This is a genomic window from Corallococcus terminator (assembly GCF_049194865.1).
GTDB lineage: Bacteria > Myxococcota > Myxococcia > Myxococcales > Myxococcaceae > Myxococcus > Myxococcus terminator_A.
On record NZ_JBLZWL010000002.1, the window covers coordinates 1 to 454354 of the forward strand.

The 454354-nt window shown below is 69.4% G+C and carries 367 protein-coding genes, 18 tRNA genes and 5 pseudogenes (1 of these 390 cut by a window edge); 185 read left to right on the plus strand and 205 right to left on the minus strand.

Annotated elements, in window-relative coordinates:
* From ACN469_RS02075 to ACN469_RS02085, 3 genes are all read left to right on the plus strand, one after another.
* A partial coding sequence (locus ACN469_RS02075) for an NUDIX hydrolase (protein ID WP_498763612.1) occupies nucleotides 1-453 on the plus strand: 453 nt, incomplete at its 5' end.
* A gap of 245 nt (nucleotides 454-698) precedes the next feature.
* On the plus strand, nucleotides 699-1847 hold the full coding sequence (locus ACN469_RS02080; protein ID WP_498763614.1) for a hypothetical protein: 1149 nt from the start codon (nucleotides 699-701) through the stop codon (nucleotides 1845-1847).
* Nucleotides 1847-2215: a DUF2019 domain-containing protein gene (locus ACN469_RS02085; protein ID WP_498763616.1), complete on the plus strand. Its 369-nt coding sequence runs from the start codon at nucleotides 1847-1849 to the stop codon at nucleotides 2213-2215. The genes ACN469_RS02080 and ACN469_RS02085 overlap by 1 nt, the downstream gene beginning before the upstream one ends.
* A gap of 34 nt (nucleotides 2216-2249) precedes the next feature.
* On the opposite strand, the gene gpmI is transcribed toward ACN469_RS02085, so the two are convergent.
* The 4 genes from gpmI to rsfS form a co-directional block, all read right to left on the minus strand.
* On the minus strand, nucleotides 2250-3791 hold the full coding sequence (gene gpmI / locus ACN469_RS02090) for a 2,3-bisphosphoglycerate-independent phosphoglycerate mutase (protein ID WP_498763618.1): 1542 nt from the start codon (nucleotides 3789-3791) through the stop codon (nucleotides 2250-2252).
* A gap of 93 nt (nucleotides 3792-3884) precedes the next feature.
* Nucleotides 3885-5036: an RNA ligase RtcB family protein gene (locus ACN469_RS02095; protein ID WP_498763620.1), complete on the minus strand. Its 1152-nt coding sequence runs from the start codon at nucleotides 5034-5036 to the stop codon at nucleotides 3885-3887.
* 90 nt (nucleotides 5037-5126) lie between these two features.
* Nucleotides 5127-5591 (minus strand): 23S rRNA (pseudouridine(1915)-N(3))-methyltransferase RlmH, encoded by a 465-nt coding sequence (locus ACN469_RS02100; protein WP_163866572.1) that lies wholly within the window; start codon nucleotides 5589-5591, stop codon nucleotides 5127-5129.
* A complete protein-coding gene (gene rsfS / locus ACN469_RS02105; RefSeq protein ID WP_498763622.1) occupies nucleotides 5588-6175 on the minus strand; it encodes a ribosome silencing factor in 588 nt (195 codons plus the stop codon). The genes ACN469_RS02100 and rsfS overlap by 4 nt, the downstream gene beginning before the upstream one ends.
* A 61-nt stretch (nucleotides 6176-6236) precedes the next feature.
* Here rsfS and ACN469_RS02110 point away from each other — a divergent pair, with 61 nt between their 5' ends.
* Nucleotides 6237-6548 carry a tetratricopeptide repeat protein gene (locus ACN469_RS02110; RefSeq protein WP_498763624.1) on the plus strand — a complete coding sequence of 104 codons (312 nt, stop codon included), beginning with the start codon at nucleotides 6237-6239 and terminating at the stop codon, nucleotides 6546-6548.
* A 24-nt stretch (nucleotides 6549-6572) separates the two neighbouring features.
* On the opposite strand, the gene ACN469_RS02115 is transcribed toward ACN469_RS02110, so the two are convergent.
* The gene (locus ACN469_RS02115; protein WP_498763626.1) at nucleotides 6573-7640 is read right to left on the minus strand and encodes a hypothetical protein; all 1068 of its coding nucleotides are present in this window, start codon (nucleotides 7638-7640) and stop codon (nucleotides 6573-6575) included.
* Between the two features lie 99 nt (nucleotides 7641-7739).
* Between ACN469_RS02115 and ACN469_RS02120 the strand changes: the two genes are divergently transcribed.
* A complete protein-coding gene (locus ACN469_RS02120; RefSeq protein WP_498763628.1) occupies nucleotides 7740-8279 on the plus strand; it encodes a hypothetical protein in 540 nt (179 codons plus the stop codon).
* On the opposite strand, the gene ACN469_RS02125 is transcribed toward ACN469_RS02120, so the two are convergent.
* Together ACN469_RS02125 and ACN469_RS02130 are read right to left on the minus strand one after the other, a co-directional pair.
* Nucleotides 8276-9340: a TetR family transcriptional regulator gene (locus ACN469_RS02125; RefSeq protein ID WP_498763630.1), complete on the minus strand. Its 1065-nt coding sequence runs from the start codon at nucleotides 9338-9340 to the stop codon at nucleotides 8276-8278. The two genes, ACN469_RS02120 and ACN469_RS02125, sit on opposite strands and share 4 nt — an antisense overlap.
* Before the next feature lie 173 nt (nucleotides 9341-9513).
* On the minus strand, nucleotides 9514-10920 hold the full coding sequence (locus tag ACN469_RS02130) for a sigma-54-dependent transcriptional regulator (RefSeq protein WP_498763632.1): 1407 nt from the start codon (nucleotides 10918-10920) through the stop codon (nucleotides 9514-9516).
* A 150-nt stretch (nucleotides 10921-11070) separates the two neighbouring features.
* On the opposite strand from ACN469_RS02130, the gene ACN469_RS02135 reads away from it, so the two are divergent.
* The 3 genes from ACN469_RS02135 (at nucleotide 11071) to ACN469_RS02145 (ending at nucleotide 14669) form a co-directional block, all read left to right on the plus strand.
* The gene (locus ACN469_RS02135) at nucleotides 11071-11646 is read left to right on the plus strand and encodes an NUDIX hydrolase (RefSeq protein ID WP_498763634.1); all 576 of its coding nucleotides are present in this window, start codon (nucleotides 11071-11073) and stop codon (nucleotides 11644-11646) included.
* 244 nt (nucleotides 11647-11890) lie between these two features.
* Nucleotides 11891-12667: an iron-containing redox enzyme family protein gene (locus ACN469_RS02140; RefSeq protein ID WP_498763636.1), complete on the plus strand. Its 777-nt coding sequence runs from the start codon at nucleotides 11891-11893 to the stop codon at nucleotides 12665-12667.
* A gap of 211 nt (nucleotides 12668-12878) precedes the next feature.
* Nucleotides 12879-14669 (plus strand): methyl-accepting chemotaxis protein, encoded by a 1791-nt coding sequence (locus tag ACN469_RS02145; protein WP_498763638.1) that lies wholly within the window; start codon nucleotides 12879-12881, stop codon nucleotides 14667-14669.
* On the opposite strand, the gene ACN469_RS02150 is transcribed toward ACN469_RS02145, so the two are convergent.
* Nucleotides 14653-16131: a sensor histidine kinase gene (locus ACN469_RS02150; protein WP_498763640.1), complete on the minus strand. Its 1479-nt coding sequence runs from the start codon at nucleotides 16129-16131 to the stop codon at nucleotides 14653-14655. The genes ACN469_RS02145 and ACN469_RS02150 overlap by 17 nt on opposite strands.
* A gap of 80 nt (nucleotides 16132-16211) precedes the next feature.
* The gene (locus ACN469_RS02155) at nucleotides 16212-17522 is read right to left on the minus strand and encodes a chitosanase (protein ID WP_498763642.1); all 1311 of its coding nucleotides are present in this window, start codon (nucleotides 17520-17522) and stop codon (nucleotides 16212-16214) included.
* Nucleotides 17523-17715: 193 nt separating this feature from the next.
* On the opposite strand from ACN469_RS02155, the gene ACN469_RS02160 reads away from it, so the two are divergent.
* Nucleotides 17716-17985: a GlsB/YeaQ/YmgE family stress response membrane protein gene (locus ACN469_RS02160; protein WP_498763644.1), complete on the plus strand. Its 270-nt coding sequence runs from the start codon at nucleotides 17716-17718 to the stop codon at nucleotides 17983-17985.
* 10 nt (nucleotides 17986-17995) lie between these two features.
* Here the strand turns inward: ACN469_RS02160 and ACN469_RS02165 are convergent, their stop codons facing one another.
* Nucleotides 17996-18628 (minus strand): LysE family translocator, encoded by a 633-nt coding sequence (locus tag ACN469_RS02165; protein WP_498763645.1) that lies wholly within the window; start codon nucleotides 18626-18628, stop codon nucleotides 17996-17998.
* A gap of 210 nt (nucleotides 18629-18838) precedes the next feature.
* Between ACN469_RS02165 and ACN469_RS02170 the strand changes: the two genes are divergently transcribed.
* Nucleotides 18839-19804 carry a helix-turn-helix transcriptional regulator gene (locus ACN469_RS02170; protein ID WP_498763647.1) on the plus strand — a complete coding sequence of 322 codons (966 nt, stop codon included), beginning with the start codon at nucleotides 18839-18841 and terminating at the stop codon, nucleotides 19802-19804.
* Between the two features lie 7 nt (nucleotides 19805-19811).
* On the opposite strand, the gene ACN469_RS02175 is transcribed toward ACN469_RS02170, so the two are convergent.
* Nucleotides 19812-20423 carry a CGNR zinc finger domain-containing protein gene (locus tag ACN469_RS02175; protein ID WP_498763649.1) on the minus strand — a complete coding sequence of 204 codons (612 nt, stop codon included), beginning with the start codon at nucleotides 20421-20423 and terminating at the stop codon, nucleotides 19812-19814.
* 134 nt (nucleotides 20424-20557) lie between these two features.
* Nucleotides 20558-21235 (minus strand): PAQR family membrane homeostasis protein TrhA, encoded by a 678-nt coding sequence (gene trhA, locus ACN469_RS02180; RefSeq protein ID WP_498763651.1) that lies wholly within the window; start codon nucleotides 21233-21235, stop codon nucleotides 20558-20560.
* Nucleotides 21236-21673: 438 nt separating this feature from the next.
* On the opposite strand from trhA, the gene ACN469_RS02185 reads away from it, so the two are divergent.
* Nucleotides 21674-22366: an STAS domain-containing protein gene (locus ACN469_RS02185; protein ID WP_498763652.1), complete on the plus strand. Its 693-nt coding sequence runs from the start codon at nucleotides 21674-21676 to the stop codon at nucleotides 22364-22366.
* Between the two features lie 30 nt (nucleotides 22367-22396).
* Entirely contained in the window at nucleotides 22397-22993 is a 597-nt protein-coding gene (locus ACN469_RS02190) for a hypothetical protein (RefSeq protein WP_498763654.1), read from the plus strand.
* Between the two features lie 51 nt (nucleotides 22994-23044).
* On the opposite strand, the gene ACN469_RS02195 is transcribed toward ACN469_RS02190, so the two are convergent.
* Nucleotides 23045-23458: a DoxX family protein gene (locus ACN469_RS02195; RefSeq protein WP_498763656.1), complete on the minus strand. Its 414-nt coding sequence runs from the start codon at nucleotides 23456-23458 to the stop codon at nucleotides 23045-23047.
* A 107-nt stretch (nucleotides 23459-23565) separates the two neighbouring features.
* Here ACN469_RS02195 and ACN469_RS02200 point away from each other — a divergent pair, with 107 nt between their 5' ends.
* Nucleotides 23566-23994, plus strand: coding sequence for a winged helix-turn-helix transcriptional regulator (locus ACN469_RS02200; RefSeq protein WP_498763658.1), 429 nt, complete (start codon nucleotides 23566-23568; stop codon nucleotides 23992-23994).
* Nucleotides 23995-23998: 4 nt separating this feature from the next.
* Here ACN469_RS02200 and radA read toward each other — a convergent pair whose 3' ends face one another.
* Nucleotides 23999-25360, minus strand: coding sequence for a DNA repair protein RadA (radA, locus tag ACN469_RS02205; protein ID WP_498763660.1), 1362 nt, complete (start codon nucleotides 25358-25360; stop codon nucleotides 23999-24001).
* Between the two features lie 222 nt (nucleotides 25361-25582).
* On the opposite strand from radA, the gene ACN469_RS02210 reads away from it, so the two are divergent.
* The 6 genes from ACN469_RS02210 to ACN469_RS02235 all read left to right on the plus strand — a co-directional run bounded on the left by ACN469_RS02210 (nucleotide 25583) and on the right by ACN469_RS02235 (nucleotide 30540).
* Nucleotides 25583-25849: a GlsB/YeaQ/YmgE family stress response membrane protein gene (locus tag ACN469_RS02210; protein ID WP_498763662.1), complete on the plus strand. Its 267-nt coding sequence runs from the start codon at nucleotides 25583-25585 to the stop codon at nucleotides 25847-25849.
* Nucleotides 25850-26018: 169 nt separating this feature from the next.
* On the plus strand, nucleotides 26019-27053 hold the full coding sequence (bioB, locus tag ACN469_RS02215; RefSeq protein ID WP_498763664.1) for a biotin synthase BioB: 1035 nt from the start codon (nucleotides 26019-26021) through the stop codon (nucleotides 27051-27053).
* Between the two features lie 50 nt (nucleotides 27054-27103).
* The gene (gene bioF, locus ACN469_RS02220; RefSeq protein WP_498764269.1) at nucleotides 27104-28285 is read left to right on the plus strand and encodes an 8-amino-7-oxononanoate synthase; all 1182 of its coding nucleotides are present in this window, start codon (nucleotides 27104-27106) and stop codon (nucleotides 28283-28285) included.
* A 7-nt stretch (nucleotides 28286-28292) separates the two neighbouring features.
* A complete protein-coding gene (gene bioD / locus ACN469_RS02225; protein ID WP_498763665.1) occupies nucleotides 28293-28967 on the plus strand; it encodes a dethiobiotin synthase in 675 nt (224 codons plus the stop codon).
* A gap of 131 nt (nucleotides 28968-29098) precedes the next feature.
* Nucleotides 29099-29377, plus strand: a complete 279-nt coding sequence (locus ACN469_RS02230) for a hypothetical protein (protein ID WP_498763667.1) — start codon at nucleotides 29099-29101, stop codon at nucleotides 29375-29377.
* Nucleotides 29374-30540: a pyridoxal phosphate-dependent aminotransferase gene (locus ACN469_RS02235; protein ID WP_498763669.1), complete on the plus strand. Its 1167-nt coding sequence runs from the start codon at nucleotides 29374-29376 to the stop codon at nucleotides 30538-30540. The genes ACN469_RS02230 and ACN469_RS02235 overlap by 4 nt, the downstream gene beginning before the upstream one ends.
* A 12-nt stretch (nucleotides 30541-30552) precedes the next feature.
* Here ACN469_RS02235 and ACN469_RS02240 read toward each other — a convergent pair whose 3' ends face one another.
* The 3 genes from ACN469_RS02240 to ACN469_RS02250 all read right to left on the minus strand — a co-directional run bounded on the left by ACN469_RS02240 (nucleotide 30553) and on the right by ACN469_RS02250 (nucleotide 34742).
* Nucleotides 30553-31986, minus strand: a complete 1434-nt coding sequence (locus ACN469_RS02240) for an ABC transporter substrate-binding protein (RefSeq protein WP_498763671.1) — start codon at nucleotides 31984-31986, stop codon at nucleotides 30553-30555.
* A complete protein-coding gene (locus ACN469_RS02245) occupies nucleotides 31986-32804 on the minus strand; it encodes a tetratricopeptide repeat protein (RefSeq protein ID WP_498763673.1) in 819 nt (272 codons plus the stop codon). Before ACN469_RS02245 ends, ACN469_RS02240 begins: the two co-directional genes overlap by 1 nt.
* 144 nt (nucleotides 32805-32948) lie before the next feature.
* Nucleotides 32949-34742 (minus strand): phosphoenolpyruvate carboxykinase (GTP), encoded by a 1794-nt coding sequence (locus ACN469_RS02250; protein ID WP_498763675.1) that lies wholly within the window; start codon nucleotides 34740-34742, stop codon nucleotides 32949-32951.
* Nucleotides 34743-35003: 261 nt separating this feature from the next.
* On the opposite strand from ACN469_RS02250, the pseudogene ACN469_RS02255 reads away from it, so the two are divergent.
* Nucleotides 35004-36803: pseudogene (locus ACN469_RS02255) on the plus strand (SLC13 family permease); the annotation flags it as partial.
* 12 nt (nucleotides 36804-36815) lie between these two features.
* On the opposite strand, the gene ACN469_RS02260 reads toward ACN469_RS02255, so the two are convergent.
* From ACN469_RS02260 to ACN469_RS02305, 10 genes are all read right to left on the minus strand, one after another.
* Nucleotides 36816-37439, minus strand: coding sequence for a MiaE family protein (locus ACN469_RS02260; RefSeq protein WP_498763677.1), 624 nt, complete (start codon nucleotides 37437-37439; stop codon nucleotides 36816-36818).
* Nucleotides 37440-37481: 42 nt separating this feature from the next.
* Nucleotides 37482-38318 carry a GNAT family N-acetyltransferase gene (locus tag ACN469_RS02265; protein WP_498763679.1) on the minus strand — a complete coding sequence of 279 codons (837 nt, stop codon included), beginning with the start codon at nucleotides 38316-38318 and terminating at the stop codon, nucleotides 37482-37484.
* Nucleotides 38319-38362: 44 nt separating this feature from the next.
* A complete protein-coding gene (locus ACN469_RS02270; RefSeq protein WP_498763681.1) occupies nucleotides 38363-38989 on the minus strand; it encodes an AgmX/PglI C-terminal domain-containing protein in 627 nt (208 codons plus the stop codon).
* A 52-nt stretch (nucleotides 38990-39041) separates the two neighbouring features.
* Nucleotides 39042-39755 (minus strand): SitI6 family double-CXXCG motif immunity protein, encoded by a 714-nt coding sequence (sitI6, locus tag ACN469_RS02275; protein ID WP_498763683.1) that lies wholly within the window; start codon nucleotides 39753-39755, stop codon nucleotides 39042-39044.
* A 2-nt stretch (nucleotides 39756-39757) separates the two neighbouring features.
* Nucleotides 39758-40495 (minus strand): SitA6 family polymorphic toxin lipoprotein, encoded by a 738-nt coding sequence (gene sitA6 / locus ACN469_RS02280; RefSeq protein WP_498763685.1) that lies wholly within the window; start codon nucleotides 40493-40495, stop codon nucleotides 39758-39760.
* Between the two features lie 25 nt (nucleotides 40496-40520).
* The gene (locus ACN469_RS02285; protein WP_498763687.1) at nucleotides 40521-42359 is read right to left on the minus strand and encodes a patatin-like phospholipase family protein; all 1839 of its coding nucleotides are present in this window, start codon (nucleotides 42357-42359) and stop codon (nucleotides 40521-40523) included.
* Nucleotides 42360-42546: 187 nt separating this feature from the next.
* Complete coding sequence (locus tag ACN469_RS02290) at nucleotides 42547-43491, minus strand: hypothetical protein (protein WP_498763689.1); 945 nt, start codon at nucleotides 43489-43491, stop codon at nucleotides 42547-42549.
* A gap of 134 nt (nucleotides 43492-43625) precedes the next feature.
* Entirely contained in the window at nucleotides 43626-44573 is a 948-nt protein-coding gene (gene gluQRS, locus ACN469_RS02295; protein WP_498763691.1) for a tRNA glutamyl-Q(34) synthetase GluQRS, read from the minus strand.
* The gene (locus ACN469_RS02300) at nucleotides 44570-45787 is read right to left on the minus strand and encodes a PEGA domain-containing protein (RefSeq protein ID WP_498763693.1); all 1218 of its coding nucleotides are present in this window, start codon (nucleotides 45785-45787) and stop codon (nucleotides 44570-44572) included. The genes gluQRS and ACN469_RS02300 overlap by 4 nt, the downstream gene beginning before the upstream one ends.
* Nucleotides 45788-45893: 106 nt before the next feature.
* Nucleotides 45894-46190 (minus strand): DUF378 domain-containing protein, encoded by a 297-nt coding sequence (locus ACN469_RS02305; protein WP_498763695.1) that lies wholly within the window; start codon nucleotides 46188-46190, stop codon nucleotides 45894-45896.
* 259 nt (nucleotides 46191-46449) lie between these two features.
* Between ACN469_RS02305 and ACN469_RS02310 the strand changes: the two genes are divergently transcribed.
* A complete protein-coding gene (locus ACN469_RS02310; protein ID WP_498763697.1) occupies nucleotides 46450-48507 on the plus strand; it encodes an AsmA family protein in 2058 nt (685 codons plus the stop codon).
* A gap of 8 nt (nucleotides 48508-48515) precedes the next feature.
* On the opposite strand, the gene ACN469_RS02315 is transcribed toward ACN469_RS02310, so the two are convergent.
* Together ACN469_RS02315 and ACN469_RS02320 are read right to left on the minus strand one after the other, a co-directional pair.
* The gene (locus ACN469_RS02315; RefSeq protein ID WP_498763699.1) at nucleotides 48516-49547 is read right to left on the minus strand and encodes a hypothetical protein; all 1032 of its coding nucleotides are present in this window, start codon (nucleotides 49545-49547) and stop codon (nucleotides 48516-48518) included.
* Between the two features lie 152 nt (nucleotides 49548-49699).
* A complete protein-coding gene (locus tag ACN469_RS02320; RefSeq protein WP_498763701.1) occupies nucleotides 49700-50761 on the minus strand; it encodes a hypothetical protein in 1062 nt (353 codons plus the stop codon).
* Nucleotides 50762-50940: 179 nt separating this feature from the next.
* Between ACN469_RS02320 and ACN469_RS02325 the strand changes: the two genes are divergently transcribed.
* Both ACN469_RS02325 and ACN469_RS02330 read left to right on the plus strand, forming a co-directional pair.
* Entirely contained in the window at nucleotides 50941-51795 is an 855-nt protein-coding gene (locus ACN469_RS02325; protein WP_498763703.1) for a metallophosphoesterase family protein, read from the plus strand.
* A 31-nt stretch (nucleotides 51796-51826) separates the two neighbouring features.
* Nucleotides 51827-53449: an adenylate/guanylate cyclase domain-containing protein gene (locus ACN469_RS02330; protein WP_498763705.1), complete on the plus strand. Its 1623-nt coding sequence runs from the start codon at nucleotides 51827-51829 to the stop codon at nucleotides 53447-53449.
* On the opposite strand, the gene ACN469_RS02335 is transcribed toward ACN469_RS02330, so the two are convergent.
* Nucleotides 53439-53822, minus strand: a complete 384-nt coding sequence (locus ACN469_RS02335) for a hypothetical protein (RefSeq protein ID WP_498763707.1) — start codon at nucleotides 53820-53822, stop codon at nucleotides 53439-53441. The two genes, ACN469_RS02330 and ACN469_RS02335, sit on opposite strands and share 11 nt — an antisense overlap.
* A 197-nt stretch (nucleotides 53823-54019) precedes the next feature.
* Complete coding sequence (gene rlmN, locus ACN469_RS02340; RefSeq protein WP_498763709.1) at nucleotides 54020-55099, minus strand: dual-specificity RNA methyltransferase RlmN; 1080 nt, start codon at nucleotides 55097-55099, stop codon at nucleotides 54020-54022.
* A 162-nt stretch (nucleotides 55100-55261) separates the two neighbouring features.
* Between rlmN and ACN469_RS02345 the strand changes: the two genes are divergently transcribed.
* The 3 genes from ACN469_RS02345 to ACN469_RS02355 all read left to right on the plus strand — a co-directional run bounded on the left by ACN469_RS02345 (nucleotide 55262) and on the right by ACN469_RS02355 (nucleotide 59279).
* Nucleotides 55262-56752 (plus strand): glutamate-cysteine ligase family protein, encoded by a 1491-nt coding sequence (locus tag ACN469_RS02345; RefSeq protein ID WP_498763711.1) that lies wholly within the window; start codon nucleotides 55262-55264, stop codon nucleotides 56750-56752.
* Between the two features lie 69 nt (nucleotides 56753-56821).
* The gene (locus tag ACN469_RS02350) at nucleotides 56822-58303 is read left to right on the plus strand and encodes a hypothetical protein (protein ID WP_498763713.1); all 1482 of its coding nucleotides are present in this window, start codon (nucleotides 56822-56824) and stop codon (nucleotides 58301-58303) included.
* A 217-nt stretch (nucleotides 58304-58520) separates the two neighbouring features.
* Nucleotides 58521-59279 carry a TolB family protein gene (locus ACN469_RS02355; protein ID WP_498763715.1) on the plus strand — a complete coding sequence of 253 codons (759 nt, stop codon included), beginning with the start codon at nucleotides 58521-58523 and terminating at the stop codon, nucleotides 59277-59279.
* Between the two features lie 159 nt (nucleotides 59280-59438).
* On the opposite strand, the gene ACN469_RS02360 is transcribed toward ACN469_RS02355, so the two are convergent.
* The 4 genes from ACN469_RS02360 to hemG all read right to left on the minus strand — a co-directional run bounded on the left by ACN469_RS02360 (nucleotide 59439) and on the right by hemG (nucleotide 62903).
* Nucleotides 59439-60215, minus strand: coding sequence for a LytR/AlgR family response regulator transcription factor (locus ACN469_RS02360; RefSeq protein WP_498763717.1), 777 nt, complete (start codon nucleotides 60213-60215; stop codon nucleotides 59439-59441).
* Nucleotides 60212-61267: a sensor histidine kinase gene (locus tag ACN469_RS02365; protein ID WP_498763719.1), complete on the minus strand. Its 1056-nt coding sequence runs from the start codon at nucleotides 61265-61267 to the stop codon at nucleotides 60212-60214. The genes ACN469_RS02360 and ACN469_RS02365 overlap by 4 nt, the downstream gene beginning before the upstream one ends.
* A gap of 31 nt (nucleotides 61268-61298) precedes the next feature.
* Nucleotides 61299-61421, minus strand: coding sequence for a hypothetical protein (locus ACN469_RS02370; RefSeq protein ID WP_498763721.1), 123 nt, complete (start codon nucleotides 61419-61421; stop codon nucleotides 61299-61301).
* 108 nt (nucleotides 61422-61529) lie between these two features.
* Entirely contained in the window at nucleotides 61530-62903 is a 1374-nt protein-coding gene (gene hemG, locus ACN469_RS02375) for a protoporphyrinogen oxidase (RefSeq protein WP_498763723.1), read from the minus strand.
* Nucleotides 62904-63009: 106 nt separating this feature from the next.
* Here hemG and ACN469_RS02380 point away from each other — a divergent pair, with 106 nt between their 5' ends.
* A complete protein-coding gene (locus tag ACN469_RS02380) occupies nucleotides 63010-63699 on the plus strand; it encodes an SDR family oxidoreductase (protein WP_498763725.1) in 690 nt (229 codons plus the stop codon).
* A 14-nt stretch (nucleotides 63700-63713) separates the two neighbouring features.
* Here the strand turns inward: ACN469_RS02380 and pdxH are convergent, their stop codons facing one another.
* The gene (gene pdxH / locus ACN469_RS02385; RefSeq protein WP_498763727.1) at nucleotides 63714-64298 is read right to left on the minus strand and encodes a pyridoxamine 5'-phosphate oxidase; all 585 of its coding nucleotides are present in this window, start codon (nucleotides 64296-64298) and stop codon (nucleotides 63714-63716) included.
* Between the two features lie 77 nt (nucleotides 64299-64375).
* On the opposite strand from pdxH, the gene glgA reads away from it, so the two are divergent.
* Genes glgA through ACN469_RS02400 form a run of 3 tightly spaced genes read left to right on the plus strand, consistent with a single transcriptional unit; the run spans nucleotide 64376 to nucleotide 67253 of the window.
* On the plus strand, nucleotides 64376-65809 hold the full coding sequence (glgA, locus tag ACN469_RS02390; protein ID WP_498763729.1) for a glycogen synthase GlgA: 1434 nt from the start codon (nucleotides 64376-64378) through the stop codon (nucleotides 65807-65809).
* Between the two features lie 35 nt (nucleotides 65810-65844).
* A complete protein-coding gene (locus ACN469_RS02395) occupies nucleotides 65845-66762 on the plus strand; it encodes a serine/threonine protein kinase (protein ID WP_498763731.1) in 918 nt (305 codons plus the stop codon).
* Nucleotides 66762-67253 (plus strand): LEA type 2 family protein, encoded by a 492-nt coding sequence (locus tag ACN469_RS02400; protein ID WP_498763733.1) that lies wholly within the window; start codon nucleotides 66762-66764, stop codon nucleotides 67251-67253. Before ACN469_RS02395 ends, ACN469_RS02400 begins: the two co-directional genes overlap by 1 nt.
* A gap of 72 nt (nucleotides 67254-67325) precedes the next feature.
* On the opposite strand, the gene ACN469_RS02405 is transcribed toward ACN469_RS02400, so the two are convergent.
* Nucleotides 67326-68669 carry a hemolysin family protein gene (locus ACN469_RS02405; protein WP_498763734.1) on the minus strand — a complete coding sequence of 448 codons (1344 nt, stop codon included), beginning with the start codon at nucleotides 68667-68669 and terminating at the stop codon, nucleotides 67326-67328.
* A 54-nt stretch (nucleotides 68670-68723) separates the two neighbouring features.
* Between ACN469_RS02405 and ACN469_RS02410 the strand changes: the two genes are divergently transcribed.
* Nucleotides 68724-69509, plus strand: coding sequence for a hypothetical protein (locus ACN469_RS02410; protein ID WP_498763736.1), 786 nt, complete (start codon nucleotides 68724-68726; stop codon nucleotides 69507-69509).
* Here ACN469_RS02410 and ACN469_RS02415 read toward each other — a convergent pair.
* The gene (locus ACN469_RS02415; RefSeq protein WP_498763738.1) at nucleotides 69506-71065 is read right to left on the minus strand and encodes an LVIVD repeat-containing protein; all 1560 of its coding nucleotides are present in this window, start codon (nucleotides 71063-71065) and stop codon (nucleotides 69506-69508) included. The genes ACN469_RS02410 and ACN469_RS02415 overlap by 4 nt on opposite strands.
* 255 nt (nucleotides 71066-71320) lie before the next feature.
* On the opposite strand from ACN469_RS02415, the gene ACN469_RS02420 reads away from it, so the two are divergent.
* Nucleotides 71321-72316 carry a hypothetical protein gene (locus ACN469_RS02420; RefSeq protein ID WP_498763740.1) on the plus strand — a complete coding sequence of 332 codons (996 nt, stop codon included), beginning with the start codon at nucleotides 71321-71323 and terminating at the stop codon, nucleotides 72314-72316.
* Between the two features lie 58 nt (nucleotides 72317-72374).
* Nucleotides 72375-73370, plus strand: coding sequence for a WD40 repeat domain-containing protein (locus ACN469_RS02425; protein ID WP_498763742.1), 996 nt, complete (start codon nucleotides 72375-72377; stop codon nucleotides 73368-73370).
* 12 nt (nucleotides 73371-73382) lie between these two features.
* Here the strand turns inward: ACN469_RS02425 and aat are convergent, their stop codons facing one another.
* Both aat and ACN469_RS02435 read right to left on the minus strand, forming a co-directional pair.
* Nucleotides 73383-74081 carry a leucyl/phenylalanyl-tRNA--protein transferase gene (aat, locus tag ACN469_RS02430; protein WP_498763744.1) on the minus strand — a complete coding sequence of 233 codons (699 nt, stop codon included), beginning with the start codon at nucleotides 74079-74081 and terminating at the stop codon, nucleotides 73383-73385.
* Nucleotides 74082-74093: 12 nt separating this feature from the next.
* Nucleotides 74094-74936 carry an LEA/WHy family protein gene (locus ACN469_RS02435; RefSeq protein ID WP_498763746.1) on the minus strand — a complete coding sequence of 281 codons (843 nt, stop codon included), beginning with the start codon at nucleotides 74934-74936 and terminating at the stop codon, nucleotides 74094-74096.
* A gap of 56 nt (nucleotides 74937-74992) precedes the next feature.
* Between ACN469_RS02435 and ACN469_RS02440 the strand changes: the two genes are divergently transcribed.
* From ACN469_RS02440 to ACN469_RS02490, 11 genes are all read left to right on the plus strand, one after another.
* The gene (locus ACN469_RS02440) at nucleotides 74993-75631 is read left to right on the plus strand and encodes a hypothetical protein (protein ID WP_498763748.1); all 639 of its coding nucleotides are present in this window, start codon (nucleotides 74993-74995) and stop codon (nucleotides 75629-75631) included.
* A 67-nt stretch (nucleotides 75632-75698) separates the two neighbouring features.
* Nucleotides 75699-75923 carry a hypothetical protein gene (locus ACN469_RS02445; RefSeq protein ID WP_498763750.1) on the plus strand — a complete coding sequence of 75 codons (225 nt, stop codon included), beginning with the start codon at nucleotides 75699-75701 and terminating at the stop codon, nucleotides 75921-75923.
* 136 nt (nucleotides 75924-76059) lie between these two features.
* Nucleotides 76060-78213, plus strand: a complete 2154-nt coding sequence (locus ACN469_RS02450; protein WP_498763752.1) for a TonB-dependent receptor plug domain-containing protein — start codon at nucleotides 76060-76062, stop codon at nucleotides 78211-78213.
* Nucleotides 78214-78241: 28 nt separating this feature from the next.
* The gene (locus tag ACN469_RS02455) at nucleotides 78242-78967 is read left to right on the plus strand and encodes an HmuY family protein (RefSeq protein WP_498763754.1); all 726 of its coding nucleotides are present in this window, start codon (nucleotides 78242-78244) and stop codon (nucleotides 78965-78967) included.
* A gap of 32 nt (nucleotides 78968-78999) precedes the next feature.
* Nucleotides 79000-80091 carry a hemin-degrading factor gene (locus ACN469_RS02460; protein WP_498763756.1) on the plus strand — a complete coding sequence of 364 codons (1092 nt, stop codon included), beginning with the start codon at nucleotides 79000-79002 and terminating at the stop codon, nucleotides 80089-80091.
* Complete coding sequence (locus ACN469_RS02465; RefSeq protein WP_498763758.1) at nucleotides 80088-81029, plus strand: heme/hemin ABC transporter substrate-binding protein; 942 nt, start codon at nucleotides 80088-80090, stop codon at nucleotides 81027-81029. The genes ACN469_RS02460 and ACN469_RS02465 overlap by 4 nt, the downstream gene beginning before the upstream one ends.
* Nucleotides 81026-82129 (plus strand): FecCD family ABC transporter permease, encoded by a 1104-nt coding sequence (locus ACN469_RS02470; RefSeq protein ID WP_498763760.1) that lies wholly within the window; start codon nucleotides 81026-81028, stop codon nucleotides 82127-82129. The genes ACN469_RS02465 and ACN469_RS02470 overlap by 4 nt, the downstream gene beginning before the upstream one ends.
* Nucleotides 82126-82929, plus strand: coding sequence for a heme ABC transporter ATP-binding protein (locus ACN469_RS02475; protein WP_498763762.1), 804 nt, complete (start codon nucleotides 82126-82128; stop codon nucleotides 82927-82929). The genes ACN469_RS02470 and ACN469_RS02475 overlap by 4 nt, the downstream gene beginning before the upstream one ends.
* A 321-nt stretch (nucleotides 82930-83250) precedes the next feature.
* Complete coding sequence (locus ACN469_RS02480) at nucleotides 83251-84918, plus strand: hypothetical protein (protein ID WP_498763764.1); 1668 nt, start codon at nucleotides 83251-83253, stop codon at nucleotides 84916-84918.
* 180 nt (nucleotides 84919-85098) lie between these two features.
* Nucleotides 85099-85959, plus strand: a complete 861-nt coding sequence (locus tag ACN469_RS02485) for a hypothetical protein (protein WP_498763766.1) — start codon at nucleotides 85099-85101, stop codon at nucleotides 85957-85959.
* Nucleotides 85960-86100: 141 nt separating this feature from the next.
* The gene (locus tag ACN469_RS02490) at nucleotides 86101-86949 is read left to right on the plus strand and encodes an EamA family transporter (RefSeq protein ID WP_498763768.1); all 849 of its coding nucleotides are present in this window, start codon (nucleotides 86101-86103) and stop codon (nucleotides 86947-86949) included.
* 43 nt (nucleotides 86950-86992) lie between these two features.
* Here ACN469_RS02490 and ACN469_RS02495 read toward each other — a convergent pair whose 3' ends face one another.
* From ACN469_RS02495 to ACN469_RS02530, 8 genes are read right to left on the minus strand one after another with little or no spacing between them, the layout of a single operon-like run.
* Nucleotides 86993-88912, minus strand: a complete 1920-nt coding sequence (locus ACN469_RS02495; protein ID WP_498763770.1) for a tetratricopeptide repeat protein — start codon at nucleotides 88910-88912, stop codon at nucleotides 86993-86995.
* Nucleotides 88912-89550 (minus strand): hypothetical protein, encoded by a 639-nt coding sequence (locus ACN469_RS02500; protein WP_498763772.1) that lies wholly within the window; start codon nucleotides 89548-89550, stop codon nucleotides 88912-88914. The genes ACN469_RS02495 and ACN469_RS02500 overlap by 1 nt, the downstream gene beginning before the upstream one ends.
* Entirely contained in the window at nucleotides 89547-90065 is a 519-nt protein-coding gene (locus ACN469_RS02505; RefSeq protein WP_498763774.1) for a hypothetical protein, read from the minus strand. Before ACN469_RS02505 ends, ACN469_RS02500 begins: the two co-directional genes overlap by 4 nt.
* A complete protein-coding gene (locus ACN469_RS02510; RefSeq protein ID WP_498763776.1) occupies nucleotides 90062-93337 on the minus strand; it encodes a tetratricopeptide repeat protein in 3276 nt (1091 codons plus the stop codon). Before ACN469_RS02510 ends, ACN469_RS02505 begins: the two co-directional genes overlap by 4 nt.
* Nucleotides 93334-95001: a hypothetical protein gene (locus ACN469_RS02515; protein WP_498763778.1), complete on the minus strand. Its 1668-nt coding sequence runs from the start codon at nucleotides 94999-95001 to the stop codon at nucleotides 93334-93336. Before ACN469_RS02515 ends, ACN469_RS02510 begins: the two co-directional genes overlap by 4 nt.
* Nucleotides 94998-95633, minus strand: a complete 636-nt coding sequence (locus ACN469_RS02520; RefSeq protein ID WP_498763780.1) for an outer membrane beta-barrel domain-containing protein — start codon at nucleotides 95631-95633, stop codon at nucleotides 94998-95000. Before ACN469_RS02520 ends, ACN469_RS02515 begins: the two co-directional genes overlap by 4 nt.
* Nucleotides 95634-95689: 56 nt before the next feature.
* Nucleotides 95690-97909 (minus strand): AgmX/PglI C-terminal domain-containing protein, encoded by a 2220-nt coding sequence (locus ACN469_RS02525; RefSeq protein WP_498763782.1) that lies wholly within the window; start codon nucleotides 97907-97909, stop codon nucleotides 95690-95692.
* A gap of 39 nt (nucleotides 97910-97948) precedes the next feature.
* Nucleotides 97949-98350: a hypothetical protein gene (locus ACN469_RS02530; protein ID WP_498763784.1), complete on the minus strand. Its 402-nt coding sequence runs from the start codon at nucleotides 98348-98350 to the stop codon at nucleotides 97949-97951.
* A gap of 265 nt (nucleotides 98351-98615) precedes the next feature.
* Here ACN469_RS02530 and ACN469_RS02535 point away from each other — a divergent pair, with 265 nt between their 5' ends.
* From ACN469_RS02535 to ACN469_RS02560, 6 genes are all read left to right on the plus strand, one after another.
* Nucleotides 98616-100967 carry an MtsA protein gene (locus ACN469_RS02535; protein WP_498763786.1) on the plus strand — a complete coding sequence of 784 codons (2352 nt, stop codon included), beginning with the start codon at nucleotides 98616-98618 and terminating at the stop codon, nucleotides 100965-100967.
* A 143-nt stretch (nucleotides 100968-101110) separates the two neighbouring features.
* Nucleotides 101111-102703 carry a calcium-binding protein gene (locus ACN469_RS02540; RefSeq protein WP_498763787.1) on the plus strand — a complete coding sequence of 531 codons (1593 nt, stop codon included), beginning with the start codon at nucleotides 101111-101113 and terminating at the stop codon, nucleotides 102701-102703.
* Between the two features lie 169 nt (nucleotides 102704-102872).
* Nucleotides 102873-104210 carry a cell-cell cohesion MYXO-CTERM protein MtsC gene (gene mtsC / locus ACN469_RS02545; RefSeq protein WP_498763789.1) on the plus strand — a complete coding sequence of 446 codons (1338 nt, stop codon included), beginning with the start codon at nucleotides 102873-102875 and terminating at the stop codon, nucleotides 104208-104210.
* Nucleotides 104211-104244: 34 nt separating this feature from the next.
* Nucleotides 104245-106233 carry a cell-cell cohesion protein MtsD gene (gene mtsD, locus ACN469_RS02550; protein ID WP_498763791.1) on the plus strand — a complete coding sequence of 663 codons (1989 nt, stop codon included), beginning with the start codon at nucleotides 104245-104247 and terminating at the stop codon, nucleotides 106231-106233.
* Nucleotides 106230-107978: a vWA domain-containing protein gene (locus ACN469_RS02555; protein WP_498763793.1), complete on the plus strand. Its 1749-nt coding sequence runs from the start codon at nucleotides 106230-106232 to the stop codon at nucleotides 107976-107978. Before mtsD ends, ACN469_RS02555 begins: the two co-directional genes overlap by 4 nt.
* 14 nt (nucleotides 107979-107992) lie before the next feature.
* Nucleotides 107993-110386 (plus strand): hypothetical protein, encoded by a 2394-nt coding sequence (locus tag ACN469_RS02560; RefSeq protein ID WP_498763794.1) that lies wholly within the window; start codon nucleotides 107993-107995, stop codon nucleotides 110384-110386.
* Between the two features lie 202 nt (nucleotides 110387-110588).
* On the opposite strand, the gene ACN469_RS02565 is transcribed toward ACN469_RS02560, so the two are convergent.
* Nucleotides 110589-111032 carry a hypothetical protein gene (locus ACN469_RS02565; protein WP_498763796.1) on the minus strand — a complete coding sequence of 148 codons (444 nt, stop codon included), beginning with the start codon at nucleotides 111030-111032 and terminating at the stop codon, nucleotides 110589-110591.
* Nucleotides 111033-111080: 48 nt separating this feature from the next.
* On the opposite strand from ACN469_RS02565, the gene ACN469_RS02570 reads away from it, so the two are divergent.
* Nucleotides 111081-111569 (plus strand): hypothetical protein, encoded by a 489-nt coding sequence (locus ACN469_RS02570; protein ID WP_498763798.1) that lies wholly within the window; start codon nucleotides 111081-111083, stop codon nucleotides 111567-111569.
* Here ACN469_RS02570 and ACN469_RS02575 read toward each other — a convergent pair.
* Entirely contained in the window at nucleotides 111566-113236 is a 1671-nt protein-coding gene (locus ACN469_RS02575; RefSeq protein ID WP_498763800.1) for a GMC family oxidoreductase, read from the minus strand. The genes ACN469_RS02570 and ACN469_RS02575 overlap by 4 nt on opposite strands.
* Entirely contained in the window at nucleotides 113233-113940 is a 708-nt protein-coding gene (locus tag ACN469_RS02580) for a gluconate 2-dehydrogenase subunit 3 family protein (RefSeq protein WP_498763802.1), read from the minus strand. The genes ACN469_RS02575 and ACN469_RS02580 overlap by 4 nt, the downstream gene beginning before the upstream one ends.
* Nucleotides 113941-114020: 80 nt before the next feature.
* Here ACN469_RS02580 and ACN469_RS02585 point away from each other — a divergent pair, with 80 nt between their 5' ends.
* Entirely contained in the window at nucleotides 114021-115385 is a 1365-nt protein-coding gene (locus ACN469_RS02585; RefSeq protein WP_498763804.1) for a hypothetical protein, read from the plus strand.
* Nucleotides 115382-115936, plus strand: a complete 555-nt coding sequence (locus ACN469_RS02590) for a hypothetical protein (protein ID WP_163866497.1) — start codon at nucleotides 115382-115384, stop codon at nucleotides 115934-115936. Before ACN469_RS02585 ends, ACN469_RS02590 begins: the two co-directional genes overlap by 4 nt.
* A gap of 118 nt (nucleotides 115937-116054) precedes the next feature.
* Here ACN469_RS02590 and ACN469_RS02595 read toward each other — a convergent pair whose 3' ends face one another.
* Complete coding sequence (locus ACN469_RS02595) at nucleotides 116055-116699, minus strand: DUF3332 domain-containing protein (protein ID WP_498764271.1); 645 nt, start codon at nucleotides 116697-116699, stop codon at nucleotides 116055-116057.
* 48 nt (nucleotides 116700-116747) lie between these two features.
* On the opposite strand from ACN469_RS02595, the gene ACN469_RS02600 reads away from it, so the two are divergent.
* The gene (locus tag ACN469_RS02600; protein WP_498763806.1) at nucleotides 116748-117641 is read left to right on the plus strand and encodes a M15 family metallopeptidase; all 894 of its coding nucleotides are present in this window, start codon (nucleotides 116748-116750) and stop codon (nucleotides 117639-117641) included.
* 3 nt (nucleotides 117642-117644) lie between these two features.
* On the opposite strand, the gene ACN469_RS02605 is transcribed toward ACN469_RS02600, so the two are convergent.
* The gene (locus ACN469_RS02605) at nucleotides 117645-119009 is read right to left on the minus strand and encodes a sigma 54-interacting transcriptional regulator (protein WP_498763808.1); all 1365 of its coding nucleotides are present in this window, start codon (nucleotides 119007-119009) and stop codon (nucleotides 117645-117647) included.
* Nucleotides 119010-119136: 127 nt separating this feature from the next.
* Between ACN469_RS02605 and ACN469_RS02610 the strand changes: the two genes are divergently transcribed.
* Nucleotides 119137-121827, plus strand: a complete 2691-nt coding sequence (locus ACN469_RS02610; protein WP_498763810.1) for an amidohydrolase family protein — start codon at nucleotides 119137-119139, stop codon at nucleotides 121825-121827.
* A gap of 91 nt (nucleotides 121828-121918) precedes the next feature.
* Here ACN469_RS02610 and ACN469_RS02615 read toward each other — a convergent pair whose 3' ends face one another.
* Nucleotides 121919-123511 (minus strand): hypothetical protein, encoded by a 1593-nt coding sequence (locus ACN469_RS02615; protein WP_498763812.1) that lies wholly within the window; start codon nucleotides 123509-123511, stop codon nucleotides 121919-121921.
* A gap of 279 nt (nucleotides 123512-123790) precedes the next feature.
* Between ACN469_RS02615 and ACN469_RS02620 the strand changes: the two genes are divergently transcribed.
* Nucleotides 123791-124447 (plus strand): class I SAM-dependent methyltransferase, encoded by a 657-nt coding sequence (locus tag ACN469_RS02620; protein WP_498764273.1) that lies wholly within the window; start codon nucleotides 123791-123793, stop codon nucleotides 124445-124447.
* A 16-nt stretch (nucleotides 124448-124463) separates the two neighbouring features.
* Here ACN469_RS02620 and ACN469_RS02625 read toward each other — a convergent pair whose 3' ends face one another.
* Complete coding sequence (locus ACN469_RS02625) at nucleotides 124464-125156, minus strand: response regulator transcription factor (protein WP_498763814.1); 693 nt, start codon at nucleotides 125154-125156, stop codon at nucleotides 124464-124466.
* Nucleotides 125153-126685, minus strand: a complete 1533-nt coding sequence (locus tag ACN469_RS02630; RefSeq protein ID WP_498763816.1) for a sensor histidine kinase — start codon at nucleotides 126683-126685, stop codon at nucleotides 125153-125155. The genes ACN469_RS02625 and ACN469_RS02630 overlap by 4 nt, the downstream gene beginning before the upstream one ends.
* Before the next feature lie 257 nt (nucleotides 126686-126942).
* On the opposite strand from ACN469_RS02630, the gene ACN469_RS02635 reads away from it, so the two are divergent.
* Nucleotides 126943-128943, plus strand: coding sequence for a c-type cytochrome (locus ACN469_RS02635; RefSeq protein ID WP_498763818.1), 2001 nt, complete (start codon nucleotides 126943-126945; stop codon nucleotides 128941-128943).
* Nucleotides 128944-128946: 3 nt separating this feature from the next.
* On the opposite strand, the gene ACN469_RS02640 is transcribed toward ACN469_RS02635, so the two are convergent.
* Genes ACN469_RS02640 through ACN469_RS02650 form a run of 3 tightly spaced genes read right to left on the minus strand, consistent with a single transcriptional unit; the run spans nucleotide 128947 to nucleotide 130463 of the window.
* On the minus strand, nucleotides 128947-129327 hold the full coding sequence (locus ACN469_RS02640; RefSeq protein ID WP_498763820.1) for a hypothetical protein: 381 nt from the start codon (nucleotides 129325-129327) through the stop codon (nucleotides 128947-128949).
* Between the two features lie 24 nt (nucleotides 129328-129351).
* Nucleotides 129352-129831: a hypothetical protein gene (locus ACN469_RS02645; protein WP_498763822.1), complete on the minus strand. Its 480-nt coding sequence runs from the start codon at nucleotides 129829-129831 to the stop codon at nucleotides 129352-129354.
* Nucleotides 129832-129887: 56 nt separating this feature from the next.
* Complete coding sequence (locus ACN469_RS02650; protein ID WP_498763824.1) at nucleotides 129888-130463, minus strand: hypothetical protein; 576 nt, start codon at nucleotides 130461-130463, stop codon at nucleotides 129888-129890.
* A 186-nt stretch (nucleotides 130464-130649) separates the two neighbouring features.
* Here ACN469_RS02650 and ACN469_RS02655 point away from each other — a divergent pair, with 186 nt between their 5' ends.
* The 3 genes from ACN469_RS02655 (at nucleotide 130650) to ACN469_RS02665 (ending at nucleotide 133972) form a co-directional block, all read left to right on the plus strand.
* Nucleotides 130650-131600, plus strand: coding sequence for a hypothetical protein (locus ACN469_RS02655; RefSeq protein WP_498763826.1), 951 nt, complete (start codon nucleotides 130650-130652; stop codon nucleotides 131598-131600).
* Between the two features lie 54 nt (nucleotides 131601-131654).
* On the plus strand, nucleotides 131655-132656 hold the full coding sequence (locus tag ACN469_RS02660) for an NAD(P)H-dependent glycerol-3-phosphate dehydrogenase (RefSeq protein WP_498763828.1): 1002 nt from the start codon (nucleotides 131655-131657) through the stop codon (nucleotides 132654-132656).
* A 77-nt stretch (nucleotides 132657-132733) separates the two neighbouring features.
* Complete coding sequence (locus tag ACN469_RS02665; protein ID WP_498763830.1) at nucleotides 132734-133972, plus strand: MFS transporter; 1239 nt, start codon at nucleotides 132734-132736, stop codon at nucleotides 133970-133972.
* A 443-nt stretch (nucleotides 133973-134415) separates the two neighbouring features.
* On the opposite strand, the gene ACN469_RS02670 is transcribed toward ACN469_RS02665, so the two are convergent.
* From ACN469_RS02670 to ACN469_RS02715, 10 genes are all read right to left on the minus strand, one after another.
* A complete protein-coding gene (locus ACN469_RS02670; RefSeq protein WP_498764275.1) occupies nucleotides 134416-134766 on the minus strand; it encodes a DUF2019 domain-containing protein in 351 nt (116 codons plus the stop codon).
* Complete coding sequence (locus ACN469_RS02675; protein ID WP_498763832.1) at nucleotides 134763-135953, minus strand: hypothetical protein; 1191 nt, start codon at nucleotides 135951-135953, stop codon at nucleotides 134763-134765. Before ACN469_RS02675 ends, ACN469_RS02670 begins: the two co-directional genes overlap by 4 nt.
* 319 nt (nucleotides 135954-136272) lie before the next feature.
* Nucleotides 136273-137337 carry a M20/M25/M40 family metallo-hydrolase gene (locus ACN469_RS02680; RefSeq protein ID WP_498763834.1) on the minus strand — a complete coding sequence of 355 codons (1065 nt, stop codon included), beginning with the start codon at nucleotides 137335-137337 and terminating at the stop codon, nucleotides 136273-136275.
* Nucleotides 137324-138190: a [LysW]-aminoadipate kinase gene (locus ACN469_RS02685; protein ID WP_498763836.1), complete on the minus strand. Its 867-nt coding sequence runs from the start codon at nucleotides 138188-138190 to the stop codon at nucleotides 137324-137326. The genes ACN469_RS02680 and ACN469_RS02685 overlap by 14 nt, the downstream gene beginning before the upstream one ends.
* On the minus strand, nucleotides 138187-138966 hold the full coding sequence (locus ACN469_RS02690) for an SDR family oxidoreductase (protein WP_498763838.1): 780 nt from the start codon (nucleotides 138964-138966) through the stop codon (nucleotides 138187-138189). The genes ACN469_RS02685 and ACN469_RS02690 overlap by 4 nt, the downstream gene beginning before the upstream one ends.
* On the minus strand, nucleotides 138944-139942 hold the full coding sequence (locus ACN469_RS02695) for a sulfotransferase (protein ID WP_498763840.1): 999 nt from the start codon (nucleotides 139940-139942) through the stop codon (nucleotides 138944-138946). The genes ACN469_RS02690 and ACN469_RS02695 overlap by 23 nt, the downstream gene beginning before the upstream one ends.
* Nucleotides 139943-139958: 16 nt before the next feature.
* Nucleotides 139959-140999, minus strand: coding sequence for an N-acetyl-gamma-glutamyl-phosphate reductase (argC, locus tag ACN469_RS02700; RefSeq protein ID WP_498763842.1), 1041 nt, complete (start codon nucleotides 140997-140999; stop codon nucleotides 139959-139961).
* Nucleotides 140996-141847, minus strand: coding sequence for a RimK family alpha-L-glutamate ligase (locus ACN469_RS02705; RefSeq protein WP_498763844.1), 852 nt, complete (start codon nucleotides 141845-141847; stop codon nucleotides 140996-140998). The genes argC and ACN469_RS02705 overlap by 4 nt, the downstream gene beginning before the upstream one ends.
* Nucleotides 141844-142884, minus strand: a complete 1041-nt coding sequence (locus ACN469_RS02710) for a transketolase family protein (RefSeq protein ID WP_498763846.1) — start codon at nucleotides 142882-142884, stop codon at nucleotides 141844-141846. The genes ACN469_RS02705 and ACN469_RS02710 overlap by 4 nt, the downstream gene beginning before the upstream one ends.
* Nucleotides 142881-143690, minus strand: a complete 810-nt coding sequence (locus ACN469_RS02715; RefSeq protein ID WP_498763848.1) for a thiamine pyrophosphate-binding protein — start codon at nucleotides 143688-143690, stop codon at nucleotides 142881-142883. Before ACN469_RS02715 ends, ACN469_RS02710 begins: the two co-directional genes overlap by 4 nt.
* A 174-nt stretch (nucleotides 143691-143864) precedes the next feature.
* Here ACN469_RS02715 and ACN469_RS02720 point away from each other — a divergent pair, with 174 nt between their 5' ends.
* The 3 genes from ACN469_RS02720 to ACN469_RS02730 all read left to right on the plus strand — a co-directional run bounded on the left by ACN469_RS02720 (nucleotide 143865) and on the right by ACN469_RS02730 (nucleotide 160766).
* Nucleotides 143865-145550, plus strand: a complete 1686-nt coding sequence (locus ACN469_RS02720) for an AMP-binding protein (RefSeq protein ID WP_498763850.1) — start codon at nucleotides 143865-143867, stop codon at nucleotides 145548-145550.
* 28 nt (nucleotides 145551-145578) lie between these two features.
* Complete coding sequence (locus ACN469_RS02725; RefSeq protein ID WP_498763852.1) at nucleotides 145579-145845, plus strand: phosphopantetheine-binding protein; 267 nt, start codon at nucleotides 145579-145581, stop codon at nucleotides 145843-145845.
* A gap of 155 nt (nucleotides 145846-146000) precedes the next feature.
* Nucleotides 146001-160766, plus strand: a complete 14766-nt coding sequence (locus tag ACN469_RS02730; RefSeq protein ID WP_498763854.1) for a non-ribosomal peptide synthetase — start codon at nucleotides 146001-146003, stop codon at nucleotides 160764-160766.
* Here ACN469_RS02730 and ACN469_RS02735 read toward each other — a convergent pair.
* The gene (locus ACN469_RS02735; protein WP_498763856.1) at nucleotides 160763-164521 is read right to left on the minus strand and encodes a type I polyketide synthase; all 3759 of its coding nucleotides are present in this window, start codon (nucleotides 164519-164521) and stop codon (nucleotides 160763-160765) included. The two genes, ACN469_RS02730 and ACN469_RS02735, sit on opposite strands and share 4 nt — an antisense overlap.
* A gap of 104 nt (nucleotides 164522-164625) precedes the next feature.
* On the opposite strand from ACN469_RS02735, the gene ACN469_RS02740 reads away from it, so the two are divergent.
* A complete protein-coding gene (locus ACN469_RS02740; RefSeq protein ID WP_498763858.1) occupies nucleotides 164626-168636 on the plus strand; it encodes a non-ribosomal peptide synthetase in 4011 nt (1336 codons plus the stop codon).
* Here the strand turns inward: ACN469_RS02740 and ACN469_RS02745 are convergent.
* The 3 genes from ACN469_RS02745 to hflX all read right to left on the minus strand — a co-directional run bounded on the left by ACN469_RS02745 (nucleotide 168623) and on the right by hflX (nucleotide 171251).
* Nucleotides 168623-168856: a hypothetical protein gene (locus tag ACN469_RS02745; RefSeq protein ID WP_498763860.1), complete on the minus strand. Its 234-nt coding sequence runs from the start codon at nucleotides 168854-168856 to the stop codon at nucleotides 168623-168625. The two genes, ACN469_RS02740 and ACN469_RS02745, sit on opposite strands and share 14 nt — an antisense overlap.
* Before the next feature lie 246 nt (nucleotides 168857-169102).
* Entirely contained in the window at nucleotides 169103-169528 is a 426-nt protein-coding gene (locus tag ACN469_RS02750) for a hypothetical protein (RefSeq protein ID WP_498764277.1), read from the minus strand.
* A 70-nt stretch (nucleotides 169529-169598) separates the two neighbouring features.
* Nucleotides 169599-171251: a GTPase HflX gene (gene hflX, locus ACN469_RS02755; protein ID WP_498763862.1), complete on the minus strand. Its 1653-nt coding sequence runs from the start codon at nucleotides 171249-171251 to the stop codon at nucleotides 169599-169601.
* A gap of 164 nt (nucleotides 171252-171415) precedes the next feature.
* Between hflX and proB the strand changes: the two genes are divergently transcribed.
* Nucleotides 171416-172543: a glutamate 5-kinase gene (gene proB, locus ACN469_RS02760; protein WP_498763864.1), complete on the plus strand. Its 1128-nt coding sequence runs from the start codon at nucleotides 171416-171418 to the stop codon at nucleotides 172541-172543.
* A gap of 22 nt (nucleotides 172544-172565) precedes the next feature.
* Here proB and ACN469_RS02765 read toward each other — a convergent pair whose 3' ends face one another.
* Nucleotides 172566-173030, minus strand: coding sequence for a hypothetical protein (locus tag ACN469_RS02765; protein WP_498763866.1), 465 nt, complete (start codon nucleotides 173028-173030; stop codon nucleotides 172566-172568).
* A 249-nt stretch (nucleotides 173031-173279) separates the two neighbouring features.
* Between ACN469_RS02765 and ACN469_RS02770 the strand changes: the two genes are divergently transcribed.
* The 5 genes from ACN469_RS02770 to acnA all read left to right on the plus strand — a co-directional run bounded on the left by ACN469_RS02770 (nucleotide 173280) and on the right by acnA (nucleotide 181106).
* On the plus strand, nucleotides 173280-174308 hold the full coding sequence (locus ACN469_RS02770) for a helix-turn-helix transcriptional regulator (protein ID WP_498763868.1): 1029 nt from the start codon (nucleotides 173280-173282) through the stop codon (nucleotides 174306-174308).
* Nucleotides 174305-175234, plus strand: coding sequence for a helix-turn-helix transcriptional regulator (locus tag ACN469_RS02775; RefSeq protein ID WP_498763870.1), 930 nt, complete (start codon nucleotides 174305-174307; stop codon nucleotides 175232-175234). Before ACN469_RS02770 ends, ACN469_RS02775 begins: the two co-directional genes overlap by 4 nt.
* Nucleotides 175235-175241: 7 nt before the next feature.
* Nucleotides 175242-176837, plus strand: coding sequence for an FHA domain-containing protein (locus ACN469_RS02780; RefSeq protein ID WP_498763872.1), 1596 nt, complete (start codon nucleotides 175242-175244; stop codon nucleotides 176835-176837).
* A 120-nt stretch (nucleotides 176838-176957) separates the two neighbouring features.
* Nucleotides 176958-178232 (plus strand): phospholipase D-like domain-containing protein, encoded by a 1275-nt coding sequence (locus ACN469_RS02785; protein ID WP_498763874.1) that lies wholly within the window; start codon nucleotides 176958-176960, stop codon nucleotides 178230-178232.
* A gap of 141 nt (nucleotides 178233-178373) precedes the next feature.
* Nucleotides 178374-181106 carry an aconitate hydratase AcnA gene (gene acnA, locus ACN469_RS02790; protein ID WP_498763876.1) on the plus strand — a complete coding sequence of 911 codons (2733 nt, stop codon included), beginning with the start codon at nucleotides 178374-178376 and terminating at the stop codon, nucleotides 181104-181106.
* 99 nt (nucleotides 181107-181205) lie between these two features.
* On the opposite strand, the gene ACN469_RS02795 is transcribed toward acnA, so the two are convergent.
* Entirely contained in the window at nucleotides 181206-181628 is a 423-nt protein-coding gene (locus ACN469_RS02795; RefSeq protein ID WP_498763878.1) for a GTP pyrophosphokinase, read from the minus strand.
* A gap of 154 nt (nucleotides 181629-181782) precedes the next feature.
* On the opposite strand from ACN469_RS02795, the gene ACN469_RS02800 reads away from it, so the two are divergent.
* Nucleotides 181783-182598 carry a class I SAM-dependent methyltransferase gene (locus ACN469_RS02800; protein ID WP_498763880.1) on the plus strand — a complete coding sequence of 272 codons (816 nt, stop codon included), beginning with the start codon at nucleotides 181783-181785 and terminating at the stop codon, nucleotides 182596-182598.
* Nucleotides 182599-182607: 9 nt separating this feature from the next.
* Here ACN469_RS02800 and ACN469_RS02805 read toward each other — a convergent pair whose 3' ends face one another.
* The 5 genes from ACN469_RS02805 to ACN469_RS02825 form a co-directional block, all read right to left on the minus strand.
* Complete coding sequence (locus ACN469_RS02805) at nucleotides 182608-183225, minus strand: hypothetical protein (protein ID WP_498763882.1); 618 nt, start codon at nucleotides 183223-183225, stop codon at nucleotides 182608-182610.
* Between the two features lie 5 nt (nucleotides 183226-183230).
* Nucleotides 183231-184289, minus strand: a complete 1059-nt coding sequence (locus tag ACN469_RS02810; protein ID WP_498763884.1) for a PilW family protein — start codon at nucleotides 184287-184289, stop codon at nucleotides 183231-183233.
* A gap of 14 nt (nucleotides 184290-184303) precedes the next feature.
* The gene (locus ACN469_RS02815; RefSeq protein WP_498763886.1) at nucleotides 184304-184930 is read right to left on the minus strand and encodes a type IV pilus modification PilV family protein; all 627 of its coding nucleotides are present in this window, start codon (nucleotides 184928-184930) and stop codon (nucleotides 184304-184306) included.
* The gene (locus ACN469_RS02820) at nucleotides 184927-189144 is read right to left on the minus strand and encodes a hypothetical protein (protein WP_498763888.1); all 4218 of its coding nucleotides are present in this window, start codon (nucleotides 189142-189144) and stop codon (nucleotides 184927-184929) included. The genes ACN469_RS02815 and ACN469_RS02820 overlap by 4 nt, the downstream gene beginning before the upstream one ends.
* Before the next feature lie 214 nt (nucleotides 189145-189358).
* Nucleotides 189359-189733 carry a peptide chain release factor-like protein gene (locus ACN469_RS02825; RefSeq protein WP_498763890.1) on the minus strand — a complete coding sequence of 125 codons (375 nt, stop codon included), beginning with the start codon at nucleotides 189731-189733 and terminating at the stop codon, nucleotides 189359-189361.
* 256 nt (nucleotides 189734-189989) lie between these two features.
* On the opposite strand from ACN469_RS02825, the gene ACN469_RS02830 reads away from it, so the two are divergent.
* Both ACN469_RS02830 and ACN469_RS02835 read left to right on the plus strand, forming a co-directional pair.
* Entirely contained in the window at nucleotides 189990-190538 is a 549-nt protein-coding gene (locus tag ACN469_RS02830; protein ID WP_498763892.1) for a YceI family protein, read from the plus strand.
* Nucleotides 190539-190699: 161 nt separating this feature from the next.
* The gene (locus ACN469_RS02835) at nucleotides 190700-191395 is read left to right on the plus strand and encodes a pirin family protein (protein WP_498763894.1); all 696 of its coding nucleotides are present in this window, start codon (nucleotides 190700-190702) and stop codon (nucleotides 191393-191395) included.
* 95 nt (nucleotides 191396-191490) lie between these two features.
* Here ACN469_RS02835 and ACN469_RS02840 read toward each other — a convergent pair whose 3' ends face one another.
* The gene (locus ACN469_RS02840; protein WP_498763896.1) at nucleotides 191491-192195 is read right to left on the minus strand and encodes a COG1470 family protein; all 705 of its coding nucleotides are present in this window, start codon (nucleotides 192193-192195) and stop codon (nucleotides 191491-191493) included.
* 232 nt (nucleotides 192196-192427) lie between these two features.
* On the opposite strand from ACN469_RS02840, the gene ACN469_RS02845 reads away from it, so the two are divergent.
* Nucleotides 192428-193690: a vWA domain-containing protein gene (locus ACN469_RS02845; protein WP_498763898.1), complete on the plus strand. Its 1263-nt coding sequence runs from the start codon at nucleotides 192428-192430 to the stop codon at nucleotides 193688-193690.
* A gap of 77 nt (nucleotides 193691-193767) precedes the next feature.
* Here the strand turns inward: ACN469_RS02845 and ACN469_RS02850 are convergent, their stop codons facing one another.
* The 4 genes from ACN469_RS02850 to ACN469_RS02865 form a co-directional block, all read right to left on the minus strand.
* The gene (locus ACN469_RS02850) at nucleotides 193768-195423 is read right to left on the minus strand and encodes a hypothetical protein (protein WP_498763900.1); all 1656 of its coding nucleotides are present in this window, start codon (nucleotides 195421-195423) and stop codon (nucleotides 193768-193770) included.
* Entirely contained in the window at nucleotides 195420-196238 is an 819-nt protein-coding gene (locus tag ACN469_RS02855; protein WP_498763902.1) for an ABC transporter ATP-binding protein, read from the minus strand. Before ACN469_RS02855 ends, ACN469_RS02850 begins: the two co-directional genes overlap by 4 nt.
* A 71-nt stretch (nucleotides 196239-196309) precedes the next feature.
* Complete coding sequence (locus tag ACN469_RS02860) at nucleotides 196310-196687, minus strand: response regulator (RefSeq protein WP_498763904.1); 378 nt, start codon at nucleotides 196685-196687, stop codon at nucleotides 196310-196312.
* 166 nt (nucleotides 196688-196853) lie between these two features.
* Nucleotides 196854-197096 (minus strand): hypothetical protein, encoded by a 243-nt coding sequence (locus ACN469_RS02865; protein ID WP_498763906.1) that lies wholly within the window; start codon nucleotides 197094-197096, stop codon nucleotides 196854-196856.
* 297 nt (nucleotides 197097-197393) lie between these two features.
* On the opposite strand from ACN469_RS02865, the gene ACN469_RS02870 reads away from it, so the two are divergent.
* A complete protein-coding gene (locus tag ACN469_RS02870; protein WP_253993222.1) occupies nucleotides 197394-197672 on the plus strand; it encodes a hypothetical protein in 279 nt (92 codons plus the stop codon).
* 111 nt (nucleotides 197673-197783) lie between these two features.
* On the opposite strand, the gene ACN469_RS02875 is transcribed toward ACN469_RS02870, so the two are convergent.
* The 3 genes from ACN469_RS02875 to ggt form a co-directional block, all read right to left on the minus strand.
* The gene (locus ACN469_RS02875; RefSeq protein ID WP_498764279.1) at nucleotides 197784-199679 is read right to left on the minus strand and encodes a M3 family metallopeptidase; all 1896 of its coding nucleotides are present in this window, start codon (nucleotides 199677-199679) and stop codon (nucleotides 197784-197786) included.
* 339 nt (nucleotides 199680-200018) lie between these two features.
* Complete coding sequence (locus ACN469_RS02880) at nucleotides 200019-200801, minus strand: TatD family hydrolase (protein WP_498763908.1); 783 nt, start codon at nucleotides 200799-200801, stop codon at nucleotides 200019-200021.
* Between the two features lie 8 nt (nucleotides 200802-200809).
* Nucleotides 200810-202519: a gamma-glutamyltransferase gene (gene ggt, locus ACN469_RS02885; RefSeq protein ID WP_498764281.1), complete on the minus strand. Its 1710-nt coding sequence runs from the start codon at nucleotides 202517-202519 to the stop codon at nucleotides 200810-200812.
* A 550-nt stretch (nucleotides 202520-203069) separates the two neighbouring features.
* On the opposite strand from ggt, the gene glmU reads away from it, so the two are divergent.
* The 7 genes from glmU to ACN469_RS02920 all read left to right on the plus strand — a co-directional run bounded on the left by glmU (nucleotide 203070) and on the right by ACN469_RS02920 (nucleotide 215550).
* Complete coding sequence (gene glmU, locus ACN469_RS02890; protein ID WP_498764283.1) at nucleotides 203070-204479, plus strand: bifunctional UDP-N-acetylglucosamine diphosphorylase/glucosamine-1-phosphate N-acetyltransferase GlmU; 1410 nt, start codon at nucleotides 203070-203072, stop codon at nucleotides 204477-204479.
* A 109-nt stretch (nucleotides 204480-204588) separates the two neighbouring features.
* Nucleotides 204589-206424 (plus strand): glutamine--fructose-6-phosphate transaminase (isomerizing), encoded by a 1836-nt coding sequence (gene glmS, locus ACN469_RS02895; protein WP_498763910.1) that lies wholly within the window; start codon nucleotides 204589-204591, stop codon nucleotides 206422-206424.
* 191 nt (nucleotides 206425-206615) lie between these two features.
* A complete protein-coding gene (locus ACN469_RS02900) occupies nucleotides 206616-209069 on the plus strand; it encodes a type VI secretion system Vgr family protein (RefSeq protein WP_498763912.1) in 2454 nt (817 codons plus the stop codon).
* Nucleotides 209070-209079: 10 nt separating this feature from the next.
* The gene (locus ACN469_RS02905; protein WP_498763914.1) at nucleotides 209080-210390 is read left to right on the plus strand and encodes a hypothetical protein; all 1311 of its coding nucleotides are present in this window, start codon (nucleotides 209080-209082) and stop codon (nucleotides 210388-210390) included.
* Entirely contained in the window at nucleotides 210387-214358 is a 3972-nt protein-coding gene (locus tag ACN469_RS02910; RefSeq protein WP_498763916.1) for an RHS repeat-associated core domain-containing protein, read from the plus strand. Before ACN469_RS02905 ends, ACN469_RS02910 begins: the two co-directional genes overlap by 4 nt.
* Nucleotides 214359-214393: 35 nt before the next feature.
* Entirely contained in the window at nucleotides 214394-214798 is a 405-nt protein-coding gene (locus tag ACN469_RS02915) for a hypothetical protein (RefSeq protein WP_498763918.1), read from the plus strand.
* A 5-nt stretch (nucleotides 214799-214803) separates the two neighbouring features.
* Nucleotides 214804-215550, plus strand: a complete 747-nt coding sequence (locus tag ACN469_RS02920; RefSeq protein WP_498763920.1) for a hypothetical protein — start codon at nucleotides 214804-214806, stop codon at nucleotides 215548-215550.
* Nucleotides 215551-215574: 24 nt separating this feature from the next.
* Here the strand turns inward: ACN469_RS02920 and ACN469_RS02925 are convergent, their stop codons facing one another.
* The 4 genes from ACN469_RS02925 to ACN469_RS02940 are packed head-to-tail and all read right to left on the minus strand — an operon-like array spanning nucleotide 215575 to nucleotide 217398.
* A complete protein-coding gene (locus ACN469_RS02925; protein WP_498763922.1) occupies nucleotides 215575-215838 on the minus strand; it encodes a hypothetical protein in 264 nt (87 codons plus the stop codon).
* Nucleotides 215835-216329, minus strand: a complete 495-nt coding sequence (locus ACN469_RS02930; RefSeq protein WP_498763924.1) for a DUF3106 domain-containing protein — start codon at nucleotides 216327-216329, stop codon at nucleotides 215835-215837. The genes ACN469_RS02925 and ACN469_RS02930 overlap by 4 nt, the downstream gene beginning before the upstream one ends.
* Nucleotides 216326-216799 carry an anti-sigma factor family protein gene (locus tag ACN469_RS02935; protein ID WP_498763926.1) on the minus strand — a complete coding sequence of 158 codons (474 nt, stop codon included), beginning with the start codon at nucleotides 216797-216799 and terminating at the stop codon, nucleotides 216326-216328. Before ACN469_RS02935 ends, ACN469_RS02930 begins: the two co-directional genes overlap by 4 nt.
* Nucleotides 216796-217398, minus strand: a complete 603-nt coding sequence (locus ACN469_RS02940) for an RNA polymerase sigma factor (RefSeq protein WP_498763928.1) — start codon at nucleotides 217396-217398, stop codon at nucleotides 216796-216798. The genes ACN469_RS02935 and ACN469_RS02940 overlap by 4 nt, the downstream gene beginning before the upstream one ends.
* An 84-nt stretch (nucleotides 217399-217482) precedes the next feature.
* Here ACN469_RS02940 and ACN469_RS02945 point away from each other — a divergent pair, with 84 nt between their 5' ends.
* From ACN469_RS02945 to ACN469_RS02965, 5 genes are all read left to right on the plus strand, one after another.
* Nucleotides 217483-218259 (plus strand): hypothetical protein, encoded by a 777-nt coding sequence (locus tag ACN469_RS02945; RefSeq protein WP_498763930.1) that lies wholly within the window; start codon nucleotides 217483-217485, stop codon nucleotides 218257-218259.
* Nucleotides 218260-218375: 116 nt separating this feature from the next.
* The gene (gene recA, locus ACN469_RS02950; RefSeq protein WP_498763932.1) at nucleotides 218376-219467 is read left to right on the plus strand and encodes a recombinase RecA; all 1092 of its coding nucleotides are present in this window, start codon (nucleotides 218376-218378) and stop codon (nucleotides 219465-219467) included.
* Between the two features lie 238 nt (nucleotides 219468-219705).
* A complete protein-coding gene (locus ACN469_RS02955; protein WP_498763934.1) occupies nucleotides 219706-221865 on the plus strand; it encodes an alkaline phosphatase D family protein in 2160 nt (719 codons plus the stop codon).
* Nucleotides 221866-221976: 111 nt separating this feature from the next.
* Nucleotides 221977-222510: a GNAT family N-acetyltransferase gene (locus ACN469_RS02960; RefSeq protein ID WP_498763936.1), complete on the plus strand. Its 534-nt coding sequence runs from the start codon at nucleotides 221977-221979 to the stop codon at nucleotides 222508-222510.
* Between the two features lie 45 nt (nucleotides 222511-222555).
* Nucleotides 222556-224949 carry a Tex family protein gene (locus ACN469_RS02965; RefSeq protein WP_498763938.1) on the plus strand — a complete coding sequence of 798 codons (2394 nt, stop codon included), beginning with the start codon at nucleotides 222556-222558 and terminating at the stop codon, nucleotides 224947-224949.
* 116 nt (nucleotides 224950-225065) lie between these two features.
* On the opposite strand, the gene ACN469_RS02970 is transcribed toward ACN469_RS02965, so the two are convergent.
* From ACN469_RS02970 to ACN469_RS02980, 3 genes are all read right to left on the minus strand, one after another.
* Nucleotides 225066-225371 carry a hypothetical protein gene (locus tag ACN469_RS02970; protein WP_498763940.1) on the minus strand — a complete coding sequence of 102 codons (306 nt, stop codon included), beginning with the start codon at nucleotides 225369-225371 and terminating at the stop codon, nucleotides 225066-225068.
* Nucleotides 225372-225475: 104 nt separating this feature from the next.
* A complete protein-coding gene (locus ACN469_RS02975; RefSeq protein ID WP_498763942.1) occupies nucleotides 225476-226594 on the minus strand; it encodes a hypothetical protein in 1119 nt (372 codons plus the stop codon).
* A complete protein-coding gene (locus tag ACN469_RS02980; RefSeq protein ID WP_498763944.1) occupies nucleotides 226594-228450 on the minus strand; it encodes an HSP90 family protein in 1857 nt (618 codons plus the stop codon). Before ACN469_RS02980 ends, ACN469_RS02975 begins: the two co-directional genes overlap by 1 nt.
* A 235-nt stretch (nucleotides 228451-228685) precedes the next feature.
* Here ACN469_RS02980 and ACN469_RS02985 point away from each other — a divergent pair, with 235 nt between their 5' ends.
* Nucleotides 228686-229516, plus strand: coding sequence for a metal-dependent hydrolase (locus ACN469_RS02985; protein WP_498763946.1), 831 nt, complete (start codon nucleotides 228686-228688; stop codon nucleotides 229514-229516).
* Nucleotides 229517-229771: 255 nt separating this feature from the next.
* A complete protein-coding gene (locus ACN469_RS02990; RefSeq protein WP_498763948.1) occupies nucleotides 229772-231067 on the plus strand; it encodes a TerB family tellurite resistance protein in 1296 nt (431 codons plus the stop codon).
* A 32-nt stretch (nucleotides 231068-231099) separates the two neighbouring features.
* On the opposite strand, the gene ACN469_RS02995 is transcribed toward ACN469_RS02990, so the two are convergent.
* Nucleotides 231100-231585: a hypothetical protein gene (locus tag ACN469_RS02995; RefSeq protein WP_498763950.1), complete on the minus strand. Its 486-nt coding sequence runs from the start codon at nucleotides 231583-231585 to the stop codon at nucleotides 231100-231102.
* Nucleotides 231586-231733: 148 nt separating this feature from the next.
* On the opposite strand from ACN469_RS02995, the gene ACN469_RS03000 reads away from it, so the two are divergent.
* A complete protein-coding gene (locus ACN469_RS03000) occupies nucleotides 231734-232255 on the plus strand; it encodes a hypothetical protein (RefSeq protein ID WP_498764295.1) in 522 nt (173 codons plus the stop codon).
* On the opposite strand, the gene ACN469_RS03005 is transcribed toward ACN469_RS03000, so the two are convergent.
* On the minus strand, nucleotides 232174-232713 hold the full coding sequence (locus ACN469_RS03005; protein ID WP_498764285.1) for a transposase family protein: 540 nt from the start codon (nucleotides 232711-232713) through the stop codon (nucleotides 232174-232176). The two genes, ACN469_RS03000 and ACN469_RS03005, sit on opposite strands and share 82 nt — an antisense overlap.
* Nucleotides 232714-232966: 253 nt before the next feature.
* Here ACN469_RS03005 and ACN469_RS03010 point away from each other — a divergent pair, with 253 nt between their 5' ends.
* On the plus strand, nucleotides 232967-233542 hold the full coding sequence (locus ACN469_RS03010; protein WP_498763952.1) for an imm11 family protein: 576 nt from the start codon (nucleotides 232967-232969) through the stop codon (nucleotides 233540-233542).
* Nucleotides 233543-233548: 6 nt separating this feature from the next.
* Here the strand turns inward: ACN469_RS03010 and ACN469_RS03015 are convergent, their stop codons facing one another.
* Nucleotides 233549-234484 (minus strand): AraC family transcriptional regulator, encoded by a 936-nt coding sequence (locus tag ACN469_RS03015; protein WP_498763954.1) that lies wholly within the window; start codon nucleotides 234482-234484, stop codon nucleotides 233549-233551.
* A 147-nt stretch (nucleotides 234485-234631) separates the two neighbouring features.
* Here ACN469_RS03015 and ACN469_RS03020 point away from each other — a divergent pair, with 147 nt between their 5' ends.
* Nucleotides 234632-235048: a DUF4267 domain-containing protein gene (locus ACN469_RS03020; RefSeq protein ID WP_498763956.1), complete on the plus strand. Its 417-nt coding sequence runs from the start codon at nucleotides 234632-234634 to the stop codon at nucleotides 235046-235048.
* A gap of 60 nt (nucleotides 235049-235108) precedes the next feature.
* Here the strand turns inward: ACN469_RS03020 and ACN469_RS03025 are convergent, their stop codons facing one another.
* Nucleotides 235109-235312 carry a hypothetical protein gene (locus ACN469_RS03025; protein ID WP_498763958.1) on the minus strand — a complete coding sequence of 68 codons (204 nt, stop codon included), beginning with the start codon at nucleotides 235310-235312 and terminating at the stop codon, nucleotides 235109-235111.
* Between the two features lie 310 nt (nucleotides 235313-235622).
* Between ACN469_RS03025 and ACN469_RS03030 the strand changes: the two genes are divergently transcribed.
* Nucleotides 235623-236327: a dienelactone hydrolase family protein gene (locus ACN469_RS03030; protein ID WP_498763959.1), complete on the plus strand. Its 705-nt coding sequence runs from the start codon at nucleotides 235623-235625 to the stop codon at nucleotides 236325-236327.
* Nucleotides 236328-236349: 22 nt separating this feature from the next.
* A complete protein-coding gene (locus ACN469_RS03035) occupies nucleotides 236350-238473 on the plus strand; it encodes an FUSC family protein (protein WP_498763961.1) in 2124 nt (707 codons plus the stop codon).
* Nucleotides 238474-238703: 230 nt separating this feature from the next.
* Here ACN469_RS03035 and ACN469_RS03040 read toward each other — a convergent pair whose 3' ends face one another.
* Nucleotides 238704-240299, minus strand: a complete 1596-nt coding sequence (locus ACN469_RS03040) for a HEAT repeat domain-containing protein (protein ID WP_498763963.1) — start codon at nucleotides 240297-240299, stop codon at nucleotides 238704-238706.
* Between the two features lie 106 nt (nucleotides 240300-240405).
* On the opposite strand from ACN469_RS03040, the gene ACN469_RS03045 reads away from it, so the two are divergent.
* From ACN469_RS03045 to rsmB, 4 genes are read left to right on the plus strand one after another with little or no spacing between them, the layout of a single operon-like run.
* Nucleotides 240406-240987, plus strand: coding sequence for a signal protein (locus ACN469_RS03045; protein ID WP_498763965.1), 582 nt, complete (start codon nucleotides 240406-240408; stop codon nucleotides 240985-240987).
* A 28-nt stretch (nucleotides 240988-241015) separates the two neighbouring features.
* Nucleotides 241016-241951: a methionyl-tRNA formyltransferase gene (fmt, locus tag ACN469_RS03050; protein WP_498763967.1), complete on the plus strand. Its 936-nt coding sequence runs from the start codon at nucleotides 241016-241018 to the stop codon at nucleotides 241949-241951.
* Between the two features lie 40 nt (nucleotides 241952-241991).
* The gene (locus ACN469_RS03055; protein ID WP_498763969.1) at nucleotides 241992-242939 is read left to right on the plus strand and encodes a type II 3-dehydroquinate dehydratase; all 948 of its coding nucleotides are present in this window, start codon (nucleotides 241992-241994) and stop codon (nucleotides 242937-242939) included.
* On the plus strand, nucleotides 242936-244252 hold the full coding sequence (gene rsmB / locus ACN469_RS03060; protein ID WP_498763971.1) for a 16S rRNA (cytosine(967)-C(5))-methyltransferase RsmB: 1317 nt from the start codon (nucleotides 242936-242938) through the stop codon (nucleotides 244250-244252). Before ACN469_RS03055 ends, rsmB begins: the two co-directional genes overlap by 4 nt.
* A 13-nt stretch (nucleotides 244253-244265) precedes the next feature.
* Here the strand turns inward: rsmB and ACN469_RS03065 are convergent, their stop codons facing one another.
* Together ACN469_RS03065 and ACN469_RS03070 are read right to left on the minus strand one after the other, a co-directional pair.
* The gene (locus tag ACN469_RS03065; protein WP_498763973.1) at nucleotides 244266-245171 is read right to left on the minus strand and encodes a LysR family transcriptional regulator; all 906 of its coding nucleotides are present in this window, start codon (nucleotides 245169-245171) and stop codon (nucleotides 244266-244268) included.
* Between the two features lie 149 nt (nucleotides 245172-245320).
* Complete coding sequence (locus ACN469_RS03070) at nucleotides 245321-245614, minus strand: hypothetical protein (RefSeq protein ID WP_498763975.1); 294 nt, start codon at nucleotides 245612-245614, stop codon at nucleotides 245321-245323.
* Between the two features lie 74 nt (nucleotides 245615-245688).
* Between ACN469_RS03070 and ACN469_RS03075 the strand changes: the two genes are divergently transcribed.
* The gene (locus ACN469_RS03075; RefSeq protein WP_498763977.1) at nucleotides 245689-246786 is read left to right on the plus strand and encodes an MJ1255/VC2487 family glycosyltransferase; all 1098 of its coding nucleotides are present in this window, start codon (nucleotides 245689-245691) and stop codon (nucleotides 246784-246786) included.
* Nucleotides 246787-246797: 11 nt separating this feature from the next.
* Here ACN469_RS03075 and ACN469_RS03080 read toward each other — a convergent pair whose 3' ends face one another.
* On the minus strand, nucleotides 246798-247847 hold the full coding sequence (locus ACN469_RS03080; RefSeq protein ID WP_498763979.1) for an SDR family NAD(P)-dependent oxidoreductase: 1050 nt from the start codon (nucleotides 247845-247847) through the stop codon (nucleotides 246798-246800).
* A 26-nt stretch (nucleotides 247848-247873) separates the two neighbouring features.
* Nucleotides 247874-248350 (minus strand): peroxiredoxin family protein, encoded by a 477-nt coding sequence (locus tag ACN469_RS03085; protein ID WP_498763981.1) that lies wholly within the window; start codon nucleotides 248348-248350, stop codon nucleotides 247874-247876.
* 166 nt (nucleotides 248351-248516) lie between these two features.
* Between ACN469_RS03085 and ACN469_RS03090 the strand changes: the two genes are divergently transcribed.
* From ACN469_RS03090 to ACN469_RS03100, 3 genes are all read left to right on the plus strand, one after another.
* Nucleotides 248517-249635, plus strand: a complete 1119-nt coding sequence (locus ACN469_RS03090; protein WP_498763983.1) for an aminotransferase class I/II-fold pyridoxal phosphate-dependent enzyme — start codon at nucleotides 248517-248519, stop codon at nucleotides 249633-249635.
* 195 nt (nucleotides 249636-249830) lie between these two features.
* Nucleotides 249831-250718, plus strand: a complete 888-nt coding sequence (locus ACN469_RS03095) for a hypothetical protein (RefSeq protein ID WP_498763985.1) — start codon at nucleotides 249831-249833, stop codon at nucleotides 250716-250718.
* Between the two features lie 23 nt (nucleotides 250719-250741).
* A complete protein-coding gene (locus ACN469_RS03100; RefSeq protein WP_498763987.1) occupies nucleotides 250742-252040 on the plus strand; it encodes a choice-of-anchor X domain-containing protein in 1299 nt (432 codons plus the stop codon).
* Nucleotides 252041-252128: 88 nt separating this feature from the next.
* On the opposite strand, the gene ACN469_RS03105 is transcribed toward ACN469_RS03100, so the two are convergent.
* Nucleotides 252129-253259 (minus strand): hypothetical protein, encoded by a 1131-nt coding sequence (locus ACN469_RS03105; protein ID WP_498763988.1) that lies wholly within the window; start codon nucleotides 253257-253259, stop codon nucleotides 252129-252131.
* A gap of 337 nt (nucleotides 253260-253596) precedes the next feature.
* On the opposite strand from ACN469_RS03105, the gene ACN469_RS03110 reads away from it, so the two are divergent.
* The gene (locus ACN469_RS03110; protein ID WP_498763990.1) at nucleotides 253597-254343 is read left to right on the plus strand and encodes a PP2C family protein-serine/threonine phosphatase; all 747 of its coding nucleotides are present in this window, start codon (nucleotides 253597-253599) and stop codon (nucleotides 254341-254343) included.
* A gap of 148 nt (nucleotides 254344-254491) precedes the next feature.
* The gene (locus tag ACN469_RS03115) at nucleotides 254492-256318 is read left to right on the plus strand and encodes a methyl-accepting chemotaxis protein (protein WP_498763992.1); all 1827 of its coding nucleotides are present in this window, start codon (nucleotides 254492-254494) and stop codon (nucleotides 256316-256318) included.
* A 137-nt stretch (nucleotides 256319-256455) separates the two neighbouring features.
* On the opposite strand, the gene ACN469_RS03120 is transcribed toward ACN469_RS03115, so the two are convergent.
* On the minus strand, nucleotides 256456-257217 hold the full coding sequence (locus tag ACN469_RS03120) for an SDR family NAD(P)-dependent oxidoreductase (protein WP_498763994.1): 762 nt from the start codon (nucleotides 257215-257217) through the stop codon (nucleotides 256456-256458).
* Nucleotides 257218-257268: 51 nt separating this feature from the next.
* Nucleotides 257269-258075: a sterol desaturase family protein gene (locus tag ACN469_RS03125; RefSeq protein ID WP_498763996.1), complete on the minus strand. Its 807-nt coding sequence runs from the start codon at nucleotides 258073-258075 to the stop codon at nucleotides 257269-257271.
* A gap of 110 nt (nucleotides 258076-258185) precedes the next feature.
* Between ACN469_RS03125 and ACN469_RS03130 the strand changes: the two genes are divergently transcribed.
* Nucleotides 258186-259367: an acyl-CoA dehydrogenase family protein gene (locus tag ACN469_RS03130; RefSeq protein ID WP_498763998.1), complete on the plus strand. Its 1182-nt coding sequence runs from the start codon at nucleotides 258186-258188 to the stop codon at nucleotides 259365-259367.
* Between the two features lie 76 nt (nucleotides 259368-259443).
* Here the strand turns inward: ACN469_RS03130 and ACN469_RS03135 are convergent, their stop codons facing one another.
* Together ACN469_RS03135 and ACN469_RS03140 are read right to left on the minus strand one after the other, a co-directional pair.
* Complete coding sequence (locus ACN469_RS03135) at nucleotides 259444-260070, minus strand: DUF2058 family protein (RefSeq protein ID WP_498764000.1); 627 nt, start codon at nucleotides 260068-260070, stop codon at nucleotides 259444-259446.
* Nucleotides 260067-260219: a hypothetical protein gene (locus ACN469_RS03140; protein ID WP_498764002.1), complete on the minus strand. Its 153-nt coding sequence runs from the start codon at nucleotides 260217-260219 to the stop codon at nucleotides 260067-260069. The genes ACN469_RS03135 and ACN469_RS03140 overlap by 4 nt, the downstream gene beginning before the upstream one ends.
* 278 nt (nucleotides 260220-260497) lie before the next feature.
* Here ACN469_RS03140 and ACN469_RS03145 point away from each other — a divergent pair, with 278 nt between their 5' ends.
* The 3 genes from ACN469_RS03145 (at nucleotide 260498) to ACN469_RS03155 (ending at nucleotide 262777) form a co-directional block, all read left to right on the plus strand.
* Nucleotides 260498-261535, plus strand: coding sequence for a hypothetical protein (locus ACN469_RS03145; RefSeq protein ID WP_498764004.1), 1038 nt, complete (start codon nucleotides 260498-260500; stop codon nucleotides 261533-261535).
* 223 nt (nucleotides 261536-261758) lie between these two features.
* Entirely contained in the window at nucleotides 261759-262286 is a 528-nt protein-coding gene (locus tag ACN469_RS03150) for a hypothetical protein (RefSeq protein ID WP_498764006.1), read from the plus strand.
* Between the two features lie 146 nt (nucleotides 262287-262432).
* Nucleotides 262433-262777, plus strand: a complete 345-nt coding sequence (locus ACN469_RS03155; protein ID WP_498764008.1) for a hypothetical protein — start codon at nucleotides 262433-262435, stop codon at nucleotides 262775-262777.
* 18 nt (nucleotides 262778-262795) lie between these two features.
* Here the strand turns inward: ACN469_RS03155 and ACN469_RS03160 are convergent, their stop codons facing one another.
* The gene (locus ACN469_RS03160) at nucleotides 262796-264316 is read right to left on the minus strand and encodes a peptidase M3 (RefSeq protein WP_498764010.1); all 1521 of its coding nucleotides are present in this window, start codon (nucleotides 264314-264316) and stop codon (nucleotides 262796-262798) included.
* 163 nt (nucleotides 264317-264479) lie between these two features.
* Here ACN469_RS03160 and ACN469_RS03165 point away from each other — a divergent pair, with 163 nt between their 5' ends.
* Together ACN469_RS03165 and ACN469_RS03170 are read left to right on the plus strand one after the other, a co-directional pair.
* Complete coding sequence (locus tag ACN469_RS03165) at nucleotides 264480-265400, plus strand: RluA family pseudouridine synthase (protein WP_498764012.1); 921 nt, start codon at nucleotides 264480-264482, stop codon at nucleotides 265398-265400.
* A gap of 283 nt (nucleotides 265401-265683) precedes the next feature.
* Nucleotides 265684-271170: a hypothetical protein gene (locus ACN469_RS03170; protein ID WP_498764014.1), complete on the plus strand. Its 5487-nt coding sequence runs from the start codon at nucleotides 265684-265686 to the stop codon at nucleotides 271168-271170.
* Nucleotides 271171-271179: 9 nt separating this feature from the next.
* On the opposite strand, the gene ACN469_RS03175 is transcribed toward ACN469_RS03170, so the two are convergent.
* A complete protein-coding gene (locus ACN469_RS03175) occupies nucleotides 271180-272031 on the minus strand; it encodes a hypothetical protein (protein WP_498764016.1) in 852 nt (283 codons plus the stop codon).
* Between the two features lie 60 nt (nucleotides 272032-272091).
* On the opposite strand from ACN469_RS03175, the gene galU reads away from it, so the two are divergent.
* Nucleotides 272092-272994: a UTP--glucose-1-phosphate uridylyltransferase GalU gene (gene galU, locus ACN469_RS03180; RefSeq protein WP_498764018.1), complete on the plus strand. Its 903-nt coding sequence runs from the start codon at nucleotides 272092-272094 to the stop codon at nucleotides 272992-272994.
* On the plus strand, nucleotides 272991-273746 hold the full coding sequence (locus ACN469_RS03185) for a hypothetical protein (protein ID WP_498764020.1): 756 nt from the start codon (nucleotides 272991-272993) through the stop codon (nucleotides 273744-273746). Before galU ends, ACN469_RS03185 begins: the two co-directional genes overlap by 4 nt.
* On the opposite strand, the gene ACN469_RS03190 is transcribed toward ACN469_RS03185, so the two are convergent.
* Nucleotides 273747-274427, minus strand: a complete 681-nt coding sequence (locus ACN469_RS03190) for a GNAT family N-acetyltransferase (protein ID WP_498764022.1) — start codon at nucleotides 274425-274427, stop codon at nucleotides 273747-273749. It lies immediately after the preceding gene.
* 139 nt (nucleotides 274428-274566) lie between these two features.
* On the opposite strand from ACN469_RS03190, the gene ACN469_RS03195 reads away from it, so the two are divergent.
* The 4 genes from ACN469_RS03195 (at nucleotide 274567) to def (ending at nucleotide 287662) form a co-directional block, all read left to right on the plus strand.
* A complete protein-coding gene (locus tag ACN469_RS03195; protein WP_498764024.1) occupies nucleotides 274567-277620 on the plus strand; it encodes a sensor histidine kinase in 3054 nt (1017 codons plus the stop codon).
* A 216-nt stretch (nucleotides 277621-277836) separates the two neighbouring features.
* A complete protein-coding gene (gene priA / locus ACN469_RS03200; RefSeq protein ID WP_498764026.1) occupies nucleotides 277837-280230 on the plus strand; it encodes a replication restart helicase PriA in 2394 nt (797 codons plus the stop codon).
* Between the two features lie 15 nt (nucleotides 280231-280245).
* The gene (locus tag ACN469_RS03205; protein WP_498764028.1) at nucleotides 280246-287040 is read left to right on the plus strand and encodes a DnaJ domain-containing protein; all 6795 of its coding nucleotides are present in this window, start codon (nucleotides 280246-280248) and stop codon (nucleotides 287038-287040) included.
* Nucleotides 287041-287128: 88 nt separating this feature from the next.
* Nucleotides 287129-287662, plus strand: coding sequence for a peptide deformylase (gene def, locus ACN469_RS03210; protein ID WP_141648714.1), 534 nt, complete (start codon nucleotides 287129-287131; stop codon nucleotides 287660-287662).
* On the opposite strand, the gene nth is transcribed toward def, so the two are convergent.
* Complete coding sequence (nth, locus tag ACN469_RS03215) at nucleotides 287616-288338, minus strand: endonuclease III (RefSeq protein WP_498764030.1); 723 nt, start codon at nucleotides 288336-288338, stop codon at nucleotides 287616-287618. The two genes, def and nth, sit on opposite strands and share 47 nt — an antisense overlap.
* A 48-nt stretch (nucleotides 288339-288386) precedes the next feature.
* On the opposite strand from nth, the gene ltaE reads away from it, so the two are divergent.
* Together ltaE and ACN469_RS03225 are read left to right on the plus strand one after the other, a co-directional pair.
* Complete coding sequence (gene ltaE, locus ACN469_RS03220) at nucleotides 288387-289412, plus strand: low-specificity L-threonine aldolase (RefSeq protein WP_498764031.1); 1026 nt, start codon at nucleotides 288387-288389, stop codon at nucleotides 289410-289412.
* 161 nt (nucleotides 289413-289573) lie between these two features.
* Nucleotides 289574-290554 (plus strand): M23 family metallopeptidase, encoded by a 981-nt coding sequence (locus tag ACN469_RS03225; protein WP_498764033.1) that lies wholly within the window; start codon nucleotides 289574-289576, stop codon nucleotides 290552-290554.
* Nucleotides 290555-290665: 111 nt separating this feature from the next.
* Here ACN469_RS03225 and ACN469_RS03230 read toward each other — a convergent pair whose 3' ends face one another.
* Nucleotides 290666-290935, minus strand: coding sequence for an HU family DNA-binding protein (locus tag ACN469_RS03230; protein WP_002635502.1), 270 nt, complete (start codon nucleotides 290933-290935; stop codon nucleotides 290666-290668).
* 327 nt (nucleotides 290936-291262) lie between these two features.
* Between ACN469_RS03230 and ACN469_RS03235 the strand changes: the two genes are divergently transcribed.
* Nucleotides 291263-292906, plus strand: coding sequence for a hypothetical protein (locus ACN469_RS03235; RefSeq protein ID WP_498764035.1), 1644 nt, complete (start codon nucleotides 291263-291265; stop codon nucleotides 292904-292906).
* Here ACN469_RS03235 and ACN469_RS03240 read toward each other — a convergent pair whose 3' ends face one another.
* Nucleotides 292907-294028: an alpha/beta fold hydrolase gene (locus ACN469_RS03240; protein WP_498764037.1), complete on the minus strand. Its 1122-nt coding sequence runs from the start codon at nucleotides 294026-294028 to the stop codon at nucleotides 292907-292909.
* A gap of 119 nt (nucleotides 294029-294147) precedes the next feature.
* Between ACN469_RS03240 and pssA the strand changes: the two genes are divergently transcribed.
* The 4 genes from pssA (at nucleotide 294148) to ACN469_RS03260 (ending at nucleotide 298512) form a co-directional block, all read left to right on the plus strand.
* Nucleotides 294148-295008 carry a CDP-diacylglycerol--serine O-phosphatidyltransferase gene (gene pssA, locus ACN469_RS03245; protein ID WP_498764039.1) on the plus strand — a complete coding sequence of 287 codons (861 nt, stop codon included), beginning with the start codon at nucleotides 294148-294150 and terminating at the stop codon, nucleotides 295006-295008.
* A gap of 210 nt (nucleotides 295009-295218) precedes the next feature.
* Entirely contained in the window at nucleotides 295219-296484 is a 1266-nt protein-coding gene (locus tag ACN469_RS03250) for a CinA family nicotinamide mononucleotide deamidase-related protein (RefSeq protein WP_498764040.1), read from the plus strand.
* On the plus strand, nucleotides 296481-297950 hold the full coding sequence (locus ACN469_RS03255) for a hypothetical protein (protein WP_498764041.1): 1470 nt from the start codon (nucleotides 296481-296483) through the stop codon (nucleotides 297948-297950). Before ACN469_RS03250 ends, ACN469_RS03255 begins: the two co-directional genes overlap by 4 nt.
* A gap of 58 nt (nucleotides 297951-298008) precedes the next feature.
* The gene (locus tag ACN469_RS03260; protein WP_498764042.1) at nucleotides 298009-298512 is read left to right on the plus strand and encodes a DUF1285 domain-containing protein; all 504 of its coding nucleotides are present in this window, start codon (nucleotides 298009-298011) and stop codon (nucleotides 298510-298512) included.
* Here ACN469_RS03260 and recA (ACN469_RS03265) read toward each other — a convergent pair.
* Nucleotides 298509-299537 (minus strand): recombinase RecA, encoded by a 1029-nt coding sequence (recA, locus tag ACN469_RS03265; RefSeq protein WP_498764044.1) that lies wholly within the window; start codon nucleotides 299535-299537, stop codon nucleotides 298509-298511. The genes ACN469_RS03260 and recA (ACN469_RS03265) overlap by 4 nt on opposite strands.
* A gap of 331 nt (nucleotides 299538-299868) precedes the next feature.
* Between recA (ACN469_RS03265) and ACN469_RS03270 the strand changes: the two genes are divergently transcribed.
* Complete coding sequence (locus ACN469_RS03270) at nucleotides 299869-301251, plus strand: NAD(P)/FAD-dependent oxidoreductase (protein ID WP_498764045.1); 1383 nt, start codon at nucleotides 299869-299871, stop codon at nucleotides 301249-301251.
* 12 nt (nucleotides 301252-301263) lie between these two features.
* On the opposite strand, the gene ACN469_RS03275 is transcribed toward ACN469_RS03270, so the two are convergent.
* Entirely contained in the window at nucleotides 301264-302895 is a 1632-nt protein-coding gene (locus ACN469_RS03275; RefSeq protein ID WP_498764046.1) for a YifB family Mg chelatase-like AAA ATPase, read from the minus strand.
* Nucleotides 302896-303124: 229 nt separating this feature from the next.
* Between ACN469_RS03275 and ACN469_RS03280 the strand changes: the two genes are divergently transcribed.
* On the plus strand, nucleotides 303125-303769 hold the full coding sequence (locus ACN469_RS03280; RefSeq protein WP_498764048.1) for a hypothetical protein: 645 nt from the start codon (nucleotides 303125-303127) through the stop codon (nucleotides 303767-303769).
* Here the strand turns inward: ACN469_RS03280 and ACN469_RS03285 are convergent.
* The 5 genes from ACN469_RS03285 to ACN469_RS03305 form a co-directional block, all read right to left on the minus strand.
* Entirely contained in the window at nucleotides 303670-304293 is a 624-nt protein-coding gene (locus ACN469_RS03285; RefSeq protein ID WP_498764050.1) for a DUF2378 family protein, read from the minus strand. The genes ACN469_RS03280 and ACN469_RS03285 overlap by 100 nt on opposite strands.
* An 80-nt stretch (nucleotides 304294-304373) precedes the next feature.
* On the minus strand, nucleotides 304374-304880 hold the full coding sequence (locus ACN469_RS03290; protein ID WP_498764052.1) for an ExbD/TolR family protein: 507 nt from the start codon (nucleotides 304878-304880) through the stop codon (nucleotides 304374-304376).
* Nucleotides 304880-305293 carry an ExbD/TolR family protein gene (locus tag ACN469_RS03295; RefSeq protein ID WP_498764053.1) on the minus strand — a complete coding sequence of 138 codons (414 nt, stop codon included), beginning with the start codon at nucleotides 305291-305293 and terminating at the stop codon, nucleotides 304880-304882. Before ACN469_RS03295 ends, ACN469_RS03290 begins: the two co-directional genes overlap by 1 nt.
* 133 nt (nucleotides 305294-305426) lie before the next feature.
* A complete protein-coding gene (locus ACN469_RS03300; protein ID WP_141647756.1) occupies nucleotides 305427-306110 on the minus strand; it encodes a MotA/TolQ/ExbB proton channel family protein in 684 nt (227 codons plus the stop codon).
* 75 nt (nucleotides 306111-306185) lie between these two features.
* Entirely contained in the window at nucleotides 306186-306938 is a 753-nt protein-coding gene (locus tag ACN469_RS03305) for an energy transducer TonB (protein ID WP_498764055.1), read from the minus strand.
* Nucleotides 306939-307169: 231 nt separating this feature from the next.
* On the opposite strand from ACN469_RS03305, the gene ACN469_RS03310 reads away from it, so the two are divergent.
* The 4 genes from ACN469_RS03310 (at nucleotide 307170) to ACN469_RS03325 (ending at nucleotide 313835) form a co-directional block, all read left to right on the plus strand.
* The gene (locus ACN469_RS03310; protein ID WP_498764057.1) at nucleotides 307170-310382 is read left to right on the plus strand and encodes a TonB-dependent receptor; all 3213 of its coding nucleotides are present in this window, start codon (nucleotides 307170-307172) and stop codon (nucleotides 310380-310382) included.
* Nucleotides 310383-310418: 36 nt separating this feature from the next.
* Nucleotides 310419-311141 carry a hypothetical protein gene (locus ACN469_RS03315; protein ID WP_498764059.1) on the plus strand — a complete coding sequence of 241 codons (723 nt, stop codon included), beginning with the start codon at nucleotides 310419-310421 and terminating at the stop codon, nucleotides 311139-311141.
* A 137-nt stretch (nucleotides 311142-311278) separates the two neighbouring features.
* Nucleotides 311279-312823: a radical SAM protein gene (locus ACN469_RS03320; RefSeq protein WP_498764061.1), complete on the plus strand. Its 1545-nt coding sequence runs from the start codon at nucleotides 311279-311281 to the stop codon at nucleotides 312821-312823.
* A 94-nt stretch (nucleotides 312824-312917) separates the two neighbouring features.
* Complete coding sequence (locus tag ACN469_RS03325) at nucleotides 312918-313835, plus strand: hypothetical protein (RefSeq protein ID WP_498764063.1); 918 nt, start codon at nucleotides 312918-312920, stop codon at nucleotides 313833-313835.
* Between the two features lie 214 nt (nucleotides 313836-314049).
* Here the strand turns inward: ACN469_RS03325 and ACN469_RS03330 are convergent, their stop codons facing one another.
* Both ACN469_RS03330 and ACN469_RS03335 read right to left on the minus strand, forming a co-directional pair.
* Nucleotides 314050-314775: a hypothetical protein gene (locus ACN469_RS03330; protein WP_498764065.1), complete on the minus strand. Its 726-nt coding sequence runs from the start codon at nucleotides 314773-314775 to the stop codon at nucleotides 314050-314052.
* A gap of 3 nt (nucleotides 314776-314778) precedes the next feature.
* Nucleotides 314779-315369: a DUF4920 domain-containing protein gene (locus tag ACN469_RS03335; RefSeq protein ID WP_498764067.1), complete on the minus strand. Its 591-nt coding sequence runs from the start codon at nucleotides 315367-315369 to the stop codon at nucleotides 314779-314781.
* 90 nt (nucleotides 315370-315459) lie between these two features.
* On the opposite strand from ACN469_RS03335, the gene ACN469_RS03340 reads away from it, so the two are divergent.
* The gene (locus tag ACN469_RS03340) at nucleotides 315460-315891 is read left to right on the plus strand and encodes a DUF2752 domain-containing protein (protein WP_498764069.1); all 432 of its coding nucleotides are present in this window, start codon (nucleotides 315460-315462) and stop codon (nucleotides 315889-315891) included.
* A gap of 9 nt (nucleotides 315892-315900) precedes the next feature.
* Nucleotides 315901-316479: a glycerol-3-phosphate 1-O-acyltransferase PlsY gene (gene plsY, locus ACN469_RS03345; RefSeq protein WP_498764070.1), complete on the plus strand. Its 579-nt coding sequence runs from the start codon at nucleotides 315901-315903 to the stop codon at nucleotides 316477-316479.
* Here the strand turns inward: plsY and ACN469_RS03350 are convergent.
* From ACN469_RS03350 to ACN469_RS03360, 3 genes are all read right to left on the minus strand, one after another.
* A complete protein-coding gene (locus ACN469_RS03350; protein WP_498764071.1) occupies nucleotides 316396-317643 on the minus strand; it encodes a THUMP domain-containing class I SAM-dependent RNA methyltransferase in 1248 nt (415 codons plus the stop codon). The two genes, plsY and ACN469_RS03350, sit on opposite strands and share 84 nt — an antisense overlap.
* A 51-nt stretch (nucleotides 317644-317694) precedes the next feature.
* Complete coding sequence (locus tag ACN469_RS03355; protein ID WP_253993302.1) at nucleotides 317695-317979, minus strand: antibiotic biosynthesis monooxygenase family protein; 285 nt, start codon at nucleotides 317977-317979, stop codon at nucleotides 317695-317697.
* Between the two features lie 125 nt (nucleotides 317980-318104).
* The gene (locus ACN469_RS03360; RefSeq protein WP_498764073.1) at nucleotides 318105-321176 is read right to left on the minus strand and encodes an FtsK/SpoIIIE family DNA translocase; all 3072 of its coding nucleotides are present in this window, start codon (nucleotides 321174-321176) and stop codon (nucleotides 318105-318107) included.
* A gap of 203 nt (nucleotides 321177-321379) precedes the next feature.
* Between ACN469_RS03360 and ACN469_RS03365 the strand changes: the two genes are divergently transcribed.
* Genes ACN469_RS03365 through gatB form a run of 4 tightly spaced genes read left to right on the plus strand, consistent with a single transcriptional unit; the run spans nucleotide 321380 to nucleotide 324974 of the window.
* A complete protein-coding gene (locus ACN469_RS03365; RefSeq protein ID WP_141646513.1) occupies nucleotides 321380-321709 on the plus strand; it encodes a TFIIB-type zinc ribbon-containing protein in 330 nt (109 codons plus the stop codon).
* A 26-nt stretch (nucleotides 321710-321735) separates the two neighbouring features.
* Nucleotides 321736-322023 carry an Asp-tRNA(Asn)/Glu-tRNA(Gln) amidotransferase subunit GatC gene (gene gatC, locus ACN469_RS03370; RefSeq protein WP_498764076.1) on the plus strand — a complete coding sequence of 96 codons (288 nt, stop codon included), beginning with the start codon at nucleotides 321736-321738 and terminating at the stop codon, nucleotides 322021-322023.
* Nucleotides 322024-322044: 21 nt separating this feature from the next.
* Nucleotides 322045-323505, plus strand: coding sequence for an Asp-tRNA(Asn)/Glu-tRNA(Gln) amidotransferase subunit GatA (gatA, locus tag ACN469_RS03375; protein WP_498764078.1), 1461 nt, complete (start codon nucleotides 322045-322047; stop codon nucleotides 323503-323505).
* Nucleotides 323506-323534: 29 nt separating this feature from the next.
* Complete coding sequence (gene gatB / locus ACN469_RS03380) at nucleotides 323535-324974, plus strand: Asp-tRNA(Asn)/Glu-tRNA(Gln) amidotransferase subunit GatB (protein ID WP_498764079.1); 1440 nt, start codon at nucleotides 323535-323537, stop codon at nucleotides 324972-324974.
* Here the strand turns inward: gatB and ACN469_RS03385 are convergent, their stop codons facing one another.
* Nucleotides 324975-326039, minus strand: a complete 1065-nt coding sequence (locus tag ACN469_RS03385) for a carbon-nitrogen hydrolase family protein (RefSeq protein ID WP_498764080.1) — start codon at nucleotides 326037-326039, stop codon at nucleotides 324975-324977.
* Nucleotides 326040-326101: 62 nt separating this feature from the next.
* A complete protein-coding gene (locus ACN469_RS03390; RefSeq protein WP_498764081.1) occupies nucleotides 326102-327064 on the minus strand; it encodes an isopenicillin N synthase family dioxygenase in 963 nt (320 codons plus the stop codon).
* A gap of 178 nt (nucleotides 327065-327242) precedes the next feature.
* On the opposite strand from ACN469_RS03390, the gene ACN469_RS03395 reads away from it, so the two are divergent.
* Nucleotides 327243-329747, plus strand: coding sequence for a serine/threonine-protein kinase (locus ACN469_RS03395; RefSeq protein WP_498764082.1), 2505 nt, complete (start codon nucleotides 327243-327245; stop codon nucleotides 329745-329747).
* A gap of 41 nt (nucleotides 329748-329788) precedes the next feature.
* On the opposite strand, the gene ACN469_RS03400 is transcribed toward ACN469_RS03395, so the two are convergent.
* Nucleotides 329789-330148 (minus strand): hypothetical protein, encoded by a 360-nt coding sequence (locus ACN469_RS03400; protein ID WP_498764083.1) that lies wholly within the window; start codon nucleotides 330146-330148, stop codon nucleotides 329789-329791.
* 263 nt (nucleotides 330149-330411) lie between these two features.
* Here ACN469_RS03400 and rplU point away from each other — a divergent pair, with 263 nt between their 5' ends.
* From rplU to ACN469_RS03430, 6 genes are all read left to right on the plus strand, one after another.
* On the plus strand, nucleotides 330412-330720 hold the full coding sequence (gene rplU / locus ACN469_RS03405; protein WP_141646506.1) for a 50S ribosomal protein L21: 309 nt from the start codon (nucleotides 330412-330414) through the stop codon (nucleotides 330718-330720).
* A 38-nt stretch (nucleotides 330721-330758) separates the two neighbouring features.
* Entirely contained in the window at nucleotides 330759-331031 is a 273-nt protein-coding gene (gene rpmA / locus ACN469_RS03410; protein WP_498764084.1) for a 50S ribosomal protein L27, read from the plus strand.
* A gap of 129 nt (nucleotides 331032-331160) precedes the next feature.
* The gene (obgE, locus tag ACN469_RS03415) at nucleotides 331161-332666 is read left to right on the plus strand and encodes a GTPase ObgE (protein ID WP_498764085.1); all 1506 of its coding nucleotides are present in this window, start codon (nucleotides 331161-331163) and stop codon (nucleotides 332664-332666) included.
* 4 nt (nucleotides 332667-332670) lie between these two features.
* Nucleotides 332671-333351 (plus strand): TrmH family RNA methyltransferase, encoded by a 681-nt coding sequence (locus ACN469_RS03420; RefSeq protein ID WP_498764086.1) that lies wholly within the window; start codon nucleotides 332671-332673, stop codon nucleotides 333349-333351.
* A 77-nt stretch (nucleotides 333352-333428) separates the two neighbouring features.
* Nucleotides 333429-334313, plus strand: a complete 885-nt coding sequence (locus tag ACN469_RS03425) for a LolA family protein (RefSeq protein ID WP_498764087.1) — start codon at nucleotides 333429-333431, stop codon at nucleotides 334311-334313.
* Nucleotides 334261-335937: a hypothetical protein gene (locus tag ACN469_RS03430; protein WP_498764089.1), complete on the plus strand. Its 1677-nt coding sequence runs from the start codon at nucleotides 334261-334263 to the stop codon at nucleotides 335935-335937. The genes ACN469_RS03425 and ACN469_RS03430 overlap by 53 nt, the downstream gene beginning before the upstream one ends.
* A gap of 102 nt (nucleotides 335938-336039) precedes the next feature.
* Here ACN469_RS03430 and rimO read toward each other — a convergent pair whose 3' ends face one another.
* The 7 genes from rimO to ACN469_RS03465 form a co-directional block, all read right to left on the minus strand.
* Nucleotides 336040-337437, minus strand: coding sequence for a 30S ribosomal protein S12 methylthiotransferase RimO (gene rimO / locus ACN469_RS03435; protein ID WP_498764287.1), 1398 nt, complete (start codon nucleotides 337435-337437; stop codon nucleotides 336040-336042).
* Nucleotides 337438-337469: 32 nt separating this feature from the next.
* Complete coding sequence (locus ACN469_RS03440; protein WP_498764090.1) at nucleotides 337470-338579, minus strand: DOMON domain-containing protein; 1110 nt, start codon at nucleotides 338577-338579, stop codon at nucleotides 337470-337472.
* An 8-nt stretch (nucleotides 338580-338587) separates the two neighbouring features.
* The gene (locus ACN469_RS03445; protein WP_498764091.1) at nucleotides 338588-339085 is read right to left on the minus strand and encodes a YajQ family cyclic di-GMP-binding protein; all 498 of its coding nucleotides are present in this window, start codon (nucleotides 339083-339085) and stop codon (nucleotides 338588-338590) included.
* A gap of 24 nt (nucleotides 339086-339109) precedes the next feature.
* Nucleotides 339110-340750: a ribonuclease J gene (locus ACN469_RS03450; RefSeq protein WP_498764092.1), complete on the minus strand. Its 1641-nt coding sequence runs from the start codon at nucleotides 340748-340750 to the stop codon at nucleotides 339110-339112.
* 90 nt (nucleotides 340751-340840) lie between these two features.
* Nucleotides 340841-341200 (minus strand): hypothetical protein, encoded by a 360-nt coding sequence (locus tag ACN469_RS03455; RefSeq protein WP_498764093.1) that lies wholly within the window; start codon nucleotides 341198-341200, stop codon nucleotides 340841-340843.
* A 144-nt stretch (nucleotides 341201-341344) separates the two neighbouring features.
* A complete protein-coding gene (locus ACN469_RS03460; RefSeq protein ID WP_498764094.1) occupies nucleotides 341345-344110 on the minus strand; it encodes a serine/threonine-protein kinase in 2766 nt (921 codons plus the stop codon).
* 1355 nt (nucleotides 344111-345465) lie between these two features.
* Nucleotides 345466-346686, minus strand: a complete 1221-nt coding sequence (locus tag ACN469_RS03465; RefSeq protein WP_498764096.1) for a polysaccharide deacetylase family protein — start codon at nucleotides 346684-346686, stop codon at nucleotides 345466-345468.
* Nucleotides 346687-346893: 207 nt separating this feature from the next.
* Between ACN469_RS03465 and ACN469_RS03470 the strand changes: the two genes are divergently transcribed.
* Together ACN469_RS03470 and ACN469_RS03475 are read left to right on the plus strand one after the other, a co-directional pair.
* Nucleotides 346894-347466, plus strand: a complete 573-nt coding sequence (locus ACN469_RS03470) for a hypothetical protein (protein WP_498764098.1) — start codon at nucleotides 346894-346896, stop codon at nucleotides 347464-347466.
* Nucleotides 347467-347778: 312 nt separating this feature from the next.
* Entirely contained in the window at nucleotides 347779-351834 is a 4056-nt protein-coding gene (locus ACN469_RS03475) for a CARDB domain-containing protein (protein WP_498764100.1), read from the plus strand.
* 64 nt (nucleotides 351835-351898) lie between these two features.
* Here ACN469_RS03475 and ACN469_RS03480 read toward each other — a convergent pair whose 3' ends face one another.
* From ACN469_RS03480 to ACN469_RS03565, 18 genes are all read right to left on the minus strand, one after another.
* Nucleotides 351899-354718 (minus strand): AAA family ATPase, encoded by a 2820-nt coding sequence (locus tag ACN469_RS03480; RefSeq protein ID WP_498764102.1) that lies wholly within the window; start codon nucleotides 354716-354718, stop codon nucleotides 351899-351901.
* Nucleotides 354719-354941: 223 nt separating this feature from the next.
* A tRNA-Ser gene (locus ACN469_RS03485) sits at nucleotides 354942-355026 on the minus strand.
* A 208-nt stretch (nucleotides 355027-355234) separates the two neighbouring features.
* Nucleotides 355235-355777, minus strand: coding sequence for an HNH endonuclease (locus tag ACN469_RS03490; RefSeq protein WP_141646017.1), 543 nt, complete (start codon nucleotides 355775-355777; stop codon nucleotides 355235-355237).
* Nucleotides 355778-355797: 20 nt separating this feature from the next.
* A tRNA-Leu gene (locus ACN469_RS03495) sits at nucleotides 355798-355871 on the minus strand.
* Nucleotides 355872-355926: 55 nt separating this feature from the next.
* Nucleotides 355927-356000 (minus strand) — tRNA-Leu (locus ACN469_RS03500).
* A gap of 101 nt (nucleotides 356001-356101) precedes the next feature.
* A tRNA-Met gene (locus ACN469_RS03505) sits at nucleotides 356102-356172 on the minus strand.
* 18 nt (nucleotides 356173-356190) lie between these two features.
* Nucleotides 356191-356265, minus strand: a tRNA-Arg gene (locus ACN469_RS03510).
* Between the two features lie 22 nt (nucleotides 356266-356287).
* Nucleotides 356288-356361, minus strand: a tRNA-Arg gene (locus ACN469_RS03515).
* A gap of 6 nt (nucleotides 356362-356367) precedes the next feature.
* A tRNA-Ala gene (locus ACN469_RS03520) sits at nucleotides 356368-356439 on the minus strand.
* A gap of 33 nt (nucleotides 356440-356472) precedes the next feature.
* A tRNA-Thr gene (locus ACN469_RS03525) sits at nucleotides 356473-356546 on the minus strand.
* A gap of 99 nt (nucleotides 356547-356645) precedes the next feature.
* A tRNA-Phe gene (locus ACN469_RS03530) sits at nucleotides 356646-356718 on the minus strand.
* A gap of 10 nt (nucleotides 356719-356728) precedes the next feature.
* A tRNA-Cys gene (locus tag ACN469_RS03535) sits at nucleotides 356729-356798 on the minus strand.
* A 251-nt stretch (nucleotides 356799-357049) separates the two neighbouring features.
* Nucleotides 357050-357135 (minus strand) — tRNA-Tyr (locus tag ACN469_RS03540).
* Between the two features lie 97 nt (nucleotides 357136-357232).
* Nucleotides 357233-357391, minus strand: a complete 159-nt coding sequence (locus tag ACN469_RS03545) for a hypothetical protein (protein ID WP_498764104.1) — start codon at nucleotides 357389-357391, stop codon at nucleotides 357233-357235.
* Between the two features lie 405 nt (nucleotides 357392-357796).
* Nucleotides 357797-358144: an STAS domain-containing protein gene (locus ACN469_RS03550; protein ID WP_498764106.1), complete on the minus strand. Its 348-nt coding sequence runs from the start codon at nucleotides 358142-358144 to the stop codon at nucleotides 357797-357799.
* Nucleotides 358132-358581, minus strand: a complete 450-nt coding sequence (locus tag ACN469_RS03555) for an ATP-binding protein (protein WP_498764108.1) — start codon at nucleotides 358579-358581, stop codon at nucleotides 358132-358134. Before ACN469_RS03555 ends, ACN469_RS03550 begins: the two co-directional genes overlap by 13 nt.
* A 426-nt stretch (nucleotides 358582-359007) precedes the next feature.
* On the minus strand, nucleotides 359008-359289 hold the full coding sequence (locus ACN469_RS03560) for an RCC1 domain-containing protein (RefSeq protein WP_498764110.1): 282 nt from the start codon (nucleotides 359287-359289) through the stop codon (nucleotides 359008-359010).
* The gene (locus ACN469_RS03565; protein ID WP_498764111.1) at nucleotides 359256-359489 is read right to left on the minus strand and encodes a transposase; all 234 of its coding nucleotides are present in this window, start codon (nucleotides 359487-359489) and stop codon (nucleotides 359256-359258) included. Before ACN469_RS03565 ends, ACN469_RS03560 begins: the two co-directional genes overlap by 34 nt.
* A 244-nt stretch (nucleotides 359490-359733) precedes the next feature.
* Here ACN469_RS03565 and ACN469_RS03570 point away from each other — a divergent pair, with 244 nt between their 5' ends.
* Nucleotides 359734-360972, plus strand: coding sequence for a hypothetical protein (locus ACN469_RS03570; protein WP_498764113.1), 1239 nt, complete (start codon nucleotides 359734-359736; stop codon nucleotides 360970-360972).
* A gap of 101 nt (nucleotides 360973-361073) precedes the next feature.
* Here ACN469_RS03570 and ACN469_RS03575 read toward each other — a convergent pair whose 3' ends face one another.
* Nucleotides 361074-361346, minus strand: coding sequence for a transposase (locus tag ACN469_RS03575; protein WP_498764115.1), 273 nt, complete (start codon nucleotides 361344-361346; stop codon nucleotides 361074-361076).
* A pseudogene (locus ACN469_RS03580) lies at nucleotides 361243-361563 on the minus strand (transposase); the annotation flags it as partial. The gene ACN469_RS03575 and the pseudogene ACN469_RS03580, both read right to left, overlap by 104 nt.
* 402 nt (nucleotides 361564-361965) lie before the next feature.
* Here ACN469_RS03580 and ACN469_RS03585 point away from each other — a divergent pair.
* The 3 genes and pseudogenes from ACN469_RS03585 to istA all read left to right on the plus strand — a co-directional run.
* The gene (locus tag ACN469_RS03585; protein ID WP_498764117.1) at nucleotides 361966-362667 is read left to right on the plus strand and encodes a hypothetical protein; all 702 of its coding nucleotides are present in this window, start codon (nucleotides 361966-361968) and stop codon (nucleotides 362665-362667) included.
* Between the two features lie 201 nt (nucleotides 362668-362868).
* Nucleotides 362869-363189, plus strand: a pseudogene (locus ACN469_RS03590) (transposase); the annotation flags it as partial.
* Between the two features lie 285 nt (nucleotides 363190-363474).
* Nucleotides 363475-364158, plus strand: a pseudogene (istA, locus tag ACN469_RS03595) (IS21 family transposase); the annotation flags it as partial.
* A 210-nt stretch (nucleotides 364159-364368) separates the two neighbouring features.
* Here the strand turns inward: istA and istB are convergent.
* Nucleotides 364369-365136: an IS21-like element helper ATPase IstB gene (istB, locus tag ACN469_RS03600; protein WP_498764119.1), complete on the minus strand. Its 768-nt coding sequence runs from the start codon at nucleotides 365134-365136 to the stop codon at nucleotides 364369-364371.
* Nucleotides 365133-365942: a Mu transposase domain-containing protein gene (locus ACN469_RS03605; RefSeq protein WP_498764121.1), complete on the minus strand. Its 810-nt coding sequence runs from the start codon at nucleotides 365940-365942 to the stop codon at nucleotides 365133-365135. The genes istB and ACN469_RS03605 overlap by 4 nt, the downstream gene beginning before the upstream one ends.
* 74 nt (nucleotides 365943-366016) lie before the next feature.
* Here ACN469_RS03605 and ACN469_RS03610 point away from each other — a divergent pair, with 74 nt between their 5' ends.
* Entirely contained in the window at nucleotides 366017-366217 is a 201-nt protein-coding gene (locus tag ACN469_RS03610) for a hypothetical protein (RefSeq protein ID WP_498764123.1), read from the plus strand.
* A 1002-nt stretch (nucleotides 366218-367219) separates the two neighbouring features.
* On the opposite strand, the gene tnpA is transcribed toward ACN469_RS03610, so the two are convergent.
* From tnpA to ACN469_RS03685, 15 genes are all read right to left on the minus strand, one after another.
* The gene (gene tnpA, locus ACN469_RS03615; RefSeq protein ID WP_498764125.1) at nucleotides 367220-367540 is read right to left on the minus strand and encodes an IS66 family insertion sequence element accessory protein TnpA; all 321 of its coding nucleotides are present in this window, start codon (nucleotides 367538-367540) and stop codon (nucleotides 367220-367222) included.
* Nucleotides 367541-367802: 262 nt separating this feature from the next.
* Nucleotides 367803-367874 (minus strand) — tRNA-Asn (locus tag ACN469_RS03620).
* Between the two features lie 19 nt (nucleotides 367875-367893).
* Nucleotides 367894-367966: transfer RNA gene (locus ACN469_RS03625), tRNA-Gln, on the minus strand.
* Nucleotides 367967-367985: 19 nt separating this feature from the next.
* A tRNA-Gly gene (locus ACN469_RS03630) sits at nucleotides 367986-368056 on the minus strand.
* A gap of 17 nt (nucleotides 368057-368073) precedes the next feature.
* A tRNA-Lys gene (locus tag ACN469_RS03635) sits at nucleotides 368074-368144 on the minus strand.
* Nucleotides 368145-368223: 79 nt separating this feature from the next.
* Nucleotides 368224-368294 (minus strand) — tRNA-His (locus ACN469_RS03640).
* A gap of 7 nt (nucleotides 368295-368301) precedes the next feature.
* Nucleotides 368302-368372: transfer RNA gene (locus tag ACN469_RS03645), tRNA-Ile, on the minus strand.
* A 50-nt stretch (nucleotides 368373-368422) separates the two neighbouring features.
* Nucleotides 368423-368508: transfer RNA gene (locus ACN469_RS03650), tRNA-Tyr, on the minus strand.
* Nucleotides 368509-368603: 95 nt separating this feature from the next.
* Nucleotides 368604-368762: a hypothetical protein gene (locus tag ACN469_RS03655; protein WP_498764127.1), complete on the minus strand. Its 159-nt coding sequence runs from the start codon at nucleotides 368760-368762 to the stop codon at nucleotides 368604-368606.
* 98 nt (nucleotides 368763-368860) lie between these two features.
* The gene (locus ACN469_RS03660) at nucleotides 368861-369442 is read right to left on the minus strand and encodes a HesA/MoeB/ThiF family protein (RefSeq protein ID WP_498764129.1); all 582 of its coding nucleotides are present in this window, start codon (nucleotides 369440-369442) and stop codon (nucleotides 368861-368863) included.
* Between the two features lie 9 nt (nucleotides 369443-369451).
* Nucleotides 369452-369700 (minus strand): hypothetical protein, encoded by a 249-nt coding sequence (locus ACN469_RS03665; protein ID WP_498764131.1) that lies wholly within the window; start codon nucleotides 369698-369700, stop codon nucleotides 369452-369454.
* Between the two features lie 198 nt (nucleotides 369701-369898).
* On the minus strand, nucleotides 369899-371200 hold the full coding sequence (locus tag ACN469_RS03670; protein WP_498764133.1) for a S8 family peptidase: 1302 nt from the start codon (nucleotides 371198-371200) through the stop codon (nucleotides 369899-369901).
* A gap of 140 nt (nucleotides 371201-371340) precedes the next feature.
* Nucleotides 371341-372450 carry a hypothetical protein gene (locus ACN469_RS03675; RefSeq protein ID WP_498764135.1) on the minus strand — a complete coding sequence of 370 codons (1110 nt, stop codon included), beginning with the start codon at nucleotides 372448-372450 and terminating at the stop codon, nucleotides 371341-371343.
* Nucleotides 372451-372558: 108 nt separating this feature from the next.
* Nucleotides 372559-373911, minus strand: coding sequence for a hypothetical protein (locus ACN469_RS03680; RefSeq protein WP_498764137.1), 1353 nt, complete (start codon nucleotides 373909-373911; stop codon nucleotides 372559-372561).
* Between the two features lie 34 nt (nucleotides 373912-373945).
* Complete coding sequence (locus tag ACN469_RS03685) at nucleotides 373946-374974, minus strand: hypothetical protein (RefSeq protein ID WP_498764139.1); 1029 nt, start codon at nucleotides 374972-374974, stop codon at nucleotides 373946-373948.
* 205 nt (nucleotides 374975-375179) lie between these two features.
* Here ACN469_RS03685 and ACN469_RS03690 point away from each other — a divergent pair.
* The 3 genes and pseudogenes from ACN469_RS03690 to ACN469_RS03700 all read left to right on the plus strand — a co-directional run.
* Nucleotides 375180-375467: pseudogene (locus tag ACN469_RS03690) on the plus strand (endonuclease V); the annotation flags it as partial.
* Nucleotides 375468-375660: 193 nt separating this feature from the next.
* A complete protein-coding gene (locus ACN469_RS03695; RefSeq protein WP_498764141.1) occupies nucleotides 375661-378003 on the plus strand; it encodes a GMC family oxidoreductase N-terminal domain-containing protein in 2343 nt (780 codons plus the stop codon).
* A 104-nt stretch (nucleotides 378004-378107) separates the two neighbouring features.
* A complete protein-coding gene (locus tag ACN469_RS03700) occupies nucleotides 378108-378605 on the plus strand; it encodes a DUF2267 domain-containing protein (protein WP_498764143.1) in 498 nt (165 codons plus the stop codon).
* Nucleotides 378606-378615: 10 nt separating this feature from the next.
* On the opposite strand, the gene ACN469_RS03705 is transcribed toward ACN469_RS03700, so the two are convergent.
* The 4 genes from ACN469_RS03705 to ACN469_RS03720 form a co-directional block, all read right to left on the minus strand.
* The gene (locus ACN469_RS03705; RefSeq protein WP_498764145.1) at nucleotides 378616-378987 is read right to left on the minus strand and encodes a hypothetical protein; all 372 of its coding nucleotides are present in this window, start codon (nucleotides 378985-378987) and stop codon (nucleotides 378616-378618) included.
* 20 nt (nucleotides 378988-379007) lie between these two features.
* A complete protein-coding gene (locus tag ACN469_RS03710) occupies nucleotides 379008-380027 on the minus strand; it encodes a hypothetical protein (protein ID WP_498764147.1) in 1020 nt (339 codons plus the stop codon).
* A 29-nt stretch (nucleotides 380028-380056) separates the two neighbouring features.
* Nucleotides 380057-381823 (minus strand): vWA domain-containing protein, encoded by a 1767-nt coding sequence (locus tag ACN469_RS03715; protein WP_498764149.1) that lies wholly within the window; start codon nucleotides 381821-381823, stop codon nucleotides 380057-380059.
* 310 nt (nucleotides 381824-382133) lie between these two features.
* On the minus strand, nucleotides 382134-382841 hold the full coding sequence (locus ACN469_RS03720; protein ID WP_498764151.1) for a metallophosphoesterase: 708 nt from the start codon (nucleotides 382839-382841) through the stop codon (nucleotides 382134-382136).
* A gap of 432 nt (nucleotides 382842-383273) precedes the next feature.
* Here ACN469_RS03720 and ACN469_RS03725 point away from each other — a divergent pair, with 432 nt between their 5' ends.
* Both ACN469_RS03725 and ACN469_RS03730 read left to right on the plus strand, forming a co-directional pair.
* Entirely contained in the window at nucleotides 383274-383945 is a 672-nt protein-coding gene (locus ACN469_RS03725; protein WP_498764153.1) for an RNA polymerase sigma factor, read from the plus strand.
* Nucleotides 383946-383991: 46 nt separating this feature from the next.
* Nucleotides 383992-385179: a hypothetical protein gene (locus tag ACN469_RS03730; RefSeq protein ID WP_498764155.1), complete on the plus strand. Its 1188-nt coding sequence runs from the start codon at nucleotides 383992-383994 to the stop codon at nucleotides 385177-385179.
* A 54-nt stretch (nucleotides 385180-385233) separates the two neighbouring features.
* Here ACN469_RS03730 and ACN469_RS03735 read toward each other — a convergent pair whose 3' ends face one another.
* The 4 genes from ACN469_RS03735 to ACN469_RS03750 all read right to left on the minus strand — a co-directional run bounded on the left by ACN469_RS03735 (nucleotide 385234) and on the right by ACN469_RS03750 (nucleotide 388215).
* On the minus strand, nucleotides 385234-386400 hold the full coding sequence (locus ACN469_RS03735; protein WP_498764157.1) for an AraC family transcriptional regulator: 1167 nt from the start codon (nucleotides 386398-386400) through the stop codon (nucleotides 385234-385236).
* Nucleotides 386401-386411: 11 nt separating this feature from the next.
* Nucleotides 386412-386969 carry a zf-HC2 domain-containing protein gene (locus ACN469_RS03740; RefSeq protein WP_498764159.1) on the minus strand — a complete coding sequence of 186 codons (558 nt, stop codon included), beginning with the start codon at nucleotides 386967-386969 and terminating at the stop codon, nucleotides 386412-386414.
* Complete coding sequence (locus ACN469_RS03745; protein ID WP_498764161.1) at nucleotides 386962-387606, minus strand: RNA polymerase sigma factor; 645 nt, start codon at nucleotides 387604-387606, stop codon at nucleotides 386962-386964. Before ACN469_RS03745 ends, ACN469_RS03740 begins: the two co-directional genes overlap by 8 nt.
* A 123-nt stretch (nucleotides 387607-387729) precedes the next feature.
* Complete coding sequence (locus ACN469_RS03750) at nucleotides 387730-388215, minus strand: PaaI family thioesterase (RefSeq protein ID WP_498764163.1); 486 nt, start codon at nucleotides 388213-388215, stop codon at nucleotides 387730-387732.
* Nucleotides 388216-388329: 114 nt separating this feature from the next.
* Between ACN469_RS03750 and ACN469_RS03755 the strand changes: the two genes are divergently transcribed.
* Nucleotides 388330-390654, plus strand: a complete 2325-nt coding sequence (locus ACN469_RS03755; protein ID WP_498764165.1) for an ATP-dependent helicase — start codon at nucleotides 388330-388332, stop codon at nucleotides 390652-390654.
* Nucleotides 390655-390688: 34 nt separating this feature from the next.
* Here ACN469_RS03755 and ACN469_RS03760 read toward each other — a convergent pair whose 3' ends face one another.
* Nucleotides 390689-391726: an outer membrane protein assembly factor BamB family protein gene (locus ACN469_RS03760; protein ID WP_498764167.1), complete on the minus strand. Its 1038-nt coding sequence runs from the start codon at nucleotides 391724-391726 to the stop codon at nucleotides 390689-390691.
* Between the two features lie 95 nt (nucleotides 391727-391821).
* Here ACN469_RS03760 and add point away from each other — a divergent pair, with 95 nt between their 5' ends.
* The 4 genes from add to ACN469_RS03780 all read left to right on the plus strand — a co-directional run bounded on the left by add (nucleotide 391822) and on the right by ACN469_RS03780 (nucleotide 396108).
* The gene (gene add, locus ACN469_RS03765; protein WP_498764169.1) at nucleotides 391822-392985 is read left to right on the plus strand and encodes an adenosine deaminase; all 1164 of its coding nucleotides are present in this window, start codon (nucleotides 391822-391824) and stop codon (nucleotides 392983-392985) included.
* A 104-nt stretch (nucleotides 392986-393089) separates the two neighbouring features.
* A complete protein-coding gene (locus ACN469_RS03770) occupies nucleotides 393090-393869 on the plus strand; it encodes an SDR family NAD(P)-dependent oxidoreductase (protein ID WP_498764171.1) in 780 nt (259 codons plus the stop codon).
* A gap of 219 nt (nucleotides 393870-394088) precedes the next feature.
* Nucleotides 394089-395513 (plus strand): RtcB family protein, encoded by a 1425-nt coding sequence (locus ACN469_RS03775; protein ID WP_498764172.1) that lies wholly within the window; start codon nucleotides 394089-394091, stop codon nucleotides 395511-395513.
* A gap of 127 nt (nucleotides 395514-395640) precedes the next feature.
* A complete protein-coding gene (locus ACN469_RS03780) occupies nucleotides 395641-396108 on the plus strand; it encodes a hypothetical protein (RefSeq protein WP_498764174.1) in 468 nt (155 codons plus the stop codon).
* On the opposite strand, the gene ACN469_RS03785 is transcribed toward ACN469_RS03780, so the two are convergent.
* Nucleotides 396101-396634 (minus strand): GNAT family N-acetyltransferase, encoded by a 534-nt coding sequence (locus tag ACN469_RS03785; RefSeq protein WP_498764176.1) that lies wholly within the window; start codon nucleotides 396632-396634, stop codon nucleotides 396101-396103. The two genes, ACN469_RS03780 and ACN469_RS03785, sit on opposite strands and share 8 nt — an antisense overlap.
* 7 nt (nucleotides 396635-396641) lie before the next feature.
* Complete coding sequence (glgC, locus tag ACN469_RS03790; protein WP_498764178.1) at nucleotides 396642-397871, minus strand: glucose-1-phosphate adenylyltransferase; 1230 nt, start codon at nucleotides 397869-397871, stop codon at nucleotides 396642-396644.
* Between the two features lie 227 nt (nucleotides 397872-398098).
* Between glgC and ACN469_RS03795 the strand changes: the two genes are divergently transcribed.
* The 3 genes from ACN469_RS03795 to ACN469_RS03805 all read left to right on the plus strand — a co-directional run bounded on the left by ACN469_RS03795 (nucleotide 398099) and on the right by ACN469_RS03805 (nucleotide 400847).
* Nucleotides 398099-398977, plus strand: a complete 879-nt coding sequence (locus ACN469_RS03795) for a diguanylate cyclase (RefSeq protein ID WP_498764180.1) — start codon at nucleotides 398099-398101, stop codon at nucleotides 398975-398977.
* Nucleotides 398978-398979: 2 nt separating this feature from the next.
* Nucleotides 398980-399135: a hypothetical protein gene (locus ACN469_RS03800; protein WP_253997458.1), complete on the plus strand. Its 156-nt coding sequence runs from the start codon at nucleotides 398980-398982 to the stop codon at nucleotides 399133-399135.
* A gap of 158 nt (nucleotides 399136-399293) precedes the next feature.
* Complete coding sequence (locus ACN469_RS03805) at nucleotides 399294-400847, plus strand: MFS transporter (RefSeq protein WP_498764183.1); 1554 nt, start codon at nucleotides 399294-399296, stop codon at nucleotides 400845-400847.
* 45 nt (nucleotides 400848-400892) lie between these two features.
* Here the strand turns inward: ACN469_RS03805 and ACN469_RS03810 are convergent, their stop codons facing one another.
* From ACN469_RS03810 to ACN469_RS03830, 5 genes are all read right to left on the minus strand, one after another.
* Nucleotides 400893-401921: an NAD-dependent epimerase/dehydratase family protein gene (locus tag ACN469_RS03810; protein WP_498764185.1), complete on the minus strand. Its 1029-nt coding sequence runs from the start codon at nucleotides 401919-401921 to the stop codon at nucleotides 400893-400895.
* Entirely contained in the window at nucleotides 401918-406330 is a 4413-nt protein-coding gene (locus ACN469_RS03815) for an AMP-binding protein (RefSeq protein ID WP_498764187.1), read from the minus strand. Before ACN469_RS03815 ends, ACN469_RS03810 begins: the two co-directional genes overlap by 4 nt.
* Nucleotides 406331-406338: 8 nt before the next feature.
* Nucleotides 406339-407949, minus strand: a complete 1611-nt coding sequence (gene larAH, locus ACN469_RS03820) for an NPN-dependent hydroxyacid isomerase, LarAH14/15/16 family (protein WP_163868145.1) — start codon at nucleotides 407947-407949, stop codon at nucleotides 406339-406341.
* Nucleotides 407950-407963: 14 nt separating this feature from the next.
* Nucleotides 407964-408629: an HAD family hydrolase gene (locus ACN469_RS03825; RefSeq protein ID WP_163868144.1), complete on the minus strand. Its 666-nt coding sequence runs from the start codon at nucleotides 408627-408629 to the stop codon at nucleotides 407964-407966.
* A gap of 86 nt (nucleotides 408630-408715) precedes the next feature.
* On the minus strand, nucleotides 408716-409696 hold the full coding sequence (locus ACN469_RS03830; protein ID WP_498764289.1) for an NAD-dependent epimerase/dehydratase family protein: 981 nt from the start codon (nucleotides 409694-409696) through the stop codon (nucleotides 408716-408718).
* A gap of 324 nt (nucleotides 409697-410020) precedes the next feature.
* Between ACN469_RS03830 and ACN469_RS03835 the strand changes: the two genes are divergently transcribed.
* The 6 genes from ACN469_RS03835 to hemH all read left to right on the plus strand — a co-directional run bounded on the left by ACN469_RS03835 (nucleotide 410021) and on the right by hemH (nucleotide 418386).
* Entirely contained in the window at nucleotides 410021-410341 is a 321-nt protein-coding gene (locus ACN469_RS03835) for an SWIB/MDM2 domain-containing protein (protein WP_498764189.1), read from the plus strand.
* A 190-nt stretch (nucleotides 410342-410531) separates the two neighbouring features.
* Nucleotides 410532-413633, plus strand: a complete 3102-nt coding sequence (gene treY / locus ACN469_RS03840) for a malto-oligosyltrehalose synthase (RefSeq protein ID WP_498764191.1) — start codon at nucleotides 410532-410534, stop codon at nucleotides 413631-413633.
* Complete coding sequence (glgX, locus tag ACN469_RS03845) at nucleotides 413630-415768, plus strand: glycogen debranching protein GlgX (protein WP_498764193.1); 2139 nt, start codon at nucleotides 413630-413632, stop codon at nucleotides 415766-415768. The genes treY and glgX overlap by 4 nt, the downstream gene beginning before the upstream one ends.
* A gap of 111 nt (nucleotides 415769-415879) precedes the next feature.
* The gene (locus ACN469_RS03850; protein WP_498764195.1) at nucleotides 415880-416830 is read left to right on the plus strand and encodes a TerC family protein; all 951 of its coding nucleotides are present in this window, start codon (nucleotides 415880-415882) and stop codon (nucleotides 416828-416830) included.
* Between the two features lie 66 nt (nucleotides 416831-416896).
* Entirely contained in the window at nucleotides 416897-417283 is a 387-nt protein-coding gene (gene apaG, locus ACN469_RS03855) for a Co2+/Mg2+ efflux facilitator ApaG/CorD (RefSeq protein WP_498764197.1), read from the plus strand.
* The gene (gene hemH / locus ACN469_RS03860; RefSeq protein WP_498764199.1) at nucleotides 417283-418386 is read left to right on the plus strand and encodes a ferrochelatase; all 1104 of its coding nucleotides are present in this window, start codon (nucleotides 417283-417285) and stop codon (nucleotides 418384-418386) included. Before apaG ends, hemH begins: the two co-directional genes overlap by 1 nt.
* Here hemH and ACN469_RS03865 read toward each other — a convergent pair.
* From ACN469_RS03865 to ACN469_RS03875, 3 genes are all read right to left on the minus strand, one after another.
* The gene (locus ACN469_RS03865; RefSeq protein WP_498764291.1) at nucleotides 418322-419347 is read right to left on the minus strand and encodes a hypothetical protein; all 1026 of its coding nucleotides are present in this window, start codon (nucleotides 419345-419347) and stop codon (nucleotides 418322-418324) included. The two genes, hemH and ACN469_RS03865, sit on opposite strands and share 65 nt — an antisense overlap.
* A gap of 271 nt (nucleotides 419348-419618) precedes the next feature.
* The gene (locus tag ACN469_RS03870; RefSeq protein ID WP_498764201.1) at nucleotides 419619-420200 is read right to left on the minus strand and encodes a hypothetical protein; all 582 of its coding nucleotides are present in this window, start codon (nucleotides 420198-420200) and stop codon (nucleotides 419619-419621) included.
* A 187-nt stretch (nucleotides 420201-420387) separates the two neighbouring features.
* Complete coding sequence (locus tag ACN469_RS03875; RefSeq protein WP_498764203.1) at nucleotides 420388-421359, minus strand: L-threonylcarbamoyladenylate synthase; 972 nt, start codon at nucleotides 421357-421359, stop codon at nucleotides 420388-420390.
* Nucleotides 421360-421389: 30 nt separating this feature from the next.
* Between ACN469_RS03875 and ACN469_RS03880 the strand changes: the two genes are divergently transcribed.
* From ACN469_RS03880 to ACN469_RS03900, 5 genes are read left to right on the plus strand one after another with little or no spacing between them, the layout of a single operon-like run.
* Nucleotides 421390-422808, plus strand: a complete 1419-nt coding sequence (locus ACN469_RS03880) for a TIGR01777 family oxidoreductase (protein WP_498764205.1) — start codon at nucleotides 421390-421392, stop codon at nucleotides 422806-422808.
* A gap of 52 nt (nucleotides 422809-422860) precedes the next feature.
* Nucleotides 422861-423790, plus strand: a complete 930-nt coding sequence (locus ACN469_RS03885; protein WP_498764207.1) for an ABC transporter ATP-binding protein — start codon at nucleotides 422861-422863, stop codon at nucleotides 423788-423790.
* On the plus strand, nucleotides 423787-424509 hold the full coding sequence (locus ACN469_RS03890; protein WP_498764209.1) for an ABC transporter permease: 723 nt from the start codon (nucleotides 423787-423789) through the stop codon (nucleotides 424507-424509). Before ACN469_RS03885 ends, ACN469_RS03890 begins: the two co-directional genes overlap by 4 nt.
* Nucleotides 424506-426377, plus strand: coding sequence for a Gldg family protein (locus tag ACN469_RS03895; RefSeq protein WP_498764211.1), 1872 nt, complete (start codon nucleotides 424506-424508; stop codon nucleotides 426375-426377). The genes ACN469_RS03890 and ACN469_RS03895 overlap by 4 nt, the downstream gene beginning before the upstream one ends.
* Entirely contained in the window at nucleotides 426374-427447 is a 1074-nt protein-coding gene (locus ACN469_RS03900) for a hypothetical protein (RefSeq protein WP_498764213.1), read from the plus strand. Before ACN469_RS03895 ends, ACN469_RS03900 begins: the two co-directional genes overlap by 4 nt.
* On the opposite strand, the gene ACN469_RS03905 is transcribed toward ACN469_RS03900, so the two are convergent.
* From ACN469_RS03905 to ACN469_RS03920, 4 genes are read right to left on the minus strand one after another with little or no spacing between them, the layout of a single operon-like run.
* Complete coding sequence (locus ACN469_RS03905) at nucleotides 427430-428425, minus strand: GvpL/GvpF family gas vesicle protein (protein WP_498764215.1); 996 nt, start codon at nucleotides 428423-428425, stop codon at nucleotides 427430-427432. The genes ACN469_RS03900 and ACN469_RS03905 overlap by 18 nt on opposite strands.
* A gap of 9 nt (nucleotides 428426-428434) precedes the next feature.
* Entirely contained in the window at nucleotides 428435-428845 is a 411-nt protein-coding gene (locus tag ACN469_RS03910) for a response regulator (protein WP_498764217.1), read from the minus strand.
* The gene (locus tag ACN469_RS03915; RefSeq protein WP_498764219.1) at nucleotides 428842-430956 is read right to left on the minus strand and encodes a PAS domain-containing sensor histidine kinase; all 2115 of its coding nucleotides are present in this window, start codon (nucleotides 430954-430956) and stop codon (nucleotides 428842-428844) included. Before ACN469_RS03915 ends, ACN469_RS03910 begins: the two co-directional genes overlap by 4 nt.
* Before the next feature lie 4 nt (nucleotides 430957-430960).
* Nucleotides 430961-431176: a hypothetical protein gene (locus ACN469_RS03920; protein WP_498764221.1), complete on the minus strand. Its 216-nt coding sequence runs from the start codon at nucleotides 431174-431176 to the stop codon at nucleotides 430961-430963.
* A 273-nt stretch (nucleotides 431177-431449) separates the two neighbouring features.
* Between ACN469_RS03920 and ACN469_RS03925 the strand changes: the two genes are divergently transcribed.
* The 6 genes from ACN469_RS03925 to ACN469_RS03950 all read left to right on the plus strand — a co-directional run bounded on the left by ACN469_RS03925 (nucleotide 431450) and on the right by ACN469_RS03950 (nucleotide 438413).
* Complete coding sequence (locus tag ACN469_RS03925; protein ID WP_498764223.1) at nucleotides 431450-432925, plus strand: FAD-dependent oxidoreductase; 1476 nt, start codon at nucleotides 431450-431452, stop codon at nucleotides 432923-432925.
* A gap of 59 nt (nucleotides 432926-432984) precedes the next feature.
* Entirely contained in the window at nucleotides 432985-433473 is a 489-nt protein-coding gene (locus ACN469_RS03930; RefSeq protein WP_498764225.1) for a hemerythrin domain-containing protein, read from the plus strand.
* A gap of 68 nt (nucleotides 433474-433541) precedes the next feature.
* Nucleotides 433542-434213 (plus strand): DNA-3-methyladenine glycosylase family protein, encoded by a 672-nt coding sequence (locus ACN469_RS03935; RefSeq protein WP_498764227.1) that lies wholly within the window; start codon nucleotides 433542-433544, stop codon nucleotides 434211-434213.
* Between the two features lie 112 nt (nucleotides 434214-434325).
* Nucleotides 434326-435474, plus strand: a complete 1149-nt coding sequence (locus tag ACN469_RS03940) for a zinc-dependent alcohol dehydrogenase (RefSeq protein ID WP_498764229.1) — start codon at nucleotides 434326-434328, stop codon at nucleotides 435472-435474.
* A 17-nt stretch (nucleotides 435475-435491) separates the two neighbouring features.
* A complete protein-coding gene (locus ACN469_RS03945; protein WP_498764231.1) occupies nucleotides 435492-435884 on the plus strand; it encodes a hypothetical protein in 393 nt (130 codons plus the stop codon).
* Between the two features lie 162 nt (nucleotides 435885-436046).
* Nucleotides 436047-438413, plus strand: a complete 2367-nt coding sequence (locus tag ACN469_RS03950; protein WP_498764233.1) for a hypothetical protein — start codon at nucleotides 436047-436049, stop codon at nucleotides 438411-438413.
* 91 nt (nucleotides 438414-438504) lie between these two features.
* Here the strand turns inward: ACN469_RS03950 and ACN469_RS03955 are convergent, their stop codons facing one another.
* On the minus strand, nucleotides 438505-439782 hold the full coding sequence (locus tag ACN469_RS03955) for an MFS transporter (protein ID WP_498764235.1): 1278 nt from the start codon (nucleotides 439780-439782) through the stop codon (nucleotides 438505-438507).
* A 184-nt stretch (nucleotides 439783-439966) separates the two neighbouring features.
* Here ACN469_RS03955 and ACN469_RS03960 point away from each other — a divergent pair, with 184 nt between their 5' ends.
* Together ACN469_RS03960 and ACN469_RS03965 are read left to right on the plus strand one after the other, a co-directional pair.
* Entirely contained in the window at nucleotides 439967-440371 is a 405-nt protein-coding gene (locus ACN469_RS03960) for a hypothetical protein (protein WP_498764237.1), read from the plus strand.
* A 23-nt stretch (nucleotides 440372-440394) separates the two neighbouring features.
* Nucleotides 440395-440799: a hypothetical protein gene (locus ACN469_RS03965; RefSeq protein ID WP_498764238.1), complete on the plus strand. Its 405-nt coding sequence runs from the start codon at nucleotides 440395-440397 to the stop codon at nucleotides 440797-440799.
* Nucleotides 440800-440861: 62 nt separating this feature from the next.
* Here the strand turns inward: ACN469_RS03965 and ACN469_RS03970 are convergent, their stop codons facing one another.
* The 5 genes from ACN469_RS03970 to ACN469_RS03990 all read right to left on the minus strand — a co-directional run bounded on the left by ACN469_RS03970 (nucleotide 440862) and on the right by ACN469_RS03990 (nucleotide 444849).
* Nucleotides 440862-442127 carry a pyridoxal phosphate-dependent aminotransferase gene (locus ACN469_RS03970; protein WP_498764240.1) on the minus strand — a complete coding sequence of 422 codons (1266 nt, stop codon included), beginning with the start codon at nucleotides 442125-442127 and terminating at the stop codon, nucleotides 440862-440864.
* Nucleotides 442128-442173: 46 nt separating this feature from the next.
* Entirely contained in the window at nucleotides 442174-442980 is an 807-nt protein-coding gene (locus ACN469_RS03975) for a hypothetical protein (RefSeq protein ID WP_498764242.1), read from the minus strand.
* A gap of 176 nt (nucleotides 442981-443156) precedes the next feature.
* Nucleotides 443157-443672 carry a DNA starvation/stationary phase protection protein Dps gene (gene dps, locus ACN469_RS03980; protein WP_498764244.1) on the minus strand — a complete coding sequence of 172 codons (516 nt, stop codon included), beginning with the start codon at nucleotides 443670-443672 and terminating at the stop codon, nucleotides 443157-443159.
* Nucleotides 443673-443763: 91 nt separating this feature from the next.
* Nucleotides 443764-444288 (minus strand): carboxymuconolactone decarboxylase family protein, encoded by a 525-nt coding sequence (locus ACN469_RS03985; RefSeq protein ID WP_498764246.1) that lies wholly within the window; start codon nucleotides 444286-444288, stop codon nucleotides 443764-443766.
* 6 nt (nucleotides 444289-444294) lie between these two features.
* Nucleotides 444295-444849 (minus strand): peroxiredoxin, encoded by a 555-nt coding sequence (locus ACN469_RS03990; RefSeq protein WP_141641619.1) that lies wholly within the window; start codon nucleotides 444847-444849, stop codon nucleotides 444295-444297.
* Nucleotides 444850-445063: 214 nt separating this feature from the next.
* Between ACN469_RS03990 and ACN469_RS03995 the strand changes: the two genes are divergently transcribed.
* Nucleotides 445064-446668: a sigma 54-interacting transcriptional regulator gene (locus ACN469_RS03995; protein WP_498764248.1), complete on the plus strand. Its 1605-nt coding sequence runs from the start codon at nucleotides 445064-445066 to the stop codon at nucleotides 446666-446668.
* A 39-nt stretch (nucleotides 446669-446707) separates the two neighbouring features.
* On the opposite strand, the gene ACN469_RS04000 is transcribed toward ACN469_RS03995, so the two are convergent.
* A complete protein-coding gene (locus ACN469_RS04000; RefSeq protein WP_498764250.1) occupies nucleotides 446708-448066 on the minus strand; it encodes a hypothetical protein in 1359 nt (452 codons plus the stop codon).
* A gap of 118 nt (nucleotides 448067-448184) precedes the next feature.
* Here ACN469_RS04000 and ACN469_RS04005 point away from each other — a divergent pair, with 118 nt between their 5' ends.
* The 3 genes from ACN469_RS04005 to ACN469_RS04015 all read left to right on the plus strand — a co-directional run bounded on the left by ACN469_RS04005 (nucleotide 448185) and on the right by ACN469_RS04015 (nucleotide 451569).
* On the plus strand, nucleotides 448185-449654 hold the full coding sequence (locus ACN469_RS04005; RefSeq protein WP_498764252.1) for an ABC transporter permease subunit: 1470 nt from the start codon (nucleotides 448185-448187) through the stop codon (nucleotides 449652-449654).
* 8 nt (nucleotides 449655-449662) lie between these two features.
* Nucleotides 449663-450397: an amino acid ABC transporter ATP-binding protein gene (locus tag ACN469_RS04010; protein WP_498764254.1), complete on the plus strand. Its 735-nt coding sequence runs from the start codon at nucleotides 449663-449665 to the stop codon at nucleotides 450395-450397.
* A gap of 92 nt (nucleotides 450398-450489) precedes the next feature.
* Entirely contained in the window at nucleotides 450490-451569 is a 1080-nt protein-coding gene (locus ACN469_RS04015) for a hypothetical protein (protein WP_498764256.1), read from the plus strand.
* A gap of 5 nt (nucleotides 451570-451574) precedes the next feature.
* On the opposite strand, the gene ACN469_RS04020 is transcribed toward ACN469_RS04015, so the two are convergent.
* A protein-coding gene (locus ACN469_RS04020) for a CHAT domain-containing protein (protein WP_498764258.1) crosses the window boundary here: on the minus strand, nucleotides 451575-454354 show its 3' portion. The gene runs 130 nt beyond the window's last position; the window shows 2780 of its 2910 coding nt (coding positions 131-2910); its start codon lies off the right edge, out of view; the stop codon is at nucleotides 451575-451577.

Sequence of the window (454354 nt, forward strand, 5' to 3'; positions counted from 1 at the left end):
TGGCAGGGGAACTGGCGGGTTCGCCTGTATGCGAGGGTCCGCGAGCGGGGCTACGACTCGATGACCGCCTTCGCCGATGCGCGGCCCGCCGTCTCGTTGATGGGACTGGCCAACGAGTTGGAGAAGGGCGAGGTCGCGGGCCTTCAGGTCTTGAGCGTGCTGCGCTCCGAGGCGGAGTCGCGCGAACAGGTCACCCGCTTCGTGCGAGATGCGCTGGTTCGCAACATGGCCGAGTACTTCCCGAACGGTTGGCCCGCGGTCATGGACGACGAGTCACGCTTCGTGGTCGCCAAGATGCTGACCTTCTGGTCCACCGACATTCCGGAGACGCACCGCAAGCGCGTCGAAAACGCCCGGGCCTCGCTCCGGACGTCTCCACCGCCTTCTGGTTGGCGCCCGCTCGGGCCCGACGACGCGCTGCTGTGCACGCTGCTGCCTGACGACGAAGCATGAGCGGGCCCTCACCCGCCAGCGTGCGTGCTGGCCTCTGGATGCTCTGCGCCGTTCTCTTCGTGACGGGATGCGCTGGCGTTGAACCCTCGACTCGTAGGACCTCGTTCCAGCAGCGTTCCCCACGATTCGGAGGAACTGGGTCGGATGACGCCTCCACGGAGGCTCGGCTTTCCCGAGGACAGCGGAGCGATGCCTTCGACTTGTTGCTTCGTGACGCGGGTCTGGGGGACCAAGACGAGCGTCCTGTGTCAGGCAGTTCGCTCACGCCGACACACGCCGCGCGATTGCTAGAGGCGCTGACGGGCAAGGACGTGACGTTGGGGCAGTTCCCGGCCCGCGTCGCGGTGGGCTTCATGCTGCGCGAGGTGCTGGACGCGGGCGAAGTGTCGCGCGCCGAGCTGGTGCGGCGGGTGGGACGATTCACGCAACTGGCGGTCCTCCGTCCTGACGGTTGCCTTGCGTGGGTACGCAGCGGGCAGACGCAGCAGCGAGTAGGCGCCGTGGAGTGGAAGGCCGGTGCCTTCCGGGCGGGCCAGTTCGAGTTGGGTGTCTTCTACTCAGGCAAGGGCGGTGTCTTCCGGCAACTGAACGCACTGCTGGAGGAGACAGGAGGAGGCGCCTTCGCGGACGTTCACGACGATGCTGACTATCTGAGCCGCACGCTGGATGGGACCGAAGAGGCGTTCGTCGGGCTGGCGATGGCGGTAGGTCAGTTCTTCTCCATGTCCCCGGCCGATAACCTCGCGGCGCTCCAGCAGCTGCCGGGTGCCGTGGCGGCGCTGCTGGCTTCGTCACCCGAGTACCTGGAGCGCTTTCAGTACATGACGCGGGGCGAGCAGGTGCAGGCCATCTCCAGGCTGGTGACGAACCTCATCGCCACCTGGGGAACAGCCGCGGCTGTGTCGCGCACCTTGAGGGGGACGGCGCTCGCGACCGCCGAGGTACCGGTTCTGTCCCTCTCGGCCCAGGGGGCACTCGCGATGGAGCGCGTGGTGGTGCCGATGGGGCATGCCGCGGCGGTGCTGAGTGGTGGGCCCGGAGCGGCCCTCATCCTTCGGAGGGTGGGGGGCGAGGCATCGAGCGGCGTCAAAGCCTATTCGTCGTTCAAGTCCTTCAAGCGGGCGATGGGACCAGCGGGGCCGGGCAAGGAGTGGCATCACATCGTGGAGCAGACCGACGGCAACGTGGGAAGGTTTGGCCCGAAGGCGATCCACAACACCGAGAATGTCGTCGCGCTCGACAAGGACCTTCACTCCAAAGTCAGCGCGTTCTACTCGTCAATCCAGCGCGTATCCGGGAGTAAGACCGTGCGTGAATGGCTGCGGGCGCAATCGTATGAGGCCCAGCGTGAGTTCGGATTAAAGATCCTCCGCGACTTTGGAGCCACCCCTTGATGAAGACGTCGCTGGAGAAGCTATCCCTTCAGGAGTTGGCCTCGATGTACGAAGAGGCCGCAGCGGCACACGGTCAGTCGAGTGAGTCTGGTGACCACCGAAAGGCCAACGCGCAGTTCCGCCGGATCGACGCTGTTTGGAAGGAGCTACGAACTCGCGGCAGCGAGGGCCCTGGCGCGCTCTCGAACCTGATGGACCACGCGAATCTCCATGTGCGTGGGTGGGCGGCGTCACATGCACTCGAGTCCGCTCCTCGGGCCGCGGAGTCCGTGCTGGAGATGATTGCGAACGGGCCTCCGGGTATCGCGCGGTTCAACGCGGAAATGACGTTGAGGGAGTGGAGAGCCGGGAACCTGAAGTTTGACTGAAGGCCCGCTCGCAGCCTGAGCAGGCCCGTTCAGCTCAGGGCAGCACGCCCTGCCGATTCATCTCCTTCGACTGGGGCAGGCCCATCACCTTGCACAGCGTGGGGGCGATGTCCGCGAGGATGCCGGGGCGCAGCTTCTGCCCTCGGAACGCCGGGTGGATGAGGTGGAACGGCACCGGGTTGAGCGTATGCGCGGTGTGCGGCTCGCCCGTGACGGGGTCCACCATCTGCTCGCAGTTGCCGTGGTCCGCGGAGATGGCCATCACCCAGCCGTTGCGCTCGCACGCCTTGCCGAGCACGCCCAGGCACTCGTCCACCACGCGCACCGCCTGCATCGCCGCGTCCAGCCGTCCGCTGTGCCCCACCATGTCCGGGTTGGCGAAGTTCGCCAGCGCGAAGTCATACGTGCCCGAGTCCAGCCGGCGCACCAGCTCCGCCGTCACCTCGCGCGCCGACATCTCCGGCTTCAAGTCGTACGTCTTCACGTCGCGCGGACTGGGCACCAGGTGCCGGTCTTCTCCCGGGTACACCACTTCGCGTCCGCCGTTGAAGAAGAACGTCACGTGCGCGTACTTCTCCGTCTCCGCCGTGCGGAACTGTCGCAACCCCTGGCGTGACAGCAGCTCCGGGAAGATGTCCTGCGGCTGGTCTGGCGCGAAGACCACCGGCAAATCGAACGTCTCATCGTACTGGGTCATGCAGACGTAGCGCCCCAGCCGCAGCCCGCCCCGGTCGAAGTCCTTGAAGCTCGGGTACGCCAGCGCCTGCGTCAGCTCGCGCGCACGGTCCGCGCGGAAGTTGAAGAACAGCACCGTGTCCCCATCCTGGATGCGTCCCACCGGAGTCCCATCCCCGCTGGCCAGCACCGTGGGCTTCACGAACTCGTCCGTCACCTTCTCCGCGTACGACGCGCGAATCGCGCTCAGCGCGTCTGGAGCCTTGGGACCCCGTCCGTACACCAGCGCCTCGTACGCGAGCTGCACGCGGTCCCAGCGCTTGTCGCGGTCCATCGCGTAATAACGCCCGCTCACCGTGGCGATGCGCCCCGTGTGCGTCTCGTGAAGGAAGCGCTCCAGCTCCTCCACGTAGCCCAGCGCGCTCTGCGGCGGCGTGTCGCGTCCATCCAGGAACGCGTGCACGTAGACGTTCGCGACGCCCCGCTCACGCGCCGCCTTCAGCAGCGCGTACAGGTGCTCCATCGACGAGTGCACGCCGCCCGGAGACACCAGCCCCAACAGGTGCAGCGCCTTGCCGTCCGCCTTCACGCCGTCCAGCGCGGCGCGCAATACGGGGTTTCGCGCCAGCTCCCCGGTCTCCGCCGCGCGATTGATGCGCACCAGATCCTGGTAGATGATTCGGCCCGCGCCGATGTTGGTGTGGCCGACCTCCGAGTTGCCCATCTGCCCCTCGGGCAGGCCCACGGCCAGTCCCGAGGTCTGTAGCTCGGTGAACGGGTAGGGGCTCGTCAGCTTGTCGAGGTGCGGAGTTCCGGCCAGGAGGATGGCATTCGCCTCTCGCTCGTGACGGATGCCCCAGCCATCCAAAATGCAGAGCAGGACCTTGTGCGCGGCAGTCATGCCCGAACCCTAACCACGCACGCGCCGGACGGAGAGGGCAAAAAGCACCGGGCGCCCTGTTTCCAGGTCCGTGCCCCGGGCTTTGGGGCCGCGCTACTCCTCGTGGGTGCGCGTCTTGTACGTCAGCACCGGGGCCAGGGTGGCCACCACCCGCACCAGCCCCGCCTCCACCAGGTCCGTCACCACGCGGTCAATCGACTTGTACGCGGGCGGCGCCTCCTCGAAGAGCAGGTCCTTGTTCTCGCAGACGACGTGGCTCTTGAAAGTGGTGCGCGTGAGCGACTCCGCGGTGAAGCGCTCCTTCATGCGCTCCCGAGCGGCGGTGCGCGTCCACTTGCGGCCCGCGCCGTGCGCGAGGCTGTACGCGCTGCCCATCCCATCCCCCAGCGGCGTCACCAGATAACTCAGCGCGCCACGGCTGCCCGGAATCACCACGGGGCCCTCGTCCGAGGGCGCCGCGCCCTTGCGGTGCAGCCACTGCGTGCCGCCTGTGTCCCGTCGGGGCGTCACGCTGTTGTGGCAGACATCCAACACCCGACGGGCCGGGGCGCCAATGCCATCCAGCACCCGTCGCGCCACCAGCGCCCGGTTCGCCCGGGCCCACGCCACCGCGTGGTCATGCCGCGCCAGATACGCCCGCGCCTCGTCCGAGTCCTCCACGAGCCCGCCCGCCGCGTGGCGGTCCACATGGGCCCGGAGAATCGCCTCGCCCAGCCCGCGAGAGCCGGAGTGCACCAGCAGGAGCAACCGGTCCGCCGCCAGCCCCAGCGCCGCGAAGCCCTCCGCGTCGTGCACCGCGTCCACCCGCTGCACCTCCGCGAAGTGGTTGCCGCCGCCCACCGTCCCCAGCGCCGCCTCGAACCCGGAGGCCTTCACGCCTTCTTCCGCCAGGAAGCCTTCCGCGTCTCCGCTCCAGGTCCCCTCGACGTCCAGCTTCGCCGCCCAACGCTCCGCCTTGGCCTTGCGCGACAACATCCCCACGTCCCACAACCCCATGCCACAGCCGATGTCGCTGCCCACCAGGTACGGATAGAGGATGCCCTCCGAGGTGAACGCGGCGCCCACCGGCGCGCCCTTGCCGGGGTGCAAATCCGGCAGTCCCACCGCGTGGCGCATGCCGGGCAGCCGCGCCACCGCCTCGAGCTGCCGCACCGCCTCTCCCTCCACCCACGATTGGGGCGAGGCGATGATGCGGACGGAGGCGGGCGGTGGATTCAGGGGGGCTTCGGTGCCGGCGGTGCTCATGAGGCCCGTTGACGCCCCCTGTCCGGTGGGCCTGACGCAGGCGAGCGCGGCAGGGCCCCCGGAGCGTGGGGCGCCTGCTCGCCCGGTGGGCTACTTGTGGTACGGCTCGCCCTTGAGAATCGTGAACGCGCGGTAGAGCTGCTCCACGAGCACCACGCGCGCCAGCCGGTGGGGCAGCGTCATCTTCGACAGCGACAGCGTGAGGTTCGCCGCGCCCCGCACGCTTTCGTCCAGCCCCTCGTCACCACCGATGACGAAGAGCAGGTCCTTGGCGCCCGTCTGCGCCTTGCCCACGTAGCGACTCAACTCCACGGAGTCGAGCAGCGAGCCCCGCTCGTCCAGCGCCACCACCCAGTCCTGCGGCTTGCGCTTGGAGAGAATCGCCTCCGCCTCGGCGGCCTTCGCGTCGCCCGGCTTGAGCTTCTTGCCGCTCGCCTCGGTCAGCTCCACCAGCTCGAAGCGGGTGTAGTGGCCCAGGCGGCGGGCGTACTCCTGGACCGCCGGCTCGTAGAGGCCCGAGCGGTCCTTGCCGATGGACAGGAGGCGGACCTTCAGGACACCTTCTCCCGGTTCGCGTCCGCCCAGAGACCTTCCAGGTCATAGTGCGAGCGCAGGTCCGCGAGGAACAGGTGCGCCACCACCTCGCCGTAGTCGAGCAACACCCACTGGCCCGTCTCGACGCCCTCGGTGCCGAGCGCGCGCACCGGCTGGTCGCCCTGCTTGAGCTGCACGTGGACGTTCTCCGCCATCGCGCTGACCTGACGGTCGCTCTCGCCGGAGGCGATGACGATGTAGTCCGCGTAGGACGTCATGCCCCGCACGTCGAGGATGACGACGTCCAGCGCCTTCTTGTCGAGCAGCAGCTGGGCCATGCGCCGCGCCAGCGCCTGCGCCTCCGGGTTCTCCGCCGGGCCCGCCTTCTGCTGGGAGGCGCCTGGCAGCTTCACCTTCTTCTTCTTCGCCCTCAGGGGGACCTTGCCCGCGATCTTCTTGCGAGCCGGCGCCTTCTTCTTGGGGGCGGGAGCCTTGCCCTTGGGGGCCGTCCTGCCGGTCGCCGTCTTCTTCTGCTTCCGCGCCGCCGGGGCCTTGGCCTTGGTCGCGCTCTTCTTTCGTGGGGTCGTCTTCTTCTTCGTTGCCATGTGCGGCGCACCCTACCGCACCCTTGGCAACACGGCATGGGTCCTCTATGGGGTGTTGTCCATGAGTGACGCCCGCCTTGAACAGTTCAAGAAGATGGCCGCTGACTTCCCGGACTCCCCCATGAGCCACTTCTCCCTGGGGAAGTTGTACCTGGAGCGAAAGCAGTACGCCGAGGCCGCGGCGGCCCTGGAGGCCGCCGTGAAGCTGGACCCGACCTATGCCGCCGCCCTGGTCTCCCTGGGGGACGCGCTCTCCGGGGCCGGGCAGGTGGAGCGGGCCCGCGAGGTGCTGACCACGGCCCGTGAGCACGCCCTGGTCCAGGGGCACCCCGGACTCGCCGAGGAGATCGACGAGCGCATCTCCGACCTGTGAGGCCCAGGCCGAGGCCGGGCGCGCTCAGTCGCGCCAGGTGAATCCAACGCCGAACACCTGCCGCGAGTAGGAGAGGTTGTTGCGGGGCAGCCGGGTGCTCCACAAGCCCCAGGACACCTCCAGGTCCACCCGCTCCGACACCGGGCGCGCCAGCTTCAGGGACAGCGAGTTCTGTCCCTCGTCCTCCTCCACGAGGATGATTTCGGGCGACAGGTAGATGCCGTCCGGATAGCGGGTGATGCCCAGCGAGCCCTGCGCCAGCAGCGTCACCCTCCAGGGCAGGCGCACCCCCGCGTTGCCCGTCACGCGGTGGCGCAGCACCGTCTCCCCGAAGCTGTTGGACGTGACTTCCTGGTACGCGTACGTGAGCCCCAGCGTCACCGGGCCCCGGTAGTTGTAGCTGGCGCCCGCCGTGAGCGCGCCGTCCTCGCGCCGGCCCAGGGTGGACTCCGTGACGCCGGGCCTCGGCCGGGCCAGGGGGCCATAGCGGCGCGCGCCCCAGTCCCCGAAGAGCGACAGGCTGTGCCGCCGGTCGAAGCGGTAGCGCCCCAGCACGCCCAGCTCCGCCCCGCCGAAGTTGGCCGTCTTGTCCGGGCGGTAGACGAAGCGCCGCGCGCCTGCCCGCACTCGCAGCGCCAGTCGCACGTCCGGCGCGTACTCGGCGAACACGCTTGCTCCCAGGTCCGAGTACGCCCGCGTGCCGCCCCGCCGGTCCTTCGCGTGGCCCTCCGCCCCCAGGCCGAACTCGGTGCCCAGCGCCAGCGAGGCCTCCAGCGCCCCTGCCTGGATGAGGGTGTCCTCCGCCGCGAAGCCCACGTACTTGCGAGCGCCCAGCTCGTAGCGGCCCACCAGTTGGGTGCGCTCGAACGTCGCGCGCCCCTCGGCCGAGCCCAGCACGCTCAGCGCCGGGTCTGCTCCGGGGGAGGGCGTGCTGCCGTCGGTGAAGTCGCGCGGCGCGTTGGTGTCCACCAGCAGCCGCGCGGTGCCCTTCAATGCGCCCTCCCACTCGGCCGCGAGGGCGACCCGAGCGGCGAGCAACACGAAGAGGACCAGGAAGGTGGGGCGGGAGCGGGACACGACGCGGGGCAACATAGCCGGCCTCGTGCCTGCACGCCCCACTCGCGGGAGGGCGGGCCCGACCGCCCGGTTGGCGGCAGTGACGTCATGCCGCCCGCCCGGTACATTGGTGAAATGCGCCCTGTCTCACTTCTCGCGGCGGCGGTGGGCCTTGGACTCGCCGCCTGCGCCCAGTCCTCATTCGTCACCGAGGTGAGGGGCGAGACCACCGTGCCCGCGACCCTGCCGGGTGGAAGCACCGAGCTGAATGCCTTCCCTCCCATCAGCAGCCTGGCGGGGATGGACTTCGACCAGAACCAGGACTTCAAGAATCAGGGGCTCTCCAAGGACGAGGTGACGTCCGTCCACGTCGACTCCCTGTCGCTCCAGATTCTCAGCCCCAACGACGCGGACTTCACCTTCCTGGACTCCGTGGAGTTCTTCGTCCGGGCCGGCGACCGGGAGTCGCGCATCGCCTGGAAGAATGACTTGTCGCGCTCGAGCCCGCGCGCGCCCAACCCCACGCTGAAGCTGGACCTGGGGGACGTGGAGCTTCAGCCCTTCGTGGCCGCGCCGACCATGAGCATCATCATCCGCGGAAAGGGCCGCACCCCGGAGCGCGAGGTGCGCCTGCGCGCGGTGGTGCGGTTGGAAGTCGAATCCGGACTGCTCTAGGGCGACGTCAGTTCCTGGGCGCGGTGCTCCAGCGCTCCAGCCCGGCCGTCCAGCTCGCGGGCGAGGGACTCCAGCCGCTTCGCCTCCGCCTCCATCTCGGACAGGTCCGCCGGGCCACCGGCCGCCAGCGTCTGGGCGCGCACGCTGTCCACCTGCGGGCGCCGGTCCGTGGCTCGCGTGGGGGAGATGGGCGTCGGCGTGGGCACGGAGGGATCCCTGCCGGGCTCGGGCGTCGTGGGCATGCCCGGGCCATCGGTGCCCATGTTCGGCGGGTCCCCAGCGGTATCGGCCTCTCCGGCGAACATGCCTCCGCCCCGGTCGCTGGGGTCCACGCCGAGGCTCCGGTCCGAGCGCATGCGCAGCCGCAGCCGCCGGTCCTGCTCGTCGAACATGGACTCCTCGCCGAGGAAGTCGCTCATGCGCCGGTCCAGGTCCTTCTCCTCGCGCACCTCGGTGATGCGCGAGCGCAGGGCCTTGAGGCGCTCGCGCACCTTGTCCTCGGCGTCGCGCAGCGCGTCCGCCTGCTCCAGCAAGTCCTCCGGGTCATCCCCGCCGGGTGAGGCCTTGTCCAAGAGGGGCACTCGCGACGCCGGCAGCGCCGAGCGCACCGCGTCCCGCTCCGCGCGGGTGGTGCGCAGCGACTCCAGCAGCTTCGCGCGCTGGCCCCGGTCCGCCGTCCCGTCCCACGCGCCGCGCAGCCGCGCCAGCTCGTCCGACAGCGCCTGATGCAGCGCCAGGTGCGCGCGCTCCGACTCGCCATCCGCCGTGGACACCGCCTGCGCCAACCCGGTGAGCGAGCCGCTCAGCTCCTGCGAGCGTCGCAGCGCCGCCTCCAGCTCAGTGCCCGTCGTCAGCCGACCCTTGCGCTCCGCCTTCAGCGCCTCGATTCGCGCGGCCACGCCCTGCAGCTCGTCCCGCAGGGCCTGCTGCTGGGTGCGCAGCGTGCGCGTCTCCGACCTCGCCGCCTGCGCCCGCGCGCGCGCCGTCTCCAGCCCGGACGCGGCCTGGCCGGGCACGGCCCAGAGCAGGCACAGCACGAGCGTGAGGAGGCGGGGACCCATCAGCGGCCTCCATTGAGCAAGGCGGATGCCAGCCTGCTCTGTCCTCCGCTCCGCCCCCGCCCGGGAAAAGCGCTGGGATTCCAGGCGCCTGGACACACCGGGTGGGCGCAGGTGGGGGCGGGGTGGCGGTGGAAAGTCACGGGGAGGGGACCCTGGGTCACGGTTTTTCGAGGCTACCCTTCCTCGGGTGGGGTGCCCTTGGGGAGGAAGCCGTACTTCTCCAGCTTGTAGTACAGCGCGGACGTCTTGATGCCCAGCAACCGGGCGGTCTCCGTCTTCACCCCGCCCGCCTTCTCGTAGGCGCGGGCGATGAGCTGCCGCTCCAGGTCCTCGAGGATGTCCGGCAGTGGTCGGTCTCCATGCGGCACGGGCAGCCCCGCGTCCATGCGCGGCGCGGCGCCGGTGAGGTGCGAGGGCAGGTCGGCGACGGTGAGCACGTCGCCCTCGGCGAAGACGAGCGCCTGCTCCACCACGTTCTCCAGCTCGCGCACGTTGCCGGGCCACACATGCCGGGCCAGGGCGCGCAGCGCGCCGTCGTCCAGCCCAGTCACCCTTCGGTTCACCCGGGGCGCGTGCTTGGCCACGAAGTGGTTGGCCAGCGAGGTGATGTCCTCGGGGCGCTCGCGCAGGGGCGGCAGCATCAGCGGGACGATGTGCAGCCGGTAGTAGAGGTCCTCGCGGAAGCGGCCCGCCTTCACCTCGGCCAGCAAGTCCCGGTGCGTGGCGCTCACCACGCGCACGTCCACCTTGAGCGTCTCCTCGCCGCCCACGCGCTGGATTTCCTTCTCCTGCAGCACGCGCAAGAGCTTGGTCTGCACCGAGTGGGGAATCTCTCCGATTTCGTCGAGGAAGAGGGTGCCGCCGTCGGCCAGCTCGAAGCGGCCCAGCTTGCGCTTCACCGCGCCGGTGAAGGCGCCGCGCTCGTGGCCGAACAGCTCGCTCTCCAGCAGCGTCTCCGCCAGCGCCGCGCAGTGCACGACGACGAAGGGCCCGTCCTTGCGCGGTGACTCCTGGTGCAGCATGCGCGCGATGAGCTCCTTGCCGGTGCCGCTCTCGCCGCGCACCAGCACCGTCGCGTTGCTGTGCGCCGCCTTGCGCGCCTGGGAGAGCAGCCGCTGCATGGGCTCGCTGTCGCCCACCATGCTGCCGTGGGAGAGCGCCGCGTCCGCGTCATGCGCGGCCGTGCGCGCCTCCAGCTTCTCCACCTTGCGCCGGGTGCTCGCCAGCTCCAGGCCCTTGTCCACCTTGGCGCGCAGCACGTCGGGCGTGAAGGGCTTGGTGATGAAGTCGTAGGCGCCCTCCTGCATCGCTCGCACGGCGGTTTCGATGGTGCCGAAGGCCGTCACCACCATGACGACGGCGGAGGCGTCCAGCGCCTTGAGCGCCTGGGTGACGGCGATGCCGTCCAGGCCGTCCATCTTCAAATCCGTGACGACCAGGTCGAAGGGGGACTTGCGGTACGCGGCCAGGCCGTCCGCGCCCCCTCGGACGGCGGACACGGCGTGGCCGGAGCGCGTGAGGGTGACGGTCATTCCCTCGCGCAGCGTGTCGTGGTCGTCGATGACGAGAATGCGCGCCATGGTGTTGGGGGTCCTCATGCTCCGAGGGCGCCGGCCGCCCGGGTGCGTCCGCATGAGAGCACACCCGGGGCGTCACCCTACACCAGTGGCGGTCGGCCGCTTCCAGAAGGCGCTGGCGCGCGAGGGCTTCCCGGGGGTACGTGGGCCCGCATGGATTCCCAAGACGCCGCCGCCCTGCGCGAGTTGCTCTCACGCCACGTGCCCCAGGACGACAAGGAGCGCGAGGACCTGGAGGCCATGCGCCACCACGCATCCACGCTGCCTCTGCCTTTCTCCCGCGCGCAGCCCCAGGCCCACTTCACCGGCAGCGCCGTGGTGGTGGACCCCGAGGGCGCCCGCGTGGTGATGGTGATGCACGGCAAGCTGAAGCGCTGGCTGCAGCCGGGCGGGCATGCGGACGCCGTGGACGCAGGCTCCATGGAGTCCACCGCGCTGCGCGAGGCGCTGGAAGAGACGGGCTGCCGCGTCGCGCTCCACCCCACCGCGCCCCGGCCGCTCGATGTGGACATCCACACGATTCCCGCCCGGCGCGACGAGCCGGAGCATCACCACCTGGACGTGCGCTACCTCGTGGTGGCGGAGGACCCGGCGTCGCTCGCGCATGACCCGGCCGAGTCCACCGGCGCGCAGTGGCTCACGTGGGACGAGGCGCTGGCCCGGGCCGACGAGGCGCCGCTGCGCCGCATGTTGGAGAAGGCGCGCCGCGCGGTGGCCCGCACGCCGTGAGCGCGCTTGCCTGCCGCTGACGCAAGGGCAGCCTCGCTGTGGTGGGGGCGACACGGGCGCCGAGGGGTGAGGGTCCCCTCGGGGTGCCCCAGAGCGAATTCTGAAACATGGCGGTGATAAAAGTGTCGCATGCGGACAGTGGCATGGCCGTGTGCAGGTGCTGTCACCACTATGGGCCGCTCCGGCGGGTGAAGGGGGGCCATGTCGGTCTGGCACCCGCCGCGAAGAGGAGCGTCCTGGAGCCATGTCATCGACCGGCCTGGAAGTGAGTATCCCCGCGTTCGAGTCACCCGTGCGTCGCTACGGGCCTCCGCCGCTGAAGCCTTCTCCGCATCCTCGCTGGTTGGAGACGATGTTGGAGTCGACGCAGCATGACTGGAACGCGGCCTGTTGGCCTCCGCTGTTCCGAGACACGGCGGACGGACGGCGCCCACCCTTGGGGTACTGGCGGCGCGTGTTGTCGCAGTTCTTCCTCATCGTCGAGTCGTTCCCCAAATACATGGGCCTGTCGTTGGCGAAGACGACGTATGGCCGCACCGAGGGAGACGCGAGCATCCGGCGCTGGCTGTTGCAGAACCTGGGCGTCGAGGCGAAGCACGCGGAGTGGTTCATCGACTGGGTGCGCGCCATTGGCGTGGAGCCGGACTCGCTCTTTTCCGTGCGGCCCCTGCCCGAGATTCAGGCGTTGCATGCGCACCTGCGCGACACCTGTGCGCGCGGCACGCTGGCGGAGGGCATCGCCGCGTCCAACTGGGCCATCGAGGGCATCACCGGGGTGTGGACAAAGGAGGTGGTGGACCCCTTCCGAGGCTACGCCGTGGACGGCGCGCGCATCGACGCGAGCGCGATGATGTGGCTCAAGGCCCACGCCCGCTATGACGACCTGCACCCGGTGGAGGCGCTCGAAATCCTCAAGCTCTCCGTGGACGCCGAAGGCACCGAGCCCGCCCGCGTCGTCGCCGCCGCGCGCAAGTCCCTGCGCCTGTACTCCGCGGCCATCCGCGCGTGTTGTTCGGACTGAGAGTGTTCACCGTCCCGCCTATGTTTGCAGAGGGAGATGGTTTTCCTGGGTGTGTATGTCTTTCAACAAGCTCTGAGATGACGGTTGTACAGTGTCTGGAAGCGGGCGCGGCCCGCTCGCTTTCCTCGCGATGACGTGCGGAGAATGGTGCTCCGAGTCATCCCGTCTGCGTGGATTTTTCGTGGCCGCATGACGCGGGAAAGCGACCCGTATGAGCATCGAAGACAATGTGATTCGCGAGTATCGGTGGCGTGCGCTCAAGGTGTTCATGTCGTGGGTGGTGCCCGCCGCACCCATCGCCGCGTACCTCAACGGCATGTCCATGGGCGTCGCCGGCTGGGAAGGCGTGAAGGCGGTGGCGTGGGTGTTGCCGCCCATCCTCGTGGGTCTGGGGATGATCTACCCCGCGCTGTTCATGCGGTGGCTGGTGGGCAGCGCGCTGCGGACGTACGCGGGTGACAGACCGGGTGCGCGGCTGGAGCGCATCCTCCGACTCCCGTGGCGCGTGGCCGTGGGCACGTCGTGGGTCGGATGGACGCTCGGCGGCTTCTGGTTCAGCCTCCACGTGTGTCTGACATGGCACAAGGATTTGTACCTCGTCGTCCTGGGCACCATCATCGGCGTGTGCTGCGGCGTGCTGCTGGGCTTCCCCATCTGCGTGTCGCTGGAGCGGATGCTGCTACCGCTGGCGCTGGACGAGCAGCGCAAGGACCCGACGGTGACGCTCCAGGGCGGCGGCTTCTCGTGGCCCCGACAGGCGTGGTTCCTGCCCTTCACCTTCGGTGGCTCCATCGTCGCCGCGCTGGTGCTCAGCGGCTGTGTGGTGATGGTGAAGCTGGAGGGCATCCGCGACACGCTGCACCTGGAGCTGGTGTCGGAGGGCGCGCAGCGCTCGGCGCGGATGCTGATGGAGCTGGGCGGCGTGCTGGCGGGGGAGCTGGCCTTCAGCCTGGCGTGGGTGGGAGGCCTGCTGCTGCTCCCGGGCATCACCACGTGGATGCTGGCGCGCCGTCAGGCTCGGGCGGCGCACGCGGTGGGTCAGGCGATTGAGTCCGTGGCCGCGGGGCGCGTCGTCGCGCCCGAGTGGGTGTCCACCGACGAGGTCGGGGATTTGGCCGCGGGGATGAACGCGGTGCTGGCCCGGCTGCGGCTGCTTCCTCTGTCGCTCCAGGCGTCGGCCGCGCGACTGGGCGAGGCGGGCAGCCACCTGCGCACGGCCAACGACGAGCAGCAGCAGAGCTTCACGAAGCAGGCCGCCGCGCTGCACGAGGCGCAGGTGACGTCGGAGGAGATTCGCCGCACGTCGCGGATGGCGGCGGACCGGGCGGAGGCGGTGCTCCAGGTGGCGAAGCGCGCGGAGGAGCTGGGCCTCAGGGGCGAGGCGGCGGTGGAGCTCAGCGTGGCGGGGCTGGCGGACATTCGCGGCGCGGTGGACGGCATCCAGGCGCGGCTGGAGAAGCTGGCGGAGAGCACCACCCAGATTGGCGACATCACCGAGACGGTGAAGGACCTGGCGGCCCAGTCCCACCTGCTCGCGGTGAACGCGGCGATTGAAGCGGCGCGCTCGGGGGAACAGGGCAAGGGCTTCGCGGTGGTGGCGCGCGAGGTCCGCGCCCTGGCGGACCAGTCCATCCAGTCCACGCGGCGCATCCGCACCATCCTCCAGGAAATCACCGTGGGCATCCGGGACGCGGCGAACATGGGCGAGCAAGGCGTGCGCACCATCGGCACGGGGTTGGACCAGATGCGCTCGTCGGGGGACTCGCTGCGCGAGCTGTCGCTCATGTCCCAGGAGAACTCGGCCGCCGCGCGCCAGATTGCCGCCGCCGTGACGCAGCAGAACGCCGGCATCTCCCAGATTTCCATCGCCATCGCGGACCTGTCGCAAATCATGGACGCGACGATGAAGCGGCTGGAGTCCACGCAGGAGGCCACCCGAACGCTCGCGAATGTCTCCGGCGAGGTGGGACAGATGGCGCGTCAGTTCAACGTGGCGAGCTGACGCCCGAGGCCTTGAGCGGCAGCGTCAGGGTGAACGTGGTGTCGCCCGGCGTGGACACCATGTGCAGCTCACCCCCGTGCGCGCGGGCAATCTTGCGCGCCAGGGGCAGGCCCAGGCCGGTGCCCTTCTCGCGGGTGGTGAAGAAGGGCTCGAAGATGCGCTCGCGCTCGGCCTCCGGCACACCCGCGCCGCCGTCGTGGACGCGGATGGCGTAGCGGCCCTCGTGCTCGGCGCCGGAGATGCGCACGCGGCCTCCAGAGGGCGAGGCCTGCACCGCGTTCTTCACCAGGTTGAGCAGCGCGGCGGTGAGCAGGCTCCCATCGGCCTCCAGCATCGCGGGTGTGGCGTCCACGTCCAGGGAGACCAGGCGGGCGCTGGCCTCCGCGGACGACAGCTCCTGGACGATGGAGAGCAGGGCGGGGGCCTCGATGGGCGCGCGGGCCAGGGGCTGCTCGCGCGCGAAGGCGAGGAAGTCCTCGACGATGCGCTGGAGGAAGGCGACCTCGCGTTGGATGCGCTCGACGTGCTCCTGGGCCTCCGCGTGGGAGCCCGCGCGCAAGTCCTCCTGGAGGATGCCGGAGAACAGGGCGATGCCGCCCAGGGGATTGCGCACCTCGTGGGCCACGCCCGCGAGCATCATCTTGAGCTGCCTGTCCCGGCTCTCCAGCGCGCCACGCATGACCTCCAGCTCGCGGGCGAGCACGCCGATTTCACGCGTGGGCTCCGGCGGCACGGGCGTGGTGAGGTCTCCCCGGCCGATGCGCAGCGCGGAGTCCATCAGCCGTCCGAGCGGACGCGCCAGCCCCCGCGCGGTGAGCAGCGCGACGATGGCGAGCGCGGTGAGGGCGAGCGCGCCGATGATGATGAAGGTGCGCGACAGGCGCTGGAGCGGCCCGAAGAACGCGGCGCTGCCCTCCACTCCCACCGCGCCCACCACCTGTCCTGACTGGACGATGGGCGCATAGCCCGTCTTGTACAGCCGCCCGTCCGAGCCGGTGAAGAGCACCTGGCTGGCCGCGTGCTCGCCCGCGAAGACGCGCGCCAGCTCCAGCCTGTCGCGCGCCAGCTCCGGCACCTCCGCGCCGACCGGCAGTCCGCCACCCACGTCCGCGCGCACGCGGCCCTGCACGTCCACGGCGAAGACCCGGCGCACGCCGCTGGCCTCGCGCACGCCTTCCAGCAGGCGCACCAGGTTGCGCCACGTCCGGGTGCCGCCCGTGTCGTCGCCGGCCTCAATCGTGAGCATGCGCTCGCCGTTGAGCTGGCTGGCGGTGGCGGCGGCGATGTTGGAGAGGCTGGTGCCCAGCTCCTCTTCCAGGATGGAGCGCGCGAGCTGGTAGACGGCCGCGCCCGCCACCGCGACGAAGAGCAGGGTGGGGACGAGGAACGCCGCCAGCAGCCGCGTCGACAGCAGGCTGGGGACCTCCCTCCAGGGGAAGGTGTTTCGTCGCTCCTCGCTCATGCGCGGCGCGGACTCTAGCCGAGAGCCCGTGCGCGGCGAAGACGCCCTGACGCGCTCACGTCAGGGCGCCAGCACGGCCTTCAGTTACACGAGAAGGTGTACGAGGTCGGCGTGCTCCAGGTGCCGTCCGCGTTGATGTTGCGCACCGTGTAGCCGCTGAACGGGTACGTCGTCGTCCAACAGTCGCGAGCGCGCACGTCGTTGCGGACCGCGGCGGACAGGTCCCAGTTGCCCCGGCGGCGCAGCTTCTCGTACGCCGCGATGCGGTCGATGGCGTCCACCCACGTGGAGTCGCCGGCCAGCACGTCGCGGCGCTTCTCGATGAACCGCTGGAGCCACGCCGACTCGGTGATGCCGTTGTAGCCCACCGCGGGCGCCACCTGGCCGGTGTTGCCCAGCGCGATGTTCGCCGCGCGCGTCAGGCTCTTCACACCGGACTCGCCGTGGTTGATGAACGCGTCATACAGCGCCATCTTCGACAGGGCGGAGGTGGCGCCCCACTTGTTCGCCTCGTTCATCGCCGGCGTGTAATAGAACTGGTCGCTGACCTGGTCCTGGCACGCCTTGAAGTCCGCGCGCGTCGTCGTGTTGTTGTAGCTCGCGGCCCAGTCCGCGACCCAGTTTCCAATGACATCCAGCTCCGACGTGGACGGCTGGGATTGGCCCGTGGACAGGAAGCGGTTGTTGATGGTGGTGAGCCCCGGCATGTACTTCGCCATGACGTTGCCGTTGGCCGCGCTGCGCCGGGCGTTGTAGCACTGGATGACCTGGATGGCGTCGCCGGTGCCGGTGCAGAAGCCCGCGCGGCCATTGGTGTAGCCACGCCCGTCCTGGATGTTCTCCGCGTACGCGTAGTCGATGGTGGGCGTGTCGTTCTCCCAGATGCTGGTGAGCGCCTCCGCCACCTTCTTCTGGTTCGCCGTCAGTCCCGTCACCGGTGGCACGGTACCCCCGCAGCTCGGGTCGCTGATGGTGACGTTCGTCGCGGTGAACGACGTGTTGGAGTTCGTTGAATAGTAGAAGGTGTACGACGCGTTCACCCCCACCGTCAGGCCCGACGTCCGCGAGTAGGTGCAGGTGGAGCCGCTCTGCGTGTGCGTCCAGCCCGGCTCGTCGTGGTCACACGTCACGCCACTGGGAACGCCGAACGCCACGGTCGGGCTCGTCATCGCGCTGGTGCCCGTGTTCTTGAACACGAGGGTGCCCCACCAGTCCGCGCCCACGTAGGTGTTCGTCGTAATCGCAAACGAACACACCGCCAGCTCCCGCTCCGCGCGCCCCAGCTCCGCCGCGTCCTCCCCCGACTCCGGTGCGCACCCGGCGACCGCCACCCCCGCCCACACCAGCATTCCCCACTTCATCCACAGTGAATCATTCCGACGGTGTCCCATGCGCGCTCTCCTTGGCTTCAGCCCGCTCCAATGCGTGGAGCAGGTGAGACCTTGGCTACCTCTGAAAGAGCGGAAAGTCAGTTAAATCCGGTTGGCTGCCTCCCTGCTCGTCTTGCGAACAACCTGGCTTCCAGGCGAGCGTGAACCGGCGTGCCTATCCTGCCCGCAGGTCATCAGCGGGAGGAGGGACGGTATGTCTTTGGAGACGATTGTAGTGTGGGCGGTCATCGGCCTCATCGCCGGTTGGCTGGCGTCGGCCGTCGTCGGTGGGGGTTACGGAATCATCGGCGACATCGTGGTGGGTGTGGTGGGCGCGTTCCTGGGCGGGTTCATCTTCCGCGCCCTGGGGGCGGGAACGCCCTTTGGCGGCATCGCGGGGACCATCTTCGTGGCCTTCATCGGGGCCGTCGTCCTGCTACTCATCCTGAGAGCCATTCGTTCGAGCACCGTCCGCAAAACATGAGTGGGGGGTGTCAGGTGCCGCGCCAGCCTTCGATGGCGGTGACGACGGCGGCGAGCATCATGAGGCCACCCACGGCTTGACCGACTCGCGCGCTGGCGGAGGGACGTGACTCCAGCCAGCCGCGAGCGCGGTCCGCGACGAGAGCGATGGCGCCATACACCGCGGCTTGCGTGAGCGCGATGATGGCGCCAAGCACCACGGCCTGGAGCCAGAGCGGCCCATACTCCGGCCGCAGGAACTGCGGAAAGACGGCGAGCATGAAGACGTACGCCTTCGGGTTGAGCAGGTTGGTGAGGGCTCCCTGACGGAACGTCGCCAGCGCCGAGCGCTGTCCCTGTGACGACGCGGAGAACGCGCCCGGGCTGCGCACGAGCGACAGGCCCATCCAGGCCACGTACAGCGCGCCCACCCACAAGAGCACATTGAACGCGGCGGGCATGACGGTGAGCAGCACGGCCACCCCCGTCGCGCCGACGAGGACGTGGCACGCGGCCCCCGCGATGATGCCGCCCACGGCGGACAGCCCCGCGCGGCGGCCCCCCACGAGCGAGCTGGCCAGGACGAACGCCATGTCCAGCCCCGGGAGGATGACGATGCCGAACACCAACACGAAGAACAGCCACAGGTGCGAGGTCTGCGTCATGGGATTCCGTGAGCCTTTCCGTCAGTGCCAGCGCCCCCAAGCCTGGGCGAGGTCATGAACGGCACCGTACGGGCCATGTAGGGCGGAATCGGTCCTGATTCGGACGAGGGGCCGTCGACCCCGAGGGTGGGCCGGGGCTGCCTTCACGGCGGGCGGTTTCGAGCGGAGTGCACCGGACTTCGGCACGCGCGGGCGTTAGGGTCGCGGGCCATGTCCCGCCCCACCACGCGCGTGCTCACCGTGCTCGAGCTGTTGCAGACGCATGGGCGGATGAGCGGCTCGGAGCTGGCGCGGCGGCTGGAGGTGGACCGGCGCACGGTGCGTCGCTACATCCTGAAGCTGGAGGAGCTGGGCATCCCCATCACCGCCGAGCGCGGGCGGGACGGGGCGTACATGCTGGTGGCGGGCTTCAAGCTGCCGCCCATGATGTTCACCGATGACGAGGTCCTGGCGCTGTCCGTGGGCCTGCTGGCCGCGCGAGGCATGGGACTGGCGGAGGCGGCGCCCGCGGTGGCCAGCGCCCAGGCGAAGCTGGAGCGGGTGATGCCCGCGACGCTCAAGCGCCGGGTGCGGGCGGTGGACGAGTCGGTGACGCTCGACATCTCCGGCTCGCGGACGACGCTGGACAACACCTCGCTCGTCGCGCTCAGCGCCGCGGCACAGCTCCGGCAACGGGTGCGCCTGGCTTATCGCGCGGCGCGAGACGTGGACACCGAGCGCGAGTTCGACACCTACGGCCTCGTCTGGCGCGGCGGGCACTGGTACGCGGTGGGCGTCTGTCATCTGCGCCAGGGATTGCGCACGTTCCGGTTGGACCGCGTGCGCGCGGTGCAGTCGCTCGACACGTACTTCGAGCGGCCCGAGGGCTTCGATGCGCTGGCGCACGTGACGCTCGCGGTGGCCAGCCTGCCGCGCGCGCACGCCGTGGAGGTGCTGCTGGACACGGACCTGGCGACCGCGCGGCGCGCCATCTTCGCCACGCTGGGCGTGCTGGAGCCGGTGGCGGGCGGAGGCGTGCTGCTGCTGGGACAGACGGATGACCTGGACTGGTTCGCCCGCGAGCTGTCTCGGCTGCCCTTCGCCTTTCACGTCCAGCGGCCCGAGGAGATGCGTGCGGCGCTGGAGGCTCGCGCTCGCAAGCTCCTGGCGCTGGCCCAGGGGCGGGCAGGGGGCTGACGCCGGACTAGCGGGCGTCCGTGCGCTGACGGCGACGGAACTCGGCCACCTTCGCCTTGTTTCCGCAGCCCGCCATGGAACACCAGCGTCGCTGACCGGAGCGCGAGGTGTCGACGAAGAGCAGGGCACAGCCTTCCTGCGAGCAGGTGCGGATGCGCTCCGCGAAGGGCCCACCCAGCAGCTCCGCGGCGTCGCGCGCCACCGCCGCGAGCTGTCCCCTCACGCCCGCGCCCGTCCACAACAGACCGCGAGGCCCCAGCTGCGGCGCGGGAGGTGGCTCGGCGGCCCAGCGGTTGAGGATGGCGCGGTCCCTCGCGGAGAAGCTCTCACTTCGCGTCCGGGCCATGGCGAGCCGGTAGATGGCCTCGCGCACCTCTCGCGCCTGGGTCAATTCCTCCGGCGTGGACTCCTGCGTCTGCGTGGACAGTCCCGCGGCCATCAGCCACCGGCCCAGGTCCGCTGGCGACTGGAGCAGGTCCTGCGGCGCGTCCTTGAGTCGCCCGGCCACGGTGGCCGACAGGTCCAACGACAGTCGCCCCGAGCGGAACTTGAAGCCGTTCCTCAGCTCTCCCTTCGGAACAGCGGGAGCAGCAGGAGCGGGGCGATGCCTGGCGGCCATGGGGACCTCGGTGAAGTTCGAAACCACATGGACAAGCTACCTGGAACGGGCGCGGAAGCACGCTCGAAGTAGGTCGCGCGACAATGAGGTTACGGCGGCTCGCCGAGGAGGTTCACGATGCGTCTGACAAGGTTTCAGCGGTTCCACAGGAAGTCGACGAGCACGGCGTAGTGCGTGCTGGCCCCGGCGATGACCAGGAGGTGAAACACCTCGTGGTAGCCGAAGACGGCGGGGTGGGGGTTCGGCCACCTGCGCGCGTAGACGACCGCGCCCACGGCATAGAGGGCGCCGCCGAAGAGGAGCCACGAGGCGCGCTCGGAGCCAATCACACCAGGCAGGCGCAGCATCACCGGGGCCGACATGGCGCCGAGGATTGTGTAGAGCACCGAGCGGAGCCCGCGTGGCCCTGAGATTCCGAACAGGGAGAGCCCCGCGCCGGTGAGCGCGCAGGCCCACATCACCCCGAGCAGATATTCCGTCCAGGCCCCGGGCGCGTCGAGCGTGGCCAGCGGCGTGAAGGTCCCCGCGATGAGCAGGTAGATGGCCGCGTGGTCCAGCCGCCGCAGGCGCTGGTACGTGACGGGGCCCCAGGTCGGCACGTGATAGGTCGCGCTGGTGCCGAACATCAGGACCAGGGAGAGGCCGAAGACCCAGTCGGCGAGCTGCTGGGTGCCCTGGGCCGGGGCGATGGCGAGCACGAAGCAGCCGCACAGCGCCGCGAGGAACGCCATGGCGTGGGACACGCCTCGCAGCCGCGGTTTCACGTCGTCCGCCAGGAGGGGGCGGGGCTCGGGTGGGTCGATGGACGCCATCCCTCCGTCCTAGCCAAGGAAGGTCATCGCCGCGTCAGCGCGTGAAGCGCCACGTCCGCCCGTGGACGGGACCCCCGCCTCAAGCGTCGACTGGGCCGCACTCCCGTGACGCCCGGCGCCCGTGAGCGGACAGGACCACGCGCGCTACCTCCCAGGTCGCCCGTGGCGCATTTGATATGGAATTGGAGGGTGCGAGCGCTCGTTCGAACGCATGGGCATGTGTCTGATTTGATGAGGCATTATCCCGCGCTACCGGGCTCGCGGTGTTTGCGGGCCTGTATGAGCCTATGCGGCGTAGACGGTGAATTCGGTGTTTCATCCGGGTCTGGTCTCACCCATTTGAAGCCCTGTGAGGAGTTGGGCATATCCTCTGAGAAGTTTCGGTATCGGGCCGTTCACGCTGCTCTCCCTGACACACGGTCCGGGCCTGCTCGCCCCATGAATCAGTCGCAACCTCAGTCCCAGGTCATCGAAGTCAACCTCGAGCGTCTCGAGCGCATCCGAGACGTGCTGGCGATGATTTCGCTCGGGGAGTTCAACCCGGACCAGCACCTCATCCCGCTGGAGAACGACGATGGGTTCTCCTCGTTCGAGGAGACCATCAACCTCTTCGCGCGCCAGCTCCACGCGTCCGTGAAGGAGAACGAGCAGTCCATCCAGAAGCTCGACATCGCGCGGCGCGAGCTGGAGGAGAAGCTCTCCACCATCGAGAAGCAGCGGCTGGCCATCCGGGACTTGTCCACGCCCATCATCGAGCTGTGGGAGGACGTGCTGACGCTCCCCATCGTCGGCGTGGTGGACACGCAGCGCTCGCTGGAGATGACGGAGCGGCTGCTCCACCGCATCTCCCAGGGAAAGGCCCGCTGCGCCATCATCGACATCACCGGCGTGGAGGTGGTGGACACCTCCACCGCGAACCACTTCGTGAAGATGGTCAACGCCGCCCGCCTGCTCGGCACCTACTGCGTCGTCACGGGCATCAGCCCCGTCATCGCGCAGACGCTGACGCAGATTGGCGTGGACCTGCGCGACGTGAAGACGCTCGGCAGCCTGAGAGACGGGCTGAAGGAGTGCTTCATGTACCTGCGCAACCACACCGCCCACCGTGCCTTCGAGACCAGCGGTCGGTAGGGCTGAACCCTCTCAGGAACCCCACTCCCCATGTCACAAGTTTCATACGAGCCCGGCATCACCGTCACGGGCATGAGCGTCGCGTCCATCGTGGAGGCCATCCAGTCCTTCTCCGTGTTGGTGAACACCCTCCTGGATGTGATGAAGGTCCCGGTGCGAGGCGCCGGGGGCGAGCGCAACATCGACCCGCGGGCCTGGTACCCGCTGGAGGACTACCTGCTGGCGTACAAGAAGATCGACACCCTGCTCGGCGGGCGCGGCCTGGAGAAGGTCGGGTCGATGATTCCGAAGAACGCCGTCTTCCCTCCGAACATCACCGACATCCACAAGGCCCTGGCCTCCATCGACGTGGCCTTCCACATGAACCACCGGAAGAACGGCCAGGACATGTTCAATCCGGCCACGGGGGAGATGCTGGAGGGCATTGGCCACTACTCGTACACGCCCGTTCCCGGCAAGAACGAGGGCCATGTGGTGTGTGGCAATCCCTATCCGTGTCGGTTCGACCAGGGACTCGTCAGGGGCATGGCCCAGCGCTTCATGCCCGACGCGGTGGTGACGCACGACACGGCTCACGGCTGCCGGCAGAAGGGCGCGGCTTCCTGCACCTTCGTCGTCACCTGGTAGTCCCCGTACGTCTCGCGCCCCTTCGAATGGGAAGGGGCGCTGGGACTGGCTTCAGGACAGGCGGCGCAGGGGCAGCAGCGCCCGCAGGCGCGCGTCCCGCAGGAACAGGGCGCCCCAGGCGACGACGCCCATGATGACGGGCGCGATGAACGGGTCCGAGACGCGCACGTGCGTCGCCGTCGCGCCGCCCAGGTAGCCGGTGACGAGGATGGCGCCGAGCACGGCCGTCTGGGGCACCGCGTAGAGCAGCGCGCAGAGGATTTCGACCACGCCGATGGTGAAGATGACCGACGCCGGGTAGCCGAAGCGCTCGAAGCCCTGGATGACCTCGGGCGACTGGCCCAGCTTGGACACGGCGCTGAAGGCCAGCGCCGCGACGACGAGCCCGGAGAGGACGCGGCCCAGCCAGACGGACCAGTGCGTGGAGGTGGAGGTGGACACGGCGGCAGGGGAGGAGGTCGTCATGGAGGAAGTCCCTGAAAGGGGAGTGGGTTCCGAAAGGTGCGTCGGTTACAACTCGTAACCGGCGTACCAGTAACGGTCCCCGGATTTCCCCACAAGGAGGCACATCCATGTCACCAGGGTCCCCCAAGCCCGTGGAGCCCGCCCCAAGGCCCGACCCGAGGTCGGAGCCCTGCCTGGCCGTCCGGGATGTCCTCACCCGGGTGGGCGACAAGTGGAGCGTCCAGGTGGTGGGCAGCCTGGGAGACGGGCCGCTGCGCTTCAGCGACTTGAAGCGCGCCATCGAGGGCATCTCCCAGCGCATGCTGACGCTCACCGTGCGGGGCCTGGAGCGCGACGGGCTCATCACCCGCACCGTCCACCCGACGGTGCCGCCCCGGGTGGAGTACGCCCTGACGGAGCTTGGCCGGACGCTGCTGGAGCCCGTCCAGGTGTTGGGTCAGTGGGCTGTCCAGCACCGCGAACAAATCCAGGCGTCGCGCGGCAGCTACGACGCGCGCCCGGAGCCCACGCCCTTCACCGTGGCGCGCAGGAAGTAGCGGCTCAGTCGAACATGGCCCGGAGCGCGTCGCCCAGCGTCTCCACGCCCACCACCTTCAGCTTCGTCTTCTCCATGCGCCGGGCGCTGCCCGCGGGCATCACCACGCGCTGGAAGCCCATCTTCGCGGCCTCCACCAGCCGGGGCTCCACCTGGCCCACCGCGCGCACCTCGCCCGCCAGGCCCACTTCTCCGAGCACCAGCGTGTGCGGGTCCAACGGCCGGTTCTGGAGGCTGCTCACCAGCGCGGCGCAGACGGCCAAATCACACGCGGGCTCGTTGAGCTGCATGCCGCCCGCCACGTTGACGAAGAGGTCGCAGCCCACCAGCGGAATCTCCTCCTTCTTCTCCAGCACCGCGGCGAGCAGCGCCACCCGGTTGCTGTCCACGCCGATGGCGGTGCGCCGCGCGGTGCCGTAGCCCGTGGGCGCCACCAGCGCCTGCACCTCCACCAGCAGGGGACGGGTGCCGTTGAGCGTGCTGGTGACGACGCTGCCGGACTTGCCCACGGGGCGCTCCGACAGGAAGAGGGCGGACGGGTCCGAGACCTCCACCAGCCCCGCGCCCTTCATCTCGAAGACGCCAATCTCGTTGGTGGAGCCGAAGCGGTTCTTGTGCGCGCGGAGGATGCGGAAGGGGTGGCCGCGCTCGCCCTCGAAGTAGAGGACGGTGTCCACCATGTGCTCCAGCACGCGGGGGCCGGCGATGGAGCCTTCCTTCGTCACGTGGCCCACGATGAACGTCGGCACGCCCGTGCGCTTGGCGTAGGCCATCAGCCGGCCCGCGACTTCACGCACCTGGGTGATGCTGCCCGGCGCGTTGCCCAGCTCCGGCAGGTACATGGTCTGGATGGAGTCCACCACGAGCGCCTGCGGCTTGAGCGACTCGGTGGCCGCCAGCACCCGGTCCGCGTCCGTCTCCGCGAACAGGTGGATGCCGTCTCCCTCCACGCGCAGCCGCTCCGCGCGCATCTTCGTCTGGCGCAGGCTCTCTTCACCGGACACGTAGAGCACGGGGCCATGGCGGGCCAGCTTGTCCAGCGCGGCCAAGAGCAGCGTGGACTTGCCGATGCCCGGGTCTCCGCCCAGCAGCACGACGGAGCCGCTCACCACGCCCCCGCCCAGCACGCGGTCGAACTCGGCGATGCCAGTGCGGCGGCGCACCTCCGTCTCGCCGCTGACCTCCTTGAGCAACATGGGCTTCGCCGCGCCGCCGGAGGCGCCCCACGCCGGGCGCTTCTCGTCCTGCGTCGCCCCGGCCTCCTCGAGCAACGAGCTCCAGGCGCCGCAGTCCGGGCACTTCCCCAGCCACTTCGCCGTCTGGTACCCGCAAGCCTGGCAGGTGTAGTGCGTCTTCGCCTTCGCCATGGGTCGGGTGTGTAGCGCACTACCCTGACGTTCCGGCGTGCTGTCGAGCAGGCACGACAGGAGGGCAGGCAGGCACGGTGTCAAGCCTCATGCCAACGAGTTGCCCTCAAGGGAGGGGCGACCCAGTTTCATTCCCACGGGCGGCGCGGAAACGCGCTGGCTCACAACAGCCAGGTGGGCGCCACTCCGTGCGCCCCCTTCAACACTCACAGTGAGGTCGTCATGGGGATCATCGCTTTCCTGGTCATTGGTCTTCTCGCTGGTTTGATTGCTCGCGCCCTGATGCCGGGGAACCAGTCCATGGGGCTCATCGCCACCACGTTGCTGGGCATCGTCGGCTCCTTCGTGGGCGGCTTCATCGGCTCGCTCTTCCGCAGTGACGGCCGTGTCTTCGACCTGCACCCCACCGGTCTGTTGTTCTCCGTGCTGGGTGCCCTCGCCGTGTTGTTCCTGGTGGGGCTGGCCGGTCGACGCCGCGTCCACGTCTGAAGCACCCCTTCCCGATAGGGGAGGGTTCCTGGCCGGCGCCCCGGGTCTCCCGTGGGCGCCGGTCGTTTTTCAGAGGGAGAAAGGGAAGTCGTCAACCTGTTCGCGCTGAAGCGTTGACAAGTTTCGGCGGTCCGCGCAGCTTCGCGCTCCTCACGATTTCGAGGAGCCCATGTCCGACACCGCCGCCGCCAGCGAGTCCTTTCACGGCCATGCCCACACCGCCGCGCCGGCGCCCGAAGGCGTCGCCGTGCGTCATGACTGGGAGCTGGCCGAGGTTCGCGCCATCTACTCCATGCCCCTGCTGGACCTGGTGCACCGGGCGCAGTCGGTCCACCGCGCCGTGTTCACGGACAACAAGGTGCAGCTCTGTTCCTTGCTGTCCATCAAGACGGGCGGCTGCTCGGAGGACTGCGCGTACTGCCCGCAGGCGGCCCGCTACAAGACGGGCGTGAAGGCGGAGAAGCTGATGGCGGTGCCGGAGGTCCTGGCCGCCGCGACGAAGGCCCGCTCGGCGGGGGCCACGCGCTTCTGCATGGGCGCCGCGTGGCGCGAGGTGAAGGACGGCGCGCAGTTCGACAGCGTGCTGGAGATGGTGAAGGGCGTGCGTGCCATGGGCATGGAGGCGTGCGCCACGCTGGGCATGCTCACCGACAGCCAGGCGAAGCGGCTGAAGGAAGCGGGCCTGTCCGCCTACAACCACAACCTGGACACCTCGCCCGAGCACTACGGCGACATCATCTCCACCCGGCTCTACGATGATCGCCTGCGGACGCTGGGGCGCGTGCGCGACGCGGGCATCTCCGTGTGCTGCGGCGGCATCATCGGCCTGGGCGAGTCCGTGGATGATCGCTGCAACCTGCTGCGCACGCTGGCCAACCAGGACCACCACCCGGAGTCGGTGCCCGTCAACGCGCTGGTGGCCGTGGAGGGAACGCCCCTGGCCGAGCAGCCCCGCGTGGACACGGTGGACATGGTGCGCACCATCGCCACCGCCCGCATCCTGATGCCCCAGTCCATGGTGCGCCTGTCCGCGGGCCGCCAGCAGATGAACGAGGAGGCGCAGCTGATGTGCATGATGGCGGGCGCCAACTCGCTGTTCTTCGGCGAGAAGCTGCTCACCACCGGCAACCCCGAGTACACCCAGGACATGGCCCTGCTGGAGAAGGCGGGCATCCGCCCCCTGGAGCCGAGGCAAGAGGGGTAGGGCGGCGCTCCGTGAGTGACGTGAAGCAGGCGGACCCGACTCCGGCTCCGGTGTTGGACGAGGTGGCCTCCACCTGGGCCCGCGAGGACCTGGCGGCGCTCCAGGCGCGCGGCCTGCGCCGCTACCTGGAGCCGTTGGACTCGCCGCAGGGGCCGGTGGTGAGGATTGGCGGCGAGCTGCTCGTCAACTTCTCGTCGAACGACTACCTGGGCCTGGCGGCCTCCGCGTCCGTGAGGGCCGCCGCCGTCGCCGCCGTGGAGCGCTATGGGGTGGGCAGCGGGGCCAGCCGGCTGGTGGTGGGCGACACCACCGTGCATCACCGGCTGGAGGCGCGGCTGGCGGCCTTCGAGCGGGCCGAGGCCGTGCTGCTCTTCAACAGCGGCTATGCGGCGAACACCGGCATCCTTCCCGCGCTGGTGGGGCCGGGAGACGCGGTGTTCTCCGACGCGCTCAACCACGCCTCGCTGGTGGATGGTTGCCGGCTGTCGCGCGCGCGTGTCGTCGTCTATCCGCACGCGGACGTGGAGGCGCTGACGAAGGCGCTGGCGGAGACGCCCGCGCGGCGCAAGCTCGTCGTCACGGACACGGTGTTCTCCATGGACGGGGACGTGGCGCCGCTGCGCGAGATTGTCGAGGCGTGCCGGGCGCACGGGGCCGCGCTGATGGTGGACGAGGCGCATGCCACCGGAGTGCTGGGGGCGCGGGGCGCGGGGCTGTGCGAGGAGCTGGGCCTGGAGGACCAGGTCGACCTGCGCATGGGCACGCTCAGCAAGGCGCTGGGAGGGCAGGGCGCGTACGTGGCCACGTCGCGCGTGGTGGCGGACCTGCTCATCAGCCGGGCGCGGCCGTTCATCTACTCCACCGCGCTGCCAGCGGCGATGTGCGCGGCGGCGGAGGCGGCGGTCGATGTCGTGGAGAAGGACCCGGCGTTGCGCGAGCGGCTGTGGCGCAACATCCGGCGCTTCGCGGACGGACTGCGCTCCATGGGGCTGCGCGCGGAGCCTCGCAGCGCGGTGTTTCCGGTGGTGCTCGGCGAGCCTGAGCGCGCGCTGGAGGCGGCGCGGAAGCTGCGCGAGGCGGGGGTGCTGGTGAAGGCCATCCGCCCGCCCACGGTGCCCGAGGGCACGAGCCGGCTGCGCTTCTGCCTGTCGGCGGAGCACACGCTGGGCCACGTCGACCTGGCGCTGGAGTCGCTGCGCCACGTGGGAGTGCACCAGCGTGGCGAGGAGTAGGCCCGTCATGTCCAAGCCGTTCCAGATTTTCGTCACCGGTACCGACACGGGCGTCGGCAAGACACAGACGTCGCGGGCCCTGCTGTCCCTGCTCGTCGACGCGGGCCTCTCCCCGGAGGGCTTCAAGCCCTACGAGAGCGGCTGTCCCTCCCTGAATGCCCCGGCCGACGCGCTCACCCTGCGCGAGGCGGCGGGGAGCACGTTGCCCCTGGACGTCCTCTGTCCCCACCGCTTCCGCGCCCCCGTGGCGCCGGGCGTGGCCGCCGCGCGCCTGGGGCGGGAGCCGGACTGGGGTGTCACCCTGGCCGCCTGGAAGCACCTGAAGCGCGGACCCGCGGTGGTGGAGGGGGCGGGCGGCCTCTTCGTCCCGCTCGACTCCCGTCACGACGTCATCGACCTCATCCAGGTCCTGCGACTGCCGGTGCTGCTGGTGGCACGTGCTGGGTTGGGCACGCTCAACCACACCGCGCTGTCGCTCCAGGCGCTCGCGGCCCGCCGCATCCCCGTGCGCGCCGTGCTCCTGTCTCGCACTTCCCAGGAACGGGACGTCTCCGAGCGCGACAACCGCGCGCTGCTGGAGGCGCGGCACGCGCTCCCGGTGCTCGGGCCGGTGCCCTTCGAGGCCGACGCGCGACGTCGGCACGCCGCGTTCCGCCGCGCCCTGCGCCCTCTGATGCCGTGAGCGCGGAGGCCGAGAATTCGGCCTCCCGCGCGTTCCGTCTTCCCCGCGAGTGCTACAGGTCGCGCAAGTTTTCGGGTGACGCGGCAGTGAATTGGACGCGCCGTTTTTTCCGCGCGAGAACGCCTTCACGAATGGCGGACATCATCGACCTCACGTTCCTCGCGGACGTCCGACGCTTCTTCCACAAGCTCCTCGACCAGAGAGGGTTGTCCTACTTCCTCCAGAAGGAAGGGGCCCGGCTGTTCCACATCGAGCCTACGAAGGTAGAGCTCGTCCTCCGCACCGCCCTGCGAGCCAGGGACCCGGAGCTTCCCCGGCCTCATGACAAGGCCATCGAGCATTGCAGGAAGGAAGTGCGCCGCGAGCTCATCCGCCGCGTCGCCAACGCCATGCTCCAGACGGGGCTGTGAGCCGCTTCTCCTTCCGTACCGACTTCTCCCGTACCCCCAATCCCCTGGCGGAGGCGCTCGCTCGACACCGCGGCCTCCCTCCGCTGGACCTCACCGTCTCCAACCCCACCCGCGTGGGGCTCCCGGCGCCCGACGCCGGACTGCTCCACCCTCCCGGCGCGCTGGACTACGCGCCGGAAGCGCTCGGCCTCCCCTCGGCTCGCGAGGCGGTGGCCGCCTGGCTCTCCTCCCGGGGGCCTGTGATTGCCCCTGGGCACCTGGTGCTGTCCGCCAGCACCAGTGAGTCGTACGGCTGGCTCTTCAAGCTGCTGTGCGAGCCCGGTGACGATGTCCTCGTCCCGGCTCCCTGCTACCCCCTCTTCGAGCACCTGGCCCGTCTGGAGGGCGTCGGCACGCGTTCGTACCGCCTGCCTCTGGCGCATGGCTTCGGCCTGGACGCGGGCGCCGTGGAGGCCGCCGTGGGTCCGCGCACCCGCGCCGTGCTCGTCGTCAATCCCGGCAACCCCACCGGCCACTTCCTGCACGAAGGGGAGCTGGCCGCGCTGGCGGACGTCTGCGCGCGCCACGGCCTGGCCCTCCTCTGCGACGAGGTGTTCTCCGACTACGGCTGGGACGCGGAGCCCCACCGCGTGGCCAGCGTGGCGGGGCGCGAGCTGCCCATGCTCACCTTCAGCCTCTCCGGCCTCTCGAAGGTCGCGGGCCTGCCCGGCCTGAAGCTGGGCTGGACTCACGTGGGAGGCCCCGCCGCCGCGCGTGACGAGGCCCTGGCCCGCCTGGAGTGGGTGGCGGACACGTACCTGTCCGTGGGCACCCCCGTGCAGCTCGCCCTGCCCGCACTGCTGGCGCACGCCCCTTGTTTCCAGGAGGCGCTGCTGGAGCGGGTGAGGGGCAACCGCCGCCGCCTCGTCGCCGCGCGCCCTCCGGGCGCACCGTGGGACGTCGTCCCGGCGTGGGGCGGGTGGAGCGCGGTGCTGCGGATTCCGAGGGCGCCGGGCGAGGAGGCGACGTGCCTTGCGCTCCTGGACGCGGGCGTGCTCGCGCAGCCCGGCTACTTCTACGACTTCGACTCGGGGGCGTTCCTGGTGCTGTCCCTCTTGCCGCCGCCCGAGGTGTTCTCCGCCGCCCTGGCCCCGCTCACACGGGTGCTGGGGGCGGCGGAGTAGCGCGCGTGCGGCTCAGGTCTCCGTCGGGACGATGAGCTCCACCGTCTTGAAGGTGCCGCCCTCGATGCGGAACAGCTCGTACTCGGACGGGGCCTCGCCGGTGGCGTCGAAGTCCAGCGCGCCGCTGGCACCCTGCACGTTGATGACCTTGCCGGTGCTGACCTCGTTGCGCGCGTCGGTGAAGCGGCTGAAGCCCAGGGGGTAGGTGGTGACCACGGTGCCCGAGGGCGGCGTCAGCTTCGACAGGCCCACGGCGATGCGGTCTCCGGTGATGGGCTGCGGGCTGTTGACGTCCGGGCCCGCCGCGAAGGCCGCGCCCAGCGCGACGAGGTACATGGCGTCGTAGGCGTGCGCGGTGAAGGAGAACTGGCCCGGGTCGGTGTTGTTGTTGGCCGACCGGAAGCGCTCCTTGAAGGTGTTGTACACGGTGTCGCCCGTACGGGCCTGCGCGGGAGAGGTGCCGTAGGCGCCTTCAATCTGGGTGCGCGCCGCTCCCAACGCCGTGAAGAGGCCCGAGTCCTTGCTGGCATCCGTGAAGAAGTACATCTGCCCCGTGCGGCCCCGAGAGACGGCCTGGCTGATGATTTTCGCGTTGTCCTCGGAGAAGCCCGCCATCACCGCCACGTCGGGCTTCGTGTCGACGATGCGGGTCACCCCGGCGTTCACGTCCCCGTTGCGCTGGTACGGCGCGGAGGACGTCACCCGGTCGGTGCCCAGCCGGTTGAGAATCGTGTCGAACAGGCCCTGGCCGTAGGCGTCGTCCACGTAGACCAGGCTCACGGTGCTCACGGCGGCGAAGGGCCGGCTCTGGTCGGCCAGCGGCTTCGCGTTGCGCACCAGGTCCGCGATGATGCGGCCCTGCAGCCGGTCCGAGGGCGCCGTGCGCCACACCAGACCCACGTCGCCAGACGCCGCCGTCTTGTCGCTCAGGTTGGCGATGTCCGCGCTGGTGGAGGTGTGCGTCATCAACAGCACGTTGTTGGGGATGGTGACGCTGCTGACGGCGATGGTCTGCGCGCTGCCGGAGGTGAAGATGGCCGGCACCTTCTTCTCCGTCACCAGCCACTCCGCCTGCGTCTTGGCCCGCGCCGGGTCGGAGCGGGTGTCGCAGATGAGGAGGTTGAAGCTCCGGCCGCCAATGCCCTCGCGCTGGTTGATCTCCGTGATGGCCAGCTTGATGGCGTTGAGCGCCTGGACCTCCGACTCGTCCGGGCCGCCGGAGTTCGTCAGGGGCAGCGCCGCGCCCAGGAGGATGGGGTTGCCGGTGGTGGGGCCCACCACCTCGCCGCAGCCCTCCGGCTGGGGCAGGCAGAAGCCGGACGCCGAGCAGACCTGATTGGTGTCGCAGTCCGTGCTCGACTCACACTCGGTGAGGCCGCTCGCGGTGGTGAAGCTGCAGCCGGCCAGGAGCGCCGCGCAGCACGTCATGAGTCTCAGGGTCTTCATCAGAAGCTGACCTCCAGGCCCGCGCCGGTTCCGCGAGGCGCCAGCGTCAGCCGGACCTCGCCCTCCACGGGGGGGCCGTCTTTCGGATACAGGATGATGGCGGTGATGGCGCCGGCCAGGCCCACGCCGAAGCCGATGTCAGCGAGCAGCGCCTTGCTCTTGGTGCTGTCCGCGAAGCTCTGCTTCGTGTCTTCCGTGCGCGCCGCGTCGAACTTCTCGCGCTCGCTGGAGGCCTGCATGCCGAAGAGCACGCCCGCGCCCACGCCCACCACCGCAACGCCGCCGATGGCGAACGCGGCGATCTTCTGCCGCTGGTAGGACTTCATCGCGCGCGCGAACTCGGCCTGCCGCTGCCGCTCGTTCTCATCCTCCGCGCGCTTCGTCGCCAGCTGCTCGTCGTCCGCGCGGCGCCGGGCCGCCTCGGCCTCCTCCTGGAGCTTCTGGCGCTCGGCATCCGCGGACGCCTGAGCCTGGTTCTCCTTGTCGAGCAAGAGCCGCAGCTTGTCGATGCTGCGCGCGCTGCGCTTGAGCAGCGCCGGGTCCGTGCCCTCGGTGTTGCCGACGTACTGCTGGTACCAGGAGAGGGCCTCCTTCAAGTCGCCGGCGTTCTCCAGCGCCACGGCGATGTTGAAGATGAGGCGCGGGTTGGGCTGGGCCTCGTGGGCCTTCTTCAGCACGTCCGCCGCTTCGGCGTACTTGCCTGCCTGGTAGAGCCGCTCGCCGTCCTTGATGAGGGCCGCTGGATTCTTGGCGCGCTGGGCGAGCGCCACCGGGGGCGACAGCACAAGGGCCGCCGACAAAACGAAGACCAGTCTCATGATGGACACAAGCCTATCGCGGAGCCGGCCGTCGGTCGAAGAGGGGGACCCCACTCTTCGTGAAACGAGCCGGGGCCGCTCCTACCCAGTGAATGGGTCAGCGAGCGGCCCCGACAGGTGCTTCAGGACGCTACAGGCGGGCGACTAGTTCTCCAGCCGCGAAATCAGCAGCTTGCGCTGGAGCGTCAGGGCCTCGGGGGCCTTGGTGCCCAGCTGCTCGAAGAAGACCTCCTGGCTCTTCAGCTCGGTCTTCCACTCGTCCTCCTTGATGGAGGTGGCCTCCGCGATGACGTCCGCGGGGACGTCCAGGCCCTTGAGGTTGAGGCCCTCGTCGGCGCGCGGCACCCAGCCCAGCAGCGTCTCCTTGGTGGGGACGCGGCCGTGCACGCGGTTCACCACCCACTCCAGCACGCGCATGTTGTCGCCGAAGCCCGGCCACAGGAACTTGCCGTTCTTGTCCTGCCGGAACCAGTTCACCTGGAAGATTTTCGGGAGCTGGGGGATGGACTTCTGCATGTCCAGCCAGTGCTGGAGGTAGTCGCCCATGTGGTAGCCGCAGAAGGGCAGCATGGCCATGGGGTCGCGGCGCACCACGCCCACCTTGCCGGTGGCCGCGGCCGTCGTCTCGCTGCCCATCGTCGCGCCCAGGAACACGCCGTGGGTCCAGTTGAAGGCCTGGATGACCAGCGGAACCGTGGTGGAGCGACGGCCGCCGAAGATGAGGGCGGAGATGGGCACGCCCGTCGGGTCATTGGCCTTGGGGCTCAGCGCCGGGTTGTTGGACATGGGCGCGGTGAAGCGGCTGTTGGGGTGCGCCGCCTTCTCCGCGCTGCCCTTCTTCCAGGGGCGGCCCTGCCAGTCGGTGAGCTCCTCGGGGACTTCGCCGTCCTTGCCCTCCCACCACACGTCGCCGTCGGCCGTCATGGCCACGTTCGTGAAGAGGGTGTCCTTGGAGATGGTCTCCATGGCGTTGGGGTTGGTCTTGTAGTTGGTGCCGGGGACGACGCCGAAGTAGCCGGCCTCCGGGTTGATGGCGTACAGGCGGCCATCCGGGCCCGGGCGCATCCAGGCGATGTCGTCGCCGACCGTCTCGACCTTCCAGCCCTTGTACTCGGCGGGCGGAATCATCATCGCGAAGTTCGTCTTGCCGCAGGCGGACGGGAAGGCGGCGGCGACGTAGGTCGTCTCACCCTTGGGGCTCGTCACGCCGAGGATGAGCATGTGCTCGGCCAGCCACCCCTCCTCGCGGCCCAGGTAGCTGCCGATGCGCAGCGCGAGGCATTTCTTGCCCAGCAGCACGTTGCCGCCATAGCCCGAGCCGAAGCTCCAGATGGTGTTGTCCTGGGGGAAGTGGCAGATGTAGCGGCGGTCCGGGTTCACGTCGCCGGTGCTGTGCAGGCCGCGGTTGAAGTCGTCGCTGTCGCCCAGCATGTCCAGCGCCTGCTTACCCATGCGCGCCATGATGCGCATGTTGAGCACCACGTAGACGCTGTCGGTCAGCTCCACGCCGATCTTCGTGAAGGGGCTGCCGATGGGGCCCATGGCGTAGGGCACCACGTACATGGTGCGGCCCTTCATGCTGCCGGTGAAGTGCTGCTCCAGCTTCGTGTACGCCTCTTCCGGCTCCATCCAGTTGTTGGTGGGGCCCGCGTCCGTCTTGTTGGGCGTACAGATGAACGTGAGGTGCTCCACGCGCGCCACGTCGTTCGGATTGGAGCGGTGCAGATAGCAGCCCGGCCGCTTCTCCTGGTTCAGCGGGATGAGGATGCCCTCCTGCACCGCCTGCTCCGTGAACCGCTTCTTCTCGTCCTCGGAGCCGTCGCACCAGACGATGTTGTCCGGCTGGGTCATCTTGGCCATCTCGGCCACCCAGGCCAGCAGCGTGGGGTTCTTCGTGGGGGCCACTGAGGCCGCCGCCGCCACTTGCGTTGAAGCCATGGAAGTTTCCTTGTGTTGTCTCAAGAGAGGGGACTCCCGGTCCTGGTGAAAAAGGGCGAGGACCCTACCAGCGGGAGAAAGGACAAAACTTCTGGAAGGGGCGCCCAAAAGCAACTGGCGTCCGGCAGTCAACCGCCCCCCCAGGCAGGCCTCTCCTAATTCCACTTATCAGCGCCCGGGCATCTAGTAGTTGACGGCGCGGTGCGGCAGGGACTCACTTCTCGCACCCGGAGGGTACAGGTTGGGGCCCCTCCGGGTTTTATGACCATCGCCATCGTCCTCGGCATCGTCGTTCTCGCGCTGGTGCTGTTCACCTTGGACACCATCCCCATCGAGGTCAGCTCGCTGGTGGTGGTGTGCCTGTTGGCGCTGACGGGGGTGCTGACGCCGGCGCAGGCGTTCGAGGGCTTCAGCAACGACACCGTCATCTTCATCTTCACCCTGCTGGCGATGACGCAGGGGCTGGCCTCCACGGGCGTGGTGCAGCTCGTCGGGCAGCGGCTGGCCTTCTTCGCGCGCTTCGGCCACCAGACCTTCGTGATGGCGATGATGGTGGTGGTGGCGGCGTTCTCCTCGGTCATCTCCAACACGGTGACGACGGCGGCGTTCCTGCCGGTGGCGATTGGCGCGGCGAACCGGGCCAAGGTGCCCAAGAGCAAGGTGCTGCTGCCCTTGGCGTACGCGTCGATGCTGGGCGGCATGGTGTTCCTGTACGGCACGTCCACCAACCTCGTGATGTCCGCGGCGCTGGAGCGGCTGGGGATGCGGGGCATCGGCGTGGCGGAGCTGGCGCCGGTGGGGCTGCCGGTCGCCATCCTCGGCATCATCGTCGTGGTGCTGCTGGGGCCGCTCTTGTTGCCCTCGCGCGAGGGCAAGGGAGGCGAGGAGGAGTGGACGCTGCGCGACTACCTCACGGAGGCGGTGCTGCCGGCGGGCTCCACGTACATCGACAAGCCGCTGGCGGAAATCACCGAGGGGCTGGGCCTGCGCGTCATCGGCATCGTCCGCGACGGGCGCGCGGTGTCGGCCACGCCCGCGCAGCTGTTGCGCGGGGATGAGCGGCTCCTGGTGGAGGGCACGCGCGAGGACATCCTCCGGGTGAAGGACTTGCGGGGCATCGAGATTCGGCCGGACCTGCGGCTGGCGGACGAGGCGCAGCTCGACAAGGACACCGCGCTGGTGGAGGCCACGGTGCCGCCGGGAAGTCCCCTGGTGGGCCGGAGCTTGAAGGAGGCGCTCTTCGTGGAGCGCTTCGGGCTGGTGTCGCTGGCGCTGCACCGCCACCCCAGCATCCAGCGCGTCACCAAGCTCCAACTGCTGGGCCGCATCTTCGGTGAGCGGCGCATGTCGCTGTTGCCGCTGGCCGTGGGGGACGTGCTCCTGCTGCGAGGCCCGAGGGAGAAGGTGACGGAGCTGGCGGACGGCGGGACGCTGGTGGTGCTGGGGGGCCATGACTACCAGCCGCCGCGCTACGGCAAGGCGCTGCTGGCGGTGACGCTGTTCCTGAGCGCGCTGGCGGCGGGCTCGCTGGATATCGTGCCGCTGTCGGTGGCGGGGCTCACCGGCATGCTGGCGATGATTGCGACGGGCTGCGTGGACGCGCGCAAGGCCTTCCGGGTGGACTGGCGCGTGGTGCTGCTCATCGGGTCGATGATGGCGCTGGGGCTCGCCATGGAGGTGAGCGGCGCGGGGAAGTTCCTGGGCCAGCGGGTGGCGGAGCTGGGCGACTACGGCGGGCCGCGCACGGTGCTGGTGGCGCTGATGCTGCTCACCATCATCCTGTCCGCGCCCATGTCCAACCAGGCCGCCGCGCTGGTGGTGCTGCCGGTGGCCCTCAACGCGGCCACGCAGCTGGGGGTGGACATGCGCCCGTTCGCCATCGGCGTGACGCTGGCGGCGAGCTGCTCGTTCATCACCCCGCTGGAGCCCAGCTGCGTGCTCGTCTACGGGCCAGGGCACTACCGCTTCACGGACTTCTTCCGGCTGGGCACGCCGCTCACCGCGCTGCTCCTCTGTGTGCTGACGGTGGCGGTGCCCTGGGTGTGGCCGTTCGACGTGGCGAAGGCGAAGGTGTCAGTGGATGGCGGCGCGAAGGCCGACCTCGTCCAGCACGCGCGCCTCATGGCCGAGCATCCACTCCAGCCGCTCGCGCACGGCGGGCTCGTCGCCCCCGGAGGCGGTGACGGCCAGGCGGAAGAAGAGCGACTGGTGCCCGTCCTCGGACTGGGCCAGCTCGCCGTAGAAGCGGGCGAGCGCCGGGTCCGTGAGGCCTTCGGCGAGCAGTGACAGCCGCTCACAGGAGCGCGCCTCGATGACGGCGGCGACGAGCAGCCGGTCCAGCCTGCGCTCCAGCGCGGGCGTGCGCACCAGCTTCTGGAGGCCCTGGGCGTAGGGGTCTCCTGAGTCCTTCGTGAGCGTCAGTCCGCGCGCTTCCATCAGGTCGAGCACGCGGGCCAGGTGCGCGCTCTCCTCCCGCGCCAGCCGCGCCATCTGCGCCGGCAGGCCCGGCAGGTCCGGGTACGCCTGGAGCATCGAGAGGGCGTTGGCCGCGGCCTTCTTCTCGCAGTGGGCGTGGTCCACCAGCACCGCGTCGAAGTGCTCGAGCGCCAACGGGAGCCAGCGCGGGTCCGTGGCGCGGTGGAGGATGACGGGGCCCTCTCCAGAGAGGGGACGGCGGGAAGGCGTGGGACGGCTCATGGAGGGCGCGGACCGTACCGCATCCGCACCGGGGGCCGCGAGCTACTCCACCAGCACCAGGCGCCACGTGCGGCCGGCCAGGTAGCCGACCTTTCGGGCGATGCGCGCGGTGCTCTCGTCGCGCTCGTCCACGCGCATCGTCAGCCGGGGCAGCGAGGACAACAGGTGCCGGGAAATCTGTCCCAGGCACAGCGTCGCGTGGCCCTGCTTTCGCTCGGCGGGCACGGTGTACAGGCCCTCCAGCTCCGCGCCGTACTGGGAGCGGCTGCCGATGTCGACCTTGAGCACCAGCGCGTCCTTCTCCTCCAGCACATAGGTGCGGCGTTGGCGCACGCGCTGGACGACGCGCGCCTCGTAGCCGCGCGGGTCCTCCGACAGCGGGTCTCTCTCCAGCGCCTCGCGCACGTAGCCCTGGGCGAGAGGCAACAGTCGGGGCAGGTCCTCTTCGCGGGCCAGCCGGAGGAGGGGATTGGTGAAGGGGCCCAGGTCGTCCGCGGAGACGGAGAACAGCCGCTGGGTGCGCGACAGGCGGGGCTTGCCGGGGGACAGGCTGCGCAGGAGCGCGTCCACGGAGGACTTGTCGCCCACGGCGGCGCGCAGGCGCAGGGAGGAGGCGAGCGCGTCCGCGATGACGCTGGTGGCGCTGGCGTCACTGGCGCTGGGGACGACGAGGCCTCCCTCACCGCCCACGAAGACGGCGGCGGTGAGCGCCTGATTGTCGAAGCGGCCGTAGAAGGCGAAGGGGATGCGGCCCCGCGCGGCGATGCCGAACTCCTCCAGCAACCCCAGCAGGTAGAGGTTGTGGACCGGGTCCTTCGAAAGCAGCGCCCGCAGGGCGTCCGCGTCCTGGGGGCCTAGCTGTTCGACGGAGACGGGCATTGAGGGGCGTGGGGGGGCTTCGGGACCTTACGCAGAACCGGGGCTCACGGGCCAGTCTCCAGGGGTACGCGGAATTCAAAGGGATACACCACCGTGGCGATTCCGCCCCGGGAGGACGTCTGGAACCGGGCGTCCAGGAGCGAATCCACGACGCACGCCTGCACCATGGGGTCCGGAATGGTGCTCACCAGCAGCTCGCCCCTCCTCATTTCGCCGGTGCCCCCGCCTCGGGCCTCGATGAGGAAGCGCAGCTTCACGCCCTGTGGGCCCCGGTTTCGCTGTGCGGCATCCTGGAAACATTGCTGCACGAGCGGAGTGACGGCCTTGATGGCGGCCTCGAAGTCCGCGGGGCCGAGGTCACCTTCGACGGACTCGATGATGGGGTCGGTGACGATGACGCGGCGCAGGTCGGGCTGGTCGGGGCCAGGGAGGACGGGCACGGCGGTCTGCGGGGAAGGGAAGGCGGGGGGCGGCACGACGGGAGGGGGCCGGCGCGGGGGAGGGGTGGGCTCCGGGCGGACGGGGGCCTCGACGACAGGGGGGGGCTCGTCCGGAGGCGGGATGTAGACGGGCTGGGTGAGCCAGTAGGCCAGGGCGGAGAGGAGGATGAGGATGCCCAGGCAGACCAGCGGGACGACGACCCAACGGGTGGTGGAACTCTGTCGAGACATAGGCTCGGTGGGGTGCGGGGGCAGGGTATGCCGGGGTTTGTTGTCGGTGCGCTCAGCGCGTCGGGAGCTCGCGGACTTCCACTTCATCGAGGCCGAGCCGCTGGATTTCTTCCACGAGCCGCTCGGTTCCGACGAGGACCGTCTGATAGCTGGCGAGTCGGAACAGGTCTCGGTCCGTGGGGAGGGAGCGTGCTTCAAGGATGGGCTCTGTTGGAAGGCTGAACGTCAGTTCGCCGCACGTCGCGCAGGGTGGGGGCAGGTTCCGGGGGGGGCAATCCGGATGCAGCAGCCCGCGCGGCTCTAGCTGGAGCTCCAGCAGCTCGGGTGGATTCGAGTCCCGAAGACGCAGCTCCGTCTTGCAACCCCGCAGGCCTCGCAGGCCCGTGGCCTGAAGCGCCTCCAGCGCCTCCTTGCGAATGAGCAACGTCCAAGGAGTTGGAAACACCAGCGGGGGGAAGTGCCCGTGGCCCCGTCCGCGGAGCGCGCCGAACGTCGTTCCCGGTTCGAGCGGGACTCCTTCGGGCACCAGCGGGCGCACCAGGTTCCTCAGCCGGGTGAACTCACCGAAGTCCTCTTCGACACGTGCCTTGAACTTTCCGTGCTCCGGCAGTTCCGACAGGTCGACGGCCGGATAGGCCTCTCCGATGCCGCTCCAGGTTTCATCGCAGGTGGGGCAGTGGAGGCCAGGCAAGAGCCACTGATGCTCTGTCCGCAGGTCCCAGGAGTAACGCGACGGCGTCACGTTTCGCAGTCGGTAGAACCGCATGGTCAGTAGATGTCTTCTTCCACGACGGGAAACAGCGGGAGGGACTTCTTGCCGTGGTACGGGACGACTGGTCCCGACAGGTCGAAGCGAAAAATCATCTGCGTGGCGAAGAGGTGGATGGCCTGCCGTCCCGCTCGTCGGTTGTTCTCGATGTAGCTCGCCCACTCCCAATTCCAGGGGCCGCCCGCCGTGCCTCGGTGGATCTCCTGGTGAACCTGCTTGTCGACGATGAGCGTCCACTCGTGGATGTTCACGCCCCTGGAGAGGAACCACTCCTTGAAGGCCTGGGGGAACACGTGGTGCTTGACCCAGGTTCGCTTGGGGGAGTCCTCCAGTTCCCTGGCGAGCCGTGCCGCGTATTCCGCGCTCGTCTCATTCCACGGGATGATGAAGATGGGGTCCGCGTTCTCCGGGAGCCCTTGGGTGCTTCCCCAGTAGCGCTGGGGATGGACGGGCGCGGGGAACGGACGCGCTGTTCCCGGGCGCGGTGGTGGCGGAGCGGGTGGCCGGATGGGCACCACCGCCTGGGCGCGCACGATGCGGCTCGGGTCGACGTCCTCGCAGGCGTAGAGGCCGCAAGCTTCCACCCCGCAGATGAACAGGGTGCAGCGGTCCTCGTCGGGGGCGTCACACTCCCCCGTTTCCGACTCCGCGGTCTCCCAGCGTTGCTGTGGAAGGCTCGTCGCGGCGCACGACGCCAGCAACAAGCCGCACAGCAGCCATCTCAACTGGGAGACCATGGGCGCTCTCCATCCCATCGCTGACTCAGTCGCAGGAGCGCTGGTCGGGCTTGCCGTCCGTGCACTGGCCCACGGGGGCGAAGCGCGACTCGGCCTCCGCGACGACTTCGTCCACGGGCCGGGCGCACTCGGCTTCCGCGAGCGTGCCGCGAATCTCGAACAGGCGCAGCACCTCCATGCACCGCTGCTGGAAGGTCTTCACCCCGTCCTTGAACAGCGGACGCATCACCGCGGGCGAGAAGGCGTACCCGCTCGCCGTCGCCAGCTGGGACTCCGGTCGGAACATCCACGAGGAGCGCCAGCTCGACGCCACCTGCTCGAAGCGCGCGGGGCCCATCCACATGCTCGTGGCGGCCTGGAGCGAGCGAGCCTCCGTCGGCACGAAGCCCGTCCCCGTGCGACGGCAATAGGACGGCACCGCCGTGGGGTCCTCCACGTTCGCCAGCCGCAGCGCGCAGACGTTGTACTCCGCGAAGCGCCGGCCCACGGCCGCCAGCTCCGCCTGCTGCACCTCGCCCACGCGCGGCTGCGCGACGAACAGGTCGATGGTCCGCATCAACATGCCGACCGCATGCTCCGGCGGCGGCGTCGGCGTGGGCTCCAGCCCTCCCGTGGAGATGACGAGCACCCGCTCCGCGCCACGCTGCACGGCCTGGAGCAGCGGCAGCCCCGAGCGCACCCCGCCATCCAGGAACGTTCCCTGGTAGCGCCCCGAGCGCGAGGGAATCCAGGGCACCGGCTCCGCGAGCACCGGCTCGACGATGGACGCCACCACCGCGTTGATGATGCCGTCCACGCGCTGCGCGTCCGTCGCCGTGGGCGGGAAGTCCGCCGGGTCCTGGTCGCTGACGCCGAAGACATCCCCCGTGTTGAAGTCCACCGACACGGTGACGAGTTCCGTGCCGTTGGTGAGCTGCCCGGGGACGACGGCGGCGCGCAGCTTGTCCTGCACCCCGTCGAAGCGGACCAGCCCCTTCAGGTCCGAGGCAATCTTCCAAATCCACGTCGAGTTGACGCAGTAGAGGTCCGACTCCACCGAGCACGTGTAGTTGCTGATGAGCATGTCCCGCGCCTTCTGCTCCTGGCCGGGCGTGTGGAACAGGTCCACCATCGTGCTGATGAGCGCGCCGGTGCTGGTGCCCGCCGCCAGGTCGATGCGCGCATCGCCGCACCCCTCCGGCTCGGGCTTGCCCCGGCACTGCTCCATCAGCCCGAGCAGCCGCCACATGATGCCGGCGCTGAAGGCCCCATTCGCGCCGCCGCCGCTGAGCACCACCGCGTTGGACGGACGCCCCAGCTTGCGACTCCAGCGGCGGGCGCTCACGTACTGCGCGGCGGACTCCGCGCCTTCACGCAGGCCCTGCTTCACCAGGAAGGGATTCATCGGGTCCTGCAGCGAGTCGCCCAGCGCGGCCAGCGACGCGGCGATGCCCATCACGTTTCCGAGGAAGCGCTGCGCGTCGACTTCGGCGGCCGTGGGCCGGGTCGGGTCCACCGCGCTCGGCATCGCCGGCAGGCCCCACACTCCGCCCGCCACCGTCTTCTTCAAGAAGGTGTCGTAACAGGAGGAGTTGCTGCCCCCCGCGTACGCGCGCAGACACTCCACCTGCTCCGCGATGACCTCGGAGGAGTTGCCGAGGGCCGACATCCACTTCGCGACTTCCGCCGGGTCGGCGTAGGCATCCACCAGATGCGAGCGCGTCAGGCGCCCCACGCGCTCCCGCAGCGGCGTGGGCAGCGGCGGGGTCTCCGGCTTGGAGGGCGCGTTGAGTTCTTCGAGGATGTAGCCGGTTCGCAGGAAACAGCCGCTCGACAGGGCGGCCATCGCCGTCAGGCACAGCAGGTACGTGCTACTTCGGTTCACGAGGTCCCCCGTCAAGGAGCGCATGGCGGGGTCCCAGGAAGCGGACAGCGAGGCACCCCTTCGTCACATCGCAACGGTGACGTTAGCGCATGCGGCCCACGCGGGAGGGACGACAAACGAAAGGCCCACCCCTCGGGAGAGGTGGGCCTCGTGCTCCTGGACTTCGAGCCGTGGGGTCCGTGAGGCCCTACGGGTACACCTCGCGGCGCGTCGTGGTGCCGCCGCGCGGCGGGGTGATGACCCCTTCCGCGTGGACGCGCTGGCGCTTGCTCACGCCCAGCCCCGCGCCGAGCACCGAGGCGACGAGCCCCAGCAGCAGCGCGCCGAAGACGCCCCAGAAGGCGCGCCCCGTCTTGTCCGCGGCCTGGAGCGCGCCCTGCTGCACCTGCTCACCCACCTGGCCCACCTTCGCCTTGGCGCCGTCAATCTGCGTCTGGACGCGGTTGGCGACGTCCTCCGAGTCCGCCCGCGACAGCCGCGTGTTCTCCGCGATGGAGGTGACGAGCAGCTCACGGTCCACGTTCCCCGTGCGCACCGCGGTGGTGACGATGTCCTTGGTGGCCGCCTCGAGCTGATTGGCGGTGATGGTCGGCTTGCCATCGGCCTTGAGCCGGTCATTCACGGGCCCCAGCGCATCATTGGCATCCAGACCGAACGCCTGGGCCGCGTTCCCACCCTGGGAGGCCGCGCCCGCCACGGCCGCGCCGGTGGCGCCCACGATGCCCGTGGTGGCCTTCAACGCCGTGCCGAGGATGGTGGACACGAGCATGCCCATGAGGACGACGCCGGCAATCGTCGTCAGGCCCCACATCACCGCGCCGTGCATCGCGCCGCCGCCCTTGTCCACCACGCCCGCCGTGCGCGCGGCCAGGAAGCCGCCGATGAAGAGGGCGATGAGCGGGGCGATGAGGCCCCAGATGCCAGTGCCGATGCCCGCCGAGCGCGCGCTGCCGGGATTGCTCGGGTCCACGGAGGACAGGCCGAGCGCGAGGCCCAGCGAGTACAACAGGATGAGCACGCCGAGCGCGACGACGGTGCCGCCGAGGATGGCGCCCCAGCTCAGCTTGAAAGGTGATCCCGCGCTGGCGCCGATGACGCCAGGTTTCTGATTCTCCACAATCGTGGTTGCCATGGGCCGGGCCTCCTGCCGCGGTGAGCACCCAGGGACGAGCGTGCTCGGGTCCGCGGCAAACATGGGCATCGTCGAGCAACGGACGATTCCACTCCCCAAGGACGCTCCCTCGTCGAGAGGGAGACGGCAGGGGCTCACCGCAGGCCGAGTGCCGCCATGAGCACGTCCTCGCGCGCCACCACGGGCGAGCGGGGAAGGGCTTCCAATGAGAAGGCTCGCACCAGCGTGTCGAGTGTCCTCGGGCTCCCATCGCCCAGCCCGCTCCACGCGGCGAGCAGGCCGAGCACCCGCTCGGGAGCAAGTCCGCGCTCCCTCAGCTCCGCGAGCGCGAAGGCACCCTCGCGCTTGGCGAGGCGCTTGCCGTCCTCTCCATTCACGAGTGGGACGTGGAGGAAGTCAGGCGCCCGCTCACCCAGCGCCGAGTAGAGCTGGAGCTGGCGGGGCGTGGAGGACAGCAGGTCATCACCGCGCAGCACGTGGGTGATGCCGGTGGCCGCATCGTCCACGACGACGGCGAGCTGGTAGCTGGCGACCCCGTCGTTGCGGCGCACCACGAAGTCGCCCACCACCGCGTCCACGTCCTGCGCGTAGGGACCCATCAACGCGTCGATGAAGCGCACCTCTCCGGGGCGGGTGCGGAAGCGGTACGCGGGGGCTCGCGTCTTCGCGCGCTCGACGCGTTGTTCCACGGTGAGGTGGGCGCAGGTGCCGGGATAGCGGGGGCCTTCCTCGGAGAGTCCGTGGGGCGCGCTGGCGGCGCGGGCAATCTCGCCCCGCGTGCAGAAACACGGGTAGACGAGACCTTCCTTCTCCAGCGTGGCGAGCGCGTCGCTGTAGAGGTCGTCGCGCTGACTCTGGACCAGGGGTGTCTCGTCCCAGTCGAGGCCGAGCCAGCGCAGGTCCGCCATCAAGTCCTCCACGTACTGGGGCTTGCAGCGCGCGCGGTCCAGGTCCTCGATGCGAAGGAGGAAGCGGCCTCCGGCGGCGCGGGCCTGGAGCCAGCCGAGCAACGCGCTGCGGATGTTGCCCAGGTGCATGCGCCCGGTGGGGCTGGGAGCGAAGCGCCCGCGAAAGCCGCTCATGGCCGGACCAGCGGCTTGCGGATGGGTTCCACGGGCCTGCGGGTGGGCACGGGCGCGGCGGGCTTCACCGGCTCCGACGTGGGGACGGCGTACACCGTCTGCGCGGCGCGAGTGACGCGCGAGGAACCCGGCGTGGGCGACAAGGGCACGGCTTCCGCCAGCCCCGCTTCCACGCCGCGAGAGGCGAGCTGCGCCGCGAGCGCGCGCAGGGGCTCCCCGGCATCGAGCAGCTCCAGGTCCATCGCGATGCGCGGGAGTCGGCGAGGCGTCGAATCTCCCGGGGCGAACACGAAGGCATCGAGCGCGAGCCCGAGGCCCGAGCGGGATAGGGTGCCGAGCACGATGAGGTCCGCGCTCGACTCGCGTCCCAGCGTCGTCGCGGCCTGGAGCGCGGAGGCGTCCAGGTGGTTGCCGGAGAGGGCGAGGGCCAGCGAGGCCGAGGCGCCGGTGCCGGATGGCTGAATCGTGGTGGTCACCTCGCGCTCGGGGAGCGCCTCCACGACGCCACCCACGGGTTCGCCGGAGGGAAGGGTGGCGCGCCACAGATGCGCGCCGGGCGGCACCTGCGTGACACGGACGGGCGTGGTCCCCACGGAGGCTCCATCGAGGATGACTTCGAGGCCCTGTGGAAAGGACTCGAAGCGGAGGATGCCGCGCGGTTGAGTGGCGTGGGCCGCGCGGACGCGCTCGACGGTGTGAGCGAAGAGGGGCGAGGTGGCGGCCAGGGGCAGCGAGCGACCTGGGGCCACGGCCAGCGCGTGGGTGAGCGCGCTCGCGGCGTCTTCATCGCGGCCGATGGCGTAGCGCACGGCGGCGCGCAGGGCGTACGTGTCCGCGAGCGCGGCGCCGTCCTGGAGGTGGGTGGCGTTCGCGGCATAGGCAGCCAGGGCGCGGCCGAGGGCGGACTCCGCGCGGGTGAAGTCCCGGGCCGCGCGCGCGGTGACGGCTTCCTGCACGGCGGCCCGCGCGGCGGTGAGTGCGTCCGCTTGCGCGTCGGAGACGGGAGTCACGGGGGGCTCCGCGAGGGCCAGCCCCTCCATGCCATGAAGCTCCGAGGCGAGCCGCGCGGCGAGTCGTGGACCCGCGCGCGCGGGCACGTCTCCTGAGATGGCCTGGAAGGGCAGCACGGCCACCTTCTTCCGAGGCGCGCGCTGGGGCGCGGCGATGGAAGAGGCACCCAGGAGGAGGCAGAGCAGGAGCGCGAGTCGCGTCATGGTCGGAGCGGGGAGGAACCGACCGATTTCCTAGCACGGAGCCGAGAGTCGCGCTCCGCCCCACCGATGTGGGGCAGGGCGTGTGCTCCCGGCTTCGATGTGGAGGTCAGGTCCTCCCGCTGATGGTCCTCCTGCCTGTCATCGGGCTCCCCGTGGTGGTCGTCGCCTCCATGCGGCGCCATGGGAAGGTGAGTGCGAGTGCCAATCCCGCGAGCCCCACGATGCAGTAGATGAGGCGGGAGAGAGCGCTCGCCTGGCCCTGCGTGTCGCCACCGAAGATGGCGTTCACGAGGTTCCAGTTGAAGAAGCCAATCAGGCCCCAGTTGATGGCGCCGATGATGGCGAGCACGGCCGTCACCTTCGCGAGTGTGGACCTCAATCGGTCTCCGTCCTGTCGTTCCATGGCCTGTCTCCTCGTGTCGTCATGAGTTTGAGCCGAAGGTGCTCGGTGCCTCTCGGCGTGACCGGGGCCGTCGGTGTCCATCGGTCTTCAATCTACGGAGCCCCTGGAGCGCCCGACGCGATGGCCTGGCCGTCCTCGTGTTTCGCGGCGCTGCGGTCGAGGTGTCGCGCCCACGCTCATCGAGGCCAGAGGCGTTCCAGCGGAGGGCCCACTTCCCGAGGGGCGTCTCGGAGCCAGGGACTGCTCATCATCTGGGGCGATGAAACAGGATGCGAGGAACAGGAGAGACCCTTCCCGTCATCGCGCCTTGAAGGTCGCGCTCGGCGTCGTGGCCATGGCGTTGGTGCTGATTGTCGGCGTGTTGGTGGCCAATCCATCCTGGCTCGCGCAGCGACTGCGCGGACAGGTGGAGACGGCCGCCACCCGTGCCCTCGGTCACAAGGTGACTCTCGAGAAGCTCGACGCCCAGTGGTTTCCGAAGCCCGGCGCCACGATGACGAACTTCCGCGCCGAGGGCGAAGGGAACGAGCCGCCCTTCCTGGAGGCCTCACGCGCGACGGCCACCGTGCAGCTCTGGCCGCTCATTCGAAGCCTCGGCAAGGACGTGCGCGTGGGCTCGGTGAAGCTCGAGGAGCCCCGGGTGAACCTGGTCCGGCGTGGCGATGGGACCTGGAACTACGAGTCCGTCGGAAGTGCTCCAGCAGCCCCCAGCGATGGCAAGGAGTCCGGAACAGAGGGGACAGAGGCCTCCGTGGAGCGCCTTCGGATTGAGAACGGCGTCGTACAGGTGACGGACCGGCAAGCGGCGGGAGGCACGGCCGCGGTGGCGCTCCAGGACCTCGATGCGGACCTGAAGCACGTGGGGCCTGGCCTGCCGCTCGAGGGCACGCTGAAAGCGGCGGTGGCCGCCTCGAAGCAGAACGTGGAGATGGACTTCAAGGTCGACCCGCTGCCCACCGGCAAGCCCGGGCCCGGTGTGCCCTGGCCCAAGGTGACGATGAAGCTGCGCGGCAGGGACCTCTCGGTGAGCGCGGTGCGTGACTTCCTTCCGTCGTCGGCGACGGAGTCCTTCACCGGAGGCCTGGTGGATGTCGACGCGGAGGTGACGACGAAGCCGCAGGGGCAGTACGCCCTCACGGGCCATGGAGCGGCGAAGGGGCTGAAGCTCCGAGGTGACCCGGCGAGCGGCGCGTTCGATTTCAACTCGCTCATCGACCCCGACCACCTGAAGGCCACGAAGGTGAACTTCACGCGCCTCTCGCTCGCCGGGCCGGGTGTCGACCTGGGGGGGACGGCCTCGGTGCAGATGGCACCTCCGCGCGTGCGGTTTGCGTTGGAGGGGAAGGAGCTCGACCTGCAGCACCTGCTCGGGGCGCTTCCCAATGAGCCGAAGAAGGAGTCCACCTCGACTGCCACCGCGCTTCCCTCCACGGTGCGAGCGCGGCTCGGAAAGGTGGAGGTGGACGGGACGCTCAAGCTCGGGACGCTTCGTCACGGGAATCTCCAGGCGACGAACGTGGACGCGCAGGCGAAGTTGGACGAAGGGGTGCTGCTCATCGAGAAGGGCGGGGCGACGGTCTACGGAGGACGAGCGGACCTCACGGGGACGAAGGTGGACCTCACGAAGTCCCAGCCCGCGTGGACGCTGAAGGCGAACCTGGAGGGCATGGACACCGCGCAGGCCTTTCAGGCGTTGTCCGGACAGTCGTCGCTGCAAGGCCTCGCCAGTGGGGAACTCCAACTCGATGGCAGTGGCTTGGACTGGGCGCGGGTGCGCAACGGTGTCACGGGGCGCGGGAACGTGCGGCTGAGCAACGGTGTGCTCACGACCGCGGACCTTGGGGGCGCGGTGGCTCCGGTCCTGTCGCAAGGTCTCTCGGCGCTGGGGCAGAAGGGGGCGGCGGGGACGGTGCGGAAGGCGGGGCAGGGCACGCAGTTGAAGGACTTGACCGCGCGCTTCAGCGTCAAGAATGGCTGGATCTCGTTCACCCAGCCCATGGCGTTCCAGTCGGATCTGGGCAACGGGACGCTGGATGGCCGGGTGGGATTGGATCAACGCCTGGAGCTCAAGGGGACGATTGATGCGTCCAAGGAGTTCGTCTCGGGCCTCACGGGAGGCGCGGTTCCCCTCAAGGCGCCGGTGTCCGTTCCGCTCACCATCACCGGGACATTGAAGGCGCCCATGGTGAACGCGGGGAGTCCGGGGGATATCGCGAAGGGCCTGCTCCCCGGAATGGTGCCGAAGAGCATCGAGGACCCTGTGAATCAGGCACGCAAGAGCCTGGGCGGGCTCTTGAAGAGGCCCGGCAAGAAGTAGGGACCGGGTTACTTCGCTGGAGGGTGGATGGGCTGGGGCTTCAGGCCATGACGTTGCTTGAAGTCCGGCCACTCGCGCACGAAGACCTGGGTGACTCCTGGTGCGGGGCTCTCACCGAGGCGCTCGCGCAGAAGCTCGAAGGCGAGGATGGCCCAGTGGGGTGGAGGGTTCTCGGTGGCGACCGTCTCGAGGACATTCGCGACCACGCGGTTGACGTCCTTGCTGGGAAAGCCGCGAAGGAGCTTGAGTAACAGCGCGAATGTGGGGTCGAAGGAGGGAAACGCGACGATGTCGTGAGCGAGTTCCTCGCGATAGCCGCGGACCCGTGCGGTGTCGTCAGGAGAAGCCCTCGGGTTGTAGAAGGAACGGACCGCGTCGAACTCTTCGGCGGCCAGACCGAATACGCCATCCCACCGTGTCACTGGATGGACCGCAGCGAGCACCCTCCAGTCCCAGTGCGCCTTCTCGAAGTCGGGGGCCTCCCCCGCAAGACGTGCTTGAGTCCATCGGTCCAGAGCCTGCCGGGCCGCTGTCACCACCCGTCGATATGCGTCCACATCCGAGTCGCTGGCTGGGAAGCGCGTCCCACAGAACAGGCTCCCGGCCGACCACTGGCCTCGGACCTTTTCGAGGAATGCGACGACCTTGAGTCCGACTCTGAATTGCACCTGCGTGTTGCACGGGAACTCGGGCGTGAAGAGCACCTTGATGTGCTCTCCGATGCTCCCCGAACCCTTCCATGCTTCCCGAACCTTCAACGTCGCAAGGGCGTTGTCCCCCCACGGACTGGGGTCATCCGAGGACTTCGGAAGCGCACTTACGTTCTCGACGTCTGCCCAGACAATGAGCCGGGCCTCGTGTGTCAGTTCCCAGAGCGTTTGCGGCGAAGGAGGAAATGAGGCGCTGGCTTGGGGCGCATGGCTGAGCACGGTGACCAGTGCCAGGGCGAGAAATCGATAGGTCGTTCTGGCGACTGTCCACCGCGACGCGGCGGGTGTGGATGGCGCGGTTTGACGTGCGCGGGGTGATTGCTCACGCATGGGGGCATCTCCTAGGGGCGCAGGAGCATCCCGTTTCACGCCCGCAGGTCGCTCACGCGGACTCCATCTCTGCATCATGCTTTCATCACGAGGCCGCCCAGATTGCAGCCTACTCGCTCGCGCGACGGCCTCCATGAACCCGAGGGATGGCTCTAGAGGGAAGGAGCGTCACCTGGCCCAGGGACTCGGCGGGGTGGGGGAAGCGGAAGAGGTCGGGGCTTCAGGCCGTGGCGTTTCTTGAAGGCCAGCCAGTCTCGCGCCACTTCGGTAGCGTTCGCGGCCTTGGATTCATCGAGGTTGGTTGAGGGGATTTCGTACCAGGGTCTTCTCCATCCGGGCTTCTCGCCGTAGCGCTCACGTAGCCGGTCGATGGCGAACCCCGCCCAATCGGGTGCTCCCTTCTCGGTGATGAGTGTTTCGAGGATGTTCGCGGCCGTCCTGTCGACGACCTTGCTGGGGTAGCCGTGCAGCGCGGCGAGCATCTGCGGCAGCTTTGAGTCGAAGGGCGGATGCTCCACCAACGCGCGAGCCAGTTGCTTTCGCTGGGCTGGGGTCAGTCCGGGGCCCAGCGTCGCCCCATACAATCCATCCCAGCGCGTCGCTGGATGAAGCGAGGCGAGCACATGCCAGTCCCGCCGTGCCGCCTCGAACTCGGGTGTCTCCTGGCCATTCCCGGTCGGCACCCTGAGGGCTTGTGCCTCTCGTGCCGCCGTCACCACTCGGCGAAAGGCCTTCACTTCCGAGGGAGTCTCCGGATAGCGGGCTCCGTAGGACAAGGCCACGGTGTGCCATTGGCCACGCTGCTTCATCAGGAACGCGACGACCGCGAGACCGGGTTCGTAATGAGCGGGCGTTGGACAATCGAGGTTCGACGCGAAGTGGACGTCGATGTGCTCGCCCGGCTGCGCCGAACCCTTCCACGTCTCCCGGACCTTGAGTGTCGCGACGTCGCTGTCGTCCGGGAACCGCGGCGCGGAATGGGCCACCCGTGGCAATGGACTCACTCTCTCCACGTCCGCCCAGACGACGAGTTCTGCCTCTTGAGTCAGGGGCCAGAGGGTCAGCGGTGCGATGGAATCGGCCTCGGCGCGCGGGGCGTGGACGAACAAGGCGAGCAACGTCAGGACTCGCAGTCCGGAGAGCTTCCCTACCTCCATCCGCGATGGAGGAAAGCCGGGCCTGCCGCCAAGCTCACGATGGGAGGACTGAAGCATGGATGCAGCATCCCGGGTTCGACCATGCCGATGGTCGCGTGGGCTCCATTGCTCCGTCATCCTTCTGTCATGGCGCACGCTTGGTGGGCAGCACCTCCTACGCAGAAGCCGCTTCCCCTCCCTCCGCATCCAGGGAGAATGCCCGCACCCGGCCGGCCGTTGCCCGGGCGGGAGATTCGATGCGCTTCATCCACTGCTCCGACGTCCACATCACCGACGACTACTTCGCGCTGCCCCTGCGCCGGCTCGGCTGGCGTCGCTGGGTCGCCCTGGCCGAGCTCACCGTGGGTGGCCGCGCGAAGCGCTACGCCCGCGCCCCCCACGCCCTCTCCGCCATCGCCCGCGAGGTGCAACGCCACGCGGCCGACCACTTCATCCTCTCCGGCGACCTCACGGCCTACGCGCTCGACAGCGAGTTCCGGGGCGCCCGCGAAGCCCTGGGCCCCCTCGCGGAGGACCCGCGCCGCTGCACCATCATCCCCGGCAACCACGACGTCTACACGCCGGGCAGCCACAAGAAGGGCCGCTTCGCGAGCCACTTCGGCCACCTGCTGGAGAGCGACCTGCCCGAGTATCGCCGCGAAGGCGCCTTCCCCTTCGTGCGCCTCGTGGGCACCGAGGCCGCAGTGGTGGGCCTGCTGTCCGCCCGCGTCCCGCCCACTCCGGGCCTGTCCTACGGTGTCATCGGCGACGCGCAGCTCGCGGGGCTGGAGGCCTTGCTGAAAGATTCTCGGCTGGAGGGGCGCGCCGTGTTCGTGGTCGTCCACCATGCCCCGCTGACCCGCCAGGGCCAGGCGGACCACTGGCACCACGGCCTGCGCGACGCCCAGGCCCTGCTTCGCCTGCTCCCAGGGCCTCGCTACGCCGTGCTCCACGGCCACATCCACCAGCGCTACCACCACCCCGCCACCGCCGAGCGCCCCCACATCTTCGGCGCCGGGTCCTCCACCGAGGCCGGTCACGAGGGCTACTGGCTCATTGAAGTGGCCGGGGGCCAGGTGGTGGGAGGACAGCCCCAGACGCCGGCCCTGTGACAGCCAGCGCTCATGGCGGTAGAAAGTGCTCATGACGCATCCGCCGCACGCACCGCCGTCCACGGATTTGAGCCTGGAAGAGTACAAGGCGCTGCGCGCCCTTCAGCGCGCCGTGGATGACCTGCTGGAAGAGAGCCTCCGCGAGCGAGAGAACCTCGCCCAGTCCTTCCGCCGCTGCTTCCCGCCCATCCTCGCCCTCACCGGCGCCCGCGCCGTGGCGCTGACGACGCGCGACGAGGAGCTGCGCGTGCAGACCTGGACCGAGGGCGACTGGGGCGAGGACTTCCCTGGCCCCCTGCTGGAAGGCGCCTCCGGGGCCCGACGCCTGGGCGCCGACACGCTCGTCACCCAGCCGCTCGACGTCGCCGGAGACCGCGTGGGCTCCTTCGGGATGGTCTTCAAGGGAGACCACACGTCACCCGAGGCCTCCGCGCGAGCCCTGCGCGTGCTGGACACCATCGCCGAGCAGCTCGACACGGTGCTGTGCATGGTCCACACCGCGTCGGAGAAGCACCAGCTCATCATCCAGTGCAACGCCCACCTGGCCAACCCCGTGTTCGAGGTGGGCATGGACCAGGCGGTGCTGACGCTGGCCCAGCGCGTGCGCCTGCCCACCTTCCTCCTGCTCTACCGCGACGCGGTGCGGGCCCAGGTGCTGCACTACCGCATGTACCGCCACGGCCACCTGGAGTTCGAGAGCGGCGAGCAGCCCAGCCCGGATTTGGAGAAGGCCCTGCGCCAGTACGGCCACCGGCTCCTGGCCTCCGAGGTCTCCGCGCTGCACCAGCTGCTCCCCGGCCGCACCACGGAGGCCGTGCTCATCTCCGGCGCCGCCACCAGCGAGCCGTTGGGCAAAATCGCGGTCTCCTGCGACGAGGGCTTCTCCGCCTACGCCATGGACCTCATCCGCGTCCTGGCCTCCACGCTCAGCCAGCGCCTGCTCGACTACAACCGCGAGCGCATCCACCTGTCGCAGTTCTTCCCCAACGCCATCATCGACGCGCTGTTGCAGGACCCCAACTACGCGCAGCACCTGCGCGCGCAGGACCAGGAGGTCGGCATCCTCTTCGCGGACATCAACGGCTTCACCCGCATCTGCGAGCACGGCTTCGACAGCCCGCGCAGCATCGCCCGCTTCGTGGACGAGTGGAGCGCGCGCGCCGTGGACAGCATCTGGGAGCACGGCGGCGTGTTCGACAAGATGGTCGGCGACTGCGTCATCGGCCTCTTCGGCCCGCCCTTCTTCAAGTCCAGCCGCGTGGAGCGCGCGCAAGCCACCGTGCGCGCCGCGTGTGACATCCAGGCGCTCACCGCCGCGCTGGGCGCTCGCGAGGAGGTGGTGGCGCTGTGCGAGCGCGTGAAGCTGCCCGGCCTGGGCGTCGCCGTCGGCGTCAACCTGGCGAACGCCAACTGTGGCCTCTTCGGCCCCAACCGGCAGTACACCGCGTTCTCCAGTGGGATGAATCAGGCCGCGCGACTCCAGTCGCTGGCGGGCTTCCGGGAGACGCTGGTGATGGCGAGCGCGCGGGAGGCGCTGGTGGGCTCACGAGAGCCGTTCGTCCAGCGCCTGCGCTTCGGCGCGCTCACGGAGACGCCGGTGAAGAACGTGGCGCAGCCGCTGCGCCACTACCGCATGGAGCCGCTCACGCCGTGAGGTGCGAGGCCGCGTAGCGCCGGGAGAAGTGGATCCACCGGCGCTCGTCCACCTCCACCTGCCACTCGGAGTTGGGCGTCAGCGGCAGCCGCTGCTTGAGGAAGCTCTCCAGGTGGTCCGCGGCCTTCACCGGCGTGAGGCCCGGCGCGCGGAACGCGATGTGGAGCGAGACTTCCAGCCCGTCGGACACGTCGACGGATGCGCAGATGCGCAACGCGCCCACGCGCCGCTGATAGAGCGTGTTCTGCCCAGGCCACGCGGCGGGGTCTGTCTCCCGACGAATGACCGCGAGCCAGTTGGACGGCTGGAGGATGAAGTCGAGAAGATCGCTGCTCGCTTCTTCCGTCGTTGCGTGCTCGTGGATGGAAAGCATCGCCCACCTCCCCTGAGAAGCCGATGGAAAGAATGTGCCCACGGCCATGGAGCGTGCAAGAGGCCCCCCGCGGAAACCTCGCGGGTGTCCTCCAGCGACACAAGCTTGCGAAATCAGGTGTGGGGCCGGGACCGCATTCGCCGACGGCGCACGTTAACGGGCGTGGCTGACATGCGCGCGCCCAACCCGCCCCCCGCTCATGGGCTGGTGGGAAGTGAACGGCGGGAGCGTCGCTCCACGGTGGACTTGAGCTGACCACAACCCGCGTCGATGTCGATGCCCCGGCGTTGACGCACGGTGCTGGGGACACCGTGCGACATCAGCACGTCCTGGAAGGCGCGCACCGATGCGGGCTGGCTCGGGTCTCCGTCGTAGCCCACCGTGGGGTTGAGGGGGATGACGTTGACGTGCGCGTCCATTCCGCCCAACAGCGCGCCCAGCGTGTGCGCGTGCTCCGACGTGTCGTTGCGTCCGGCGATGAGCGTCCACTCGAAGAAGATGCGGCGCTTGCGTCGGGCGATGTAGTAGCGGCACGCGTCCATCAGCTCGTCCAGCGGCCAGCGACGTCCCGCGGGCACCAGCGCGGCGCGCTCCGCGTCGGTGGCGCCGTGGAGGCTGACGGCGAGCTGCACGGGCCGGTCCTCGTCCGCGAGCCGGCGGATGCCGGGCACCACGCCCACCGTGCTCAGCGTGATGAAGCGCGGCCCCATCGCCAGGCCCAGCGGGTCCACCAGGACATCCACCGCGGCCAGGGTGTTGTCGTAGTTGTGCAAGGGCTCGCCCATGCCCATGAGGACGACGTTGCGCAGCGACTCGCCCGTCTCGCGGAGGATGCGCTGCACGTGGAGGATCTGCCCCACGATTTCGCCCGGGGTGAGGTGGCGTGAAAGACCCATCTGCCCCGTGGCACAGAAGACGCAACCCATGGCGCAGCCCGCCTGGGTGCTGATGCACACCGTCGCACGTCCCTTGAAACGCATGAGGACGGTTTCAATCGTCTGACCGTCTTCCAGACGCAGCAGGAGCTTGTGGGTGAAGCCGTCGGAGCTGAAGGCCTCGTGGTGCGTGGCCAGGTGGCTCAAGCGGGTGCGCTCACGCAGCGTGTCTCGCAGGTCCGCGCGCAGGCCCTGCACTTCGTCGAGCGCTCGCGCCTGCTGACGGTACAGCCCGCTCCACAAGACGTCGCGGTGGTGGGGCCGGAAGCCCCAGTCGGACAGCAGCGCGCCCAGCGCGGGCCGCGTCAAGTCGTAGAGGTTGGTGGGCGTGTCGGACGGCATGGCCAGGGCTCCAGATAACACACCCGGGCCGGCGTCACCCGGGGCCGCGCGGGCAAGGGGCAGGGGCTGCCGAAGCCTCCCACCTGGGATATCCGGCGGGCGGCCCGGCGAGCCCCTGGCAAGCGCTGCCGGTGCGGGCGACCGTGCACAGCTTGTCCCGCCATGGGTCTCGCGATTGAGCAGGAGGAATTTCTTCCGGAAGACCACGCGCGGTTCTCGCAGCGGCTCGCGGAGAACCTGGAGGCGCTGCGCGCGCTCCTGGCGCGGCCGGGCTTCGGTGAGGGGCCGACGACGATTGGCGCGGAGCTGGAGCTGTTCCTCGTCGACTCGATGGGCTTTCCGCTGCCGGTGAACCAGCGGGTGCTGGCGGAGACGAAGGACCCGCGCGTGACGCTGGAGGTGGACCGCTTCAACCTGGAGGTGAACTTGAGCCCGGGTCCCCTGGCGGGCCGGCCCTTCACCGCGCTCCAGGCGGAGTTCGAGGACTCGCTGCGAGAGGTGCGGCGCGCGGCGGCGACGCAGGGCGCGCGGGTGGTGGCCATTGGCATCCTCCCCACGCTGCGAGTGGCGGACCTGGGCCCCCACGCGCTCACCGCCCAGACGCGCTACCACGCGCTGAACGCGGCCATCCGCCAGCGGCGCACCGCGCCCTTCCAGGTGGCCATCAACGGTGAAGAGGAGGCGCTGAAGCTCGCGTGGGACGACGTGACGCTGGAGGGGGCGAACACGTCGCTCCAGTTCCACCTCCGCGTGAAGCCGAAGGACTTCGCGCGCCTGTACAACGCCGCGCAGCTCGCCACCGCGCCAGCGCTGGCCGTCTCCGGCAACTCGCCGCTGTTCCTGGGGCGCAAGCTCTGGGACGAGACGCGGGTGGCGCTGTTCCGTCAGGCGATGGATGACCGGGGCGAGCCGGGCGAGGGTGGCTTCCAGCCCCATGCGCGCGTGACGTTCGGCCACGGGTGGGCTCGCGAGGGTGCGTACGAGCTGTTCGCGGAGGCGGTGGCGCTGCACCCGCCGCTGTTGCCGGTGGTGGGCAAGGAGTCCGCGCTGGACCGCGTGGCGGAGGGCGGAGTGCCCGGCCTGGAGGAGCTGCGCCTGCACCAGGGCACCGTGTGGTCCTGGAATCGCGCGGTCTATGACCCGAAGGACGCGGGCCACCTGCGCATCGAGCTGCGCGCGCTGCCCGCGGGTCCCACCGTCGTGGACATGGTGGCCAACGGCGCCTTCGTGTTGGGGCTGACGCTCGGGCTGGCCGAGCGCATGGACGCGCTCCTGCCGGCGCTGCCCTTCGCGCATGCGGCGGGCAACTTCATCCGCGCGTCGCGGCGGGGGCTGGACGCGGAGCTGCTGTGGCCGGGCGAGTCCGCGCCGAGCCCGCGCGTCACGCCCGTGGTGGACCTGCTGCGTCAGCTCATCCCGGTGGCGCGGCGAGGGCTCCTGTCGGCGGGCGTGGAGGCCGATGAGGCGGACCGGATGCTGGACATCATCTCCAAGCGCGTCGAGCTGCGGCGCACGGGCGCGCGCTGGCAGCGGCAGATGCTGACCCGCCTGGAGGCTCAGATGCCGCGCCAGGATGCGCTGGCGGCGATGCTGGAGCGATACATGGAGCATGCTGCTTCAGGGCTGCCCGTGCACGAGTGGCCCGTGGAGTGAAGGCTGGAGCGTGAGACCCGCCGGGCGGGCGTCCGGCGGGTTGTGCATTGCGAGGAGGCCGGTCTCGGGTTGAATATCAGCCCGCCCGGTGCGTCAGCGACCGAGCACCCCGCCTCCGCGCTCATGCTCCGACTCCTCCCGTCGCTGTTGCTGCTCGTTGTCCTTGGTAGTGCCTGCTCCACCCTGCGCGGTCGCGCCGACGAGCTGGCTCGCAACGGCCAGTTCGACGAGGCCGCCGCCATCTACGACGAGCTCGTCACCAAGAGCCCCTTCGAGAAGGACCTCGTCAACGAGCGCGACGGCCTGCGCGGCAAGGCGCTGGGACAGCTGTTGGGCAACGCCCGGCGCTATCGGCTGGAGGGCATCGACGAGAAGGCGGAGGACGACCTCCTGCGCTTCCTGGACCGCCGCGCGCAGTGGAACTCCAAGCTGAACGGTGGCCTGGAGAGCTCGCTGCTGGAGGAGATGGAGGGCACGCACAAGCACCTGCGCCTCACCATCAGCACGCCCGCGAGGCAGGGGCTCGCGCTGACCGCGGAGGAGTCGCTCGCGCGCAAGCGCCCGCTGCTGGCGCACAAGGAGATGGTCGTCATCCATCGGGAGATGGAGTCCGTGGTGCTCCAGAGCGGCAAGGACGGATGCCAGCGGCTGCGCGACGTGCCCTCCGAGGATGCACCCCACTGGCGGGAGCTGGTGTCGCGCTACTGCCGTCACTGGCGCGAGTTCGCCCCCGAGCCGCCTCCGGCCCCCGAGCTCACCGCGTCACCGACGTGGACGGGCCAGGTGATGGGGCTGGACTCCGCGCGCATGGACCTGCTGCGCGGCAAGCTCACGCACGCCTTCGAGGCCTCGCCCTGGTTCTCTCCCGCCGCGCGCTACCGCCCGGAGCTGTCGCTGGGCGGCCGCTTCGCCACGCTCCGCGACAGCCGCTCCGTCGAGCTGACCGCCCCCTATACCGAGAAGGTCCCCTACACCGACCACGAGGAGCGCACGGAGACGGTGGAGGTGCCCTACGACACGGAGGAGGAGTACACGGACAAGGACGGCAAGAAGCAGACGCGCAAGGTGACCAAGGTGCACACGTACACGCGCAGCTTCACCGTCGCCGTGACGCGCTACAGGGACGTAGCTCGCACCTTCGAGTTTCACGCGCTGCGTCTGTCGGTGGAGCACCAGCTCACCTTGTCGTCCTCGGGCGTACTGGATGTCCAGCGTGGGGCCATGTCGGCGGTGCTCCAGGACCACCTCTCCGAGTCCGCCTACGAGCACGACGTCAGCTTCGGCCCCGGCGACGTCTCCCCCAGCCGGGCGAACTTCACCTCGCCGGAGTCCTGGCTCGAGCAGCGCGTGGACCAGATGAGCGCGCGCTTCGCCCAGACGCTTCGGGAGCACTGGCGCGAGTCCTACTGCACCACGCCCGCACGCACATTGGATGAGGCTGCCCGCTGTGCGCGTGCCGGCCTCACGCTCCCTACTCCTGCATACCAGGTTCTTTCGGAAGTCCTCGGGGACGACGCAGCGCGTGTACCGTCCTTGTTCGTGACGCGGTGACGCGCTGCAAGACAGCCTCGTCAGCTACTCAGCGGGTCAATCCCGACTGAGTTGAGACCGGGTGGATTGTTCCCGTCTTCTGACGTGAAATACCCGTGAGTGCGGGTCAGACTGGTTTGTCACTATTCGTACTCAGCAGCGGAAATTTCACACAGAGGACCGTATGCATCCGAATGAAGGTCGAAGTGTCGCTCGTCGTAGGACCCTCGCGATGTGGATGGCTTCTTCCCTGGCGCTCGCCGCGTGCGGCCCCGCGGAACTGGAGGAGACCGCTTCTGCGCGGGACGCTGTCGTGGTGGAGCAGGCCGGTGCCCTGGAGACGGAAGGACTCGTCGCGGACCGCCGCATCATCGTCTACCTCACGGGCAGCCAGTCGCTGTACGCGGTGCAGGATGGCCGGTCGACGCTGGTGGCGAAGCGCAGCGGCGCGCCGTCGGTGTCTCCGGATGGCCGCGAGGTCGTCTACGCGAAGCTGCCGGACTCGTGGAACGTGGGCGACGCGGTGACGCGCACCGAGCTGCACGTCTACAACGTGAAGAACGGCAAGGACGACAAGCTGACGTCGGGTCAGGATGACTTGGACCCGTCGTGGACGCCGGACGGCAAGCGCATCCTGTTCCAGTCGAAGAATCGCTCGGGGCTGGCCTCGTTCTGGAGCGTGAAGGCCAACGGCAAGGACCTGGACCAGGTGACGAACAGGGGCGGTCCCCGCTCCACGGACCCGGCCTTCGTACCCACGCCCGCGAGCAGCACCGGCGTGCAGTGGGCGCCGAATGACCGCCGCATCATCGTCTACTTCACGTCCCAGACGAGCGACAGCGAGGTCCGCGTGGTGAGCTTCAACCAGGACCTTGGCGTCGCGTCCGCCTACAGCCTGGGCAAGGGCACCTCTCCGCAGTGGACCGAGCGTGGCACCGTCACCTTCGTGCGCAAGGTGAACGGCCGCGACGTCCGGGTCGAAGTGAGCGTGCAGTAGCAGGTCAAGGCGCGGCGCGAGCTGGGCGCGCCGTGAGCAGGGCTGACTCCGAGGTGGGAGTCAGGTGGCGGGCCGTGAGAAGAGGTTGAATGGCCGCGCGCGGGGATGAGGGGCAATGGAGGCCCTCTCTCGCCGCGGCAAACCTCACGGGGGACTTCTTCAGCCCTCGTCCTCGGCGCCTCGACGCAAACCCAGCATCTTGCGCAGCTCCCGAGCGGACTGGCGGCTGATCTCCACCGCGTGTCCCCGTGCCGTGCGCGCCAGGTAGCCCCCCGTCTCCAGTGGCTCCAGCCGCGCGACGTGGCGCAGGTTGAGCAGCGCCCTGCGGTGCACGCGGTGGAACAGCTCCTCGGGCAGCTTCTCCGCCAGCTCGTTGAGGGTGAAGTCGGTGAGGAACTCGCCCTGCGTGGTGAACACCGTCACCAGCTCGTCATCGAGCGACGCGTGGGAAATGGTCTCCGGGTCCACCAGGACGATGCCCTGCCGCGTGGGGATGGGCAGCCGTGGCAACGCGCGGAGCGGCGCTGCCTTCTCGGGAGGCGGCGTGGTGTCGCGTGGGCGGGCGTCGGCTTCGATGCGCGCGCGGGTGCGCTCCAGGGCCTTCTGCAGGCGCGCGGGCTCCACGGGCTTGAGCACGTAGTCCACGGCGCCGTGCTCGAAGGCCTCCACGGCGTGCTCGGCGTGAGCGGTGCAGAGCACCACGCGCGGGCGTCCCTCGGGCAGGAGGGCCAGCGCATCCAGTCCACTGAGGCCGGGCATGTGGATGTCCAGCAGCACCACGTCCACGCCGCCCGCGCGCACCGCGGCGAGCACGGCCTCTCCATCCGCGGCCTCGCCGCACACCTCCACGTCGGGCAGGGCGCCCAACAGGCGCGACAGCCGCTTGCGGGCGAGCAGCTCGTCATCGGCGATGAGGACTCGCAGCGGTGGGCTCACGTGACGACTCCAGGCAGGGGGCCCGAGCGGGGCAGGGTGACGGTGACGCGGGTGCGGCCCGCTTCGCTGCTCAGGGCCAGGTGCGCCCGGTCGCCATAGGCCAGGGCCAGGCGGCGCTCCACGGTGGGCAGGCCCGCGCTGCCTTCGCGTGGACCCTTGGAGGCGCCGGGGTTTTCAATGGCCACCTCCACGTCCTGCTCGCGCACGCGGACGCCCAGCGACAGGAGGCCCCGGTGGCCCGCGGCCGGGCCGTGCTTCACCGCGTTCTCCGCCAACGGCAGCAGCACGAGCGGCGGCACCGGCACGTTCTCCGCGCCCGCCGACACCTCCAGCGCGAGCTGGAACAGCTCCGGGTCTCGCAGGAGGTGCAAGTCGAAGAGGGTGCGCATCAGCGCCAGCTCCTCCGACAGCGGCCACGTCGCCTTGCGCACGCCGGCGAGCACCGAGCGCAGCATGGTGGACAGGCGCAGCACGGCGGCCTCGGCCACGGCGCCGTCCTCGCGGCACCACTCCGCGATGGCGTTGAGCGTGTTGAAGAGGAAGTGCGGGTCCAGGTGGCTGCGCAGCGCGAGCAACTGCGCCTGCTCCGCCTCCAGCGCGAAGCGGGCCGCGCGGGCGCGCTCCTTCGCCAGCGACTCCTCGAAGCCGATGTCCCGCCCCAGGCCCCAGCCGCCCACGAGGAACAGCGCGTTGCACACGATGAGGTTGGTGGGCTGCGTCAGGAAGGTGGGCCCCATGCCCAGAAGCTTCGGCACCACGAAGCCGGAGGTGAGCACCACGCCGCTGCCCACGGTGCCGTACATCAACACGCGCACGCCGCCATGGCTCAAGTCGAGCCCGCCCGGGAAGAGGACGCGGTAGGAGACGGGGGCCACGGCCACGAAGAGCAGGCACATCAGCACGCCCAGGTGGGGCGCGAGCGGCTCGTGACTGAAGCGCGTCTGCGCGGCGACCAGGGGCGCGGACACCAGGAGGATGGGCACGAGCCTGCGGGGCTCCGCGAGGGCCCGCAGCGTGGCGCGGACGATGGACCCTTCTGGCTTCTCCGACATGCTCCAGCGGGAGCCTACACCCTCGGAGTCCTCACCGCGCGGGCTGCTCCTCCAGCTCCACCTCGAAGGCGTCGACGAGGATGCTGCCCGCCAGGACGACGGGGAAGAGGACGATGGCCGCGAGGACGAGGAGGGGCGTGGGCAGGGTGAGCATTGCGGGCTCCTGAGTCTGGGCAGCATGCCTGCCCAGTCTGACGTGCCCCTGGCGCCGCGCTGGCCGCTCCTCGCTGGACAGTCGTTTCCCGGGGCCGAGCAGTCGCGCTCAGGGCCCCGCCGCCACGAGCGCGTCCGCGAGCAGCAGCCCGTTGCGGATGCAGTCGTTGAGCCCCACGCCCTTGTAGGCGTTGCCCGTCAGGTGGAGCCCGGGCCAGCGGACGAGCCCCTGGTCCACGGCGGCCATCCGCTCCAGGTGCCCCACCGTGTACTGGGGGATGCCCCGGGGCCAGCGGTAGACTTGCGTGAGCGACGGCGTCGCGGTGACACCGGCGAGCGCCTTCAGCTCCTCGCGCGCCAGGGCCACCAGCGCGGGCTCGTCCAGGCCCACCAGGTCCGGCCGCTTCGCGCCTCCCACCATGCAGGTGTACAGCACGCGGCCCGCCTCCACGCGGAAGGGGAACACGGTGGAGGCGTGGATGGAGCCGAGCAGGCGCCGCCCCTCGGCCGGAGGGACGAGGAAGCCGAAGCCGTCCGGTGCGGGTGTCGTCCCCGCGTCGAAGCCCAGGTGCACCACCGCAATCGGCGCGTACTCGATGCCGCCCACGCGCGCCGCCAGCTCCGCGTCCAGGGGATGCAACAGGCCCTTCGTCACGTATGCGGGCGCCGCCAGCACCACCTGACTCGCGTCCAGCTCCGCGCGCCGTCCCTGCTCGCTCACCGCCAGTCGCCACCCACCGTCCACGCGCGACAGCCCCTCCACCGTGGCGCCCACGCGCACGGCGTCCCCCAGCGAGGCGCCCAGTGTGTCGATGAGTGTCCCCAGCCCCCCCGCGAAGGTGCTCAGCGCGCCGCTCAGCTTCGGCGTCGAGCCCGCGGGCAGGGCCTTGCGCTGGGCGCGCTGCGCTTGAATGGCGCCGAGGATGAGGCTGCGATGCTCCCGCTCCAGCTTCACGAGCTGCGGAAACGTGGCGCCCACGCTCAGCCGCTCCACGTCTCCGGCGAAGATGCCCGTCTGCACCGCGTCCAGCAGCACCCGCGTCGCGGTGCGGCCCAGGTGTCGCCGGCCGAAGTCCGCCAGGGACTCGTCCACGCCCGTCGCCGCGCGGCCACTGAACAGCTCGCCGAGGACACGCAGCTTCGCGCCCAGGGGAAGGATGTCCGAGCCGAGGAACGCGGGCGGGGAGGCGGGCACCGAGCGCAGCCGGCCTCGCGTGTAGACATACCGTCGCTTCGCCGCGGGGTCCGCCGCGCGAATCTTGTCTTCCAGATTCAGCGCGGATGCCAGCTCTCGCGTGGCTGGCTCGCGGTCCAGGAAGCTGTTGGGGCCTGTCTCGAGGAGGAAGCCCTGTTGCTCACGGGTGCCCACAGCCCCGCCGAGCCGGGGAGCTGTCTCCAGGACAACGGCATCCCTACCGCGTGAGCGCAATCGCCAGGCGACGACCAGACCTGAAATCCCACCTCCTACGACGGCGACAGTCATCGGTTGTCCCTCCTGAATCAAATTTTCCGGTGACCAGCGTGCACTCAGTCCTCGTCAACATTCCGTGTTTTGCCAAGGACAACCATTCGGCGCGTTAATGAAGGGTATGCGCTACGTCATCACCGGAGCGAGCAGGGGCATTGGTTTCGAGTTCGTCCACCAACTCCTCGAGCGCGGCGACATCGTCGACGCCGGGGTGCGCACCGAGGAGGGACTTCAGCGGCTGGAGCCTTTGACACGCGGCAGTGCGGGGCGGCTGCGCATCCACGCGCTCGACGTGGCGGAGGAGAAGAGTGTCAGGGCCTTCGCCTCGGCGGTGAGCAAGGAGCCGGTGGACGTGCTCATCAACAACGCGGGAGTCCCGGGGTTGTGGTGCGCCCTGACGGACGTGGACTACGCGGACGTGGTGCGCACGTTCGCCGTCAACGCGCTGGGGCCGCTGCGTGTCACCAGCGCGCTGTTGCCCGCACTGCTGCGCGGCGTCGCGCGCAAGGTGGCGCACGTCACCTCTCGCATGGGCTCGCTGGCGGCGAACAACGAGGGCGGCGCGTATGCCTATCGGATGTCCAAGGTCGCGCTGAACATGGGCGTGCGCAACCTGTCCAATGACTTGCGCGGCCAGGGCATCGTCTCCGTGTTGCTCCACCCCGGCTGGGTGCAGACGGACATGGGCGGGCCGGATGCGCCGCTGCCACCGGGCGACTCGGTGCGCGGCATGCTGAACATCATCGACGGGCTGCGCGCCGAGCACAGCGGTCGCTTCTTCGACTACCAGGGTGAAGAGGTGCCCTGGTAGCCGACGCGGACGCGTCACGGGTACAGCATCTGCGCGTGCCAGCCATCCGGCTCGCGCAGGTACACGTGTCGGTCATGCAGGCGGCTGACGCGGGCGTGCCAGAACTCGATGCGGTCCGGCACCACGCGGAAGCCGGACCAGTGCGGAGGCCGGGGCACGTCCTTCCCGGCGTAGCGCTGCTCCACCTCCTCCACGCGCGTCTCCAGGTCGTCGCGCGCGCCGAGCCGCTGGCTCTGGAGGCTGGCCCACGCGCCCACCTGGCTGCCGCGCGCGCGGCTCTTGAAGTACGCGTCCGCCTCCTCGTCGGAGACGACCTCCACGCGGCCCTCCACCCGGACCTGCTCGTCCAGCGGCTGCCAGTAGAAGCACAGCGCGGCGAAGGGGTGGGCGAGCAGCTCGCGGCCCTTGCGGCTCTCGTGGTTGGTGAAGAACACGAAGCCGCGCGTGTCGAAGTCCTTGAGCAGCACGACGCGCGCGCTGGGGCGGCCGTCGGGGCCCACGGTGGCCACCACCACCGCGTTGGGGTCCACCGGGACGACCTTCTTGGCTCGCTCGAAGAGGTCCGAGAATCGCTGGATGGGGTCGGGAGGTATCAGCACGGGCGCAACATAAGGGACGGGGGAAGGGCGCGCACGTTCGCGGTTGACTCATCCCGTGCAACCGTCATGGTTGTCACATGAAGATTCTCTTCATCTCCTCGGAGGTGGCGCCGTTCTCCAAGACGGGAGGCCTGGGAGACGTGGCGGGGGCGCTGCCCGTCGCGCTCGCCGCGTTGGGCCATGACGTCAAGGTCGTCACCCCGCGCTACCGCGACTTGAGGGACGCCGGGCGGCTGTCGCCCACGGGGCAGTCGCTCCAGCTTCGCTTCCCCTTCGGAGAGCAGGGTGGCCCCATCCTCTCCGCGCGGGTGTCGGAGCGGCTGGAGGTCCTCTTCCTGGAGAACGAGCTCTTCTTCGGCAACCGCCACGGCCTGTACGGCGACGCGTGGGGCGAGTTCGGCGACAACCCGCGGCGCTTCGCCTATCTGTCCGTGGGCGCGCTCCAGGCCGCCCAGCGGTTGGGGTTCGCGCCGGACATCATCCACGCCAACGACTGGCAGACGGGGCTCGTCCCGGTGGCGCTGCGGCGCGGCTTCCAGTCCACCGCGCTGGCGCGCGCGAAGAGCGTGTTCACCATCCACAACCTCGCGTACCAGGGCCAGTTCCCCAAGGACGTGATGGCGGACCTCGGCTTGCCGTGGGACTTGTTCTCCTCCGAGGGGGGCCTCGAGTTCTACGACACCGTCAACCTGCTCAAGGGCGGCCTCGTCTTCGCCGACGCGCTCACCACGGTGTCGCCCACGTACGCGCGTGAAATCCAGACGCCCGAGCAGGGCTACGGCCTGGACGGCCTCTTGCGCCGCCGCGCGCACCGGCTGCACGGCATCCTCAACGGCGTGGACACCGACGAGTGGAACCCGGCCACGGACCCGTTCCTCCCCGCGCGCTTCAGCCCCCGGGAGCTGGGGGGCAAGGCGGTGTGCAAGCGCGAGCTGCTCCAGCGCTTCGGGCTGCCGGAGGGTGACGCGCCGGTGTTCGCCATCGTCAGCCGGCTGGCGTGGCAGAAGGGCATGGACCTGCTGCTGGAGGCCCTGCCCTCCGCGCTCCAGGCGGACATCCGCTTCGTGGGCGTGGGCAGCGGCGAGGGCCCGCTGGAAGAGGGGATGCGCGCGTTGCAGGCCCGTTACCCGAAGCAGGTGTCCGTGCAGCTGGGCTTCGACCCGGCGCTGTCACATCTGGTGGAGGCGGGGGCGGACTTCTTCCTGATGCCCAGCCGGTATGAGCCGTGCGGCCTGAATCAGATGTACTCCCTGCGTTACGGGACGGTGCCCATCGTCCGGGCCACGGGCGGGCTGGTGGACACCGTGGAGGGCGGGCTGGACGGCAACGGCATCCTCTTCGAGGCCTTCCACCGGACCGCGCTCCTGGCCGCCTTCCGCAGGGCCCTCTCCCTCTACGCGGACCCGCCCCGGCTCGCGGATTTCCGGCGTCGTGGCATGGAGAAGGACTTTTCCTGGGATGCGTCCGCCACCCGGTACGACGCCCTGTATTCAGGGCTCGTTGCTGATTAATGGGTGCGGATGGAAAATCGCAGTAGGCTTGTGCCGTGGCGGAAGCTCCGGACCTGGGTGGTTATGAGGTAGTCGGCCGGTTGGCTGTCGGCGGCATGGCGGAGGTGTACCAGGCGAAAGCCCGGTCCACGACGCAACGCTCGCCGGGCGAGCCGGACGAAGTCGTCATCAAACGACTGCATCCGTCGTTTCGCAGCGACACGGCCTATGTGAAGGCCTTCGTCGACGAGGCGAAGCTGACGGTGCGCTTGAGACATGCGCACATCGTCCGGACGTTCCGCTTGTTCAAGGCGGGGCCGGACTACCTGATGGTGCAGGAGCTCGTGAGTGGCCGGACGCTCGGCTACATGCAGGAGCTGTTGATAAAGGCCGGCGCGGCGATGCCGCCCGAGTCCGCCTGCTACATCGCCTGGTGCATGCTCAAGGCGCTCGACTACATCCACCGGGCGAAGGTGGGGGAGAACGGCGCCACCATCGTCCACCGCGACGTGAATCCGGCCAACGTGCTGCTGGGCATCAACGGCGACGTGAAGGTGACGGACTTCGGCGTGGCGGAGGTCGAGGGGATGATGCGCGGCGACGCGGGTGCGCTGCGCGGCACGCTGCCGTACATGAGCCCCGAGCAGGTGCTGGGGCAGGCGGTGGATGCGCGCACGGACCTGTACGCGGTGGGCATCATCCTGTGGGAGCTGTTCGCCAGCCGGCGGCTGCACACCGGGGACAACGAGTCGGACTTGATGCACCGGGTGCGCGACGGGCGGGTGCCGCTCTTGTCGTCGGTGACGTCGGACCTGCCGGACTACGCGGTGCAGGTGGTGCGCAAGGCGCTGTTCGCGGACCGGGTGCGGCGCTTCCAGACGGCGGCGGAGTTCATCAAGGCGCTGGAGGCGCTGTCCCGTCGCGCGGGCTGGCCCCTCACGGTGGAGGCGCTCCAGCCCCTGCTGGGTGGCTGATGCGCGCCTGTCGCGAGCTGCTGGCGGTGCTGATGGGGGCCGCCCTCGTGGGCTCGGGGTGCCTGGGCGCGGTGCCCTTCCAGCCGCGCGCGTATGACGACGCGGTGCGAGTCGAGTCGCTGAACGTGGACTTCCACGCGGACGGCTCGGGCGTGCTCGACGTGGGGCTCCAGGTGAAGAACCCGTCGTCGTCGGACACGGCCACGCTCACCTCGGTGGACTTCGAGCTGTGGGTGGACGGGCGGCGCGTCGCCACGGGGCAGCAGCACGTGGACGCGGCGCTGCCTCCCGAGGGCCAGGCTCCGCTGCGCGTGCTCTTCCCGCTGGCCGCCGAGCGTGTCATCGCCGTCACCGGAGAGGCGGCGGTGCCGGTGCGCGTGCGCGGTGGGGTGGTGCTGCGCTTCGGTCGCACCGAGCGACGCGCGGCCTTCCGGGTGCAGGGCTCGCAGAAGCTGACGCACGTGCCGCCGCTCGAGGGCGCGGTCGACTGACGTGAATGGGGCTCGTCGCGGCGCTGGTGCCCGCGCCGCTGTCAGGCGCGAGGCGACCGAGAGCCGTGCCGCTCAGGACTTGGCGGCGGTGGACTCCGAGCGAGGCTCCTTGGGGCGGGGGTCCTTGCCGGGTGTGGCGGTCTTGATTCGGGACATGCGCACGCGGTCGATGCGGGCGCCTTCCTTGTTGGAGACGACGAACTGCCAGCCGTTGTAGGTGAAGCGCTCGCCCACGTCGGGCAGGTGTCCCGCCAGCGATGACAGGTAGCCGCCCAGCGTGTCGAAGTCGCCCTCGGGCAGCGGGAAGCCGAAGGCCTGGGTGAAGCGGTCCACCTCCATGGCGGCGTCCACCATGAAGCTGCCGTCGGCCATCTTCTCCACCTGCTTCTCCTCCACCTCGAACTCGTCGCCGATGTCGCCGACGATTTCGCGAAGGATGTCCTCCAGCGTGACGATTCCCATGAAGCCGCCGTACTCGTCGACGACGATGGCCATGTGAATCTTGCGCTTCTGCATGTCGCGCAGCAGGTCGCCGATGGGCTTCATCCACGGCACGAAGTGCGCGGGGCGGATGATGTCCTGGAGGACGATGAGCTCCGGGTGCTGGAGCAGCGGGATGATGTCGCGCGCGTGCAGCACGCCGATGATGTGGTCCACGTCGTCCCGGTACACGGGGATGCGCGAGTGGTTCTCCTCGGCGAGCAGCCGCAGCAAATCCTCGGAGGTGATGGTGCTGTCCACCGTGACGACCTCCGTGCGCGGCACCATGACGTCGCGGCAGCGCTTGTCGGACAGCTCGAAGATGGAGCGGATGAGCTGAGGCGCGCTCTTGTCGACCTCGTTCTTCGCGGCCTGCGCGGCCAGGAGCTTCTCCAGCTCCTCCAGCGGCGGAGGCGGGGGCTCGAAGCGCAGCGTGCGGCCGAACGTGCGGGCCACCAGGTTGAGCACGCCCAGCACGAAGCGCATGGGCGGATACAGCACCGCCACCAGCAGCGACACGACGCCGGACAGCCGCATCGCCCAACGCTCCGGGTTGGCGTTGGCGAGCCCGCGCATGGTGACTTCCATGAGGCTGGCCAGCACGCCGACGAAGAGCGCGCCCGCGGCGACGGTGGCCACCGGCAGCCAGGCGGCCTCGCCGTAGCGCGTCAGGTCCAGCATGCGCGGAGGAACGAAGGCGCCGATGGCGGCGGCGAGGAACCCGCTCAGCAGCGTGCCCAGGCGCAGCGCGGTGGCCGTGGCCTCACGCTCCGTCTTGTGGCGGAGGACGCGGCGGCTCGACGCGCCCGGATGCTGTTCGGCCAGCTCCTGGGCGCGCAGGTCGGAGGTTCCGTAAAGCGCGGACTCCGCCGCGGCGACCAGAGACCTGACGAAGCACAGCGCCAGGCAGGCGACCCAGAGGGCCCAGGTAGGCATAGAGGCCCGTTCTTAACCCGTGCTAAGGGTCCGTTCCACCCCGCTGGAGCCCCGATGCCCGCTCGCGTGTATTCCCTTGGAGCACTTCTGGCCCTCCTCGTCCCCGCCGTCGCTGGCGCGTGGCCGGTGGATCTGGTCCTACCCCTGGAGGCGGGCAAGGAGCGCATCCAGAAGCTGGCGGCCGTGGACTGGGTGGAGGTGGAGGACGCCTCCATCGCCAGCGTCGAGGTGCTCCCGGGCACGAATGAACTGTTGCTCAGCGGTCAGAAGGAAGGGCGCACGCTCCTCCTCCTGTTCGCGGAGGGGCGCTTCGCGGTGTGGCGCCTCACGGTGGGAAATCCGCCTCCCGAAGACGTCACGCCCAAGCTGGCCTCCGCGCGCAAGGCGTGTCCGGACCTGAAGGCCACGCAGGGCGCGGAGCGCGCGCTCACCGCCACGGTGAAGGACGCCGCGTGTCGCGCCGCGCTGTTGGAGGTGGTGCGCACGGACGCATATGTGGCGAGGGAGCTGGAGCTGACCTTCGAAGTGCCGGCGCTCCAGGAGCAGCTCGCCTCGATAGTCGCCGCGCTCCAGCCGCTGGGCCTGGCGGCGAGCTACAGCGGCGCGGGTCTGGTGGTGACGGGCACGACGAGCCGCGAGGACTGGCACCGGGCGCTGTGGGAGCTGTTCCGCCGCTCCGTGGGGCGCGTGCCGCTGGAGGACCGGGTGGAGCTGAAGGCCTCGGAGCCTCCCGCCGCCGTGAACGACGCCGGCCCCGCCGTCCAGGTGGAGCCGCCGGTGGAGGTGGAGATCCTCTCTCCACCCCCGAAGAAGGCGCCGCGCAAGAAGCGCGCGGACTAGGGCGTCGTCTCGCGCAGGATGATGAGTCCGCGCGACGAGTCCACCGTGTAGATGTAGCCGTCGCCCGGCACGCGGATGCCGAGGGCGCCGTCGTAGAAGCTCTCGCCCCGGCCCACGTCGTCCGGCCGGAAGGTGTTGTAGTGGGCGACTTCGCGCGGAGCCTCCGGAGTGGACACATCCAGCACGCGCACGCCCTCGTGGTACCAGGCGACGTAGAGCTTCGTCCCGGACAGCACCATGTTGTGGATGGAGATGTGTTCGCGCATCCGGTGCTCGCCGATGAGCTTCACGGAGGCCGGGTTCGTCACGTCGAGCACGCGCAGGTGCGCGCCCCAGTCCTCGCCGCCCTCGAAGGCGATGATGCGCTCGCCGTAGCGGGCGACGGCGCTCGCGTGGCTGGTGGAGTGCGCGTAGCGGTAGGAGCCGAGCTGCTTGGGCGCTCCGCCAGGCGTCAGGGCGCCGATGACGTAGCCGGCGCGCCAGAAGTTGACGTAGAGCCGCCCCTCGAAGGCGAACATGTCGTGCGGCCCGTAGGAACTCGCGGCGTCGAAGCCCGCGGCCTGGAAGGTGCCCGTCAGCTGCGGGGACAGGGGCTGGGTGACGTCGTAGAGGAGCACCTCGCCGGTGGGCGCGGGCGAGGCGGCGAACAGCGTGTTCTCGTTCACGAACACGGTGTGCACGTTGGTGCGGGAGCCGCCCGTCGCGAACGCCTCCACGGGATGGGCGGGGTCGGTCAGGTCGAAGACGATGACTCCGCGCACGCCGCTGGCCACGTAGAGCGCGTCGCCGTGGGACCAGACGCCGTTCCAGTACGTGTCATTGGTGCGCTGGATGTGCTCCGTCAGCACGGGCTGCCGTGGGTTGCTGACGTCGTAGACGAAGAGGCCGCCGCCGAGTGAGACGACATAGGCGTGCCCGTGGGTGACGTACACGTCGACGGGCAGGCCCGTGGTCACAGGCGTCTCCGACACCCGCTCCAGGCCGGAGGACTCCGGCTCGTCCGTGGGGACGGTGACCTTCTTCGCGTCGAAGGTTCCCTCGCCCTCCAATCGTCCGTTGAGGCACTCCACGAAGCAACCCTGCAGCCGTCCGGGCTCTGGAGACTGGCAGCCCAGGAACGAGCGGCGACGGACGCCGTTCGTGCCTTCCGTGCGCGAGGCGGAGAGGAAGATGTTGCCGCCAGCGACACCCACCAGGCGCGTGTCCAGGTTGAGTCCACCGGCGTACTGGGTGCCGGTGGGGGCCAGCCGCATGGACAGGGGCGCGAAGCTGTAGTTGTTTCCGTAGCGAGGGTTCCTCGCGCGGACGTGAAGGGTGTAGACGCCGTCCAGCTCCAGCGTCGCGAGCCCTCCGGGAGTGCAGCCGCTCGCGTCGAAGCTGCCCTGGCTTCCGCAGGCATTGGAGGCCGTGTCCACCTTGCATGCGGCGAAGGCGCCCGTGTCCTTCCAGTCGCCCTCGTCCGCGCTGTCCGAGGGGCCGGGCATCGGTGTCTGCTTGTCGTTGCTGCAGGCCGCCAGGGCCAGTGTCACCGCGGCCAGCGTCAACAGGGCACGCATGGAGCTCATCCTGAAGGGAGTGGGGTGTGTCCGCGTCGGAGGGACGCCGAGGTGTTCATATCGCGACGGCGGACTCTTCGCCTGTCGTGCGAATGGAGCGCGTGCCGGTGTGGGGCGGGTCGACGCCGGGGACGTTTCAGGGTGTGCCGTGAGGTGGCCGGCATGAGGTATGACGGCGCGAAGTTTCCGGACCGGCCGTGATGTGCGGGTGCGTCATGTCGCCGGAGTTTCCTGGAGGAGCCGATGCGGTTCTCGATGCGGTCGACTTCACTGGTGCTGGGCCTGACGCTGCTCACGCCGTTGGGGGCCAGCGCCCAGTTCGACGATGGTGAGGTGTCGCTCACCGCGCCCACCGAGCCGGAGCGGGGCTGTCCGAAGCGCCCGGACGTGGTGCCTTTCACGCCGCGCGCGCAGGTGGGCATGGAGGGCTCGGGCTGGCTGGTGCACCAGGCCATCATCCCCGAGTCGAAGGACACCTTCTTCACGGGGCGCGAGCGGGAGCGCTCCGGGCTGAAGCGGGTGCCGGAGGAGGAGGCACGGCGTTACGGTGCGCCGGACCCGACCATCCCGCTGTGGGTGTTCGGCAAGGCGGACGCGCCGGCCTGTCGCGCGGTGCCCGTCCACTGGTGGGCGGCGCGGATGGGGGCGACGGACGCGGACCGCAAGACGTTCCTCATGGCGGAGATTGAAGTGGACTGCGACGTGCTGCCGCCCGGGCGGCTGTCCGGCACGCCGGTGGCCCTGCGGCAGAAGGACGAGCCCACGGGGTGCAAGCTGCGCAGGCCCTCCGAGCGCGAGACGGGCAAGGACGGGGAGGGCCTGCCGTCCGACGTGATGGAGTTCATCCCCGTGCGCGACTGCGAGTCGCCGGAGTGCCTGCGGCTGTGGGAGCGCATCGGCACGAGCTGGGATGACAGCACCACGGTGGGCGACTTCACGGTGTCGTGGATGGAGCGCAAGGGGAAGAAGGACCCGTGCGACTGGCCCACCGAGGACCTCTCGCTGTTGCTCTACCGGCCGCCTGGCGCGCTCACTCCGGCGCTGTTGCGCAACGGTGGCAACCTCTTCTTCGGCGGGCTGCATGACAGCGCGGGGTTGAGGTTCGTGCTGAGTCGAGACCTGGGCTCGCTCTATGTGCACGACGCCTCGAAGCCGAAGGCCGCTCCGAAGGCGGTGCGTTATGGGAGTCCGACGGAGGAGGACCTCATCCTCACCAGGCGCACGCTGTCTCCGTGCAAGGTGAAGCGCTGAGGTCGATTTTCACGGGGCCTGTCAGGCCGTGGTGGCGCCGCCTTCGGTGAGCGCCATCATGGACTCTCGGTTCCAGGTCATCACTCCGGCCAATGCCTCGCGGTTGAAGCGGGTAGGTCAGCTGGGGCCCTCGCTCCAGTCGCACACGTGGGGTCAGCAGCTCGCCTTCGAGCCGGGGGGCGCCGCGCTCCTCTCGCGGAGCCACAACAGGGGACCGCTGCTGCGGTGGTGGGCCGTGGAGACGTCGTCAGCGGGGCCGCTGCATACCCACGAGCAGCAGCTCGAAGGGGGAGCGGCGATGCTGCTCGACGCCGAGCGCATCCTGGCCATAGGGCCCGCGAACCTCTCGCCCTCGGGGCTGTGGCGGCCGAGGCTGGTGACCCTCTCCACGAAGGATGGGGCGCTGGTGCGTGAGCACCACCTGACGCATGCGGTGACCCGGTTCGCCATGTCTCCGGGCGGAGAGCGGGCGCTGCTGATTCCGTTGGAAGGCGATGCGCCCCTGGTGTGGGACGTGAAGTCCTGGCGTCCCCACTGCGAACTCGCGCCGCTGGACACGGGCGTGTCCCTGACGGGGTGTGCGCTGTCTCAGGATGGACGCTTCGCGGCGGCGACCGTCACCCCGGACGACGCGCGGAAGGAGAACCTCTGGCTCTGGGACATCGCCGAAGGCGCGCGTCCCATGGCGCTGTCCATCGAGGCGCCGACGACGTGGAGCCTCGCCTTCCATCCGAAGGAGCCGCTTCTCGTCGTGGGTGGCATCACGGAGGCTGTCGCCGTGGTGCACGTGGGCGAGCATCGCCTGGTGAGGACGCTTCATGGCTTCAGCGGCTACGCGTGCAACCTGAGCTTTAATCCCCAGGGTGACCTGCTCGCGGCCTCACGTGACGGACGAGGCTTCGGTATCCATCGCTTCGATACGGGGGCTGAGCTGTTCCACAGCAGCGACGGCGATGACATGCAGACGAGCGATGCGCTCTTCTCTCCCGATGGCCGACTCGTGGCCTGGGGGCGGGGCGATGGCACCGTGGAGCTGTGGGCCGTGGCTGACTGAGGTTCCCGCGCGTCACCGCGCGGGGGCCTCGGTCCACTTCCCCTGCCGTGTCGGCTCTCGCAGGGCCTTGTGGAGCGCGGCGAGGAAGCGTTTTCGCGGCCACGACTCCGCGCCGAACCTCGCCAGGTGCTCGGTCTCCACCTGGCAGTCCACGAGCTGGAAGCCCCACTCCTTGAAGCGCTCCACCGAGGACACGAAGGCCACCTTCGACGCATCCGGCGCCAGCGCGAACATGCTCTCACCGAAGAACGCAGCGCCCAGCGACACGCCGTACAGCCCGCCCTTCAGCTCGCCGCCCTGCCACGCCTCCACCGAGTGCGCGAAGCCCCGCTCGTGCAGCTCGACGTAGGCCGCCAGCATCTCGTCGGTGATCCACGTCCCGTTCTGCCCGGGGCGCGTCACGCGGCCACACTCGGTGATGACGCGCGCGAAGGCCGTGTCGTAGCGCACCTCGTACTCGCCCCGGGCCATCGTCTTGCGCAGGCTGCGGCCCACATGCAGCGTGTCCGGCGTCAGCACGAAGCGCGGGTCCGGCGAGTGCCAGAGGATGGGGTCCCCCTCGCTGAACCACGGGAAGATGCCGCGCGAGTACGCGGCCAGGAGCCGCTCCGGGCTCAGGTCCCCGCCCACGGCGAGCACTCCGCTCTTGTCAGCGCGCTCCGGAGGCGGGAACAGCTCCGGGTGCTCGTCACTCAACAGGTAGATGGGCACGCACCGCGCACTCTACCGGGACACGTTCAGCTTCACCTCGCCCGAGAGTGAATACGGCACCCGCATCAGTGGACCGGTCAGCTCTCCTGTCACCCCGTAGGGCAGGACACCCCGGGAGATGAGCGCCTTCACCTCCGGCCCCCACGAGTCCTTCGTCACCGCCACCTCCACCGGGTACACCCCCGTGGCGGACGCATCCACGCTGTCCGACTGCGCCAGCGTTCCACTGTCCAGCGCCTTGCCCGCCACCGCCATCTGCCACGTCAGCCCGCTGAGCTTCAGCGGGAACGGGTTGGGGTTGCGGATACCCAGCCGGAGGTTCAACTGCACCTCCTCGGCGGAGTAGCGCGCCCCGTCCAGCTCCTCCACGACGATGGTGGGGAGCCGGGGCACGCGCACCGCGCGACTCGCGGCGAACGGAATCTGTTGCTCGGAGTCACCCGTGCGCACCACCAGCACCCCCCGCAACGCCAGGAGCACCGTGCCGCCCTGCGCGCTCAGCCGCGCCAGGTCCTCCGCGCTCTGGACGTAGGACGCGCGCTCCTCGAAGGACACGTCCCCCGGAGCGCCGGGCCCAAGCCGCGTCTCCAGCTTCAGGGTGCCCTTCTTCAGCACCTTCCCCTCGGAGACCAGCTCGTAGTCGGCGCGCTCCACCACTCCGGGCGCGGCGCTGGCCAGCTGGGCGCTGTAGCGCAGGGTGGCCTCTGTCAGCCCCTGCGACACCACGGACGTGTCCTGCGCGGTAAGGGTGGCGGAACCAGCGGGCCGGGTGGGGGACGAGGCACACCCCAGCCCCACCATGAGCAGTGCGGCAAGCTGGACGACGGGCGAAGTCGAGCGCATCACGCTAGACATTGTGTGCACCCCCGAAGCCGCCCCCAAGGGCTTTTCCGCTAGACTGTCCACCACTCGTGGTCCGACGCCGCCCCAACTTCAACAAGACGGTCCGCTCCCTCATCCGGGACATCGCGACGAAGCTGCCGGAGTTCGCCCACGTGAAGGCGGGCCGCATCCTGGTGGTCGCGGGTGAGGCGCGCCGAGCCTCCCGTGGCACCGTGAAGCCCCTGTGCTTCCGGGGCGGCAAGGCCATGGACCGCACGGGACGTCGCAAGCCCGTCATCCGCATCCGCGGCAGGCGCATGCTGTACTGCATCACCCTGCGGCCCCTCTTCTTCAGGGGCTCCACCGCCCAGGCCCGCCTGGAGACGGTGATTCACGAGCTCTTCCACCTGTCGCGCCGCTTCGACGGCACCCTGCACTCGGGCCGGCGCCACGCCGTGCTCGGCAAGGACTTCGCCCGGAAGCTGCGCCCGCTCGTGCGCCGCTATCTCAAGCTGTGCCCTCCGGAGCTGCTCTCCGCCCTGGCCCTCACCGGCGAGGTGCGCGTCCTCCAGTGGCTGGAGCGCCCAGGCCCCGCCTACGTCCCGGGGACGCACCGACGTGTGCGCAAGGTCTACACCGAGGACCAGCTCTACTACGGCATCGCACGCATGGTGACGCCCAAGCCCCGCGTCCCGCGTGAAGCCGCCGTCCGCCTCAAAGTCCACTGACAGTCCGCTTCCAGGCCGTCCCTGTACACCCCAGGACACTGCCCGTCTGAACAGGTTGACTTTGATAATGAGTATCAATATCGTCCGTCGCGTTTCAGACAGCGGAGTGGTGATGCGCGACGGATGCCAGCAGGGCGGTGAAGCGGGCGAGTTGCGGTGTCTGTGCGGAAGTCTGCTGGCGAGGTTGGTGCCGGAGGGTGTGGAGCTGAAGTGCCGTCGTTGCCACCGCACGCGGGTGGTGCCGCTGGAGCGGCCACCGGGTGGTGCGAGCGCGACGGGCGCACGCGGCTGAGCAGGTGGGAGTTGCCGGGCGTGACAGGGCTCGGGGTGTGTCGAGAGTTGACTGAGGCCAGAGGCCGTCGAGCCCAGTGCCCCGCGGGGACTCCGAAGAAAGGGAGTCCTGTCGGCCATGAGTTGGAGGACGTGGAATGCGTGGGAGTTGGTGTCTCCTCGTGCTGGCCTGTGCCGCCCCTCAGGTGGCGTGGGGCCGCGCGTCGCCCCAGGCGGAGCCGCCAGCTCCTTCGTCGAATGCGTCCACGTCCACGAATGAAGCAGCGCCCGTCGCGGCGGAGTCCGACTCCTCCGTGACGAGCGGTTCCGAGGCTTCGCGAGGAGCCGTCCCGGAGGAGCCTGTCTCCGCCGAGGCGAGCGACTCCGAGGCCGCGGGAAAAGTGTCGAAGCAGGCCGAGGTCGTCGAGGGTCCAGGGGCCCCGGCGACCTCGGCATCTTCGACACCCGCCGAGCAGGACGACGTGCCGGTGGCGCGCACGGTGGTGACGGCGTCGCGCACGCAGGAGCGCCTGGGCGAAACGCCCGTGGCCACCGAGGTCATCTCCCGCGCGGACATCGTCGCGAGCGGCGCCCGGGACGCGTCGGAGTTGCTCGCCGCGCATCCCGGATTGGAAGTGGTGCAGACCTTCGCCGGCGCGTCGCTCCAGGTGCAGGGGCTGGGTCCCGAGTACGTGCTGGTGCTGGTGGACGGAGAGCGCGTCGCGGGCCGTGTCGCGGGCAGCGTGGACCTGTCCCGGCTGTCGCTCGAGGACGTGGAGCAGGTGGAGATCGTCAAGGGCCCGTCGTCGGTGCTCTATGGCAGTGACGCGGTGGGCGGCGTGGTGAACTTCATCACGCGTCGGGCTCGCAAGCCGCTCGGTGGCGAGCTGCGCGCGGCCTACGGCGCGCTGGAGCGGCTGGACCTGGACGCGACGGGCGAGGCGCGTGGCGAGGGCTGGGGCCTGCGGCTCAGTGGTGGCCTGCAGCGCCGTGCGTCCTATGACCTGGAGCCCACCGACGTGGGCACCACGGGCAGCAGCCTGCAGGGATTCGACGTCTCCGCCAGCGGGGACCTGAAGGGTGAAGGGCCGCTGTCGCTGGAGGGCTCCGCCGGCTTCTCGCGACGCACCCAGCGCGGCGTGGACATGGGCGTCGCGGGCGCGGTGTTCGACCGGGCGAGCCGTGACACCTCCATCACCTCGCGGCTGGCGCCTTCGTGGAAGCTGAACAGCGACGCGACGCTGCGGGTGGAGGGCTCCTATACCCACTTCCAGCGCCGCTACCTGAGAGACCAGCGCCGCGCCTCCGCGCTGGACACCGTGGAGGACACGCGCGAGCAGCAGGGCCGCGTGGGCACGCAGCTCGACGCGCGCGTGGGCGAGCGTCACGCGTTCGTCGTCGGCGCGGAGGTCCTGGGCGAGTGGCTGGTGGCGGACCGGCTGGAGACGGGCGGAGGAGACCGGGCCCGGGCGTCGCTGTACGCGCAGGACAGCTGGACGCTGGCGACGGGCCCCAAGCTGGTCGTGGTTCCGGGCGCGCGCTTGGACGTGGACACGCAGTTCGGCACGGCCGTCACGCCCCGGCTCGCGGCGAAGATAGACCCGTTGTCGTGGCTCACCGTGCGCGGCAGCTACGGCTGGGGCTTCCGGGCGCCGGGCTTCCAGGAGCTGCTGCTCGATTTCGAGAACCCCACCGTCGGCTACTCGGTGCGCGGCAACCCGGACCTGAAGCCGGAGCGCTCGCGCAGCTTCAGCCTGTCCACGGAGGTGCGGCCGTCGGACGCCTCGCTCCTCTGGGTGAGCGCGTATCAGCACGCGTTGCGCGACATGATTGCCTCCACGCTCGAGCAGGGCGGGGCGCAGCAGCTCTTCACGTACACCAACGTGGCGCGTGCGCGCGTGCGCGGCGGCGAGCTGGGCTTGCGTCAGCGCTTCCCGTGGCGCCTGTCCGGCGAGGTGGCCTACACGCTCACTGACGGACTCGACGAGGAGCTGGACCGGACGCTGGAAGGCCAGGCGCTTCATCGACTCACCGCGCAGGCCACGTGGCGTCACCGTGAGTGGGGCCTGGAGACGTGGGTCCGCGCGGCGCTCGTCGGCAAGCGGCCCTTCTATCCGGATACGGACGGTGACGGCGTCGCCAATCCCTACCAGTCCGATGCCTATGTCACGGTGGATGCCCGAATCGCTTGGAGGGCGCGTGAGTCGCTCCAGTTCTTCGTACTGGGCTCCAACCTCGCGGATGCGGGCAACCCCACGGACCTGCCCATTCCGCCCCGCACCTTCCAGGCCGGCGTCTCGTTCCGGCTGTGAGTCATCCCTGAAAACTCAAGGAGCCTGAATGTCCCGCCCCACCTTCTTCTCCGTGTCTCGTTTCGGCCGCGCCGCCGCGGTCCTGTGCCTGTCCGGCCTGCTGTCCGCCTGCGGTGACGACCTGGTCCCCACGCCCGGGGACGACGATGACAACACGCCGGAGGCGCCGGACGTCGAGCTGCCCGCGAACGGCACGCACGTGCGCCACGTGGGCGGCAACGCGGATGGCTCCATCTCCACCGTCGTCGACGCCACGGGCCGCGAGAATTGGGTGGGCTTCGATTTGGACACGGGCACGCAGGTGAGCGCGAGCGAGGACGCCGTCTGGGATTTGTCCTTCCAGCGCTTCGGCATCCGCTCGCGCGGTGGCGTGAATGGCACGGGCGGCGTGGAGGTGGCGGTGCTCCCCGCGCAGGACTTCGTGCAGCTCAAGCAGGCGCCCGCGAGCGGCTGGGCGGTCGACGCGAATGACGGCGACGACGAGGGCTCGGACCCGGACACCGTCTTCCAGGCCAACGGCGCCTGGTACGCCTACGACGTGACGACGCACAAGCTGTCGCCGCGCGCGCAGGTGTACGTCGTGCGCTCCGACTCGAAGGCGTACTTCAAGGTGGAGATGCTGTCCTACTACGACGACGCCGGCACGCCCGCGATGCTCAAGCTGCGCTGGACGAAGGTGACGGCGCCCGTCTCGGCTGGCGCGCTCGAGGACGGCGTCTCTCCCAGCGGTTCCCCTGTCGAAGCGTCTCACTGAAGTCGAAGTCCTCCTCTCCCCTGGTGTCTGCCATGATTTCCCAACCTGCCCCCACGGCGTCTTCTCCCGAGCCCACCGCCCTCCGTCAGCGCTGGCAGTCGCTGCTCGAGGCCCAGCCGCGCACGCGTATTCGTGATGCGGCGGAACAACTTGGCGTGAGCGAGGCGCAGTTGCTCGCCACCGGTGTTGGTGAAGAGGTCGTCCGGTTGGACCTGCGGCTCGACACGTTGCTGCCTCGCCTGGAGTCGCTGGGCAAGGTGATGACGCTCACGCGCAACGAGAGCGCGGTGCACGAGAAGCGCGGCCTGTACCGCAACGTCGAGGTGAACGGCGCCGTCGCGCTGGTGCTGGACGAGAACATCGACCTGCGGCTGTTCCTCATGCGCTGGCGCTTCGGCTTCGCGTTCCGCGAGGTCCGTCCGGAGGGCACGCGGCGCAGCCTGCACTTCTTCGACGGCACGGGCATGGCCGTCCACAAAATCTATCTGGAGGACGAGTCCGGCGTCAGCGCGTACGAGCGCCTGGTGGAGGACTACACCCACGCGGAGCAGTCGCGCGCGGTGCCGGTGGAAGCGGCCACGGCGCCGGAGGCTCCCCGTCCGGATGGCGACATCGACGTGGCGGGCCTGGTGTCCGGCTGGCAAGGGCTCCAGGACACGCATGACTTCTTCCCGCTGCTGCGTCGCTTCAAGGTGGCGCGGACGCAGGCGCTCCGGCTGGTGGGGAGCGAGCTGACCACGCCCGTGGGGCTGGCTTCGCTGACGTGGGTGCTGGAGAAGGTGGCGGCCTCGGGCCTGCCCATCATGGTGTTCGTGGGCAACCCCGGCGCCATCCAGATTCACACCGGCCCGGTGCACACCGTGCGAGCCATGGGCCCGTGGATGAACGTGTTGGACCCGAGCTTCAACCTGCACCTGCGCACGGACCACATCCACACGGCCTGGGTCGTCCGCAAGCCCACGCGTGACGGCGTCGTCACCTCGCTGGAGCTGTTCGACGCGGCGGGTGAGAACATCGCGCTGCTCTTCGGCAAGCGGAAGCCCGGCATCCCCGAGCAGCCCGAATGGCGTGCGCTGATGGAGGAGCTGATCGCCGCGCTGCCCGCGACCGGGGTGGCGTCATGAAGCGCGTCACCGTGCTCCTGGCCGCGCTGCTGATGTCGCAGGCCGCGCTGGCCTCGACGCCCGCCGCGCCGGCTGCTCCCGCCGCGCCGAAGATGGCACCCGCTCCCGCCGTGGCGCCGGCTACCTCCGCGAAGCCGGCACCTGCTCCCGCCGCGCCGAAGCTGGTGACGGTGGGGCCCGCTGTCACCGAGACGGTGTTCGCGCTCGGCGCGGGAGCGCAGGTGGTGGGCGTCGACGACACCAGCCTGGCGCTGCCCGTGGCCCGGAGCCGGCCGAAGGTAGGCTACCAGCGCGCGCTGGCCGCCGAGCCCCTGCTCGCGCTCGGCGCTACGTGGCTGCTGGCGACGGAGGAGGCGGGTCCTCCTGGTGTCCTCGAGCAGCTTCGCACCGCGGGAATGGAAGTCGTCGTGTTGTCCAACCAGCCCACGCTGGAGACGGCACGGGAGCGCATCCGGACGCTCGCGACGAAGCTGGGCCGGGTGTCCGAGGGTGAGGCGCTCGTCGCGGAGCTGGAGGCGGACCTGAAGCGCGCCGCTGCTCGGGCCGCCTCGGCGAAGCAGGCGAAGCCCAAGCGCATCCTCGCGCTGTATGCCCGGGGCGCCAACGCCCTCATGGTCGCGGGCAAGGACACGGCCACCGACGAGCTCATCCGGCTGGCGGGTGGCGTGAATGCCGTGACGAGCTACACCGGCCACCGGCCGCTGACGGCCGAGGCGGTGGTTGGCGCGGCGCCCGACATCATCCTGCTCCCCGGGGGCACACTGCAGGCCGTCGGAGGTGAAGAGGGGCTTCGGCAGGTCCCCGGCCTGTCCCAGGCCAAGGGCTGGAAGCTGACCACCATCGAGGACGTCCACTTCATGAGCCTGGGGCCCAAGCTGGGCAAGGCCGTGCAGCGCTTGCAGGACGGCATGGGGCTTCCGGCGCAGGACGGGACATGAGCGCTTCGGACGTGGCTCCCGCTCCCGCTCCCGCGACATACCCGGCGCGGGAGCAGGTGAGGGTGCTCGGCGGGCGTCCTCGCCCGTGGTTCGTGCTGAGCGCCGCGCTCGTGGTCGTCACGCTCACGTCGCTCTCGGTGGGCTCGTTCCGGGTGCCGCTGCTGGGGCTGTTTGGAAGTGTGCTGGAGGCGTTGGGACTGGAGACGGGATATCGGCTGGAGCCGACGCAGCAGGCGGTGCTCCTGACCATCCGTCTGCCGCGCGTGGTGCTCGGGGTGATGGTGGGCGCGGTGCTGGCCACCAGCGGCGCCGCGCTCCAGGCGTTGTTCCGCAACCCGCTCGTGGAGCCGGGCCTCCTGGGGACCTCCAGCGGCGCGGCCCTCGGGGCGGTGACGGCCATCGTCATGGACCTGGCGCTCAGCTCGCGGCTGGGGCCGTTCCGGTTGCTCGTGGTGCCGGGCGCGGCCTTCCTGGGGGCGCTGGGTGCCACGTTGCTCGCGCAGCGGCTGGGCGGGGGCGGTGGGCGCACCGAGACGGCGCGCATCCTCCTGGCGGGCGTGGCGGTGAGCGCGGGCGCGGGCGCGGGGATTGGCCTGCTCACGCAACTGGCCACCGACGCGCAGCTTCGCACCATCACCTTCTGGACCTGGGGCAGCCTGGCCGGCGCCTCGTGGAGCGTGGTGGTTGCGTCCACGGTGCCGCTGCTCATCGCGTTGCTGTTGCTGTTGCGTGATGCGCGCTCGCTCAACCTGCTGCTGCTGGGAGAGCGCGAGGCGTGGCACCTGGGCGTGGACGTGGAGAAGATGAAGCGACGGCTCATCCTCGCCGCGGCGCTGGGCGTCGGCGCGGCGGTGTCCGTCTCGGGCATCATCGGCTTCGTGGGGTTGCTCGTCCCGGCGTTGCTGCGGCTCGCGCTCGGGCCGGACCACCGGCGGTTGATGGGGGCCTCCGCGCTGCTGGGCTCGGCGTTGCTCGTCGCCTCGGACACGCTGGCTCGCACGGCGGCGGTGCCCCAGGAACTCCCTGTTGGTGCGCTCACGGCCATCCTCGGCGTCCCTGTCTTCATCTCGATGCTGGTGCGCGACAAGGGGTTGTCATGAGCCTGGAGGCACGAGGAATCGAGGTGTGGCGAGGCCGGGGCCGCGCGCTCGGGCCGGTGTCCCTGGAGCTGGTGCCCGGCGAGGTCCTCGCCGTGGTGGGGCCGAACGGCGCGGGCAAGTCCACGCTGCTCTCGGCCTTCGCCGGAGAGCTGACGTGCTCCACGGGCGAGGTGCTGCTGGATGGGCGCCCGCTGCTGAAGTGGCCTCCTCGGGAGCGCGCGCTGCGGCTGGGCGTGTTGCCCCAGGAGTCGTCACTCGGGTTCGGCTTCACCGTCCTGGAGGTCGCGTTGCTGGGGCGCAGTCCTCATGCGACGCGGGGCGAGGGGAGCGTGGACATGGAGGCGGCGCTGTCCGCGCTGGAGGTGATGGACATCCGTCACCTGTCGTCGCGGCCCTACACCTCGCTCTCGGGTGGAGAGCGTCAGCGGGCGCAGCTCGCGCGCGTGCTCGCGCAGCTCTGGGAGGCGCCCGCGCACGGTCATCGCTATCTGTTGCTCGACGAGCCGACCTCGAGCCTGGACTTGTCGCATCAGCACCTCGTCCTCGAGGAAGCGACGCACTTCGCGCAGCAGGGCGGCGCGGTGCTCGCGGTGCTTCATGATTTGAACCTGGCCGCGCGTTATGCGCACCGCATCGCTGTCCTGGCGGGCGGCAAGCTGGTGGAGCTGGGAGCTCCGGCCCAGGTGCTTCGACCGGAGCTCATCGCGAGCACCTTCGGTCTGCAGGTCCGTGTCGTCGAGCATCCGGATTCACCCGCGCCTTTCATCATCCCGTCAGGCCGGGCTCCGCCTCCCGCGTGAGCGGGGGGCTTCAAGTGACGCAGGTTGCTTCTCGCGGGGGTGTGCGGCGAACCCGGCCTCCCTCCATGTCGCACCGCCGGGCGCCCGCCCCCGCGAGGAGTGTTTTTTGATACGGCGGCACGTCTCGCCGCCTGCTCGAGGCTTGAGCATGCGGGCAGGCTGAGCCAGGGCCCGTCGTCGTCGGATGGCTGAGCTGGGTTCACGGCCGATGCGGGCAGGCAGGGGACCCCCGCGTCTCCTGCTCATGCTGTCCCGCGAGGACACCGTGTTGTCCTGCCACGACCCCGTCACCCGTGTGGCGGACGTGGAGGTGGTACGGCGTTGGGCTTCAAGTCGGCGGTTCGCGCGGGTGGCTGGGCGCTCGTGTTCTGGGCGTTGGGCGTGGGGTTGCTGGCCTGTGGCGCGGGCCCGGGAGACATGCCGTGTGACGCCGCTTGCGAGGCTTCTGATGAAGCCTGCCGGATGGCCGCGTGCTCCGACGCGCCCGATGAGGCCGTGAGAGCGCAGGTCGACTGCTCCACGCTTCCCGCTGGAGGTCGGTGTCTGGGGCCTCGCGTGGTGGAGCGCTGTCACGACGGGCAGCTCGAGCGAGAGGACTGCGCGGCGGGTGATGCCTGTGTCGAATCCGAATGGGGCGGTGGTGCTCGCTGTGAGGCCGGCGCGGTCTGTGTGGAGAGCACGTCGCGTTGTTCGGCCACGGGTGCACTGGAGCGTTGCTCCACGGGGCGCTGGCTCGAGGAGCCGTGTGAGGCGGGCTGTATCGCGGAGGGGAATCGGGGCTGGTGTGGCGCGCCGGGGCGGACGCTGAGCGGCGTTGCTCGCTACGAGCGTCGCTTGCCCGACGCGGCCTTCCACGACTGGACGTCAGAGGCGGAGTGGGTGCCGGCGCGCGGCTTTCTCGTCGCGTCCTTCCAGTCAGGTGTGCTCATCGACCTGGGGGTGACGGACGGCGTGGGCCGCTTCACCGTGCGCCTGCCGAAGGAGGTGGGCCCGGAGGACCAGGTCGTCGTGTACGCGGCGGGGCAGGGGAAGAAGGGCTCGGTGGAGTACGCGGTGGCGGACCCGGGCTTGTCCGGTGCGCAGACGCTGCCCGTGACTCTGGGGGCCTCCGCGCGATTGTGGAGCTGGGCTCGTCCGACGCGGGAGCTGCTGGAGTCGCCCGTGGTCGCCATCGAGGAGTCGGAGGGCTCTGGCGCGGCGGCGGTGTTCGAGGCGCTGAGCGCCGCGTGGAATGGCACGCGCGAGCGTTATGGCCGCACGGGGCTGCCCGTGGTGGCGTGGCTGGGTTTCGGGACGACGTGGTCCTGTGGGGCGTGTTTCGCGCCGTGGCAGGTGACGGCGGCGGGGAGACGCTGGGGCGCGCAGCTCTGGCTGCCGGGAGACGCCGACGCGGCGTGGTGGTCCGAGGCGATGGTGCTCCACGAGCTGGGACACTGGGCGATGGCGAGCCACGGGACGAGTCCCTCCGAGGGTGGTTCTCACCATGTCGGCGTGCCCACCTTCCCAGGGCAGGCGTGGAGCGAGGGCTGGGCTACGTGGTTCAGCTCCGACATGCGCCGCAATCCCCGCTACTACGACAGGCAGGGCGGGACGATGTTCTGGTTGGACCTGGAGACGCGCTCGCCGGAGCTGGTCTCGTGGTCTCGACCTCGGCCCGAGGATGGACTGCTCCAGCCGATTGAAGAGAACGAGGTGGCCGCGATGCTCTATCGGCTGGGCACTGGCACGTCGTCACGACAAGCCATGTATGAAGCGCTCGCGGCTCCGTCGATGAACCTGTCTCCGTGGGCGAGGGGTTACCGCAAGCACACGTGGCGGATGGTGGAGGGCAAGCAGGTGGACGTGGTGGAGACGGCGCAGGCCGCACCTTGTCTCGCGGACTTCCTGGACACGTTGATGTGCAAGGGCTACCCGCGCGCCTTGATGGACGCCGCCACCGAGCCGACCGTGGCGTATCCGTATCCCAGCCATGCGCCCCTGTGCCGGTGAGTCCGTGATGCACACCTTGGGGCCTCGGGGGCCAGTTCTGGAGTGCACGGTGTCGATGATGGAACGTGTCTGGCGAGAAGACCGGGAGGCCCTCGTTCACCCTGATGTTGTTTCGGTGGTTGAAGGGGTGGGGCTTGTTGTCCGAGCGCGCGTGGGGAACTCCGTTCAGGGAGCGTGCTCATGACCTCGCGACGACGCATCGCGGGCGCGGTGCTGGCCCTGGCGCTGATTGGAGCGCTCTCGGCGGGAGTCGCTTCGGGCGTGGAGCGAGCCCGAGGCAAGCTGCGCAAGCCTCCCGAGCCTCGGCCTCCCTTCTCCCAGCAAGATGAAGCTCCGTCGCGCGAGGTCCACCAGGACGAGGACGCTTCGCGCCTCGTGACGCGGACTCGAACTGCTCCGGTGTCTCCTCCGAAAACCCTGCCGGCGGACACCGCGTCGACCGAGTCACCGTCGAAGGTGAAGTCTGGTGGAGCCCGTCAGGTGCGTGAGGCGGTCCACCTCGTCCCCAGGCGAGGTGTGGTGGTGGGCGAGGAGCCCACGGAAGAGTCCTCGGAAGACACCGCGACCACGGAGTTGAGAGGCGGCTCCTTGGCGGGGCTCACCACGCGAGTGCCCGCGCCAATGCGGGTGAGCTGGCGCGTGGTGGACGCCGAAGCCGGGGGCCTTCGACTCGTGGCCGAGGTCGAGCGAAAGGCGGGCTTCAACGTGCCCATCGCGGTGAGCATCGTGCTGCCGCCGGAGGCACGGCTCGTCGAAGGGACGACGGACTTCGTGCTCCCGGAAGGCGCGGGCGAAGATGTGCGCGTGGCGCCTTGCGTGGTGAGCGTGATGCAGGGCGTGGTGCCACGGACGGACCTCGTGCTGGTGGCCCATGCGGAGGGCTCGGCCTTCGGTGCCCATGCGGAGGCGCGCTACACCTTCGGACGACGTCACCTCGTCGAACAGCGTCCTTCGCCCACGGGTCCCATCCTGCCAGCTCGCTTCCTCTCGGACGATGCGCCGGAATCCGCTGACGACTCCGAGGCGGATGACGCTCCCTGAGAGATGCCCATTGTGGTTTGAACCGCTGTGGCCCCCAGTGCTTCGTCTCTGACGGAGGGTCGCTCCCTTCGCATGAGGACTGCGAGACGCGTGGGGACGCGCTACATACGGGCCCTCTCCGCTGTCGAGGAGGCTCGTCCGTTGGAAACCGCTGCCCTGGGGCTGGTGCTGGTCTCCGCGTTCCTGCACGCGTCGTGGAACGCGATGCTCAAGCGGCATCCGAACCCCGAGGCGGGCGTGGTGGGCGTCATCACGGTGGCGGTGGTGGGCGGTGGCCTGTGGGCACTCGGGATGCGAGGAGAGGCCTTCCCGTCCACGCGAGGGCTGCTCTGGGCGCTCGGGGCAGGGGCGTGTGAGAGCGTCTATCTGGCGGCGCTCTCCCGTGCGCTGCACCGTGCACCGCTGGGGCTCGCGTACACCGTGTCACGCGGTGGCGCGATGTTGCTGGTGTGGCCCGTGTCCGTGTTGGCCCTGGGAGAGTCCGTCTCCGCGTGGACCGTCACGGGGGCGGTGGTGCTGGGCGGCGGACTTGCCGTGATGCACCTGTCTCGGCCCACGGGGCCCGCTGCGTCCGGAGTCGCATGGGCCGCGCTGTCGGCGGTGACCATCGCGGGCTATCACCTGAGCTACAAGATGGCGCTCTCCGAAGGTGCGCAGCCGCCGGCTCTCTTCACCACCGGCCTGCTCGTCGCGTTGCCCGTGCTGGTGCTGGAGCGGAGCCGGCAGATGGGGTGGGCTGGTCTCCAGCGAGAGGCGTGGAGCCGTCCCGGGCTGGTCATCTTCTCGGGGACCATCAGCATGTTGTCGTTCGCGCTGCTGCTCTCGGCGCTGAACGACAGCGGGGCGGGGGCGGTGCTCACGCTGCGCAACACGTCCATCGCCTTCGCGCTCGCACTGGCCGCGCTTCAGGGAGAGCGACTCGGACGTCGCCAGCTCACGGGCGCGGCCCTGGTCTCCGTGGGCGCGGTGCTGCTGGGCATGCCCACGTAGGGCCAGCCCTCCCCGCCGGAGCGGGAAGGGACCACCGTCGTGCCTACTCCGCCTTCGCGGACGCACCCAGTCGCTTCAAGGCGAGCTGCGCGTCCTCGTGGTTGGGCTGGAGCTTCAGCGCCGCCTCGTACTCCTGCTTCGCCTCATCCAGCCGCTTCGACGCTTCCAGGAGCTGTCCCAGCGCGTTGTGCGGCTCGGCGAAGGTCGGGTCCACCTGCGCGGAGCCACGGAAGGACTTCTCCGCGTCCTTCGCGTTGCCCTGCTGGTACAGCGTGTGGCCCAGGTACAGCAGCAACAGCGAGTTGCGAGGCTCCACCGCCAGCGCGTCGCTCAGCACCTTGCGCGCCTTCGCGCCGTCGCCACCACGCAGGTACAGGAAGCCCAGCTCGGCCCGCGCCTCAATCTGCGCCGGGTCCTTCGCCACCACTTCCTCCAGCTCCGTCACCGCCAGGTCCGGACGACCGCGCCGCGAGTGGACGATGCCCAGCCGCGCCAGCGCCGCCGTGTCCGCCTCCTCGCCCTCCTTGGGCCGCAGGTACGTCTCCGCGCCGGGATAGTCCCCCATGGCCATCAGCAGGTCCGCCAGGGCCAGCTTCGCCGCGCGGTGGTTCGGGTCCTCCTTGAGAATCGCCAGGTACAAGGGCTGCGCCTTCGCCGACACGCGCTTCTTCGCGTAGGTGTCCGCCAGCGACAGCCGGTTCTCCACCGTGGGCGACAGGGCGATGCACTCCTCGTACTGCGCAATCGCGCCGTCCAGGTCACCCTTGGCCTTCAGCGCCTCGGCGTAGCCCGCCCGCGCGGCGGCGTCCTTGGGGAACGCCTCCACCGCGGTCTTCAGCGTGGCAACCGCCTCTTCGGCCTTGCCCAGCGAGAGGTACGCACGCGCGAGGCCCTGATACGCCTCGGTCGTCCGCTTCCCATCGTCGGTGCTCTTGTCGATGGCCTTCTTGAAGGCCTCCACCGCCTGCTTCTTCTTGCCCTGCTCCAGATACAGATGGCCCAGCTGCGTGTACGGCCCGCTCGCCCGGCGCGGCTCCAGCACCAGCGCCTTCTCGAAGGCCTTGGTGGCGCGCACGTTGTCGCCCAACTGGTAGTAGGCGAGCCCCAGGTTGAAGTGGGCCTCCGCGTACTTCGAGTCGGCCGCGATGGCCTTGAGGAACGCCTCGGTGGCCTTGCGCGGGTCGCCCTTCTCGTTCAGCGCCACGCCCAGGTTGTTCTGTGCGCGCGCGTGCTTCGGGTCCGCGGCGATGGCGCGCTGGTACTCGGCGATGGCGCCGTCGAAGTCATTCTCGCGCAGCAGCAGGACGCCCAGGTTGTAGTGCGCCTCCGCGTCGCCCAGCTTCTCGCGCGTGGCCTCTCGCAGCGTCTCCTTGGCCTCGCCGTTGAGCCCCTTCTCCGCCAGCGCCTTGCCCAGGTTGACGCGGGCGACGTTCAGCTTGGAGTCCATCTTCAGCGCTTCACGGTACGCCTCGATGGCGTCGTCCGTGCGGTTGGCGCGCTGGAGCGCCTCGCCCAGGTTGAAGCGCAGCTCCGCGTCCTTCGGCGCCAGCTCCACCGCCATCGAGTACTGGCTGATGGCCACGTCATTCTCGTCCAGCACGCGGGCCAACAGGCCCCGCTCCGAGCGCAGCGACGCGTCCTCGGGGAACGCCGCGATGGCCTGGTCCAACAGCGTGCGCGCGGACTCCGCGTCGCCCGCCAGCCGCAGCGCCCGACCCAGCGCGAGCCGGGGCGGAATCAGGTCCGGCTCCACCTCCACCAGCTTCTTCAGCGGCTCCACCGCCTTCTTCGGCTTGTTCAGCGCGAGGAAGGCCGTGCCCAGGCGGTAGAGCGCATCCGCGTCGTCCGGGGACGCGCGCAGCCGGGCACTCTCCACCGCGGCGGTGCGCTCGAGCGCGGCCGCGTCCGGCGGAGGCGCCTGGGCGGTGAGCAACTGGAGGACTAGGACGCCGGCTTTCGTCATCACAGGTTCTCCACGTAGGGACTGGCACGCGCGTCGAACGTCTTCTTGGCGAGGGCCGTCTTCTTCGCCTCCCAAGCCTCCCGCGTCGTCTTCTCTTCCTTCTCTTCCTCGGTGAGGTCGGCGAGCTCTTCCTTCACCTCCGCCTCACACTCGGCCACCTGCTCCTCGAACTCCTTCGGGTCCAGCTTCTCGCTGCCCTCCACCTTCGCCTTGCGCGCGGCCGTCAGCTTGGCGAACTCGAACTTGGCGAAGGCGCAGTTGCGCGACAGCTCCGACACGTCACGCAAGCCCACGGACAGCCGCTGCTTCGCGCGCAGGTACTCCACGCGCGCCTCGGACTCCTCGATGGCCAGCTTCGCCACCTCGCGGGAGACCTCGTCCGTCGCGCGGTCCACCTCGTCCTCCGCCGCCTCCTGGCGGGAGCGGGCGCGGCGGATGCTGTCGCGGGCACGGTCAATCTCGTTGTTGTTCTCGTCCACCTTGTCGACGGCGAGCGCCAGCTCGTTCTCCGCCTCCAACAGCTCGATGCGGACTTCGAACGGGAGCTTCTTCACCAGCGAGCCGGGCACCTTCATGCCGTAGCTGGGGCCGCACGCGGCCAGGAAGAGCGGAAGGGTGAGCAGGACGATGTGCTTCATGGAACGGTCGCCTCGAAGCTGCCGAAGATGGTGCGGCCGGAATAGATGTCGATGCCGTTGACGAAGGTGACGTGGAAGTCACCCGTGACGCGCTGGCCCTGCCCGGTGGGAATCTTGTCCACCACCAGCGTGCCGCGCTCCAACTGCGGGAAGGCGCGCGCGGGCTCGTCCAGCACACTGCGCCCGATGACGCCGCGCTGCGCGCCGCCCTCCAGGGCCTCGGCCAGGTCGATGGTGAGCCCGCCGGTGTAGCCCTCGGGAATCATGTCCCCCACGCGCGCGCTGACCTTCAGCACGGTGTTCACCCCGGAGCCCTGGGGCGTGACGAAGTTGATGGACAGCTCCCCCTCGGCCAGCACCGCCTCCGAGCGCTTGTACTTCAGGTCCAACAACGGCGACACGCTGCCTTCCAGCGCGCCACCCTCGTCGCTACACGCGCCCAGCCCGGCCACCAGCGCCAGCAGCGCCAGGGCCCGGAAGCCGTGCGAGTGTGTCGGGTGGAGGCGCGCGTTCACTTGCACGCCTTCCATCCCGCGGTGTCCACGTCGGCGCCGTTGAGCGAGCCCACGTCCTTGAGGACGGCCAGGTCCCGCCGCGCCCCGTCCACGTCGCCGAAGCGGCAGCGCAGCGCGGCCAGGTTGAGGCGCGCCTTGTCGTAGGTGGGGTCGGAGTCCATCGCCTTGGCGTACGCGGCGCGCGCGCCCATGGCGTCACCCATGTTGAGCAGCGCCCAGCCCAGCGCCGAGTGCGCCGAGGCCTTGGTGTCCTGAAGCTCCGTCACGCGGCCGAACGTCAGCTGCGCCACGCCGAACTGACGGGCCTCCAGGTACGCCATGCCAAGTGCTTCCAGCGACTCCACGCTGAGCGTGCGCTCGGCCTTCTTGCGCAGGTCATCCAGCACGGCCAGCTGCGTGGGCGCCCCCGGCTGGGGCACCGGCAGCGCGGCCTGCTCGGCGCGCGAGCGGCAGCCCACCACCGCGGCGCTGAAGACATCCAGCGACTCCGCGCGGGACAGACACGCCTTGAACGCCTCCTCCGAGCGCGACTTCAGCGGGCCGACCTGCTCCTTCACCGCCGCCTGGAACTGCTGCGACTCCGACGCGGAGAGGCCGCCCGGCACCGGCGTGGACTCGACGACGTCCGCGATGTGCCCGTACGCCAGCGCCAGCCGCCACAGCGAGGCCACCGCCCACTCGGGATAACCCAGCGACGCGGCCTGCGTGTAGATGCCCTCCAGGCTCTGCAGCGCGGCGACCTTCTCCTCTACCTTGTCCGACGGCAGGTCCTTGTAGCCGCGGTAGAGAATCTCGCCCAGGTACCACAGGCCCCTGGCCGCCTCTTCCGTCTGGCCGTCGGGGCCCTGCACCGCCGTGGTGAGCGTGGCCACCAGCGCGTCCGCGGAGGCCGTGGGCGAGGTGACTGCCTGGACCTCCGCCAGCACCGCCGCCGCTCCCGCGCTGCGCGGGTTCAGCTTCAGCGCGGAGTCCGCCGCCAGCTTCGCGCGCGGGTAGTCCTTCGCCTTCAGCCGCGCCTCGGCCAGCAGCACCAGCACCTCCGACTTGCGCGCGCCGGACACCTCCGCCGCCGTCTCGAGGTTGCGGGCCGCTTCCTTGTACTCACCCAGCGCCATGCGCAGCCGCGCGCCCGCCAGCCACCCATCCACGCCGGCGATGTCCGCGCCCAGCTTCTGGCCCACCTGCTCGAACCACGTGGCAGCCTCGCCGAACGCCGCCGCCTCCGCCGCGTGCCGGCCGAGCGTCAGGAGCACGTCCGACAGGTACTGGCTCTTGGGGTAGTCCTGCGACAGCTTGGTGCCCAGCTCGCGCTCGGCCTGCAAGTCCCTCTTCTCGCGCGCCGCCGTGAAGGCGCCGTACAGGGCCTTCTCGCCGATGTCGGTGTTCTTGTTCTCGTCGGCCACCTTCACGAGGCCCTGGATGACGTCGCCCGTCTCCTGGGCGCTCTGCAGCGCCAGCTCGTCCAGCGCCTCGGCGCGGCTCTGGGTGAGGATCTTCTGCACCTCCGCGCGGAAGTTGCCGGGCAGGGGCGAGGTGAGGAACTTCTTGCCCGTCTCGTCCAGGCCCTTGAAGTCGTTGACCTGCCGCAAGCTGTCCAGCGCCAGGTTGCCGGCGACGGTGGCTTCCTTGTGCTGCGGATGGGTGAGGGCGAAGGCGGTGAACAGCTCCGCCGCCTTGGGGTAGTCGCCGTCCTCGTAGAAGGCGCGGGCGATGTTGAACTTCACATCCAGGACGTTGGGGCTCTTGGGGTAGCGCGACACGTAGTCCGCGCCCAACAGCTTCATCGCCTGACGCGCGTCCGCGACTTCATACGCGTTGCGCTTGAGCGCCTCCTCCGGCTTGAGCGTGGAGAAGTGCGCGAGCAGCGCGGCGTAGAGGGCCTCTTCCTCGCCCTTGGCGTCCTTCGCCTTCGCCTCGTAGCGGGCCAGCTCCTCGAACTGACGCGCGGCGCGCGTGTAGTCCTTGGCGGAGAAGAGCGCCTCCGCGCGGTTCTTCATCATCGGCCGCACGTACTGCTCGGGACGGAAGAGGCTCAGGTACGCCTCGTACGCCTCGGCGGTGCTCAGGTAGAGCTCCTTCTCCTCCTTCTTCTGCGCCGCCAGGTGGAGCAGGGTGGCCAGGTCGCGCCCCATCTCCTCCAGCTCCACGAGCTGCTTCTTGCGGTCCACCTCCGCCAGCTCCGGGTCCGTCTTGGACTGCACCGCCGCGCGGACGAGGATGCGCAGGTCCTCCGGCTCCGGCAGCACCTTGCCCTTGGACGCCTTGAGCGCGTCGTAGAGCTTCTGGCCGCGCTCCAAATCCAGCTCGGGGTCGTGCTGGATCTCCATCAGCTTGCGCAGCGCGGGGATGGCCCACTCGTACTGCTGCTTGATGAAGTAGCGGTTGCCCAGCTTGTCGAGCGCCAGCGCGTAGGTGGCGCGGCTCTCGCTGAGCTTCTCGAAGTAGTTGAGCGCGCCCTTGGGCGGCTTGGCCTCCGTGTAGCTGTAGACGAGGTCCAGCAGAGCCTCGCGCTTCACGTTGAGCGCCTTCTTCGCGTCCATGCCGGGCAACGGGGCGCTGGCGGCGGCGGCCTCGAAGAACGTCACCGCCTCCGCGTGCTTGGCCTGGTTCACCCGAATCCAGCCCATCTTGTAGCGGGCCAGGTCGTGCACGGGGGAGGGCGGGGCCTCCAGAATCGCCTGGTAGTGGCGCTCGGCCTCGACGAGGTCCGCCTTGTCGAAGAAGTGGTCGCCCAGAATCTGTTCCGACTCCAGCCGCAGCGGGCTGTTGGGGAACTTGCGCGTCAGGTCGCCGAGCGTCTTGAGCATCTCGTCGAACTGACCGAGCTCGCGCTGCTCGTGCGCCAGGTAGAACGTCACCTGGTCCCCGTCCTTGAAGTCCGGGTACTCGCGCAGCAGCCGGTAGTACATCTGCACGGCCTTCTGCTTCATCAGCCGCGTCTCGGGGGAGACGATGGCGCCCGAGGCTCCCTCCGGCCGCGACTCGGCCTGGAGGTAGTACACGTAGCGGCTCTTCTCCACGTACAGCTCGGCCAGCCGGAACTGGAGGTCCGGCAGGTACGGCGCGTTGCGGCTCTTCGAGATGAGCTTCTGCGTCTCGCCGATGGCGCGGTCCACCTTGAAGATGTCGCGCTTGAGCTTGGCGATGAACTCGTCGCGCTCCTTCGCCTTGGAGACAATCGGGTTGAGGCCAGGGCCCGCCGCGCGGCCCGTGCCTCCGGGGGACGCCGCCAGCAGGGCAGCGGTAATCAGGCCGGTCAGGTGGCCGGTCATGGGGTCTCCTCGATGCAGCGGCTCTCGATGCTGACCCGGTACGACTTGAGCTCGTCGTTCCAGTATTCGCCGTCGAAGCGGAAGGCGACGCTGTCGGGCGTCAGGAGTTGCTCATCCTCGGGCGCCACGAGCTTCGCGCCCTTCTTCACGCGCTCGTACAGCTTCAATCCCACTTCGTATTCCATCAGTCGCACCTGCTCCGCGGCGCGCAAGAGCGTGTCCGCCTCCTGGCGCACGGCCTCCGCCAGTCGCGCGTCGTACACGCGCACGGCCTCGGCGCGGGACAAGTCGTACAGCTTCGTCAGGTGCGTGAAGAGCCGGTCGCCGAAGCTGCCGGCGTAGCGGCCCAGGCGCTCGCCCTCCAGGTCCAGCGTCTCCACGAAGCGCGCGGCGCGCTGGGTGCCACCGTGAGAGTTGGCCGCGCGGCGCAGGCGGATGTCCTGGGTGAGGTCATCGCGGTTGCGCACCGCCTCCAGCGAGTCCGCGAACCTGCGCGTCAGCTCCTTCGCGGCGCGCTTGGCGGGCAGGTAGTGACAGAGGTCGCGGTAGATGAGGGCGCGCAGCAGGTACTTGTCCGGGAGGAACTCGTCGCGGAACGACGGGGCGTCCAGGGTGGTGAGGATGCCCAGCGACGCGCGCGGCTCACCCAGCTTGTAGCGGGTCCACGCCTCCTCCAGGTAGAGGCTGGCGCGGCCCGGGTCCAGCTCCGGCAGCTTCACCAGGTTGTACGCCTCCAGCGCGCCCGTGTACTCCAGGCGCTCGTAGCGCAGGCGGGCCACCGCGAGCGCCGCCTCGTTGCGCGCCTCGCGGGTGAGCTTCTCGTCCTTGGACAGGCCCAGGAAGTCGGCGATGAGCTCCTCGGAGGGCTCCTTCACCTGCTTGAGCCGGGTGACGAGCAGCGCGAACTTCGCGCGGCTGGCCTCGGCGCTCGTCTCCGACAGCTTGGCGAAGTGCGTGTTGGCCCAGCGCTCGTTACCCACGCGCAGGTCCACGAGGCCCTGCTGATAGTGCGCGTACGCGCCCGTCTCCTCGGGGAGGAAGCCCAGGTCCAGCGCGCCGAAGACCTGCTCGTCGATCATCACGTCGTCGTGCGGCCGGTCCGTCAGGTCCTTCAGCGTGTCGAGCGCGCGGGGGATGACGTTCGGGTTGGAGCGCTCACGGGCGATGCGCGCCAGGTAGGACGCGCCCGCGTGCGTGAGGCCCAGGTCGATGAGGCTCCGGGCGAGGAAGTACTGCGCCCAGGCGTAGTTGTCGTCCGTCTTGGGCGCGGCCTGGAGCCAGGCGTAGAGGGGACCCGCGGCGGCGCGCGGCTTGCCGTCGAAGTAGTCCTGCAGCGCCTTGTCGAAGACGGCCGGGTCCACCTTCTGCGGCACGGGCGGCGGCGCCTCGGCGGCGGCCTCCGGCTTCTTGTCGGTCGCGGGGGCGGCCGTCGCGGGCGCGCCCTCGGTGCCGGCTGTCGGCGCACCGGACTCGGCGGGCCTGGCACCAGGCGCGGCGGGAGCGGGCGTGCCCGTGGCGGGCCTGGCACCGGGCGCGGCCTTCGCGCCAGCGGTGGGCGGTGGTGGCATGGGCAGCGAGCCACCGCCAGACTGGGCGGGAGCCGTCGCTGGAGACACGACGAGCGCGGCGCTGGCGAGCGCGGCGATAAGTGAGCGAGAGGTCATTCCGTGGCGCCGAAGTTGAACGCGGTACCGAGCTGGACCACGGGGACGTTGATGATGCGCGAGGCCCCCGCGAACACGACGTTGTTCGTCACGTCGAGCCGGAAGGACAGCGTCTTGCCGGAGAACATGCGCACGCCCAGGCCCAGGTTGATGGCGGGGCGGAAGCCGTCCTGTCGGTCAATCTTCACCACCGTGCCGCCGCCGAGCAGGAACGCCTCGAAGTGCAGCACGGAGCTGTTGAGCACGGCCGTCTTGCCGTAGAGCGGGCTCCAGACGAGGTCCGAGCCCACCATCCACTGCACCTGGTCCTCGAACGCGGAGGCGGTGGGGGCCACGTCGAAGTCGCGCTCGAGTTGGCGGCGCAGCGACGTCTGGATGTTGTAGCTGTAGGTGCCCCGGCCCACCTGCCACGCGAACGTGTCGCTGAAGTGGTACGTGTACGAGACGCTCCCGATGAGGCCCTTGTAGAAGGCGTCGGCCGGCAGCACGCCGACCCCGAGGTACAGCTCGTGATTCATCCGGTACTGCCGCTCCTGGATGGCGGAGACGGCGCCGGGATTCTCGAGCGCCTCGGCCTGTGCGCGGGCAAGGCCGGGCGCCAGGAACAAGAGAATGAGCAGGGCGTATCGCACGGTGGGGGCTTCCTGGCGGATGAGCGGAACGAAACGCGGGTTGGGGAGAGCCCGCGTCAGTAGCCGACGGAGTTGAAGAGGAACGGGTAGGTGATGATGACCACGCCGCCCTTGGGAGCGGGGAAGGTCCAGGTCTTCAGATTGGAGAGGATGCACGCCTCGACGGAGGCATTGCGCAGCGTGGAGGACTTCGTCTTCGCCGCGGCCACCCGGCCGTTGGCGCCGATGGTCCACTCCAGCACCACCTTGCCGGCGAGGCCCGGGTCCTTGAGCAGCGCGCGCTCGTAGCATCCGTGCACTTCGTTCAGGTGGCTGTTGATGACGCGGGCCACGGCCTCGCGGTCCACGGTGCCCTGGGTGGAGGCGATGCTGCGCGCGGTGGCGCGCGTGACGGTGCCGCCGACCTTCCCCTTGCCCACCGAGCCCGCGCCCAGCGCGCCGATGCCGCCGCCGCCCTTGCCGCGCAGAAGCTCAGCGCCCAGCGTCGCGCCGCCGCCCTTGCCGCCGCCGCCCAGGCCGAACGTGCCCAGACCCGCGTTGGCGATGGGCGCCTTCCCGATGAGGCCCGACAGCTTGTAGTTGGAGTTCTTCACGTTCTTGCTGCCCGGGCCGCTGCCCAGCTTGTCCACGGCGGCGAGCAGGTCGTTCGTGGCGGGCCCCGCGGCGGACAGCTTGGCCAGCGCCTTGAGCGCCTTGTTCTCCGCGGGCGCGGCGGCCACGGCCTTGGCGGGCTGCTGCTGCTTCGGAGGAGGAGGTGCCTTCTCCACTGGCTTGACCGGCGCCTTCTCCGCGACCTTCTCCTTCGGCGGGGCCTTCTTCTTGATGGCCTCCAGCTTCTGCTTCGCCTCTTCCTTCTTCTTCGGCTCGGGGGCGATGAGGCGCAGCGCGACGGGCGGCAGGTTCTTCTGCGTGAAGTCCGCCGTCTCCGGCGTGGCGGGCTTGAGCACGATGAAGGCGGCCATGACCGCCGCGAAGAGGACGAAGGTCGACACCGCCAGCCACGGCAGGCCCTTGAGGGGGTTGATGAACACGCGCGCGGGGATGGGGGCGGCGTAGGCCACCAGCGACATCTGGCCCTGCGTCAGCCGGGCGCCCACGCCCTCGCGCAGCGTGATGAAGCGGCGGCTGCCGTCGGACTCCAGCGCGGCGCCGGTGACGGGCGTGAAGCGGCCGTCGTTGCCGCTCTTCTCCACCTCGGTGCCCGGAGGCACGAAGAGGCGGAAGGCGCCGTTGGCCGACTCGGCCAGCGTGAAGGGCCCGGTGCTCTCCGGCAGCGTGAAGCCCCACAGCGGCATCGCCTCGGGCAGGTCCAGCGAGGCCCGCACCGGCTGCTTCTTGTCCGGCTTGAAGCGGCGCGCGTCGCGGCGGATGGTGCCCCAGTACAGCTCCAGGTAGAGCTGGGGCACGCCCTTGCCCGGGTCGACGCGGGGCGCGTGCGTGGGCCGCGACGCGGTGACGCGAGCTTCCTGGAGCAGCGGCCCCCGAGGCTCGGGCAGCGGCTCCAGCGCGATGTCCGCGAGCAGGTCATCCGCCAGCAGCATGCCGGTGTTCGTGGCCTGCGGCGGCTCCTGCGTCACGCGGCGGCGCACGGACGGCACGGTGCCGGCGGGCACGGGCTGGGGGGCCTGCATCGGCACGGGCTGCGGCGCGGCGGCCACGTGGGCCTGGGCGTTGATGGAACCCTGTGGCGCGTGGGCGACGGGCGCCGGCATGGGCACCATCGCGGGCGCCGCGGACTGCTGCGGGTAGATGGCCTGCGTCGCCGCCTGCGCGGGGTGCTGCGGCACGGCGCGAATCGCGGGCACGGTGGTGGCCAGCGGCTGCGCGGGCGCGGCGGTGGGGCGCAGCTGGCGCACGGGCGCGCCCTGCTGCGGCGCGTGGGCGACGGGCTGCGGCGGCGCGGGCTGCGGCGTGCCGAACAGCGCGGCGACCTCCGGCGGAGGCTGCGGCTTGGCCTCCTGCGGCTTCTGGGCGAGCACGCGCGTCTTCAAGACGAACGGGCCGCACAGCACCTCGTCCACCGAGCGAATCTCGCACGCGGTGACGCGGTGGCCGTTGACGAACAGGCCCGTGGCGGTGCCCGCGTCCTGGATGGCCGCACGGCCATTCTGGAAATAGAGCAGCGCGTGGCGCGGCTCCACGGCCGGGTCTTCCAGCCTCAGGTCCGAGGACGGGTCCGAACCGAGCGCATACGTGCCGGGGACGAAGACTTCCGTCCCAACGAGGAGTCCGTCGCGGAGGATGACGACTTGCAGGACGCTGGGCTGGCCGCTCAACGGTGACGCTCCCTTCAAGGGCTGGTGGGCGGTGCTGCCCTACTGGTCGTACACCGTGGCGAGCGTCTCGGCGCGGAAGCTGTCGCGCTCGCGGATCATCGACCGCGTCTTCAGCTCCTTGCGGTCATAGAGATAGACGGCGCCCGACTTGTTCGTCTGGCCCTGGATGAGCCGGTCGTCGAAGTCGATGCGGGACGGGCCGCGCTGCGGCGGCGCCGAGGAAGCGGTGGCGTCCGACTCGCCCGTCACCGGGTCCGTCACGGGCGCGCCCTTGGTTTCAATCTTGGGCGGAGTCTTGGCGCTGGCTTTCTTGCCAGCCTTCGCCTTCGCCGACTTCGCGGAACGGCCGCGGCCTTGGGCCCAGGCGTCGCTCGGGGTGAACAGCGTACCGATGCCGAGGAGCTGGGCGACGGCCATGCAGAGGAGGAAGCGTCGCATCATCAACAGGTTAAGCGATGCGTGTATGGACCTGTCAACGCACACTCCAGGGCTGTTCGTGAGACGTGGGTCAACAGGTGTGGGGGGCACTCCACCCCATGTGGGGCGCGTTCTCCACGACACCACTTGCTCGTTGCCGGCCGAACGGAAAGATGTCGTGCCGCTCCGCGTCTGAAGTCGGCCCCCGACCGGGCAGGCAGCCAGAGAACGTCGTGGCCTCGCGCGCGAGGAGGGAGGATGCTCCCTCGCGAAAGGCACCGGGACACGATTGACGAGCGCGGCGCGCAGATGGGCTTTGCTGGCGGTGGGCGCGGTGCTGTGGAGCGCCGCGGGAGTCGTGGGCTATCGCCTGAGCACGCGCGGACAGCGCGCCTCCTCGTCCGGTGACGCCGCTCCCCCCGCGTCGGCCTCCTCCGGAACGGCGCCCAGGCTGGAGGCGGTAGGTCCCCGGCTCACCAGCAACGAGACCTCCCAGCCCCTGTCCATCCATGGCGCGCGGCTGGTAGCGGGGTTGCGTCTGTCACTCGGTCCACCACTGTCACGCGAGCTTCCGTTGACGGTGGTGGACTCGAGCCACGCCTTCACCCGGCTGCCCTCGGACGTGACGCTTCCGGAGGACGTGCCGCAGGTGGTGGTGGAGGCCCGGCTGGTGTCCGCCGGTGGGGCTCCCGTCGAAGGGACTCCCCTCGAAGGGAGCGTCCACCTCACCGTCGTGAATGACCGCGCCTTCCCCGACCTGACGGGGATGGTGGCGTCGCCGGATGGGCGCACGCTGTTCATCGTCTCGCCGCCCACGGACACGGTGTACTCGCTGGATGTGGGCACGGGCCGCGTGGAGCGGCTGGCGGTGGGGGACGGCCCCTCCGCGCTGGCCACGTGGAAGGACGCGCGCGGTCAGTCCTTCCTGGGCGTCGTTCATCGCTACCAGCCGGAGCTTCGGGTGTTCGCGCTGGACTCCGCGAGCGAGCCCCGGGTGCTGCCCGCGCCCCTGGGCGCCTCCGGGCTGGAGGTGGACGGCGCACGCGGCGTGGCCTTCGTCGCGGAGCAGGTGAGGGACACGGTGCGGGCGCTCTCGCTCGAGGACGGCCGCGAGAAGTGGGCCGCGCCGGTGGACCCCAATCCGCGCGCGCTCGCCCGGTGGAAGGACGTGCTCGCGGTGGGCAGCCTCCAGACGGGCCAGTTGGAGCTGCTGCGTCAAGCGGACGGCTCGCGAGTCTTCACGGTGGTGCCCGGCCCGGGCGTGGCCATCGTCGGCGGCAACACCGAGCGCTTCCGCGCGCAAATCATGGGCGGCAAGGCGCCGCGCACGCTCATCGCGAGCGAGAAGCTGGGGCGCCTCTTCATGGCGAGCCTGGGCCCCAATGTCGGGCCCAATCCGAAGCGCATGGAGGTGAGCAACAACAGCGGCGTGGCCGTCATCGACCCGGCGAGTGGCGACTATGTGAGGCACCGGGGCTTCGGCGCGGGTGTGACGGAGGGGCTGGCGCTCGACGAGGCCGCGGGCCTGCTCTATGCGGCGGATGTAGGCATCGGCTGGGTGCGGGTGCTCGACGCCCGGGCGCTCATCTCCGGAGACGACGCGGTGGCGCGCGGCGCGGTGCTTCAGAAGATTTCGCTGATGCCGCCCGAGGGCACGCCGCGCATCCGCCCGGCCGAGGACTTCTCGACGAAGGGACGTGCGGGCGAGGAGCTGCACTCGGGGCCGCGCTCGCTGGTGCTCTCTCCCGATGGCGCCACCCTCTATGTCCTCAACCGCTTCACCCACGAGGTGGCGGTGGTCGATGTCCGCGACGCGCGCGACAAAGGACGGCCGCTGGTGGTGACGCGGCGGCTGCCGGTGGTGGAGTCGCGCGCGCAGGCCAAGCGCCGGCTGGGACAGGTCCTCTATTACGCGGACCTGGGCCGCACGGGCATCACCTGCGACGGGTGCCACATCGAGGGGCACACCGGCGGCGTCTTCTACGAGAAGACGCGGCCCAACCGCATCTACCGCTCGCCCACGGTGCTCGGCAGCCGCGACACCCCGCCCTTCTTCACGCCCGCCAGCCAGCACAGCCTGGCTGAGACGGCGAGCTTCGTGGGAGCGCGAAACCGCTTCCACAACCCGGACCCCTCCCCCTCGGAGGTGGAGGCGCTCACCCTCTATACGTCGCTGATGGCGACGCCGCCCAACCCGTATCGGGGCGAGGACGGCGCGCCGCTGGAGACGGTGACGCTCCCGGATGGACACGTGGGGCGTCCGGCTCGCGGGCGCGCGCTGTTCGAGGGACGCGGCGGGTGCCTCGCGTGCCATCCCGCGCCGCTCTACACGCTGGACCAGGACCCCACGACGCGAGGCCAGTATCTGGATGTGGGCACGCCCGTGGCGCTGCCGCTGCGCATCGAGCTCCAGGATTTGGTGGTGGGCGCGGCGCCGCCGTCGTTGGTCGGCACGTGGGACATGTGGCCGCTGCTCACGAGCGCCACCGCGGGTTATGCGGTGAAGGACGGCCGGCTGGTGGTGGACACGCGCTTCCCCTTGAGGACGGTGCTGGAGACGGCCGGGCCCGCGCACGGCGATGCTCGCGCCTTCAGCGCGGAGGAGCGGGACGACGTGCTCGCCTTCCTGCTCACATTGTGAGCGCGCGCCGGAACGCGGCGCGTCCGGCTTTCCGTGGCGGGGCGAAATTACGGCCCGAGGTGTGTGCAAGCGTCTGAAGAATTCGACGCGGACGGCGCTGTCACTTGCGTTGTCGTGGGGGGCTGCGGTCTACAATCCATCCGATGCGCCCCCTTCCGCGCTCCGCGTGGCCGCTGCTCCCGATTCTGCTCCTGTCCTGCTCCGACGCGGGTCTCTATGCCATCGACGGGCGTGGGGCCAACCGGGGTGACCGCGCCAACTTCTCCGGCAACGTCTGTGTCCCGCTCGCGGGCGGCGACGCGTTTCCCACCAAGGTCCTCTTCGCGCTGCAGGGCGGCGAGGGCGTGGAGACGGAAATCGTGGGCTACGCCACCGACGGCCTGTCCACGCTCTCCAGCCGCTTCTCCGGCCCGTTCGTGAAGTTCGGCCTGGTGGCCTACCACTCGGTGGCCACCGGCATCCTGGGCGGCTTCTCCAACGCGGAGGACTTCCAGGCCGCGCTGCCGCGCTTCGCCACCTATCAAGAGTCGGGGCCCGTCAGCGTCCGCTCCTCGCTGCGGCTGGCGAAGACGCTCTTGTCCGGTGACATGCAGACGTCGTGTCGCGGCGAGGTGGCCCGCACGCGCTACATGGTGGTCGTCGTGATTCGCAGCCAGGACACGAGCTGCTCCAACCCGGCCTTCAACATCGGCCTGGATGCGACGTGCAACGCGCTGACGGACAAGGTCGCCTGCAGCAAGTGCGAGCTCACCGCCGTCACCGGTGAAATCAAGGCGCTGGCCCAGCAGTACGGCGCGGGCGAGGTCGTGGTGCAGCCCATCTATGTCCGAGGCACCGTGGCGGACCCCGCCACGCGCGAGCATGTCGCCGCCATCGCCCACGCCGGTGGCACCGCGCCCATTGAAACGGACGCGGTGGGCCTGTCTCCCACCCTCAGCGGGCTGAAGTACTCGGCGCGCACGAACACCCTCAAGCTCAAGCGCTTCCTCGCCTTCAACCGCAACGTGGTGGTGCGTGCCGGCCAGGTGCTCGTCGACAGCGACGGTGACGGCCTGCCCGACGTGGATGAGGACGCGCTCGGCACGGACCCGCTGCAGCTCGACTCGGACCAGGACGGCTTGATGGATGGCATCGAGGTCCGCGTGGGGTTGGATCCGCTCGTGCCCGACGTCATCAACGGCTGCAGCGTCTCCCTGGACGAGGACGGCGACCGGCTCAACACCTGCGAGGAGCGCGTGCTGGGCACCAACCCCTGCATCGGCGACTCCGACGGCGACACCATCCCGGACCTGGTGGAGGCGCTGACCCCGCTCAACCCGCTGGTGCCCGAGGACCTGCTCGACTCGGACCGCGACGGGCTGACCAACATCGCGGAGATTGAAGCCCACGGCGACCCGCTCAGCGCCGACCTCGACTTCCACCGCGAGCGCGGCTACGGCTACGACCTGGTGGAGACGGACCCCACCATCGACGGCCGCACCTGCTACGCGACGCGCGTGGAGAACGTCTCCCTCGTCGCGACGCGCGAGCGGCCCCATCCGCTCATCCCGGGCGAGGTCATCCCCGCGGGCACCAACGAGGTGTACCTCTACCTCCAGGCCGGCCGGGACAATGATCCGCGCGGTGCGGGCATCGGCTCGCTGCTCATCCAGCCCATCCAGTACGACAAGGACGAGGGACGCACCCCCTCCGGCATCCTCCCCCTCGACCCCGAGGCCTTCATCCTCGGAACGTGATCCACCCGTGAGTGGGGGGTCCACCCCTCGCTCGGACTGGGGAGTGCCCCCCACATTCTCCGGTCCCCACCTGATGCGCTGTGCACAAGTGCCTGAAACTGCTGGATTTGAGCTCGGGCAAAGGTGCGGATCGTCTCTTGCTTATGGCCCGGGGCTGAAAGGAGTCACCATGTCACTCGTTCGTCTCGCTCCGGCGTTGCTGCTCGGGGCCTTCCTGGTCGTGAACCCCAGCACCGCTCAGGCGCAGTCCAACGACAACCCGGACAACCCGGAATGCCTCGGCGATAGCTGCGGCCGCCCTCAGGAGGAGGGAGGAGGGTGTGGTTGTGGTTGTGGAGGCTCCGTGTGGGTGAACTACACGGATGACGGCGACACGCTGGCCTACACGGACGACGCGGACGGCGACGGCCGCGCGGACGACCGCGACAACTGCCCGTTCGCGTCCAACCGCGACCAGACGGACAGCGACGGCGACGGCGTGGGCAACGTCTGCGACAACTGCTCCACGCTCTCCAACTTCCAGCAGCGCGACGCCGACGGTGACGGCCAGGGCGACGACTGCGACGCGGACCGGGACAACGACGGCATCGCCAACGAGCTCGACAACTGCGCGCTGATTCCGAACGCGGACCAGGCCAACCTGGATGGCGCGCTCGGCGACGCGCTCGGTGACGTGTGCGACCCCGACGACGACAACGACGGCGTGGCGGACGGCGCGGACAACTGCCCCCGCCTGGCCAACGCGGACCAGGTGATGCCGGCGGATGGCAGCCAGTGCCGCGTGGACGCGGACGGCGACAACATCTCCGACAACGGTGACAACTGCCCCGGTATCGCCAACCCGGAGCAGACCGACACGGACAACGACGGCCAGGGCGACGCGTGCGACGCGGACAACGACGACGACGGCGTCCTCAATGACGCCGACAACTGCCGTGATGTGGCCAACCGCGACCAGGCGGACGACGACCGCGACGGCGACGGCGACGCGTGCGACCGGCTCTACTGCCTCGTGGTGGACCCCTCCCAGAAGGACAAGTGCCTGGACCCGAAGTCGCCCTTCACGGTCAGCGCCGGTGGCACCATGCGCCTGGAGAAGTCGGGCGACACGCTGCGTCCGCCGCTGTTCGCCAACCGCAACGGCGCGGCCATGGAGTACCGCTGGACGGTGAGCAAGCGCCCCGACGGCTCCAACGCCGTGGTGGAGAACCCCCAGGGCGCGGTGACGCTCAGCCGCAACTGGCAGTACACCTACGTGGACGGCAGCGTCCCCAACTTCGTGCCGGACACCGAGGGCACGTACGAGCTGACCGTGGAGGCCCGCCTGGCCTTCGCCGACCGTGTCTTCCCGGACAGCCGCGTCGCCACCTCCACCCTGGTGCTGACGGTGGGCAAGGGTGATGACGAAGGCTCGAACTGCAACTCCGTGCCCGCGGGCTTCAGTGCCACGGCGCTCGGCGCCGCGATGCTGGGCGTGCTGATGCGTCGTCGTCGCCGCGAGCAGTAAATCCCGCTGTCTGTTGCCAGGAGGTCGTTCCCCTATGCGCCGCCTTCTTCGTTACCCGCTGTTCGCGGCGGGCCTCCTGGCCACGGGACTGTTGTCCTGTACCGACTCGATGCTCGAGCCTCGAACGGAACAGCAGTCCCACGTCGATGACCGGGTGATGCTCCAGGGGCGCGTCTGCACGCGCCCGCCCAACCCCGCCGGCTTCCCCGTGAAGGTGGTGGTGGTGCTCGACGAGTCGGGCAGCATGTGCATCTCCGACCCGCCCGGCGCGCAGCTGGACAGCGGCTTCTGTCAGCAGGCCGCGGTGCAGGCCATCATCCCGCCCGGCGTCACCGAGCCCGCGCGCGTGCGCGCCCTCAAGCGCCTGGTGTCGCAGTTCCGGCAGGTCAACGCGGCGGGCGGCAACGTGCAGGTGTCCGTCGCCCCCTTCGAGACGAACGTCCGCAACGTCTGGCCCCCCGCCACGACGGGCGACCGCTTCGCCCGGCCTGACACCAACATCGACACCTATATCGACGGCCTGCAGAGCCAGCTGGGCAAGGGCACCGACTACCAGGGCGCCCTGTCGTACGCCTACAGCCTCATCGCCAGCGACATCAACGCCGTCGCGCTGTCCAATCCGGAAGTGCTGCCGCGCACCCGCTACGTCGTCGTCTTCCTCACCGACGGCACGCCGTATCCGCGCTGCTCCGCCACCGACAACCTCAGCGTCTACGCCAACCCGGACAACCCGGACCTGACGTGGGCGGACTCCATCGTGAGCTTCTGCAACGCGACGAACACGACGGACCAGATTGACGGCTTCGAGATTGGCACCGACCGCAACCAGAACTACCAGCTCTTCAGCTACGTGCGCCGGCTGATGGAGCTGAAGGACCAGTACAACGTGGGCGACGTGCGCATGCACACGGTGCTGCTGTTCAACCAGGAGGCCGTGCGCGCCTGTGGCCCCATCTGCCAGGAAATCTATGGCATCTACCCGGGCGTGCCGCAGGCCGAGTACCCGGCGGCGGCGAAGAAGATCGCCTCCTGGCTGCTGACGCGCTTCGCGGAGATGGGCAACGGCGTGTACCAGGAGTTCAACGACACCGCCGAGATCTCCAACCTGGGCCTGGGCGCGCTGGACTACTCGTCCTTCGCGTCGCGCAACGTGATGAAGACGCTGCTGGTGGAGCCGCTCAGCTCCGGGCCAGGAGTGGAGTCGCGAATGGTGGACAGCGACGGCGACGGCGTGCCGGACGACCTCGACAACTCCTTCACGCTGAAGACCAATCCGTTCAACGCCGACAGCGACCGGGACTGCCTGAGCGATGGCTTCGAGCATCGCCGCGAGGACCAGGGCTTCAAGGCGGCCAATGACTTGGATGCGCGCGGGTGTGACCCGGCCTCTCCCCTGACGCCGCGCTGCACGTGCCGCGACACGGACGGAGATGGCCTGTCGCAGTTCGCCGAAGGGTACCTGCGCACGCGGGAGACCATCGTCGACAGTGACGGCGACGGCATCCCCGACAGCCTGGAGGCGCGCTGGGGCCTCAACCCGCTGGAGCCCAGCGTGGCGGGCCTGGACACGGACGGCGACGGCCTGCCGGACGAGGTGGAGCTGCGCGCGGGCACGGACCCCACGCGTCGGGACAGGGCCTTCTTCGAGAAGAACGGCTTCCAGTACGAGACGCGCATCGCGGAAGTCCTGCCCAACGGCAGCATCTGCTACGACTACACCGTCTCGAATCTCCAGATGGTGACGACGCCGGACCGCGTGGGGGCGAAGCAGGGCTTCAACCTCTTCAAGCTGTGGTTCGCGGAGGCGCCGGAGAGCGGCGTGGCCACCGACTACGGCGTGTGGCGCTCGGCCTGCGCCTGGTCCCAGTACGCGCCGCCGAGCATCCGCGTGCCGGTGGGCCCGGAGCTGACACTGACGAACGACAACTTCATGGTGCCCACGGACATGGGCAACCCCTGGGAGAACCAGGGTCGATGCGTGGGCGCGACGCCCGCGGGCAACCAGGGAGGATTCACCCCGTGAGTGTGGCTGGACGTATCCTGGCGGGCCTGATTGTCGCCCTCGTGCTGGTGATGGCCTGCTCCGATTCGTATCTGTATGACCCGCGCCGGGACGTGGAAGTCCCCGTGGACCGGGCCGTCTCGCTGCAGGGCCGCTTCTGCACCGTGGGTTCCAACGAGGTGGTGCGCCCCATCAAGCTCATCATCGCGATGGACGCCTCGCAGTCCATGCGCGTGAGCGACCCGGACGGCGCGCGCGCCACCGCGCTGGTGGAGCTCATCCAGAACCTGCCCAGGGACCCCGAGGTCTACCTGGCGGTGGTGCTCTTCGCCGGAAGCACCACGGCGTTCCTCACCCAGTCGCCGGGCAACCCGCCGCAGGACGGCTTCGTGCAGGTGTCCTCCATGGACGACGCCCGGCTGCGCCAGCTCACCGAGCAGCTGCTCACCTTCCGCAACCCGGACAACTCACCGAACCGGGACTCGACGGACTTCGTCAAGCCGCTGTCGGACATCTACTCGCTCATCAACACGGACATCGCGCGCAGCCGGCTGGAGCCGGGCGGTCAGCAGGCGCTGGCGCAGGCGCGCTACTCGCTCGTGTTCCTGTCGGACGGTCGGCCCACCACGGACCAGGACGACGAGCTGCTCCAGGGTGACGCGGTGGTGCGCATCCGTCAGCTCAGGGATTTGGTGGAGGACGTGCGCGTCAACACCGTGCACGTCTTCAACCCCACGCAGCCGGTGTCGTCGGTGTGTGACTTGTCTGGAGACGGCGGCTGCCCGCTGCTCATCATCAACCAGAACGCGGACCGGCTGGAGAAGATGGCCGCGCTGGGCGGCGGCAACTTCCGCGACTTCCGCAACAACGAGCCCATCAACTTCCTGGACTTCTCCTTCGGGCAGGTGCGGCGCACGTTCATCGTGAAGGAGGTCATCGCGACCAACTTCTCCGCGCCGCCGGGCAGCCCGCTGGACGAGGCGGACACGGACGGTGACGGCCTGTCGGACGCGCGCGAGGCCCAGGTGGGGACGAACCCCAACCTGATGGACACCGACGGTGACGGCTTCAGCGACGGCGTGGAGGTCTACTTCCGCGACCGGGGCGTGGACTTCGACCCCACGCAGGTGGCGGACCCGGATGGTGGCGGCCTGGACAAGGGCTGTCCTCCGCTGCTGCGCGCCTCGGACAACGACTGTGACGGGCTCTTGGACTGCGACGAGCAGTTCATCGGCACGAACGCGACGCTGGCGGACAGCGACCGCGACGGCGTGCCGGACGGCATCGAATGGCGCGGCGGCACGCAGGGCGCGAGCAATGACCTGGACGAGGACCCGGACAACGACGGGCTGACGAGCCGCCAGGAGCTGCGCCTGCACACCCGCCCGCTGGAGGTGGACACCGCGAACCTGGCGGCGGAGGGCTACCGCTACTCCTTCGAGGCGGACGGTCCTCCGGATGAGCTGGGCCGGCAGTGCTACACGCTGCGCGTGGACAACGTGCTGCTGGCGCCGACCATCGCCGCCGCGGATGACGCGGGCATCGTCACGCGCGGCGCGGGCTTCAACAACGTGGCGTTGTCCGTGGCGATGGTGCCCGCGGACGACCCGACCGCGCGCACCCAGGTGCGCACCTTCCGCGTGGACACCGTGCGCTACCCGGTGGGCGGCATCAAGTCCCCCTCCGACGGCATCATCCGCGTAGCCCCCGAGGACTTCGTCGACGGCTGCCCCGGCCGCGCCGACGTCTCGCTCCCGACGCCGTGAGAATCGACGCTCCCATGAAGACCCAAGTCCGACTGTTGTCGCTCGCGCTGCTCGCCCTCACCGCCTGCTCCTCCGGGGGCGATGACAAGGATGACGCGGGCACGCCCCAGGTGCAGGACCTCTGCAACAGCCGGGAAGAGGCGCTGTCCTTGGCCGAGTGCGAGCTGAAGCCCGGTGAGCCGCTGGAGCGGCTGCTCGTCAAGGAAGGGGCGGTACGTGAAGGCGACCAGGACTGGTACCGGATTGTCCTGCCCGCCAACACCAGCGCGCGCACGCTGCTCAACCTGAACGGCCTCTACGTGGCCTCCAGCACCGCGGTGCAGCTGTCCATCAGCGTGCTGGGGCCGCTGCCTGACGGGACGGAAGGCTCGCTGGCGAAGAAGGACGACAAGCATGGCCAGGGCGCGCCGAAGCCGGTGGACATGGTGGTGCCGCTGCGCGACGACCTGAAGGGCAAGACGCTGCTGGTGCTGGTGCAGGACGCGCCGGACGTCGTCTCCCAGCCCAAGTTCGATGCGCGCAACCCCTACCGGCTGACGCTGCAAATCACCGAGAACCCGGACACGCACGAGCCCAACGACGCCATCGCCGCCGCCACGCCGCTGACGCTGGCACCGCAGGGCGCGGGCACGCAGGTGGGGGCGGTGGCGGGCTTCCTGGCCACGGACAACGACGTGGACCGCTACACCTTCGATCTGCCGGTGGGGAAGGTGGCGTACGTGAGCGTGACGGCGCCGGACCTGGGCTTCGTGCCCAACTGGCGGCTGTCGTACCAGCTGCTGCGCCCCGGCTTCGTCACCAAGGAGGAGAAGGAGGACGAGGGCGAGGTGCGGCCGCAGGTCCGCCCGGGCGTGCTGGCGACGGCGCGCAAGGTGAAGACGGCGGGCACGTGGATGTTGGTGGTGCGCGGCTATCGCGGCATCAGCGACCGGGACACGTCGCAGGGTGACGTGCGCCAGGGCTATGACGTGGAGGTCCGCGTGCTGGACGAGGCGGACGCGCAGGACCAGAACGGGGCGGGCAACGACAAGGTCGCTGACGCGCTGCTGAGGGATTTGGCGTCGCCGTCGCCCGCGTCGTCCACGGCCTTCACGGGACGCATCGGCTACATCGGGGACCAGGACTGGTACGGCGTGCGCCTGCCGCCCTCCACCGTGCCCACGCGGCTGCGCTACCGCATGGTACCGCTGGCGACGGGGGGCCGCTTCCCCGCGCTGCCTGAAACGCCGGACCGCCAGGTGCTCGTGTTCACCCTGGTGTCGCAGGGGGCGAACCTGGACGAGTGGCGCGCCTCGTGTACCAACGACGCGACGGCGTGCCCCAAGGGCTACGGAGAGAACCCGGACATCGTCGCGCTGGTGCAGGGGTATTGCCAGCGCACGGACCTGCCGGCGCCCATGTGTCTGCACTCGCTGCGCGAGGAGACGTTCAACAACCCGCGCTTCAGCAACCTGAGCAACTTCGAGGGCGTCATCCCGGTGCCGCCGCACGCGGGCATCGCGACGTACTACGTCAACGTCCAGGACGACGGCACCAACTGGGCGGATGACAAGGACTACCGGCTGGACGTGACGTGGGAGGCGGAGGACGCGGACGAGGTCAGCCGCTACAGCGGGTCGACGGAGTCGCCGGTGTCCAAGCCGCTGGCCTCCACCACGGCCTACCCCGCGCCGCCGGACACGGCGGAGTACACCGTCACCGGCCGGCTGTCGCATGGCTACGGACGGCTGCGCAACGGCGATGACCGCATCAACGGCCGAGGCGTGCGCGGCCCCATGGACTACGACGCGGTGCCGTCCGACGTGGACTCGTACATGTTCCAGCTCCCCGCCGTGCCGGCGCCGGAAGACCGCGCGTGGCTGGTCCAGTGGGAGGTGGCGAAGCAGCAGGACGGTGGCTCGGTGCACGGCCTCGCGCTCGACTTGACCTTCTGTGACGGCGACGCGGTGTCGGGCGCCGACGGAGGCACGGTGCCGGACAGCGGCATGGGCGAGGGCTGCGTGGTGGTGAAGGCGGGCAGCCGCAACCAGTCGCTGACCCTGGGCTACCGCTCGGACGCGCTGCGGGCCTGGCACACGCCGGCGAGCGCGTCGGTGAGCAGCCTTCAGCCGCTGTACACGCTGGAGGAGCGCTCCACCTCCACCGTCGTCACGCTGGCGCCGTACGCGTGCGGCTGTCTGGAGCCGCGCCTCATCCGTGGCGGGAAGATGCGCGTGGATGTGTCGGCGTCCGAGCGCACGTCCTACGAGCAGGTGGAGTACACGCTGCGCACCGGCTACGGTGACTATCCCCAGTCGTACACGCGGGATGGCGGCGTGGCGACGCAGTGCCCGGGGCTGGAAGACGCGGGCACTCCGGACGGTGGTGTCGGGCCGCGCGGGGGCTGTGTCTTCACCCGTCAGCCCTGAGTCGGAGGCGAGGAGGGTGGCCCGCTCGAGAAGCGTGGCCACCTGGCTCCACTCGGTGGCTCGTGCGGGGAGACCCGGCTTGCAAGGGGCCGTCACCCGCGGTCTGGCTGGATGTGTGTGATTGCCTGCGAGCGGGCGAGCGGATGACACCCGCCTGGGTGGGGTGGCGGGTGGTGCCCGTCACCCTCCACCCGAGGGAGCTTCAGGGAGCCGGAGCCGCGACACCCAGTCCGTTGAGTGCGATGACCTTCTCCGGAAGGTTCGCCGCGTTGGACTTGATGGTGATGGTTCCCTGGTACGCCTGGGCCTCGCGGGGCTTGAAGGTCACTTCGATGAAGAAGCGCTTCTTGGACGTCACCGGCAGCGGCGTGCCGGCCGTGTAGTCATTGGAGACCTTCATCGTGAACACGGACGGAGCGTTGAGCACGATGTCGGTGACATTCAGCGTATCCTCTCCCTGGTTCGTCACCTGGACCGAGTTGAAGCCGCTGGCTCCGACGAAGGTGCCAGAGTTGAACTCGCGGTCGAAAGACATCTCGTCGCGGTCCGTGATGAGCTGCGGGGCCTTGGGAAGTTCTTCGGCGCTCTCACCGCAGGCCGCGAGTGAGAAGAAGAGAATGGGGAGCCACGGGGTGTGCAGTCGCATGGACGTTCACTCCTCGCTAGAGGGTCGATGATGATGAATGTTGTAACAGTGTTCTGTCGTAAGGCCCAGGGCGTCGGCGCATTCCTGCTCATGTTGTTGGCGGTGGGCTGCGGCGACACGCGCGATGACTTCATTGGCCCGCGTGTGAAGGATGCCTGTGATGAGACGTGGCCCGTGTGTGGCAGCGTCGCCGGCTGCATCCTGGGAGCGGAAGGCTATACAGAGGGTCGTTTCCCCGGTCGCAGCAAGTTCATCGTCCAGGTGCCGGAGGCGTCTCACGTCAAGGTGAGCTTCTACCTGGACGAGGTCACCGCCGCGGGTGCGGAGACGGTGGTCATCTTCCACGAGGAAGGGTGCCGGGCTCGCACGCGACTGGCGTCGGATGGTCGCGCGGTGCTCGACTCGATGGAGAAGTTCAGTGTCTTCACGAAGGAGGCGGACGTCACCGGAGTGGGCGACCACCTCATCGAGTTCGAGTCCGACATGCAGGCGCGCTACGCCGTGAAGGTCGACGTGACGCCCCTGCGCAATCGCTAACCGCCGGAGGCGACGCCTTGCTTCAACGCACGAACAAGGTGGCTCGCCACCCGGAAGCTGTTGGCGGCGATGGTGAGCGTGGAGGGCACGCTGCCGCCGGTGGGCATGAAGCTGCCGTCCACGACATAGAGGTTGGGCACCTCGTGCGCGCGGCAATTCCTGTCCAGCACGGACGTGGCCGCGTCGTCGCCGAAGCGGCAGGTGCCATGCTGGAGGATGGTCGTCTCCCCGGAGGTGCTGGTGCGCTTGAGTTCGTCCGGCTCCAGGCGCAGGAGGACCTCCTCGCCGCGCTCGACGAGGAACCGCGTGGCGACCAGGTCCGTGGGGTGGCGCTCCACGGTGATGGCGGCCACGGGGATGCCGTACTTGTCCTTCACCGCGCTCTCCACGCCGACGTAGCTGCCGGGCGTGGGGAGGAACTCCCCGTAGACCTCGAACTGGAGGATGCGCGAGTCCCGGTACGCCCGCATCCTGTCCTTGAGCGCCTTGCCGAAGACGGCGGAGGAGCCGCTGCCAGCCAGCCCCGTGGCGGCATGGATGGGATTGGGGTGCGTCCACATGAAGCCCAGCGTGCCGCCCTTGCGGAAGCCGAAGCGCTCGTCGGGCATCAGGTAGAAGTCCTGGATGCTGCGGTTGACGAAGGGGCCCGGGTCCTTGAGCCACGGGTGCTTCTCGGCCTGCTTCGACAGGCGGAACGTCGCCTGCGACTCGCCGAAGGAGCTGAAGATGAGGTTCTTTCCCACCAGCCCGCTGCCGTTGGCCAGGCCGCGCGAGAAGCGGCTGGACGTGGAGTTGAGGAGCAGCCGCGCGCTCTCCACCGCCGTGCACGACACGACGATGACCTTCGCCGGCTGCTCCTGGGTGACGCCGTCCGCGTCCACGTAGATGACGCTCCGCGCGCGTCCCTTCTTGTCCACCTCCACCGTGCGCGCCATGCAGCCCGGCCGCAGCTGCACGTTGCCGGTGGCCACCGCGGCGGGGATGAGGCTGGCGTTCGTGCCGCTCTTGGCGCCCATCTCACAGCCGTAGCTGCCGCACAGCGCGCAGTACGCGCACGGCGCCCGGCCCTTGTAGGGACGGCTGATGATGCCGCGCGCGGTGGGCAGCGAGTGCCAGCCCATCACCTTGCACGCCTTGTCGATTTCCCCCGCCACCGGGTGCACATCCAGGGGCGGCAGCGGGTAGGGCCCGCTGCGCGGCTCGGCGAAGGGGTGGGCCATGGCCTGGCCGGACACGCCCAGCTCCTGCTCGGCCTTGTCGTAGAAGGGGGCCAGGTCCTCGTAGGAGATGGGCCAGTCGGCGATGGTGCTGCCGGGCACCGCGCCCAGCGTGCTGCGCAGGCGGAAGTCCACCGGCTTGAGGCGGTAGAAGAAGCCGCTCATGTGCACGGTGCCGCCGCCCACGCAGTTGGCCGTCCACGCCGCGGTGCTGCGCTCGTACTTGCCCTTGGCGCCCTTGCGCACCAGGTGCGGCTCCTCCCAGGGCAACGGCATGAAGAAGTTGCGGCGGCTGTTGAGGATTTCGTCGTGGACGAAGTCCTGGGGGCGGTAGTGGGGGCCCTTCTCCAGCACCACGACCTTGAAGCCCGCGCGGCCCAGCTCCAGCGCCATGGGCGCGCCGCCCGCGCCGCTGCCGATGATGCAGATGTCCACCTCGGGCAGGCTCACTTGTGAACCCCGCACTCGCGCAGGCACTTCGGTCCGTCGTAGCCCTCGGGCGGCGCCATGGCGATGGTGCCCACGGCATCGAACCCCATCAGGCGCCAGCCCACCTTGCCCTTGTTGCCGCCGTAGGACGGGTCGCCCAGGAAGCCCTCCAGCGTCAGCACGGTGAGCAGCTCCAGGAAGTGCGCCTCACCGCTCTGGGGCGCGCTGTCCTTGAAGAGCGTGAGCAGCTCGTCCTGCTGTGCCGGGGTGATGGCGGAGAAGCCCTTCTGGAACATGCGCTGCGAGCGGCGCTCCAGCGCGGCGAGCCCCTCCAGGAAGTCGTCGCGCATGGGCTGCATCTCCGGTGTCTGGAGGATGCGGTCGATGTAGACGGGCACGTCGGCGTCGAGCGCGCCGGGGTCCTCGTCGCGTGGGAGGATGCGCTCGGTGGCGGCGGCGACGACGGCCAGCTCGAACGAGGAGAAGGTGCGCGTCCGCTGTCCACCGGGGGCGGTGCCCAGGGGGCCGGGGTCCGCCGCGGGCTTGGGGGCCTCCTCGGAGGAGCGCTTGCAGGCCAGCGGCCCGAGCAGCACGACGCCGCCGCCCAGGAAGGTCAGCCGCCGGATGAAGGAGCGCCGCGACAGGCGCTGACGAGGGGGACGCGCACGGGGCATAGGTGCGCGAGCGTAACCCAGCGCGCGGCGCTTCGCCGCGTCGGGATGCACGGCTCGCCTGCTTCCTCGGATGTGGTGGTGACGTAGGATGAAACGACGATGTGCAGGGCCGACAACGCAAGGAGACTGAGATGAGACGGCATGTCTGGGCACTGGGATTGGCGCTGGCATTGGGATGCGGGAAGGATTCCAATCCGGACAATCCGGATGGGGGTCGCCCGGATGGCGGGCCAGGACCTTCGGACTCGGGCTTCACCCGCTTGGAGGTGGACGCGGACCCGAGCGAGTTCAACCCCATCTCCAATATCGCCATGGCCATCGGTCCCGAGGACCGCATCGGCATGGCGTACTTCGTGAACAACGGGACGATGACGGGCAGCGTGGTGAACTACGACCTGCGCTACCGCGAGTTCAACGCGGGAGTGCTCGGGCCGGTGGAGAAGATTGTCACCGTGCAGCGCGTGTACGGCGTGTCGCTCGCCTTCGGTCCGGATGGCCAGCCGGCGGTGACGTACCTGGGGGGAGACCGGGACGACTCCACGTTCTGGCTCCAGAGTGACTTGGCGGTCTCCTATCGCTCGTCGGCGGGCACGTGGACGCAGCGCGTGGTCGCCACGCGCTCCAACGCGGCGCCCATCAGCAACCCGCTGAGCGACGTGGGCTTCCTCACCGGGCTCAATCCGTCGATGGTCTTCGTGGGCAGCCAGGCGCTCGTCGCGTACCGCGACGGACACAACGGCAACTTCGGTCGTCAGGACTGGGAGTCGGCGGACCTGGAGCTGGCGAGCGGCGGGCCCACGAGCTGGACGTTCCGCATGCTGGCTTCGTCGGGTGACACGAAGGCGGGCTACGGCGGCCACATCGGCCTCATCATGGCGGGCGCGCAGCCCGCGGTGGTGCATGACCAGGTGAAGGAAGGCGCGCAGGCGACGGGGGCGGGCCTGGTCTTCCAGCGGCGCAACGCGGATGGCGCGGCCTGGACGGCGCCGGTGCAGGTGGCCACGGCGGAGAGCCTGGGCAACACGCAGCTCGGGCCCTCGATGGCGTTCGACTCCGTGGAGGGCTTCGGCATCGCCGTGCAGAACCGAGGCTCCTCGCGAGGCGACGTGTTGCAGTACTACGACTGCCCGAGCCCCAACACGACGAGCTGCGCGACGACGGGCGAGTGGTCGACGCCGGACCCGGTGTTCGGCCGGGGTACGGGCGGCTGGTATCCGTCGCTCGCGTTCGACTCGGCGAACCACGAGCCGCACATCGCCCACTACGTCTGCTCGTCGGAGACGGGCCGCAACGACACGAGCTGCAACCCCAACGAGGACCAGCTCATCATCAGCGCGCGAATCGCTGGCAACTGGCGTGAGACGGTGGTCGACACCAACGGTGGCTGGTCGCCGAAGCTCGGCTTCCTCTCCACGGGCAAGCGCGTGGTGCTGTACCGCATCCCGGTGGCGGCGCTGACCAAGAAGGGCGTCCTGACGCTCGCGGTGGAGCAATGAGAAATGCGGTCCGCGCCCTGGCGGCGCTGACACTGGCGGGGTTCGCGTCCGGCGCCGGCATGGTGGCGTGCAGCCGTCCGGACAACTCGCTGTCCGGCAGCGTGTCGGAGCTCTTCCCGCTGGAGGTGTCGCGCGTGGAGATTCTCCGCAACGCGGAGGCGCTCCAGGTGAGCTACTTCCGCAACAACGACCTGGACGTGGACCTGGTGGTGCGGCTCACCGTGTCCACGGAAGGGCTGGAGCTGCGGCCGGGCGCGAAGATCAACCTGGCGGGGAACACGCCCTCGGGGCTGGCGCGCGCCACGGTGGTGCACCTCAACGCGGGCGAGCCGTCGCGCGTCTTCGCGCCGGTGGAGAAGGGGGACTTGCAGCTGGAGTCCGGAGGCAACCCCGGCGAGCAGACGCGCGGGGACTTCTCCATGTCCTTCAAGAAGGGCGACGGCTACGGCGCCGGTCGCAGCCTGGAGGGGACGTTCTCCTCCGAGGCGCTGGATGCGGGCTTCGGCCCGGAAGAGGGTGAGCCGCTCGACGGGAGCGTCGTCGTCCCGTAGCGAAGGCTTCCCATGAGCCCGCGGTGACGCCTGGAGGTCCGGGCGTCACCGCGCTGGCTCGGGACGCACGCCGCCACGAAGGAGGCACACCGCTCCCCCTTCGTGACGGGTTTGACCTCTACGGCGCCGCGCAGGTGGTGAGCGCCAGCCCGCGCGACACGGTGGCCTGGGCCACGGCGTGCCGGGCGAGCGCCGTCGAGCCGCCGCCCTCGTAGACGCGCCGCGCGAGCGCCACGGCCTCCGCGCCGTGGACCGTCAGCGTGTGGCCTGTCGCATCCGTCACCGCCACCGCGCCGTTCGCCGCGCCTTCCGCGCGGACGAGCAGCGCGCCCGCGTCGTCGCGCACGGCCATGCCATTCTCCAGCGGCTCGAAGTAGCGGATGAGCGTCTCCTGGCCCTCGCGCTCCAGCTCCAGCTTCATGACGCCGCTCTCCGCGTCGCGCGACATGCGCAGCACGTCCGTGGGGCTCAGCCGGACGACGCGCGTGTCACCGTCGTCGCCGTCCACGCTCGACACGGGGTTGTTGCCGCTCCAGAACTCGATGCTGTTGATGATGAGCGCGTCGATGAGCGCGCCAATCGAATAGACGGGGATGATGACGAGCACGAGGAACATCAGCCACTGCACGAACTTCTCGCCGGAGATGTTCTTGTTGAACTGCCAGATTTTCTGCGTGAGCTTGAAGCTGCCGAAGCACCCGGTGCTGTTCATCGAGATGAAACCGGCGCACAGCACGGCGAGCCACGGAGACGGACGCTTCATCATGAACCCTCCTCGGGGGGATGGAAGGACGGCGGAGGCGGACCCACCATGCCACGGTGGGTTCTCACCGCGACGCTTCGTTCGTCTCCCCGTCAGATGCTCACCACTCCCTCGACCCCAGGGTGCGAGGATGCGCGGGTGACGCTCGTCCACTTCCTCGCGCGTGCCTGGGTGCTGGGGCTCCTGTCCCAGGCCGCGCTCGCCGCGCCGCCGCCCGATGGGGGCCTCGCTGTCGAAGCACCTCCGGCCGCGCTGACCTGCATGGCGAAGTGGTATCCGGTGCTGACGCCGGTGCGCCTGGACACGGGCTGGGGCTTCAAGCTGCCGGATGGCCGCGCCTTCCCGTTCGACGACGGTCAGCGGAAGCCCTTCGCTCGAAAGCTGGAGGCCCCGGACCTGGAGGACACGCTCTCCATCGCCTATCGCGCCGGGCCCATCGCTCCGGTGACTCGCGAGGACGAAGACCCCGGGCGCGTCCGCTTCGAGCCGCTGTTCGAGGCCATGTACGGCGCCTCGAAGGAGAAGGTGGACGTGGTGCCGCTCGTCTTCCTCGGCCAGCGGCTCAAGGTGCACCGCAAGGTGGCGCCCGCCTTCGAGAGAGTCTCAGCGCGACTGGCGGCGCTGGTGGCGAAGGACGCCTCGCTCGCGCCGTTCCTCCAGGGCGTGGGAGGAACCTTCGTCTGGCGCAACATCGCGCACACGACGCGCCGGAGCGCTCACTCCTACGGCGTGTCCATCGACCTCAACACCGCGCGCTCACACTACTGGGAATGGCAGCGGCCCCGGACGCCGGTGCGCTGGCGCAACGCCGTGCCCCAGGCGCTGGTGGAGGCCTTCGAGGCGGAGGGCTTCATCTGGGGCGGGCGCTGGTACCACTACGACACGATGCACTTCGAGTACCGGCCGGAGCTGCTGGACGCGGCGTGCGCTCCGGCGCGGTGACGCTCAGTCGCCCTCGCTCTGCACGAGGCCGTACTTGTGCAGCAGCGAGTAGAGGTGCTTGCGGTCCAGCTCGGCCTCGCGCGCGGCGCGGGCGATGTTGCCCTTGGCGCGGCCGAGCAGGCGCGTGAGGTATTCGCGCTCGAAGGCGCGGATGAGCTCGTCCTTGCAGATCTTGAAGGGCCCGGTGAACTCGGCGGGGAGGAAGTCTCCGGCGGGAGCGGGGGGCTCGCGGGTGAACTCGCGCAGCAGCGTGTCCCCGGCCAGCTCCGGGATATCCACCATGTGCCGGGCGCGCTCGAGCGCGTTGCGCAGCTCGCGCACGTTGCCCGGCCAGGTGTGCCCGTTGAACTGCTCGCGAATCTTCTCCGGCAGCCGCAGCCAGAGGCCCTCGCCGGCGAACGCGTCCACCAGGAGGGGGATGTCCTCCTTGCGGTCTCTCAAGGGCGGCAGGTTGACGGTGAAGACGGAGAGGCGGAAGTAGAGGTCCTCGCGGAAGCGGCCCGCCTGCGTCTCCGACCAGAGGTCCTTCTTGCTGGCGACGACGATGCGCGCGTCGAAGGAGATGGGCGTGGACGCGCCGAGCCGACGGAACTCGCGGTCCTCAATCGCACGCAAGAGCTTGGGCTGGAGGTCCAGCGCCAGGTCGTCGATTTCGTCCAGGAAGAGCGTGCCGCCGTTGGCGCGCTCCAGACAGCCGATGCGCTGGCTGACGGCGCCGGTGAAGGCGCCCTTTTCGTGGCCGAACAGCTCGCTCTCGATGAGGGAGTCGGAGACGCTGGCGCAGTCGAAGACGACGAGCGGCCCGGGCGCGCGCGGGCTGAGCTTGTGGATGGCCTTGGCGGCGGCGCCCTTGCCGGAGCCCGTCTCGCCCACGAGCAGGAGCGTGGAGTCGGTGGGGGCGATGCGCTGGAGCAGCGCGAAGATCTGCCGCATGGGCAGGCTGCGGCCCACCAGGTCTCCCAGCCGGTCCTCCAGCGTGGGCTCCACCTGGACGGGGGCCAGCTGGGGGCTGAAGCGCAGGCGCACGTCGCCCACTTCGAGCAGCGCGCCGGGGCGCAGGTACGCCTCGCGCACCTGGGCACCGTCGAGGAAGGTGCCGTTGGTGGAGCCGAGGTCCTGGACGAGGAAGCGGTCGCCCTGGCGACGCACCACCAGGTGATTGCGGCTCACCGTGGGGTGGTCGATGACGACGTCGTTGTCGGGCGCCTTGCCCACGCGAAGCGCTTCGGTGGCGAGCGGGAAGACGGTGCCGGCGCGCTCGGTGTCCAACAGGACGAGGTGGAATTGTTGCGCGGAAAGTCGCTCACCCTGTGCCCGCGCGTTGATGACCGTGTGCGAGGGGATGGGGACTGGGGGGAGAGGGGGCATGACCGGTCGGGGATTGTAGACGGCTTCTCGTCGCGAGGTGACTTCCTGTGAGGTGGGGTTTCGCCCGCCCTCCGGCCAGCCGGGCATGGTTGGAGCCCCAGCGGAGCGTGATACGACGGGCCCCCCTATGCGCACCCGCTTCCTGCTCCTGATGCTGGCCTCCGCCTGCGCCACTGTCCCGCAGGCTCCCGCCCCCACCACCCCCTCGACGGCCCCCCCGGCTCCAACCCGTGTCTGGAAGCAGTCGCGGGCGGTGGTGGTGCGTCATGCCACGGTGATGCCCGCCACGGGCCCGGCCATCGAGGATGGCGCGGTGGCCTGGGTGGACGGCAAGTTGACGGCGGTGGGCCGTAACTCGGACGTGACGACACCTCCGGGCGCGGAGGAGGTGGACGGCACCGGCCTCTACGTCACCCCGGGCATCATCGACGCCCACAGCCACCTGGGCGTCTACGCGACGCCGGAGACGTTCTCCACGGGGGACGGCAACGAGGCCACGGCGCCGGTGACGGCGGAGGTCTCCGCCGAGCACTCCTTCTGGCCCCAGGACCCGGGGCTGCGGCGCGCGGCGGCTGGCGGTGTCACGTCGCTGCTGGTGCTACCGGGTAGCGCCAACCTGATTGGTGGCCGGGGCTTCCCGGTGAAGCTGCACTTCGGACGGTCGGCGGCGGAAGTCCGCTTCCCGGGCGCGAAGGACGCGCTGAAGATGGCGTGTGGAGAGAACCCCCGCCGCGTCTATGGCGAAGGGCGCAACGTGGCGCCGTCCACGCGCATGGCCAACGTGGCGGGCTACCGGCAGGCGTTCGCCCAGGCGCGCGAGTACATGTCCAAGCTGGACGAGTGGGCGAAGAAGAAACAGAAGACGCCGGACGAGGCGGGCCCCACGCCGCTGCGCGACTTGAAGCTGGAGACGCTGGCGGAGGTGCTGCGCGGCAACATCCTGGTGCAGAACCACTGCTACCGCGCGGACGAGATGGAGGTGATGCTCCAGGTGGCGGAGGAAGCGGGCTATTCGATTCGCGCCTTCCACCACGCGCTGGAGGCCTACAAGGTCCGCGACAGCCTGGCCGCGAAGGGCGTGGCGGTGGCGACGTGGGCGGACTGGTGGGGCTTCAAGCTGGAGGCGTGGGACGGCATCCCCGAGAACGCCGGGCTGGTGTCCGAGGCGGGTGGCAAGAGCGTCATCCACTCGGACTCGGGCTTTGGAATCCAGCGGCTGAACCAGGAGGCTGGCAAGGCGATGTGGCGGGCGCGGGAGTCCGGCATCCCCATTCCCGAGGAGGAGGCGCTGCGCTGGGTGACGCTGAACGCCGCGTGGGTGATGGGCGTGGAGGGCGTCACCGGCTCGCTGGAGCCGGGGAAGATGGCGGACGTGGTGCTGTGGAAGAACCACCCGCTGAGCGTCTATGCACGGGCGCAGCGCGTGTGGGCGGACGGCGTGGTGACGTTCGACGCGAGCGCGGGCGCGGTGGAGGCGAGCGACTTCGAGGTGGGTGAGCTGGCGGCGGGCGCGGCGAAGCTGGTGGCCGCTCCCGCGCCGACGCCGTCTCTCGCGGACCTGGGCCTCGTCGCGCGCTGTGACGTCTCGAAGGAGCGCGCGTGCGCGGAGCTGGTGCCGCAGGGGCAGGAGGCGTGCACGGTGTTCCAGGGCGTGACGGCCTTCACGGGCACGGCCTGGGTGAAGGGCGCCACGGTGGTGCTGGAGGGCGGCAAGGTGTCCAGCGTGCGCCAGCAGGGCGAGGGCGGCGCGCTCCCCTCGGGCTGCCGGCCGGTGGACGGCAAGGGGCGGCTGTTGACGCCGGGCCTGGTGGACCCGCTCACGTCGCTGGGGCTGGTGGAGGTGGGCGCGGAGGTGTCCACGCAGGACGACGGGCTGCGCGGAGACGCGGCGAAGCGCGACGTGCGCGCGGCACTGGTGTCGGCGGACAGCGTCAATCCTGTCTCCGCGGCGTTCCCGGTGACGCGGCTGGGCGGTGTCACCAGCGCGGTGACGGTGCAGCATGGCGGGCTGGTGGCCGGACAGAGCGCCTTCGTGGCGATGGACGGCTCGGTGCGCCGCGCCTCGTTGGCGATGCACGTCAACCTGGGCATGGGTGGACGGGACGCGGTGTCGGGCTCGCGGGCGCTGGTGCTGGAGCGGCTGCGCGAGGTCCTCTCCGACGCGCGCGAGTACGGCCGGCGCAAGGGTGACTTCGAGCAGCGGCGCATGCGTGACGTGTCGGCGAGCCGGTTGGATTTGGAGGCGCTCCAGCCGGTGCTGGCGGGAACGCTGCCGGTGGTGGTGACGGCGCAGAAGGCGTCGGACATCCGGGCAGCGCTGGGACTGGCGCGTGAGTACAACCTCAAGCTCGTCATCGCCGGAGGCAGCGAGGCGTGGCTGGTGGCGTCGGAGCTGGCCGCGGCGAAGGTGCCGGTGATTCTCCAGCCCACGCAGAACCTGCCCATGGACTTCGACCGGCTCAACAGCCGGCTGGACTCCGCGGCGCTCCTGGGTGGCGCGGGCGTGAAGGTGCTCTTCTCCGTGCTGGGGGAGCCCGCCATGGTGCGCACGCTGGCGCAGGAGGCGGGCAACGCGGTGGCGTGGGGCCTGCCTCACACGGACGCCCTGCGCGCGATGACGTCCAGCGTGGCGGACGCGTTCGGCCTGCCCGTGGGGAAGCTCGCGCCGGGCGCGGTGGCGGACGTGGTGCTGTGGAATGGCGACCCGCTGGAGTCCGCGTCGCGGCCCGTGGGCATGTGGCTGGCGGGACGGCAGGTGCCGCTCGTCAGCCGTCAGCAGGCCCTGTTCGAGAAGCACCGCGTGCTGCCGCCGAAGTAGCGCGGTGCCCTGAACGTGCGACGGCGGCCGCCCCCAGGTGAGGACGGCCGCCGCGTGTGACTTCAAGGACGAGGGCTTCTCTTCTCGTGGGTCAGTTGCCCTCGAAGATGCCGATGACGCCCGCCACCCACTTCTTCGTGGTGGTGTCCTGGTAGCCCATGAAGCTCACCAGCATGCGCCGGCCGTCGCCCGAGCTGTCCGCCTGGATGTCGCTGACGCGGGACATGCCGTACTTGCGGCCGAACTCCGACAGGCCGTAGTTGGTGATGCTTCCGCCCTTGAGGCGCGACAGGCCACCGCCCCACGACGCGCCCACCCAGATGCTGCCGTCGGACGGGTCCAGGCCGATGGCGGACAGGTACTTGTCCACCAGCCCCGAGCCGGAGCCCATGTGGCCCAGCACGGTGCCGTTCGCGTCCAGGTGCACCAGGCCGCTGCTGAACGAGCTGAGCCACACCGAGCCGTCGCGCGCCACCACCGCGCCGGAGATGTTGTCCGGCACGCGCTCGTTGGGCTTCGAGTACTCGGGCTTGGCGTCCGGCCACAAATCCAGCTTGTTGCTCGAGTCATTCTCCGAGCCCGTCTGCGCACGCCAGAAGTTGCCTGCGTTGGTGCCGTAGCGGAAGCGCGTGGTGCGGTCCGAGCCGCCGAACCAGACGTCGCCGCTCGGGTCCACCGCGACGCCGTAGTAGGCGTCCGTCAGCAGAATCACGCGGCCCTGCGCGTCCAGCGCGTTGACGTGCGGGTGCACGTGCTCGAAGACACCGGTGCAGTTGAGCTGGCCGTTGCACATGGGCGCGCCCTCGAACTCCGCGTTGCCTCGCGCGAAGCCGTGGTTGCCGCCGAACCACACGCTCGACTTGTTGTTGCCCAGGGCGTGCTTGTCGTAGCGGATGCGCAGCACGTTGCAGATCTTCTCGCGCCCCCGCTTCTCGGCCGCCACCACGTTGGGACCGGAGAAGATGTCGTAGTGCACCACGTCCAGCGTGCCGTCCGAGTTCAGCATCACCTTGTCCGCGTCACCGCTCTTGTAGCGCGCCGGGTCCGGGCTCGGCCCGTCCCAGTTGTTCTCGCAGTGGTCGGAGCCCTTGCCCGGCATGCCCTCGTAGCCGACGAAGACGGTGCCCGACTTGCCACCCGCCACGGAGATGACCTTCAGGTACTTGGGCCCCGGCGGGATGCTGCCGTCCGCCATGAAGCCATACGGGCGCAGGCCGTTCTCCATGCCGAAGCGCTCGAACCTCTCCGCGCCGCGCTTGAGCAGGAACAGGCCCTCCTCGCCGCCGGCCACCCAGACGTTGCCGCCCTCGTCGGCCGTCACGCCGTAGATGGTGACGGGCGCGCCCTGGTCCGCGCCGTAGAAGCGCCAGCCTGGCGCCGTCGGCAGCGGCGGAACCTCCACGTCCTGGCGAGGGTCCGTCGGAGTGCCGCCGTCCGTCGGAGTCCCGCCATCCGTGGGAGTGCCCGAGTCCGGCGTCTCCGTGGGAGTGCCCGAGTCCGGCGTCTCCGTGGGCGTGCCTGAGTCCGGCGTCTCCGTGGGCGTGCCCGCGTCGGGGACTTCCTCCGGGGAGCCCGGCCGCCCGGGAGGCGGAATCGGGTCATCCATGCCCGGGTTGTCCTGCTCCGACTCGTCGCCGCTCTTGCTGGAACCGCAACCCGCCACGGTCCACATCGCGCCCGCCATGACGAGCGCTCCTGCCCAGCGCCATCCCCGCGTCATCCGAACCCACCCCGCGAAAACCTGGGCCGCCCCGAATGGGCAGCCGTCCGGGGCCTCTCCATCGCAAGGGCGATGCCAGGGCCCTCCGCCGTTTCAGGCAGGACTCCGTCCGCTCCAGGACAGCCGGTGGGAAACGCAATACCCAGTCTGGGAAAGTCGCTGTCCCGAAGACCCCCTCATTCGTGCTAGTGGCTATCGGAAATGGGTGGGAACGACGCACGCGGTCGCACACCGTTGTCATTGGTGGCTCAGGAGCCGGACCTCCTGTTCTACACACGCCAGGCGACCGAGCACGGGGCGCCCGTGTTGGTATTGGGCGCCGCCAACGGCCGGGTGGTCTGGGCCCTGGCCGAGCACGGCTTCAACGCCGTGGGAGTGGACCCCTCTGAGGTGATGATTCGCTCCGCCGAGGAGCGCCGCGCCTCGGAGCCCCCGGAGGTCGCCAACCGCGCCCGCTTCCTCGTCGCGGACCTGCGCTCGCTGCGCCTTCAGGAAACCTTCCCCCTGGTGCTCGCCCCTCAGCACGCGCTGGGGCTGATGCCCGGCAACGATGACCTGGAGGCGTTCCTGTCCACGGTGCGCCACCACCTCACCCCGACGGGCACCTTCGTCTACGATGTGCTCAACACGCCCCGCGAGCCGGTGCTGCCGCGCGACGACGAGGAGCCCAACGCGGGACTGGAGCCGCGCCGGCCCCTGTTCGCGCTGCACCTGCGCGAGCGCAAGCAGCCGGGCGCCCCCAGCCCCATCCGCCGCCTCAAGCTGCGGCACTTCTCTCCGGAGGAGCTGGACGCGGCCCTCACCGCCGCGGGCTTCACCCCGCGCGAGCGCTATGGCCGCTTCGACGGCAAGCCCTTCGACTTGGAAGACTCGCGCCACATCGGCGTCGCCGGCCCGTGAGCACGGGCCGGAGTGCTCACTTCTCGAAGCGGTAGCCCAGGCCCCGCACGGTGACGAAGTGGCGGGGCTCCTCGGGGTTCGGCTCGAACTTGAGGCGCAGCTGGCGCATGAAGTTGTCCACCGTGCGAGCGCTGCCCTCGTAGTGGTAGCCCCACGCGCCTGACAGCAGCTCCTCGCGCGTGAAGGTCCGCTCCGGGTGGCCCAGGAAGTGCGCCAGCAGCTTGAACTCCTGCGCCGTCAATTCCACGGGCGTGCCGGCCTTGGCCACGGTGCGCGCGTTCATGTCCACGCTGACGTCGCCGAACGTCACCGGCGGCGCGGCCCCGAGCGTCGGGTAGCGCCGGCGCAGCACGGCCTTGATTCGCGCCAGCAGCTCCTGGAGCCCGAAGGGCTTCACCACGTAGTCATCCGCGCCCAGGTTGAGGCCCAGAATCTTGTCCGTCTCCATGCCCTTGGCGGACAGGACGACGACGGGCGTGTCCCGGCCGCGCTGGCGCAGCTCCTTGAGCAGCTCGAAGCCGTTGAGCTCCGGCAGCATCAAGTCGAGCACGACGAGGTCCGGGGCCTCGTCCAGCGCGCGCTGGAGGCCCGTGCGGCCGTCCTGGGCCTGGAGGACCTCGTAGCCCTCGAAGCGCAGGTTCATGGACAGGCCGGCGAGGATGGACAGGTCATCCTCCACCACCAGGATGCGGCGGGTCGTCTCGCTCATGCCTTCTGCACCGGCAGGTGGATGGTGAACCGGCTGCCGTGGCCGGGCTCGCTCTTCACGGCGATGCGTCCGCCGTGAGCCTCGATGATACGCCGGGCGATGGCCAGCCCCAGCCCGCTTCCGTCCGTCTTGCGGGTCAGCAGGTTGTCCACCCGGTAGAAGCGCTCGAAGATGCGCTTGCGTTCCTTCGGAGCGATTCCCACGCCGTTGTCCTCCACCGCCAGGTCCACCCACCGGCCGGAGCGACGCGCGCTCAGCTCGATGCGCCGGTCCTTCGGCCCGCTGTACTTGTAGGCATTCTGGAGCAGGTTGAGCAGCGCTCCGGCCACGGCGTCCTTGTCCACGTCCACGGGCGGCAGCCCCTCGGCCACCTCGACCTTCAGGTCCACGCCGCCCTCCAGTCGCTGCGCGCGGAACGCCGCCACCGCCGTGTCCACCACGTCCATCACCGGCATCGGCTCGCGCTGGTACACCTTGCGACCGCTCTCGATGCGGGACCAGTCCAGCACCCGCTCGATGAAGACGGACAGCCGCTCCGTCTCTCTCGTCAGCAGGGTGAGCACCTCCTGCATCTGCGCCGGGTCCTTCAGCCGTCCCAGGGCCAGCGTCTCGATGAACATGCGGATGGACGTCAGCGGCGTGCGCAGCTCGTGGCTCACCAGCGACACGAAGTCCGTCTTCATGCGCGACAGCCGCGCCTCGCGGTAGAGCACGCGGCCCGTGTAGACGACGCCGAAGGTCAGCGTCAGATAGAAGAGGCCGAGCAGCACGCCGTACACGGCGCGGTTGCGCGCGGAGGCCCGTGCGACGGGGTCCTCGCCGGTGGGCAGCACCACCAGTCGGAAATCTTGAAGGGGAGGGGACAGCACGCGCTCGGCCAGCACCTGCGGCCCCATCGCGCTGGCGCGGGCCTGCGCCACCTCCGACACCAGCTTGCCCATCAGCCCGCCGCCTTCGTTGCTCTCGCGAGGCACGGGCATCAGCGTGAAGCGCACGGGCTCGCTGGACACCGCGCGGGGCTCCACGCGCTCCGTCAGGAGCAGCTCCAGCGCGCGCACGGACAGGCGCACGCCGCGCACCGTGTCGCCCTGGCGCTCGGCCACCACGACGACGGAGCGGCCTCCGACGGAGAGGGAGAAGACGGTGGGCGTCTCGGGGAGCGAGCCGACCTCCGGGAGCACCGCGCCCAGGGCCTCCATCAGCAGGGGGTCCTCGGTGAGGGTGCGTCCGCCGGAGAGCTGGAAGGTGCCGTCGGGCTCCGACAGGACGCGCCCGTCCGGAGCCACCAGGCTCAGCTTGCCGCCTTCCTCCTCGAGCTTCGCGGCGTCCAGCTCCCGGGGCAGCTCCTCGGACAGCGCCTCCAGCGTGCCTCGCCACGCGGACTCCAGACGCTTCTCCACCGCGGCGCGCTCATTGATGATGGCCACCACGCCGAAGCCGGACAGGCCCGCGGACGGCAGCACCACCAGGATGATGAGCAGCGCGAAGGTGCGTCGGAAGCTGAGGATGACGGAGGGGGAGCGGGACACGCCCCTCTCCTTTACTCCCACCCGGCGCTACACGCTCGTGGCGTTTCGCCCGAGGGCCGGGCTCGACTGTTCGCCACCCGCACCCGGGGAGGGGAAGGAATCGACTTTGGGGAGTATCTGATGCAAGCATGGCTGGCTCGTGGGGGCGGCGAGCGACCAGGGCCGGGCGCCATTTCCCCTCCACGACACGGCGCGGCATTCCCAGCGATGAGAGCGGCGGGCAGCATTCTCGTCGGGAGACGCGAGGAGGACACTTCATGAGACGGCACGTTCTGGCCGGTGTGTTGGCGGCGGTGCTCGGGCTGACGGCTTGCGAGGACTCGTCGACGGGCGACGGGTGGACCAACGCGTCAGGCTCGGTGGCGCTCAGCCGGGATGATGCCTTCCTGTACGTGGTGGACGCGGACACCGGGGTGCTCGCGGTGGTGGAGACCGCACGCGGGGAGAAGGTCGGCGAGGTGAAGGTCGGTGCGGGCCCGGAGCGCGTGGTGGTGGGCCCGGATGACACCGTCTACGTCGCCAACCGGGCCGAGCGCAGCGTGTCCGTCATCCGCCGGGGTGACTGGAGCGAGGCCGCGCGGGTGGCGGTGGGTGTGGAGCCGATGGGGCTGGCGGTGTCCCCGAAGGGCGACACGCTCTACGTGGTGAACAGCACCGCGTTGGACTCCACCGCGTACGGCACGTTGATGGCGGTGGACACGCGCTCGCTGGAGGTCCGCTGGGAGTTGCCGGTGGGCGAGGAGCCGCGCGGCATCGCGCTGGTGGACGGCGGGCGCCGGGCGCTCGTGAGCCTCTTCCGGCACAGTGATTTGGTGACGGTGGACCTGGCGGATGCGCACCAGCCGCGCATGCAGCGCGAGGGCACGGACCTTTACGCGCGGGCCAACTCGAAGGACACGTTCGCTACCGAAGACCCGTTCCCGTTTCCCGCGTCGACCGTGTCCTTCCGGCCTCGGGGCATGGCGGACGTGGTGGTGGCGCCCGACGGCAAGCACGCCTATTCGCCGACGCTGTGGGCGCGCGAGGATCCGCTCACGAACCCTGGAATGGGTGGTGGTGGTGGTGGTGAGTCGCTGTATGGGGGCGGAGGGCCATGCAACACGGGGGGCGTGGTGGCGCCGGGCATCGTCACGTTCAACACGGAGGATGGCTCGCCTCGGGTGGATGACCTGGACCGGTGTCGGCCGCCGCCGAGCGAGGACCCGGACTTCCCTCCGTCCACCATCGTCAGCCCGGAGTCGAGTCATCCCATCCAGGGGCCGGTGGCCGCGGTGGTGGACCCGTCCGGGCTGTGGCTCTTCGTGGTGAACCGCGAGACGGACAACGTGGCCATCCTCCCGACGAATCGTCGTGAGGGCGCGGACCTGGTGAACGTGAATGGGAGCACGGTGCGGCAGCTGGTGCGCGTGGGCTCGGGGCCCAGCGGCATCGCGCTGACGCGGGATGGGCGCAAGGCGTACGTCTACAACGCGTTCGACCACACGGTGACGACGCTGGTGAACGACGCCTCCGGCAACGTGGCGAACGTGCGCGCGGAGGGTGCGCCCCTGCGGGTGGTGGGGGATGTGCTGGCGCCGCAGGAGGTGGCGGGGCGCAAGCTGTTCTACTCCGCGCTGGACTCGCGGATGACGAGCGCTGGGGTGGCCGCGTCGTGTGCGACGTGTCACCTGGATGGTCGTGACGACGGGCATGTGTGGGGCTTCCCGGATGGTCCGCGTCAGACGCCGAGCCTGGCGGGCCGGAAGGTGACGGAGACGGGGCCGTTCCACTGGAGCGGCGAGTTCTCCACGATGAGGGACTTCCTGGACGCGACGGTGCGTGGACGCATGGGCGGCACGGCGCTGGATGGCGTCATGGTGGCGCAGCTCTCCGCGTTCATCGACGTGATTCCCGCGCCGGACAATCCCTACAAGCGCGTGGCGCTGACGGAGGCGCAGGCGCGGGGCGCGCAGGTGTTCAAGAAGGCGGCTTGCAACAGTTGTCACGAGGGTGCGCACTTCACGAACAACACGCTCGCCGACGTGGGCACGTTCATCACCACGGGCGTGAATCGGGACGACAGCAACGTGGTCGCCAAGGGGCTGAACACGCCTTCGCTGCTCGGTCTGGCGCGCACGGCGCCGTACCTGCACGACGGCAGCGCGCTGTCGCTGAAGGGGCGGCTGATGCAGAACCGCCAGTCCAACAAGCACGGCACCACGGCGACGCTGACGGAAGCCGAGGTCGACGACCTGGTGGACTACCTGCGCACGCTGTGACGCCTACTTCGTACCCGGGGGCCCCAGTTCCTCCGGGAGCGGCGTCCGGAGGAAGCGTCTCCCCGTGGGCAGCAGGACGACTTGAAAGCCCTGGCCTGCGATTCGGACCAGCTCGCGGTGCGAAGAGTCTCCAGCGGCGAGCCACGCGTCCGCTTCTGCCTGCGTCGAAAAGTCTCGCGAGACTTTGACGCTGGGCGACGGGTCGGAGAACTCGTGGTGGTACTGGAAGAACGCATCCAGTTTGTGTGTGTGCTGGATGTAGAGCAGGGCGACGGCGGCGAGCTGGATGGCTTCGTCCTCCTTTGACCCTGTTGGGTAGCGACCGCTGGCCTCATCGAGGATGCGCAGCGTCGCTGTCATGTCGAAGTCTTTGGAGGAGGGCATGGCTCGCCTGGGCTTTCGTTTCGGTTAGAGCGCAAGTGGCGCGAGCACCAGTGCGCCGCTGCCGCCAGTTGAGACGATGAACACCACGCCTGCGACGACCACGATGGTTCCGATGGCCACCTCGGTCTTGTGCTCACGTACCCACGCCAAGGCGTTTTCCATGCTCGGAAACCGAAGCGCTTCGCTTGAGTGGGCCTGAGCGGACTGCCCCAACTCTTGAACGCAGTCCTGGTAGGCCTTCAGGCACTGCTCCGAGCAGAACTCATGGTGCTTACCGGAGCCTCTCTTGATGGTCTTCAGCGGCAGGGGAGAGTTCCAGCACTTATCGAAGCACTCAATATGCTCGGTTTCGCAATTGCGCGTCCCTGAGCCGCCCACTCCCGCTGCATCGTCCTCGATGACATAGACACGTCGCTCGGGTTGCTGCGAATGGGCGCAGCCGCTTACGAGCAGGGCTTGCGCCAGTATCAGTGTGCTCCAGAGACCAATTGGGCTGCGTGCCATGGCTGCTCCTGAAGCCGATGCTCGCATCTGACACTGAGGCCACGGCGCTCGCTACTTCATTCTGTACCCGCGTCGTGCTCAGAGGGTGCCACCACCGGGTGGACCAGCTCCGGACGCGTGGAGGTGAGCGCGAGGCGCGTCACGTCCAGCGCCTGCTCCGGGTCTCCTCCGAGCCACGTGACGACGAGCGCGCACGGCGTGTCGTCGTCCCACGCCATCACCTGCAACATGCCCTGCGCGGGAGCCCGTCGCGCGGCGGCTCGGCCGAGCGCGGTAATCTCCTCGCCGCCCATGCTCAGCGAGGGCTGCAGCAAGGCATGCGTGTCCGCCTCCGCGTAGTGCGGCTGGCAGTCCCACGTCACCGACACCGTGACGTCCTTCTCCGATGCCGAGCGGAAGGTGCACAGCGGCCCGCAGGTCGGACACGCGCGCTCCTCCTTCATCGTGAAGCCGGGCAACATCGACTCGCGCACGTCCGTGGGCAGCAGCGCCTCACACGTGGGCAGCGTCGCGTTCGCGACAGGCGCTCGCGCCGGACCCGCGTCCGCCACCGCCTCCGTCGGACGCGAGCGACACGCCAGCCCCAAGGCCAGTGTCACGAACAACGCCGCGCGCCCTCCTGCTGCCCTCATCCCGTGGTCTCTCCTCGGCCGCCCGCCGCTGGCCGCGCGGCGGATGGTAGTCCGGTGCGCCTCCGCCCGTGACACGTTTCCCTTCGCCTCCTGCCCGCTACCTGACGGCGCGCACGCAGGGTGGGGGAACAGCCGGCCTTGGCTCGTCTCCCTCCCTCGCCGTGGACTAAGCTGCCAGCCGTCTTCATGCCCTCCGTCCGCTTCCTTCTGGTGCCGCTCGCCCTCGTGCTGGGGCCGTCCGCCCGGGCCCAACAAGCCCCGGCGCGCAACCCCACGCCCGATGAGTCCTGGACCGCGCCCACCCAGGTGGATGCCCCTCGCCGGAACGACACCCCGGACGACGCCACGTGGTCCGACTTCCCCGCCGGAACCTCCGTCCCCTCGGGCACCGATGCCGCGACGCTGCCCCGGCTGCCGGAAGTGCCACCCCTCGTCCCCGTGGATGACGACCTCCCCGTCGAGGACGGCCTCCCCCGAATCTCCCAGGCCCGCCCTCCCGCGCCGCCTCCTGGGCCTCCCCCCGTGGCCAACCGCGTCAGCCTGCTCGGTGCACGCACCGTGGGCAGGACGGGCGGGGTGGCGGTCGGTCTCTCGCTGGGCTTCCCGACGCTCTCCGCCCGCGCGGCCGTCGGCGTGCTGCCCCAGGTCGATGTGCTGGTGGGGCTCGACAGCCTCTACGGGATGATGAACGAGGCGCGCCTGGGCTGGCGATGGCACGTGCTGGATGGCGGCCCGCGCTGGAGCCTGGGGGTGGTGATGGAGGGCAGTCACGCCTTCTTCCTCCGCTCCGCGAGCTTGGAGGACCGGGGCGCGCGCTACCTCTCCGGCCGGCGCAACTGGAACATCATGCCCGGCATCGTCGGCACCTTTCAGCGCGAGGGCGTTCGCGCGTCGCGGCTCTTCGTCGACGTGCGCTACCTGGTGGCCCTGGACACGGAGCCCATCCAGCGCACGCCGCTGGGCGGACTGCCGCCGGACCTGGTGTCCTCCAGCGCGTGGCCCGTGCGCGTGGGCGCCGAAGTGCCGCTGAGCGAGAAAACGTCCTACTCTGTCTCCCTGGGCGGCGACTTCCGCACCCGTGCCGAGGACGCCGCCTTCATGCCGGTCGTCTCCATCGGCATCGTCACCGGCCTGTAGCACCGGCAACTGGCACGACAACGTGCCCTTTCCACCCCCTCGAGCGAGGTCTTCATGCGTGGCAGTGTCATCGGCTCCGGCTCCTTCGGTACCGCCCTGGCGAACGTGCTGGCGGCGAACTGCGATGAGGTCCGCTTGTGGGGCCGCGAGCCGACCGTGGTGGAGGCCATCAACACCCGGCACGAGAACCCCACCTACCTGCCCGGCATCCCCATCTCCGAGCGCGTCCGCGCCACCCAGGACCTGGAGGAGGCGCTCGCCGGCGCGGAGATGGTGGTGCTCGCCACGCCCAGCCACGCCACGCGCGAGGTGCTCGCCCGCGCCAAGGCCTTCCTGCCGCGCAACGTGCCCATCATCACCGTGTCCAAGGGCATCGAGAACGAGACGCTGCTGACGATGACGGAGCTCCTGGAGGACTGTCTCCCGGAGGAGTTCCACCCGTACATCGCCGTGCTGTCGGGCCCCAGCTTCGCCAAGGAGCTGGCGCGGCGCATGCCCACGGTGGTGACGATTGCCTCCCACTGGGACAAGGTGGCCGTGCGCTGTCAGAAGGCGCTGCAGACGGAGACCTTCCGCAGCTACACGTCCACGGACGTGGTGGGCGTGCAGTACGGCGGCGCGCTCAAGAACGTCATCGCGATTGCGGCGGGCATGGCGGACGGCCTGGGCATGGGCCACAACGCGCGCGCGGCCATCATCACGCGCGGGCTGGCGGAAATCACCCGGCTCGCCGTGCGCAAGGGCGCAAATCCCCTGACGCTGTCGGGCCTGTCCGGCATGGGTGACCTGGTGCTGACGTGCACGGGCGAGCTGAGCCGCAACCGCCACGTGGGCATGGAGCTGGGCAGGGGCCGCAAGCTGCCGGACATCCTGGGGCAGATGAAGGAAGTGGCCGAGGGCGTGAAGACGGCGCGCAGCGCCCGGGACTTGTCGGTGAAGACGGGCGTGGAGCTGCCCATCTGCCAGCAGGTCTACCTGATTGCCTACGAGGACAAGAACGCGAAGATGGCGGTGGTGGACCTGATGACGCGCCAGCCGAAGTCCGAGCTCGTCTGACGCTCGGGCGGCCTGGCGCGTGTGCGCCGGAGGCGGTGTTCCGGCGCGGGGTGGGGGGCTGCTAGAAGCGGGCTCCCGTGTCCACCCCGCACCTGGCGAGTCTCTCGTCGTTCCGTGCCCTGCATCACCGTCAATTCGTCGCGGTGTGGTTGGGGGCGCTCGTCTCCAACGTGGGCACGTGGATGGAGGTGCTCGCGCTGGGCGTCTTCGTCACGGAGGTGACGGGCCGCGCGGAGTGGACGGGCGGTGTGGCGGCGCTGACGTACCTGCCGTCGCTCGTGTTGTCCCCGCTGGGAGGCGCGCTGGCGGACCGCTTCGACCGGCGCGTCTTCATCGCGCTGTGTGCCGTGGCGCAGGCGCTGCTCGCGGCCTGTCTGGCGGGGCTCGCCTTCACCGGGCACCTCACCGTGCAGGCGGTGGCCGTCATCTCCCTGCTCAACGGCGCCGTGCACGTGCTGTCGGGGCCGGCCTACACGGCGCTCATCACCGGGCTGGTGCCGAAGGAGGACCTGCACAGCGCGATGACGCTGATGTCGGCGCAGTTCAACCTGGGGCGCATCCTGGGGCCGATGTTCGCCGCGGCGCTCCTGGCCTTCGGTGGCGTCGCGTGGGTGATGCTCGTCAACACGCTGTCCTTCGTGGCGGTGCTGCTGGCGGTGGCCCGGGTGCGCGCGGAGCCGCCCGGGGCCCGTCCCATCGAACCCAAGGGCTTGTGGGCGGACATCCTCGAAGGCGCGCGCATGGCGCGAGGGGAGCCGGGCATCCGGATGGCGATGGTGTCGCTGTTCGCGCTGGCGCTGTTCGTCTCACCCTTCATCGCATTGGTGCCGGTGTTCGCGCTCCAGGTGTTCGGCTCGGATGCGTCCGCCGCGTCCGCGCTCATCTCCATGCAGGGCATGGGGGCGCTGCTGGCCTCGGCGGTGGTGGGGACCCTGGCGGTCCGTTGGGGACGGGAGCGCGTGGTGGACCTCGCCCTGCTCGCGATGGGCCCGGTGACCCTCTTCTACTGGCTGTCCCCGACGCTGCCCGTGGCGATGGGGGCCATGTTCGTGCTGGGCGCGGTGTACATGGTGGTGGTGACGGGGCTGGGCACCCGCTACCAGGAGCGCACGCCGCGAGAGCTGCAGGGGCGGGTGAGCAGCCTCGCGATGCTGCTCATCAACGTCGGGTACTCGGTGGGAGTCTGGGCTCAGGGCGCGCTGGCGGACCGGGTGGGCGTGCGCGCCGTCACCGCCAGCTCCGCGGCGCTGTTCCTCGTGGCGATGCTGGGGCTGCGCTGGCAGCGGCCTCGGACCGTGGACGTCGCGAGTACGTGACGTCCTGCCCCGAGCACTTCAGCCCGACTTGTTCGGCAGCAGTGCCAGCACGCGAGCCAGCACGGCGACGCCCTCTTCGTACTCTGGCAGCTCGATGTGCTCGTTCGGAGTGTCGTCCAGACGAGCAAGGCGTCCAGGTCGCTGAGGCCATGGAATGCCTGCGCCAGGGCCTCGCGTCGGACTCTCGTTCCCCGCCGCTGCATCGCCACGGAGGGCGCGGGAGCCAACACCGAGAACGCGCGCTCCACCGCCGCCTTCACCAGCTGTTGCTGCTCCACCAGGTGCTCGTGGACCAGTCGTTCAATCTTCGATTCCAGCGTCGCAGTGGGTTTCGTTTGCATCCGCCACGGGTTGCACACCGCGACGACGGCCTCAACACCACCCCTGAACGGTTACCCACGAACTTCTCCTCCGCACCAGACGGGGCGCGGCGAGGAGTTACGTTACTCCGGGTCGAGACTCCAGGCGCCTTCCGCCCAGCGCTTCAACGCCTCCTGAGCCTCAAAGGGAATGAGTCCTTCTCCCGTTGCGGCTTCTTCGAGCACGGCTTTGGCTTCTGCGGTTCTGTAGCGAAGCAGGTAGGTCGCAGCGGCGGTGCGCACGTCCATCCGAGGGTGCGAGAACAACTGGGCCAGTGCGTCCCGCCCTGGATCTCCATGAGCGCGCAGTTTCTTGAACGCGGCGATGTACCGATTCGCATGCTTGTTCCCGGTCTTCGCATCACCGCGCCAGATGGCTTCCTTCTGCGCAGCGACGTTCTCCGCGAATTCTTCGACCAACTGCGAGAGCGTCATCGCCATAGACCCTTCCTCACGTTCTCCAGTGCCCTGAGCCCAAATTCGCGTTGGGCCTCATATGACTGGGCGCGAAGCCACTGCCTCACCGTGAAGACATCGGAGCCAGTGGCGGAGATGTTCTTCGACGAATAGAACGCGCTCACCCTGGTGTGAAGTTCCTTGTCGAGCGCGACGATGTTCTCCGTGTTGTGGATCGCCTTCGGGCCGAATCGCCCCACGTTGCCGTCGGTCTGCTCGACGATGTGGTGCCACTCCTTCCCCTGCCCCGCTGGCCCCATCGCTCGCTTGAAGGACTTGAACGACGAGTAGGACTTCATGCCGGCAGGGCCAGCGGATGTTGTCGAACCCGAATCGCCCCCCTCCCCTGCTCGCCGAAGGATGATGGCTGCTCCCGGACCGCCGCTCAGCACCGCCGCCGCACGCCCCACCGGCACCGCGACGCGTCCCATGACGAGCGCGCCCTGGGCAGATAGCGACAGCACCGGCACCTTGGCCATGGTGAACGTCGCACCTTGCAGCGTGCGAGTTGCCGCCGACGCCGTGCCCCAGGTGGCGATGAGGCTCGTCACCAACTTGGAGACGGTCTGAATCTGCTCGCCACGCGTCATGTACTCGAATCGCTCCAGATACTCCGGCGAGGAGGCCAGCAGCGCCGCCACAGCGGCAGGCATCTGACTCAGCGCCGCGAGGTTGTCAGAGGGCGACGTCGAGAAGAACTGCCCTACCGCCAGTGCCAGTTCGACGAAAGCCTCTTCAGCTCCGTCCAGTGAGCGGCTCACGTAGTCCGCATCGTCGTGGACGTCCGCGAAGGCGCCGCCTCCCGTTTCCTCCAGGCGTGCGTTCAACTGCCGGAAGACGCCGCCCTTGCCCGAGTAGAAGACACCCAGCTCGAACTGGCCGGCCCGGAAGGCACCGTCCTTCCACTCCACAGGGCCCACGCGCTGCTGGGTCTGCCCGCTGCGCACCCACGCGAGGCATCCATCAGGACGCAGCACCGCCAGTTGTGTGAAGCGCCCGATCCTCCGCACCAACTCGGCGCGCGACACTTCGCCCGCGTCCAGCACCTCGCGAAGCATGAAGCCCACCGCGACGCGTGCCGGGAACTCCCCCAGCGTCACGTCCTTGTCGAGCAACACCTCCAGCAGTCGTGCGGCCTGCGTCGCCGTGAGCGCGTCACCAGACAAGGGTCGCGAGTCGCGGTCCTCCAGCCCCGCGTCACGAAGCAGCGCGTCGAACGCATCGCTCCGCTGTCCTCGGGGATGCCGAACCTCCGTTCCCCCTTCTCCGAGGAATGCGGAACGCTGCTGGAAAGTGTCCCTGCGAGTCGAGGGTTCAACTCCCGCGCACCCCGCAACGAAGAGAGCAGCGCAAAGCACCCAGAGGCCACCACGCATTCGTCACCCCCAGTCGGGAAGGAAGAGGACTTCAATCCCGGTGCCGTCGTGTTCCCGGTCAAGACTATCGTCCGATATATCCATGCCGTGAACGTGCCCCCCAAGCCCTTCAGCCCGACTTGTTCGGCAGCAGGGCCAGCACCCGGGCCAGCACGGCGACGCCCTCTTCGTACTCGGGCAGCTCGATGTGCTCGTTCGGCGTGTGGTCCAGGGTGGAGTCCCCCGGGCCATAGGCGACGGTCGGCACGTTCCACGCGTCCGCCACCGTGTTCCAGTCGGACGTGCCCGTCTTCACCCGAAGGGTGGGACGCGCGCCGCGCTCGCGGATGGACTGCTTGAAGGCGCGCGTGAGGGCGTCGTTGCCCTCGGCGGACACAGCCTGCTTGCGCGACACCGTCTTCACGGCCACATCGGGGACGTCGGTGAGACAGGCGAGCAGCGCGTCCACGTCACTGCCAGGCCCCGTGCGCACGTTGATGTTGGCGGTGGCCCACTCCGTGTCTTCACCGGTGCCCGTCTGGAAGGAGAGCAGCGCGGGGAGGTCCTGCTCGAAGAGGGTGCACCCCTTGTTGCGCTCGTCGCAGCGGCGGCGCAGCACGTTCCACGCGTCGACCAGATGCTCCGCGGGCGCGTGGTAGGCACGGCTCGCGGTGTGGCGACGGGTGGCGCGGTACTCGAGCTCCAGGCGCAGCAATCCCTTGTAGCCCAGGGTGATGCCGTGGGCGCCGCTGGGCTCGCCATTGACGACGAAGTCCGGCTTGTGGTGCTCGCGGGCATGCAGCGCGCCCCGGGTGATGGCCACCTCCTCCTCGACACAGCCCAAGAGGAGGAAGCGCTTGCCGGCGCGCTCCGAGTCGTCCAGCAGCTCCACGGCCTCGATGAAGGCCGCGAGCGCGCCCTTCGCGTCCACCGCGCCACGTCCGAAGAGGCGCGTGCCCTCCAGGCGCACGGGGATTTCACCCGGCACGGTGTCGATGTGGCCAAGCAACGCGATGCAAGTGTCCCCGTCACCCATGCTGGCCACGGTGTTGCCCACCGGGTCCACGTGGGCACGCCAGCCGCGCTGCTCCAGTCGCCCCGCCAGCGCGCGAGAGAAGTCCGCTTCATGGTGGCTGGGGCTGTAGTGCTCCAGCATCCACCGCAACAGCTCCGGGCTCGCCTCACGGGCTCGCATGGTTCACCTTGCCGGAAGAAGTCAGCTTCGTGCCGGCCTCGCCCGCCAGCGCGGACAACACGGGCCGCGAGGTGCCGGAGGCCGTGACATGGACCGCGGACACTCCCGCCGCGAGCGCGCGTCGAGCCGCCTCCAGCTTGTAGCGCATGCGTCCCCTGGCGAAGCCCATGGCGCCCTCCACGTCGTCACTGGCGCGGATGAGCGTCGCGGGATTGGTCGGGTCCTCCAGCAGCCCCGCAACGTTGGAGAGCATCACCAGCGCGCGAGCCCCCATCACCGAGGCAATGGCGGCGGCCACCTGGTCCGCGTCCACGTTCACCAGAATCCCATCCTCCGTCACCGCCGGAGGGCACACGACGGGCGTCTGCCCCGACGACAGCAGTACATTCAGCAAGCGCGAGTTCACCTCGATGATTTCTCCCGCCAGGTGGCTCCGGTCGATGCGCGTGCGCTCGCCGTCCTGAATCTTCAGCGGAGGCCGTCGCCGGGCGACGAGCACCCGGCCGTCCGCGCCGCACATCCCGAGCGCCGAGACGCCCCGGGCCAGCAGCGCGAGCACCGCGCGCTTGTTGACGTCGCCCACCCACGCCATCGTCAAGACGCGCAGCGTGGCCTCGTTCGTCAGGCGCACCACGTTGCCGGAGGCCGTCAGCGCCTCGGTGCGCTCCATGCCCAGCGAGGCCAGCAGGGAGTCGCCGGCCTCGGAGCCACCGTTCACCACGATGACGCGCTCACCCTGGCGTCGCAGCTCCGCCACGTCCGCGCAGACGTTGTCCAGGTCCACGCCCGCGGCGCCGCCAATCTTCACGACCAGCGGCGCGCGACTGTCATCGACCTGGGGCGAGGGACTCATCCGATGACACTCGCTCCACCGTCCACCAACTGCACGGTGCCGGTGATGAACGACGCGCGCTCGCTGGCGAGGAACGCCGCCGCCGCCGCGAACTCCTCCGGAAGTCCCACGCGCTTCAGCGGGATGTGCGCCGCCATGGCCCGCAGGTTGGCCTCCACGTCAGCGCCGCCCGTGCCCGCCGTGCGCTCCACTGGCGGCGTGCGGGTGTAGCCCGGGGCGAGCACGTTGACGGTGACGCCGCAGTCGCCCAGCTCCTGCACCAGCGCGGACGCGAAGCCGACGATACCCAGCCGCGCCGTGGCGGACAGGGCGAAGCGCGCGACGGGCCGCACCACCGTCTCCGAGGTGATGAGCAAGAGCCGTCCCCACTGCGCGGCCTTCATGTACGGCAGCGCCGCCAGCGCCAGGTTGATGGCCGGCAGCATCACCGTGTCGATGGCCTCCTGGTACGCGACGATATCGAACTTCGTGGCCGGCCCCGGCGGCGGGCCCGCGCTGTTCGTCACGACGATATGAGGCCCGCCCAGCTTGCCGGCCACGTCCTCCACCCAGGCGCGCGTGGCCGCGTGCTCACGCAGGTCCACGCGCGTGGCCAGCACCTTGCCGCCACGCGCCAGCCCGCGCAGGTGTTGCTCGGCGCGAGCGAGCCGGTCCGCGTCGCGCGCGCCGATGGCGACGTGCGCGCCTTCCTTGACCAGCTCCTCGGCCACGGCGAGCCCCAAGCCACTGGAACCCCCGGCGATGAGCGCGACCTTATTGGCGAGTCCCAGTTCCAAGTGTCTCCCTCCCTGCGTCACCAGCGTTCACGACGGGCTCCGGTCCTGGAACCACCTGCGCGGGCGCCGGAGGTCTCCGGTAGCCATACCGTCCCGTCAGCGGCCACGAGAGCGCGGAGACCAGCGCCTTCACGCGGGGCGCCAGCTCCTTGCGCCACGCATCGTCACCGGGCCGCAGCAGCGTGGAGCCGCTCAGGAAGCGGTCCGGGTTGCCGGTGACGGTGTGGTTGCGACCGAGCACCACGGTGCGTCCCTTCACCGGGTTGACGGCGCTGTCCTCGCGAATGAGCTTCAGGAGCGAGTCGATGGCCTCGGCCGGCGAGGCGATGAAGTCCTCGTACCGGAGGAACAGCGAGCGCTCCGGGTGGCGCCGCGTCACCAGCTCCGAGGCCACGTTGAAGCCGAACCAGTACGCGGTGCTGCGCGCGGCGGACATCGGGACGACGTACTGCTTCGTCTTCGTCCACGAGTGCGCGACGGCGCGCGGGTCCCGGACCAGATGGAGGTAGTACGGCGAGACTCCGCTCACATGCGGCAGCAGCGCCGCCTCGGAGGGGAACTTGCCGCTGTCGACGATGACGTGGCTGCCGGTGGCCTCGGCGATGGTGCGGTAGGTCTTCGCGAGGAGCTGCGCGTGCTCGTACAGCTCGGGCGAAGGCGTGTCCTGGCGCAGCACGCGCCACGTGTGCCGGGTGCGGACGGTGTCCTGCTGGCGGCGCACCACGCGCAGGGCGTGGGCCTCGGGCGACTCGCCGGGGAGGGCGCCCTGCTCCAGCACCTTGGACCAGAGCGGACACTGGACCAGGTGCGCGCCGCAGCCGCACAGGGTGTTGGAGCCGTTCCCGTAGGCGTTCTTCCACAGGAAGCTCAGCTCGCCCGTGTGGAAGCAGCCCTCCACCTCGTTGAGCACGTTGCCGATGATGGTGCTGCCGCTGCGGCACCAGCCGGTGATGTAGAGGACGGTGAGGGCACTCATGGGCGAGCCTTTCGCGTCAGAGGGGGTGGAGGCCGCGGAAGCCGAGGCCTTCCGTTTCGGGTCTGCCCAGCATGAGATTCAAGGCGTGCACGGCCGTGCCCGCCGCGCCCTTCACCAGGTTGTCCAGCGCGGCATTCACGACGATGCGCCCGCGCTCGGCGTCCACCTCCACCGCGAGGTCGCAGTGGTTGGTGCCCGCCAGGGGCCCTGGCTCCGGGAAGGGGGACGCGCTCGCGTTGGCGCGCAGGACGTGGACGAAGGGGTGCTCGCGATACGTGGACGCCAGGGCGCGCAGCGGCTCGGACGCGTCCTCCAGCTTGCGCGCCGCGAAGGCATGCACCGTGGCGAGCACGCCGCGCACGCTGGGCACCGCCGTCGCGCTGAAGTGGACGACGGGCCGCATGCCGGCGAGGCGCTCGGTGGCGCCCTCGATTTCGCCCGTGTGCCGATGCCCCACCGCGCGGTAGCAGCGCAGCGCGGAGGCGCGCTCTGGATGGTGCGAGGAGCGGTCCGGCGTCGCGCCACCCCCGGAGGAGCCGGTCTTCGCGTCGACGACGACCTCCGGCTTCACCAGTCCGGCGCGCACCAGGGGCAGCAGCGCGAGCAGCGCCGCGTGGGCCATGCAGCCGGGCACCGCGACGAAGCGGGCGTCCTTGAGCCGCGCGCCGGTCCACTCCGGCAGGCCGTAGACGAACTCGGGGAGGTCGGCGGGGCGGGGCGCGCGGGGATACCAGCGCGCGTGCTCGGCGGGCTCCAGGCGGAAGTCGGCGCTCAGGTCGATGATGCGCCCGGCCAGCGCGCTCACCTGCGGCCAGCGGCGGATCAACTCGCCGGAGGGCATGCAGGACAGGAGCACGTCGCACGGCTCCAGCGCGTCATGCGGAGAGAAGCGCGGAGTGGCCAGCCCTCGCAGGTGTGGATGCGGGAAGTCGAGCCGCTTGCCCGCGTGCTGCTCGGACGTGGCCTGGACCACCTCCACCGCCGGGTGGGCGAGCAGCAGGCGCAGCACCTCGCCACCCGCGTAGCCTCCCGCTCCGAGCACCGCGACGCGCGTCATCGCACGGCCTCCACCAGATAGTCCGCCATCAGCTCCGGCAGGGGGATGCCGGTGAACTCGATGCTCCGGGCGAACTCCACGCAGTGGTTGATTTCATTCACCAGAATCTCGCCCTCCCGGGTCTCCAGCAGGTCCACCGCGACCATCTCTCCGCCCACGGCCTTGGCCGCGCGCTCGGCGAGCTTCGCGTGGGCCGCGGGGACTTCGTAGCGCTCCGGCACCGCGCCCCGGGCCGTGTTCGTCACCCAGTGCTCGGAGCGGCGGCGCATGCCACCCACCGCGCCGCCGATGACGTACACGCGCAAGTCGTAGCCGGGCTTGTCGATGTACTGCTGGACGAGCGCGACGTGGTCCTGTGCGCCGCCCATCTCGAAGCGCATGGACATCATCCCCTCGGCCGCGTGCTTGTTGTCCACGCGCGCCACCATGCGGCCCCAGGAGCCTTGCACGGGCTTCGTCACGCAGGGGTAGCCGCGCTGCTCCATCTCCGCGACACAGGCGTCCTGCTCGAAGCCCAGGAAGGACCAGGGCATGGGCACGTCATGCTCCGCCAGCGCGAGCGTGGTGAGCGCCTTGTCTCCGCACGTGGCGATGGAGCGCGCGGTGTTGAACACGCGAGCGCCCTTCACCTCCAGGATGGCGGACAGGTAACGCGCGCGGGTGAAGGACATGCTGCGCATCAGCACCGGGCCGCCGTCCTTCCACGGCTCGCGGTTCAGCGGGAGCACCAGGTCCGTGTCCGAGTGGGTCTCCACGGCGCAGCCGCGTCCGCGAAGCGCGTCGACGAGCATCCGCTCCTCGGTGCGCATCCGCGTGTAGACGAGGTGGACCTCGTGGCGACGCATCATCCCCTCCTGGACCCGGGTGCCATCGCCGCCAGTCGGGGGCGGGGCAGGGCGTTGAGAATCGATTCGACCAGGGCGCCGGCTTCCAGCCCGTGTCGTTGCAGCAGGGCCTCGTGCGTGCCCGCCGTGGAGTCGTAGCGGTCCTGGATGCCGGCGCGCACCACGCGGCGCCCCAGGCCATGGGTGGCCACGCTCTCGCACACCGCGCCGCCCAGGCCGCCGAGGATGGAGTGCTCCTCCACCGTGACGAGCAGCCGGGTGCGCTCGGCCGTCTCCAGAATCGCCTCTTCGTCGAAGGGCTTGAGCGTGTGCAGGTTCACCACCCGCGCGGAGATGCCCTGCGCCTCCAGCCGGGTCGCCACGTCCAGCGAGACGCTCACGCCCACCTCGCCGTGCGCGATGATGCCCACGTCGCTGCCTTCGCGCAGGCACATGGCGCGTCCCAGCGCGAACGCGGGCCGAGCCACCTCCAGCCGGGTGACGCGATTGCGGCCGAGCCGCAGGTACACCGGGCCGTCCAGCTCCAGCAGGGCGCGGGTCGCCTGAATCGTCTCCAGTCCGTCCGCCGGAGACACCACCGTCATGCCCGGCATCGCGCGAAGAATCGCCAGGTCCTCGATGGCGTGGTGCGTGGGTCCGAAGAACGCGCCGGACAGGCCGCCGTAGTCGCAGATGAGCTTCACGTTCGCTCGCGCGTAGGCGAGGCCCAGCCGCACCTGCTCGCACGCGCGCATCGCCCCGAAGGGCGCGAAGGTGTGGGCGAAGACGACGTGCCCGGTGGCGGCCATGCCGCACGCGATGTCGAGCATCGCGGCCTCGCAGATGCCCAGGTTGAAGAACCGTCCTGGGTGCCGCGCGGCGAACGGGTCTCCTCCACCCGCGAGGTCCGCCTCCAGCAACACGACGCGCGGCTCCACGTCCGCCAGTCGGGCCAGGGTGTGTCGGAACACCTGCCGGTTGGGCAGGCCGGGTTGCTCGCGCAGCCAGTCCTGCGGCGACGTGAGCAGGTCGGCGCCGCTGGACATGGTGGAGCTCGTCATGGCGTCACCTCCCCCAGTGAGGCGAGTGCTCGGCGGAGCTGATCGGCGGTGAAGGTCGCGTAGTGCGGCCCCTTGCCGCGAAACATGGGCACGCCCGCGCCCTTCTGCGTCCGGGCGACAATCGCGCGAGGCCCCTCGGAGGGCTCCGCCAGCGCTCGACCCAGCGCGTCCAGGTCATGTCCGTCCACCTCGACGGTCTGTAGCCCGAACGCGCGCAGCCGCTCCACCAGGGAGGCCTGGGAGAGGATGGCCTCCGTGGGGCCGTCGTTCTGCCCACCGTTGCGGTCGACCAGCACGGTGAGCTGCGACAAGCGGTGCTGCGCGGCGATTTGCAGTGCCTCCCAGTTGGAGCCCTCGCCCATCTCCCCGTCTCCACAGACGACGAACACGCGGTTGGCACGCTGCCGCAGCCGATACCCCATCGCCAGCCCCACTCCCAGTCCTACTCCGTGCCCCAGGCTTCCCGTGGGAAACTCAACGCCCGGCACCGCCGCGTTCACGTGTCCGGTGAAGGGACTTCCGTCCGCGTTGTAGCGCTGCACCAGTTCTTCAGTGTCGATGAAGCCGAACTCAGCGAGCGCGGCGTAGAGGCCCGCGGCGGCGTGGCCCTTGGAGAGGATGAGCGAGTCGCGCTCCTCCCAGCGGGGCTCGTCGGGACGGAACTTCATCACCCGCCCCAGCAGCACCACCAACAGCTCCACCATCGACAGCGAGCCACCGAGGTGGCAGCCGACGGACGTGGCGGCGAGCCGGAGGATGGTCCGGCGAATGCGTCTGGCGCGCTCCTCGAGAGATACCTGGACCATGGATTTCTGCGCCTTTCATTCCAAAGTAGGAAACCAAGAGCGCACCCGTCAATGTGAGTGATGCGCTCTTGGGGTGCAGACATGTGAGCTTTCGCCGTCTTGCTGGTTTTGCACGCGTATCGTTATGGTCTCCCGCCGTCGAGAACAGTCTCACGGTGCACGGAGGGTGCGGACATGGACGCACGGTTCGGAAGCGGCCCCTCGTTGGAGCAGGCGGCGCTGTACCGGAGCAAGGGCTGGTGGCGTGACGAGACGGTGCTCGACGACTTGCGTCGCGCCGTGCGGACGCACCCGGACAAGACGGCCATCATCGCGGCGCGCTACTTCGCCAAGGACGTCACGAAGCTGAGCTACGCGGAGCTGGGACGCTACGTGGAGCGTTTCGCGGGCGCGCTCATCTCGCTGGGCGTGGCGCGGGGCGAGCTGGTGGCGGTGCAGCTGCCCAACTGGTGGCAGTTCACGGCGATTGCGTTGGCGTGCGCGCGCATCGGCGCCGTCGTCGCGCCCATCCCTCCGGACTACCGGCGGCGCGAGGTGGAGTTCATCCTCGGCAGGACGGAGTCCTCTGTCTACGTGGGACCCCTGAGCTGGAGCGGGCACTCGCACCGGGACATGTTGCGCGAGGCGTCGCGCGCGCTGCCCGCGCTCAAGCACCGCGTCTTCATTGGCGCGGGCGAGCAGGCGTCGGAGGCAGGCGAGCTGGACTTCGACGCGTACTTCGTCGCCCGGCGCTGGGAGGACGAGACACCGAAGGCGGAGCTGGACGCGCGCTCGGCGCGCCCGGACGACGTGTGCAACGTCCTCTATACGTCGGGGACGACGGGCGAGCCCAAGGGCGTCATCCACTCGCATAACACCAACTTCGGCATCACCCGCTCGCTGGTCGACACCATGGCGCTGGGCGCCGATGACGTGGTGTGCCTGCCCTCGTTGCTCACCGCCTCCAGCGGATTTACCTACCTGTACTTGATGCCGGTGTTGCTGGGCGCGACGGCTGTCTACATGGACGTGGGAGACCCGGAGCTCACGCTGCGCTGCATCGACGAGCACCGCGTCACGTTCATGTATGGGATTCCCACGTATGTGATGAACGTCATCGCCGCGAAGAAGAAGCGGGGCGGAGACACCTCGTCGCTGCGTCGGCTGTCCACCGGCTCCATTCCCGTGCCGCCGCACCTCATCGCCGCGGTGCGCGAGAGCTTCGGTGTCCAGCTGCACACGCTGTGGGGGATGACGGAGAACGGCGCGGTGACGATTACGCGCCGCGAGGACCCGCCGGAGTGGCCCTCCAACAGCGATGGCAGGCCCGTCGACTGGATGGAGGTGAAGATTGTCCCCGCGCTGGCGGAAGACGGCTCGCCGTATCCGGAGGGCACCGGACGGCTGCTCGTCCGAGGGGCGAGCCAGTGCCTGGGCTACTTCAAGCGCGAGGACATCTACCGCGCCTGTGTCGACGAAGAGGGTTGGTTCGACACGGGAGACCTGGCGCGAGACGACGGACGCGGGGGCATCCGCATCGTCGGGCGGCTCAAGGACGTCATCTTCCGCTACGGCCAGAAGGTGCCGGTGGTGGAGGTGGAGTCCGCGCTGTACTCGCACCCGAAGGTGCGGGAGGTGGCCGTCATCGGCCACTCGGACGACCGCATCGGCGGTGAGCGGGTCTGCGCCGTGGTGGTGCCGCGCGACGAGACACCGACGCTGGATGAGCTGCGGGCCCACCTGAAGGGCCTGGGCATGTCGAACCAGTACTGGCCCGACAGGCTGGAGGTCGTCGAGGAGATGCCCAAGACGCCGTCGGGGAAGATTCGCAAGTACCTGCTGCGCGAGCGCCTGAAGGGGCCCTCCGCGAAGGTGGGCTGATCATGTCCCCCATCCTGAGGAGCAACACATGAGCACTGACTCGAGCACCACGCCGTTGGTGCGACAGCTCGCCGGGTATTGGCGCGAGCTGCTGGGGACGGACGTCGTGAAGCCGGAGGACCACTTCCTGGAGATTGGCGGCAACTCGCTGATGGCGACGATGCTGGCCAACCGGATTGAAGAGGAGCTGGGCGTCCAGCTCTCCATGGTGGACCTGTTCAACACGCTGGAGCACGTCGTCGCAGCCTGCGAGGAGCAGCTGCGCGAGCAGGGCCGCACCTTCCCCGCGGCCTGAAGTCCATCAAGGAGGCGGGCCTTCTCCCGCCATTGTCCCCGAGAGACTGTGCGGGGACTCAAGCTTCACGCCTTCGCGAAGCGCCAGGTGTCGGTCTCACCGACGCGGGCCTTCGTGTCTTCTGAGATTCGTCTTCTTGAGTTTGAGGTGTCGACATGTCCGCGAATGAGCCGAAGCCCGCGAGCCCTCGTGTTCGCAGGCCGCCTCCTGTGGTGCCCGTTCGTCGGGAGGGGCCGCCGCCGCTCTCCTTCGCTCAGCGTCGCATGTGGTTCCTCTCGCGGTTGGACCCGTCTGGCTTCGCCTACAACGCGCCCTTCTTCGCGCGGCTCAAGGGACGGCTGGATGTATCAACGCTGGAGCGCGCGCTGACGGAGGTGGTGCGCCGGCACGAAGCGCTGCGGACGACCTTCGCGGAAGTCGAAGGCGAGCCGGTGCAGTGCATCGCCCCGGAGGCGCCGGTGTCGCTGGTGGTGGAGCGACTGGAGGGGCCGGAGCGGGAGCAGGAGGCCCGACGGCTCGCGGAGGAGGAGGCACGGCGTCCATTCGAGCTGGGCACGGGGCCGATGCTGCGCGCGCGGCTCCTTCGCTTGGAGGAAGAGGAGCACGTGCTGCTCCTGACGCTGCACCACATCTCGTGCGACGGCTGGTCGCTGTCGTTGCTGGAGCGGGACGTGCGTGAGCTGTACGGCGCGTTCCTCGAAGGCCGCGAGTCGAAGCTGCCCGCGCTGACGGTGCAGTACGCGGACCATGCGGTGTGGCAGCGCGAGTGGCTGAAGGGGGAGGTGCTGGAGGAGCAGCTCGCGTGGTGGAAGAAGCACCTGGAAGGAGCCTCGCCCGCGCTGGAGCTGCCGACGGACCGACCGAGGCCCCCGGTGCAGTCGGCCAAGGGCGCGGTGCTGGGCGTGCCGCTGCCCGCGGAGCTGATGAAGGCGTTGCAGGAGCGGTGCAAGCAGGAGGCGGTGACGCCGTTCATGCTGTTGCTGGCGAGCCTCCAGGTGTTGCTGTCGCGGCACAGCGGGCAGCCAGACGTGGTGGTGGGCACGCCCATCGCGGGGCGCACGCGGCGCGAGGTGGAGGGGCTCATCGGGTTCTTCGCCAACACGCTGGCGCTGCGCGTGGACGTGGACGGCGCCGAGTCCTTCAAGTCACTGCTGGGACGCGTGCGACAGGCGTGCCTGGGTGCGTACCAGCACCAGGACGTGCCCTTCGAGCGACTGGTGGATGCGCTGCGGCCGGTGAGGGACTTGAGCCGCTCGCCGTTGTTCCAGGTGCTGCTCGTGCTCCAGAGCGCGCCGCCGCTGGTGCGACTGTCGGGGTTGGAGTCGCGCGACGTGGACTTCGAGCCGGGCGTCGCGAAGTTCGACCTCACGCTCTTTGTGCGCGAGACGCCGGAGGGTTGGGTCGCGCTGTGGGAATACAGCACGGCGCTGTTCGACGAGGCGACGGTGCGCAGGCTCGCGGGCCACCACGTGGCGCTGCTGAAGGGCGTGCTGGAGGACCCGGAGCGCAAGGTCGGGCAGGTGGACCTCCTGGACGAGGAGGAGCGGCGGAAGGTGCTGGTGGAGTGGTCGTGGCAGGAGGAGCGACAGTACCCGACGTGGTTGATGCATCGCAGGGTGGAGGCGCAGGCGGTGCGCATGCCTTCGGCGGTGGCGGTGACGACCGGTGGGGGTGCCCTGACGTACGCGCAACTGGAGGCACGGGCCAATCAGCTCGCGCACCACTTGATGGCGCTGGGGGTTCGTCCTGGAAGCGTGGTGGGGCTGTGCCTGGAGCGAAGCAGCCTCGACCTGCCCGTGGCGGTGCTGGCGACGCTGAAGGCGGGGGCGGCGTGCCTTCCGCTGGACCCGGGCTATCCGCCATCGCGACTGGAGCGGATGCTCGACGACGTGGCCGCGCCCGTCGTCCTGGTGCATTCCGCGCTGGAGCGTGCGTTGCCCGAGGGGGGCTCGGCGCGGAGGGTGCGGCTGGAAGAGGAGGCCGCGCGCATCGCCGAGCAGTCCACCGTGGCGCCCGGTTGGGTGTTGTCGCCGGAGCTTCCCTGCTACGTCCTCTTCACGTCGGGGAGCACGGGACGGCCCAAGGGCGTGACGATGTCCCATCGTGCGTTCGGCACGCTGGTGAGCTGGCAGTTGGCGAACACGTCGGCGCCCGGGGCGAGGACGCTCCAGTTCGCCTCGCTGAGCTTCGACGTGTCCTTCCAGGAGTTGTTCTGCACGTTGTGCGAGGGCGGCACGCTCGTCCTCGTCTCGGCGGCGACGCGTCAGGACCCCGCGACGTTGATGGCGTATCTGCGCGAGCACCGCGTGGAGCGGCTCTTCGTGCCCTTCGTGGCGCTGCAGGCGCTCAGTGAGCGAGCCCGACACGAGACGAAGTTGCCTCCCCTGCGCGAAGTGGTGACGGCGGGAGAGCCGTTGCAGGTGACGCCCGCGGTGGTGTCGTTCTTCGAGCGACTGCCGGGCTGCGTGTTGGAGAACCAGTATGGCCCGACGGAGACACACGTGGTGACGGCGTGGAGGGCGAAAGGTCCGCCCTCGACGTGGCCGGCGCTGCCTCCGGTGGGTAGGCCCATCGTCCCCGCGACGGTGTTGGTGCTGGATGCGTGGGGAGCCCCGTGTCCCATCGGAGTGACGGGAGAAGTGTGCGTGGGAGAGCGGAGCCTCGCGCACGGCTATTGGGGGCGACCGGAGCTGACGGCGGAGCGCTTCGTTCCGAACGCCCTGGACCGTGGCCGGGATGGGCGCCGCATCTACCGCACGGGAGACCGGGGGCGATGGCTGGCGGATGGGAACCTGGAGCTACAGGGGCGCGCGGATGAGCAGGTGAAGGTGCGCGGCTTCCGGGTGGAGCTGGGTGAGGTCGAGGTGGCGCTGAAGGAAATCCCCGGAGTGACGGACGCGGCGGTGGTGGTGCGGCGGACGGCTGGGGGAGAGAAGCGACTGGTCGGCTACGTCGTGCGGCCCGAGTCCTCGGACGCGGAGGACCTGAATCGCCGGCTGGCGCAGCGGCTGTCCGAGTCCTGGGACGCGGAGGATCTGAAGCGTCGACTGGCGAAGCGGCTGCCCGAGTCCTGGGACGCGGAGGATCTGAAGCGTCGACTGGCGAAGCGGCTGCCCGAGTACATGGTGCCGGGCGTACTGGTGCGGCTGGAGGCGCTGCCGCTGACTCCGAGCGGCAAGGTGAATCGCCGCGCGTTGCCGGAAGTGGACGCGCGACGAGTGGAGGAGGGCGCCCGCTACGAGGCGCCGCGTGACGCGCTGGAGCGGACGCTGACGGAGGTCTGGCAGGAAGTTCTGGGCGCCTCGCCCGTGGGCGTGAGGGATGACTTCTTCGCGCTCGGTGGGCACTCGCTGCTGGCGACCCGCGTGGTGTCGCGACTGAGAGATGCCCTGGGCCACGACGTGCCCGTGCGACTGCTGTTCGAGGCACCCACTGTGGAGGCGCTGGCCGAGCGACTGGGTACGCTGGGAGGACACGCGCGGTTGCCAGCGCTGACGCGAGCCGAGCGGTCCGTGGACTCGCCCCTGTCGTTCGCGCAGCGACGCCTGTGGTTCCTAGCGCAACTCGACGCCGGTGGGCACTCGTACAACCTGCCCTTCGTCGTCCGACTCCACGGTGCATTGAAGGTGGATGCCCTGGAGCGAGCACTCGCGGAGGTGGTCCGCCGACACGAGTCGCTGCGCACGAGCTTCGTGGAAGTAGGAGGTGAGCCCGTCCAGCGCGTCGCCGTGGGTGTCGGGGTGCCGCTGACGGTGGAGTCGGTGGAGGGCACCGACGACGTGGAAGAGGCCGTGCGGAGCCGCGTGGTGAGGGAAGTCCAGGCGCCGTTCGATGTAGCGCGGGCGCCCCTGCTGCGCGCGACGTTGCTGCGAACGGGCGGCGAGGAGCAGGTGCTGGTGGTGGTGTTGCACCACCTGGTCGCGGATGGCTGGTCGCTCGGCGTGCTCACCCGCGAGTTGGAGGCCCTGTATGGCGCGGCTGTGAAGGGCGAGGCCGCGTCGCTGGCGGAGCTGCCGGTGCAGTACGCGGACTACTCGGTGTGGCAGCAGGGCTGGCTCAAGGGAGACGTGGAGGCGTCGCAGCTCACCTGGTGGAAAGAGGCGCTGAAGGGCGCGCCGCCGGTGCTGGAGCTGCCCACGGACCGACCGAGGCCCGCGGTGCAGGGGTACCGAGGCGCGAGCGTACCGGTGCGGTTGTCCTCGGAGCTGAGCGAGGCGCTGCGGCGACTGAGCCGCCGAGAGGGCGCGACGCTGTACATGACGCTGCTGGCGGGCTTTCAGGTGTTGCTCGCGCGCTACAGCGGACAGTGGGACGTGGTGGTGGGCTCACCCGTGTCGGGGCGGACGGCGCGGGAGACGGAGGGGCTGATGGGCTTCTTCGTGAACACGCTGGCCTTGCGAGCACAGCCGGATGCGGTGTCCTCGTTCCAGGCGTTCCTGCGTCAGACGAAGGAGACGGTGCTGGGGGCGCTCGCGCACCAGGACGTGCCCTTCGAGCGACTGGTGGAGCACCTCCGTCCGGAGCGGGACCTGAGCCGCTCGCCGTTGTTCCAGGTGCTCTTCACGTTGCAGGAGGCCGCGCCGCTGCTCACGCTGCCGGGTGTCACCGCGAGCCCCTGGGACTTCGCGAGCACCATCGCCAAGTTCGACCTGGAGCTGCTGCTGGTCGATGCACCGGGAGCGGGAGTCGAAGGGCAGCTCATCTACAACGCTGACCTCTTCGAGCCCGCCACCGTCCAGCGCATCTCGGAGTGTTTCCTGGAGCTGTTGCGCAACCTCTCCGCCAGACCGGAGGCGCGACTGTCGGCGCTTCCTCTCCTCCCGCCGGACGAGCGTCGACGCGTGCTGGAGGCGTGGAACCAGACGGCGGTGGAGTTCCCGCGAGAGAGCTGCGTCCATCACCTCTTCGAGGAGCAGGTGGCGCTGCGGCCGGACGCCGTGGCGCTGGAGTTCGGTGAGCAGCGGCTGAGCTACCGGGAGCTGGAGGCTCGGGCCAATCAACTGGCGTGGTCGCTGAAGGCGCGCGGCGTAGGCGTGGATGTGCTGGTGGCGGTGTGTCTGGAGCGCTCGGTGGAGCTCATCGTGTCGCTGCTGGCCATCTTGAAGGCCGGTGGTGCGTATGTGCCCCTGGACTCCAGCTATCCGGCGCGGCGGTTGGAGCAGATGTTGGAGGACACGACGCCTCGGCTGCTCATCACCACACGAGCCTTGCTGACGCAGCTACCCCAGGAGGGGCGCCCCGAGCTGATGCTGTTGGAAGAAGAGCGACTGGCGGACCTGCCGACGACGGCGCCGCGCATGCCGGTGTCGGGGCGGAACCTGGCGTACGTGGACTTCACATCGGGAAGCACGGGGCGGCCCAAGGGCGTGGCCGTCGAGCACCGGGGCGTGCTGCGGTTGTTGTACGGCGCGCCCTACGCGCGACTGGGGCCGGAGGAGACGTTCCTGCTCATCGCGCCCATCTCCTTCGATGCCTCGACGTTGGAGGTGTGGGGACCGCTGTGCCTGGGTGGAAGGCTGGTGGTCTTCCCTCCGCGTTCGCCCAGCGAGTTGGACTTGCTGACGGACGTGCTCCATCGGCACTCCGTCACGTTGTTGCACCTGACGGCGGGACTGTTCAGCCAGATGGTGGAGCTGGGGATGGACGGGCTGAAAGGCGTGCGCCAGCTCCTGACGGGTGGAGATGTGGTGTCCGCGCCGCACGTGAAGCGCGTGCTGGAGGAGCTGAAGATTCCGGTGACGGCCTGCTACGGGCCGACGGAGAGCACGCTCTTCACGTCGGTCCATCGGATGACGAAGGTGGAGGACGTGGGCGCGTCGGTGCCCATTGGTCGGCCCATCGGCAACACGCAGGTCTATGTGCTGGATGCGGGGATGGAGCCCGTTCCGGTGGGCGTGGCGGGCGAGCTGTTCATCGGTGGTGATGGTCTCGCGCGAGGGTATCTGCGCCAGCCCGATGTGACGGCGGACCGCTTCATTCCGAATCCGTTCAGCACGGCGCCGGGAGAGCGGCTCTATCGCACTGGAGACCTGGCGCGCTTCCGTCCGGACGGGGTGCTGGAGTTCCTGGGGCGGCGAGACAGCCAGGTGAAGGTGCGGGGCTACCGCATCGAGCTGGCCGAGGTGGAGGCGGCGCTCCTCGGGCATCCAGCGGTGAAGGACGGGTTGGTGGTGGTGCGGGATGGCGCGGGAGGCAAGCGCCTGGTCGCGTACTACGTCGAGCATGCGCAGGCGCCCGAGGCACCTCGGGTGCGGGACTGGCTGAAGCAGAAGCTGCCCGAGTTCATGGTGCCCTCGGCCTTCGTGAAGCTGGCGGCGCTCCCGCTGACGGCGAACGGGAAGGTGGACCGCAAGGCCCTGCCGTCGCCGGAGCAGGATGGGCCGAGCGTGGAGGCGGTGCAGGGGCCTCGGACGGTGATGGAGTCGTTGGTGGCGCGCATCTGGACGCCGCTGCTCGGCGTGGCGCGGGTGGGCGTGAAGGACGACTTCTTCGCGCTCGGTGGCCATTCGTTGTTGGCGACGCGAGTGGTGTCGAGGCTCCGAGCGGCGCTCGGTCGTGATGTGCCGGTGCGGTGGGTGTTCGAGGCGCCCACCGTGGAGGCCTTGGCCGAGCGACTGGAGGCCGTGAAGGCAAGTGGGCAGGGAGTGAGCACCCCTGTCCCTGTGCGCGTGTCGAGACACGCCGCGATGCCGCTGTCGTTCGCGCAGCAGCGCCTGTGGTTCCTCGGGAAGCTCGACGCGGGAGGGTATTCGTACAACCTGCCGTTCGTCGTCCGGCTGCGAGGCGCGTTGAACTTGAAGGCGCTGGAGCAAGCGCTCGCGGCGATGGTGCGAAGGCACGAGGCACTCCGCACGACGTTCGAGGAAGTGGAAGGCGAACCGGTGCAGCGCATCGCCTCGGACGTGGCGGTGCCGCTGTCGGTGGTGGAGTCCACGGAGGACGCCACACGCGGCCAGGTGGAGACGCTGGCGAGGCAGTCCTTCGACCTGGGCACGGGTCCGCTGCTGCGAGTGACGCTGCTGAAGCTGGGCGAGCAGGAGCACGTGCTGGTGCTGGTGCTGCACCACATCGTGGCGGACGGCTGGTCGATGGGAGTGCTCACCAAGGAGCTGGAGGCGCTCTACACCTCGCAGGTGAAGGGAGAAGTCACGACGTTGCCGGAGCTGCCGGTGCAGTACGCGGACTACGCGGTGTGGCAGCGGGAGTGGCTGAAGGGAGAGGTGCTGGAGGAGCAGTTGTCGTGGTGGAGGGCGAGGCTGGCGGGAGCCCCAGAGGTGCTGGAGGTGCCGACGGACCGTCCGAGGCCGGCGGTGCAGGGGTACCGGGGCGCGAGCGTGGCGGTAACGCTGTCCTCGAAGTTGAGCGAGAAGCTGAAGCGCTTGAGTCGGGCGGAGGGCGTGACGCTGTACATGACGCTGCTGGCGGGCTTCCAGGTGTTGCTGGCGCGGTACAGCGGACAGTGGGACGTGGTGGTGGGCTCGCCGGTGTCGGGGCGGACGACGAAGGAGGTGGAAGGGCTGATTGGCTTCTTCGTGAACACGCTGGTGGTGAGGACGGAGGCGTCGGGTGAGCTGACGTTCCGCGAGATGTTGGAACGGGTGAAGGAGTCAGTGCTGGGGGCTTTCGGGCACCAGGAAGTGCCCTTCGAGAAGCTGGTGGAGGCGCTCCAGTCGAGCCGTGACTTGAGTCGAGCGCCCCTGGTCCAGATTGCCTTCGGCTTGAACGGGCCTGCTCAATTGCCGGCGCTGCCGGGGCTGACTTCGTCAGAGGTGACGTACGAGCCGGGCATGGCGAAGTTCGACCTCGCGCTGTCGGTGCGTGAGGACGCCGAGGACCTGACGGGGTTCTGGGAACTCAACACGGACCTGTTCGACGCGGCGACCGTGGAGCGCCTGGCGACGCACTACCAGCAGGTGCTGGAGGCGGCGGTGGAGAATCCGGAGGCGAGGCTGAGCGCGCTTCCCATGTCGGGGCATCACGAAGTGCCGGTGAAGGTGCCGGTGGCTCGCCTCCAGGCTCGGCGGTTGGACCTGCTGGCTCCGGAGTCCGTGCCGGAGGGGTTCATCGCCCCTCGGACGGCCATCGAGGAGCTGGTGGCGGGAGTCTGGGCTCCGTTGCTGGGCGTGAAGCACGTGGGAGTCGAAGACAACTTCTTCGAGCGGGGAGGGCACTCGCTGCTGGTGATGCAGGTGGCCTCGCGGCTGCGCGAGGTGCTGGGTCGCGAGGTGTCTGTACGGATGCTCTTCGAGGCGCCCACCGTCGCCACGCTGGCCAAGAGCCTGGAGACCCTCGTGAGCGGTGGTGCCGGAAGAGGGCGTCCGGAGTTGGTGCCCACGACTCGTACGGAAGCTCCGCCTCAGTCGTTCGCACAGCAGCGCTTGTGGTTCCTCGACCGGTTGGAGCCGAACAGCCCGCTCTACAACATCCCCCTCGCGATGCGACTGACGGGGGCGTTGGACGTCGCGGCCCTGGAGCGCTCCTTCCACACGTTGGTCCGCCACCACGAATCCCTGCGGACGACCTTCGAGCAAGGAAGCGAAGGGGCGGTGCAGCACATCCATCCCTTCAAGCCAACGCCGCTGTCCGTGGTGGACCTGAGCGGCCTGCCCGTCATGGAGCGAGAGCAGGAAGCGCTTCGACTCGGCGCCGAGGAAGGCCAGCGCCCGTTCGACCTGGGCACGGGTCCGTTGCTGCGAGTGACGCTGCTGAAGCTGGGCGAGCAGGAGCACGTGCTGGTGCTGGTGCTGCATCACATCGTGGCGGACGGCTGGTCGATGGGAGTGCTCACCAAGGAATTGGAGGCGCTCTACACCTCGCAGGTGAAGGGAGAAGCCACGACGTTGCCGGAGCTGCCGGTGCAGTACGCGGACTACGCGGTGTGGCAGCGGGAGTGGCTGAAGGGAGAGGTGCTGGAGGAGCAGCTGTCGTGGTGGAGGGCGAGGCTGGCGGGAGCCCCAGAGGTGCTGGAGGTGCCGACGGACCGTCCGAGGCCGGCGGTGCAGGGGTACCGGGGCGCGAGCGTGGCGGTGAAGCTGTCCACGAAGCTGAGCGAGAAGCTGAAGCGCTTGAGCCGGGCGGAGGGCGTGACGCTGTACATGACGCTGCTGGCGGGCTTCCAGGTGCTGCTGGCGCGCTACAGCGGACAGTGGGACGTGGTGGTGGGCTCGCCGGTGTCGGGGCGGACGACGAAGGAAGTGGAAGGACTGATTGGCTTCTTCGTGAACACGCTGGTGGTGAGGACGGAGGCGTCGGGTGAGCTGACGTTCCGCGAGATGTTGAGGCGTGTCCGGGATTCGGTCCTGGGGGCGCTCACGCACCAGGAAGTACCGTTCGAGAAGCTGGTGGATGCGTTGCAGTTGTCTCGTGACTTGAGCCGCTCGCCGTTGGTGCAGGTGTCCTTCGCGCTCCAGAGTGCGCCGTCGGGAGACCTGTCGTTGCCGGGGCTCACGCAGCGACCGCTGGACCTGGGGACGAGGACCGCGAAGTTCGACCTCGCGTTGTCAGTGCGAGAGGACGCGGAGGGACTGTGGGGCTTCTGGGAGCTGAACACGGACCTGTTCGACACGGCGACCGTGGAGCGCATGGCGACGCACTATCAGCGGTTGCTGGAGGCAGTCGTCGAAGTGCCGGAGGCGACGCTGCGAGCGCTTCCGATGCCCGGGCACCGGGAGGTGCCGGTGAAGGACGCCGGTTCCCGCATCCAGTCACGCCGAGGCGAGCGCGTGATTCCGGAGCAGGGGTTGGAGGGCTTCATCACCCCCAGGACCGCGATGGAGGAGCTGGTGGCGGAGACCTGGGCGCCGTTGTTGGGCGTGAAGCGCCTGGGCGCGGAGGACAACTTCTTCGAGAAGGGTGGGCACTCGCTGCTGGTGATGCAGGCAGCGTCCCGGCTGCGAGCCGCCTTGGGGCACGAGGTGCCGGTGCGGATGCTCTTCGAGGCACCCACGGTGTCCTCGTTGGCCACGAGCCTGACCGCGTTGGTTCGGGGAGGGCTCACGTCTCGGAGTCCGGAGCTGCTCCCTGCCTCTCGGGCGGACGCACCGCCCCTGTCCTTCGCGCAGCAGCGCCTGTGGTTCCTCGACCGGCTGGAGCCGAACAGCCCGCTCTACAACATCGCCCTGGCGATGACGCTGGAGGGCGTGCTCGACATTGGCGCGCTGGGGAAGGCGTTCCATGCGCTGGTTCACCGCCACGAGTCCCTGAGGACGACGGTTCGCCAAGGCGCGCTGGGAGCGGCTCAGCACATCAGTGATTCTGTGTCCGTGCCGCTGACCGTAGTGGACCTGAGCGGGCTGCCCGTGGAGGCGCGAGCGCCAGAAGCCTTGCGACTCGGGATGCAGGAGGAGCAGCGCCCGTTCGACCTGGGCACGGGTCCGCTGCTGCGAGTGACGCTGCTGAAGCTGGACGAGCAGGAGCACGTGCTGGTGTTGGTGCTGCACCACATCGTGTCCGACGGTTGGTCGATGGGCGTGCTCACGAAGGAGCTGGAGGCGCTCTACACCGCCCACGTGAAAGGCGGGGACGCGGCGTTGCCGGAGCTGCCCGTGCAGTACGCGGACTACGCGGTGTGGCAGCGCGAGTGGCTGAAGGGAGACGTGCTGGAGGAGCAGTTGTCGTGGTGGAGGGCGAAGCTGGAGGGTGCCCCCGAAGCACTGGAGCTGCCGACAGACCGCCCGAGGCCCGCTGTGCAGGGGCATCGCGGCGCGAGCCTGGCGGTGCGGCTGTCCTTCGAGCTGAGCGAGAAGCTGAAGCGCTTGAGCCGAGCGGAAGACGTGACGCTGTACATGACGCTGCTGGCGGGCTTCCAGGTGTTGCTGGCGCGCTACAGCGGACAGTGGGACGTGGTGGTGGGTTCGCCCGTGTCGGGGCGGACGACGAAGGAGGTGGAAGGGCTGATTGGCTTCTTCGTGAACACGCTGGTGGTGAGGACGGAGGCGTCGAGGGCGCTGACGTTCCGGGAGCTGCTGGCGCAGGTCCGAGAGTCCGTGCTGGGAGCCTTCGCGCATCAGGAAGTGCCGTTCGAGAAGCTGGTGGATGCGTTGCAGCTGTCTCGCGACTTGGGCCGCTCGCCCTTGGTGCAGGTGTCGTTCGCGCTCCAGAGTGCTCCGTCGGGGGACCTGTCGTTGCCAGGGCTCACGCTGCGCCCCATGGACCTGGGGACGCAGGTGGCGAAGTTCGACCTCGCGTTGTCCGTGCGTGAGGACGCGGAGGGCATGGCGGGGTACTGGGTGTTCAACACGGACCTGTTCGACCCGGAGACCGTGCAGCGCCTGGCGAACCACTTCGAGCGGCTGCTGGAGTCCGCCGTGGCGATGCCCGAAGCGCGCCTGGATGGGCTCGGGATGCCTGGGCACATTGAAGTGCCGGAGAGGACTCCGTCAGCTCGCATCCACGCCCAGCGCACGGCGCGACAGGATTCGGAGCAGAACTCCGAGTCCTTCATCGCGCCCAGGACGGCGATGGAGGAGCGGGTGGCGGAGATCTGGGCTCCGCTGCTGGGAGTGAAGCGCGTGGGCGCGGAGGACAACTTCTTCGAGCGAGGAGGCCATTCGCTGCTGGTGATGCAGGTGGCCTCGCGGTTGCGCGAGATGCTGGGTCGCGACGTGCCGGTGCGGATGCTCTTCGAGGCACCCACGGTGTCCGCGCTGGCCTCGCGATTGGAGGAACTCGTGACGGACGGGCTCAGGACAGGTCGTCCAGCGCTGGTCCGTACGACACGGACGGAGGCACTGCCCCAGTCGTTCGCGCAGCAGCGCTTGTGGTTCCTCGACCGGTTGGAGCCGGGTGGCTCGCTCTACAACATCGCGCTCGCGATGAAGCTGGAGGGCGTGCTCGACCTGAAGGCCCTGGAGCGTGCCTTCAATGAACTGGTCCGTCGCCACGAGTCCCTGCGGACGACATTCCATCAGCATGAGCAGGGGGCCGTGCAGCACATCCACGCCGCCGCCTCCCTGCCGTTGTCCGTGGTGGACCTGAGTGGCCTCGCCGGCGAAAGCCGAGAGCAAGAGGCGCTCCGACTGGGGGCCGAAGAAGGACGGCGCCCGTTCGACTTGAGCGCGGGCCCGCTGCTGCGAGTGACGCTGCTGAAGCTGGGCGAGCAGGAGCACGTGTTGGTGCTGGTGCTGCACCACATCGTGGCGGACGGCTGGTCGACGTGGGTGCTCACGAAGGAGCTGGAGACGCTCTATGGCGCCCATGTGAAGGGAGAGGCCGCGACGCTGCCGGAGTTGCCCGTGCAGTACGCGGACTACTCGGTGTGGCAGCGGGAGTGGCTGAAGGGAGAGGTGCTGGAGGAGCAGTTGTCGTGGTGGAGGACGAAGTTGGCGGGAGTCCCCGAAGCGCTGGAGGTGCCCACGGACCGACCGAGGCCGGCGGTGCAGGGGTACCGGGGCGCGAGCGTGGCGGTGAAGCTGTCCTCGGAGCTGAGCGAGAAGTTGAAGCAACTGAGCCTGCGGGAGGGCGTGACGCTGTACATGACGCTGCTGGCGGGCTTCCAGGTGCTGCTGGCGCGCTACAGCGGACAGTGGGACGTGGTGGTGGGCTCGCCGGTGTCGGGGCGCACGACGAAGGAAGTGGAAGGACTGATTGGCTTCTTCGTGAACACGCTGGTGGTGAGGACGGAGGCGTCGGGAGAACTGACGTTCCGCGAGATGTTGGCGCGGGTGAAGGAGTCAGTGCTGGGGGCCTTCGGGCACCAGGAAGTGCCGTTCGAGAAGCTGGTGGAGGCCCTGGGCCTGAAGCGGGACATGAGTCGCGCGCCGTTGGTCCAGGTGGTGTTCCAGCTCTTGAACACGCCTTCGGGAGACCTGTCGTTGTCCGGCCTCACGCAACGCCCGTTGGACCTGGGGCTTCGTGCCGCCAAGGTCGACCTCGCGCTGGGCCTGCGAGAATCCGCGGAGGGTATCGAGGGAGTGCTCGAGTTCAGCAGTGACCTGTACGACGTCGCGACCATCGAGCGCTTCGGAGAGCACCTGGAGCGTCTGCTGGAAGGCGCGGTGACCGAGCCGGGCCGACGACTGCGAGACCTTCCGCTCCTGAGTGCCTCCTCGCGGCGGGAGTTGCTGGCACAGGGCGGCAGCGAAGCGCCCTTCGAGGGGGAGTGCCTGCACCGGTTGTTCGAGGCCCAGGTCGCGCGAACGCCCGAGGCCGTGGCGGTGGAGATGGAGGGGCGGACGCTGACCTACGCCCAGCTAGACCGGAGAGCCCACAAGTTGGCCCTGGTGCTGCGCAAGTGGGGTGTGAGGCCCGACGTGGTGGTGGGCCTGTGCCTGGGGCCGAGCCTCGATTGGGTCGTGGCGATGCTCGCCATCCTCAAGGCGGGAGGCGCCTACCTGCCAATGGACCCGGAGCATCCACCGGAGCGCCTCGCGTACATGCTCGATGACGCGAAGGTCGCGCTGCTGGTGTCGCGCTCGGAAGAGGCGTCCCAACTCGCCTGGTCAGGGGCCGCCGTATTGCTGGATGAAATCGGTGAGCTCGATGACCTGGTGGGCGAGGAAGCGCTGGCGCCCGAGGTCACGTCGCGAAACCTCGCGTATGTCATCTACACGTCGGGGAGCACGGGGCGCCCGAAGGGGACGCTGCTGGCGCACCGGGGCGCGGCGAACCTGGTGGAATCCTTTCCCTCGGTGCTCGGCGGTATTGGCCCGGGCGACAGGACGTTGATGTTCGCGACGGTGAGCTTCGATGCCTCCGTGGCGGAGGTCTTCCCCGCACTGCTGCACGGGGCGACGCTGGTCATGGCTCGGCGTGCGCAGATGGCGCCTGGAAGGCCGCTGACTGAGTTGCTCGCGCGCGAGCGAATCTCCGTGGCGACACTGCCGCCGTCGGTCCTGGCGATGATGCCGGTGGTCGAGCTTCCCATGCTTCGAGTCCTGCTCTCGGCGGGCGAGGCCTGCACCGCGGAGCTGGTGGCTCGGTGGAGCCCGGGGCGACGTTTCATCAATGGCTATGGCCCGACGGAAGGAACGGTGGCCGCGACCTGGGGCGAGTGCTCCCCGGGAACACGCCCCACGATTGGCAGGCCGTTGCGCAACGTGGTGGTGCGGGTGATGGACGGCGCGGGCAATCTGGCTCCCACGGGAGTCTGGGGCGAGCTGTATCTCGGTGGCGTGGGACTGGCGCGAGGTTACCTGGGGCGTCCGGACCTGACGGCCGAGCGCTTCGTCCCGGACCCGTATGGTGAAGGGGGACGGCTGTATCGAACGGGTGACGTGGTGCGACTGCTCGAAGACGGAAGGTTCGAGTACCTGCGGCGTGCCGATGCCCAGGTGAAGGTGCGTGGCGTGCGCGTCGAGCCCGCGGAGGCGAGTGCCGCGCTCGCGGCTCATCCGGAGGTCCGGTCCGCCGTGGTCATGGGCCGGGAAGACACGCCGGGAGACACGCGGTTGGTGGCGTATGTGGTGCCGACGGAGGAGGCCTCGTTGACGGCCGATGTGCTGCGCGCGTGGTTGAAGCGCTCGTTGCCGGAGCCTTGGGTTCCTTCGGTGTTCGTGGTGCTGCGAGAGTTGCCGCTCACGCCGAATGGGAAGGTGGACTGGAAGGCGCTGCCCGTGCCCGAGGCGCACCGGCCCGAGCTGAGCGGTGGCTACGTCGCGCCTCAAGAGGGCCTGGAGCAGGTGATCGCCCAGCTGGTAGCGGAGGTCCTGAAGCTGGACCGCGTGGGCGCGGACGACAACTTCTTCGACCTGGGCGGCAACTCGCTCCTGTTGCAGATGCTCCATTTGAAGCTGGAGGAACGACTGGAGCGAAAGGTGCCACTGGTGTCACTGCTCCAGTTTCCCACCGTGCGCACGCTCGCCGCGCAGTTGGGGCCCGCCCCGGAGCCGGAGGCGCCTCGTCAGTCCGCGGCTTCCGGAGACAGACGTGAGGGACTCCAGCGTCTGGCGCAGCAGCGGCGGCGGCGACCGGGCTCGGATTAACGCAGCAAGCGCGCCAGCTTCGCTCCGAGCACCTCGACATGGGGTGCTTGCAGCATCGAGTGGTGATCGCCAGGGACGACCTCCACGCGTGCCGCCGCGCCCAGGTCCAACCAGCCGAGCTCCGGGTGAGGTGGGAAGCCGGGAGGTGGCTGTCGGGCGCGGAAGTATTGGAGCTCGCCGCCGTCCCAGCGCGGCGGCACGTAGAGACTCAACGCCCGCGTGTTCGCGCGGAGCACGTCCAGTTGTCTGCGGGCCGCTTCGAACTCTGAGAAAGGGGGCTCGATACCGTCCCGTGCGGCTTCCTCCTGGAGGAGGCGGAACTGCTCTTCGACGGACAAGTCCTTCGGCCACTCGGTGGACGGTGTGAACGCCTTTCCCGCGCGGAAGGTCAGCAGCGAGACCTGGTCCGCGAGCTCCGCGGAGACGTGCCCGGGAGGAGGCGTGTCCAGGAGCGCGCACAGCGGCACGCTGTCGCCTTCGGACGACAGGCGGCGCGCCATCTCATAGGCGATGGTGCCACCCAAGGACGCACCCACGAGCAGATAGGGGCCACGGGGCCGCACGGTGCGAAGTGCCGTGAGGTAGTGCTCCGCCATCTGCTCCACGGTGGTGTGGCACGAGGCGCCCGCTTCGAGTCCCACGGACTCGAACCCGTACATCGGCCGCTCGGGAGCGAGGTGTCTCGCCAGCTCCCGGTAGAAGAGCACCTGCCCACCGGCCGCATGCACGAAGAAGACGGGCGTCCCATGGGTGCCGTCCTGGAGTCGCACAAGACAACTGGGTGACGCAGGCGAAGCGCCGCGAGTCTCTTCTCCGATGCGCGCCGCGAGTCGCGCGATGGTGGGCGACTCCAGCACGACCTTCAAGGGGAGCCGCGCTCCAAGTCGGTCCTGGATACGAGCGCTCAGTCGCAAGGCGAGGAGCGAGTCTCCGCCCAGTGCGAAGAAGTCATCGTGGATGCCGATGTTCTCCAGATGGAACGTGAGCCGGAAGCACTCCAGCAACACCTGCTCCGTGGCATCACGAGGAGGCGCGGCGCGAGAGCCCTCGATGCCGCGTGTATCGGGCCGCACGACTTCGCGAACTTCCACGGCACGAGTCGTCGTCCCAGGACTCGTGACGGGCTCAATCCAGTGTCGCTCCCGGTCGAAGCTGTAGCCCGGTAGAGCAACGCGTCGGCGCCGTTCTCCGGCGCGGAAGCGCTCCCAGTCGATGGTGACGCCCGCGAGCCAGGCTTCACCCAGTGACGCGAGTGGATGCGGAGTCTGCTCCGAGGAGGCAGAAGCCAGCGTCGACAGGACGGGCTGCGAAATGCGAGTCGGATGCCTCCGTGCGAGCGACGACAGCGCGGTCCCCGGCCCGACTTCGATGAAAGCGCGGTCTCCACTGGAGAGCAGCAGGTGCAGTCCGTCGGAGAAGCGGACCGTCTCTCGCAGATGACGGCACCAGTACATGGGGTCTGCCGCTTCGCGCTCGCCGAGCCAGCGTCCGGTGAGGCTCGACACCACGGGCAGCTTGGGCGCGCGCGGTGAGAAGCGGGAGACCACGCGCGCGAAGTCCGCCAGATACGGCTCGAGCATGGCGGAGTGCGCCGCATGGCTCAGATGCAGTCGGCGCGTCTCAATCCCCTGTCCCGCGAGCGTGGCCTCCAGCGCTTCGAGTGCCTCCAGCGGGCCCGAGATGACGCAGTCGGAAGGCGTGTTGATGGCCGCCACGGACAGCGAAGGGTTCAGCGAGGACTCCACCTGGGGCAGCGGCGCGAGGACCGCCGTCATCCCACCAGGAGGAAGCCGCTCCATGATTCGTCCGCGCGCGGTGACCAGCTCCAGCGCCTCTTCGAGCGTGAAGACTCCGGCCAGACAGGCCGCGACGTATTCGCCCAGGGAGTGGCCGAAGAGGGCCTCGGGCTGGACACCTCGGGACAGCCAGAGCTGCGCGAGGGCCCAGTCCCACGTGAACAGCGCCGCCTGGGTCCACAGCGGACGCGCCAGCTCCCGAGCCGCCGCGTCGTAGCGCTCCGGAGGCGCGAACATCACTTCGCGCAAATCACCACCGAGCGGGGCACGCAGCAGCGCCGCACAGCGGTCCACGGCTTCGCGAAACGCGGGCTCACCGAGCAGCTCCGCGCCCATGTTCACCCGCTGCGAGCCTCCGCCCGGAAAGAGGAAGACGGCGCCTCGTCGCTCCGCTTCATCGAAGGCGGTGCGCGGTCGAAGTGTCTCCTCTCGCTGATTCAGTCGCTCAGACGTCTCCGAGAGCGTGCTCGCGGTGATGAAGCGTCGCCAGCCGAAGCGGTTGCGCCCGACCTGGAGGGTGTGCGCCATGTCCGCGAGCGCGGCCTGGGTGTGGCCCAGGTGCTCGGCCAGCTCCGTGGTCATCCGCTCCAGCGCGGCCTCGGACCTGGCGGACAGCAGCACCAGTTGTTCTTCTCGACGAGGCGGGTCGTTCGCCGGAGTGGGTGCCTCTTCGAGCACGACGTGCACGTTGGTCCCGCCCATGCCGAACGAGCTCACGCCCGCGCGTCGAGGGCCCGGACTGTTCCAGGGACGAGGCTCGGCCACGACGTAGAAGGGACTGCCCGCCAGCTCCAGCAGGGGGTTGGGCTGGCGGAAGTGGACGGTGGGTGGAAGCTGTCGGTGCTCCAGTGCCAGCACTGCCTTGATGAGCCCTGACACTCCGGCCGCCGCGTCGAGATGGCCGAGGTTGCTCTTCACCGAGCCCAGCCCGATGGTACCCGGTGCCGCGCCTCGGAAGACCTGCTTGAGCGCGGTGACCTCGACAGGGTCTCCCAGCGGAGTGCCCGTGCCGTGGGCCTCGATGAAGGAGAGGGTGTGGGGCTCGACGCCGGCCAGGGCCAGCGCGTCGCTGATGGCGGCGACCTGTCCGGAGACGGAGGGCGCGGTGAAGCCCGCCTTGGTGCTGCCATCGTTGTTGGCGGCCGAGCCGAGGATGACCGCTCGAATCGGGTCTCCATCCGCGAGCGCATCTTCCAGCCTCTTGAGGAGCACCACGCCGACACCGTTCCCTGGCACGGTGCCCGCCGCCTGGGAATCGAAGGCACGGCAGTGGCCGTCGGGAGAAGAGATGCCGCCATCCTGAGTGGGGTAGGCGGTGAGCTGCGGCGAGCGCACGGCCGCGCCTCCCGCGAGCGCCAGGTTGCACTCCCCCGCGAGCAGCGCCTGACAGGCGAGGTGCACCGCGGTCAGCGACGTGGAGCAGGCCGTCTGCACCGTCATCGCCGGCCCGGTGAGGTTCAGCTTGTAGGCCACGCGGGTCGCCAGGAAGTCGCTGTGCGTGCCGAGGATGCTCTCCGTCCAGTCGCTGGAGCGCCGCTCCATGCTCGGCATGACGTTGGTCAGGAGGTACGTGCTGAGAGACGCGCCGCCGTAGACACCCACGTGCAGCGGCCGGGCCCGAGCGGCATAACCCGCGGACTCGAGTGCGCCCCAGCAGCACTCCATGAACACTCGCTGCTGCGGGTCCAGCTGCTCGGCCTCGCGAGGGGAGTAGCCGAAGAAGCGCGCGTCGAAGAGGTCGGCGCCCTCGATGACTCCCGCCGCCGCCACCCAGCCTTCGTCCGAGGGGAAGCCGGCCTTCGCGCGCTGCTCGGCGTCCAGCACCGTGACGCAGTCCACGCCCGAGATGAGGTTGGACCAGAAGCGCCGTGCGTCCGAAGCGCCCGGAAAGCGCAGCGACAGCCCGACGATGGCGATGGCCGTCGGGCCGGGCGGCTCATGAGACACGTTCTCACCCATCCCCGAACTAGAGCATGGCTGGCCGCGCGAGTTGAACGTGGATAGCCTCGGGGGCTGATAAAACTGATTTAAGCTGAAATAGCAGTCGGGACGGAGGTGTCGCGATGAGCGCGCCCGAGGTGAAGCGAGAGGTGGCGAAGGTGCGAAGCCTGCCCCCGTTGGTGCCCGTTCCGAGGGGGTCTCCTCCTCCGCTGTCCTTCGCGCAGCAGCGCCTGTGGTTCCTCGCGCAGGTGGACGCCGGGGGTTACTCCTACAACGTGCCCTTCTTCTCGCGGCTGAAGGGACGGCTCGACGTGGCGGCGCTCGAACGCGCCCTGTCGGCGCTGGCGCAACGGCACGAAGTCCTGCGCACCACGTTCGGTGAAGAGGCAGGGCGACCGGTGCAGCGCATCGCGCCCGACGTCTCGGTGACGCTGAATGTGGAGCCGGTGGCGGGGGAGGAGGACCTCCTGCGTCTCGCCGAGGAAGATGCGCGACGCACGTTCGACCTGAGCACCGGGCCGATGCTGCGCGTGCGGTTGTTGAGGGTGAGCGAAGACGACCACGTGTTGATGTTGATGCTCCATCACATCTCGTGTGACGGCTGGTCCATGGGGGTGATGGAGCGCGAGCTGCGCGAGCTGTATGGAGCCTTCACGGAGGGCCGCTCGCCGACGTTGCCTGTGTTGCCGGTTCAGTACGCGGACTATTCGCTGTGGCAGCGCGAGTGGATGAAGGGCGAGGTGCTGGAGTCGCAGCTCGCGTGGTGGAAGGCGCTGCTGTCGGGAGCCTCGCCCGCGCTGGAGCTGCCCGTGGACCGGCCGAGGCCGCCGGCGCAGACGTTCCGGGGCGCCAGCGTGGTGATGCCCCTGTCTCCGCCGCTCTCGCAAGCAGTGAAGGCCCAAGCCCGCGCCGAGGGTGTGACGCCGTTCATGCTGTTGCTGGCGTGCTTCCAGGTGCTGCTTTCACGCTACAGCGGCCAGCGGGACGTGGTGGTGGGGATGCCCATCTCCGGGCGGAACCGACGCGAGCTGGAGAACCTCATCGGCTTCTTCGTCAACACGCTCGCGCCGCGCCTGGACGTGGATGCGGAGGAGTCGTTCCGGGCGATGCTCGGACGGGTGCGTCGGATGTGTCTGGGGGCCTACGCGAACCAGGACGTCCCGTTCGAGACGTTGGTGGAGTCGCTGCGGCCGGCTCGGGACTTGAGTCGCTCGCCGCTGTTCCAGGTGATGTTCGTCATGGAGGGACCGCGCCCCATGCCGTCCCTGCCAGGGCTCACGGCGAGCCAGGTGGTCTTCGACTACGGCATGGCGAAGTTCGACCTGACGTTCTTCCTGCGTGAGACGGCCGAGGGTTGGGTCGGCATCTGGGAATACAACCAGGCGCTGTTCCACGAGGCGACCTTGCGGCGGATGGCGACTCACTACGTGACGCTGATGGAGGGACTCCTCGCGGACCCGGGGCGACGCGTCGGGGATGTGTCGTTAATGGATGAATCGGAGCGGCGTGTACTGCTGCGGGAGTGGAGTGGACGTGCGGATTCGAGTGCCGTGCCCGGCTTGATGCACGCGTGGGTCGAGGCACAGGTGGCTCGCTCGCCCGACGCGGTGGCGGTGACGGACGGACAGTCGTCGCTGACCTACGCGAGCCTGGAGCGGCGCGCGAATCAGCTCGCGCATCACTTGCTGGCGTTGGGTGTTCGACCGGGGGGAACGGTGGGGTTGTGCCTGGAGCGGGCCTCCCTGGAGATGCCGGTGGCGGTGCTGGCGACGCTGAAGGCAGGCGCGGCCTTCCTCCCGTTGGACCCGAGCTATCCGTCGCAGCGCCTGGAGCAGATGTTGGAGGACACGGGCGCGCCCGTGGTGCTGGTGCACGGTGCGCTGGAGCGGGCGTTGCCCGAGCGCATGGGGACGCGCCGGGTGCGCTTGGAAGAGGAGGCGGGGCGGATTGGCGCGAGGCCCGTGCATGCTCCGGCCGTTCTGCTCTCGCCGGAGACCCCCTGTTATTTCGTCTACACGTCGGGGAGCACGGGGCGGCCCAAGGGCATCCTCATGTCACATCGCGCGGTGGGGAACATGCTGCGCTGGTTGCTCGCGCGCACGGTGGACGCTGGGGCGACGACGCTCCAGTTCGCCTCGCTGAACTTCGATGTGTCGTTCCAGGAGATGTTCGGAACGTGGTGCCTGGGCGGCACCGTGCTGCTGGTGGGGGAGGAGGAGCGAAGGGACCCGGTGGCCCTGCTTCAGCGCATGGTGATGCACGGCGTGGGACGGTTGTACCTGCCGTTCGTGGCGCTCCAGGCGTTGTGCGAGGTGGCGCAACACGAGGCTGTGCTGCCGCCGCTGCGCGAAGTGGTGACGGCCGGTGAGCAGTTGCAGGTGACGCCCGCGCTGGTGTCTTTCTTCCAGCGGCTTCCCGGGTGCGTGCTGGAGAACCAGTACGGCCCTTCGGAGGCTCATGTCGTCACGGTCTGGAGGGCTCAGGGGCCTCCCGCGACGTGGCCCTCGCTGCCTCCCGTGGGCGTGCCCATCTCGAACGTGAAGGTGTACGTGCTCGACGAGCGGGGCGCACCGAGCCCCGTGGGCGTGTTGGGTGAGGTGTACGTCGGGGGCGCGAGTCTCGCGCACGGGTACTGGGAGCGCGCGGAGCTGACCGCGGACCGGTTCATCCCGGATGCGCTGAGTGACGAGCCGGGCGCGCGGCTGTACCGCACGGGGGACAAGGCGCGGTGGTTGGGGGATGGAAATCTAGAGTTCCTGGGGCGGGTGGACGGACAGGTGAAGGTGCGCGGCTTCCGGGTGGAGCTGGGCGAGGTGGAGGTGGCGCTGAAGGCGCTGCCGGGTGTGAAGGACGCGGTGGTGGTGGTGAGGCAGGAGGAGGGTGGGGAGAAGCGATTGGTGGGCTACGTGGTGCACGCGGAGCCGTGGGACGCGGAGGCGTTGACGTCGCGTCTGGAGGAGCGGCTCCCGGAGTACCTGGTGCCGAGCGTGCTGGTGCGACTGGAGGTACTGCCGCTGGCGCCCACGGGCAAGGTGGACCGCAAGGCGCTGCCCGCGCCGGGGCGGCATCAGCTCGTGTCACGCGGCGCGCACGAGGGGCCCCGCGACGAGCTGGAGCGGAAGCTGGTGCGCGTGTGGGAAGAGGTCCTGGGCGTGAGCCCCGTGGGCGTGACGGAGGACTTCTTCGCGCTGGGTGGCCACTCGCTGATGGCCATCAGGTTGCTCGCGCGCATCCGAGGTGCGGTGGGCAGGGGGCTGCCGGTGGCGACGCTCTTTCAGCGTGCGACGGTGGCGCATGTCGCGTCCGTGCTGCGCCGGGAGTCCATGTCGCCCGCGTGGAGTCCGCTGGTGCAGCTCCATGGAGGACAGGGACAGCGGCCCTTCTTCTGTGTGCATGCGGTGGGCGGCACGGTGCTGAGCTACGCGGAGCTGGCGAAGTCGCTGGGGCCCGAGCTGCCCTTCTTCGGTCTCCAGTCGCGTGGACTCGAGGGAGATGTGCCTCCGTGCGAGAGCATCCCGGAGATGGCGAGCCTCTATCTCGCCGCGATGAAGGAGGTGCAGCCACGCGGGCCGTATCGGCTCGGGGGCTGGTCGATGGGAGCCAGCATCGCGTGGGAGATGGCGCACCAGCTCCAGCAACAGGGTGAGCGGGTGGAGGTGCTCGTGCTCATCGACGGCTTCGTGCGTCCGTTTGATGGTGAGGGCGCGGCACCGGGGCACGACGAGGCCCGGCGCTTCGGCGCGATGTTCTACTCAGACTTGATGCGCGCGGCGGGGAACGCTGTCGCGATGACCGACGAGGAACTCGCGCGGGAAGACCCCGAGGCGCTGATGCGCGCCCTGGCGGCGGCGAGCAGTGGAGCCCAGTCACTCGAAGCCCTTCGCCGGGTCTTCGAGGTGAACCTCCTGGCGGCGTGGAGCTACGTGCCGGCTCCCTACTCGGGGCCTGTTGTCTCCATCGAGGCCACGGGCACCACGCGTGTGCACGGCTGGGAGCAGGTGGCAACGGGCGAGCTCACCGTCCACGCGATTCCGGGCGACCACTACTCCATCTTGCGCGGCCCCGACGTGACACGGCTGGCGTCACTGCTGCGTGAGAGCCTCGGGCGGGCGCAGGACGTCACGACGCGGTGATGGTGGCGGGAGCCCGTCGCAACCAAGCCAAGGTGGCGACACCGGCCACCGTGTTCCCCATCGCAACCCAATACCAACAGGGCTCGAGCGGACGCGCGTCCACGCGCAGCGAGATGTCCCTCGCGTTGAGGGTGAGCCAGTCCACGGTGAACAGCTCCAGGTAGAGCACGGACGCCGTGACGAGTATCGACAGCAGGAGCAGCGCCGAGCAGGCAGCCATCCAGCTGGCTCCAGCAACGGTCGACCGCGAGACGGAACCCGGTGCGCGGATGACCGCGCTCATTACATCCTCGGAGTTCCGTGCACTCCCTCGGAGCCACCAGAGGATGAAGGGGCCGAAGGCGACGAGGGAAAAGAGGATGGCACCCTGGAATTGCATTCCAGGCGAATCAAATGGAGAGCCACTGATGTCCACGAACTGCATCGCGGATTCTTCCACCGGACTCTCCAAGTAGCCCCGCGCTGCTCAGTACCGCCGGACGCTCTGCTCCGGGCCGGAGCCTCGGATGCGCCAGACGGTGAGGCGCTGCGAGTTGGTGTGGCTGACCACCATGCCGTCCTGCTGCATCTGCTCCAGCAGGCGGTTCGTCTTCAGGCGGTCCAGGCCCACGGCCTTGGCCAGCACGTCACCGGGCAGGCCGGTGATGTTGCGGCGCAGCTCGTTGACGATGGCCTTCTTGAACTCGCTCTTCTGCAGGCCGTCCAAATCCTGCGTCCTCCACGCCTGGAGCACGCCCGCGGCGATGAGCACCAGCGTCAGTATCGCCACCAGCGGGTAGATGATGTGGCTGTTCTGCTCCAGGACCTCGAAGTACTTCGGGGACATGGAGGAGACAGGACGGGTGTAGTCCGGCACGATCTGCGCGAGCAGGCCGGAGAGCTGCAAGGACATTGCGGGAAAGGTCGCCACGGCTCCCCGACTCTAGGGGGAGCCGCGCCTGCCCCGCAACTCGCACGCCGCGTCAGACGACGCCCATGGCCTCGGAGGCACCCTCGGCGAACAGCGTCGTGTCCGCCTTGGCCAACAGCGTGGCGAGCCCCTCGCGCGACTGGGCGCTGATGGCCACCCCGCCCCGCGAGCGCAGCAGCGCCTCCACGTCCTCCGCCGGCATCAGGTCCGCCTTGTTCCACACCATCAACCGAGGCTTCTCCATCAACCCCAGCGACGAGAGGATCTTCTCCACCGCCTCCACCTGCTCGTCCCGCGCCACGTCCGCCGCGTCCACCACGTGCAACAGCAGTGTCGCGTCGTACAGCTCCTCCAGCGTGGCGCGGAAGGCCGCCACCAGGTCCTTGGGCAGGTCCCTGATGAAGCCCACCGTGTCGGTGATGATGACCTCACGCTCCTGCGGGAAGCGCAGCCGGCGGCTCGTCGGGTCCAGGGTCGCGAACAGCTTGTTCTCCGCCAGCACCTGCGCGTTGGTAATCGCGTTGAGCAGCGTGGACTTGCCCGCGTTGGTGTAGCCGACGATGGAGATGACCGGCAGCTCGCGCCGGTTGCGCTGCGCCCGCCGCACGCTGCGCTCCCGACCAATCGTGTCGATGCGCTTCTCCAGATTGGTGATTCGCTCGCGCACCCGGCGTCGGTCGATCTCCAGCTTCGTCTCGCCAGGGCCGCGTCCGCCGATTCCACCCGCGAGCCGGCTGAGCGAGTCGTCGCTCTGCACCAGCCGGGGCAGCCGGTACTTCAGCTGCGCCAGCTCCACCTGGAGCTTGCCCTCCGCGCTCTGCGCCCGCTGCGCGAAGATGTCGAGGATGAGCTGCGTGCGGTCCAGAATCTTCAGACTGGTGGCCTCGCCGATGTGGCGCCCCTGCGACGGGGTGAGGTCCTTGTCGAAGATGAGCAGGTCCACCATGGACTGCATCGAGCGCAGGTTCAGGTCCTCCAGCTTGCCCCGGCCGATGAGGTAGCGAGGGTCCACCTCGCGCTTCACCTGGAGCACGCTGTCGACCACTTCCACGCCCGCCGTGCGCGCCAGCTCCCGCAGCTCCGCGAGGCTCGCTTCCGCCCGGCTCCGGTTCCCGTCCAGGCACACCGCGACGAGGATGGCCTTCTCCCGGCCTCCCACCGCGCGCGCCGCCGCCTTGCGGCTGAACTCATCCTCCAGCGCGCCCAGCGTCTCCGTCAGGTCCGGCTGCTCCCCGTGCACGGAGGGCAGGGTGGAGACATGCCAGAACTCGCCCGTGCCGTTCTCCGGCACCAGGTAGGCGTAGTGCAGCACGCCCGGCAGCCCCTCCTGGCCCACGCCCACGGCGGCCACGCAGTCCAGGCGCAGGAGCGCGAGGTCCGTCAGGTCGTCCTTGGTGAGCGGCTCGCTCTTGAGGTGCGTGTGCACCAGGCGCAGGCCACGCAGACGCACCTGACCCGCGCGAGCACGGCCGATGTCGGGCAACTCGAGCTTGTGGGCGTTGCCCACGACGACGTGCTCGATTTCACCCTTGCGATTGATGAGCACGCCCACCTGTCGGTTCGTCTCGTGGGACAGCTCGGTGAGGTGGCGGGCGAGCTCGGGCGACACGATTTCGTGCGGAGACACCCGCCGGCGGAAGGTGTTGCGCAGCCGGTGTTGCTCGTTCGCCTTGAGACCCAGGGTGTTGCCGAAGATTTCCTTCAAACGCTTGCTCCTCTGACGAAGACCGGCAGTCCCCGTCTTTCCCGGCACTTTATACGGCGCCGCGTCCAGGTGGCTGACACCACCGTTCCGGGCCGGATTGCCGGAACCGTAGTGAACACACGGCCCTTGCGCGCTGTTTCCCAATCCGTCCTAGGCTGCCGCGCGTGAGTCACTCGGGACGTAACGCCCTGCGCGCCGCGAAGCGCGTGGTCGTGAAGATCGGCACCAACGCCCTCACCCACGCCACCGGCCGCTTCAACCGCGAGCACTTCGTGGCGCTGGGCAGGGACTTGCTGTGGGCGGCCCAGGGCCGCGAGCTGGTGGTGGTGTCCAGCGGCGCCATCGCCCTGGGGATGGAGCGGCTGGGCCTGTCCGCCCGACCCCGTGACATCCCAGGCAAGCAGGCGTGCGCCGCGGTAGGCCAGAGTCGGCTCATGCAGGCCTATGAGGACGTCTTCGGAGGGCAGGGCCAGGCCGTGGCGCAGGTGCTCCTTACCCATGAGGACATGCGCGACAGGCGGCGCTACCTCAACGTGAAGCACGCCTTGGAGCGCCTGCTGTCCGCCAGCGTGGTGCCCGTCATCAACGAGAACGACACCGTCTCCGTGGACGAGCTGAAGTTCGGCGACAACGACACGCTCGCGGGCCTGGTCGCGGGAGTGGTGGAGGCCGATGCCCTGGTCCTCCTCTCCGACGTGGATGGACTGCACACCGCGGACCCTCGACGGGACGCGGGCGCGAGCCTCCTGGAGACGGTGGAGGTGGTGACTCCGGAGGTGCTCGCCCTCGCGGGAGGCACCTCCAGCGGCGTGGGCACGGGCGGCATGGCGACCAAGGTCCGCGCCGTCGCGAGCGCCGCCGAGCAGGGCATCCGAGGCGTCATCACCTCCGGCTCCGTGCCCGGTCGTCTGCGCGCCGTGCTGGAGGGCGAGCCCGTGGGCACCCTCTTCGAGCCCACCGGTGCGCGCCGGGGCTCGCGCGCGGCGTGGATTGCCCATGCCCTGCGCCCGCTGGGCACACTCACCGTGGATGCGGGAGCACGTGAGGCCATCGTCCAGGGCAAGCGCAGCCTCTTGCCCAGCGGCGTGCGCGCCGTGGACGGGGACTTCGACCGAGGCGACCCGGTGGATCTGGCGGATGAGTCTGGAGCGGTCTTCGCGCGGGGCCTCGCCTCGTATGACGCCCAGGAGCTGCGGCGCATCGCCGGACGGCGGACGTCCGACATCGAGTCGGTGCTGGGCTACCGCTACCTGGATGAGGCCGTGCACCGCGACGACCTGGCGGTGCTCTAGCGCTGGACAGGAGGGATGCGGGTCAGATGGAGCAGGCGGAGGAGCTGCTGCCGCCATCCGTGCCCAGCTGCATCAGCGCGCGGAACTCCGGAGAGTCCACCTTCATCAGGAGCAGCGACACTTCCAGCTCACCGGGTACGCGGCCGAGCTGCAGCTTGCGCTGCTGTCCGTGCAGGAGCGCGAGCTCCGAGTGCCCCTTGGCCTCCGGCAGGAGCAGGTCCAACTGGAGGAGGAACGACTCGCCCTCCGCGCGGGGCATCAGCACCAGCCGGTAGTCGGCGAGCGGGGCACCGGGACGGCGGCGCTCGGCGCGCAGCGTTCGGCCCGTCTCTCCCAGGAGCTTGGGCTGGGCGACCAGCCGGCCTTCGCGCCAGACCTCGACGGCGAAATAGAGTGGCTCGGCTTCAGCGGACGAAGGCATCACCCCACAGGCCAGCCCCAACAGCAGCGCCAGCCCGGCAACCATGTTACGGAAGGTGCGGTTCATGGTGAGGTTCCCTTCTGAAGCTGGCGCAGGAATATCCCAAGTCGCGCCCATAGTGCGAGCCCTCCTTGGTCGGTCTTCGGGTTCCTACCTGAATGACAAATATCGCACAGAAGAATACCTGCTTGCCTGTTCAGTCAGGGCCAGCTAACAGCCTGCCCCCCCGCGCGGGCCGGGCCGCCGTTTCCCACTGTCACGTACCCCTTCCTTGACCCCCCGGGGTCCGCCCGGCATCGTCGCCGATCTTCCCGAATGGACCGCACCGAACGCATCCTCGACCTCGTAGCCCTTCTGCTCGACGCCCGCGAGCCCATCTCCTGGGCCGAGCTGCGCGAGCACTTCCCCGCAGACTACGGAGGCTCGGACGACGCCGCCGAGCGCAAGTTCGAGCGCGACAAGGCCGAACTGGTGGAGCTGGGCTTTCCCCTCACCTATGTCCAGGGCGATGACGAGCGCCGCGATGGCTACATCGTGGACCGTGACGCCTACTACCTGCCGGAGGCGGACCTGACGAAGGAGGAGCTGGCCGTGCTCTACGCCGCCGGCTCCGCGGCGCTCGCGTCCGGCGTCTTCCCCGGCAGGGATGACCTGGCACACGCGCTGCGCAAGATTGGCTTCTTCGCTGGCGAGTCGCTGCCCACGCCCAGGGTCCGCATGGAGCTGGGCGCCACGCCGGCGGGACAGGAGAAAGAAGTCTCCGCCCGCCTCGAGCAGCTCTGGGACGCCTGCGCCGGGCGCAAGTGGGTGGAGATGTCCTACGCCAGTCCCAAGCACCCGGGCACCACGCAGCGCAAGGTGGACCCGTACGGACTCGCGCTGCGCCGGGGGGTGTGGACGCTCGTGGGCCACTGCCACCTGCGCGGCGGCCTGCGCACGTTCCACGTCCACCGCGTGCGCGAGCTGAAGGTGAACACCGCGCGTCCGCGCACGCCGGACTTCCAGGTGCCGGAGGACTTCTCGCTCGACAACCACGTGGCGTACTTCCCGTGGCAACACCGCTTCCACGAGCCGGTGGAGGTGGTGTTGCGGTTGTCCGGCGCGCTGGCGTCGCGTGCCTCGGGCCTGTTCCCCGGCGCGACGCTGGAGCCGGTGGCGGAGGGTGGTGTCACGCTCGCGCGACTGCGGGTGAGCTTCCTGGATGGGCTGGCGCGCTTCTGCCTCTCGCTGGGGGCGGACTGTGTCGTGGAGGGGCCGGAGAGTGCCCGGTCGCGGCTGAGGGAGATGGCCGCGCGCGTCGCCAACCGTCACGCGGACGCGCTGGAAGACAAGGTGAGCGCATGAGCAACGTCCACGAGCGGCTCCGCCGCCTGCTGTTCCTCGTCCCGTACGTGTCCAAGCACCCCGGCGTCACGGTGGAGGCGCTCGCCCGCGCCCTCAACATCAGCCGCGAGGACCTGCTGGAGGAGCTGGACCTGCTCACGTGCGTGGGCAGGCCTCCCTTCAACCCGGACGACTACATCGACATCTACGTGGACAATGACCGCGTCTACGTGGACCTGGACCAGCGCCTCTTCGCTCCGCCCCGACTGACGGCGGGAGAGGCCGCCGCGCTGGCCGCGGCGGCGGAGCTCCTGCGCCCGGCCTCGGGTGACGCGCTCCAGAGCGCACTCCAGAAGCTGGAGCACGTGCTGCCGCCCCAGGTGCGCGAGCGCTACCGGGAGATGTACCGGAAGATTGATGCCTCCACCGAGGCCCCCCAGGCGCTCGGGCCGCTCACCCGCGCCATTCTCGAAAGGCGAGAAGTCACGTTCGGCTATGCCAGCCCGGGTCGGACCGCCGAGCCACGCCGGGTGCGTCCGTATGAGCTGCTCAGCCACCGGGGACAGTGGTATCTCCAGGGCTTCTGCCATACCCGGCAGGACGCTCGCCTGTTCCGGCTGGACCGGATGGAAGACCTCACCGTCACTGAAACGCCATTTCTCCCCCCGCCCGATGCCCGGGCGGATGTTCCCAACCCGGCCCGGAGCAGCTCCGAGGCGTCCGTGCGCGTGCGGTTCTCGCCCGTGGCGGCGCCCTACGTGAAGGAGCGCTTCGGCCAGGACGCCCGCCCGCTTGCCGATGGGGGCGTGGAAGTCCTCGTGGCCGGCGACAGCGAGCGCTGGCTCACGCAGTGGGTGCTGTCCTTTGGCGGCGAGGCGGAGGTGATGGAACCTGTCTCCGCGCGAGCGGCCGTTGCCCGAGCGGCGCGTGCCTCGATAGGATTGTAGGGCCCCCATGCCTTTCCAGCTGACGATCTCCGAGGGAAAAGACGCCGGCAAGGAGTTCGTCTTCGACCAGGACTCCGTGCTCATCGGTCGTACGTCCGAATGTGACGTCGTGCTGTACGACCCGGGCGTGTCCCGCAAACATTGCCGCCTGTTCCTCGACGGCGACGCCTACAGCGTCGAGGACCAGGGCAGCGCCAACGGCACCTTGCTCAACGGCACCGCGGTGCAGACGCAGGCCCTGGAGGACGGCGACAAGCTGACCCTGGGGCCGGTGACGTTCGTCTTCGCCTTGATGACGGACGAGCCCGCCACGGGTGAGGAGGAAGTGCCCGCCGGGGCGGAGGACGGCGCGAACAGCACCCGCATCGTCTCCGTGGACGCCATCAAGCGTCAGCGCAACAAGGGCGTGGCCCTGGCCCCCGAGGGCGCGGACGAGAACGCGCTGGAGGAGATGCGGCAGGGAGCCACCCGCAACAACCTGCGAGCGCTGCGGCCCGCGGGGCAGAGTGGCGCGCGCGCGGCGCTGGCCTCGTCGAACGAGCCCGCGGCCATCGAGCGGGCCCCTTCCTCGTCCCCCGCGCCCCGTCGTCCGCAGGGCAGCTCCGCGCCCGTGCGCGCGCGGCCGTCGTCCAGCGCTGGAGCTGGCGCGGGCAGCGGCCTGTCCGCCGCCGAGCGTGCCCGCATCCGCCGCGAGTCTCCGGGCCTGGTGTCGAGCGCGAAGCTGTTCTGGGCGGACGCCAGCAACATGGTGCGCGGCGGCCTGGTGGGCGGCGGCGTCGCCGTGGTGTTGGGTCTCTTCGGCCTGCTGTACTGGCTGGTGCTCAGCGGCGAGGACAAGGGGCCCGTGGGCGAGGAGCCCGCGGTGCTCACCCAGCAGCCCATCCGCGACTCGTTCGGCCTGGGGCCCGACGTGACGTGGGCCCGGGCGGACATGAAGATCTTCGAGTGGGAGTACACCGCCGCCACCAAGGCCGTGGTCATCCTCCACTACCAGGCGCAGGGCATCTCCAAGGACGAGGTGATGGTCAGCGTCAACGGCGTGGACGTGGGCAAGGTGCCCCCGGACACGCTGGCCAGCCAGGACCGCTCGCTGGAGCTGATGATTCCCTCCCAGCACCTGAAGAAGGGCGAGCCCAACCGCATCGTCTTCGACAACACCAAGAATCCGCCGGGCGAGGACCCCTGGCGCATCTGGAATGTGTGGGTCGAGCGCGCGCTCCTGCCGGACCTGTTGCCCGAGGAGCTGCTGCGTCAGGCCAGCGAGTCCTACAAGCGCGGCCGGAAGAACAACGACACGCCGGACATCGGCGCCCGCAACCGCTACGAGGCGTGGAAGTCCTTCCGCGAGGCGTGGCTGATGCTGGAGGCCCACCCGGAGCCCAAGCCCGACCTCTACTACGAGGCCCAGGAGCGCATGAAGGTGGCGCAGCAGGAGCTGGACAGGACGTGCGCCAAGCTGCTGCTGGAGGTGGAGGGCTACTACAACCAGGGCAACTACAAGGCTGCCTCCGCCACGCTGGACCACATCAAGCAGTACTTCCCGGAGTACGACCAGCCGTGTGCCACCCGCGCCGAGAACAAGCGCGGAGAGTACGGGCTGTAGCACCTCCCTGCTTTCACCGGGATGCAGCGTCCCCTATCGGACGCTGCATCACCCCGGAGGGCCGTTCAGGCGGCCCGTCGGGTTGCCGGCCCGCGTCGCCGTCCTCACCGTAAGAGGACCATGCGCGATCTGGAGGTGATGAGCGAGAGGACGGGAGTGTCGGGCGAAGTCCTGCCCGAGCCCGGCTGTGCCCAGAGCCCCCTGCCGGAGCGAGCGCCCGTCTGGAGTCCTGGTGTCTCCGGCATGCTCCTGGCGCGCTATTACCTGCCGCGCGGCCACGCGGTGACACGCGGCAACGCGTGCGTGCTCCTGCGCGACGGCGTGGAGGCGTATCCGGCGATGCTGGAGGCCATCCGGCGGGCCCGGCGCTACATCCGCCTGGAGACGTACATGTTCATCACCGACTCCGTCGGTGAGCTGTTCGGCCAGGCGCTCGCGGAGGCCGCCGAGCGCGGCGTGCACGTGAAGGTGCTCTACGACGCGGTGGGCTCCTGGACGAGCCGGAAGGGCTACTTCGAGGAGCTGCGCCAGCGCGGCGTGGACATCCGCTCCTTCAAGCCCTTCAACCTGTCGCGCGGCTGGCGGCACCTGTTGCGCCGGGACCACCGCAAGATTCTCGTCGTCGACGGCGAGGTGGCCTTCACCGGCGGGGTGAACATCTCCGCGCACTGGGCCCCGGAGGGGGAGCAGGGTGGTGGGTGGCGCGACGACGTGCTGCGAATCGAAGGCCCCGCGGTGCACATCCTGGAGCGGCGCTTCCTGGCCACCTGGCGGATGATGTTCCAGGACCGCATCCACCGCTGGGCGTCCGGGCTGCAGCACCGCCTGCGCAGGCGCCGGGGCGCTTCTTCCCCGCGAGGGCCCACGGGGCTGGCGGTGCTGTCCAGCCGGCGGAGCATCCACCGCGCCTACCTGCACGCCATCCAGCGCTCCCGGCGCAGCGTGCTCATCGCCGCGGCGTACTTCGTGCCGGACCGGAAGCTCGTCGTCGCCCTGCGCGACGCGGCCCGGCGGGGCGTGGAGGTGAGCTTGCTGCTCAACGCCCGCAGCGACCACCCCCTGCTGGAGTTCGTCACCCGGGCCTTCTACGAGAAGCTCCTGGGGGCGGGGGTGCGCATCTTCGAGTGGCAGCGCGGCGTGCTCCACGCGAAGACGGCCGTGGTGGACGGGGCCTGGGGCACCATCGGCTCGTTCAACCTGGAGCGGCTGAGCCTGGCCTTCAACCACGAGGTCAACGCCGTGTTCGCCGACCCCCGGCTGGGCCAGCAACTGGAGGACTCCTTCCGGACGGACTGCGGCGACTGCCGCGAGGTGACGCTGGCGGAATTCCGTCGCCGGCCCCTCTGGCGCAAGCTGCTGGAGCGCGCCCTGTACAGCCTGCGCAAGGTCATCTGACGGACGCATGGTTCCGATGAGCGGGGCTGGACTCTTGCTGGGTCAACAGTCCATCGCCGGATGCGCGCGCAGGAACCCTTTGCAACGCGTCAAAGGCGAGCCTAGAAGTGCCCACATCCTGCGCACGGAAGGGCACCGCACATGACCGACAGTTTCGGCACGAAGTCCAAGCTCCAGGTGGGCTCGGCCACCTACGACTACTTCAGCCTGAGCAAGCTGGCCAAGGCACATCCCGCCGTGGATCGCCTGCCCTTCTCGCTGAAGGTGCTGCTGGAGAACCTGCTGCGCAACGAGGATGGCCGCGTCGTCAAGCGCGAGCACGTCGAGAAGATGCTGGCGTGGGACCCCAAGGCCACCCCGGACGTCGAAATCTCGTTCCACCCCGCGCGCGTGCTCCTCCAGGACTTCACCGGCGTGCCCGCGGTGGTGGACATGGCGGCGATGCGCGAGGCCCTGGCCACCATGGGTGGCGACCCCGCGAAGATCAACCCGCGCAACCCGGCCGACCTGGTCATCGACCACTCGGTGCAGATCGACTCCTTCGCCACGACGGCGGCCTTCAAGGAGAACGCGGAGCTGGAGTTCGAGCGCAACCGCGAGCGCTACGCCTTCCTGCGCTGGGGACAGAGCGCGTTCAAGGGCTTTGGCGTCGTCCCGCCGGACATCGGCATCTGCCACCAGGTCAACCTCGAGTTCCTGGCGCAGGTGACATTCCGCCAGGGCACCACGGTGTACCCGGACACGCTGGTGGGCACCGACAGCCACACCACGATGATCAACGGCCTGGGCGTGGTGGGCTGGGGCGTGGGCGGCATCGAGGCGGAGGCCGCGCTGCTCGGCCAGCCGATTACGATGCTCATCCCCCAGGTGGTGGGCTTCAAGCTCACCGGCGTGCTGCCCGCGGGCGCCACGGCGACGGACCTGGTCCTCACCGTCACGCAGATGCTTCGCAAGAAGGGCGTGGTCGGCAAGTTCGTGGAGTTCTTCGGCACCGGCCTCAAGAGCCTGTCCCTCCCGGACCGCGCCACCATCGCCAACATGGCGCCCGAGTACGGCGCGACCATCGGCTTCTTCCCCGTGGACGAGGAGAGCCTCAACTACCTGCGCTTCACTGGCCGTCCCGACGCCGTCGTCGCCCTCACGGAGTCCTACGCCAAGGAGCAGGGCCTGTGGCGCAAGGATGACGCGCCGGAGCCGCTCTTCACCGACACGCTGGAGCTGGACCTGTCCACCGTGGTGACCAGCCTCGCGGGCCCCAAGCGCCCGCAGGACCGCGTCCCGCTGACGGACATGAAGTCCGGCTACGAGAAGTCGCTCGTGGAGATGCTCTCGGCCGGCAAGAGCAAGGGCGAGGACGACGAGGGCGGCGGCAAGGCCAAGGCCCCCGCGGCCGAGGTGCCCCCGGAGCGGCTGGCCCAGGCTGTCACCGTGAAGCAGGGCCGGGAGAGCTACCAGCTGGGCCACGGCGCGGTGGTGATTGCGTCGATTACGTCCTGCACCAACACGTCCAACCCGGCGGTGCTGGTGGGCGCGGGCATCCTCGCGAAGAAGGCCGTGGAGAAGGGCCTCAACCCCAAGCCCTGGGTGAAGACCAGCCTGGCCCCGGGCAGCCGCGTCGTCACCGAGTACCTGCGTGACTCGGGCCTCTTGCCCTACCTGGAGGCCGTCGGCTTCCACGTGGTGGGCTACGGCTGCACCACGTGCATCGGCAACTCCGGTCCGCTGACGGAGCCCGTCGCCAACGCCGTCGTCGAGGGGGACCTGGTCGTCGCCGCGGTGCTCTCCGGCAACCGCAACTTCGAGGGCCGCATCAACCCGCACGTGCGCATGAACTACCTGGCCAGCCCGCCGTTGGTGGTGGCCTACGCGCTGGCCGGCGAGGTGGGGTTGGACATGGACAAGGAGCCCTTGGGTCTGGATCCGAACGGCCGCCCCGTGTTCCTCAAGGACATCTGGCCCACCAACGAGGAGATCAAGACGGTCATCCGCGCGTCGGTGAAGCCCGAGCAGTTCCGCAGCCAGTACGCCAACGCCATGGACGGCGACGCGCTCTGGCAGCAGCTGCCCGTGGGCAAGGGCTCCACGTTCCAGTGGGATGAGAAGTCCACCTACGTGCGCAAGCCGCCCTTCTTCGAGAACCTCCCGAAGGAGCCCAAGGCGACGCAGGACATCAAGGGCGCGCGCGTGCTGGCGCTCCTGGGTGACTCCGTCACGACGGACCACATCTCGCCCGCCGGCAACATCGCCAAGACGAGCCCGGCCGCCAAGTACCTGATGGCGGAGGGCGTGGAGCCCAAGGACTTCAACTCCTACGGCGCGCGTCGCGGCAACCACGAGGTGATGGTGCGCGGCACCTTCGCCAACATCCGCCTGAAGAACCTGCTCGTCCCAGGCGTGGAGGGTGGCGTCACCGTTCACATCCCCACCCGCGAGCGGATGAGCATCTACGACGCCTCCATGAAGTACCAGGCGGACAACACCGCGCTGGTGGTGCTGGCCGGCGCCGAGTACGGCACGGGCTCCAGCCGTGACTGGGCCGCCAAGGGCACGCAGCTCCTGGGCGTGAAGGCCGTCATCGCCAAGAGCTTCGAGCGCATCCACCGCTCCAACCTCGTCGGCATGGGCGTGCTGCCCCTGCAGTTCGAGGCGGGCCAGGACGCGCAGTCGCTGGGCCTCACCGGCCACGAGACGTTCGAAATCACCGGGATTGCCCAGGACCTGGCGCCGCAGAAGAAGCTCACCGTGAAGGCCACGGGCGAGGGCGGCACCAAGGAGTTCATCGCGGTGTGCCGCATCGACACGCCGAACGAGCTCGACTACTACCGGCACGGCGGCATCCTCCAGTACGTGCTGCGCCAGCTCGCGAAGGCGTAGTCCTCCCGGAAGACAGAGACCGGCACCCGCTTTCCTCGGCGGGTGCGGGACTCGCACAGCGGCCCGGAGTGCCCGCGTGGCGCTCCGGGCCGTCGTGTCTCAGGGCTCTTTCAGCCGTGCCCAGGCGGCGCGGTAGCGGGCCAGCCGCTCCGCGTCCTTGGCCGTCACCGCCGTCAGCCGGCGCACGTCCATGTTGTCTTCCAGGTCCGCGAGCTTCACCCGGCGCGCCAGCGCGTCCGGCCGCAGCCGCTCGATGAAGGCCTCGTACGTCTCGTGCTCGCGCCGGGTGAGTCCCTCCAGCGCTCGCAGCACGGGCTCCGGATAACCACTGGCCCGCAGTCGCTCCAGCGTCCAGGGCGTGTCCTCCACCACGTCGTGCAGGACCGCGACGGTGCGCTCCTCCTCCGTCTCCAGCCGCATCATCAGCCGCAGGGGATGCAGGATGTAGGGCTGGCCCGCCTTGTCCCGCTGACCGCGGTGCGCCTCCACGGCGAGGGCAATCGCGTCTTCGAGCGTGGGCATTCCAGGCGTCCTTCGTGAGGGAGTCGCGCCGAGCATCCCACGCCTCGAAGGCGGATGGCTCGCGGTCCTCTCGGAACGAAGGCGGGTTCATGATATTGAGAGTAGTTATCAGTATCGATAGGGTCCAGGAAAATCCACGGCAAGGAGCGCGCTGATGCGGCAGGAGAAGGTGGTTCCCAATCTCACGGGGATACCGGAGACGATGCTCTGGACGCTGCACAACCGGGCGGGCGAGGCGCGGCGCGCGGACGGCATCCTCCGGGACACGGAAGGGGTGCGCATCCACGAGGCCATCGACTACGACTTCGAGAAGTCCTTCGGTCGCGCGGAGCCCTCGCACGCGGTGCGCGCGGTGGAGATGGACCGGGTGCTGCGCCGCTGGCTTGCGTCACACCCGGACGGCTTCGTGGTGTCCTTGGGCGAGGGGCTGGAGACGCAGGCCCGGCGGCTGGACAACGGACGGCTGCGTTGGCTGAGCGTGGACCTGCCGGAGGCGGTGGCCATCCGGGAGCGCTTCCTCCCTCCGTCGGAGCGGCTGCGGCACTTCGCCGCGAGCGCGTTGGACCGGGCGTGGATGGACGCGGTGGACCCGAGCGCGGGCGTGTTCATCATCGCGCAGGGTCTGTTCATGTACTTCGAGGAGGCCGAGGTCCGCCGGCTCCTGGTGGATATCGCCGACCGCTTCCCGGGCGCGGAGCTGCTCTTCGACACGATTCCGCGCTGGTTCTCCCGGCGCACGCTCGTGGGGCTGCGGCGCACGCGCGCGTATCAGGTGCCCCGGATGCCGTGGGGCATCAACCGGGACGAAGTGGAGTCCACGCTGAGGCGGTGGGAGCCCCGCGTCATCCGCGTGGACACCCTGCCGTACCTGTTCCCGCGCGGGCTGCAGCGCCTCATCTACAACCGCTTCAACCAGGTGCCCTGGCTGCGCGACAAGGCGCCCGTCATCGTCCACGCGCGCCTGGCCTGAGGGACGGCTTCAGTTGTGGTTGCCGGAGCCCGTTCCCGTGGTGCCCTGGGACGTGTTGGGGCCGCCGCCGCCGTTGTAGCTGAGCAGTCCCTCCACGGCGAGGGTGTTGGGGTTCTGCGACCCGTCGCTCCGGCGGGCGCGCAGCGTGGTGGAGATGCACACCGCGCCGACGACGGCCACCTGGTCATTGTCCCGGCGCCAGTTGGGGGCGACGGGGTCGTACTCGTCCTGGTTGTCGCGGATGTACAGATACACGTCCGGATTGCCGTCGCCGTCCACGTCGGCGAAGAGCTCCGGGTGCGCGGCGCGCAGCGCGGGCGAGGACGGGTCCGCGGGCGTCGGGTTGAAGCCGGAGGGTACCGGGTCGTAGCTGGCCGGCGCGGCGAGGTAGGTGTTCCAGCTCGCGTAGTTGCGTCCGAAGAAGCCGCGCGCGAGCTGCAGGCCGCTCTCCGCGCAGCTCTGGCGTTGGCCGGCGCGACTGCTGGCGACGGCGCGCACGCGCTCGCCACCCGCGTACACCATGAGGCTGGCGACCAGGCCCAGCAGCACGGTGACGAGCATGACGACGACAATCAGCGTGGCGCCACGGGCGGCGCGGTGGAGGGGCTTGCGCGGCTTGGGGCTCATGGCGCTCACAGGTTGGCCGCCGCCAGGTTGGGCAGCTCCAGACGGCGGGTGTAGAGGCTGCGGTAGAAGCCATCCGCGGCGACGGCGGCCGGCGGCACGTGGTTCTCCGTGGTGATGGGCTTGTCGTCCGCCAGCACCGCGGTGCTCTGCGTGTTGCGGCGCGGGTTGCGGCCGGTGGCGACCACGCTGACGCGCACCGTGCGCAGGCCCGCCTGGAAGGCGGAGCCCAGTCCGTGCCGCCATGCGTACTGGGCCGGGTCCTCCTGGCCCGTGGTGTCGAAGCCGAAGGCCACCTGCAGGTCCTCCACGTTCTCCTGCACGACGAAGGGCGGGTCCGCCGCTGGCTCCGAGAAGGGCCGGCCCAGCGCGTCCGCCACCAGCCTGCCTTCCGTGCGCAAGAGCGACGGCCGTCCCGACGTGGGGTGGGGGCCGATGAAGAAGCGCACCAGTCGCACCGGATAGACGAGGTCCCCGCTCTGGTAGCCGCCCCGCTCCGGCGCGTTGGAGAAGCCCGCCACTCCCGCCTCGTCGTAGTTCACCTGGCCCGGCACGCCTGGGGCCTGCGGGACGAGGGCGATGTTGGAGATGAGCGCGGCGCTCGTCATGTTGCTGACCAGGTGCGGCGCGCCCGGCTTGAGGCTCTGCGTGCAGTTCACCTGAAGCGCGCCCATGCCGGGGCGCACCACGGAGGCGGCGCCGCCGGAGGCGACGCAGGGCTCGCCCATGTAGTTTCGGTCCGGCACCACCAGCCACAGGTCATCGCTGCCGTCGGCGTTGGGCGTGTTGGGAGTGGTGCCCGTGCCTGTCGTGCCGTCGCGGCCGAAGATGGCGCCGATGCGCACGGTCGCGCCCCCCTGGCTCACCCAGATGCCCCCGGGCGCGCCCGCGCCCGCCTGGCGCACCATGTTCATGACGGCCTCGCCCGCGAGCCGGGAGGCGTCGTGACTGTCCGCGGTGTGCTCCGTGTTGTGGATGACGCGGCTGCCCGCGATCATCAGCGACGCCGCCGCGGCGATGATGATGGCCGTGAGGGCCAGGGCGACCATCGTCTCCAGCAGGGTCATTCCTCGCCAGGCTCTCATTGGACGAACACCTCGTTGTGGAACTGGGCGCGGTCCGCGGTGTCGCCCTTGCGCACGACGCGGGTCCACACCGTCACCGGCCGCGAGCCCGCGGGGAGGAGCGCGGCGGCCGCGACGGGGACCTCGAGCGGCAGCCCGGTCGTCACCAGGATTTCCCGGCAGTACGTCCCCTCCGGCAGCGAGGCGTCGTTGCACGCCGTGCCGGGGGGAATGCCCGTGAGCGGCTCCACCTGGCCGGTGGCGGACAGCCTGAAGTACGCGCCGGAGCTGGGGTCGCTCGCCACGGGCACCGTCGGGTCCGCCCGCCAGGGCGCGGCGCCGGGTGCCAGCTTCGTGGGGGGCTGCGTGGGCCGCGCCACCGCCTGCGCGAGCAGCGGGCCCTTGGCGGCCAGCCACAGCCGCTGCGTGCTGGCCTCCAGCAGCAGCCGCTTCACCTGGAGCAGCTGGCCGTCATGCACGTCGCGCGAGGCGAACACCATGCCGCCCACCGCGCCGGTGGCGGCGAGCGCCAGCACCACCATGGCGATGAGCACCTCGATGAGACTGGAGCCCCGGCGGATGAGACTGGAGCCCCGGCGGGTGAGACTGGAGCCCCGGCGGGGAGCGCGAGAGGGCGCGCTCATTCGAAGAACCTCTGGCTCCAGTTGAGCAGCCGGAAGATGAAGCCACCCTGGCCATTGACGCGCAGCGCTTCGTCAGGACTGGAGGGGCCCGTGGTGGTGGTGTTGTCGATGCGCGTGTTGGTGATGCGGCTGACCTCCAGCCCCACCACGAAGTCCTGCGACGTGGCGCCGGTGTCGCGGTGGTACACCGTCACGCCGCCGAAGTTGGCCAGGGACAGGCCGGGCAGCACCGTGGCCGCGGCGCTGGCCGTGTTGGCGGTGTTGCCCAGGTCCATCTTCCAGGTGTTGCCCGCCGTCGTCGCGTCGACGGACATCAAATCTCCCAGCTTCCCGTTGGCGGTGCTGAAGTACGCGGTGCGCCCGGCCACGGTGATGTTGCCGTAGATGTGCCGCGGGCCCGCGAAGGACAGCGGGAAGGGCGTGGGCTCCTGGAGCACGCCCTGGGTCCTGGCCAGCGTGTGAGCCCCCGAAGCCGTCACCGGCGAGCCATTCAGCTTGAAGCCGTCCTCGCCCATGGGCAGCCGCCGCCTGCGGTCCAGCAGCCCCAGGTGCACCTGGCCGTCGGAGGTGGGTTGCACCCAGTCCGCGCCGCCGGTGCCCACCATGGCGACCAGCTCCCCTTCGTAGCCCTTGAGCGCGGTGCCGGTGGCGATGTCCTGCGGCAACCGGGCCAGCGCCACGTTGGTGGTGATGGGGCGGCGCTGGGTGTCGGTGGATTCGGTGTCCAGCGCGGAGTACTTGCACGGCGCCGTCTCCGAGCACGCGGGGCCCAGGCGCAGCACGTTGGAGTTCTGCCCGGTGGCGCCGTCCAGCTCCCACAGCCGGCCCTCCATGTCCCCCACGTAGAGGCGCGAGGCGCCGCCCGTGTCCGTCAGCACGGTGGGCGCGGTGGGCGCGGTGTTGTCCACCCAGCTCTGCGTGAAGCCCTGCTCCCACTGCCACAGCTTCTGTCCGGTGGCGGCGTCGATGGCGAAGACCTCCATGCCGAACGTGGGCGCGCCGTAGGCGCCCGAGCTGCTGGAGGCGACGAAGACGGCGTAGGTGGGCTCCAGGCCCTGGCGCACCACGCCCACGGACAGGCCGCGCGTGCCGCCCAGGCCTCCGTAGTTGTAGAGGCCGGAGGGCTCGCGGCCCGGGTCCGACTGGGGCGCCATGCGGAAGAGCGCGTCCTTCTCCTTCCACTTCACCGCCCACTGCGTGCCGCCCGTGTCGCGGTCCGCCAGCTCCACCGGCGCGTGCGGGGGGAAGGCGCCCGTCTGCGCGTGGCTGCCCGCCAGGTGCCACAGCAGCACCGGGCGCAGGGGGTTGGTGATGTCCAGGGCGAACAAGTCCCGGCCCGGGTTGCCCACGTTGGCCACCAGCACGGTGTGCCACTCGCGCCGGCCGCTGCCCACGAAGTCCGCGAAGACGTCCATCACCACCGGCGCGCTGTTGACGCGCGCGTTGTTGCTGCGCAGCCACGGCAGCTGCGTGGCCGGCAGGAAGCTCCACAGCTCCGTGCCACGCGGAGGCGTGGTGCCGCCAAGGAAGCTGGCGCTCCAGTTCTTCTGGAAGGCGGAGTCCGCGGGGCTGACGTTGGGGAAGGACAGCGTCTCCGCGGGGCCCGCGTAGCGCGCGCCGCCGGACACGTAGAAGGCGTGGAGCTGGCCGTCCAGGCCCGCCGCGTAGGTGACGGTGGGGCGGGGCGCGCCCTCGTCCGGGATGTACGGGCTGGCCTTCACCACCGCGGGCGCGGAGTGGACGAAGCCGCCCAGGTGCGCGCGGTTGTCCGCCTCGTCGTTGTTGCACTGGCTGTCGCTCGGCTCGAGGACGGGCGCGCCCGAGCCGTCATGGCCCGACGTCGTGGCGAAGCAGAAGCCGCGCACGCGCTGGAGCAGCTGCGCCACCGCGTTGAAGTCCGAGGCGAGCTTCGCCTTGTTGACCGCCTCCATGCTCAGGCCGAAGTCGGTGCCCTCCAGCTGCGGGGAGTACTGCACCGCCTGCTGCAAGTCACACACGCCATCGCCCGCGGGGTCGACGATGAAGTCGAAGCGCGGAGTGTCGTCGGGGTTCTTGGCCGCACCCAGCTTGAGCACGTCCACGCAGTTCGAGTTGGGCGCGCTGCCGTAGTTGGCGTTGATGGCGGTGCCGGCCACGCTCTGCGGCTTCCAGCCCACCTGGAGCACGCCGCGCGGCGCGCGCAGGCCCGCGCCCAGCGAGGGGTTGGCCTTCACCTGTCCACCGAAGTAGGTGAAGAGGTTGCGCTCGCGGGGCGGAGGCAGCGCGGCGTCCGCGTCCCACAGCGTGGCCGCGTCCAGGCTGCTCTCGCCCTGGTTGAGCGCGTCGCCGCCGATGAGCGAGTGGGCGCGCAGGTGGCCCGGGAAGTAGGGGAACACCCACTGCGAGCCCTGGGCGTGCACGTACGTGTCCACGCCGGGCGGATAGCCCGACACCGCGTCGTAGGTGGCCGCGAGCACCAGCGCGCGCGTCCCGTTGGCGTCGCTGCCGTTGGTGTCGTCGAAGGCGACGGGCGCGGAGAGGGCGCGCTCGCTGCTCAGGGGCTCGGAGCCCAGGTTGAGCAGCGTGTTGAGGACGATGCGCGTGCCGGGGACGCTCGACTTGAAGTCGTGGCCCGCCAGGTAGACGATGGTCGCCTTCTTCGGGTCATTGTCCTTCTGGTTGAAGCTGAAGAAGTCGTGCCCGCGCTGGGGGTCCTCCGCCACGTGGGTCGCGTTGTCGTAGATGTGCTCGTCCTTGTGGCCGTACCAGCTCACCGCCAGCCGGCGCACGCCGGCCTTGTAGGTCGCGCGGTAGCTCTCCGTGTGGCCCAGCACGCTGTTGAAGCGGAAGTCTCCCATCTGGGAGAACGGGTCCCCGGCGTTGGGGTAGAGGATGCAGGCCTTCCGGTTGGCCTGCGGCTGGGCCATGTAGTCCGGGTCCGTGCAGTTGCGCCCATCCCAGTTGTTGCCGCCGCCGAGCTTGTTGTACTGGAAGTTGCTCGCCGCCTGGAACCGGGAGCTGAGCACCGGCGTGTTGTTCGGGCGCTTCGTCGTCTCGTAGGACCAGATGCTCGCGCACTCGGCGAACAGGCCGTTGCCGCGCTGGTTGGTGAAGACCTCGATGTTGTTGAGGGCGTTCTCCCGCTGCGTCGTCGCCCCGTCGCCGTTGCTCTGGTACTCCGGGCGGGGGAGGTCTCCGATTTCCCAGTGGGGCGCCCAGAACACCTTGTAGCGAGGCTTGGTGGTGACGGGGTCCACCGCGTTGAGCAGGCCGTTCTTGAAGGCGCCGGTGGAGACGAGGTCCGCGTTGGCGTGGAGCGCGTCGTAGATGAGGCCGGGCTTCTTGCCGTTGAGGTTGCAGTTGGAGGTCGTCCCCTGGGGGCAGCCGCCGGCCCCCGGGAAGTCCAGGCCCGCGTTGCGCAGGTAGTCGTCCAGCATGCCGCCCTTCACCAGGGGGTCACCGTCGCTGTTGGTGCCGTCGGACAAGTCCAGCAGCGCGATTTTCGGCGGGACGCGGTTGATGCGGCGGGCCACCGGCGCGGTGAACTCGATGGTGGACTGGTGCATGCGCACGTAGTGGCAGCCGCTGTTGTTCTTGAAGGTGGCGCAGTCGCTCGGGCACGTGGTGCGGAACTTCTCCGGGGACAGGTCGCCGGAGCCCGAGCGGATGAAGTCGATGGCGCGCTTGGCGTCCGCCGCGTCGATGATGAACGCGCCGCCCATGTACCGCACGGTGCTGAAGCGCGGGCTGGTGACGGCGTTGTTCAGCGTCGCGGTGGTGAAGTACGGGCGCGCTTCGGCGGCCGTGGTGGTGAAGTTGTCGATGTTGCCGTTCGGATACATGCCGCTGGCGGGGAAGGCCGTGCCGTAGTTCACCGGCACCACCGGCTGCTCCGTGTTGTTGGTGATGGTGAAGTCGCAGCCGTCGTTCCACTTCGCGTCGCCGACGGGCGCGGGCGGCGTGTGGCGGTTGGTGGGCACGCACCGGTTGGGCGAGGCCTTCAGGTCATTGATGGCCAGGTACACCGTTATCGGCTGGCTGGCGTTGGGCCCGGGCGCCTGGTTCGACTGGAGGATGCGCCACACCAGGCCGTACGCGGACAGCGAGCCGCAGCCGCGCTGGAAGGTGGCCTGCTCGGGGATGATGAGCGCGCCGCGGCTGAAGGTGACGAGGTCCGTCGCCGAGGCGGGCAACGCCACCAGCAAGGACAGGGCGAGCAGTGCGCGCCGCGGCATGAAAGAAGGGGTCCGAGGAGTCATGGGGTGCTCCCACCGGGGGGTGAACCGACCCAATCCGGGTCAGCTTTGCCTCCTGATTGCACGCCATGTGCCCGGCTCCGCCGCGCGTGTCTCCCCAGCGCCGCGTCGGAAAAATCTCAGTGTGCCTGTACGCTCAGGAGGCGTGCAGCTATGCAAAGTTTGCGACTCCGCAAGGGCTTGCGTAGCGGCTTCACCAGTCTGACTTGCCTCGCAGCGTCTTCTTGTCTGACGTGCGCTTCTTGCCTTCCAGGCGTCGGCGCTTGGCGCCCGCGGTGGGGCGCGTGGCCCTGCGAACCTTGGGGACAAAGGTGAGGGCGCGCAGGCCCTCGCGGAGCCTGTCCAACGCGACGCCCTTGTTCTGCGTCTGGCTGCGGCGCTCGGTGGCGGTGACGGACAGCTCCGTGGCCTCGTGGGTGAGGCGCACGCCGCTGGCCGTGGTGTTGCGGTGCTGGCCGCCAGGGCCCGAGGCGATGAAGTAGTCCACCTCGCACGTCTTCAGCAGGGCCTCGTCATCGAGCGCCAGGGCGTCCAGCGCGGCTTGTCGGCGTATCGGTGAAGTGGTCATGGCGTCCCTCAAGGTAGCCCTCGACGCCGGGGTCGTGCACCGACTGACGGCTTGCGGCCACCGCGTGCCCGGGCCCTGGCTGCCCCCAGGTCCTCGTGCTTCCGCCGAGCCTCTCGGGTTGAGAGGGTGATTGTATCAATTTGATATGAATGGGCGGGTTTTGAGGTCATGTCTCCTGTGATTCCAGTAGGTTGAGTCGTGGCCCGGCGGTTGCTCTATGGGTGGTCAGACGCGGCAAGCACGGGAGATTACGAACATGAGCCTCAAGACCTGGCAGCTGGATACGACGCACACGACGGTGGGTTTCATGGTGCGCCACATGGTGGTGGCGAAGGTGCACGGCCGCTTCACGCGGTTCGAGGGCAAGGTGGTGGTGAACGGGGATGACCTGGCGCAGGGCTCGGTCGAGGTGAAGCTCGACGCGTCGAGCATCGACACGGGCGTGGAGCAGCGTGACACCCACCTGCGCTCGCCGGACTTCTTCGACGCGGCGGCCTTCCCCAAGCTCATCTTCCGCAGCAAGCGCGTACAGGATGCGGGCAAGGGCCACTACCGCGTGGTGGGTGACCTGACGATTCGCGACGTCACGCGCGAAGTGGTGCTGGAGGCGGAGCTGCTCGGGAGGGTGAAGGACCCGTGGGGCAACGAGCGGCTGGCCTTCCAGGCGAGCACCAGCATCGACCGCAAGGACTTCGGCCTCTCGTGGAACCAGGCGCTGGAGGCAGGCGGGTTGCTGGTGGGGGAGCGTGTGGATATCACCCTGGACGTGCAGGCGGTGGCCGTGGCCGCGGAGAAGGCGGCGTGAGGAAGTGGGCGATGGGACGCCCGCTGACCCGAAGGTCCGTGGCGGGCGGGTTGGTCGTCGGGGCTTCAGGCCTCGTGGGCAGTGGGCTCCTGTCGCGCCCCGCAACGCGGGGTGGGATTGATGCATCTGAGTTGCAGTTAGAAAGGAAAGGGAGGCAGGCGATGATCTCCGTTCGAAATGCAGAGGAAAGAGGCCATGCCAACCACGGCTGGTTGGACACGCACCACACGTTCTCCTTCGCGGACTACTACGACCCGGACTTCATGGGGTTCAGGTCGCTGAGGGTCATCAACGAGGACACGGTGGCGCCCAATCGCGGGTTCGGGATGCACCCGCACCGGGACATGGAAATCATCACCTACGTGCTGGGCGGCAAGGTGGAGCACCGCGACAGCATGGGGACCGAGGCCGTCATCCGGCCCGGCGAGGTGCAGCGGATGAGCGCGGGGACGGGCGTGGTGCACAGCGAGATGAACAGCTTCGGGGAGCCCCTGCACATGCTGCAGATCTGGGTCGTCCCGAACGAGAAGGGCCTGAAGCCGGGCTACGAGCAGAAGGCGTTCGACGCGAAGGAGCGTCAGGGCCGCTTCCGGGTGGTGGCGTCGCCGGATGGGCGCGAGGGCTCGCTGACGGTGCACCAGGACCTGGTGCTGCACGGCACGCTGCTGGGCGCGGGGGAGAAGGCGCAGTACGCGCTGGCTCCGGGGCGGCACGCGTGGGTGCAGGTGGCGCGGGGCGCGGGCACGCTGAACGGGGTGAAGGTGAAGGCGGGTGACGGAGTGGCGGTGTCGGCCGAGGACACGCTGGTGCTCACCGCGGAGACGCCCGTGGAAGCGCTGCTGTTCGACATGGCCTGAGCGCGAAGCGCGCGCACGAACCTGGGCCGGGTGGCGAGGGCTTTTGCGAGCCCCTGCTCCCCGGCCCTCGTGCGTCTGGAGGTGCCTGCTCCGGGTCAGCGGACGTTGAGCGTGAGGCCCGTCTTGGCTTGCCGCCCGTCCTCGCTGGTGGCGACGATGGTGATGGCGATGGGGAGGCGGGTGGTGCTGGTCTCCGTGTTGATGGTGAAGTTGACGGAGGTCTGCTCCGGAGTCAGCACGCGGGGCTCGGCGGAGATTCGCAGGGTGGGAGACTCGATGCTGAGCGTCACCGGACCCGCGAAAGGCGCAATCCGGTTGATGGTGACGCGGACGAACTCGCTCTGGCCCGCGAAGAGGTTCATCTGCCGGGGCTCGATGGCGATGGAGAAATCCGGCTGCTGCTGTGGCGGAGGCAGGACCACGACGTAGAGCGTGGCGCCCGACGCGATGTCCTTCACGGAGTCCGTCGCCAGCAGCAGCATCCGCTGGGCGCCGGTGAGCTGGCTACCCTGGGCGACGGTGAGGGTGACGGCCTGGGTGATGGTCGTCTCTCCGGCGGGGAGCACGACCTCGGGAATCAGGGTGATGCCCTCGGGCTCGGACTCCAGGTTGACGCGCAGCTCCCCGGGCTGGTCTCCCACGCGGTCCAGCGTCAGGTCGAAGTTCGCGGACTCTCCGGGCGTGAGGCTGACGACTTCGGGCGCGGTGATTTGCACCCGGTAGTACGGCGAGTTGCTGTTGCAGGAGGCGGCGAACAGGCAGCCGAGGATGAGAAGGCTTCGGCGGATGACGGGCATCATGGTCGTGGGTCTCCCGGGGTCGTCGCAGCATGAAACCGCCGCTCCCCCCGAGCAAGCCGCCCGGCGGGCCAGCGTGCGCGGAGCGACACCGGCGGAAGGTGACGACGTCCCAACCTCCGCGCCGGCCGGGCATTCCTCGGGGAAAGGCCGGTGTCGTGGCGGGGGCGTAGAACTTCGGGCGGGGTGGTTCGTTCACTGGAACAACAGACCCCTTCCATTCCCGGAGTACTTCATGGACCTCAAGTCCCTGTCGCGGGCCATGCTGTCGGCCGCGCTCGCCACCACCTTGTCCGCCGCCCCCGCCCTGGCCGAGTCCGTCGTCCCGCCGCCGCGCGGTGCCCCGGCGCCCAAGCCTCCTCCGGCCGTGAAGCCCACCCAGGAGCAGCCCCCGGCGGTGAATCCCGCCCAGGAGCCGCCGGTCCAGGACGCGAAGGTGAAGGCGCCCCGCCCTGAAATCGAGGTGGTCTTCGTGCTCGACACCACGGGCTCGATGAGCGGCCTGCTGGAGGGGGCGAAGGCGAAAATCTATTCCATCGCGTCTCGCATCGCCCAGGGCCGGCCCACGCCGCACCTGAAGGTCGGCCTGGTGGCGTACCGGGACGTGGGGGACGACTACGTGACGAAGCGGTTCGACCTGAGCGACGACCTGGATACGGTGTTCGCGAACCTGCGGCGCTTCGAGGCGGGTGGCGGTGGTGACACGCCCGAGCACGTGGGCCGTGGCCTGGGCGAGGCCGTGTCGAAGCTGTCGTGGAACCAGGACCGGTCGGTGATGAAGGCCATCTTCCTGGTGGGCGACGCACCTCCGGCGAAGCACAACGACGACTGGGACTTCAAGCACTGGGCGAAGCGCGCCCGGGAGCAGCACATCGTGGTGAACACCGTGCGCTGCGGCTCGGACGAGGAGACGCAGGTGGCGTGGAAGTTCGTGTCGAAGCTGACCGACGGCACGTTCGACTCCATCGACCAGTCGGGAGGCATGGTGGCGGTGGCGACCCCGTACGACGCGGAGCTGTCGAAGGTGAACGCGGCGCTGGCGTCGAAGACGCTCTACACCGGCAAGTCGGAGGTGCAGGCCGCGAACAAGGCCCGCGCCGAGGCCATGGCGGACCTGGCGCCCGAGGCCGCGGCCGAGCGCATCAGCTACATGCGCAAGACGAGTGCTGGCAGCGGCTCGGCCCGAGGCGCCGCGCCGAGCAGCGCGCCCAAGGCCGTGGGCGGCGCGGTGGACCTGGTCGCCGCGCCCGCGTCGCTGGCGAGCGTGCGTGACGACGAGCTGCCCTCCGAGCTGAAGGGCCTGAGCGTGGAGAAGCGGGCGGAGAGGGTGCAGCAGCTCGCCACCGAGAAGAAGGACCTGGAGACGCAGGCCTCCAAGCTCGCCGCCGAGCGCGAGGCGTGGCTCGCGAAGAACCGTCCGGAGAAGGAGGACGCCTTCGACGCCAACGTGATGAAGGGCGTCAAGGCCCAGGCCGCGAAGCACGGCGTGACGTACTGAGTCTTCGCTCAGCGTCGCTCGAAGCGGACATCCGAGGGGCCGTGGTCCGCTTTCTTGAGCGGCCACGGCCCTTCGCGCTATTCGCGCGTCACGGCCTGGAGGATGGCCTCGCGCCGCCGGTCCAACAGGCGCAGCGCCAGGGGCAGCGAGCCCCGGTAGATGACCAGGTTGAGTCCCGCGCACAGGGCAATCATCACCGCGGACTGCCACGACGGGCCGTCCTTCCCCACGAGCTTCAGCGCCCAGCCGAAGGGCATGCAGCCAACGCTGGCCGCGACGATGCCCAGCATGGACGCCGTCAGCGGCACCTTGTCGCGCCGCTTGAGGCTCGCGTGGAACTTCACCGGGAAGTACAGCGAGAGGAAGTTGCCGGCGGCCATGAGGATGGGCACGACGCCCAGCACCGCGGCCAGGGCGCACGCGATGTCCACCGCCGTCCCGAAGCCGAAGTACACCCGGTAGAAGACGGCCACCAGCAGCGCCATGCCGAGCGCCGCCGCCGCCTGCACCTGGTTCTTCGCGCGCAGCACGTCCGCCAGGTCCAGCGGCGCCGCGAGGAACGCCGCGAAGCCCTGCCCGTCATAGGCGAACGTGTTCTGGGAGAACGTCGACGCAATCACCACCGCGCCGTAGATGCACAGGCCGCCCATCAGCCACGCGTCCGCGGAGCGCCCCAAGAGGAAGACGAACAAGTCCCGGCCGGACAGGAGCTTCAGCAGGATGGCCAGGATGAAGGGCACCGACGCGAGCAGACGCGCGCGGGGGTTGCGCCACAGGTCGAGCGCCTCGCGAGTCACCAGCGTGGTGAAGCGCGTGCGCGTGCGCTCGAACGGGTTGCTGTCCTTCACGTCCTTCAGCTGCGGCCCCGCGCGTCCCGACTGTCGGTGGAAGCGCATCAGCAGCGCGTACGCCACCGCCATGCCCATGGCCGCGAAGAACAGCAGGCCCAGCGCCTCCGCCATCGCCACGCGCGGGCGGTACCAGGCGAGCTGTCCCAGGCCGTCTCCGAAGAAGCCCGGAGGAACGCGCCCCAGCGCCACCGCCGCGTTGATGATGAGGGACATGTCCAGCGCGTCCACGCCGTCGGTGCCCACCGCCGTCAGCCACGAGGTGTCGATGGGAGGGATGAACGACGCGGCGACGAGGAACGCCAGGAGGCCGCCGCCCATGATTTCGGCGCTGCGCCTCTCCCGCAGCACGTTGATGACGGCGTACAGCGCCACCCGGCTCCACGCCGCGCACAGGAGCGCGAACAGCACGTAGAGCACCACCGCCAGCCACGGTGCCCACAGGGGATAGACGGAGGCGAAGCCCAGCGCCGCGCCCGTGAGCGGCGCGTAGAACACCAGCGCGCGCGGCTCGAAGAGGCTGGCCACCGTGGAGGCGATGAGCAGGCGGAAGGGAGAAATCGGAAACGCCGCGTACCGGCTCAGCTCGGAGTGGTCATCCACGCCAGCGGACAGGAGCGGCCATGTCACCCACACGGAGAAGGTGACGAAGCACAACAGGTTGAGGATGAAGTACGGCCAGACGTCGCTCTCCACGACGGGCTTGAGCCGCATCAGCGAGAAGAAGAACAGGCCGAAGAACACGCCCGGAGCGCTCGACGCGAGGAACGCGCCCACCGCGAGCAGGCGACTCTTGCCCGGCCCCTGGTTCAACCCGATGTTGAAGCGCAGCCCCCAGAGGAGCAGCAGGTGCCGGAAGAAGCCGGGAACGGCGGGGCGACTCATGCCGGCTCCCGCAGCGGGACGACGGGGGCGGGGGCCTCGCCATAGAACGACAGCCGCGCGTTGCGCGACGAGGGCACGGCGATGAGCTTCTCGAACACCGCTTCCAGCGAAGGACAGTCGTAGCGCTGCAGCAGCGAGGACGCCGGCCCCTGGTCCAGCATGCGCCCCGCCTGGATGATGCCCGCGTGCGTGGCCAGCCGCTCGGCGATCTCCAGCACGTGCGTGGTGAGCAGCAGCGTGACGCCGCGCCGGCTCAACTCGCGCAGCAACTCGCGGATGACACCCGCCGCCAGCACGTCGATGCCCTCGAAGGGCTCGTCCAGCAGCACCAGCTCCGGCGCGTGGATCAACGCCGCGGCGATGGCGAGCCGACGGCGCATGCCCTTGGAGTACTCGGAGACGAGCGAGCCCGCCTTGTACGTCAGCTCCGTCAGTTCCAAGAGCTCGGTGGCCCGCGCCGCGGCCTCGTCGCCGTCCAGGCCGTACATGCGCGCGCAGAAGGTCAGGTACTGCCGGCCGGTGAGCCGCTCGAAGAGGCTCAGCTCCTCGGGCACCACGCCCACGCGGCGCTTCACCTCCATGGGCTTCTGCACCGCGTCCACGCCGAGCATGCGGATGGAGCCCGCGTCGGGGCCGTACACGCCCGTCAGGAGCGCGATGCTGGTGGACTTCCCGGCGCCGTTGGGGCCCAGGTACGCGTAGAAGGCCCCCTTTGGTATCTGGAGGTCCAGGCCGTTGAGCGCGGTGAAGCCACCGAAGCGCTTGAGCAGCCCGCGCGCGTCGACGGCGAGGTCATCGGAAGGGGAGGGCGTCATGAAGTGACGCCATCACACCCGAGCCCGGCCCCCGGCGACAATCCCCACCCGACGCATCGGGCACGGAATCCTCAGTGGACGAAGGCCATCTCCGGCGGGCCGACGATCTGCTGCACCGTCATCCGCACCTTGTCCAGGTCCACGGGCTTGGAGATGTAGCCCGCGGCACCCACCAGCTCCGCCTCCCACTCGAAGCCGTAGCCGGAGATGATGATGATGGGCAGACCCCGTGCGCGCGGCATCTTCTTCAGCGCGTCCAGGAGCCCCCACCCGCTCATCACCGGCATGCGCAGGTCGAGCAGCACGGCGGCGGGCAGGTCGCCCTCCAGATGGTCCAACGCTTCTTTGCCGTTGGCGGCCTCGACGGTTCGGTAACCCATCTCCTCGAGGGCATCGCAGATGAGCGTGCGGTGACTCGCGTCGTCATCGACGACCAGGACGTGGGACATGGCAGGGCCTCGGAGGGGAGCTGCGGCTCTCAAACCGCGGGATTCTATGGGCGGCAAGATGGGAACGGGGAGTTCATTCCGGAAGGGGGCGCCCCACTTTTCAACAGCCAACCCCCCTCGCGATGCAACCGGCTTCCAGCGAGTGTCCTGGGGACGCGGCACACGGCTACTCCCGGGGCTTCTTCTCCAACTCCCCGGACTCGTCAGCCCCGTTGTCCGTCCGCCGCAGATACGTGTTGTGCGAGTATCCCTGGCGCGACAACCGCTGTGACTCGATGGCGTCCGCGACCTTCGTGCACACCTGTCCCAGCAGGCGCAAGGACTCCGCCAGCAGCTTCTCGGCGTGGTCCTGGGCGTCGGCGGCGGCGATGGTGGTTCGCTCTTTGCGGAACAGCCCTGGCAACTTCATCCCTCCGAATCTAGGAGACCCCGCCGCCTGGCGCCACCGTCCCCGCCGACGCTCGCCGGCCCCCAGGGACCTGTCCCAGCCTTGGTTCCGGCGCCGCCTCGCTCCCTTGACAGGATTGACCGGCTGGCAAATTTACATTTTTGAGCAGCTGCCCCCGATGATCTGCCCGCCAGCCCCGGAACTGTCGTGTAACCCACGGGAATTCAAAGGGCTTAACGAATTTTCAAGTGGGGGGATGACAGCGAGTTAATTCGTCCTTACATTGGTTCTCGTCTCATTGCTGCGGAGGAATTGCGCATGGCTTACGACGGCGAGCTGGTGAAGATGGAGAACGGTCGCTGGGCGCGGTTCCAGCGGTGCCAGGTGTACCGCCCGGGTGTGGCGGACGCGGGCGAGACGATGCTGCTCATCGCGGTGGAGCTGGAGGAGCGCTATCAGCTTCTCCTCGACGGAGCGGCGGATTCGCTGGCCCAGTACCGCTTCCAGGGCGTGCCCGTGCAGGTCCGGTTGGATCCGGACGCGCAGGCCATCACCCTCCAGCCGGAAGTGGCCGCATCCGTACCCGCCGTGCACTGACGCTACGCTCCCCGTGAGCGTACCGGTGCGGGTTTGACGGATTCACAACACAAGGGGCCTCGCGATTCACATCGCGGGGCCCTTTGAATTTACAGCCCCCGGCGGGATGCGTCAGCGGCCCTCCAGCCAGCGCGAGTACGCCCCGAAGTCGTACCCCCGGCCGAGGAAGTCCCGGACGAGGTCCGCGGCGTCCTTGGAGCCGCCCGGCGCCAGGACGGTGTCGCGGTAGCGGTGGGCCGTCTCCACGTCCATCAGCCCGTGCTGCTCGAAGGGCGTGAGCAAGTCGCGCGCGATGACGAGCGACCAGAGGTACGTGTAGTAGAGCGCCGAGTAGTCGCCATCCAACTGGGTGAAGGCGAGGTGGGCGTACGTGCCGCTGACGGCGCGGAAGGGCAGGTAGCGCTCCTGGAGCGCCAGGACGCTCGCGGTGGAGTCGGTGCCCGCGGGGTCCCCTGAGTGAAGGGAGAGGCTGACGGCGGCGTAGAAGAGCTGCTGGCGCACCCAGAGCCCCTTGCCGAAGGAGTCCGCGCGGCGCATCCGGGAGATGAGGTCGGCGGGCAGGGGCGCGTGGGTGTCGATGTGCCGGGCGAAGCGCTGGAGCGACTCCACGCTCCAGGCCCACTCCTCCAGCACCTGTGCGGGGGCCTCCACGAAGTCGACCTCCGTGCGCGTGCCGGACAGGCCCGCCCAGCGCGCCTTGCCGCCCAGCAGGTGGTGCAGCAGGTGGCCGAACTCGTGGAAGAACGTCCGCACCTCGGAGTGCTGGAGCAGCGCGGGCCGCGCGCCGGGCCGGGGGAAGTTGCACGTCAGCACGCCCTCGGGCAGTGACTTGCCCGCGCGGCCCACGGCCAGGTCCCACTGCGCCGCGTGCGTGTACTTGCCGGGGCGCGGGTGCATGTCCAGGTAGAAGCGGCCCCTGCGCTCGGGGCCCTCGTAGACGTCCCAGACTTCCACGTCCGGGTGCCAGACGGGCGCGTCCAGCACGCGGCGATAGGTGAGGCCGAAGAGGCTGGCGGTGAGGTCCATCACCCCGCGCTTCACGCGCGTGTATTCGAAGTACGGCCGCAGCTCGCGCGAGTCGAAGCGGTACTGCTCGGCGCGCACCCTGTCTTCCAGCCACGCCTGCTCCCAGGGCTCCACGCGGGTGGCGCCCGGCACGTCCCGCTGTTTGCGCGTCAGCAGCACGGCGTATTCGGAGCGCATGCGGCCGGCGACGGCGGAGGCCAGCTCCTCGATGAAGTCCGCCGCCACGCGCTGCTCGCGCACCATCTTGTCCTCGGCCGCGTAGGCCGCCCAGCTCGGGTAGCCCAGCAGCGTGGCCAGCGCGTGGCGCGCCTGGAGCATCCGCGCCAGCGTGTCCAGGTTGCGCGGGTGGCCTCGTCGCCGTCCCAGGCGCCACAGCGCCTCGCGCGTCGCCGTGTCGCGCGCGTACGTCATGAAGGGCCCCAGGTCCGAGGAGTCCGTGGCCAGGCGCACCAGGCCGTCCGGGCCGGGCGGGTGGGCGCGCACGTAGTCCTCCGGCAGCCCCGCCAGCGCCGAGGGCGCCACATCCAGGTGCCGCACGTCGTCGTGGATGTGGCGGCTGAACTCCTGGCCCAGGACGATGAGCTCCTCCTGGAGCATGCGCACGCGCTCGCGCGTGGCCTCGTCCCGGTCCACGCCCGCGCGCTGGAAGCCTCGCAGCACCTTCGCCACCCAGCGCCGCGTCACCGCGTCCTGTCGGGACACGTCGAGCGCGGCCATCACGTCGTAGACGCGGCGGTCCAACGAGATGTCCGTGCGCACCCGCTCCACGGCCTGCTCGCACCGCTCCGCGGCGGCCCGGAAGGCGGCGTCCGGGTGCACGTTGGCGCCGATGCCGGAGCGCCCGACGATGTCGTCCAGGAGCGCCATCGCGTCGTCATACGTGGTGAGCAGCGCCTCCGTCGTCGCGGGCCGTGAGCCGGGCGTCGTCAGCCGCGTCACCGCGCCACGGGCCTCCTGGATGTCGCGCCGACACGCCTCCATGAAGTGCTCGGGAGTGGTGGCGAGCAGCCGCCCGGCTTCTGGCGCGAGCGGCCCTCGCGTGTCGCCCGCGCGCGCGGGTGCCCGGGCCGACGTGCCCAGGCACCCCGCGAACATGACGGCGGCGACGATGACGAAGGTGGAACGCAAAGAGCCCTCCCGAACCGGAGTGTGAAAACCGCGGCGCAGCCTGGGGCTTGGGGCTTCCCCGTATGCGCTCACGCAGACAAGGACGGACAAGGGTGTCTTTTGTTGCAAAAATTCACTCCGACTGGAGTCGGGCAGTGGAGTCCGATGCCCGGAAGAGTGAGTCGGTGTGGGGCCCGGCGAGGACCGTGTGGCTCAGGTTCCCACCTGGAGGAAGCGGGCGGCGTTGTCGCGGGCGACGCGGCGCACGATGCGCTCGGAGAGGCGGGCCTTGGAGAGGAGGTTGGCCACGCGGGCGAGGCCCAGGATGTCACCGGCGCCATCTCCGGCGTCGGAGTTGAGCACCAGCCGCTCACTGCCCAGCTTGCGCACCAGCGCCACGGCGCGCTCGGCGGGCAGGGCCTCCGGGTGCAGGGTGAGGCCCGCCCAGTGGCCCACTTCCAGGATGGTGCGCACGGTGCGGGCCGTGGCGTGGTCCACCAGCACGCGCGAGGGCAGCACGCCGGACTGGCGCAGCAGCAGCAGGATGCGGCGCGTGTGGCGCTCCTTGTCGGCCAGGGGCGTGTGCACGACGACGCGAAGCTTGAGGCTGCGCGCCAGCGCGAGCTGTTCGAGGAAGGCCTCCTCTTCTTCCTCTCCGCCCGCGTGCAGCCCCGTCTCGCCCAGGGCGACGACGCGGCCTCCCTGGAAGTAGTCGGGCAGCGCGGAGAGGACCTCGGACAGGCCGCGTCGGGGGATGCAGCGCGGGTGGACACCCAGCGCGGCGTACGCGCGGATGCCCACCTTCTCCAGCCGGGGCAGCTGCCGCTCCACCACGTCGTCGAAGTGGCGCAGCAGGGCCTTGGAGGTGGGCTCCGGGAAGTGGTGCGCCACCACGAGCGCCCGCTCCACCCCGAAGAAGCGCATCGACTCGAGGTCCTGGTCGCTCAGGCCCTCGGGGTGCAGGTGCGCGTCGAAGATGGGCAGGGGCTCGGGCACGGTTCCTCTCAATCCTGCCCCAGGGCGAGGCCCTCGTTGCGCGGGTCGCTCGCGGAGAAGCGCAGGCCTGTCTTCGGGTCGATGAACACCGCCTCCGCGTCGCCCCATTGGTCCACGCGGCGGATTTTATGGCCCTTGGCCTCCAGCGCGGACAGCGTGGCCGGCTCCAGGCCCCACTTGTCCACCCAGAGCTCGTCCGGCAGGTACTGGTGATGGACGCGGCCCTCGTTCACCGCGCGCCCCACGTCCATGCCGCTGTCCACCATGTTGCTGATGACCTGGATGACGGTGGTGGGGATGGTGGAGCCGCCCGGGCTGCCCACCGCGAGCATGACGCGCTTGGGGTCCTCCTTGGAGAACACCAGCGTGGGCGACATGGAGGACTGCGGCACCTTGCCGGGCTGAATCGCGTTGGGCTCGCCCGTGACGAGGCCGTACGCGTTGGGCACGCCGGGCTGCGCGGCGAAGTCGTCCATCTCGTCATTCAGCAGCACGCCGGTGCCCTTGGCGACGACACACGAGCCGAAGCTGTAGTTCACCGTGGCCGTCAGCGCCACCGCGTTGCCCTGCTTGTCCACGACGGAGATGTGCGTGGTGTTCTTGCGCTCCGGCTCCGGCGTCAGCGTCACCGGCTTGTCCGTCAGCGTGGAGCCCTGCGAGCCCGCCGTCTGGGGCAACAGCGCCAGGCTGGACGTCACCTTCTTCGGGTCGATGGAGCCCGCCAGGTCCGCGATGTGTCCCTTGGAGATGAGCCGCGCGGTGGGCACGTCGGCGAAGTCCGGGTCGCCCAGGTACTTGGCGCGGTCCACGTACGCGCGCCGCAGCGCCTCCACATACAGGTGTACGACCTCCGGGTCCCTGAAGCCCAGGCCCTGGGGCCGCAGCTGCTCCAGCGCGCCCAGCACCTGGAGCACCGCCACGCCGCCCGCGCTCGGCGGAGGCATGGTGAGGATGCGGTGGCCTCGGTAGCTGCCCTCCAGCGGCTCGCGAGGGCGCGTCTTGTAGGCCGCCAGGTCCTCCAGCGTGAGCACGCCGCCGCCCGCCTTCACCGTGTCGACGATGCCCTTGGCCACCGCGCCCGAATAGAAGCCCTTGGCGCCGCTCTTCGCGACAGTGGACAGCGTGCGCGCCAGGTCCGGCTGGCGCACGAGGTGGCCGATGGGCGGGAGGACGTGCTCGCCCTGCTCGTTCTTGACGAGGAAGATGCGGGTGGCCTCCGGGTCCTTGCGCAGGCACTCCAGCCGGCCCTCGGCCATGCTGAGGTAGCGCGGCGTCACCCACAGGCCCTTGCGCGCCGCCTCGATGGCCGGCGCCAGGACGACGGACGGGGGCAGGGTGCCGTGCGTCTTGAGCAGCTCCAGATAGCCCGCCACCGCGCCCGGCACCGCGACGCTCAACACGCCGTCGGTGGACAGCCCCGGCACCACCTTGCCGTCCTTCAGGAACATGTCGCGCGTGGCCGCCTTGGGCGCGACTTCGCGGAAGTCCAGTACGCGGGTGGCCCCGGACTTCGCGTCGTGCACCAGCGCGAAGCCGCCGCCGCCCACGCCCGAGTGGTACGGCCCGACGACGGCCGCCACGAAGGCCGCCGCCACCGCCGCGTCCACCGCGTTGCCGCCCTTGTCGAGCATCTTCAGCGCCGCCGCGCTGGCCGGCGGATACGCCGTGGCCACCGCGCCGCCCCGGTACGGCCGCGCCGCGTGAGCCACACACGCCATCAATACGAGCGCCACCGCCAGACTTCGCACCGTCGCCTCCAGCACCCTCGCGCTCGTGCGCGGGGTTTGCTTCTCGAAGCTCGTGTCGTTCACGGAGTCCACCCCTCCTGGGGCGCAATCAATACCTTGTGGCTGGCCTTCGTCGCGGATCATGTGTTACCCGGCGGACACTCACCCACACCTGGGGGCCGGGACTCGGGGGCGCCGCACCGACTACACCTCTCCCGGTATGCACGAACTGTCCGCACCGGACCATGATTTCAACTCGGCAACATTTTTCCTCTTGGATTGTTTTTCGAGAGGGTGCATCCTTCCCCCGTCATGAGTCGCGACTGGGGGAGCAAATGAGCGCACCGGTCACACCTGAGAAGACGACCCGGACCGGGTCCGTTCCGCCCTCGGGCCGCGTCACCCTCTTCCTCAAGCCGAGCTTCGGAATCACGGTGAAGAGCAACGCGCTGTGCGTGGCCGTGAGCGCGAAGCCGCGACCTGACAACACCTCCGAGACTTCGGAGCCTCGTGCGGTTGACGACTCGATTCCCTGTCCCTAATTCTCCGCCGCATGACAGCTCTGTCGGCGGTGGTGTTGTGTGCGGGCAAGGGCACGCGGATGAAGTCGAAGAAGGCGAAGGTCCTTCACGCCATCCTCGGAAAGCCCCTGTGCGCCTATCCCCTGAAGCGAGCGCTCGAGCTTGGCGCCTCCACGGTGGTGCCCGTCGTGGGCCATCAGGCGGAGAGCGTGGAGAAGGAGGTCCGGGCGCTGTTTCCCGAGGCGCCCCTGCGCTTCGCGCTCCAGCGTGAGCAGCGGGGGACGGCGGACGCGGTGCGCTCGGCGGAGGAGGCCCTGAAGGGGTTCTCCGGTCGGGTCCTCATCCTGTACGGCGATGTACCGCTGCTGCGCCGGGAGACGCTGGCGGCGCTGCTCGCCGCGCACGACGCCGCGGGCGGGGTGCTGGCCATGGTGACGACGCGGCTCGACGACCCCACCGGCTACGGCCGCGTGTTGCGCGAGGGCGGCCAGGTGGTGCGGGTGGTGGAGCAGAAGGACGCCACCGCCGAGCAGCGCGCGGTCAAGGAGTGCAACGCGGGCATCTACTCCGTCGACGCGGCCTTCCTCTGGAAGGCGCTGGCCGAAATCAAACCGAACAATGCGCAGGGCGAGTACTACCTGACGGACCTGGTGGAGCTGGCCTCCAAGCAGGGCCGCGTGGGCACCGTGGACGTGGATGCCACGGAGACCGCGGGCGTGAATGACAAGGTGGAGCTGGCCGCGCGCGCCCGGGTGCTCCAGCGCCGCATCAACGAGGCGCACATGCGCGCCGGTGTCACCCTGTTGGACTCCGACACCACCTTCATCGAGGAGGACGTGGTGGTGGGCGCCGACAGCGAGGTGGGCCCGGGGGTCATGCTGATGGCGGGCACGGTGGTGGGGGAGAACGTCACCATCGGCGCCGGCTGTGTGCTGAGCGCCTCCACCGTGGCGGAGGGCTCCGTGCTCAAGCCCTACTCCGTGCTGGAGGAGGCGAAGGTCGGCGTGCGGAACTTCATTGGCCCGTTCGCTCGCCTGCGCCCCGGGACGGAGCTGGCAGAGGATGTGCATCTGGGCAACTTCGTGGAGACGAAGAAAGCTCAGATCGGCAAGGGCAGCAAGGCCAACCACCTGACTTACTTGGGCGACGCCAAGATTGGCGCGGGCTGCAACGTCGGGGCGGGCACCATCACCTGTAACTATGACGGGGTGAACAAGAGCCTCACGGAGCTGGGAGACGGAGTCTTCATCGGCTCCGACACCCAGCTGGTGGCACCGGTGAAGGTGGGGGATGGCGCCTACGTGGGGGCGGGAACCACGGTGACGAAAAATGTGCCGCCCGGCAGCCTCGCTGTGTCACGGGCGCCACAGGTGACGAAGGAAGGCTGGGTGGCCGCGAAGAAGGCGCGCCGCGCGGCGAAGGGCGGTTGAGCGCGGGCTTGGGACTTGCTTGGGGAGCGGCCTGACAGCCACTCCCAGAGAAGTATGGGTATCCCTCGGTTTGCTCCGGCGGGCGTGGGCGTGAGAGAGAGGTCTGCATATGTGCGGGATTGTTGGTTACGTTGGTGACAAGGAATCGGCTCCCATCCTGGTGTCCGGGCTCAAGAAGCTCGAGTACCGGGGCTATGACTCGGCGGGCGTCGCGGTGGTCAATCGCAATCAGCTCAACGTGGTTCGAGCCACGGGCAAGCTGCGCAACCTGGAGAACCGGGTGGTGGCGGACCAGCCGCAGGGCAACATCGGCATCGGCCACACCCGTTGGGCCACGCACGGCCGTCCCTCGGACGAGAACGCGCACCCGCACACGTACAAGAACGTCGCGGTGGTGCACAACGGCATCATCGAGAACCACCTGTCGCTGAAGACGCAGCTTCGCGCCAAGGGCCACGTGTTCTCCTCGGAGACGGACACGGAGGTCTTCGCCCACCTCATCTCGGATGAGCTGGAGGCGGGCAAGGATTTGCCGGACGCGGTGCGCGGAGCCATTGACCAGGTGAAGGGCACGTACGCGCTGGCGGTGGTGAGCGCGACGGACCCCCACCGCATCGTCTGCACGAAGAACGCGTCGCCCATGGTGCTGGGCCTGAGCGAGGGGCAGAACTTCATCGCCAGCGACGTGCCCGCGGTGCTCGAGCACACGCGCGACATCGTCTACATGGAGGAGGGCGACCTGGCCATCGTCTCCGCCGCCAAGGTGGAGATCTTCAACCGCCAGGGTCAGCCGGTGAACCGCGCCACCCGCCGCATCGACTGGACGCCGATGATGGCGGAGAAGGGCGGCTACAAGCACTTCATGCACAAGGAGATCTGGGAGCAGCCCCGCGCCGTCGCGGACACGCTGCGCGGCCGGATGCTCCTGACCGAGGGCGACGTCCACTTCGAGGGCTGGAACATGACGCCCGAGAAGGTCCGCTCGCTGTCGAAAATCACGATTCTCGCGTGCGGCACGTCGTGGCACTCGGGCGTGGCCGGCAAGCACATGATTGAGACGCTGGCGCGGCTCCCGGTGGAAGTGGAGCTGGCGAGCGAGTTCCGCTACCGCGACCCGATTGTGGAGTCCTCGCACCTGGCCATCGCCATCAGCCAGTCGGGTGAGACGGCGGACACGCTGGCGGCGTTCAAGGAAGCCAAGGCGCGCGGGGCCACGGCGATGGCCATCTGCAACGTCATTGGCAGCGCGATGACGCGCGAGGCGGAGTTCTCCGTCCTCACCAACGCGGGCCCGGAGATTGGCGTCGCGTCCACGAAGGCGTTCACCACGCAGCTGGTGGCCCTCTACCTGCTGGCGGTGAAGCTGGGTCGCATGCGCGGAACCCTGTCCGTGGCGGCGGCGCAGGAGCACCTGACTCATCTGACGGAAATCCCGAAGATGATTGAAGAGGTGCTCAAGTGCGAGCCGACCGTGAAGCGCGTGGCCCGTGAGTTCATGAACTCGCAGGACTTCCTCTTCCTCGGCCGCGGCCCCATGCACCCGGTGGCGCTGGAGGGCGCGCTGAAGCTGAAGGAGATTTCGTACATCCACGCGGAGGGCTACGCGGGTGGCGAGATGAAGCACGGCCCGATTGCCCTCATCGACGAGAAGATGCCGGTGGTGGTCATCGCGCCGAAGAAGCCGCACGTGGCCTACGAGAAGATCATCGGCAACATCGAGGAGGTCCGCGCGCGCGGCGGCAAGGTCATCGCCGTCATCGACGAGGACGACGACCAGGTGGCGGGGCTCGCCGACCACGTCATCCGGGTTCCGGCGGCGTGCGCGCTGCTCGCGCCCGTGATTGCCACCATTCCGCTCCAGCTCCTCGCGTACCACGTGGCGGAGATGCGCGGGAATGACGTGGACCAGCCGCGCAACCTCGCCAAGAGCGTGACGGTGGAGTAGTCGCCGCTCGAAGGCCCTGACGTCAACGAAGCCCGGGTTCCCCTCGAGGAACTCGGGCTTTCGTCGTCTCAGTGGGACGCTAGTGGTAATTACATACGGACTGTCCGTGCGGGGTTCGATGCTTGCCATTGGGGGCGTAGTGGGGTTAGAACCTTGGGTCGCCGCTGTTCTTTGCCTCGGCGGGGGACCCCATGTCTGCGTTCGACGAGCGCCGTCTGGAATTGGCGCAGGTGGCTTCCACGGCTGTCCAGGTCGCCAAGCGACTTGGGGAGGGGAACGTAGGCGAGGCGCTCACGGGAGTGCTCGCGCTGCTCGGTGGTGGCGACCCGGTGTCGGTCGTGCGCTATACGTTCAGTACCAGCGACGCGCCGCTGGCTCCCTGGCATGTGAGTCGGGTCCAGGCTCGCGAAGGATTGTCCGAGCTCTACGAGGCCCTGGTCGACCTGGTCTTCGAGGGCCCCATGCTGGATGCCGAGGTGATGCTCGGCTCCTCGTGTGCGCTGGGGATGGCGCGAGGACCTCTGTCGCGCCAGGTCCTGGGCATCGTGCGGCACGTCGAGGACCTTGGCACCCTGGCCGACAAGCGCATGGTGCGAGTCCATGTCGTCCCGGCGCTCTGGGAGCTGTCCCAGCGGGTGGACTCATACATCTTCCAGGGGATGTCCGTCCCCGAGGTGCTGGTGGATGTGATGGAGGAGATGCTCACCCCCTTCAAACGCAGGGTGCGCGTAGCCCTCCAGCGAGAGTACCCGAAGCGAGAGTACTGCGTGCAGTATGCCGAGTCGGACCTCGATTTCGTTCTGCGCCTGATGAAGGAAGAAGGCATCGCCTTCTTCTTCGAGCACACGGGCGATGTCGAAGAGCTCGTCCTGGTCGACGCGAATGCTCCCTTCCAACCTATCGCCACACTCGACGGCGGGGCCGTGTGGGTTTCCAATCAGGCGGGAGGGCTCGCTCATGTGGAGACGCTCAAGGGGCTCGACTGGTCCAGCGCGCTACGGCCGACCGGCGTGGTCGTCAGGGATTTCGACTGGACGCGGCCCCGGCTGCAATTGACGAAGGATGCGCGGGAGGAACTGGAGAGCGGACGGGAGTCGTATCTCTATCCCGCGGAGCTGACCCTGTCTGAGTACGACGTGGAGAGCCACCGCTATACCCAGGAGGACGTGACCACCCGCGCTCGCTTGCTCCGGGAGGGCCAGAAGCTGGGAGGCAGGAAGGGGCGGGGCCGAGGCAACGTGACGGGGTTCTGCCCGGGGTACACCTTCGAACTCCAGGGTCACGCGCGCGGCGAGCTGGACCAAGCCTATCTCATCACTCGCATCGAGCATCTGGGCGAGGCCCCCGAGGAACGGCCGCTGTACTCCAAGGAGGACGCTGGCGAGGACACGAAGCGAGAGCGCTACGAGAACCGCTTCGAGTGTGTCCCCCTAGCGGTCCCCTTCCGGCCGGAGTACCCGCTGGTGCGCAGTCGCATCCCTGGCCTGCAGACGGCGACGGTGGTGGGCCCCGCGGGAGAGGAGATCCACACCGACGTTCATGGCCGCATCAAGGTGCGATTCCACTGGGACCGGGTGGGCCCGGAGGATGAGAAAGCCTCCTGCTGGGTGCGCGTGGCGCAGACGTGGGCGGGCGCCGGGTTCGGGGCGCTCTTCATCCCCCGGGTGGGCATGGAGGTCGTGGTCGACTTCCTGGAAGGCAACCCCGACCGGCCCCTGGTCATCGGCTGTGTCTACAACGGCGCCAACCCGCCACCGACGAAGCTTCCCGAGGAGCGCACGCGAAGCACGCTGCGCACCCAGAGTTCGCCAGGAGGAGACGGCTACAACGAGCTGCGCTTCGAGGACGCCAAGGGGCAGGAGCAGGTGTTCCTCCACGCGCAGAAGGACCTGTCGGAGGTGGTGGAGCATGACCACACCACTCAGGTGAACAACGACCAGGCGAACACGGTGAAGAACAACCAGACCAACACCGTGAGTGTCAACCAGACGGAGAGCGTGGGGGGTGAACAGTCCATGACCGTCTCGGGCAACCGCACCAAGACGGTGAAGAAGAACGAGACCATCACTGTCGAGAAGAACCGCACCGAGACGGTGAAGGCCGACGAGAGCGTCACCGTGAAGGGCAACCGCACGCTCTCGGTGGAGGGCCAGGAGACGTACTCGGTGGGCGGCATGCGCGCCAAGAAGGTCACCGGCCCGGAGACCGTCACGCTGGAGGCTGGCCGGAAGACGGTGGTCACGACCAACGACGAGCTCACTGTGAGCGCCGAACGGCACGTCACCGCCGACGTCAAGCACCAGCTCACCCAGGGGCCCACGACGTTGGTTTTCACGGGAGGGCACGTGGTGCTCGACGCGGGCAGCTACATCAAGCTCGTCCACGGCTCGGGGGAAGTCCACATCGAGGACAGTGGGAAGATCTCGGTGAACTCGGGGACGGAAATCGCGCTGAGCTGTGGAGGATGCTCCATCAAGCTCACCCCCACGAAGATCGAGATTGCGGGCGCGGTCGAGGTCTCGCTCGCGGGGGGAGCCAGTACGGTGAAGCTGGACCCCGGCGGCGTGGCTGTATCGGGTCGGAAGGTCTCCTCGGCCGGTGCGGAGCTGAATGAAATCACCGGCGGTCTGGTGAAGATCAACTGACGCCAGGCACATGTCCGACAACGACATCCGAGCGCCCATCCTGAAGCGCCTCGAGCGGGTGCGGAGCCAGTGGCGCGAGTTCACAGCGGACCCCGAGGCGCGCCTGTTGCGATGGGTCCTGGCCCAGGGCGAGTGGCCGCTGCTGGAGACGTTCTTCCAGGTGGAGGACCACGAGAGCGGCGTCACCTCCGACTTGTTCCTCCGGCTCACCCCATCTTTCGATGAACCGACGCGGTACGGGTTGGCGCTGGTGGAGTCCCTCTCCGAGCAGTACGCCTCGATACGGGATGACCTGGCGGCGGCGGGCGTCGATGCCTCCTGGCGCGCCTCCCGGCCAGTTCCGGACGCGGACGACGTGGATGGCTTCCTCGCCGCGGCCGCGTCTTTTCACCTCCACCACCGGCCCTTGTTCGAGCATCTGGTGCTCGTGCTGCTTCCCGAAGGCGACGTGCCCTCTCGGGAGTGGGCGGGATGGGTGGAGCGCGCGGTGTCACGCGCCCGCCTGCCGGGTGTTCGCCTGGTCTGTATCGACTCGCGAGAGGCACCTCGGCTTACGGAGGTCTCCCATCGATGGGCGCCGAGAGTGAGGACCCAGGTGGCGGACCTGGGAATGGGGGCGGCCCTCGAGGAGATCTCCCTGGCAGCGGGTCGTCTGGACAGCCCGGCGGGTCGTTACCGCCACCTGTTCGTGCAGCTTGGCAGAGCCATCGAGGCCCGGGAGCTGGGGCGCGCGGAGCAGCTCACGGCGCAGGCGGCGGCCCTGGCCCAGGCGCAGCACTGGGGCCACCTGCTGGTGGCTTCCTGGTTCACGCTCGGTGCTGGCTACCTGGCTGTCGGCAAGCCCGTGGAGGCCATCCGCTCCTACCGTCAGGCAGAGGCGGCGGCGTTGGAGGCGCAGGCGAGAGGTGAGCCTACTGCGCTCGCGCTGCGGTTGAAGGTGCGTCTGGCATTGGGGGCGGGGCTCGTCTCGGCGGCCTCCTATGCGCGCGGAGCGGGAGTGTACGAGGAGACGGTCCCCCTGGCCGAGCAGCTCCAGGACACGCGCATGCTGCTGGAGTGCTGGCGCATGGCGGCGTACTGCCATGAGCAGGCGCGTGTCCCCGAGGCTTCGTGGCGCTGTGGCGTGGAGGGCCTCAAGGTCGGGCAGCGCATGGATGACGAGACGCGCCGCTCGTCCACGCTGCGCTACCTGGGTGAGGGCATGCTGCGGCTCACGCGAACGTGGAAGTACCGCGAGCACGAGCGACCGCTCATCCAGCAGTTGGAGAAGCTCCTGGGGCCCGGGTGGGGGCCCGCCGTGGCGCGGAGGATGCCGTCATGATGCCAGCCGCCAAACACCTGGACCCGTTGCTGGGCATCGACATCCACATCGTCCAGCCCCCCGGCCCTGTCCCGCCCATTCCCATTCCCCACCCGCACATCGGCATGGTGTTCGACCCGATGGACTACGTGCCGGTCCTGGGCGCGACGGTGCTGGTGGGAGGATTGCCGCGCGCACAGGCCGGCTCCTCGGGCACGGCGCTGCCTCCCCACATCCCGATGGGAGGCGTCTTCATCAAGCCTCCGGCCAATGAGTCGGAGGTCTTCATGGGCAGCTCCACCGTCTCGGTGGATGGGGATGCCTTCAGCCACCTCGCCCTGCCTGTGTTGAGTTGTCAGGACCTGGGCATGCCTCCCATCCCCAGGCTCAAGAAGAAGAAGACCGTCAAGAGCCTGGTCCTCCCGACGACAATGGTGCTGGCCATCCCCTTGCCCGTGCTGGTGGGCGGGCCGCCCACCGTCTCGCTCATGGCGCTGGGGATGCGCGCGGGCATGGCGATGTTGGGCGCGCTGTTGTCGAAGCTGAAGAAGATGCGCGCGGCGCGCAAGGCGCAGAATGGGGTGCACTGCAACGCTGGGCACCCGGTGGATGTGATTACCGGCGCGAACTTCGACGAGTTCGTGGACGCGCGCTCGGCGCCGCCAGGGCTCTTCTGCTGGCGGCGGCGCTACACCACGGCTCACGCGGACCGCCAGGGCGTGCTGGGTTGGGGGTTTCGTCACGCGTATCAGCACACGCTGCACCGCTGGAACCAGTCCTGGCGGTACGAAGACGCGGAGGGCCGGGTCATCGACTTCGCGCCGCCGCGGCAGGGGGAGCGCGAGACGACTCGGCACGGGGTGGTGCTCCGGCTCCTGGATGGTGGGGACCTGGAGCTTTCCGAGGGCGCCTCGGCCCGCCTGGTCATGCGTCCCGTGGAGGGGCAGGCCGTCGCACTGCCACGCTTCATCCGCTCAGGGCAGGCGGAGCTGGAGCTGCGCCATGAGGGACTGCGGCTGTGTGAGGTGACGGAGCGTGTGCCTGGGAGCACCTGTCGCTACCGCTTCGTCCATGACAGCGCGGGCCGGATGACCGAGGTGCTGCGACTGGAGGGACGTGGCACGCGGCGCGTGGCCCGATACGAGTACGACGCTCATGGGCATCTGGTGCTGTCCGAAGACGCGGAGGGCGGTCGCCATGTGTACCAGTATGACGAGGGGCACCGCTGGACGCGGATGCGAACCCCCACGGGTTACAGCTTCTGGTGGCGTTATGACGTGCAAGGCCGCTGCGAGGAGACCTCGGGTGAGGATGGCTTGTGGTGGGCGCGCTTCGAGTATGACCCCGTCAAGCGGGAGACCCGGCTGACGGAGCGTCAGGGCGGCGTCAGCGTCTTCCAGTACGACGATAACCTCACCTTGCGGAAGCAGGTGGATCCGTACGGTGGTGTCCTGGAGCGAGCGGTGGATGTGGAGGGGCGCGTGCTGCGGGAGGTGGACTCCGGCGGGCGCGTGACACGGTGGGAGTACGACGCGCAAGGCGTCCTGGTGGGGCGTCTGGACCCGTACCAGCGACGGTTGCCACCTCCGGAGGAGCTGCCTCGCGTGCCTCCGCCCGCGAGGTTCTTCCTGGGCCAGACGCCCTCCGGATTCCTGCTGGGAAGCGCCCTGGACGCGCTGCCCCAGGCGGCCACGGGAGCTTCCCGCGCCCTGCTGTCGCAGGTGCCCGAGGCGCTGCGAGGCGAACTGGACCTGCTGGTGCGGCTTCGACGAGAAGGCGCCACGGCACCGCGAGTGTCCCGCACCCATGATGCGCTCGGACGCGTGCTGCGGGAGGTCGATGCCGCGGGGCGTAGCCAGCAGTGGCGTTATGACCTGGCGGGCAACGAGGTATGGCACCAGGACGCGGACGGCCGGGTTCGTGAGCGGCGCATCGGGCGGTGGAACCTCGTGATGGCCGAAGTGGATCGGCTGGGGAACACGACGAAGTACGGGTATGGGCCCTCGGAGCAGCCCACTCGGGTCGCGGACCCCGGGGGCAACGTCAGCACCTTCGACTACGACGAGAAGGACCGCATCATCCGCGTCTGGCGCCACGGCGTGCTCAAGGAGCAGTACACCTGGGACGCTGGAGACCGCCTCGTGGAGAAGCGGGATGGGCACGGCGCGGTGCTGATGCGCATCGAACACACGCCGTCCAGGCGGCTGGCCGTGCGGCACCTTGCCTCCGGAGGGCGGCATGTCCTCGCCTATGACGAGCGTGGCTGGCCTACGTCCGCCTCGACCGAGGCTCATGACGTCAGGCTTCAGCGCGAGGACTCCGGCACGCCGCGCTACGACCTCCGGGATGGCAAGGGCGTCACACAGCTCCAGATGGCTGGGGGCCGTCGCACCCTCCTGCTCGAACGGTTCGTCTGGTCGCTCCAGGGCTCCGAGGGGGAGGGTGGACAGCGACTGATCGACCCGACAGGGGGGCAGCATCTGCTCTGGAAGGACCCGACGGGGCTGGTGCTGCGGGAGCACGCCAACGGCACACGGGAGCTGCTCCGGTACGACGACGGGGGGCGGCTGTTGGCCAGCCTCCGCTGGAGGCTCACCCAGGATGGGATGCTCCATTCCCAGTGGGTCCGCTTTGATTACACGGCGGAGGGAGACCTCGCCGGCGCGTGGGACAGCGTGCGGGGCGAGACGCGCTACACCCTCGACGCGGAACATCGCCTGGTGCGTGAGGATGGGCCCCAGGGCTGCTTCGTGTATGCATATGACCCGAGCGGCAACCTGCTCGCCAAGCCAGGGCTGCTCCGTGTCTCGCTCCAGTCGGGAAATCGGCTGGCCGCCGCCAATGATGAGCGGTTCGTCCATGACCACCGCAACCACGTGGTCGAGCGGCATGCCTTCGATGGTGCGCGCACCCGCTATGCGTACGACAGCGCGGACATGTTGGTGCGCATCGATGATGCGCGGGGCGAGCCCTGGACAGCCGCGTACGATGCGCTGGGCCGGCGCATCCGCTGTGGCCGGGGCGCGGCGCAGACCTGGTTTCATTGGGAGGGGGAGCGGCTCGCGGCGGAGGTGTCTCCAGAGGGGCGACTGCGCGCGTATGGCTATGCGGCCCACGATGCCATCGTCCCCATTGTCTTCGTGGACTACGACAGCGTGGATGCCGCGCCGGCGCTGGGGCGCGTCTACACCGTGTTCAGCAATCAGGCGGGGGTGCCCTGCCGGGTGGAGGACGACAGCGGCCGGGGCGTGTGGTGGGCGACGTCCATCGAGCCCTACGGCCAGGTCCATGTGGCGCCCGAGTCCGAGCTGGAGCTGTGCCTGCGGCTGCCCGGGCAGTACCACGATGTGGAGACGGGGCTCTTCTACAACCGTTTCCGCTACTACGACCCTGTTCTCGGTCGCTATCTACAGAGTGACCCGCTGGGGCTCGCGGGAGGCCTCAACCTGTATGCCTATCCCGCCAATCCCCTGGTGCATTTCGATGTCCTGGGGTTGCAGCATTCCAAGCGCGGCAAGGCGAATCATGCGGGGGGCAACGACCCAGTCGAGGCGCTCGACGTCAGCTCATATGGCGACCAGACGAAGCGCTCGGTTCCATATGACCAGCTTCAAAATGACCACATCCCGTCGTTCGCCGCGTGTCGAGAGGCGGTTGAAAAAAAGATGGGACGTGAATTGGAGGATGATGAGGCCAGGGCGCTCAAGAACTATCTAACGTCCATCAGCGAACCCGATGATGTGCACCGACAGATAAGCCGCACCTATGGGGGCAAGAACAATGCCGACCAGATCGCGATGGATGCTGGGGACCTTCGCGAGGCGGCTCGCAAGGACATGGCCGCGATCCGCGAAGAGCTGGCCTCCCAATCCGGTAAGAGCCTGGAGGAGGTTGACGCTGCTTTCACCCAGTTGGACGCGCGGAATGAGGATATAGGCCTCTATGAGGAGGGGCTCGACACCTTCCTCACGAATGTAGGACTGCGCTGACCTCTCTGAACTGATGCATCTTTCGAGGAAATTCGATGGACCCACGCAAGCTTGGAGAACTCATCAACAAGCCGTACGAGTCGTCCGAAGTGCAGGCCTTCGTGAACACGCTAGGCACTCCGGAAATTGACAAGGAGTTGGGGGCTCCCAAAGGCATCTACTACATCTTCAAGCCCGAGGGGGTGACCCTGATCACCGCGAGCGCAACGAATCGGGTCAGCACCATCTTCTTGAAGGCCCCCCTGGCTGGAAAGCCGGGCTACTTGAAGCCTCTGCCCTATGGATTGAACTTCTCAATGTCGCGAGCGCAGGTGCTCCAGTCCGTCCGCGCGCCGGATGGCACAGAGTCATTCTATGATGCGTGGGAAGAGGGCTCGCACATCCTGCGCGTCGAGTACAAGCAAGGCGCCATCAAGATGGTCATCCTCATGGGAGGCTGATGCCCATGGCGGAGATAGAGAAGGTCCGAATCGAGTTGCTCTTCCCCCAATCGGCATGGAACTGGAAAGAGCGGCTGCTTGACGCCTTCGAGCAGCAGCCGAAACTCGCCCCCACTCATTGGGGAGAGAGCGAGCATCTGCGCCAAGTCTATGTCCGGGAGCAGCTTGTTCGCTTCGTCGACGAGGTCCGGACGAAGGATTTGCCGACCTTGCCGTCACTTCGGCGGGTGAAGACGCCTCGCTACGTGGCCACCTGGAGCCTGGGGGAAAAGGGGGCGGGGTGGTTGTTCGTCTTCAGCCAGATGCGGTTGCTTCCGGAGGACCCGGCCTTGCTCTTTGGCTTCGCAGAGCAACTCGCCGGAGTCTTGCCTGTCGAGTACGGACTCGTGGATCTCCAATTCAAGGATGCGCCCGCGGAGTGGTCGATAAACCGGGGCGCGCTCCAGCACTCCGACACGTATCTGGCGAATGGGCCGAATACGCTCTTCCCTCGGACCTTCCTGGGGCCGCGCCTGGTCGCGTTGATGGGCGGCGAGCAGGTGCTGCGCGCCAGTGGCGGCCGTGTTCAGCCGTGTGGGAATGGAGTCGTCAGGATGGACCTGCTCGATGCGCCCTGGACTGCCACGCCGCAAGTGCTCAAGGAGCGGCAGACCGAGCTGCTCGAGAAGCTGCGCCCGACTGGCGTCTTCGCGCGACAGGAAGGCCGCTTCTCCCAGCCCGGCGAGAGGTGGACGCCGCCCATCGCTGGGTAAAGGGAGCACGAGGCCACGGCGGACTCACTCGTCCTGGGCCAGCTCCATCAGCAGCTCCAGGTCCTCGGCGGCGTCCAGGCTCTCCAGCAGCTCCAGGTTCTCCACCACCTCGCGGTCCTCCTCGGACAGGGCCGTCGTGGGCCGGGTGGGCTTGGGCGACGGAGTCCTGGCGGGAGCCGGGGGGAGGGGAGCCTCCTCGGTGCGCGGCGTCTCGGACTGGCCCGCGCCCGATGCAGGCGGGGCCGCCATGAGCGCCAGGAACAACACCAGCGGCGCGGCGGGGCTCACCGGCGCCGCCTCTCGCGCACGCGCTCCCGCATCTCCTGGCGCTGCTCCGGCGTCATCTGCCGCCAGCGGCGCATGTTCTCCAGCAGCTGCTCGCGCCGCTCCGGGTTCTCCCGCAGGTAGGCCTTCATGCGCTGGCGCATCTCCGCGCGTCGCTCCGGGTCCATCTTCTTCAGCTCTCTCGCCTGTTCTCGCAGGGCCTGCCGCTCGGCGACGTTGAGCTTGCGCAGCTCGCGCTGATTGGCGCGCAGCCGCTCGCGCTCCTCGGGGGGCAGCTTGCGCCAGCGCTCCAGGTTGCCCCGGATGCGCGTCTGCTCGTCGCGGGGCATCGACTTGAACTCGCGCAGCTTCGCGCGCAGCGCCTCCTTCTGCTCCGGCGTCATCTTCTCGAAGCGCTCGGCGGCCGTCGCGGGACGCTCCGTCTCCGCGCGCGCGCGCGCGCCCGTCAGCAGCGAGAGCATCAGGCCCAGCGCCATCCACGTCCGGCCCGTCATTGCGCCACCTCCAACTCGTGGAGGCTCGCGACGACCTCCAGGTCCTCGGGGCTGTCGAGCCCCAACCACTCGTAGTCCTCGACCAGCTCCAGGTTCGCCGCCAGCTCCATCACCGCCGGGTCCTCCAGCTCCTCGGGCGCCTCGGGGCCCACGCCCACCACCAGCGCCAGCCCCACCGCCACGGCCAGGCCCGCCGAGGGCACCAGCACCGAGGGGCGCAGCAGCACGCTCAGCCGCTCCCACCACGGCACCGGCAGCGCCTCCAGCTTCGCCAGCACCGCGCGCCTCGTGTCCAGGGAGGGTACGAAGTCCGGCAACTCCGCCACCCTTGCCACCGTGTGGCGCAAGAGCGCCTCCGTCGCGCGGCACCCCGTGCAGCCGCCCAGGTGGGCCTCCACTTCCACGCGGCGGGCCGCGGGCAGCTCGCCGTCCACGTAGGCCGTGAGGTCTTCCTCGAAATGACAGCTCATGCCCTGCTCCTCGCGGGCACGGTGCCCGCCTGCAGCTCTTCAATCCTTCGCGCCACCGCCAGCGTCGCGCGGTGGATGAGGCTCTTCACCGCGGACTCGCTCGCCTCCAGCGCCTCCGCGATGTCCCGGTACGCCATGCCCTCGAAGCGGCACATGGTGAAGGCGGCGCGCTCCCTGTCGCTCATGCTCCGCAGCGCGTCTCCCACCGCTTGCTCCAGCTCGCGCCCCGCCAGCGCCTGGTCCGGCCTGTCGCCGTCCGGCCCCGCCATCTCCACGCCTCCTGTCTCCTCACCGTCCGGTGTCTCCGTGGACGTGTGGGCCACGCGGTACTCCCCGCGCCGTACTTCGTTGAGACAGTGATTGGTGGCCACCCGGAACAGGAACGTCTTGAAGCGCGCCGTCGGCTGGTACGCCTTCGCGTTGCGGTAGAGCTTCACGAAGATGTCCTGCGTCAGCTCCTCCGCCCGCTCCCTGTCGCCCACGAAGCGGAAGGCGAACCGCGCCACGCTCGCGTGGTAACGGTCGAACAGCCAGGCGAACGCCCGACGGTCCCCCGCGGCCACCTTCAGCATCGCCTGTGCGTCCGAATCCACGTCCACGGTCGACTACAACCCCGTCACCCACAAGAAGTTGCGGACACCCTCGCTTTGAACCGCGCCCGCCTCCGTGGATACAGTCACCGGGTGTCGGACGCCACGCGCAGCACACATTCGCCCATCCCCAGGCCCGACGAGGGCCCCGGTGAGGAGCGGCTGGCGGACCTCGCCGCCTGGGCCCCGCCTCCGTCCGAGGCGGCCAGCCGGCCCACGCCCCCCGTGGAGCTGCCCCTTCCCCTGCTGGTCCGGGTGGAGCAGGCCGTCAGCGCCTCCGAGGCGGACCGGCCCGAGGCCTCCTCGCGGCTCAACGAGGTCCTGGCGCAGCTGGCCAGCGGCGGCGGGGAGCGGCAGGTGGCGGACACCCTGCACCGGCTCCTCGACGGCGGGAGGCTGGACGGGCTGGTGGACGCCGAGGGGCGCTCCTGCCGCGCGGTGGCGGTGGAGGCGCTCCTGTCCCTGGGCTTCCCCTACGCCCTGGAAGTCGAACCCGACGACCTGAAGCACCTGCGCGCCAACGCCGCCGCCCGGCGGGGCAGCCGCAAGGGCCGCTTCGACTTCGGGCCTGGAGTGCCCGCCACGGTGCTCGCGGGTGGAGTGCTGGCCCAGGTCCTCGAGGAGGTGCTGCGGCCGGGCGCGGTCGAAGGCACGGTGACCTTGCAGGTGGGCCTGAGCGCGCTGGCGATGATGGCCTTGTGGCTTGCCCCTCCTCGCAGTCCCGTGTACCGGCTGGGCCTGGGCCTCCTGGCCCTCGTGTCGGGCTTCGGGTTGCTCCTGGCCCTGGGGTCGGGCGGCCACGCCGGTGCCCTGTGGGCGGGTGTGGCAGGGGGTGTGGCCGTCTTCCTGGCTGCCCTCCGCGAGAGCTAGCTGCCCGACAGGATGCAACACGGATGTCAGAGGGGTGGACTAGGGTCTACCCATCGCGTACTAAAAGCGCGTTCAGGTGAGCCGGGGTGGCTCGCCAATACAAGGAGCTGCGAGAAATGTCCGTGAATCAGGAGAAGGAAAAGGCGATCGAGCTGGCGATGTCCGCGGTGGAGCGCCAGTTCGGCAAGGGTTCAATCATGCGGCTCGGCAACGAAGAGCCCATGATTCGCGACGTCCAGGCCATCTCGACGGGCTCGATCTCCTTGGACATCGCCCTGGGCGTGGGCGGCGTGCCGAAGGGCCGCATCATCGAGATTTTCGGACCGGAGTCCTCCGGCAAGACGACGCTGTGCCTCCACATCGTCGCGGAGGCGCAGAAGCGCGGCGGCATCTGCGGGTACGTGGACGCGGAGCACGCGCTGGATGTCGGCTATTCGCGCAAGCTGGGCGTGCGCACCGATGACCTGCTCCTGAGCCAGCCGGACACCGGTGAGCAGGCGCTGGAAATCGCGGAGATGCTGGTGCGCTCGGGCGCCATCGACGTGCTGGTGGTGGACTCGGTGGCCGCGCTCGTTCCCAAGGCGGAGCTCGAGGGCGAGATGGGTGACTCGCACATGGGCTTGCAGGCCCGTCTGATGAGCCAGGCGCTGCGCAAGCTCACGGGCACCATCGCGAAGAGCCAGACGTGCGTCATCTTCATCAACCAGATTCGCATGAAGATTGGCGTGATGTTCGGCAACCCGGAGACGACGACGGGCGGCAACGCGCTGAAGTTCTACGCGTCGCAGCGCCTGGACATCCGTCGCATCGGCGCCATCAAGAACGGCGACAACGTGGTGGGCAGCCGCACCCGCGTGAAGGTCGTGAAGAACAAGGTGGCCCCTCCGTTCAAGGAAGTCGAGTTCGACATCATGTACGGCACGGGCATCTCCCGTGAGGGCGACCTCATCGACCTGGCCTCCAACGACAACATCGTGGAGAAGAGCGGCAGCTGGTTCTCCTTCAACGGAGAGCGCATCGGCCAGGGCCGTGAGAACGCGAAGGACTACCTCCGGGAGCACCCGGAGGTGGCGAAGGAGATCGAAGCGCGCGTGCTGGAGAAGTACGGCATCGCGAAGGGCGCGGGTGGTGCCGCCGCTCCCGCCGCGGAGGAGGCTCCCGCCGAGGCCGCCACCGAGAAGCGCCAGCGCGTGAAGGCCGTGAAGTGAGTCGGTGATGGCGGCTCCTCGCGAGCTGCCTCTCGACACGTCGTGCGGGGCTGTCCTCTCCAACCGAGGGCAGCCCCTTCGTGTTTCATGCGCGCGGCGTGAGTCGGCTACGGCGCCAGGTGCTGACACGGTGCGTTGTGTCAGATGCGTGGCGGGGATGTTTCCGGAGTGATGGATGGGGGCCGTAGACTCTCGCGCGCGGGTCCTTCACCCGCGCCCCCATTTCGGGAGTCCCGCCTTGTTCGACAGATTGAAGCGTCGCAGCTTCTTGCAGGCCGTGGTCGCCGTCGCGGCAAGCACCTCATTCGGCTGTTCCGACGACAACGACACGCCGTCCAGTGACGGTTCGAAGTACTTCCCCCAGTCCATCTGCTCGGGAGATCCGCGTCCGGACAGCGTGGTGTTGTGGGTGCGCGCGGTGAACCCCGACAACGCGGGCGCGGATGCGACGGTGCGGTTGGAGGTGTCGACGAGCGAGACCTTCGGCAGCCTGTTCCTGGACCGGAGCTTCACGGCGCTGGCGGCCAATGACCATGCGCTGAAGGTGAAGGTGACGAACCTGTCGTCGCGCACGACGTACTACTACCGCTTCACCCTGGAGACGGGCGGGCAGAAGTACACGACGGCGACGGGGCGCACCCGCACGGCGCCGGCGGCCGGGGACGACGTGGCGGTGAAGTTCGCCTTCGCCAGCTGCCAGGACTACATCGGCCGTTACTACAACGCGTGGCAGCGGCTCTTGCAGCTCGACGAGGACCTGGACTTCGTCGTGTTCCTCGGTGACTACGTCTACGAGACGACGGGTGACCCGTCGTTCCAGTCGGGCGGCGACACCCGGGCGGTGTTGTTCAGCGAGCCGGAGAAGGCGCTGAAGGTGGGCACGGGGCTGACGGCGTTCTTCGCGGCCAACTCGCTGTCCAACTACCGCGACCTCTACAAGACGCTGCGCACGGACAAGGTCATCCAGAAGGTCCACGAGCGCTACCCGTTCATCGTCATCTGGGACGACCACGAGTTCTCCGACGACAGCTGGGGCGCCAACGCCACGTACCTGGATGGGCGCGCCCCGGAGCTGCAACTGGAGCGCAAGCAGAACTCGGAGCGGGCCTTCTTCGAGTACATCCCGCTGGACAACGGGAACTCGGCGGAGGGCGCCATGGACCCGGCGGCGGCGCCGGTGTACCCGAACACGCTCGTCTACCGTGACTTCGAGTTCGGCAAGGCGCTGAAGCTGGCGGTGGCCGACTACCGCACCTTCCGTCCGGACCACCTCATCCCCGAGGACGCGTACCCGGGTCGGGTGGCGGTGTCCGCGCAGGTGCTGGGCGCGGTGCTCCCGGGTCTGCCCGCGCCGGTGCAGGCGCTGCTCCAGTCGGAGACGTTCGCCTACGTGGACATCGACGCGGCGGAGAACGCCGTGCAGAAGGCGGTGCTGCAGGGCGCGTACGTGCAGCAGGCGATGGGCGCGGGCCTCACCCAGGCGGAGGCCACGGAGAAGGTCGGGGTCTGGGTGAAGGGCGGGCAGTCGCTCTTCTACGTCAACCAGGTGTTGGCGGCGGTGAACGCCGGGCGCGTGGCGGCGCAGCAGCCGGCGATTCCGCTGCTCTCCGCGGCGGGCGCGCCTCGGGGCCTGGCCTACGTGCACATGGGCAAGGCGGGCCTGTTCGGCATCCAGGGCTCGCGCTACATCGTGGTGAAGCCCATCTACGACTTGTTCGCGGCGCTCACCTACGCGGGCTCGCGGGGCGCCACGGAGGACGTGCTCGGTCAGGCGCAGCAGGCGTGGCTCCAGACGCAGCTGCAGGCGACCAACACCTGGAAGATTGTTGTCAGCTCCGTGTCGATGACGTCCATGGTGTTCGACCTGACGGCGAAGACGGACATCGGCGAGGCGACGCTGCGGCAGGCGTTCTACTTCAGCGTGGATCAGTGGGACGGCTTCCCCACGAAGAAGCAGGAGCTGCTGAAGTTCGTCCGGGACAACCAGGTGAAGAACGCGATGTTCATCTCCGGCGACATCCACGCGTCCTTCGCGTCGGAGGAGTCAGGGGTGCCCACGCTGACGGCGCCCGCGATTACCTCCGGCTCCATCAAGGAGCTGGCGGGCCTGGCCGTCATCGGCGCGGGCTACGCTCCGAACAGCCCCATCTACAAGTACGTCGTCACCGAGCTGAACGAGTCGCTGATGGCCTCCAACCCGGGCATGCGCTACGTGAATGGCGACGCGCACGGCTTCGTGGTGATGGAGCTGAAGGGCTCGCAGGCGCTCGCGTCCTACCACCTCATCCCGAGCTCCGAGGTGGCGAAGAACTACGCGTCGCGCGCGGACGGTGAGCTGGCGGCGAAGTTCACCCGCGTCGACTTCCGCATCGAGAACGGGACGATTACGAAGCTCTGATGCCGTGACACGCCCCCTCGCCACGCGAGGGGAGTGACGAGGGCCGCGCCGGGAGCATGGCTGATGCTCCGGTGGCGGCCCTTCGTGTTGCCGTCCTATCGTGCGCGGGCCATGAGTGCCTCCGACCTCCGCCTCGTTCCCGCCCGGCCCGAGCATGTGGACTACTGGATATCGCTCCGTGCGGAAGCCGCCGCGCGGCGCTACGTGGACACCGAGGAGGACTCGTCGGAGACGTTGGTGAAGCGCATCCTGGAGGCCAGCTCGCTGGAGGAGCCTCGGGCGAAGGGGTTTCGCTGGTTCGTGCGCTACGGGGACGCGTGGGTGGGCACGGTGTCCGCGCGGGACGTGTCGCGGGAGCATGGCCGGGCGCAGCTAGGCTACATGATGTCGGAGGCGTACCACGGGCGCGGGTTGGGCTCGCGGGCGGTGGGGATGATGCTGGAGCGCCTCTTCAGCCTGCCCTTCCTGCAGCGGGTGTGGCTGACGACGCTGTCGGAGAACCAGGGCTCCCAGGGCGTGGCGCGCAAGCTGGGCTTCACGATGGAGGGGACGATGCGCGGGCACTCCCTGCTGCGGGGGGAGCGCAAGGACCAGCAATATTGGGGATTGTTGCGCTCTGAGTGGGAGTCTCGACAGCGCGGGTGACGTGCGCTGGGAGCCGCGTGGGGACCGGGTTATAGAAGTGGCGTCATGCACGCCTACGCCGCTGAGTTGTCGCAGGAGCTGGGCCTCCGGCCCGAGCAGGTGGACCGCACCCTGGCGCTGAACGCCGAGGGGTCCACCGTTCCCTTCATCGCGCGCTATCGCAAGGAAGTCACAGGAGGCCTGGATGAAGTTCAAATCCAGACCATCCTCGACAAGGCCTCCGAGCGCACCGAGCTGGACTCGCGCCGCGACACGATTCTCCGCTCCGTCGAGGAGCAGGGGAAGCTGACGCCGGAGCTGGCGAAGGCGCTCAAGGCCGCGAAGACGCGCACCGAGCTGGAAGACCTGTACCTGCCGTACAAGCCCAAGCGCCGCACGCGCGCGGCGATTGCGCGAGAGCGCGGGCTGGAGCCCCTGGCGGACCTCCTGTGGAAGCAGGAGGGGAAGCGGGGCGAGGACGCGGACTCGAAGGTGCGTCCCTTCATCAACGCGGAGAAGGAAGTTCCAGATCTGGCGGCGGCGCTGGCGGGCGCGCGCGACATCTGCGCGGAGCGGGTGAGCGAGGACGCCGGCCTGCGCCGCTCGACGCGCGAGGTGTGCGCGAAGCGGGGCACGCTGCGCTCGGACGTGGTGCCCGCGAAGAAGAACGAGCCCACCAAGTTCGAGAACTACTACGGCCACGAGGAGCCCCTGTCCCAAGCCCCGTCGCACCGCGTGCTGGCGCTCTTGCGCGGTGAGGAGGAGGGCGTGTTGAAGGTGAAGCTCAACATGCCGGATGACGAGGTGAAGACGCTGCTCGGCGGGCGCGTGGTGACGAGGCCTCAGTCCCTCTTCGCCTCGGAGCTGCGCGCCGCGGTGGATGACAGCTGGGAGCGGCTGCTGGGGCCGTCGCTGGAGTCGGAGCTGCGCGCGGAGCTGAAGGAGCGCGCGGACAAGGGCGCCATCGGCGTCTTCGGGGAGAACCTGCGGCACCTGCTGCTCACGGCGCCCGCGGGGGCTCGCGCGGTGCTCGCGTTGGACCCGGGCCTGCGCACGGGCATCAAGCTGGCCATGCTGGACAACACGGGCAGCGTGGCGGAGACGGTGACGCTCTACTCGGAGCGCAGCGCCGACGAACGTGTCCGCGCGGCGAAGCTGTTGTCCGCCGTGGTGCAGAAGCACAAGCCGGAGCTCATTGCCGTAGGCAACGGGACGGGCAGCCGCGAGGCGGAGACCTTCGTGCGCGACACGCTCAAGGCCCTGGGCTCGCAGGTGCCGGTGGTGTCGGTGAGCGAGCAGGGCGCGTCCATCTACTCGGCGTCCGAGGTGGCCCGTGACGAGTTCCCTGACCTGGACGTCACCCTGCGCGGCGCGGTGTCCATCGGTCGGCGCTTGCAGGACCCGCTGGCGGAGCTGGTGAAGATCGACCCGAAGAGCATCGGCGTCGGGCAGTACCAGCACGACGTGGACCAGGGGCTCTTGAAGAAGAAGCTGGGCGAAGTCGTCGACTCGTGTGTGAACGCGGTGGGCGTGGATGTGAACACCGCGTCACCGCAGTTGCTGGAGCACGTGTCAGGCGTGGGGCCGTCGCTGGCGAAGAAGCTGGTGGCGCACAGGGCCTCGAAGGGGCGCTTCACCACGCGTCGCGAGCTGCTGAAGGTGAGCGGACTGGGGCCCAAGACGTTCGAGCAGGCGGCGGGCTTCCTGCGCGTGCGCGGGCCGGAGCCGCTGGACTCGAGCGCGGTGCACCCGGAGCGCTATGCGGTGGTGGAGCGCATGGCGAAGGACTTGGGCGTGGAGGTGGGCTCGCTCGTGGGGAACGCGACGCTGGTGCGCCAGATTGACCCCAAGCGCTACCTGGGCCCGGACCTGGGCGAGATGACGCTGAAGGACATCCTCGCGGAGCTGGAGAAGCCGAGCCGGGACCCTCGCGGCGACTTCTCCGCGCCGGTGATGCGCGATGACCTGCGCACGCTGGAGGACGTGAAGGAGGGCATGGTGCTCCAGGGCGTGGTGACGAACGTCACCGCGTTCGGCGCCTTCGTCGACGTGGGCGTGCACCAGGATGGCCTCGTGCACGTGTCGCAGATTTCGACGAAGTTCGTGAAGGACCCCTCCGAGGTGGTGAAGGTCGGCGACCGGCTGACGGTGCGCGTGCTCACCGTGGACTTGCAGCGCAAGCGATTGGCGCTGTCGGTGCGCGCGGTGCAGGAGGGCGGGGCGCCGCAGCCTTCGGGCCGACCCGCCGTGGGTGGCGCGTCGGGCGCGGGGCGGATGACGGACCGGGGCGGAGGCGGCGCACGCCCCTCGGGTCCGGCGGGTGGTGGCGGCAAGAGCGCTTCAGGCGGGCAGGGCGCGGGCTCCCAGTCCGGTGGACAGCGGCCGGGCTCGGGCGGTGGCGACAAGGACAAGAAGGGCCCGGAGCCGTTCAACAACCCGTTCAAGAACCTCAAGCGCTGAGCGCTGTCCGCGCGGCACACCCCGCCCGAACGGTGGCGGGGTGTGTGTCGCCGAACGGAGCCTGCGCTCGACTGTCGCGAGGTGCCGACAGCGCGGAGGCAGGCCGTATCACCGCGCTAGTATTTGCCCCAGCAAGAGGCCAGGGCCCCACTGAAGCCACGGGCGCGACAGTAGGCTTGAGCCTCGGGGGCGCAGTCCCAGTAGTCGATGCTCGACGCATCTCCGACGGGATACCAACGGCTGAGGTTGTCATCACAGTCCGCCATGCAAGTGGCGCGGGTGCTGTAGGTGGTGCACATCGCTGACGCGCTGACGGAGTTCTCGGTCTCCTCGGCGGCCTCCGGTGTTTCCCCTTCCATTCCACCGCACGCGGAAACAGCCAGGGTGAGCACTGCCAGGGTGAATCGCCTTGCGAGACGCATGGGCACTCCTGTCGGGCTACGAGAGAAGGCCGGCATGTGAGAGCGGTTGGAATGAAATCACAAGCCCTCCACGGGTATGGCGAGGGCGCGTGTCGCGCCTTGCGTCAATCGAGCGGGAACTCGCGCACTTCTTCAGCGAGCCGTTGGATTCGCGCGAGCCGCCGCGCGTAGCGGTCCGTGCCGTTGCGTGTGTCGAAGCGCGTGGCGATGTCCTTGGCCTGCTTGAGCATCCACGCGTGCAGCGCCTTCACGTCGTAGCCGCCGTCGGCGCGGTGCTCGGGGAACGCCTGGGTCAGCCGCAGGCTCACCACGTCCCGGTCTCCTGCGGCCTTGACGCGCTCCAGCAGGAACGTGGCCGCCACGAGGAAGACGAAGCGGTCGTTGAAGCTCCCGTGGTCCAGCGTCCACTCCAGGTGCTTCTCCAGCAGCGCCAGCCCCCGCGCCAGGTTCCCCGTCAGCGCGAGGAACTCGATGTGGTCACCCATCGTCGCCAGGAAGTCGCGGTTCTTCGACGTCAGGCTGTAGCCCCGGCGATGCATCTCCGCCGCCCGCTCCAGCTCGCCCAGCTTGAACAGCGGATACAGGAGCGTGCCCAGCGTCAGGTGCGGAATCTCCGCGCACCTCACCCGCCCGTCCAGGATGGGCTTCGCCTTGCGCAGCGCCTGCTCCCACTCGCCCTTCTCGACGTGGTGGTCCAGCTCGTCGTCCAGCTCGCACGCGCGGCAGTCCGTCAGGTGGTCCCGGGGCGCCGCGAGCCAGGCGGCCCACAGCCGGTCCACCTCCGCCGCGTCGTCGCCCATGTCCCGCGTCGTCTGGTAGCGCAGCTTCAGCGCCGAGCGCTTCCCGGCATCCACCTTGGTGAAGCACTGCTCGATGTCGTCCAGCGCGTCGGTGATTTGTTTGCGCGAGATGTGGGGGAACTCCTTGATGCGCCCCACCACCCACTTCTGCTTCCAGAGCAGGCCCTCCGGCTCGAAGCGCTCCGGGTCCTTCTTCTGCTGGCCCCGGCACCACGCGAAGGCCACCAGCGCCTTGTCCGGATAGCCCCCGAAGGTCGCCGCGTCGATGAGGTCGTCGCGGAGCTGATAGCCCAGGTCCACGTCGCCGTGGGAGTCGGCCATCCGCACCGCCTCTTCCAGGAGCTTCACCTTGCTCTCGCTCGACTTCTGCCGGCCCGCGCGGTCCCACAGCGCCTGGGCCTCCTCGCGCCAGTCCCCGGCCATCAGTGCAGCCCTCCCGAGCCCACGCCGCCGTCACCCTCGCCGCCGCCCGTGCCCCCCGTGCCGAGCTGCGCGGAGATGAGCCCCAGCAGCCCCTGGTTGAGCAGCGTCATCTCCTGCGCGTTCAGCGGGTGCTGACCCAGGAGCAGCGCCTGCACGTAGAGCATCTCCACCGACAGCTTCATCATGTTCCGGTCCGTCACCGCCGCCAGCCGCCGCACCACCGGGTTGTGCAGGTTGAAGCACAGCTGCGCCGGCTCGCCGCCCGCCGCCGCCATGACGCCCTCCAGCACGCTGGCGTAGAGGTCGTCGGACTCGTCGCGCGCGCGCTCGGCGTCACGTCGGAAGGAGCCCTCCTCGTCCGCGCTGTAGAGCGTGGGCACCTCCGCGGGGAAGAACTTCTTCACCACCACGCCGCAGTGGAACGGGGCCAGCACCTGCTCGGCCGTGCGCAACAGCGGGAAGACCGCGTCGCGCTCGTCCATCGACAGCTCCTCGAAGCTCTGCGGCAGGTCCGCCGCGGAGAAGGGCTCCACCTGCGCGCCCTCCACCACGTGCGGCAGCTTCTCCAACAGCGCCGCGTCGTGCGTGTACGCCGCGTTGATGATGCACAGCCCCTGCGCCCCCGCCACGCGCGCCACCTGACGAAACCCGTCCAGCGTCGCGGTGAAGCGCACCACCGGGTACGCGCGCCGGTAATCCGCCAGCGTCGTCACCCCCAGCGACGTCTCGAACGGCAGCCAACCGATGACGAGCCGGTAGAAGTCGTCGTCGTCCAGCGCCAGGGCCTTGATGCTCAAGCCGTGCAGGCCAATCAGCCGCTGCAAGGCGCGAGGGTCCTCGTGCGCCAGGTCCACCAGGTACTTGCGCAGCCCGTGGCCCAGCGCCTCGCGGGCCTGGGCGAGCGCGCCGTCCTCGTAGAAGGACTCGCGGCTGGCGGTGGGGCGCAGCGCGTTGGCGTTCACCACGCACTTCACGAAGAACGCCCACTCCGGCAGCAGGTTCTCCGCGCTCTCCGACAAGAGCATGTGTTTCAGGTACACGCGGTGCTTCTGCTTGGCGTTGAAGTGGGGCGACGCCGGCAGCACGAAGGCCACGCCGTCCACGTCTCCCGCCTGCGAGCGCAGCGGGATGCAGTCGATGAAGTCCGTCTCGAAGACCTCGCGCCCGTACTCCAGCATGGCCTTGCGTCGCTCACCGGCGCTCTCGTAGTCGCGGCGCCAGGGCGGACCATCCAGGTCCAGCCGCTCCTGCTCCGCGCCCACGGTGAGCTGGATGGGGAAGGGCAGTAGCCCGCCGTAGTGACGACCGAGCTGCCGCAGCCGCTCCGGGGCGAACCACTCCACCATGTCCGCGCGGGCCACGAGGAACACCTGGGTGCCCGGGCGCTCCAGCGGGTGCTCGGACACCTGCACGGCGTACGTGCCGTCGTGCCGGCCGCGCCACTCCAGCGTGCGTCCGTCTCCGCGCGCCGAGCGCGTCACCAGGAGCAGCTCGTCGCACACCATGAAGCAGGACAGGAGGCCGATGCCGAACTGGCCGATGAAGTCCTTGCGCCGGTCTTCCAGCGCCTCGCGCTTGGAGGACTCGCCGATGGTGGCCAGGAAGCGGTGGATTTCTTCTTCCGTCAGTCCGACGCCGTCATCGCTGAAGACGAGGGTGGGAGGCCCGCCGTCCTGTTTCTCCACCAGCTCCAGGCGGACGGTGCCTTTGTGTTCCGGTTCCAGGTGCTGCCGGGCGCGGATGGCGTCGGTGGCGTTCTGGAGCAGCTCTCGGAGGTAGACACCCGGGGAGCTGTAGAGGTGGTGGGACAGGAGGTCGATGACCCCGCGGAGGCTGACTTGGAATCGGTGGTCCACGGCTGTCCCGACGTTAGCCCACGGGATGGCCCGGGCGGGGAAGGAACCTCGTGGGGTTTTTCGAGATTGCGGCGCCTCGCCCGCCGGGGCATCTGTTGTCCTCGGGGCAGGCGATACACACAGGCCCTTGAATGGCCGCCCGGACAGTGCCAAGCGGCGGCTCGGCTGGGGCGTGCCGTGAGGGCACCCCGGCCTCACGTCGTGATTCTTTGAACCCGAGAGAGGACAACCAACCATGCGGAACGAGCTCGTGGCAGTCGCTGTGGGTGCGCTGTTGACGTTCGCGGCGGAGGCCCAGGCGCAGGACGCCGCCGCGCCGAAGAAGGCGGAGGCAACGAAGGCTCCGGCCGCGGCCAAGGGCAAGACGGAGGTGACGTGGTGGGGCCACGCGGCCTTCATCATCCGCACCCCGGGCGGCGCGGTGATTGCCATCGACCCGTGGCTCACCAACCCCAAGGCGCCCAAGGACGCCGCGCAGCCGGAGGCGCTGGACGCCATCCTCGTCACCCACGGCCACTTCGACCATGTCGGCGAGACGAAGGCGCTGGCGCAGAAGACGGGCGCGAAGGTGTTCGGCTCCTTCGAGCTGGTCAACCTGCTGGGTCTGCCGGAGGCGCAGGCGGTGGGCGCCAACGCGGGCGGGACGTTCCAGGTGAAGGACGCCACCATCCATCTGGTGGAGGCGGTGCACTCCAGCAGCTACCAGGCGGACCCCAAGGGCCCGTCGCAGTACGCGGGCGCGCCGCTCGGGTACGTGATTCAAGTCGAGAAGGGTCCCACCCTGTACCACGCGGGTGACACCGGGCCCTTCGCGGGCATGGAGGTCATCGCCACCCAGTTCAAGCCCACCGTGGCGATGCTGCCCATTGGCGGGCACTTCACCATGGGCCCCGCGGAGGCGGCGCAGGCGGCGCGGCTGTTGAAGGCGCAGACGATTGTCCCCATGCACTACGGCACCTTCCCGCTGCTGCAGGGCAACCCGGACGCGCTCAAGGGCGAGCTGAAGAAGCTGCGCGGCGCGGCGAAAGTCGTGGACCTGGAGCCCGGGAAGTCCACGGCGCTGTAGGTCGGGCCTACCGTCGGGGGCGGCACTCTTCCGGGGGCGTAGAAGTCCCGGTTCTGCCGCCGCTGACTCCGGGCGGTCAATCCTCCGTGGGGTGGGTGGAATCCCGGAGGCGGGTGGGTTACATCCGCCGGACCGTCATGGGGCGGGTCCGGGGGTGTTCCGGTGTTGGATTTCAGCAAGGCGGGGTGGCTCACTCCGCTCCTCAATGAAGCGGTGGCGGCCCATATGGGCACGCCTGCTTCGGAGGAGACTGCCTTGCACCTGGGCTCGGGTCGCGCTCGGGCCCGGGCGTACCTGCGGCGCACCCTTCGCGCCAGCGGGCTCTTGTACGGCACTCCGGCGGACCCTCCCGCGCCCCTGGATGCGGGGCCGGACACGGAGTTCCAGGCCCGGGCGATGGAGGAACAGCTCTTCCACGCGGTGCTGCGGACGCTGGCGATGTTGGCGCTGGAGCTGGCGCGGCACGTGGGGGCGCCGGCCGGGCCTCGGGGTGAGCAGCTCCTGGTGCTCTTCTCGGTGCTGTCCGGGGAGCTGGAGCTGGCGTCGACGCTGGCCGAGCAGCTCGCGGCGGGCAAGCCGGTGACGAGGCGGCAGGTGGCGAAGGTGGAGGTGGCGCTGCGCAAGCGCGAGCCCACGCTGGCCGGAGACCCGGTGTACGGGCTGGTGCTGCACAACGGCGCGCAGTACGCGGATGCGCAGTTGTTCTGCCGGCAGGCCATCGACTACTTCGCCAGCGGGCGGTTGTTGAAGGAGCAGGTGCGGCGGCGCTCGGACTTCGCGGCGAAGCAGAAGGCGCTGCTGGTGGACGTGCTGACGGGGCTGGCGTGTGTGGACCGGCAGCCGAGCACGCCCGCGCGGCGGGCCATCCTCAAGCAGGTGGAGGACTTGAAGCTGCCCGCGGCGATGGCGTCCGAGCTGAAGGCGGCGGTGAAGCAGTCCTTCGAGCGACGGCGCTCCGTGCGGGACGTGGTGCGCCAGGTGCGCAGCGTGGACATGCGGCACTTCCTGCTGGAGCAGACGCTGCTGGCGGCGCTGGTGGATGGGCGGCGGACGCGGCGCGAGCGGGCCTTCATCGACGAGCTGGCGGACGCGCTGCATGTGCCGAAGGAGGAGCTGCGGCGGCTGGAGCTGGAGATGGCGGAGTTCTACGCGCGCCACCGCTCCATCGTCGACGTGTTCACCGTGAGGGATGCGGCGAGCGCGATGGGCGACGACATGGTCGCCGGCATGCAGGAGACGCTGGAGAAGAACTTCTACCGGCTGATGCAGGAGGTCCGCGAGACGGGCGACCTGGCGGTGCTGGTGACGAAGCTGGCGCGGCGGCAGAAGCTCACGGAGGACGAGCGGCACCGGATGCGCGCGCAGCTCATCGACGTGGCCAAGGCGATTCCAGCGCTCGCCATCTTCGCGGCGCCTGGGGGATTTTTGCTCCTGGCCGCGCTCGCCAAGGTGTTGCCGTTCAGCCTGCTGCCCAGCTCGTTCCAGGACGAGGCGCCTGTGCCTCTCTCGGACGACGCGGAGGACTACGGGCCGGAGCGCGAGGCGGGGTAGGGACAGAGCAAGACGTGGGCCTCGCCTCCACGTCAGCCGCGCTCGTTCATCCCCGGCCTTTTCGGACAGAGAACGTCATCGTCGTCCTTGATGTACCCCAGCAGGAACTCCTCCAGGGTCCCCAGCGGAAACCGGGGATCGTCGCCACTCTTGGTGCCCAGGACGAGGGACACGTATCCCTTCCAAGGCCCTGACACCCACAGCGCGTACCACCACGACTCATGAAGGTAGTCGGCGAAGATGACCGACGCCTCCGTGGCGTTGCAGCCGTACCCGGCGTCCCGCAGCACATCGGCGGTCGCACGAAGCTCCCTGGGCAGCCAGAAACGAAACCCCAGGGAATCAGCATCCGTTGGAAGCCCGGCGGTGCGGAGGAACGCCTCGTATTCTTCCGGAAGGACGCCAGGAAGTGATCGCCAGGCGTCCACGAGTTCCTTCATCACAACTGGCTGGACGTCGAGGTACCGCTCCAGCCAGTGCTGCCGAACCTGTGTTGCGATATCCGTTATTTCGGCCATGGCTCATCAATCCGATTCATCAACTGCACCCAGTGCCTCCCGTCAGGCAGGGTGCCATAGTGAGCATCCACGTGGTGCGTTCACCGCTTGAGACCGGGTGACGCTCAGGATGCTCCAAGTGATGGTGGTTGGAGAGGAGGATGTCGTGATGGAACTGGCTTTCGTCGTCAAGCTCAAGGACGGCATCGACCTCTTGCTCCTTGCCGAGCCCGGCCTGGACAAGGGCGGCAACGTGACGTTCGACAAGGCTGGGAAACAAGCGACGTTTTCTTTGGCCAAATTCGCCGCCGAGCCCGAACGAGAGATTGACCTCGACTCTACCGAGTTGTCCGACGAGCAGCGTACGGCCTATGTGGCGTACTGGGCTCAGCGAGATCTTTCCTCAGGCGATGACAGCGAAGTCAAAAACTCCTGGCGCACGCGAAGCGGCATCCATTCCGGAATGATGCGGAGAGGCGAGGGGGTGGCTCCCTTCAGAAGGGAACCTATGCGTTGGGGCCACTCACGGACATGCTCCGTACTTGGCTGGAGCGCGATGTCACCGAGGATGTTGTCGGAGAGATTGGAATCTATGGTGGTGCAGTGTGGCTACGTTCGTCCGTTCCCGACAAGGATACGGGAGAGCCAATTCCATTCGCGGTCCATGCCGATTCGCGTGCCTGGGGTGTAGCCCTCTTCCTCGCGTTCGTGATCCGTTGTGGTGGCACAAACCATGTCCGTGCGAGGCGAAGCGCGGGCCAGACCATGCTCGTGTCGCGCGATGGAGCGCGGGAGTTTTACAGCGGTCGCTACTTTTACTTTTCGCAGTCCCACTGATGCTACCAGCCCTTGATCCCCGCGAACTGCCGGCCGAGGTGCAGAACCTGTCAACGTGAATGATGCAGCGGCGCACTGCACGGTGGCCAGCCGCCGTGTCCGTCGAGCATGAGCGGCCAGCAGGCGCACCGGCCGCTCCGCGAACGTGCGGCGGGAGAATTCCGGGTTTCGACAGCAGAAGCGCCGCAGACGCAGCTCGAGTTGCACGACGCGCCCTGCGGCGGGCAGATCTGACGGGCGTTGGACGTAGCTACCGTGCACTGCGGTACTGGGTGTCTGGCAGGAGGGGTATCGTGCTCCAGTGCCATCCATGCGCACCCCGAGGACGACTCCCGCCGCGCTACCATGGGCCACCCGGTCCACCGACACCTAGGAAGTGGGTACAGCGTTTCCATGCCCAGGATGTATTCGCCCCGCTGGTAGCTTGCCGCGTCTGTCTACTCCCCAGAAGGGAGCTACACGAAGTGCGGGAAAGCCCACGGAAGCGGGGGACTCTCACAGACCCCGGGGACGATACTCCACAGGCTTGTGACTCAGGGCATGTGATGCCATTGAGAACTCAACCATGCAGAAGCCATCTCGATACTTCAGGCTCAAGCCAGCAATGCAGAGCGGGAAATGGTCCCTGGACGAGCCGCTGGACGAACAAGGCCGCGAGCCGGAGGACTTCAGGGAATTTACGTCGGGACGACCCGTGCAGGTCTCTGGCCGCTTGGCGATCCCCATCGACGAGCCTGGAAGGTGGTTGGACTACAGCACGGCGGGCGCTGGCATGACTCCCGTTGTCCACGTCAGGGTGGCCACCCTCTTCGCGGAGTTGGCCCCCGATGACGTGCAACTGATACCCGTGGATGTCAAAGGTTGCCCGGATGAGTACCTGATTCTCGTGGCGACACGGCTTGTCCGGTGCATCGACGACGAGGCCTCGGAAGAGGTGCTGTATTGGAAGCCCGAGGATGAGCGGGCGGAGAAGCTCGGCCAATACCGAAGCGTCTATGGACTGCGGATTGACCGCTCGAAGGTGGGTGACGCCAAGGTGTTCCGCACCTGGGGATGGTCCGGAGTTCTCATCGTCTCGGAGGACATCAAGGCTGCCCTCGAGCGCGCGAAGGTCTCCGGAGCGGAGTTCGAGGAAGTCTGAACCCCGTCAGCCCTCACGAGCCTTGCGCCGGTACTCGCCTGGAGGCACTCCCATCTCCCGCCGAAAAGCCCGATTGAAGGCGAACTCGGACTCGTAACCCACGCGGCCCGCGATGGCCGCGAGCCCGTCCTGTCCCTCACGCAGCGCGTGCGCGGCCTCCTGCATCCGAAGCCGCGTGAGGTACTCATGAGGCGCCACGCCCACCTCGCTCGCGAAGCGCCGCGCGAGGGTCGCCCTGGAGGTCCCCGAGCGCCGCGCCAACTCGCCCACGGTCCAACTTCGCCCCGGCTCCGCGTGCATCCAGCCCAGGGCGCTGGCGAGCGTCCGGTCACCGAGCGCCCCCAACCAGCCCGCGCCGCCCGGCGGCTGCGCGTCCGCCCAGGCACGAAGCACCTGCACCAGGAGGATGTCGAGCAACCGGGAGATGATGACCGAGGCGCCCCTCTCTCCCCGCTCGTACTCCCGTTCGAGCAGCGACACCGTGGGCAACAGGGCGCGCGCGTCCTCGGAAGCACCGCGCAGGTGGACCCGCTCGGGAAGCAGCCGCAACACGGGATGCGCCCCCGGCTCGTCGAACGCGAAGAAGCCGCAGAGCACCCGCGACTCCACTCCGGACCCTCCCAGCACATACGAGGAAGCCCCTTCACCCCGTGTCGCCAGCCACTCCTCCACCTTCACCTTGGGGGTGCGGGGTGAGTCCGCCATGGCATGCCCGTCGCCGCGCGGCAGCAGCACGACATCTCCAGGTCCCAGCGCGACGGCGTCCCGGCCCTGCGTGAGGTGACAGGAACCCGCGATGACCATGTGCACGGTCGCCGTGGCCGTGGGAGCAAAGCGCAGTCCCCAGGGAGCCCGCGCCACGGTGCGGCAGTAGAGCTGCCCTCGCAGACGGGTTCGCTCGAGGATCTGCCCCAGCAGGTCGGAAGCATGCGAGAGGTCCATGCCCTCGACGCTAGCAGCGGGCTGTCCCCAGCGCTCGCGCCCTGAGCGTTTCAGACAAAAGGTTGAGCCATCCGCGAATGGCGTCTCAGAGGCCAGCACGTCACATTCCCAGACATGAACGACACCCGCGCTTCAGCTGGAGGCCTCATGAACCCGAACCCAACGCAGTTGCCCTGGAAGCTCACCTCCCCGACGGCCTTGTTCACCTTGCTGCTGGGCGCCTTCATGCTGTTCCTCAGCCTCCGGGCCGCGCTGGACCCGATAAGCGCGGCCAGGGGCTTTGGTCTGCCCGACTCCGGGAGCGAGGTCATCCCCTGGCTGTACGTCAAGGCGGGCAGGGACTTCGGCCTGGCACTGGCGATGTTCGCCCTGGTGGCCATCCGACAGCGACAGGCCGCGGGTGTCTTCGTCTTCGCCTGCATGGTGATGCCCACCGTGGACGCGCTGACCGTATTGCATGGCGGCGCCTCGCTCGCCTTCGCGCTCGCGGTCCATGGAAGCGCGGCGGCCTACGGCGCCTTGCTGGCCGCCGCGCTGCTGCGCCCCCAGAAGGTCACCTCGTGAATCAGAATCCAGCTGCGTGGTGACGACGCCCTGGCTTCGGACTCCGTGCCTGGCAGTGGGCTAGAAGTCGATGGTGCAGATGCACATCCCGTTGAAGCAGGTACCGGTGGCCCCCGACAGGCTGCATTGGTGCTGGCACAAGCTCCTGCTGCAGATGCCCGGCAGGGTCGGACCCGCGGACTCCGTCGACAACGGGCTGGCTCCCACGGTGAAGCCTCCACCCAGTCCCACCATCAGTGCAGTGCTCATCATGATTCGACGCATGTTGCCTCCCATGCGCGGACTGTTCCGCGCAGGAGGGCTACCGGCTCGGCCCTGTGCTCATTTCCAGCCATGTGCGGGCGTGCCGGGATGTTTGTCTTTTGATGTCATCCCCGGCGTTCGGGAATGGTTGTCGCGAGACGTCGGGAACGGCCGTTCACCTTGCCGTTGCCTGGGACACTCCGAGCGCCTGTTCGCTGGCCTGCCCTGAATCCGACGGTGAGGGTGCTGCCAGAAGCGCGGACGGGTCCCAGCTTTACCCGGCGGACCTGGGCCCTGGCGGTGGCCTGCCATGTCCGTGGGAGGCGGGTCGATGCGCGTTCATCAGCGTGATGTGGAGGTGGGCGTGGGCGGACGCCTGCTCTCGGGCCGGCTCGTCGTTCCCGAGCGAGCAGCCGGGCTCGTGCTCCTCGCGGGAGACGAGGAGGTGCCGCGCGCCGAGTCAGGCGGACTCCACGGCGTCCTGCATGCGGCCGGGCTGGCCACGCTGTGGCTGGACTTACGCACCGCCGACGAGGAGATGGCCGAGGACTGGACGGTGCGCGAGGGCTCTCATGTGGAACTCATCGCCCATCGGCTGGAGGTGGCTCGCGACTGGCTCCAGCGCGACGAGAACCTCTCGTTGCTCCCCGTGGGCTACCTCGGCACGGGACTGGGGTCGGCCGCCGTGCTCGTGGCCGCCGCGCACCAGCCCGGTGGCGTGCAGGCCGTGGTGACGCTGGGAGGCCGACCCGACAAGGCAGGAGCGCTCCTCGCCGACGTGCGGGTGCCCACGTTGCTCATCGGCGCGGGTGATGACGCGGACCGGGTGGCGCTGGTCCGGAGCGTGTTCGACAGACTTCCCGCCGAGACGCGCAAGGGACTTCAGCTCCTCGACGGTGCCTCGCGAGGCTTTCCTGAACCAGGGCCGCTCGCCGCCGCGTGGCGCCTGTCCACGGCGTGGTTCTCCGACTGCTTCCGTGCCGTCGCGGGCCCCGGAGTCCTGGAGTGGACGGGCGAGCAGGACGGCGCCGTGTGACGACGGGGACGTCCATCGCTCCATGAACCCGCTCCGGCGTCACGTCGAGTCGTTCATCCGACTGGAGCCCGCGCGCCCCGCGTTTGGAGCGGGGCTGCGCGCCGCGCTCGCGGTCGGCGTGCCCATGGTGGTCGCCGCGACGCAGCACCTGCCCGCCGCCACGTGGGTGGGCCTGGCGGCCCTCTTCGTCACGCTCGTGGACCGGGGCGGGCCCTATCGAGACAGGGCGCTCACCATGGGCGCCATGACGTTGCTGGGCGCGGTGATGGGGCTCGTCTCCGCGCTGCACCCGCCGTCATGGGCCGCCGTGCTGCTCACGTTCCTCTGGGTGACGGCCTGTGGTTTCGCGCGCTCGTATGGTGACACGCCGGGGTTGATGGGCGTGGTGCTCGCCAACTACACGGTGGTGTCGCTGGCGCTGCCCGCGCACGACTTCACGGCCGCGCTGTCCCGCTCCGGGTTGTTCATCCTGGGCGGCCTGTGGGCGATGATGCTGGCGCTGGTGTTGTGGCCGCTGCGGCCCTATCGCCCGGCGCGCTTCGCCATCGCCCGCTGTTATCGCGAGCTGGCGGACCGCGCGGAGGAGGTGGGGAAGTGGCCACTCGAAGGCCCCACCGCGCCGACCAACCTGGTGGAGGTCGTCGACTGGGAGTCGCGCGTCCGCCAGTCGCTGGAGGAGGCTCGCGGTGTGCTGGCGTCCACGCGTCGCGGGCGTGCTGGAGAGAGCGACCGGGGTGAGCACTTGCTGGTGCTGCTGGAGGGCGTGGACGCGGTGCTCGCGCTGCTGGTGGCGCTGCCGGAGACGCTGGAGTGGTCACCTCGCGAGGCGCGCTACCACTCCCTGCGCTCGGAGGTGCAGCGCGCTCTTTCGGAGCACGCCCGGGACTTGCGGCACATCGCGCGCGCCCTGGAGCAGGACAAGGAGGCGCCGGAGCCCTCGACCTGGAATGCCGAGCGTGTGCGACGCGCCCTGGCGGCGCAGGTGACCGAGGGCGGTCTTCCTGACTCTGCTCGCGCGGCGTACTCGCATGCGGAGGCCTTGCTGGTCCGGTTGCGCGAGTACACCGAGGCCCTGCTGGAAGTGGCCAACCATCTGGAGGACGGTCGCCCCGTCGAGTCGGACCTGCCCATGGGGCCACATCCCGACTCGCAGCGGAGCCGTCCGTTGCTGGAGCCGCTGCGCGACAACCTGGGCCTCGACTCCGTCATCTTCCGCCATGCGATGCGACTGGGCGTCACCGCCGCGATTGCCACCGCGCTCGTCCGGGGACTGGGGTTGGATCATGGCTATTGGGTCATCATCACCGTCATCGTCGTGCTCCAGCCCTACTCGGGGATGACGTTCCAGCGCGGGTTGCAGCGCGCCGGTGGGACACTGCTGGGGAGCGCGCTGGCGGCGGGGCTCGTGGCGCTGGTCCGGGACCCGGCCGTGTTGCTGGTGGCCATCATGCTGTTCTTCGCGGTGGCCATCGCCGTGAAGCCGCTGAGCCTCTCGTTCTTCCAGGTGCTGCTCGCGCCCGCGCTGGTCCTGCTGGCCGAGATTCAAACAGGTGACTGGGAGCTGGCGGGGGTGCGCATCGCCAATACGATGATTGGCGGTGCCATCGCGCTCGTGGGGGCGCGGCTGCTGTGGCCCAGTCCCGAGCACGTGCGCTTTCCGGAGGAGGTGGCCAATGCGCTGCGCGCCGACCGGGAGTACCTGCTGAGCGTGGCCTCGGCGAGCTCGGATGCGGAGCCGGAGGTGCGCGAGGCTCGGCGCAAGCTGGGCTTGCAGTTGCTGTCCGCCGAGGCGTCGTTCCAGCGACTGCTCACCGAATACCGGGGGGCATCGCGGCAGCTCGAACCGGCGATGGCGCTGCTCACGTATGCGCGCCGCTTTGGCGCCGCCGTGACAGCGCTGGCCGCGAGCCGCCAGTGGCATGGCCGACAGGATTTGGCCCCTGTCGCGAGCTTCGCGGGGAACGTGCTGGAGGACCTGGCGCTCGCGGTGGAGCACCGCCGCGAGCCATCCCCGCTACCCAAGACGGTGACGACACTTCAGGGGGACACGGATGTGTTGTCGCGCACCCAGCTGGACCGGCTGGTGCGCCAGCTCATTGTGCTCCATCACGCCACGGTGCGCGCGGCGCCTCAGTTGTCTCCGTGACTCGGCGCCATCGGTGCGAAGTGTGCTGCTCAGGTGCGCTCGATGCGCGCCGACCCTTGATGAGTGGCTTCGCCGAGGCCGCGAGCGACGGACCTCCCTGCTCATGCGCATGAAGGGAGTCGGTGCCGCTGGCGAGCCAGGTGAGTCCCTGCTCGCACGGCTCAGGCGTGCCAGCCCCTGACGAATCGCTTCGCCAGGGCCGGCACGCGAAGGGCTGCTCTGCTCGCGGCTCAGGTGCGCTCGATGCGCATCAGCAGCCGGCGGAGGTCCTCGTTGACGCTGGCGAGCTGGGTGACGCCCTGCTCGTCCTGGAGTTGCTTGCGCAGCGTGGGCAGCGCCGTGTCACGGACCTTCTTCGCCGCGTCCTGCGAGCCGTCCAGCAGCCACCCCGTCGCGAGGATGAAGGCCAGCCGCACCTCCGTGTCGCGCTCTCCCAGCTTCGCGGCGAGCGCCGGCACATGCTCACCCGTGCCCGTGCGGCCCACTTCCAGCGCCGCCCGCTCCAGCATCGGCTTGCTCGCCTTGTCCATGCGCTTCACCCAGCAGCCCGCGTCGCCCGAGCACGCCTGGCCCGCCTCCAGCAGCGCCGCGTGTCCCGTCACCGTGTCCGCGCGCTTCTTGCCCAGCGCCGCCGCGTCGTCGCAGCCTTCCTCGCCCGTCGCCTTGCAGTCCGCCGCCGTGCGCGCCGGCTCGGCCGCGGCAATCTTCTGGAGCAGCGGCTGCTCGCGCGCATCCCCCAGCATGGCCAGGCCCTTCACCGCGATTTCGCGCGAGTACCAGTCCCCCGTGCCCGCCGCCTTCTCCAGCGCGGGCAGCGCGTCGCGTCCACCCAGGCGCACCAGCGCGCGCACGTACGCGTCACGCACCGTCGGGTCCGTCTCCAGCACCAGCGTGGTCAGCGGCTTCACCGCCTCCGGCGCCCGCAGTCGCCCCAGCGCGTCCGCCGCCTGCATCCGCACCAGCGACTGAATCTGCACGTCCGAGTGCGAGAACGTCAGCAGCTTGAGCAGCGGCTCCACCGCGCGCTTCTCGCGCAAGTCACCCAGCACCGTCGCCGCCTTCATCGGATAGCTGGCCGGGTTGACGCCGTTCGTCTTCGCCCACGCGAGCAGCTCCGAGTCCCGCCCCTCCAGCGCCGGCAGCAGCGCATCCGCCGCGGGCTGGCCCAACTGGTACAGCGCGAAGCTGCTCTCCACGTAGAAGGACTTGCCCTTGCGCTCCTTCGTCAGCATCCGGATGAGCGCGGGCGCCGCGCGGCCGTCACCGATGTGGCCCAGCGCCTCGATGGCCTTCTTGTTGAGGAAGGGCTCCACGCCCTCGTCCGTGGCCAGCGCGATGAGCGGCTCCACCGCCTCCTTCGCCTTCATCGCTCCCAGCACCTGGATGGCTTCGATGCGCGCATACGTGTCCTTCGCGCGCAGCAGCGGCACCAGCGCGGGGACCGCGCGGACGTCGCCAATCGCGCCCAGCGCCGTCACCATCGCCTTGTTGGCCAGCTGCGCGGACATGTCTCCCGCCGCCGGGTCGATGGCCGCGGACAGCGCCTCCACCGACGAGGCGTGGTGCACGTCACCAATCGCCCGGGCCAGCGCCGCCTTCACCTCCGGCTTGCGCTCCTGCGAGAGCGACTCGTGCAGCATGGGCAGGAAGGCCTCGCTCACCTTCGTCTTCGTGCGCATCGCCTCGATGAGCCGGACCCGGTCCTCCGCGCGCCGCGTCTGCTGCAGCGTCCCCTGCCAGTACTCGGGCGTGTTGGGGTCCGACTTGCACCCTGTGAGACAGAGGATTGCTGCGGCAACACACCACGCTGCGATGGGGCGGCTCATGCAGGCTCCTGGACATGTCTGCGGGGTTGTCCTGTCCTTCGTCGTAGACCTCCTGTCACGAAGGAAGCAAATCACCCGCGTGACCTGGGGTACGCTGGTCAACGACATGTCCGACGACACTCACAATGCGTCGCGCCCGGGCTACACCCGCCGGACGTACCTGCTCGACCGGGAGTTCCAGCTCAAGTACATCCTTCTACTGGCCGGCATGGGCGCGGGCAGCATGGGGGTGTTCGGCGTGCTGGCCTACCGACTCCACGTCTCCTCCGTGAGCGCGGGCGTGGACGGCGGGGAGTCGCTCCTATGGCTCACCGCGTTGGGCTCCGTGGGGATGGGCGTGCTGCTGGGCCTGTTCGGCCTGCTGTTCACCCACCGCGTCGCCGGCCCCGTGCATGTCATGAGTCTCTATGTCGCGGCGCTGGCCGCCGGGCGCTATCCCCGGCTGCGCCCGCTGCGGAAGAAGGATGAGCTCAAGCGCTTCTTCGACCGGTTCAGCGAGGCGGTGGACCGCATCCGCCAGCGCGAGGCCGACGAGGCATACGCCCTGGAGGTGGCGCTGGCCGCGCTCAAGCCCGTGGCCACCACCCCCGAGGCCCGCGAGGCGCTGGAGACGCTGAACCAGCTGCACACGCGCAAACGTCAAGCAGTGGACAATCCCACCGGGGGCACCTTCAAGTCCGTGGCTTGAAGCGTCGCCGCAGGAGAACCGCAACACCATGAGCAGACCCCGCATCATCTTCATGGGCACGCCCGACTTCGCCGTGTCCTCGCTCGAAGCCTGCTTCGATTTGGGCGAAGTCGTGGCCGTCGTCACCCAGCCGGACAAGCCCAAGGGCCGGGGCAACACGCTGACCGCGCCGCCCGTGAAGGAGCTGGCGCTGGCGCGAGGCGTGCCCGTGTTCCAGCCCGTCAAGCTGCGCACCCCCCCGTTCGCCGAGGAGCTGCGCCGCTTCGAGCCCGACGTGTGCGTGGTGACGGCCTACGGCCGCATCCTCCCGAAGGACCTCCTCGATTTGCCCAAGAAGGGCTGCGTCAACGTGCACGGCTCGCTCCTGCCGCGCTTCCGGGGCGCCGCGCCGATTCAATGGTCGATTGCCTACGGCGACACCGAGACGGGCGTCACCCTGATGGTGATGGACGAGGGCCTGGACACCGGCCCCATGCTCGCGATGAAGCGGCTGCCCATTGGCCCGGAGGACACGAGCGCGACCATGTACCCGAAGCTCGCGGCGCTGGGTGGGGAGCTGCTGCGCGAGTCGCTGCCGGCGTACCTGAGCGGCGAGCTGAAGCCCGTGCCCCAGCCCTCGGAGGGCATGGTGCTGGCGCCCATCATCGAGAAGGACGAGGGGAAGCTGGACTTCAACCGTCCCGCCGTGGCGCTGGAGCGGCGGCTGCGCGCCTTCACGCCGTGGCCCGGGGCGTTCACCACGCTGGCGGGCAAGCTGGTGAAGGTGCACCGCGTGCGCGTGGCGGAAGGCCAGGGCGCTCCGGGCACGGTGCTGGCGGCGGGGCCGGAGGGGCTGGAGGTGGCGTGCGGCGAGGGCTCGCTCGTGCTGCTGGACATCCAGCCGGAGGGCAAGCGGGTGATGAAGGCGGCGGAGTTCCTCATGGGCCACAAGCTGGCCGTGGGCAGCCAGCCGTTCGGCACGTAGGGATGGCGGGGACGGGACTCACTTTTTCGAGTACAGGCGGATGGGCATGAGACTGCTGGTGTTGCATGGGCCGAACCTGAACCTGCTGGGTGTGCGCGATGGCACGCGTGGGTTGTCGGACCTGGACGTGGCGCTGCGCGCGCGGGCCAAGGAGCTGGGACTGACGCTGAAAATCGTCCAGTCCAACCACGAGGGCGTGCTGCTGGACACGCTCGCCGCCGAGCGCGAGGCGGTGGAGGGGGTCCTCATCAATCCCGCGGGCCTCTTCGGCTCGTACGCCCTCAAGGAGGCGCTGGAGGCGGTGGCCCTGCCAGCCATCGAGGTGCTGCTGCGTCCCCCGGCCCGCGAGTCCGTCGTCGGCGAGGCGTGTGTCCTCCAGGTGCACGGAGCCAGCGGCGGCTTCGAGCCCTACCTGGAAGCGCTGAACACCTTCGCCAGCGGCGTCTTCACGCCCGGCAAGCCGGAGCCGAAGAAGTCGCTGGGCCGCAAGCAGGAGAGCGACAGTCCGGCGACGAAGTCCTCCTCGGGGAAGTCGATAGGACGCAAGGGCGCCACCGAGACGGGGGGCGCGCTCGTGCGGGTCCCCGCGAAGCCGCTGGCGCTTCCGTCGGGGAAGGGCGCCGCTTCTTCCGGCAAGTCGATTGGGCGCAAGCCGTCCGCCGCGAAGTCCGAGGACTCGGAGTCACCCACGTCCGGCAAGACGCTGGGACGCGGGGCGAAGTCGGTGGCGTCGACGACGGACCTGCTCACGCGGATGCTGGTGCGCCAGAAGATTTCGGACCGGCTCGCCGGAAAGCTTACTGCTTCCGAGCTGTCCACCTGGGCGCGCTCGCGATACGAGGCCCTCCAAGGCGGCTCGCCCGTCGAGAATGATTCGGGGGATTTGCTGGAGGACAGTCTCCAGCGCCTCACGCTGTCCCACCTCCCCGCGACGAAGCTCTCGGATGAGCAGCTCGTGGACCTGATGACTCGGCTCGACGAAGGATGAATCCCCGCGCACTCGCCATCCTCGTGTTGGCGCGCGTCCGAGCAACGGACGCCTATCTCAACGTGGTGCTCGACACGATGTTGTCGGAGTCACCTCCCAGGGACCCGCGTGACGCGGGGCTCGCCACGGAATTGGCCTACGGCACCACGCGCCGGCAGCTCGCGCTGGACTACGCCATCACCCGCTTCGCCGACCGCAAGCTGGAGGCCATGGAGGACCGCGTGCTGGCGGCCCTGCGCATCGGCGCGTACCAGATATTCCACACCCGCGTGCCCGCGCGCGCCGCCGTGGCGGAGACGGTGCAGGCCCTGAAGGAAGTGGGGCTCGCCCGCGCCGCCGGCTTCACCAACGCCATCCTCCGCAAGCTCGCGGAGCTGCCCGCGCCGCCGCTGCCCTCGCCCACGGACATCGCTCACCACCTGTCGGTGCGCGAGAGTCATCCCCAGTGGCTGGTGGAGCGCTGGCTGCGCCAGTTCGGCCGCGAGCGCGCCGAGGCCATGCTGGTGGCGGACAACCAGTCCCCGCCCGTGGCCATTCGCGCCAACACGTCCAAGGTGACGCGCGACGCGCTGCTCACGCAGTTGCAGGAAGTGGGCGTGGAAGCGAAGGCCGCGACGATTTCGCCCGTGGGCATCATCCTGCCGCCGGTGGGCCGCATCGAGGACGTGTACGGCTACTCGGAGGGGCTGTGGCAGGTGCAGGACGAGGCCGCCCAGCTTGTCGGCGTGTACGGCGCCATCCCCGACAACGCGCGCGTGCTCGACGTGTGCGCGGCGCCCGGCGGCAAGTCCTGTCACCAGGCGCAGTCGCACGACGTCGTCGCCGTGGACCTGCACGCCCACAAGCTGCGCAAGATTGAGTCGGAGGTGAAGCGCCTGGGCCTGACGTCGCGGCTGAAGGCCTACGCGCACGACGCCACCGAGCCCTTCCCTGAAGCGTGGGGCGAGTTCCACGCGATGCTGGTGGACGCGCCGTGCTCGGGGCTGGGCACGCTGCGCAGACATCCGGAGCTGCGCTACCGCCGCAAGGAGGAGGACGTCTCCCGGCTGGCCACGCTCCAGCGGCGCATCCTGGAGAACTGCCAGGAGGCGGTGCCCGCGGGCGGACTGCTCGTCTACGCGGTGTGCACACTGGAGCCGCAGGAGGGGCAGGACCAGGTGGAGATGTTCCTGCGCAGCCACCCGGAGTGGACGGCCGAGCCGCCCGTGCTGCCGGGCCTCAAGCTGCCGCTCACCCAGGCGTACTTGAGGACCCTGCCAGGTCCGGAGGGCTTCGACGGGTTCTTCGCCGCGCGCCTCCGGAAGATGTACTAGCGACGCCTGACGACTACGTGTCCTCGGCGACAGGCATGTTGGCGGCGGCCTTGAACGCCTCCAACACCGCCGCCGAGGCGCGGTCCAGGTACTTGCCCTTGCGGATGAGCAGGCCGATGGGGCGCGACACGGGCCCTTCGGCGAAGGGCTTGGCCACCAGCGAGCCGGCCTTCACCTCGCTCTGCGCCGTGGACACAGGGAGGATGGCGACGCCCAGGCCCATCTCCACCGCCCGCTTGATGGTCTCCACGTTGTCCATCTCCATCACCGGGTTGATGTCGATGTTCTTCTCGCGGAAGAGCCGGTCCAACGCCTTGCGCGTGGGCGCCTCGCGGTCGAACGCGATGAAGGGCACGCCGGACAGCGCGGTGAGGCTCACCTTCTGCTTGGAGGCGAAGGGGTGGTTGGGCGCGCAGACGATGGCGAGCTTGTCGTCGCGGAACGGGAGGATGTCCACGCCCGCGCGCGGCTGCGGGTAGGCGACGATGCCAATCTCCGCCGCGCCCAGAATCACGTCGTCGTAGACCTGGTCATTGCGCCGGTAGTTCAGGCGCATGTTCACCTTGGGGTGCGCCTTGAGCAGCTGCTTCTGCACCGCGTTCAGCTCGTGCAGACCCACCGAGTAGATGGTGGACACGGTGCTGGTGCCCGCCACCTCCGTGGCCTGCTCGCGAATCTCCTGCTCCACCTCCGCGAAGCGCGCGAGGATCTCCTTGCACCCGCGGAACAACCGCTCGCCCGCGGGCGTCGGCGTCACCTGCCGGGCGCTGCGCGACAGGAGCTTCTGCTCGTAGCGGTTCTCCAACGCGCGAATCTGCTGGCTGACCGCCGACTGCGTCACGTGGTTGAGCTGGGCCGCTCGCGAAAAGGAGCCGGTCTCCACCACGTCACAGAACATTTTCAGGGACTCGAGCTGCATGCGCCGCTCCTACTCCCAAACCTAATGGCCAGGCCACTATTAATTAGCCTGCCTACGTCACGCCGCCAAATGCGCTAACCCCAAGGGTTGGCCAGCGGTCGGGCGCAGGGAGCGGGAGGAGCCCCGCGTGGTGGGGCCGGCGGAGTGCTTCAGGGGGCGTCGGGAGGGGCGTGCGTGCGCCGACGCACCAGGACGAAGAGGGCGGCGGAGAGGGCCACCAGCGCGCCGCCGAAGCGCGTCTGGAAGCGGCCCATCTCGTGGCTGGCCTGCTGGAGCAGCTCGCACTCGGGGCCGGAGAGCTGGGTGCAGTCCAGGGTGCCGAAGACGCCCTTGAGGCCGGCGGCGAGCAGCCCCAAGCCCCCCAGGAACATGCCGCCCGCCAGGCCCAGCGCGGCGGCGCGCAAGACGGAGGGCTTCGGGGGCGAAGGCGGGGAGGAGGGCATGGTGGGTGGGTAGCTATAGCCGCGGGGGAGGGGCGGGCTCAACGGGGGCGGGCAGGCGACGTATGCTTCCCGGCATGCGAATCCTCTACGGTGTCGTCGGCGAAGGCATGGGCCATGCGACGCGCTCCCGGGTGCTGCTCGAGGCGCTCACGAAGGAGCACGAGGTCCACATCGTCGTCTCCGGCCGGGCCCAGGACTACCTGGCCAAGCGCTTCCAGAACGTCCATGGCATCTGGGGCCTGACGCTGGCGTACGAAGGCAACTCCGTGAAGAAGTGGCAGACGGTGTTGCAGAACCTGACGGGCGCGGTGAAGGGCTTCCCGCAGAACGTGCGCCAGTACTTCGAGCTGGTGGACGACTTCAAGCCGGACGTCGTCGTCAGCGACTTCGAGACGTTCAGCTACCTGTTCGCCAAGACGCACCGGCTGCCGGTCATCAGCGTGGACAACATGCAGGTCATCAACCGCTGCCAGCACGAGCCCGCGCTCCTGGCCGGGTACGAGGATGGCTACGAGACGTCGCGCGCCATCGTGAAGGCGAAGCTGCCGGGCGCCTTCCACTACCTTGTCACCACGTTCTTCTATCCGCCGCTGCGCAAGCGGCGCACCACGCTGGCCCCTTCGATTCTGCGCCCGGAGATCATCGAGGCGAAGTCGGAGCCCGGTGAGCACCTGCTGGTGTACCAGACGTCCACGACGAACACGGCGCTGCCGGACATCCTCAAGGCGGCGGGCATCCCCTGTCGCGTCTACGGCCTGCGCCGCGACCTCACCGAGGACCTGGTGGACGGCAACCTCACGTACCGGCCCTTCAGCGAGAAGGGCTTCATCGATGACCTGCGCACGTCGCGCGGCGTGGTGGCCAGCGGCGGCTTCACGCTGATGAGCGAGGCCGTCTACTTGAAGAAGCCCATGCTCAGCATCCCGCTGGAGGGCCAGTTCGAGCAGGTCATCAACGCCCTGTATCTGGAGCAGCTGGGGTACGGGATGTACGTGAAGGCGCTGACGGTGGACTCGCTCAAGGAGTTCCTCTCGCGCGTGCCGCGCTGCGAAGAGGCGCTCAAGGGCTACGAGCAGGAGGGCAACACGAAGATGATCGCCTCCCTGAACGAGCAATTGGCCCTGGCGTACGAGCACCGGGGCCACTGGGCCATGGAGATGGCGAAGGACTGAAAGCCGCGCGCCTAGTGGAGCGGGACGTCCATCTCGTTGTTCCGCTCCGCCGCGCGACGTGACAGCTCCGTGAGCCAGGAGCGGGTGAGCGGCGTCTCGCTCTGGGCTCCGCTGTGCGAGTCCTGGTTGCTGCTCTGGGGCATCAGCCGGTTGGCCCAGGCGAGCAGCGCCGCCGTCAACTCGGGCGCCAGCACCCGCCCCACCGCGCCCAGCTTCGCGGCCAGGCCCACCAGCAGCTCCGCGTCACCCCGACGGCAGGCGTCCAGGATGAGGCGCGCGGAGCGCTCGGCGCTGACCGACAGCCCGGGCAGCGAGTCGCCCACGGCGAACCACGCGTACTCCGCCTCGTTCTGGCCCTTGAAGCGCGCGTTGCGGGGGCTGCCCGTGCGCATCAGCCCCGGGCACACGGTGGTGACCAGGATTCCGTCCTGACGCAGCTCCGCGCGCAGGCCGTCCGACAGGCCCACCAGCGCGAACTTGCTGGCGGAGTAGGGCGCGAGGTGCGGGACGCCGAGCTTTCCGCCCACGGAGGCGATGTTGACGATGCGCCCCTCGCCGCGCTGCTTCATCTCCGGCAGCACCGCGAGCGTCGTGTACAGCGCGCCCCACAGGTGCGTGTCCAGCGCGTCCTGGAAGTCCTCCACCGTCATGGACTCCAGCGGCCCCACCGTGATGACGCCCGCGTTGTTGATGAGCACGTCCACCGCGCCCCAGCGCTCGTGCACCGCGCTCACCGTGGCCTCCACCTGCACCGGGTCCCTCACGTCGCACGGCAGGGCGAGCACCTGGGGGCCGTCGCGCTCCAGCTCCTCGCGCGCCCGCTCCAGGGAGGCTTCGTCGCGGCCACAGATGGCCACGCGCGCGCCCTTCTTCACCAGCGCGCGAGCGAGCACCAGCCCCAGGCCGCGCGAGCCACCGGTGATGAGCACCGTGCGCCCGTTGAACGAGTAGCGGGCGCGCCCCAGCACCTTGCGCAGCCCGAGCGTCGCGCCGATGCCCGCCGCCGCCAGCGTGCCCAGGGTGAGGCGGGAGGCTTCCATGTCCTTGCGCCAGTCAGCCATGTGAGGGTTCTCCGGGGGAGAGGACCTCAGGGCGCGGGAGCGCCAGCCGAGGTGTCGTACTGCGTGAAGCGCTCCAGCACGGGGCGCACCTGTCGGGCCGCGTCCTTGCCGCTGAAGTGGTGACGAAGCAGGCCGTCGGCATCGAACACGAGCCACGCGGGCGTCTGCTTCACGCCGTACACCTGGGCCATGGAGCCGTCATCCACGGCGATGGGATAGACGAGCCCATGGTCGCGCGCGAAGGACTCCACCGCGTTGGTGTCGCGCAGCTCCTTGGCGGAGTGGGTGACGTCCACGCCGATGACCTTGAGGCCCCGGGGGCCGAACTCCGCGAGGAAGCGCTGAAGCGCCGCGAAGTCCTGGGCGTGGTCGTCCGACGTCATGGAGAAGAAGTGGAGGAGGACGGGCAGCTCGTCGAGCTCCGAGACGTGGACGGGGGCGTTGATCCACCCGCCATCCGGGTCCAGCAGCGTGAGGTGGAGGTCGTGCGTGGGCGTGGGCATTCGGGCTCCCGCGGGAAGGGCCTGCGTCTGAAGGTCGCCCCTCAAGCTATGCATCCGGCGGAGTCCTCCAGGGCTCGCACCGGGGTGTCGACTGCCTGCCCGGAGGAGGGCGCGCGGGGAGGGAGGCGCTGGACGGACGGCGGCCGAGAGGGCAAACAGTCGCTTCATGCGCATCCCCGACTTCAAGCTGGAGCGGTACTTCGCGCGCTGGGAGTTCGCCGCGCCCTTCACGCTGTGCTCCTCGGACCTCGAGGGCTGGAAGATGAAGGAGCTGCTGGCGCTCGCCGAGCCGGACTCCCTGGCCCGCTGGGAGGAGCTGACGCTCGGCTACACCGAGGCCCCTGGCCTGCCCGCGCTGCGGCAGGAAATCGCGTCGCTCTACCAGGGCGTGGCGCCCGAACAGGTGCTGACCTTCGCCGGCGCACAGGAGGCCGTCTTCATCCTGATGAACGTGCTGCTGGGCCCGGGAGACCATGCCGTCGTCACCTGGCCGGGCTACCAGTCCCTGCACGAAGTGGCGCGCGCCACCGGCGCGGACGTGACGCTGCTGCGGCTGCGCGAGGAGGACGGCTGGGCGTTGGACCTGGACGCCCTGCGCGGCGCGCTCAAGCCCCAGACGCGAATCGTGGTGGTGAACTTCCCCCACAACCCCACCGGCGCGCTGCCGGACCTGAAGACGTTCCAGGCGCTGTGCGCGCTCTGCGACGAGCGCGGCATCTACCTCTTGTCCGACGAGGTGTACCGGCTGCTGGAGCATGACCCGAAGGACTTGCTCCCCGCCGCTGTCGAGCTGTCGCCGCGCGCCTTCAGCCTGGGCGTCATGTCCAAGGCGTTCGGACTGGCGGGGCTGCGCGTGGGGTGGCTCGCCTGCCGCGACGAGGACGTGCTGCGCCGGTGCATGGCGTACAAGGACTACACCACCATCTGCAACAGCGCCCCCAGCGAGGTGCTCGCCCTCATCGCCCTGCGCGCCAAGGAGCGGGTGCTGGCGCGAAGCCGCGCGCTGCTCGCCTCCAACCTGGCCTTGCTGGACGCGTTCTTCGCGCGCCACGTCGACACCTTCCACTGGGTGCGTCCGCGCGCCGGCAGCGTCGCCTTCCCGCGCCTCTTGCGAGAACAACACGTGGCCCGCTTCACCGACGCGCTCGTGCAACGCGAAGGCGTGTTGTTGCTGCCCGGTGACGTCTATGACTTCCCCGGCAATCACTTCCGTCTGGGGTTGGGCCGCACGAGCCTCCCCGATGCCCTGACACGGCTGGAGCGTTTCGTCATCGACACCCGGTGAGACGAGGGCGTGACAACCCAGAGCCGCTGTGAAGCTCCGCGCCAGAGGGCGACGCGACGCGTCAGGCTTTGCTTTGGCTTCCCGGTTTCCGTGATCTCGACCTTTTACACCCAGAGCCTCTAGAGTGAGCGCTTCCCCGTCGGGTCCCCCACCTGGCAGGGCTGCTCCCCCTACTCCCGAGCGGAGGCGTTCACGATGAAGAAGCTGATGGGTACGGCGATTGCCGCGGCCATGCTGTTGGTTGGCACGCAGGCTGCCGCCGCCAATTACACGCTGTGGATTCACGGTCGGAACGGCGGCGGTACTCAGGCCGGAAACTACGGCGACTTCAGCTACTGGGGCCCGGCGGGCACCGCGGCGGGCGTGAACAAGAAGGCCGTGAACTGGAACGGCAAGGAGAGCGTCGGCGTGCAGAACACGCGCGTGCGCGATGCGCTGGATTGCTTCTGTACCGGCGAAAACTGGTGCTACATCGCCGCGCACAGCGCGGGTGACCTCCAGATTGGCTATGCGCTGTCGCTTCACGGCGGCTCGACGCGCACCAAGAAGAACGCGACGCCCAACGCGAGCGGCGTGTGTGGCAATGCCTCCGGCGGCGGCACGCAGACGGGCTGGAACATCAAGTGGGTGAACATCGCGTCCGGCGCGGGCGGTGGCAGCGAGCTGGCGGACGTGGGCGAGTGGGCGGTGAATGAGCCGCTGGTGAAGGACCTGGTCACCACCACGTCGCGCGCCCTGTACAACCACAACACCACGCGCAACGTCTGGTTCTACATGTTCGCCGGTGCGAAGGGCACGCTCTACTCGGGCGTCCTCCCCGGGCAGGACGACGAGGTGGTCTCCTACCACTCGACGGGTGGCGTGTCGGGCAGCGCCGGCAGCTCGCAGTGCAACCCGGGCGACTGGTTCTGCGGCGGCACGCTGAACACCGGCACCGCGAACACCAGCGACGGCCGCGCGAAGTGGGGCTTCCACACCGTGTCGCTGCGTGACGACGGCGAGGCTTTCAACCACTACGCCAACGGCAACTGGGGTGGCATCGTCGCCAAGGTCCGCGAGGACGTGGTGAAGTTCGCCTACTGAGCCCTTGGCTCGGTGAATCCTCCATGACGCCTAACAGCTCCGCTCCCGCTCCTGTCTCCCGCTCGCGCCGTCTCGGGTGGGGCTTCCTGGTGATGGCCCTGGTCGTGGCCGGGGTGGGGTGGTGGAGCTGGCGTCGGGGTGCCGGCGACGAGGAGGCTCCGCGTGAGCCTCCTTCGTTGGCGGAGGGGCCGAAGCGCGCTCCTGGAGAGGCCCCGCCGAAGTCGGGACTCCTCGGGAGCGGCGCGGAGCTGGAGCGACGCACGTCGCCGGGTACAGAGGACATGCGAGTCTCCGTGCTGAGCCCCGAGCAGCGCGAGCGCCTGGAGCGTCGGGAGCTGTGGTCGCAGCGGCTGGAGCGGGCGAAGCGGACGCTGGAGTCCTATGTGTCCGCGACGCGCTATCCGCCGCAGTCCCGCTCCATCCTGGAGCATCCGGACCAGGTGGTGCTCGCGGAGCCGGAGCGCACGCGTCCGTTGAGCCGGGAGAACGCGGACGTGCAGCTCCGGCTGAAGCAGGACCGCGTCTTCGTGGTGGGTGACGAGGCCGTGCACTTCTTCGTCTCGTGTGAGGACGCGCAGCGCCAGGCGAGGCCCTGTCAGGTGCTGTCCTCCTCCGCGCATGAAGCCGAGCACATGCATGGCGCGGGGGCGGTGCCCGCCGTGCCCGTGGCCTTCACGGACGATGGTGTCGGAGGGGACGCGGTGGCGGGTGATGGCATCTTCACCGGGCGCTTCCAGCCGTCGAAGCAGGGCTTCCCGCTGTACTCGGGCACGCTGCGCGTGGACGTGCAGGTGCGCTCGGACAAGGCGGAGGGCACGGCGTTCCTGGACATCCTCTACACGCGTTCGCCGCCGGCGGTCTTCACGGGCAAGGTGCGCGAGGTGCTGGTGGACGGCTCGCTGGTGCTCTACCTGGGCATCAACGTGGGCCAGGCGGGGCGGTACGTGGTGGCGGGCCGCATCGACGACGAGAGCGGCGAGCCCTTCGCGCACGTCTCCTTCAACGAGGAGCTGAGGGAGGGGCCGCAGGAGGTGAAGCTCACCGTCTTCGGCAAGCTCGTGCTCGACGAGTCGCCGACCTTCCCGCTGAAGCTGCGCGACGTGGAGGGCTTCCTGCTCAAGGAGTCAGGGGACCCGGACCGCGAGCTGATGACCGCGCTGCGGGGCTCCGTGCACACCACGAACGAGTATCCGGCGGCGTCCTTCTCCCCCTCGGAGTGGGTGAGCGAGGAGCGTCGGCGCTACGTGGACGAGTACACGCGCGATGTCGATGAGGCGCAGCACATGCTCGACGCGACGTTCGACGAAGAGAAGCGCCCCTGAGTTCGCCGCGGGGCTCCGACGTGACAGCGCCTGCCCCGGGGCAACGACCCCTGTGATGTGAGGGGCCGCTCCGAGGACGCGGGCCGCTTCAGGCGACGTTCGGCTCGTTGTCGCCCACCGGCGTGGGCTCCGTGGAGACGACGGACGTCGTGCCCCGCGCGTCGAGGGACTCCCCTTGCGGCACGGGTTGAGCCGCGAGGGCCTCGGCGGTGAGCGAGGCCTGCTCCGGGCCGAACGCGGTGAGCGCGGGCTGCTCCACGAAGCTGTCACCCGACAGGTCGAGCTGCTCCAGGAGCGGCTGCGCAATCACCGATGCGGGCTCGGCCGGCTGGGCGTCGGGCTGGAGCTCCACGGCGTCAGCGACGACGTCCACGCTCTGCGCGCCGAGCGCCGCGCTCACCGGGACACTGGCGGCGACGGGGTTGGCCACGAGCGAGCCGAGCACGCCCGCCAGGGCCGCGTCCGCCGGGCCGGGCTCCTCATCGTCCGGAACCAGGCTGCCCAGATCGCTCAGGTCCGCGAGGAACTCCTCCGGTCCCGCGGGCCGCACGGACGCATCCATCAACTCCCCGGATGCATACCGCGCCGCCGTCGGGCCCTCCACCGCGCCGCCATCCCACGTCACCCCATCGCTGGCGGGGACGCCGCCCTCGAACCAGTCCAGGTCCAGGTCCCGAGGGTCCACCCGCACCGAGGAGGCAGGAGTCCCCAGCATGGAGAGCAGATCCTCTGGCGCGTCCACGCTGGTCGAGGAGGTGTCCAGGTTCTGGAGCTCCCACGCCGCCTCGTCCGGAGAGAGGATGTCCGACGCATCCGGTACGCCCGCCTCCCCGCGCCGCGACGCCCGCTCCGGGCCATTGCCGAAGTCGCGCGGCGCTCCCAGCGCGGACGGCAGCTGCGAGCCGAGCCTCTGCGCGTAGCGTGGCGCGGCGGACTCGAAGGAGCTCTCCCCGGAGAACACGCGCAGCGCCGCATGCTCCAGCGCTCGCGATGAGCCACCGTCCTCGGCCTCGTCCGTGCTGAACGAGCCCAGCAGGGCGTCCGCGCCGTCCGCGCCGTCGGCCTGGAAGTCGCTCTCGTCGGAGTAGCCCCGGCGGATCTTCGACACCGGGTCCAGCGACTCGCTCTGGGTGAGGGGCGAGACGCTGTTGTCCACGTCGAGCGAGGTGCGTCGCAGCGAGGACAAGATGCTCGAGGACAGACGGCGGATGGAAGTCATCGGTCACCTCCCGGGGCGCGCACGGCGGACATCATCGTAATTGTCGACGCCCCCGGGTGAAAGTTGCCAGGGGCCTCGCCTGAGGTCCCTCCCTACCCTGGAAGAGTGGAGCCCGCACCCATCACCTGTGGGGTCGTCACCCCTCGCACTGGACAACGTTTCGCGATGCAGGGTGCTTGCAACGTCCGCCACCGAACGGGTGCGGGGCGGACGCCGAGGTCCCCTGGCACTCATGCCCCAGCCGCCGCACAAAGAGAGGTATCCGTAGCGGGCGCGCTCACCTGGGGATGGGCGCTGGCCTCCCGCTTGCTGGGGAGAGGCTCGAGGAGGCGGTGTCATGCTGCGTATCGAAAGCGCGGGACAGACCCATATCGGTCGCCGGCCCCACAACGAGGACTCCTACTGTGTCCTGCCGGAGCTGGGGCTGTACGTGGTCGCTGATGGGCTGGGTGGGCAGGAGGGCGGCGAGGTGGCGAGCCGCTGTGTCGTGGACACCTTCGCGGGCCTGGGGCAGCGATGGGAGCGCGAGCAGGAGACGGTGTGGCCGGAGGTCGCCGACCCTCGCCGCACGCGCGAGGAGAATCTGCTGGCGGCGTGCTCCCAGCTCGCCCAGCGCAACCTCCAGGCCCAGCGCGTCGGTCGGTTGAGCGAGATGGCCTCCACCGTGGTGGCCCTGGTGCTGGGGCAGGACGGCGCGGCGGTGGCCCATGTCGGGGACAGCCGCTTGTACCGGCTGCGGGCAGGCAAGCTGGAGTCGCTGACCCGGGACCACTCGTTCATCGAGGAACTGAAGGACGTGGGCATGGAGCCCCCGGGAGGCGCCTCCAACTGGCGGCATCTCATCACCCGCGCGCTCGGTACGGACAACGCGGAGCCCACGCTGCAGCGACTTCACGCGGAGCCCGGGGACGTCTTCCTGTTGTGTTCGGACGGCCTCTACGAGCCGCTGGGGATGGACGGGCTGCTGCGGCGCCTGTCGCTCGCCTCCGCGCGGGAGGTCTGCGACGCGCTGGTGGCGGATGCCTTCGAGGCCGGAGGCAAGGACAACATCACCGCCGTCGTACTGCGGGTCGCTGACGCTTGAGGTGAGGGGTCAGTGAAGGTGGGAGGGTCAATGGTGGGGAGCCGGGTCATCCCGGCCTTACTGCGCAATCACGAAAGCTTGGGGTAGGGTGTGGCTTCGGGGGTTCCCCCACCCCGGTTGTTTCCCCTCTCGTCCGACACCGCAGCGCATGACGCACAGCCTCGCCGCTCGTCTGACCATCGCCATCACCCTGGTCATCCTGGCCCTGACCGCGCTGTGCGTGACGTTTACCGGCGTCGTGCTGCGCTCCCGGATGAACACGGAGCTGGCCCAGGCTCTCACCCATGACGAGTCCGCCTGGAGCCGCTTGGTGGCCCAGGAGGCTCGAACGCTGAGGGTGCTGCTGCGCAGCGCCGCGGCCAACGCCGAGCTCCGCTCGCTGCTCTCCGGAGCGACGGTGGACGCGAAGGCGCTCCAGACGTTCGCCGATGCGGAGAAGACGCTGGTGTCGGTGGAGCTGTTGCTCATCACCGCGCCGGAGGGTCGGCTGCTCGCGGGCTCCTACCGGGAGCCGCTGCCCGCGCTCGCGGAGCGGGTGAAGAGCAGCGCGCCCGGAGTGCTCTATGTGGGCGACGCGGTCTATTGGACGGTGGCCCGGCCGGTGGAGGTGGACGGGCGCACGGTGGGGCACCTGGTGTTGGGGAGCCGGTTCGACGACGCGCCGCTGAAGGACCTGAGGAACCAGCGGGGCGTGGAGCTGCTCTTGCGCGTGGGGCCCAGGCTCGTCGCCCAGTCCGTGGACGTCGTGACGCCGGAGGCCTTGCTGGCGGCGGTGGACGCGGACGTGGAAGAGGGCCGCGTGGAGGTGGAGGACTCGTCGTTCCGCGTGGCGAGGCTGCCGGTGGACCAGGGGTTGGAGCTGGTGCTCGCGCGGGACGAGAAGACGGAGGCGTCGCGCTTCGGCACCGCGGTGCTGCTCATCGTCGGGCTGGGCTTGTTCACCGCGCTGGCGGCGGGCGGGGCGATCTTCCTGCTGGTGCGACGGATGACGGGCCCCTTGCGGGAGCTGACGGCGGCGGCGGCGCGGGTGGTGGCGGAGGGCGACTTCCGGGGCACGCTGGAGGTGCACTCGCAGGACGAGATTGGCCGGCTGGCCGCGTCGTTCGCGGAGATGATGGTGCAGCTGCGCTCGCTGCTGATGGCGCTGAAGGGCTCGGCCGAGCAGCTCGAGTCCGCCGCCGCGCAGCTCACCGAGTCCGCGTCCGTGCAGAACGAGGCGGTGTCCCAGCAGGCGGTCGCGCTGCATGAGACGCAGCTCGCGGCGCAGCAGCTCCAGGAGTCGTCCCGGGCGGCGGCCAAGCGCGTGGTGACCATCCAGCGCGAGGCGGAGAAGGCGAGCGGCTTCGGCGAGGCCGGCGAGGCCGCGGTGTCCGGCAGCGTGGGCGGGCTCACGCACATCCGCTCGCACGTCGAGCAGATTGGCCGCACCATCACCGTGCTGCATCAGCGCACGCGGCTGGTGGGGGACATCACCCGCACGGTGAAGGACCTGGCGGACCAGTCCAACGTGCTGGCGCTGAATGCCTCCATCGAGGCGGCGCGCAGCGGGGACCAGGGCCGAGCCTTCTCCGTGGTGGCGCGGCAGATGCGCTCGCTGGCGGACCAGTCCGCGGGCGCGACGACGCGCGTGCAGGGCATCCTGGGCGACATCGGCAAGGCCATCTCGGAGGCCGTGCGCATCAGCGAGGGTGGCGCCCGGGAGGTGGAGGGCGGGCTGGAGCAGGTGCAGGCGGCGGGAGAGAGCCTGCGCTCGCTGGCCGGCATCATCCAGAGCAACGGCCAGACGGTGAAGAGCATCTCCGATGCCGTGCGCCAGCAGGACGCGGGCATCGCGGAGCTGTTCGCCGCGCTCAGCTCCATGACGGACGTGGCGGACCAGATTGTCGACCGCATGGCGGCCAGTGAGCAGGCAGCCATCCAGCTCTCCGCCGCCTCGGGTGAGCTGAGCGCCATCGTCGGCCGCTATCAGCTCTGAGGCGGCGCAGGGCCTCGGGTGCGCCGAGCGTCATCGTCGGTCTCTATCAGCTCTGAGTTGGCGTAGTGCCTTGGGTTGACTGGACGCGCGGCGACGCCCACGGAGGCGTCGCGCTCGTCGGTCTGTTGCGACGCGTCTCAGCCCAGCTCGCCGCCGTCGATGGCGTGCGCGGCGCCGGTGATGGCGCCCGCGGCGTCCGATGCGAGGAAGAGGCACAGCGCGGCCACCTCATCCGGCTGGACGATGCGGCCCATGGCGTTCATCGACGCCAGGGCCTCGCGCGCCTGCTCTCCAGAGCGGCCGGTGGTGTGGGAAATCGCCGCCGTGGCGTTGGAGAACATGTCCGTCTCCACCCAGCCCGGATTCACGGCGTTCACCGTCACGTTCTTCTTCGCGTACTCCACCGCCAGCGCGCGCGTCAGGCCCAGCAGCGCGTGCTTGGAGGCGCAGTAGGCGGACGTGTATTTCATCCCGCGCACGGCGGCCATGGACCCGATGTTGATGACGCGTCCTCCCCCGGCCTGCGCCATGGCGGGCATCAGCTCCCGGCAGAGCAGGAAGGGCGCCGTCACGTTGATGGCCATCACCCGCGCCAGGTCCGCCGTGCTCGTCTTCGTCAGCGGCGCGGACACGGTGATGCCCGCGTTGTTCACCAGCACGCGCGGAGGTCCGTCGGCGAGAATCGTCTTCGTCGCCTCGATGAGCGCGGCCTCGTCCGCCACGTCCACGACGAGGGGCCGGATGCGCTCGCCTCCCTCCTTCACGAGCACCGCGAGCGCATCCGCGGCGCGGGCCAGGGCCCAGACGCGATAGCCCTCGCGTGCGAAGGTCAACGCCACGGCGCGGCCGATGCCTCGGCTCGCTCCCGTCACCACCACGGTCTGCTGAGTCGTCGTCATGCGCGGCAGCCTAGCGCCCCGCGTCGGCCTGGGCACGCTCGACGACACGCCTCACCCGGCGGAGGCGAGCGCCGGAGCGGGCGCCTGAGGCCGGATGCGCTCCCCCACGCGCTCCAGTCCCTGGCCGGCCCGCGCGCGGGCGTGGACCAGGGGATAGTCGTCGAACGCCGTGCCCAGCCACCTGTCCAGCACCGTGGTGTACAGGCCGTAGTGGCCCTGGTACCGGGCGTGGTGCATGGCGTGGAAGGTGGGCGTGAGGACCTGTCGCCCCAGCCAGGTGGACACGAAGCGCTCCGGCAGCCACTCCGTGTTCCCATGGCCCACCACGTTGAGCGCGTAGTTGGTGACGATGTAGAGCGCCACGCCCGCCTGGGTGACGGGCATCACCTCCAGCGCCAATAGGACGAGGCCGAAGTTGCCTCCCAGCAGCACCAGGCGCTCCACCAGCGAGAAGGACAGCGACGTCAGTGGGTTCGTCACCTGCGCCACGTGGTGCTGCGCGTGGAATCGGTAGAGCGCTCGCGTGTGCAGCAGGCGGTGCGTGGCGTAGAACCACACCTCGAAGCCCCCGAAGAGAAAGGCGAAGGTCGCCACCGTCGCGCCCACGCTGAAGGGCGCCAGCCGAGGCTGTACCGCCAGGCGGAACGCGGCGACGAGCACCGCGTCGAAGAGCAGCACCCGCACCGCCGCCCACGCCTCGCTGCGAAGCTGTCCCGGCGCCAGCGGCTTGCGGTAGACGCGCCGCCGCGCCCCCGCGCTCAGCCCCGCCGCCCACCACCCCAGGCCCACCATCGACACCTTGAGCGCCCCCGAGACGCCGAGGACGAAGGGGAACACCGCCATGAATGCGTGCACCATCGCGCTCCACCTCCGACCCTGGCCACCGTCACCCCATGCTAACCCCCGGAGACGCGCCGGGTTGCGCGGGCGGTTTGACGCTCCTGAAGGCGGGCATTAGGACGGGCGCCATGGCACGCGCGGACATCACTGACTTGTTCCGGCTGGACGACCTGCTGTCCCCCGAGGAGAAGGCCGCTCGCGACACGGTGGCCGCCTTCGTGGACCGCGAGGTGCTGCCCATCATCGGCGGGCACTTTCGCGACGGCACCTTCCCCTTCCACCTGGTTCCCCAACTCGCGGAGATGGGCGTGCTGGGCGCCAACCTCCAGGGCTACGGCTGCGCGGGGATGAACACCGTCAGCTACGGCCTCATCCTCCAGGAGCTGGAGCGAGGTGACTCCGGGCTGCGCTCCTTCGCGTCCGTGCAGGGCTCGCTCTGCATGTTCCCCATCCACGCGTACGGCAGCGACGAGCAGAAGGAGCGCTTCCTGCCGGGCATGGCCCGGGGGCGCGTCATCGGCTGCTTCGGCCTCACCGAGCCGGACTTCGGCTCCAACCCCGGAGGCATGCGCACCCGCGCGCGCAAGGACGGCGACGACTACGTCCTCAATGGCACCAAGACGTGGATTACCAACGGCGCCATCGCCGATGTCGCGGTGGTGTGGGCCAAGACGGACGACGGCGGCTCCGAGTCCGTCCGGGGCTTCCTGGTGGAGAAGGGCATGCCCGGCTTCACCGCGCGGGACATCCCCGGCAAGTTCTCCCTGCGCGCGTCCATCACCAGCGAGCTGTCCCTCCAGGACGTGCGAGTGCCCGCGCGCAACGTGCTGCCCGGCGTGGTGGGCCTGCGAGGGCCCCTGTCCTGCCTCAACAATGCGCGGCTGGGCATCGCCTTCGCCGTCACCGGCGCCGCCATCGCCTGCTTCGAGGGCGCGCGCGAGTACTCCCTGTCCCGCGCGTCCTTCAACGGCAAGCCCGTGGCCGGCTACCAGCTCACGCAGGAGAAGCTGGCGGACATGCTCCAGGACATCGTCAAGGCGCAGTTGGTGGGCCTGCGCGTGGCGCGACTCAAGGACGAGGGCAAGGTGACGCCCGTCATGGTGAGCCTGGCCAAGCGCAACAACGTGAAGAGCGCGCTCGACATCGCCCGCGTCGCGCGGAGCATCTACGGCGCCAATGGCATCACCGACGCGTATCCACCGGTGCGCCACATGCTGAATCTCGAATCGGTCTTCACCTACGAGGGCACCCACGAGGTGCACACGCTGGTGCTGGGCAAGGCCATCACCGGACTCGACGCCTTCGACTGACACACCTCACCCGGGCGCCTCCCCTCGTCCCGGCTGCGTGGGAGAGGGGAGGGCCTTCGGTGGGTGACGCCGGGCTTCAGCCCTGGCTGCTCTCGCCGCCCTCGGCCTTCGGGGCCTCGGCGGACGTCGCCTCGGCCTCGATGGCTGCGGACGCTTCTGTCTCGGCGGGAGCGGACGCCTCGGTCTCGGTGGGAGCGGACGCCTCGGCGCCTTCCTCCGAGGACTCGTCGGACAGCTCCGGCGCGGTGCCAGCGGCCTCCGCCGCCTGCTGCGCCTTGAGCTCCTCGTCGTTCATGAATCCGATGGGGCTGTCCTTCCTGTTGAGGAAGCGCACCGCCTTCTTCGAGAGCGCGAACATCTGCTCGGCCGCCGCGGCGGGCACCAGCGCGTGTTCGATTTGCGCGGGGTCCGGACGCTCCACCACGCCGAGCTCGCCGTCCTCCAGCCCCTTGGCCTGCGCCGGCGTCAGCTCCATGCGCCGCAGCTTGCCCTTGCGGGTCATGAAGTAGAACACCGTCTCCCCGGACTCCAGCGGCACCTGCGAGCCCATCACGAGCTCGCGCAGCGCCTTGTCCAGCTCCACCTGGCGCTTGGACTCGGCGCGCTGGTAGGCCTTGGAGCCAGGCATGGGGGGCAGCTTGGGGATGGGCTTCTCGGCGACGGCGGCGGGACGCCCGTGCTGGGGCGCTCCACCTCCGCTCACGCCGCCGCCACCGGGACGGAAGGAGCCTCCCTGTCGGGGAGCTCCTCCACCGGGACGGGGCGCTCCACCGCCAGGACGGCCGCCGCCAGGGCGGCCTCCGCCCTCACGGCCGCCGGGGCCACGGTCCTCGCCTCGGGAAGACGGAGCACCGGATGTCCGGTTCTCGTCACGCCGGGGCGGAGGACGGTTGCCGCTTGGACGTCCGCCCTCCTGGGGCTGGGGTCTCCGGGCTTCCGTCTGGCTGGGTGCCGCATCAGCCTTCTTGGACTGTTCCTCGGTGACGAGGCCCGCCTTCAATAACTTGTCGCGCAGGTTCTGCATGAGAAGGCCGTTCTATCCCTTGCACGGCCGCACGCAAGCCGCTGCTTGCCGCTCTTGTATGCGCCACGTAACTTGCCGCCCTCGTGGTACCCCCTCCGGAGGAGTCGTGAGCCGTCTGAAGAAGTCCGCCGTCACCCTCGCCGTGGCGCTGGCCGCCGCCAGCTGCTCGGACCCGGTCGACAAGGCGGCCAAGGCGCGCATCTTCTCGCCGGAGGACCCCCCCAAGGTGGTCGCCTCCGCCCAGCAGAAGCTCCCGCCGGAGGATGTCGCGGAAAACCCGCAGGTGGCCCGCCGCATCCTCGGCATGGACGCCGCCGAAATCACCGAGCGGCTGGGGCCCCACCGCTACCAGGCCACCCTCGGCTACGAGTGGACCTCCGCCGAGTCCAACCCCGTGAAGCTCACCGAGACGCGCACGTTCCGCGCGGGGCCGGGGGGTGTCAGCGGCGACTTCCACGGCGTGCTGGAGAACTCCCGGGACCAGGGCCTGGAGGTCATGCGCGTGGGGGGGCAGGTGTTCGCCCGCAACCGGTATGGCCCGTTCCGTCAGCGTCTGCGCGACCGCGGCATGGCCGAGCGCACCCGCACGGAGCTGACCGGCGCCATCCGCGACTTCGACATCCTCTTCCACGGCAGGCTCAAGCTCGCCCCGCAGGGCACCGTCACCTATGAAGGGCGCACGGCGTGGCGCTACGTGGTGACGCTGGCGCCCGCGTCGGAAGGGGATGGCTCCCGGCCGCTGCCGAAGCTGTTCGAGCCGAAGGGTGGCGCGGACGAGACGACGCGTCGGCGCGCGAACTTCTTCGCCCACCGGCTGCCGCGCTCCTTGGATGGCGAGGTGCTGGTGGACGCGGTGACGTCGGTGGTGCTCAAGGCCCGGCTGGACGGGCGCGTGGGCGTGCCGTCGGAGAAGACGCCCGAGGCGGCGGAGCTGCGGCTGACGCTGGAGGCGGCCCTGTCCGAGCTGGGCAAGGACCCGAGGCTCGCGCCGCCCGAGGAGTTCCTCCCCGACGCGGACAAGCCCCAGGGCATCGCCGACGCGCTGGACCGCTTCGGCATCGAGCGCGCGAAGCCCGAGGGTGCCAAGAGCACCACGACGGGTGAGGCGCCGCCCGAGCCCGAGGACGAGGGCGCGCCGGAGTAGGCAGTCGCACGGGTGGGGCGCCCGGGCGCGGGCGTCCTCCTTGGAAGGGCCAGGTGTTCCGGACAGGCGAGTCATGGGTGGCGGGCGCCCCGGCTTTTCGAGCCAGGTCGCCTGCCCTGACCGCATCGCCCGGACACCTGGGGCAGGGGCGCTGTCCCGCCTCTCAAGTCCCTGGATTCACGCGGGTTCTCGGGTGGCGTGTGCCTTGCTTTTCCCGGGGCCCATGCGCTGTCTCCCCCTCCTGCTCCTGTGTCTGTGCGGGCTCTTCGCGCCGCTCGCGAGGGCGGAGCCTCCCTCCCGCAGCCTGGGGGTCACGGTGTTTCCGGTGGGGGCGTTCGCCCTGAAGGACTCCGACGGGCGGCGCGAGGTGGGCTACAGCGCCGGGCTGGCGTGGAGCTATCGCCGGGAGCGCTCCCTCCTGGAGGTGGGCGGGCACGTGGCCTCCAGCCACCGGCTCACCGAGGCGACCCCCATGTCCCTGCGAATCACGCTCCCGGAGGCCCGCCGGGTCCGCCCCTACCTGGGGGTGGGGGTGAGCCTCCTGATGTCCCACGGCCGGGAAGGGGAGGAGCTGCCGCGTGTCCTCCAACTGGGGCCGGAGCTGTGCGGGGGAATGGACGTGGCGCTGGGGGGCCGGCTTTTCCTGTCCGCCCAGGCCCGCTACCAGAACTTCTCCGCCACCGGCTCCCCGTTTTCAGGGCGGCGCCAGGCGCTCTCCACCGCCTTTCTAGGAGCGGGAATGCACCTGTAGGCACCCTCTGGCGCTACAGGGCGGGAGCGACCTGTTGGAAGAAAATTTGCGCCAACTCTTGCGTCCTCTAGAATCCCCGACGGTTGCGGCTCGGACGCGTCCGACATGCTCGGATGTTCAGCGGGCTGCACAACAAGGGAGCGGAGATGGAGCGCAAGGTCGGGAGTAGCACGGTGACGGCCAAGGAGGTCAAGGCGGCGCTGGAGAAGACGCGCACGCTCACGGCCGAGGAGGAGAAGGCGCTGCGCATGCGGCATGGCGCCGGCGCTTCCAGCACGCGAGCCCCGCTTCCGCGCGCTGCCGGTGACAACGAAGAGCTCGGCGACGAGCTGCTCGTCATCGAGATGCAGTTGATGAAGGCCATGCGCGCTCGCGCTGCGGCCAAGACGCCGGCTACGAAGGCGGCGGCGCCCGAAGCGCCTCGTGCGCGTGAGACGGTCGCCAACCCGACGAAGGACAAGATCGTCCGGGCGCTGCGCAAGAAGAAGTAGTCGCTCGCGCAGCCACCACTACCGGTTGAGGATGGCCACGAGGCGCTCCCCCGCCTCGGGCAAGGCCAGCGGCCTGCCCGATACCTCCGTGGCCAGTCCTTCCGCGTCATCCGTTCCACCCCGAGCGTACAGCCCCTTCAGCCAGGTGGCGGCGTTCGGGTTCCTCCAGAAGTCCTCGTTGAAGCGCTCGGTGAGGCGCGTGGTGAGCCGAGCCTCCAGGGCCCAGGCTCGCAGGTAGTGCGCCACGTAGAGCTGCGGGTCCACGTCGTACAGGTAGAACCCGAGATGTGGCTCCGCGAAGAGGGCGCGGCGTTGGCCGTCGGCGTACTCGTCGGCGCGCTCGGTGGACGGGCCCTTGGTGCAGAGCGACAGCTCATAGGACAGCTTCGCGCAGTGACGGCGCAGCACGCTGAGCGACTGGAACGCGGCCATCCGCGCCGTGTCGTGCGCGAGCATCGTCGCCAGCCCCAGGTAGCGCTTGAGCCACTCGGGGGACAGCAGCAGTCGCTCGAAGACGGCGGCGTGGGCCTCCGTCACGGCCGCGTCGCCCAGGCGGCGCAGCTCCATGGGCAGGTTCTCCGACACATGGGCGCGGTGGTGCGCGTGGCCCAGCTCATGGAGCAGGCTGCCCACGGCGTCGAGTCCCCCACGGGGCTGGAGCACCAGGCGGATGTCGTCCGGCACGCGGATGGTGACGACGAAGGGGCGGGGTGACTTGCCGGGGCGGTCCTCCTCGTCCATGCGGATGCGGCCTCCGGCGTTGGGCGTGAAGCCCCACTCGCCGAGCCACTGGCGCACCGCGGGCCAGGCGTCCTCGCGGCGGAAGTGCTCGTCCAGCCACGGGGCCTGGAGCGCGGCCTGGACGTCGTGCCTTCGCGCGTCGCCACCGGGCAGGGGCCGCAGCTGCGGGTCCGTCTTCTTGAGCACGTAGGTGAGCACGTCGCGGTAGGCGTCCTCGGTGCGCTTCAGCGTCTGTTCGGCGGCCTCGGCGAGCTTGGCGTAGGCGATGCCCGTGACGTCCTCGCGCAGCGAGGGATAGTCCTTGGCGCCCAGTCGCTCGGCGGTGAGGAGGGCGGCTTCGCGGCGGTCTCCATAGGGGCTTCGGTGCTCCCAGAGGTAGTTGCCGACGGCGCGCTCCAGGCCGGCGCGGCGGGCGCGATTCGGCTCGTGGGGGAGTCGGCTCATCGCCCCGGCGAAGTCGAAGGACTCGTCGTCGACGTTGAGCACCGCGTTGGCTTCCACGGTGGCCATGGCCTGGGCGGGACGGGCGGCGAGGGCTTCTTCCACCTGGGTGGCCACCAACTCGCGCACGAGCTGGATGCGGCGGACGGCGAGGACGTCGTCCTTGGCGCGGGCCTTGGTGAGCGCCTCGGTGGCGGCGACGAAGGTTTCCGGGGCGGACAGCTCCGGGAAGGAGGCGTGGAGGCTCGCGATGGGAAGCTCTCGCGCGAGGCCGGCACCATGCCGGTACTGAAGGGTGGCCAGCTCGGCGAGGAAGTCGTCCAGCCGTGTGCGGACGGCGTGTAGGGGGCGGTCCATGGGGCGCGGACCGTACCAGGGCTCACGGGAACAAAGGGTCGAGGGCGCGACGCTCGGTCGTTTGTCGAGACTGTCGGACAGGGAATCCCATGCCGCGGGAGGGCTCCTGCTTGTGGTTCGCCGTGCCTTTCTGTAGCGAGCAGCCCATGGTGCGAGGTGGGCCGTGAAGCGTCGGACATTCCGGGCGGAAGGCGCGCGGGCGGTGGTGGAGGCGGTGGCCGCGGAGCTGGGCCTGCCCGTGGAGCAGGCGCGCGGGCTGGTGGAGGTGGGCGCGGTGTACGTGGCGGGGCGGCGCTGCAGGGATGCGAAGGCGCGGCTGACGCCGGGGCAGGTGGTGGCGGTGGTGTTGGAGGAGGGCGGGCAGAGCTCGCTGGCGGAGGCTCCCGTCGCGCCCACGTTCCGCGTGTTGCATGAGGATGCGGAGGTCCTCGCCGTGGACAAGCCGGCGGGACTCAACGCTCAGCCCACGGAGGCGCGCGTGGGCGCGAGTCTGGTGGACCAGGTGAGTGGCTACCTGGGACGCGAGGCGGGGCTGGTGCACCGGTTGGACCGGGAGACCTCGGGGGTGACGGTGTTCGGCAAGACGCCCCAGGCGACGTCCGCGCTGGCGGAGGAGTTTCGCGAGGGCCGGGCGCGCAAGCGCTACGTGGCGGCCACCGGGCCTGGGCTGCCGGAGTCGGGGACGGTGGACCTGCCGCTGTCCAAGGACCCGTCGCGTCCGGGCCGTTGGCGAGCGACTCGCGCGGCGAATGGTGTTCCCGCGCTGACGCACTTCCGCACGCTGTACGCGGGGCCGGAGTTCTGCGTGGTGGAGCTGCTGCCCCAGACGGGACGCACGCACCAGCTGCGCGCGCACCTGACGGCGCTCGGGGCGCCCATCCTGGGGGACTCGCGCTACGGCGGCGCGCCCAGGGCGGGAGGTGTCGAGGCGGCTCGGTGTCTGTTGCATGCACACGCGCTGGAGCTGGCGCATCCGCGCACGGGAGAACCGCTGCGCGTGGAGGCTCCGGTGCCCGAGGACCTGCTGCGCTTCTTCACGCTCGCGGGGGTCGTGGTGCCTCAGGGGGCCGTGCCGGAGCAGTGACTCAGGGCGACGGAGGCCTCCCGGAGCGCGGGGTTCAGGGCCGCCACCAGACCTTGGCCACCGCCGTCAAGCTTCTCCATGCGCGAGTCGCGGGCGGCCAGTCTCGCCAGCACGGCGTGGGTGCCAGCCGTCGAGCCATCGCCGAAAGCAAGCGGCCGAAGGTCCCAGAGGGTGCCCTTCCAGGAGGCTCTTCGCTGCTCGGGCCACGGTGGGCTCGGCATTTCGCGCGGGAAGCATGACGGCGACAGCCGGGATGGCCTGCGTTGTGTAGACTGCCGCACCCATGGGTGGCGTGAGAAACGGCAAGGACGCCGGCACGCCGGAGCCCGCGGCCGTCCGACAGGAGGTGCCGCGATCCGGCATGCTCGAGGTCGGGTCTACGGACGATGCGGAAGTCGGGGTGGCTCGCCACTTCGGGGCCGCTGTGCGCTGGCTGCGCGAAGGCGCTCCCACGCGGGCCTTCGCGGAGCTGGAGAACGCCTGCCGCACCCTGCCCATGTCCCCCCGTCTGGCCGCGGGACTCGTGCGCTTCGCGCGACTCGCGGGGGCTGAGACCGCTGCCATCGGATTGCTGGACTCCGTTCCGGCCACGGTGCCCGCGGAGGTGCGACGCGCGGTGCGTCGCCAGCTCGCGAGGGTGTTGCGCCAGACGCACCAGCCGGCCCGAGCCGTCTCCGTGCTCGAGGCGGTGGTGCAGGAGTTCCCCGAGGAGCGTCGTGCGCGGCGGGTCCTGGAGCTGCTCCGCGCCAAGGGTCTAGGGGATGGCGTGCGCGCTCCGGCGCCGACGAGCGCCGTGCTGGAGAAGCTGCCCACGAAGAAGTCGGGCGTTCAGGCCCTGGCGGTCTGGGAAGAGGACGAGGTCGACTACCACGCCGCGACGGTGGTCGATGCCACGGGGGCCGCTTCGAAGCCGCCCACCGTGGTGCCTCCGCCGCGCTCGCTGACGATGGAGCTGGCGCGGGTGCAGTTCCAGGTGGAGGGGCCGCCCCTTGGGTTGATGGTGCCGGCTCGGGGGGAGGGGCCTGAGGTTGGGAGCGTGCCGGAGGCTCCGACCACCGAGGTGCCGCGTGGGGAGGGGACGCCTTCCTTCGAGCGTGCGGTGTCCGTGCCCCGGGCATCGGCGGATGTTCCGTTTCCGTGGGATGTCGCGCCGACGGATCCGGTGGCTCACGCGGGCAACCCTGCCGTGTATGCCGGAGGACCGACCGCGGATGCCGTGAAGGTGGGCGGTGCGGCGGGGGCCACGGATGAATCGGTGGCGGGAGAGTCGTCGAAGGACTCCGGTTCCGGCGCTGCGCGAAGTGATGCCGTGGACCTGTCGGCGAAGGCGGCTCCAGAGGTGGGGCTGCTCGACGATGAGGTTTCTCCGACCGAGGTGGACTCACTCGCGAGGCAGAGCGCCACGGGGGCTTTGGCGACCGAACAGGTGTCGCGTACTGGACACGGTGATGCGGCTGCCTCGTCGACGGAGGGTGCCTCCGCTCCCAGTGTTGTCGGGCTGAGTGATGTGAAGGCGGTTCCGACCGAGGTGGCTTCCACTGTCGGACCAGGCGATGCGGAGGCCTTGGCGGCCTTTAGCGCGGGGCGAAGTGATGCTGCTGCCTCGCCGACAGCGGCAACCCCTGGCGCGGGGTTGACCGACACGAGTGACGTGTCAGCAGGAACCACTCCGAGCGGCGCGGTGGACACCGCACCGGCTCCCGCTGCGCGAACCCTGACGCCGACTTCAGCCCGTGCCTCGACGCCGAGTGGTGAGTCCGTGGAGGCACTGCCCCGCGTCGGCCCCTCGTCGACGGAGGTCGCGTCGAGCCTGGAGCTGACTGCTCCCACGGCATCGCCCCTCGGCGCCGAGCCCAGCACGAGTCGGACCGATGCGGTGGCGTTGCCAGTCAGCTCCACGCGCGCCCCCTCGGGCGAACCGGAGGACGAAGGCGAGTTCCGCGCGAAGACCCAGGTGGAGATGCCCGCGGTCAGGGTCGAAGACCTGTTCCCCTGGGACGCGCCCCCTCGGGAGGCGGCGCTCCCCACGCGCCCCCCTGGCGCGAACCCGCTTCCTGCCTCGAAGGGGAAGCCCACCTCCTCGGGTGCTCCGCCCGTGCTCCACCCGGTGGGTTCGGAGCCCGCTCGCTCCAAGACTCAACCCGCCCCAGGTCCCACGCGAGGCGAAGACGCTCCGCGCTCGGAGACGATGGAGGTGCCGCTCGCCGACCTCTTCGCCGCTTTGGGAGGTGCACCCGCCAGCGCCGCGGTGCCTGCCCGCGCGGAGCATGGAGTTCGAGGACCGAGTGGTCCTGTCGCCGCTCGTCCTGACACGGTGCCCCCGTCCCGGACCGGGCGCTCGGGCGCGGCGGAGCCCACTCCTGGCGACGATGCGGAGGAGCTGGCGCGTTCGCGGAAACTGGAGGCGCAGTTCGTCGCGCGTCGAGCGTGGCGTGAGCTGGCCCAGGTCTATCTCAAGCGCGCGGACCGGGCGAAGGACCCGGTGGCGCGAGCGGAAGCGCTGACGCGACTCGCGGAGGTGATGGAGACCGAACTCCAGGACCCCGCTGGTGCCGCGCGAATGTACCGGGAGATTGTCGAGCTGACCGGTGACCGGTCCGCGCTGCGCGAGCAGGTTCGCTTGCTGGCCTCGCGGGACGACGCCTCGCTGGTTCGGCGCGCGCTCGATGAAGCCATCCAGCGGGCGAGGACGGGCCGCGCGCGCGCCACGGCGCTGCTGACCCGAGGAGAGCGCTGGCTCCACATGGGGGAGCCCCAGAAGGCCCGCGCGGATTTCGAGGCCTCGGAGGCGCTCGCGCCAGATTTGCTTCCCGCGCTCGCGGGACTGCTGTCGTGTGTCGAGGACGCGGAGCGCTCGGCCGTCGCCAGGCGACTGCATTCGGTGCTCACCACGACGCCGCGCCGTGCGGCGGACCGCGCGGAGGCGCTCCGGGTGCTCGCGCGTACCGCGGAGGAACAGCTCGGTGATTCGCGCCTCGCGCAGTGGGCCTGGGGCGAGGTGCTCATCGAGAGCCCTGACAGCGAGCAGGCCCATGAGCGACTCCTCTGGCTCGCGCGCGAGCTGGGGGACACGGCGGCGCTGGGGCAGCTCCTGCGCGCGCAGCTCGCACGCGAGTCGCGAGGCCCTGTCGCGCGGCAGTCTCGCCTGGAGCTGGTGGCCACCCTGGAGTCGTCGGGGGACACCGAGGCCGCGCTGAACGAACTGCGTCAAGCGGTGCGCTTCGAGCCAGGGCACAAGGAAGCGTGGCTGTTGCTCGTGGAGCGCTTGCTGGCGCACGACAACAAGGGCGAGGCGGCCTGGGCGCTCGAGAACGCGGCCACCGCGACCGAGGATGAACTCGAACGCGAGCAGACCTGGGACCGGCTGGCTCGCATGTGGCGCGAGTCGCTCCGCAATCCCGAGCGTGCGCAAGTCTATGCCCGCCGCGCGGAGGGACTGAGGCTCGCACGTGAGGAGCGGGAAGCGGCGCTTCCTCCCGAACCTCCTCGCAGCGCGACACCTCGCCGCGAGCCGAGTGGACCGAAGTCGCCGCTCGTTCCGTTGCCCATGACGACGACGTCACTCGTCGCGGCCGGACGCGATGACCTGTCCGAAGAGATTACGTCGACCTCCGACCCCAGTGCCCTTCCGGGTGGGACCGTCGAAGGTCCGGGGCCGCGAGGTGAGAAGGGTGGGGCGGCGCAGCGTGGAGAAAAAGGAGCGGGCACCTCTAGCGCGCAAGTCTCAGGTGCACGCGGTGAGCGGTCCTCACAGCAAGGGGGCGCGGCGTCCGCGGCTGTTGGAGCAGATGGTGCTCGCGAAAGGCCCGCGGGCTCCCGTGCCGAGAAGCCCGTAGCGCGTGGCGCTCGTGAGCCAGCATCACAAGAGGACAAGCTGGCCGCCCTGGGCCCCGAGCTGGACAGGCCCGCGCCTGCCGGGTCGACAGTGGTCTTCGGCGAGAATGCTCCCGCTCCGCGCACCGACAAATCCGTCGAAGCCAAGGGAACATCGGCTCCCGCCCAGGCTCCTCGTGCCTCCGCTCCACGCGGCGAGCGTGCTCCCGTGTCTCCGGCACGTGCGGACATTGCGGCAGACAGTGCTCCCGCTCAACGCGGCGAACGTTCCCTCGCTCCGCCAGCACGTGCGCCCAATCCCATTGACGGTGCTCCCGCTCAACGCGGCGAACGTTCCCCCGCGCCTCCAGCACGTGCGCCCAATCCCGCTGACGGTGCCACCGCTCAACGCGGCGAACGTGCCCCCGCGCCGCCAGCACGTGCGCCCAATCCCGTTGACGGTGCCCCCGCTCAACGCGGCGAACGTGCCCCCGCGTCTCCTTCACGTGCGGCTCCGCCAGTCGACAGCGCCCCCGCCGCACGCGGTGCGCGAGCCCCCGCGCAGTCTGGCCGCGCTGCTCCGCCAGTCGACGGTGCTCCCGTTGCTCCTCCCGCCGCGCGCGGTGAGCGAGCCCCCGCGCCGCCCGACAGTGCTCCCGCTGCCCGCGGCGAGCGAGCCCCAGCGCCCCCCGTCCGCGCGGCCCCGCCGTCCGACAGTCCTCCCGCGCGTGCCCAGGCCCCCGCTCGTCCCGCGAATCCTCCGGACGCACCCAGAGGTGGCAAGGCCATCGACCTGATGAGCGGCAAGCCCATGGACCTCGATGCCGCGTCCGTCCCCGAGACGCGCGTCATCTCCTGGGAAGCCCCTCCGGGGCGCATGGACCCCGTGCGCCGGGTCCTCCGGAACTCGCGTCCCGAGGGCACCTCGGCCGGTCTCGCGCCGGGTCGCTCCTTCATCTCGAAGCCCCCCGCTCAACCCGTGGGCGCCGCAGAGACGCGCGAGAACCCCATCGTCGTCCCCGAGCCCGCTCCGCCGGCGGACACCGAGCCCGAGGTCTTCCGAAAGCTCCGCGAGCGCCCGCTCGACACCGTCTCCTACGCCAACCTCGCCGACTTCTTCGACACCCGAGGCGACGCCCCGCGCGCCGCCCTCATGCGCGAAATCGTCGAGGCCCTGGCCGGACGCGAAGGCCCCGCGCCCCGCCTCCAGCGCCCACCCCTCACCGCCGATGAACGCGCGGGCCTGCGTCACCCTGGACTGCGGACCTCCTCGGGAGAGCTGCTCGCGTGCGCGGGCATCGCCCTCTGTCGCCTCTTCCCCGCCCAGGGCCGAGCCGCCGATGCCTCCGAGCCCCTGCGCGCCGTCGCGGGCCCCGGCGCTCCCGCCGTCCTCGACGCCCTCCACACCTCCGCGCGAGTCCTCGCGGTGAACCTGCCGGAGCTGGTGCTCGCCGAGGACGACGGCCCGCCCTTCACCGCCGTCCACACCGACAAGCCCCGCCTGCTCGTGGGCCGCGCCGTGATTCGACAGGCCCTGCCCGCCGCCGAGCTGCGCTTCCACGCGGGCCGCGCCCTCCTGTCGCTGTCACCCGACCTGCTCGCCCTGCGCGCGCTCAAGGGAGCCCAGCTCCTGCGCGCCCTGGCCCTGCTGTCCACCGTTCTCAAGAACCCGAAGGACCCCAGCTCCGATGCGCGGCTGGTGCGCGAGACGCTGTCCCCGCGCGCCCTGGAGCGCACCCTCGAACTGCTGGAGCCCGGCACGCGGGACTTCAACGCCTCGTCGCTCGCGGATGCCGCACGCGACTCCGCCAACCGCGCGGGCCTGGTGGCCTGCGGTGGCGTGGGGCCGGCGGTGACGGTGATTCGCTCGCGCCGCTCGAACGACTCGGAGCTGGTGGAGTTGCTGCGCTTCGCCGCGTCCGAGCGCTACCTCGCCCTGCGCGTCCCCGCCCGCTGAACGCCCCGCTCAGTTCATCTGCATGCGGATGGTGAGCGCCAGCATCCGGCTCTTCTCGCCACCCAGCTCGTACCGGTACGCCAGGTCCAGACCGCCACCCGTCTCGGTCATGAAGCCCAGGCCCGTGCTCAGCCGCGACGTGCGCGTGAAGCCGTCATACGAATAGCCCGCGCGCAGCGGAACCTGCATCCCGAGGATGTACTCGAGCCCGCCGCTGTACGTGAGCGTCGTCTTGTCGTTCGTCTCGAAGTCCGCGCGCACGTCACCGGCCAGCGTCAGCATCCCCGAGTTGATGCCGAGATGACCCGAGTAGTACCGCGTCAGCTCCACGTTCTCGGTGTTGATGAGGTTGTGCCCGGAGATACCCGCGACGAAGGACTCGGACAGCCGGAACAACAGGCCCGTGTCGACTGTCACCGAGTTGGCATATCGGTCCGAGCCGCTCATCCGCAGATAGCGCGCCGCCGCGCCAATCAGGATGCCCGGGGTCAACGGAAACCCCACGCCCAGCGAGCTGAGATGGGCGGTGGTGCGAGCGCCGCCGCGGCCCAGGCTGACCCAGTGGTAGTCCATCCCCATGGCCAGCTTGCTGGTGGCGCCGTCGATGACGGAGACGCCGAGCACGCCCTCCTTGAGGCGGTGGTCCCAGGCCCCCGTGCCCTCGACGCGGTAGGCCGGATACATGGCCATGGCGGCGGGATTTCCCAGCACGGCCTCCGTGCCCAGGCCCAGGGCGCGGTAGGCGCCCCCCATGCCGTAGGCGCGCGCGCTCATGACATCCCTCAGGTCCTCCGAGGGCTGGGCCAGGGCGGCGGTGGAGACACACACGGCGAACAGCAGCACGGCGGGGCGGAGCGACATGGGGCGATCATCCTAACCAGCTTGATGGGGTGGGTGGGCGCCAATAGATTCCCTGGCCCCATGTCCGCCAACGCACCGAAGGCAGAGCCCCTTATCCGCAAGTGTGTCATCCCGGCAGCCGGGCTGGGCACTCGCTTCCTCCCCGCCACGAAGTCCGTGCCCAAGGAGATGTTGCCCATCGTCGACACTCCCACCCTCCAGTACATCGTGGAGGAGGCGGTGGCCGCCGGAATCGAAGATGTCGTCCTCATCAATGGCCGAGGCAAGAGCGCCATCGAGGACCACTTCGACATCGGCTTCGAGCTGGAGACCACGCTGCGCGCCCGGGGCAAGACGGCGGACGCGGACAAGCTGCGCGCCATCGCCGAGCTGGTCCGCGTCGTCAGCATCCGTCAGAAGGAGCCCAAGGGCCTGGGCCACGCGGTGCTGTGCGCCAAGAGCGCCATCGGCAACGAGCCCTTCGGCGTGCTGCTGGGCGACGACATGATTGACGCCGAGGAGCCGGGCATCCGCCAGCTCGCTCGCGTGTTTCGCCAGTACAACCAGGCCGTCATCGCGCTGATGGAGGTGCCCGACGACGAGACGCATATGTACGGCATCGCCGCCGGCACGGACCTGGGCGACGGCGTCATCCGCATCGACCGCGTGGTGGAGAAGCCGAAGAAGGGCACCGCGCCCTCCAACCTCGCCGTCATCGGCCGCTATGTCCTGCCGCCGGAAATCTTCCCCATCCTGGAGACGCAGACGCCGGGTGTGGGCGGGGAAATCCAGCTCACCGACGGCCTGGCCACGCTCCAGAAGTCGCACGGTCTGTTGGGCTACAAATTCAAGGGTCAGCGCTATGACGCGGGCGACAAGGTGGGATACCTGAAGGCGAACATCGCCTACGCCCTCAAGCGCCCCGAGCTGCGGGGCGGGTTGCTCGAGTACATGCGTGAGGTCGTGAAGACGGAGAAGCCGTGAAGCGCATCGTCGCACTCGTCGCAGTCCTGCTGTCCTTCACCGCTGTCGCCTACGTGCTGCCGGGGGGCTCCATCCTCCGGCGCATGGTGGGTGAGCGAGATGAACTCAAGCTCTCCGGTCTGCGGGTGGAAGGCTCGCTCAGCTTCAGCGGCTCCGCGGTGAAGGAGGCGGGCGCGGCGCTGGGCGCGGCGACGGACCGTCCCGACCTGCAGGGAGATGGCGTGCTGTACCTGCGCGTGCCGGGCCGCTGCCGCTTCGAGGCCTCGGTGCCGGACGGCAACGCGCGCACCGCCGTGGTGCAGGTGGCGGGGCGTCGTCGGCTGGAGGGCAATGACATCCCCTCGCTCTCCGTGCTCGTCGCGCAGGTGTGCCCGCTCTTCGCCATGGGCGGAGGGCCGGTGCAGCAGCTCAAGGAGTCGGTGCAGCAGTACCTCCAGGGGCTGGGCGTCGACACGACTCGCACGGGCCTGGCGCGCTTCAGTGGAGAGGTCGCGTACGTGCTCGGTGACCAGGCCGAGGGGCGCTCCCAGTTCTGGGTGTACAAGGATTCCTTCCACCCCGCGCGGCTGCGCTACACGGACTCCGCCAAGGTCGCGTGGGACGTGCGCTTCCTGGACTACAACTCGCCCGCGGTGGGTGAGGCGCTGCCGCGCAGCATCGAGGTGTGGCGCGGTGACCAGCGTGTCGTGCGCTTCACCGCGCTGAAGGGCGATACCCGGGCCACGGTGCCCGACAAGCTCTTCACGCCGTAGTCACCCGGGCAGGGCCGTGCGCTCCGGCTTCGCGTCGGAGCGCGCCTCGGCGGGCCGCCACATGAACCACTGGGGCGGCCCGCCGTCGAAGCACGGCTCGGTGCGCTGGAGGTCGAAGCCGAAGCCCGTGTACCAGTCGCGGTTGGACGCCTTGGCCGTCTCCAGGAAACACGGCGCGTGAGTCTCCTCCGCCAGGGCCAGGCCCGCGCGCATCAGCCGCACGCCCAGGCCGCGCCCCTGGTGTGCCGGGTCCACGGCGATGGTGGCCAGGTACCAGTGAGCGGGCGTGTGCGGGTGGTAGCGCTCGAGCCTCGCCAGCGCTTGAAGCGCCAACCGCGCGCGTCCCGGGAAGTGACGCAGGCCCGCCCAGACGGTGGGCAGGAATCCAGCCTGTCTGCCGAGTGACTGGGGAAACGCTCCGGGCCGCAGCCACGCCGCCACCCCCGTCAGGCGTCCGTCCTCGACGGTGGCGTGCACCACGCCGTGCTCCAGACAGTCGCGCACGGTGGCCAGGTAGAAGGCCGCCGCCACCCGCGCGCGCTTCTCCGACGCGCCCGGGAACAGCTCCGCGAGGAATGGGTAGTCGTCGAAGGCCCGCGCGCACATCGGGCCCACCTGCTCCAACAGCTCCGGCCCGAGGTTCTGGACGCTCACCGTCATGGTGACGCGACTGTAGTCCACGGAGGCGCCGCGAGCGCACGGACGCTTGCTCGCGGACGCCGTGGAGCGGTGACTCGTTCTATGTTGGCGCGCGATGTGCGCTCGAAGGTGGCGAGACCGAGGACGGGCCATCCCGGGCACCGGTGAAGGCAGCAGGTGGATGGGGCTGACGTGTGGGCTCCTGCTCGCGCTCGTCCTGGGCGGGCCATGGCTCGCGTCGGCCAGGCCTCGCCGCGTGACGACCCTCCAGGATTTCCATCACACCGCTTGGACGCAGAAGGATGGCGCTCCCTCCGGCATCTGGACCATGGCCCAGACGCGTGACGGCTGGCTGTGGCTGGGGACGGCGTCGGGTCTGTATCGCTTCGATGGCGTCCGGTTCGAGCCTCGGGACCTGCTGCCCTCGGACAGCACCGCGTCGCGCTCCATTGGCGTGCTTCAGGCCATGCGCAACGGGGACCTCTGGGTCGCCTACTCCTTTGGCGGAGCCAGCCTCCGGAAGGAGACGGGAGAGGTTGCCCACTTCTTTCCGGGAGGGCTGCCCCCGGGTGTTCCGGTGGAGTCCTTCGACGAGGACGCCGAGGGGCGCCCGTGGGCGATCAGTCCTCAAGGGCTCCATGTCTTCGAGCAGGGCGCGTGGTCGCCCGCGGACCTTCGGTGGGGGCTGCCTCGGGGCTATTGGATCGACCTCATCCAGGACCGGAGCGGCGGACTGTGGGTGGCGGGCGAGCAGGGCATGTATGTGCTGCGCTCGGGGGCCCACCGCTTCGAACAGGTCGAGACGCAGGGGCCCTCCATTGGCGCGCTGTACCTGGCCCAGGATGGCGGCTTCTGGAGCTACGACGACCGAGGTAACAGTCCCCTGCGCGGCCCGGGCCTGCCCGAGCCCTCCGAGCCCGCTCGCGTCGACACCTTCGAGGGCGCGTCCTCCACGATTCTCCTCTTCGACCGCGACGGCAGCGTGTGGCTGGTCGGGTGTCGCGACGGAGGCGTCTGCCGCGACCCGAACCCCTCCGAGGATGGCACTCCGCTCCGTCGTCGCGATGTGAATGGTGATGTCTTCGGCGCGCGAGACGGGCTCTCGTCGGAGGCGGCGATGACGTTGCTCGCGGACCGCGAAGGCAACATCTGGGTCGGCACCCAGCTCGGGCTGGACCGCTTCCGTCGCAACGACGTGGCCGCCGTCCGCTTCCCCTCGTACATGAACTACTTCGCGCTCATCGCGGACGGCGACGGGAGGATGTGGACCGGGAGCGCGATGCGGATTTCGAGCCCGGACAAGTGGTGGCGGCTGGGCGCCGAGCCGGTCCTGACTCCGGGCCTCGAAGGGGAAATCACCGCCACCTGGCTGGACCCGGACGGCGGCCTCCTGCTGGGGGGCTCCTCGGGGTTCTGGCGCTTCACCGAGGAGCGCATCGAGTCGTTGTCCCGGCCCGACAAGGAGCAGGCGCAGCGCATCCAGGCCATCGTGCGCGACGCGGCGGGGAAGCTGTGGGTGTCATTCCGAGCGTCGACGGTGTACCGGCTGGACGGCGACACGTGGACTCCGAAGGGCGACCTCGCGGAGCTGCCCGACCTGCCGCCCGCGCGCGCCGTGCTCGATGGCGGGGGGCGGGTGTGGTTCGGCTACAGCGCCAACCTGCTCGCCATCATGGAGGGCTCGCGGGTCCGCACGTTCTCGGAGGCTCATGGCCTGCGCACGGGCACGGTGACCGCCATCCTCCCGGGAGAGACTCCGCTGGTGGGTGGCGCGCTGGGCCTGGCCGCGTTCGATGGGGAGCGGTTCCAGGCGCTGACGGCGACGCGGCCGGAGGCGCTGACGGGACTCACCGGCCTGCTGAAGACGAAGGACGGCACGCTGTGGCTCAACGGCCATGCGGGCGGCGTGCGCATCGCGGCGGAAGACCTTCAGCGGGCGCTGAGGGACGCCTCCTTCTCGATGCCCGTCGAGCTGTTCGACATGAACGACGGCATGCCGGGCGGCGCACAGCAGGTCCGTCCGCTGCCCACGCTGGTGGAGGACGGGGACGGAGGGCTCTGGTTCGCCGCCGTCAGCGGGCTGGGCTGGATGGACCCGAGCCGCATCCACCGCAACCCCGTGCCGCCTCCCGTGGTGATTCGCTCCGTCACCGTGGACGACACCACGTATGCGCCGACGACGGCGCTGCGGCTGCCACCGCGCACGAGGGAGCTTCGCATCGACTACAGCGCGCTCTCCTTGGGGATGCCGGAGCGAGTCGTGTTCCGCTATCGCCTCCAGGGCGTGGATGACGGCTGGAAGGACGCGGGGCAGCGACGCGAGGCCCACTACACGAACCTGGGACCCGGGACGTACCGCTTCGAGGTGAGGGCCGCGAACGAGGACGGCATCTGGAACACGAGCGGCGCCGCCCTCGACTTCGACATCGAGCCGACCTTCTTCCAGACGGGCGGGTTCATCGCGCTGTGTGTCGTGGGCGCGCTGGTCCTCTTGTGGCTCCTCTACGTGCTGCGGCTCTGGCAGGTGACGCAGCGGCTGCGCCTGCTGCTGGAGGAGCGGCACGCCGAACGCGAGCGCATCGCCCGGGAGCTGCACGACACGCTGTTGCAGGGCATCCAGGCGCTGGTGCTCAACGTCCACACCGTGTCCATGCGGCTGCCCGCGGGAGAGACGCGCCACGGCCTCGAGAGCGCGTTGGATAGGGCGGACGACATCCTGACGGAGGGGCGGGACAGGGTCAGCGCGCTGCGAGACACCCGCCAGGGCAAGGACGACCTGGCCACGGCCTTCGCGTCGCTGGTGAGCGAGTTCGACGAGCGCGAGGGGCCGAAGCTGCGCATGGTGGTCAAGGGTGACGCGCGCACGCTGGAGCCGCTGGTCGCCGACGAGCTGTACCGCATCGGCCGCGAGGCCATTGGCAACGCCTTCGCCCATTCCTGCGCGCGTGAGGTGGAGGTCAGCCTGCTGTTCGGCGCGCCGGAGCTGCGGCTGTGCGTGCGCGATGACGGCGGCGGCATCGACTCCGCCACCCTGGACCAGGGGGGCCGCGCGGGCCACTGGGGCCTGCGCGGCATGAAGGAGCGGGCCGCGAAAGTGGGTGGCGAACTGGACATCGTCAGCCGTGAGGGCGCCGGGACGGAAGTCGTCGTGGCGGTGCGCGCGGACCGCGCCTACCTTCGTCCTCCGCTGGAGGGCTGGAGGCGCTTGTTGCGCTCGTGGCCGGGCCGTCGCTGAGCGGCTCCGCTCGGGTTCTCGGCGTGCGGGGCGTGCCTCCGCGTCCGCCCGGCCAGGTGACGTGCGAGCAGGCATTCCCACGGGGTGGACCGGTGGCCTTGCGCGCAGCACGCGACAGGACGTGGACCGGAGGGCGGGGCCATGTCAGACAGCCCTGGCACTGTGGTTCCCGGTAGCAGGACGGACGGGGCAGGGGCGGTGGTTGAAGGGAGTTCCATGGAACAGCGACCGTTGTGGGACGAGCCGACGGAGAGCGTGGCGGACACACCCTCCACCACGGGTTCCATGGAGGTGCGCACCTCGGGTGCGAGGCGTCGCCGGGAACTGTCCCCGCCGGTACAGGCCGCTACAGTGGCGCCCGCAGTGAGCGAGAGTCCTCCCGTCCTGGCGTCCGTCGCCGTGGCCCGCCCCGTCCGGGGTGAGTTCACCTACTCCGTGCCGGAGGCCCTCACGGGCCACCTGGCGCCGGGGCAGCGCGTGCTGGTGCCCTTCGGCCGAGGCACCGCGCTGGGCTTCTACCTGGGGCCCGCGAACAAGCCCCTGGGAGAGAAGGTCCGGCTCAAGCCCATCCAGCGCGTGCTGGAGGACTCGCCCTCCCTGCCCAAGGACCTCATCGCGCTGCTGCGCTTCGCGGCCGAGCACTACCGCTATCCGCTGGGCGAGGTCATCCGAGGCGCCCTTCCCCCCGGGCTGTCGAAGCCGGTGGACGAGAAGGAAGCGAAGCCGGACGTGCAGCAGTTCGCGGTGGCGCTGGTCAGCGAGGTGCCCCCGGCGCTCGCGCGCGCGCATGCGCAGGCCGCGGTGCTCGCGTACCTCCTGGCCGTGGGGGGCAGCGCTCCGCTGGAGGAGGTGAGCCACGCCATCCCCGGGGCGCGTGAGCTCTTGAAGAACCTGGCCAAGAAGGGGCTGGCCCGCCTCGACGAGAAGAAGCTGGAGGCGGGGGTGAAGGAGGGCCTGATTCAAGGCCGGCCGGACCGCCTCACGCAGGAGCAGGACGCGGCGGGCATCGAGCTGCGCGCGGCGCTGGACACCGGGGTGTTCCAGCCGTTCCTGCTCCACGGCGTCACGGGCAGCGGGAAGACGGAGGTGTATCTGCGCGCGGCGGAGCATGCGCTGTCCCTGGGCAAGGGCAGCCTCATCCTCGTGCCGGAAATCGCGCTGACGCCGCAGCTGGTGGGGCGCTTCCGCAGCCGCTTCGGCGCCGAAGTCGCGGTGCTGCACTCGGGGCTGAAGCCCCGGGAGCGGCTGTTCCATTGGCAGGCGCTGCGTCGGGGCGACGTGAAGATCGCCGTCGGCGTGCGCTCGGCGGTGTTCGCCCCGGTGGAGAACCTGGGGCTCATCGTCGTGGACGAGGAGCATGACCCCTCGTTCAAGCAGGACGACAGCCTGCGCTACCAGGCCCGGGACCTGGCGGTGGTGCGCGGCAAGCAGGCCGGGGCGGTGGTGGTGCTGGGCTCGGCCACGCCGGCGCTGGAGACGCTGGAGAACGTGAAGCGCGGACGCTACCGGCTGCTGGAGCTCAAGCGCCGGGTGGATGACCGGCCCATGCCCACCATCGAGCTGGTGGACCTGCGGCAGGAGCGGCCTCGCGAGGGCATGGTGACGGAGGAGGCGCCCATCCTGAGTCCGCCGCTCTTGGCGGCCATGGAGGAGACGCTGGCGCGTGGCCAGCAGGTCATCCTCTTCCTCAACCGCCGGGGACACAGCACGGTGCTGCTGTGCGAGGTGTGCGGGCTGTCGCTCAAGTGCAGCGCGTGCGACGTGTGCCTGACGCACCACCGCTCGCAGAACCGGGTGGTGTGCCACTACTGCGGGCTGGCGATGCCGGTGCCGGACCGGTGCCTGGAGTGCACGGGCCCCATGCTGAAGCTGGGCATCGGCACGGAGCGGGTGGAGGCGGAGGTCCTGGAGCGCATCCCCACGGCGCGGGTGGCGCGGCTGGACAGGGACTCGGCGACGAGCGCGGAGCGGCTGACGGAGATGCTGGCGTCGTTCGCCCGTCGGGAGCTGGACGTGCTGGTGGGCACGCAGATGGTGGCCAAGGGGCACGACTTCCCGGGCGTGACGCTGGTGTGTGTCGTCATGGCGGACACCTCCCTGGCGATTCCCGATTTTCGAGCCTCCGAGCGGACCTTCCACCTGTTGACCCAGGTGTCTGGGCGCGCGGGGCGAGGCAAGGACCCGGGGCGGGTGTTGGTGCAGACGTACAACCCGGACGCGGAGCCGGTGAAGCGGGTGCTGGCCCACGACTTCGATGGGTTCGCCCAGCAGGAGTTGGAGTGGCGCAAGGCGCTGGCGTACCCGCCCTTCGCGCGGATGGCGTCCATCCGGCTGGAGGGGGAGCATCCGGAGCAGACGGCGAGCGTGGCCCGGCACCTGGGAAATCTTGTGTCCAAGAACATGCCCCCGGCGTCGGCGGGGGTGCGGCTGTTGGGGCCGGCGCTGGCGCCCATCGCCAAAATCCGGGGCAAGACGCGCTGGCAGTTGCTCTTGAAGGGGCCGACGCATGTGGCGCTTGCCCCACTGCTCGCCAGGGTGGAGGCGGCCCTGGTGGACGTTCCGTCCGCGGTGAAGGTCGTGATCGACGTGGATCCGGGGGCCATGCTGTAGACTCGGTGCCCCCCCATGGGCGCACCGGTCCTCCTCGTCCACGACGACATCGCCACCATCGCCGCAGTGCGGCGTCTGCTCACCCGTGACGGGCACGAGGTCATCCTCGCCACGTCCGCCGCGGATGCGCTCATTGCCTACGGGCACCACCTGCCGGCGCTCATCGTGCTGGCCCCTGGCGTGGAGAGTGGCCGGGGTCGGCTGGTGCTGGAGGAATTGCTCCAGCATCCGGACGGGAAGGCGGCCCGGGTGTTGCTGCTGGGCGAGGCCATCGCGGGGTTCAGTGCGCCGGTGGCGCCGCTGCCTCTGGATGGGACGAGCTTCGTGGCGCAGGTGGACTCGCTCATCCGTGCGCCGTCGGAGGCGGACGCGTGGCATGTGCTGGAGAACCGGAGTCCGCCAGGAGTCCGAGGGGAAGGGGTAGGAGGCGGGGAGGGCTCGGAGGCGTGGCACGCGACGGGGCCTGGGTCGGTGGGTGGGGATCCGGCGCTGGCGAATGCGCTGTTTGGGGATCTGGCGCCGCTGCACCAGACGGACTGGGAGCTGGCGGCGATGACGCGCGAGGAGCGGACGGCGCGTGCCGAGGAGCAGGAGCATCGCTCGACGCTCGACGTGCAGGCGACGCTGGAGCAGGCGCACCAGGAGGTGGAGGCCGCGGCGATGGCTTCCATCCAATCCGCGCGAGGAGGCGAGGACTGGGGCGCGGCCGCGTCGGGCGGCGAGGGCGAGGCCTTCGATGGGGGCGCGCTGTCGGCGGGCGAGGTGTTCCGGGCGGAGGGGGATGAGTCCGGCGCTGACGCCGGGGCTGCTGCTGACGCGTATTCAGCGGGGGATGCCACCGAAGGGTACGAGTCGAGCACTCAGGCGGGTGTCGCCACCGAAGGGTACGAGTCGAGTCCCCACGACGGAGGAGTCGCTGACGGGTACGACACCAGCGCGCGGGATGGAACCGCCACTGGGGACTCCGCGGACAGCGGTCACGGTGGTGAGGCTTACGACGCGGGCGCGTACGCGGAGGGCACGGCCACCGGCTACGACTCCTCGGACCCCGCGACGGACGTGGCGCCCTACGGTGCGGAAGGCTACGACGCGGGTGCGCACGGCGGAGCCGAGGGCTCGGGATACGACTCCTCGGACGCGGGCTCGGACGCCTATGGCGCGGAGGGCTCCTCGACGAGTGCCTACGCGGACGGAGCCGCGAGCTTCGACGAGGGCATGCCGATGCCCACGGCGCTCGGACCGGATGAGCTGAGCGCTGCCGGTGGACAGGACCTGGGTGTCGACGGAGCCGCGACGGATGCGCTGGATGAAGCGGCGATGGACGCGGCGTATGGGACCGATGACTCGACGGCCGCATGGGGCAGCCCCGAAGATGACTCGCGCGAAGACGCACCGGCTCCTGGGCTCGCGGGGTGGGTTGGAAAGTCCGCGCCGGGGAGTGGTGCGACCCCTGGGAGCCTGGACGATGCGTTCTCCGAGGGCTTCGCGAGCGCCGTGACAGGTGAAGCAGGGCCGGGTGGCGTGAGTGGTCCGCCCACGGTCCTGTATGGCGTGAGTACTTCGGAGGCTGGAGCGCCGACGGACTGGACGGCGGAACAGCCACAGGCGGGAGGCGAGGTCGAGGACTCACCGCCAGTGGGGAGTCTCGCCTGGACGGAGGAGCCCGTCTCCGCGTCGGCAGCTCGGCCCGTGACGCTGGCGCCGCGGTTGGGGGACGAGGGGTTCTTCGACGTCGACACTCCGGCATCCCCTTCAGGGGATGCGCTCTCCGCGGCGGAAGCGGAACTGGCTGCGATGCGCGATGGGGGCGCACGGCCCTCCGCGCCGCTCGAGGCATCTGCGTGGACGGAGCTGCCACCGGACCCCGAGGTCGACCATTCCCTGCGGGGACATGCCGGAGAGGATGAGCCGTCGCCTGAAGCGACGACGGGTACCGAGGCGTCGACCGGAACCGAGTCCACTTCCAGCGACCTGTCTGAAGAAGAGCGCCTGCCGGCCTCGCCGTGGGATGTGTTGGAGGCGGAGCTTCAGGCCAAGGTTCGCCAGGATGACCCCGAAGGGGCGCCAGTAGAGCCGCCTGCGAGCAGTGTTGGCGCGGACTGGTTCGATTCGGAGCCAGCGGTAGCTGGGGCTGCGCCGGATACGGTGGCGACGAATGCCTTCGAGGACTCCTCCGGGAGCGATGCATTGGTGGGCACGTCCCCCGAGCAAGCTCACGCCGAGGCCGCCAACGAGGCGACGGACTGGTCCGATGCGGAGCCCGGCGCCGAAGCTCCGAGCGCGGATGCCGCGTCGAACGAGTTCAACGCTGAGCCATCCGCCACGGCCGCCAGCGAGGACGAAGCGACGGACTGGTCTGGTGCGGAGTCCGGGGCCGAGGCGTCGAGCACCGACGCGGAGACGGACTGGTCGGGAGCGGAGCCAGGTGCCGAAGCATCGAGCGCGACCGAATCGACAGACTGGTCCGGAGCGGAGCCAGGTGCCGAAGCGTCGAGCGCGAACGAGTCGACAGACTGGTCCGGAGCGGAGCCGGGGGCCGACGCCGCAAATGCGCCGACGGACTGGTCGGGGGCTGAGCCGAGCGCGGAAGCGTCGAGCGCGAACGAGGAGACGGACTGGTCAGGAGCGGAGCCGGGTGTCGCTGCTTCTGGTGCGGACGATGCGACGGACTGGTCCAGCGCGGAGCCGAGCGCCGAATCGTCGAGCGCGAATGATGGGACGGACTGGTCGGGCGCGGAGCCGAGCGCCAAAGCGTCCAGCGCGAATGACGAGACGGACTGGTCGGGCGCGGAGCCGAGCGCCGAGCCGTCCAGCGCGAACGATGCGACGGACTGGTCAAGTGCGGAGCCGAGCGCCGAAGCGTCCAGCGCGAATGAGGAGGCGGACTGGTCGGGAGCCGAGCCGAGCGCCGAGCCGTCCAGCGCGAATGACGAGACGGACTGGTCGGGAGCGGAGCCGAGCGCCGAGCCGTCCAGCGCGAATGACGAGACGGACTGGTCGGGAGCGGAGCCGAGCGCCGAGCCGTCCAGTCCGGACGTAGCCGGGGGTTGGTTCGACTCGGAAACGGGTGATGTGCAGTCGCCGGTGGCCACCCTCGCTGGGTCGCCGCCGACGGGCGCGGAGGCTCACCCGGATGTTGTTACGGCGGCGACCGCGTCCGGAGGAGTCTCGACGCCCGCCTCCGACGCCTCGGTGGGTTGGTTCGACTCAGAGCCGGAAGGGTCCGCGCCTGTGGAGTCCTCCCCTGGCGCCGTGTGGTTCGACTCGAACGCGGACACCCCTTCATCAGAGGAGGCTGCCCCGGCAAGCCAGCACGCGACGGAACCAGGGGCCGAGCACTGGCCCGCGTCCGATGCGCAGGAGTCGACGCTCGCGACGAACGCTCGACTGGAGGAGTTCGAGCAACAGCTCGAGGAAGCCCATGAGCGCGTCCGTTCGCTGAGGGCCGCGCTGGACCAGGAGACCGCGCTTCATCAGGACGCCGAGCGGCGAATCGATGAGTCCCGCGACCTGAGCGAGTCCCTGCGAGGAGTCCTGGACCGCGAAGCGGCTTTGCGCGTGGAGGCCGAGGCCGCGCGCGACAGGAGCGGAGAGCAGCTCCAGGCGCTTCAGGAGCGGCTCGACACGCTGGAGGACGCGCACTCACGAGAGGCCACGCTGCGCGCGGAAGCGGAGCAGCAGCTCGAGGCTGCGCGCGCGAGGGAGGCCGAACTCGCGGCGGCCCAGGCACGGGAAGAGCGCCAGCGGCGCGAACTCGAAGCCGAGCTGGAGCTGTCGAAGCAGCGAGAGTCCGAGCTAGGTGTTCGGAGTGGCTCGGAAGCGGAGTCCCTCCGCGCGGAGCTGGCGAAGCTCCAGGAGCGCTTCGAAGCGGCGGAAGCCCATGCGCGGTCCGAGACCCAGGCGCGAGCCACGGTGGACGCCGCCGCGAAGGCGGCCCTGGGTCGCATCGAGTCGCGCGAGCAGGACTTCATCGAGCTGCGCGGCCTGTTGGATGCAGCGGCGACGGAGGCCCGAGAGCTTGCACGTCTGAGGGCGGAAGACCTCGCGCGAGCGGAGGCGAAGGCGAAGGAGGCGCTCCTCGCCAGGGATGACGCCCAGGAGCGTGCCGACCAGGAGGCCCTGGCGCGAGCCGAGGCCGAGTCGCGTCTCGCGGAGCTGGAGGAGAAGCTCCAGGAGACGGAGACGCGCGAGGCGGCGGCGGCGCAGGCGCTGAAGGAAATCGAGATTCGGCTCGAGTCCGAGGCCGCGGGACGGGTCGATGCCGAAGCCCGCGCCGAGACGGAAGTGCAGTCGCGTCGGAGCCTGGAAGCGCGAGTGAAGTCCGCGGAGGTGGCGCTGGTGGAGGCGGAGGCCCGTGCTGGGGCGGAGGCCCTGGCGCGAGCGGAGTCCGAGACGCGCGCGGCGACCGCGGACTCGGAGCGAATCGAAGCGGAGACGCACGCGAAGAAGGAGTCTCGTGCGCGTGCCGAGGCGGAGGCCCAGGCGGAGCTGGAGTCCCGAGCGCGGGCCGAAGCCGAGGAGCGTGTGGAGGCGGAGATTCGCGCCCGCCAGGAACTGGAGTCCCAGACCGAGGCGGAGGTCCACGCGCTCGCGGAAATGGAGTCCCGTTCCTCGGCCGAGGCGAAGGAGCGCCTCGACCAGGAGGCAAAGGCCCGAGCCCAGGCGGAAGCCCGAGCGGCGTCCGAGTCGAGGCAACGCGCGGAGGCCGAGGCTCGCGCGGAGATAGAGGCCCAGAGCCGAGAGGAAGCCGAGGAGCGCGCGGAGTCCGAAGCGAAGCAGCGAGCGGTAGCCGAAGCCCGAGCGGAAGCCGAAGCGAAGCTGCGCGAAGAAGCCGAAGCCCGAGCGGAGTCCGAAGCAAAGCAGCGCGAAGCAGCCGAGGCCCGAGCGGAGTCCGAGGCGACGCAGCGCGAAGAAGCCCAGGCGAAATCCGAGGCGAAGCAGCGCACGGAGTTCGAGTCCCGCTCGGAGTCCGAGGCGAAGCAGCGCGCAGAAGTCGAAGCCCGAGCGGCATCCGAAGCGAGACAGCGAGCGGAGTCCGAGGCGCGCGCGGAGCTGGAATCGCGACAGCGTGCCGAAGCGGAGGCGCGCGCGGAGTTGGAGTCGAAGCAGCGTGAGGCGGCCGAAGCCCGAGCGGAGACCGAAGCCCGCCTGCGCACGGAGGCCGAGGCCCGAGCCGAGACAGAAGCCCGCCTGCGCGCGGAGGCAGAGGCGCGAGCGGAGTCCGACGCGAAGCAGCGAGTCGTCGCGGAGACCCGAGCGGAGTCGGAGTCGAGGCAACGCGCGGAGGCGGAGTCCCGAGCCGCCGCGGAAGCCGAGGTCCGCGCGGAGGCCGAGCTCCGAGCCCAGAAGGCCGCTCAAGCGCTGACCGACGCGGAAGCCCGAGCCAAGACGGAGGGCCGTCACCGCACGGCGCTGGAAGTGCGCCTGGACGCCGAAGCGCGCCAGCGTGCCGCCATCGAGTCCCGCATCGACGAGCAGACCCAGGCCCGAACCGAGGCCGAGTCGACGTCCGCCCGCATCGCCGAGCAGCTCGCGCAGCTCCAGTCCCGTCTCCAACAAGTGGAAGCGGAGCTGTCCCAGGTCCGAACCGAGCGCGAAGAGGCACGCCAGTCCCTGGAGGCGCTGCACGCGGAGAAGGCGAGACTGGAAGCGGACTCGGCGGAGGAGCGAGCCCGGTCCGAGCGCGAGCGTCTGGAGCTGGAGGAGCGAGGCCACCGCGAGGCAGAGGAAGCCGCGGCCCAGGCCCGCGCGGCGCTGCTCCCGCTGGAGGCCCCTCCGGGCCGTCCCGAGCTCGCCGTATCCCGCAGTGGCAGCGTCACCCAGGAGGGCCTGTCCCGACTGGTGCTGCGGCTCTGCGAGGCGCGCATGGAGGTGCGCCTGGAGCTGAAGGTGATGAACGCGCTGCGCGTGCTGTGGCTGCGCGACGGCTCGTTGGTGGGGGCGGTCTCGTCCGCGTCTGGTGAGTCACTCATCGACCGTGCTCGCGCGGACGGCCTCATCGACGCGCGTCAGGAGAGCGAGCTGCGGCTGGTGCGCAGCGCGACCACGGGAGCATTGCTCGACGCGCTCCGAGGCCGAGGCTATCTGCGCGAGTCCGAGGCCGTGCCGCTGGTGCAGCGCTACACGGAGCAGGTCTTCCTCGATGCCCTGGCCGAGCCGTCCACGCTGTACCGGCTGGTGCAGGAGCCGGCGCCGCACGAGGTGGCGCTCGCGGCGGCCACGCGTCCGCCCCTGTTCCTGCTCGCGGAGGCCCTGCGCAACACGCTGACCGCCGAGTCGCTCCTGGCCTCCGCGGGTGGCCTCCGAGCCCGTGTCGTCCGAGGCGACCTGCACCTCGCGCCCGATGACTTCGGCCTGCCCGCGAGAGACCTCCAACTGCTCTCCCAGGTGGATGGCGAGCACACGGTGGAGGCGCTGCTCTTGGGCGCGGGTGTGCCGCAGGACTCGGCCTTGAAGGCGCTCTCGGTGGCGCGGACGCTCGGGCTCATCATCCTGCAGCCCGCCGACGCGGACGACTCCGGAGAGCTGCCGCCCGAGCTGGACGTCCGTCGGCTGGAAGCGAAGTTCGACGAGATTCAGGACGCGGACTACTTCACCGTGCTGGGGCTGGCGCGCACGGCGGGCAGTGAGGAGGTCAAGCGGGCCTACGAGCTGCTCGCCGCCGAGTTCCACCCGCTGCGTTTCGCGGGTCATCCGGACCCGGCGCTCCAGCACCGCGCCCAGCAGATTCGAGGCGTCCTGTCCGAGGCGGCCCAGGCCCTGGGGGATGACCGACTGCGCTCCGAGTACGCACGCAGCCTGCTCGACTGACAGGGGGTGGACGTCCCGTGCGCCGGGGTGGAGGAGGGCTGCCCGCACGGGGTTGCCCGTGCGCGCGGGGGGAGTTAAGAGGGCCTCCATGGTTCGTGAGATCCTCATCTGGCCCGACCCCATCCTGAAGCAGAAGGCCAAGCCCGTGACGAAGGTGGACGACTCCACCCGCGCGCTGGTCAAGGACATGTTCGAGACGATGTACGCCGCCGACGGCGTGGGACTCGCGGCGCCGCAGATTGGCGTGCTCCAGCGCGTCATCGTCCTGGACACCACGCCGCGTCAGCCCGAGTCCAAGCCCCTGGCGATGATCAACCCGGAGCTCGTCGCGCTCGAGGGTGAGACGACCTACAACGAGGGCTGCCTCTCCCTCCCCGGCGAGTCGGAGGACGTGGACCGCGCCGCCGTCGTCACGGTGAAGTACCTGGACGTGGACGGTCAGGAGCAGACGCTGCGCTGTGACGAGCTGCTCGCCATCGCCGTGCAGCACGAGACGGACCACCTGAACGGCACCGTCTTCGTGGACCACGTCTCCACGCTGAAGCGCGAGTTCATCCGCAAGCGGATGAAGAAGCTCAAGGCTTCGCGCGAGAGCGAGCTGAACCCGTCGGCTTCTCGGTAGCCGCTCGGGCCACGCCCTTCTTGGGGCACAGCTCGGCCACGACGCACCGCTGGCACTCGGGGGAGCGGGCGAAGCACGTCCGCCTCCCGTGCCACACCAGGAGCTGGTGGCCTTTCGTCCACCAGGGGGTGGGCAGCACCGCCCGCATGTCGGTCTCCACCTTGTCCGGGTCCTCGTGCGTGGTGAAGCCGAGCCGGTAGGCGAGCCGCTTGACGTGGGTGTCCACGGGGAAGGCATCGTCGCCGCCCAGGTGGATGCACACGACGCCCGCCGTCTTGCGGCCCACGCCGGGCAGCTCCGCGAGCGTGTCGCGTCGGAGCGGCACCTGGCCGCCATGTTCCTCCACGAGGATTTTCGCCGCCGCGACGATGTTCTTCGCCTTGGCGCGGTACAGGCCGCAGGTGCGGATGAAGGGCTCCACGTCGGTGGGCTGCACCTGCGCGTAGGCGTTCGCGCTGGGGAAGCGCTGGAATAGGGCGGGGGTCACCATGTTGACCCGCTTGTCCGTGCACTGGGCGGAGAGCATCACCGCCACGAGCAGCTCCAGGGGGGAGTGGAAATCCAGCTCGATGTGGGCATCGGGCATGGAAGCTTCCAGTCGCTCCATCACCTTCACCGCGCGCTCACGCTTCGCCGCCGCTGTCTCACGTCCGGGCACGCGGCCGTTGTATGTCACCCCTGTCGTGCACCCAAGTCCTGGCTAGCGCCACCCTGCGGGAGAACCATGAAGCCCATCGACTTTCGCTCCGACACCGTCACCAAGCCCACGGCCGGCATGCGCCGCGCCATCGCGGAAGCGGAGGTGGGGGACGACGTGTACGGCGAGGACCCCACGGTGTCGCGCCTGGAGGCGCGCGTGGCGGAGCGGCTCGGCCTGGAGGCGGCGCTCTTCGTCCCCTCGGGCACGCAGGCCAACCAGGTGGCCATTGGCGCGCACTGCCGGGCGGGGGACGAGGTGCTGACCGAGGCGGGCAGCCACATCCTGCACTACGAGGGCGGCGCGGTGCCGGCGCTGTGGGGTGTGCAGCCGCAGCCGCTGCCGGGCGAGCGGGGCCTGCTGACGCCGGAGGACGTGGCGGCGGCGGTGCGTGAGGACAACCTCCACAACCCGCGCACGCGGTTGCTCTCGTTGGAGAACACGCACAACCGAGGAGGCGGCTCGGTGTGGCCGGTGGAGCGCTTCCGCGCGGTGGTGGAGGTGGCTCGCAAGGCGGGGTTGGCGGTGCACCTGGATGGCGCGCGGCTGTTCAATGCGGAGGTGGCGGCGGGAGTGCCGGCGTCGACGTGGGCGAAGCTGACGGACACGACGTCGGTGTGCTTCTCGAAGGGGCTGGGGGCGCCGGTGGGCTCGGCGCTGGCGGGCCGCGCGGACGTCATCAAGGAGGCGCGTCGGCTGCGCAAGCGGTTGGGCGGAGGCATGCGGCAGGCGGGCATCCTGGCCGCGGCGGCGCTGTACGCGTTGGACCACCACGTGGAGCGGCTCGCCGAGGACCACGCGAACGCGCGCCGGCTCGCGGCGGCGCTGGCAGAAGTCCCTGGAGTGAAGGTGGAGGTGGCGCGGGTGGAGACGAACATGGTGTTCGCGGAGTTCGACCGCCCGGCCATGGAGATGGTGACGCTGCTGGGGAAACACGGCGTGCTGACGAACCCGGCGGGAGGACCGCGCTCGGTGAGGTTGGTGACGCACCTGGACCTGTCGGCGGCGGACATCGACGAGTCGGTGGCGCGCATCCGGCGAGTCCTGGCGTAGACCGCCGTGCGGGCCTCGGCGTGAGGGGCGTGTTCTCCCGGGCGGAGGTCCTGCTCGTGAGCCGCCCCCCGTGAGGTTGCTCGCCCGCTTCCGGTCCGGGCGAAGCCGTGGCTGCTGGGCGAGGGAAGGCACCGAGCGGAGCGTGGTAGGCTCGCCGGGCCGTGCGTCGACTCCGTCTCCTCGCCTTCGTCAGCGTCTGTGCCTGCTCGACCACCCGGTCGGAGCAGACGATGAGCTTCGACGAGGTCTACAGCACCGCGGAGCCGTCCTCCTCCGCGCCTTCCTCGCCCCCTGCCTTCGAGAGTGCCCCCGCTTCGTCCCAGGGGCGTGTGCTCCGGCTGGCCTCGCCCGAGCCGTCCATGGAGCTTCAGGATGCGCTGGCGTCCTTCCGGGAGCGGGCCCGTGCGCACCGTCGCAAGGTGGCGAGGGGTGGGCCCATGCCGTTGGGGCAGGTGGAGAGCTGGGAAGTGATGAACGGGATGTTGGATGCGTTCCTGGAGCGCGCCCTGGAGCGCACGGACTCCCGCGACGTGGAGCGAGCCCGGGGTGTCCTGGAGGCCGAACTGGAGCAGGACGGCCGCACCTATGGCGACATGCCCGGAGCCCTGGCGGAGGCCGTGGTGCTGCGCGTCGGGCGGCTCGCCGTGCGCATGGCGGAGCTGCGGCGGCTGGAGCATCCGGAGGAGGTCAACGGGCTGCCTCGACTGGCCTGGCCGGTGGATCCGGTGACCATCACCAGCGTCTTCGGACAGCGCTGGCACCCCATCCTGGGCGAGCAGCGGCGCCACCTGGGCGTGGACCTTGCGGCGAAGCAGGGCCAGACCGTCTACACGGCGACGAAGGGCGTGGTGCTGCGTGCGGGGTGGAACGGCGACCATGGCCTCCAGGTGGAGGTGCAGCACGAGGGGCGCTGGGTGACTCGCTACAGCCACCTGTCCCGGGTGCTGGTGGAGCCGGGGGAAATCCTGGAGCGGGGCCACGCGGTGGGGCTGGCCGGTGAGACGGGGCTGGCCACGGGCGTGCACGTGCACTTCGAGCTGTGGCGGGACGGAGAGGTGATGGACCCCCTGGACGCGCTCGGCGACGAGGGTGAGGAGCGTCCGAAGGCGCCGCCCATGGCGCGGGGTGGTGCGGGCTCCTGAGCCCGCAACGCATCAGGGGCGCCACCGCTGAGGTAGCGCCCCTGAGGGGAGTGCCTGGTTCATCGCGAGTCCCTGGGACGCCACGGCATGAACCGGGGTGGCGTCAGCGACTTACAGCGAGTTCTTCAGCTCCTTGGCCGGCCGGAAGCCGATGGTCTTCGAGGCCTTCAGCTTCATCATCTCGTTCGTCTGCGGGTTGCGAATCTTGCGCGCCTTGCGGGAGCGCACCGACCAGGTTCCGAAGCCCGGGTAGCTGAATCGCGCGTCCTTCTTCACCGCCTTGCCGATGTTGGTGAAGACGATGTCGAGGATCTGCGCCGCCGACTTCTTGGTGAGACGTGTCTGCGCCGCCACCACCTCGACGAGCTCTGCCTTGGTCATTACGCCCCTCCGTCCTGCGTTGTCTGGCCTTGATTGCGCGTAAGCCAACCGGTGGTAACAAATCGCTCTTTTCCCTGTCAATGCTGACCGCGCTCCGAGGCCGGAAAATCGGCCTCCGGACGAAAAGTTGGCTCGATGAAACACCGGGCGTAGACAGAGGGAGAAATCCGCACCCGAGACACCGACACACCGTGTGGATTCATCACGGCGAAAACAATTGGGCTGATCGTGATTGAAAGAAAGTCTTTGGGATTTCGATCACTTGGCGTGTGTTTCTGATCGCGCCTGGGCCGGGGTGGGCGGGAATGGACTAGGGTTTCCGCCTGCGTGCGCTTCCGAACGTTTCCGACGCTGATGATCCTGCTGCTGGGCGGCTGCCGGGGCCCCGGGCCCTCTGGCGCCGGGAGTCCCTCCCAGGGCCGGGAGGTGATCCACGCCGAGGTGTGGGTGGACGCGGCGTGGTGGCGGCCCGGTGACGGATCGCGAGAGCGTCCCTTGAGGTCGCTGGCGGAGGCGCTGGCCCGGCCGGGTCCGCTGACGGTGCACCTGGCGGCGGGGGAGTACCGGGGACCCTTTATGCTGCCAGCGGACGTCCGCCTGGAGGGCGAGGGGCCTGGCACGGTGCTGCTGATGGAAGGACCCGAAGGCACGGTCCTGCGGGCCACCGGGCCCATGGGTGGGTCGCCCGGGAACCCGGGGGCGGAAGGTCCGGAGGCTGGTTCGCTGCCAACGACCTCCGAACAGGCCGTGCCTTCGTCGAGAACCGCGGATCCGAAGAGCCTGCCGCCAGCTGTTGGCACAGGTGGGGTGCTGCTGCGGAACCTGGAGGTCCGGGGAGGAACCTGGGGCCTGGAGGTGACGGGGAGCGGGCGCGTCTTTGTGGAGAAGGTGGGTTTCAGCGGCCAGCGCCAGGGCGCGGTGCGAGTCACCTCCGGAAGGTTCGAGGCCGTGGACGCGCGCTTCGAGGCGTCCGTGTCGGAGACCGTGGGAGTCCTGCTCGAAGCGCCAGAGGGCGTGCCATCGCCCTCGCCCTCGAGGAGCACCTGGCTGAGAGGAACCTCCTTCACGGGCCCCTTCCGTCGCGCGGTCCGGGTCCGAGGCGCCGAGTCCAGGGCGCTGCTCGAGGACCTGCGCTTCGTGGGGCCGGTGACGGCGCTGGGGATGGACGGGGGGCACGCGGAGGTTCGCCGCTCCCAGGCAGAAGCGGGCCGAGGCGCCGCGTTCTCGGTGGTGGAAGGCAGCCTGGTGCTGGAGGACGTGCGCGTGCTGGGGCACGAGCTCGCGGTCTCCGCGATGCGCGTGCAGCGGCTTGAGGTACGAGGCCTGCTGTCCGTGGGCGCGGAGCGGGCGGGACTGGCCGTGGTCGCCTCGCGAGGTGTCCTGCTGGAGGAAGTCGTGGTGCGCGGCAGTGGCAGCCACGGGGCGCTTCAGCTCACGGGCTCGGAGGTGGACGCGCGGCGGATCCACGTGGAGGGCGCCGCCGAGTATGGCGTGGTGGTGGTTGGCGGAAGCTTGAGGCTCAGGGATGGCACGGTGGTGGGCGTGCGCTCGGCGGACGGCGTCACGGGGGATGGGCTGCACCTGCGTCAGGTTCGCGCGGACGTGGAGGGCGTGGTGATTCGACAAACCACGGGGGCCTGTGTCCTCGCGGCGCAGAACGCGCGGGTGCTGCTGCGCGATGCGGAGCTGGAGCGCTGCGGACAGGCGGCCCTGCTGGTGGACACGTTCGCGACGCTGGAGGCCACGGGCGTGGAAGCGCGAGACAGCGGGGAGACGGTGCTGGCGGCGATGGGGGATGGCGACCTGCGCGTGGACGCGCTCCACGCCCGGGGAAGCCGACAGGGCTTCATCTGGGCCGAGTGCACGGGAGTCACTCGGGTGCGCCTGGGCCGCATCCGCTCGGAGGACAGGCGAGGCGAGGAGGCCGCGTGCGTGGAGCGAATCGCCGAGCCCCGCACCGCCCCGCGCTGACTACGGAGGTGGAGGCGGCGCGGTGGCGGAATCCAGGGGCGTCGCGTGCTTCTCCAGCCACTCGCGGATGACGGGATAGACCTCCTGGGGAGCACCGCTGCCGAACACGAGGTCTCCATGCCCGTAGTCCAGCGCATCGCCCCGGTCCCTGCCGAACACGTGCAGCGTGCGGTCCTCGGCGGTGACGAGGGCGAACTGGCTCTCCACGTTCTGAGCGGTGGCCAGCCGGTCCGCGCTCCCGCCCATGACGAGGATGGGGAGCTGGAGGCGGGAGATGCCGGCGCGCCAGTCGCGGGTGCGGTCGAACGAGCGGAACGCGTCGTGCTCAATCCAGTCCTGGAACTGGAGCAGCACCTTGCGGCTCATCGACGACATCATGTTCGCGTACACCTGCCGCTGGATGCGCGGAGGGATGTGCAGGGGATTCACCACCAGGTCCGACAGCGGGAGCGTCACGTAGCCGAGGAACGGCGCCAGGCTGGCGCTCATCCACTCCTGCCGGAAGCGTGCGGGCCACGCGGCGCGGACCCCCAGCGAGATGAGCGTGCGCAGGAAGGGCTCCGACTTGAAGTGCACGGGCGCGCCCAGCGTGAGCAGTCCCGCCAGCTTCGCTCCTTCCGGCCCTTGCGCCAGGCCATAGCCCACCAGCCCACCCAGCGAGTGGCCGAGCCAGAAGGCGCGCTTCGCCCCCGTCTCCTTCAGGGCCAACTCCAGCAGTGCGGGGCCGTCCTGGAGGATGTGGTCATCGATGGTGAAGTCCGTGTACCGGCGTCCCCGGGGCGGCAGGCGCGAGTGCCCGGTGCCTCGCCACTCGACGCTGAAGCAGTCGAAGCCCGCCTCGGCCAGGTAGTGGGCGACGGAGTAGGGGGGCTCGAAGTCGAACGTGTACCGGTTGGCGGCCAGTCCATGGCACAGCAGCACCGGCTCCTCGAAGCGCCTCACGGGCGCGCGCCGGGCGTGGACCGCCAGCTCCCACCCATCCGCGCACCGGGCCTTGAAGGCCTGGGGCAGCGGGGTCTTCAGCCGGTACCACCGTCGGACCAGCGCCACCCACAGGACATTGCCCAAAACGACGACGAGGCTGGCGACCAGCACCCACACGACCCACCGCCAGTCTCCCATCTTGTCCTCCTTGCCGACCCCTTGGTCTGACGGTGCCTCGAATAAAACCCTGCTAAGGTTCGTTCACCCGCCGTCCTGTTGCCAGGAACTCACAGGCATCAGAGGAATTCGAGGGAGCGATGAAGTTACGGAAACTGATGTTCGTGCTGCCGAACCTCTTCACCGTCACGTCCATCTTCTGTGGCTTCTATGCCATCACGCTGTGCACGGGTGAAGCAGGACCCGTCCAGTTGTACCAGGCAGCATTGGCCATCTTCTTCGCGATGTTCTTCGACGGGGTCGACGGTCGCGTTGCCCGGTTGACGAAGACGCAGAGCGACTTCGGTGTGCAGCTCGACAGTCTCGCGGACGTCGTCTCGTTCGGGGCGGCTCCGGCGCTGTTGGTCTACAAGTGGGCGTTGGCGCCGCTGGGCTTCGCGGGGCTGTTCATCTCCTTCGCGTTCGCCGCCTGTGGCGCGCTGCGGTTGGCGCGCTTCAACGTGCTGGCGGCGCGCAATCCCCATGGTGGAGGTGGGCGCTTCTTCGTGGGCCTGCCGATTCCGCTGGCCGCGGGCATGCTCGTCTCGGTCATCATCTCGCACCACGCGGCGTTCCAGGGCGAGCCGCTGCACGAGTCGGCCTACGTCCCCGTGGCGGTGGCGGTGGTGGGTCTCGCGCTGCTGATGGTGTCGACGGTGCGCTACCGCACCTTCAAGGACACCCATCCCAGCCGCAAGAGCGCGGCCGTGTTCACGTTGATGGTGGTGGGCGGTGTGGCCATCGCGACGCAGTACCATCCCGCATGGCTGCTTGTGGCCTTCTGTGGTGCGTACCTCGCGCTGGGGTTGGTGGAGTCCGCGGTGCAGGTGCGCACGCATCTGGCGGCGCGCAAGCTGGCGGCCGGCTCCGCGGCTGCGGCCACCGTCATCGACGACGAGGATGACGACGAAGAGGCCGAGGATGGCCGCGGCCCTGGCAACGACGGGCCCGCCTTCCTCTGACCGACGCGAGAGGGGGCGAGCCAGCCCCTCCGCCCAGGCGCCTCCGGTCATTTCTTCGCCTCGCGTGAGTCGTGCCCTGCCTGAGAGACGGGGGCACCGGGTCCAGGCGGCGGGGAGGCTGGCGTTCGGACGCGGTCCTGGTGGGTGAGCGAGCGCGGAGATGCTTCCGTCCGTGCCGTGGCCCACGGCTGCCGCTAGGATGCGCGGCCCATGCGCGTCGAGCTGCTGTGCACTGGTGACGAGCTGGTCACCGGCCTCATCACGGATACGAACAGCACCTGGCTGGAAGCCCGGCTCTTCGACCTGGGCATCAAGGTGGAGCGGGTGGTGTTGGTGGGCGACGTCCGGCCCGACATCACCCAGGCGTTGCTGGAGGCCTCGTCCCGGGCGGACGTGGTGGTGGTCTCTGGTGGCCTGGGGCCCACAGCGGATGACTTCACCCTGGAGTGCGCCGCCGCGGCAGCGGGTGTGCCGCTCGAGGAAGATGCGCGGGTGCTCGACTGGCTGCGGGAGCGCTATGCGGCACGGGGCGTTCCCATCAACCCGAGCGCGCTGCGCATGGCCCGCATCCCCCGTGGCTCCGAGCCGGTGCGCAACCCGGCGGGCTCCGCGCCGCTCGTTGTCCTCACCCTGGGGCGGTGTCGTCTGTTCTTCCTGCCCGGTGTTCCGCGCGAGTTCCGTGCGCTGCTGGAGGGCGAGGTGCTGCCGCGCATCCAGGCGGAGCTGGAGGCCCGGCCCGGCCGGGTGTTCCGTTCCTTCCGCCTGCTTCGCACGGTGGAACTCCCCGAGTCGGAGCTGGACCTCGCCGTCGCCCCCTTGGCCGCGAGCCATCCCCGGGTGGTGTTCGGCTTCCGCACGCACGCACCGGAGAACCACCTCAAGTTGATGGCGGAGGCGCCGTCGCAGTCCGAGGCCGACGCGGCGCTGGCCTCCGCCGAGGTCGAGTGCCGGCGGGTGCTGGGTGCCCGTGTCTTCGGCGCGGACGCGGAGGAGTATGCGCCGGTGCTGCTGGACATGCTGGGCCGAGCGGGTGCCACGCTGGCGACGGCGGAGAGCTGCACGGGAGGCCTCATCGCGCAGCGGCTCACTGCGGTGGCGGGAGCCAGCACCGTCTTCGTCGGGGGCGCGGTGGTCTATTCGGAGAAGATGAAGTCCGCATGGGTGGGCGTTCCGCCCGAGGTGCTCGAGCGTCATTCCGCTGTGTCCTCCCAGACGGCCATCGCGATGGCCGAGGGCGTGCGTGCCGCCTGTGGCACCACGTATGGCCTGTCGGTGACGGGGTATGCGGGGCCCGGAGGAGGAACCGCCGAGGACCCCGTGGGCACCGTGTACTGCGCGCTCGCGGGCCCGGACCTGGCCACGCGGTGTGAGCGCATGTCCTTTTCCGGAGACAGAGAGCGCGTGCGCCTCTTCGCTGCCTCCCACACGCTGGAGATGTTGCGGCAGCACCTGCTGTCCGCCGCCGCCCACCCATGAGCCGCTCCAAGTCCAAGCGCCCCGAGCCCTCCACCCCCGAGCCCGGCATCACGGCTTCGGCCCCGGAGGTGCCGGTCACCCCCGCTACTGAGTCGCCTCCGGAGTCCGGCGGTGCCCCATCCACGCGGAGCGCGCCCGCGCCACGGATGAGCGCGCCTGGAGCCATCCTTCGCGTGTGGTTCGCGGCCTACCGCGTGGAGGTGTTGCTGTTCGTGGTGGCCTTCCTGGTGCTCTCGAGCTTCAGCTCCCAGCGCTTCCTGCGTCAGAGCGCGGCGCCGCACTTCATCTACCAGGCCCAGTCGTGGTTGGAGGGGCGGCTGGACGTGGACCCCCAGGTGCTTCCCAACCTGGAGGACTGGGCCTGTGTGCGTCAGGTCGGTGGCGAGAAGGTCCGCTGCGAGGGTCGGCCGCTTCCGGATGACCGCTGGTTCGTGAGCTTCCCGTCGTTCCCCGCGGTGGCGATGCTGCCCTTCGTCGCGCTGCACGGATATCAGTTCAACGACACGTCGTTCGGCGTCATCGTCGGTGCGCTGGCGGTGGCGCTCTTCTATTCGCTGCTGCGCTTCCTGGCGAAGGAAGGTGAGACGGCACGCACCCGCGATGAGAACGTCGTGCTCGCGCTCACGCTCGCCTTCGGCACGCTGTTCTTCTACTGCGCCATTCGCGGCGAGGTGTGGTTCAGCGCCGAGGTCATGGGCGTGGCCCTCACCTGCCTCTACGTGCGCAACGCCCTGCGTGCCCACCGGCCCGTGCTGGCGGGAGTGTTCTTCTCCATGGCGACGCTCACGCGCACGCCGCTGTTCTTCGCGGGCCTCTTCTTCGTGCTGGAGGCGCTGTGCCCGGGCCCCGAGCCCCGCCTGGAGCAGCTCAAGGCCCTGGGTCGTCACTGGAAGCCCGCGGCGCGGAAGATTGGCCTGTTCGCGCTGGGCGCCGCGCCCCTGGGACTGCTGGCCGCTGGCTACAACGTGTATCGCTTTGGCCGGTTGAGCGAGTTCGGCCACGCCTTCCTCTTCAACAACCGCGTCAACGTGGACATCGACCGGTGGGGCCTCTTCCACTGGGACTATCTGGGCCGCAACCTGGAGGCCGCCTTCCTCAAGTGGCCGTCGCTGTCGCTGACGCCGCTCAAGCTCGGCTATGACCCGCGAGGGCTCTCGCTGTTGCTGACGCTGCCCTTGCTTGTCTTCCTGCTGATTCCGAAATTGAAGCCCCGGCTGCACTGGCCGCTGTGGCTCACCGTGGCCGTGTGCGCGCTGCCGGGGCTCTTCTACCAGAACACCGGCTACATGCAGTTCGGCTTCCGCTTCAGCCTGGACTACACGCCCTATCTGCTGCTGCTCTTCGCCATTGGCGGCTGGTCCTTGCGCCAGCGCGTGGTGCTGGGGGCGCTGGCGTTGGGCGTGCTGGTGAACTTCTGGGGCGCCGTGGCCTTCCGGGGCTACACGGAGCTTGTCCGGAACTGGTAGGGCATCGGAGCCCGAGGGCTTGAATCCCCCGGGCTCCGCGCGCAGATAGAAAGAGGCCATGCAACCTCCCACCGGACAGCCTCCTGCCGGCAAGCGCTGGCACACCCGCGAGGACAGCGGCATCCGCCTCGATGCCCGCCTGCGCTGGTGGCACGACGACGAGCCCATCGAGCATCCGAAAATCATCGAGCTCTTCAACGCTTCCCTCATCCTGGACGACACGGGCCGCTACCAGCTCCGCATCGGCAATGACTGGTGCTTCGTGCAGGTGGCGGATGCCGCGTACGAGGTGCGGACCGTGGACGTCACGCCGGACGAGCGCGTGTCCATCCGGTTGAGTGACCGCACCGCCGACGTGCTGGACCTCCCCACCCTGGCCGTCGAGCCGGATGGGGTCCTCTCGTGTCGCGTGAAGCAGGGACGGGCCAAGGCCCGCTTCTCCCGCGATGCGCAGTACCAGCTGGGCCAGTTGCTGGAGGCGGCTCCCGAGGGAGGGCTCCTGCTCCGCGTGGGTGAGCAGCGCTACCCCGTGGCCCTCTCCCTGGACGAGCTGGCCGGCTAGGCCGCTGCCTCCACGGGAGCCGTGGGGCAGGGGAGGGGTGGTGTACCGGCCAGCTCCCGGGCCAGCGTCTCCATGGCATCGGGGTGCTCGCGCAGCCACTCCACCGCGCGCTCCCGTCCTTGACCGATGCGCTCTCCCCGCAGGCTGAAGTGGCTGCCCGCCTTGTCGATGAGGCCCGCGGCCACGCCCAGGTCGAGCACCTCGGCCGTGCGGTGGATGCCGCTGCCGTACAGCAGGTCGAACTCCGCTTCCTGGAAGGGCGGGGCCAGCTTGTTCTTCACCACCTTCACGCGGGCCCTCGAGCCCACCACCGCATCCCCGTCCTTGAGGTTGCCCGTGCGGCGAATCTCCAGTCGAACCGAGGAGTAGAACTTCAGCGCGTTGCCACCGGTGGTGGTCTCCGGGTTGCCGAACATCACCCCAATCTTCATGCGAATCTGATTGATGAAGACGATGCAGGTGCCCGAGCGACTCACCGCGCCCGTGAGCTTGCGAAGGGCCTGGCTCATCAGCCGCGCCTGCACGCCCATGTGCGCGTCGCCCATCTCCCCTTCGATTTCCGCGCGGGGCACCAGCGCGGCCACCGAGTCCACGACGATGAGGTCCACGGCTCCCGAGCGCACGAGATGCTCGGTGATTTCCAGCGCCTGCTCTCCGGTGTCCGGCTGGGAGATCAACAACTCCTCCACGCGAACCCCCAGCTTGCGCGCGTAGTGGATGTCGAGTGCGTGCTCCGCGTCGATGAAGGCCGCCACGCCTCCCGCCGCCTGGACCTGGGCAATCGCATGCAGCGTGAGCGTCGTCTTGCCCGACGACTCATTGCCGAACACCTCCACCACGCGCCCCCGGGGATAGCCGCCCACGCCGAGCGCCCGGTCCAACCCCACCGAGCCCGAGGGAATCACCGCGATCTTCTGCTCGTGTGCGTCACCCCCCAGCGTCATCACCGAGCCTCGTCCGAACTGCTTCTCGATGGACGCCACCGCCGCCGCCACTGCCTTCAGCTTCTCCGTCAGCTTGCTCATCGACTCCCTCGCCGCCCTGTCCTGGTTTCTGTGCTGCGTTCCGTGTCCTCCGCGTGGAGGTGACGAGCGCATCGAGGAGGGATTGAGCAACACGCATGCCGGGGTGTGTTCTCCTCTTACTCGCGTGCGGCGATGCGTCCGTGTGAGCGGCGGGGTGTCCCGGATGGTGGAGGGTGCGCACCGCGGGCCTGCGGTCTGAGCGGGCTGCTCATCTCGGATTTATGCGAGGCATCACCTCGACTTCCGCGAGTGGCATGGGAGCGGCTGTCTGCCTGCTGGCTACATGGCGCTTTGCGTTGAAGTTTGGAGGGGGCGGCATGACCTTCTTCTCGTGAAAACCCAACGCGAAGACCTGCCCCATGTGGTCATCCTCGGCGGAGGGTTCGCCGGGCTCCGTGCCGCGCAGCAGCTCCTCAAGGCCCCAGTCCGAATCACGCTGGTGGACCGGCACAACCACCATCTCTTCCAGCCGCTGCTGTACCAGGTGGCCACGGCGACGCTGAGCCCGAGTGAAATCGCCGCGCCCCTGCGCGGGCTCCTGGGACCCAAGGGCGTCGCCGTGGTGCTGGCGGACGTGACGGGAGTGGACACCGCGGGCAAGCGGGTGCTGCTGTCAGACGGTGAACTGAAGTACGACTTCCTCGTCGTCGCCACCGGAGCGACGCACTCGTACTTCGGCAATGACCACTGGGCGCGCTTCGCCCCTGGCCTCAAGTCCATCGAGGACGCGGTGGAGATTCGGCGTCGCGTCCTGCTGGCCTACGAGATGGCCGAGCGGGAGACGGACCCGAGCATCCGCCGGGCGCTGCTCAACTTCGTCATCATCGGTGCCGGGCCCACGGGCGTGGAGATGGCGGGCTCGCTGGCGGAGATAAGTCGGAGCTCCTTGCCAGGAGACTTCAAGAACATCGACACGCGCGACGCACGCATCATCCTCATCGAGGGACTGGGCAAGGTCTTGCCCGTGTATCCCGACGACCTCGCGGCGAAGGCCCATCGCACGCTGGAGAAGCTGGGCGTGGAAATCCGCACGGGCGCCCGGGTGACGAACATCGACGAGTCGGGTGTCTACATCGGTACGGAGCACATCGCGGCCCGCACCGTCATCTGGGCCGCCGGTGTCGCCGCCTCACCCGTGGCCCGCTCGCTGGGAGTGCCACTGGACCGCGCGGGCCGGGTGAACGTGACGCCCGAGCTGACGGTGCCGGGGCACGAAGATGTCTTCGTCGCGGGAGACCTCGCCTCGCTCATGCAGGCGGATGGCACGCCTGTTCCGGGGCTCGCGCCGGCGGCGATGCAGGAAGGCAAACATGCCGCCCACAACATCCTCCGCCGGCTGCGAGGGCAGCCGATGGTGCCGTTCAAGTATTGGGACCGTGGCTCCTACGCGGTGATTGGTCGCGGCCACGCGGTGGGAATCGCCTTCCGCCGCTTCAAGCAGTCGGGCTTCATGGCCTGGTCGGCCTGGCTCCTCATCCACCTGATGTTCCTCATCGGCTTCCGCAGCAAGCTGGCGGTGATGCTTGACTGGGCCTACTCGTACCTGACGTTCAGCAAGTCGGCCCGCATCATCACTGGCCCCGCGCCTCGGCTGGACCAGCTTCGCCTCCCGAGCGCGATGACTCGTGGTGAGCAGATACTGGTGGGGGATGGGGAGGCCGTGACGGCCGTCGCGTCATCCTCACGCGAAATGGCGCATCCCTCCGCGCACTGACCCTTCCGCGAGCTACTCCGGATGCTCGGGTGGACGGGAGCCGGAAGGCATCCCCGGCCCTCGGGCTCCGGAGCGAGCGGGTAGGGCACCTCCGTGGGTGTTCGCGTGCAGCCACCCACGCCGGTCCAACGCCCGGCAGTCGATGGCGAGCTGCATGTCCACGTCCTCGATGTGCCCATGTCCTTCCAGGTCCGCGCGCGTCAGGGCCAGCTTCATCAGCCGGTCATGGGCGCGGGCAGACAAGCCATGGTGACGCACCGCCAGCTCGAGCATCCGCTCCGCTCGCGGGCTCAGGATGCAGTGGCGCCGCAGCAGGTGAGAAGGGAGCTGGGCGTTGCAGTGCACGCCGGGCTCCTCGTGGTAGCGCTCCCGCTGGCGTTGGCGTGCGGCCTCCACGCGCTCCCGATGGTAGCGGCTCGTGCTCTCTCTCGGCTCCGCGCGCGCCAGGTGGTGGTACTCCACGGGGCGTGTCTGCAGCGTGATGTCGACGCGGTCCAGCAGCGGGCCGCTGACTCGCGCGTGGTAGTCGAACACCCGATGCTCGGGACAGGTGCAGGTGTGGCCCGGCACGTTGAAGTAGCCGCAGGGGCAGGGGTTCATCGCCGCCACCAACATCACCTGGCACGGATAGCTGATGTTCTGGTTCGCCCGCGCGAGGTGGATGATTCCTTCTTCCAGCGGCTGGCGCAGCACCTCCAGCACGTTGCGTCGGAACTCCGGCAGCTCGTCCAGGAAGAGCACGCCATGGTGCGCGAGTGAGAGCTCGCCGGGGCGTGCCAGGGGACCTCCGCCTACCAGGCCCGCGTCGGAGAGGGTGTGGTGCGGCGCGCGGAAGGGCCGGGCTCTCACCAGCGCGTGTCCCTCGCCGAGCAGGCCCAGCACTGAATAGACCTTCGTCACCTCGAGCGCCTCGGTGAAGGTCATCGCCGGGAGGATGCTGGGCAGGCGCCGCGCGAGCATCGTCTTTCCGGAGCCCGGAGGTCCGCACATCAGCACGTTGTGGCCACCGGCCGCCGCCAGCTCCAGGGCGAGCTTGAGCTCGGGCTGTCCTCTCACGTCCGCCATGTCGGGCTCGGGCCGCCCCCGAGTCGCCGTCACCGAAGGGCCTTCGCGCAGGAAGGGCGCGATGACGTGGGTGCCCGTGAGGTGGTCCACCGCTTCGCGCAGGCTCGTCACCGGAATGACGGTCAGGCCCTCGACGAGCGCGGCCTCGGCCGCGTTGGCCGCCGGCACCATGACGCCCTCGAAGCCCCTGTCCCTCGCCGCCACCGCGAGCGGTAACACGCCCTTGATGCGCTTGAGTGAGCCGTCCAGTGACAGCTCTCCTCCGAAGAGGTAGCGCGCCAGCGGCCCGTCCTCGAGCAGCTTCGCCGCCGCCAGCACGCCCAGGGCGATGGGCAGCTCGAAGGCCACACCGTCCTTGCGCAGGTCCGCGGGCGCCAGATTCACGGTGATGCGCTTCTGCGGCAGCTCGAAGCCCGTGTTCTTCAGAGCGGACACGACGCGCACCTTCGACTCCCGCACCGCGCCCTCTGGCAGCCCCACCACGTTGAAGTAGGGAAGCCCGAGCGCCATGTCGACCTCGCACTCGACCACCACCGCGTCGATTCCCATCAACGCCCCCGACCGCACCCTCGCCAGCATGTCCCGCCCTTCCCCCGAACGCCGTGCCCCCCACGCGGAGCAACCCGCGTACCGGCGGCTTCACGACGTGAAGCCCGCGTCGACCCAATCTCCCCAGGTGGATGCCCGTCCGAAGGGCTCGTGCGTCACGATTCCAGATGGGCTGGATTAGTGCAGAGGGTCTAGCCAGGGCCGGTGAGTCTTGGGTACCTTGGCGGGCATCTGGGGAACGCAGGGGGAGATGACGAGCATGGGGTCGCAGGTCATTCAACGGCGCCGTCCGGTCCGCATCCGTCGGGCCGACATGAAGCGAGGCCAGCGGATGAAGGTGGCCTTCGCGATGTTCCGCTTCTGCCTCTACGGCATGGTGGGCCTCAGCTCGGAGATCTTCTTCTACAACCTGGTGCGCATCGCGCGGGACGTGCCCGTCCTCGGCGCGCTGTTCCAGTTCCAGTGGCAGGTGGATGACCGGCTCGGTCTCAACGCCATCTGGGACACACCCGTCGTCACGGCCTATGGCCAGTGCTCGCTGTGGATGTTCCTCATCTACGGCGTCGCGTGCTTCTTCTTCGTGGAGCCCGTCTATCGCTGGATGCTCTACCAGCACGCCAGCCTCCGGGCCGTCGTCTACGGTGTCGGCATCCTGCTCTTCGAGGGCTTCAGCGGGGTGATGCTGGAGCGGCTCACCGGCTACCGCATCTGGTACTACGCGGACGCGGGCGCCATCTTCTGGGAGATGACGTCGCTCTACATCCTCCCCATCTGGATGGTGACCGGGCTCATCGCCGAGTTCATCTACAGGGAGCTGATGGACCCGGACCTCATGGCGGCCTTGGAGTCCCCGCTGCCCGCGACGCCCGAGGAGACCGAGGCCTCCTTCCAGCTGATGCGGTAGGTGCAGGCGTGGCCGTCGTAGCCGGACGCCTCCACCTTCGCGTCCTGAGCGCCGGCCACCCGCAGCCCCGCGTGGATGATGCCGGCGGTGAAGTCCGGGTAGTCACCCACCTCGTTCATCCACAGCTCGAACTGGGTGGGAGTCAGCTCCACCAGCTTGGACTCGGTGTAGTTGTTGCCCGCCCGGAAGTTCTGCGTGGCCCGCATCAGCGTCCGGCGAGGCCCCAGCACCCGCAGCAGCGACAGCACCGCGCGACCCAGCATCGTCTCGCGGAAGCCCTCGATGTAGGCCTCGCCGAGCTTCCATGTGCCGGGGCCGATGGCTTCCTGGGGAAAGAGCTCTTCCGCCGCGATGCGCAGGAAGGCCATCCACGACGGGAAGGCGTAGGCGGGACGAAGCTTCTGGTCCACGTCGAGCCCCGCCTGGCGCAGGCGATTCTTGCAAGCGGGTGTCAGCCGCCCGTGCAGTGCGCGCAGGAAGAGGGCTTCGATGGTCTGTTCAAAGACGAGAAGCTCGTCAGCCATGAGGAGTGAACTCTAGCCGACGAGCTTCTGATTGTGAACCGCGACTCCAACCCGGAGCGTAGGGCCCCGGGCGGAGGTCTTCAGGGAGTCGGCGTCGGAGCGGGCGCCGGAGTGCCGGTGTCCACCTGCGTGCCCTGGATGATGGCGTTCGACGGCAGCTCGGTCGCCATGGCGAGGACCTTCGCGCCAGCGCCCTTCGCGCCATCCATGGCCAGGATGAGCCGGCCGTAGTTGGTCGCATCATCCGCCATGAAGAAGACGACCCTCTCGTCCGCCTTCTTCGCCGCGAGCATCCGCTTCAGGCGCGGGACGTAGTCGGAGGTGGGAACCTTCTCCGTGTTGATGGAGTAGCCGCCGTCCTTGTCCAGCAGGACCACCAACTGCTGATCATTGGGGTCCGGCGGAGGCTGGTTCTCCTCCAACTCTGTGTCCGGCACGCGCACCAGGATGTCCTTCTCCAGGAGGGGCGTGACGACCATGAAGATGATGAGGAGCACCAACACCACGTCCACCAGCGGCGTGACGTTGATCTCCGAGTTGGGCGGCGTTTGCGGCTTCACCCACTGACGCTGCTTGTGGCCCGCCATTACTTCTTCTCCTCGACGCCGAGCGCGATCTGCTTGGCCTTGGCCTTGCGGGCCACGTCCAGCACCCTGCGCACGTCGCCCACGTTCACCGTGTTGTCGCCCTTGAGCAGGATCTTCTTGCTCGGGTCCTTCGCCAGCTCCGCCGTCAGTCGGTCCTGGAGCGCCTGCTCGTCCACCTGGTCATTCTCCAGGAACACCTTCTTGTCCGGAGTGATGGAGACGTAGAGAGGGTCTGAGTCCTTGCCCTTCTCCTTCTCGATTTCGGTGGCCTTCGGCAGCTCCACGGACTTGCCGCGCTGGAGCATGGGGGTGACGACCATGAAGATGATGAGGAGCACCAACACCACGTCCACCAGGGGCGTGACGTTGATCTCGCTCTTGATGCCCCCCTTGGGGCCAGCTGACATTCCCATGCGTTTAACCTGCTTCCAGGTGGTGGAAGCCCGCCGTCCCGGGTGGCGTCGCTGGCCCCCGGACTTCAGGGGCCGCGTTCACGTCGGGAGGCGGGCCTCGGGTCGTCCCCGGGCTCGCCGGTGACTGCTCAGGTCAGGCCGCGTGCGAGGAGTGCGCGCCGCCGCCCATGTGGCGGGCGACCACGTCGAGGAACTCGTTGGAGGACTCAGAGATGTCCACCGAGCGAGCATCCACCCAGCCCTGCAGGAAGTTGTACGCCATCACCGCGGGGATGGCGACCAACAGACCGAAGGCCGTGGTGATGAGCGCCTCGGCGATACCGGCCGAGATGGTGCCCAGACCGCCGGAGCCGGCCGCCGCCATCAGCTGGAAGGCGTTGACGATACCCATCGTCGTGCCGAGCAGACCGACGAACGGAGCCGTGGAGCCGACCGTGGCCAGCAGGCCCAGGCCGCGCTTCATGCTCTGCACCTCGCGCTGCGCCTGACGCTCCAGCGCCCGCGCCACCGACTCCACCGCGATGTCCTTGTTGTTGGGGCTGATGCGGTACGCGGTGAGGCCGGAGTTGATCACCCGACCGAGGTGACCCACGTCCTTGCCCAGGTTCGTGTTGGCCGCGGTGGTCAGGTCGCCCTTCGCCAGGATGGCACCCATCTTGGCGGCGAAGTTGCGGCTGTCGGACCGGGTCTTGCGGAAGACGATCATCCGCTCCGCCATCACGACCAGGGACGCCACCGACATGATGGCCAGGGTGAAGATGATCATACGGGCGAAGGTGCCCGTGTGGTGCCAAATATCGATGAGAGTGAATTGCATGGCTTGATTAAGCGCTCCTCCTCACGAGCGCGGGGTGGTCGGCGGTGCTTCTCTTCGTATTACGGCGCGCCCGGATCAGCGCGGCAGCTTCAGATTCAGGGTGAAGGTGTAATCCACCTGGACCGGACGGCCCTGGAACGTGACGGGCTTGTAGCGTGACGAGGCCAGGGCGTCCATGACGGCCTGTTCCATGTGGGGCAGGGGCTTGATGATTCGGCAGCGCTCCACACGGCCTTCCACGGTGATGACGCACTTGACGATCATCGTGCCCTGCACGCGGGACTCGAGCGCCTCGCGTGTGTACTCGGGCTGCGGGCCCGAGACCTTCTCCGGACGGGTCATGCCCGCACCGAACGGCAGCACTTCCGTCCCCGTCCCGCCCAACTGCCCACCCACCACGCCGCCAATCACGCCACCCACCACGCCGCCCACCACGCCGCCGGCGACACCACCCTCGACGCCGCCCTCGACCTGCTCCTCGCTGGCCTCCTCGGGAGCCTCTTCCGGCTCGTCGACCGGCTCGACCTCCTTGGGGACCTCTTTCGGGATCTCCTTGGGCTGGACGATGGTGTCGGGCTTCTTGGGCTTCTTGGGGGTCGTCTTCGGCTTGGAGGTCGCCGCCGGGGGAGGCGGCGGCGGAGGAGGAGGTGGCGGGGCCATGGTGGCCTTCAGCGTCACCTCGATCTCCTTCTCCTCCTCGACCGGTGGCCTCGTCGACAGGAAGTAGGCCACGGCGAACAACGCCACGTGCAGGATCACGGAGATGGTGGTCCCCACGCCGAACCGCGCTCTGGGCGCCTGACCGCGGTCAAGGACTGAATCAAACATGTACTAGACTCCTCATCACCAGTGGACACCCACCACGCCCCGCCCGGCTGAAAGGGCGCGCTACCATACAGAAACGCGTTCCGGGTTCAAGCAAGCACGGTCAAGGGTAACTTACGTGATCGCGCAATTGCCCCACTGGTTACCAAAAAGCAACGGTCTATTGACAACTGCTTGACCTCGGATATTTTCCCCAGTCATTTTCAGTTGCAGCCCACCTTGGAGGGGTCTGGTATGCACTTGAACCGAGTGCTCCGGGAAACCGGAGTTGTCCTTGCCGCAGGTCTGCTTTATGGATCGGCGGCTTTCGCGCAGTCGAGCACGATGATCGGTACGGTCATCGACGCTCAGAGCCGGAACGCTGTTCCTGACGTTGTTGTCACCGCGACCTCGCCCAACCTTCAGGGTGAGCAGACCGTGGTTACCGACGCTCAGGGCAACTACCGTATTCCCCAGCTGCCGCCTGGTGTTTACACCCTGCGGTTCGAGAAGGAGCAGTTCAAGCCCTACGCGCGTTCTGACGTCCAGCTGCGTCTGAACCGCACCATCCGCGTCAACGTCGAGCTGCTTCCCGAGTCCCTCGGTGAAGTGGTGGAGATTGTCGGCGCGCCGCCGACCATCGACGTGGGCTCCACGACCACGGGCGTCAACGTGGATCAGGAGTTCATCAAGCGCATCGCCGTGGCCCGCCCGGGTGGCAAGGGAGGAGCGGCTCGCTCCTTCGAGTCCCTGGCCGAGCTGGCGCCTGGCGCCCAGAACGACCAGTACGGTGTGTCCATCAACGGCGCGACCTCGCCTGAGAACGGGTACGTGGTGGACGGTCTGTCCACGAACGACCCCGCCTACGGCGTGAACGCCAGCCCGATGAGCATCGAGTTCGTGCAGGACGTGAACATCATCACCGGCGGTTACCTGCCGGAGTTCGGTCGCTCCACGGGCGGTGTCATCAACGCGGTCACCCGGTCGGGCTCCAACGAGTTCCACGGCTCCGTGTTCGCGAACTGGACGCCGGGAACCTTCGAGGGTACCCGCAAGCTGATTCGCGAAGAGGGCACGGTCATCAGTGGCCTCAACGAGCTGCAGAACCTGGGCGATTTCGGCGCCACCCTCGGTGGTCCGATCCTCAAGGACAAGCTGTGGTTCTTCGCCGGTTTCGCGCCGTCCTTCACGCGCTACCAGCACACCCGTACCCTGAACGCCATCCGGCTGAACGCGGACGGCACGTCGGCGACCGACGACTCGGGCTTCACCATCGTCGACCCCATCCAGGGCTCGGACCGTCAGTACTACGCTGACACCCGGACCGTGCAGTACATGGGTAAGTTGACGTACCTCATCAACCAGGACCACAACGTCTCGATTGCCATGAACGGCACCCCGACGACGACGGGTGGCTTGGGCAAGCTGAGCATCAACCCCCAGTCCGGTGGTCTGCCGGGCGGAATCGCCGCTCGTCCGGGCGACTTCGCCTTCACGGAGACCAACGCGAACGCCACGTCGCTGGCCCTGAAGTACGCCGGCGCGTTCATGGACAAGAAGGTCCTGGTCGACGCGAACCTCGGCTGGTTCCACCAGACGGCGTCCACCTTGCCCGCGGACGGCAGCAAGATTGGCACCACGCAGGGCCTCGCGGGCTACTCCCGCATGACCTACGTGAACCCGCGCCGGCTGACCCAGTTCGAGAACCTGCCCGCGGGCCAGGAGGGCGCTTGTGATCCGCTCATCGTGAACGAGGGCACCCCGGAAGAGCAGATCATCGAGCGTTGCCCCGTCACCGGCTACGCGGTCGGTGGTCCTGGCTTCATGAGCGATGCGAAGCTGGATCGCTACCAGATCAACGCGAAGGCCACGTACCTGCTGAACGCGCTCGGCACCCACGTGCTGAAGGCGGGCGTCGACACGGAGTTCCTGTCGTACGACCAGCTCAAGGCGTACGGCGGTGGCGTGTTCTTCCAGGAGTCGAGCCCCTACGTGGGCGCGACCCTGGGTGGCCAGCCCTACGGTGGTGCCGCGCTGACGGACAACCGTCGCTACGGCTACCAGACGGCGCCGGACAGCCCCATCACCCAGCTGACCCAGCAGTCGAAGACCACCAGCACCACGGTCGGTGGCTTCCTGCAGGACTCCTGGTCCATCGCCAACCGCCTCACGCTGAACCTCGGCGTGCGCTACGACGTGCAGGCGATGTACGGCGGTGACGGCGACCTGGCCCTCATCCTCGGCAACCAGTGGTCGCCGCGTCTCGGCGCCATCATCGACCCGTTCGCCAACGGCCGTACCAAGTTCTTCGTGAACTTCGCTCGCTACTACGAGCAGGTTCCGCTGAACATGCTCGACCGCGCCTTCCCGGGTGAGCGTCGCTACAACGCCCGCCGCGTGATGGCGGAGCCGGGCTCTGGTGAGGCGGGTTGCGATCCGTCTGACCGCACGAGCCAGGAGACGGCCTGCCGCGATCCGGCCAACGTGATTGCGCAGCCGGAGAGCAGCCGCAACCCCAACCGCCTCTTCACGGGCGGCAAGGTGGAGAACGAGCCGATCGACCCGGACATCTCTCCGCAGTCGTCCAACGAGTTCGTCGCCGGCGGCGAGTACGAGCTGATCGCCAACACCCGCGTGGGCGCCAGCTACACGTTCCGCAACATGAACATGGTCATCGAGGACATGAGCCGCGATGACGGCAACTCGTACTTCCTCGGCAACCCGGGCAGCGGCTTCGCCAAGGAATTCCCGAAGCCGGAGCGCAACTACAACAACGTCACCGTCTACCTGAACCGCACGTTCTCGGACGGCTGGCTGGCCCAGGCGAACTACACCTGGTCCAAGCTGGAGGGTAACTACCCGGGTCTGTTCCGCCCGGAGACGGCGCAGCTCGACCCGAACATCCTGTCGGACTTCGACCTCATCAGCCTCCTGGCGAACCGCACGGGCCCGCTCCCGTTCGACCGTACCCACCAGATCAAGGTGTTCGGCGCGAAGGAGTTCAACTTCACCAACGAGCTGTCCGCGAGCATCGGTCTGTCCTACCGCGGCAACTCCGGTACGCCGATCAACTACTTCGGTTCGCACGCGCTCTACGGCCCGGACGAGTCCTTCGTCCTCCCCCGTGGCGCTGGTGGCCGTACGCCCTGGCTGAACCTGGTTGACTCCAACATTGGCGTCAACTACCGCGTCAGCAAGGACAGCGTCGTGTCCGTCACCCTGGACGTCTTCAACCTCTTCAACTTCCAGGGCATCAGCACGGTCGACCAGACCTACACCCTGCGCAACGTCGCTCCGATCGTGAACGGCAAGCCGTCCGACCTGCCGGGCAACGTGACGTGGCAGGAAGGCGAGGAGCGCGAGGAGCCGTTTGGCACGGAGCCGGGCGACATCAACCCCAACTTCAAGAACCCGACCAGCTACCAGCCGCCGCGTCAGATGCGTCTTGGCGTCCGGTACACGTTCTAGTCACTGGCCATTCACGGAACCGGGATTTCAAGTCACATGACCAAGAACATTCTCAATGCTGCGATGGTCCTCGTTGGAGCCGCCGGCCTGTTGACCGGCTGCAACTTCGAGCAGCCCGAGGCTCCCTGCTTCGTGCAGGACAGCGCCAGCTGGTCGGCCATCTACGACTCGGTCGACTCTCCGACGACTGGCACCGCTGCTTGCGAGGTCAGGGCTCCGCCCGCCGAGCTGCTCGGTGTCTTCAAGTTCTCGAACCCAGACGACCTGAGTTCGGCGGACATCACCATCCGTCCCCAGGGCCTCGCCAGCCGCGCGGCCCGGGATCCGGGTCCCACGACGGATCAGACGGCCACGGGCACGTTCGACGTGGAGCCGGACGACAACGCCTTCTGCACGGGGCGTGACTTCACCGAGGCGAAGGTTGTCGCCGCGGCGGCCGGCACCACGGCTGCCACGACGATCAGCTACCAGTTCAGCAACGTCCAGGTGTACGCGGCGCCGTCCTTGCCGGGTACGCAGTTGAAGGGCGAGCTGAAGTACACGCGTGATGGCTGCACGTCGAACTACGTCATCCGCGCCCTGTGGCCCGCCATCCCCTGCTACCCCACCGGGGATGCGACGGGTCCGGCGGAGCTGTGCGGCGAGGGTTCGACGCTGAACCCGGACTTCGCCGCCGAGTGCGGTCCGGTGGTGGGTACGTCCGGTGGCCGGCAGCTCGGTTACTGCGTCCCCTCGAAGACCATCCCGTCGCTGAAGTAGTCGTTCATCGCTGAACAGCGCCACCTACCGGGTGGCGCCTCGCGGCCCCGGCAGCCCTCCTCAAGGAGTGGACTGACGGGGCCGCGGTGTTTGATGGGCTGTACCTGTCGGTCTGGGTTGTTTCTGTCTGGAGGCACATGGAGGGCCGTTACTCACTCATCCACCACGTCCGCTCGCTGTTGGAGGACGAAGAGGGCACCCTCTACAAGGAGGCTCCCTTCCGCGTGGCCCTCTGCTACCCGAGCCCCTACCACGTGGGGATGAGCTCCCTGGGCTTCCAGGCCATCTACCGGGAGATTCACGAGCACCCTGGCGCCACCGCCGAGCGGGTCTTCCTCCCGGACGACGTGGAGGCGTTCAAGAAGACCCGGACGCCGCTGTTCACCTGGGAGTCCCAGGCGTCGGTCTCCAGCTTCGCGATGCTGGCGTTCTCCGTGGCCTATGAGCTGGAGCTGACCGGCCTCTTCACCATGCTGGAGCTGGCGGGGCTGCCCGTGCTGGCGGAGGAGCGCCGGGGTGGCCGCCATCCCCTGGTGGTGGCGGGGGGCCCCCTGACGTTCTCCAATCCGGATCCGCTGGAGCCCTTCGTGGACGTGCTCGTCCAGGGCGAAGCGGAGGACCTCATCCACGTGCTGGTGGAGGCGGCGGCCACCATGGAGCGCGAGGCCCTGCTGGACCACCTGGCGCGCATCCCCGGCTTCCGGGTGCCAGGGCGGGGAGGGCAGCGCTACCACGTCGCCCGGGCCACGGATTCTCGGCTGCCCGCTCGCACGCAGATCATCACCTCCCATACCGAGCTGCGCTCGATGTTCCTCATCGAGCCGGAGCGGGGGTGCTCACGAGGCTGCCACTACTGCGTCATGCGCCGCACCACGAACGGGGGCATGCGCACGGTGCCGCCGGAGCGCGTGCTGTCGTTGATCCCCGCCCACGCCCGACGGGTGGGCCTGGTAGGCGCGGCGGTGACGGATCATCCGCGCATCGTCGAGCTGCTTCGCACGCTCGTGGACGCGGGAAAGGAAGTCGGCGTGTCGTCGCTCCGGGCGGATCGCCTGACGCAGGAGCTGGTGGATCAGCTCCGCCGGGGTGGGGCGACGAACCTGACGGTGGCGGCGGACGGGGCTTCGCAGCGCATGCGGGACATGGTGGACCGCAAGCACTCGGAGGAACAGATTGTCCGGGCCGCGGGGTACGCCCGCACGGCGGGCATGAAGCAGCTCAAGGTGTACAACGTCGTGGGGCTTCCCTTCGAAGGGGACGAGGACATCGACGAGCTGATCCGCTTCACCGCGGAGCTGTCGCGCATCCTCCCCGTGGCGCTGGGTGTGGCGCCCTTCGTGGCCAAGCGGAACACGCCGCTGGACGGGGCACCCTTCGCGGGCATCAAGGAGGTCGAGAACCGTCTGGAGCGGCTGCGCAAGGGCCTGCGGGGGCGCGCCGAGGTGCGTCCCACGTCCGCGCGGTGGGCGTGGGTGGAGTACATGCTGGCCCAGTGTGGCCCGGAGGGTGGGCTGGCGGCGATGGATGCCTGGCGGGCCGGAGGAAGTTTCTCGGCCTGGAAGAAGGCGTTCGAGGCCCGGGGCTGTGAGCCCTATCTGGCGCGTCGGGTAGCGGACGAGCGGCGCAACCCCGTCCACTGGCCCACCGTGCCGAAGCTGGCGCCCCCCGCCACGGCCGCGTGACGGAGAAGTGCACGAGCCACTGCACCGAGGGCTCCGCTTCCGCTAGAAGTCCGCATGCGCCGATGGCCGGCGCCCAGGGGCAGCGGAGAACCAGGTGAGCGCGCAGCGTGTGGACAAGGCGTGGCAGCAGAAGGGCCTGAAGGACTACTCGACGGAGGCCCTGGTCGGAACGCTCGGTCACTACGGTATTTCCGTGGCCGAGGAGGACTTCCGGAAGCTCTCGGAGACGACCTTCCCGCTGGGCATCGCCCAGCAGTGGAAGTCCCAGTGGAAGGGCACGGGCCCCTTCAAGGACTTCGTGGTGGCGGCGCCGGTGGAGCTGTGGCGCCGTTGGCTGCCGGACCGCGTGGCGCCGTACGAGCTGACGGACACGCTTGACTCGCTCATGAAGGCGCTGCGCCAACTGCTCAACGGCGCCGCTGACGCGCCGGTGGCACCGGCCTTTGAGAAGATGAACGGCCTGCGCGCGCGGCTGCCCTTGGATGACAAGGGCGGCCCCCAGGAGCGCTTCATGCAGGAGGCGCTGGCGCCGTTCTCGGAGAAGGACGCGGAGCTGTTCGACAGCCTCGCGGAGAAGCTGGCCCGCTCCGGCCACGCGAATCATGCGGAGTCCTTCGCGGACCTGGAGGAGTTCTTCCTGCCGGACCGCAAGGGCATCTCCCGCGCCATGGTGCGCGCGGCGCGCGGCGAGCAGGACGGGGCCGTGGCCGACCTGGTGAAGCTGACCGAGGACACGGCGCGCACGCCCATCGCCCGGATTCTGGCGGTGGACGGACTCATCCAACTGAAGGCGAATGGCCCCGCCGCGCAGGCCGGTCGCATGCTCCTGGAGTGGGCCGAGTCGACCAAGGACCTGCACCTGGCGCTGGACCTCGTTCCCCGCCTGGAGCACATCTACAAGGCGCAGAACGACCGCGTCTCCCTGCTGGACCTGGTGCGCACGGCTGACCGGCTCAACGCGGAGCACGACCGCATCCACCCTGGACACAACCGTCACCGTCACGGGCGCTGAAGTCGGTACCCAGCGGCGCGCGGGCGAGTGCTCGCGCGTCGTGTCCGGAAGGGCAGGGCCTGCTCCTTCCTGGTCGATGCTTCCGCTTCCAGTCTCATGAGCAGGCTGGAGTGGAGGTCGTCACCCCTTGCCGCCGGGACGTCCACTCTGGTGCGGGGTGGCCGGGAGCTGCACGGCGGGTCCTGCTTCCGGCCCGGCTGCTCGAGGCCCCCCTCTATTCGGCGGGGTTCGAGCCTTCGCTCTCCGCCCGACGCGCCGGTTGTTTGCGCCGTGCCTTCTTCTTCGGAGGGGGCACTGCCTCCGCGTCCCGCGCGGTCGCTTGCTCGGCGGAGACCTCGCCGCCGCCCTCCGTCATCGCGGCGGGAGGTGAGTCCAGCGAGGCGCCTTCGGCCTCCGGCGCGACGCCTTCCTGGGTCGGGGTCGTCAAAGGCGTCGAGCGCCTCAACGGAATCTTGAGCACCCGGGGCACGCCCTCCACGACATCGCGCGTGGGCACCACGGCGCCCACCGTCGTGTAGCGGATGGCGCCTGTCTGGGTGAAGGCGTGCTTGAGCGTGTACTCCTTCGCGCGCGGCAGGAACCAGTCACGCACCGCCTTGAGTGGCAGCACGTGCAGCTCTCCTTGCGAGAGGAAGACGTACACGAGCAGGTCCGCGCCGCTGTAGAGGAAGCAGCCCGGCGTGTCCTTCTCCAGGTTGGAGACCAGCTCGAAGAAGTAGCGGCGGCGGGTGGCGTTGCGGTCGCCCTTCACCTCGATGCCGCGCACCTCTCCTGTCGGCAGCTCCCAGAGGAGGTCCACGCCCCGGTGCTGGAAGCGGGGGTCTGACTGCACGTCATGCACGCGCGAGCCCGGCTCCGTCTCCAGCAACCACGTCCGAGCGTGCTGCACGGCGCGGTCCGCCGCGCCCTGCACGCCCCTCATGCTGAAGCTGCGCGCCATGTCCTAGCGGCGCAGCTCGACGCCCGTCGCGACGAGCTGAATCTCGCGCGGCTTGCCGTCCGCGCCACGCGGGACGATGGCGCCTTCCGCCTCGTAGTGCGACGCGTGGCCCTCGCTCAGCTCCGCCACCTTCACCACGCCCTCCACGCGCGCCTGCGAGCCCGCGGAGTCCAGCGGGACGAAGAAGCCGTAGTCCTTGAACGTCACGCGCACGCCCGGCCCCTTGGCCTGGGGGTCCGTCGCCAGCTCCATCCAGCAGCCCTTCTTCTCGCACGCCTTGCGCACCGTGCCCTCGAGCCGCACCGTCTTCCCGTCGTGGGGCTGGGGCTTCGACAGCAGGTCCGCGAGCTTCACGGGCGCCGCGCCCTTGAGCGCCTCGCCCCGGGTGAGCTTCCAGTTGTCCTGCGCGGCGGCGGGCGCCGTCGAGGCGGTTACCTCGGGCTTGGGCGCGGCCTTGGCGGCCTCGGCGGGGTGGTGACAGTCGGCCGCCGCGGCCTTGTCCGCCGTCTTGTCCTTGGCGGGCGTCTTGTCGCCGGCGAGTGCAATCAGGGGAACAGCGACCAGCAGCATCAGGGACGTGCGGAGCGAGTTCATGACCTGCTCGCTTAGCCAAAACTCGTTGCCCCGGCAAGGCGGCCGCCGTACTAGAGTGGGACTCCCGCACACCTCTTTGGCGAGGCGCGCATGAAGGTCTCTCTCCCTCCTCGCAATCGACGCCTCGGCACCGTGGACTACCTGGGGCTCATCGGCCTCGTGGGGCTGCTGGTGGCCCGGTACATCCCCGTGGCGAAGCTCATCCCCTTCTGGGGCTGTGTGCTGCGCGAGCGGACAGGCTGGCCCTGCCTCGGCTGTGGGCTGACGCGCGCGGCCGACCGCTTCGCCCACTTCAACTTCATGGGGGCCTGGGAGGCCAATCCCCTCGGGACGGTGGCCGCCTTCCTGTTCACCCTGGCCGTCGTGGCCATGGTGCTGCACCTCGTGTTCGCCGTCCCCATCCCCGAAATCCGACTCTCGCCCCGGGAGTGGAAGACGTTCCAGATGGTGATGCCCGCCATCCTCCTGGTGAATTACGCCTACGTGGTGGTGAAGACGCGCTTCCCCCACCTGTTGCTATAGCGTGGGGTCGTGACCTTCGCGCTCGTCCTGCTGGGCTACCTCGCCGGCTCCATCCCCTTCGGTGTCCTGCTGACGCGGTGGCTGCGCGGCGTGGACGTGCGCCAGAGTGGCAGCGGCAACATCGGCGCCACCAACGTCACCCGCGTCGCGGGCAAGAAGCTGGGCGCCGTGGTGCTCGTGCTGGACGCGGTGAAGGGCGCGCTGCCCGTCGCGCTCGCGCTGCGGCTGGTGCCGGACCTGCCCACCGTGCATGTCCTCGTGGGACTGGCCGCGGTGCTGGGCCACGTCTATCCCGTGTGGCTCAAGCTGCACGGTGGCAAGGGCGTGGCCACCGCGCTGGGCGTGCTGCTGGTGCTCGCGCCGCTGGCCGCGCTGGCCGCGGGCGCCGCGTATATCTCCATCTTCGCGGTGTGGCGGGTCAGCTCCCTGGGCTCGCTCGCGGCCGGAGCCACGGCGGTGGGCACGTCGGCCTTCACGGCCCGGGCCCCGGAGTACACCGGCCTCTCAGCTGTCCTCTTCGCCCTCATGCTGTGGACGCACCGGAGCAACATTGGCCGACTGCTTCGGCGCACGGAGCGGCGCTTCTGAGTTTTCGTCCAGGTGGCTGCTGCCCACGGCCCGGTAGCCGAGCAGCATGCAGTCGATAGGGCCGTTCCACATCTCCCGGCGCGCGGAGGGCCGCGCATGGAACGCGCTCTCGAAGGCCGGGTTGCCGGAGAGCACCCAGACGCGCCAGCCGGGCACGCGCAGGGACTCGCCCAGCTTGTAATAGAAGCTCTTCATGCCCTTCTGTCCGCCGGAGCCGCTCAGGCGATCTCCATAGGGCGGATTGGTGAGCAGCAGGCCACTGGCGGCGGGCAGGTGCGGCAGGTCCGTCGCGTCGGCTTCGCCCAGGATGATTTCCTCCGACAGCCGGGCGGCCTGCACGTTGCGCTGGGCGGCCTCCAGGGCCTCCGGGTCCTTGTCGAAGCCCCAGATGGGGACCTCCACCTTGCGCTCGTTGCGGCGGGCATCCGCGCGCAGGTCCACCAGCAGCTCCTTCGCGCGCGGGCCGATGACGGGCCAGCGCTCCACCGCGAAGTCGCGGTTGAGTCCGGGCGCTCGGCGACGGGCCATCAGCCCGCCTTCAATCAGCAGCGTGCCGGAGCCGCACATCGGGTCCACCAGCGCCTCTTCGCCCGTGTAGTGCGCGGCGCGCAGCACGGCGGCGGCCAGCGTCTCCTTGAGCGGCGCGACGGTGGGCCGCACGCGGTAGCCCCGGCGATTCAACGCGTCGCCGCACAGGTCCAAGGACAGCGACAGCGTCTCGCGCGACAGGTGCGCCACCACGCTCACGTCCGGGTCCTTCGTATTCACGTCCGGACGCGTGCCGACCTTGGTGCGCATCCGGTCGACGATGGCGTCCTTCACCTTGAGCGCGACGAAGCCCGAGTGGCTGTGCTCGCTGTCCTTCAGCGTCGCATCCACCGCGAACGTCGTGGTGGGCGTCAGGTGCTCCTCCCAGGGGACGCTCGCGGCGGCTTCGTACAGGCCCTCCGCGCCGTGGGCCTCGAAGGTGCCCAGCGGGTAGAGGATGCGCATGGCGATGCGGGACCAGAGGCAGACCCTGAGGGCCTCGTCCAGCGAGGCCATGAAGCGGACTCCACCGCGGTCCTGACGGATGCGGCGCGCGCCAAGCTCCTTGAGCTCGTCCGCGAGCAGGTCTTCGGTGCCGCGAGCCGTGGTGGCGAAAAGGGCAATGCGTTCAGCCATAAGACACCGCCCTTAGACGACCTGGGACTGCTTGGGAACCCACAAGACGCCTCAGGTGCCCACCACCTCGTAGATGGCGAACGTCGCCCCGTCCTGCTCGGCGCTGGCTTCCTTGGCGCGCCGGAAGTCCTCCGACTGGAAATAGCTCCGCATCGCCTCCCTGTCCCGCCAGCGCGTCACCAGCAGGAGCTCCGGCGAGCGCTCGAAGGACCGCAGCACCTCCAGCCCCAGGAAGCCGTCATGGGTGTCCACCCGCCGCGCGCGCTCCTGGAAGCGGGCAATCAGGCGCTCGGCCTCTTCGGGTGCGGGGCGGAAGCGGGAGATGGCGACAATCATGGGCGCTCACCGGGTGGGATGTCGTGCGACGGGGGAAACGAAGATGGGGGCGCCCGGACCGCTCCGGACACCCCCACGCTGAACCATTTCCGACTCGGGGCCGAGTCCTTCGCGGCCCTGAGTGACTACATGGCTCCGGCGCCGGGCATGTCGCCCACACCCCGGATGAGCACCTCGCGGGGCTTGGCGCCATCCGCCGCGCCCACCACGCCATCGCGCTCCATGCGCTCAATCATGCGCGCCGCGCGGTTGTAGCCGATGCGCATCTTGCGCTGGAGCATGGAGATGGAGACGGCCCGCATCTCGCTGACCGTCGCGAGCGCCTGGTCGTACAGCTCGTCGGACAGCTCGTCCTCTTCGCCACCGGACTCCACGTCCTCGTCGCGCGGCTTGAGGATGGACTCGTCGAAGACGGGCTTGCCCTGGGCCTTGAGGTGGTCCACCGCCTTCTTGATTTCGTTCTCCGACACGTAGGCGCCGTGCACGCGCTGCAGGTGCGCGCTCGTGGGTGGCATGATGAGCATGTCGCCCATGCCCAGCAGGGCCTCCGCGCCCACCGTGCCGAGAATCGTCATCGAGTCCGGCTTGGAGCGCAGCATGAAGCTGATGCGCGTGGGGAAGTTCGCCTTGATGACGCCGGTGACGACGTCCGTGGACGGCCGCTGCGTGGCGACCATCAGGTGGATGCCGGACGCACGCGCCATCTGCGCCAGGCGCGCCACGTAGGTCTCCACCTCGCGGCTGGCCACCATCATCAAATCCGCCAGCTCGTCGATGATGACCACGATGTACGGCAGCTTCTTGAGCTCCTTCTTCTCCGGCTTGTCGCTGGCCGACACGAAGGGCACGTCCGACTCGTCGTCGGCCTCGGCTTCCACCTCGGGCACTTCGTCCTGCGCGTCGGACCCCTGCGCCTCGTGCAGTTCGTCGTCGTCCCGAGGCACGGCCACGCCCAGTCCGTCCCCACTCGAGGAGGGCTTGTCGCCGCCCTCCACGTCGAGCACGAGCATCTTCTTGGGCTTCGACTTCTTCTTCGGGGCGGCCTCGGGAGTGCCCGACGCGCCCTTCACCTCGGTGGCGGAGCTCTCCACCAGCTTGTTGTAGCCGGCGATGTTGCGCACGCCCGCCTCGGACAGGAGCTGGTAGCGGCGCTCCATCTCCTCCACGGCCCAGCGCAGCGCGAGCGCCGCCTTCTTCGGGTCCGTCACGACGGGCAGCAGCAGATGGGGGATGCCCTCGTAGATGGAGAGCTCCAGCATCTTCGGGTCCACCATGATGAAGCGGACCTCCTCCGGTGTGGACTTGAGGAGGATGCTCATGATCATGGAGTTGACGGCCACCGACTTGCCGGAGCCGGTGGTGCCGGCGATGAGCAGGTGGGGTGCCTTGGCCAGGTCGAAGACATACGGCATGCCCTCGATGTCCTTGCCCACGCACATGGTCAGCTTGCTGGCACTCTTGATGAAGGCGTCCTGCTCGGCGATCTCCTTGAGGTAGACGGTCTCCCGGTCCTTGTTGGGAACCTCGATGCCCACCACGCCCTTGCCGGGGATGGGCGCGACGATGCGCACGCGCATCGCCTCCATGGCCATGGCCAGGTCGTCCGCGAGCGCTGCGATCTTGCTCACCTTGATGCCCGGTCCCGGCAGGAACTCGTACATGGTGACGACGGGGCCGGGACGAATCTCCACCACCTCGCCGACGATGCCGAAGTCGGCCAGCTTCGCGCGCAGCTTCTCCGCCGTGGAGAGGAAGGCGTCCTTGTCCAGTTCGGAGCGCTCCTGCTTGTCGCACTCCAGGACGTCCAGCGGCGGCAGCGAGAAGCTCTTGCGGTCACCCACGAACTCGAACTGGTCCTGGGCCTTCTTCCCCGTGGGTGCGGCCAGCGCCTTGGGCGCCACGATGAGCGGCATGCGCGCCGCCGCCGGGGCCTGAGGCGCGGGAGCCGGGGCAGGGACCGGCGCGACGGGCTGAGGTGCCGGCGCGGCGATGATGGGGGCCGCCGGCGCGGGCTCGTGGCTCTCGGGCAGCGCGGCGATGGGCGGCGTGCCCGGACCGGTGACGATGTTCGGCGTCTTCCGGCGGCTCCTCGGGGGCTCGACGCCCTCGGGGACAAGCGGGGTGGAGTGGGGCGCGGGCGCGAGGAACGACGCGGCCCAGGCCGGGTCCGCTCCTGGCGCGGGACGCTTCTCGGCGCGCAGCGCGAGCCTGCTGTCGGCGGGCAGGGACGGCGAGGACGTGGGCGGCAGCGAGTCCGTCTCGGCGGGCAGTGGGAGCGCCTTGCGCTTCTCCCCCTTCTCACGACCGTCCTTGAGGGCCAGCTTCGCGGCGAGGGCCTGCTCCTTCTCATTCTGCCGGGCCAGGCGCACGGCCTCCTCGGCCATGGCCTCCGCCTCGGCGGCCTCGGCTTCTTCGGCGGCGGCCTCGGCCTCGGCCAGCTCTTCCTCATCCGCTTCGATTTGCGCGAGGAACGCGGCCTCCTCCAGCTTCTCCTCCGCCGCGCGCTCCTGACGGACCTTGTAGGACGCCTTCTGGGCCTCCCAGAAGACGTTCGCGGACTCGGCGACGCGGCGGCCCAGGACGCTCAGGCCGGCCCACACCAGCGAGCACAGCTTGAAGAACGTGTACTGGGTGCCGACGATGAGGGCGGCGGCGCTGATGGCCGTCACCAGGATGACGGTGCCGACGGTGGAGAACAGCCCCTCCATCACCCCACCCAGGCTGGCGCCCAGCGCGCCTCCGGGAGGATGTGCCCAGCCCTTGTCACCGGCGAACATGAGCTGCGCCAGCACCGAGATGCTGATGGTCAGCAGGAAGAGGCTGATGATTTGAGGGCCCCGCTTGCGCTCGCGGCTGCCCACGAAGAGCACCATGGCCGTGTAGAGCCCGCCCATGGGTGCCAGGTAGGCGCACACGCCCAGCATCCCTCGCAGCGTCTCCGCGATGAGGTGGCCCATGGGGCCCACCGCGTTGCGGAAGCCCGGTCCGACCCTGTCATGGGCGTCGAACGTGGCGACCGCCAACAAGGACAAGAGCGACGCCGCGAGCAGGAACACGCCGGTGATGGCACGCCCCGCGCTGCCGTCGCCTCCGTCGGCGCCCGCCTTCCGTCGCTTGTCCGCGAGCGCCTTGCGACGCGTTGCGATCTCCTGACGGGAGAGTACCGCCTTTTCCGCCCGACCCTTCTTCGCCGTCATGACCTTCTTCCCTCTGCGCGTCTCAGCCGCGTAGCGGGCTGTAGCAATGCCCGCGGCGAGTGTAGGGAGGGAGGGGGTCTGGTCAATTTTCCGGCAGTCGCTCCAGTCCGGACGGAAGGTGCCGGACACGGGGCCTACATTTCGGCTGCACCCTCCACCAGAGGGGGTATGGTGCCGCCACGATTTCTTGGAGGAGCATCGCCATGGCAGACACCGACAAGCCGTCCTCGAGCGAGGAAGAGTACTTCGCCCGGGAGGACATCGAAAAGAAGCGCAAGCTGGCGCTCCAGCAGGCCGCGGAGACGGCGGAGAAGCAGCGCGAGGACCTCAAGAAGCTCCACTGGATGAAGTGCCCCAAGTGCGGCATGGACCTCCAGACGCTCAAGCAGGGCAACATCGAGCTGGAGACGTGCTTCAACTGCGGCGGCGTCTTCCTGGACTCCGGTGAGCTGGAGCAGCTGATGGCGCACCACGGCCACGAAGGCAGTGGCAAGGTGATGGGCGCCATCCTGAACCTCTTCAAGCGCAAGTAGTCACTCGCGGTCGGAGGCTTCCACGCATGGCCCTCACGCTCGAGCAGGTGCGACATGTGGCCACGCTGGCGAGGCTGGCGCTGACTCCCGAGGAGGAGCAGCGCCTGTCCACGCAGCTGTCGGCGGTGCTGGACGCGGTGACGCAGTTGCAGTCGCTGGACGTGGAGAACGTGGAGCCCACGTCGCACGCCACGCTGACGGCCTCGCTCCTGCGGGAGGACGTGATGCGGCCCTCGCTGCCGCCCGAGAAGTCACTGGCCAACGCCCCGGCGAAGTCGGGCACGTCCTTCGCGGTGCCTAAAATCATCGAGTAGTCCGGAGGGGAGCCCCACGTCATGCAGCTCACGGACCTGACGATGCTGGAGCTCGCGGAGAAGCTGGCCGCGGGTCAGGTGTCCTCCGTGGAAGCCACTCGCGCGTGTCTGGAGCGCATCCAGCGGGTGGACCCGAAGATTCGCGCCTTCCTTCGCGTGGACGAGGCCGGTGCCCTGGCCGCCGCCGAGGCCAGTGATGCGCGCCGCAAGGCGGGCACTCCGGCGAGCCCCCTGGACGGCGTGCCCGTGGGACTCAAGGACCTCTTCCTCACCGAGGGACTGGAGACCACCGCCGGCTCGCGCGTGCTGGAGGGCTTCGTGCCACCGCTGGACGCGACGGTGGTGCGCCTGCTTCGCGAGGCGGGCCTGCCGCTGCTGGGCAAGCTCAACCTGGACGAGTTCGCGATGGGCTCGTCCAATGAGTCCAGCGCGTATTTCCCCACGCACAACCCCTGGGACGTGACGCGCACGCCGGGCGGCTCCTCGGGAGGCTCTGCGGCGGCGGTGGCCGCGCGCGAGGTGTTCGGCGCGCTGGGCACTGACACGGGCGGCTCCATCCGTCAGCCCGCGGCCTTCACCAACACGGTGGGCCTCAAGCCCACGTATGGGCGCGTGTCGCGCTACGGCGTCATCGCCTACGCGTCGTCGCTGGACCAGCCCGGGCCCATGACGCGCACGGTGTCGGACGCGGCGGCGCTGCTCCAAATCCTGGCCCAGCACGACCCGCGAGACTCCACGTCGGCGCCGGTGAAGACGCCGGACTACTCGGCGGAGCTGGAGCAGGGTGTGCGCGGGCTGAAGCTGGGCGTGCCGCGCGAGTACTTCGCCCAGGGCATGGAAGAAGAAGTAGAGGCCTCCGTGCGCGCGGCCCTTCGCGAGTACGAGCGCCTGGGCGCGACGCTGGTGGACGTGTCGCTGCCGCATACGAAGTACGCGCTGGCGACCTACTACCTCATCGCTCCCGCCGAGGCGTCCAGCAACCTGGCCCGCTACGACGGCGTGCGCTACGGCCTCCGGGCCAAGGACGCGCGCGGTCTCAAGGAGCTGTACTCGCTGACGCGTGAGCGGGGCTTCGGGCCGGAGGTGAAGCGCCGCATCATGCTGGGCACGTACGCGCTGTCCGCCGGCTACTACGACGCCTACTACCTGCGCGCGCAGAAGGTCCGCACCCTCATCCGCGAGGACTTCACGCGCGTCTTCCAGGAGGTGGATGCGCTGGTGGCTCCCATCTCGCCGGTGGCGCCGTTCAAGCTGGGCGAGAAGGTGGATGACCCGCTGTCCATGTACCTGATGGACGTCTACACGCTGCCCTGCAACCTGGCGGGCGTGCCGGGCCTGTCGGTGCCCTGCGGCTTCACCAAGGCGGGGCTGCCGGTGGGGCTCCAGATTCTGGGACGGGCCTTCGACGAGGCCCTCCTCTTGCGCATCGCTCGGGCCTTCGAGCGCGAGCACGACTTCTTCCGCCGCCTCGCGCCTGTCTAGGGCACGAGGTCCGCATCGGTGACACCGCCATGCCCGTGAGCGATTTCCAGCCCGTCATCGGACTTGAGGTCCACGCGCAGCTCCTCACGCAGTCGAAGATTTTCTGCGGCTGCTCCACCGCGTTCGGCGCGGAGCCCAATCGCAACACCTGTCCGGTGTGCCTGGGCATGCCCGGCGTGCTGCCCGTGCTCAACGAGCGCGTCGTCGACTTCGCCATCCGCACGGGCCTGGCGCTCGAGTGCCGCGTCAACGCGAAGAGCGTGTGGAGCCGGAAGAACTACTTCTATCCGGACCTGCCGAAGGGCTACCAGATTACGCAGTACGACCTGCCCATCTGCGAGTACGGCAAGCTGCTCATCGACACGCCGCAGGGCGAGAAGCTCATCCGCGTGCGCCGCATCCACATGGAGGAGGACGCGGGCAAGAGCGTGCATGACGCGGGCGGCGGGCAGAGCCTGGTGGACCTCAACCGCGCGGGCGTACCGCTGCTGGAAATCGTCAGCGAGCCGGACCTGCGCGACGCGGACGAGGCGGTGGAGTACCTCAAGGCGCTGCGCGACGTGCTCGTGTACCTGGGCGTCAACGACGGCAACCTGGACGAGGGCAGCTTCCGGTGCGACGCCAACGTGTCGGTGATGCCCAAGGGCTCCGACACCTATGGCCAGCGCTGCGAGCTGAAGAACCTCAACTCGTTCCGCTTCGTGAAGCAGGCCATCGAGTACGAGATTTCGCGGCAGGTGGACGTCATCGAGTCCGGCGGGAAGGTGGACCAGGAGACGCGCCTGTGGGACGTCAACAAGGGCGTCTCGCGCTCCATGCGCAGCAAGGAAGACGCGCACGACTACCGGTACTTCCCGGAGCCGGACCTGCCGCCGCTGCACGTGACGACGGAGGTCATCGCGGCGGTGGGCCACACGCTGCCGGAGCTGCCGCGCGCGAAGCTCCAGCGCTTCGTGAGTCAGTACGGCCTGCCCGCGTATGACGCGCGCATCCTCACCGCGGAGCGCCCGCTCGCGGACTTCTTCGAGGCGTGCGCCGAGCGCTACCCGGACGCGAAGAAGCTCTCCAACTGGTTCCTCGGGGAGCTGCTGCGGCTCTTGAAGGAAGAGGGCTCGACGGTGTCCTCGGTGCGCTTCACGCCCGTGCAACTCGCGGAGCTGCTGGGCGCGGTGGACCAGGGCACGGTGTCCGCGAACGCGGGCAAGGACGTGCTGGCGGAGATGTTCCGCACGGGCCGCTCGGCCTCGGACATCATCGCGGAGAAGGGCCTCGCTCAGGTGAGCGACACGGGCGCCATCGAGGCCGTGGTGGACGACATCCTCGCGAAGAACGCGGGTGAGATTGAGAAGTACCGCGCGGGCAAGAAGCAGGTGTTCGGCTTCTTCGTGGGCCAGGTGATGCGGGCCATGAAGGGCAAGGGCAACCCCGCGCTCGTCAACGAGCTGCTCAAGAAGAAGCTCGGCGACTGATTACGCGGGACACGCGGGCACGGTGACGTGGAGCACGTCCTCGTCCCGTGGATTCTCCGAGCGGGCGAGCACCCGAGGCTGTGCGTCGTCCGTGCGCTCGAGGATGAGCGAGGGCGCCTCGAAGTGGTTGTCGAGCAGGTCTCCCACGAGCTGGGCCGTCACGGTGTAGCGGACCCGGCGCAGCGTGGGGAGCTGGGAGGGCAGGCCCTCGTCGAACCAGTGCCCGCTTGCCGTGCGCGGGGGGGCTCCCGTCGAGTCGAAGGGCCACGGTGAGTCCCACGGCCACGGGTTGGCGGAAGGGTGGGCGAGGATGTCCGCCCTCAAGGCGTCCAGGTACTGAGCGCAGGGAACGAAATAGGGCTCCTTCGCGGTGTGGGGCTTTCGGAAGCCGTCGTAGCCCAGGAGCGTTCCCAAGCGGCCGAAGGGCGTGGCGAGCACCGTCAGGTCCTCGGGACGACCAGGGCTCAGGTGCAGCACGTCCTCTCGCCGAGGCACCAGGTTCACCTTGCGCGTCACCGCCACGCAGTGGCCCTCGGGGTCGAAGGTGTGGCTGGTGTTGTACGTGCGCGCGCCTCGGGGCTCGAAGTCCGGGGTGCCGAGTCCTCGTCGGTTGTCCGGGAGCAACGCACTGCCCGCAACCACCCACAGGCCGAAGTCCCGGGCGATGCCGGAGAACGTCTCGTGCACCACGCGATGCACGCGGGAGGCGAGCGCGGCGTAGAGGCACTCCTCCCGCGTCGGAGGTTGGAGCGTTCTCCAAGCGCGCCACATGGGGAGCCACTCGGCCAGGGCCACGCGTCGCATGGCGCCTCGGGTCGTCGTGTGGCGTCGCACCCGGGACAGGTGGCCCATCATCCCCAGGGGAGCCCCCACCAGCTCCGGCCACACCGCGAGGGCGGGGTGAAGCGGGCGGCCGGACGTGTCGCGCGCGCGCAGTCCATCGATTCGCTCCGCGAGCGCCCGGTGCTTCGCGGTGAAGGCGGCGGGAGAGGCGTAGTCCTCCAGCGAGACACGGGGCTGAAGGGCGAACAGCTCGACGTGGGTGGGAGGCAGGGCGTCGTTCACGAAAAGGCCGGGGCATCCGGTGGGGCGCGAGCTTGCGCCGCCCACCGGGCGGGAGCGTGCGCCTACTTCAACAGTCCGTTCTCCCGCAGACGCTGCTGCAGGAAGGCGCCCGCGGTGATGGGGGCGTGGCGGGCCGGGTTGTCCGGCGTCTCGGTGCAGGGCAGCGGCTTGAGCACGCAGTCCGAGTAGGGGTGCACGAAGAAGGGCAGCGAGTAGCGGACGGTGTCCTCATCCGTGCTCTTCGGATTCACCACCCGGTGCGTGGTGGCGGGGATGACCTCGTTCGTCACGCGGCTGAGCATGTCGCCGGAGTCCACGACAATCTGCCCGCGCAGCGTGTCCACCGGCAGCCACTCGCCATCCCGCGTGAGCAGCTCCAGGCCGGACGCGGTGCCCTCGCACAGCAGGGTGATGAGGTTGATGTCCTCGTGCTCGGCGGCGCGGACGCCCCCGGGGATGAAGCGCTCGCGCAATGGCGGATAGTGGATGAGGCGCAGCACCGAGTTGCCGTCCGTGGCCATGTCACTGAACGTCGTGCGCGCCACGCCGAAGAACTCCGCCAGGGCCTGGAGCATGACGCCGGCGGCGCCATCCAGCTCGCGGAAGAGCGACAGGGTGTGCTCGCGGAAGGAGGGCACCTCGCCGGGCCACACGTTGGCGCCGTAGTCCTTCAGGTACGGGTGGCCGGCTGGAAGCTCGCGGCCCACGTGCCAGAACTCCTTCAGGTCCCCCACCTTGCGGTCCTTCGCGTGCTCCTTGCCGAAGCCCGTGTAGCCGCGCTGGCCCGCCAGCTCCGGCATCGCGTAGCGCGTCTTCACGTCCTCGGGGAGCTGGAACAGTCGCTCGACGTCCGAGTAGGTGCGGCGGATGAGCGCGTCGTCGATGCCATGGCCGACGATGGAGACGAAGCCGAACTCCCTCAACCCTTCACCGAAGATTTGTACGAAACGAGCGCGCTCGGTGGGTGTGCCGCTTCGGTAGTGGGACAGGTCGAGGAGGGGGATGCGGCGTGAGGTTCCAGACATGAGCGACGCACTCTAATCGAGCGTGATGGATTGTCGGCATCGACAGCGTCGGCCGGCCGACCGTCTTCATGTACCGAGGCGCTGGCTTGCGTCCCACCAGCCGACATCCTCGCGGGCCGCCAGTGGCCAGCTCGGGACAGGAATGTCCAGATTAGCCGGGCAGGCTCGGGGGAGTGGCATGGCCGAGGTGAGCAGCGGTGATGCGTGCGAGGCGTGCGGCCAGCGACATGGGTTGGCGACGTCTTGCTCGACGCTGGTTCGCGCGGAAGGTGAGGGGCCGGCGCCCAGGCCGAGGTGCCCCGTGGCGAGCGAGGAAGCAGACCCATTGGTGGGCGCCCGTCTGGGCAGCTTCCGACTGGTGCGCCGACTGGGGCGCGGCGGCATGGGGACGGTGTACCTGGGCGAGCACGTGTCCATCGGCAGCCGGGTGGCGGTGAAGGTCCTGCACGAGCACCTGGCCATGTATCCGGAGCTGGTGCAGCGCTTTCACGCGGAGGCTCGGGCCGTCAACGTCATTGGCCACGAGAACATCGTCAGCATCTTCGACCTGAACGCGGGGCCGCCCCGGCCCTACCTCATCATGGAGTACCTGGATGGTGCGCCGTTGTCGGCCTGGGTCGGCACGCCGCTGCCCGCGCCCGCGGTGGTGTCGGTGCTCTCGCAGGTGTGCGACGCGCTCCAGGCCGCGCACTTGAGTGGAATCGTCCACCGCGACCTCAAGCCGGACAACATCTTCCTGGTGCGGCGCGGGCGGGGCACGCCCTTCGTGAAGGTGCTCGACTTCGGCATCGCGAAGCTGGCGGATGCGAACATGCCGCAGACCCACGCCGGCATCATCGTGGGCACGCCCGAATACATGGCTCCGGAGCAGTCCCTGAGTCGCCGCGTGGACGGACGCGCGGACCTGTATGCGCTCGGGGTCATCGCCTACCAGCTGGTCACCGGGCGCCTGCCCTTCGAGGACGAGGGGCTGACGGCGCAGCTCGTGGCCCATCAGATGCGGGCGCCGCCGCCGCCTCGCTCCGTGCACGCGGCGGTCCCCGTGGCGCTGGAGCGGGTCATTCTTCGGACGCTGACCAAGGCTCCCGAGGAGCGGTACGCGACGGCGGCCATCCTGCGCGCGGCCCTGGAGGGGGCGCTGGCGGAAGAGGCGCGTGCGCGGACGAAGCCGGCGCGCCCTCCCGTGCCTGTCAGAACCGTGCCTCCCGTGGTGGCTCCAGAAGTCGTGGTGGTGGAGGACCTCGTCGCGCCCTGGTCTCCAGCGCCACGGCCCGTGGTTCCGGGATGGGCCGCGTCGCCTCCGAGAAGTGCTCCGGCGGCTGCGCAGCCCGCGGCGCCTCCTGTGCTCAGGCCGGTGGGCGGCGTGAATCGTGAGGGGATGCCGGGCGTGCCTATTGGTCAGGGGACACCACCTGCGCCAGTGGGGGGCGTGAGTCGTGAAGGTGTGCCCGTCGTCGGTCAAAGGACTCCGCCCGCGCCAGTGGGCGTCGCGAGTCGTGAAGGTGTGCCCGTCGGACAAAGGACGCCGCCCGCGCCAGTGGGGGGCGTGAGTCGTGAAGGTGTGCCCGTCGGACAAAGGACGCCGCCCGCGCCAGTGGGGGGCGTGAATCGTGAAGGTGCGCTCGTCGGACAAAGGACGCCGCCCGCGCCAGTGGGCGTCGCGAATCGCGAGGGCGCTCCTATTGGAAGGGGGACCGCCCCCGCGCCGTCGGGCGCCGCGAGCGGGAGTGCGCCCGTCATCAGCGACGGGATTCCATCCTCGAGGCCCCGCACGGTGGAGCTGCCGGTGCGCGTGGTGTTGCGTCCGGGCGAGACTCCGGTGTGGCTGACGGGCTCGGACCTGTCGCGTGGCGGCCTGTTTCTACGCAGCGAAGGGTTGCTCCCGCCGCTCTTCGCGCGCCTCCCCATGGTGCTGGAGCTGGACTCCGGGCCGCAGTCCGTCGTCTGCGAGGTGGTGCGCCACGTGCCCGAGGAGCAGGCCCGGGTCTGGGGCATGGCCACGGGCTTCGGCGTCCAGTTCGTCGAGGCCACCCTGGCGCTCAAGGCCTCCGTGGATGCGCTCCTGCGCGCGGGTCCTGGTCGCCGTCCTCCTCCTCCGCTCGTGCCGGTGGCGGATGACGCCGAAGCCGCTCACGTGTTGGAGACCTACCGGACGCGGCTCTCGGGTGACCACTATGCGGTACTGGCCGTGCCTCCGGACCTGGACATGGGCGCCCTTCGTGCCCGCACGCGCGAGGCCCGTGGCACCTTGGAGTCGCTGCGCCAGCGACCCCTGTCACCCTCGCAGTGCCTCCTGCTCGACTCCGTGCTCGGCCGGCTGCATGAGGCGGGCGACGTCCTGGGCACGGTGACGCAGCGGGCGCTGTATGACGCCTGGCGGGGCAACCACCGAGGTGTCGCCCGGTGCCTGGAAGCAGGGCTCACGTCGGAGCAGCTCGACTCGCTCCGGCGGGAGTTCCTCGCGCGCAGGCCCCAGTCCGCGGGGATGGCGCGTGTGCACTATCTCTCCGGCTCCGCGCTGGAGCGGGAAGGGCAACTGATGCGTGCCCTGGAGACCTACGAGCGGGGACTGGCGCTGGACCCGCTGGAGTCGAGCCTCCACCACCGCCACCGCACCGTCCGCCGGGCGCTGGATGCTCGCGGCGCCACGGAGCGCGCCAACGACAGGGCCCGACCTTCCTGAGGGAAAGCCGGGCCCGTGGGTGAAACAGAAGTGGCGCGCGCCTACCCGCCAGCGGCCGCGGCGCAGGCGGCGCTGATGCCCTCGGTCCGGTTGAAGCAGTTGCTGAACTGGTCAATCCACTCCACTTCGCCGCCCACCTGGCAGTTCGGCAGGTCCTGGATGCAGTCCGCCAGGTCGCTCAGCCGGTCCTTGTCGCTGTCCGAGCAGGCATCCAGCGCGTCCTCGCAGACGCCCTTGTTGAACACGTCCTCGTCCTCGCCCCCCGTGTCGCTGCCACAGGCCTCCACCTTCTCGTTGAGCGCCTTGTTCGCGTCCTCGAGGTCATCGCAGGCGTTTCCGCCGCAGCCGGCGCCGAACAAAAGGGTGACGGCGGCCATCAGGCCGAACATGAATTTCTTCATTGTGGAATTCCCCCCGGGGGACAGACGGTTTGTGGGTAGAGCGCTGATCGGCCGGGCTTGCTCTGGCCGGACCATCAGGTAGGTTCGCCCTTTCCCGGGGGCAATCTGGACTGCCGGACGAGATGATCCAGCAACCGTCTTGACTCCCCAGGGCATCTCCCGTAAATCCGGCCGTCCTTTGCGCCACAAGGGCGGTCCGTCCGTCCGAAATGCGCGGCCGATTCCACGGGTTGACCCAACCCGAAGCTGACAGGGGTTAGACGATGTACGCAGTGATTCGCACGGGCGGAAAGCAGTACCGCGTCGCCGAGGGCGATGTCCTCCGGATCGAGAAGATTACCGGCGACATCGGAGCCGAGGTTTCCTTTACCGACGTCCTGCTGTTGGGCGGCACGGACAGCCCCAAGGTGGGCCGTCCCACGGTCTCCGGCGCTCGCGTCGTGGGAAAGGTGCTCGCGCAGGACAAGCACCGCCGCGTCCTCCATTTCCGTAAGGAGAAGGAGGGCTGGACCCGTCGCCGTGGCCATCGCCAGCCGTATACCGAGGTGAAGGTCACCTCCATCTCCGGCTAGTCCGGACGGTTTCACCTCAACTTCAGGAGCAAGGTGTCATGGCCCATAAAAAGGGACAGGGTTCTTCGCGAAACGGTCGCGATTCCAACCCGCAGTACCGCGGCGTGAAGGTGTACGGCGGCCAGGAAGTCTCGGCTGGCAGCATCCTGGTTCGCCAGGTCGGCACGGTCATTCACGCTGGCGCGAACGTGAAGCTCGGTCGCGACTTCACCCTCTATTCGGTGGTGGACGGCTTCGTGAAGTACGAGCGCCTGGGCCGCGACCGCAAGAAGGTCTCGGTCTATCCGGCCGCCGAGCAGGCCAGCGCCTGACGGTAACCCGGCCTCACAGGGCCGGTCGCCGCGAGGCATCCACGAGCGGGTCGCTTCTCCAGTCCACGCGCCCTTTCCGGCGCCCAGGACGCGAGGCGGCCCGCTCTGCGTTTTTCAGGAGACGCTTTCATGAAGTTCGTCGATGAGGTCCGCATCTTCGTGAAGGCGGGCGATGGCGGTAATGGCTCCGTGTCCTTCCGGCGCGAGAAGTTCATCGAGCGCGGTGGCCCCAACGGGGGTGACGGTGGCAACGGTGGCTCCGTCATCTTCGTGGGAGATCCCCAGCTCACCACGCTGCTGGACTACCGCTATCAGCAGCACCACCGCGCCAAAAATGGCGAGCACGGCATGGGCAGCGACTGCAACGGTCGCGCGTCCGACGACATGATCCTCCGCGTGCCGGTGGGCACGCTGGTGAAGGACCACCACACCGAAGAGCTGCTGGTGGACCTGAGCGAGCCGGGCCAGCGCTGGGTGGCGGCGAAGGGCGGGCGGGGCGGGTTGGGCAACATGAACTTCGCGACCTCGACGCGGCAGACGCCGCGCTTCGCCCAGGACGGGACGAAGGGCGAGGAAGTCACGCTGCGGCTGGAGCTGAAGCTGCTGGCGGACGTGGGCCTCCTGGGCTTCCCCAACGCGGGCAAGAGCACGTTCATCTCGCGGGTGAGCCGGGCCCGGCCGAAGATCGCCGACTACCCCTTCACCACGCTGGTCCCCAACCTGGGCATGGTCCAGTACAAGGACGACCTGTCGTTCGTGATGGCGGACATCCCCGGCATCATCGAGGGCGCCAGCGAGGGCGTGGGCCTGGGGCACCAGTTCCTGCGCCACGTCGAGCGCTGCAAGGTGTTGATCCACCTCATCGACATGGGGGCGGAGGGCGAGGACCGCGAGCCGCTGCACGACTTCGACGTGCTCAACCGCGAGCTGGCGAAGTACAGCTCGGAGCTGGCGAGCCGGCCGCAGGTGGTCGCCGCCAACAAGCTGGACCTGCCGGATGCGCAGGCTCGGCTGGACGGCTTCCGCGAGGCGCTGCGTGAGCGCGGCATCCGCGTGTACCCGGTGTCCTGCGCGACGGGCGAGGGCATGTCGGCGCTGCTGGACTCGGTGGCGGAGGTGCTGTTCACCGGTCGCACCGAGAAGCTGCATGTCGAGGCTCCGCCCCGAGCAAAGGGCGCGAGCAAGAAGTCCGTGGCCAAGGCCGCGATCGCCAAGGTGCGCGAGGTCCTCTCCGAGGGCGCCGCCGCCGTGGTGAAGGCGACCGCCGTGAAGCTGGGGCGGGCGAAGGGCGCTGCTGTGAAGAGTGCTCCCACGAAGCAAGGCAGTGCGAAGGGAGCTCATGTGAAGACGACTCTGGTGAAGCAGGCCGCGGTGGCGAAGGCGGCGAAGAAGGCTCCGGCGAAGAAGGCCGCGGCGAAGAAGGCTCCCGCGAAGAAGGCCGCCGTGGCGAAGAAGTCGGTGGGCGTGAAGAAGGCTCCGGCGAAGAAGGCCGCTGCCGCGAAGAAGGCTCCGGCGAAGAAGGCCGCTGGCGCGAAGAAGGCTCCGGCGAAGGTCCTGGCGAAGAAGGGCACCGCGCCGAAGCGGTCCTCGGCCGCGAAGAAGCCCGCGTCGCGCAAGTCGGGCGGAAGGGGCTGAGACGATGGCTGGCGGCGGTCCTCGGTACGAGCGCGTCGAGAAGGACAAGTTGGAGCCCGAGCAGTTCCTTCTCGATGTGCGCAAGGAGAAGATCGACCGCGTCGTCAGCCAGCGTACGCGCAACTTCACGGTGGTCCTGGACCGGCTGGAGGACAGCTTCAACATGGCCGCGGTGCTTCGCACCTGCGAGTCCATGGGGGTCCAGGAAGTCCACGTCGTCATCAACCCGGAGGCACCCTTCCTGCCGAACTCGAGGGTGGCTCAGGGCTGCGACAAGTGGCTGGACGTGAAGCTCTACAAGTCCTTCGCCGAGTGTCGGGAGCACCTGAAGTCGCGGGGATTCAAGCTGTATGCCTCGGCCATCCGCGACGGCGCGTCGAGCCTGTACTCGCTGCGCTTCGACGAGAAGGTGGCCATCGTCCTCGGCAACGAGCGCTACGGGGTGAGCGACGACGTGCTCAACGCCGTGGACGGGACGTTCTGGATTCCGATGCGAGGCTTCAGCCAGAGCCTCAACATCTCCGCCGCCGCCTCGGCCTGCGTCAGCCGGGCGATTGCCTGGCGGGATGAGCACCTGGCGGGCGGCTCCGGAGACCTGCAGCCGGAAGAGGCGCAGGCGCTGCGTGAGCGCTTCTACGTGCTGGCCATCAAACAGAGGAAGCGGCTCTTCAAGAAGCAGCCATGAATGCCGGCCCCCCGGGGCGCGTCGGGATGGGTTAGATGGACGCCGTGGGCCTACCTGGCCCCCTGGAGACGCACGCCATGTTCCTGGAAACGCTGCTCGCCACGCTCCTGTCCTCGCAAGCCGTGCCCGCCGCGCAGGTCGTCCCCGCGCAGCCCGTCCTGGTGGCCCAGGGGGCTCCGGCGGGCGCTGGAAAGCCCCTGGTGTCGCCTCCCAAGGACGCGACGAAGGCTCCCGCGGTCCAGGGCGTGAATCCGGTGTCGCCCTCTCCCAAGCCTCCCCCCGCCGAGTCGGGCAAGCCGGCCGTCGCGGCGCCCCCGGCGAGCGCACCGGACGCGAAGCCCGTGGTGAAGGCGGCTCCGCCGATGACGCCCGAGGTGAAGTCCCTGGTGGACCGGATGCAGGCCTTCTACGAGAAGACCGGCGACTTCAAGGCGGGCTTCCGGCAGGACTACAAGTACAAGACCTTCCGGCGCACGCAGACGTCCGAGGGTGTCGTCACCTACAAGAAGCCCGGGCTGATGCGGTGGGAGTACCTGAAGCCCTCCGTGCGCACCTTCGTGCTGGCCGGCAGCAAAATCTACGCATACGACCCGCCGGCCCAGTCGCTCACGGTGGCGAACGTGGACACCAGCCAGCTGTCCGCCTCGGTGACGTTCCTCTTCGGACAGGGGAAGCTCGCGGACGAGTTCGCCATCAGCAAGGGCGCCTGCAAGGACTGCAAGGGCACGCTGCTGGTGTTGGACCCCTTGAAGGTGGAGCCCCGCTTCAAGCAGGTCCGGCTGGAGGTGGACCCCGCGTCGGCGCAGGTGCTGAAGAGCACGGTGGTGGATCCCGACGGCAGCGAGAACACCATCTCCTTCCTGGACCTGAAGACGAACGTGGGCATCTCCAAGGACAGCTTCAAGATGGATGTGCCGGACGACACTCGCGTGGATGACTTCACCCAGCAGAAGAAGCAGTAACCTGCGCGCCGTGCGCGGCGCGTTCCTGCTCTGGGTGGGTTTGAGTGTGGTGGGGGCCGGGTGTCACCGAGAGGTGGCGTCCGGCCCTTCACGTTCCGAGGGACTGACGGGGCGGACGCTGCCGCTGCTGGCCTCGCCGGCGCTGCGCCTCACCGTCGCGGGGAAGCTGGGCGCGCGCGTCGTCCCGGTAGTGCTGGACGTGGCGAGGCCCCTGTCGATGGTCTCCCAGTCGTGCTTCGACGGAGGGCCCCCCGTTCCCGAGGGCACCGTGCGCGCGCCCGAAATCGCGGGGGGCTTCAGGGCCTGGCCGGTGGTGCCGCTGCCCGTGCTCACGGTGGGAGGGGCGTCGGTGCCGCTGCGCTCGGCGGGGTTGTCCGGGGAGAAGCCCTGCTCGGTGACGTTGGGCTCGGACGTGCTGGAGCCCTACGCGCTCACGGTGGACCCGCTGCGCCGGGAGGTGACGTTCACCGCGTCGCGTTCGCGTGAGGCGCAGCCGGCGGCGGAGGTGGCCTCGGATGCCGCGCGGGAGGTGCACCGCGTGGAGCTGAGTCGCGAGCCGGTGGGCGACTGGCCGCTGTTGGCGGTGCGGGTGACTCAGGGAGAGGCGGAGCTCACCGGGCCCTTCGTGCTCGCCACGCGTGAGCCCTTCTCTCGCATCGCGGTGGTGCCCGCCGAGGCGCAGGGACTCCAGCCGCTGGAGACGGCCGCGCACCTGCCTCCGCGCACCTTCGCGGTGGATTCGGTGGATGTGGCGGAGGGCGTGGGCGCGCGTCCGCTGGTGGTGGAGGCCGCGGGACGATGGGATTCGCCGAGCAGCCTGGGGCGGCTGGGGCCGGACGTGTGGGGCCGCTTCACCGCGACGCTCGATGCGAAGGGTGGGGTGCTGGTGCTGCGGCGTCCGCGAGTCCGTGCAGCGGAGGAGCCTGCCGTGGGCACGGCGGAGTCGCCACGAGCTGGGACACCGGTGGGACCTGATGTTGCTGCAACTCCACCATCGTCATCAGCACAGCCCGCGGCGCCAGCAGGCCCCGTGGTGCAGTCTCCAGGTGACACCTCGACTCCACCACGGTCCTCGTCGGAGTCGGAACGCCCGGCGACTCCGAGCCCCGTCGCGAGGCGCCAGCAGTGCACCGACGCGCACGGCGTCTTCAGTGAAGAGGCCTGCTACGGCCTGCACGTGCGCAAGGAGCCCGAGGGCGGCATCTCCGTGGTGGGCGCGGTGTTCCGCGACCTGCCCGAAGGCGGGCGGCTGCACCTGGAGCCGGTGGGCGCGGACGGCCAGCGGTTGGAGTCAGGGTGCGGAATCGGCCTGAGCTTCCCGGCCACCAGTCGCGGCCTCACCACCCAGCACCGCCTGCCGTGGCCCTCGCTCGCGCAAGCCCTGCCCGTGTGCCATGCGGCGCTCGTTCAAGCGCGAGGCTTCACCCTGGCGCTCTTCGAGGAAGGCACTCAGCCCGAGTGCCCCACGGCGTGCGCCTTCGTCACCGAGACGTCCTCACGCCGCACGGTGTGCGAGTGCCAGCCGACGCCTTTGGGTGAAGGTGTCGGCGCGCCGTCCCGCAAGGCCCCTTCCCGCGAGCCACCGCGTGAGGAGCGCGAGCTGGAACCGGAAGATCCCCGGTAGCTCCAGCGCTCCCGACCCCAGCGACGCAACACCTCGCTGGGTCCATCGACGAACTCCCGGGCCGCGCTCACGACACACGGGCGGCGGCCCGGGAAGAACCCCCTACTCCAGCCGAGTCACCGGCCGGGGCGCGGGCACCAGCGGCATCGGCGCCGGGTGCGCGTCACGCGCGGTGTGCTGACGCTGCTTCGGATCCGGCCGCTCCACCACGCGAGCCACCAGGTCGTAGTCGTGCGCCTCCGTCACCTCCACCGTGACGAGCTCACCCGGGTACGCCAGGCCGTCGTTGATGTAGACGAGCCCGTCGATGTCCGGCGCCTGTCCCTGGTGCCGACCCACGAGCAGGTGCTCCGTCTCCGGCGCGGGGCCTTCCACCAGCACCTCCAGCCGCTTGCCGACGAGCTTCTTGTTCTGCTCGCGGTTGATGCGCTTCTGGATGGCCATCACCTCGCGCCACCGGCGCTCGATGGTCTTCTGCGGCACCTTGTTCGGCAGGTCGAACGCCGCCGTGCCTTCCTCGTCGGAGTACTGGAAGACGCCCAGGCGCTCGAAGCGCTGCGTCTTCACGAACTCCTTCAACATCTCGAAGTCCTCTTCCGTCTCGCCCGGCAGACCGACGATGAGCGAGGTGCGCATCACCAGCCCCGGCACGCGCTCACGCAGCTTCGTCAAGAGCCCCTTGAGGAACTCCGAGTTGCGGCCACGCTTCATCGACAGGAGCAGCTTGTCGCTGACGTGCTGCACCGGCATGTCCAGGTAGCGGGCAATCTTCGGCTCCGACGCCATGACCTCGATGAGCTCGTCCGGGAACACGCGCGGATAGGCGTAGTGCAGACGAATCCACTTCACGTCCACCTGCGCCAGCGCCTTGAGCAGGTCATGCAGCTTCGGCCGGCCCGGCAGGTCATGCCCGTACGCGGTGAGGTCCTGCGCGACGAGGTTCAGCTCCTGCACGCCGCTGTCCGCCAGCCGCCGGGCCTCGATCATGATGTCGTCGATGGGCCGCGAGCGCTGTCCACCGCGCAGCGTGGGGATGATGCAGAACGCGCAGGCGTTGTCGCAGCCCTCGGACACCTTGAGGTACGCGGTGTACTTCGGCATCGAGTTGATGCGCGGCGTGTTCGCGTCGTGGATGTAGTCGGGGTCCGGAATCACCTGACGCGGTGAGGCCTCGGCCGCCAGCAGGTCGCCAATCTGGGCGTAGGCGCTGGTGCCCAGGAAGTGGTCCACCTCCGGCATCTCCTTCGCCAGCTCCTCGCCGTAGCGCTGGGACAGACACCCCGTCACCACCAGGGTGCTGCAGCTGCCCGACTTCTTCAGCTCGGCCATCTCCAGGATGGAGTCCACCGACTCCTGCTTGGCGGGACCGATGAAGGCACAGGTATTGACGACGATGACCTGGGCCTCGGACGCTTCCTGCACCAGCGTGTAGCCGCGGTGCTTCAGCGTGCCGAGCATCACCTCGGAGTCCACCCGGTTCTTCGGGCAGCCGAGGGTCATCATGTACAGGTTCTTGGTTGGTTCCACCGCGTCTACCTATTTCCAAGCTCGGTTCGCGTGAAGTGGTCGCCACTCCAGGCAAAGTTCATGGTCGCGCCGTTCGAGTAACGGATGGTCAACCCGTCCTCTTCATCCAGCTCCACCGAAGAGGCGCGCCCCAACGCGCACGTAGCAGCCGGCCACTCGAGCACCCGAGCCGCCGTCTTCCCCGTCACGATGTAAAACCCCAGTCGAAGCTCCTTTTCGGCGTCACATTGACCCGCGACGGCATAGGGATTCTTCCCGGAGAGCACCGTAACGACCGGTCGCCCGTCCGGCAGGCTCAACGTGTCAGGCACATTCACGTTCACCGATGAAGCCTGCAGCGCGTCATTCACCACCAGCGCGCGCAGCGTCTCCGGCGTCAGGTCCTCGTCGCCCTGCGCCCAGGCCGGGTAGCTGAGCAAGTCCCAACCCAGCCAACCCGTGGCCGCGGGCTCCAGCGCGGTGACGTGCTCCGGCGGCTTCAGCTTGAGCGCCTTGCGCGGCTCGTCCGGTAGCTTCAGCGCGTCGCCCACCATGGTGCCGCTCTGGCAGTTGGAGACGGGCACCGCCTTGGTGCCCGCGCCGTCCTGGTCCTCGTAGGTGATGCACACGTCCATCACCATCGGGTCCCGAGCCGGGAAGCGAGGCAGCGCGCGCACCGGCACCGCGGCCACCAGCGACAGCGTGTTGCCCCGGCGCTCCACCGCGCCATTGACCTTCTGCTGCGCGAACTCCGGCGTGCCGCTGGCCGCGCCCGACGCGCGCTTGCCGTCGAAGCCGAAGCGCCACGTGTAGCCCGTCGTCAGCGGCCCGGTGTCCGGGAAGTAGATGGACACCGTGAGCACGTCGCCCGCGAGGAGCTGATCATCCTTGGCGTCCACGCCCACGTAGAGCGTGTCCTTGCGGAAGCCCACCTTGGCGGTGAAGGACGCGCTGGCGCCCTCCGTGTCCAGGGACTTGAGCGCCAGCGGCGAGGTGAAGCCCTTGAGGCCTCCCTGGAAGCGCGGCGGCTTGGTCATGTTGGGCACCGGCCGTGACGGACGGGGCGCTTCTTGAGCGGAGGCGACAGCCGGAACGCAGAACAACCAGCAGAGGGACAGGGCAGCAGCGGCTCGCATGGGCTTCTTCAATCGCGGAAGTTGGTGAACTGCATGTCCAGCTTCAGTCGGTCCTGCTCCGTGCGGAACAAGGCGATGGCGGCCTGGAGGTCATCCCGGTTCTTGCCGGTGACACGCAGCTGGTCGGCCTGGATGGAGCCCTGCACCTTCATCTTCGAGTCCTTCAGCAGCTTCACCAGCTCCTTGGACTTCTCCACCGGAATGCCCTGCTGGAGCTTGATGACCTGCTTCACGTTGTGCAGACCCGTCTTCTCGATGTCGCCGTACTCGAGCGCGCGCAAGCTGATGTTCCGCTTGGCCAGCTTCACCAGGAGGACTTCCTTGGCGGCCTGGACGCGCTCCTCGCTGTTGGCCTTCACGGTGATGGCCGTGCTGTCCGGAGCGACGAGGACATCCGCCTGGGTGCCCTGGAAGTCATAGCGGGTGCTGAGCTCCTTCTTGGTCTGATTGACCGCGTTATCGAGCTCGGCGAGGTCGATTTTCGAGACGACATCGAAGGAGGGCATGGGCAGCAGCGGCCCTTAACATACCTACACCCTGACGACCATGGGCACCACCAGGGGGCGCTTTGAGGTGTACAGCCGGAACGCACGGCGTACCACCCGGGTGAGTTCCTCTCGCACCAGGGCGTCGTCACCCCGCAGCTGGACGGACAGCTCCTCGAAGAGCGCCCGGGCCTCCTGGGCCACCCGGGGGAGGATCACCTGCTCGTCCAGGGACAGGCCCTGACCGGAGAGTTGCGGGCCACCCACCAGCTTGAGGGTGTCGCGCTGGAGCACGACGACGGCGGCCACCAGGCCCGTCTCGGACAGGCGCACCCGCTCGTGGAGTGTGTCCGCCGTCACCATGCCGCCCCCGAAGCGGTCCTTGAAGATGCGCCCGGAGGTCACGCTGCCGGTGAAACGGCCGCGCCCCTCCTCGAAGCCGACGATGTCTCCGTCCTGGGCCAGCAGGCACTGCGCGGGCTCCATCCCCGACTCCCGGGCGGTGGCCAGATGTCGGTGGAGGTGGCGGCCCTCGCCATGGACGGGGATGAAGTGGCGCGGCTTCACCAGCTCCAGCACGCGCTGCTGCTGGGGGCGGCTGGCGTGGCCCGACACGTGGACGCCGGGCTCCACCTGCGCGTAGGCGACGCGCGCGCCGCGCCATTGGAGCTGGTCGATGAGGGCGCCCACGCCGCGTTCGTTGCCGGGGATGGCGCGGGAGCTGAGGACCACCAGGTCTCCCGGGCCCAGCTTGAACGGGCCGTCACCGGCGGCGAGCTGGGACAGGCCCGCGCGCGGCTCGCCCTGGGCTCCGGTGGTGATGACCAGCACGCGCTGGTGCGGCAGCTGCGGCACCGTGTCCAGGTGCACGAAGAGCGAGTCGGGCACGTCCAGGTAGCCCAGCTCGCGCGCCATCTCCACGTTGCGCACCATGCTGCGGCCCTGGAGCGCGACCTTGCGGCCCAGCTTTTCGGCCAGGGTCAACAGGTGCCGCACGCGGTGCAGGTTGGAGGAGAAGAGGGCCACGACGACGCGGCCGGTGGCGTCCCTGAAGAGGCGCTCGAAGGTCTGCTCGACGACGCGCTCGCTGCCGGTCTCCTCCGTCAGCTCGGAGTTGGTGGAGTCCGACAGGAGGCACAGCACGCCTTCCTCGCCCGCCTCGCCCCAGCGCTCCAGGTCCGTGCGCAGCCCGTCGATGGGGTCGGGGTCCAGCTTGAAGTCACCCGTGTGGATGAAGGTGCCCTCGGGCGTGCGGACGATGAAGCCCACCGCGTCCGGCACGGTGTGCGTCACGCGACTGGCCTCGACCTTGAACATGGTGCCGACGGCGAAGGGCTCGCGCGGCTCGATTTCGCGCAGGTCCGCTTCGATGCCCAGCTCGTTCAGCCGGTGGCGCGCCATGGCCAGCGTGAAGCGCGTGCCATAGACGGGGACGTTCACCTCGCCGAGCAGGTAGGGAAGCGCGCCCAGGTGGTCTTCGTGGCCGTGCGTGAGCACCACGCCCTTGAGCTGGGCGGCGTTCTGCTTCAGGTGGGTGAAGTCCGGGATGATGATGTCGACACCGGGCATCCCCTCCGAGGGGAACATCAGGCCGGCGTCGATGAGCAGCATCTCCCCGCGACACGCGATGACCAGGGAGTTGAGGCCGATTTCTCCGAGGCCCCCCAGGGGAATGACTTGAAGCATTGGGGAGAGTCTAAAGACTCGCCCCGTCTCGCGCGGTGGAAAGTTGCGCGGTGACCAGGCGGGTGGGGTCGGTTGACCCCGAACGGCTCGCTAGGTGATGCGGATGGGCAGGCCGAAACCCATCGGCGAGCCCCGGGGACAGGTGGGCGTGCCGAAGATGTCCGGGCGGTGGATCCACGGCTTGGTCTGGGTCCCGGTCCAGGGCTCCAGCTTCGTCCTGGGGACCCAGGGCTTGACGGACAGCCCCAGCGAGGGAGGCGGGCACCGGCCCGTGATTCGGATGGGCAACCCCGCGCCCTTGGCCATGCGGCCGTCGAACTGGTCGACCTGAGGGGCGTCCCGTCGACCGCCTGGCTTGGGGGCCGCCGTGCGGGCCGAGGCCTCGGACAAGGGAGAGGCGGGACGCGAACCGGCTTTGGCGGCGGACTTCGGCGAAGACTCGATGCGCATGACGCACCCCCGTGCGCGGTACCGACGTGAAAAGGCCCGCACGTGGAGTATCGGCGGATGCGGCGCGAAGGTGCTTCGGGCCGACGCAATGCGGAGGTCCCGTACGGCCGGGAGGCATGACGCGGAGCGTCCTGGGCGGAGGGCTCAGGGGGGCGGGGTGGTGCGGCCGCCCATCCAGGCCTTGACGCGCTGGGCTTCGGTGGACCAGCCGGCGGGCTCGGCGGCGTAGAAGCCCAGGGCCTGTTGGGCCAGGGCGCGTGCGCGGGAGGCTTCGTTGGAGGGGAGGGCGCGGGCCAGGGCGAAGCGGGTGGCGGCGAGCCCATCTCCCGGGCCGGGCGTGGCGGTGCGCAGGGCCAGCGCGCGCTCCAGGGTGGCGCGAGCCTCACGCGGCTTGTCCAGGGCGAGCTGGGCGAGTCCGAGCGTGGTGAGCGGGGTGGCCTGGTCGGGATGGCCTTTCTGGAAGGACTCGTAGGCCTTCGCGCTGCGCAGGGCCAGGTCCACCGCGTCGCGGGTGCGGCCCTCGCTCAAGGCCAGCTCCGCGAGCTGGGCCCAGTCCGACGCGGTCTCCGGATGCGCGGGGCCATGCGTCTCCAGGTCCAGCGCGAGGGCTCGCTCGCGCAGCTTCCGCGCATCGGCGTAGCGCCGGAGTGATTCCAATGCGGTGGCGAGATTGTTGAGGGGATAGCTGAGCGTGGCGCTCTTCGCGCCCATCGCCCGTTCCTCCAGCGCGACGGCCTGTTCGAGGAAGGGAATGGCCTCCTCGAAGCGGCGGCTGACGGTCAGGTGGTAGCCCACCGCGTTGGCGGCCATCGCCGTCTGCGGATGGTCGGGGCCCATGACCTCCTTCGTCGTCTCCAGCACGCGGCGCAGCAGCCGGGCGGTGTGCTCCGTCTCGGGGGTTCGGGAGAGGGATGCGGCCTGATTGCGCAGGGACTCGAGCGTGAGCAGGTGCACGGCGCCGTGGGCCTGCTCACGCAGCGTCGCGGAGCGGCCGAAGGCCTCGGCGGCCTGGGCGTACTGGCCTCGGAGGAAGGCGTTTCGCGCGAGGCTCGTCTGGAGCATGGCCTCCAGGTCCGGGGTGCCACCCGCGCGCTCGATGCAGGACTTCGCCTGCGCGATGCTCCACTCCTCCAGCACGGGTGCTTGGGACAGGGTGGTGACCAGGCGCGCGGCGGCGCGTGCGGCCACCTCGTCGTGGCGTGTGGCCTGCGCGGTGAGCAGGGCTTCGCGCAGGGCCGTCTGGGCGCGAGCCTCGTCGCCGAGCACCAGGCCGAGTCGACCTTCCAGCTCCAGGGCCTCCGCGAGCACCGGGCGGTAGTCGAGCGCGCGGGCCTGCGCCAGGGTCGCCTTCAGCTCCTCGTTGGCCTGCTCATAGCGGCCGGCGTCCACCAGCGCGGTGGTGCGGTCCAGGCCGGCTCGGATTTTCTCCACGCGCTGGCGCTGCTCGGGAGACTCAGGGAGCCCCAGGCGCAGGGCATCCACGTTCGCGCAGTCGGAGACGGAGGGCAGGCGCTGGGCCGCGTCCAGCGAGGTGGTGAGGGACTCCGCGTCGGTCTGCGCGAGCACGCCCACCACGGCGTCCAGCGTGGAGCGGCGGCGCTCCAGGCAGGCCATGCGCAGCGACAGCACGGCGTCCGACTGGTAGCCGTGCACACGAGTGGCCTCGCAGGCCTCCTGGTGCATGCCGGCCCACTCCTGGGCGAAGGCGTCCAGGCTCTGCGAGACGCGGGAGAGAAACTCGGGGGCCTGGGGTTTGTGGGTGGCGGCGAAGGCCCGGCTCACGGTGTCCTTGCGCGAGGCATCCCAGATGCCGGCCAGTCGCGCCTCTGCGCCCAGACATGGGGCGTGGCGACGGTTGCCCATCCACCAGGTGGCGCCCATGAAGCCGTAGATGAGGAGGAAGCCAGCGGCCAGGATGCTCCGGCGTCGCCTCGCCACGGACGGGTCCTTGCCGAGCTCCGTCAGCAGGGCCTCCATGGAGGGGTAGCGCGCGTCGGGCGTGGGCGCCAGGCCTCGGGTGACGGCGCGGAACAGCCAGGCGGGGACGCGGCTGCCGCGCGGGGGCTGGCGGACGCGGTTGGCGAGGGACTCCTGGAGGTAGGCGGTGGCTTGTTTCCCGTCGAAGGGGAGCTGGCCGTAGAGCGCCTCGTAGAGCGAGGCACAGAAGCTGAACTGGTCGCCGCGCGCGTCGGTGCGGCCGTCCTCGTGTTGCTCGGGCGGCATGTACGCGGGGGTGCCCATGACGAGGCCCGCCTCGGTGAGGGGCGATTCGAGCAGGTCCTCCTCGCGCAGCGCGAGGCGTGAGGGCTTGGTGGCACGCCCTTCCTCCATGGCGTCCTGGTCCGTGGTGTTGCGCGCGAGACCGAAGTCCGTCACCTGGGCGCGGCCATCCCGGTTGACGAGCACGTTGGCGGGCTTGAAGTCGCGGTGGACGAGTCCGGCGGCGTGAGCGGCGGCGAGTCCATGTCCCGCCTGACGGAAGAGGTCGAGGACCTCGCGCCAGGAGCGATGTTCGGCGCGAAGCCAGTGTCGGAGGGACAGGCCCTCGACCAGCTCCATGGCGATGAAGACGCGACCGGCGAAGGTGCCCGCGTCGTAGACGGAGACGACGTTGGGGTGGGAGAGGCGGGCCATGGCCTGGGCTTCGCGCAGCAGGCGAGAGGCGCCGTCGGTGCGGACGACGGTGTTGGCGTCCGGGTGGAGCAGCTTGATGGCCACGCGACGATGGAGGTCCGGGTCATAGGCGCTGTAGACGACGCCCATTCCGCCGGAGCCCAGCTTGTCGAGGACGTGGTAGCGCCCCACCGAGGCGCGCGACGACGTCTCCGCCGCGTCGCCCTTGCGAGCGGATCCATCGCCGGGTGGACGGGAGCGCCCCGGCGCGTCCTGCGCGGGGGGCGGAACCCGCACGCTGGAGCCCAAGGGAGGCACGGGAGGGGCGGCTGCCCAGGTGCCCGCGCCCGCGGGAGGTTGGGGCGGGGGTGCGACCAGGGTGCCTGCGTCGGGGGGAGGAGCGCGTGAGCCCGCTGCGCTGGCCGATGCAGGCGAAGGCGCGGCCTGCGGTGGTTCGATTCGCGAGCTTGCGCCGATGGGTGACGAAGGAGGCGCGGACTGAGCGGTCGCGCTCGCGGGTGGCTGGATGCGCGAGCTCGCACCGATGGATTGCGAAGGCGGCGCCGGTTGCGCGGTCGCGCTCGCGGGGGGCTGGACGCGAGCGCTCACTCCGCCGGAGGGCGCGGGCGGTGGGGGCTGAGCGGTTGCGTTTGATGATGGCTGAATGCGCGAACTCGCCCCGCTGGAAGGCTCAGGCGGCGCGGGTTGGGTGGGCGCTTGGACGCGAACCCCCGCACCGAGGGAAGGCGCTGGTGCCGAGGCCGCGTTGGGAGGCGCCTCGGGCGTCTTGATGCGTGGGCCCACCACGCCGGACGAAGGCGCCGAGGCCGGTGTGCTCGCGCTGGCCGAAGGTTGGGAGGGTGCGCCCGACTTGCCCGCCGCGCTCGCGGAGGGCTGTGGAGTTGCCGCGCGCGCACGTGCCCCGGCGGTCGGGGGCGCCTGCGTCGCGGATGCTCCCGGGGCAGATTCGGGTTGCGGCGATGCCGCTTCACCGGGACGACGTGGCAGCGGCGCAATCAGTGTCCCCGCGTCCGGAGGCGCCTCCTCCGTGAGGGATTGCGGCCCGCCCATCCCCGACTCCAAGGCGCCACGCAGGTCGGAGTCCAACACCGTGAGGGCCCAGGGCTCGGAGGTCAGTGGGCGCGTGGAGAGGTCCTGCTCGGCCCCCATGGGCGTGCCGGACTTGTGTGAGGACTGTGGAGGCGCCTTGGCCGCCGCTGAGCTGTCATTGCCCGCGCGAGCGCCCTTGGCCAGCCGGACGGGTTCGGTGGGCAAATCCAGGTCCAACGCCTCTCCGAGCAGCGTGGGGCGAGGGATGGACAGGTCCGTGGCTTCTTCCTGGAGCAACGTGACTCGACGAGCCGCCGTCCCGGGAGGCGTCACCCGGGCCAGGAGCGCCGCGCACTGGCGGCAGCCCTCCGCGTGGCGCCGAAAGCGCTGTGCCTCCACTGCGGAGAGCATTCCGGTGGCCAGCGCCCGCGCGGTCTTCTCGTCGAAGCAGGACACGAGGCGGGATGTTCCACCACGCGGCAGGTTCCTGAGAAGGGGGCCCTCCCCAACAGGCCCGGTAGGTTTTGACCTGGGCCCGCGAGGGGTCAGCCGGAATGTGCCGCGGCGCGGCGGAAAGCCTCTCCGTCACGCCGCGAATCCCTTCACCTGGGAATGAGCGAGATGTCATCCAGGTACACCGCCGCCTGGTCATCTCCGGAGTCGTCCTGGAAGTACAGGTCGCGCAGCGTGCCCGACGTCGCGCCCATCGCATCCAGCGACAGCGTCACCTTCCGCCACTCGCCCGCGACCAGGGGGCCGCCCAGGGCATCATCCAGCCTCATCGTCCCGAGCACGTCGGTGCCGTCATGCAGCACGGCCCGCACCGCCTGTCCCCCGGTGGTGCCGCCATGGACCCACAGCTCCAGCGACTGGTACCCCGCAAGCTCCAAGCCCGAGTGATGCAGGAGCAAGCCGGCCCACGTGTCCGGCTCGAAGCGGATGGCGGCCGAGCCCGCGTGCACGGTGCCCGACTCGTCGAGCGAGTGCTCCGCCCAGCTCCAATCCGCGAACCCACTCTCCAGGACATCGCCGTAGATGGACACGCCCGAGGACGGCCCCGGCTCGGTGCGGCCCTCCATCAGCGCCAGCCCCTGGGACAGCGTCACGGTGCGCGCGCCGCGCGTCTGGAGGTGGTTCAGGATGGCCGTGAAGTTCGACGTCCGGTACTGCGTGTCGCGCGTCGGCGTGCCGTCCACGAACTCGTGGAAGACGAGGATGAGCCAGCTCTTCTCCACGAGCGCCTGGTCAATCCAACCGCGCACCGTGCTCACCGGAACGGTGCGCGCCACGTCGTTGCCCCGCAGCTCGTAGACGATGGTGTCTCGGAAGTTGCGCCCGGCGTTCACCGTGCGGCTGCTGCCGTAGTGCTGCCGGATGGCCGCGAGCACGTTGGCGTCATAGAGCCCATAGGGAATGACGAAGTCGGGCACCGACGTCAGCCCCAGGTTCGTCACCAGCCAGTCCCGCGAGTCCCCCAGCTCCGAGTGCAGCTCGGGTGAGGACAGCGTGGTCAGGTCCGGGTGGGTCAGCGTGTGGCTGGCGATGCCGTTGCCCTCGGCGACCAGCGTCCGCGCCTGCGCGATGCTCATGTAGCCACCCCAGCCCTGCGCGAGCGCCTGGGTGATGAGGGCGTAGGTGGCGGGGATGTTCCGCGCGTTGAGCGCGGGCCGGGCCTTGGTGTACTGCGTGGCCCACCCGTCATCCAGCGTGATGGTGACCATGCCCTGCTCGAAAGGCTGAGCGGCGAACGCGGGCGAATGGAGTGTCATCAGCAACAGCGTGGCAATGAATGGCAGCTTCCGGAACCGCTCAACCATGGACATCCCCCGGGCCTTTCTCGGCTCGGCGCGGGGCGATAGCAGAGGCGGTGATGCCGGGCAACCGAGCGGGCGCGCAGGAGTCGTTTGGCCTGGTGAGCAGGGGTGCCACGGAGCCACCCGCGAACGTCGCTGGGGATTCGAGCCGGAGGCGTTGGGTGTTCGTGGAAGCCGTCGCATCCATCACCGCGCCTTTTGAAAGGACACGTTCATATGAGGAAGTACGCCGCGCTCGTAGGTCTGCTGGGCGTCCTGGGAGTCCTGCCCGCGCATGCCGCCGAGCTCAAGGACGTGTTCGGAAAGGAAGTCCCCATCGGGAAGGGACGTCCCACCGTGGTGCTGTATGCCAACAAGGGCACCCGGGACGAGCTGCGGGAGCACGCCTACAAATTCGTGTACGACGTGCGAGCGGTCAAGCCCATCGTCGTGGTCCGCGTGGACCTGCGCGACGTCCCGGGTCTCTTCAAGGGCATGGCGAAGGGCGAGATTCGCAAGAGCCACGCGGAGTCGCTCGACCTCATGCGGGACCTCTTCCAGCGGCACGGTGAGTCGCCGCCCCCTGAGCTCGACTCCTCGCTCTTCATGGTCGCCGACAGCAAGGGCGAACCCCATCAGTCGGTAGGCCTGAAGAAGGGCTTCAAGACTGTCTATGCGCAGGTGCTGGACCCCGCGGGGCACGAACTGGCGCGAGGCCCCTTCCCCCAGAGCGCGGGCACGCTCGGCAGGGCCGTGGCCGTCTCGCCCACCGCACCCGCGCCCGCGCGCCTGGCGGGCGTGGTGCGCTGACCCGCTCGTGAAACATCGGTGGATGTGACGCCCGACATATTTGGAAACATTCAGGTGTCGACTCCACCCCGTTTGTTTCATGAAACCTCAAGCTTCGAGAGGCTTGGTTTGAGGGAGTCTTTTCAGACTTCATGAGCCTTTCCTGGGAGCAATACCTCCCAGGCACTTCGGGACTTTCAGTCTTCCTGCTACGCACTTAGGGCGCGTGCCTGGAGTCCGACTCGGCGTCCGCCGTGTCGCTCCGCATGTCATGCAACGGGAGACTTCATGAAGAGGCCGGAGTGGAGCACGACCGCCACGAGGTGGCTGGTCATGGGCTTGTTTGTCGGGATGAGCACGGGCTGTTCGGGCGGAGAGTCCGCCCAGGAGCAACCCGCACTGGAGACGGCGTCGAGTCCCCTGAACACGGGGCCGGACCTGGTGGTGACGGACGTACGAGGCCCCGCGAGTGTCACCTCGGGGAGTACTTCGTTCACCACGACGGTGACGGTCTGCAACCAGGGCACGGCGCCCGCGTACCGGGGCTCCACCGTGGCGGTGTTGCTGTCCTTGGACAACGTGTTGTCTCCGCTGACGACGATGCCTCCTCCGTCGGACCAGTCCCTGGCGGGGCAGGAGACGCTCCACGAGGACCTGTCGGTGGGCCAGTGCGCGGATGTCCGTGTGCTCGGTACGGCCTGGTTGCCGCCCGCGGCGCAGGGTGAAGGTGCCTACTTCCTGGGCGCCATCGCCGATGCGAACCAGTCCGTGGTGGAGCTGAACGAGAACAACAACACCCATGCGCAGGCGCGCATCGGCGTGGGCAACCGGCCGGACCTCATCATCACCGAGCTGTCGAGCCCTCCCAGCGTGCCGCAGGGCGGGTACTTCACCGTGGCGGTGACGGTGTGCAACCAGGGCACCGTGAGCGTCCCCTCGGTCCGCACGCAGCTCTTCCTGTCGACCGACACCGTGCTGACGCCGACCGGTCCGGGCGCTCCTCCCATGGACCAGTCGCCGATTGGCGAGGTGCTGACCCAGACGACGCTGAACGCGGGCGCCTGTGTCCGCCGCAGCGTCTCCGTCTACGCGGCGCAGCCTCCCGTGTCGCCGGGCCCCGGAGCGTTCTACCTGGGCGCCATCGTCGATGACCCGGCCTCCGTGCAGGAGCTGCGCGAGGACAACAACGCCTACGCGAAGGAGCTCATCGGTGTAGGCAACCGCCCCGACCTCATCATCACCGAGCTGCGCGGGCCCGCCAGCGTGCCGGACGGTCAGAGCTTCCAGGTCCAGGTGCGCGTCTGCAACCAGGGGACGACCTATGCCAATGCGCATGCGGCGCGGCTCTTCTTGTCGACCGACAACGTGCTGACGCCGATGGGCCCGGGCGCTCCTCCCACGGACCAGTCGGAGGTGGGCATGGTGCAGCTCCCCTTGCTGAACCCGGGGCAGTGCGCGACGCGCACCGCTTCGGCCCAGGCCTGGCTGCCTCCAGCGGGACAGGGCGCGGGGTCCTACTTCCTGGGCGCCATCGTGGATGACCCGTCCTCCGTGCAGGAGCTTCGCGAGGACAACAACACCTACGCGAAGGAGCGCATCGGCGTGGGCAACCGGCCGGACCTCGTCGTCACCGCGTTGACGTCGCCGGCGAGCCTGAGCTCGGGGCAGTCCTGGCCGTTCAGCGTGACGGTGTGCAACCAGGGCACGACGCAGAGCTACTCGACGATGGCCCAGTTGTACCTCTCCCTCAACGCGACGGTGACGCCCATGGGGCCCATGGGGCCTCCTCCGAGCAGCCAGTCGCCGATGGGCTACATCTCGATTCCGGGGCTGGCTCCCGGCCAGTGTGTGACGCGCGGAGAGAACCTCTGGGCCTCGCTTCCGCCATTCCCCACGGAGGCCACCGCGTTCTACCTGGCCGCCATCGTGGATGACCCGAGCTCCGTGCAGGAGCTGCGCGAGGACAACAACGTCTTCGTGAAGGGGCTCGTCGGCATGGGCAACCGGCCGGACCTCATCGTCACGGACGTGAGCGTTCCGCCGACCCTGTCGCCCGGTCAGTCCTTCACCGCGTCGGTGACGGTGTGCAACCAGGGCACCACGAGCAGCTCCTCGACGAACGCGCAGCTCTACCTGTCGATGGACACGACGCTGACGCCGATGTCCCCCGGCCCTGGCGGGCCCCCTCCGACGGACCAGGCTCCGTTGGGAATGATTGGCCTGCCCTCGCTGAGCCCGGGGCAGTGCACGTCGCGCAGCGCGAATGTCTGGGTGAACTACCCCATGGATGGGCAGGGAGAAGGGGCCTATTACGTGGGGGCCATCGTGGACGAGCCGGCCTCCGTGCAGGAGCTGCGCGAGGACAACAATGCCTTCGTGAAGGGACTCGTCGGCGTGGGCAACCGCGCGGACCTCGTCATCACCGCGATGACCGGACCGGCGAGCTTCAACTCCAGCCAGTCCTTCACCGCGACGGTGACGTTCTGCAACCAGGGTCTCCAGTCCAGCCCCTCGACGAATGCGCAGCTCTACCTGTCGACGGACACGACGCTGACGCCGATGTCGGCGGGCCCCGGCGGTCCGCCGTTGGACCAGGTGCCGCTGGGCTCCCTGTCCGTGCCTTCGCTGAATGCCGGAGCGTGCCTGACGCGCAGCGGCTCGTTCTATGGAAGCCCTCCGCCGCCGGATGGGACGGGGGATGGTGCGTACTACCTGGCGGCCATCGTGGATGACCCGAGCTCCGTGCAGGAGCTGCGTGAGGACAACAACGTCTTCGTGAAGGGCCTCATCGGCGTGGGCAACCGGCCGGACCTCGTCGTCACGGCGCTGAACGTGCCGCAGGTCCTCCAGAATGGTCAGTCCTTCACCGCGTCGGTGACGGTGTGCAACCAGGGCACCACCAGCAGCTACTCGACGCAGGCGCAAATCTACGTGTCGACGGACACCGTGTTGACGCCGATGCTGTACGGGCCCGGCGGCTCCCCGGCGACGGACCAGTCTCCGGCGGGATACGTTCCCTTGCCGTCGCTGAATCCGGGGCAGTGCGCGACGCGCTCGACGACGGCTTGGGCCGGGCTGCCGCCCGACGCGCAGGGGAGTGACGGGGCGTACTACGTGGGCGCCATCGTCGATGACCCGGCCTCCGTGCAGGAGCTGCGCGAGGACAACAACAGCTTCGTGAAGGGGCCCATTGGCATTGGCAATCGGCCGGACCTGGTCATCACTGCGATGACCGCGCCTACGAGCGCGTCCATCAACCAGCCGTTCACCGTCGGCTTGACGGTGTGCAACCAGGGCACCACCACCAGCACCTCGACGCAGGCTCGCTTCCTCCTGTCGGTGGACGCCGCGCTGTCGTCGATGTCGGGGCCTGGCTATCCCCCGGGAGACCAGACCGAGGTCGCGAACGTGAGCATCCCCTCGCTGACGGTGGGACAGTGCGCGACGCGCTCGGTGAGCGCGACCGCGTGGCTGCCGCAGGACGCGCAGGGCGACGGGGCGTACTACGTGGGCGCCATCGTCGATGACCCGGCCTCCGTGCAGGAGCTGCGCGAGGACAACAACAGCTTCGTGAAGGGGCTCATCGGCGTGGGCAGCCGCGCGGATCTGGTCATCACCGCGATGACCTCTCCCACGAGCGTGACGCAGGGCCAGGCCTTCAGCACGACGGTGACGGTGTGCAACCAGGGGACCCAGTCCAGCGCCGCCACGTATGTCGAGGTGGTCCTGTCGCTGGACGACGTGCTGTCCCTGTCGATGTCGCCGACGGTGGCGGACCAGGTGATGATTGGCTCGGTGTCCGTGCCGTCCCTGCTCGCGGCTCAGTGCATCTCGCGCAGCACGAGCGTCAATGCGTACGTGCCGCCCGGTGGCCAGGGGACCGCCTATTACCTGGGCGCGCTCGTGGACTCGAGCGGCGGGGTGCAGGAGCTGCGCGAGGACAACAACACCTTCGTGAAGGGTCTCCTCGGCGTGGGGACGAAGCCGGACCTCGTCGTCACCTCGCTCACGGGGCCTGCCTCCATCCTCCAGGGGAACACCTTCTCCTCGACGGTGCGCGTGTGCAACCAGGGCACGCAGGTGAGCCCCTCCGCCTGGGTGTCGCTCTACACGTCCCTTGACGCGAACCTCTCCCCGGAGCCTTCCATGCCGGGCCCTGGTAGCAACGCCAACTCGGACCAGCGGGAGCTGGGGGGCGTGAATGTCATCGCCCTGAACCCGGGTGACTGCATCACTCAGACGCTGAGCGTGTCGGCGTGGTTGCCGATGGATGCGATGGGGCAGGGTGGCGCCTACTTCCTGGGCGCCTACGTGGACCCGTACCAGTCGCTGATGGAGCTGCGCGAGGACAACAACTCCCGCGCCATCGCGCTCCAGATCAATCAGTAGCGCGCTGACGGTTTGACGAGGGGACGGGGCGGGATGGCCCGTCCCCTCACTGTTTTCCGGCCGCTCAGCTCCCCAGCGGCGGCTCTGACGGCGGGCGCGAAATCCACGCGGCGATGAACACGTCCAGCTCGCCCCGCAGCACGTCCTTCACGCGAGGCGTCCCGGCGCCGGTGCGAGGGTCCTCCACGCGCGCGCTGCGGCCCAGGTAGTAGCGCCGCACCTCGTCCGTGCTCCCGCCCTGTCCAGCCACCACGCGCGCGGCGATGTCCTTCAGCTCGTCCAACTCGCCCGCGCCGGTGAGCGTCAGCACGCGACCGGTGGACTCGTCCTTCACCGTCACCTCGGTGCGCACGCGCTGGAGGTAGGTGCCCTCATGGCTCTTCACGGGACGGCCCAGCACCTCCAGCAGCTCCAGCTCCTCCTCGGAGAGCGCGCCACCCCGGTGCACGCGGACATAGGCGCGCTGGCGCTTCTCGTCCTCCAGCCGGCGGTGCATCCCCGCCTCGCCCGCGAGGAAACCGTAGGCCCCGGGCCCGGCGATGCGCACCACCACGCGGGCCGGCTCGTCGGCTTCCGCCACCGCCACCGCCTCGTAGCCGCGCCGCTGCGCCCAGCCCAGGTACATGGTGGCCAGCTCCTGCACCCACGCCTCCTGCGTCTCCGCCGAGTCGCTCGCGCAGATGTCCACCAGGGCCTCGTTGTCCAGGGTGGTGGAGCCGGACGCGTGGAGCGCCTCCGCCATCTGCACCTCGCGCGCGACGTCCTCGACCTGCCGGGCCGCGGAGGCGAGCTGCACCTCGTTCTTCGCCTCGCGCACCAGGCGCCGTCCGAAGAGACACGCGGCCTCCAGCCGCTCCAGCTCGTTGAGGTGGGCCTCCACCGTCCGGAAGGCCCGGATGACGTCCGCCGCGTGCATGGGGTCGTCCCAGAGGTTGGGCGCCTGCGTCTCCGTCAGCAGGGACGCGCGGCGCTCCTCCAGCTCCGGCCGCCCCGCGGAGGCCGCCAGCGAGCGGGCCTTGCCCACCAGCCGGTCCATCTCCACCAGCAGCGACTTGCGGTCCAGGCGCCGCTTCACCGGCGTCGCGCGCGCGGAAGGCAGCAGCAGCTGCGCGGTGGGCGAGGGCAGCGGCGCGGCGGGCTCGGCCACCGCGATGACCCGGCCTCCGGGGCGTGCTTCCACGCGCACGGGGGTGCCAGGGGGCAGGGGCTTGCGGGCAATCTCCACGGCCAGCGCCGCGGTGAGCGTCTTCTCGATTTCGCGCTGAAGGTAGCGTGCGCCGAACTGAGGCGAGTAGCCGCGCTCCACCAGCCGGTCCACGACCTCGGGCGTCACCTCCACGTCCAGGGCGCGCGCGCGGATGCCCTCGCGCTCCAGCACGCGGCCCACCTCACGCTGCGCGATTTTGCGGATGTCCACCTTGGACAGCGGCTGGAAGTGACAGATGGCATCGAAGCGGTTGAGGAACTCCGGACGGAACGCCTCGCCGATGCGGCGGTCGACCTCCGACACCATCTCATCCGCGCGCTTGGTGCCCGCGAAGCCCATGGCGGGCTCCCGGTACACCTCCGCGCCCACGTTGGACGTGGCGACGATGAGCGTGTTGTTGCACGAGACGACCTCCCCCGCGCCGTTGACGAAGGTGCCCTCGTCGAAGAGCTGGAGGAAGCGGTCGTGCACGCTGCGCGCGGCCTTCTCGAACTCGTCGAGCAGCAGCACGGAGAACACCTTGCCGTCCAGGAGCGCGCTCAGCTCTCCGCGACGCGTCTCCATCGCCGGGGCCCAGGACGCGCCGAAGGGCACGCTCTCGTCGCCGTCGTTGGGGTAGTCCGCCATGTTCAGGCGCACCAGCCTGTCCGCCGAGCCGAAGAGGTACTCCGCCAGCAGCTTCGCGAGCTGCGTCTTTCCCACGCCCGTGGGGCCCGCGAACAGGAACACGCCCAGCGGCCGGCGCGGGTCATTCAGCCCTGCCTTGAGCAGCGCCACCGAGCGCAACACCGCGCCCACCGCGTCCGTCTGGCCGAGCAGCCGCTCCCCGAAGAAGCGCTCCGTCTCCTCCAAATCCAACGGCATGGCGTCGTCCACCACGAAGCGCGGCAGACGCGTGGCGGAACAGAAGCGGGTGAGCACGTCCTCGGGACCCACGTGGTCCTTGGCCGCGCTCGCGGCCTCCGCCGCCGTCTCCTTCAAGAGCTCGATGGCCTTGCGCGGCATGCGCTGCGCCAGCAGGAACTTGGCCGACAGTCGCAGGGCGAGGTCACACGCGGCCGGGTCGATGGGCAGGCGCAGCTCTCGCTCCAGCTCCTCCGCCACGCGGCCCAGCACCCAGCGCGCCTTCTCCAGCGGAGGCTCGTGCAGGGGCAGCAGGTGCAGCCGCTCCGCCAGCGCCTCGTCGGAGCGCAGCAGCTCCTGCACGCGCTTCGGCTCCGTCTCGAAGATGAAGCGCAGGCCTCCGGTGCGCAGCGCACGCACGGCCACGGGGGCCAGGGGCCCTCCCAGCGCCGCTGGCAAATCTCGGATGTAGACGATGGGACAGGGGTGGCGTGCCAGGTGGGCGAGCAGCTCCTCGAAGCTCTCCGCGGCCTGACGCTGGGTGCTGCGCGCGAGGATGTTGGCGACGGACACCTCCACCAGCCGCGATTGCGTCAGCTCCGCGTCCACGCGCCCCTCGGCGATGCGGCGCGCCACCTCCTGCACGAGCGCGCTCTTGCCCACGCCGGGGTCTCCCGCCAGCAGCGGGTGCTTGCCACCGCGCGTCAGCAGGCCCAGGACCTCCGTCACCGCGGCGTCCACGCCATGCGCGGCCGGCAGCCGACCCTCTCGGGCCATCGCGGTCAGGTCCCGGTCGATGAGTCGCTCCTGGTCCTCGCTCTTCCTCGTCGCCATGTGTCGTCAGCCGCCCCCTCACCGGAGCACGCACTCTAACCGCTGAACCGCCGAGGTGAGCGCGCAATCCCGGCGAGTGGCCGGAATCCCCTGGAACGCGGGGGCAGAGAGAAGCGGAAGTCGGAGGACTCGAACCTCAAGCCGGAAGGCCGGCTCGCACCCGGTAGCAGCGGGGCCTGGCGCCATCGCCAGTCCAACTTCCAAGCAGTTGTTGTGCAGCGAGCGGAACACGGTGGAGTCGAACCACGAGCCCCGAAAGGCTCTCCTGGTTTCCAGCCAGGCGGCCGGCCACCCGGCCCGCATGCTCCAAGTCACAGCGGAAGACAGGGGACTCGAACCCCGAGCGCGCAATGCACCCGCACCGTTTTCGAAACGGGCCGCCGGCCTCCAGCGTCGGTCTTCCAGAAAAGTCGCCGGCAGCAGCGCACCCGCCTGCCGGCTCGCGGGGAGGTCCACGGGCGGGAGGCCGCCTCTGGCGGACCTCCTCATCCCCTCCAGGCGCACCGTCCTGGGACCTCAAGCCTCCAACTCGCCATGCCAGTACGCCACGTCCCTCAGGAACTTGGCCCACGACATGGGCATGCCCTGCTCGAAGACGAACGTCAGGTGCATCGCGTCCGGCAGCTTCTTGGGCTTCACCGGGGCGCAGCGCAGCGCCATCTTCGCGTGCTCCGGAGTCCGGTTGCCCTTCCGCTGGTTGCAGGGCACACACGCGATGACGACGTTGTCCCAGGACGTCCGGCCACCCTGCGCCCGAGGCAGGACGTGGTCATACGTCGCCTCCGCGCGCGACACCTTCAAGCCGCAGTACTGGCAGCGGCAGCGGTCTCGCAGGTAGACGTTCTCCCGGCTGAACTTCACGCCCTTGGGGCCCTTGCGCAGCCCGCGGAAGAAGCGAATGACGGAGGGCATGCGGATCTCCACCGTCACCGAGCGCACGAAGCGGTCCTCGTACTCCTCGACCACCTCGACCTTGCCCTGGAAGATGAGCATCACCGCGCGTTGCCAGGGGATTCGCGCGACGGGCTCGAAGGATTGACTGAGAACCAGCGTCTCCATGACGCAACGCCTTTCGGTTGTATCCGCGGCGAGATTCGAACTCGCACTGGGCCGGGTTTGAGCCGGCGGCCTCTCCCGTTTGGGCTACGCGGACGGACTTCGGGATGTCCTGCTGACTTGCGACTGCGGGCTACGGACTGCGACGACAGTGCCGGTGGCGGGAGTCGAACCCGCAACCTCCAGGTTCTCGACCTGGCACCTCTACCTATTGGGCTACACCGGCAAGGACTGCGGAGATACGAGTGCACGCCCCGGGGATCGAACCCGGCGAGAACGGTGTGTGGGACCGTCGCCGTCTCCAGCTGGCTCGGCGTGCGTCAAGAGTTGCGGAGCAGGGAGTCGAACCCTGCGAGCCAGGCTTATGAGGCCCGGTGGGACACCAGTCCCTCCCCGCAGAAAAAGTGAAACGTGTGTGCTCCCGGCAGGATTCGAACCTGCGACCTCGCGCTTAGGACGCGCCTGCTCTGAATCCACTGAGCTACGGAAGCGGAATGGCACCGCTGAAGCGAGTGCCCCTGGCAGGGATTGAACCTGCGACCTCACGGTTCGGAACCGTGCGCTCTCATCCACTGAGCTACAAGGGCATGAAGTGGATCCGCCGGGACTCGAACCCGGAACCCCTCGGGTGCAAACCGAGTGCTCTCCCATTGAGCCACGAACCCATGTGACGACCGCACTGCGTGCTACGTGTGAAGTGCCCCCGGTCGGGTTCGAACCGACAACCCCCGGTTTACGAAACCGGTGCTGCTACCAGTTGAGCTACAGGGGCGAGACGAGCAGGCCGCCAGGGAGTTGAACCCCGCGCGCTCGGATTTGGAGTCCAAGCTGCTCCCGGAGCGCGGCCTATGAAGTGAAGCGTGCTGCCAAGTGCCGACCCTCGGAATCGAACCGAGTCCTCCCGCTCTTCAGACGGGCGCGCGGACCACCTACGCCAGGTCGGCAATGAAGAAGAGGCCAATACGGGAGTCGAACCCGTCCCAAACGGTTTTGCAGACCGTTGCCACCCCGGGCGGAACTGGCCAGTTGCGTGTGTTGCAAGCTCCCCGAATGAAACTTTGCGCGAACTCGTTCTCTGTTTTCTCTAGAGAATTCGAACTCTCTGAGCGGCAAAAGGTGAGTGATATTAGGGGGTTCGGGGATGGGCCTGCGGTTGTCCTTCGATTGGGGTCCGATTGGTGCTGTGAACTTCGGACAGGGAGCCGTCCCTGGACGGCGTCTCTGCACAGGAGAAGCTGGTGCGCTTGCGTCGTGACGGACCACGCTCGTGCTCCATGGGGACGCCGGGAGTTGAACCCAGCGGGCCCTGTCGGGCTCGGGCTCTACAGGCCCGCGCGTCTCCCCTAACGCTCTACGTCCCCGGGAGGAATCGGGGGCCCGGAAAGTCGAAAGGCCGGGTCCCCTGGATGGGGGCCCGGCCTCTGCGTGGCTTAGCGCGCCGATGGCGGAGCGCGAGCGTCAGCAGGGTACGGGCGGATGGCCGCCAAGCCGGTCAAAGCCCGCGGGGGACTTCGAGGCGAAGCTCACAAGGGAGCAGGAGGCGGCGTCGAACTGGGGCCAGGGGCTGTTGCGATAGCTGCGCTTCATCGGGTTCGTCCGCATCGTCAACGTCGTCATGGTCGCCGCTCCTTTCGGGGAGACTCTACGGCGGGTGATTATCGTTCCTGACATGACCGAGCTCTTCTTGCTCGTCGCTGCCAGGTTTAAATGCCCGTGGTCGGCGGCACGTCGGGTCGTTTCCCCAATCATGGGAGGCCCAGCAATCGCATGATGCCTTCCGCAGGAGAGAGGTGGCGCTATGAGGCCATTTCAGCCATTGACCAGTCTCTGGTGAAGTAGGCAGTTAAGTAGAAGTCCCCTGTGTAAGGACGCTGTGGGCTCATCGTGCGCGCGCCGCTTACCCGTAGTGACGCACTCGAGACCCAGCGACCAGGTTTCGGGTAGGCACAGCCAGGTTTCTCTCCACCGCGCCGCCCTGTGCGGAGGGCCCCGGACGACGGGCTCCGCCGCACAGGGTCAGGACTAACTGAAGCTGTTCACAGCCTCCTGCTCGTTGTCGAAGACCTCGAAGACGGTGATGAGCTTGGTGATCATCAGCAGATCCTCGATTTTCCGAGAGGGGCTCAGCAGCTTGAGCTTGCCGCCCTCACGGGTCGTGGTCGAATAGGCGCTGATGAGCTCACCAAGTCCGGCGCTGTCCAGGTAGGTCACATCGGAGAGCTTGAGCAGCAGCTTCTTCTTTCCGTCTTCCAGCGCGGTGCGAACGGTTCCTCGCAAGACGTGGGCTCCGTCTGCAAGGGTGATCTTCCCTCCGAGGTCGAGGATGGTCACGCCACCGGACTGCCTCTCCTGGATCTTCAACTCAGACATGGTTCATTCTCCTGTGGTGTGTTGGGCACTGCGGGCTGTTGCTTCGACAGTCGAACGACGGTACCTCCCTGGGGATGGGGCGAGAACTCGACTGCATCCATGAGCGCGCGCATGAGCAGCACGCCCCTGCCCGAGGGTTTGAGGCGCTGGGCCGGGTCGAGCGGGTCCGGAAGCGTGGAGACGTCGAAGCCGGCTCCTTCGTCTCGTACGGAAACAGTCACCCAGTCCTCCAGCGAGACGAGCATCACGTCCACGCGTCGGCCCTCGACTCCTTGGTTCCCGTGTTGGATGGCATTGGCCACGGCCTCCGCCACCGCCAGCTCCACGTGCTCGGCGGTTGCGCCCGGGAATCCTGCTTCCCTCAAGAAGGCTCGCGTGGCCGTGGTGACGTCATCGATGAAGGTGAGGCGGCTCTCGCCAGACAGCTTCAGGGTCACATGGGCATCCAAGGCCGTGGAAGCGCGGCCTCATGAACGCCACGCCACCGCATCATCTGGAATACACACGAAAATCGGCTTTTGCAATCTGGGCGGTTTTTGAGATATTGGGAAACTCACTGGGTGTATGACGCAGTGCCACCAGGAAGAGAGAGGGACGAGAAGCAGCGCCTCGCTCGCTCGCCTTGACGCACTGCTCAGGGTGGCCTTGACGCACTCATGACGCAGCGACTGAATTTTGGGTAGGCGCAGGCCAATGCAATGAGGGCCTGCCTGCCCAGCCCTCCGTCGCCTATTTCCTCTTCGGCCTATCCCTGACGCAGTAGTGTTAGCCCACGGTGCGGGAGCAGTTTGAGGCGGCAGCCCGGTTGAGGGGCTGCCGCGACTGGGGACGAAGCGCCGCTGAGCGGAGAGAGAGGAGGCGCCTCACCAAACCTGAATCGGCGACAGTCTGGTGAGAGGGGCGCCAGTACCAAGTTGGCCGCCGGAGTTGCTGCCAAAGGCCTTTATCACTCCGTCCGCCGAAACGGCGAGGGAGTGGGTGGGCGCAGCCAGAATGGCCACAACAGCAATCAACCCGGGCACCTGGGTGGGCGTCGAGCGGTTGACCTTGCTGCCATCGCCGAGCGCGCCAGAACCGTTGTAGCCCCAGGCCCACACGGTGCCATCCGCTTTCACGGCCAGCGAGTGGGAATCTCCGCCGTCCACTTCTTGGGCCCAGTGGGCGGGGCGGGCTTCTTCTCGTCGGACGGGGGCGTCATGACCGCTACCCTATTCGCCGCACGCAACCACTGCGACAGCGTCGGCTGGGACACTCCCACTTGCCGGGCCAGTGCCGCGGCACTCACCCCGCTCGGGCCCACCATCCTCTTCACCATCTGCGTCTTGAATGCGTCTGTGTACGGCACTGCAACCGCCTGCGCTCGACCCCATCGGGTGATCAGCTCGGCACGTCAGCCGAGGCGACATCTTCCCTGACACAGGGGGCTTGCGCATACTCCACTGGGCTGACTTGGGGGGCTGGGCGAGCATGGTGTCTCACCCTCCGCCACCGACCCCTCGCACGCAAATTCCTTTGGTTTCAGTGACGCATGATGCGTTCGCCTTGGGACTTGACCCCACCACAGCCAGCACGCACACAATCTCGCTTCGATGTCACTGAACGATCTACTTACCGCGCTTCGTGGTCCCTCGGGCCTCGGCCCGCCGCCGGGAGTCGCGCTCGCGGCGGTGGCCGGCTGTGAGTACCTCCCGCCGAAGAAGGTCGCGCGTGCCGATCTGCAGGCGCTGCGCGACCTTCTGCCCGCGCTGCCCGACGACCTGCGCGACGGCCTCGTCGCCGTCAATCGCATGCGACTGCGCTGGCCCGGCGGTCAGATTCAGCTCCAGGCGATCAAGGCGCTGGTGGACGCGCTGGTCCGGCACGTCGCGCACCCGACGCAGGACCCGCTGCTTCGCGAAGGACTGCTCCCGCTCGCGTGCACCTCGCATCGTGGGCACCATGTGCACACGTGCGCGCGGTTCGTGGAGGGCAGCTATGAGCTCGTGCTCGCGCTGGACACGAAGCGCTGGACGCTGCCGTTTCGGCTGGAGGAGTACCTCGCGCTGGCGATTCGTTGCGCCGGGGCGCCGTTATGGCCGCTACTCGTCGCCGAGGCCGCTTGCCGCGAGCTCGGACTGACCGGATCATTCGAAGCGCTCGAGCGAGAGGTCGCCGGGCTCCTGGTGGCGACCTCGCCGGGGGTCGACTGGCACGCCGAACTCGCACAGGCCGTGGCCGGCCGAGCATGGATGCGACCGGAAAGGCCCGGGAAGGGGCGGTTGCTCGTGGATGGCGGCGCGCCGATGTCGAGCGAGATGATCGCTGCGCACCTGATTCTCGGTCATCCCGTACCGGCGGGTGTGCTGAACTTCTATCGGCAGCTCGACGGGACCGTCCTCTCGTGGCGCAGAGACGGCCTGTTCGCGGATTCACGCATCTCCGGCTATATGGACCTGTTCTGGCGCAAGGAGTCTCTCGTCGCCAAATACCTCGGAGACAGTCGGCTGAACGGGCGCCCCGAGGGAAAGTACCGGGTGCTCGTCTACGGCGAATACCCAATCTTCATCGATATGGCGGCCCTGGACCTCTATCCGCTGTATCACTGGAACTACTCCGAACGGTCGCTTCATCGCATACGCCTGACCTTCGATGAATACATGCTCAGGTTCATGCGCTGTGGCGCCGTCCAGCGCTGGGAGCGGCTGTTTGCGGACGGCTTCGCGGCGGACACCCCTGTGCAACAGGACATACTGCGTGCCGTTCGAACGGTCTGCCTCGACCAGGAGCTCGAGAGCTTCCTGGCCCCCACGGCGCGAGCGGACCGCCGGGCCGTCGCTGCGGCGCTGTGACAGAGGCTCCGGCGGATGTTGATGGTCTCCAAGAAGCGCGGGAATCTGGTCATGGGTGGACCTGGGTTCCTACGTTCTCGTTCTCGTTCTCGTCGGTCAGGTCAGGACTGCGTCAGAGCATGAGCTGAGGACGAAGGACCTGCCGCGGGCACAGAGTCGACGAGCGGGAAGAGCTCATGCGTGTCGTGCACGTTGGCCGCTGTCACCGATTCGGTCAGCGGCAGCCCGTGGGCCTCTACGAGAAGATGATGCTTGCTACCCGCCTTCGCTCTATCCGTCGGGCTTGGGCCCGTGAGGGCCCCCTTTTTGACGCCCGGACGAGGAGTCGATGGAGGCGCGGGAGAGATCCACTTTGCCTCGCAGTCCCAGCTCATCCAGCAGCCGCGCCTGGAACTGTTCCCACACGCCGGCCCGGGTCCATTCCTCCAACCTGCGCCAGGCTGTCATGCCCGACAGGCCAAACTGCTTGCGAGGCAGCATCCCCCAGGGGATGCAGCTTCGGAGCACGAAGACGATGGCCTCCAGCGCCGCCCGGTCGTCCGCCCGAGGGCGGCCCAGCTTCTTCTTGGGCCGAGGCGGAGGCGGCAGCGGCGCTACGCGCTGTCAGAAGGCGTCGAGGACGAGTTCACGGACCACGTCCCTACAAGCTGGGATGCCCTTTGGGGATGCCCCTTGCCGACGACCAGCGTTCTACGCACGGTCGTCAGGCGCGTATCGCGACTGACTGCGGAGCCTGACCCGACCGAACTCCTCGGGCTGCGGCGGATGACGATGATGAGCGCTGCGGCAAGTTCTGGCCGGGAGAACGCTGCCCGGCAACTTCTTGCCCGGCAATTTTTTGCCGGAATACCCATGCCCTCATGTGAACTGACTCGCCAGACCGCTTGGCCCGTCCCTTGCTCAAGGAGGGTCACAGCTCGCGAGCACACGCATTCATAGGGGATGCACAGCCTCGGGGCAACTTCGGCCGTGCTAGCGGCCATGGGAGCAGTCGTGAGAAATCAAGATTCTTTGGCGCGTCGTCAACGTCGTTCCAACCATGTTTCGTCGCGACAGGGACAGCCTAGCTACAGCGTGTTCCTGACTGATGCTGGCAAGTGGTTGTTTGCTCCAGGATCGGATTTCTTGTTCGCGTACCTTGATGACAGCTGGTCTGACAGTTTGAAAGCCACTGTGACGACTTCATTCGAAGAAGCGCTGAGTATGTCATCGACCATCAAGGCGGCCGTCAAGAGCACGAGCGGTCAAGATGTCGTGAACGGTTTGTATCTCCTGGCTCAGCCCGCCATGACCTTGGCAATGAACACCATCGACGGCATGGGGCAGACTGCTGTCAACCAGAGCTCGGCATCGGGATCTGGGACTGCGGTCAGCATCACTCAAGAGTTTTTCTCCGCCATTCTTGGCGGACTGGGTGGTGATGTGAGCCCAATTTTGAACTACCTCACCAATGAGATGGGGGATGTGCAGGCACAGACGAGTCAGAGCACTGTCACTGAGAACTTCGGGACCGTCGTCGGCATGGTTTCCGTGATGCCTATCCTGAACGTTCCGGTGACGAGTTTTCAGTATGTCTACTCGACATCACAAGTCAGTACGTGGTTTGTCAGCGTGAACTGCGGCAGTGTCGAGCGCCAGTCTTACGACTATTCGTACACGACGGTTGAATACAACTACGTCAAGCCATCGAAGTAGGATTGTCTGGAATTTGCGCGTCCGCAGGCTACAACGTCTGCGGACGCGTTGACTGCCGTGGTGTAACGCCTTGCCATTGTAGTTGGGATTCACAGCACCTAACGAAAGTCAGGGCTGGGCTGGCCGTTGGCAAGGGGCATCCTCGGATTGAGGGACATGGTCCGTGAACTCGTCCTCGACGCCTTCTGACAGCGCGTAGCGCCCCTGCTGCCTCCGCCTCGGCCCAAGAAGAAGCTGGGCCGCCCTCGGGCGGACGACCGGGCGGCGCTGGAGGCCATCGTCTTCGTGCTCCGAAGCTGCATCCCCTGGGGGATGCTGCCTCGCAAGCAGTTTGGCCTGTCGGGCATGACAGCCTGGCGCAGGTTGGAGGAATGGACCCGGGCCGGCGTGTGGGAACAGTTCCAGGCGCGGCTGCTGGATGAGCTGGGACTGCGAGGCAAAGTGGATCTCTCCCGCGCCTCCATCGACTCCTCGTCCGGGCGTCAAAAAGGGGGCCCTCACGGGCCCAAGCCCGACGGATAGAGCGAAGGCGGGTAGCTTGCGTGTACCGGGGCAAGGTGAGCACCGATTCCAGGCCAAGCCGAGCAGCGATTCCGGAGCAAGGTGAGCAGCAGTTCCGGGGATGCCGAGCAGGCATTCCGGGCATGTCGAGCACCGATTCCGGTGAAGCCGAGCAAGCATTCCGGTGAAGCCGAGCACCCGCGTTGAAGTGGGGGGTGGTCGACAGGAGCATTGACGGCGCCGGGCAGCAGCAGGCCACTCCGCCCTCCCGATTCGGAGGTGGAGATGGCGGCACAGAGGCTGTCCATGAGGAAGCTGAGAGAGCTGTTCCGGTTGAGGTTCGAGGCGAAGCTGACGACGCGGTCGATTGCGACGAGCCTGGGCATCGGTAACGGTACGGTATGCGACTACCTGGGACGAGCACGGGTGGCGAAGCTGCCGTGGCCACTGCCAGCGGAGCTGGACGATGACGTGGCGCTGACGGCGCTGCTGTTCCCCGAGGACGCGAGGGCGCAGGCGGAGCGTCCGGAGCCGGACTGGGCGCACGTGCATGCGGAGATGAAGAAGAAGGGCGTCACCAAGCTGCTGCTGTGGCAGGAGTACCTGGAGTCGGTGCCGGGCGGCTACCAGTACAGCCGCTTCTGCGAGAGGTACGGGCGATGGCTGGCTGCCTCCAGCGTCACCCTGCGCCAGGAGCACCGCGCCGGAGAGAAGTGCTTCGTGGACTTCAGCGGGGATGGGGTGCAGGTGGTGGACGCGGCCACGGGCGAGGCGCGGGTGGCGAAGCTCTTCGTGGCGGTGCTGGGGGCCAGCAACCTGACGTACGTGGAGCCCGTCTTCAGCGAGGACGTGGCCACGTGGGTGGGCTGCCACGTGCGTGCCTTCGAGTACTTCGGCGGCGTCACCGAGTTGGTGGTGCCCGACAACCTCAAGGCCGGCGTCACCCGGGCGCACCGTTACGAGCCGGACGTCAACCCCACGTACGCGGACCTGGCGCGGCACTACGGCTTCGCGGTGGTGCCCGCGCGCCCGCGGCGGCCTCGGGACAAGTGTTGGCGGTCATCGAAGAGCGCGGGAATTTGGTCACGGAGGTGGTCATCGCCGGGTGCGGAAATCGGGTCATCGACGCAGGACGGCCCCACTGCCGCCCTGGAAGAGAGAGCGGCGAGCGGGGCCGGTGGCCGAGAGAGCGGGAGAGGGTCAGCCCTTCTTTGCCTTGCGCTCGGCGCGCGACTCCTCGGCGACGCGGCGGCGGTAGCTGTCACCCTCGATGCTGATGATGCTCGCGTGGTGGATGACGCGGTCAATCAGCGCAATGGCGCAAGCCGCGTTGGGGAAGATGTTTGTCCATTCCGAGAAAGGCAGATTGGTGGTCAAGACAATCGGCTTCTTCTCATGCCTGCGAGAGACGACCTGGAAGAGCAGGTCCGCGTTCCTGGCGTCGTAGGAGAGGTAGCCAATCTCGTCGATGACGAGCAGCCCGGCCTGGGTGCAGTAGTGCTTCAGTCGCCGGTCCAGGGCGCGAGCCGACTCCTGGGCTCCCAAATCCAGCAGCATTTGAGAGGCGGTGGTGAAGAGGACGCAGTGGCCCGCCTGGACGGCGTTGTAGGCGATGTTCTGGGCAATCATCGTCTTGCCCAGTCCCTGAGGGGCGACGAGGACGACGTTGGCGGGGCGCTCCATGAAGTCCAGGGCCAGGGCGCCCTCCACGGCCGTCCTGTCGATGCGCTTGGGCCAGCCCCAGTCGAAGTCCGCCATCGTCCTCATCGTCCCCAGGCGGCTGCGAGACAGGCGCCGCTCGACGCCGCGCCGGGCGCGGTCCTTCGTCTCCTCGTCGGCGATGGCCTCCATCGACTCGGCGGGCCCCCAGCGTCTCTTGGTGGCGGTGGCAATCAGGTCATCCAGCGCGTCGCTGGTGTGACGCAGGCCGAGTTGGGTGAGCCGAATCTTGAGGGTGGGCGTAGTCATGAGTCGTCATCCTTCTGGCCCTTGAGCAGGGCGTCATAGTCGGTGAGGGAGTGCTGGGGGACGCGCTGCTCGCGCACGCGCGGGTCATCGGGGAGGACGAGGGGCAGAGGGGGCGGCGCGCCGCGCTGCCGTGCACGCTGCTCGAGCAGGTGGGCGACGGAGGCGGGCCCCAGGGCGCCACGCGTGAGGGCCTCGGCGAGGGCGACGTCGAGTTCCTCGGGGCCGTACCGGTCGGCGAGCGCCAGCACCTTCACCGTAGGGTTGCCGAGGTTGTCGCCGCGAGCGGCGAGGGCCTCGAGCATGCGGTCCGCGTTGCGGCACCGGGAGCGCAGCACGTCGCGGCCACGCAGCTCGTGTGCACGGGCCTTGGTGCGAGCGAGGGCGGACAGGTGCGCCGCGTCCTCCAGCGTCTGGCCCTTGTCCCAACTGCGCGCATGGCGGGCCACCTCCTCTTGGCCGCGAAGCAGGCGGACGGTGCTGGCGGAGGCCACCAGGGTGAGGGGCTGGCGCACCAGGGTATGGGGAATGGAGTAGTCATTGCCGTCGAAGCGTACGTAGGGCGTCTTGCCGGAAGAGACGGAGTGCACCCCGTCGCAAGGCAGCGGGTGCGTGGGCAGGGGCAGCAGGCGCGGGCGCTCGTCTTCGAGGGCCTGCGCCACCGTGCGGCCCGAGGCTTCGCCCGGCACGCGGCGCTGGTGGGCCACCTCCTCCACCCAGCGGTGCAACTGGCGGTTGAGGTCGTCCACGCCGTGAAAGCTTCGGGCCGAGAAGAAGGAGTCGCGCAGGTAGCGGATGGTGCGCTCCACCTTGCCCTTCTCGTTGCCCCGGTAGGGCGCGCAGGGCCTCGAAGGCGCGTACGTGGCCCTCGAGGAAGCACTCCATGGACTGGCCCAGGAAGAAGCGCGCGTACATGGCGCGGCAGTGGCCCAGCACCAGGACGAAGCAAGAGAGTGTCCTGCTGGCGTGGCCCACGGCCACCTTGCCGAAGCTTCCCCAGTCGACTTGCGCCTCCTCACCCGGCAGCGTGGTGCGGCGCAGGAAGGCCTCCGCGGCCGGCTGCGGGCGAGTGCTTCGCACGTAGCGCTTCACCTGCTCGTAGCCACCCGGGTAGCCGCGCGCCTTCACCATGTGAAACAGGCGGCTGGCGCGCAGGCGCGGGTGCTCTTTCAACGTGACGTCGATGAAGGAGGTGTAGGGGCCCAGCAGCGTGGCCCTCACCGTGCTGGTGTTGGGACTCACTACCGGACTGTCCTCGAGCGCGCTCTCCACGGTGGAGTGGTGCAGTCTCCACTCCGTCGCGATTGTGCCCACGGGCCGCTTCTCCGCGTGGTGCAGCCGGCGAATGCGAGCGCGGGTTTCAGGTGAAGTCATCGCTTCACCTCCTCACCCGGAGTCGCGACGCCAGCGTGGCCCGGCGCGCGTGAGCGCCAGCGTCGTATGCCGCAGGAAGAGACTGGAGTGCCCGCAGGTGGTGCAGGCAGGGGAAGACGGCGGTGCATGCTGGGGTGGCCTCGCTGCGCTCGGCTCCACTGCCACCTCCACGGGGGACGGGGCCAGCGCGGCAGCTACCGTCGCCTCCTGGCCCCGTACGGCGGGAGACTGATGCGTCACTTTCTGCCGTCGTCGCTCACGCCAGGAGGATTGGCGCGCGGCGTGCGCATGGCGACCATCGCGTGTGCGCTGGTAGCGAGCCCCGGCCGCGCGCAGCGACTCGCGGCGGGCCCTGTGGCTGCACCTGGCACCGCAGTAGCGGCGTCCCCTGTTGCAGCGGGTGCAGAGATAGAAAACCCGCCGACACTCGGGCCACCCACACACCACGAAACGCAGCGACTCCAAACGGGGCCTCCGCGCGCGCCTGCTTCTGGCGCCACGCCCCGCAGTGCGCTACTTCCCTCTCACCGGCCCGCCCCTCTCGCACACCAGGGCGCGCATTCCAGGAAGGCCCTCCAGCCGCTACTGGTGGGCCTTCCGTCTTTCTGGGAGACGCGCGCGGGAGCGGACCTCACTGGCACCACGGACCGTCCACAAGTTTTCGGTCTCCCTCGACTCCTCTCCAGCTCACGGCAGGTCCTTCGTCCTCAGCTCATGCTCTGACGCAGTCCTGACCTGACCGACGAGAACGAGAACGAGAACGAGAACGTAGGAACCCAGGTCCACCCATGACCAGATTCCCGCGCTTCCTGGTGACCATCAACAACGCTGGCTCCCGGCTCACCTGCACCGGGAGCAGGCGCACAGCCGGCTCGACCTTGGTGCTCACCTGGCGCCGATGGCGGTAGACCCAGGACTGCACGGTGCTCAGCCACAGCCCCCGGCGTCCGGCGAACTCCCGCTGCGTCAGCCCGCTCGCTTCGAACTCCTCCGCGACGCGCACCCACTCCGGCTTCTCAGCTCTCTTCTGCATCCGTCGAGGGATGACCTGCCCCGCTCATCCCGGCAACGCCCCGCAGCACGTCGTCCGTCGGACGGATACAGAAAGCCCAATCCGCGGCCGAAGGAATGGGCAATTGCGTTCTGGGCCGCAGAGGACAGAGATTGTTCTCTGAATCGTCGTAGGGTGAAAATCCTTGTGATTCAGGGGCTTAAGCATGGGTGTTTGGCGCAATCCATCGCGCGACTCGTGTTAACCGAAAAGGCACTGCCAGTTTGCAGGCCCTTTCAATCAGCTCCCCGGGAGGGACTCGAACCCCCAACTTCGCGGTTAACAGCCGCGCGCTCTGCCATTGAGCTACCGGGGAATGTGCTGCGTGTAGAGAGAACCGGAGGCAGGAATTGCACCTGCACCTGCGGAGTCAGAGTCCGCCATCCTCGCTCGTTAGACGACTCCGGTATGAACTTGGAACATGTGAAGCGGGCGACGGGATTCGAACCCGTGTCGACGGTATGGGAAACCGCCATCCTGCCGCTGGACGACACCCGCGTTGCTGCTGCTTCGAGTACCTCCGGAGGGAATCGAACCCTCGCCGTCCGCTTAAGAGGCGGATGCTCTACCAATGAGCTACGGAGGCATTTTGCCGCTACCCCCGTGCGAGCAGGCGGCGTGCATTCACCACGACGATTCAGTTGTCAGAGAGCCGGAACTGTCAGGTTGACCGGAGGGAATCGAACCCTCTTCCCCGGGGTCACATCCCGGTGGCTCACCAATCGCCTTCGGCCAACATGGAGTCGGGGTACCCGGAGTCGAACCGGGATCACCCGCTTATCAAGCGAGTGCTCTGCCTTTGAGCTATACCCCTGGGAAGCTATGTCTGGGTTTGGGTGCTGCGGACCCTGCTCGTGTGGAGCATGGGGACGCTGGGAGTTGAACCCAGCAGGCCCTGTCGGGCTCGGGCTCTACAGGCCCGCGCGTCTGCCGTAACGCTCTACGTCCCCTGGCGGAGCGGAGGCCCGAAAGCCGAAAGGCCGGGTCCCCTGGATGGGAGCCCGGCCTCTGCGTGGCTTGGCGCGTCAGTGACGAAGCGCGAGCGTCAGCAGGGTACGGGCGGATGGCCGTGAAGGTGGCCGAATCCCACGTTGCGAATCGAGCCGGTGCTCGAGAAGGAGCGGGAGGCGGCGTCGAACTGGGGCCAAAGGTTGTTTCGATAGCTGTGCTTCGCCTTGCTCGACTGCATCGTCACCGTCTTCATGGTCACCGCTCCTTTCATGGGGAATCTACGGAGGTTGATTTTCATCCCTGACAGCGCCGCGATTCTTTTCGTCGCGGCGTCGATTTCGTCAGCGGACTTCAGGGGCCCGAGGTGGGGACGACGGAGGAGAGATTCACCAGCGCATCCCTCTTCACTCCCTGCTTGGCGAAGTCCTGCACGGAGCGGGCGAGCGTGGCTGCCAGCAGACCCAACAGAGGCAGGTGCGCGCCCCCCTCGCAGGTGGCCTGCCCGGCGGTGTCCTCGGCATCCGGGACGAAGCGCTCGTCCCAGCGGACCAGGCCGAACGTCCCGTCCGCGCTCACCGCGCCGTGCACCAGGGGCTTGCCTGCTCCCCGGGCGAAGTCGCTGAGGAGCTGGCGGCTGTCCTGGTTGTCGAAGCAGTCCACCAGAAGGTCGGCGCCGCCACACAGCGCCGCCACGTTGTCGCGGGTGACGCGCACGCCGAAGGACTCCGTCTTCACGCCGTGCAGGTTGAGGAGCTGGAGCTTAAGCGCCTCGGCCTTGTTCTTCCCCACGGAGGGCTTCACGTGGGCCTGGGCGAGCAGGTTCTTGGACTCCACCCGGTCGAAGTCGACGAAGACCAGGGTGGCCTCCAGGTTGCGGCACAGGAGGGCCGCCTGGGAGCCGATGGCGCCCACACCGCAGAAGAGGATGCGCATGGCTTCTCCTCAGCGGGCGCCGAAGGGCACCTTGGGGCGCAGGTAGATGCGCTCGTCGCCGCGCGCACCCCGGAACCGGTCCACGACGAAGTGCTGGAAGGCGTCGTCGCGCAGGTGGGACAGATGCAGGCCGGGAACTCCGCCCGCGCGAATCAGCTCCGCGGCGATGCGGCGCACGTCGGAGTCCGACACTGGTCGGTCCAACTCCACCGGCACGTCCGCGGACATGCCGTCATAGGTGATGTTCAGGGTCGCCATGGTCGTCTCGCGCCTCCTCGCGCGTGCCAGGGGCCGTGGGGAAGGGGCGGCCGGCCGGGCACCTCGCGGGACGGGGGCGTGTCGGGCGTCCTGACTCAGGAGGGGCGCTCCGTGAAAAGACGAGGGCCGGGCTCCGTCGTGCTGACGGAGTCCGGCCCTCGGGGGCCGCGAGGGGGAGGGGTCCTCGCGGCCGGACGCTTACTTCGAGGTTTCGCCGCTCACCGGCGCCGGCGTCGTTGCGGGCTCGGTGCTCACGGTGGGCAGCACTGGCACGGCGCCGATGAAGCCCGAGTACGCCATCCGGTTGGGCGTGCACTCACCCGGGCTGCGCACCTTGTCGAGCGTGGCGTTCTCGAACAGCGCGCTGGCGACGATAGCGGGCGTGGAGTTGGGGTTCAGCTCCAGCCAGAGCGCGGCCACGCCCGTCACGTGGGGCGCTGACATGGAGGTGCCGCTCAGCTCGCGCGACTCCTTGTCGCTGTAGTGCCAGGCGGAGGTGATTCGGTTGCCGGGAGCGAAGACGTCCACGCAGTCGCCGTAGTTGGAGAAGGGCGTGCGCTTGTCGCCGGTGTCAGTGGCGGCCACGGTGATGGCCTCCTCCGTCCGGGCCGGTGAGTGCCTGCAGGCATCGCCGGACTCGTTGCCCGCGGCGAGCACGTAGGTGACGCCGGAGGCGATGGAGCGACGGACCGCTTCGTCGATGGCCGGGTCCGAGTCTCCGCCCAGGCTCATGTTCGCCACGGCCGGGGACTGGTGGTTCTTCGTCACCCAGTCGATGCCCGCGATGACCTGGGCCGTGGAACCCGAGCCGTTGCACGCGAGCACCCGGACGGAGTGCACGGTGGCGTTCTTGGCGAGCCCATACGTGCTGCCCGCCGCCGTGCCCGCCACGTGCGTGCCATGGCCATGGCAATCATTGCCCTTCATGCTGTCGCCAATGGCGTCGAACCCGACGGAGGCCCTGCCGCCGAACTCGCGGTGGGAGAAGCGCACGCCGGTGTCGAGGATGTAGACATGCACCCCCAGCCCGGTGGCGTTGTACATGTAGAGCTTGTCCAGCGGCAGCGTGCGCTGGTCCACGCGGTCGATGCCCCAGGTCGGGCTCGGCTGGCTCTCCCGGATGGACAGCACCCCGCTCTCCTGGACGTAGGCGACCTTGGGGTCCTCGGCCAGGGCGCGCGCCTGGTCCTCGGTCATCCGGCTGGCGAAGCCGCGCAGCGCGTGCTCGTACACCACGAACGCGGCGCCGCCGTACTTCTGCGTGAGGGCTTGCGTGGCCTGGGTGACGGCGAGCGGCTGCAGCCCCGGCTCGGGCGCCTTGAGCACCACCACGTACTCACCCGGAACCTTCTCGCGGACGGTGCGGAACTTCTCCGTCGGCGGCGCGCGGAGCGCGGCGGCGGCCGACGGGTCCTTGCAGACGGGCCGGCTGCTCGAGCAGGCCCCCAGCATCGCCAGCCCACTCATGGCCAGGGTCAGCGTCGTCATCCGTCGATTCATGTCTCATCCCCCTGCAATGGGTTACGCGGAATGATACGAATCGACTTTTAATTCGGCTTAATCCTGATTTAGCCCTCTGGGATGAGACAGCGGTTCGTCATTGAACGTCCGAGGTGTGCGCCGACATGCGGGCGCATTCCCTACCAGGGGCGAGCGTTGGCTCCCCACCAATACAGAGCGGTCTCCAGGGGGTGCTTGTGTGGCTTTTCGAGCATGGGTCGGATGCCCATTTCGCGTGCGGCATTGAGCAGGTCCTGGTGCCAGGCGCTGTGTTCGGGAGACAGCCGGGTGGCGGCGATGGCCAGGGCGCTCGCGCCCACGGAGTAGCCGCCGTACATCAGAGGGCCGCTCGCGGAGTCCTCGCGGCCGTTCACGCCCCGAGGCCACTCGCGACAGGCGGCGAGGGGAACCAGCGCTCCGCCCGGGCGGTCGCAGTAGCCCTTCACCAGCGCAGTGGTGAAGGTGGCGGCGGAGGGGTGTGAGCCCATGGAGAGGAAGGCGCCCGTCCACGCCAGCGTGGTGCCGCGAGGCGTGGGCTCGACGAGCCGACCCTTGGCGTTCACCTGGGTGGGAAAGCCCGAGGGCAGGGCGGCGAGCTCCACCAACCGGGCCGTGAGGCGCTCTCCCATCGCGAGTGACTCCGCGTTGTCGCGCAGCCGCCCATGAAGCAACAGGCCCGCCGCGGCGGGGGCGCTGTCACAGGGCCAGATGGACTTGCCGAAGGAAGGCAGCAGGAGTTGCTTCGAGAGGGCCTCCACGAGCCGCGCGGCCAGGGCATCGAACAGCGCGGTGGACTCCTCGTCCGCCAGGCCCGCGCGCTCCATCCCCGCGAGCATCAACAGCACATAGCCCCGGTAGAGGACACTGTGGGGAAGTTGGTGCTTCTCCACGCGCGCGGCGCCATGGGAGAGGAAGGGCGCGCGGCCCTTCGTCAGCGCGTTGTCGAGCAGGGCCTTCAGCCGTCGGGGAGTCTCGGGTGGAGCGCCGCCGTCTAGTGACAACTGGGCCAGGAGGAAGGACAGGTGCGCCGCGCACAGGAGCTGTGCCTCGGAGAATCGCCGGCTCGCGTTGCCCAGAAGCTGGGGCTCACAGCCTTGTCCGAGGATGCGCTGTTCCAGCGCCTCCAGCGCCTGGGCCGAGGGAACGTTCAGGTCGGGCGAGGATGAGGCGGAGGGAGTCTCGGCGGCACCATGGCTCCCCGTCAGCAGGACCAGCAGCGGGGGCAGGGCTCGGAGAAGGGTGCGGGGCATGGGCGGCCCGGGAGGACAGCACGCCCTCCGGGCCCAGGCCATCGTGTCGCTCTCACCGGTCGCCAGTCCGGTGGGAGTGGTTGCTCCCGTCAGGTGGGCGGCGGGGGCTCACGGCGTGTCGCGTTGGACCTTGAGGTCCTTGAAGCGTCCCTCCCGCTCCAGTCGCCAGAGGTCCTCGTCGGTGACGAATTGCTGGCCGAGCAGCTCGCGTGCCCGCTTCACCTTCGCCAGCAGCAGCGGGTCCGTCACGGGCGTGCTGTTTTCGCGGGTGGGGCGGGGTGGTGGACGCATCACGGAGAAGGTTCCGCGCGCGGCGTGTCCATCCACGGTGGTGCCCTCCAGCAGGTAGGTGACTTGCGTCACGCCCGCCTCGGACCGCGTGTCCAGGGAGACGGAGATGTCCACGCCCCGGCCTTCGGGGAGGGAGTCCACGCCCAGGCCTACCTCCTCGGTGTCCTCGGGCAGGGGCGGGGCATCGGGTTCTGGCGCGCGCGTGCGCAGCGCGGTGACACGCTCCAGCCGCACCGCGCCCTTCCAACGGTGGGACAGGCGGAAGGACTGTCGGACGACGCCCTCGGCGTCCTCCACGGGGAAGCGGGGTGTCCCCACCGCGAGCACGGTGACGACGCCCTTCTTGTTGAAGTTCTCGAACGTGTTGTCGAGGAGCTGGAGCGAGGAGCGGCCCGTCACTTTCTTGCCCGTGGCGTCGAACACTTCCACCCGCACCAGGTGCTGGACGTACATCGAGGGATGCCGGGTGATGTCGGGGCTCAGGGTCTGGGTCACCATGGGCGTGCTCGTCGTCACCGTGTGCTGGTCGTCGAAGGTCCAGACGAACCGCACTGGCATGAAGGGCGCCCGTGAGGTCGTGTCCCGGCGAGGGGGCTCGAGGATGCGCGCGAGGAACTCGAAGTCCTCCTCGGTGTTGGGGGCTCGGCGGGAGAAGACCTCGACCAGGCGCTCGGGTTCGCAGTCCTTCACGGTGTAGCGGGGCACCTGCACGGTGGTGGCGACGTTGTCCTTGCCGAACACCGTCACGGTGGGCAGCTCGTACGTCCCATCCGGCTCGCGCCAGACGCGCAGGGGAACGCGCATGCCGATGCCCGCGCCGACGGTGGTGTGGAGATAGGCGTCATTGCCGTCCGGTGAGTGGGCCTGGACGCTGATGAGGTTGTCCTCGCCGGAGCAGACCTCCCGCTTCTCCACCGTCACGCTGTCGATGATGGGGGCGGGAGGGCGCTTCGGCGAGGGACGAACGGCTCGGTCCACCACCGTGGGCAGGACGGGAGCGGTGAGCGCGGGCCCGGGTGGAGGGCGTGGGTCCGCCACGACGAGGGGTAAGGCTTCAGGAGGCGCGGGCGACTCCAGGGAGAGGAACCCGCCGGCCACCAGCGCCGCGATTCCGAGACCGAGCATGAAGGTGAGGCGTCGGCGCCACCAGGGCGGTTCCGAGGGATTCATCCGGGGCTCCTGTCGATTCAGCGGGAGAGGGGGCTCACTGCCAGCAGCCGTAGACGTTGCCGCCGGAGTTCCACTGGAGCTGGTGCGAGTAGTCGCTGGCCCACAGCGTGGTGTTGGAGGGGTGCACGCTCCAGCCGCCGATGCGGTCCGGGCTGATGGAGGTGGCGATGGTGGCGGGGTTGTCGCGCACGCCCTTCCAGATGCCGCTGGTGCTCACGTCACAGCGATTGGCGGACATGCAGTTGGCCACCTGATTGCCGGCGTTGGTGCACACGTTAGAGAAGGGACAGATGACGGTCAGTGCGGCCTTCTCGAACCAGCCGAGAGACGACTTGCACTGGCCATGTACACCCCAGTGGATGGTGTTGGCCGCGTTGGCGACGACTTCGTGCGGATAGGTGTGCGTGGTGACGGTGCCCCTGCCCGCGTAGTTGTGGGCGTAGGCGAGAAAGCTGGAGCACATCATGCCGTTGTTGGCCGCGTTGCCAGGAATCTGGTGCGTCGACTCCACGTCCCTGTACTGGAACAACGAATACGGCACGCGCGCCCCGTTCCACAGGGGCCGGTCGATGAGCTGGCTGCCGTCGGCGCGAGACACATCGCTGACATAGGGGTGGTTGAACCAGAGGCTGTCCGCGATGCGCGCCGCGCCTACCGCGTCTCCCAACTGCCACGCGGTCCAGTCTGGCCCGTGGCCATTCGTGTCGTACAGGTAATGATAGATGCCGCCCTGATTGATCTGCTCCAGCCCCGGGTAGCCGTTCTGGAGTTGGCCGGCCTTGAGCGGTGTTCCGCAGACGGTGGGCAACGAGTGCTGGTCCGGGTCTTTCATGGTGGCGTGGGTGACGCCTCCCGTCGCGCCATGCGAGAGCATGGAGTGCGTGCGGAACTCGCCAATGGCATCAATCACATTGCGGATGGGGCCGTCATCACTCCGACTGAACACCACCGCGCCGTTGGGGGCATTCCAGCCCGCGGCGGTGTAGCCGCACTCGGACGCGGCGGCGGGGAAGGTGGTTCCCAGCGCGGATAGGGCCAGACAGCCTGCGAGGACTCGACGCATCAGATACTCCCGGACATGCGACGCTCCCGTGGGCCGGCCCCTCTGGTGTCCCAGGCGTGGCTCGGGGGAGGTCCGTGGGAGCGGCTTCACCGATGCCTGGGAGGCAGCACGGTAGGCACGGTGTCTCGGCATTCCAGGCCGGACCCGGAGGGCAATGCGACAGGGGACACGTACTCGGTCCCTCGGGGCGGTGTGGACGTTCGATGGTCCACGGAGGCCCCTGCTGGTGAGGACACACGGCAAGCTGGGCGAGGCGCGAGGCTCCACGTCACCCCTCACCCACAAGGGCGAGGTGGTGGGGATGGCGGTCCGCACGCGCAAGGCGGTTCAGCCCGTGTATGTGTCACCGGGTCATCTCATGGACCTGCCCACGGCGGTGGAGCTGGTGCTGCGGGCGAGTCCAAAATACCGCGAGCCGGAGACCACGCGTCAGGCGCACCGGTTGGTGAAGGCGCTCAGGCGCGCTGATGGTGAGGCCGCCGAGCTGGAGTGAGGTGCCCCCGTGGATTTGACCGCGGGCCCGTCCCCCTCTATGTCCGAAGTCCTCATGACGGGGACGTGGTCCGGGCGCCAGGCTGCTCGGGCGGACGTCACCCCGTCCGCCTTCGCGGGAAGCAGTGCCAGGGCGTTGGCACCGTACTCCGAGGGTGGTGAAGCGAGGGCGGGGGTCGCCATTGGGAGTGTCGATGCGAAGGCTGTCGTCACGGTGGAGTGAGCTGGAGTCCCACTACTCCGTGGTGGTGGTGGGGTCGGGCTATGGCGGTGCCATCACCGCCAGCCGGCTCGCGCGAGCAGGTCGCCAGGTGTGCGTCCTGGAGCGGGGACGGGAGCTGCAGCCGGGCGACTACCCACGCACGGAGGCGGACTTCGCCAAGGAGTTCCAGATACACCTCGAAGCCGAGAGCGGCGTCGACCTGGGACGTTCCACGGCCCTCTTCGAGCTGCACCGGGGCGGGGACGTGGCCGTCGTGACAGGCTGTGGCCTGGGCGGCACGTCGCTCATCAACGCGGGTGTCACGCTGCGGCCGGACCCGCGCGTGTTCCAGGACGCGCGCTGGCCGGAGGCACTCCGAGCGGATGTGCCCGGCCGCCTGGAGGACGGGTTCACCTGGGCCGAGCGCATGTTGCGTCCAACGCCCTATCCAGAGTCCTCGCCGCCCCTGGCCTCGTTGGAGGCGATGGAGCGCGCCGCGCGCCACCTGGGTGGCACCTTCCGGCGTCCGCCGCTGGCTGTCTCCTTCGCGGGCGGCGTGAATGAAGCGGGCGTGCGACAGGGGGCCTGCTCGCTGTGCGGTGACTGCCTCACCGGGTGCAATCAGGGCGCGAAGAACTCCGTGTTGATGAACTACCTGCCGGATGCGCACCGCCACGGCGCGAAGCTCTTCACCGAAGTGGGCGTGCGCTACCTGGCGCGTGATGGCGGACGCTGGCGCATCTACTACCGGCCAATGAACAGCGGCCGTGAGCGCTTCGAGGCGCCGGACCTCTGGGTAACGGCGGATACGGTCGTCCTCGCGGCGGGCACCATGGGCACGGCGGAAATCCTGCTGCGCTCCCGAGCGCTAGGGTTGCCGCTGTCGCGAATGCTGGGCCAGCGCTTCAGCGCCAACGGCGATGTGATGGCGTTCGGCTACAACACGGACGTCCCCATCAACGGCGTGGGCCATGGGACGCATCCGGTGGAAGGTCGCGAGCCCGTGGGCCCCACCATCAGCGGCATCATCGATGCGCGTGCGACGTCCCGGCAGGAGGACGGCATGGTCATCGAGAACGGCGCCATGCCGGGTGCGTTCGGAAGGCCGATGCTCGGCCTGCTCGCCGCCGCGGCCGCGGTAGCAGGTGACGACACGGACGAGGGGCTGAGGGACAAGCTGGAGGAGCTCGCGCGCATCGCGGACAGCGCGGTGCGCGGGCCGTACCACGGGGCCATGCGCCACACGCAGACGTTCCTCGTCATGTCCCACGACGCGGGCGCCGGTGAGCTGCGGCTGGAGGGCGACCGGGTGCGGGTGAACTGGCCTGACGTGGGCACGCAGCCGGAGCTGGAGCGCGTGGACCGGCGACTGCGCGAGGCCACGGCGGCCCTGGGGGGGACATTCGTGCGCAACCCGCTGTGGAATCGGCTCACCGGCCATGAGGTCCTCTGCACGCATCCGCTCGGTGGCTGCGTCATGGCCGAGGACGCCAGCGCGGGCGTCGTGGACCACGAGGGCCGTGTCTTCTCCCGTGACGAAGGTACCGAAGTTCACGAGGGGCTCTATGTCAGCGACGGCTCGGTGATTCCGAGGCCGCTGGGAACCAACCCCCTGTTCACCCTCTCGGCGGTGGCCGAGCGCTGTGTCTCACTGATGGCGAAGCGGCACGGGTGGAGCATCGACTACACGCCCGCGACGGAGGAGCTGGACAGCGAGGCGCGGGCGCCGGTGGGTGTGCGCTTCACCGAGACGATGTACGGCTCCATCTCGGGCGCGGTGGCGGAGAACTCGCTCGTCGCGGGAGACCCGAAGCGTATCGATGCGACGCACCTGCGCTTCGTCCTCACGGTGGAGACGCACGACCTGGAGCGCACGCTGGAGGACCCGCTGCACCCCCTGGGACTCTCCGGCGTGGTGGAGGCCTTGTCGTTGTCTCCTCGGCCCCTGACGGTGGAGCGAGGCGAGCTTCACCTGATGACCCGGGAGGCTGCGCGACCGGGCGGGCGGCGGATGCACTACCAGCTTCCCCTGGTGGCCGAGTCGGGCGAGCGCTTCTTCCTCGACGGCTACAAGGACGTCCACGACGATGCGGGCTTCGACCTCTGGGTGGACACCACGCGGCTGCTCGTGTCCGTGCACCGGGGGAGTGACGCCTCGGGGCCCTGCATCGCGCGAGGGCTGCTGCGGTTGAACGCGAAGGACTTCGCGGTGCAGCTCTCCACGCTGCGTGTGCCGAGCGCCCGGGACACCTCGCGTCGGCTGTCGGCGCTGCTGCGCTTCGGGCGGTTCTTCTTCGGCGCGCTCTACGACACGTACGTGCGAAAAGCCGCGTAGCGAGCGGGGAGGCGGTGGCCCGCCTTCCGTGCAGGCCAGGTGGTGCTCCTCCCGAGGGCCATGGGCAACCTGATGCCCACGAAGGCACATCGGGAGGACAGGTCATGGCGGACAAGCGGGAGCAAGAGGGCCGGAAGGCTTCACGAGAAGGCGCGCGCGGTGAGCTGCCCATCGAGGCCCGTCGTGCCCGGCGAAGCGCCGCGCACGCGAGCCAGACCTACCGGGCCTTCATCAAGCACCTGTGCGAGCGCGGTGGCATGTCGCCCGCGGTGGCGGAGCAGGCCGCGGTGTCCGTCCTCTGCGCGGTGGAGCAGCGCATCAACGCCGAAGAGACAGAGGACCTGGAGGCGCAACTCCCCAGCAAGCTGGCGGAGCTGTTGCACCGGTGCGAGCGCCACGAGGACGAGCTACCGGGGGGCTTCGGCCGCGAGGAGCTGCTCAAGCGCGTGGGTGAGGACCTGGCGCTCAACCCGGACGCGGTGGCGCCCGTGGTGCGCGCGGTCCTCAACGCCGTGAGAGATCAGATCAGCGAAGGCGAGGCCGAGGACGTCATGGACCAGCTCCCCGAGGACCTCAAGGAGCTGTGGCGTCGCCCGAGCTGAGCGTCGTGCCTCACGCGCGCGCCATGGGCGAGTGAGTCATGCCCGAGACTTCGCGCAGGGGCTCGGCCCACCAGGGCTCGTCGGAGACCCAGACATCGCGACCCTCGACGCGGGCGACCATGCCGCCAGGGGCCACGACGGAGAAGCGCGGTGCTCGACCGAGCGCCTCCGTCAGCGCCGTCATCGTCGTCTCATCCTCTGTGGAGAAGCCGAGCGGGCCCTCGGGGTGGCTGTGCGCCACTTCCACCAGCTCGTGACGCCAGTACCAGATGGCCTCCCACCGCGTGCGGGAGTCAGGCAGGAGGACGGGGCTGTCGGAGGTCTCGCACCACAGCACCTCCTCGTCTTGACCGATGAGCAGACACACCTCTTGCGAAGACATTGACTCCTCCCTTCCGCACGTCACCCGTGCCGGGTGATGACCAGGACGTCCGTATCGATGGCCTCGCGGATGACCGAGGGCAGGCTCTCCAGCGTCACCTCGCTGTCCGCGCCCGCCAGACACACGCCCGCGTCGATGACCTGGAGCGTGCCTGCGTCGACGACAGAGATGAAGCGCTCCCCCATGAAGGCGAACGTCACCTCGAGTTGATTTCCCGCCATCCGTCGATGGTTCAGCAACCGCGCCCCCGCGCCCTGGAGCGCGACCTCCGCGCGCGAGTGGTCACCCACTGGCGCACCTCGCCCGTGTCGAGCCCCCGCGCCATCGAGGTGTCGACGAGCCCTCTGCGCGAGCTCCACGGCACGCGCCCGCGCTGCCTCCGCTGTCTGCGCCGCCTGCGCCTGCACGCTCGCCGCGAGCAGCCTGGCCGCGTGCGCGCGCCGATGAGCCTCGCGCTCCTCCACCAGGGCCCGCAGACAGGACTCCGCCTCGGCCCGACCCAGCTCGGCCACCCGCAGCACCCGGCCGCGCGTCTCCGCTGGCGCGAAGCGGATGTCCAGAGCGCGCGATGCCGACTCCAGCAGCGCATAGCCATAGGCCGCCCGCAGCGGCGCGCTCACGCCCTTCACGGTGGAGAGCGGCTGGCCCTCCTCCAGGGCACGGCGTGACTGGTCCTCCGCCTCGCCCTCGAAGTCCACGCTGTCGAACAGCAGCGAGCCGTCATGCCAGCGCCGGGCACTCACGGGCGAGAGCACCGCGGGCTCCTCCTCCGGCATCAACTCCAGGGGCTCGGCCACCGCGCCCTCGCGCACCAGTCGCGAGCCCCAGATGTGGCCCCGCACGCGCGGCAGCCTGTCCAGGCCTTCCGGCCCGGCCTGCTCGCGCGCCGTGGCCTCCCGCCCCTCCACCTCGAAGCGCCACCACCCCGGCGTCACGGGGGAGGTGACACGGAGGCGGCGCGAAGCGGTGTCCACGGTGCCGCAGCCCAGATACGGCAGCACCGCCGACTCCACCTTCCCGAGGAACTTCCGGTAGTCCACGCCGCCTCCTTGTCACCACGACTTCGGGTTCACGCCACCTTCAACAGCGGCGTGCGCATCACCCGCTCCACCCAGCCGGACTGGCTGGCACCGGGCTGCGTCGGCGCATCCAGCAGCGCCTTGAGCACCCGGGGGACCTGGTACGGGTCCGCGAACTGGTCCACGTTCACCTCGCTGAAGGGCACCTTCATGAAGCTCGCGCACGTGCGGACCGTGTTGCCACGGGCCCCCGCCACGCTCACCAACAACGCCAGCGCCGCCACTGTGTAGCCGCAGTCGCGGAACGCCCGGGCGAACTGGTCGCCCGCCTCGCCCGCCTCGTCGCCCACCACGATGACCACCAGCTTCGCCCCCTCCGGCACCTTCACGCCGTCGCGGCTCAGTGCATGAACCCCGGCCGCGTGAGTCGTGCCACCCGACGCCTTGAGCCGCTCGAGCATGTGCTGCACCGCCGTGCGGTTGGAGGCCTTCGGCTTGAGGACGGTGCCCATCGTGTCGAACGCCGCGATGTGCAGCTTCTCCATCGGGAAGCCCGCGAGGATGCGCGTCAGCGCCTCCTTCGAGTTCTCGATGGCGCCCTCCATGGAGCCCGACTTGTCGATGAGGAACATCACCCTCACGTCGGTCTCCGCCGTCGCCTCCGCCACCGCCTGTCGTGCCGCGTTGTCGCTCGCCTCCTCCAGCTTCTGGCGCAGCACCTCGCTGCGCACGTTCTTCGCGATGTTCAGCCCACGCTGGTCCGTCGCCGTCTGGACAGCCAGCTCCCAGCGCCCGCGCACGGAGGGCTCCGCCAACAGCCCCAGCTCCTCGAGCGTCGGCGTCATCAGCCGCAAGTCTCGGTCCGACAACGAGGGCAGCAGCGCCGCCATGATGGCCGGAGTCATGCCCAGGTCCCTCGGCAGCCGGCCCACCACCTCCTTGTAGGAGAGGCGCTCCAGCTCGATCCACTCGCAGATCTCCGCCTCCGACAGCCCGTCGAAGCGCTGGCTCTTCACGAGCGTCAGCCCGCTCAGGCCCACCGTGCGGTGCCCGCCCTCGGCCTGCTTCTGCTTCCAGCCGAGCACCTCGAAGAAGCCCTGCGCGCGGGGCTTGTACCCCGCCTTGCGCGCCAGCTTCTTCAGCGTCTCCTTGTAGCCCGCCTTCACCAGGCCCTGGAGCATCGGCAGGTTGGCCTCACGCGCCGCCAGCCACCGGGACGCCACGCGCTTCCAGCGGCCCATGGGCGCCTTGCGGGACGCCGGGTCGCCGAAGCCCGCCTCACGGTTGAGGCGCGCGATGTCCGGCAGCTCGAGCAGCTCCGCCACGCGCAGCACCGCCTTGGGCGTGAGCATGCGCGTGGACTTGCGCTCGTAGTGCAGCACCATGGCCTCGCCAATGGCCCGCCAGTCGTCGTCGTGGAACGCCACCTTCCCGTCCTCGCCGACGACGGGCTGACCCGCGTGCTCCTGCACCAGCATGAGCGCGCACGTGGCCACCTTCAGGTCACGCCAGTCCGTCTGCGTCAGCGCGTACGACGCGAAGTGCGCCATCAGCTCCGAGTTGAGTCGGTGGATGTCCAAGAGCTGTCGGTAGAGCCGCACCGCCGCCGGCACGAAGAGGCCCGGCTTCACGGGCTTGCCGAGCGTGCGCTGCGCCGGAGTGGCGTGCGCCGCGGCCACCCACGTGCCGTTCACGTCCAGCCCCGGCCGGTTGTGCCACAGGTGCGCGGAGCCACTGAGCACCAGGTCCAGCAGGCGCTCGGCGGGGCCACGCTGCGTCTCGGGCAGCAGCGGGGTGTTCTGCGTCGTGGTCGTCATGGGGTGCCACCTTTCGGGACGTGCGGCGGGTCAGGCGCGGGGCGGACCCCAGGCGCCCGAGGGCGTGAGGGGAGTGCACCGCGCGTGGAACGCACGGGGGCCTTTCGTGCTCGAGGCACGGCCACCCGCGCGAAGCTGGGATGAGAGGGAGAAGAAGGGTGCGCCCGAGTGACGAGGCCGGTGTTGCTGGATTGACTGTCCAGTGTTCTGCCAGTTGAACTACGAGGCCTGACGGCCGTCGGCGGGACTCGAACCCGCATCTCTCAGGCGTGTCTGGCTTCGTCGGCCGGGCGCTGAATCGTAGGGGTGCTCAGGAGAAGACGCACACGTCGCCGTGGATGGGGATGCGCGCCACGTCCTTGCCACCCCGGTGGGACTTCCGGGCTGGCACCGAGACGAGCTCCCACGTGGGCAACACCACCGCTGTCAGTGAGCGGCCGTACACGCAGCCGGTGTCGATGCCCACCGCGTGCTCGGTGACGAGCGGCTGGTCGAAGACGGTGTGTCCGAAGATGACCCGCTCCGGACCCTTCCAGTGATGGGTCCAGAACGTCCAGCCCTCCGGCGCCTTGGATGGCCAGTAGCTCTTCTTGCCGGGCGGCTGGATGCACTGCGCGTGGAGCAGGTGGTAGGGGTCCTGCTCCTCGACGGCCAGGTCGGGCAGCATGCCGGCGTGTACGACGATGGCGTTGTGCTCGGGCAGCCGGAGGTAGTGGGGCAGCCCCGCCATCCAGTCGTAGTGCGTGGCGTCGAGGGCCTGGCGCGTCGCCAGGTGGTCGGGCAGCAGGCGGCTGTCCTCGCGGTGGCGCTGCTGGAGGTGCTTCTCCTCGTGGTTGCCGAGGATGGCCTCGTGCCGCATCGCCAGCTCCACGCACTCGCGGGGCTTGGGACCCCGGTCCACCAGGTCCCCAGCGAAGATGACGCGGTCGCTGGACGTGGCCCCGACCTTGGCGAGCAGCTCCAGGGCCTCGTCGTGGCAGCCATGGAGGTCTCCGATGACGATGGTGCGGGGGGACATGACACGGTTCCTTCAAAAGAGAGGGTGAGCGCCCGAGTCGAGAGGCCGGTGGGCTGATTTACGAGGTCAGTGCCGGACCGCCCGGCGTCACCCCACCGGGTGGTGGGGGTGTGGAGTCGAACCACTGCGTGTAGGGCCTCTCGGGCCGGGCGCTCGAAAGCGTTGCGGCCAGGGACGCGACCTTTCCCGGTTCCTGACGCGGAAGATTCCCGCTCCCCGCCCGCATTCCCCGAGGGATATTTTGTCAGGAAATCGGCGCCCCGCGGGTCGGGCCTCCTTGGGTGCTCCGTCTGTCCGGTCGTCCGGGTGGCCGGGGTCCTCTGCTCCACTCGGAGGCTGCCTGCGGATGCCAACGTGGTACCTTGCCGCGCCACATCCCTGTATCCCCATCTCCCGGGGCGGTTCTCCGGGCACAGCCCTCAGGTCCTTCCGGTGTTCGAGCAGCTCACGGATGACGAATTGTTCGCGGAGGTGGTCCGCCGCCGCGCCACGGGCGAGCCCATTGGAGGCCCGCTCGGTACGTTGGTCCAGCGATGGAACCGGCCTGCCCGGTATGTCATCAGCAAGATTCAGGCGAGCTACGGCCGTGGGTCCCCAGCGGACTCGGACGAACTCTTCCAGGACGCGGTCGGCAAGTTCCTCGACCGCGGGTTGGATCAGTTCCGTGGCATCTCCCAGCAGATGCCGGGGCGGAGCGCGTCTCCCAAGACGTTCTTCCTGCGCATCGTCAAGCACGTCGCCATCGACTTCTACCGACGGCACCGCGAGGAGCTCGCGGCGCCTCCGTCGGACCCCGATGACGCGATGGAAGAGTCTCCGTCGGAGCGGGCTCGCGCCGTGGAGCTGGGCCGGAGGACCGAGGAGCGCGCGGACGCCCAGGAGCTGTACTGGGCCGCTTTCGCCCGACTCCAGCAGGAGCACCCCAAGGAAGCCTCGGCGTGGGAGCTGTATCACCACGAGGACGTGGAGGATCACGAGGAATGCGCACGTCGGCTGAACATCACCGTGGTCAACTCCTACAAGCGCGTCAGTCGCGCCCAGGCCTACTTGAAGCTCTACCTGCTGGATCTCCAGCGCGAGTCGCCACAAGGGGAGGAAGCGTGAGCCTCCTTCCCGGACCCACCCCGGGGTATTCAGGAGGAATGAAGTCATGAAGACCGATGCCATGTCTCGCTACGCCACCCGTCGCACCGTTCTCACCGCCGGGTCCACCTCACCAGGAGTCGTCCTCGAAGCCGCTGGGGACTTTTTGAGGAGGGCGACCCGGTTGGGGACGGAAGGTGTGGAGGCCGCCCTTCGCGGCCTCGGTCGACCGGGGGTGGAGAGCTGGCTCCAGGCGCAGAAACCGCAGGCGCTCCAGCCCGTGCTGTTGAGGGCCGCGGAAGAAGCGATGGAAGTGGTGCTGGACGGTGGTGACGAGGCGGAAGTGTGGCGGGCCTCGGCGCTGGAGGGACTTGCCGCTCGCGACAGGGCCGCCTCCGCCGCATTCGCGCTGGCCGCCTGGGAGGCCCTCCATGGTGCCTTGGACGGCGAGGCCGCGCGAAATCGAGACCGCTATCTGGAGTCGCTCGGGAGCCTGGATTCGTCGCTTCTTCCCAGAGCACGTTGGTTCATTCCCCTCAACCCGCAGCGCCGTCAGGAGCTCGAGCTGCTCGACGCCGCGGAGCAGGACAAGGCCTGGTGGTTTACGTCCCGGGCCGGCTGCGATGACCTGGTGGCCACCTGGACGGGCGGGCCCCAAGCACCCACTCCCCACATCCAGGGCTGTGTCGAGTGCCGCGCGGATATCGCGGATGCGGCGCCCGTGGATGCGCCCCCGCGTCGCCACCTCACGCAAGATGACCTCTGGCGCTTCGACATGGGGATGATGTCCGCCGACGAGCGCGAGCGCATGGACGCGCATACGGCCCGCTGTGGCGAGTGCGCCCAGGCTGTGCTGGCCTTGGGCGAGGGCGACGACGCGATTGAAGAGGCCCTGGAGCTGGAGGAGGGTGACGGGACGATGGCCCGCGCCGCGCGCTCTTCGCGCGAGCCGGCGTCGCAGCGTCCCTCCGCGGCGCGCCACCCGGAGCACCGGGAAGTGTTGGAGGAGCGGCGGGAGTTTCGAGTGGTGCTGGTGCGCGAGCGTCAGCGCGTCCGGCTGTTGGTGCAGCCCCTGACGGGCCGGACGGTGACGGCGGCGGTGTTCCTCAGTCCCGGCCGTCCCTCGCTCAAGCCCACGTCCGGGCCCGAGGGCCTGGCGTTCGACCTGTCCACGGCGTCTTCTACTGGCGCGCGCTCCGCCCACCTCACGGTGCAGGCTGGCGGCGAGACGCTGGAGCGGGACTTCGCCTTCTGACTTCGTGGGACGGGGCCCTCGCGGTGAGCGCGGGGCCCCACACTTCCCTGGCTGCTACTGATTCGGAGTGCCGGTGCGCTGCGTGTCGAGCGCCTCCCGGCTGCGCACGGGCGGCTGCGGAATGGGGAAGTTGCGAGCCGGCATGCTGCGGCGGAAGCCGTTGGCCAGGAAGGCCGTGATGAGCTGGGCCGGCGGAGGTCGGGTGCCGAGCGCGGCGCCGCACACGTCGATCTGGTCCATGACGCGCGGCCCATCGCTGACCTGGTAGCGGTTGCAGGTGCTGTCCACCGCGGCGTTCTTGTCCCGCGGCAGCTCGCGCGTCAGCCTGCCCCACTTCATGGTGAGGATGTCAGGGGTGAGCACGATGTTGACGGGCTCCCCACCCCACGTGCCGTCGATGAGCGTGCGCGAGGTGCCGGCCTTCACCTTCAGCTCGATCTGCCGCTGGCCGAAGGTGCCCGTCACCTCGATGCCGTGCTCGTAGATCTCCTCGGACAGGATGCTCACCCAGACGCCATCCGTGCGCCGGGTATACGGCTTGTCCGCCGCGACGCGGCCATGGTTGAACCAGACATCGCCCACGCGGCCCAGGGGAACCTGCTCGTTCTTCGCCACGGGCGCGACTTCGTCCAGCCCGGCGGGGCCGGTGGAGGCCACCAGCGGGCGCCCGGCGAGCAGGTCCGTCACGGCCACCGTGTCGTCCACGATATCGAAGCGCACGCCGTCCAGCCACGCTTGCCCCGTGCCGCTCATGATGAGGCCGGCCATGATGGTGGTGGCCTCCTTGGGGACGTCCAGCACCACCTCGTAGCGCTTGCAGCCACGGGTGCCGACCAGCGCGCGCGACTGCATGTTGTCGAAGGCGAGCGGCTGCTTCGGGTCCGGTCCCTCCACGCGCATCCACAGGCCAGCCCAGCCGTCCACGTCCTTCACGCGCGCGGCGGCGGAGAAGCGCAGCCGCTTGCCGCGGAAGTCCTGCGCGCCGAAGGCCTGCATGAACGTGCCGTAGCCCGCTTCATCGAGCGACAGCGAGCGCAGGTAGGCGCTGCGGGCGCCCTCGCAGGGCGCGCTGTTGTCCACACCCGCCTCGTAGCGCTTGGGCGCGCTCTCCGTGACGTACCAGCCGACTGGCAGCTTCTGGGTGTCGCCCGACGACTGCGCCTGGGCCACCGGAGCGGCCAGGGCGAGCAGCAGGGCGACGAGGTTCTTCCGGAGGTCCATGGCGGGCGTCCTCACAGCGACACGGGCTGGCGCGCGCTCAGCGCGCCTTCGGGGAGGCCGGTGCGGGCCTCGTAGCGGGGGACCTCGGCGGTGCCCCAGGGATTCATGACCAGCAGGCCGCGCTCGGCGGCCTTGCGCGTACAGAAGTCCTGCGTGGCCAGGTCCGGACAGGCGACGACGTTCGTCTTCGTCGGAGAATCACCCTCGTCCAGGTCCACGGCCACCATGGGCGGCCGTGAGTCCAGGCTGTCGGGCAGCGCCGGCTGGGTGGCCTTGTCGCCGGTCAGCAGCACCAGCGTGAGCGAGGCCGCGGCGGCCAGGGCCGCGATGGCCGCGCCCGTCGCGGCGCGCCTTGCGTGCCGCACGAGGGGACGCACGACGCGCTCTTCCCGGGGGAAGGTGCTGGCGGCCTCGGTGAGCTGTTCGGACAGGAAGGCCTCTTCCTGCAGCAGCACGGCGCACGGCTCACACTCCAGGGTGTGGGCCTCCAACGCCGCCGCCTTCTCCGGGGCGAGTGCGCCCAGGATGTATTGCTCCGCGGAGTCGCGGGTCAGGTGGGGCTTAAGCATGGGTCTCCTCCTCGAGCGCGGTCCGCAGCTTCTTGCGGACCTCGCACAGGATCTGCCGCACGCGCTGGACGGAGAGACCGACCTTCGCGGCGACTTCGGCATGGGGTAGCTCCTGGCCGTCACAGGCCAGGAGAAACACGCTCCGCGCGCTCGGCGACACCTGGGCGAGCGCGGCATGGGCGCGAGACAGCTGCTCTTCGGAAAGCAGGCGACGCTCGGCGGATACGGCCGGGTCCACCGGGTGCTGACGCTCGGGCAATTCCTCCACCGCCCCGGAGATGGACTCTCGCCGGACGCGGCGGGCATCGTCCGCGGCCAGGAAGGCCGCCTGGGTGAGGGCGAGGTTGGGCAGGCGCAGCTCCGTCAGCAGCCCTCGCTGCTGTTGTTGGATGAGTCGGGCCCACGTCTCCTGGGCCAGCTCGTGCGCCCGGTCCACCCGGACGCCTCGGGCCAGGAGCGATACCACGACGCGGCGGTGGTGGCGCGCAACCAGTGCGTCCCACGCGCCCCTGTCCCCGGCGAGGGCCTTGCGCGACAGGGACTCCTCGTCCGCCCCGCGCGACGCCTCCATCGGCTCCTCGGCTTCCCTCGGCAGTCGAACCGTCGTCATCCGCAGGCCCTGCACGGCTGCACTCATGCCGTCTTCCCGTCGCTCTGAAGCGTCTCCGGGACGTGGCCGCTCCCCGGTGCCCGGGTAACGTGTGTCCGAGGCGGACATATCGTCGGAAACCGGGAAGATGTGCGGAGGGGTGGTCAAGGGTCAGTTGATGGCGGGGCTTTCCCCAGAAGACCAGGGGAGGTTGGAGAGGCGGACGACGCCTTGGCAGCGCCCACACATCCGGCCCTCTGAGTCGTACACGCGGGCGGTGGCGAAGAGGAGGGTGAGGCCCTGGTTGTCGATTTCGGCTTCCACGCGGATGTGGTCGCCGGTGACGGGCCGCTCGAAGCTCATGGAGAGCTGCACGGTGGCGCAGCGGCGGCTGGGGTCCACCAGCGCGCCGCAGGTGCCGATGGCCAGGTCGAAGAGGGCGGCGAGGATGCCGCCGTTGACGGCGGCGGCGCTGCCCACGCCCCCTCGGTGCTCCGGCCGCAGCTCGGGCAGGGAGACGACGACCTTGCGGCCCTCGGGGAAGGAGACGGCGGCGCCGAAGTGCCGCATCGTGAGGCTCTGGTTGAAGAGTTCCGCGTAGCGGTCCAGCGCGGCCTGGGTGGGGCGCGAAGGAGGACCTGAGGGGGAGTCGGACATGGTGTTTCGCCCTTTATACCCGAGGGCGAAAAGCCAGGGGACCGGCCGGGCGTCCCGGGTTGGTGGAAGGGCGCCCACCGGACGGAGAAAGACGTTAGAAGCACAGCCCCCCTCTTGAGTCCCACCGTGAACGTCCACGAATCCGCCCTCCTCGAAGACCTGAATCCTCCCCAGCGCGAGGCCGTGCTGCACCGCGAGGGCCCGCTCCTCGTCCTGTCGGGCGCCGGCAGCGGCAAGACGCGCGTCATCACCCGTCGGGTGGCGCACCTGGTGAAGGTTCAAGAGGTCTTCCCGTGGCGCATCCTCGCCGTCACCTTCACCAACAAGGCGGCGCGGGAGATGCGCGAGCGCCTGGTGCAGTTGCTGGGGCGTCAGGCGAACGACCTGGTGGTGAGCACCTTCCACTCCGCCGCGGCGATGATTCTGCGGCGTGAGGCGGAGCATGTGGGGCTCACCCGCTCGTTCGTCATCTATGACGACGGGGACCAGCTCAACGTCGTGAAGCGGGCCATGCGGGAGGCGGGGCTGGAGCAGTCCATGCAGCCGCGCGAAATCCTCAGCCGCATCGACCAGGAGAAGAACGCGGCCCGGCTGCCCGAGGACATGGAGGTGGCGCCTGGTGACGAGCGCGGCCAGCTGGTCCACAAGGTGTACCGCGCCTATCAGGACCGCCTGCGCGCGGCCAACGCCGTGGACTTCGGCGACCTGCTGCTCCTCCTGGTGACGCTGTTCCGCAAGCGGCCGGAGGTGCTGGAGAACTACCGGCGCCGCTTCCACCACGTGCTGGTGGACGAGTTCCAGGACACCAACCCGGTGCAGTACGCGCTCCTGCAGCAGCTGGCGCCGCCGCCGTCGGCGAACCTGGTGGTGGTGGGCGACGACGACCAGTCCATCTACCGCTGGCGTGGCGCGGACGTGGACAACATCCTCAACTTCCCTCGCGAGTACCCGGGCGCGAAGGTGGTGAAGCTGGAGCAGAACTACCGCTCGGACCGGAACATCCTGGACGCGGCCTACGAGGTCATCCGGAAGAACACGCGGCGGATGGAGAAGAAGCTGTGGTCGGACCGGCCCGCGGGCCAGACGCTCCAGCTCATGCTGAACCGCGACGAGCGGATGGAAGCGCAGGAGGTGGCGCGGCAAATCCTGGCGCTCCAGCGGGAGGGCTTCATCAAGTACTCCAGCATGGCGGTCTTCTACCGCGTCAATGCGCAGAGCCGAGTGCTGGAAGAGGGACTGCGCCTGGCGCGCGTGCCGTACACGCTGGTGAGCGGACGCAGCTTCTATGACCGCGCGGAAGTGCGGGACGCGTCCGCATACCTGCGGCTGATGGTGAACCCGCGCTCGGACGCGGACCTGCTGCGCATCATCAACACGCCCGCGCGCGGAATCGGCGACACCACGGTGGAGCGGGTGACGGACCACGCCAACACCCAGGGCCAGAGCTTGTTCGAGGTCCTCGCCGAGCCCGAGCGCATCCCCGCGTTGAACAGCACGGCGGTGAAGCGGCTGCGCACGTTCCACGCGCTGCTGAAGTCGCTGAACGCCTACGCGGAGGGAACGACGGACGCGGCGAGCGCCGTGGACGAGATGCTGCGCGAGACGAAGCTGGTGGACACACTCGTCGCGGAGGGCAGCGACGAGGCGACGACGCGCGCGGAGAACCTTCGCGAGTTCCTGGGCGCCGCGCAGGAGTTCGACCTGAACCGCGCGGCCGCCGCTGTGGCCGCCGCGGCCAATCCTCCGCCGGAGGTGCCGCCCGAGGTGGACGCCGCGCCGCTGTCGGCGGACACGCCGCCGCTCCAGGCGTTCCTCGAGCAGATTTCGCTGGTGGGTGACGCGGACGCGGAGGTCGGCGAGGGGCGGGTGGCGCTGATGACGCTGCACGCGGCCAAGGGCCTGGAGTTCGACGCGGTGTTCCTCACGGGCCTGGAGGACGGCGTCTTCCCGCACTCGCGCGCGCTGAAGGGCGAGGACCCGGACAACGGGGAGGAGATGGCCGAGGAACGGCGCCTCTGCTACGTGGGCTTCACGCGTGCGCGCAAGCGGCTCTTCGTGAGCCTGGCGCAGTGCCGCTCGCTGTTCGGCGAGCTGCGCTACAACCAGCCCAGCCGCTTCCTTAGAGACGTGCCGCCCAAGCTGTTCGGCATCAGCGAGCAGGACATCCCGGAGCCGTCTCGGCCCGCGCCCATGGCCCCCCCGCGAAAGCGGACCTGGGACGAGGACGACGGGCCGCGCATCGACCGCTCCTACTCGCAGGCGTCGGACATGGACGCGGTGAGCGGGGACGTGCGCGGCATGCGTGTGCGACACGAGCAGTTCGGCGTGGGCCGCATCGTCGCCACGGATGGCTCGGGGCCGAATGCCAAGGTGACGGTGGAGTTCGGCGGCGCCGTGGGACTCAAGCGCGTCATCGCCCGCTTCCTGATGCCGGGATAGCCAACGTCGCGTCGAGAACCGTCACGGCCCGCGCTCAGGGTTCCGGTGGGCGCAGCTTCCACGACAGCACCCGCCCGTCCTGGCCGAGCACGAACACCTGCTCACCCAGGACCACCGGCCGCGAGCGCAGCGCAGTGTCCGTGCGCAGGGAGAACGCGCGCTCCCACGTGGGCCGCTTCAAGGCCACCAGCCGTCCCTGTCGTCCGTGGGTGGGCACCAGCACCAGGTCGCCAGGGGCTTCCGCCACGCTGGTGGTGAGCACGTCCGGAAGTCCCACCCGCGCCACCTCCTTCCCGTCCTCTGGGGAGAGCGCCACCAGCACCGAGGCGTCCTCCACGCGCGCGCCCACCCACAAGAGGCCCAGGGCCAGGGAGGGTGGGCTGGTGAGGTCCTTCGCGGGGCTCTGCTCCCACAGGGGCGCGCCATCCCGGGCCTTCAGGGCCCAGACGCGCTTGTCTCGCGTGCTGACGAAGAGGACCTCTCCGGAGACCTCCATGCCCAGCACGCCCCGGACCTCCTGCCGCCAGACCCGGGCCCCATCCTCCGAGGACAGGGCCACCAGCCCCACATCCCCGAGCGCCACCACGAGCCGCCCATCCACGAGGACAGGGGAGGGCAGCCCGCGACGGGCGTCCAGGTGGGCTTCCTCTGCCTTGGGTGGGGGCAACCTCCACCGGACCTTCCCGGTGTCCACCGCGTGTGAACGCACCGCGCCATCCGGGGCCACCACGTAGACGGAGGCTCCGTCGGGAGAGGCGACGAGGGGCGTGAGGACCGGGGGCTCTCCGGTGAGTCGCCAGCGCTCCGCCCCATCCGCGAGGGCCAGGCGCACCAGGTCCCCCGCCACGGTCCCGACGATGACGCTGTCTCCGGCCACGACGGGCCGCGTCGCCACTTCCCGTCCGAGCGCCGCCCGCCAGACCACCGCCCCGGTCCGGTCCAGGCGCAGCACGGCGCCGGCCTCGTTGCCGGTGAGGACCCCGTCCGGCAGGGGTGTCAGTCCGGCACGGGAGGATGCATCCGTGGAGTACCGGAAGGCCGTTTCCGCGGGCTCCCGGCACCCCACGGCCATCACCAATGTCAGGGCGAGGGCGGGGGCGAGGTGCCTGCATGGACACGCGCGGGGCGACATGGTTTGGAGGATGGCGTAAGGAAGGAAGTTCGACCATGCCTACGATTCGTGACGACGAGATTCCCAGCGCCACCGGCATCCCTTCTGGAGCCCGGCGGACGGACTTCGTCCCGCCCCCCACGCTGGCGGTGACCGAAGAGCTGCTGCACGCCTTGCCCAAGACGGACCTGCATTGCCACCTGGATGGCTCGATGCGGGTGAAGACCATCCTCGAGCTCGCCGAGCAGCAGAAGGTCAAGCTGCCCTCGGACACCGTGGACGGACTGGCCAAGGCCATCCACATGGGTGAGGTCTGCGAGAGCCTGGAGGAGTACCTCGTCGCGTTCGACGTGACGCTCTCCGTGCTCCAGACGGCGGAAGCCCTCTACCGCGCGGCGTACGAGCTGGCGGTGGACGCCGCGGCGGAGAACGTGCGGTGGCTGGAGGTGCGCTACTCGCCCGCGCTGCACCTGCAGAAGGGCCTGAAGATGACCACCGTCATCGACTCGGTGCTCGAGGGCCTCCGGGTGGCCAAGCGCGAGACGGGCATCAAGTGCGGCGTCATCGTGTGCGGCATCCGCCACATCAATCCGCAGACGTCCATGCGGCTGGCGGAGCTGTCGGTGGCCTACAAGAACCGGGGCGTCATCGGCTTCGACCTCGCGGGCGCCGAGGCGAGCTTCCCGGCCAAGGACCACAAGGATGCCTTCCAGCTCATCCTGAAGAACAACGTCAACTGCACCGCCCACGCCGGCGAGGCGTATGGCCCCGAGTCCATCTCCCAGGCCATCCACAACCTGGGCTCGCACCGCATCGGCCACGGCACGCGGCTGCGCGAGGACGGGGACCTGCTCAACTACGTCAACGACCACCGGATTCCGCTGGAGGTCTGTCCCACGTCGAACGTGCAGACGGGCGCGGTGTCGAGCCTCTCCGCCCACCCGCTGAAGTTCTACTTCGACTACGGCCTGCGGGTGACCATCAACACCGACAACCGCCTCATCACCGACACCACGGTGACGAAGGAGCTGTGGGTGGCCCACAAGGAACTCGGCCTGTCGCTGGATGACCTGGCCACCATCATCGTCTCCGGCTTCAAGAGCGCCTTCCTCCCGTTCCGCGAGAAGCAGGACATGCTGCGGCTGGTGAACGAGGAAATCGCCACCACGCTGGCCGCCTTCGACAAGAAGCGGCATGTGCCCGTGAAGCAGCCCGCGTGATGACGTAGCCTCCGGTGCGTGCGCGGCGTCATCGGCCACGCACCGGTGTCCATACCGGAGGCTCTCACGGGCCTCCGGTGCCGTGGACCGCGAAGGAGGCGCACGTGGACCTGGAGCTGGGTGGCAAGGTGGTGTTGGTGACGGGCGGCTCGGATGGGCTGGGGGCGGCGGTGGCCCGACGGCTCGTTCGGGAAGGGGCCAAGGTTGCCCTGTGTGCCCGGGGCACGGAGCGGCTGGAGGCCACGGCCGCCGCTCTGCGCGCGGAGGGCGGTGACGTCCTCGCGGTGCAGGCGGACGTTTCCAAGGCGTGGGAGGTCGAGCACTTCGTGGACGCGGCCCATGCGCGGTGGGGGCGGGTGGACGCGCTGGTGAACAACGCCGGCACCGCCGCGGCCCGGCCGTTCGCCTCGGTGACGGACGCGGAGTGGGAAACCGACCTCCAGCTCAAGCTGTTCGCGGCGGTGCGCGCATCTCGACACGTGCTGCCGCACCTGAGCGAGGCGGGCGGCGGGTCCATCGTCAACGTGCTGTCGATTGGCGCGAAGATGCCGGGGGCCCAGTCGACGCCGTCCTCGGTTTCACGCGCGGCGGGAATGGCGCTGACGAAGGCGCTGTCGAAGGAACTCGGGGCGAAGAACATCCGCGTGAATGCCGTGCTCGTGGGCATCATCGAGAGCGGCCAGTGGGTGCGTCGGGCGCAGGAGCTGGGCAAGCCGGTGGAGTCGTTCCAGGCGGAGATGGCGCGCAACGCGGGCATCCCCCTGGGACGGATGGGGCGCCCGGAGGAGTTCGCGGACGTCGTCGCCTTCCTGCTGTCACCTCGAGGTGGCTACATCAGCGGCACGGCCATCAACGTCGATGGCGGCTTGTCCGGGGCGGTGTAGGCCCCGGCGTGTCGAAGCGAGAGGGGCGCGCCGCTCGTGACGGCGCGTCCGTGAAGAAGGCCGTGTCAGGCCCCAGCACCTCTGGCGTCGTTGCGCGGTGAGGATGGCTTTCGAGCCGTCCGGCGACCGCGGCTGCTGACCCAAGGTCCACCATCTCTCTTCGCCACGTCTCCCCGAGCCGCTCGTCCGCGAGCACCGGGGCATTCCCTGAGTTGGGTCATGCAGCCGAAACTGAATCGGCTCCTGCGGGCGCTTGCCCGCGAGGGGCTCGAGGTGACCTATGACGGTCACCTCTACACCGTGCGCCTCCACGGTGACGCGAACGCGCCACCCGCCGAGGTGCTTCTTCCCCCGGACCTGCCCGTCGAGGGCAAGGCCTTCCAACAGCTCGCACAGCTCGCCGCCCTGAAGCACCCGGGCGGTGGCGAGGTGCTGCGCGTGCGCGCCACCCCTGACTTTCACCCGGGAGACTCCGGCGTGGCCATCGGCTCGGTGCTGCACACGCGGGGGCTCGTCGTCCCTGGCGCCGTGGGCACCGACATCAACTGCGGCATGCGCTTGCACGTCGCGGACCTCTCCGTGGAGGACTTCCTGGCGCGACGTGACGACTTCGTCGAGCGCATGAAGGGCCATTACTTCTTCGGCACGAGGGACGTGGCGATGTCCTCGCGAGCGTCCACGGCCCTGCTGCGCGACGGCATCCCAGGCTGGCTCCTGGAGACGCTGGACGCGCCGCTGGGCTGCGCGAAAACAGCGGACCTGGGGCAGCTCGACGCGGAGGTGGGCCGCATCCACCTGGGCGGCGCGCTGCGCGGCAACCCGAGCTGGGCACCGGACGCCCTCACCCGCGAGGGCGTGGTGCGCGACGCGGGCCTGGGCACCATTGGCGGAGGCAACCACTTCGTCGAGGTGCAGCGCGTGGAGGCTGTCGAGGACCGGGCGCGCGCCTGGGAGTGGGGCGTCCGCGAAGGGCAGCTGGCGTTCATGATTCACACCGGCAGCCGCGACGTGGGCAAACACGTCGGGGTGGCCTGGCGTGAGCGCACCCGCAAGGCCTGGCCCCAGGGGGCTCCCTTCCCGGAGAGCGGCATCCTCCCGCTGGCGGACGAGGCGCTCGTCGCCGGCTACCTGGAGGCCGAGGCCACCGCCGCCAACTACGCCTTCCTCAACCGCCTGCTGCTCGCGGAGCTGTTGCGACAGACGCTGCGCGAGCTGTTCGGCGACGTGGAGGCCCCGCTCGTCTACGACGTGCCGCACAACCTCACCCTCCCGTACGAGGGGGGCTGGTTGGCGCGCAAGGGGGCCTGCCCCGCGGGCGCCGAGCAGCCCGTCATCATCCCCGGCTCCATGGGCGCCACGTCCTTCCTCATGGTGGGGTGCGGCGACGCGCGGGCGCTGGAGTCCGCGTCCCATGGGGCGGGGCGGGCGCGCTCGCGCTTCTCCCTGTCACGGGGTGGGGCGGACCAGAGCGAGGCGGCGCTGGGGCTGAAGGGCGTGGACTGCATCACCCTGCGCTCGGAGCGGCGCGTGGAGGAGGCCCCCGCCGCCTACAAGCCCATCCGTCCGGTGGTGGATTCGCAGGTGAAGGCCGGCATCGTCCGCGAAGTGGCGCGCCTGGCGCCGCTGCTCACCTTCAAGGCGTGAGCCTGTCGACGACTGGGGGACGGTGCGGCGCCATTTCTCTTGGTGCCCGCCCCGTCTCCTGGTTGGAATACGCGCCGTCCTGGGCCGTGGGCCCACGCACCCTTCACGTGTCACGGGAGCTGGAAACATGGAGAACACATACGGAGCCCCCACGGGAGATGGCTTCCCTGGCGCGAACCCGAAGGAGGCCGTGTCCCTGCCGGCCATCCTCCTGATGGTCACCTCCGCGGTGACGTTCCTGTGGGCCCTCACGAACGTGGCGTCGCCCGTGGGTCCGGAGCAGCTGGAGCAGATCTACAACGACCCGAACCTGGCGCGGTACCGGGACGCGCTGGACCAGAACAGGGAAACCATCGAGTGGTTCGTCTCGGTGGGCGGCCGGCTGGTGATGTTCGGCCCGGTCCTCCTCCTCAATGCGCTGACCTTCTTCGGCGCGCTGAAGATGCGGCAGCTCCAGAGTCGCGGACTGGCCATGGCGGGTGCCATCGCGTCGCTCGTGCCATGCTGTGGCACCTGTGGCTGTCTGGCGCTGCCCATCGGCATCTGGGCGCTGGTGGTGCTGGCCAAGCCCGAGGTGAAGGCCGCCTTCAGGTAGACGTCATCGCTCCGGAGCTCGGCTCGCGCCGCGAGGCGACCACTGGCTTGCGTTTCTGCATCCGCACGCAAGCCAGCTGCACCCGTTGCGTCAGCGGCCGCCTGGCCGGGTGCAGCGACACGTAGCCCCGGTGCCGGTAGAAGTCCTCCGCGTTGAGGCTGGCATCCAGGCCCAACAGCGGCGTGCCGCCACCCCAGGCCACCGACTCCAGCGCGGCGAGCAGGCGGGAGCCGACGCCGTGGCCCACCTCGTCCGGCACCACGTAGAGGGCCTCCAGCTCTCCAGCGCGGCAGTCGAGCTGGCCGAAGCCCACCAGGCGCCGGCCTCGCTCCGCCACCAGCACCGTGCGAGGCCGGTCCGGCCGGAGATAGCCCTCCGGCCGGAGCAGGCTCACCCAGGTGTTCAGCTCATCGGGGGCATAGACACCCTGGCACAGCGTCTCCACCGCCTCGGTGTGGACACGCCACAGCGCGCGACGGTCCGAGTCGCACGCTGGCCGCAGGTGAAGTCCCCCCGATGAGACCATGACCGCCTCACACCACTTTCATGCCCTTGGGAATCACAACGACTCCGTCCGGCGTGACGTGGAAGCGCCGTTTGTCCTCCACCGGGTCGTAGCCAATGGTCGTCCCCGGCGGAATCTCCACGTTCTTGTCGATGATGGCCTTCCGGATGCGGCTGCGGCGGCCGATGGTGACGTTCTCGAAGAGGATGGACGCCTCCACTTCCGAGTACGAGTTGACGCGCACCTTCGGGGACAGCACGGAGCGGTTCACGTGGCCGCCGGAGATGATGCAGCCCTCCGCCACCAGCGAGTCCGTGGCGTGGCCCACCCGCTCGTTGTCCGCGTCCGCGAAGACGAACTTGGCTGGCGGGTAGTTGTTGGACTGCGTGTGGATGGGCCAGCGGTCGTTGTACAGGTTGAAGATGGGGTCCACCTCCACCAGCTCCATGTTGGACTGGTAGTAGATGTCGATGTTCCCCACGTCCCTCCAGTAGCCGCGCTCCTTGCCCTCCTGCCCGGCAATCTCGTTCTGGGCGAAGTCGTACACGTACACCGGCGACGTCTTGTACAGCTGGCTGATGATGGACTTGCCGAAGTCGTGAGCGCTCGTCTCGTTGGCCGCGTCGCGCACCACCTCCTGCACCAGCACCTCGGTGGTGAAGAGGTAGTTGCCCATGGAGGCCAGGCACATCTTCGGGTTGCCCGGCATGGGCGGCGGGTCCTTGGGCTTCTCCAGGAACGCACGCATGCGCCCGTCGGGACCCACGTCGATGATGCCGAAATCGCGCCCCTGCTCAATCGGGACGGGGATGGCCGCCACGGTGCACGCGGCCCGCTTGGACACGTGGAAGTCGAGCATCTGCCGCGTGTCCATGCGGTACACGTGGTCCGCGCCGAAGACGAAGATGAAGTCGGGCTCCTCGTCGGTGATGATGTTGAGGTTCTGGTAGATGGCGTCGACGCTGCCTTTGTACCAGTCCACGCCGGTGCGCATCTGCGCTGGCACTGCCTCCACGTAGTGTCCCAGGAAGGCCGACATCCGCCAGGCGCGGGACAGGTGGTTGTTGAGCGAGTCGCTCTTGTATTGGGTCAGCACCTTGACCCGGTAGACCCCCGAGTTGGTGAAGTTGGAGAGGGCGAAATCGATGATGCGGTAGCGTCCCCCGAAAGGGACGGCGGGCTTGGCCCGCTCACGGGTGAGGGGCTCGAGGCGCGTACCCGCGCCGCCCGCCAGAATCATCGCCAGGACTTTGGACATAGTTGGCCCGGACGTTAGTCCGCCCCCCTCGGGCGACAAGGCCGCCGAGGCCTGCTCGGTTGCCTTCGTTGAGTGCCCAACCGCCCGGCCACGTCCTTCTCACCGGGCAGGACTCCCCAGATGTGGGACATGGTCGCCGTCCGGCCGCTCCCGAGAGCGCCAGGAAGCACGGTTCCCGCTGGGGTTACTTGGCTTCCGAAAAGGGGGTCGTGTTAGTCTTGGCGGCGATGTCAGGCGACGAAACGCGCGTCACCAAGATTTCCTCCCTGGATCTGCGCTCCGAGCGCAGCGCCGAGTGCTGCCTCGTCCAGATTCACGGCCCGGAGCTCGGCAAGAAGTACCTTGTCGACTCCGAGCTGACCATTGGCCGGGAAGAGGGCAACCACATCGTGGTGGACCTCGACAATGTCTCCCGTCGGCACGCCCGCGTGAAGAGCATGGGCGGCAAGATGATGGTGGAGGACCTGGGCTCCACCAACGGCACCTACCTGAACGACCTGGAAGTGCTCCAGGCCCAGTTGCTGCGCAACGGCGACCTCATCAAGGTGGGGGGCTCCATCTTCAAGTTCCTCAATGGCGACAACATTGAGTCGCAGTACCACGAGACCATCTACACGCTGACCATCGCGGACGGCCTCACCGGCGTGAACAACAAGCGCTTCTTCCTGGAGTACCTCGAGCGGGAGATGGGCCGCTCCAGCAGGTACCAGCGCACGTTGTCGCTGATGATTTTCGACATCGACCACTTCAAGCAGATCAACGACGTCCACGGGCATCTGGCCGGGGACTACGTGCTGCGGGAGCTGGCTCAGTCCGTCAAGCGGCTGGTGCGCCGTGAGCAGTGCTTCGCGCGCTACGGCGGCGAGGAGTTCGCCGTGGTCATGCCCGAGGACGGGCCGGACAAGGCGCGCCTGTTCGCGGAGAAGATTCGCAAGCTCATCGCGGAGAAGGCCTTCGTCTACGACGAGAAGGAGATTCCCGTGACCATCTCCATCGGCGTGGCGGAGATGACAGCCGACATGGCGGAGCCCACCCACTTCATCAAGGTGGCGGACGCCAACCTGTACAAGGCCAAGAAGACGGGCCGAAATCGGGTGGTGGGCTAGTCATGGCGCAGGGCGAGCAGGGGCCGTCCATGCTGGCGCGGCTGGTGCTCGTGCTGCTCGGGCTGGGCTTCCTGGGCGCCGCGTGGGTGTGGAGCCACCGCTCCGAGCCCTGGGCGGGGCAGATGGTGGACCGCGCCCGCGAGACGGTGGAGCGGTAGGTCCGCCAGAAGCTCCGCTCGTCCCCGATTTCCCGCTGACCGCGCTTCGCCCTGGACGCTGTCCGAGGCTGGGAGTGTGCCCGGGCTCGCCGTCACGGCGTGCTCGGAGGTGTCCGGGTTTCGCCAAGGCCCCGTCAGAAGCATGAGAGGGTGATGCCATGACGAAGTCCGAGGATGCCGTGGGTGGAGCGCCTCCCCTGGCGGGACGCAGGGAGTGGATTGGGCTGGTGGTGCTCGCGCTCCCCACGCTGCTCATCTCGGTGGACGTCAGCGTGCTCTACCTGGCGCTGCCGCACCTGAGCGCGGAGCTGGGGGCGAGCAGCGTCCAGCAGCTGTGGATCATGGACATCTACGGCTTCATGCTCTCCGGCCTGCTCGTGACGATGGGCACGCTGGGGGATCGCATCGGCCGGCGCAAGCTGCTGCTGATAGGCGCGTCGGCCTTCTGTCTCGCCTCGGTGGCGGCGGCGTACTCCCGCACCCCGGAGATGCTCATCGCCTCGCGGGCCGCGCTGGGCATGGCCGGCGCGACGCTGATGCCCTCCACGCTGGCGCTCATCAGCAACATGTTCCAGGTGCCGAGGCAGCGCTCGCTGGCCATTGCTGTATGGCTCAACTGCTTCCTCCTGGGCATGGTCATCGCGCCGCTGCTAGGTGGGCTGCTGCTGCAGCACTTCTGGTGGGGCGCCGCGTTCTTGATGGGCGTCCCGGTGATGGGGGTGTTGCTGGTGGCGGCGCCGCTGTTGCTCCCCGAGTACAAGGACCCCTCGGGAGGTCGCGTGGAGCTGACCAGCGTGGCGTTGTCCCTGGCCGCGATTCTCCCCACCGTCTACGGCCTCAAGCAGTTGGCCCGGTATGGCTGGCATCCGCTGCCCGCCGCCGTGCTGCTGGGAGGACTCGCCCTGGGCGTGGTGTTCGTCCGGCGGCAGGGGAGGCTGGAGCATCCCCTGTTGGACCCCCGGCTGTTCGCGAACCGTGCGTTCAGCGCCACCCTGGTCATCATGCTGTTCATGGCCGTCTGCTCGGGCGGGATGGCCTTGCTCGTCCCCATGTACTTCCAACTGGTGGCGGGCCTGTCGCCCCTGGATGCCGGGCTGCGGATGGTGCCGCAGATGGTGGGGATGATGGCGGGCTCGCTCCTGGGGCCCTTCATCATCCGGAAGATGCGCCCGGGCTTCGTCATGGCGGCGGGGCTGATGTTGTCGAGCCTGGGCTATGTCGTGATGACCCAGGCGGACAGTGTGAGTGGAGGCCTGTTGCTGGTCGTCGGCACTGTCATGGCGGCCATCGGCTTCGCGCCCATGGCCGTCCTGGGCACGGACCTGGTGGTGGGCTCGGCGCCCCCGGAGAAGGCCGGCTCCGCGGCCTCGACTTCGGAGACCGCCAATGAGCTGGGCTTCGCCCTGGGCGTCGCGCTGATGGGCAGCCTGGGCACCTTCATCTACCGGAAGCGGATGGACACATTGGTGATGCCCGACGTCCCGGTGGAGGTCGCCGACCGTGTCCGCGAGAGCCTCATCGGCGCGGCGGCCGTGGCGCCCTCGCTACCGACCTCGCTCCAGGCGTCCCTGCTGGTGCCCGCGCGGGAGTCCTTCACCCTGGGCCTCAACACCGCCGCGGCGATTGGAGCCGTGGTGTTCCTGGCGCTCTCGGTCCTCGCGGCCGTGACGCTGCGGAACGTTCGTCCGGGGCACCACACCGGAGACGGGTGACGCGCCGCCCGTCGTGGGGCGGCGCTCATCACCGTGCGCGAAAGCTCAGGTGCCTTCGCGCAGGTCGCCGAGCCGGCCCTTGGTGCCGGGCAGGCTCCCGGGCGGCAGCTTCGCGTAGATGTGCTTCACGGTGTCGACGAGCGTCTCCTGCACGTCGCGCGCGTTGAAGCCGAGCTCCGCCTGGGCCTTGGCGGCATCCAGCCAGAAGTAGTGCTCGCCAATCTCCACTTCCTGCGGATCCAACGGCGCGGGCGTGCCGCGCAGCTTCGCCCAGCGCTCCAGCAACTGGCCGCCCAGGATGTTCACCTGCGAGGGCAGCCGCAGCCGGGGCGCGGGCACGCCGGTGAGGCGCTCCAGCCGCTGGAAGAACTCCCGGGTCGTCATGTTCACGCCCATCAGGTGGCGGCCGTACAGCTCGCCCCGGGTGAGCGCCTGGAGGAACGCCTCCGCGGCGTCGCGCACGTCCACGAAGGAGATGCCGCCACCCGGCATCGCCGGAATCTCCCGGTTGATGAACTTCACCACCGTCCACGTCGACGACAGCCGGTCATCCCCAGGCCCCATCAACAGGCTGGGGTTGAGCACCACGAGCGGAATGGCGTGCTTGCGGCAGTACTCCAGCGCCAGCTTCTCTTCGTAGATTTTCGAGATGTAGTACGGCCACCGCGCTACCACGGTAATCGGGTAGTCAGCGGACTCGTCGAAGACCGCCTCCTCCTTTGACACCGCCGTGGTGCCCGACGTCGACGCGAGGACGACGCGCTTGACGCCCGCCTCGCGCACGTCGCGCAGCAGCTCGCGCGTGCTGTCCACGTGCAGCTCGAACATCTTCCGCGCGTCCTTCGGCTGGAAGGAGACGAGCCCGGCGAGGTGATAGACGCCCTCCACGCCGTCCAGCGCGCGGCGCACCGCGTCCCGGTCCTTCAAGTCGCCCTGGACGTACTCCGTGCTCGCATACGCCGGCCCCGTCGGACGCGAGCGTCCGATGAGGCGCACCGTGTGGCCCGCCGCCACCAGCTTGGGCACCAGATGCGTGCCCAGGAACCCCGTGCCTCCGGTTACGAGCAGCTTCACGAGTGCTTCCCTCCCGAAGGCAGCGCGGGCAGGACGTCCACGTCCGTCGAGGGCGGTCCGCCCAGGTTGAGGACGCGTCCGTCACGCAGCTCGCGCACCGCGTCCTCGGCGATGCGGGTGGCGTAGCGGTAGCTCTCCGAGCGCGCCATGCCCTGCGTGCGCGCGCGCAGCGCCTCGTGTCCCAACGCGGGGCCGATGCTCACCTTGAGGTCCTTCGACTTGGGGAAGACGCTGCCCTTGGGCAGCGCGTCGAAGGCGCCGTGGATGTAGAGCGGCAGCACGTCCACCCGGTACGTCAGCGCCAGATAGCCCAGCGTGGACTTGAACTCCTGCAGCTCTCCGGTGGGCGAGCGCGTGCCCTCCGGGAAGATGAGGACGTTGAAGCCCTGGCGCAGCGCCTCGCCCGCCTGACGCAGCGACTGGCGCAGCGAGCCGTGCCGTTCGATGGGGACCAGGTTGGTGAAGTTCTCGAACCACGCGCGCTTGAGCGGCGTGTCGAAGAAGTAGTCGCGCGCGGCCAGCGAGACGAGCTGGTCTCCCTGCTCCTGCAGCACCACGCGCACCAGGCCCGCGTCCAGGTGGCTGGCGTGGTTGGCGATGACCAGGAAGTTGCGGTTCATCGGGATGAAGGAGCGGCCCGTCACCTTCACGTCGAAGACGCCGCCGTAGAGGACCTTCTGCCCGAAGGACAGCAGCTGCCGGCCCACGTCCGCGACGACGTCCGGCACCGGAATCTCCACCTCCTCCGCCTTCGCGTTCTCCTTGGAGATCTCCTTCGCCCGCGTCTCCGCCGACGGCCGGCGACCCGACGCAATCACCACCTTGCGCAGGTCCTCCACCGTCTGCACCTGCGTCAAATCCTCGATGGCCGGCAGCGGCACGCCCGCGCCTTCCAGCGCGGAGGACAGCTCCGTGAGCATCAGCGAGTCGAAGCCCAAGTCACCCGTGAGGTGCGTCTCCGGACGCACGTCGGAGAGCGGCTTGTGGCAGACCTCGGCGATGAGCGGGTAGAGCCACTCGGAAGCGCCGCCGGTGCCCGCCACCGTGGCGGCGACCTTCTCGCGCGCCTTGGTGGCGCTGGCCGCCACGCGCTCCAGCCGCTGCAGCTCCTCCACCACCTGCTTGCGCTTCACCTTGCGCGTGGAGGTGCGCGGCAGCTCACCATCCCAGAAGCGCAGCACCTTCATGCGCCGGTAGAAGGGCATGGCCGCGCCCACCTTGCGGAAGTGCTCCTCCAGCTCGCGGCGCACCTCCTCGCGGGGACGGTCGCCGTAGTCCGGCACGCACAGACACGCCACCTTCTCGCCACCCGCGTCGTCCGTCAGGCCGACGATGGACAGCTCCTTGACGTGCGGGTGCTCCTGGTACAGCTCCTCCAGTTCGTCCGGGTAGATGTTCTTCCCGTTGTGGTCGATGATGACGTCCTTGGCTCGACCCACCAGGTACAGCCGACCTTCCGCGTCCACGCGGCCCAGGTCGCCGGTGTGCAGCCAGCCTTCCTTCAGCACCGCCTCCGTCGCCTCGCGGTCCCCGAAGTAGCCCGCCATGACGTTGGGGCCCTTGGCCAGCACCTCTCCAATGCCGTCGTTGTCCGGCTGGAGGATGCGCACCTCGATGCCGGTGAGCGGCTTGCCCACCGAGCCGGGCGTGCGCTTGTTGCCAGGCGACGCGACGGCGAGCACCGGCGCGGCCTCCGTCAAGCCGTAGCCCTCCGTGATGTTGAAGCCCAGCTCGTGGAAGGCCTTGTGCACTTCCTCGGGCAGCGCCGAGCCACCCGACACCAGCACCTTGATGCGTCCGCCGAACTTGCGGTGCACGGGCCAGAACAGCAGCTTGCCCAGGTTGACGTTGGCGCGGTTCCGCAGCTCGCCGTGCGTGGCCATCATCGCCTTGATGGCCTGCTCCACCAGCGGCGGACGGCTGGCGAACTCCTGCGTCATCTTCCGGTGCAAGAGCTGCCACAGCGCCGGCACGCCAATCATCGCGGTGATGCGGCCCGTCTCGAAGACCTCGCCCAGCCGGTCCGACGTCAGCTCGTCGATGTACGTGATTTCCGCGCCACGCGAGAACGGCGTGAGGAAGCCCGCCGAGAACTCGAACGTGTGATGCAGCGGCAGCACGGACAACACGCCGTCGCCCACGCCCACGTTGAACACACCCGCCAGCTTCGCCACCAGCGAGGAGAAGTTGCGGTGGGTGAGCATCACGCCCTTGGGCGTGCCCGTCGTGCCCGACGTGAAGATGAGGCTCGCCAGGTCATCCGCCGACGCCGACTTGCGCACCGGCCCGATTCGGTCCGCCGGGTACGCCGGGTCGCCCGTCATCGCCTCCGCGAGGCTGGCGATGATGACGTTGTCACCCAGCGCGCCGAACAGGCCGGAGAAGTCTCGCGACGCGTCCTCGGACATCAGGCAGACCTTCGCCTCCGCCCGCTTCGCGATGTTGATGACCTCCGCCTCGCTCAGGCCCGGGTCCACCGGCACCATCGTCGCGCCCGCGCGCAGGATGCCGAAGAAGCACGTGCCCCACTCGGGCCGGTTCTCCGACACCAGCAGCACCCGGTCTCCCTGCTTCACGCCCGAGCGCACCAGGAAGCTGCCCACGCGCGCCGCGTAGCGGTGCACCTCGCCGAAGGTGAAGCGCTCCTCCTTCTCGCCCGCCACCATCCGGAAGGCCACCCGGTGCCGGTACGCATGCACCGTCGCCTCGAACAGCTCCAGCAAGTCGCGGTGCGCGGGGATGACGGTGCGCTTCTCGCGCTCCTCCTCCAGGCCGGGGAACACCCACTTCTCCAGGCCCGGCAGGTGCGTCTCCATGAAGTACGCGCGCCAGTCGATGTGCTCCGGGTCCCACGGAATCTTCAGCCGGTCTGAGTGCACCATGCGCGTGTAGACGGAGCGCGTGTTGTCACAGCGGAAGACGTACCGGTTCTCGTAGAGGAAGGGGAGGAACAGGTCCGTCATCGCGATGAGGCCCGCGTTGCTCGTCTCCACCTCTTCGAGCGAGACCTTGGCCTTGTCCAACATCGCCTGCACGGCCGGCGCGCCCCATGCGGGCCGCACCTCGTCGATGGCCTTCCTCAGGAATTTGGCGCCCCGGACGAGCATGGGCGCGCTCATCCACTCGAACTCGAGCTTGCTGACCGGCTGCGGCTCCAGCCGCGAGCGCAGCGAGTTGAGCACCTTGTTGCCCGACTCCTTGTTCCGGTAGTAGCGCCGCCGGTACAGGCCCACCAGCTCCACGGAGCGGCTGGCGTAGAACGGATTCACGTCGCCCGAGGCGAGCTGGTAGACGCGCCGCTCCTCCACGTCGATGGACTGCGCGGTGATGCCAATCGTCGCGCCCGCCACCTGGTCCACCGGGATGATGTCCAGGATGGTGTTCTCGCCCGCGGGGATGCCACCAGGGCCCTTGATGCCGGCGAAGGCCAGCGGGGCGGACGTGGTGAAGCCCTCGTTCCAACCCGGGAAGGGGAAGTGGCGCGCGCTCTCCACAATCGAGGGCCGCACAATCGCGTAGCGCAGCCCCGGCGTGCCGGCGATGACCTGCTCGCCCAGGGACTTCGTGTACGTGTACGTGTTGGGCCAGCCCCAGTGCGCCGCGCGCTCCATGCCCGCGCGCACCAGCTCGCCGCTCAGCCACAGCTTGCGCTCACGGCCCACTGCCAGCCGCATCGTCTTCTCGTCGTTGACGTCGCGGCCTTCCTCGGCCAGTCGGTCCAGCGCCTTCTTGCGGAAGGTGGACGTCAGCGCCCGGTCATCGGCCTGCTCGCGCAGCCGCGCTACGATTCGCTCCGCGTCCTTCAGCTCCTGCTCCAGGCTGAAGTCGCGCCCGTCCAGCTCGTCCTTCTTCGGGAAGTAGCCGCGGACCTCCTCGTCCTCGAACACGAGCCCGCTGCGGTTGCCCGCGACGAAGGACGTGGACATGTGGATGAGGGGCACCGCCCAGCGCAGCGCCAGCTCCACCGCGTACTTCACGCCGTGGGTGTTGACGTTGAGGCCGACCTCCAGCGACGGGTTGAAGGACACCAGGCCCGCGCAGTTGACGAAGGCGTGCACCTTGCCCGTCAGCTCCGCCACCTGAGCCTCTTCCAGGCCCAACCACGGGTCGGTGATGTCGCCGTCGAGGACGTGGCACTTCTTGCGCAGGAACTCGAGCGCGCCCTCTTCCCCGTACGTGTCGCGCAGGGGCTGGAAGGGCTCGCTGGTGGCGACCTTGTCGAAGAAGCGACGCTCGGCGGAGGCCGCGCTGCCCTTGCGGACGAGCACGTACACGCGCTCCAGCTCCTGCCCGTAGCGGTGCAGCAGCATGGACAGCGTCACCTTGCCCACGAAGCCCGTGGCGCCCGCGAACAACAGGCGCTTGCCGGTGAAGACCTGGGAGACGTTCAGCTCGGGTTGCGGTGACATGTCCGGCCTCACTTCACGTCCACCATCACCGTGGGGGCGATGCGCAGCAGGCTGATGGTGGCCGAGCGGCCCATGAAGCCGCGCGCTTCCTCGATGGCCTCGGTGAGCGTGTCGGTCCGGTCCCAGCCGAGCAGCGCGGGGACGTGGTTGTTCTCCGCGCCCGCGACGATGACCTTGCCCACGTGCTGGCGACCGTTCTCGCCCCAGTACCACATGTAGAAGGGGTGCACGCCGTGGTAGGCGTTGTTCTTCCGGTACAGGTGCACGTAGCTGGGGTTCTCCGCGAACTCCTTCTCGTACTTGTGCTCCAGCTTCATGGAGTCACGCGTCTCGGGAAGCAGCCGGTGGAAGAACTCGATGTAGCTGGGGTGGTGCTCCGGGTCGAACTCGTCGTAGGCCGGGTGCAGCAGGATGAGCACGCCGCCCTTCTTCACCAGCGGCACGCCGCGGTTCAGGTTGAAGAAGTAGCCCAGCCCCATCACCTGCACGAGCAGCGGGTTGAGGATGGAGTTGACGCTGTACGGAGAGACGAAGGGGATGGGGAAGATGACGATGTCGCTCTGCCCCTCCACCGGCACCACGTACTGCTTCCAACTGGTCTCCAGCGTCTTGGCGTGCGCGGGCTCGGTGGCCCCGGCGTACACGCCCGTGACGTCGTAGGGCGCCGGAATCGCGTTGAGGATCTTGCGGGCCGCCGCGCGGGGCATCTTGGACAACGCGTAGCGCATGGCCTGGAACTTCAGCCGGTCGCCCTCGGTGTAGTCCTCCTCGCGCTTGGCGAGGAAGTCCGTGGGCGCGCCGAACATGCGGTTGTTCAGCGTGGTCTCGATGTGGAAGACCTTCAGGTGCTTGTCGATGTTGCGGCCGATGCGCTCGTTGCTGCGGTACAGCGCGCTCGCCTTCGGCTCCATGTAGCTTTCCGAAGCGCGGATGGTCTTCGGATTGTGGTGGTGGCGCAGCGACGCGTAGTTGGACACGCCGGTGCCCATGGACTTGTGCCCGCCATTCATGGGCACGAAGTTCACGTTCACGTAGATGATGAGGTCGCTCTCCGCGACGCGGCGGTTCACGGAGACTTCCTCGCCGTGGGACGTGCGCTCCAGCGCGACGATGCCGTCCGGGTCCTCCGCGTCGTGGTTGTAGTAGCGGTCCGGATAGAAGGCGTCGTAGATCTTCTCGCCCACCATCCGCTTCATCTCGCCTTCCGTCATGCGACGGTGCAGCGCGTTGGCGATGACCAGGTGGACGTCATCCACGCCGCTGTCGGCGGCCAGCTCCAGCACCACCTCCAGGATGGACTGGCGCACGTCCGGCGTCACCATGGGCGGCAGGGGCACGCTGATGTCGTCGATGACGCACGTCAGCCGCATGCCCGGCTTGAGCAGCGCGTGCAGCGGGTCCATGCCATCCGGGTTGTTGATGGCCCAGCGGATGGCGGCCTTGACGTTGGGCACACCCGCCATGGGCGGGCGGGGGAAGATGACCCGGGTACCCACGGGCAAATCTTCCTGGAGGAAGCCTTCACCGTAGAAGAGGGCGCGCGGGGGGCTGCCCTTCTCGGTGATGACGACCTGGCTTTCCTCGTCGTACAGCTTCTGGAGCGTCTTGAACGGGCGCATGGCGGGCAAGGGGACTACTTGAGATCGAGGATGGGCCAGTTGTAGGCGCGCGCGATGGAGCGCAGCCGCAGGTCCGGGTTCACCGCGGTGGGACGGCCCACCACCGCGAGCATGGCGTAGTCGGAGGCGCTGTCGGAGTAGCCGTGGCACTTGTCCAGCGTCAGGCCCTCCTTGGCGCAGTAGGCACGGATGGAGTTGGCCTTGTTGGCGCCTTCGATGATGGGCGGAATCACCTTGCCGGTGGCCTTGCCGCCCACGAACTGCATCTTGTTGGCGATCAGGTCATCGGCGCCCAGGTGCCGGGCGAGCGGACGCATGGTGAAGTCCAGCGCGCCCGTCACCAGCACGACCTTGCACCCGCTGCGGCGGGCCTGGTCGATGAGGTCCTGGGACTGCTCGAAGAGCGCCGGCTGCAGCACGTCCTCGAACATGTCCTCCGCGATGGTGACGAGGCGGTCCTCGGTCAACCCCGCGTAATAACGGTAGAAGAACTCGTTGAACGTCTTGCGGTCCAGCGAGTCCATGAGCCCGAAGAGGGGCACGCTGAGGGCGGTGCTCAAGGTCCGTCCCGCGATGCCCGACACGGAGCCCCGGTTCATCGCGTAGTACGCGTAGACGTGGACGACGTTCGTCTTCACGAGCGTCCCGTCGACATCGAAAAAGGCGGCTTTCGAGGGCATGTGGCAGCGGGCTTCCTGACACTCCAAGGGGGGTGAGGTCAACGACGCTGGGACGGGGGAAAGCTCCCCCACCCCTGCTAGCATGGCTAGAGCCAGCCTTGCTCGCGGTACCACTCGGCGCTGCGGCGGATGGAGTCCTGCAAATCCCGCCGAGGGTGAAACCCCAGGAGGCGCTCGGCCTTCGCGCTGGAACAGGTCCAGGCGGGCGCGAGCAGCTGTCGGGCCAGCTTCCGGTTCAAGGGGAGCTTCTTGCCCGTCACCCGCGACACGCTGTCCGCCGCCGAGGCCAGCGTGCTCAGCACCCAGGGGCTCATGCGCACCGTGCGGGGCTGCAGTCCCAGCGCCTTCGCCCCCAGGTCCTGCACCGCTTCCAGGGACAAGGGCCCGCCCGGGCCCGCGCAGAAGAAGGCCTCGCCCACCGCGCTCGGGTGCTCGGCCTGGAGAATCAGCGCGTCCACCACGTCCTCCACGTCCACCATGGTGAGGGGCCGGGGGCCGCCCACCAGCTCCAGGCGGATGCCCTTCTTCACCAGCTTGAAGAAGGTGAGGTTCTCCCTGTCGCCGGGGCCGAGGATGCGCGGCGGACGCGACACCGTCACCGGCAGCCGGTCTCCATAGGAGAAGGCGATGCGCTCCGCCTCCGCCTTGCTCTCGCCGTACCACTCGTGCGGATGGAAGGCGTCCTCCTCGACGTGCGGGCGGGTGGGGGAGGACGGCCCCATGGCCGCCAGCGAGCCGACCAGGACCAGGCGCGGACGATGTCCCGCGGCCACCATGGCGTCGCACAACAGGCGCGTGCCCTCCGCGTTGACGCGCAGGAAGTCCTCGCGTGTCGCGCCGCGGCGAACGCCGGCGAGGTGGAAGACGACGTCCTGACCCTCCACGGCGGGGCGCAGCGAGGCCGCGTCCGTCACGTCCCCCTCCACGCGCGTATAGGAGATGCCGGCCAGTCCCGAGGCGTCTCCCCGAGGGCGCAAGAGGCACGTCACGGTGTCGCCGCGCGCCGCGAGGGCACGGGCCAACCAGATTCCAAGGAAGCCACCGGCTCCGGTGATGAGGGCTCGCATGGGTCGTTTCATCCGAAAAAGTACACCTCGTCCGCAAGCGGAATCCCACGTGCCCTGTCGCGAATCTCGCGAGGGCGGACATCGCGCGAGGCCGGCTTCTCGGGACGGGATGCGCCACGAGTGAGGGGGTGTCCGAGCGGGAATCGTGCTGCGGAGCCTGTTTCTCGGGCATGAAACGCGTTGCGTAGGGCGTTTCTAGAGGGAAAAACGCAGGAGAGGGCTGTTTTTCGGGCTTGGGCGTGCTACCTACGGCCCACCGGCACTGGCTTAGAATCAAGCGAGGCCGCACAACGTCCCCTTCGGAGGGGAGGAGACTCAAGACGAATGGCCGCCAAGAAAGCTGCTGTGAAGAAGGCTCCCGCCGCCGCCAAGAAGGCCCCTGCTGCCGCGAAGCGTAAGCCCAATGCGTCGTTCATGAAGGAGATGACTCCTTCCGCCGCCCTGGCTGAGATTGTCGGCACCAAGCCGCTGCCGCGCACCGAGGTTGTCAAGAAGCTCTGGGCCTACATCAAGAAGAACAACCTCCAGGATGCGAAGAACAAGCGGCAGATCAACGCCGACGACAAGCTCAAGCCCATCTTCGGCGGCAAGAAGAACGTCACCATGTTCGAGATGACCTCGCTGGTGAACAAGCAGCTGAGCTGACGCCGTCGCCGGGACTCCCCGGCAGTTGCATCCCCGAGGGCTCTCCGGAAGTTTCGGCGAGCCCTCTGCTTTTTGGTGCGCGCGCGGGTGCGGCGCGCACGTCAATCCGGCCCCTTGGAGCGTTGGATAGAGGGCGGAAGTCGCACCCCGTGCTGGCGTCCCAAGCGCTGGCGCCCTACCTCTCGTCCCCATGCTGCTCGACGGACTGGAAGAAGAGGGAACCGCTCCCACGGGGGCGTCGGGTGCCACCCTGAGCGCGGAGGCACTGGCGGAGGGGCTGTTCTCCCGCGTGAAGCAGGAGCTGGGCGCGCGTCCCCGGACTCCGCTGTCCACCTACCGGGTGCAGATGCACCGCGGGTTCACCTTTCAGCAAGCGCGCGAGGTGGTGCCCTTCCTGGCCCGCCTGGGCGTGAGCGACTTCTATGCCTCGCCTTATTTGAAGGCGACGCCGGGCAGCACCCACGGCTACGACTGCGTGGACCACACGCAGCTCAACCCGGAGGTGGGCTCGCCCGAGGACCACGCGGCCCTGTGCGCGACCTTGCGCGAGCACGGCCTGGGGCAGGTGCTGGACGTGGTGCCCAACCACATGGGCATCGAGCGCGACAACCGCTTGTGGATCGACGTGCTGGAGAACGGGCCCTCGTCCGTCTACGCCAAGTACTTCGACATCGACTGGTCGCCGGTGAAGGACGAGCTGCGCGACAAGGTGCTGCTGCCGATTCTGGGCGACCAGTACGGCGTCGTCCTGGAGCGCGGCGAGCTGAAGCTGTCCTTCCGCGAGGGAGCCTTCTTCCTCCACTACTACGACCACCTGCTGCCGGTGGCGCCCCGTCAGTACGGCCGCATCCTCCGCCACGGCCTGGAGCGACTGGAGGCAAAGCTGGGCACCGAGGCCCCGCCCATGGTGGAGCTGCTCTCCATCCTCACCGCGATAGAGCACCTGCCGCTGCGCACGGAAGTCGAGCGCGCCCGGGTCATCGAGCGGCACCGCGAGAAGGAGGTCATCAAGCGCCGTCTGGCCGCGGTGGCACAGGCCAGCGAGGACGTCTTGGCGTACATCCAGGACAACATCCGCGTCTTCAACGGGGAGCCGGGCAACCCTCGCTCGTTCGACCTGCTGGACGCGGTGCTGTCCTCGTGCAGCTTCCGCCTGGCGCACTGGCGGGTGGCGGGCGAGGAGATCAACTACCGGCGCTTCTTCGACATCAACGGGCTGGCGGCCATCCGCGTGGAGGACCCGGAGGTCTTCCAGGAGGCGCACGCGCTCATCTTCCGCTGGCTGCGCGAGGGCTGCGTCACCGGGCTGCGCATCGACCATCCGGACGGCCTGTTCGACCCCACCGCGTACTTCCTCGACTTGCAGGAGCGCTACTTCGTGGAGCGCGCGCACGCGCTGTTCCTCCAGGAGCAGGCCGGCGACGACGCGCGCTGGCCGGGCGTGGAGGCCGCGCTGCGTGAGCGCTGGCGCGCGGAGGTGACGGAGAACCCGGCGAGCCCGCTGCGCAAGGCGCTGTACGTGGTGGTGGAGAAAATCCAGGGGGGCCGCGAGCGGATTCCCGAGGCGTGGGCGGTGCACGGCACCACCGGCTATCGCTTCGCCAACGCGGTGAGCGGCCTCTTCGTGCACCCGGCGGCGGAGACGCACCTGACGGAGACGTACGAGCGGCTCACCGGGGAGCGAGGCGACTTCGCGGAGCTCGTCTACCAGAAGAAGCTCCTCATCATGCGCGTGTCCATGGCCAGCGAAATCAACGTGCTGGCCCATGAGCTCAACCGCATCTCCGAGATGAGTCGCCGCACCCGCGACTTCACGCTCAACTCGCTGCGGCGCGCGCTGGTGGAGTTCGTCGCGCTGTTCCCCGTGTACCGCACGTACGTGGACGGCTGGCGCCCGGGGCTGGACGCGCGCGACGTGCAGTACGTGGAGTGGACGATTCAGCGCGCCAAGGAGCGCAACGCCACCACCAACGCCTCCATCTTCGACTTCCTGCGCGACATCCTCCTGGGCCGCTACCCGGAGCAGTCCGACGAGCGCGAGCGCGCCGTCATGCTCCGCTTCGCGATGAAGCTCCAGCAGGTGACGGGCCCGGTCATGGCCAAGGGCCTGGAGGACACCGTCTTCTACATCTACAACCGGCTGGTCAGCCTCAACGAGGTGGGCGGCGAGCCGGAGCGCTTCGGGGTGCGCGCCAACACCTTCCACCTGCGCAACCAGGAGCGCGCGGAGCACTGGCCCGCCAGCCAGCTCACCTCCAGCACGCACGACACCAAGCGCAGCGAGGACGTGCGCGCCCGCATCAACGTGTTGACGGAGGTGCCCGAGGACTGGCGCAAGCTGGCTCGGCGGTGGATGCGCCTCACCGAGAAGTTCGTGACGCCGCTGCCCAGCGGCCCCGCGCCCAGCCCCAACGACGTCTACCTCTTCCTCCAGACAGTGGTGGGCGCCTGGCCCATGGGCGAGTCCCAGTCCCAGGAGGTCCTCGCGGACTTCCACCGCCGGGTGCGCGAGTACATGGCCAAGGCCATCAAGGAGGCCAAGGTCCGCACCTCGTGGACCAACCCGGACAGCGCCTATGACGACGCGATGGCCCGCTTCGTGGACACGTGCTTCGACCCGGACAAGGGCGCCACGTTCCTGGAGGAGGTGCGCGACTTCAAGCGGCGCATCGAGCGCGCCGGACAGCACAACGCGCTGGGACAGCTGCTCTTGAAGCTGGCCTCGCCCGGCGTGGTGGACACCTACCAGGGCTGCGAGCTGTGGGACTTGTCGCTCGTGGACCCGGACAACCGCCGGCCGGTGGACTTCGCCGCGCGCTCGCGGATGCTGGACGCGCTGGACGCGCAGGCGAAGGAGGACCGGGCGGGGCTGTGCGCGCGACTGGTGGATCACCTGGACGACGGCCAGGCGAAGCTCTTCCTGCTGTCGCGGGTGCTGCGGCTGCGGCAGCGGCACGCGGAGCTGTTCCGGAGCGGCGGCTACAAGGCGCTGGACTTGTCAGGGCCTCGGGCGCAGGCGGCGGTGGCCTTCGTGCGCGAGCAGGAGGACTCCGTCATCCTGGTGTGCGCGCCGCGCTACATCCTGTCCGCGCTGGAGGCCCCCGAGGGGCTGGCCGGTGCGTATGAGAACACGTTCCTCGACCTTCCGGAGGCATATGCGGGCATGATGTTCCGCGATGTCTTCACCGGGCGACAGGTGCGGCCCGAGCGTGGGTCGGGTGGCGTGGTGCTGCCTCTCGCGCCGCTCCTGTCGGGGTTCCCGGTGGTGCTGCTGGAGAGGAGCATTGGATGAGGAGGGCCGAGGTGCTTCCAGGGAAGCCGTTTCCCCTGGGCGCCACGTACGACGGGCATGGGGTCAACTTCGCGGTCTTCAGTGAGCATGCGAAGAAGGTGGAGGTCTGTCTCTACGACGCGGACGAGCCGTCGAAGGAGACGCGCCGCTTCCCGCTGCTGGAGCACACGCACCAGGTCTGGCACGGCTATGTGCCGGACCTGACGCCGGGGACGCTCTACGGCCTCCGGGTCCATGGACCGTTCGAGCCCAAGAAGGGCCAGCGCTTCAACCCGCACAAGCTGCTGGTGGACCCGTATGCCCGCGCCATCCATGGCCGCGTGGACTACAAGGCCCCCATCTACGGCCACGTGTCCGGAGGCAAGGACGAGGACCTGGTCCAGGACAAGCGGGACGACGCCGCGGCCGTGCCCAAGGCCGTGGTGCTCCAGGACTCCTTCGACTGGGAAGGCGACGCGCTGCCTCGCGTGCCCTGGCACCAGACGGTCATCTACGAGCTGCACGTCAAGGGCTTCACCCAGCTGCACCCGCGCGTGCCGGAGGAAATCCGGGGCACCTATGCGGGGCTGGGCCACCCGGCCGTGATTGAACACCTGAAGAAGGTGGGCGTCACCGCGGTGGAGCTCCTGCCCATCCACCACATCGTCGACGAGCCCTTCCTCGCGGAGCGGGGGCTGACGAACTACTGGGGCTACAGCACGCTGGGCTACTTCGCGCCGGACTCGCGCTACAGCGCCGCAGGCTCCCGAGGCGGACAGGTGGACGAGTTCAAGGCCATGGTGAAGGCGCTCCACCGCGCCGGCATCGAGGTCATCCTCGACGTCGTCTACAACCACACCTGCGAAGGCAACCACCTGGGCCCCACGCTGTCCTTCAAGGGCGTGGACAACGAGGCGTACTACCGCCTCACGGAGAAGGACCCGCGCTACTACCTGGACGTCACCGGGACCGGCAACTCGTGGAACGCCACGCACCCGTACGCGCTGAAGCTCGTCGCCGACTCGCTCCGCTATTGGGTGGAGGAGATGCACGTGGACGGCTTCCGCTTCGACCTGGCCACCACGCTGGGCCGCGACAGGCACGGCTACGACACGCGCGCGGCCTTCTTCCAGATTCTCCACCAGGACCCGGTGCTCAGTCAGGTGAAGCTCATCTCCGAGCCCTGGGACGTGGGCGACTTCGGCTACCAGGTGGGCAACTTCCCGGTGCTGTGGAGCGAGTGGAACGGCAAGTACCGCGACACCATCCGCCGCTACTGGAAGGGTGATGATCGGCAGGCGGCCGAGATTGGATATCGGCTCACCGGCAGCTCGGACCTGTATGCGCTGTCAGGCCGCAAGCCCGCCGCGAGCATCAACTTCGTCACCGCGCACGACGGCTTCACGCTGCACGACCTCGTCACCTACAACGACAAGCACAACGAGGCCAACGGCGAGGAGAACCGCGACGGCGGCAACGACAACCACTCCTGGAACTGCGGGGTGGAGGGCGAGACGGCGGACGCGAAGATCAACGCCCTGCGCGAGCAGCAGAAGCGCAACTTCCTGGCCACGCTCTTCCTGTCCCAGGGCGTGCCCATGCTGGTGGCCGGCGACGAGATGGGCCGGACGCAGAAGGGCAACAACAACGCCTACTGCCAGGACAACGCCCTGTCGTGGGTGGACTGGGAGCTGAACGACACGCAGCGCGCCCTCCTGGAGTTCACCAGCCGCCTCACCCGCCTGCGCCGCGAGCAGCCCGTGCTGCGCAAGCGCCGCTTCTTCCGCGGCGCGCACATGTGGGACAGCGAGCTGAAGGACCTCGCGTGGTTCCGGCCCGACGGCAAGGAGATGAAGAAGGACGACTGGGAGAAGCCCTACGTCCGCTCGCTCGCCTTCCTTCTGGGCGGTGACGCCATCGCCGCGCCGGATGACGAGGGCAACCGGATTGTCGGTGACACCGTGCTCGTCCTGATGAACGCCCACCACGAGCCCATCTCCTTCCTGCTGCCGGCCCTGGAGTGGGGCGCGGACTGGGAGCAGGTGGTGGACACCGCCATGGCGGGGGAGTCGCTGCACACACACACGCCCGCGGGCGGCAAGGTGCAGGTGGCGGGGCGCTCGCTGATGGTGCTGCGCCGACCCGCTACTGAGTAGCGCGGTGGCCGGGCCCCTGAAGCCCTTGGGGGCCCTGGTTATACGGAAGAGTCGACGCCCGGGCGCGCCGCCGCTAGGGTGCGCCGGCTGTTTCTGAAACAGGATTCACACGTGAATACGCAAGTCGCGCTTTGGGTGGGCTTCAACCTCTTCGTCCTGGCGATGCTCGCCGTGGACCTTGGTCTGTTCCACCGCAAGGACCACGCGGTGACGCCCAAGGAAGCGGGCATCTGGACGGTGGTGTGGATTTCCATCAGCCTCGCGTTCTGTGCGGGCATCTGGCACTTCTCCGGGCCCACCCCGGCGCTCCAGTGGCTGACGGCGTATGTCGTGGAGTACTCGCTCTCCGTCGACAACCTGTTCGTCTTCCTGATGGTGTTCAGCTACTTCCGGGTGGCGGCGGAGCACCAGCACCGGGTGCTGTTCTGGGGCATCCTCGGCGCGTTCGTCATGCGCGCGGTGCTCATCATCGCCGGCGCGGCCCTGGTGCAGCGCTTCCACTGGCTCATCTACCTGTTCGGCGCGTTCCTCGTCTTCACCGCGGTGAAGATGCTCGTCTCCAAGGACGAGGAGATGGACCCGGAGCAGAAGGGCATCGTCAAGCTGGCGCGGCGGGTGCTGCCGGTGGCGCGCCTGGGCGAGGGCAGCCGCTTCTTCGTCACCGAGGATGGCCGCCGCAAGGTGACGCCGCTGTTCATCGTCCTGCTGGTGGTGGAGGCCACCGACCTGCTCTTCGCCCTGGACTCCATCCCCGCGGTGCTGGGCATCAGCCAGGACGCCTTCATCATCTACACGTCCAACGTGTGCGCGATTCTGGGCCTGCGCTCGCTGTTCTTCGTGGTGGCCAGCCTGATGGACAAGTTCCACTTCCTGAAGCTGGGGCTGAGCGGAATCCTGGGCTTCGTGGGCGTGAAGATGCTGATTACGTACTTCAACATCCACCTCCCCATCGTCCTGTCGCTGGGTGTGATTGGCGGAATCCTGCTGGCCGCCATCGTCGCGTCGCTCATCTGGCCCAAGAGCCCGGAGCCCGGTCATGACCGGGAGAGCGCGAAAACCTGAACCCAGACGGGTGGCCCTCCGGGGTTTTGCTTGCAACCCGGGGGGCTTGCCTTCAAATGTGGAGGCATGTCTTCCAGCGCCACCACTGATGGCATCCGCATCACCGTGAAGCCGGCCTACTGGCCGGAGCGAAGCTCGCCCGACTCGGGGCAGTACGCCTTCATGTACACGGTGGAAATCGTCAACGAGAGCGAGGCGCCCGCACAGCTCAAGTCGCGGCACTGGCTCATCACCGATGCCGCCGGGAAGGTGGAGGAAGTGAAGGGGGAGGGCGTGGTCGGCCGCCAGCCCCGCGTGGCCCCGGGTGAGCGATTCGAGTACACGAGCTGGGCGATGCTGCGCACGCCGTTCGGCACCATGCGGGGCAGCTATGAGATGGAGCGGCCGGACGGCTCGCACTTCGAGGCGCGCATCGCGGAGTTCGCGCTCACCCTCCCCAACGCCCTTCACTGATGACGACTCCGGAACCGAAGCGGGGGCTGCTCCTCATCAACCTGGGCACGCCGGACGCGCCCGAGTCCGGGCCGGTGCGGCGCTACCTGCGTGAGTTCCTGAGTGACCCCCGCGTGGTGGACCTCCACCCGGTGGGGCGCTGGATGTTGCTCAACCTCTTCATCCTCCCGACGCGGCCCGCGAAGAGCGCGGAGGCGTACCGCAAGGTGTGGATGAAGGAGGGCTCGCCCCTCCTGGTGTACAGCCGGGAGCTGGAGGCGGCGGTGCGCGAGAAGCTGGCGGGTGAGTACGACGTGGCGCTCGCCATGCGCTACGGCCGCCCGTCCATCCCCGACACCGTGGCGCAGATGCGAGCGCGCGGCGTGACGGACTTCACCGTGCTGCCGCTGTACCCGCAGGAGGCCACGTCGTCCTCGGCCTCGTCGCTGGCCCGGGTGTACGAGGTGATGACGGAGGGCTGGGACGTGCCCAACGTGCGCGCGGTGCCGGCGTTCCACGGGCACCCATCCTTCCTGGACGCGTTCACCGCGGTGGCCCGGCCGGTGATTTCCGAGGCGCGCGCGGACCACGTCCTGTTCAGCTTCCACGGCGTGCCGGAGCGGCACGTGCGCAAGACGGACACGTCGGGCCAGCACTGCTTTGCTTCAGCGGGTTGCTGTGACGCGCTCACGGACGCCAACCGTCACTGCTACCGGGCCCAGTGCTTCGCCACGGCGCGCGGGCTGGCCCAGCGGCTGGGGCTGGCCGCGAGCGGGTGGAGCGTGTCCTTCCAGTCCAGACTCGGGCGCACGCCGTGGGTGAAGCCCTACACGGACCTGGTGCTGCCGGAGCTGGCGAAGCAGGGCGTGAAGCGGCTGGCGGTGATGTGCCCGTCGTTCGTCGCCGACTGCCTGGAGACGCTGGAGGAAGTGGGGCTGCGCGCCCGCGAGCAGTTCGTCGAGGCGGGGGGCGAGTCGTTGATGCTCGTCCCCTCGCTGAACGCCCACCCGACCTGGGTGGACGCCGTGGTGCGGATGGTGCGCGAGTCCGACGGCGCGCCTACTGCTGAGGCTTCGCCGTGGGCTGGGGCGCGGCCGGAGGGGGCGCCGACTCCAGCGCGGTGAGCTTCAGCTTCACCGTGCCCGGCGGTACCTGGAGCGCGGTGGGTGGCACGGTGCCCTTCGTGGAGGAGGTGATGCTGCCCTCCCACGAGCGCCACTTGCCGGCCTTCACCAGGAACTCGCCACGGCCGACGATGCGCACCTCGGCGCTGGCGTCCGACGCGGGCGGCGGGGCCTCCGAGTCGCCTTCTTCCGACGGGTCGCTGGCTTGCGCGGGCACGGCGGGCGGCGGGCGGCGGGTGGCCACCTTGCCGGCGAGCTGGTCCAGCAGGTCGTACTCCAGCGTGGCCACCTGCTCGCCACCGTCCTCCGGGGTGAGCGCGGTGAGCTTCACGCGGTTGCGGCGCTCCGTCTTGGTGACGGCGAACGCGGGGCCCAGGGCGTCGTGCGTGAGCAGCTCCGTGCCCAGCGCCCAGGTGTCGTTGGGGCCCACGGCCGCCAGGGGCAGCTCCAGCACCAGCGAGGCCGTGTTGCGGGTGATGCCCTGGAGGCCGTCGAGCACGAAGCCGCGCTCGCTCACGGTGCCGGTGTCCTCGGCGGCGCTGTTGCCCTCGGGGATGACGCGCAGCCGGAAGTCACCGGAGTCGCCGCGCTCCAGCACGTAGGTGAGGGCGCTGGGGAACGTGGGGGTGGCGGTGGCGGCGCGCTCGGGCTTCGGCGCTTCCTTCTCCTTGCCCTTCTTGCCCTTGGCGGGCTTCTCCTCCGCCACCTCCTCGACGGTGGTGGGCGCGGCGCCCGTGCGGTCCAGCGTGAGGCGGTAGGCGACGGGCGCGCCCGAGGGCAGCTTCCAGCGCAGCACCACCTTGGACTTGTCCACCACGGGGGCGGCGGGCTTGTCGGCCGCCTCCTCCTTGGGCGTGTCCTTCATGCCCGGAGGCCGAGCAATGGGCTCGAGCTGCCCTCGGGGCTCTTCCTTGCAGGCGAACAAAGACAGGGCGACGACCAGGCCGAACAGGCTTCGCATCACGCGGGGACGCTCCTCTGGGAGGACTGCGGGATACCGGAGCCCAGCAGGCCTTTTCAAGTCGTCACCCGGCCGCGTCCGTCGAATGCGGCGCTTGTTTCCTCGCGAGGCTTGCTTGACGGGCCCGACGAAGTCGGGGTTGCGCCGTCCATGCCAATTCCTTGCTGCTCCAACTCCCTGCCGCAGGGGGTGTGGCTGGCTGCGTCAACTCGCGGGGCGGGGCCCCGGCTGGGTGTCGCGACGGCGTGCTCGGCGCCGTCGCGTCCGGGCGTCACTGGGGTGCGTGCGCGACGTAGAGGTCGACCTGCTCCTTCACGCGCCCGGCGAAGTCTGGGTTGACGCGCTCGAGGATGCTCCACTCCAGCTCCAGGAGCCTGCGGAGGTTGGGACGGGCGGAGCGCGTCTGCAGGGAGGGCTCCGTTCCCATCAGGACGGCGGGCGTGGTGTTGGGGGTGTCGTCCACGTTGCCGTAGCCCGTGTGGACCAGGCCAGGAAGGGCCTGGGTGCGGGCGAAGGTCGTGGCGGCCATCTCATACGCGCGCACGGAGAAGCGGCCATCGGCGCGGACGCGGCCCTCGACATAAAGGCGGGACCAGCGGGTGCCGAGGTCGAAGCTGCCCGTCACCTTCCAGGGCGTCTGGAGGAAGTAGGGGTCGGTGCTGGGCAGCAAATCGTAGCCACGGTCCGCGAGTACCAGCTCGGCGGCCTTCATGACCTGCATGGCGGGCAGGTCGTAGACGACGAGGCTGCTGGTCCGCTCCAGCAGCACCTTCTGGGGGCTGGCGCACCCCGCGAAGCACAGCGCCGCCACGACGCTCGTCATTGCCGCGAGCCACTGCTTCCGCACCATCATCGTCGCCTCGTCCGCTGGAGTGGGCCACGCGACGCGGGAGGGCCGTGCGCGCGGTGCGGTGACGACAACGCGGGTTGTTTCAACGCATATCGCGCGAGGCGGGCACTCGTTGCCGCGCGAGGGTTTGTCGCGCGAGGGACTCGCGAGGGCCGGGCAATCGGAGGTGGAGCCTCGGCCTTCTCGCCGCTCAGGCGTGAGGGTCGCGCGGCGCGGCGGCGCGGGAGAGTCGGTCTCGCACCGCGATGCCCAGACCGCTGGCGGCGGGGAGACAGGCGACGAGCACGTCATGTCCGCGCTCGTCCGCTTCGCGCAGCCTCGCGTAGAGCACGCGTGCGGCTCCGGCCGGGTCCTCCGGCACGTCGAAGCGAGGCACGTCCGGTGGCAGCTCCAGGCTCTCCGGCCCCAGCACGCCCACGCGCAGGCCCTGCTCGCGGAGTGCTCTCACGCGCGCGGCGGCCTCGCGCGGCTCCGCCAGCACCACGCCCGCGCGCGGCGCGTAGTGCGATGCGAGCGAGCCCGACACACGGACCTTGGAGGCGACGCGCACGGGTACCGGATGCCCCAGCACGCGCTCGATGTCTTCTGCGGACAGGCCTCCTGGCCGGAGGATGGCGGGGGCGCCCGTGCTCAAGTCGACGATGGTGGACTCCACGCCCACGGTGCTCGGTCCTCCGTCCAACACCAGGTCCACGTCCGTGCCCAGGTCCGCGCGCACGTGCTCCGCCGTGGTAGGGCTCACGCGGCCGAAGCGGTTGGCGCTCGGCGCGGCCACGCCTCCACCCAGGGCCTTCAACACGGCGAGCGCCACCGGATGTCCCGGCACGCGCAGCGCCACCGTGTCCTGGCCTCCCGTCACGGCGTCCGTGGCCCTGGGCGTGCGCGGCAGCACGAGCGTGAGCGGTCCGGGCCAGAAGGCCTCGGCGAGGCGGTGCGCGGCGTCGGGGATGTCCCGGGCCCAGGAGGACAGGTGCTCGGCGCCAGACAGGTGGACGATGAGCGGGTGGGTGGCGGGGCGGCCCTTGATGGCGAAGACCCGGCGCACCGCCAGCTCGTCCTCGGCGTTGGCCGCGAGGCCGTACACCGTCTCTGTCGGCAGGGCGATGACACCGCCGTGCCGCAGCAATTCCACCGCGCGCTCGACGAGCTCCGGATTTAGCATGCGTGGCGCACTGTCGCGCCGGGAGGCAGCATGGGCAAGTCGCACGTCTTCGATGCGCGCAGTCGGATGCCAGTCTCAGCCTCCGAGTTGTTCGCGTGGCATGCCCGGGAAGGAGCGCTCGCACGGCTGACGCCCCCTTGGGAGCGGATGGAGCTGCTGGAGCGCTCCGGTGACGGCATCCACCCCGGTGCCCGAGTCGTCATGCGGATGCGTGTGGGCCCCATTCCCCGTCGCTGGGTGGCCGAGCACACGGCGTACGTGCAGGACTCGCTCTTCCAGGACACGCAGGTGTCCGGCCCGTTCTCGAAGTGGGTCCACACCCACCGGATGTGGCCCGAGCCGGCGACCGGCTCCTCCGTCCTGGAGGACGAGGTGGAGTACGTCCTCCCCATGGGCCCGCTGGGCAGCATCTTCGGTGGCGGCACCGCCCGGCGCACGCTGGAGCGGATGTTCGCCTATCGCCACCGGGTGACACGTGAAGACCTGCGGCGTCACGCCGCCTTCGCGCAAGCCGGGCCGCTCACTGTGGCCATCACCGGTGCGTCGGGCTCGATTGGCTCGTCGCTCGTGCCGTTCCTCACCACCGGGGGCCACCGCGTGAAGCGCCTGGTACGAGGCCGCGCCGAGGCCTCGCGGAACGAGGTGGCGTGGGCGCCCGACAAGGGCGAGGTGGATACGGCCTCGCTGGAGGGCGTGGACGCGGTGGTGCATCTGGCGGGCGCCAACGTCGCGGGCAAGCGCTGGTCCCCCGAGTACAAGGACGCCATCCTCAAGAGCCGCACCGAGGGCACGCTCACGCTGTCGGAGGCGCTGGCGCGCATGAAGAAGAAGCCCCGGGTGCTGGTGTGCGCCGCGGGCAGTGGCATCTACGGCGACCGGGGCGACGAGCCGCTCACCGAGGAGAGCGCGCCGGGCACCGGCTTCCTCGCGGACGTGTGTCGCGCCTGGGAGGCGGCCACCGCGCCCGCCGAGGCCGCGGGCATCCGGGTGGTGCACCTGCGCATCGGCCCCGTGCTGGACGCGCGCGAGGGCGCGCTGGCGAAGATGCTGCCCGCGTTCCTCGCGGGAGGCGGAGGGCCCATCGGCTCCGGACGCCAGTGGATGTCCTGGGTGTCGATGGAGGACATCCTCGGGCTCTTCCAGTTCAGCCTCTTCACCCCGTCTGCGCGCGGCCCCATCAACGCCGTGGCGCCGGGGGCGGTGCGGCAGGCGGACTTCGCGAAGACGCTCGGTCGGGTGGTGCGACGGCCGGCCTTCCTGCCGATGCCCGCCGTGGCCATCCGCACCCTCTTCGGTCAGATGGGGCAGGAGGCCCTGCTGGCGGGTGCCCGGGTGCTCCCCTCCGCCGCGGAGCGGCTCGGCTACTCCTTCCTCCTGCCGGACCTGGAAGAGGCGCTGCGCTTCACGCTTGGCCGCACCACGGCGGGGCCGGAGTTCCGCCACGACTGAGTGGTTCGGCGCTTGACAATGCCCCCTGGGGAGACTGATGGAATGTCCCCCTATGATTCAGGTCGAAGGGCTGACCAAGTACTACGGTGAGCATGCGGCCATCCGGGACCTGGCCTTCACCATCGGCCAGGGCGAGGTCATCGGCTTCCTGGGCCTCAATGGCGCGGGCAAGTCGACGACGTTGAAGGTCCTCGGGTGCGTGCTCTTGCCGACCGCTGGCCGCGTCGTCATCGACGGCCATGACGTGGTGAGCAATGCCCACGAGGTCCGGCAACGGATTGGCTACCTCCCGGACGTGCCGCCGCTCTACGAGGAGATGACGGTGGGCGAGTACCTGACGTACGTCGCGCGGCTGCGCGGCGTGGCGGCCCGGGACACCACCGCTCGCGTGGGGGAAGCGGAGGAGAAGACCGGCCTGCGCGAGGTGGACGGCGAGCTCATCTCCACGCTCAGCCACGGCTACCGCCAGCGCGTGGGCGTGGCGCAGGCGCTGGTGCACAAGCCGGCGCTGCTCATCCTGGACGAGCCCACCAGCGGCCTGGACCCCCGGCAGATTGTCGAGATGCGCGACGTCATCCGCGGGCTCAAGGGCACGCACACGGTGCTCGTCTCCAGCCACATCCTCCCGGAAATCTCGCAGACGTGTGACCGGCTCCTCATCATCCACAAGGGGACGCTGGTGGCGCAGGGGACGGAGGAGGAGCTGGGGCGGAAGATGGGCGGCGGCGGCTCCATCGAGGTGGAGGTGCGCGGAGACCGGGCGCGCGCGCTCGAGGTGCTCAAGCCCTTTGGCGCGGTGGAGGTGGACCGGTCGGCGGACGGCGTGGTGTCGCTGACGTTGCGCGCTTCTCCGGAGGAGCGTCCGCGCGTGGCGCAGGCGGTGGTGGGCGCGGGGTTGGAGTTGTTGCGGTTGGACCAGGGAGCGGGACAGCTGGAGTCCATCTTCCTGCGCCTGACGCACGGTCAGGAGGTGCGCGCGTGAAGGCCCTGCTCATCGCCCGTCGCGAGCTGTCCAGCTACCTGCGCACGCTCAGCGGCTATGTGGTCATCGCGGTCATCCTCGCGTTGAACGGCCTGTTCTTCAACGCGTACGCCCTGGGGGGCGCAAGCAAGCGCTCCGCCGAGGTGCTGTCGCAGTTCTTCTATTACTCGAGCGGCTTCACCATCGTCGCCTCGGTGTTCATCTCCATGCGCCTGTTGGCCGAGGAGCGGCAGACGGGCACGCTGCCCCTCTTGTACTCGTCGCCGCTGCGCGACAGGGACATCGTGCTGGGCAAGTTCCTGGCGGGGCTCGCCTTCCTGTCGCTGTACGTGCTGTGCACGCTGTACATGCCGGTGCTGGTGCTGGTGAACGGCAAGGTGTCCTTCGGCCACGTGGCGGCGGGCTACCTGGGCCTGCTGCTCTTGGGCAGTGCGTCGCTGGCGGTGGGCACGTTCGGCTCGGCGCTGGCGCGCAACCAGCTGCTCGCGGCGATTACGTCCGCGGTGATGCTGGTGGCGCTCATCCTCTGCTGGCTGCTGGCGCGAATCACCGAGCAGCCACTGGCGGACGTCTTCAGCGCGATGTCCCTGTGGAACCAACACTTCCCACCGTTCCAGTCGGGGCTCATCCACGTGCGTGACGTCGTCTATTACCTGGTCGTCACCTACGTGGCGTTGTTCGCGGCCACCCGGGTGCTCGAAGCGCGGAGGTGGCGATGAGCACCCGTCCCGTGGGCAATGGGCTGGCGGCGACGCTGCTCTTCGTGGCGGGCCTGGTGTCCGTCTTCATCGGCGAGCGCATCCTCGGCCTGGGGACGGGCCGTGGGGTCCTCTCCGTGGTGGGTGTCGTGGCGGCGGTGGTCGCGGTGGCCTGGCGCTTCGCGCGCTCCCGTGGCGCCGGCGCGGACCGGCGCACGGTGGATGGCTGGGTGCTGGGGCTGTATGGCGTGGGCCTGCTCGCGCTGGCGCTCTACTTCCTCCAGTCCGACCTGGGGGTGAGCCTCTTCGGTGGTTCGCTGTCACAGAAGGCGCCCAAGCTGGCGGTGATGCTGGCGGCGCTGTTCCCCGCGCTCCTGGCGTGCTGTCTGGTGCCGCTGGCGCTGGTGGAGACGGCGGCGCAGGCGATGGCCCGGGCGCCGGTGCTGGAGACGGGACGCGCTCGCAGCGCGCTGTTCTCCGGCCTGGGCCTGTCCTTCGTGCTCATCTTCGCCTTCGCGACCATGTACGTCGTCACGCAGGCGAACACGACGTGGGACCTGTCGTACTTCCGCACCGCGAAGCCGGGTGACTCCACGCGCAAGGTGGTGCGTGGACTCAACGAGCCGCTGCAGGTGACGCTCTTCTTCCCGCCCGCGAACGAAGTCGGGGAGGCGGTGCGCCAGTACTTCCAGGACCTGTCCGTGGAGAGCCCTCAGCTCCTCAACGTGGAGCGGTTGGACCAGGCGGTGGAGCCCGTCCGCGCCAGGACGCTCGGCGTCCACAACAACGGCACCGTCGTCGTGGCCCGAGGTGAGCGCAAGGAGCCCTTCACGGTGGGCCTGGAGTTGGACCGCGCGCGGGGGCAGCTCCAGCGCTTGGACCAGGAAGTCCAGCGGCGGCTCCTGACGGTGGCGAAGCCCCGTCGCGTCGTCTACTTCACGGCGGGCCACGGCGAGCGCGCGGAGACGCGGCCGGTGCCGGGCGAGATGCCGAAGCCGTCCGTCGCTCAGTTCAAGGAGATGCTGCGCGCGCAGAACGTGGACGTCCGGTCCCTGGGTGTCGCGGAGGGCCTGGGCAGCGCGGTGCCTGGAGACGCGGGGGCGCTGATGGTCCTCGGCGCCACGCGAGACTTCCTGCCCGAGGAGCTCACCGCGGTGCGCGAGTACCTGGACCGAGGCGGTCGGCTGTGGCTGGCGCTGGAGCCGGACGGTCCTCGCTTCGAGAAGCTGCTGGAGCCGCTGGGCCTGAAGTACACGGGCACGCCGCTGGCGAATGACCAGGTGTACTTCCGCACCACGCGTCAGCAGAGCGACCGGGGCAACCTGGGCACGGCGAGCTTCAGCTCGCATCCGTCCGTCACTTCGCTGACGGCGATGGGAGGCCAGTCGCCGGTGGCCTTCCTGGGCGCGGGCGCGCTGGACCAGGTGCAGCCGCTGCCCAACAACGTCATGCACGACATCTCCGTGCGCGCGCATGGCGCGACGTTCGCCGACACCAACGGCGACTTCACGGCGGACCCGGGAGAGACGCGGCGCACGTGGCCGCTGGTGGTGGCGGTGGAGAAGCCCGCCGCGGCCGGCAAGGAACCGACGCGCGCCGTCGTCATGGCGGACGCGGACGTGGTGAACGACGTGGTGCTGTCCAACATGGGCAACGCCTACCTCGCGGTGGACACGCTGCGGTGGCTGACCGGCGAAGAGGCCGTGTCCGGCGCGGTGTCCTCGGAAGAGGACGTGCCCATCCAGCACACGCGGGAGCAGGACGTGGCGTGGTTCTACGCCACCGTGTTCGTGGCCCCGGCGCTGGTGCTGGCGCTGGGCTTCGTGACGACGCGGCGGCGAGGCCGTCGTGCTCCGCGCGCCCCAGTGGCGGCGGGAGGTGAGCAATGAAGGCGCGGGACCTGGCGCTCCAGGGCGCCCTCGCGGTGGTGGCGCTGGTGGCCGCCTACCTGGTGTGGCAGCGGGCCCCGGCGGGCGCTCCCGGTGACGTGGCGGTGGTGGAGCTGCCGGCGCGCGCGCTGGACAAGGTGCGCTACGAGGACGAGGCGCGCTACGTGGAGCTGTACCGCGACGCGCAGTCGCGGGACACGCTGTGGGTTCGCCTGGGCTACAAGCCCTCGAAGCCGCTGCCTCCCGCGGAGCCGGTGGCGGGCACCGATGCGGGCACCGTGGCCCAGGCTCCGGGTGGCACCGACGCGGGCCCGTCGCTCCTGACCGCGCCGCCCGCGCCTCCTCCTCCGCGCGAGCTTCGGGCCAACGAAGTGGCGGAGAAGCTCTTCCCGCGCTTCGCCCCGCTGCGGGCCACGCGAGCGCTGGGTGTGCTCGAGGCGAAGAAGCTCGAGGAGGTGGGGCTGACCACGTCGCAGCGCAAGCTGACGCTGACGCTGGGCGGGAAGGTGGAGACCTTCGCGCTCGCCTCGACGACGGGAGGCTGGGGCACGCCCTACCTGCGGCGCGAGTCGGACGGCCAGGTGTTCCTGCTGGGCCCCGCGCTGCTGCCCGACCTGGAGAACGCGACCAGCCGGCTGGTGGACCGGCGGCTGCACACGTTCGACTTGGGCGACTTCGACGCGGTGGTCATCTCCTCGGGCGGCGCGTCGCGCACCTTCACGGCCAGCGGCAAGGCGCCCAACCCCGTCGCGCTGGCGCCGGAAGAGGCGCCGGACAAGCCGGACGAGTTCACTCGCAACTGGCATGACCGCGTGTGGCGGTTGATGCCGTTGGACCTGCTGGGCCGGGACGAGCAGCCCTCGGGAGGCGAGCCCAAGGAGGCCTTCCGCGTGGAGTACCGGCGCGGCGGCAAGTCCATGGGCTCGCTGACGGTGGCGCGGGGCACGGACGGCTTCTTCGCGCGCACCGAGCACACCCCCGGTTGGGTCCGGCTCCACGCGGGCGTGGACCCGCTGGCCGCGGAGGCCGCGCGCGTGACGACGCCGGTGTCGTCAGCCAGCGGGCCGTGACGCGGGCGGCGCCTGGCTGTCGTCCAGCCCCAGTCGCACGTCGACGAAGCTGTACGGCGCCCAAGGCCCGGTGAAGCGGAACGCGTAGAGGTCCGAGCGCGCGGCCAGCATCCGGACCCTCGCCTCGAACGCCGCCACCTCGTCCCGGGCGACGAGGAAGGAGGCGTTGAGCAGCATCCGCTCGCCCACGGGCGCGTCGGTGCGAGTCGCGCTGGCCAGCGGACGCAGCCCCTCCTGCATCGCGGCCATGTCCAGCGCGGCGCGCATCTCCACCGCGTGCCCCAGTCGCCGCTCGTGCTCGGCCTCCGCCTCGCTCTCACGACGGCGCAGGCTGGGGTCCTCCATCTCCATGCGGCGGGCCAGGTGCTCGCGGTGGTAGAGCACCTTGAGGCCCAGCTCCACCTTGCCCTCCAGGGACTTCAGGGCCCTGGCGAGCGCGTCCTGGGAGGAGCGCAGCAGCCCCCGCACCTCGGCCTCCGAGCCGAGCACCGTCCCGAAGGCCACGGGCAAGAGCGTGTGCTCCCGCAGCACCACCTCGGCGGCGCGCTGGTGGGCCAGGAGGTTGGCCCGGGTCGGGTCCACCACTCGCGCGGGGGCCGCGGACACCAGCGCGACGAGTACACCCTCGCGCACCGTGTGGACGTGGGCCGGCGGCATGCCCAGGCCGATGGGACCGAAGTCCAGCGGGCCCTCCGCGCGCACCACGCCATAGAGGTAGTGCGGACCGGCCAGCTCCTCCGCTGTCCGGGTGACGCGCGGAGCCTTCGCCCGGGGGGCCTTGGCCTTCGGGACGTTCTTCACCGTGTTGGGCTTGGCGCGGCCTGGCCGGGGAGGAGGTGGAGCGAGGGCTCGGGCCTCGCTGGACGTGGCCGTGCGCCGGGGCCGGGAGGGCTTGCTCGCGGGAACACTCTTGCGCGCGGGGGCACCGCGCCGGCTGGGAGTCTTCGGCTTGCTGGAGGGGCGGGAGGTCCGTGGCATGGGCACGTCTCAGTGGGATACAGCGACTCCGCGCTGCGCGAGGATGTGCCGGACCTCCGCCACCAGCTCGTCGGGGAGGCACGGCTTGGTGACGAAGGAGTCGCAGCCCGCGCCCCTCGCCTCATCCGACTGGCCCGTCATCGCGTGGCCGGTGAGCGCGACGACGGGGATGGCGCGCGTGCGGTCATCGTTCTTCAACCGCCGCGTCGCCTCCCAGCCGTCGATGATGGGCAACGACAGGTCCATCAAGATGATGTCCGGCGTGAGCGCGAATGCCTGGTCCAGTGCCTCCTGTCCGTTCCTCGCCTGCGCCACGCGGAACCCGGAGAACTCCAGGTACTCCGCGTACATCTCCCGCGCGTCGTCGTAGTCGTCCACGACGAGCACGAGCGGCTTGAGGTTCGGGGAGGGATTCGTCATGTCCGCCTCGGGCGTCTTGGAAAGTGCAGCGTGAAGGTCGACCCCTGCCCTGGGGTGCTCTGGAGGGAGACGCGTCCCCCCAGCATGTCGGCCAGACGGCGGCAGATGGACAATCCCAACCCGGTGCCGCCATAGGCCCGAGTGGGTGAGCTGTCCACCTGCTGGAAGTCCTCGAAAATCTTCTCCTGGTCGGCCGGGTCGATGCCAATCCCGGAGTCCTCCACGGAGATGGTGAGCATGGAGGTCGACGGAACGTACTCCGCCAGCACCTTCACGCCGCCCTCGTGCGTGAACTTCAGGGCATTCGACAGCAGGTTGAGGACGACCTGCTTCACCTTCTGTCGGTCGCTGTGCACCGGTGGAAGCTTCGCGCCCAGGAGCGTGCTCACCGTCAGCTTGCTGCGCGCGATGATGGGGTCCATCTCCGCCATGACCTCCTGGAGCAGGTCCGGGATTCCGAAGTCCGACAGGTGCAACGGCATCCGCCCCGCTTCGATGCGGGTGATGTCCAGGATTTCGTTGATGACCTCCAGCAGGTGCCGCCCGTTGGAGTCGATGCGCGACAGGTTGCGCTTCTGCGGCGGCGTCAGCTCACCCGACACGCCCTGCAACAGCATGTTGGTGTAGCCGAGGATGGCGTTGAGCGGCGTGCGGAACTCGTGGGACATGTTGGCCAGGAACTGCGACTTGGCCGCGCTCGCCTGCTCCAACTGGATGGCCTGCCGCCGCAGCTTCTCGTTCTGCTCCGCCAGCTCCGCGGTGGCCACCTGCACGCGCGCCTCCAGCAGCGTGGAGACCTCCTTGAGCCGCTCCAGGAGCCGCGCCTTCGCCAGCGCCTCGCCCCTGTCGCGGAAGAGGGTGACGATGCCCGTCAGCTCGCCGCTGTCGCCCAGCACCTTGCTGGCCACCGCCTCCACCGGCAGCGTGTCGCCGCTGGCCGGGTCCACCAGGCTGAGCTGGCCGCGCCAGCGCAGGTTGCTGCCGCCATCCAGCAGGTTGGCGAGGAACGAGGCGAACGTGGCGTGGTTGGAGCGCACGCGGCGCTGCGCGGCGCGGCCTCCGTCCACGGGCGGAGTGAGGAGCTTCTCCGCGGGCTCGTTCATCATCACCGTGCCGCCGGACGGGTCCGACAGGATGATGGGGTCCGCCACGGAGTCCAGCACGCGGTCCAACCGGTGGCGCTCGCTGCGGGCCTCTCGCTCGGTGGCGCGCAGGCGGCGGTAGCTCTCTCCCAGCGCCTGGGTCGCCCGGCCCAGGTCCGTCACGTTGCGCAGCACGCTCACCATGGCCTCGCGGCCGTCCGGCTCGTACACCCGCGTGCTGACCAGCTCGAAGAGCAGGTCCAGTCCCTCCACCGGGTCCACCAGCGGCACCTCGCGCCAGCTCAGTCCGGGGGCGCCGCCGCTGGCGGTGCTGGCCACGGCGGCGGAGAGCACGCGCTGGTTGAGGTGCACGGCGCGGCGGCGGCCGTGGCTCGCGTCGGGGTGGGCCACCAGCAAGGCCTCCGCGCGCGCGTTGGCCAGCCGAGGTCGGCCCTCCAGGTCCGTCAGCAGCACCGGGTCCGTCACCGCGTCGATGATGCGGCGGAACAGGCCGCTGCCGCTCGTGCCCAGCGGCCCCGACGTGGCCTGCCGCGCGAGGAAGGGGCCCACGTTTCCGGCCACCCACGTCACCTCGGGTGGCGGCGTGGAATTGCTGGCCCAGACGAGGAGCAGGCCCACGGGCGGCGAGCCGAGCCGTCCGAGCGGCACCGCGAGCAGGCCTCCCGGCCCCGGTGACGGCAGGGGGGCGCGTGCGCTCGGGAAGAAGCGCGGCGTGGCCTGGGCCAGCACGTCCGCCAGCGGGTGGGACAGGTCGGCATCGGACCAGGCCCTCAGCGCGGCGTGCTGTGCCTCGGACAGTCCCTTCGAGGCAAGACAGCCCATCCTCCCTCCGGGCTCCTCGCGCGCCAGACAGGCCGAGGCGGCGGCCTGGGCGTGACGGGGCAACCACGCCACCACGGCCTCCGCGCACGCTCTCGCGGTGTCGCAGGCGAGCAGCTGCTCGGCCAGGGCGAGGCGGGCATCTGCGGAGGAGATGGGGTCCGGGGTGAGAGGGACGGGAGAGGCCAATGCGTCAGGCTCCAGGAGAGGGACGAGGTGTGTCGCCAGAGGGGCGGGCGTCGTCGGCGTGGACCTCCAGGAAGGTCACCACGACGCGGGCGGCGGGCTGGGGAGCAGCGGGAGGGGGGCGGTCCGCGTGGATGACGTCGTCCCAGCGCAGGCCGCGGTCCAGGACCCGGTCCATGACATCCACGAGGCTGGTGCTCCCAGCCATTCTTTCCACGGGCATCCTTTGGTGCTCCCTGGTCTTTCGGCAGGGTTCGGGGGGCCGACCCAGCTCATTTGTAGCGCGACACGTCTGGCCACCCCAGGACCGCTTCCTCGACCGCGTGACTTGCCAACACCCGGCCCCCGGCTCTGTCCGCTCGTGCACATCCCGAGGGGCCTTCAAGCCGAGCAGGCGGGCAGGCGCCGCGCTTCACCAGGTCGGGTTATCGCACCTCCGGCGCATTCCTAGGTTGAGGACATGCATGAAACGCGGACGCATCGGTCGCTCTGGACCATGACGGCCCCCCCGCGCGACTTCCCCGCGCTGGCGGGTGACCTGACCGTGGACGTCGTCGTCATTGGCGGAGGCATCACCGGGCTGACGACCGCATGGCTGTTGAAGCGCGCGGGCAAGCAGGTCGCGGTGGTGGAGATGAACCGCATCCTGTCGGGACAGACGGGGCAGACCACCGCCCATCTCACGGAGTTGCTCGACACGCCCTACGCCACGCTGCGCCGCGACTTCGGGGAGAAGGGTGCCCGGATGGCGGCGTCCTCCAGCCGCGCCGCGCTGGAGCAGGTGGCCACGCTCGTCGAGGAGCTGTCGCTGGACTGCGACTTCCAGCGCGTCCCCGCGTTCCGCTACGCGGAGACCGTGCACGAATGGCATGCGCTGGAGCAGGAGTTCTCCGCCGCGCGTGACGCGGGCCTTCATGTCTCCCTCACCCACGCGGTGCCGCTGCCCTTCACGGTGAAGGGCGCGCTGCGCGTGGAGGACCAGGCGTTGTTCCATCCGCGCAAGTACCTGCTCGGGTTGGTGGACCAGCTCATCGGCGAGGGCTGCTTCCTGTTCGAGACCACGCGGGTGAAGGAGGTCCACGATGGCGCGCCCTGTCGCGTCGTCACGGACCGGGGCACCATCACCGCGGGGGCCGTGGTGGAGGCCACCCATTCGCCGCTCAACCGGGTGCTGCTGCAGACGAAGCTGGCCGCGTACCGGAGCTACGCGGTGGCGGGGCCGCTCGACGGCCCGCTGGAGCCGGCGCAGTACTACGACTCGCGGGAGCCCTATCACTACATCCGCACCCAGTCGGTCGACGGTCGCGCGTACGTCATCGTCGGTGGCGAGGACCACAAGGTCGGCGCGGAGGAGGACACGGGGCAACGCTACGCGTCGCTGGAGGCCTACGCGCTCAAGCACTTCCCGGTGACCCAGCTCACCTATCGCTGGTCCGGTCAGGTCATCGAGTCGGCGGACGGGCTGCCGTACATCGGCCGCAACGCCGCCAGCCGCAATGTGTACGTGGCCACGGGCTTCTCCGGGACGGGCATGACGTTCGGCACGCTGGCGGGGATGCTCATCAGCGACCTCATCCTCGGACGACAGAATCCCCACGCCGCGCTATACGACGCCACGCGCGTCAAGCCGCTGGCGGGCGCGAAGGACTTCATCCAGGAGAACGCGGAGACGGCCTTCCGCTTCATCGCGGACCGGCTGGCGAAACCCGAAGGCAGGCACCTGTCCGAAGTGGCGCCCGGCGAGGCGAAGATTCTCGAGGTGGATGGGCAGAAGGTGGCCGTCTACCGCGAGGCGGATGGAACCTCGCACGCGGTGTCGCCGGTGTGTACGCACCTGGGCTGCCACGTTCACTGGAACGGCGCGGAGCGCTCGTGGGACTGCCCCTGTCATGGCGGGCGCTTCAGCCCCACCGGCAAGGTGCTCAACGGGCCCGCGGTGAAGGACCTGCCTTCCCGCAAGCTGCCCCGCTGAGCCTCGCTTCAACTTCTTGTCTGGATGCAGGAACCCCGTTGGACACGGAGATACGAACCATGAACGCGTTGGAACTCCTGAAGCAGCAGCACGCCGAGGTGAAGAAGCTGTTCACGCAGTACGGCAAGCTCCCGGACCATGCCGATGCGAAGCGCAAGGAGCTGTTCGAGATGATCGCCGACCGGCTCGGCGCGCACACCACCATCGAGGAGCAGTACTTCTATCCGGCGGCCAAGGCCAACGACACCGAGGACCTGCTGCGCGAGGCCCTCGAGGAGCACCTGTCCGCCAAGCGCATCATCGCCGACCTGATGACGATGGAGCCGGACGACGAGGAGTTCGACGCGAAGATGAAGGTGCTCCAGGAGCAGATTGAGCACCACGTGGAGGAGGAAGAGGGTGACCTCTTCAAGAAGGTCCGCAAGCTCGTCACCCAGGAGCAGCTCGAGGACCTGGGCCTCCAGATGGAGGAGGAGTTCGACGAGTTGATGGAGGGCGAGCCTCGGCGTCAGGTGCCCTCCGAGACGGACGAGGCCGCGCCACTTTGAGTCGCGGCCCGTCGTGACAAGAAACGGGTTGCGCGGGGCGGTGGGAGGGGCAGCATGTCCCCCCTCCCATGCCGCGTACCGCTCCCTCCGCCCCGCGCCTGCCCGAAGCCTTCACTCCCGAGGTCCGCCGTGCCCTGGCGCGCGCGGACCCGAAGCTGGGCTCGCTGATGAAGCGCGTGGGCCCGTTCCGCCTCCAGTTGAGTCCCCTGCACAGTCCCTTCGCCGCGCTGGCGGAGTCCATCGTCTACCAGCAGCTCCACGGCCGGGCCGCCGCCGCCATCTTCGCGCGCGTCAGCGAGCGCGTGGGGAAGGGGCGGCGCTTCACGCCCCAGGCGCTGCTCTCCACGGAGGAGACGGTGCTGCGCGAGGCGGGCCTCTCCGCCAACAAGCTGGCCGCGCTCCAGGACCTGGCGCGCAAGTCACTGGACGGCACCGTGCCTCCGCTGGCCCGTGTGCGGCGCATGGACGACGCGACGCTCATCGACCACTTCACGCAGGTGCGAGGCATTGGCCAGTGGACCGTGGAGATGCTGCTCATCTCCCGGCTCGGTCGACCGGACGTGCTGCCGGTGGACGACTTCGGCGTGCGCAAGGGCTTCATGCTCACGTATGGGCTGCCAGAGATGCCGCGCCCCAAGGCGCTCCTGGAACATGGCGAGCGCTGGCGCCCCTGGCGCACGGTGGTGAGCTGGTATCTGTGGCGGGCCACGGAGCTCCCGGTGGAGCCCGTGGCCGACTGAGCGGCGGTTCGCTCCCTCCAGGAGAGAGGGCGAGCAGGGGCCTGCTTTTGATGCGCCTTGCCGTGAGGCGGCGGCGTCCTCACCCGTATGTGAACGGGAAAGAGGCCCTTACATGCGAGCATTGACGTACCAGGGACCCTTCAAGGTCCGAGTGGAGAACAAGCCAGACCCTCGGTTGGAGCACCCGCAGGACGTCATCCTCAAGGTGACCCGGACGGCCATCTGTGGCTCGGACCTGCACCTGTTGCACGGGCTGGTGCCGGATACCCGCGTGGGCCACACGTTCGGTCACGAGTTCACCGGCGTGGTGGAGGAGCTCGGCAGCGAGGTGGCCCAGTTGCACAAGGGTGACCGCGTGGTGGTGCCCTTCAACATCTCCTGTGGCACGTGCTTCTACTGTCAGCGAGGGCTGACGGCGTCGTGTGAGAACAGCAACCCGTCGAGCGACGTGGCGTGTGGCGTGTATGGCTATTCGCATACGACGGGCGGCTACGACGGGGGCCAGGCGGAGTACGTGCGCGTGCCCTTCGCGGACGTGGGGCCGCTGAAGATTCCCGAGGGCATGGAGGACGAGGAGGCGCTGTTCCTCGGAGACATCCTGCCCACGGGCTACATGGGCGCGGAGATGGGTGAAATCAAGGGCGGCGAGACGGTGGTGGTGTTCGGCGCCGGCCCGGTGGGGTTGTTCGCGATGAGGTCCGCGTGGTTGATGGGCGCGGGGCGGGTCATCGCGGTGGACTGCGTGCAATACCGGCTCGACTTCGCGGAGCGGTACGCGAAGGTGGAGACGGTGAACTTCCGGGAGGTGGACGACATCGTCCTCTACCTGAAGGACCTGTTCGACGGCCGCGGGCCGGACGTGTGCATCGACGCGGTGGGCATGGAGGCAGAGGGCTCGTTGGGCCAGCGAGTGCTGGGCCTGGGGTTGAAGCTCGAAGCCGGCGCGCCCACGGTGCTGACCTGGTGCATCGATGTCGTGCGCAAGGGCGGCAATGTCTCCATCGTCGGGGTGTATGGCCCGCCGTGGAACCTGATGCCGATTGGCACGGCGATGAACAAGGGCCTCACGCTGCGGATGAACCAGTGCAACGTGCGTCGCTACATGCCGCATCTGCTCCAGCACATCCGCGAGGGGCTCATCGACGCGAAGGGCATCATCACCCACCGCTTCTCGTTGGAAGAGGCACCCAAGGCGTACCACCTGTTCGCCCAGAAGCAGGACGGCTGCGTCAAGTGCGTCCTCACCCCTGGGCATGCGTGACCACAAGGAGCCGAGCCATGCCGGATAGACCGATTCCTGGCGCAGCGGTGGACCTGGAGCCCTCCAGCCGCCCGGGCGTGCCGATGGAGAGAGCGCCTCAACCGATGGCGGGGGCGCGCGTGCCCATCCGTTCGCAGCACTCGGATGTGCGCGTGTTCAAGCACAAGGGGCGTGCCGGGTTCCCCCCGGTGTTCGGCACCGCGCAGCCGCCGCATGGGCTGAGCGGGTTGCTGCGCAAGGTGGCCTACGGGTACCCGGACCACAAGGCGCGCCACTGGATGCTCTTGCTCCTGGCGGACCGCGTGGACGTCTGGGAGCACCGGCTCGCGAGGGTGGCGCCGTGGGCGGTGCCCACCGTCGGGGTGCTCGCGCTCACGGGTGTGGCGTGGCGGAAGTGGGCGCGCGCGTGAGGTGAGGCGGCTCGGCGCCCTGGGGAATGAGGGCGCCGGGGTGGGGGAGACCCGCTGGCGTGGGGATTCAAGCCGGCCTTCCAGGGCACCGGGAGGGCTTCCTGGGGGCCGGAGGTTCGAGTCGAGGCGACTCCGGCCGCGTTCTCTGTGAGGATCTCCACCATGCCGCCCCCGAAGCCGCCTCCCCGACGCTCGTCCTCGAAACCCGCCCCTCCGACGACCCGTGCGTCGTCCGCGGGGGGAAAGCCCTCGGCGGGGCAAGGCGCGGAGTCCGCGAAGAAGCCCGCACGCAAGCCAGAACCCGCGGCGGCTCCGAAGGCGCAGGCGAAGCAAGCGGGGACCGCGCAGTCGGCGAAGGCGCAGGCGAAGCAGGCCGCGAACGCGCTGGAGACGAAGGCTCAGGCAAAGCAGGCCACGAACGTGCAGGAGGCGAAGGCTCAGGCGAAGCAGGCCGAGGAGTCCCCTGCGGCGAAGGCGCAAGTGAAGCAGGCCGCGAATGCTCAGGGCGTGAAGGCGCAGGCAAAGCAGGCTGCGACTGAGCAATCCGTGAAGGCGCAGGCAAAGCAGGCCGCGACTGAGCAATCCGTGAAGGCACAGGCGAAGCAAGCCGAGGATGCCCAAGCGGCGAAGGCGCAGTCGAAACAGGCCGAGGATGCCCAAGCGGCGAAGGCACAATCGAAGCAGGCCACGACTGAGCAAACGGCACAGGCTGAGGAGACTCCGGCCGCGACTGAGCAGGCCGTGAAGATGCAGGCGAAGCAATCCGCGAAGGAGCTGGCCGCGAAAGCCCAGGCAAAACCAGCGGGCAAAAAACAGATGAGGTCCCCCGAGAGCTCATCCGAGGCCAGGTCATCAGAGAAGTCCGGAGAGGGCGCGCAGGGAGCGCAGGGAGCGCAGGGAGCGCCGCCTCACGTGAAGTCAGTCGAGGCTCCTCAAGAAGAGAAGTCGGCCGCGAGTCCCTCGCCCGATGCACGCGCGAAGGTCCGTCCCTTGCGTTCGCTCTCGCTGGTTCCCCCGCTGCGCTCCGACGTGAACAAGGAGGAGTCCGCCGAAGCGCTGACCCTCGCGGAGCCGCCGCCCAGCGAACCCGAAGCTCCTGCTCCTCGGGTCGAAGCGCGGACGCACACGCGACCGCCGCTGGACGTGGGCGAGCTCGACTCGGAGGTGCTGCCCATCTCCGCCCTCACGCCCATCGAGGGCTCCTTCACCGGCGCCCCGCTGCTCGTCCACGCGAGCCCGGAGACGATTCGAACCTGGGGAGTCCTCGGCTCCACCATGGGGCGACTCGTGCCCGGAAAGAGTGAGGGTGGCTACACCTTCTCCGGCCAGGCCCGGCTATTCCTTCGCGCCGTCCAGCGCGTGGACGAGCCCTCCGTGAGCACGGGCCACTGCTCCGTCGTGCTCCGGAACACGACGGGTCGTCCCATCCAGCTCCAGGTCCGAGGCGGCCTCTACTCCAAGTACCTCACGCCTCAATTCCCACGGAACTCACGAGGCGAGCCCTTCAACCCGTTGAACCAGAAGTCCCTCGACGTGGACTTCACGAACCTGGTCGACGCGGAGTCCGCGCAGGGCAAGACACCCGACCCCCAGGGCCTGTTCTTCCGAGGGCCTCAAGCGGTGCTCGCCTCGGGCCTCCTCGACGCCGTCCTCGATGACCGCTCCGAGTCCGAGCGCGAGGCCGTGCCACTCGTCCGTGAGGACCTCGACCTGTCCCTCGACGCCGTGCGCCTGGGAACCCGAGGCGCCTTCGAGGGCCGCCTCACCGTGCAACCCGGCGCGACGGTGGTCGTCGTCGATGCGCGTCACGAGAAGGGGGGCACGCTGTGCGCCCTCCTGGACTTCACGGCCCTGGACGCGAAGGGACAGGTGGACGTGGGCGCGAGGTTCCGTCTGGCCACCGTGTCCAGCCCGCATCCGCTCACCCCCGACGAGCTCGCCGCCATCACTCGGAGCGAGCACCCACTGGCCACCATGGGAGACGAGGCCCCGGGCCCGACGGCCTTCCCTCCGCTCCAGGGCGTGCTCGAAGCGGGCAGCGTCTTCGTCGGTGAGCGCACGCTGCGCCTGTCACCAGGGACGCTCACGGGTGACCTCGTCATGTCCATGCCGCGAAGGAGCGCGGGCACCGGGCCCGACGCGCCGACGTTGACGCCGACCTCGGGGACCTCGGCCGCGCGCGCCACGTCCTCTCAAGGCGAGCGGACCCACGACGGCGCCCGAGGCGTCACCTACCAACTGACCTACACCCTGGAGAACGAAGGACCCGAGCCGCGCGAAGTGGAGCTGCTGCTCACCTCGCCGCGACGCCATCCCTCCGAGCGCTTCTTCCCCCAGGCCGGCGTCCTGAACCTGGCGATGAAGGTCGATGACCAGCGGATGGACGTCCGTCTCAACCAGCGCGGAGAGGGCAGGGTGCTGGCGGTTCTCGAGCTCCCGCCCGAGGGCCGCCGTCAGGTGCGAGTCGAGTGGACCCACCTGGGGGGAACCTTCCCGCCCGCGGGCCTCGAGCTGCGTGCACGGCGCTGAGAGCCGCTGCTGTCCGGGGGAGAAGGGCGACCCGCGAGCCCGCATGGAGCCCGCGTGTCTGCCCGCCTTGATTGCCATTGAGGACAACGGCTCAGGGTAGAGCCGTGGCCGTTGAACCCTGACGTATCTGTTGATGCCGGATGGGAATCAGCAGGACGAGGAAGGCCACGGACAGCGCGGCGCCGAGCAGGAAGACAGGCGCATAGCCAAGTCCAAGCCCGTGAATCGGGTCCGCGAGCCACCCCGCGAGCGGCGCGGCGGGGGCCTTGCCCCAGACCTCCAGGCTGGCCAGCAGCGTGTAGTGCGTAGCGCCGATGCGACGGTCCACGCGCGACATCATGAACGCGAACATCACCGTCGTGAGGGCGCCGCCCACCAGCTCCTCCGCGAGCGTGACGCCGATGACGCCTCCGTCGCTGACTCCGTGCGTCGCCAGCCACCAGCGGCCCATGAGCGGCAGCACGCGCAGGGAGGCCGTGAGCGTCAAGGCCCCGACGATGGGCAGCCTCGTGGCGAGCAGTCCTCCACCGACGGAGCCGAGGATGGAGGCCACGTTCCCCCACGTCCCCACCCACTGGCCTATCTGCCAGGCGGGGATGCCCGAGTCGACGAGGAAGGGCTTGTAGAGCACGTCCGCCATCGTCTCGCCGAACTTGTACGTGCCGATGAAGAGCAGCACCCAGACGGTGCCCGGCTTCGTCATCACCGAGGCGAGGCGCTCCCTCAGTTGCCGCCAGTTCAGCCTCGACTCCGGGACGGACGCGGTGTCGCGCCCGCTGACGTCCTCACGGGGAGGTGGCTCGCGGGTGAGCAGGGTCACCACGAGCGCGCCCGCGCACAGCGCGGCCATGCCCAGGAACAGCCCGGACCAGCCAATGGACTTGCTGGCCCACACCAGCAGCCCGCCGCCGGTGAGCATCCCCAGCTTGTAGCCCACCACCTGCACGGAGTTGCCCAGGCCCAGCTCCTCCGGCTTCAGCATGTCCACCGCGAGCCCATCCACCGCGATGTCCTGCGTGGCGGCGAAGAGGTTCATCACCAGGATGAGCCCGAGGAGGACTTTCAGCGAGGCCCCGTCGGAGACCAGCATCCCCGCCGCCGCGCAGGTGAGCGTCAGGCCCGCCTGCATGGGGAGAATCCAGGACCTGCGACGTCCGAAACGCGCGGAGTGATATCGGTCCACCAGCGGCGCCCAGAGCGCCTTGAGCCCCCAGGGCAGCGCGAGCACCCCGGCGAAGCCCAACGCGGTGAGCGATACACCCTGCTCCCGCAGATACACGGGCAGCGCGGTGGCCTGGAACCCGAAGGGCAGGCCCTGCACGAAGTAGAGGACGCCGAGCAGCGCGAGCCGGGAGGCGGGGATTCTCATGGGCGCCGACGAGCATAGGGCCTCCAGGCTCCGGAACCCGCCGACCCGCCTCAGCCCCGGTGAGTCATTTCAAACGGGCTTGTCTCGTTTCTTGAGACTTGAAGTGTTTGACAACACGCGCTCTCAGTAGAATCGTGCCGCCCCTCTCAATTCCAATCACTGGAATCACATTCGAGGAACTTGCATGGGTTTGCCGGAGCGGAAGGCCATCGCGCTGTATCAGCAGAACGTCTTCCCGAAGTGGCAGCAGAGGTTCAACGAGCTGGTCGGCGCGCCCGTCGAGTTCGAGGTGGAGTGGAACACCCTGGGGCGGGAAGGGGCGGCGGAAATCTTCGAGAAGGGTTTCAACGTCATCTACTTCGAGCCGGTGGTGCTGGCCATCCAGCAGATCGCCGTGGATGACTTCTCCAAGCAGGCCGTGCGGGACGGCTTCAAGAAGTACTTCATCAGCGGCGCCGAGCCCGCGGACAACGTCTTCTACCGCTTCCAGGACAAGACGCTGTTCTACCGGTACGGCTTCAGCAACCTCGAGAACTACACCCACGAGCGGGTCCAGCGCCTGGTGCAGTTGTTCGAGAAGAATCTCTAACCGACATCCGGGGGCAGACCATCATGGGACTGGCAGAGCGCAAGGCCATCGCGAACTACAAGCAGAACGTCTTCCCCGTCTGGCAGAAGAAGCTCGACGACCTCCTGGGGTATCACCTGGAGATGGAAGTGGAGTGGGACACGCTGGGCGAGGAGGGGATGGCCCATGCATTCGAAGAGAGCTTCAACCTCATCTACTTCCAGCCGGTGGAGCTGGCCATCGAGGCCATCGCCGTGGATGACTTCTCCAAGCAGGCCCTGAAGGACGGCTTCAAGAAGTACTTCGTCAGCGGCATCGAGCCGGAGGACCGGGAGTTCTACCGCTTCGCCGACAAGACGCTGTCGTACCGGCACAACTTCAGCGGCGGCGAGAACGACCTCCCGGACCGCAGGGACCGCATCGTGGGTCTCTTCGAGAAGAACCTCTGACGAAGTCGGATGGCTTCACGACGTCGGAGGCGCGAGTCGAGCGCCTCCGACGTGGCCTGACGTCAGGTGCGGCTGTGCTTCAACACCATGGCCTCCAGCCGCGTCAGGGCCTTCTCCAGCACCTCCATGGACGGCCCGAAGGACAGGCGCACGTAGCTGCGGAAGCGGGACGGCCGCGCGCGGCGCTTGCCCGGATTCACGTCAAAGAACTCGCCCGGCACGGTGATGATCTTCTGCTCCAGCGCGGCGCGGAAGAAGCCCATGCCGTCGTTGAGCGGCGCGGGCAGGCCTGACAGGTTTCCCCAGACGTAGAACGTCCCGTCCGGCGCGCGGTCCGTGCGGATGCCCAGCCGCTCCAGGCGCGAGTGGAACTTGTCGCGCTTCTCGCGGAAGGCCGTGTGGATGGCCAGCGTCTCCGCGATGACAGGCTCCTCCTGGAGCAGGGGGATGGCGGCGCGCTGCAACGGCCGGCTGCCACCACCGTCCAGGAAGCTGCCCGCGCTGGAGACGGCCTCAATGACTTGCTTGGGCCCCACCGTCCACGTCATGCGCCAGCCCGGGTAGCGCCAGTTCTTGGTGAAGCCGTCGAAGAGGACGATGGGGTCCTTGTTCACGTCCTCCACGTAGCGTGCGGCGCTCTCCACCGGCAGGTGTCCGGGGCGGCCGGTCCAGATGTAGTGCGAATAGAACTCGTCGATGAGCAGCACGCACTCCTGCTCTCGCGCCACGCCCACCCACCGCGCCAGCTCGTCTCCCTGCACCAGCTTGCCGGTGGGGTTGCATGGGTTGGAGAAGAGCAGCGCGGACAGGCCGCGGCCCTGCACCTCGCGACGCAGGTCCTCGTGGGTGAAGGCGTAGCCGCGATCTCCCTCCAGGAGGATGGGGATGGCGGTGAACGCCTTGAAGACGTCCAGCAGCTCCTCGTAGGCCGTGTAGTCCGGCAGGAAGTGGCCCAGGTTGATGGAGCCCAGGCTCGCCGCCGCGCGAGTGAGGGCCGCGCGCCCTCCGCCGGACAAGCACACGTTCTCCGCGCTGTACTGGCTGGGCAGGCCCCGGCGGTAGAGGCGGTTGTAGAGACTGGCGATGGCCTCGCGCACGTCCCACAGCCCCGCCACCGGGGCGTACTCCATGTCGGCCACGTCGATGTTCACCGTGCTCAGGCGCGCCGGAGCGCCGGGCAGGTCTCCCGTCTCCGGCTGCCCCTGGCCCAGGTTGCACCAGTCGGGGTCGCTGGAGCGATAGCCTCGGCGCGTGGCCTCGGCGGTGACGTAGATGACGCCCGTGCGAGGCACGGAGCGGAATGCGGGAATCGTGACGTCGTCGCTCACGGCCGGGAACCCTAGCGGAAAGCGACGACGCGCGCGCAAGCCCTCGCTACCGGAGGATGGGCACCGTCACCGACGAGTGGTCATCCACCGTCACCTCCACCTTGCCCAGACGCCACAGGCCGGGCTGGAAGTCCGCCTTCACGTAGCGCCCGTCCGACGTCTCCAGGATGGCCGTGCCCTCCTTGGGGAGGTACTCGCCCACCTCGTAGTGGAGCTCCTGGAGCGTGATCTTGTCCACGCCCTCCGGGCCCGTGAGCTCTCCCTCACCGTCGAGCACCAGCGAGGACCCGCCCAACAGCGGCATGCCCGCGCGCTTGCCCACCCGCGCGTCCACGCGCAGCGTGTGGCCCGGACGTCCCGGGACGTCGCCGGCCGCCTTCGCCCAGACGCTCGTCTGGTCTCCACAGGTGCCGTAGCCGACCTCCGCGGGCAGCACCGCGCCGTCCACGCGCAGCTGGCGCAGGTCCACGGACACGTCCATCCGGTCCTGGCCGCCGCTGTACTTGAAGAAGGCGCGGCCCTCGAGGCGCAGGCCGTGAACCTCGCAGTTCGGCCCGTTGAAGGAGAGCACCACGCCGTCCGTCACCGCGTCGAACTGCTCCAGCGTGGCGGTGGCGCACGCCAGCCGCGTGCTCACGTCCGGCACCGCGACATTCAGGAAGGCGCGGCGCGGCTCGCCGCACGTGTACACGGGCATGAAGCCGAGCACCTCCAGCGCGCCCCGCGTCAGGTGCCCCGCGGCGACGACCCGCTCCACTCGAGCCTTGGCGGCGTCAATCACTTCGTCCGGAGGCGCACCACCGCCACACGCGGAGAGCAGGAGGCAGAGAGAGAGGCCAATGAGGGTTCGCACGGGGACGTCTCCAAGGATGCCCGGACCGCTTCGTCGCGGCGGGGTGCGCCCTGATACAGCAACCCTCGTGCCCCTCGCCAACACCGCGAAAACAGGCACAAAGACTCTCTAGAGCCCGCTGGGAGCGTATAGCGCCGTGCACACTCACGGCGCCTTCGCCCCGGGTGTCAGGGGCCTCAGCTCTCCAGTGACGCGCGCAGGAACCAGACGTGCTTCTCGAACTCCACGATGATGCCCGTGGCCAGGTCCTCGGAGTCCGCGTCATCCACTTCGCCAAAGAGCTTGCGGCTGTCGCGCAGGCCGTCCAGGTAGACCTCGATGCGCTCCGCGAGCAGCTTCACGTGCTCCATGTCGCGCGTCGTCTCCTGCGGGTACTCAGGCAGCCGGCTGGCCTTGCCCACGTGACGGCTGGTGCCGAACGCCTTGCCTCCGAGCGTGACGGCGCGCTCGGCGATGGAGTCGTTGTGATTGGCGAGGCTGACGGCGAAGGTCTCGAACAGCGGGTGCAGCGCCGCGAACTGCGGGCCCTTGATGTTCCAGTGGGCCACCTTGATTTGCGAGTGCAAATCCAGCCCATCCGCCAGGCGGGCGTTGAGCGATTCGACGAGGGTGGCGCGGGTCTTCTCGGGGAGGGGGCTGGGGCTGCGGTACATAAGTGACTTCCTTTCGTTCTTATCTGTGTGGATGCTCATTGGATGCACGGCGCCCGCAAATGGAGCGCCCCCCGGTGTTTCCACCGGAGGGCGCGGGTGAAGCACGTCGAATGACTCGCGGGTGCGAGGCTTAGGACTCCAGGCCCACCGCCGCGGCGTGGATGACCGAAGCGACTCGCACCGCGTCGTGCACCTGGTCCTCGGAGAGGCCGCCCTCGAGGACGACCTTCTCGTGGGACTGCATGCACATCTCGCAGCCGTTGATGGCGCTGACCGCGAGGCAGACCAGCTCGAAGTCCACCTTGTTGGTCAGCACCTGCGCGAGCCTGTTCATCCGCAGCCCGGCGCGCTTGGTCGAGTACGACTCTTTCCCGATCATGTGCCGGAAGCGGTAGTAGACGTTGTTCATCGCCATCAGCGACGCCGCAGCACGCGCGTCCTCGATGATGGGCTCGGGGTTCGCGAGTGCCTTCCGCGCCTCGTTGAGCATCGCTTCCTTCAGCCGGTCATTCCGAACGGCGTAGGCCGACGCGACAGCCACGCCCCAGCGCTGCTCGGGGGTGAGGCTGCCACCTTCCAGGACTGCCTGGAGGTTGAGGCGGGTGTCCTTGTGGGCGTCCGCGAGTTCAGAGCGGACGACTTCGAGCGAGGCCATGACGCGTTACCCCGCCTTCGCCAGCTTCTGGGTCAGGGTCTCCTCACCCTTGCTCCAGTTGCAGGGGCACAGCTCGTCCGTCTGGAGCGCGTCCAGGGTGCGGACGGTCTCGGAGACGTTGCGGCCGACGGACAGGTCGTTGACCGTCACGTGGCGGATGATGCCCTCGGGGTCCGCGATGAACGTCGCGCGCAGCGCCACGCCCTCCTCCTTGTGGAGGATGCCCAGCGCGTTGCACAGCTCGTGCTTCAGGTCCGCCAGCATCGGGAACGGCAGGCCCTTGAGGTCCGGGTGGTGCGTGCGCCACGCGTGGTGCACGAACTCGCTGTCCGTGCTCAGGCCCAGCACCTGCGCGTCACGGTCATTGAAGTCCTTGTTCTTCTTGCCGAACTCCGCGATCTCCGTCGGGCAGATGAACGTGAAGTCCTTGGGCCAGGCAAACAGCACCAGCCACTTGCCCTTGTATGTCTCGTTCGTGATTTCCTGGAACTCCTTGCCCTTCTCCAGGCTCACGGTGGCCTTGACCTTGAAGCTCGGAATCTTGTCGCCAACGGTCAGCATGTACTGCTCCTTGGGTTGAGGGGTCCGGGGGGGACCCCTGGGAAGGTGTCTTCTGCTAACAGCTACAGCAGACCTTGTGCCAGTCAATTCACTTCAATGATTCCAGGGACTTGACTTCAGGCCCCCACTGGCCGGTGTTGCTGGGGCGGTGAATAACGAAATATCGGTGATGACCGCCACTGCAATTTCGGTGGAGCGCTATTATTCATGCCGTATGTCGGATGAACTGTCAGCCCTTACCGAGGGCGCGAAGGATGCTCGGGACCTGGTCGAGCTGGCAACCACCGAAGATTCGGTGGATGAGCTGCTTCGTCGAGGACTGGACTGGTTGACGCGTGTGGTGCGCTTCGACCTGGCGACGCTGTTCCTCTTGAGGGACGGCAAGCTGGTGTCGGTGGCGGCGCGCGGTCCGCTGGCGAACGCGAAGGTGCGCCACCACGCGTTGACCCTGTCGGACTTCCCCTCGCTGCGCGTGGCGCTGGAGACGCGGCGGGCGCGGGCCTTCACGGAAGAGGACCACTCGCACGGCGACGGAGACCCGTTCGACGGCGTGCTCGACTTGCCGCCGGGGCACGCGTGCATGGTGGTGCCGCTGTGCGCGGGCGAGCGCACCTATGGCGTGCTGACGTTGGACCGCGCCGAGTGCGAGACGTACCCGCAGCCGGTGGTGGACCTGGTGGAGGTCTACGGGCAGATGCTGGCGACGGCGCTCCAGGCGGCCGAGCAGCGAGCGACCTTCGAGCGGCTCCACCATCAGGAGCACGCGCACGCGAAGCTCCTGGAGGCGCAGCTCGGCGGAGAGTCCGAGGGCATCCTCGAGGCGTCGCTGAGCCCCGTCATGAGGGATTTGGCGCGGCGGGCGCGGCAGGTGGCGGAGACGGACACGCCGGTGCTGATTACCGGTGAGACGGGCACGGGCAAGGAGCGGCTGGCGCGGGCCATCCACAAGTGGAGCTCGCGCGCGGACCAGCCCTTCGTCACGCTCAACTGCGCGGCGATTCCGGCGGGCCTGCTGGAGAGCGAGCTGTTCGGCCATGTGAAGGGCGCCTTCACGGGCGCGACGAAGGACCGCGCGGGCCGCTTCCAGATGGCGAGCGGAGGCACGCTGCTGTTGGACGAGGTGGGTGAGCTGCCCGTCGAGCTGCAGGCGAAGCTCTTGCGCGCGTTGCAGGAGAAGGCCTTCGAGCCGGTGGGCAGCGACAAGACGGTGCGCTCGGACGTGCGCATCCTCGCGGCCACGCACGTGGACCTGCACCGCGCCATCGCCGAGAAGCGCTTTCGTGAAGACCTGTACTACCGGCTGAGTGTCTTCCCGCTGCGGCTGCCGCCCCTGCGCGAGCGGCGCGAGGACCTGGCGCAGCTGTGCACGTTCCTCCTGGAGGAGCAGGCGCGGCGCACCGGGCGGCGCGGCATGCGCGTGTCACCGGCGGGGCTGGCGAGGCTGGAGTCGTATGACTGGCCGGGCAACCTGCGCGAGCTGGGCAACGCGCTGGAGCGCGCCACCATCCTGACGAAGGGCACGGAGCTGGGCCCGTCCACGTTCGACGTGGCCGCGCACGGCGGCGGCGCTCCGGTGGCGGCGCAGGTGGAGGCGGCGGTGCCGAGCGTGGTGGACGCGACGATGAAGCCGGGCTCGGTGCTGACGCTGGCTGCGGTGCAGCGGGAGCACATCCTGCGGGTGCTGACGCTCACGCGGGGCCGCGTCTATGGCCCGGGCGGTGCGGCGGCGCTGCTGGGCCTCAAGCCCTCCACGCTCCAGAGCCGGATGAAGAAGCTGGGCATCGCCCGGCTGGAGCAGTTCGTGGTGGACGAGGTGTGACGTCGGGGCGCCCGTGTCGACAGGGCGCCCCGAGGGACTTCAGCCCGGACGCTGCTGGGTGGCCGGCAGCGGGTAGGTGGTGCCCGTCTTGCCGAAGGGCGCGTCGAACAGGTGCGGGTCCTGCTGGCGCGTGCGGAACAGGTCGATGATGTAGTTCATCCGCTGGTCCAGCTTGCTCCAGTCCTTGGCCGCGGTGCCCTTGAGGCTGTCGGAGCTGGAGTCCAGCTTGCCCAGGAGGGCGCGCAGCTCCGGGTTCTCGATGGAGCGCAGGTGCGGCGGGAAGAGCGTGGACTCCATGCCCGGAGGCGGGGGCAAATCGTTGCCCAGCTTCAGCGCGCCACCCGGCACCGCGAGCTTCATCATGTGCTCGGTGGCGACCCGGCGGAACACGGAGGCCGTCGCGTCGACCAGGGGGTTGAGCGCCGCGTCCACGAGGCCCGTCCTCAGGGCGGCCTTGCCCGCGAGCTTGGCGGGGAAGGGCAGCGCGTTGATGCCGCCCTCGATGCTCTGCTTGAGGATGTTCCGGAAGGTGTCCTTCACCGGCGCGTTGAGCGCCTTCTCCACGTGCTGCTGGAGCTGCGTCTGCTCGTGCAGGCCAATGCGGTCATTGGCCAGCAGCATCAGCTCCGCCTTCTTGTTCGGGTCCTTCTCGAACATGGCCTTGGTGTAGTCGCCGAAGGCCTCCTTCAGGAGCGGCTTGTCCTTGCCGAAGCCGTCCAGGTACTTCGCCGTCTTGGCGGCGTCGTAGGACGTGTCGCCCTGGAAGGTCTCGATGAAGCGGGCGAACTCCTGGCCCACCTCGTTGAAGACGAACTGGTTGCCGTCCGCGATGGACTTGCTGACGTTGTTGAGCGCTTCGGTGCCGGCCGCGGCGATGTCCGCCAGGGGCAGCGCGGGCAGGCCCAGCTTGCGCAGCACGTCGTCCACCTTCTTCAGCGGCCCGGCCATGTCACTGGCGCCCTTGAGCGCATCGGTCAGGAACTTGGGCATGTCCTCGTTGCGGATGCTCACGCCCGCCTGCTTGGACGCCCACGTCGCGAAGGTGGACCAGTTGGCGTTGTCCTTGCCGAGCATCTGACCCAGGCCGTTGGACAGGTCCGCGTAGCCCTGCGTAATCGCGTAGTTGCGCGCCACCGGGTCCTGGATGGAGGCAATGGCCTTCACATCCGCGACGCTGGGGTAGGTGCCCGGGGCGACCTTCGTCCCCTGCGGGGCGACGGGAGTGGTCAGCGCCACCACCGGCTTGCGCACGCCGCCCGTGTCGAACAGGGACACGTCGCGAGCGTCGCCGCGCGTTACCGGGGCCTGGGGCTTCACCTCGTTGCGGACGGGCGCCGGGGTGGCGGGAGTCTCAAGCGGACGGGGCTGGACGCGGGGACCGGAGATCGGGGTCTTCATGGTGTGAAGGAGTATCGGCCCAGGGAGGGCGGAAGTTGCGTGGCTGTCATGGGTTGTCCGCTCCTGGTGGAAACCCTTGATGCCTCAAGGATAGTTGGGCATGGGGGGTGTTCGTTCCATGTCGCGCCGTCGCCTTTCGTGTCGCCAGCCCCACACTCCCGGGCTGGCCTTGCTGTGCCTCGCGTGGGGGTTGGCGGTGCTGCTCGGCTGTGGCCGGGGTGAGGCGCCGGGCTCCGGGGGTGACTGGAAGGGGAGGACGCTGCGCATCGGGACGGATGCCACCTACCCGCCGTTCGAGTCGGTGAAGGACGGCGAGCTGGTCGGCTTCGACATCGAGCTGGGCGCGCTCATCGCCGAGGAGTTGGGCGCGAAGGTGGCGTGGACGAACACGTCCTTCGACGGGGTGTTTCCCGCGCTGATGGCGGGGAAGTTCGACCTGGTGATTTCGGCCGTGACGATGACGCCCGAGCGCCAGCAGCGGCTGGGCTTCTCCGCGCCGTACTACACGGCGGGACAGCTCGTGGTGGCGCGGGAGGCGGACACCGCCGTCACGGAAATCGAGAGCCTGCGCGGGAAGACGGCGGGCATTCAGCTCAACACCAGCGCGTCGCTGGTGCTGGAGAAGTTCCCGGATATCGAGGTGCGGCAGTATCCGAGCATCGACCTGGCGCTCCAGGACCTGCGCAACGGCAACCTGGCGGGCGTGGTGGGGGACGGGCCGACGCTGCGCTACTTCCTGGCCCATGGCTTCCAGGGGCTGCGCGTCGCGGGCGGGCTGCTGACGGAGGAGCACTACGGCATCGTGATGCGGCCGGATGACCCCGCGCTGCGCGAGGCCGTCAACGCCGCGCTCCAGCGCCTGCGCGACAGCGGGAAGTTCGCCGCGCTGGAGGAGCGCTACTTCGGCGAGGCGGCCCAGGCGGCCCAGGCGACACCGCAAGCGGTGCCCTGGGGCAAGGTGACCTGGCGGCTGGCCCGGGGGCTGGGGCTGACGCTGGGGCTCACCCTGCTGGCGCTGGTGTCCGGACTGCCGCTGGGGCTGGCCGTCGCGCTGGGGCGACGGGTGCGCTTCCGTCCGCTGGCGTGGCTGTGCGCCGCGTACGTCGAGGGGCTTCGCGGAACGCCGTTGCTGGTGCAAATCATCTTCATCTACTACGCGCTGCCGCAGCTCCTGGGTGTGGACCTGCCGCCGATGCTGGCGGCGGTGCTGGCGCTGACGCTCAACAGCGCCGCGTACGTGGCGGAGATCTTCCGGGCGGGCATCGCCTCCGTGGACGCGGGGCAGGAGGAGGCCGCGCGGGCGCTGGGGATGGGCCGCGCGCAGGTCATGCGCTACGTCATCCTCCCGCAGGCGGTGCGCAACGTGCTGCCGCCGCTGACGAACGAGGGCATCGCCCTGCTGAAGGACTCCTCGCTGGTGTCCATCATCGGCATGGCGGAGCTGACGCGGGCGGGACAGGAGCTGGCGAGCCAGCTCGCCGCGCCCCTGGCCGTGTGGCCGCTCGTCGCGTTGTTCTACCTGTTGGCCACGCTGCCGCTGACGCGGCTGGCCTCGGCGCTGGAGAAGCGCCTCCACCGTCAGGGGTGAGGACCGCCATGGCGCTCGTCGAGGTTCGCAATCTGCACAAGCGCTTCGGGGCGCTGGAGGTCCTCAAGGGCGTGGACCTCTCGGTGCAGCCCGGGGAGGTGGTGGTCTTCGTGGGCCCGTCCGGCTGTGGCAAGTCCACGCTGCTTAGGTGCCTGTGCGGCCTGGAAGTGCCGTCCGAGGGCGAAGTCGTCGTCGGGGGGATTCCCGTGCGCGCGGAGCCCAAGGCGCTCCAGGCGCTGCACCGCCGCGTGGGCATGGTGTTCCAGCGCTTCCACCTGTTCCCCCACCTGAGCGCGCTGGCCAACGTGACGCTCGCGCCGCGCAAGGTGCTGGGGCTGTCGGAGGAGGAGGCGGAGGCCCTGGGGCGGCGCATGCTGACGATGGTGCATCTGGAGTCACGCGCGGACGCGTACCCGAGCCAGCTCTCCGGGGGGCAGCAGCAGCGGGTGGCCATTGCCCGGGCCCTGGCGATGAAGCCGGAGTTGATGCTCTTCGACGAGCCGACCAGCGCGTTGGACCCGGAGCTGGTGGGCGAGGTGCTGGAGGTCATGCGCGAGTTGGCGCGTGAGGGCATGACGATGTGCGTGGTGACGCACGAGATGGGCTTCGCGGCGGACGTGGCGCACCGCGTGGTGTTCATGGACGCGGGGAAGGTGGTGGAGGAGGGCCCGCCTCAACAAGTCCTGCGCGAGCCCCAGCACCCTCGCACCCGTGAGTTCCTCGCGAGGCTGCTCCAGCGGTGAGGGGATTTCCGTACGGGGGACGTTGGGTGGGGACATGGGCGCGATTGGCTGGTTCGCCATGACGGCGACCGGGCGCCCATGGTGGAGCCTCGATGTCCCCTCTCTTCGTGTCGCGTCGTCCCGTGTCCTGGGGTGTGCGCTTGTCTCCGCTGTGTCTGCTGTGGTCGCTGTCCGTCGGGTGTGACGTCCCCTCCTCGGGCGTCGAGGAGCCCCTGCCCGCGCTGGACAGCGCCAGCGCGTCGTCCGTCACGAATCCGCCCGAGCCGGAGTACCCGGATGACAATCTGCCGCCGTTGGCGCTCAGCGTCGTGCAGAGCCCCGCGGGCGACGCTGTCACCGCGCCGGTGCTGACCACGCTCCGGGCCCCCGATGACGTCACCGTCGAGTTCATCCAGGTGGACGAAGAGTCCATCGCCGTCGCCGTGGGCGGGCCCGAGACGTCGGCCACGTCCATCGACCGGGTGATGGGGCAGATGTCCGCCGCCGCGAGCCCCGCGGCCCTCTACCTCGCGCTGTCTCCCACGGGCACGGTGGTGCCGCGCACGCTCCAGGCCCACAGCAACGCGGTCGTCGCCGCCGGCAACTGGAAGCAGGGCAGCACGTCGCCGTCCGTCTCCGAGCCGGCCATCGGCGCGGGCGCACCGCGCTCCCTGGGCACGTGCGGCGGCCTGAAGGCCAATGGCCAGGGCACCATGCACGAGAACCACGGCCGCTGCGATGACTGGCACCGGGACATCGACGAGGTCACCCAGTGGATTTCAACGGACATGATTGGGTATGGCGCCTACGTGCGCGCCATCACCGGCGGCGTCTTCTGGGACATCCAGAAGCGCAACTGCCTGAAGAGCTGGTGCGACTGGGGCGTTCTCTTCAAGAAGACCATTCCCCAGGGGCACGTCTGGTATTTCCCCTACGTGAACGTGAACAACGACTTCAAGGCCCACAGCCGCGCCACCACGCTCAACAACAACGGTGTCCACCAGCACCAGGTGTCGACGTGCAGCGACTGGAAGACGCGCACCAACTGGACCTCCAGCCTGGCGGGCGGCTGCTTCATCAACTTCCATCAGACGAACCTGTACTGCAACTCGCAGTCGTATGAGGGGCTGGACCCGAACTACATCTGGACGCCCTTCAGCGCGGGCGGCAACGGGACGCCGTTCGGCTGCTGAGCCCGTCAGGAGCGGGGCCCGCCGCGAACCCGACGGCGGGCTCCGAGCACGAGGCCGGTGAGGACGAGGAGTGCCGTCGTCGCGAGGGCGAGCACTCCCGGCGTCACTCCACCGCGCTCCAGGGGCGTGGTGGCCACGAGCGAGGCATCCCCCAGCACCACCAGTCCCGCCCAGGCCGCTGGAGGCATGCCGTCCTCCATGGCCTCGAGCTGGGCCGCGCGCAGCGCCGCCGACGTGCTCACCCCCATGGCCAGATGTCGATAGAACCGCTCCACCAGCGCCGCCGCTTCGTCATCGCGCAGCGGCCACAAACTGGCCACCACCGCGTGGGCACCGGCCTCGAAGAAGGCGCGCGCGAGGCTGAGCACGCCCTCTCCGGGCAGCACGGTGCCGGACGCGCTCCGACAAGCGGAGAGCACCACCAGCGCGCCCTGCAGGTGCAGCTCCGCGATTTCCCGTGGCTGGAGGATGCCGTCCTCCTCCTCGGAGCCTGGGGCGAGCACGAGCGCCGAGCGCTCGGGGGCCTCGGCATCGACGACGGCGTGGGCCGCCAGGTGCAGCACCCTCATGCTCGACAGGTCCGTGCTCTTGAGCGCGTGCTCGGAGGCGTCCGTGCCCACGAGCAGCCGGGCCGGGGTGTGGGTGCCACGAAGGACGTCCTCGACTTCGTGTCCCTCCCGCCGCGCCTCGGGAAGCGCTCCCAGCTGCGCGGCCTCGGTGAAGACGCCAGCCCGCTCTCGCGCCACCGCTCGGGCCACGGGCTGCCGGACGGCGCGGTCAGGGTCCGCGAGCACCAGGGCCTCGCCTCCTGGTTCACGAGGAAGCGCCTGCCTCCAATGGCGCCACAGGCTGGCGGAGGGCACCAGGGCCAGCTCGTAGCGGGCCACCAGCGGCGGACCGTCCGGTCGCTCGCGCAGCGCCGCGAAGGGCAAATCATGAAGCGGTCCATCTGGCACCAGCAGCAGCCGGCGCACCGTCGGAGGCAACCCCGCGAGGGCCGGGCCCAGGAGCTGCGCATGGAGGGCCGCCGCCGCGCCGACCTCGGAGTCGTCGCGGCGCTCGATGAGCCCGGAGAACAGCGTGGCCGCCGCCACGAGCCGCGTGCGCTCGGGGATGCGATGGACCCGTGTTCCCGCCCGCGTCACCGCGAGCACCCAGGCGCCTCCCGCCGAGGTGCCGGCGCTGTCCTTGTCGTCGCCGACGAGGAAGGCCAGCAGCGCTTCGTCCTCGCCCAGCCCCTGCTCGACTGCCTCCAGCGACACGAACTCCGGCGCGCCATGGCGGGGCGCGGGCCGCAAGTCCCGCTCGTGCCGCTCCAGCTCCTGGAGTTCCTTCAAGGCCGTCTCGCGCCCGCTGCCCGCGAGCGATGCGTCCAGCAGCCGCCGCTGCACCGCGACCAATCGTCGCTGCACCTCGCCGCGCTCCGAGCGACGCGCGGGGGTGTCCTGCGAGGACGCCAGCGCTCGCGAGGCGACCAGCGCATCGAGCAGCGTCCTCGCCCGCAGGCGCTCGCTCACCGCGAAGGCGCGTGTCAGGGCCTCCCTCGGGGAAAGCGTGGCGGGCTGGCCCGTCGCGCCGCCGGCCTCCAGCGTCCAGCCCGCGAGGCGGTGGTAGTCGTGGGCCCAGGTCGCGAGCAGCTCCGCCTGACTGGAGGCGTCGCTCTGCGTCTCCCGCAGGGCCTCCGCCGCGTCCAGGGCGCGCTCGGCGTGGTGGAGGGCTTCGGGGAGGGGCTGCGTCCAATACGCCACCGTGCCGCGTCCACGCAGGGCCCAGGCGAGATAGAGCGGGTCCTTCCCCTCGACGGCCAGGCGGAGCGCCGCGTCCGCGTCCTGGATGGCGCCGGTCGGGTCCACGTCCGCCCGTCGCACGGCCCGCGTCCAGAGACATGCGAGTCGCCGCTCGTTGGAATCCAGCAGCTCCGCGAGGGCCATGCAGCGCTGGAGCAGCTCGTCGGCTTCGCGTCGCTCCTCGGGAGTGTCCCCCAGCATCGCCACGGTGAGCCGCAGCGCGCGCGTCACCTGCGTCTGGTTCCCCGTGTTCTCCGCGGCGGCCAGCGCCTGTCGGGCGAGTGCGAGCGCTCGCGCCCGTCCCTCCGGCGTGGGGTCTCGCTCCAGCCGCCGCGTCGCGAGGCTCGCGAGCATGTAGCGCGCGTGTCCCTCCAGGAAGAGGTCGCGAGTCGCATGGGCCAGCTCCGCCAGGCGGAGGTTGACGTCCGTGGCCTCCTCCAGCCGGCCGAGCCGCTCGCTCACCGTGCTCATGACGCCCAGGTACTGCTTCTTCAGCCCTTCGCCACCGTCCGGGAAGACGAGCGCCTCGGCGCGCTTGAGCACCCGAAAGGCCCGGCCCAGGTCCAGCTCCACCTCGTAGAGCTGGCTGGCCTCGACGATGAGGGCGCGTGCATGCAGCTCCGGCTTGCCGGAGGCGCTGGCCACCTCGACCACGCGGCGCGTCCACTCGGCGGCCTCGTCGGCGCGCCCTTGGGCCAGGAGGATGACGCGCAGGTTCATGCCCGCCAGCACCTCGCCCTCCGCGTCCTGGAGCCGACGGAACGTCATCGCGGCGCGCTGGTAGGGCGCCTCCGCGGCCTTCCGGTCCGTCAGGTGCTCCACGTGCCCGAGCACCAGGGCCAGCCAGCCATGGTCCGGATTCTGTTCCACCAGGGCCGCCAGCTCACGTCGGACCGTGTCGCGAGCGGGGGGCGCCTGCGCGCACTGGTAGAAACACATCGCGCTCTCACGCGCCTCGGGATGCGCCAGGAGGAGCTCCCGGCACTCCACGAGCGTGG

What these genes read in the sequence shown, in the direction of transcription:
- ACN469_RS03870 (WP_498764201.1), bottom strand. Translation starts at nt 420,200, where the DNA reads ATGATGGTGCGGAAGCAGTGGCTCGCGGCAATGACGAGCGTCGTGGCG.
- ACN469_RS02865 (WP_498763906.1), bottom strand. Translation starts at nt 197,096, where the DNA reads ATGAAGTTGCCAGGGCTGTTCCGCAAAGAGCGAACCACCATCGCCGCC.
- ACN469_RS02260 (WP_498763677.1), bottom strand. Translation starts at nt 37,439, where the DNA reads ATGAGCCGTCCCACGCCTTCCCGCCGTCCCCTCTCTGGAGAGGGCCCC.
- ACN469_RS02715 (WP_498763848.1), bottom strand. Translation starts at nt 143,690, where the DNA reads ATGGTCCAGGTATCTCTCGAGGAGCGCGCCAGACGCATTCGCCGGACC.
- ACN469_RS02200 (WP_498763658.1), top strand. Translation starts at nt 23,566, where the DNA reads ATGTCACCAGGGTCCCCCAAGCCCGTGGAGCCCGCCCCAAGGCCCGAC.
- trhA (WP_498763651.1), bottom strand. Translation starts at nt 21,235, where the DNA reads ATGGCGTCCATCGACCCACCCGAGCCCCGCCCCCTCCTGGCGGACGAC.
- ACN469_RS02270 (WP_498763681.1), bottom strand. Translation starts at nt 38,989, where the DNA reads ATGTCTCGACAGAGTTCCACCACCCGTTGGGTCGTCGTCCCGCTGGTC.
- ACN469_RS02775 (WP_498763870.1), top strand. Translation starts at nt 174,305, where the DNA reads ATGAGCAACGTCCACGAGCGGCTCCGCCGCCTGCTGTTCCTCGTCCCG.
- rpmA (WP_498764084.1), top strand. Translation starts at nt 330,759, where the DNA reads ATGGCCCATAAAAAGGGACAGGGTTCTTCGCGAAACGGTCGCGATTCC.
- ACN469_RS03570 (WP_498764113.1), top strand. Translation starts at nt 359,734, where the DNA reads ATGTCACTGAACGATCTACTTACCGCGCTTCGTGGTCCCTCGGGCCTC.
- ACN469_RS03900 (WP_498764213.1), top strand. Translation starts at nt 426,374, where the DNA reads ATGAAGGCGCGGGACCTGGCGCTCCAGGGCGCCCTCGCGGTGGTGGCG.
- ACN469_RS02300 (WP_498763693.1), bottom strand. Translation starts at nt 45,787, where the DNA reads ATGACGCGACTCGCGCTCCTGCTCTGCCTCCTCCTGGGTGCCTCTTCC.
- ACN469_RS03950 (WP_498764233.1), top strand. Translation starts at nt 436,047, where the DNA reads ATGCCGCCCCCGAAGCCGCCTCCCCGACGCTCGTCCTCGAAACCCGCC.
- ACN469_RS02780 (WP_498763872.1), top strand. Translation starts at nt 175,242, where the DNA reads ATGCCTTTCCAGCTGACGATCTCCGAGGGAAAAGACGCCGGCAAGGAG.
- ACN469_RS03250 (WP_498764040.1), top strand. Translation starts at nt 295,219, where the DNA reads ATGCGCGTCGAGCTGCTGTGCACTGGTGACGAGCTGGTCACCGGCCTC.
- ACN469_RS02795 (WP_498763878.1), bottom strand. Translation starts at nt 181,628, where the DNA reads ATGCCCACGCTCGAAGACGCGATTGCCCTCGCCGTGGAGGCGCACCGC.
- ACN469_RS02820 (WP_498763888.1), bottom strand. Translation starts at nt 189,144, where the DNA reads ATGCCGCGGCGCGCACTGCTCGCCCTGTCCTTGCTGGTGGCGTTGCCC.
- ACN469_RS02825 (WP_498763890.1), bottom strand. Translation starts at nt 189,733, where the DNA reads ATGACCACTTCACCGATACGCCGACAAGCCGCGCTGGACGCCCTGGCG.
- ACN469_RS02745 (WP_498763860.1), bottom strand. Translation starts at nt 168,856, where the DNA reads ATGGCTGCCTGCTCGGCGCTGCTCCTGCTGTCGATACTCGTCACGGCG.
- ACN469_RS02605 (WP_498763808.1), bottom strand. Translation starts at nt 119,009, where the DNA reads ATGCCCCCTCTCCCCCCAGTCCCCATCCCCTCGCACACGGTCATCAAC.
- ACN469_RS03480 (WP_498764102.1), bottom strand. Translation starts at nt 354,718, where the DNA reads ATGGCGACGAGGAAGAGCGAGGACCAGGAGCGACTCATCGACCGGGAC.
- istB (WP_498764119.1), bottom strand. Translation starts at nt 365,136, where the DNA reads ATGACTACGCCCACCCTCAAGATTCGGCTCACCCAACTCGGCCTGCGT.
- ACN469_RS02910 (WP_498763916.1), top strand. Translation starts at nt 210,387, where the DNA reads ATGATGCCAGCCGCCAAACACCTGGACCCGTTGCTGGGCATCGACATC.
- ACN469_RS02405 (WP_498763734.1), bottom strand. Translation starts at nt 68,669, where the DNA reads ATGCCTACCTGGGCCCTCTGGGTCGCCTGCCTGGCGCTGTGCTTCGTC.
- gpmI (WP_498763618.1), bottom strand. Translation starts at nt 3,791, where the DNA reads ATGACTGCCGCGCACAAGGTCCTGCTCTGCATTTTGGATGGCTGGGGC.
- glmS (WP_498763910.1), top strand. Translation starts at nt 204,589, where the DNA reads ATGTGCGGGATTGTTGGTTACGTTGGTGACAAGGAATCGGCTCCCATC.
- rimO (WP_498764287.1), bottom strand. Translation starts at nt 337,437, where the DNA reads ATGACCCTCGGCTGCCCGAAGAACCGGGTGGACTCCGAGGTGATGCTC.
- ACN469_RS02320 (WP_498763701.1), bottom strand. Translation starts at nt 50,761, where the DNA reads ATGCTTCAGTCCTCCCATCGTGAGCTTGGCGGCAGGCCCGGCTTTCCT.
- glgX (WP_498764193.1), top strand. Translation starts at nt 413,630, where the DNA reads ATGAGGAGGGCCGAGGTGCTTCCAGGGAAGCCGTTTCCCCTGGGCGCC.
- ACN469_RS03305 (WP_498764055.1), bottom strand. Translation starts at nt 306,938, where the DNA reads ATGTTTGATTCAGTCCTTGACCGCGGTCAGGCGCCCAGAGCGCGGTTC.
- ACN469_RS03905 (WP_498764215.1), bottom strand. Translation starts at nt 428,425, where the DNA reads ATGCCACGGACCTCCCGCCCCTCCAGCAAGCCGAAGACTCCCAGCCGG.
- ACN469_RS03960 (WP_498764237.1), top strand. Translation starts at nt 439,967, where the DNA reads ATGGGTTTGCCGGAGCGGAAGGCCATCGCGCTGTATCAGCAGAACGTC.
- mtsC (WP_498763789.1), top strand. Translation starts at nt 102,873, where the DNA reads ATGTCACTCGTTCGTCTCGCTCCGGCGTTGCTGCTCGGGGCCTTCCTG.
- ACN469_RS02840 (WP_498763896.1), bottom strand. Translation starts at nt 192,195, where the DNA reads ATGATGCCCGTCATCCGCCGAAGCCTTCTCATCCTCGGCTGCCTGTTC.
- ACN469_RS02590 (WP_163866497.1), top strand. Translation starts at nt 115,382, where the DNA reads ATGAGAAATGCGGTCCGCGCCCTGGCGGCGCTGACACTGGCGGGGTTC.
- ACN469_RS03750 (WP_498764163.1), bottom strand. Translation starts at nt 388,215, where the DNA reads ATGTCCGACTCCCCCTCAGGTCCTCCTTCGCGCCCCACCCAGGCCGCG.
- rlmN (WP_498763709.1), bottom strand. Translation starts at nt 55,099, where the DNA reads ATGCCGTCCGACACGCCCACCAACCTCTACGACTTGACGCGGCCCGCG.
- ACN469_RS02330 (WP_498763705.1), top strand. Translation starts at nt 51,827, where the DNA reads ATGACGCATCCGCCGCACGCACCGCCGTCCACGGATTTGAGCCTGGAA.
- ACN469_RS02560 (WP_498763794.1), top strand. Translation starts at nt 107,993, where the DNA reads ATGAAGACCCAAGTCCGACTGTTGTCGCTCGCGCTGCTCGCCCTCACC.
- gluQRS (WP_498763691.1), bottom strand. Translation starts at nt 44,573, where the DNA reads ATGAGCGGCTTTCGCGGGCGCTTCGCTCCCAGCCCCACCGGGCGCATG.
- ACN469_RS02450 (WP_498763752.1), top strand. Translation starts at nt 76,060, where the DNA reads ATGCGTGGGAGTTGGTGTCTCCTCGTGCTGGCCTGTGCCGCCCCTCAG.
- rsfS (WP_498763622.1), bottom strand. Translation starts at nt 6,175, where the DNA reads ATGGCAACGAAGAAGAAGACGACCCCACGAAAGAAGAGCGCGACCAAG.
- ACN469_RS03760 (WP_498764167.1), bottom strand. Translation starts at nt 391,726, where the DNA reads ATGGCCGTGGGGTGCCGGGAGCCCGCGGAAACGGCCTTCCGGTACTCC.
- ACN469_RS03720 (WP_498764151.1), bottom strand. Translation starts at nt 382,841, where the DNA reads ATGTCCCCCCGCACCATCGTCATCGGAGACCTCCATGGCTGCCACGAC.
- ACN469_RS03150 (WP_498764006.1), top strand. Translation starts at nt 261,759, where the DNA reads ATGCGCTGTCTCCCCCTCCTGCTCCTGTGTCTGTGCGGGCTCTTCGCG.
- ACN469_RS02335 (WP_498763707.1), bottom strand. Translation starts at nt 53,822, where the DNA reads ATGCTTTCCATCCACGAGCACGCAACGACGGAAGAAGCGAGCAGCGAT.
- ACN469_RS02860 (WP_498763904.1), bottom strand. Translation starts at nt 196,687, where the DNA reads ATGTCCCACGTCCTGGTCGTCGATGACGACGCGAGTCACCGCACGCTC.
- ACN469_RS02515 (WP_498763778.1), bottom strand. Translation starts at nt 95,001, where the DNA reads ATGACCTCTCGCTCACTTATCGCCGCGCTCGCCAGCGCCGCGCTCGTC.
- ACN469_RS03300 (WP_141647756.1), bottom strand. Translation starts at nt 306,110, where the DNA reads ATGCAATTCACTCTCATCGATATTTGGCACCACACGGGCACCTTCGCC.
- ACN469_RS03355 (WP_253993302.1), bottom strand. Translation starts at nt 317,979, where the DNA reads ATGATTGTCGCCATCTCCCGCTTCCGCCCCGCACCCGAAGAGGCCGAG.
- ACN469_RS03320 (WP_498764061.1), top strand. Translation starts at nt 311,279, where the DNA reads ATGGAGGGCCGTTACTCACTCATCCACCACGTCCGCTCGCTGTTGGAG.
- ACN469_RS03475 (WP_498764100.1), top strand. Translation starts at nt 347,779, where the DNA reads ATGGGCTTGTTTGTCGGGATGAGCACGGGCTGTTCGGGCGGAGAGTCC.
- ACN469_RS03730 (WP_498764155.1), top strand. Translation starts at nt 383,992, where the DNA reads ATGAAGACCGATGCCATGTCTCGCTACGCCACCCGTCGCACCGTTCTC.
- ACN469_RS02315 (WP_498763699.1), bottom strand. Translation starts at nt 49,547, where the DNA reads ATGCGTGAGCAATCACCCCGCGCACGTCAAACCGCGCCATCCACACCC.
- ACN469_RS02875 (WP_498764279.1), bottom strand. Translation starts at nt 199,679, where the DNA reads ATGGAGGCGTGTCGGCGCGACATCCAGGAGGCCCGTGGCGCGGTGACG.
- ACN469_RS02230 (WP_498763667.1), top strand. Translation starts at nt 29,099, where the DNA reads ATGGCGGACATCATCGACCTCACGTTCCTCGCGGACGTCCGACGCTTC.
- ACN469_RS02920 (WP_498763920.1), top strand. Translation starts at nt 214,804, where the DNA reads ATGGCGGAGATAGAGAAGGTCCGAATCGAGTTGCTCTTCCCCCAATCG.
- ACN469_RS03000 (WP_498764295.1), top strand. Translation starts at nt 231,734, where the DNA reads ATGGAACTGGCTTTCGTCGTCAAGCTCAAGGACGGCATCGACCTCTTG.
- ACN469_RS03990 (WP_141641619.1), bottom strand. Translation starts at nt 444,849, where the DNA reads ATGCTGACCGTTGGCGACAAGATTCCGAGCTTCAAGGTCAAGGCCACC.
- ACN469_RS03655 (WP_498764127.1), bottom strand. Translation starts at nt 368,762, where the DNA reads ATGAAGACGGTGACGATGCAGTCGAGCAAGGCGAAGCACAGCTATCGA.
- ACN469_RS02135 (WP_498763634.1), top strand. Translation starts at nt 11,071, where the DNA reads ATGGATTCCCAAGACGCCGCCGCCCTGCGCGAGTTGCTCTCACGCCAC.
- ACN469_RS02695 (WP_498763840.1), bottom strand. Translation starts at nt 139,942, where the DNA reads ATGAGTGCCCTCACCGTCCTCTACATCACCGGCTGGTGCCGCAGCGGC.
- ACN469_RS02655 (WP_498763826.1), top strand. Translation starts at nt 130,650, where the DNA reads ATGCCCTCCGTCCGCTTCCTTCTGGTGCCGCTCGCCCTCGTGCTGGGG.
- ACN469_RS03885 (WP_498764207.1), top strand. Translation starts at nt 422,861, where the DNA reads ATGATTCAGGTCGAAGGGCTGACCAAGTACTACGGTGAGCATGCGGCC.
- gatC (WP_498764076.1), top strand. Translation starts at nt 321,736, where the DNA reads ATGGCCCTCACGCTCGAGCAGGTGCGACATGTGGCCACGCTGGCGAGG.
- ACN469_RS03815 (WP_498764187.1), bottom strand. Translation starts at nt 406,330, where the DNA reads ATGTCACCGCAACCCGAGCTGAACGTCTCCCAGGTCTTCACCGGCAAG.
- ACN469_RS03575 (WP_498764115.1), bottom strand. Translation starts at nt 361,346, where the DNA reads ATGAGCTGGGACTGCGAGGCAAAGTGGATCTCTCCCGCGCCTCCATCG.
- ACN469_RS02680 (WP_498763834.1), bottom strand. Translation starts at nt 137,337, where the DNA reads ATGCGAGCCCGTGAGGCGAGCCCGGAGCTGTTGCGGTGGATGCTGGAG.
- ACN469_RS03315 (WP_498764059.1), top strand. Translation starts at nt 310,419, where the DNA reads ATGACCAAGAACATTCTCAATGCTGCGATGGTCCTCGTTGGAGCCGCC.
- ACN469_RS02380 (WP_498763725.1), top strand. Translation starts at nt 63,010, where the DNA reads ATGCGCTACGTCATCACCGGAGCGAGCAGGGGCATTGGTTTCGAGTTC.
- ACN469_RS02765 (WP_498763866.1), bottom strand. Translation starts at nt 173,030, where the DNA reads ATGAACCGCACCTTCCGTAACATGGTTGCCGGGCTGGCGCTGCTGTTG.
- ACN469_RS03825 (WP_163868144.1), bottom strand. Translation starts at nt 408,629, where the DNA reads ATGCCCTCGAAAGCCGCCTTTTTCGATGTCGACGGGACGCTCGTGAAG.
- ACN469_RS02845 (WP_498763898.1), top strand. Translation starts at nt 192,428, where the DNA reads ATGGACCTCAAGTCCCTGTCGCGGGCCATGCTGTCGGCCGCGCTCGCC.
- ACN469_RS02500 (WP_498763772.1), bottom strand. Translation starts at nt 89,550, where the DNA reads ATGAAGCACATCGTCCTGCTCACCCTTCCGCTCTTCCTGGCCGCGTGC.
- larAH (WP_163868145.1), bottom strand. Translation starts at nt 407,949, where the DNA reads ATGCGCCCGTTCAAGACGCTCCAGAAGCTGTACGACGAGGAAAGCCAG.
- ACN469_RS03335 (WP_498764067.1), bottom strand. Translation starts at nt 315,369, where the DNA reads ATGAACTCGCTCCGCACGTCCCTGATGCTGCTGGTCGCTGTTCCCCTG.
- ACN469_RS02175 (WP_498763649.1), bottom strand. Translation starts at nt 20,423, where the DNA reads ATGGCCGCCAGGCATCGCCCCGCTCCTGCTGCTCCCGCTGTTCCGAAG.
- gatB (WP_498764079.1), top strand. Translation starts at nt 323,535, where the DNA reads ATGCCCGTGAGCGATTTCCAGCCCGTCATCGGACTTGAGGTCCACGCG.
- gatA (WP_498764078.1), top strand. Translation starts at nt 322,045, where the DNA reads ATGCAGCTCACGGACCTGACGATGCTGGAGCTCGCGGAGAAGCTGGCC.
- ACN469_RS02805 (WP_498763882.1), bottom strand. Translation starts at nt 183,225, where the DNA reads ATGAGCCCCAAGCCGCGCAAGCCCCTCCACCGCGCCGCCCGTGGCGCC.
- priA (WP_498764026.1), top strand. Translation starts at nt 277,837, where the DNA reads ATGGAACAGCGACCGTTGTGGGACGAGCCGACGGAGAGCGTGGCGGAC.
- acnA (WP_498763876.1), top strand. Translation starts at nt 178,374, where the DNA reads ATGACCGACAGTTTCGGCACGAAGTCCAAGCTCCAGGTGGGCTCGGCC.
- ACN469_RS03040 (WP_498763963.1), bottom strand. Translation starts at nt 240,299, where the DNA reads ATGAGCCGCCCCATCGCAGCGTGGTGTGTTGCCGCAGCAATCCTCTGT.
- ACN469_RS02615 (WP_498763812.1), bottom strand. Translation starts at nt 123,511, where the DNA reads ATGGCGGGCGCGATGTGGACCGTGGCGGGTTGCGGTTCCAGCAAGAGC.
- ACN469_RS02905 (WP_498763914.1), top strand. Translation starts at nt 209,080, where the DNA reads ATGTCCGACAACGACATCCGAGCGCCCATCCTGAAGCGCCTCGAGCGG.
- ACN469_RS03675 (WP_498764135.1), bottom strand. Translation starts at nt 372,450, where the DNA reads ATGCCCCGCACCCTTCTCCGAGCCCTGCCCCCGCTGCTGGTCCTGCTG.
- ACN469_RS03700 (WP_498764143.1), top strand. Translation starts at nt 378,108, where the DNA reads ATGGCGGACAAGCGGGAGCAAGAGGGCCGGAAGGCTTCACGAGAAGGC.
- ACN469_RS03255 (WP_498764041.1), top strand. Translation starts at nt 296,481, where the DNA reads ATGAGCCGCTCCAAGTCCAAGCGCCCCGAGCCCTCCACCCCCGAGCCC.
- ACN469_RS02670 (WP_498764275.1), bottom strand. Translation starts at nt 134,766, where the DNA reads ATGACGCTCTCGCAGTTGGTCGAAGAATTCGCGGAGAACGTCGCTGCG.
- ACN469_RS02245 (WP_498763673.1), bottom strand. Translation starts at nt 32,804, where the DNA reads ATGAGACTGGTCTTCGTTTTGTCGGCGGCCCTTGTGCTGTCGCCCCCG.
- apaG (WP_498764197.1), top strand. Translation starts at nt 416,897, where the DNA reads ATGTCTTCCAGCGCCACCACTGATGGCATCCGCATCACCGTGAAGCCG.
- ACN469_RS03170 (WP_498764014.1), top strand. Translation starts at nt 265,684, where the DNA reads ATGGGTGGCGTGAGAAACGGCAAGGACGCCGGCACGCCGGAGCCCGCG.
- ACN469_RS02305 (WP_498763695.1), bottom strand. Translation starts at nt 46,190, where the DNA reads ATGGAACGACAGGACGGAGACCGATTGAGGTCCACACTCGCGAAGGTG.
- ACN469_RS02400 (WP_498763733.1), top strand. Translation starts at nt 66,762, where the DNA reads ATGCGCGCCTGTCGCGAGCTGCTGGCGGTGCTGATGGGGGCCGCCCTC.
- ACN469_RS03105 (WP_498763988.1), bottom strand. Translation starts at nt 253,259, where the DNA reads ATGACTTCCATCCGCCGTCTGTCCTCGAGCATCTTGTCCTCGCTGCGA.
- ACN469_RS03920 (WP_498764221.1), bottom strand. Translation starts at nt 431,176, where the DNA reads ATGCCCGTGGAAAGAATGGCTGGGAGCACCAGCCTCGTGGATGTCATG.
- ACN469_RS03965 (WP_498764238.1), top strand. Translation starts at nt 440,395, where the DNA reads ATGGGACTGGCAGAGCGCAAGGCCATCGCGAACTACAAGCAGAACGTC.
- ACN469_RS02770 (WP_498763868.1), top strand. Translation starts at nt 173,280, where the DNA reads ATGGACCGCACCGAACGCATCCTCGACCTCGTAGCCCTTCTGCTCGAC.
- ACN469_RS04000 (WP_498764250.1), bottom strand. Translation starts at nt 448,066, where the DNA reads ATGAAGACCCCGATCTCCGGTCCCCGCGTCCAGCCCCGTCCGCTTGAG.
- ACN469_RS03080 (WP_498763979.1), bottom strand. Translation starts at nt 247,847, where the DNA reads ATGGCTGACTGGCGCAAGGACATGGAAGCCTCCCGCCTCACCCTGGGC.
- tnpA (WP_498764125.1), bottom strand. Translation starts at nt 367,540, where the DNA reads ATGCAGAAGAGAGCTGAGAAGCCGGAGTGGGTGCGCGTCGCGGAGGAG.
- ACN469_RS02685 (WP_498763836.1), bottom strand. Translation starts at nt 138,190, where the DNA reads ATGAGTCCCTCGCCCCAGGTCGATGACAGTCGCGCGCCGCTGGTCGTG.
- ACN469_RS02635 (WP_498763818.1), top strand. Translation starts at nt 126,943, where the DNA reads ATGAGACGGCACGTTCTGGCCGGTGTGTTGGCGGCGGTGCTCGGGCTG.
- ACN469_RS02930 (WP_498763924.1), bottom strand. Translation starts at nt 216,329, where the DNA reads ATGACGGGCCGGACGTGGATGGCGCTGGGCCTGATGCTCTCGCTGCTG.
- ACN469_RS03865 (WP_498764291.1), bottom strand. Translation starts at nt 419,347, where the DNA reads ATGCGAAGCCTGTTCGGCCTGGTCGTCGCCCTGTCTTTGTTCGCCTGC.
- ACN469_RS02970 (WP_498763940.1), bottom strand. Translation starts at nt 225,371, where the DNA reads ATGCGTCTCGCAAGGCGATTCACCCTGGCAGTGCTCACCCTGGCTGTT.
- ACN469_RS03090 (WP_498763983.1), top strand. Translation starts at nt 248,517, where the DNA reads ATGCGCATCCCCGACTTCAAGCTGGAGCGGTACTTCGCGCGCTGGGAG.
- ACN469_RS02170 (WP_498763647.1), top strand. Translation starts at nt 18,839, where the DNA reads ATGTCCCGCCCCACCACGCGCGTGCTCACCGTGCTCGAGCTGTTGCAG.
- mtsD (WP_498763791.1), top strand. Translation starts at nt 104,245, where the DNA reads ATGCGCCGCCTTCTTCGTTACCCGCTGTTCGCGGCGGGCCTCCTGGCC.
- ACN469_RS03240 (WP_498764037.1), bottom strand. Translation starts at nt 294,028, where the DNA reads ATGGGAGACTGGCGGTGGGTCGTGTGGGTGCTGGTCGCCAGCCTCGTC.
- ACN469_RS03015 (WP_498763954.1), bottom strand. Translation starts at nt 234,484, where the DNA reads ATGGACCTCTCGCATGCTTCCGACCTGCTGGGGCAGATCCTCGAGCGA.
- ACN469_RS03395 (WP_498764082.1), top strand. Translation starts at nt 327,243, where the DNA reads ATGGCCGAGGTGAGCAGCGGTGATGCGTGCGAGGCGTGCGGCCAGCGA.
- ACN469_RS03120 (WP_498763994.1), bottom strand. Translation starts at nt 257,217, where the DNA reads ATGACGACGACTCAGCAGACCGTGGTGGTGACGGGAGCGAGCCGAGGC.
- ACN469_RS02475 (WP_498763762.1), top strand. Translation starts at nt 82,126, where the DNA reads ATGAGCCTGGAGGCACGAGGAATCGAGGTGTGGCGAGGCCGGGGCCGC.
- ACN469_RS02585 (WP_498763804.1), top strand. Translation starts at nt 114,021, where the DNA reads ATGAGACGGCATGTCTGGGCACTGGGATTGGCGCTGGCATTGGGATGC.
- ACN469_RS03910 (WP_498764217.1), bottom strand. Translation starts at nt 428,845, where the DNA reads ATGACGAATCCCTCCCCGAACCTCAAGCCGCTCGTGCTCGTCGTGGAC.
- ACN469_RS03360 (WP_498764073.1), bottom strand. Translation starts at nt 321,176, where the DNA reads ATGACGGCGAAGAAGGGTCGGGCGGAAAAGGCGGTACTCTCCCGTCAG.
- ACN469_RS03390 (WP_498764081.1), bottom strand. Translation starts at nt 327,064, where the DNA reads ATGTCTGGAACCTCACGCCGCATCCCCCTCCTCGACCTGTCCCACTAC.
- ACN469_RS03125 (WP_498763996.1), bottom strand. Translation starts at nt 258,075, where the DNA reads ATGGTGCACGCATTCATGGCGGTGTTCCCCTTCGTCCTCGGCGTCTCG.
- glgC (WP_498764178.1), bottom strand. Translation starts at nt 397,871, where the DNA reads ATGTCCAAAGTCCTGGCGATGATTCTGGCGGGCGGCGCGGGTACGCGC.
- ACN469_RS02125 (WP_498763630.1), bottom strand. Translation starts at nt 9,340, where the DNA reads ATGGGTCCCCGCCTCCTCACGCTCGTGCTGTGCCTGCTCTGGGCCGTG.
- ACN469_RS02870 (WP_253993222.1), top strand. Translation starts at nt 197,394, where the DNA reads ATGGCTTACGACGGCGAGCTGGTGAAGATGGAGAACGGTCGCTGGGCG.
- ACN469_RS03805 (WP_498764183.1), top strand. Translation starts at nt 399,294, where the DNA reads ATGACGAAGTCCGAGGATGCCGTGGGTGGAGCGCCTCCCCTGGCGGGA.
- ACN469_RS02815 (WP_498763886.1), bottom strand. Translation starts at nt 184,930, where the DNA reads ATGAGCGCGCCCTCTCGCGCTCCCCGCCGGGGCTCCAGTCTCACCCGC.
- ACN469_RS02810 (WP_498763884.1), bottom strand. Translation starts at nt 184,289, where the DNA reads ATGACCCTGCTGGAGACGATGGTCGCCCTGGCCCTCACGGCCATCATC.
- ACN469_RS03065 (WP_498763973.1), bottom strand. Translation starts at nt 245,171, where the DNA reads ATGCAGCTCGAGTCCCTGAAAATGTTCTGTGACGTGGTGGAGACCGGC.
- ACN469_RS02115 (WP_498763626.1), bottom strand. Translation starts at nt 7,640, where the DNA reads ATGTTGCCCCGCGTCGTGTCCCGCTCCCGCCCCACCTTCCTGGTCCTC.
- ACN469_RS03835 (WP_498764189.1), top strand. Translation starts at nt 410,021, where the DNA reads ATGGCCGCCAAGAAAGCTGCTGTGAAGAAGGCTCCCGCCGCCGCCAAG.
- ACN469_RS02195 (WP_498763656.1), bottom strand. Translation starts at nt 23,458, where the DNA reads ATGACGACCTCCTCCCCTGCCGCCGTGTCCACCTCCACCTCCACGCAC.
- ACN469_RS02735 (WP_498763856.1), bottom strand. Translation starts at nt 164,521, where the DNA reads ATGGGTGAGAACGTGTCTCATGAGCCGCCCGGCCCGACGGCCATCGCC.
- ACN469_RS03895 (WP_498764211.1), top strand. Translation starts at nt 424,506, where the DNA reads ATGAGCACCCGTCCCGTGGGCAATGGGCTGGCGGCGACGCTGCTCTTC.
- ACN469_RS02610 (WP_498763810.1), top strand. Translation starts at nt 119,137, where the DNA reads ATGCGCACCCGCTTCCTGCTCCTGATGCTGGCCTCCGCCTGCGCCACT.
- radA (WP_498763660.1), bottom strand. Translation starts at nt 25,360, where the DNA reads ATGGCGAAGGCGAAGACGCACTACACCTGCCAGGCTTGCGGGTACCAG.
- ACN469_RS02960 (WP_498763936.1), top strand. Translation starts at nt 221,977, where the DNA reads ATGAGTGCCTCCGACCTCCGCCTCGTTCCCGCCCGGCCCGAGCATGTG.
- ACN469_RS03930 (WP_498764225.1), top strand. Translation starts at nt 432,985, where the DNA reads ATGAACGCGTTGGAACTCCTGAAGCAGCAGCACGCCGAGGTGAAGAAG.
- hemG (WP_498763723.1), bottom strand. Translation starts at nt 62,903, where the DNA reads ATGACTGTCGCCGTCGTAGGAGGTGGGATTTCAGGTCTGGTCGTCGCC.
- ACN469_RS03955 (WP_498764235.1), bottom strand. Translation starts at nt 439,782, where the DNA reads ATGAGAATCCCCGCCTCCCGGCTCGCGCTGCTCGGCGTCCTCTACTTC.
- ACN469_RS03045 (WP_498763965.1), top strand. Translation starts at nt 240,406, where the DNA reads ATGTCCGACGACACTCACAATGCGTCGCGCCCGGGCTACACCCGCCGG.
- ACN469_RS02365 (WP_498763719.1), bottom strand. Translation starts at nt 61,267, where the DNA reads ATGTCGGAGAAGCCAGAAGGGTCCATCGTCCGCGCCACGCTGCGGGCC.
- ACN469_RS04005 (WP_498764252.1), top strand. Translation starts at nt 448,185, where the DNA reads ATGTCGCGCCGTCGCCTTTCGTGTCGCCAGCCCCACACTCCCGGGCTG.
- ACN469_RS03745 (WP_498764161.1), bottom strand. Translation starts at nt 387,606, where the DNA reads ATGAGTGCAGCCGTGCAGGGCCTGCGGATGACGACGGTTCGACTGCCG.
- ACN469_RS02265 (WP_498763679.1), bottom strand. Translation starts at nt 38,318, where the DNA reads ATGCCCGTCTCCGTCGAACAGCTAGGCCCCCAGGACGCGGACGCCCTG.
- def (WP_141648714.1), top strand. Translation starts at nt 287,129, where the DNA reads ATGGTTCGTGAGATCCTCATCTGGCCCGACCCCATCCTGAAGCAGAAG.
- ACN469_RS03455 (WP_498764093.1), bottom strand. Translation starts at nt 341,200, where the DNA reads ATGCGCATCGAGTCTTCGCCGAAGTCCGCCGCCAAAGCCGGTTCGCGT.
- ACN469_RS02710 (WP_498763846.1), bottom strand. Translation starts at nt 142,884, where the DNA reads ATGACGAGCTCCACCATGTCCAGCGGCGCCGACCTGCTCACGTCGCCG.
- ACN469_RS03995 (WP_498764248.1), top strand. Translation starts at nt 445,064, where the DNA reads ATGTCGGATGAACTGTCAGCCCTTACCGAGGGCGCGAAGGATGCTCGG.
- ACN469_RS02725 (WP_498763852.1), top strand. Translation starts at nt 145,579, where the DNA reads ATGAGCACTGACTCGAGCACCACGCCGTTGGTGCGACAGCTCGCCGGG.
- ACN469_RS02830 (WP_498763892.1), top strand. Translation starts at nt 189,990, where the DNA reads ATGAGCCTCAAGACCTGGCAGCTGGATACGACGCACACGACGGTGGGT.
- ACN469_RS02625 (WP_498763814.1), bottom strand. Translation starts at nt 125,156, where the DNA reads ATGAGCGAGACGACCCGCCGCATCCTGGTGGTGGAGGATGACCTGTCC.
- ACN469_RS03160 (WP_498764010.1), bottom strand. Translation starts at nt 264,316, where the DNA reads ATGGACCGCCCCCTACACGCCGTCCGCACACGGCTGGACGACTTCCTC.
- ACN469_RS02120 (WP_498763628.1), top strand. Translation starts at nt 7,740, where the DNA reads ATGCGCCCTGTCTCACTTCTCGCGGCGGCGGTGGGCCTTGGACTCGCC.
- ACN469_RS02900 (WP_498763912.1), top strand. Translation starts at nt 206,616, where the DNA reads ATGTCTGCGTTCGACGAGCGCCGTCTGGAATTGGCGCAGGTGGCTTCC.
- ACN469_RS03095 (WP_498763985.1), top strand. Translation starts at nt 249,831, where the DNA reads ATGAAGAAGCTGATGGGTACGGCGATTGCCGCGGCCATGCTGTTGGTT.
- ACN469_RS03925 (WP_498764223.1), top strand. Translation starts at nt 431,450, where the DNA reads ATGACGGCCCCCCCGCGCGACTTCCCCGCGCTGGCGGGTGACCTGACC.
- ACN469_RS02495 (WP_498763770.1), bottom strand. Translation starts at nt 88,912, where the DNA reads ATGACGAAAGCCGGCGTCCTAGTCCTCCAGTTGCTCACCGCCCAGGCG.
- ACN469_RS03735 (WP_498764157.1), bottom strand. Translation starts at nt 386,400, where the DNA reads ATGGACCTCCGGAAGAACCTCGTCGCCCTGCTGCTCGCCCTGGCCGCT.
- ACN469_RS03875 (WP_498764203.1), bottom strand. Translation starts at nt 421,359, where the DNA reads ATGCTAAATCCGGAGCTCGTCGAGCGCGCGGTGGAATTGCTGCGGCAC.
- ACN469_RS02750 (WP_498764277.1), bottom strand. Translation starts at nt 169,528, where the DNA reads ATGTCCTTGCAGCTCTCCGGCCTGCTCGCGCAGATCGTGCCGGACTAC.
- ACN469_RS03935 (WP_498764227.1), top strand. Translation starts at nt 433,542, where the DNA reads ATGCCGCGTACCGCTCCCTCCGCCCCGCGCCTGCCCGAAGCCTTCACT.
- ACN469_RS03715 (WP_498764149.1), bottom strand. Translation starts at nt 381,823, where the DNA reads ATGACGACCACGACGCAGAACACCCCGCTGCTGCCCGAGACGCAGCGT.
- ACN469_RS03685 (WP_498764139.1), bottom strand. Translation starts at nt 374,974, where the DNA reads ATGCGTCGAGTCCTCGCAGGCTGTCTGGCCCTATCCGCGCTGGGAACC.
- ACN469_RS03740 (WP_498764159.1), bottom strand. Translation starts at nt 386,969, where the DNA reads ATGCTTAAGCCCCACCTGACCCGCGACTCCGCGGAGCAATACATCCTG.
- ACN469_RS03985 (WP_498764246.1), bottom strand. Translation starts at nt 444,288, where the DNA reads ATGGCCTCGCTCGAAGTCGTCCGCTCTGAACTCGCGGACGCCCACAAG.
- ACN469_RS02160 (WP_498763644.1), top strand. Translation starts at nt 17,716, where the DNA reads ATGTCTTTGGAGACGATTGTAGTGTGGGCGGTCATCGGCCTCATCGCC.
- ACN469_RS02190 (WP_498763654.1), top strand. Translation starts at nt 22,397, where the DNA reads ATGTCACAAGTTTCATACGAGCCCGGCATCACCGTCACGGGCATGAGC.
- ACN469_RS03780 (WP_498764174.1), top strand. Translation starts at nt 395,641, where the DNA reads ATGGAGAACACATACGGAGCCCCCACGGGAGATGGCTTCCCTGGCGCG.
- ACN469_RS03100 (WP_498763987.1), top strand. Translation starts at nt 250,742, where the DNA reads ATGACGCCTAACAGCTCCGCTCCCGCTCCTGTCTCCCGCTCGCGCCGT.
- ACN469_RS02325 (WP_498763703.1), top strand. Translation starts at nt 50,941, where the DNA reads ATGCGCTTCATCCACTGCTCCGACGTCCACATCACCGACGACTACTTC.
- ACN469_RS04015 (WP_498764256.1), top strand. Translation starts at nt 450,490, where the DNA reads ATGTCCCCTCTCTTCGTGTCGCGTCGTCCCGTGTCCTGGGGTGTGCGC.
- ACN469_RS02730 (WP_498763854.1), top strand. Translation starts at nt 146,001, where the DNA reads ATGTCCGCGAATGAGCCGAAGCCCGCGAGCCCTCGTGTTCGCAGGCCG.
- ACN469_RS03830 (WP_498764289.1), bottom strand. Translation starts at nt 409,696, where the DNA reads ATGCGAGCCCTCATCACCGGAGCCGGTGGCTTCCTTGGAATCTGGTTG.
- ACN469_RS03465 (WP_498764096.1), bottom strand. Translation starts at nt 346,686, where the DNA reads ATGTCCATGGTTGAGCGGTTCCGGAAGCTGCCATTCATTGCCACGCTG.
- ACN469_RS02210 (WP_498763662.1), top strand. Translation starts at nt 25,583, where the DNA reads ATGGGGATCATCGCTTTCCTGGTCATTGGTCTTCTCGCTGGTTTGATT.
- ACN469_RS02140 (WP_498763636.1), top strand. Translation starts at nt 11,891, where the DNA reads ATGTCATCGACCGGCCTGGAAGTGAGTATCCCCGCGTTCGAGTCACCC.
- ACN469_RS03800 (WP_253997458.1), top strand. Translation starts at nt 398,980, where the DNA reads ATGGCGCAGGGCGAGCAGGGGCCGTCCATGCTGGCGCGGCTGGTGCTC.
- bioD (WP_498763665.1), top strand. Translation starts at nt 28,293, where the DNA reads ATGTCCAAGCCGTTCCAGATTTTCGTCACCGGTACCGACACGGGCGTC.
- ACN469_RS03195 (WP_498764024.1), top strand. Translation starts at nt 274,567, where the DNA reads ATGGGGCTGACGTGTGGGCTCCTGCTCGCGCTCGTCCTGGGCGGGCCA.
- ACN469_RS02465 (WP_498763758.1), top strand. Translation starts at nt 80,088, where the DNA reads ATGAAGCGCGTCACCGTGCTCCTGGCCGCGCTGCTGATGTCGCAGGCC.
- ACN469_RS02855 (WP_498763902.1), bottom strand. Translation starts at nt 196,238, where the DNA reads ATGACGCCCTCCCCTTCCGATGACCTCGCCGTCGACGCGCGCGGGCTG.
- ACN469_RS02600 (WP_498763806.1), top strand. Translation starts at nt 116,748, where the DNA reads ATGCCACGGTGGGTTCTCACCGCGACGCTTCGTTCGTCTCCCCGTCAG.
- ACN469_RS02345 (WP_498763711.1), top strand. Translation starts at nt 55,262, where the DNA reads ATGGGTCTCGCGATTGAGCAGGAGGAATTTCTTCCGGAAGACCACGCG.
- ACN469_RS02660 (WP_498763828.1), top strand. Translation starts at nt 131,655, where the DNA reads ATGCGTGGCAGTGTCATCGGCTCCGGCTCCTTCGGTACCGCCCTGGCG.
- ACN469_RS03470 (WP_498764098.1), top strand. Translation starts at nt 346,894, where the DNA reads ATGAGGAAGTACGCCGCGCTCGTAGGTCTGCTGGGCGTCCTGGGAGTC.
- ACN469_RS02130 (WP_498763632.1), bottom strand. Translation starts at nt 10,920, where the DNA reads ATGGCGCGCATTCTCGTCATCGACGACCACGACACGCTGCGCGAGGGA.
- ACN469_RS03940 (WP_498764229.1), top strand. Translation starts at nt 434,326, where the DNA reads ATGCGAGCATTGACGTACCAGGGACCCTTCAAGGTCCGAGTGGAGAAC.
- ACN469_RS03205 (WP_498764028.1), top strand. Translation starts at nt 280,246, where the DNA reads ATGGGCGCACCGGTCCTCCTCGTCCACGACGACATCGCCACCATCGCC.
- ACN469_RS02705 (WP_498763844.1), bottom strand. Translation starts at nt 141,847, where the DNA reads ATGATGCGTCGCCACGAGGTCCACCTCGTCTACACGCGGATGCGCACC.
- ACN469_RS03785 (WP_498764176.1), bottom strand. Translation starts at nt 396,634, where the DNA reads ATGGTCTCATCGGGGGGACTTCACCTGCGGCCAGCGTGCGACTCGGAC.
- ACN469_RS03280 (WP_498764048.1), top strand. Translation starts at nt 303,125, where the DNA reads ATGGGGTCGCAGGTCATTCAACGGCGCCGTCCGGTCCGCATCCGTCGG.
- ACN469_RS02185 (WP_498763652.1), top strand. Translation starts at nt 21,674, where the DNA reads ATGAATCAGTCGCAACCTCAGTCCCAGGTCATCGAAGTCAACCTCGAG.
- ACN469_RS02740 (WP_498763858.1), top strand. Translation starts at nt 164,626, where the DNA reads ATGAGCGCGCCCGAGGTGAAGCGAGAGGTGGCGAAGGTGCGAAGCCTG.
- ACN469_RS03665 (WP_498764131.1), bottom strand. Translation starts at nt 369,700, where the DNA reads ATGGCGACCCTGAACATCACCTATGACGGCATGTCCGCGGACGTGCCG.
- ACN469_RS03285 (WP_498764050.1), bottom strand. Translation starts at nt 304,293, where the DNA reads ATGGCTGACGAGCTTCTCGTCTTTGAACAGACCATCGAAGCCCTCTTC.
- ACN469_RS03420 (WP_498764086.1), top strand. Translation starts at nt 332,671, where the DNA reads ATGGCTGGCGGCGGTCCTCGGTACGAGCGCGTCGAGAAGGACAAGTTG.
- fmt (WP_498763967.1), top strand. Translation starts at nt 241,016, where the DNA reads ATGAGCAGACCCCGCATCATCTTCATGGGCACGCCCGACTTCGCCGTG.
- ACN469_RS02785 (WP_498763874.1), top strand. Translation starts at nt 176,958, where the DNA reads ATGCGCGATCTGGAGGTGATGAGCGAGAGGACGGGAGTGTCGGGCGAA.
- ACN469_RS03695 (WP_498764141.1), top strand. Translation starts at nt 375,661, where the DNA reads ATGCGAAGGCTGTCGTCACGGTGGAGTGAGCTGGAGTCCCACTACTCC.
- ACN469_RS02645 (WP_498763822.1), bottom strand. Translation starts at nt 129,831, where the DNA reads ATGGCACGCAGCCCAATTGGTCTCTGGAGCACACTGATACTGGCGCAA.
- ACN469_RS03155 (WP_498764008.1), top strand. Translation starts at nt 262,433, where the DNA reads ATGGAGCGCAAGGTCGGGAGTAGCACGGTGACGGCCAAGGAGGTCAAG.
- ACN469_RS03295 (WP_498764053.1), bottom strand. Translation starts at nt 305,293, where the DNA reads ATGGGAATGTCAGCTGGCCCCAAGGGGGGCATCAAGAGCGAGATCAAC.
- ACN469_RS03670 (WP_498764133.1), bottom strand. Translation starts at nt 371,200, where the DNA reads ATGAATCGACGGATGACGACGCTGACCCTGGCCATGAGTGGGCTGGCG.
- ACN469_RS02085 (WP_498763616.1), top strand. Translation starts at nt 1,847, where the DNA reads ATGAAGACGTCGCTGGAGAAGCTATCCCTTCAGGAGTTGGCCTCGATG.
- rplU (WP_141646506.1), top strand. Translation starts at nt 330,412, where the DNA reads ATGTACGCAGTGATTCGCACGGGCGGAAAGCAGTACCGCGTCGCCGAG.
- ACN469_RS02310 (WP_498763697.1), top strand. Translation starts at nt 46,450, where the DNA reads ATGAAACAGGATGCGAGGAACAGGAGAGACCCTTCCCGTCATCGCGCC.
- galU (WP_498764018.1), top strand. Translation starts at nt 272,092, where the DNA reads ATGTCCGCCAACGCACCGAAGGCAGAGCCCCTTATCCGCAAGTGTGTC.
- ACN469_RS03450 (WP_498764092.1), bottom strand. Translation starts at nt 340,750, where the DNA reads ATGCTTCAAGTCATTCCCCTGGGGGGCCTCGGAGAAATCGGCCTCAAC.
- ACN469_RS02150 (WP_498763640.1), bottom strand. Translation starts at nt 16,131, where the DNA reads ATGAGCGAGGAGCGACGAAACACCTTCCCCTGGAGGGAGGTCCCCAGC.
- recA (WP_498764044.1), bottom strand. Translation starts at nt 299,537, where the DNA reads ATGAGCAAGCTGACGGAGAAGCTGAAGGCAGTGGCGGCGGCGGTGGCG.
- ACN469_RS03310 (WP_498764057.1), top strand. Translation starts at nt 307,170, where the DNA reads ATGCACTTGAACCGAGTGCTCCGGGAAACCGGAGTTGTCCTTGCCGCA.
- ACN469_RS03545 (WP_498764104.1), bottom strand. Translation starts at nt 357,391, where the DNA reads ATGACGACGTTGACGATGCGGACGAACCCGATGAAGCGCAGCTATCGC.
- pssA (WP_498764039.1), top strand. Translation starts at nt 294,148, where the DNA reads ATGAAGTTACGGAAACTGATGTTCGTGCTGCCGAACCTCTTCACCGTC.
- ACN469_RS02510 (WP_498763776.1), bottom strand. Translation starts at nt 93,337, where the DNA reads ATGACCGGCCACCTGACCGGCCTGATTACCGCTGCCCTGCTGGCGGCG.
- ACN469_RS03070 (WP_498763975.1), bottom strand. Translation starts at nt 245,614, where the DNA reads ATGCCCTCCTCCCCGCCTTCGCCCCCGAAGCCCTCCGTCTTGCGCGCC.
- ACN469_RS02410 (WP_498763736.1), top strand. Translation starts at nt 68,724, where the DNA reads ATGCCCGCTCGCGTGTATTCCCTTGGAGCACTTCTGGCCCTCCTCGTC.
- ACN469_RS02415 (WP_498763738.1), bottom strand. Translation starts at nt 71,065, where the DNA reads ATGCGTGCCCTGTTGACGCTGGCCGCGGTGACACTGGCCCTGGCGGCC.
- ACN469_RS03705 (WP_498764145.1), bottom strand. Translation starts at nt 378,987, where the DNA reads ATGTCTTCGCAAGAGGTGTGTCTGCTCATCGGTCAAGACGAGGAGGTG.
- ACN469_RS02250 (WP_498763675.1), bottom strand. Translation starts at nt 34,742, where the DNA reads ATGGCTTCAACGCAAGTGGCGGCGGCGGCCTCAGTGGCCCCCACGAAG.
- ACN469_RS02370 (WP_498763721.1), bottom strand. Translation starts at nt 61,421, where the DNA reads ATGCTCACCCTGCCCACGCCCCTCCTCGTCCTCGCGGCCATCGTCCTC.
- ACN469_RS02985 (WP_498763946.1), top strand. Translation starts at nt 228,686, where the DNA reads ATGCGGAACGAGCTCGTGGCAGTCGCTGTGGGTGCGCTGTTGACGTTC.
- ACN469_RS02595 (WP_498764271.1), bottom strand. Translation starts at nt 116,699, where the DNA reads ATGAAGCGTCCGTCTCCGTGGCTCGCCGTGCTGTGCGCCGGTTTCATC.
- ACN469_RS03005 (WP_498764285.1), bottom strand. Translation starts at nt 232,713, where the DNA reads ATGGATGGCACTGGAGCACGATACCCCTCCTGCCAGACACCCAGTACC.
- ACN469_RS03035 (WP_498763961.1), top strand. Translation starts at nt 236,350, where the DNA reads ATGAACCCGCTCCGGCGTCACGTCGAGTCGTTCATCCGACTGGAGCCC.
- ACN469_RS03075 (WP_498763977.1), top strand. Translation starts at nt 245,689, where the DNA reads ATGCGAATCCTCTACGGTGTCGTCGGCGAAGGCATGGGCCATGCGACG.
- ACN469_RS02110 (WP_498763624.1), top strand. Translation starts at nt 6,237, where the DNA reads ATGAGTGACGCCCGCCTTGAACAGTTCAAGAAGATGGCCGCTGACTTC.
- ACN469_RS03020 (WP_498763956.1), top strand. Translation starts at nt 234,632, where the DNA reads ATGAACCCGAACCCAACGCAGTTGCCCTGGAAGCTCACCTCCCCGACG.
- ACN469_RS02915 (WP_498763918.1), top strand. Translation starts at nt 214,394, where the DNA reads ATGGACCCACGCAAGCTTGGAGAACTCATCAACAAGCCGTACGAGTCG.
- ACN469_RS02565 (WP_498763796.1), bottom strand. Translation starts at nt 111,032, where the DNA reads ATGCGACTGCACACCCCGTGGCTCCCCATTCTCTTCTTCTCACTCGCG.
- ACN469_RS03230 (WP_002635502.1), bottom strand. Translation starts at nt 290,935, where the DNA reads ATGACCAAGGCAGAGCTCGTCGAGGTGGTGGCGGCGCAGACACGTCTC.
- ACN469_RS02420 (WP_498763740.1), top strand. Translation starts at nt 71,321, where the DNA reads ATGCGGTCGACTTCACTGGTGCTGGGCCTGACGCTGCTCACGCCGTTG.
- ACN469_RS03945 (WP_498764231.1), top strand. Translation starts at nt 435,492, where the DNA reads ATGCCGGATAGACCGATTCCTGGCGCAGCGGTGGACCTGGAGCCCTCC.
- ACN469_RS02240 (WP_498763671.1), bottom strand. Translation starts at nt 31,986, where the DNA reads ATGAAGACCCTGAGACTCATGACGTGCTGCGCGGCGCTCCTGGCCGGC.
- ACN469_RS03880 (WP_498764205.1), top strand. Translation starts at nt 421,390, where the DNA reads ATGGGCAAGTCGCACGTCTTCGATGCGCGCAGTCGGATGCCAGTCTCA.
- ltaE (WP_498764031.1), top strand. Translation starts at nt 288,387, where the DNA reads ATGAAGCCCATCGACTTTCGCTCCGACACCGTCACCAAGCCCACGGCC.
- ACN469_RS03175 (WP_498764016.1), bottom strand. Translation starts at nt 272,031, where the DNA reads ATGTCGCTCCGCCCCGCCGTGCTGCTGTTCGCCGTGTGTGTCTCCACC.
- ACN469_RS02155 (WP_498763642.1), bottom strand. Translation starts at nt 17,522, where the DNA reads ATGGGACACCGTCGGAATGATTCACTGTGGATGAAGTGGGGAATGCTG.
- ACN469_RS02355 (WP_498763715.1), top strand. Translation starts at nt 58,521, where the DNA reads ATGGCTTCTTCCCTGGCGCTCGCCGCGTGCGGCCCCGCGGAACTGGAG.
- ACN469_RS02165 (WP_498763645.1), bottom strand. Translation starts at nt 18,628, where the DNA reads ATGACGCAGACCTCGCACCTGTGGCTGTTCTTCGTGTTGGTGTTCGGC.
- ACN469_RS03660 (WP_498764129.1), bottom strand. Translation starts at nt 369,442, where the DNA reads ATGCGCATCCTCTTCTGCGGTGTGGGCGCCATCGGCTCCCAGGCGGCC.
- sitA6 (WP_498763685.1), bottom strand. Translation starts at nt 40,495, where the DNA reads ATGGTCTCCCAGTTGAGATGGCTGCTGTGCGGCTTGTTGCTGGCGTCG.
- ACN469_RS02435 (WP_498763746.1), bottom strand. Translation starts at nt 74,936, where the DNA reads ATGTCTAGCGTGATGCGCTCGACTTCGCCCGTCGTCCAGCTTGCCGCA.
- ACN469_RS03030 (WP_498763959.1), top strand. Translation starts at nt 235,623, where the DNA reads ATGCGCGTTCATCAGCGTGATGTGGAGGTGGGCGTGGGCGGACGCCTG.
- ACN469_RS02455 (WP_498763754.1), top strand. Translation starts at nt 78,242, where the DNA reads ATGTCCCGCCCCACCTTCTTCTCCGTGTCTCGTTTCGGCCGCGCCGCC.
- ACN469_RS03085 (WP_498763981.1), bottom strand. Translation starts at nt 248,350, where the DNA reads ATGCCCACGCCCACGCACGACCTCCACCTCACGCTGCTGGACCCGGAT.
- ACN469_RS03110 (WP_498763990.1), top strand. Translation starts at nt 253,597, where the DNA reads ATGCTGCGTATCGAAAGCGCGGGACAGACCCATATCGGTCGCCGGCCC.
- ACN469_RS02935 (WP_498763926.1), bottom strand. Translation starts at nt 216,799, where the DNA reads ATGAGCTGTCATTTCGAGGAAGACCTCACGGCCTACGTGGACGGCGAG.
- ACN469_RS02460 (WP_498763756.1), top strand. Translation starts at nt 79,000, where the DNA reads ATGATTTCCCAACCTGCCCCCACGGCGTCTTCTCCCGAGCCCACCGCC.
- ACN469_RS04010 (WP_498764254.1), top strand. Translation starts at nt 449,663, where the DNA reads ATGGCGCTCGTCGAGGTTCGCAATCTGCACAAGCGCTTCGGGGCGCTG.
- ACN469_RS03130 (WP_498763998.1), top strand. Translation starts at nt 258,186, where the DNA reads ATGGCACGCGCGGACATCACTGACTTGTTCCGGCTGGACGACCTGCTG.
- ACN469_RS02145 (WP_498763638.1), top strand. Translation starts at nt 12,879, where the DNA reads ATGAGCATCGAAGACAATGTGATTCGCGAGTATCGGTGGCGTGCGCTC.
- ACN469_RS02640 (WP_498763820.1), bottom strand. Translation starts at nt 129,327, where the DNA reads ATGCCCTCCTCCAAAGACTTCGACATGACAGCGACGCTGCGCATCCTC.
- ACN469_RS03795 (WP_498764180.1), top strand. Translation starts at nt 398,099, where the DNA reads ATGTCAGGCGACGAAACGCGCGTCACCAAGATTTCCTCCCTGGATCTG.
- ACN469_RS03275 (WP_498764046.1), bottom strand. Translation starts at nt 302,895, where the DNA reads ATGCTGGCGAGGGTGCGGTCGGGGGCGTTGATGGGAATCGACGCGGTG.
- rsmB (WP_498763971.1), top strand. Translation starts at nt 242,936, where the DNA reads ATGAATCCCCGCGCACTCGCCATCCTCGTGTTGGCGCGCGTCCGAGCA.
- ACN469_RS02800 (WP_498763880.1), top strand. Translation starts at nt 181,783, where the DNA reads ATGCGGCAGGAGAAGGTGGTTCCCAATCTCACGGGGATACCGGAGACG.
- ACN469_RS02995 (WP_498763950.1), bottom strand. Translation starts at nt 231,585, where the DNA reads ATGGCCGAAATAACGGATATCGCAACACAGGTTCGGCAGCACTGGCTG.
- hemH (WP_498764199.1), top strand. Translation starts at nt 417,283, where the DNA reads ATGACGACTCCGGAACCGAAGCGGGGGCTGCTCCTCATCAACCTGGGC.
- ACN469_RS02095 (WP_498763620.1), bottom strand. Translation starts at nt 5,036, where the DNA reads ATGAGCACCGCCGGCACCGAAGCCCCCCTGAATCCACCGCCCGCCTCC.
- ACN469_RS03055 (WP_498763969.1), top strand. Translation starts at nt 241,992, where the DNA reads ATGGGCATGAGACTGCTGGTGTTGCATGGGCCGAACCTGAACCTGCTG.
- glgA (WP_498763729.1), top strand. Translation starts at nt 64,376, where the DNA reads ATGAAGATTCTCTTCATCTCCTCGGAGGTGGCGCCGTTCTCCAAGACG.
- treY (WP_498764191.1), top strand. Translation starts at nt 410,532, where the DNA reads ATGCTGCTCGACGGACTGGAAGAAGAGGGAACCGCTCCCACGGGGGCG.
- ACN469_RS03330 (WP_498764065.1), bottom strand. Translation starts at nt 314,775, where the DNA reads ATGGCGCGCAGCTTCAGCATGAGGGGCGTGCAGGGCGCGGCGGACCGC.
- ACN469_RS03350 (WP_498764071.1), bottom strand. Translation starts at nt 317,643, where the DNA reads ATGGCTGAACGCATTGCCCTTTTCGCCACCACGGCTCGCGGCACCGAA.
- ACN469_RS02485 (WP_498763766.1), top strand. Translation starts at nt 85,099, where the DNA reads ATGACCTCGCGACGACGCATCGCGGGCGCGGTGCTGGCCCTGGCGCTG.
- ACN469_RS03680 (WP_498764137.1), bottom strand. Translation starts at nt 373,911, where the DNA reads ATGAATCCCTCGGAACCGCCCTGGTGGCGCCGACGCCTCACCTTCATG.
- ACN469_RS02540 (WP_498763787.1), top strand. Translation starts at nt 101,111, where the DNA reads ATGCGCCCCCTTCCGCGCTCCGCGTGGCCGCTGCTCCCGATTCTGCTC.
- ACN469_RS02445 (WP_498763750.1), top strand. Translation starts at nt 75,699, where the DNA reads ATGAGTATCAATATCGTCCGTCGCGTTTCAGACAGCGGAGTGGTGATG.
- obgE (WP_498764085.1), top strand. Translation starts at nt 331,161, where the DNA reads ATGAAGTTCGTCGATGAGGTCCGCATCTTCGTGAAGGCGGGCGATGGC.
- ACN469_RS02425 (WP_498763742.1), top strand. Translation starts at nt 72,375, where the DNA reads ATGGACTCTCGGTTCCAGGTCATCACTCCGGCCAATGCCTCGCGGTTG.
- ACN469_RS03260 (WP_498764042.1), top strand. Translation starts at nt 298,009, where the DNA reads ATGCAACCTCCCACCGGACAGCCTCCTGCCGGCAAGCGCTGGCACACC.
- dps (WP_498764244.1), bottom strand. Translation starts at nt 443,672, where the DNA reads ATGAGCATCCACACAGATAAGAACGAAAGGAAGTCACTTATGTACCGC.
- ACN469_RS03610 (WP_498764123.1), top strand. Translation starts at nt 366,017, where the DNA reads ATGGACTGGCCCAGGAAGAAGCGCGCGTACATGGCGCGGCAGTGGCCC.
- ACN469_RS03400 (WP_498764083.1), bottom strand. Translation starts at nt 330,148, where the DNA reads ATGAAGAAATTCATGTTCGGCCTGATGGCCGCCGTCACCCTTTTGTTC.
- ACN469_RS03340 (WP_498764069.1), top strand. Translation starts at nt 315,460, where the DNA reads ATGAAGGTCTCTCTCCCTCCTCGCAATCGACGCCTCGGCACCGTGGAC.
- ACN469_RS03550 (WP_498764106.1), bottom strand. Translation starts at nt 358,144, where the DNA reads ATGTCTGAGTTGAAGATCCAGGAGAGGCAGTCCGGTGGCGTGACCATC.
- ACN469_RS02470 (WP_498763760.1), top strand. Translation starts at nt 81,026, where the DNA reads ATGAGCGCTTCGGACGTGGCTCCCGCTCCCGCTCCCGCGACATACCCG.
- add (WP_498764169.1), top strand. Translation starts at nt 391,822, where the DNA reads ATGCCTACGATTCGTGACGACGAGATTCCCAGCGCCACCGGCATCCCT.
- ACN469_RS03425 (WP_498764087.1), top strand. Translation starts at nt 333,429, where the DNA reads ATGTTCCTGGAAACGCTGCTCGCCACGCTCCTGTCCTCGCAAGCCGTG.
- ACN469_RS03775 (WP_498764172.1), top strand. Translation starts at nt 394,089, where the DNA reads ATGCAGCCGAAACTGAATCGGCTCCTGCGGGCGCTTGCCCGCGAGGGG.
- argC (WP_498763842.1), bottom strand. Translation starts at nt 140,999, where the DNA reads ATGACGCGCGTCGCGGTGCTCGGAGCGGGAGGCTACGCGGGTGGCGAG.
- bioB (WP_498763664.1), top strand. Translation starts at nt 26,019, where the DNA reads ATGTCCGACACCGCCGCCGCCAGCGAGTCCTTTCACGGCCATGCCCAC.
- ACN469_RS02290 (WP_498763689.1), bottom strand. Translation starts at nt 43,491, where the DNA reads ATGGCAACCACGATTGTGGAGAATCAGAAACCTGGCGTCATCGGCGCC.
- ggt (WP_498764281.1), bottom strand. Translation starts at nt 202,519, where the DNA reads ATGGCGTGTGTGGCTCACGCGGCGCGGCCGTACCGGGGCGGCGCGGTG.
- ACN469_RS03490 (WP_141646017.1), bottom strand. Translation starts at nt 355,777, where the DNA reads ATGGAGACGCTGGTTCTCAGTCAATCCTTCGAGCCCGTCGCGCGAATC.
- ACN469_RS03445 (WP_498764091.1), bottom strand. Translation starts at nt 339,085, where the DNA reads ATGCCCTCCTTCGATGTCGTCTCGAAAATCGACCTCGCCGAGCTCGAT.
- ACN469_RS03010 (WP_498763952.1), top strand. Translation starts at nt 232,967, where the DNA reads ATGCAGAAGCCATCTCGATACTTCAGGCTCAAGCCAGCAATGCAGAGC.
- recA (WP_498763932.1), top strand. Translation starts at nt 218,376, where the DNA reads ATGTCCGTGAATCAGGAGAAGGAAAAGGCGATCGAGCTGGCGATGTCC.
- ACN469_RS03115 (WP_498763992.1), top strand. Translation starts at nt 254,492, where the DNA reads ATGACGCACAGCCTCGCCGCTCGTCTGACCATCGCCATCACCCTGGTC.
- ACN469_RS02720 (WP_498763850.1), top strand. Translation starts at nt 143,865, where the DNA reads ATGGACGCACGGTTCGGAAGCGGCCCCTCGTTGGAGCAGGCGGCGCTG.
- ACN469_RS02530 (WP_498763784.1), bottom strand. Translation starts at nt 98,350, where the DNA reads ATGATGCGACGCTTCCTCCTCTGCATGGCCGTCGCCCAGCTCCTCGGC.
- ACN469_RS03290 (WP_498764052.1), bottom strand. Translation starts at nt 304,880, where the DNA reads ATGGCGGGCCACAAGCAGCGTCAGTGGGTGAAGCCGCAAACGCCGCCC.
- ACN469_RS02835 (WP_498763894.1), top strand. Translation starts at nt 190,700, where the DNA reads ATGATCTCCGTTCGAAATGCAGAGGAAAGAGGCCATGCCAACCACGGC.
- ACN469_RS03365 (WP_141646513.1), top strand. Translation starts at nt 321,380, where the DNA reads ATGGCAGACACCGACAAGCCGTCCTCGAGCGAGGAAGAGTACTTCGCC.
- sitI6 (WP_498763683.1), bottom strand. Translation starts at nt 39,755, where the DNA reads ATGCGGTTCTACCGACTGCGAAACGTGACGCCGTCGCGTTACTCCTGG.
- ACN469_RS02650 (WP_498763824.1), bottom strand. Translation starts at nt 130,463, where the DNA reads ATGAGGGCAGCAGGAGGGCGCGCGGCGTTGTTCGTGACACTGGCCTTG.
- ACN469_RS02965 (WP_498763938.1), top strand. Translation starts at nt 222,556, where the DNA reads ATGCACGCCTACGCCGCTGAGTTGTCGCAGGAGCTGGGCCTCCGGCCC.
- ACN469_RS03430 (WP_498764089.1), top strand. Translation starts at nt 334,261, where the DNA reads ATGTGCCGGACGACACTCGCGTGGATGACTTCACCCAGCAGAAGAAGC.
- ACN469_RS02975 (WP_498763942.1), bottom strand. Translation starts at nt 226,594, where the DNA reads ATGGCCGGGGACTGGCGCGAGGAGGCCCAGGCGCTGTGGGACCGCGCG.
- ACN469_RS03440 (WP_498764090.1), bottom strand. Translation starts at nt 338,579, where the DNA reads ATGCGAGCCGCTGCTGCCCTGTCCCTCTGCTGGTTGTTCTGCGTTCCG.
- ACN469_RS03025 (WP_498763958.1), bottom strand. Translation starts at nt 235,312, where the DNA reads ATGCGTCGAATCATGATGAGCACTGCACTGATGGTGGGACTGGGTGGA.
- ACN469_RS02850 (WP_498763900.1), bottom strand. Translation starts at nt 195,423, where the DNA reads ATGAGTCGCCCCGCCGTTCCCGGCTTCTTCCGGCACCTGCTGCTCCTC.